At 63.4% G+C, this 461373-nt stretch carries 423 protein-coding genes, 3 tRNA genes and 3 pseudogenes (2 of these 429 cut by a window edge); 210 read left to right on the top strand and 219 right to left on the bottom strand.

Annotation, left to right across the window (positions count from 1 at the left end):
- The 8 genes from ehuB to doeB form a co-directional block, all read left to right on the top strand.
- A protein-coding gene (gene ehuB / locus NLY43_RS09590) for an ectoine/hydroxyectoine ABC transporter substrate-binding protein EhuB (protein WP_023686968.1) crosses the window boundary here: on the top strand, positions 1-410 show its final stretch. Its footprint begins 442 nt before the window's first position; only the last 410 of its 852 coding nucleotides appear in the window; its start codon lies off the left edge, out of view; the stop codon is at positions 408-410.
- Positions 411-616: 206 nt separating this feature from the next.
- On the top strand, positions 617-1276 hold the full coding sequence (gene ehuC, locus NLY43_RS09585) for an ectoine/hydroxyectoine ABC transporter permease subunit EhuC (protein WP_023667875.1): 660 nt from the start codon (positions 617-619) through the stop codon (positions 1274-1276).
- A gap of 34 nt (positions 1277-1310) precedes the next feature.
- Entirely contained in the window at positions 1311-1970 is a 660-nt protein-coding gene (gene ehuD, locus NLY43_RS09580) for an ectoine/hydroxyectoine ABC transporter permease subunit EhuD (protein ID WP_023686970.1), read from the top strand.
- Between the two features lie 8 nt (positions 1971-1978).
- Complete coding sequence (gene eutA, locus NLY43_RS09575) at positions 1979-2758, top strand: ectoine utilization protein EutA (protein WP_023710008.1); 780 nt, start codon at positions 1979-1981, stop codon at positions 2756-2758.
- 5 nt (positions 2759-2763) lie between these two features.
- Positions 2764-3750 (top strand): hydroxyectoine utilization dehydratase EutB, encoded by a 987-nt coding sequence (gene eutB, locus NLY43_RS09570; protein ID WP_023710007.1) that lies wholly within the window; start codon positions 2764-2766, stop codon positions 3748-3750.
- A gap of 232 nt (positions 3751-3982) precedes the next feature.
- A complete protein-coding gene (locus tag NLY43_RS09565; RefSeq protein WP_023704765.1) occupies positions 3983-4975 on the top strand; it encodes a cyclodeaminase in 993 nt (330 codons plus the stop codon).
- A gap of 38 nt (positions 4976-5013) precedes the next feature.
- The gene (gene doeA / locus NLY43_RS09560; RefSeq protein ID WP_023704766.1) at positions 5014-6192 is read left to right on the top strand and encodes an ectoine hydrolase DoeA; all 1179 of its coding nucleotides are present in this window, start codon (positions 5014-5016) and stop codon (positions 6190-6192) included.
- A 5-nt stretch (positions 6193-6197) separates the two neighbouring features.
- Complete coding sequence (gene doeB, locus NLY43_RS09555) at positions 6198-7202, top strand: N(2)-acetyl-L-2,4-diaminobutanoate deacetylase DoeB (RefSeq protein ID WP_023710006.1); 1005 nt, start codon at positions 6198-6200, stop codon at positions 7200-7202.
- A gap of 25 nt (positions 7203-7227) precedes the next feature.
- On the opposite strand, the gene NLY43_RS09550 is transcribed toward doeB, so the two are convergent.
- Positions 7228-8724, bottom strand: a complete 1497-nt coding sequence (locus NLY43_RS09550) for an aldehyde dehydrogenase family protein (protein WP_023710005.1) — start codon at positions 8722-8724, stop codon at positions 7228-7230.
- A 534-nt stretch (positions 8725-9258) separates the two neighbouring features.
- Positions 9259-10776 (bottom strand): winged helix-turn-helix domain-containing tetratricopeptide repeat protein, encoded by a 1518-nt coding sequence (locus NLY43_RS09545; protein ID WP_031194617.1) that lies wholly within the window; start codon positions 10774-10776, stop codon positions 9259-9261.
- A 255-nt stretch (positions 10777-11031) separates the two neighbouring features.
- Here NLY43_RS09545 and NLY43_RS09540 point away from each other — a divergent pair, with 255 nt between their 5' ends.
- Positions 11032-11259: a DUF1127 domain-containing protein gene (locus NLY43_RS09540; RefSeq protein ID WP_023710003.1), complete on the top strand. Its 228-nt coding sequence runs from the start codon at positions 11032-11034 to the stop codon at positions 11257-11259.
- A 102-nt stretch (positions 11260-11361) separates the two neighbouring features.
- Positions 11362-12543 (top strand): MFS transporter, encoded by a 1182-nt coding sequence (locus tag NLY43_RS09535; RefSeq protein WP_023710002.1) that lies wholly within the window; start codon positions 11362-11364, stop codon positions 12541-12543.
- 340 nt (positions 12544-12883) lie between these two features.
- Here the strand turns inward: NLY43_RS09535 and NLY43_RS09530 are convergent, their stop codons facing one another.
- From NLY43_RS09530 to NLY43_RS09520, 3 genes are all read right to left on the bottom strand, one after another.
- The gene (locus tag NLY43_RS09530) at positions 12884-13048 is read right to left on the bottom strand and encodes a DUF3309 family protein (RefSeq protein WP_023667887.1); all 165 of its coding nucleotides are present in this window, start codon (positions 13046-13048) and stop codon (positions 12884-12886) included.
- Between the two features lie 363 nt (positions 13049-13411).
- Positions 13412-15298: an ABC transporter ATP-binding protein gene (locus NLY43_RS09525; RefSeq protein ID WP_023667888.1), complete on the bottom strand. Its 1887-nt coding sequence runs from the start codon at positions 15296-15298 to the stop codon at positions 13412-13414.
- Positions 15298-17130 (bottom strand): ABC transporter ATP-binding protein, encoded by a 1833-nt coding sequence (locus NLY43_RS09520; protein ID WP_245263939.1) that lies wholly within the window; start codon positions 17128-17130, stop codon positions 15298-15300. Before NLY43_RS09520 ends, NLY43_RS09525 begins: the two co-directional genes overlap by 1 nt.
- A gap of 381 nt (positions 17131-17511) precedes the next feature.
- On the opposite strand from NLY43_RS09520, the gene NLY43_RS09515 reads away from it, so the two are divergent.
- From NLY43_RS09515 to NLY43_RS09505, 3 genes are all read left to right on the top strand, one after another.
- Positions 17512-17748 (top strand): toll/interleukin-1 receptor domain-containing protein, encoded by a 237-nt coding sequence (locus NLY43_RS09515; RefSeq protein WP_023709998.1) that lies wholly within the window; start codon positions 17512-17514, stop codon positions 17746-17748.
- The gene (locus NLY43_RS09510) at positions 17748-18278 is read left to right on the top strand and encodes a S1 family serine peptidase (RefSeq protein ID WP_023709997.1); all 531 of its coding nucleotides are present in this window, start codon (positions 17748-17750) and stop codon (positions 18276-18278) included. Before NLY43_RS09515 ends, NLY43_RS09510 begins: the two co-directional genes overlap by 1 nt.
- A 398-nt stretch (positions 18279-18676) precedes the next feature.
- Positions 18677-20278: a S1 family peptidase gene (locus NLY43_RS09505; protein WP_023709996.1), complete on the top strand. Its 1602-nt coding sequence runs from the start codon at positions 18677-18679 to the stop codon at positions 20276-20278.
- Positions 20279-20446: 168 nt separating this feature from the next.
- Here the strand turns inward: NLY43_RS09505 and NLY43_RS09500 are convergent, their stop codons facing one another.
- A complete protein-coding gene (locus tag NLY43_RS09500; RefSeq protein ID WP_023709995.1) occupies positions 20447-21355 on the bottom strand; it encodes a dihydrodipicolinate synthase family protein in 909 nt (302 codons plus the stop codon).
- A gap of 281 nt (positions 21356-21636) precedes the next feature.
- Between NLY43_RS09500 and NLY43_RS09495 the strand changes: the two genes are divergently transcribed.
- Entirely contained in the window at positions 21637-22569 is a 933-nt protein-coding gene (locus tag NLY43_RS09495) for a LysR family transcriptional regulator (protein ID WP_023709994.1), read from the top strand.
- Here NLY43_RS09495 and NLY43_RS09490 read toward each other — a convergent pair.
- The 3 genes from NLY43_RS09490 to NLY43_RS09480 form a co-directional block, all read right to left on the bottom strand.
- A complete protein-coding gene (locus NLY43_RS09490; RefSeq protein ID WP_023709993.1) occupies positions 22520-23251 on the bottom strand; it encodes an SDR family oxidoreductase in 732 nt (243 codons plus the stop codon). The genes NLY43_RS09495 and NLY43_RS09490 overlap by 50 nt on opposite strands.
- 166 nt (positions 23252-23417) lie before the next feature.
- Positions 23418-24026, bottom strand: a complete 609-nt coding sequence (locus tag NLY43_RS09485) for an NAD(P)-dependent oxidoreductase (protein WP_023692222.1) — start codon at positions 24024-24026, stop codon at positions 23418-23420.
- A 52-nt stretch (positions 24027-24078) separates the two neighbouring features.
- Positions 24079-24717: a DsbA family protein gene (locus NLY43_RS09480; RefSeq protein WP_023686986.1), complete on the bottom strand. Its 639-nt coding sequence runs from the start codon at positions 24715-24717 to the stop codon at positions 24079-24081.
- A 102-nt stretch (positions 24718-24819) separates the two neighbouring features.
- Between NLY43_RS09480 and NLY43_RS09475 the strand changes: the two genes are divergently transcribed.
- The 3 genes from NLY43_RS09475 to frp all read left to right on the top strand — a co-directional run bounded on the left by NLY43_RS09475 (position 24820) and on the right by frp (position 26514).
- Positions 24820-25731, top strand: coding sequence for a LysR family transcriptional regulator (locus NLY43_RS09475; protein ID WP_023709992.1), 912 nt, complete (start codon positions 24820-24822; stop codon positions 25729-25731).
- Between the two features lie 96 nt (positions 25732-25827).
- Positions 25828-26103 (top strand): hypothetical protein, encoded by a 276-nt coding sequence (locus NLY43_RS09470; protein WP_023709991.1) that lies wholly within the window; start codon positions 25828-25830, stop codon positions 26101-26103.
- Between the two features lie 75 nt (positions 26104-26178).
- Positions 26179-26514, top strand: a complete 336-nt coding sequence (frp, locus tag NLY43_RS09465; protein WP_023709990.1) for a fluorescence recovery protein — start codon at positions 26179-26181, stop codon at positions 26512-26514.
- A gap of 77 nt (positions 26515-26591) precedes the next feature.
- Here frp and NLY43_RS09460 read toward each other — a convergent pair whose 3' ends face one another.
- The 9 genes from NLY43_RS09460 to NLY43_RS09420 form a co-directional block, all read right to left on the bottom strand.
- On the bottom strand, positions 26592-27620 hold the full coding sequence (locus NLY43_RS09460; RefSeq protein ID WP_023709989.1) for an ROK family protein: 1029 nt from the start codon (positions 27618-27620) through the stop codon (positions 26592-26594).
- A complete protein-coding gene (locus NLY43_RS09455; protein ID WP_023723313.1) occupies positions 27620-28345 on the bottom strand; it encodes a ribulose-phosphate 3-epimerase in 726 nt (241 codons plus the stop codon). The genes NLY43_RS09460 and NLY43_RS09455 overlap by 1 nt, the downstream gene beginning before the upstream one ends.
- 4 nt (positions 28346-28349) lie before the next feature.
- Positions 28350-29171 (bottom strand): sugar phosphate isomerase/epimerase family protein, encoded by an 822-nt coding sequence (locus NLY43_RS09450; RefSeq protein WP_023709987.1) that lies wholly within the window; start codon positions 29169-29171, stop codon positions 28350-28352.
- A 39-nt stretch (positions 29172-29210) separates the two neighbouring features.
- Positions 29211-30053, bottom strand: a complete 843-nt coding sequence (locus NLY43_RS09445) for a carbohydrate ABC transporter permease (protein WP_023686993.1) — start codon at positions 30051-30053, stop codon at positions 29211-29213.
- A gap of 4 nt (positions 30054-30057) precedes the next feature.
- The gene (locus NLY43_RS09440) at positions 30058-30954 is read right to left on the bottom strand and encodes a carbohydrate ABC transporter permease (protein WP_023682645.1); all 897 of its coding nucleotides are present in this window, start codon (positions 30952-30954) and stop codon (positions 30058-30060) included.
- 139 nt (positions 30955-31093) lie between these two features.
- Positions 31094-32341 carry an ABC transporter substrate-binding protein gene (locus NLY43_RS09435; RefSeq protein WP_023709986.1) on the bottom strand — a complete coding sequence of 416 codons (1248 nt, stop codon included), beginning with the start codon at positions 32339-32341 and terminating at the stop codon, positions 31094-31096.
- Between the two features lie 115 nt (positions 32342-32456).
- Positions 32457-33602 (bottom strand): ABC transporter ATP-binding protein, encoded by a 1146-nt coding sequence (locus tag NLY43_RS09430; RefSeq protein WP_023686996.1) that lies wholly within the window; start codon positions 33600-33602, stop codon positions 32457-32459.
- An 89-nt stretch (positions 33603-33691) separates the two neighbouring features.
- Positions 33692-34642 carry a PfkB family carbohydrate kinase gene (locus tag NLY43_RS09425; protein ID WP_023709985.1) on the bottom strand — a complete coding sequence of 317 codons (951 nt, stop codon included), beginning with the start codon at positions 34640-34642 and terminating at the stop codon, positions 33692-33694.
- A gap of 3 nt (positions 34643-34645) precedes the next feature.
- The gene (locus NLY43_RS09420; RefSeq protein WP_023709984.1) at positions 34646-35446 is read right to left on the bottom strand and encodes a beta/alpha barrel domain-containing protein; all 801 of its coding nucleotides are present in this window, start codon (positions 35444-35446) and stop codon (positions 34646-34648) included.
- A gap of 163 nt (positions 35447-35609) precedes the next feature.
- On the opposite strand from NLY43_RS09420, the gene NLY43_RS09415 reads away from it, so the two are divergent.
- The 3 genes from NLY43_RS09415 to NLY43_RS09405 all read left to right on the top strand — a co-directional run bounded on the left by NLY43_RS09415 (position 35610) and on the right by NLY43_RS09405 (position 38770).
- Positions 35610-36371, top strand: a complete 762-nt coding sequence (locus tag NLY43_RS09415) for a DeoR/GlpR family DNA-binding transcription regulator (protein WP_023709983.1) — start codon at positions 35610-35612, stop codon at positions 36369-36371.
- Between the two features lie 255 nt (positions 36372-36626).
- Positions 36627-37775, top strand: coding sequence for a Gfo/Idh/MocA family protein (locus NLY43_RS09410; protein ID WP_023709982.1), 1149 nt, complete (start codon positions 36627-36629; stop codon positions 37773-37775).
- 14 nt (positions 37776-37789) lie between these two features.
- The gene (locus NLY43_RS09405) at positions 37790-38770 is read left to right on the top strand and encodes an alpha/beta hydrolase (protein ID WP_023709981.1); all 981 of its coding nucleotides are present in this window, start codon (positions 37790-37792) and stop codon (positions 38768-38770) included.
- Here the strand turns inward: NLY43_RS09405 and NLY43_RS09400 are convergent.
- Positions 38758-39843, bottom strand: coding sequence for a LacI family DNA-binding transcriptional regulator (locus NLY43_RS09400; RefSeq protein ID WP_031198945.1), 1086 nt, complete (start codon positions 39841-39843; stop codon positions 38758-38760). The genes NLY43_RS09405 and NLY43_RS09400 overlap by 13 nt on opposite strands.
- Before the next feature lie 225 nt (positions 39844-40068).
- Here NLY43_RS09400 and NLY43_RS09395 point away from each other — a divergent pair, with 225 nt between their 5' ends.
- Entirely contained in the window at positions 40069-41454 is a 1386-nt protein-coding gene (locus tag NLY43_RS09395; protein WP_023709979.1) for an FAD-binding oxidoreductase, read from the top strand.
- A gap of 13 nt (positions 41455-41467) precedes the next feature.
- On the opposite strand, the gene NLY43_RS09390 is transcribed toward NLY43_RS09395, so the two are convergent.
- On the bottom strand, positions 41468-42112 hold the full coding sequence (locus NLY43_RS09390) for a YjbE family putative metal transport protein (RefSeq protein ID WP_023687004.1): 645 nt from the start codon (positions 42110-42112) through the stop codon (positions 41468-41470).
- 256 nt (positions 42113-42368) lie between these two features.
- On the opposite strand from NLY43_RS09390, the gene NLY43_RS09385 reads away from it, so the two are divergent.
- The 3 genes from NLY43_RS09385 to NLY43_RS09375 all read left to right on the top strand — a co-directional run bounded on the left by NLY43_RS09385 (position 42369) and on the right by NLY43_RS09375 (position 45557).
- On the top strand, positions 42369-43010 hold the full coding sequence (locus NLY43_RS09385; protein ID WP_023709978.1) for a ThuA domain-containing protein: 642 nt from the start codon (positions 42369-42371) through the stop codon (positions 43008-43010).
- Positions 43011-43149: 139 nt separating this feature from the next.
- Positions 43150-44256 carry an OmpA family protein gene (locus NLY43_RS09380; protein ID WP_023709977.1) on the top strand — a complete coding sequence of 369 codons (1107 nt, stop codon included), beginning with the start codon at positions 43150-43152 and terminating at the stop codon, positions 44254-44256.
- A gap of 56 nt (positions 44257-44312) precedes the next feature.
- Positions 44313-45557, top strand: a complete 1245-nt coding sequence (locus NLY43_RS09375; RefSeq protein WP_031198943.1) for a caspase family protein — start codon at positions 44313-44315, stop codon at positions 45555-45557.
- Between the two features lie 58 nt (positions 45558-45615).
- On the opposite strand, the gene NLY43_RS09370 is transcribed toward NLY43_RS09375, so the two are convergent.
- Entirely contained in the window at positions 45616-46179 is a 564-nt protein-coding gene (locus NLY43_RS09370; protein WP_023667916.1) for a DUF6931 family protein, read from the bottom strand.
- Positions 46180-46408: 229 nt separating this feature from the next.
- Between NLY43_RS09370 and NLY43_RS09365 the strand changes: the two genes are divergently transcribed.
- Positions 46409-46945 (top strand): OmpA family protein, encoded by a 537-nt coding sequence (locus NLY43_RS09365; protein WP_023709975.1) that lies wholly within the window; start codon positions 46409-46411, stop codon positions 46943-46945.
- Between the two features lie 88 nt (positions 46946-47033).
- On the opposite strand, the gene NLY43_RS09360 is transcribed toward NLY43_RS09365, so the two are convergent.
- The 8 genes from NLY43_RS09360 to tagH (NLY43_RS09325) all read right to left on the bottom strand — a co-directional run bounded on the left by NLY43_RS09360 (position 47034) and on the right by tagH (NLY43_RS09325) (position 61426).
- On the bottom strand, positions 47034-48647 hold the full coding sequence (locus tag NLY43_RS09360) for a caspase family protein (RefSeq protein ID WP_245263940.1): 1614 nt from the start codon (positions 48645-48647) through the stop codon (positions 47034-47036).
- Between the two features lie 265 nt (positions 48648-48912).
- Complete coding sequence (locus NLY43_RS09355; protein WP_023709973.1) at positions 48913-51309, bottom strand: M23 family metallopeptidase; 2397 nt, start codon at positions 51307-51309, stop codon at positions 48913-48915.
- Entirely contained in the window at positions 51306-51767 is a 462-nt protein-coding gene (locus NLY43_RS09350) for a DUF1036 domain-containing protein (protein WP_050589718.1), read from the bottom strand. Before NLY43_RS09350 ends, NLY43_RS09355 begins: the two co-directional genes overlap by 4 nt.
- Before the next feature lie 11 nt (positions 51768-51778).
- Entirely contained in the window at positions 51779-54196 is a 2418-nt protein-coding gene (locus NLY43_RS09345; protein ID WP_023709971.1) for a serine/threonine-protein kinase, read from the bottom strand.
- Complete coding sequence (locus tag NLY43_RS09340; RefSeq protein WP_023699767.1) at positions 54193-54951, bottom strand: PP2C family protein-serine/threonine phosphatase; 759 nt, start codon at positions 54949-54951, stop codon at positions 54193-54195. Before NLY43_RS09340 ends, NLY43_RS09345 begins: the two co-directional genes overlap by 4 nt.
- 157 nt (positions 54952-55108) lie before the next feature.
- Positions 55109-58630, bottom strand: a complete 3522-nt coding sequence (gene tssM, locus NLY43_RS09335; protein ID WP_023709970.1) for a type VI secretion system membrane subunit TssM — start codon at positions 58628-58630, stop codon at positions 55109-55111.
- Positions 58627-60153 carry a type VI secretion system protein TssL, long form gene (gene tssL / locus NLY43_RS09330; protein WP_023709969.1) on the bottom strand — a complete coding sequence of 509 codons (1527 nt, stop codon included), beginning with the start codon at positions 60151-60153 and terminating at the stop codon, positions 58627-58629. Before tssL ends, tssM (NLY43_RS09335) begins: the two co-directional genes overlap by 4 nt.
- A gap of 250 nt (positions 60154-60403) precedes the next feature.
- The gene (tagH, locus tag NLY43_RS09325) at positions 60404-61426 is read right to left on the bottom strand and encodes a type VI secretion system-associated FHA domain protein TagH (protein WP_023709968.1); all 1023 of its coding nucleotides are present in this window, start codon (positions 61424-61426) and stop codon (positions 60404-60406) included.
- Positions 61427-61697: 271 nt separating this feature from the next.
- Between tagH (NLY43_RS09325) and NLY43_RS09320 the strand changes: the two genes are divergently transcribed.
- From NLY43_RS09320 to NLY43_RS09310, 3 genes are read left to right on the top strand one after another with little or no spacing between them, the layout of a single operon-like run.
- A complete protein-coding gene (locus tag NLY43_RS09320; protein WP_023709967.1) occupies positions 61698-64031 on the top strand; it encodes a type VI secretion system Vgr family protein in 2334 nt (777 codons plus the stop codon).
- Between the two features lie 8 nt (positions 64032-64039).
- Complete coding sequence (locus NLY43_RS09315) at positions 64040-64465, top strand: DUF6484 domain-containing protein (protein WP_023695281.1); 426 nt, start codon at positions 64040-64042, stop codon at positions 64463-64465.
- Positions 64465-65532, top strand: a complete 1068-nt coding sequence (locus NLY43_RS09310) for a HEAT repeat domain-containing protein (protein WP_023695282.1) — start codon at positions 64465-64467, stop codon at positions 65530-65532. The genes NLY43_RS09315 and NLY43_RS09310 overlap by 1 nt, the downstream gene beginning before the upstream one ends.
- A 31-nt stretch (positions 65533-65563) precedes the next feature.
- Here the strand turns inward: NLY43_RS09310 and NLY43_RS09305 are convergent, their stop codons facing one another.
- The 17 genes from NLY43_RS09305 to tssA are packed head-to-tail and all read right to left on the bottom strand — an operon-like array spanning position 65564 to position 85714.
- Entirely contained in the window at positions 65564-66439 is an 876-nt protein-coding gene (locus NLY43_RS09305; protein WP_023709966.1) for a hypothetical protein, read from the bottom strand.
- A 9-nt stretch (positions 66440-66448) separates the two neighbouring features.
- Complete coding sequence (locus NLY43_RS09300) at positions 66449-67510, bottom strand: PAAR-like domain-containing protein (protein WP_023709965.1); 1062 nt, start codon at positions 67508-67510, stop codon at positions 66449-66451.
- 11 nt (positions 67511-67521) lie between these two features.
- Positions 67522-68529 carry a hypothetical protein gene (locus NLY43_RS09295; RefSeq protein WP_023709964.1) on the bottom strand — a complete coding sequence of 336 codons (1008 nt, stop codon included), beginning with the start codon at positions 68527-68529 and terminating at the stop codon, positions 67522-67524.
- The gene (locus NLY43_RS09290; protein ID WP_023695286.1) at positions 68526-69614 is read right to left on the bottom strand and encodes a DUF2169 family type VI secretion system accessory protein; all 1089 of its coding nucleotides are present in this window, start codon (positions 69612-69614) and stop codon (positions 68526-68528) included. The genes NLY43_RS09295 and NLY43_RS09290 overlap by 4 nt, the downstream gene beginning before the upstream one ends.
- 16 nt (positions 69615-69630) lie before the next feature.
- Positions 69631-70158, bottom strand: a complete 528-nt coding sequence (gene tagF, locus NLY43_RS09285; RefSeq protein ID WP_023695287.1) for a type VI secretion system-associated protein TagF — start codon at positions 70156-70158, stop codon at positions 69631-69633.
- Entirely contained in the window at positions 70155-73694 is a 3540-nt protein-coding gene (gene tssM, locus NLY43_RS09280) for a type VI secretion system membrane subunit TssM (RefSeq protein WP_023709961.1), read from the bottom strand. The genes tagF and tssM (NLY43_RS09280) overlap by 4 nt, the downstream gene beginning before the upstream one ends.
- Position 73695: 1 nt before the next feature.
- Positions 73696-75021 (bottom strand): type IVB secretion system protein IcmH/DotU, encoded by a 1326-nt coding sequence (gene icmH / locus NLY43_RS09275; protein ID WP_023709960.1) that lies wholly within the window; start codon positions 75019-75021, stop codon positions 73696-73698.
- Between the two features lie 4 nt (positions 75022-75025).
- Complete coding sequence (gene tssK, locus NLY43_RS09270) at positions 75026-76360, bottom strand: type VI secretion system baseplate subunit TssK (protein WP_023709959.1); 1335 nt, start codon at positions 76358-76360, stop codon at positions 75026-75028.
- 58 nt (positions 76361-76418) lie between these two features.
- Positions 76419-76871, bottom strand: coding sequence for a type VI secretion system lipoprotein TssJ (tssJ, locus tag NLY43_RS09265; protein WP_023709958.1), 453 nt, complete (start codon positions 76869-76871; stop codon positions 76419-76421).
- A 3-nt stretch (positions 76872-76874) separates the two neighbouring features.
- Positions 76875-78359, bottom strand: a complete 1485-nt coding sequence (tagH, locus tag NLY43_RS09260; RefSeq protein ID WP_023709957.1) for a type VI secretion system-associated FHA domain protein TagH — start codon at positions 78357-78359, stop codon at positions 76875-76877.
- On the bottom strand, positions 78356-79399 hold the full coding sequence (gene tssG / locus NLY43_RS09255; protein WP_023673712.1) for a type VI secretion system baseplate subunit TssG: 1044 nt from the start codon (positions 79397-79399) through the stop codon (positions 78356-78358). The genes tagH (NLY43_RS09260) and tssG overlap by 4 nt, the downstream gene beginning before the upstream one ends.
- Positions 79363-81237: a type VI secretion system baseplate subunit TssF gene (gene tssF / locus NLY43_RS09250; RefSeq protein ID WP_023682613.1), complete on the bottom strand. Its 1875-nt coding sequence runs from the start codon at positions 81235-81237 to the stop codon at positions 79363-79365. The genes tssG and tssF overlap by 37 nt, the downstream gene beginning before the upstream one ends.
- Before the next feature lie 3 nt (positions 81238-81240).
- A complete protein-coding gene (gene tssE / locus NLY43_RS09245) occupies positions 81241-81996 on the bottom strand; it encodes a type VI secretion system baseplate subunit TssE (protein WP_023673715.1) in 756 nt (251 codons plus the stop codon).
- The gene (locus NLY43_RS09240) at positions 81983-82432 is read right to left on the bottom strand and encodes an Hcp family type VI secretion system effector (RefSeq protein WP_023673716.1); all 450 of its coding nucleotides are present in this window, start codon (positions 82430-82432) and stop codon (positions 81983-81985) included. The genes tssE and NLY43_RS09240 overlap by 14 nt, the downstream gene beginning before the upstream one ends.
- A gap of 51 nt (positions 82433-82483) precedes the next feature.
- Entirely contained in the window at positions 82484-83989 is a 1506-nt protein-coding gene (gene tssC, locus NLY43_RS09235) for a type VI secretion system contractile sheath large subunit (RefSeq protein WP_023682611.1), read from the bottom strand.
- Between the two features lie 3 nt (positions 83990-83992).
- Positions 83993-84529, bottom strand: coding sequence for a type VI secretion system contractile sheath small subunit (gene tssB / locus NLY43_RS09230; RefSeq protein WP_023673718.1), 537 nt, complete (start codon positions 84527-84529; stop codon positions 83993-83995).
- Positions 84530-84535: 6 nt separating this feature from the next.
- Entirely contained in the window at positions 84536-85714 is a 1179-nt protein-coding gene (tssA, locus tag NLY43_RS09225) for a type VI secretion system protein TssA (protein WP_023687034.1), read from the bottom strand.
- 324 nt (positions 85715-86038) lie between these two features.
- Here tssA and tssH point away from each other — a divergent pair, with 324 nt between their 5' ends.
- Entirely contained in the window at positions 86039-88813 is a 2775-nt protein-coding gene (gene tssH, locus NLY43_RS09220; RefSeq protein WP_023709956.1) for a type VI secretion system ATPase TssH, read from the top strand.
- Here the strand turns inward: tssH and NLY43_RS09215 are convergent, their stop codons facing one another.
- The 6 genes from NLY43_RS09215 to NLY43_RS09190 form a co-directional block, all read right to left on the bottom strand.
- Complete coding sequence (locus NLY43_RS09215; protein WP_023709955.1) at positions 88814-90049, bottom strand: VWA domain-containing protein; 1236 nt, start codon at positions 90047-90049, stop codon at positions 88814-88816.
- Positions 90050-90051: 2 nt separating this feature from the next.
- The gene (locus NLY43_RS09210; protein WP_023709954.1) at positions 90052-92304 is read right to left on the bottom strand and encodes a DUF5682 family protein; all 2253 of its coding nucleotides are present in this window, start codon (positions 92302-92304) and stop codon (positions 90052-90054) included.
- 4 nt (positions 92305-92308) lie between these two features.
- Positions 92309-93388 carry an ATP-binding protein gene (locus NLY43_RS09205; RefSeq protein ID WP_023673899.1) on the bottom strand — a complete coding sequence of 360 codons (1080 nt, stop codon included), beginning with the start codon at positions 93386-93388 and terminating at the stop codon, positions 92309-92311.
- A 19-nt stretch (positions 93389-93407) separates the two neighbouring features.
- On the bottom strand, positions 93408-94841 hold the full coding sequence (locus tag NLY43_RS09200; protein WP_023713226.1) for a DUF5691 domain-containing protein: 1434 nt from the start codon (positions 94839-94841) through the stop codon (positions 93408-93410).
- Positions 94838-96241: an SWIM zinc finger family protein gene (locus tag NLY43_RS09195; protein WP_023709952.1), complete on the bottom strand. Its 1404-nt coding sequence runs from the start codon at positions 96239-96241 to the stop codon at positions 94838-94840. Before NLY43_RS09195 ends, NLY43_RS09200 begins: the two co-directional genes overlap by 4 nt.
- 98 nt (positions 96242-96339) lie before the next feature.
- Positions 96340-96879, bottom strand: coding sequence for an Lrp/AsnC family transcriptional regulator (locus NLY43_RS09190; RefSeq protein WP_023709951.1), 540 nt, complete (start codon positions 96877-96879; stop codon positions 96340-96342).
- 48 nt (positions 96880-96927) lie between these two features.
- Here NLY43_RS09190 and NLY43_RS09185 point away from each other — a divergent pair, with 48 nt between their 5' ends.
- Positions 96928-98106 carry an MFS transporter gene (locus NLY43_RS09185; protein WP_023709950.1) on the top strand — a complete coding sequence of 393 codons (1179 nt, stop codon included), beginning with the start codon at positions 96928-96930 and terminating at the stop codon, positions 98104-98106.
- 60 nt (positions 98107-98166) lie between these two features.
- Positions 98167-98586, top strand: coding sequence for a GNAT family N-acetyltransferase (locus NLY43_RS09180; protein WP_023684459.1), 420 nt, complete (start codon positions 98167-98169; stop codon positions 98584-98586).
- On the opposite strand, the gene NLY43_RS09175 is transcribed toward NLY43_RS09180, so the two are convergent.
- A complete protein-coding gene (locus NLY43_RS09175) occupies positions 98583-99698 on the bottom strand; it encodes an anhydro-N-acetylmuramic acid kinase (RefSeq protein WP_023709949.1) in 1116 nt (371 codons plus the stop codon). The two genes, NLY43_RS09180 and NLY43_RS09175, sit on opposite strands and share 4 nt — an antisense overlap.
- 213 nt (positions 99699-99911) lie before the next feature.
- On the opposite strand from NLY43_RS09175, the gene NLY43_RS09170 reads away from it, so the two are divergent.
- The 5 genes from NLY43_RS09170 (at position 99912) to NLY43_RS09150 (ending at position 104674) form a co-directional block, all read left to right on the top strand.
- Positions 99912-100595: an SDR family NAD(P)-dependent oxidoreductase gene (locus tag NLY43_RS09170; RefSeq protein WP_023668581.1), complete on the top strand. Its 684-nt coding sequence runs from the start codon at positions 99912-99914 to the stop codon at positions 100593-100595.
- Positions 100596-100767: 172 nt separating this feature from the next.
- Positions 100768-101622 (top strand): MetQ/NlpA family lipoprotein, encoded by an 855-nt coding sequence (locus NLY43_RS09165; protein ID WP_023668580.1) that lies wholly within the window; start codon positions 100768-100770, stop codon positions 101620-101622.
- An 83-nt stretch (positions 101623-101705) separates the two neighbouring features.
- Positions 101706-102794: a methionine ABC transporter ATP-binding protein gene (locus NLY43_RS09160; RefSeq protein WP_023709948.1), complete on the top strand. Its 1089-nt coding sequence runs from the start codon at positions 101706-101708 to the stop codon at positions 102792-102794.
- Positions 102775-103431, top strand: a complete 657-nt coding sequence (locus NLY43_RS09155; protein WP_023668578.1) for a methionine ABC transporter permease — start codon at positions 102775-102777, stop codon at positions 103429-103431. The genes NLY43_RS09160 and NLY43_RS09155 overlap by 20 nt, the downstream gene beginning before the upstream one ends.
- A 136-nt stretch (positions 103432-103567) precedes the next feature.
- Positions 103568-104674, top strand: coding sequence for an isopenicillin N synthase family dioxygenase (locus NLY43_RS09150; RefSeq protein ID WP_023709947.1), 1107 nt, complete (start codon positions 103568-103570; stop codon positions 104672-104674).
- A gap of 161 nt (positions 104675-104835) precedes the next feature.
- Here NLY43_RS09150 and fba read toward each other — a convergent pair whose 3' ends face one another.
- From fba to mtnK, 3 genes are all read right to left on the bottom strand, one after another.
- Positions 104836-105900 (bottom strand): class II fructose-bisphosphate aldolase, encoded by a 1065-nt coding sequence (gene fba, locus NLY43_RS09145; protein WP_023687044.1) that lies wholly within the window; start codon positions 105898-105900, stop codon positions 104836-104838.
- A 315-nt stretch (positions 105901-106215) separates the two neighbouring features.
- Positions 106216-107310, bottom strand: coding sequence for an S-methyl-5-thioribose-1-phosphate isomerase (mtnA, locus tag NLY43_RS09140; protein WP_023668575.1), 1095 nt, complete (start codon positions 107308-107310; stop codon positions 106216-106218).
- Positions 107307-108575, bottom strand: coding sequence for an S-methyl-5-thioribose kinase (mtnK, locus tag NLY43_RS09135; protein ID WP_023668574.1), 1269 nt, complete (start codon positions 108573-108575; stop codon positions 107307-107309). Before mtnK ends, mtnA begins: the two co-directional genes overlap by 4 nt.
- Before the next feature lie 137 nt (positions 108576-108712).
- Between mtnK and NLY43_RS09130 the strand changes: the two genes are divergently transcribed.
- From NLY43_RS09130 to NLY43_RS09120, 3 genes are all read left to right on the top strand, one after another.
- Entirely contained in the window at positions 108713-110224 is a 1512-nt protein-coding gene (locus NLY43_RS09130; RefSeq protein WP_023709946.1) for a sugar ABC transporter ATP-binding protein, read from the top strand.
- Between the two features lie 74 nt (positions 110225-110298).
- A complete protein-coding gene (locus NLY43_RS09125) occupies positions 110299-111294 on the top strand; it encodes an ABC transporter permease (protein ID WP_023668572.1) in 996 nt (331 codons plus the stop codon).
- Positions 111295-111340: 46 nt separating this feature from the next.
- A complete protein-coding gene (locus NLY43_RS09120; RefSeq protein ID WP_023692173.1) occupies positions 111341-112393 on the top strand; it encodes a substrate-binding domain-containing protein in 1053 nt (350 codons plus the stop codon).
- Positions 112394-112575: 182 nt separating this feature from the next.
- Here NLY43_RS09120 and NLY43_RS32455 read toward each other — a convergent pair.
- The 5 genes and pseudogenes from NLY43_RS32455 to NLY43_RS09095 form a co-directional block, all read right to left on the bottom strand.
- A pseudogene (locus NLY43_RS32455) lies at positions 112576-112746 on the bottom strand (type II toxin-antitoxin system RelE/ParE family toxin); the annotation flags it as partial.
- Positions 112739-112999 (bottom strand): ribbon-helix-helix domain-containing protein, encoded by a 261-nt coding sequence (locus tag NLY43_RS09110; protein ID WP_023692171.1) that lies wholly within the window; start codon positions 112997-112999, stop codon positions 112739-112741. The gene NLY43_RS09110 and the pseudogene NLY43_RS32455, both read right to left, overlap by 8 nt.
- An 88-nt stretch (positions 113000-113087) precedes the next feature.
- Positions 113088-113434, bottom strand: a pseudogene (locus NLY43_RS09105) (D-alanine--D-alanine ligase A); the annotation flags it as partial.
- A 214-nt stretch (positions 113435-113648) separates the two neighbouring features.
- Positions 113649-115703, bottom strand: a complete 2055-nt coding sequence (locus NLY43_RS09100; protein WP_023709944.1) for a bifunctional aldolase/short-chain dehydrogenase — start codon at positions 115701-115703, stop codon at positions 113649-113651.
- Positions 115704-115797: 94 nt separating this feature from the next.
- Positions 115798-116769, bottom strand: a complete 972-nt coding sequence (locus NLY43_RS09095; RefSeq protein WP_023709943.1) for a sugar-binding transcriptional regulator — start codon at positions 116767-116769, stop codon at positions 115798-115800.
- Between the two features lie 190 nt (positions 116770-116959).
- On the opposite strand from NLY43_RS09095, the gene NLY43_RS09090 reads away from it, so the two are divergent.
- From NLY43_RS09090 to NLY43_RS09070, 5 genes are all read left to right on the top strand, one after another.
- Positions 116960-118600 carry an acyl-CoA synthetase gene (locus NLY43_RS09090; RefSeq protein WP_023709942.1) on the top strand — a complete coding sequence of 547 codons (1641 nt, stop codon included), beginning with the start codon at positions 116960-116962 and terminating at the stop codon, positions 118598-118600.
- Positions 118601-118751: 151 nt separating this feature from the next.
- A complete protein-coding gene (locus tag NLY43_RS09085; RefSeq protein ID WP_023668564.1) occupies positions 118752-119357 on the top strand; it encodes a TetR/AcrR family transcriptional regulator in 606 nt (201 codons plus the stop codon).
- A 58-nt stretch (positions 119358-119415) separates the two neighbouring features.
- Positions 119416-120555, top strand: coding sequence for an efflux RND transporter periplasmic adaptor subunit (locus tag NLY43_RS09080; RefSeq protein WP_023692166.1), 1140 nt, complete (start codon positions 119416-119418; stop codon positions 120553-120555).
- 249 nt (positions 120556-120804) lie between these two features.
- Positions 120805-123942 carry an efflux RND transporter permease subunit gene (locus NLY43_RS09075; RefSeq protein WP_023709941.1) on the top strand — a complete coding sequence of 1046 codons (3138 nt, stop codon included), beginning with the start codon at positions 120805-120807 and terminating at the stop codon, positions 123940-123942.
- A gap of 275 nt (positions 123943-124217) precedes the next feature.
- Positions 124218-125573, top strand: a complete 1356-nt coding sequence (locus NLY43_RS09070) for an LLM class flavin-dependent oxidoreductase (protein WP_023709940.1) — start codon at positions 124218-124220, stop codon at positions 125571-125573.
- A 62-nt stretch (positions 125574-125635) separates the two neighbouring features.
- Here the strand turns inward: NLY43_RS09070 and NLY43_RS09065 are convergent, their stop codons facing one another.
- The 16 genes from NLY43_RS09065 to NLY43_RS08990 all read right to left on the bottom strand — a co-directional run bounded on the left by NLY43_RS09065 (position 125636) and on the right by NLY43_RS08990 (position 143472).
- Positions 125636-127345 (bottom strand): trimethylamine N-oxide permease, encoded by a 1710-nt coding sequence (locus tag NLY43_RS09065; protein ID WP_023684441.1) that lies wholly within the window; start codon positions 127343-127345, stop codon positions 125636-125638.
- Between the two features lie 306 nt (positions 127346-127651).
- On the bottom strand, positions 127652-130021 hold the full coding sequence (locus NLY43_RS09060) for a trimethylamine N-oxide demethylase (protein WP_023709939.1): 2370 nt from the start codon (positions 130019-130021) through the stop codon (positions 127652-127654).
- A gap of 354 nt (positions 130022-130375) precedes the next feature.
- The gene (locus tag NLY43_RS09055) at positions 130376-130993 is read right to left on the bottom strand and encodes a sarcosine oxidase subunit gamma (RefSeq protein ID WP_023709938.1); all 618 of its coding nucleotides are present in this window, start codon (positions 130991-130993) and stop codon (positions 130376-130378) included.
- Entirely contained in the window at positions 130986-133967 is a 2982-nt protein-coding gene (locus tag NLY43_RS09050) for a sarcosine oxidase subunit alpha (RefSeq protein ID WP_023709937.1), read from the bottom strand. Before NLY43_RS09050 ends, NLY43_RS09055 begins: the two co-directional genes overlap by 8 nt.
- Positions 133968-134166: 199 nt before the next feature.
- Positions 134167-134442, bottom strand: a complete 276-nt coding sequence (locus tag NLY43_RS09045; protein ID WP_023692160.1) for a sarcosine oxidase subunit delta — start codon at positions 134440-134442, stop codon at positions 134167-134169.
- Positions 134443-134452: 10 nt separating this feature from the next.
- Positions 134453-135706 carry a sarcosine oxidase subunit beta family protein gene (locus NLY43_RS09040; protein ID WP_023709936.1) on the bottom strand — a complete coding sequence of 418 codons (1254 nt, stop codon included), beginning with the start codon at positions 135704-135706 and terminating at the stop codon, positions 134453-134455.
- A gap of 36 nt (positions 135707-135742) precedes the next feature.
- Positions 135743-137050: a type III glutamate--ammonia ligase gene (gene glnT, locus NLY43_RS09035; protein ID WP_023709935.1), complete on the bottom strand. Its 1308-nt coding sequence runs from the start codon at positions 137048-137050 to the stop codon at positions 135743-135745.
- Positions 137051-137080: 30 nt separating this feature from the next.
- Positions 137081-138409 (bottom strand): FMN-binding glutamate synthase family protein, encoded by a 1329-nt coding sequence (locus tag NLY43_RS09030; protein WP_023709934.1) that lies wholly within the window; start codon positions 138407-138409, stop codon positions 137081-137083.
- Positions 138410-138415: 6 nt separating this feature from the next.
- A complete protein-coding gene (locus NLY43_RS09025) occupies positions 138416-139144 on the bottom strand; it encodes a GltB/FmdC/FwdC-like GXGXG domain-containing protein (RefSeq protein ID WP_023709933.1) in 729 nt (242 codons plus the stop codon).
- Positions 139145-139148: 4 nt separating this feature from the next.
- Complete coding sequence (locus tag NLY43_RS09020; RefSeq protein ID WP_023668550.1) at positions 139149-140045, bottom strand: class II glutamine amidotransferase; 897 nt, start codon at positions 140043-140045, stop codon at positions 139149-139151.
- Positions 140046-140129: 84 nt separating this feature from the next.
- Positions 140130-140453 (bottom strand): hypothetical protein, encoded by a 324-nt coding sequence (locus NLY43_RS09015; RefSeq protein ID WP_023709932.1) that lies wholly within the window; start codon positions 140451-140453, stop codon positions 140130-140132.
- Complete coding sequence (locus NLY43_RS09010; protein ID WP_023709931.1) at positions 140450-141139, bottom strand: hypothetical protein; 690 nt, start codon at positions 141137-141139, stop codon at positions 140450-140452. Before NLY43_RS09010 ends, NLY43_RS09015 begins: the two co-directional genes overlap by 4 nt.
- A gap of 42 nt (positions 141140-141181) precedes the next feature.
- A complete protein-coding gene (locus NLY43_RS09005) occupies positions 141182-142576 on the bottom strand; it encodes an APC family permease (RefSeq protein WP_023668547.1) in 1395 nt (464 codons plus the stop codon).
- Positions 142577-142590: 14 nt separating this feature from the next.
- A complete protein-coding gene (locus tag NLY43_RS09000) occupies positions 142591-142752 on the bottom strand; it encodes a hypothetical protein (RefSeq protein WP_023668546.1) in 162 nt (53 codons plus the stop codon).
- Between the two features lie 27 nt (positions 142753-142779).
- Positions 142780-143157 (bottom strand): hypothetical protein, encoded by a 378-nt coding sequence (locus NLY43_RS08995; RefSeq protein ID WP_023668545.1) that lies wholly within the window; start codon positions 143155-143157, stop codon positions 142780-142782.
- A 27-nt stretch (positions 143158-143184) separates the two neighbouring features.
- Positions 143185-143472, bottom strand: a complete 288-nt coding sequence (locus NLY43_RS08990; RefSeq protein ID WP_023668544.1) for a hypothetical protein — start codon at positions 143470-143472, stop codon at positions 143185-143187.
- A 283-nt stretch (positions 143473-143755) separates the two neighbouring features.
- On the opposite strand from NLY43_RS08990, the gene NLY43_RS08985 reads away from it, so the two are divergent.
- The 4 genes from NLY43_RS08985 to NLY43_RS08970 are packed head-to-tail and all read left to right on the top strand — an operon-like array spanning position 143756 to position 147540.
- Positions 143756-144889 (top strand): aminomethyl transferase family protein, encoded by a 1134-nt coding sequence (locus NLY43_RS08985; RefSeq protein ID WP_023668543.1) that lies wholly within the window; start codon positions 143756-143758, stop codon positions 144887-144889.
- 42 nt (positions 144890-144931) lie between these two features.
- The gene (locus NLY43_RS08980; protein ID WP_023668542.1) at positions 144932-145528 is read left to right on the top strand and encodes a dimethylamine monooxygenase subunit DmmA family protein; all 597 of its coding nucleotides are present in this window, start codon (positions 144932-144934) and stop codon (positions 145526-145528) included.
- On the top strand, positions 145525-146490 hold the full coding sequence (locus tag NLY43_RS08975) for a PDR/VanB family oxidoreductase (protein ID WP_023687064.1): 966 nt from the start codon (positions 145525-145527) through the stop codon (positions 146488-146490). The genes NLY43_RS08980 and NLY43_RS08975 overlap by 4 nt, the downstream gene beginning before the upstream one ends.
- A gap of 9 nt (positions 146491-146499) precedes the next feature.
- Complete coding sequence (locus NLY43_RS08970; protein ID WP_023709930.1) at positions 146500-147540, top strand: heme-dependent oxidative N-demethylase family protein; 1041 nt, start codon at positions 146500-146502, stop codon at positions 147538-147540.
- A 166-nt stretch (positions 147541-147706) separates the two neighbouring features.
- On the opposite strand, the gene NLY43_RS08965 is transcribed toward NLY43_RS08970, so the two are convergent.
- Positions 147707-148420 carry a helix-turn-helix domain-containing protein gene (locus NLY43_RS08965; protein ID WP_023692149.1) on the bottom strand — a complete coding sequence of 238 codons (714 nt, stop codon included), beginning with the start codon at positions 148418-148420 and terminating at the stop codon, positions 147707-147709.
- 267 nt (positions 148421-148687) lie between these two features.
- Between NLY43_RS08965 and NLY43_RS08960 the strand changes: the two genes are divergently transcribed.
- Positions 148688-150046, top strand: a complete 1359-nt coding sequence (locus NLY43_RS08960) for a trimethylamine monooxygenase (protein ID WP_023709929.1) — start codon at positions 148688-148690, stop codon at positions 150044-150046.
- 41 nt (positions 150047-150087) lie between these two features.
- Here the strand turns inward: NLY43_RS08960 and NLY43_RS08955 are convergent, their stop codons facing one another.
- From NLY43_RS08955 to NLY43_RS08910, 10 genes are all read right to left on the bottom strand, one after another.
- Entirely contained in the window at positions 150088-150882 is a 795-nt protein-coding gene (locus tag NLY43_RS08955; RefSeq protein WP_023709928.1) for a hypothetical protein, read from the bottom strand.
- Positions 150883-151178: 296 nt separating this feature from the next.
- Positions 151179-151979, bottom strand: coding sequence for a hypothetical protein (locus tag NLY43_RS08950; protein WP_023709927.1), 801 nt, complete (start codon positions 151977-151979; stop codon positions 151179-151181).
- Positions 151980-151986: 7 nt separating this feature from the next.
- Positions 151987-153966 carry an ABC transporter permease gene (locus NLY43_RS08945; RefSeq protein ID WP_023709926.1) on the bottom strand — a complete coding sequence of 660 codons (1980 nt, stop codon included), beginning with the start codon at positions 153964-153966 and terminating at the stop codon, positions 151987-151989.
- Positions 153963-155042, bottom strand: coding sequence for a quaternary amine ABC transporter ATP-binding protein (locus NLY43_RS08940; RefSeq protein WP_023709925.1), 1080 nt, complete (start codon positions 155040-155042; stop codon positions 153963-153965). Before NLY43_RS08940 ends, NLY43_RS08945 begins: the two co-directional genes overlap by 4 nt.
- A 70-nt stretch (positions 155043-155112) precedes the next feature.
- Positions 155113-156087, bottom strand: a complete 975-nt coding sequence (locus NLY43_RS08935; RefSeq protein ID WP_023709924.1) for an ABC transporter substrate-binding protein — start codon at positions 156085-156087, stop codon at positions 155113-155115.
- Between the two features lie 425 nt (positions 156088-156512).
- Complete coding sequence (locus NLY43_RS08930; protein WP_050589717.1) at positions 156513-157331, bottom strand: SDR family oxidoreductase; 819 nt, start codon at positions 157329-157331, stop codon at positions 156513-156515.
- Positions 157309-158073: an SDR family oxidoreductase gene (locus tag NLY43_RS08925; protein WP_023684416.1), complete on the bottom strand. Its 765-nt coding sequence runs from the start codon at positions 158071-158073 to the stop codon at positions 157309-157311. The genes NLY43_RS08930 and NLY43_RS08925 overlap by 23 nt, the downstream gene beginning before the upstream one ends.
- Positions 158074-158179: 106 nt before the next feature.
- Positions 158180-159688: a sugar ABC transporter ATP-binding protein gene (locus NLY43_RS08920; protein WP_023709922.1), complete on the bottom strand. Its 1509-nt coding sequence runs from the start codon at positions 159686-159688 to the stop codon at positions 158180-158182.
- A 29-nt stretch (positions 159689-159717) separates the two neighbouring features.
- Positions 159718-160656 (bottom strand): sugar ABC transporter substrate-binding protein, encoded by a 939-nt coding sequence (locus tag NLY43_RS08915; protein WP_023668529.1) that lies wholly within the window; start codon positions 160654-160656, stop codon positions 159718-159720.
- Positions 160657-160784: 128 nt separating this feature from the next.
- The gene (locus NLY43_RS08910) at positions 160785-161768 is read right to left on the bottom strand and encodes an ABC transporter permease (protein WP_050589236.1); all 984 of its coding nucleotides are present in this window, start codon (positions 161766-161768) and stop codon (positions 160785-160787) included.
- A 284-nt stretch (positions 161769-162052) separates the two neighbouring features.
- On the opposite strand from NLY43_RS08910, the gene NLY43_RS08905 reads away from it, so the two are divergent.
- Positions 162053-163015 carry a sugar-binding transcriptional regulator gene (locus tag NLY43_RS08905; protein WP_023668527.1) on the top strand — a complete coding sequence of 321 codons (963 nt, stop codon included), beginning with the start codon at positions 162053-162055 and terminating at the stop codon, positions 163013-163015.
- 17 nt (positions 163016-163032) lie between these two features.
- Here the strand turns inward: NLY43_RS08905 and NLY43_RS08900 are convergent, their stop codons facing one another.
- The 8 genes from NLY43_RS08900 to NLY43_RS08865 all read right to left on the bottom strand — a co-directional run bounded on the left by NLY43_RS08900 (position 163033) and on the right by NLY43_RS08865 (position 173336).
- Complete coding sequence (locus NLY43_RS08900; protein WP_023709920.1) at positions 163033-163566, bottom strand: hypothetical protein; 534 nt, start codon at positions 163564-163566, stop codon at positions 163033-163035.
- Positions 163567-163723: 157 nt separating this feature from the next.
- Positions 163724-165211 (bottom strand): xylulokinase, encoded by a 1488-nt coding sequence (locus NLY43_RS08895; RefSeq protein ID WP_023709919.1) that lies wholly within the window; start codon positions 165209-165211, stop codon positions 163724-163726.
- 20 nt (positions 165212-165231) lie between these two features.
- Positions 165232-166554: an NAD(P)H-dependent oxidoreductase gene (locus NLY43_RS08890; protein WP_023709918.1), complete on the bottom strand. Its 1323-nt coding sequence runs from the start codon at positions 166552-166554 to the stop codon at positions 165232-165234.
- A 161-nt stretch (positions 166555-166715) separates the two neighbouring features.
- Positions 166716-167819: a mandelate racemase/muconate lactonizing enzyme family protein gene (locus NLY43_RS08885; RefSeq protein ID WP_023709917.1), complete on the bottom strand. Its 1104-nt coding sequence runs from the start codon at positions 167817-167819 to the stop codon at positions 166716-166718.
- Between the two features lie 17 nt (positions 167820-167836).
- Positions 167837-168544: a GntR family transcriptional regulator gene (locus NLY43_RS08880; protein ID WP_023709916.1), complete on the bottom strand. Its 708-nt coding sequence runs from the start codon at positions 168542-168544 to the stop codon at positions 167837-167839.
- A gap of 180 nt (positions 168545-168724) precedes the next feature.
- Complete coding sequence (locus tag NLY43_RS08875) at positions 168725-169879, bottom strand: efflux RND transporter periplasmic adaptor subunit (RefSeq protein WP_023740662.1); 1155 nt, start codon at positions 169877-169879, stop codon at positions 168725-168727.
- Positions 169880-169893: 14 nt separating this feature from the next.
- Positions 169894-173082 carry an efflux RND transporter permease subunit gene (locus NLY43_RS08870; RefSeq protein WP_023709914.1) on the bottom strand — a complete coding sequence of 1063 codons (3189 nt, stop codon included), beginning with the start codon at positions 173080-173082 and terminating at the stop codon, positions 169894-169896.
- A complete protein-coding gene (locus tag NLY43_RS08865; RefSeq protein WP_023687081.1) occupies positions 173076-173336 on the bottom strand; it encodes a hypothetical protein in 261 nt (86 codons plus the stop codon). Before NLY43_RS08865 ends, NLY43_RS08870 begins: the two co-directional genes overlap by 7 nt.
- Before the next feature lie 242 nt (positions 173337-173578).
- Here NLY43_RS08865 and NLY43_RS08860 point away from each other — a divergent pair, with 242 nt between their 5' ends.
- The gene (locus tag NLY43_RS08860; RefSeq protein ID WP_023668517.1) at positions 173579-174160 is read left to right on the top strand and encodes a TetR/AcrR family transcriptional regulator; all 582 of its coding nucleotides are present in this window, start codon (positions 173579-173581) and stop codon (positions 174158-174160) included.
- Positions 174161-174496: 336 nt separating this feature from the next.
- On the opposite strand, the gene NLY43_RS08855 is transcribed toward NLY43_RS08860, so the two are convergent.
- From NLY43_RS08855 to NLY43_RS08825, 7 genes are all read right to left on the bottom strand, one after another.
- Positions 174497-175519: a LacI family DNA-binding transcriptional regulator gene (locus NLY43_RS08855; RefSeq protein WP_023709913.1), complete on the bottom strand. Its 1023-nt coding sequence runs from the start codon at positions 175517-175519 to the stop codon at positions 174497-174499.
- 136 nt (positions 175520-175655) lie between these two features.
- Positions 175656-176450 carry an ATP-binding cassette domain-containing protein gene (locus NLY43_RS08850; protein WP_023668515.1) on the bottom strand — a complete coding sequence of 265 codons (795 nt, stop codon included), beginning with the start codon at positions 176448-176450 and terminating at the stop codon, positions 175656-175658.
- Positions 176451-176454: 4 nt separating this feature from the next.
- A complete protein-coding gene (locus NLY43_RS08845) occupies positions 176455-177441 on the bottom strand; it encodes an ABC transporter permease (protein ID WP_023668514.1) in 987 nt (328 codons plus the stop codon).
- 117 nt (positions 177442-177558) lie between these two features.
- On the bottom strand, positions 177559-178491 hold the full coding sequence (locus NLY43_RS08840; protein WP_023687083.1) for a substrate-binding domain-containing protein: 933 nt from the start codon (positions 178489-178491) through the stop codon (positions 177559-177561).
- 297 nt (positions 178492-178788) lie between these two features.
- Positions 178789-179817 (bottom strand): ABC transporter permease, encoded by a 1029-nt coding sequence (locus tag NLY43_RS08835; RefSeq protein WP_198025435.1) that lies wholly within the window; start codon positions 179815-179817, stop codon positions 178789-178791.
- A complete protein-coding gene (locus NLY43_RS08830; RefSeq protein WP_023709911.1) occupies positions 179814-181358 on the bottom strand; it encodes a sugar ABC transporter ATP-binding protein in 1545 nt (514 codons plus the stop codon). Before NLY43_RS08830 ends, NLY43_RS08835 begins: the two co-directional genes overlap by 4 nt.
- Before the next feature lie 138 nt (positions 181359-181496).
- Positions 181497-182654, bottom strand: a complete 1158-nt coding sequence (locus NLY43_RS08825; RefSeq protein WP_023692130.1) for a fumarylacetoacetate hydrolase family protein — start codon at positions 182652-182654, stop codon at positions 181497-181499.
- Between the two features lie 176 nt (positions 182655-182830).
- Here NLY43_RS08825 and NLY43_RS08820 point away from each other — a divergent pair, with 176 nt between their 5' ends.
- The 6 genes from NLY43_RS08820 to NLY43_RS08795 all read left to right on the top strand — a co-directional run bounded on the left by NLY43_RS08820 (position 182831) and on the right by NLY43_RS08795 (position 188938).
- Positions 182831-184108, top strand: a complete 1278-nt coding sequence (locus tag NLY43_RS08820) for an NAD(P)/FAD-dependent oxidoreductase (RefSeq protein ID WP_023709910.1) — start codon at positions 182831-182833, stop codon at positions 184106-184108.
- 96 nt (positions 184109-184204) lie between these two features.
- Positions 184205-185086: an ABC transporter permease gene (locus NLY43_RS08815; protein ID WP_023709909.1), complete on the top strand. Its 882-nt coding sequence runs from the start codon at positions 184205-184207 to the stop codon at positions 185084-185086.
- On the top strand, positions 185083-185910 hold the full coding sequence (locus tag NLY43_RS08810) for an ABC transporter permease (RefSeq protein WP_023709184.1): 828 nt from the start codon (positions 185083-185085) through the stop codon (positions 185908-185910). The genes NLY43_RS08815 and NLY43_RS08810 overlap by 4 nt, the downstream gene beginning before the upstream one ends.
- 25 nt (positions 185911-185935) lie before the next feature.
- A complete protein-coding gene (locus NLY43_RS08805; protein ID WP_023668506.1) occupies positions 185936-187042 on the top strand; it encodes an ABC transporter substrate-binding protein in 1107 nt (368 codons plus the stop codon).
- Between the two features lie 212 nt (positions 187043-187254).
- Positions 187255-187863 (top strand): helix-turn-helix domain-containing protein, encoded by a 609-nt coding sequence (locus NLY43_RS08800; protein WP_023687089.1) that lies wholly within the window; start codon positions 187255-187257, stop codon positions 187861-187863.
- On the top strand, positions 187853-188938 hold the full coding sequence (locus NLY43_RS08795) for an ABC transporter ATP-binding protein (RefSeq protein WP_023709908.1): 1086 nt from the start codon (positions 187853-187855) through the stop codon (positions 188936-188938). Before NLY43_RS08800 ends, NLY43_RS08795 begins: the two co-directional genes overlap by 11 nt.
- 440 nt (positions 188939-189378) lie before the next feature.
- On the opposite strand, the gene NLY43_RS08790 is transcribed toward NLY43_RS08795, so the two are convergent.
- The gene (locus tag NLY43_RS08790) at positions 189379-190083 is read right to left on the bottom strand and encodes an SOS response-associated peptidase (RefSeq protein ID WP_023709907.1); all 705 of its coding nucleotides are present in this window, start codon (positions 190081-190083) and stop codon (positions 189379-189381) included.
- Between the two features lie 186 nt (positions 190084-190269).
- Between NLY43_RS08790 and NLY43_RS08785 the strand changes: the two genes are divergently transcribed.
- A complete protein-coding gene (locus NLY43_RS08785) occupies positions 190270-190623 on the top strand; it encodes a nuclear transport factor 2 family protein (RefSeq protein WP_023668502.1) in 354 nt (117 codons plus the stop codon).
- 89 nt (positions 190624-190712) lie between these two features.
- Here NLY43_RS08785 and NLY43_RS08780 read toward each other — a convergent pair whose 3' ends face one another.
- Complete coding sequence (locus NLY43_RS08780) at positions 190713-191192, bottom strand: SRPBCC family protein (protein WP_023668501.1); 480 nt, start codon at positions 191190-191192, stop codon at positions 190713-190715.
- The gene (locus tag NLY43_RS08775) at positions 191189-191545 is read right to left on the bottom strand and encodes an ArsR/SmtB family transcription factor (protein WP_023668500.1); all 357 of its coding nucleotides are present in this window, start codon (positions 191543-191545) and stop codon (positions 191189-191191) included. Before NLY43_RS08775 ends, NLY43_RS08780 begins: the two co-directional genes overlap by 4 nt.
- A gap of 165 nt (positions 191546-191710) precedes the next feature.
- Here NLY43_RS08775 and NLY43_RS08770 point away from each other — a divergent pair, with 165 nt between their 5' ends.
- Positions 191711-192058 (top strand): ArsC family reductase, encoded by a 348-nt coding sequence (locus NLY43_RS08770; RefSeq protein ID WP_023709906.1) that lies wholly within the window; start codon positions 191711-191713, stop codon positions 192056-192058.
- A gap of 138 nt (positions 192059-192196) precedes the next feature.
- On the opposite strand, the gene NLY43_RS08765 is transcribed toward NLY43_RS08770, so the two are convergent.
- The 3 genes from NLY43_RS08765 to NLY43_RS08755 all read right to left on the bottom strand — a co-directional run bounded on the left by NLY43_RS08765 (position 192197) and on the right by NLY43_RS08755 (position 194819).
- Entirely contained in the window at positions 192197-192553 is a 357-nt protein-coding gene (locus tag NLY43_RS08765) for a DUF488 domain-containing protein (protein WP_023668498.1), read from the bottom strand.
- 9 nt (positions 192554-192562) lie between these two features.
- A complete protein-coding gene (locus NLY43_RS08760) occupies positions 192563-193819 on the bottom strand; it encodes an aminopeptidase (RefSeq protein ID WP_023668497.1) in 1257 nt (418 codons plus the stop codon).
- 85 nt (positions 193820-193904) lie between these two features.
- Positions 193905-194819, bottom strand: a complete 915-nt coding sequence (locus NLY43_RS08755; protein ID WP_023687096.1) for a LysR substrate-binding domain-containing protein — start codon at positions 194817-194819, stop codon at positions 193905-193907.
- A gap of 94 nt (positions 194820-194913) precedes the next feature.
- Here NLY43_RS08755 and NLY43_RS08750 point away from each other — a divergent pair, with 94 nt between their 5' ends.
- The 3 genes from NLY43_RS08750 to sbmA all read left to right on the top strand — a co-directional run bounded on the left by NLY43_RS08750 (position 194914) and on the right by sbmA (position 197741).
- Complete coding sequence (locus NLY43_RS08750; protein WP_023692120.1) at positions 194914-195117, top strand: hypothetical protein; 204 nt, start codon at positions 194914-194916, stop codon at positions 195115-195117.
- A gap of 82 nt (positions 195118-195199) precedes the next feature.
- Positions 195200-196357: a YbfB/YjiJ family MFS transporter gene (locus tag NLY43_RS08745; protein ID WP_023709905.1), complete on the top strand. Its 1158-nt coding sequence runs from the start codon at positions 195200-195202 to the stop codon at positions 196355-196357.
- 115 nt (positions 196358-196472) lie between these two features.
- A complete protein-coding gene (gene sbmA / locus NLY43_RS08740; protein ID WP_023709904.1) occupies positions 196473-197741 on the top strand; it encodes a peptide antibiotic transporter SbmA in 1269 nt (422 codons plus the stop codon).
- Positions 197742-197767: 26 nt separating this feature from the next.
- On the opposite strand, the gene NLY43_RS08735 is transcribed toward sbmA, so the two are convergent.
- Positions 197768-198772, bottom strand: coding sequence for a polysaccharide deacetylase family protein (locus NLY43_RS08735; RefSeq protein WP_023709903.1), 1005 nt, complete (start codon positions 198770-198772; stop codon positions 197768-197770).
- Between the two features lie 193 nt (positions 198773-198965).
- On the opposite strand from NLY43_RS08735, the gene NLY43_RS08730 reads away from it, so the two are divergent.
- Positions 198966-199628 carry a tetratricopeptide repeat protein gene (locus NLY43_RS08730; RefSeq protein ID WP_023709902.1) on the top strand — a complete coding sequence of 221 codons (663 nt, stop codon included), beginning with the start codon at positions 198966-198968 and terminating at the stop codon, positions 199626-199628.
- 76 nt (positions 199629-199704) lie between these two features.
- The gene (gene der, locus NLY43_RS08725; protein ID WP_023668490.1) at positions 199705-201135 is read left to right on the top strand and encodes a ribosome biogenesis GTPase Der; all 1431 of its coding nucleotides are present in this window, start codon (positions 199705-199707) and stop codon (positions 201133-201135) included.
- Between the two features lie 233 nt (positions 201136-201368).
- On the opposite strand, the gene NLY43_RS08720 is transcribed toward der, so the two are convergent.
- A complete protein-coding gene (locus tag NLY43_RS08720; protein WP_023687102.1) occupies positions 201369-202277 on the bottom strand; it encodes a LysR substrate-binding domain-containing protein in 909 nt (302 codons plus the stop codon).
- Positions 202278-202394: 117 nt separating this feature from the next.
- Here NLY43_RS08720 and NLY43_RS08715 point away from each other — a divergent pair, with 117 nt between their 5' ends.
- The 7 genes from NLY43_RS08715 to NLY43_RS08685 all read left to right on the top strand — a co-directional run bounded on the left by NLY43_RS08715 (position 202395) and on the right by NLY43_RS08685 (position 207977).
- The gene (locus tag NLY43_RS08715; RefSeq protein WP_023709901.1) at positions 202395-203690 is read left to right on the top strand and encodes an MFS transporter; all 1296 of its coding nucleotides are present in this window, start codon (positions 202395-202397) and stop codon (positions 203688-203690) included.
- A 136-nt stretch (positions 203691-203826) separates the two neighbouring features.
- Positions 203827-205011 (top strand): cell wall hydrolase, encoded by a 1185-nt coding sequence (locus tag NLY43_RS08710; protein ID WP_023709900.1) that lies wholly within the window; start codon positions 203827-203829, stop codon positions 205009-205011.
- Positions 205012-205276: 265 nt separating this feature from the next.
- Complete coding sequence (locus NLY43_RS08705; protein WP_023668486.1) at positions 205277-205669, top strand: AtpZ/AtpI family protein; 393 nt, start codon at positions 205277-205279, stop codon at positions 205667-205669.
- 65 nt (positions 205670-205734) lie between these two features.
- Positions 205735-206493: a F0F1 ATP synthase subunit A gene (locus tag NLY43_RS08700; RefSeq protein ID WP_023668485.1), complete on the top strand. Its 759-nt coding sequence runs from the start codon at positions 205735-205737 to the stop codon at positions 206491-206493.
- Between the two features lie 66 nt (positions 206494-206559).
- Complete coding sequence (locus NLY43_RS08695) at positions 206560-206784, top strand: F0F1 ATP synthase subunit C (RefSeq protein ID WP_006206606.1); 225 nt, start codon at positions 206560-206562, stop codon at positions 206782-206784.
- A 91-nt stretch (positions 206785-206875) separates the two neighbouring features.
- A complete protein-coding gene (locus tag NLY43_RS08690) occupies positions 206876-207475 on the top strand; it encodes a F0F1 ATP synthase subunit B (RefSeq protein ID WP_023668484.1) in 600 nt (199 codons plus the stop codon).
- A gap of 10 nt (positions 207476-207485) precedes the next feature.
- Positions 207486-207977 (top strand): F0F1 ATP synthase subunit B, encoded by a 492-nt coding sequence (locus NLY43_RS08685; protein ID WP_023668483.1) that lies wholly within the window; start codon positions 207486-207488, stop codon positions 207975-207977.
- 216 nt (positions 207978-208193) lie between these two features.
- On the opposite strand, the gene rnhB is transcribed toward NLY43_RS08685, so the two are convergent.
- Both rnhB and NLY43_RS08675 read right to left on the bottom strand, forming a co-directional pair.
- Positions 208194-208892: a ribonuclease HII gene (gene rnhB, locus NLY43_RS08680; RefSeq protein WP_023687104.1), complete on the bottom strand. Its 699-nt coding sequence runs from the start codon at positions 208890-208892 to the stop codon at positions 208194-208196.
- Positions 208893-209046: 154 nt separating this feature from the next.
- Positions 209047-210201 (bottom strand): PA0069 family radical SAM protein, encoded by a 1155-nt coding sequence (locus NLY43_RS08675; protein ID WP_023684378.1) that lies wholly within the window; start codon positions 210199-210201, stop codon positions 209047-209049.
- Between the two features lie 150 nt (positions 210202-210351).
- On the opposite strand from NLY43_RS08675, the gene NLY43_RS08670 reads away from it, so the two are divergent.
- Both NLY43_RS08670 and NLY43_RS08665 read left to right on the top strand, forming a co-directional pair.
- The gene (locus NLY43_RS08670; protein ID WP_023687105.1) at positions 210352-210855 is read left to right on the top strand and encodes a glycosyltransferase; all 504 of its coding nucleotides are present in this window, start codon (positions 210352-210354) and stop codon (positions 210853-210855) included.
- Positions 210856-211107: 252 nt separating this feature from the next.
- Positions 211108-212082 carry a hypothetical protein gene (locus tag NLY43_RS08665; protein WP_023709899.1) on the top strand — a complete coding sequence of 325 codons (975 nt, stop codon included), beginning with the start codon at positions 211108-211110 and terminating at the stop codon, positions 212080-212082.
- Here NLY43_RS08665 and NLY43_RS08660 read toward each other — a convergent pair.
- The 7 genes from NLY43_RS08660 to NLY43_RS08630 all read right to left on the bottom strand — a co-directional run bounded on the left by NLY43_RS08660 (position 212072) and on the right by NLY43_RS08630 (position 216343).
- Positions 212072-212503: a GFA family protein gene (locus tag NLY43_RS08660; RefSeq protein ID WP_023709898.1), complete on the bottom strand. Its 432-nt coding sequence runs from the start codon at positions 212501-212503 to the stop codon at positions 212072-212074. The genes NLY43_RS08665 and NLY43_RS08660 overlap by 11 nt on opposite strands.
- A gap of 124 nt (positions 212504-212627) precedes the next feature.
- On the bottom strand, positions 212628-213182 hold the full coding sequence (gene moaB / locus NLY43_RS08655) for a molybdenum cofactor biosynthesis protein B (RefSeq protein ID WP_023709897.1): 555 nt from the start codon (positions 213180-213182) through the stop codon (positions 212628-212630).
- Positions 213169-214062, bottom strand: a complete 894-nt coding sequence (locus NLY43_RS08650) for a 4-(cytidine 5'-diphospho)-2-C-methyl-D-erythritol kinase (RefSeq protein WP_023709896.1) — start codon at positions 214060-214062, stop codon at positions 213169-213171. Before NLY43_RS08650 ends, moaB begins: the two co-directional genes overlap by 14 nt.
- 26 nt (positions 214063-214088) lie before the next feature.
- Complete coding sequence (locus NLY43_RS08645; RefSeq protein ID WP_023668475.1) at positions 214089-214274, bottom strand: membrane protein; 186 nt, start codon at positions 214272-214274, stop codon at positions 214089-214091.
- A 72-nt stretch (positions 214275-214346) separates the two neighbouring features.
- Positions 214347-215204, bottom strand: a complete 858-nt coding sequence (locus tag NLY43_RS08640; RefSeq protein ID WP_023668474.1) for a S49 family peptidase — start codon at positions 215202-215204, stop codon at positions 214347-214349.
- Positions 215205-215324: 120 nt separating this feature from the next.
- Positions 215325-216119: a tRNA1(Val) (adenine(37)-N6)-methyltransferase gene (locus NLY43_RS08635; protein ID WP_023668473.1), complete on the bottom strand. Its 795-nt coding sequence runs from the start codon at positions 216117-216119 to the stop codon at positions 215325-215327.
- On the bottom strand, positions 216119-216343 hold the full coding sequence (locus NLY43_RS08630; RefSeq protein WP_023668472.1) for a putative signal transducing protein: 225 nt from the start codon (positions 216341-216343) through the stop codon (positions 216119-216121). Before NLY43_RS08630 ends, NLY43_RS08635 begins: the two co-directional genes overlap by 1 nt.
- Positions 216344-216564: 221 nt before the next feature.
- Here NLY43_RS08630 and NLY43_RS08625 point away from each other — a divergent pair, with 221 nt between their 5' ends.
- The 5 genes from NLY43_RS08625 (at position 216565) to NLY43_RS08605 (ending at position 221744) form a co-directional block, all read left to right on the top strand.
- The gene (locus tag NLY43_RS08625) at positions 216565-217581 is read left to right on the top strand and encodes a polyprenyl synthetase family protein (RefSeq protein WP_023668471.1); all 1017 of its coding nucleotides are present in this window, start codon (positions 216565-216567) and stop codon (positions 217579-217581) included.
- Positions 217582-217668: 87 nt separating this feature from the next.
- The gene (locus NLY43_RS08620; RefSeq protein WP_023687112.1) at positions 217669-218337 is read left to right on the top strand and encodes a GntR family transcriptional regulator; all 669 of its coding nucleotides are present in this window, start codon (positions 217669-217671) and stop codon (positions 218335-218337) included.
- Positions 218338-218657: 320 nt separating this feature from the next.
- The gene (locus tag NLY43_RS08615) at positions 218658-219248 is read left to right on the top strand and encodes a biotin transporter BioY (protein WP_023709895.1); all 591 of its coding nucleotides are present in this window, start codon (positions 218658-218660) and stop codon (positions 219246-219248) included.
- Positions 219249-219360: 112 nt separating this feature from the next.
- A complete protein-coding gene (locus tag NLY43_RS08610; RefSeq protein ID WP_023709894.1) occupies positions 219361-219777 on the top strand; it encodes a DUF1284 domain-containing protein in 417 nt (138 codons plus the stop codon).
- A 191-nt stretch (positions 219778-219968) separates the two neighbouring features.
- Positions 219969-221744, top strand: a complete 1776-nt coding sequence (locus NLY43_RS08605) for a tetratricopeptide repeat protein (RefSeq protein ID WP_023709893.1) — start codon at positions 219969-219971, stop codon at positions 221742-221744.
- Positions 221745-222116: 372 nt separating this feature from the next.
- Here the strand turns inward: NLY43_RS08605 and NLY43_RS08600 are convergent, their stop codons facing one another.
- On the bottom strand, positions 222117-222578 hold the full coding sequence (locus tag NLY43_RS08600) for a GNAT family N-acetyltransferase (protein ID WP_023709891.1): 462 nt from the start codon (positions 222576-222578) through the stop codon (positions 222117-222119).
- Positions 222579-222754: 176 nt separating this feature from the next.
- Here NLY43_RS08600 and NLY43_RS08595 point away from each other — a divergent pair, with 176 nt between their 5' ends.
- A complete protein-coding gene (locus tag NLY43_RS08595) occupies positions 222755-223699 on the top strand; it encodes a glycine--tRNA ligase subunit alpha (RefSeq protein ID WP_023684365.1) in 945 nt (314 codons plus the stop codon).
- A 9-nt stretch (positions 223700-223708) separates the two neighbouring features.
- On the opposite strand, the gene NLY43_RS08590 is transcribed toward NLY43_RS08595, so the two are convergent.
- A complete protein-coding gene (locus NLY43_RS08590) occupies positions 223709-223879 on the bottom strand; it encodes a hypothetical protein (RefSeq protein ID WP_023702047.1) in 171 nt (56 codons plus the stop codon).
- 223 nt (positions 223880-224102) lie between these two features.
- Here NLY43_RS08590 and NLY43_RS08585 point away from each other — a divergent pair, with 223 nt between their 5' ends.
- Entirely contained in the window at positions 224103-224504 is a 402-nt protein-coding gene (locus NLY43_RS08585) for an endonuclease domain-containing protein (RefSeq protein ID WP_023692101.1), read from the top strand.
- A 306-nt stretch (positions 224505-224810) separates the two neighbouring features.
- Positions 224811-227279: a glycine--tRNA ligase subunit beta gene (gene glyS, locus NLY43_RS08580; RefSeq protein ID WP_023709890.1), complete on the top strand. Its 2469-nt coding sequence runs from the start codon at positions 224811-224813 to the stop codon at positions 227277-227279.
- 80 nt (positions 227280-227359) lie between these two features.
- On the opposite strand, the gene NLY43_RS08575 is transcribed toward glyS, so the two are convergent.
- Together NLY43_RS08575 and NLY43_RS08570 are read right to left on the bottom strand one after the other, a co-directional pair.
- A complete protein-coding gene (locus tag NLY43_RS08575) occupies positions 227360-227743 on the bottom strand; it encodes a hypothetical protein (RefSeq protein WP_245263941.1) in 384 nt (127 codons plus the stop codon).
- A gap of 165 nt (positions 227744-227908) precedes the next feature.
- Positions 227909-228361, bottom strand: a complete 453-nt coding sequence (locus NLY43_RS08570) for a hypothetical protein (RefSeq protein WP_023668460.1) — start codon at positions 228359-228361, stop codon at positions 227909-227911.
- A 372-nt stretch (positions 228362-228733) separates the two neighbouring features.
- Between NLY43_RS08570 and NLY43_RS08565 the strand changes: the two genes are divergently transcribed.
- From NLY43_RS08565 to NLY43_RS08555, 3 genes are all read left to right on the top strand, one after another.
- On the top strand, positions 228734-229699 hold the full coding sequence (locus tag NLY43_RS08565) for an L-threonylcarbamoyladenylate synthase (protein WP_023709889.1): 966 nt from the start codon (positions 228734-228736) through the stop codon (positions 229697-229699).
- Positions 229700-229717: 18 nt separating this feature from the next.
- Positions 229718-231148 carry an FAD-binding oxidoreductase gene (locus tag NLY43_RS08560; protein ID WP_023709888.1) on the top strand — a complete coding sequence of 477 codons (1431 nt, stop codon included), beginning with the start codon at positions 229718-229720 and terminating at the stop codon, positions 231146-231148.
- A 184-nt stretch (positions 231149-231332) separates the two neighbouring features.
- Entirely contained in the window at positions 231333-231899 is a 567-nt protein-coding gene (locus NLY43_RS08555) for a DUF6101 family protein (protein ID WP_023668457.1), read from the top strand.
- A 173-nt stretch (positions 231900-232072) separates the two neighbouring features.
- Here NLY43_RS08555 and ubiA read toward each other — a convergent pair whose 3' ends face one another.
- Both ubiA and NLY43_RS08545 read right to left on the bottom strand, forming a co-directional pair.
- The gene (gene ubiA / locus NLY43_RS08550; RefSeq protein WP_023709887.1) at positions 232073-233056 is read right to left on the bottom strand and encodes a 4-hydroxybenzoate octaprenyltransferase; all 984 of its coding nucleotides are present in this window, start codon (positions 233054-233056) and stop codon (positions 232073-232075) included.
- A 51-nt stretch (positions 233057-233107) separates the two neighbouring features.
- The gene (locus NLY43_RS08545; protein ID WP_023668455.1) at positions 233108-234019 is read right to left on the bottom strand and encodes a LysR family transcriptional regulator; all 912 of its coding nucleotides are present in this window, start codon (positions 234017-234019) and stop codon (positions 233108-233110) included.
- Between the two features lie 91 nt (positions 234020-234110).
- Between NLY43_RS08545 and NLY43_RS08540 the strand changes: the two genes are divergently transcribed.
- Both NLY43_RS08540 and purD read left to right on the top strand, forming a co-directional pair.
- Positions 234111-234905, top strand: coding sequence for a phytanoyl-CoA dioxygenase family protein (locus NLY43_RS08540; RefSeq protein WP_023709886.1), 795 nt, complete (start codon positions 234111-234113; stop codon positions 234903-234905).
- A 133-nt stretch (positions 234906-235038) separates the two neighbouring features.
- Entirely contained in the window at positions 235039-236325 is a 1287-nt protein-coding gene (purD, locus tag NLY43_RS08535) for a phosphoribosylamine--glycine ligase (protein WP_023709885.1), read from the top strand.
- A 3-nt stretch (positions 236326-236328) separates the two neighbouring features.
- On the opposite strand, the gene NLY43_RS08530 is transcribed toward purD, so the two are convergent.
- On the bottom strand, positions 236329-237441 hold the full coding sequence (locus tag NLY43_RS08530; protein WP_023723281.1) for a glycoside hydrolase family 25 protein: 1113 nt from the start codon (positions 237439-237441) through the stop codon (positions 236329-236331).
- Between the two features lie 447 nt (positions 237442-237888).
- Between NLY43_RS08530 and NLY43_RS08525 the strand changes: the two genes are divergently transcribed.
- Together NLY43_RS08525 and NLY43_RS08520 are read left to right on the top strand one after the other, a co-directional pair.
- Positions 237889-239658: an acyl-CoA dehydrogenase family protein gene (locus NLY43_RS08525; protein WP_023723280.1), complete on the top strand. Its 1770-nt coding sequence runs from the start codon at positions 237889-237891 to the stop codon at positions 239656-239658.
- Positions 239659-239689: 31 nt separating this feature from the next.
- Complete coding sequence (locus NLY43_RS08520) at positions 239690-240442, top strand: crotonase/enoyl-CoA hydratase family protein (protein WP_023709883.1); 753 nt, start codon at positions 239690-239692, stop codon at positions 240440-240442.
- Between the two features lie 8 nt (positions 240443-240450).
- Here NLY43_RS08520 and pdxH read toward each other — a convergent pair whose 3' ends face one another.
- Positions 240451-241080, bottom strand: coding sequence for a pyridoxamine 5'-phosphate oxidase (pdxH, locus tag NLY43_RS08515; protein ID WP_081725434.1), 630 nt, complete (start codon positions 241078-241080; stop codon positions 240451-240453).
- Between the two features lie 28 nt (positions 241081-241108).
- Between pdxH and NLY43_RS08510 the strand changes: the two genes are divergently transcribed.
- Together NLY43_RS08510 and NLY43_RS08505 are read left to right on the top strand one after the other, a co-directional pair.
- Positions 241109-241570, top strand: a complete 462-nt coding sequence (locus NLY43_RS08510) for an RT0821/Lpp0805 family surface protein (protein ID WP_023687129.1) — start codon at positions 241109-241111, stop codon at positions 241568-241570.
- Positions 241571-241695: 125 nt separating this feature from the next.
- A complete protein-coding gene (locus tag NLY43_RS08505; RefSeq protein ID WP_023692090.1) occupies positions 241696-242625 on the top strand; it encodes a DnaJ C-terminal domain-containing protein in 930 nt (309 codons plus the stop codon).
- A 19-nt stretch (positions 242626-242644) separates the two neighbouring features.
- Here NLY43_RS08505 and NLY43_RS08500 read toward each other — a convergent pair whose 3' ends face one another.
- Complete coding sequence (locus tag NLY43_RS08500) at positions 242645-243280, bottom strand: TetR/AcrR family transcriptional regulator (RefSeq protein ID WP_023692089.1); 636 nt, start codon at positions 243278-243280, stop codon at positions 242645-242647.
- A gap of 186 nt (positions 243281-243466) precedes the next feature.
- Between NLY43_RS08500 and mddA the strand changes: the two genes are divergently transcribed.
- The 3 genes from mddA to NLY43_RS08485 all read left to right on the top strand — a co-directional run bounded on the left by mddA (position 243467) and on the right by NLY43_RS08485 (position 245880).
- Positions 243467-244201, top strand: a complete 735-nt coding sequence (mddA, locus tag NLY43_RS08495; RefSeq protein WP_023723279.1) for a methanethiol S-methyltransferase — start codon at positions 243467-243469, stop codon at positions 244199-244201.
- Positions 244202-244424: 223 nt separating this feature from the next.
- Positions 244425-245246, top strand: coding sequence for an enoyl-ACP reductase FabI (fabI, locus tag NLY43_RS08490; RefSeq protein ID WP_023709881.1), 822 nt, complete (start codon positions 244425-244427; stop codon positions 245244-245246).
- 46 nt (positions 245247-245292) lie between these two features.
- A complete protein-coding gene (locus NLY43_RS08485) occupies positions 245293-245880 on the top strand; it encodes a histidine phosphatase family protein (RefSeq protein ID WP_023709880.1) in 588 nt (195 codons plus the stop codon).
- Between the two features lie 84 nt (positions 245881-245964).
- Here NLY43_RS08485 and NLY43_RS08480 read toward each other — a convergent pair whose 3' ends face one another.
- Positions 245965-246219: a DUF1344 domain-containing protein gene (locus tag NLY43_RS08480; protein ID WP_023685405.1), complete on the bottom strand. Its 255-nt coding sequence runs from the start codon at positions 246217-246219 to the stop codon at positions 245965-245967.
- A gap of 183 nt (positions 246220-246402) precedes the next feature.
- Here NLY43_RS08480 and aroC point away from each other — a divergent pair, with 183 nt between their 5' ends.
- The 3 genes from aroC to NLY43_RS08465 all read left to right on the top strand — a co-directional run bounded on the left by aroC (position 246403) and on the right by NLY43_RS08465 (position 249134).
- A complete protein-coding gene (aroC, locus tag NLY43_RS08475) occupies positions 246403-247518 on the top strand; it encodes a chorismate synthase (protein ID WP_023709879.1) in 1116 nt (371 codons plus the stop codon).
- 74 nt (positions 247519-247592) lie between these two features.
- Positions 247593-248693, top strand: a complete 1101-nt coding sequence (ribB, locus tag NLY43_RS08470; protein WP_023685407.1) for a 3,4-dihydroxy-2-butanone-4-phosphate synthase — start codon at positions 247593-247595, stop codon at positions 248691-248693.
- Between the two features lie 18 nt (positions 248694-248711).
- The gene (locus tag NLY43_RS08465) at positions 248712-249134 is read left to right on the top strand and encodes a hypothetical protein (RefSeq protein WP_023685408.1); all 423 of its coding nucleotides are present in this window, start codon (positions 248712-248714) and stop codon (positions 249132-249134) included.
- Between the two features lie 62 nt (positions 249135-249196).
- Here NLY43_RS08465 and NLY43_RS08460 read toward each other — a convergent pair whose 3' ends face one another.
- Positions 249197-250420, bottom strand: a complete 1224-nt coding sequence (locus tag NLY43_RS08460; RefSeq protein WP_023709878.1) for an MFS transporter — start codon at positions 250418-250420, stop codon at positions 249197-249199.
- A 118-nt stretch (positions 250421-250538) separates the two neighbouring features.
- Here NLY43_RS08460 and NLY43_RS08455 point away from each other — a divergent pair, with 118 nt between their 5' ends.
- From NLY43_RS08455 to NLY43_RS08420, 8 genes are all read left to right on the top strand, one after another.
- On the top strand, positions 250539-251147 hold the full coding sequence (locus tag NLY43_RS08455; protein WP_023668436.1) for a TetR/AcrR family transcriptional regulator: 609 nt from the start codon (positions 250539-250541) through the stop codon (positions 251145-251147).
- A 94-nt stretch (positions 251148-251241) separates the two neighbouring features.
- Entirely contained in the window at positions 251242-252219 is a 978-nt protein-coding gene (locus tag NLY43_RS08450) for a hypothetical protein (RefSeq protein ID WP_023709877.1), read from the top strand.
- Positions 252220-252290: 71 nt separating this feature from the next.
- A complete protein-coding gene (locus NLY43_RS08445) occupies positions 252291-253217 on the top strand; it encodes a histone deacetylase family protein (protein ID WP_023709876.1) in 927 nt (308 codons plus the stop codon).
- A 3-nt stretch (positions 253218-253220) separates the two neighbouring features.
- A complete protein-coding gene (locus NLY43_RS08440) occupies positions 253221-253472 on the top strand; it encodes an exodeoxyribonuclease VII small subunit (protein WP_023668433.1) in 252 nt (83 codons plus the stop codon).
- 38 nt (positions 253473-253510) lie between these two features.
- Positions 253511-253777, top strand: coding sequence for a DUF2277 domain-containing protein (locus tag NLY43_RS08435; protein ID WP_023709875.1), 267 nt, complete (start codon positions 253511-253513; stop codon positions 253775-253777).
- Between the two features lie 10 nt (positions 253778-253787).
- Positions 253788-254708, top strand: coding sequence for a pirin family protein (locus NLY43_RS08430; RefSeq protein ID WP_023685413.1), 921 nt, complete (start codon positions 253788-253790; stop codon positions 254706-254708).
- 101 nt (positions 254709-254809) lie between these two features.
- The gene (dxs, locus tag NLY43_RS08425) at positions 254810-256723 is read left to right on the top strand and encodes a 1-deoxy-D-xylulose-5-phosphate synthase (RefSeq protein ID WP_023685414.1); all 1914 of its coding nucleotides are present in this window, start codon (positions 254810-254812) and stop codon (positions 256721-256723) included.
- Between the two features lie 145 nt (positions 256724-256868).
- Entirely contained in the window at positions 256869-257153 is a 285-nt protein-coding gene (locus NLY43_RS08420; protein ID WP_023668429.1) for a hypothetical protein, read from the top strand.
- On the opposite strand, the gene NLY43_RS08415 is transcribed toward NLY43_RS08420, so the two are convergent.
- Positions 257150-257551 carry a GFA family protein gene (locus NLY43_RS08415; protein ID WP_023692079.1) on the bottom strand — a complete coding sequence of 134 codons (402 nt, stop codon included), beginning with the start codon at positions 257549-257551 and terminating at the stop codon, positions 257150-257152. The two genes, NLY43_RS08420 and NLY43_RS08415, sit on opposite strands and share 4 nt — an antisense overlap.
- Before the next feature lie 146 nt (positions 257552-257697).
- Here NLY43_RS08415 and NLY43_RS08410 point away from each other — a divergent pair, with 146 nt between their 5' ends.
- Together NLY43_RS08410 and NLY43_RS08405 are read left to right on the top strand one after the other, a co-directional pair.
- Positions 257698-258492: a TlyA family RNA methyltransferase gene (locus NLY43_RS08410; RefSeq protein ID WP_023702017.1), complete on the top strand. Its 795-nt coding sequence runs from the start codon at positions 257698-257700 to the stop codon at positions 258490-258492.
- Complete coding sequence (locus tag NLY43_RS08405; protein WP_023709874.1) at positions 258489-259724, top strand: class I SAM-dependent RNA methyltransferase; 1236 nt, start codon at positions 258489-258491, stop codon at positions 259722-259724. The genes NLY43_RS08410 and NLY43_RS08405 overlap by 4 nt, the downstream gene beginning before the upstream one ends.
- Before the next feature lie 64 nt (positions 259725-259788).
- Here the strand turns inward: NLY43_RS08405 and NLY43_RS08400 are convergent, their stop codons facing one another.
- From NLY43_RS08400 to NLY43_RS08380, 5 genes are all read right to left on the bottom strand, one after another.
- On the bottom strand, positions 259789-260178 hold the full coding sequence (locus tag NLY43_RS08400) for a type II toxin-antitoxin system VapC family toxin (RefSeq protein ID WP_023709873.1): 390 nt from the start codon (positions 260176-260178) through the stop codon (positions 259789-259791).
- A complete protein-coding gene (locus tag NLY43_RS08395) occupies positions 260165-260440 on the bottom strand; it encodes an AbrB/MazE/SpoVT family DNA-binding domain-containing protein (RefSeq protein ID WP_081725433.1) in 276 nt (91 codons plus the stop codon). Before NLY43_RS08395 ends, NLY43_RS08400 begins: the two co-directional genes overlap by 14 nt.
- Before the next feature lie 79 nt (positions 260441-260519).
- Positions 260520-262223 (bottom strand): metalloprotease TldD, encoded by a 1704-nt coding sequence (tldD, locus tag NLY43_RS08390; protein ID WP_023723275.1) that lies wholly within the window; start codon positions 262221-262223, stop codon positions 260520-260522.
- Complete coding sequence (locus NLY43_RS08385; protein WP_155923284.1) at positions 262220-262417, bottom strand: hypothetical protein; 198 nt, start codon at positions 262415-262417, stop codon at positions 262220-262222. Before NLY43_RS08385 ends, tldD begins: the two co-directional genes overlap by 4 nt.
- Before the next feature lie 69 nt (positions 262418-262486).
- Complete coding sequence (locus NLY43_RS08380) at positions 262487-263071, bottom strand: invasion associated locus B family protein (protein WP_023668422.1); 585 nt, start codon at positions 263069-263071, stop codon at positions 262487-262489.
- 363 nt (positions 263072-263434) lie between these two features.
- Between NLY43_RS08380 and coxB the strand changes: the two genes are divergently transcribed.
- The 13 genes from coxB to NLY43_RS08315 all read left to right on the top strand — a co-directional run bounded on the left by coxB (position 263435) and on the right by NLY43_RS08315 (position 273378).
- Complete coding sequence (coxB, locus tag NLY43_RS08375; RefSeq protein WP_050485823.1) at positions 263435-264331, top strand: cytochrome c oxidase subunit II; 897 nt, start codon at positions 263435-263437, stop codon at positions 264329-264331.
- Positions 264332-264369: 38 nt separating this feature from the next.
- Positions 264370-266022 carry a cytochrome c oxidase subunit I gene (ctaD, locus tag NLY43_RS08370; RefSeq protein WP_023709871.1) on the top strand — a complete coding sequence of 551 codons (1653 nt, stop codon included), beginning with the start codon at positions 264370-264372 and terminating at the stop codon, positions 266020-266022.
- A 72-nt stretch (positions 266023-266094) separates the two neighbouring features.
- Complete coding sequence (locus tag NLY43_RS08365; protein WP_023668419.1) at positions 266095-267039, top strand: heme o synthase; 945 nt, start codon at positions 266095-266097, stop codon at positions 267037-267039.
- Entirely contained in the window at positions 267036-267191 is a 156-nt protein-coding gene (locus NLY43_RS08360) for a cytochrome c oxidase system small membrane protein (RefSeq protein WP_023668418.1), read from the top strand. The genes NLY43_RS08365 and NLY43_RS08360 overlap by 4 nt, the downstream gene beginning before the upstream one ends.
- Before the next feature lie 8 nt (positions 267192-267199).
- Positions 267200-267826, top strand: coding sequence for a cytochrome c oxidase assembly protein (locus tag NLY43_RS08355; protein WP_023692073.1), 627 nt, complete (start codon positions 267200-267202; stop codon positions 267824-267826).
- A gap of 1 nt (position 267827) precedes the next feature.
- Complete coding sequence (locus tag NLY43_RS08350; protein ID WP_023668416.1) at positions 267828-268709, top strand: cytochrome c oxidase subunit 3; 882 nt, start codon at positions 267828-267830, stop codon at positions 268707-268709.
- A gap of 77 nt (positions 268710-268786) precedes the next feature.
- The gene (locus NLY43_RS08345; protein ID WP_023668415.1) at positions 268787-268927 is read left to right on the top strand and encodes a L,D-transpeptidase family protein; all 141 of its coding nucleotides are present in this window, start codon (positions 268787-268789) and stop codon (positions 268925-268927) included.
- Between the two features lie 13 nt (positions 268928-268940).
- Positions 268941-269327 (top strand): DUF983 domain-containing protein, encoded by a 387-nt coding sequence (locus NLY43_RS08340; protein WP_023709870.1) that lies wholly within the window; start codon positions 268941-268943, stop codon positions 269325-269327.
- Complete coding sequence (locus tag NLY43_RS08335) at positions 269324-270079, top strand: SURF1 family protein (RefSeq protein WP_023709869.1); 756 nt, start codon at positions 269324-269326, stop codon at positions 270077-270079. Before NLY43_RS08340 ends, NLY43_RS08335 begins: the two co-directional genes overlap by 4 nt.
- Before the next feature lie 162 nt (positions 270080-270241).
- On the top strand, positions 270242-271252 hold the full coding sequence (ispH, locus tag NLY43_RS08330) for a 4-hydroxy-3-methylbut-2-enyl diphosphate reductase (protein WP_023709868.1): 1011 nt from the start codon (positions 270242-270244) through the stop codon (positions 271250-271252).
- Between the two features lie 7 nt (positions 271253-271259).
- On the top strand, positions 271260-272222 hold the full coding sequence (locus NLY43_RS08325; RefSeq protein ID WP_023702010.1) for a homoserine kinase: 963 nt from the start codon (positions 271260-271262) through the stop codon (positions 272220-272222).
- Entirely contained in the window at positions 272219-272764 is a 546-nt protein-coding gene (rnhA, locus tag NLY43_RS08320) for a ribonuclease HI (RefSeq protein WP_023698520.1), read from the top strand. Before NLY43_RS08325 ends, rnhA begins: the two co-directional genes overlap by 4 nt.
- Positions 272765-272793: 29 nt before the next feature.
- Positions 272794-273378 (top strand): histidine phosphatase family protein, encoded by a 585-nt coding sequence (locus NLY43_RS08315; RefSeq protein WP_023709867.1) that lies wholly within the window; start codon positions 272794-272796, stop codon positions 273376-273378.
- A 72-nt stretch (positions 273379-273450) separates the two neighbouring features.
- Here NLY43_RS08315 and NLY43_RS08310 read toward each other — a convergent pair whose 3' ends face one another.
- From NLY43_RS08310 to NLY43_RS08300, 3 genes are all read right to left on the bottom strand, one after another.
- Positions 273451-273930, bottom strand: coding sequence for a DUF2938 domain-containing protein (locus NLY43_RS08310; RefSeq protein ID WP_023706669.1), 480 nt, complete (start codon positions 273928-273930; stop codon positions 273451-273453).
- An 86-nt stretch (positions 273931-274016) separates the two neighbouring features.
- A complete protein-coding gene (locus NLY43_RS08305) occupies positions 274017-274499 on the bottom strand; it encodes a peroxiredoxin (RefSeq protein WP_023698522.1) in 483 nt (160 codons plus the stop codon).
- A gap of 111 nt (positions 274500-274610) precedes the next feature.
- Entirely contained in the window at positions 274611-275417 is an 807-nt protein-coding gene (locus tag NLY43_RS08300; protein ID WP_023709866.1) for a protein-disulfide reductase DsbD domain-containing protein, read from the bottom strand.
- Positions 275418-275632: 215 nt separating this feature from the next.
- Here NLY43_RS08300 and NLY43_RS08295 point away from each other — a divergent pair, with 215 nt between their 5' ends.
- Positions 275633-276241, top strand: a complete 609-nt coding sequence (locus NLY43_RS08295) for a YqgE/AlgH family protein (RefSeq protein WP_023668405.1) — start codon at positions 275633-275635, stop codon at positions 276239-276241.
- A gap of 196 nt (positions 276242-276437) precedes the next feature.
- On the opposite strand, the gene NLY43_RS08290 is transcribed toward NLY43_RS08295, so the two are convergent.
- Genes NLY43_RS08290 through thrC form a run of 4 tightly spaced genes read right to left on the bottom strand, consistent with a single transcriptional unit; the run spans position 276438 to position 282645 of the window.
- Positions 276438-279326, bottom strand: a complete 2889-nt coding sequence (locus NLY43_RS08290) for an EAL domain-containing protein (RefSeq protein ID WP_023706671.1) — start codon at positions 279324-279326, stop codon at positions 276438-276440.
- Positions 279327-279329: 3 nt separating this feature from the next.
- Positions 279330-279926, bottom strand: a complete 597-nt coding sequence (locus NLY43_RS08285; protein WP_023668403.1) for a GNAT family N-acetyltransferase — start codon at positions 279924-279926, stop codon at positions 279330-279332.
- Between the two features lie 14 nt (positions 279927-279940).
- Entirely contained in the window at positions 279941-281233 is a 1293-nt protein-coding gene (locus NLY43_RS08280; protein ID WP_023668402.1) for a M16 family metallopeptidase, read from the bottom strand.
- A 14-nt stretch (positions 281234-281247) separates the two neighbouring features.
- Positions 281248-282645: a threonine synthase gene (gene thrC, locus NLY43_RS08275; RefSeq protein WP_023709864.1), complete on the bottom strand. Its 1398-nt coding sequence runs from the start codon at positions 282643-282645 to the stop codon at positions 281248-281250.
- 128 nt (positions 282646-282773) lie between these two features.
- Between thrC and NLY43_RS08270 the strand changes: the two genes are divergently transcribed.
- The 7 genes from NLY43_RS08270 (at position 282774) to NLY43_RS08240 (ending at position 286054) form a co-directional block, all read left to right on the top strand.
- Entirely contained in the window at positions 282774-283505 is a 732-nt protein-coding gene (locus tag NLY43_RS08270; protein ID WP_023687159.1) for a hypothetical protein, read from the top strand.
- A 199-nt stretch (positions 283506-283704) separates the two neighbouring features.
- Entirely contained in the window at positions 283705-284028 is a 324-nt protein-coding gene (locus tag NLY43_RS08265) for an ArsR/SmtB family transcription factor (protein WP_023687160.1), read from the top strand.
- Entirely contained in the window at positions 284025-284450 is a 426-nt protein-coding gene (locus tag NLY43_RS08260; RefSeq protein WP_023709863.1) for an SRPBCC family protein, read from the top strand. Before NLY43_RS08265 ends, NLY43_RS08260 begins: the two co-directional genes overlap by 4 nt.
- A gap of 57 nt (positions 284451-284507) precedes the next feature.
- On the top strand, positions 284508-284900 hold the full coding sequence (locus NLY43_RS08255) for a VOC family protein (protein ID WP_023668397.1): 393 nt from the start codon (positions 284508-284510) through the stop codon (positions 284898-284900).
- Positions 284901-284925: 25 nt separating this feature from the next.
- Complete coding sequence (locus NLY43_RS08250; RefSeq protein WP_023668396.1) at positions 284926-285147, top strand: hypothetical protein; 222 nt, start codon at positions 284926-284928, stop codon at positions 285145-285147.
- A gap of 3 nt (positions 285148-285150) precedes the next feature.
- Entirely contained in the window at positions 285151-285609 is a 459-nt protein-coding gene (locus tag NLY43_RS08245) for a DUF1801 domain-containing protein (RefSeq protein WP_023709862.1), read from the top strand.
- 13 nt (positions 285610-285622) lie between these two features.
- Entirely contained in the window at positions 285623-286054 is a 432-nt protein-coding gene (locus tag NLY43_RS08240) for a DUF1801 domain-containing protein (RefSeq protein ID WP_023709861.1), read from the top strand.
- Between the two features lie 6 nt (positions 286055-286060).
- On the opposite strand, the gene NLY43_RS08235 is transcribed toward NLY43_RS08240, so the two are convergent.
- Positions 286061-286747 (bottom strand): HAD family hydrolase, encoded by a 687-nt coding sequence (locus tag NLY43_RS08235; protein WP_023698533.1) that lies wholly within the window; start codon positions 286745-286747, stop codon positions 286061-286063.
- Positions 286748-286935: 188 nt separating this feature from the next.
- Here NLY43_RS08235 and NLY43_RS08230 point away from each other — a divergent pair, with 188 nt between their 5' ends.
- A complete protein-coding gene (locus NLY43_RS08230; RefSeq protein ID WP_023709860.1) occupies positions 286936-288069 on the top strand; it encodes a site-specific DNA-methyltransferase in 1134 nt (377 codons plus the stop codon).
- Positions 288070-288289: 220 nt separating this feature from the next.
- On the opposite strand, the gene NLY43_RS08225 is transcribed toward NLY43_RS08230, so the two are convergent.
- Together NLY43_RS08225 and mutY are read right to left on the bottom strand one after the other, a co-directional pair.
- Positions 288290-288901: an HAD family hydrolase gene (locus NLY43_RS08225; protein WP_023709859.1), complete on the bottom strand. Its 612-nt coding sequence runs from the start codon at positions 288899-288901 to the stop codon at positions 288290-288292.
- A gap of 22 nt (positions 288902-288923) precedes the next feature.
- The gene (gene mutY / locus NLY43_RS08220) at positions 288924-290045 is read right to left on the bottom strand and encodes an A/G-specific adenine glycosylase (protein WP_023709858.1); all 1122 of its coding nucleotides are present in this window, start codon (positions 290043-290045) and stop codon (positions 288924-288926) included.
- A 50-nt stretch (positions 290046-290095) separates the two neighbouring features.
- Between mutY and NLY43_RS08215 the strand changes: the two genes are divergently transcribed.
- The 4 genes from NLY43_RS08215 (at position 290096) to NLY43_RS08200 (ending at position 296566) form a co-directional block, all read left to right on the top strand.
- Entirely contained in the window at positions 290096-290602 is a 507-nt protein-coding gene (locus NLY43_RS08215) for a DUF721 domain-containing protein (RefSeq protein WP_023709857.1), read from the top strand.
- A gap of 167 nt (positions 290603-290769) precedes the next feature.
- Positions 290770-291498 (top strand): DsbA family protein, encoded by a 729-nt coding sequence (locus tag NLY43_RS08210; RefSeq protein ID WP_023692056.1) that lies wholly within the window; start codon positions 290770-290772, stop codon positions 291496-291498.
- A gap of 69 nt (positions 291499-291567) precedes the next feature.
- Positions 291568-295026, top strand: a complete 3459-nt coding sequence (gene smc, locus NLY43_RS08205; protein WP_286460781.1) for a chromosome segregation protein SMC — start codon at positions 291568-291570, stop codon at positions 295024-295026.
- Positions 295027-296257: 1231 nt separating this feature from the next.
- Positions 296258-296566: a hypothetical protein gene (locus NLY43_RS08200; RefSeq protein WP_023670691.1), complete on the top strand. Its 309-nt coding sequence runs from the start codon at positions 296258-296260 to the stop codon at positions 296564-296566.
- A gap of 117 nt (positions 296567-296683) precedes the next feature.
- Here the strand turns inward: NLY43_RS08200 and NLY43_RS08195 are convergent.
- Both NLY43_RS08195 and NLY43_RS08190 read right to left on the bottom strand, forming a co-directional pair.
- Positions 296684-296758: transfer RNA gene (locus NLY43_RS08195), tRNA-Gln, on the bottom strand.
- Between the two features lie 110 nt (positions 296759-296868).
- Positions 296869-297213 carry a VOC family protein gene (locus tag NLY43_RS08190; RefSeq protein WP_023670692.1) on the bottom strand — a complete coding sequence of 115 codons (345 nt, stop codon included), beginning with the start codon at positions 297211-297213 and terminating at the stop codon, positions 296869-296871.
- 215 nt (positions 297214-297428) lie between these two features.
- Between NLY43_RS08190 and ppdK the strand changes: the two genes are divergently transcribed.
- From ppdK to NLY43_RS08175, 3 genes are all read left to right on the top strand, one after another.
- Positions 297429-300134 carry a pyruvate, phosphate dikinase gene (ppdK, locus tag NLY43_RS08185; RefSeq protein WP_023670693.1) on the top strand — a complete coding sequence of 902 codons (2706 nt, stop codon included), beginning with the start codon at positions 297429-297431 and terminating at the stop codon, positions 300132-300134.
- 174 nt (positions 300135-300308) lie between these two features.
- Positions 300309-301409 carry a glycosyltransferase family 9 protein gene (locus NLY43_RS08180; protein WP_023670694.1) on the top strand — a complete coding sequence of 367 codons (1101 nt, stop codon included), beginning with the start codon at positions 300309-300311 and terminating at the stop codon, positions 301407-301409.
- An 89-nt stretch (positions 301410-301498) separates the two neighbouring features.
- A complete protein-coding gene (locus NLY43_RS08175; RefSeq protein WP_050589044.1) occupies positions 301499-302269 on the top strand; it encodes a polysaccharide deacetylase family protein in 771 nt (256 codons plus the stop codon).
- A 165-nt stretch (positions 302270-302434) separates the two neighbouring features.
- Here NLY43_RS08175 and NLY43_RS08170 read toward each other — a convergent pair whose 3' ends face one another.
- Together NLY43_RS08170 and NLY43_RS08165 are read right to left on the bottom strand one after the other, a co-directional pair.
- The gene (locus tag NLY43_RS08170; protein ID WP_023709856.1) at positions 302435-302824 is read right to left on the bottom strand and encodes a DUF427 domain-containing protein; all 390 of its coding nucleotides are present in this window, start codon (positions 302822-302824) and stop codon (positions 302435-302437) included.
- Positions 302825-302984: 160 nt separating this feature from the next.
- Positions 302985-303344 (bottom strand): hypothetical protein, encoded by a 360-nt coding sequence (locus NLY43_RS08165; protein WP_023709855.1) that lies wholly within the window; start codon positions 303342-303344, stop codon positions 302985-302987.
- A 326-nt stretch (positions 303345-303670) separates the two neighbouring features.
- Between NLY43_RS08165 and NLY43_RS08160 the strand changes: the two genes are divergently transcribed.
- Entirely contained in the window at positions 303671-305299 is a 1629-nt protein-coding gene (locus tag NLY43_RS08160; RefSeq protein ID WP_023698132.1) for a fatty-acid--CoA ligase, read from the top strand.
- A 122-nt stretch (positions 305300-305421) separates the two neighbouring features.
- Positions 305422-306204, top strand: coding sequence for a DUF1499 domain-containing protein (locus tag NLY43_RS08155; RefSeq protein WP_023684603.1), 783 nt, complete (start codon positions 305422-305424; stop codon positions 306202-306204).
- 2 nt (positions 306205-306206) lie between these two features.
- On the opposite strand, the gene NLY43_RS08150 is transcribed toward NLY43_RS08155, so the two are convergent.
- On the bottom strand, positions 306207-307115 hold the full coding sequence (locus NLY43_RS08150) for an MBL fold metallo-hydrolase (RefSeq protein WP_023698133.1): 909 nt from the start codon (positions 307113-307115) through the stop codon (positions 306207-306209).
- A gap of 117 nt (positions 307116-307232) precedes the next feature.
- Between NLY43_RS08150 and NLY43_RS08145 the strand changes: the two genes are divergently transcribed.
- The 14 genes from NLY43_RS08145 to NLY43_RS08080 all read left to right on the top strand — a co-directional run bounded on the left by NLY43_RS08145 (position 307233) and on the right by NLY43_RS08080 (position 321434).
- Entirely contained in the window at positions 307233-307826 is a 594-nt protein-coding gene (locus NLY43_RS08145) for a biotin transporter BioY (protein ID WP_023684601.1), read from the top strand.
- 272 nt (positions 307827-308098) lie between these two features.
- Positions 308099-308980 carry a glucose-1-phosphate thymidylyltransferase RfbA gene (rfbA, locus tag NLY43_RS08140; protein WP_023698135.1) on the top strand — a complete coding sequence of 294 codons (882 nt, stop codon included), beginning with the start codon at positions 308099-308101 and terminating at the stop codon, positions 308978-308980.
- A 1-nt stretch (position 308981) separates the two neighbouring features.
- The gene (rfbC, locus tag NLY43_RS08135) at positions 308982-309536 is read left to right on the top strand and encodes a dTDP-4-dehydrorhamnose 3,5-epimerase (protein ID WP_023698136.1); all 555 of its coding nucleotides are present in this window, start codon (positions 308982-308984) and stop codon (positions 309534-309536) included.
- A 25-nt stretch (positions 309537-309561) separates the two neighbouring features.
- Entirely contained in the window at positions 309562-310656 is a 1095-nt protein-coding gene (gene rfbB, locus NLY43_RS08130; RefSeq protein ID WP_023670704.1) for a dTDP-glucose 4,6-dehydratase, read from the top strand.
- Positions 310653-311582 (top strand): dTDP-4-dehydrorhamnose reductase, encoded by a 930-nt coding sequence (gene rfbD / locus NLY43_RS08125; RefSeq protein WP_023709854.1) that lies wholly within the window; start codon positions 310653-310655, stop codon positions 311580-311582. Before rfbB ends, rfbD begins: the two co-directional genes overlap by 4 nt.
- Before the next feature lie 109 nt (positions 311583-311691).
- The gene (locus NLY43_RS08120; RefSeq protein WP_023709852.1) at positions 311692-312441 is read left to right on the top strand and encodes an ABC transporter permease; all 750 of its coding nucleotides are present in this window, start codon (positions 311692-311694) and stop codon (positions 312439-312441) included.
- A gap of 36 nt (positions 312442-312477) precedes the next feature.
- Positions 312478-313203 carry an ABC transporter ATP-binding protein gene (locus NLY43_RS08115; RefSeq protein WP_023687183.1) on the top strand — a complete coding sequence of 242 codons (726 nt, stop codon included), beginning with the start codon at positions 312478-312480 and terminating at the stop codon, positions 313201-313203.
- The gene (locus tag NLY43_RS08110) at positions 313203-314672 is read left to right on the top strand and encodes a rhamnosyltransferase WsaF family glycosyltransferase (protein WP_023698140.1); all 1470 of its coding nucleotides are present in this window, start codon (positions 313203-313205) and stop codon (positions 314670-314672) included. The genes NLY43_RS08115 and NLY43_RS08110 overlap by 1 nt, the downstream gene beginning before the upstream one ends.
- Positions 314673-314803: 131 nt before the next feature.
- Entirely contained in the window at positions 314804-315409 is a 606-nt protein-coding gene (locus tag NLY43_RS08105; protein ID WP_023713233.1) for a sulfotransferase, read from the top strand.
- Positions 315410-315492: 83 nt separating this feature from the next.
- Positions 315493-316272 carry a sulfotransferase family protein gene (locus NLY43_RS08100; protein WP_198025517.1) on the top strand — a complete coding sequence of 260 codons (780 nt, stop codon included), beginning with the start codon at positions 315493-315495 and terminating at the stop codon, positions 316270-316272.
- Entirely contained in the window at positions 316272-317639 is a 1368-nt protein-coding gene (locus NLY43_RS08095) for a sulfatase (protein WP_023709849.1), read from the top strand. Before NLY43_RS08100 ends, NLY43_RS08095 begins: the two co-directional genes overlap by 1 nt.
- Positions 317640-317817: 178 nt before the next feature.
- Positions 317818-319806 carry a nucleoside-diphosphate sugar epimerase/dehydratase gene (locus NLY43_RS08090; RefSeq protein WP_031198929.1) on the top strand — a complete coding sequence of 663 codons (1989 nt, stop codon included), beginning with the start codon at positions 317818-317820 and terminating at the stop codon, positions 319804-319806.
- A gap of 138 nt (positions 319807-319944) precedes the next feature.
- Entirely contained in the window at positions 319945-320877 is a 933-nt protein-coding gene (locus NLY43_RS08085) for a glycosyltransferase family 2 protein (protein ID WP_023709847.1), read from the top strand.
- 17 nt (positions 320878-320894) lie between these two features.
- A complete protein-coding gene (locus NLY43_RS08080) occupies positions 320895-321434 on the top strand; it encodes a sugar transferase (protein WP_023670714.1) in 540 nt (179 codons plus the stop codon).
- Here NLY43_RS08080 and NLY43_RS08075 read toward each other — a convergent pair.
- Together NLY43_RS08075 and NLY43_RS08070 are read right to left on the bottom strand one after the other, a co-directional pair.
- Positions 321422-322357: an NAD-dependent epimerase/dehydratase family protein gene (locus NLY43_RS08075; protein WP_023709846.1), complete on the bottom strand. Its 936-nt coding sequence runs from the start codon at positions 322355-322357 to the stop codon at positions 321422-321424. The two genes, NLY43_RS08080 and NLY43_RS08075, sit on opposite strands and share 13 nt — an antisense overlap.
- Positions 322354-323640, bottom strand: a complete 1287-nt coding sequence (locus tag NLY43_RS08070) for an O-antigen ligase family protein (RefSeq protein ID WP_031198928.1) — start codon at positions 323638-323640, stop codon at positions 322354-322356. The genes NLY43_RS08075 and NLY43_RS08070 overlap by 4 nt, the downstream gene beginning before the upstream one ends.
- A 414-nt stretch (positions 323641-324054) precedes the next feature.
- Here NLY43_RS08070 and cysD point away from each other — a divergent pair, with 414 nt between their 5' ends.
- From cysD to cysQ, 3 genes are read left to right on the top strand one after another with little or no spacing between them, the layout of a single operon-like run.
- Positions 324055-324960: a sulfate adenylyltransferase subunit CysD gene (gene cysD, locus NLY43_RS08065; protein ID WP_023670717.1), complete on the top strand. Its 906-nt coding sequence runs from the start codon at positions 324055-324057 to the stop codon at positions 324958-324960.
- A gap of 2 nt (positions 324961-324962) precedes the next feature.
- The gene (gene cysN, locus NLY43_RS08060; RefSeq protein ID WP_023687192.1) at positions 324963-326900 is read left to right on the top strand and encodes a sulfate adenylyltransferase subunit CysN; all 1938 of its coding nucleotides are present in this window, start codon (positions 324963-324965) and stop codon (positions 326898-326900) included.
- Between the two features lie 10 nt (positions 326901-326910).
- Positions 326911-327699: a 3'(2'),5'-bisphosphate nucleotidase CysQ gene (cysQ, locus tag NLY43_RS08055; protein WP_031196090.1), complete on the top strand. Its 789-nt coding sequence runs from the start codon at positions 326911-326913 to the stop codon at positions 327697-327699.
- A gap of 1 nt (position 327700) precedes the next feature.
- Here cysQ and NLY43_RS08050 read toward each other — a convergent pair whose 3' ends face one another.
- The 4 genes from NLY43_RS08050 to NLY43_RS08035 form a co-directional block, all read right to left on the bottom strand.
- Positions 327701-328843: a DegT/DnrJ/EryC1/StrS family aminotransferase gene (locus NLY43_RS08050; protein ID WP_023692755.1), complete on the bottom strand. Its 1143-nt coding sequence runs from the start codon at positions 328841-328843 to the stop codon at positions 327701-327703.
- A gap of 297 nt (positions 328844-329140) precedes the next feature.
- The gene (locus NLY43_RS08045) at positions 329141-330064 is read right to left on the bottom strand and encodes a carbohydrate kinase family protein (RefSeq protein WP_023709844.1); all 924 of its coding nucleotides are present in this window, start codon (positions 330062-330064) and stop codon (positions 329141-329143) included.
- The gene (locus tag NLY43_RS08040; RefSeq protein ID WP_023709843.1) at positions 330061-330507 is read right to left on the bottom strand and encodes an RbsD/FucU family protein; all 447 of its coding nucleotides are present in this window, start codon (positions 330505-330507) and stop codon (positions 330061-330063) included. The genes NLY43_RS08045 and NLY43_RS08040 overlap by 4 nt, the downstream gene beginning before the upstream one ends.
- Positions 330508-331734 (bottom strand): ROK family transcriptional regulator, encoded by a 1227-nt coding sequence (locus NLY43_RS08035; RefSeq protein WP_023709842.1) that lies wholly within the window; start codon positions 331732-331734, stop codon positions 330508-330510.
- 264 nt (positions 331735-331998) lie between these two features.
- Between NLY43_RS08035 and NLY43_RS08030 the strand changes: the two genes are divergently transcribed.
- From NLY43_RS08030 to NLY43_RS07965, 14 genes are all read left to right on the top strand, one after another.
- Positions 331999-332976, top strand: coding sequence for a sugar ABC transporter substrate-binding protein (locus tag NLY43_RS08030; protein WP_081725578.1), 978 nt, complete (start codon positions 331999-332001; stop codon positions 332974-332976).
- Between the two features lie 150 nt (positions 332977-333126).
- Positions 333127-334188, top strand: coding sequence for an ABC transporter permease (locus NLY43_RS08025; protein WP_023670725.1), 1062 nt, complete (start codon positions 333127-333129; stop codon positions 334186-334188).
- Complete coding sequence (locus NLY43_RS08020) at positions 334185-334967, top strand: ATP-binding cassette domain-containing protein (protein ID WP_023670726.1); 783 nt, start codon at positions 334185-334187, stop codon at positions 334965-334967. The genes NLY43_RS08025 and NLY43_RS08020 overlap by 4 nt, the downstream gene beginning before the upstream one ends.
- Positions 334968-335107: 140 nt before the next feature.
- A complete protein-coding gene (locus tag NLY43_RS08015) occupies positions 335108-337570 on the top strand; it encodes a glycogen/starch/alpha-glucan phosphorylase (RefSeq protein WP_023709841.1) in 2463 nt (820 codons plus the stop codon).
- 70 nt (positions 337571-337640) lie between these two features.
- Positions 337641-339854, top strand: coding sequence for a 1,4-alpha-glucan branching protein GlgB (gene glgB / locus NLY43_RS08010; protein ID WP_023709840.1), 2214 nt, complete (start codon positions 337641-337643; stop codon positions 339852-339854).
- Positions 339855-339913: 59 nt separating this feature from the next.
- Positions 339914-341179 (top strand): glucose-1-phosphate adenylyltransferase, encoded by a 1266-nt coding sequence (gene glgC / locus NLY43_RS08005; RefSeq protein WP_023670729.1) that lies wholly within the window; start codon positions 339914-339916, stop codon positions 341177-341179.
- Positions 341180-341198: 19 nt separating this feature from the next.
- On the top strand, positions 341199-342644 hold the full coding sequence (gene glgA / locus NLY43_RS08000) for a glycogen synthase GlgA (RefSeq protein WP_023692759.1): 1446 nt from the start codon (positions 341199-341201) through the stop codon (positions 342642-342644).
- A gap of 3 nt (positions 342645-342647) precedes the next feature.
- The gene (locus NLY43_RS07995) at positions 342648-344276 is read left to right on the top strand and encodes an alpha-D-glucose phosphate-specific phosphoglucomutase (protein WP_023709839.1); all 1629 of its coding nucleotides are present in this window, start codon (positions 342648-342650) and stop codon (positions 344274-344276) included.
- A 157-nt stretch (positions 344277-344433) separates the two neighbouring features.
- Positions 344434-346434: a glycogen debranching protein GlgX gene (gene glgX, locus NLY43_RS07990; protein ID WP_023709838.1), complete on the top strand. Its 2001-nt coding sequence runs from the start codon at positions 344434-344436 to the stop codon at positions 346432-346434.
- Positions 346434-348083, top strand: coding sequence for a beta-galactosidase BglA (gene bglA, locus NLY43_RS07985; RefSeq protein ID WP_023709837.1), 1650 nt, complete (start codon positions 346434-346436; stop codon positions 348081-348083). Before glgX ends, bglA begins: the two co-directional genes overlap by 1 nt.
- Before the next feature lie 449 nt (positions 348084-348532).
- Positions 348533-350125 carry a peptide ABC transporter substrate-binding protein gene (locus tag NLY43_RS07980; protein WP_023709836.1) on the top strand — a complete coding sequence of 531 codons (1593 nt, stop codon included), beginning with the start codon at positions 348533-348535 and terminating at the stop codon, positions 350123-350125.
- Positions 350126-350299: 174 nt separating this feature from the next.
- On the top strand, positions 350300-351223 hold the full coding sequence (locus NLY43_RS07975; protein ID WP_023684574.1) for an ABC transporter permease subunit: 924 nt from the start codon (positions 350300-350302) through the stop codon (positions 351221-351223).
- A 9-nt stretch (positions 351224-351232) separates the two neighbouring features.
- A complete protein-coding gene (locus NLY43_RS07970) occupies positions 351233-352360 on the top strand; it encodes an ABC transporter permease (RefSeq protein ID WP_023709835.1) in 1128 nt (375 codons plus the stop codon).
- Between the two features lie 47 nt (positions 352361-352407).
- A complete protein-coding gene (locus NLY43_RS07965; protein WP_023709834.1) occupies positions 352408-354027 on the top strand; it encodes an ABC transporter ATP-binding protein in 1620 nt (539 codons plus the stop codon).
- A 42-nt stretch (positions 354028-354069) separates the two neighbouring features.
- Here NLY43_RS07965 and NLY43_RS07960 read toward each other — a convergent pair whose 3' ends face one another.
- Positions 354070-354375, bottom strand: coding sequence for a hypothetical protein (locus tag NLY43_RS07960; protein ID WP_245262528.1), 306 nt, complete (start codon positions 354373-354375; stop codon positions 354070-354072).
- Positions 354376-354583: 208 nt separating this feature from the next.
- Positions 354584-354660 (bottom strand) — tRNA-Pro (locus NLY43_RS07955).
- Positions 354661-354860: 200 nt separating this feature from the next.
- Between NLY43_RS07955 and NLY43_RS07950 the strand changes: the two genes are divergently transcribed.
- Positions 354861-356381 (top strand): phosphomannomutase/phosphoglucomutase, encoded by a 1521-nt coding sequence (locus tag NLY43_RS07950; RefSeq protein ID WP_023709832.1) that lies wholly within the window; start codon positions 354861-354863, stop codon positions 356379-356381.
- 11 nt (positions 356382-356392) lie between these two features.
- Positions 356393-358630 carry a mannose-1-phosphate guanylyltransferase/mannose-6-phosphate isomerase gene (locus NLY43_RS07945; protein WP_023723530.1) on the top strand — a complete coding sequence of 746 codons (2238 nt, stop codon included), beginning with the start codon at positions 356393-356395 and terminating at the stop codon, positions 358628-358630.
- A gap of 72 nt (positions 358631-358702) precedes the next feature.
- On the opposite strand, the gene betB is transcribed toward NLY43_RS07945, so the two are convergent.
- Genes betB through betI form a run of 5 tightly spaced genes read right to left on the bottom strand, consistent with a single transcriptional unit; the run spans position 358703 to position 365003 of the window.
- Positions 358703-360166, bottom strand: a complete 1464-nt coding sequence (betB, locus tag NLY43_RS07940; protein ID WP_023709830.1) for a betaine-aldehyde dehydrogenase — start codon at positions 360164-360166, stop codon at positions 358703-358705.
- Between the two features lie 51 nt (positions 360167-360217).
- Positions 360218-361870, bottom strand: coding sequence for a choline dehydrogenase (betA, locus tag NLY43_RS07935; protein WP_023709829.1), 1653 nt, complete (start codon positions 361868-361870; stop codon positions 360218-360220).
- A 3-nt stretch (positions 361871-361873) separates the two neighbouring features.
- A complete protein-coding gene (locus tag NLY43_RS07930; RefSeq protein ID WP_023709828.1) occupies positions 361874-362878 on the bottom strand; it encodes a threonine/serine dehydratase family protein in 1005 nt (334 codons plus the stop codon).
- The gene (gene betC / locus NLY43_RS07925) at positions 362875-364404 is read right to left on the bottom strand and encodes a choline-sulfatase (RefSeq protein ID WP_023709827.1); all 1530 of its coding nucleotides are present in this window, start codon (positions 364402-364404) and stop codon (positions 362875-362877) included. The genes NLY43_RS07930 and betC overlap by 4 nt, the downstream gene beginning before the upstream one ends.
- Before the next feature lie 8 nt (positions 364405-364412).
- The gene (betI, locus tag NLY43_RS07920; protein WP_023692769.1) at positions 364413-365003 is read right to left on the bottom strand and encodes a choline-binding transcriptional repressor BetI; all 591 of its coding nucleotides are present in this window, start codon (positions 365001-365003) and stop codon (positions 364413-364415) included.
- Positions 365004-365202: 199 nt separating this feature from the next.
- Here betI and NLY43_RS07915 point away from each other — a divergent pair, with 199 nt between their 5' ends.
- Both NLY43_RS07915 and NLY43_RS07910 read left to right on the top strand, forming a co-directional pair.
- A complete protein-coding gene (locus tag NLY43_RS07915) occupies positions 365203-366369 on the top strand; it encodes an acetyl-CoA acetyltransferase (RefSeq protein ID WP_023709826.1) in 1167 nt (388 codons plus the stop codon).
- Between the two features lie 27 nt (positions 366370-366396).
- Entirely contained in the window at positions 366397-367401 is a 1005-nt protein-coding gene (locus NLY43_RS07910; protein ID WP_023709825.1) for an asparaginase, read from the top strand.
- Here the strand turns inward: NLY43_RS07910 and NLY43_RS07905 are convergent.
- Positions 367394-368749 (bottom strand): TIGR03808 family TAT-translocated repetitive protein, encoded by a 1356-nt coding sequence (locus tag NLY43_RS07905; protein ID WP_023709824.1) that lies wholly within the window; start codon positions 368747-368749, stop codon positions 367394-367396. The genes NLY43_RS07910 and NLY43_RS07905 overlap by 8 nt on opposite strands.
- 138 nt (positions 368750-368887) lie before the next feature.
- Here NLY43_RS07905 and greA point away from each other — a divergent pair, with 138 nt between their 5' ends.
- The gene (greA, locus tag NLY43_RS07900) at positions 368888-369361 is read left to right on the top strand and encodes a transcription elongation factor GreA (RefSeq protein WP_023702220.1); all 474 of its coding nucleotides are present in this window, start codon (positions 368888-368890) and stop codon (positions 369359-369361) included.
- Between the two features lie 7 nt (positions 369362-369368).
- On the opposite strand, the gene NLY43_RS07895 is transcribed toward greA, so the two are convergent.
- From NLY43_RS07895 to NLY43_RS07885, 3 genes are all read right to left on the bottom strand, one after another.
- Entirely contained in the window at positions 369369-369605 is a 237-nt protein-coding gene (locus NLY43_RS07895; RefSeq protein ID WP_023702219.1) for an AbrB/MazE/SpoVT family DNA-binding domain-containing protein, read from the bottom strand.
- 64 nt (positions 369606-369669) lie between these two features.
- Complete coding sequence (gene scpA, locus NLY43_RS07890) at positions 369670-371790, bottom strand: methylmalonyl-CoA mutase (protein WP_023709823.1); 2121 nt, start codon at positions 371788-371790, stop codon at positions 369670-369672.
- Complete coding sequence (locus NLY43_RS07885; RefSeq protein WP_023709822.1) at positions 371787-373229, bottom strand: methylmalonyl-CoA mutase subunit beta; 1443 nt, start codon at positions 373227-373229, stop codon at positions 371787-371789. The genes scpA and NLY43_RS07885 overlap by 4 nt, the downstream gene beginning before the upstream one ends.
- Positions 373230-373578: 349 nt before the next feature.
- Between NLY43_RS07885 and NLY43_RS07880 the strand changes: the two genes are divergently transcribed.
- Together NLY43_RS07880 and NLY43_RS07875 are read left to right on the top strand one after the other, a co-directional pair.
- Positions 373579-375123, top strand: coding sequence for a helicase HerA-like C-terminal domain-containing protein (locus tag NLY43_RS07880; protein WP_023702217.1), 1545 nt, complete (start codon positions 373579-373581; stop codon positions 375121-375123).
- Between the two features lie 69 nt (positions 375124-375192).
- Positions 375193-376062 carry an aldose 1-epimerase gene (locus NLY43_RS07875; protein WP_023705454.1) on the top strand — a complete coding sequence of 290 codons (870 nt, stop codon included), beginning with the start codon at positions 375193-375195 and terminating at the stop codon, positions 376060-376062.
- Between the two features lie 4 nt (positions 376063-376066).
- Here NLY43_RS07875 and NLY43_RS07870 read toward each other — a convergent pair whose 3' ends face one another.
- The 9 genes from NLY43_RS07870 to NLY43_RS07830 form a co-directional block, all read right to left on the bottom strand.
- Positions 376067-376543 carry a DUF4189 domain-containing protein gene (locus NLY43_RS07870; RefSeq protein WP_023687219.1) on the bottom strand — a complete coding sequence of 159 codons (477 nt, stop codon included), beginning with the start codon at positions 376541-376543 and terminating at the stop codon, positions 376067-376069.
- Positions 376540-377235, bottom strand: coding sequence for a hypothetical protein (locus NLY43_RS07865; protein ID WP_023702210.1), 696 nt, complete (start codon positions 377233-377235; stop codon positions 376540-376542). Before NLY43_RS07865 ends, NLY43_RS07870 begins: the two co-directional genes overlap by 4 nt.
- 13 nt (positions 377236-377248) lie before the next feature.
- Positions 377249-377824 (bottom strand): invasion associated locus B family protein, encoded by a 576-nt coding sequence (locus tag NLY43_RS07860; RefSeq protein ID WP_023670757.1) that lies wholly within the window; start codon positions 377822-377824, stop codon positions 377249-377251.
- A 9-nt stretch (positions 377825-377833) separates the two neighbouring features.
- Positions 377834-382555, bottom strand: coding sequence for a YadA-like family protein (locus tag NLY43_RS07855; protein ID WP_023709821.1), 4722 nt, complete (start codon positions 382553-382555; stop codon positions 377834-377836).
- A gap of 1 nt (position 382556) precedes the next feature.
- The gene (locus NLY43_RS07850; RefSeq protein ID WP_023709820.1) at positions 382557-382976 is read right to left on the bottom strand and encodes a hypothetical protein; all 420 of its coding nucleotides are present in this window, start codon (positions 382974-382976) and stop codon (positions 382557-382559) included.
- A gap of 233 nt (positions 382977-383209) precedes the next feature.
- Positions 383210-384145 (bottom strand): helix-turn-helix domain-containing protein, encoded by a 936-nt coding sequence (locus tag NLY43_RS07845; RefSeq protein ID WP_023723531.1) that lies wholly within the window; start codon positions 384143-384145, stop codon positions 383210-383212.
- Positions 384146-384952: 807 nt separating this feature from the next.
- Positions 384953-385153 carry a hypothetical protein gene (locus NLY43_RS07840; protein WP_023684556.1) on the bottom strand — a complete coding sequence of 67 codons (201 nt, stop codon included), beginning with the start codon at positions 385151-385153 and terminating at the stop codon, positions 384953-384955.
- A 289-nt stretch (positions 385154-385442) separates the two neighbouring features.
- On the bottom strand, positions 385443-386252 hold the full coding sequence (locus tag NLY43_RS07835; RefSeq protein WP_023692792.1) for a L,D-transpeptidase: 810 nt from the start codon (positions 386250-386252) through the stop codon (positions 385443-385445).
- 174 nt (positions 386253-386426) lie between these two features.
- Positions 386427-387089, bottom strand: a complete 663-nt coding sequence (locus NLY43_RS07830) for a haloacid dehalogenase type II (protein ID WP_023702205.1) — start codon at positions 387087-387089, stop codon at positions 386427-386429.
- Positions 387090-387256: 167 nt separating this feature from the next.
- On the opposite strand from NLY43_RS07830, the gene NLY43_RS07825 reads away from it, so the two are divergent.
- The 4 genes from NLY43_RS07825 (at position 387257) to NLY43_RS07810 (ending at position 390400) form a co-directional block, all read left to right on the top strand.
- Complete coding sequence (locus NLY43_RS07825; protein ID WP_023709817.1) at positions 387257-388135, top strand: branched-chain amino acid aminotransferase; 879 nt, start codon at positions 387257-387259, stop codon at positions 388133-388135.
- A gap of 105 nt (positions 388136-388240) precedes the next feature.
- On the top strand, positions 388241-388843 hold the full coding sequence (locus NLY43_RS07820; protein ID WP_023673687.1) for a superoxide dismutase: 603 nt from the start codon (positions 388241-388243) through the stop codon (positions 388841-388843).
- A 159-nt stretch (positions 388844-389002) separates the two neighbouring features.
- The gene (locus NLY43_RS07815; RefSeq protein ID WP_023684552.1) at positions 389003-389440 is read left to right on the top strand and encodes a c-type cytochrome; all 438 of its coding nucleotides are present in this window, start codon (positions 389003-389005) and stop codon (positions 389438-389440) included.
- A 9-nt stretch (positions 389441-389449) separates the two neighbouring features.
- On the top strand, positions 389450-390400 hold the full coding sequence (locus NLY43_RS07810; RefSeq protein WP_023673685.1) for a cytochrome c: 951 nt from the start codon (positions 389450-389452) through the stop codon (positions 390398-390400).
- Positions 390401-390420: 20 nt separating this feature from the next.
- On the opposite strand, the gene NLY43_RS07805 is transcribed toward NLY43_RS07810, so the two are convergent.
- The 3 genes from NLY43_RS07805 to NLY43_RS07795 form a co-directional block, all read right to left on the bottom strand.
- Entirely contained in the window at positions 390421-390810 is a 390-nt protein-coding gene (locus NLY43_RS07805) for an SET domain-containing protein (RefSeq protein ID WP_023673684.1), read from the bottom strand.
- Between the two features lie 146 nt (positions 390811-390956).
- Positions 390957-391583 (bottom strand): LysE family translocator, encoded by a 627-nt coding sequence (locus NLY43_RS07800; RefSeq protein WP_023673683.1) that lies wholly within the window; start codon positions 391581-391583, stop codon positions 390957-390959.
- Complete coding sequence (locus tag NLY43_RS07795; protein ID WP_023673682.1) at positions 391580-393727, bottom strand: S9 family peptidase; 2148 nt, start codon at positions 393725-393727, stop codon at positions 391580-391582. Before NLY43_RS07795 ends, NLY43_RS07800 begins: the two co-directional genes overlap by 4 nt.
- Before the next feature lie 114 nt (positions 393728-393841).
- Here NLY43_RS07795 and NLY43_RS07790 point away from each other — a divergent pair, with 114 nt between their 5' ends.
- Both NLY43_RS07790 and NLY43_RS07785 read left to right on the top strand, forming a co-directional pair.
- Positions 393842-394216: an SH3 domain-containing protein gene (locus NLY43_RS07790; protein ID WP_023673681.1), complete on the top strand. Its 375-nt coding sequence runs from the start codon at positions 393842-393844 to the stop codon at positions 394214-394216.
- Between the two features lie 412 nt (positions 394217-394628).
- The gene (locus NLY43_RS07785; protein WP_023673680.1) at positions 394629-395054 is read left to right on the top strand and encodes a Ros/MucR family transcriptional regulator; all 426 of its coding nucleotides are present in this window, start codon (positions 394629-394631) and stop codon (positions 395052-395054) included.
- Positions 395055-395180: 126 nt separating this feature from the next.
- Here NLY43_RS07785 and NLY43_RS07780 read toward each other — a convergent pair whose 3' ends face one another.
- Both NLY43_RS07780 and NLY43_RS07775 read right to left on the bottom strand, forming a co-directional pair.
- The gene (locus NLY43_RS07780) at positions 395181-395609 is read right to left on the bottom strand and encodes a SufE family protein (protein ID WP_023673679.1); all 429 of its coding nucleotides are present in this window, start codon (positions 395607-395609) and stop codon (positions 395181-395183) included.
- Between the two features lie 116 nt (positions 395610-395725).
- Positions 395726-396094, bottom strand: coding sequence for a DUF5330 domain-containing protein (locus NLY43_RS07775; protein ID WP_023684546.1), 369 nt, complete (start codon positions 396092-396094; stop codon positions 395726-395728).
- A gap of 532 nt (positions 396095-396626) precedes the next feature.
- Between NLY43_RS07775 and NLY43_RS07770 the strand changes: the two genes are divergently transcribed.
- The 3 genes from NLY43_RS07770 (at position 396627) to NLY43_RS07760 (ending at position 399557) form a co-directional block, all read left to right on the top strand.
- Positions 396627-398372: a sensor histidine kinase gene (locus NLY43_RS07770; RefSeq protein WP_023709816.1), complete on the top strand. Its 1746-nt coding sequence runs from the start codon at positions 396627-396629 to the stop codon at positions 398370-398372.
- The gene (locus NLY43_RS07765; RefSeq protein ID WP_023709815.1) at positions 398347-399135 is read left to right on the top strand and encodes a peptidoglycan-binding domain-containing protein; all 789 of its coding nucleotides are present in this window, start codon (positions 398347-398349) and stop codon (positions 399133-399135) included. The genes NLY43_RS07770 and NLY43_RS07765 overlap by 26 nt, the downstream gene beginning before the upstream one ends.
- A gap of 74 nt (positions 399136-399209) precedes the next feature.
- Entirely contained in the window at positions 399210-399557 is a 348-nt protein-coding gene (locus tag NLY43_RS07760; RefSeq protein WP_023670160.1) for a DUF1491 family protein, read from the top strand.
- Here NLY43_RS07760 and NLY43_RS07755 read toward each other — a convergent pair.
- The 4 genes from NLY43_RS07755 to NLY43_RS07740 all read right to left on the bottom strand — a co-directional run bounded on the left by NLY43_RS07755 (position 399544) and on the right by NLY43_RS07740 (position 404306).
- Complete coding sequence (locus tag NLY43_RS07755) at positions 399544-400551, bottom strand: DUF2336 domain-containing protein (protein WP_023709814.1); 1008 nt, start codon at positions 400549-400551, stop codon at positions 399544-399546. The two genes, NLY43_RS07760 and NLY43_RS07755, sit on opposite strands and share 14 nt — an antisense overlap.
- 396 nt (positions 400552-400947) lie before the next feature.
- Complete coding sequence (locus tag NLY43_RS07750; RefSeq protein ID WP_023687234.1) at positions 400948-401496, bottom strand: DUF1254 domain-containing protein; 549 nt, start codon at positions 401494-401496, stop codon at positions 400948-400950.
- A complete protein-coding gene (locus tag NLY43_RS07745; protein ID WP_023670163.1) occupies positions 401489-402073 on the bottom strand; it encodes a DUF1214 domain-containing protein in 585 nt (194 codons plus the stop codon). The genes NLY43_RS07750 and NLY43_RS07745 overlap by 8 nt, the downstream gene beginning before the upstream one ends.
- 73 nt (positions 402074-402146) lie before the next feature.
- A complete protein-coding gene (locus NLY43_RS07740; RefSeq protein WP_023687235.1) occupies positions 402147-404306 on the bottom strand; it encodes a transglycosylase domain-containing protein in 2160 nt (719 codons plus the stop codon).
- Positions 404307-404433: 127 nt separating this feature from the next.
- Between NLY43_RS07740 and NLY43_RS07735 the strand changes: the two genes are divergently transcribed.
- Positions 404434-404739: a glycine cleavage T C-terminal barrel domain-containing protein gene (locus NLY43_RS07735; protein ID WP_023709813.1), complete on the top strand. Its 306-nt coding sequence runs from the start codon at positions 404434-404436 to the stop codon at positions 404737-404739.
- A pseudogene (locus NLY43_RS07730) lies at positions 404721-406274 on the top strand (trimethylamine methyltransferase family protein). Before NLY43_RS07735 ends, NLY43_RS07730 begins: the two are co-directional and overlap by 19 nt.
- 12 nt (positions 406275-406286) lie before the next feature.
- On the opposite strand, the gene NLY43_RS07725 reads toward NLY43_RS07730, so the two are convergent.
- From NLY43_RS07725 to NLY43_RS07715, 3 genes are all read right to left on the bottom strand, one after another.
- Positions 406287-406451, bottom strand: a complete 165-nt coding sequence (locus NLY43_RS07725; protein ID WP_023705441.1) for a hypothetical protein — start codon at positions 406449-406451, stop codon at positions 406287-406289.
- A gap of 136 nt (positions 406452-406587) precedes the next feature.
- A complete protein-coding gene (groL, locus tag NLY43_RS07720) occupies positions 406588-408216 on the bottom strand; it encodes a chaperonin GroEL (RefSeq protein WP_023684537.1) in 1629 nt (542 codons plus the stop codon).
- A gap of 64 nt (positions 408217-408280) precedes the next feature.
- Positions 408281-408643 (bottom strand): co-chaperone GroES, encoded by a 363-nt coding sequence (locus NLY43_RS07715; RefSeq protein WP_023709812.1) that lies wholly within the window; start codon positions 408641-408643, stop codon positions 408281-408283.
- A 247-nt stretch (positions 408644-408890) separates the two neighbouring features.
- Between NLY43_RS07715 and NLY43_RS07710 the strand changes: the two genes are divergently transcribed.
- On the top strand, positions 408891-409154 hold the full coding sequence (locus NLY43_RS07710) for a hypothetical protein (protein WP_023670169.1): 264 nt from the start codon (positions 408891-408893) through the stop codon (positions 409152-409154).
- Positions 409151-409417 carry a DUF1488 family protein gene (locus tag NLY43_RS07705; protein ID WP_023670170.1) on the top strand — a complete coding sequence of 89 codons (267 nt, stop codon included), beginning with the start codon at positions 409151-409153 and terminating at the stop codon, positions 409415-409417. The genes NLY43_RS07710 and NLY43_RS07705 overlap by 4 nt, the downstream gene beginning before the upstream one ends.
- 42 nt (positions 409418-409459) lie before the next feature.
- Here the strand turns inward: NLY43_RS07705 and NLY43_RS07700 are convergent, their stop codons facing one another.
- Positions 409460-409651, bottom strand: a complete 192-nt coding sequence (locus tag NLY43_RS07700) for a hypothetical protein (RefSeq protein WP_023670171.1) — start codon at positions 409649-409651, stop codon at positions 409460-409462.
- 7 nt (positions 409652-409658) lie between these two features.
- The gene (locus NLY43_RS07695; protein WP_023709811.1) at positions 409659-409868 is read right to left on the bottom strand and encodes a hypothetical protein; all 210 of its coding nucleotides are present in this window, start codon (positions 409866-409868) and stop codon (positions 409659-409661) included.
- Positions 409869-410084: 216 nt separating this feature from the next.
- Here NLY43_RS07695 and NLY43_RS07690 point away from each other — a divergent pair, with 216 nt between their 5' ends.
- Complete coding sequence (locus NLY43_RS07690; RefSeq protein ID WP_023670173.1) at positions 410085-410492, top strand: DUF3168 domain-containing protein; 408 nt, start codon at positions 410085-410087, stop codon at positions 410490-410492.
- Between the two features lie 6 nt (positions 410493-410498).
- On the opposite strand, the gene NLY43_RS07685 is transcribed toward NLY43_RS07690, so the two are convergent.
- Positions 410499-410885 (bottom strand): ester cyclase, encoded by a 387-nt coding sequence (locus tag NLY43_RS07685; RefSeq protein ID WP_023684533.1) that lies wholly within the window; start codon positions 410883-410885, stop codon positions 410499-410501.
- Positions 410886-411165: 280 nt separating this feature from the next.
- Between NLY43_RS07685 and NLY43_RS07680 the strand changes: the two genes are divergently transcribed.
- From NLY43_RS07680 to NLY43_RS07645, 8 genes are all read left to right on the top strand, one after another.
- Positions 411166-411426, top strand: a complete 261-nt coding sequence (locus NLY43_RS07680) for a hypothetical protein (protein ID WP_023670174.1) — start codon at positions 411166-411168, stop codon at positions 411424-411426.
- Positions 411427-411507: 81 nt separating this feature from the next.
- On the top strand, positions 411508-412173 hold the full coding sequence (locus NLY43_RS07675; RefSeq protein ID WP_023709810.1) for a response regulator transcription factor: 666 nt from the start codon (positions 411508-411510) through the stop codon (positions 412171-412173).
- Positions 412157-413575 carry an ATP-binding protein gene (locus tag NLY43_RS07670; RefSeq protein WP_023709809.1) on the top strand — a complete coding sequence of 473 codons (1419 nt, stop codon included), beginning with the start codon at positions 412157-412159 and terminating at the stop codon, positions 413573-413575. Before NLY43_RS07675 ends, NLY43_RS07670 begins: the two co-directional genes overlap by 17 nt.
- A 174-nt stretch (positions 413576-413749) precedes the next feature.
- Positions 413750-414193, top strand: a complete 444-nt coding sequence (locus NLY43_RS07665; protein ID WP_023670177.1) for an RT0821/Lpp0805 family surface protein — start codon at positions 413750-413752, stop codon at positions 414191-414193.
- A gap of 85 nt (positions 414194-414278) precedes the next feature.
- Entirely contained in the window at positions 414279-415418 is a 1140-nt protein-coding gene (ccmI, locus tag NLY43_RS07660; RefSeq protein WP_023698582.1) for a c-type cytochrome biogenesis protein CcmI, read from the top strand.
- Between the two features lie 3 nt (positions 415419-415421).
- The gene (ccmE, locus tag NLY43_RS07655) at positions 415422-415865 is read left to right on the top strand and encodes a cytochrome c maturation protein CcmE (protein ID WP_023670179.1); all 444 of its coding nucleotides are present in this window, start codon (positions 415422-415424) and stop codon (positions 415863-415865) included.
- Positions 415865-417856, top strand: coding sequence for a heme lyase CcmF/NrfE family subunit (locus NLY43_RS07650; protein WP_023684529.1), 1992 nt, complete (start codon positions 415865-415867; stop codon positions 417854-417856). The genes ccmE and NLY43_RS07650 overlap by 1 nt, the downstream gene beginning before the upstream one ends.
- The gene (locus NLY43_RS07645; protein ID WP_023670181.1) at positions 417853-418317 is read left to right on the top strand and encodes a cytochrome c-type biogenesis protein; all 465 of its coding nucleotides are present in this window, start codon (positions 417853-417855) and stop codon (positions 418315-418317) included. Before NLY43_RS07650 ends, NLY43_RS07645 begins: the two co-directional genes overlap by 4 nt.
- Here NLY43_RS07645 and NLY43_RS07640 read toward each other — a convergent pair.
- Both NLY43_RS07640 and NLY43_RS07635 read right to left on the bottom strand, forming a co-directional pair.
- Positions 418314-418622 (bottom strand): type II toxin-antitoxin system RelE/ParE family toxin, encoded by a 309-nt coding sequence (locus NLY43_RS07640; RefSeq protein ID WP_023709808.1) that lies wholly within the window; start codon positions 418620-418622, stop codon positions 418314-418316. The genes NLY43_RS07645 and NLY43_RS07640 overlap by 4 nt on opposite strands.
- A complete protein-coding gene (locus NLY43_RS07635) occupies positions 418619-418888 on the bottom strand; it encodes a CopG family ribbon-helix-helix protein (protein ID WP_023684527.1) in 270 nt (89 codons plus the stop codon). The genes NLY43_RS07640 and NLY43_RS07635 overlap by 4 nt, the downstream gene beginning before the upstream one ends.
- 191 nt (positions 418889-419079) lie before the next feature.
- Here NLY43_RS07635 and NLY43_RS07630 point away from each other — a divergent pair, with 191 nt between their 5' ends.
- From NLY43_RS07630 to NLY43_RS07610, 5 genes are all read left to right on the top strand, one after another.
- Entirely contained in the window at positions 419080-420633 is a 1554-nt protein-coding gene (locus NLY43_RS07630) for a Do family serine endopeptidase (RefSeq protein WP_023702184.1), read from the top strand.
- Between the two features lie 253 nt (positions 420634-420886).
- Positions 420887-421561 carry a response regulator transcription factor gene (locus NLY43_RS07625; protein ID WP_023670185.1) on the top strand — a complete coding sequence of 225 codons (675 nt, stop codon included), beginning with the start codon at positions 420887-420889 and terminating at the stop codon, positions 421559-421561.
- A gap of 107 nt (positions 421562-421668) precedes the next feature.
- Positions 421669-423144, top strand: a complete 1476-nt coding sequence (locus tag NLY43_RS07620; protein ID WP_023709807.1) for a sensor histidine kinase — start codon at positions 421669-421671, stop codon at positions 423142-423144.
- Positions 423144-426110 carry a bifunctional [glutamine synthetase] adenylyltransferase/[glutamine synthetase]-adenylyl-L-tyrosine phosphorylase gene (locus tag NLY43_RS07615; protein ID WP_031198925.1) on the top strand — a complete coding sequence of 989 codons (2967 nt, stop codon included), beginning with the start codon at positions 423144-423146 and terminating at the stop codon, positions 426108-426110. The genes NLY43_RS07620 and NLY43_RS07615 overlap by 1 nt, the downstream gene beginning before the upstream one ends.
- Before the next feature lie 64 nt (positions 426111-426174).
- Positions 426175-426648: an EF-hand domain-containing protein gene (locus tag NLY43_RS07610; protein WP_023702181.1), complete on the top strand. Its 474-nt coding sequence runs from the start codon at positions 426175-426177 to the stop codon at positions 426646-426648.
- Positions 426649-426752: 104 nt separating this feature from the next.
- Here the strand turns inward: NLY43_RS07610 and NLY43_RS07605 are convergent, their stop codons facing one another.
- Both NLY43_RS07605 and pepN read right to left on the bottom strand, forming a co-directional pair.
- The gene (locus NLY43_RS07605) at positions 426753-429074 is read right to left on the bottom strand and encodes a PAS domain-containing sensor histidine kinase (protein WP_023702180.1); all 2322 of its coding nucleotides are present in this window, start codon (positions 429072-429074) and stop codon (positions 426753-426755) included.
- A 310-nt stretch (positions 429075-429384) separates the two neighbouring features.
- A complete protein-coding gene (gene pepN / locus NLY43_RS07600) occupies positions 429385-432024 on the bottom strand; it encodes an aminopeptidase N (RefSeq protein ID WP_023709805.1) in 2640 nt (879 codons plus the stop codon).
- Between the two features lie 419 nt (positions 432025-432443).
- Here pepN and NLY43_RS07595 point away from each other — a divergent pair, with 419 nt between their 5' ends.
- A complete protein-coding gene (locus tag NLY43_RS07595; RefSeq protein WP_245263951.1) occupies positions 432444-433346 on the top strand; it encodes a DMT family transporter in 903 nt (300 codons plus the stop codon).
- 18 nt (positions 433347-433364) lie between these two features.
- Here NLY43_RS07595 and NLY43_RS07590 read toward each other — a convergent pair whose 3' ends face one another.
- From NLY43_RS07590 to NLY43_RS07580, 3 genes are all read right to left on the bottom strand, one after another.
- Entirely contained in the window at positions 433365-434177 is an 813-nt protein-coding gene (locus tag NLY43_RS07590) for a helix-turn-helix domain-containing protein (RefSeq protein WP_023702177.1), read from the bottom strand.
- A 198-nt stretch (positions 434178-434375) separates the two neighbouring features.
- Entirely contained in the window at positions 434376-435254 is an 879-nt protein-coding gene (locus NLY43_RS07585) for a uracil-DNA glycosylase (RefSeq protein WP_023709804.1), read from the bottom strand.
- 142 nt (positions 435255-435396) lie between these two features.
- Positions 435397-435951, bottom strand: a complete 555-nt coding sequence (locus tag NLY43_RS07580; protein WP_023698594.1) for a hypothetical protein — start codon at positions 435949-435951, stop codon at positions 435397-435399.
- 302 nt (positions 435952-436253) lie between these two features.
- On the opposite strand from NLY43_RS07580, the gene NLY43_RS07575 reads away from it, so the two are divergent.
- Together NLY43_RS07575 and NLY43_RS07570 are read left to right on the top strand one after the other, a co-directional pair.
- Positions 436254-437933, top strand: a complete 1680-nt coding sequence (locus NLY43_RS07575) for an electron transfer flavoprotein-ubiquinone oxidoreductase (RefSeq protein WP_023709803.1) — start codon at positions 436254-436256, stop codon at positions 437931-437933.
- Positions 437930-438676: a DUF922 domain-containing protein gene (locus tag NLY43_RS07570; protein ID WP_348529062.1), complete on the top strand. Its 747-nt coding sequence runs from the start codon at positions 437930-437932 to the stop codon at positions 438674-438676. The genes NLY43_RS07575 and NLY43_RS07570 overlap by 4 nt, the downstream gene beginning before the upstream one ends.
- Positions 438677-438701: 25 nt before the next feature.
- Here the strand turns inward: NLY43_RS07570 and NLY43_RS07565 are convergent, their stop codons facing one another.
- The 3 genes from NLY43_RS07565 to NLY43_RS07555 all read right to left on the bottom strand — a co-directional run bounded on the left by NLY43_RS07565 (position 438702) and on the right by NLY43_RS07555 (position 441784).
- Positions 438702-439715, bottom strand: a complete 1014-nt coding sequence (locus tag NLY43_RS07565; RefSeq protein ID WP_156933752.1) for an endonuclease/exonuclease/phosphatase family protein — start codon at positions 439713-439715, stop codon at positions 438702-438704.
- A gap of 140 nt (positions 439716-439855) precedes the next feature.
- Positions 439856-441316, bottom strand: coding sequence for an AMP nucleosidase (locus tag NLY43_RS07560; RefSeq protein ID WP_023731828.1), 1461 nt, complete (start codon positions 441314-441316; stop codon positions 439856-439858).
- Between the two features lie 273 nt (positions 441317-441589).
- Positions 441590-441784: a hypothetical protein gene (locus NLY43_RS07555; protein WP_023670200.1), complete on the bottom strand. Its 195-nt coding sequence runs from the start codon at positions 441782-441784 to the stop codon at positions 441590-441592.
- A gap of 51 nt (positions 441785-441835) precedes the next feature.
- On the opposite strand from NLY43_RS07555, the gene NLY43_RS07550 reads away from it, so the two are divergent.
- Entirely contained in the window at positions 441836-442066 is a 231-nt protein-coding gene (locus NLY43_RS07550; protein WP_156935551.1) for a hypothetical protein, read from the top strand.
- Positions 442067-442202: 136 nt separating this feature from the next.
- Here the strand turns inward: NLY43_RS07550 and NLY43_RS07545 are convergent, their stop codons facing one another.
- A complete protein-coding gene (locus tag NLY43_RS07545; protein WP_023687258.1) occupies positions 442203-442544 on the bottom strand; it encodes a DUF2147 domain-containing protein in 342 nt (113 codons plus the stop codon).
- A 437-nt stretch (positions 442545-442981) separates the two neighbouring features.
- Here NLY43_RS07545 and NLY43_RS07540 point away from each other — a divergent pair, with 437 nt between their 5' ends.
- Positions 442982-443248, top strand: a complete 267-nt coding sequence (locus NLY43_RS07540; RefSeq protein ID WP_006199745.1) for an SEL1-like repeat protein — start codon at positions 442982-442984, stop codon at positions 443246-443248.
- Between the two features lie 386 nt (positions 443249-443634).
- Complete coding sequence (locus NLY43_RS07535; RefSeq protein WP_023670204.1) at positions 443635-444756, top strand: ABC transporter substrate-binding protein; 1122 nt, start codon at positions 443635-443637, stop codon at positions 444754-444756.
- 61 nt (positions 444757-444817) lie between these two features.
- Here the strand turns inward: NLY43_RS07535 and NLY43_RS07530 are convergent, their stop codons facing one another.
- The 13 genes from NLY43_RS07530 to NLY43_RS07470 form a co-directional block, all read right to left on the bottom strand.
- Positions 444818-446779 (bottom strand): acetyl/propionyl/methylcrotonyl-CoA carboxylase subunit alpha, encoded by a 1962-nt coding sequence (locus tag NLY43_RS07530; protein WP_023709800.1) that lies wholly within the window; start codon positions 446777-446779, stop codon positions 444818-444820.
- 49 nt (positions 446780-446828) lie between these two features.
- The gene (locus tag NLY43_RS07525; RefSeq protein ID WP_023670206.1) at positions 446829-447206 is read right to left on the bottom strand and encodes a hypothetical protein; all 378 of its coding nucleotides are present in this window, start codon (positions 447204-447206) and stop codon (positions 446829-446831) included.
- A 45-nt stretch (positions 447207-447251) separates the two neighbouring features.
- Positions 447252-447626: a hypothetical protein gene (locus tag NLY43_RS07520; RefSeq protein WP_023670207.1), complete on the bottom strand. Its 375-nt coding sequence runs from the start codon at positions 447624-447626 to the stop codon at positions 447252-447254.
- Positions 447627-447746: 120 nt separating this feature from the next.
- Entirely contained in the window at positions 447747-448277 is a 531-nt protein-coding gene (locus NLY43_RS07515; protein ID WP_023670208.1) for an O-acetyl-ADP-ribose deacetylase, read from the bottom strand.
- Positions 448278-449885 carry a carboxyl transferase domain-containing protein gene (locus tag NLY43_RS07510; RefSeq protein ID WP_023670209.1) on the bottom strand — a complete coding sequence of 536 codons (1608 nt, stop codon included), beginning with the start codon at positions 449883-449885 and terminating at the stop codon, positions 448278-448280. It abuts the gene before it with no gap.
- An 8-nt stretch (positions 449886-449893) separates the two neighbouring features.
- Positions 449894-450799, bottom strand: a complete 906-nt coding sequence (locus NLY43_RS07505; RefSeq protein WP_155922473.1) for a hypothetical protein — start codon at positions 450797-450799, stop codon at positions 449894-449896.
- Positions 450800-450808: 9 nt separating this feature from the next.
- Positions 450809-451972: an isovaleryl-CoA dehydrogenase gene (locus NLY43_RS07500; RefSeq protein WP_023709798.1), complete on the bottom strand. Its 1164-nt coding sequence runs from the start codon at positions 451970-451972 to the stop codon at positions 450809-450811.
- Positions 451941-452585, bottom strand: coding sequence for a TetR/AcrR family transcriptional regulator (locus NLY43_RS07495; protein WP_023709797.1), 645 nt, complete (start codon positions 452583-452585; stop codon positions 451941-451943). Before NLY43_RS07495 ends, NLY43_RS07500 begins: the two co-directional genes overlap by 32 nt.
- Before the next feature lie 69 nt (positions 452586-452654).
- On the bottom strand, positions 452655-452945 hold the full coding sequence (locus tag NLY43_RS07490; RefSeq protein WP_023709796.1) for an acylphosphatase: 291 nt from the start codon (positions 452943-452945) through the stop codon (positions 452655-452657).
- Between the two features lie 146 nt (positions 452946-453091).
- Positions 453092-454204, bottom strand: a complete 1113-nt coding sequence (locus NLY43_RS07485) for a pyridoxal phosphate-dependent aminotransferase (protein WP_023709795.1) — start codon at positions 454202-454204, stop codon at positions 453092-453094.
- 249 nt (positions 454205-454453) lie between these two features.
- Positions 454454-455647: a porin gene (locus tag NLY43_RS07480; RefSeq protein ID WP_286460765.1), complete on the bottom strand. Its 1194-nt coding sequence runs from the start codon at positions 455645-455647 to the stop codon at positions 454454-454456.
- 123 nt (positions 455648-455770) lie between these two features.
- Positions 455771-456013, bottom strand: a complete 243-nt coding sequence (locus NLY43_RS07475) for a GIY-YIG nuclease family protein (protein ID WP_023709792.1) — start codon at positions 456011-456013, stop codon at positions 455771-455773.
- Positions 456014-456279: 266 nt separating this feature from the next.
- Positions 456280-456370: transfer RNA gene (locus NLY43_RS07470), tRNA-Ser, on the bottom strand.
- A gap of 464 nt (positions 456371-456834) precedes the next feature.
- Here NLY43_RS07470 and NLY43_RS07465 point away from each other — a divergent pair.
- The gene (locus tag NLY43_RS07465) at positions 456835-458007 is read left to right on the top strand and encodes a porin (protein ID WP_023709791.1); all 1173 of its coding nucleotides are present in this window, start codon (positions 456835-456837) and stop codon (positions 458005-458007) included.
- Positions 458008-458248: 241 nt separating this feature from the next.
- Positions 458249-459325: a tyrosine-type recombinase/integrase gene (locus tag NLY43_RS07460; RefSeq protein WP_023709790.1), complete on the top strand. Its 1077-nt coding sequence runs from the start codon at positions 458249-458251 to the stop codon at positions 459323-459325.
- 59 nt (positions 459326-459384) lie between these two features.
- Here the strand turns inward: NLY43_RS07460 and NLY43_RS07455 are convergent, their stop codons facing one another.
- Positions 459385-460287 carry an alpha/beta fold hydrolase gene (locus NLY43_RS07455; protein ID WP_023709789.1) on the bottom strand — a complete coding sequence of 301 codons (903 nt, stop codon included), beginning with the start codon at positions 460285-460287 and terminating at the stop codon, positions 459385-459387.
- Between the two features lie 311 nt (positions 460288-460598).
- Positions 460599-461373 carry the final stretch of a lytic transglycosylase domain-containing protein gene (locus NLY43_RS07450; RefSeq protein WP_023709788.1) on the bottom strand. 1259 nt of this gene lie beyond the right edge of the window, so 775 of the gene's 2034 nt are visible here — the last part of the coding sequence; the start codon falls outside the window, past its right edge; the stop codon is at positions 460599-460601.

Here is a 461373-nt window from a genome sequence, read left to right as displayed (position 1 = left end):
ACACGTCGGCCACCATCGGCGCGCCGGGCGGCGGCACCGAGGAGAAGCTGGCGCTCAACGCCGGCGTGCCGCGCGAGCGCGTCATCGTCGTGCCGGACGGCCAGAGCGGCCTGAAGATGCTGCAGGACGGTCGCATCGATGCCTATTCGCTTCCCGTCCTGTCGATCAACGACCTCGTCAAGAAAGCCAACGATCCGAACCTCGAAGTCATCGCCCCGGTGGTCGGCGCGCCGGTCTATTGCGACGGCGCCGCCTTCAAGAAAGGCGATGAGGCCCTGCGCGATGCCTTCGATGTCGAGCTCGCCAAGCTGAAGAAATCCGGCGAGTTCGCCAAGATCATCGAGCCCTACGGCTTCTCGGCCGCAGCCGCGATGTCGACCACGCGGGACAAGCTCTGCGCGGCGAAATAGCGCCGTTTTTGCCTTCTCCCTGTTCACGGGGAGGAGGTGGCCCGAAGGGCCGGATGAGGGGCGGCGCCAGGTTCTGAGAATTTAGCGCTGCCCCTCATCTGCCTGCCCGTCCTCCGCAGCAGCTGCGCTGCAGCTTCGGAGGGTGGACTGGCATCTTCTCTCCGTGAACGGGGAGAAGGAAGCTAACCGCCAACGTTGGAACCCGAATGACCCAGTGGTCCGGCTACCTCGGCCTGATATTGCAGGGAGCGCTTGTCACCATCGAGCTGACGCTGATGGGGTCGGTGCTCGCCCTGATCATGGCCTTCCTCGCCGGCATGGGCCGCGTGTCGCGCTTCTTTGCGCTGCGCTGGCTGGCCACCGCCTATATAGAATTCTTCCGCGGCACCTCGATCTTCGTGCAGCTGTTCTTTGCCTATTTCGTGTTGCCGTTGATCGGCCTCGAACTGACCCCGCTGCAGGCGGGTGTGCTGGCGCTGGGCCTCAATGTCGGCGCCTATGCGGCCGAGGTGGTACGCGGCGCCATCCAGTCGGTCGGCCGCGAACAATATGAAGCCTGCATCGCGCTCAACCTCGGCCGCTGGCAAGGTATGCGCCATGTCATCCTGCCGCAGGCGCTACTGGTCATGCTGCCGACCTTCGGCAACAATGCCATCGAACTGCTCAAGGCGACCTCCGTGGTGTCGCTGATCTCGCTCGCCGATCTCACCTTTCAGGCGCAGGTCGTGCGCTCGCAGACCGGCAACACGCTGGCGCCGTTCACCACCATCCTGATCATCTATTTCGCCCTGGCGCTGATCATCTCCTGGGGCGTGCGTTCTCTGGAACGCCGCATGGCGCGCGGCCTCGACGGGGTGCGCGTCTGATGGCCAATGCCCTTCTGATAAATTGGGCCTCCTGATGGATTGGGATTGGAACTTCGTCTGGGAGATCCTGCCGACGCTGATCCAGGGCGTGAAGATCACCATCCTGGCAACGCTGCTCGGCTCCGTGCTGGCCGCTATCGTGGGTCTGGGCATCGCGCTGGCGCGACGCTCGCCCAACAAGGTCCTGTCGCGCACCGTCGGCTGGGCGGCCGAATTCATCCGCGGCACGCCACTTCTGGTGCAACTTTATTTCATCTTCTATGTCCTGCCGGATTTCGGCATCCTGTTGCCGCCGCTGGTCGCCGGCGTCATCGGGCTCGGCCTGCACTACGGCACCTACACGGCGGAAGTCTATCGCGCCGGCATCGACAACGTGCCGCGCGGCCAGTGGGAGGCGGCCAAGGCCTGCAATCTGAGCGCCACGCAGACCTGGACCAACATCATCATTCCGCAAGCGATCCCACCGATGATCCCGGCTTTGGCCAATTATTTCATCGCCATGTTCAAGGAGACACCGCTGCTATCGGCAATCACCGTGCTGGAGCTGATGAACCAGGCAAAGAGCGTCGCCAACACCTACTATCGCTACATTGAGCCGATCACGCTGGTCGGCGCTTTCTTCCTCGTCATCAGCCTCTTCTCGGTCGTGCTGCTGCGCTGGCTGGAACATCGCTACGGCAAGATCGAAAGGTAATTCTCAAGATGAAACCGCTGCCCGAGATCAGGCTGATGCCGACAAGGCCGGCGCTCGACGCGCGTCCGCTGGAAAAGCGCGTCGGCCTGATCATCCTTGCCACCGACCACACCAGCGAGCCGGACTTTCGCCGCATGGTGGCGAGCGAGCGGGTCGGCGTCTATGTCGCGCGCATTCCCTACAAGAATCCAACCACGCCCGAGAATCTCCGCAAGATGCAGCCCGAGCTGGCGGCGGGTGCTGCCCTCATCCTGCCCGATGAGCCGCTCGACGCGATCTGCTACTCCTGCACCTCGGCCTCGGTGGTGATTGGCGACGCTGAAATCGAGGCCGCGATCCAGTCTGCCAAGCCGGGTGTTCCCGTCGTCACGCCGCCGATGGCCGGCGTGCGCGGGCTGCAGGCGCTGGGCGCGAAAAAGATCAGCATCCTCACCCCCTACACCGTCGAAACCTCCAGGCCGATGGCAGCTTACTTCGCCGAGCGCGGCTTCGAGATCGTCAGCTTCACCTGTCTCGGCTTCGAGGACGATCGCGAGATGGCGCGCATTGCGCCGGCAGCGATTGTCGATCTCGCACGAGAGGCGACACACGCTGAGGCCGATGCACTGTTCGTGTCCTGCACCGCATTGCGCGGAGCGCTCGCGGTTCCCGGCATGGAACAGGCGATCGACCGCCCGGTCGTCACCAGCAATCAGGCCAGCGCCTGGAATTGTTTGCGGTTGTGTGGCGACGGGACGTCGCATCCCGAATTTGGCCGTCTGATGACGCTGCCTTTGCCGCGCGATTGACGATCATGACGACAGTCACCCTTAACGATATTCGTGCCGCCCGGGAGCGAATTGCCGGCAAAATCGAACGCACGCCGACAGGGTTATCTCACAGCCTTTCCGAACGACTGGGCATCCCCGTCCACCTCAAGCTTGAACACCGCCAGACCACCGGCAGCTTCAAGCTGCGCGGCGCCTCGAATGCCGTTGCTTCGCTGAGCGCCGAGGAGAAGGCGCGCGGCGTGGTCGCGGCGTCGACCGGCAATCATGGCCGTGCGCTGGCCCATGCTGCGAAGCTCGAAGGCATGCGTGCGGTGATCTGCATGTCGCGACTGGTGCCGGGCAACAAGCTCGACGAAATCCGTCGGCTTGGCGCGGATGTCCGCATCATCGGCAACAGTCAGGACGAGGCGCAGCAGGAGGTCGAACGGCTGGTGGCGCAGGAGGGACTGGTGATGCTGCCGCCCTTCGACCACCCGGCCATCATCGCCGGGCAAGGCACGCTCGGACTGGAGATGATCGAGCAGGTCCCGGATGCCGCTCTCGTCCTGGTGCAACTCTCCGGTGGTGGACTCGCCTCGGGCATCGCCGCCGCCGTCAAGGGCGTCAGCCCCGGGACAAAAATCATCGGCGTTTCGATGGCGCGTGGTGCTGCGATGAAGGCGAGCCTGGATGCCGGTCGCCCGGTCGAGGTGGAAGAACTGCCGACGCTGGCGGATTCGCTCGGCGGCGGCATCGGTCTCGGCAACCGGCTGACCTTCGCCATGTGCCGCGATCTGCTCGACGACGTCATCCTGCTCAGCGAGGACGAGATCGCCGCCGGCATCCGCCATGCCTATGAACAGGAGCGCGAGATCGTCGAAGGCGCCGGAGCGGTCGGCATCGCTGCGCTACTCGCCGGCAAGGTCAGGGCGACCGGGCCGGTGGTCGTTCTTCTCTCGGGCCGCAATATCGACATGAACACGCATCGCAAGATCGTCTGCGGTGACGCAATCGCGGAGCGCGCGGCATGAAAACTCTCCCACGCCGAATTCCCGCCCACCCCCCTCTGTCCTGCCGGACATCTCCCCCGCAAGGGGGGAGATCGGCAGCTTCGATGCGGTCGCTATTCTTGCTGCGCTGGAGATTGGAGAAGGCAGGAGTGCAGTCCAATCTCCCCCCTTGCGGGGGAGATGGCCGGCAGGCCAGAGGGGGGTGTGACGGAACACTATCCTTCGTGGTGCGCGCTAGTACGGAGCGCGACACATGAGCCGGATGACGATCCTCACCGAGAAGGAACTGCGCACAATCGTGACGCTCGATCTCGACGCGGTCGCCTGCGTCGAAAACGCTTTCCGCGCGCTCGCCACATTGCCGGTGGCGATGCCGCCGATTCTGCGGTTGGACATTCACGAGCAGCGCGGCGAGGTGGATGTGAAGTCCGCCTATGTGCCTGGAATAGACGGTTTCGCCGTCAAGATAAGCTCCGGCTTCTTCGATAATCCGAAGCTCGGTCTGCCCAGCGGGGGCGGCATGATGGTGTTGCTCTCGGCAAGAACCGGTGTGGTCGAGGCGCTGCTGCTGGACAATGGCTATCTCACAGATGTCCGCACCGCTGCTGCCGGCGCCGTCGCGGCGAAGCATCTGTCGCGGCCGGATTCGTCCGTCGCCGCAATCTTCGGCGCCGGCGTGCAAGCCGGGCTGCAACTCGAAGCACTCATGTTGGTGCGGCCGATCGCCGAGGCACGTATCTGGGCGCGCGATGCGGTCAAGGCGCAGACGGCCGCAGGCGCGCTGCGCGAAAAGCTCGGCATTCTCGTGCGCGCCGAGCCGGATGCAGCCAAAGCAACCATCGGCGCCGACATCATCGTCACCACCACGCCGTCGACCGAGCCGCTGATCAAGGCCGGCTTTGTCGTTGCCGGGCAGCACATCACCGCCATGGGCTCGGATGCCGAACACAAGAACGAGATCGCGCCGGCGATCCTGCGCATGGCCGATCTCTATGTCGCCGACAGCGCCAAGCAGACACGGCGTCTGGGAGAACTGCATCACGCCATCGCATCGGGCGTGATGGGAGCCGATGCCGCGGTCACCGAACTCGGCCAGATCATCGCCGGCGAACGGCACGGAAGGCGCTCACCCAGCGATATCACCATTGCCGACCTCACCGGCACCGGCGTGCAGGATACGGCGATCGCCACGCTCGCTCGCGACCGGGCGCGGGCGGCCAATGCCGGAACCATTTTTGAAAGCTGATGCTGGCCGCAAGGCCCAACAAACGAGGACCAAGAACAATGCAACCGAACCTGAAATTCTCGCGCGCCGAATTTGCGGATCGCCTCGCCAAGACGCGGAAAGCCATGGAGGTGAAGGGCGTCGATCTCCTGGTTGTCAGCGACCCCTCCAACATGGCCTGGCTGACCGGCTACGATGGCTGGTCGTTCTATGTGCACCAAGCAGTGATTGTGCCCCCATCGGGCGAGCCGGTCTGGTACGGCCGCGGCCAGGATGCCAATGGCGCCAAGCGCACCGCCTATCTCGCGCATGACAACATCGTCGGCTATGCCGACCACTACGTGCAGTCGACCGAGCGCCACCCGATGGATTTTTTGGCCAGCGTGCTTAGTGATCGCGGCTGGGGCAAGCTGACCATCGGCGTCGAGATGGACAATTACTGGTTCTCGGCTGCCGCCTTCGCCGCGTTGCAGAAGCACCTGCCCAACGCCCGCTTCGTCGACGCGACAGCGCTGGTCAACTGGCAGCGCGCGGTGAAGAGCCCGACTGAAATCGACTATATGCGCAAGGCGGCCCGCATCGTCGAAGCCATGCACCAGCGCATCGTCGACAAGATCCAGGTCGGCATGCGCAAATGCGATCTGGTCGCCGAGATCTACGATGCCGGCACGCGCGGCGTCGACGGCATCGGCGGCGACTATCCGGCGATCGTGCCGCTGCTGCCGTCGGGCGCCGACGCCTCGGCGCCGCATCTCACCTGGGACGACCAGCCGATGAAGTCGGGCGAGGGCACCTTCTTCGAGATCGCCGGCTGCTACAGCCGCTACCATTGCCCGCTGTCGCGCACCGTCTTTCTCGGCAAGCCGACGCAGGAATTCCTAGATGCCGAGAAGGCGACGCTGGAAGGCATGGAGGCGGGGCTTGCGGCGGCAAAGCCCGGCAATGCCTGTGAGGACATCGCCAACGCCTTTTTCGCCGTGTTGAAGAAATACGGCATCGTCAAGGACAACCGCACAGGCTACTCGATCGGCCTGTCCTATCCGCCGGATTGGGGCGAGCGCACCATGAGCCTGCGCCCCGGCGACCGCACCGAACTCAAGCCCGGCATGACCTTCCATTTCATGACCGGCCTGTGGCTGGAGACGATGGGACTGGAAATCACCGAATCCATCCTGATCACCGAAACCGGTGTAGAGTGCCTCGCCAATGTACCGCGCAAACTGGTGGTGAAGAATTGAGCCCGATGCCTAGCCTCCGCCCATCTCCGATCGCGCCGACCGTCGATTTCGACAAGGACGGCGTGCAACATGGTTTCCTGCGCCTGCCCTACAGCCGCGACGACTCGGCCTGGGGTTCGGTGATGATCCCGATCTGCGTCATCCGCAACGGCAAGGGACAGGCCGCGCTGCTCACCGGCGGCAATCATGGCGACGAGTATGAGGGGCCGCTGGCGCTCTACGATCTCGCCCGCACGCTCGATCCCAAACAGGTCAGCGGCACGGTGATCATCGTGCCGGCGATGAACTATCCGGCCTTCCGCGCCGGCACGCGGACGTCGCCGATCGACAAGGGCAATATGAACCGCAGCTTTCCCGGCCGTCCCGACGGCACGGTGACCGAGAAGATCGCCGACTACTTTCAACGCGAACTGCTGCCGCGCGCCGACCTCGTCTTCGATTTCCACTCCGGCGGCAGGACGCTGGATTTCGTGCCCTTCTGTGCCGCGCACACGGTGCCCGACAAGGCACTGGAGCAGAAAGCCTTCGACGCGGTCGCCGCATTCGCGGCTCCGTTCTCGATGCGCATGATCGAGATCGACTCCGTCGGCATGTACGACACGGCGGCGGAGGAAATGGGCAAGGTCTTCGTCAGCACCGAGCTTGGCGGCGGCGGCACCTCGCGCGCACAGACCGTGCGGATCGCGCGGCGCGGCATCAGCAATGTGCTGCGCCATGCCGGCATTGTTGATGGTGCGGTCGAGAAGGGCAGAACTCAGTGGCTCGACATGCCGTCAGGCGATTGTTTCTCCTTCGCCGAGGAGGACGGCATGATCGAAACCATGGTCGATCTCGGCGAGCCTGTGAAAGAAGGCTCGGTGCTGGCGCGCATCCATTCCACCGGCCGCACCGGCATCGCTCCGCAGGAAATCCGGGCAAAAATGTCCGGCATTCTGGCGGCGCGGCATTTCCCCGGCCTGGTCAAAGCCGGTGACTGCGCCGCCGTCCTGGCCGTTGTGGTTTCATCGTGATTTCGCAGAGTACGCCGCGCGAATATCAGTCGGTCTGGATCCAGACCGACTTGGTCTCCAGATACTCGTGCAGATGCTCGATGCCGCCCTCGCGGCCATAACCCGACATCTTCATGCCGCCGAACGGCACCGCCGGATCGATGGCATGGTACATGTTGACCCAGACCGAGCCGGCCTTGACCCGGCGCGCAAGCTTGTGCGCGGTGCCCAGATGCGTGGTGAAGATGCCGGCGGCCAGGCCATAGGGCGTCGCATTGGCACGCGCCACCGCTTCGTCGAGCGTGTCGAAGGGCATCGCCGAAATGACCGGGCCGAAAATCTCCTCGCGCGCGATGGTCATCTGGTCCGACACGGCGCCGAAGACCGTCGGCGCAATGAAGTTGCCGCCATCGTAGAGCTCGCCGGTCAGCCGCGAGCCACCGGCGACCAGTTCGGCGCCTTCGTCGCTGCCGGCCCTGATATAGCCCTCCACCTTGCCTGCCTGCCTGGCATTGATGAGCGGTCCGATTTCCGTCTCTGCCTCGATGCCATGGCCGATCCGCAGTCTGCCCGCGAAATCGGCGAGCCGGCGGACGAACTCGTCATGGATTTCGCGCGCCACGAACAGCCGCGAGCCGGCAATGCAGATCTGGCCCGAATGCACGAACACCGCCATCGCCGCGATCGGAACAGCCTTGTCGATGTCGGCGTCGCGGCAGACGATTATCGGCGACTTGCCGCCGAGCTCCAGTGAAACGCGTTTGAGGTTGGCCACGGCTGCCCGCGCGATGGCCTGGCCGGTCAGCGTCGAACCGGTGAAAACGATCTTGTTGACGTCTGGATGTTCGGCGAGCCGCGCACCGGCTTCCGCCCCGGTGCCGGTGACGACGTTGACGACGCCGTCAGGCACGCCGGCTTCCTGCATCAGTTGCGCGATCAGCAGCGGCGTCAGCGACGCATCCTCGGACGGTTTCAGCACGATGGTGCAGCCTGTCGCCAGCGCCGGCGCGATCTTCCAGATCGAGGCGGCGGTCGGCGCGTTCCAGGGAATGATCGCACCAACGACGCCCACCGGCTCGCGCCGGGTGAAGGTGACGATCTCGCCGGGAATCGAATTGTCGATCGTCTCGCCGTGCAGCGCCGTCGCCATGCCGGCATAGAAGCGCAGCATGCCGATGACGCGGCGCCGGTTGGCGAGCGTGCGCGTGATCGGCAGTCCCATATCGAGCGTGTCGGAAACGCTGAGCTCTTCCCAATGCGTCTCGAACAGATCGGCGATCCTGAGCAGCACGCACTGCCGCTCGTAGGGTGAGAATTTGGACCATGGGCCTGCGAAGGCCGCGCGCGCGGCGGCCACCGCCACGTCGATATCGGCAGCCCCGCCCCGCGGCACTGTCGCGAGCACCTCGCCTGTTGCCGGATTGAGTGCCTGCATCTCCTGGCCGGACTGCGCCGCGACCCACTTGCCGCCAATGAACATCGGTCGGAATTCGCCATGGTACAACGCCGTGGCCTTCGCCTTCGGGTCGAAGTTCAGCGTCATCTTTTCCTCCTCGCAATTCCGTGGCGACTATTACTCCCGCCGCCGACCTCAAACAAGGAAAGCTACAGGGCCCTCAGATAACCAGGTTGTGCGGGTGACTTCCGATCGCGCCAGCAACAAGAAACAGACAGCCGCTAGAGCTTGATCCCGATAAGCGGGAACCGGTTTTCGGAAAAGATCATGCTTCGACAAACGGCATCTAGAAAAATCATCGCGAGGTCGGAGCGCGTCGCTGAAAGCTCAATGAGGCAAGCCGATGATTGCCCACGGCGGCCGCGATCCGGCATTGCAGACGAGAGCGCAACAGGCAGTCGCCAGTCGCCACCCAGCGCTCACCCGTGGCCGGATCGATCGTGGCCGTTCCAGCCGGCTTCACCTTGACAGAGGTTTCGCGCGCTGCTTTCGCTGCAATCACTGTTGGATGACTGCATGCGAAAGCAAGATCGGTCAGCGGCCTCGCGACTTGCAAACATTGGCAGATTGAGCCGCAACCGACGGTGCCCGGCATCGATCGAGCACGCCGGTCCCTCACTCTCACTCCGGAAGGCCCGCCTTTCGGAAGCCATCGACGAAATGGTCGAGCGTGGCAGTGTCGCGGAACGGTTCCGTCTCGACCCAGTGGCGGGTGGTGAAATGTGGGTTCGCGACAAGGAACAGGTCGACCTCGGCGCGCGCCTCGTCGATCCGGCCGAGTTGCGCAAGGCTTGCCGCAAGGAAACGGCGCGAGCTTGTCCGATACGTCTCGTCCCGGCGCGTCGTTTCGACGGCAGCTTCATAGTCGCGCGCCGCATATTGCGCCTGGCCGAGCGTCAGGTAGTACCAGCTTGCCGGAAACGGGTTCAGCCGGAACGCCTTGCTGATATAGTCGAGGCCGTCCTCGACGCGCCCGGCCAGGACCGCGATGTCGGACAATGTCGCCCAGGCATCGGCCTCGTTCGGGTCGAGTTCGAACGCCTTGGCAAATCCCACATCCGCCTCGTCGAATCTGCGCTCATAGGCAAGCAGGTTGGCAAGCACCCAGTGGCAGCCGGCATCGTTGGGATCGATCGCCACAGCCTTGCGCGCCAGTTCCAGGGCAAGGCCGCGGGCAGGCTCAATGGGCTCTCCCCAATGCACCCATCCCATCCAGTGGTTCATGGCAAGCCAGCGATAGGCTTCGGCATAGTCCGGATCGAGCGCAAGCGCGCGCGTCAGCAACAGATGCGCTTCGCGCGCCGTCTCCGGCGAGACGTCGATCAGGTTGCGGGCTCGCACGCACAGATCGTAGGCCTCGAGATTTCGGGGCCGGTTGCGCGGCAGCGGCGCGCGCAGCCGGCCAAGCAGCGCCTCGACGATCTTGGCCGTCACCTCGTCCTGAACGGCAAAGATATCTTCCAGGCCGCGATCGAAGCGGTCTGCCCACAAATGCTCGCCGCTCAGCGCGTCGACCAGCTGGGCGTTGATGCGCACGCGCCCGGCGGCGCGTCTGGCGCTGCCCTCCAAGAGATAGCGCACGCCAAGTTCTCTGGCGACCTCGCGCACATCCACCGCCTTGCCCTTGTAGGCAAAGGTCGAGTTGCGCGCGATGACGAACAGGCCGCCGATCCTCGACAGGTCGGTGATCAGGTCTTCGGTCAACCCGTCGGCGAAGGCTTCCTGCTCGGGGTCGTTGCTGAAATTGGCAAAGGGCAGCACGGCTATCGACGGTTTGGCGGGCAGCGGCAAAGCCTGTCGCTTCTCGTCGCCGAGTTGTTCGATGGCGCCGGCGAAGCGATAGCCGACGCGCGGAACGGTCGATATCCATTCTCCGCCGTTCGTGGCCGGACCCAGCAGCTTGCGCAATTGCGCAATCTGGACGGTGAGGTTGCCTTCCTCAACGGCGGTGCCTGGCCATGCCGCATCCATCAACTCGGCCTTGGCCACAATCTCGCCGGGCCGGGCGACGAGCGCCGCCAGCAGCTGCAGTCCGCGGTGGCCGGCGGCGACGGGAACTTGGTCCCGAAGGAGCGTTCCCGCACCCGGATCAAGCACGAACGGACCAAAGGCAAAGCGCGATCCCTGCATAACGCGCATCTATAGAGCAATTCCAGGGAAGGTGTGAAGGCGGTTTTCCCACGGGAAAGCGCGGCGGAGCGCTTCACGGACGTATGGCGTGAAAACAAAGAGTTGAGCACCTCGCCGTTTCCATGAAACGGCGAGGTGCTCTAGCCGGTTTGGAACTTTTGAGAACTATTTGGCCGGGCTTAATTACAGCGCCGTCCGCATGCGGCAGAGTTCAACCTCTTGCAAGCCGAGGGCTGTCGCTCCTCAAACCGAATGGAGGTTGCCATGAACGATACCCTTGCTTCTGCTCGTGCAGCCTTGCCGGAAAAGGCGGTGTCATCGGGCCGGCGTCCGACGGGCCCGCGGGTCATGATCGCGGCCTGGCGCGAGCGGATACGCTTTCGCTGGGACCTCAAGCAGATGGCGGAGGCCAATCCGCACCTGATCGACGATATCGGTCTGACCAGACGCCAGGTCGAGGCCGAAATCGTCAAACGCTTCTGGCAAGTGTGAGCTGATGTCGCGGATAAGACCCGCCCGCCTGTTTGGGCGTACCGCGGCGTTTTGCCGGCATTTGCACTTGCCGGAACGTGCCGATCCTGCTTCGAAGTCGGCATGAGCGCCGAAGACGCGACGTCACCCCCGGAGAACCACATCGCATGGGCCGCGATGGCCGGCATCATCGCGACAGTTACGGTGTTCGCCATAGCACAGGGGCTGACGTATCCGCTGCTCAGCTTCATCCTGGAACGGCAAGGGACGACACCGGGCCTTATCGGCCTCTCGGCCGCGATGACGCCTCTGGGTTTCATTATATCGTCGCTCTTCACGCCGGCGCTGGTCCGGCGGGTGGGCGCGGCCCGCTTTGCGGTTGTGTGTTCGATCCTGACAGCAACCGTCCTGATCGCGATTGCCTGGAAGCAGGATGTATGGGCCTGGATGCCGTTGCGCTTCCTGCTCGGCTTCTTTGCCAATCCGCTTTACGTGATCAGTGAAACCTGGCTGGTCTCGATCACGCCCGCGGCACGCCGAGGCCGCATCATGGGCCTATACTCCTCCATCGTTTCCGCCGGCTTTGGCCTCGGCCCGCTGTCGCTAGGCTTGGTCGGCACGCAAGGATGGCCACCCTTCATCATCGGCAGCGCGGCCTTCCTTGTCTGCGGCCTGATCGTGCTTGCCGTCGCGCCACGCCTGCCCGACATGCCGCGTGAGGGCGAAGCGGTGTCGGTCGGCGGCTTCTTCGCGCTGGCGCCGCTGCTCTTGTTCGCAGTCTTCACGGCTGCCGCCTTCGAGCAAGTCTTGCTTTCGCTGTTCGCGGTCTATGGTGCCGCGCTCGGCAGCACTGAGCAGCGCATCGCTTCGCTCATCACCTGTTTTATCGCCGGCAATGCCGTGCTGCAGGTCGTGCTTGGGCGCGCCGCCGAACGGTTTGGCTCGAAGCCGATGATGCTGTTCTGTGTCCTGGCTTGCCTGGCCGGTTGCCTGCTGTTGCCATTGCTCTTCGCTACATGGCTTATCTGGCCGCTCTTCTTCGTTTGGGGCGGTGTCTCGTTCGGGATCTACACGCTGTCACTGATCCAGCTCGGCGAGCGTTTCACCGGTCAAGCCTTGATCGCCGGCAATGCCGCCTTTGCGTTCGTATGGGGCGTAGGCGGCATCGTCGGCTCCCCGGTGGCCGGGCTGGCGATGCAACTGACCGGACATCAGGGACTGCCATCGTCGCTTGGCATTCTGTGCTGCGTGCTGGTGGTGTTTCTGCTGGCGGAACTACGGCGGGTTGACCGCGTTCAGGCGTAAGGCGTGCCTGCCATTGCGGCCTTCGGGCCGATGCTGCCCTTGTCGACAAGAGCGAGAAAGGCCGAACCCGCCTCGTCGCCGTCCTGGGTTCCTCGAAGCGTCCGATCCGCCTCGATGAACGCCACGGCCGCCAGGCGGGTGTCGGGGTCTGCAGCTTACGCCCGCCGCCTTCGGATAGTGCCACCATTAGGATATCCCAGCTCGTCGCGTTCGCTCTCGCTCGCGCCGACGCCGGCCCAGTGTTTCCGGACCAGCAATGTCTTCAGCTGCCATGTCTTCAAACCTCAATGTCAGGCGAAAACGCGGCCGCCGTAGAACTCGGCGGCCGCCAATGGCGACGCTATATTCGCCCGAGAACAACCAGAATGATCACGATGATCAGCACCAGCCCGAGGCCACCGCCGCCATAGTAACCAGTGCCGTAGAACGGGCCGCCGCCGAGGCCGCTGAAGCCGCCGAGCAACGCGATGATCAGGATGATAATAAGAATGGTACCCAGGCCCATATGCCGTCTCCTTCGCTGCCGCGCCGTTCACGGCGCGGCTCGAAGAACTAAACTCCCAGCAAGCCTTCCTGTTCCCCGGCGATTTTCATCCGACGGCTAAGGAACGAAAGCCATCATGACGGCGTTTGCTGAGGTTCAGGCGCAAGCTGCGCGTGCATCGCGCGCCAGGCGGCGCGTAGAATTCAGAATTTACGCGGGATTGCCCTTTAGGCGGCCGGCCGCTCCTCCACCTGAACGCGCGGCAGGCGTGACGCCGGGCTTACGCTGGAAGGCGGGCTGAAACGTGTCGTCATCTGAAGCCGAATTGGTCGACGACGAGTTTTGGCCCCGCACCATTCCCAGTCGAGCTGAACCGGCAGCAGCTCACGTCGCCTTGCCGGCCGGCGCGCCTATGTCTTCCTCGGCAATATCGTCGAACGATGCGTAGTTCATGTTGTAGAGCCTGGCATAGAGGCCCTTGGCCGCCATCAGCTGCTCGTGATTTCCGCTCTCGACGATCTCGCCGTTCTGTAAGACGATGATGCGGTCGGCGCCGCGTATGGTCGCCAGCCGGTGCGCGATGACCAGCCCGGTGCGGCCTTCCAGCAGCGTGACCAGTGCCTTCTGGATCAGCATCTCGGTGTAGGAATCGATGCTCGCCGTCGCCTCGTCCAGCACCAGGATTTTCGCATCCGCCACCAGTGCGCGTGCAAAGCTGATCAGCTGGCGCTGGCCGAGGGACAGATTGCCGCCGCGCTGTTCGAGCTCGGTGTCGTAGCCGTCAGGCAAATGCTCGATGAAGTCGTGCGCGCCAACGGCTTGCGCGGCGCGCACAACCTCTTCGCTGGTAGCCGATGTCTTGTGGTAGCGGATGTTCTCCAGCACCGTGCCGGAAAACAGGAACGGCTCCTGCAGCACCATCGCGACCTGGTCGCCGAGCGAATCCTGCGTCACGTCGCGCACATCGTGGCCGCCGACCCGCACCTCGCCCGACCAGACGTCGTAGAAGCGGTGCACCAGCGCCATGCAGCTCGACTTGCCCGAACCGGTGGGGCCGACAAGCGCAACCGTCTCGCCCGGATTGACGCGGAAGGAGATGTTTTTCAGCACCGGCTGGTTCTGCCGGTAGCCGAAGGTGACGTTCCTGAACTCGACCGAACCGTCCATGTCGCGCGTCAGCGTCACCGCGCCCTGTCTGTCGCTGACGTCGACCGGTACGTCGAGCACTTCGGAGATGCGTTGGCCCGACGCCATGGCGCGCTGCATGACCGAGTACTGCATGGTGAGCGAGCGGATCGGGTCGAAGAAGCGCTGGATATAGAACAGGAACGCCACCATGACGCCGATGTCGAGGCTGTGCGACAGCACCATCGAGCCGCCGACGACGATCACGGTTGCCATCGCAATGCCGGTCAGCGTGTCGACGATCGGCACCATCACCTGCGCATATTTGGCCGAGGTCAGGTGAGCCCTGAGATTGGCCAGCACCTTCTCGTCATAAAGGTCGAAATTGACGTGCTGGCGCTCCAGGCTCTGCACCGTGCGAACGCCATGGATGCCTTCGGCCAGCGCGCCATTGGCGATCGAGTTGGTCTCATGCGCGGCCATGAAGGCGATCTTGGCGCGCGGCAGCCAGAACAGGCGCACGATGAACAACGCCGGCATGGTCGACAGCGTCAGCAGACCGAGCCGGAAATCGAGCCACAACAGAACGCTGACGATGCCGAACAGCAGCACGATGTCGCCCACCGACATCACCGAGGTCTCGAGGAATTCCTGCATGGAATTGACGTCGCCCTGCAGGCGCGACATCAGCCGGCCCACCTCGGTCTTGTCCATGAAGCCCAGCGAGACGCGCTGCAGATGGCTGAACATGGCGCGGCGCAAATCCGACAGCACATTCTCGGCCACCTTGCCGACGACGCTTTCCTGGACATAGCTGGCGGCATAGTTGATCAGGATGATCAGGGCGAAGGCACCGATCGCCCAGTTCATGACGGAGCTGTCGGCCTTGCCCGCCGCCATGCCGTGGTCGATGGCGTAACGGATGACCAGCGGGATCGCCAATTGCGTCAGAGTGAACACCAAAACGGCGGCCACCGAGATGAAGATCCGGCCCTGATACGGTCTCACGAAGCTCCAGATGCGGCGCACGATGCGCGGATCGTAGACCTTGCCGAAGACCTCTTCCTCGTCGCGGTGCGAACCGACGACGGCCCTGGTGGGCCGCCGGCTGGTGTCTTCTTTTTCGTCGTGACCCGGTGTCGACATTATGCGGCTCCCACCGCCACCGGCAAATCGTCGTCCGGCCGCAGCTGCAGGTCGTAAAGCGCGCGGTAGCGTCCGCCGAGCGCCAGCAATTCCTGGTGCGTGCCGCGCTCGGCGATGCGGCCATTCTCGACGAACAGGATCTGGTCGGCATGCATCAGCGAGCTCAGCCGGTGCGAGATGATCAGCGTCACGCGGTCCTTGGCGAAACGCTTCATCGCGGTGCGGATTCGCTGCTCGGTGCCGGCGTCGACAGCCGCGGTGGAATCGTCGAAGACCAGAACCGAAGGCCGCAGCATCAGCGTGCGGGCGATGGTCAGGCGCTGCCGCTGGCCGCCGGAAAGCGATGAGCCGCGCTCGCCCACGACCGTGGTGTAGCCGGCCGGAAGCCCGATGATGTAATTGTGCAGCTGGGCGTATTCAGCCGCCTGCCCGATGCGGGTCTCGCGCGCCCAGGGATTTCCATAGGCGATGTTGTTTTCGATCGAGGTGGTGAACAGGAAGGCGTCCTGCTGCACGACGCCGACCGCCTTGCGCAGCGATTGCAGCGTCACCTCGCGGATATCCTGTCCGTCGATGGTGATCGCGCCCGACGTGACGTCGTAGAAGCGCGGGATCAGATGCGCGATGGTCGACTTGCCGCTGCCAGGCGGGCCGACAATGCCGACGGTCTCGCCGGACCGGGCCTCGAAGGAAATGCCCGACAGTGCCGGCCGGCCGCCGGCGCCCGCGTAGCGGAAGCCGACATTGTCGAAGCGCAGCACGCCTTCGGTGACCACGAGATCCTTGGCATCGGGCGCATCCTGAATGTCGAGTTCGGCGTCAAGCAGTTCGAACAGCCTTGTGCCGCAGGTCGAGGCGCGGGCAAAGGAATTGACCATCAGCCCGAGCTGGCGCACCGGCATTTGCAGGATGGTCATGAAGGTGAGGAACTGCGCCAGCGTGCCGACGCTGATCTGGCCTGCGATCACCTTCTGGCCACCGAACCACAGCACCAGGCCCATGGCCGCCAAGAAGGAAAAATTCATGGCGCTGGTGTTGGAGACGCGGATGTCGACGCGCTGGTCGGCAAGCTCCAGCGCCGACTTCTTGGCGCGGTCGAATTTTTCCAGCTCATGCCGCTGCGCCGCAAAGGCGCGCACGACGCGGATGCCGCCGAGGTTCTCGTCCATCACCCGGCTCAGCACCGACAGCCGCTCCTGCAGCGTCAGCCAGGTGCTGCGCAACCTGAGCTGCGTGACCGAGGAGCGCCAGGCGACGAACGGCACGAAACTCAGACTGAGCAGCCCGAGCTCGAGATCGGTGCTGATCAGGAGATAGGAGCCGACGCCGATCAGCACGCCGAGCAGCACCACGCGCAATATGCCGGTGGAAAAGAACATGCGCACGCCGTCGAGGTCGAGCAGGCCAAGCGTGATCAGGTCGCCGGTATGCACCCGGTCATGGAAGGAGAAGCTCAGCCGCTGGATCTTCTCGTAGAAGGCCAGGCGCAGCTCATAGCCGGTGCGGTGGCCAACGGCCTCGCCGTAATAATTCTGCGCCATCGTGAAGAGGCCGCGCAGGATGCTGACGACGAGCAAGGTGATCGCCGTCGTCCACAGCGCCTGCTCCGCCGCCGCGCCGCCACCGGCTTCCATCACCCCTTGCGCCTGGTCGATGGCGTGGCCCAGCAGGCGCGGGATGAACAGCTGCAGCGTCGCGGCGATGAAAGTCGAGGCGATGGTGATAGCAACTTGCCAAGGATGGCGCAGCGTCATGCGCACGATGCGCAGCAGCGTGCTGAGGCCCTTGCCCCAGGACGCCTCCGCCACATGGGCAAACGATTTGCCGCGCATCGCTGCGCCGCGGGTTGCATCCATTGCCAAGGAAAATACCCAATCCGATCCGGACATTAGCCCAGACGAATGAAAACAGACTCAGTTTCAGATACCGCGATGGTACGCCTCGATTTTGACCGTTCAAGGGCCAATGGCGGTATCGCACTGTGCCTGAAATGAAAGTGAATACTCGGCATCGGCCCAGCTGGATTTGCCTGTGGGGTAGTCATGCCTTCACCAGGCTGATCGCACGTTTGGCTGCTCCATGCTCTACTCGCGACTCTCAGGTGGTTGATAGCAGTCCTTCAATTTTCCCCGATCTCTTCGCTATTTCTTCTTCGTATACTTTCCCCGCATGACGATGTGTGTCAGTATTTATTGTCGCTGGGGGGCGATAACGTGTCACGCATTTTCATCAGCCATTCGAGCCGCAACAATGCCGAGGCGCGTGCCATACGCGACTGGCTGATTTCCAATGGCTGGGACGACTATTTCCTCGATCTGGACCCGGAGCGCGGCATTGTCGCCGGCCAGCTCTGGGAGCGCGCACTGCACGAGGCGGCCAATCGCTGCCAGGCGGTGCTGTTCCTGGTCAGCGCGGCATGGTTGGATCTGAATGGTGCGAGAAGGAGTTGATGCTCGCCCACAAGCTCGACAAGCCGATGTTCGGCGTCATTATCGATGACAAGGTGTCGATCGCCTCGCTGCCGCCCAAGCTGAAGGATTTTTGGCAGGCCAATGAGAATTGGTATAAAATTGCCTCCGACCGATCTCGGTCGGTAGTAATCCGGCGCGCCAACGGAGGTGTTCGGGAGGTTGGAACGGGTTTTATAATGAAAGGCTCCGATGTCATTGAGGGCTATGGTTCGGGGATTGTTATTGTAACGTGCGCTCACGTTGTTAAGGGGGTTGAATTAGTTGATGTATACTTTCCAAGCGTAGATGAAGGTAACGATGTAAAAATCGGAAGTATAGTTTTTCAGTCTCCGGCAAGTGATCTAGATATATCAATTTTACCTATAGAGCATGGCTTGCTGTTTGGAGCCGTAGCCATAGATGATGTAACGCCAGACAGAGAAGCTTCAGTTTCATTCGCGCCGGCAATGGACACTGATGGAAATTCGTCAAAAACGTCTCTGGCCATGGTCGGATATTGTGGGTGTTGAGCCTTCCATCGGATTCCAGCTTTCCATTATGCAGCCGCTTGAAAGTACTGCGATAGAAAGGAAATTGGAAGTCGACTTTCATCACTATAGGTAGCCGACTTTGGTACACCTATGCTTCGGGCCCTGGCGCAAGTGGATCTCCCGTATGTAGCGACTACCCACCAGAATGGAGGCAAGGATATGGTCCATGACATACCCCTCACTTAACCCGGGACGATTTCTCCGGAAGCCGTGTTGCCGCGAACCAGCTGCGAGCAAGCGCAGTGCCGGCAGGAGACGTACTGCGCTGCTTCAGATCGAGGGATATCTCGCAGCCCCTATGATTTCATTGCGGCTGACGGGCCGGCGGCGGACCGAATGACACAGGCAAGAGAGCCGTAGGGACGGGGAACAAGACAATGGACGACTACAAGGAACTCATCGAACAGGCAATTTCGGCCAATCGCAGGTATGATCTGAGGGAACTGCGAGAACTCTGCGAGCGGCTGGGGATGGCCCTGCCGGAGCCTTCGGACAGCGCGGGGGCGCTTGGCGCGGCGCTGATGAAAGAACTTCGGCGCAACCGCAGGTACGACCAGATACAGATGCTGGGTGAGACCTTCATCAAGGCCGGTTACTGCACGCCGCGTATCTGGACCATCTATGCGCAAGCCCTGGTCGACCGCGGCAATCAGGTGGCCGCAATCGGCATTCTGGGAAATCTTGCTTTGGAGGCCTCGGCCGAGGAGTTCGCCAAGGAAGCGTCGGAGATTCATGGCATACGCGGGAGGGCATGGAAGGACATTGCCTATGAGGCGATAGGACAAAAGCGCCTCGATGTAGCAAAGAGAGCATTAAAGAGCTCCTACGAGTGCTACTCGAAAGGATTGGAAACCAATCCCGACGATGTCGGAATGCTGGCATGGCACGGGACGCAGATCGTTGCCGTGGCACACCTCGCTGAAAGCCACGAGCTGCGCCATGATTTCGGCTCGAAGACCGAGCTTGCCAAAGATATTCTGAAACGCATGGCAGCTGACTATCGCGGCGACGGCAACGATGACCCGTGGATCCCCACAGCGGCAGGCGAGATGTGCGTAGCGCTTCAGGACTATGCAGGGGCGCGTGATTGGTATCAAAAGGCGATCGGGTCCGAGCGCACCGACAATTTTACCCTTGCCAGCGCGCATCGGCAGCTTTCGCAAATATGGCGCATTGGCGAGATCGAGGAAGGCGCCATAATCGGAGGCCTCGTTCTGGACGCTCTCGTGGAGATGGGGGGAGGCTTCCATTTGACGAAAGGCAATGCCGACCAGCTTCAGGCCCTGATCGGCACAACGCCCCCGGTCTCACTCGTGGCGCTACGATTTGCGATGAAGTCGGCTGAATCGATCGCGATGATTCGTTCCGGCTTTGCCCCCCTTGGCACGGGCTTCCTCGTCTCCGCGGCCGACATTGGGCTCGACCCCGCAATCGGGCAGGTCGTGATAACCAACGCTCACGTGGTCAGCGATCCATCGCAGAGCGGGGCCGCATTGCCGGGAGATGTTCAGGTCACGTTCCAGCTTCAGCCCGGCAACAAGGTTTACACGGTGGCGAAGATTGTGAAGTGTCTTTCCGTAGGAACTCACGATTGCAGCGTGTTGAAGCTCAACAAAGACGTATCCGACATCGATCCTTTGGAAGTGGTGGATTTGCCGTTGGTGATGCCGCCCGATCCAACCGCGGTCGTTATTGGACATCCGATGGGGCAGGAAATTTCTTTTTCGTTCCTCGACGGCCGGCTTGTGGCGTTCGAGCCTCTGGCGGAAGCAAAGCCGCAGCGCATGCACTATCGATCGCCGACCGACAATGGCAGCTCAGGCAGCCCGGTGTTCAATCGCAATTGGAAAGTCGTGGGCATCCATCACAAATATGTCGAGAACGCATCGCCGCTAGACGGCAAGGCGGGGGTTTATTCTGCCAATGAAGGCATCTCCATGGGATCGATCTGCCGGGCTTTCAAAGCTGGCCTGGGATAAGCGATCCGGTTGTCATGCCGTTGCGCGAATCCTGCCTCGGTTTGTGTAGAACAAAGCGGCTCCATTGTGAGGAGACAATCCGGGCTTCACTCGGCACGTTACTTCACGAAATCGGGACGGACGTTGGCTGTCGTGGCGCTCGGTGGCGGTTCGACGCTGTGCTGAGCCTCAGTTGCGGCCAATATTATCGGCTGCGGGACCGAGCGCCGTGAGCAGCGCCTTGCCGCTTTCCAGCGTTGCATTCTGGTGCGGGGCGCGCAGGTTCAGCCAGCGTTTGTCGCCGGAGCGCACCGCCAGCACGGCCTTCATTGCCGGGATCAGGCCTGCATCCTGGATCACCTTGCGGAACGCCCTGATCGCGGCGTCCGCTTCCGTGACGTCTTGGCCAGCGATCGTCGCGTCGTAGAGGTCGCGGATGGCCGCAGCGTTGAGATTGACGGTCGCGGAGATACAGCCCGCACCACCACTGGCGAGCCCCTTGGTCAGTTGCGCCTCCGAGCTGGGGAACACCGCGACGTCGGGTGCGGCGGCAATCACCGCCGCCGTGTTGTTCCAGTCGCCGGCGCTATCCTTGTAGGCGACGACCGTCTCTGGAAACGCCGCGCTCAACCGGGCGGTCAGGGCAGGGCTTACCGGCACGCCGGAGTTCTGCGGGATGTGGTAGAGGATCATCTTCAGCGCCGGGTTGGCCACCCTTTCGATCAGCTCGCTGTAGTAGCGCGCCTGGCCATCGTCCCCGGCGGCCGTGTAGAAGAACGATGGCAGCACCATCACGGCGGCGCAGCCGAGGCCGACCGCGTGCTTCGACAGTTCGACGGTTTCGGGGAGTGCGGTGACGCCGGTGCCGGGCATCATGCGCGCCGGCGAAATGCCGGCCTCGATCAGCCATTCCAGCGCCTGCATGCGCTCATTGAGCGAGAGCGACAGTGCCTCGCCCGTGGTGCCGAACGGCGACAGGAAATGCGCGCCCTGGCCCAGCGCCCATTTGGCGTGTGAGATCCAAAGGTCACGGGCAATGCGGCCATCGTTCTCGAACGGCGTCAGGATCGGGGCGATGGTTCCTTGCGGGCGGGGCATGTCGGTCCTTCCATCGGTGCTGGAAATCAGCTTGGCATAGAGCATACGTACGATGCGATCTGCCAGAGGCGATCTCTTGGGCCACCGCGCCGGCCGTGGGAAAACTTGCGGGTCATTGCCGCGAAATTCTGGCCCTTCGGTCTGCCGCAACCAGATGACGCCGGCGTCAATGGGTTGCAAATGGACCGGGGTTGCAAATGGACCGGGGTTGCAAATGGAACAGGGTTGCAAATGGACCAGCCAAGCCCGAAATGTCGAACAGAGACAGATCCGGAAACGGCATGCACCCACGATTGCTCAAGACCTTCCTCGCCGTGGCGCGGCACCGCAACATCACCCGCGCAGCGCGGGAGGTTCATCTGGCGCAGTCGAGCGTCAGCGACCAGATCCAGTCGCTGGAAAGCGAACTTGGTGTCGTCCTCTTCATCCGCTCGCGCCACGGCCTCGACCTGACAACGGCCGGCGACGCGCTGAAACCCTATGCGGAAGAGATTCTGCAACTGGCGGAGGAGGCGCGTATTGCCGTCGAGTCAACGACGGGAATGACCGCCGGAACGGTTACGGTCGGCGCGCTGGAGACGATTGCGACCGTCAGACTTCCGCAATGGCTGGCGGCCTTTCGAGGCGACCACCCGGAGATCGGTCTGCGGCTGAAAATCGCCGGCAGCGATGCCCTGCTGCGGCAGCTCGAAGAGAGCGAGGTCGACGTCGCCTTCTGTTTCGACAAGGGCGGTCTGGACGAACGTCTGGCCCGGCGCACGATATCGGCCGAGCCGCTGGTCCTTGTCGCATCAGCTGAGCATGCGGCCGCATCGCGACAGAACGACCTAACCGCGCTCGCCGCGATGAGTTTCGTGGTGACGGAAACCGGATGCGTCTACCGGCATCTGTTCGACACTGCCTTTGCCGAGATTGCAGCGCCAGAACTTGCCGCCGAAGTCGGCAGCATCGGCGCCATTGGGGGCCTGGTGGCGACTGGTGTCGGCGTGAGCCTGGTGCCGCGGCTGGCCGTTGCCGACGCGCTCGATCGCGGCGAGATCGTCGAATTGCCATGGCCGGGTCCGGCCCGCACGGCGTCGCTGGTCATGATCTGGCGCCGCCGGCGCGTCCAGCCGCCGGCGCTGAAACTGCTGCTGGCGGCCGCGGCCAGGAATTTCGCTGCGCTCAGATCAGCCGGTGACCGCCCTCGACATGCAGAACCGTCCCTGTCGTAAAACCGTTGCCCATCAGAAAGGCGATGGCATCGGCAATGTCGTCCGGCTGTCCGACGCGGCCGACCGGCAGGCGCCTGGCCATTGCATCGAGCGTCTCGTGCTTCTTGTCGCCGGCCACAAAACTCCAGATCGGCGTGTCGACCCAGCCCGGCGAGACGGCGTTGACACGGACCGGCGCCAGCTCGACCGCCAGCGCCCGCACCAACCCTTCCAGCGCAGCGTTGACGGCGGCAACGACCGAGCCGCGCGCCGCCGGCCGGTAGGCGGCAATGCCTGAGGTGAAGGTGATGGAGCCGTTGGCCGAAAGCTGCGGCGCGCCATGCTTGGCGAGCAGCAGCGGCCCGTAGAATTTGCTTTCGACGACCCGCTGCGCCGCCTTCAGGTCGACTGAAGGCAATAGCTCATAGGCGCCTTCGATGTCGGCGGCGGTGCTGACGATATGGTCGAGCCGGCCAATTCGCTTGAACAGGTCAGCGACCTGATCCTCCCTGGCGATATCGGCCGCGACGGCGCTCAAAGCGGAAGGGTTCTGCAGCGCCTCGCCGGCACGCTTGAGCCTGGCTTCACTGCGGCCGACGATGATGACTTCGGCGCCTGAGACCAGGCACCGCCTTGCCAACGCCAGCCCCATTCCGGAGCTGCCGCCAACGATAATGATTTTCGATTTTGCGATGTCTGCCATGTTTCCGTTCCTGTCCTGAACCGCTCCGGGCGAGAGTTCGCAGACCGGCGGCAGGAGTGGAAACGGAAGAAAGCGATAGTGCCATCGGAGGCTCCGATGGCACTATCGTCGATAGGAACCGGCGCCGGCCACTCCGTCGAGTGGCCCGCCTGTCAATGAAGTGCGCTCAGTAGCCGACGGTAAAGCGCTGCTTGATATGCGCCGGCTTTTCGATCTCGTCGGCCATGACGATGGCATAGTCCTCGAAGGAAATGCTGCTGCCTTTGTCTGACGTCAGCAGCGTGTCCTTGCCGATGCGGTATTTGCCGGTGCGCTCGCCGGCGACGAACAGCGCCGAAGGCGACAGCAAGGTCCAGTCGAGATCGTCGACCGTCCGCAGCGTGTCGAGGAAGTCGGCGCCCTTCTGCGCCTCGGCCTTGTAGATATCAGGGAAGGTCGGCGTGTCGACCAGGCGCTTGCCGGGCGCAACCTCAAGGCTGCCGGCGCCGCCGACGACGAGGTAGCGTTTGACGCCGGAAGCACGCACGGCTGCGATAAGCGTATCGGGATCGCTGTCGAGGAAATGAACCGAGGAGATCACCGCGTCATGCCCCTTGATCAGGGCGGCAAGGCCATCCTTGTCGAAGACGTCGCCCTTCTTGGCAGTCACGCCCGGAAGTGCCGCGATCTTGTCTGGATGCCGGGCAATGGCGGTGACGCTGTGACCGCGATCGGAGAGTTCCTTAAGCAGGCGCGAGCCGACCTGGCCGGACGCGCCGATAAGTGCGATTTTCATGGGGATTTTCCTTTCGTCTGGGGAGAATTTCGTCTGGGGAGAATTTCTGGGCCTACGCCGCCTCGATGTGAGCGACGAGATTGTCGTAGCTGCCGAACAGCGCGTTGGCGCCGATCAGGCGCGGCGCCGTTTGGCCGATCACCGCGAGCGCGGGAACGCCATTGACATGCAGCCGCTGGAACAACATCCGCCCGCGGCTGACCAGGTCGTCATGCTTCGCCAGAAACGGCTGCGTCGGCGCTTTCAAAAGCTTTGCCGCGTCGCTCATGCCGGCGTCGGTCAGTACCGCGGCGACGCCGTCAACCGTCACAATATCGCGGCCGTCGACATAGCGGGCATGCTGGATCGCCTTCAGTGCCGCAAGTTCCTGGCGCCAGTCGTCCAGCCCGGCGGCGTTGATGCCCATGGTGGCAGCGGAAGAATCGAGCAAGGTGCCGCTGACATTGAGCACATTGTCGAGATAGGCCTGGCTGAAGCGCTGTCCGCTCAGCCGCGCGATGCGCTGGTCATTGTCCCAGGCGTGGGCGGCAAAACCAGCATCCAGCGGCCGCGCGCCGGCACCGGAGAAAAGCCCCACCGGCAACAGTTGGAGCGCGGTCCCGCCGGCGGCCAGTCGATCCAGCATCGGCGTGGCGCCATAGCACCAACCGCAGAGCGGGTCGAAAAGATAGGTTAGGGTTGCATTGGTCATGGCGGCCTCATTCTGTTGCCCGATAGATGACAGCTGGACCGGTTGCGAAAAATAGCGATCAATCATACAATCTGTCTGATCAAATCATACAATGAGCTGCCTGTGACCGAACTCCTCAATCTCAACCGGCTCGTCTACTTCGCCACCGTGGTGGAGACCGGCTCGTTCACGGCCGCTGCCGAACGTCTCGATGTTGCCAAGGCTGTGGTCAGCCATCAGGTCGGCAAGCTCGAAGAAGAGCTCGGTGCAACGCTGCTGCGGCGCACGACGCGGCGCGTGACGGCGACCGAAGAGGGTCGTCTGTTCTATGACCGGACCGCGATCATCCTGCGCGAGGCGGAGGCAGCCTATGGCGACATTTCGCAGCGCGCGGCGCAACCGACGGGGACGCTGCGGCTGACGGCGCCGCTCGACTATGGCGAGAAGGTCGTGGCGCCGACCATCGCCGCCTATCTCAGAAAATACCCGAAAATGCGGGTCGAGACGATCTTCGACGATGCGGTCAGCAACCTGGTCGACGAGCAGATCGATCTTGGCATCCGCGTCGGCTGGCTTGCCGATTCCAGCAATCTGGCGCGGCGGCTGGGCAGCCTGCAGCAATTCGTCGTCGCCAGCCCGGAACTGGCCGCCAGGCTGCCTGGGGAAGCCAGCCCCAGGCGGGCGAAGTCGCTGCCCTGGGTCGGCAACGCCCAGTTGCGCGGGGTGGGCCAATGGCTGTTCTCGAGGGGCACGGAAACGGTGCTGGCCGAACTCAACCCTGTCGTCAGTTGCGACAAGACACCGGGCGTTCTGTCCTGCGTGCTGGCCGGCATCGGCCTCGGCATCTTTCCGGACTACAGTGTCGCCGACGACATTGCGCGGGGACGGCTGGTGCGGGTGTTCGCGGATTGGACCTTGCCGTCCGGGGGCATCCACGCCGTCTTCCCGCCGGCGCGCTTCAGGCCGGCCAAGGTGCGCGCCTTCGTCGACTTGCTGGTTGCGGCGGAAAGGCGGCGGGCGCGCAGTGCGGGCTGATTTCGGCACCGGCCGGCAATGCCGGCGAGGGAACCTTTGTTCGGCAGGCGCTTTTGGATATGCTGCGATTCCGAACCGTCAGAAGGGGTACTGCCGATGACCACCAAGATCTTTGCGACCTGCATGCTCGCTCTCGCTGTCGGCTGCAGCCTGTCCACAGTGGGTGTCGCCAAGGACAAGCATCGCCATCGTCAGCCAGAACCCGAACGCTACGTCCCCGCCCATCGCGACCTCATCTACGCCCTGTTCGGCGGCCCGCGCTACTATGACAAAATGCTGATCACCACGGCGGCCGGCCCGTGCTCTTACGACCGGGTCGGGCCGGACGCGAATGCGCTGAACAAGGTCAACGATCACCATTGCGGAAAGTAGATTGGTCCCAAAGGCGGGGTCCTGCGTCCCAGGGTTACCGGATGACGGCCGCCGCGAACACGATAGAGACAGTCGATGACCGCTGGTGAGAAATGGTCTCCGTCCGAAAAGAAAGTCGCCCGCACTGCCTATGACGCAGCGCTGAAGGTGGCGCTCGACAAGACGTTGGCTGAACTCAAGAGCAGGGCCCACGTTGCGGCAACGCCTTCCAAAATATGGGATGTCGAAGACTTTCTGCGGCAGCAGCGACGGAAGATCGACCAGATGTTCGACTATCGCTATTCACAGCTAATACAGGTCTTCGCCAATCTCATCCGGCAAGGCTATCTCGAGGAGAATCTCCTTGTTGGCTTGTCGGAAGACAAGCGGCAAACGATCCGAAAATACGCCAGCTGGAATCGCGAAGGGTAGGGGTCCTCTTCGGGGACCTTGGCGCTGCATTCAAACTGGACCATTCACCATCTTCGCGCGCGCCGCGCAGCTCGAGTTCAGCCATGGCGTGCCTCCGTGGCATCGGCGGTCGCGCCTCTGTCCTTGTCGTCCTGCGCCATCGCCAGCGGCGCACCCGGTTCGCCTTCCCAGAGGATCAGGCTGGCGGCGCCGATCAGCCCGGCGCGGTCGCCGAGTTCAGCCTGCACGATCGGCACGTCGCGATAGGCCGGCATCGCCCGCTGCTGGATGACCGCTCTGATCGACGGTGCCAGAAGGTCGAACCCGTTGGAAAGGCCGCCACCCATGACAATCAGATCGGGCGAATAGATATGCAAGAGATTGGTGAAGCCGATGCCCAGCCATTGTGCTTCCGCCTCGATCAGGTCGAGAGCGTTGGCGTCGCCGGCCTTGGCAGCCTCTACGACATGCCTGGCCGAGACGTCGCCGTCATTTGACAGCCGTCGTAAGAGCGAGCCGTCGCCGGGCGCGGTCAATCGCGTCGCGCGGCGGCCAAGCGCGGTTCCCGATGCGACAGCCTCGAAGCAGCCGATGGCGCCGCAGAAGCAGCGGTCGCCTTCGCCGGTGATGGTCATGTGGCCGATCTCAGCCGCCAGTCCGCGCCTGCCGTGATAGATGTGGCCATCGGCGACGACGCCGCCGCCAATGCCGGTCGATACGGTCACGAACACCAGCGATCCGCTGCCGCGTCCGGCGCCAAAACGCCATTCGCCGAGCGCCGCCGCATTGGCGTCGTTTTCCAGCCGCACCGGCAGCCCGAAATGCTGCCCCAGAATGTCGATCAGCGGCACGTCGTGCCAGCCGGCCAGCGTCGGCGGCGCGATCACGATCCCCGCCTTGGGGTCGAGCGGTCCCGGTGCTCCGACGCCGATGCCGGCGACCTTTGCCTGCGGGTGTTCCCCAAGCAGCGTGCCTGCCAGAGCGACGATCTGGCCGATCACCGCCTCCGATCCCGCACCGGCAAGCGTCGGCGCTGAAGCATGAGCGACGATGCGGCCATCGCTTTCGACCAGCGCACCGCGCAGCGCCGTGCCGCCGAGATCGAAGGCGAGCGCGATCTTGTTCATCAGGGGGCGACCTCCAGCCCGTGCAGCCAGGCCATGCGCCGGGCAAGGTCGGGATCGCCGAAGGCCAGCGAGCCCAGCACCACGGTCTCCGCACCTGCGGCGCGCAGTAAGGGCACGGTCTCGTGGCGGATGCCGCCATCGGCGGCGAGCACGATGTCGGCCTCGCGGCCGGCTTTGCGCATCAGCGCGCGCGCCTCGATCAGGCGCGGATACGCCTGCTCCGACAGGCTCTGGCCCTTGACGCCGATGGAAGTGCCGAGCAGCGTCACGAACGCCACCTCCGGCAGGAAGGGCGTGACGGCCGCGACCGGTGTTTCCAGCCGCAGCACCACGCCGGCCTCGGCCCCGAGTTCACGCGCCAGTTTCACGGCGCGCAGACCGGTCTCGCCGTTTTCGGCGTGCACGCTGATCAGGTCGGCGCCGGCCTCGATGAACTGGCGCGTCTGTTCCTCGACGATCTCGGCTTCGACCATCAAATGGACATGGATAGGCTTTGCGGTGAGCTTGGCGATGTGCGCCACCAGGTCCGGGAAGAACAGGAAGCCAGGGGTGAAGCGGGCATCGGCGACGTCGATATGATGGACATCGGCATGGGTCTCGATGCGCTTCAAATCGTGCTCCATATTGGCGAGGTCGGCCGACCACAGCGAAAACTCGCCGATAAGCCGGTTGCGCGGCAGAGCGGCAATTGCGGCGGGGCCGGACAGGGGCTTGTTCGTCGTCATCGTCTCAGGCTCCGTAGCCGCGCATTGTCTGGCGGTTGATTTTGACGGCGCCGGCAGGGTCGGCGGCGGCCGTTTCGGACTCTTCCTCCAGCACCAGCCAGCCGTTGAAATTGGGTGCAGCACCAGCGATCTCGATCACCTTCGCCGTGTCACAGACGCCCTTGCCGAGCATCGCCCAGGTTCCATTCGCGTCGACATCCTTCAGATGCACATAGCGGATGCGGTCGCGATAAGTGGTGAGCGTATCCGCCATGTCCTGGCCACCGCGCAAGATGTGGCCGGTGTCGGGCACCCAGCCCACCATCGAGGCGTCGAGCAGCCCGAAGATGCGGTCGTAGTCGGCGCGGTCGAACAGCAGCGTATTGTGATGCGAGCTTGGATGCACCGCGACCTGGACGCCGGCCTCGCGCCCGAGCTCGCCGGCTTTGTTGTAGACCTCGGCGGCGATGGCAAACTTGCCGTCGCGCGGCCCGTCGGAAACGATCGTGGCCGAGCCCATCGACACCAGCGCGCCGGGAAAGGCGGCGGCGAAGTCGATCCAGCGTTTGGCGGTCTCGAGGTCGGCGCCGATCTCATCCCTGAGCGTGAAACCGCTCTTCGAGCCGAAGGCGAAGGAGACGAGCGTCAGTCCGGATGATTTCAGCGCGGCCGCGAACTCCGCCGGCTTTTCGGCATAGCGGCCGATCATCGTGTCGGTGATCTCGATGCCGGCATAGCCGCCATCGGCGATCGCCTTGAGCAGATCGTCCGGGCCGCCGGCGAAGCGGTCCCCGAGCATTTCCCAGGTAAAGGTCTGGCAGCCGACTTTCAGGTCTTTCACGGTCATCCTTTCATTCCTTGATTCCACCTCCGTTCGAGGGATACCCTACTTGACCGAGCCCGCGGTCATGCCGGCGAGGAAGAACCTCTGGGCAACCAGGTAGATGACCAGCAGTGGCAGCGAGCCGAGCACGCTCATCGCCATCATCTGGTTCCATTCGAAGGCGTGTTGTCCCATCAACAGCTGGATGCCGATCGGGACGGTGCGCATGGACGTCGACTTCGTTAGCGTCAGCGCAAAGAGAAATTCGTTCCAGCACAACAGGAAGGTGTAGACCGACGTCGCCACGATACCAGGCAGTGAAATCGGGACGATCACCCGCCACAGTGCGGTCCAACTGGTGCCGCCGTCGACAGCCACCGCTTCATCGAGGTCGCGGGGCAAGGTGTTCAGATATCCCGTCATCAGCAGGATCGCATAGGGCAGCGTAAACACCAGATAGGTCAGGATCAGCGCGACATAGGTGTCGAAGATGCCATACGAGACGACAAGCCCGAAGAACGGGATCAAAAGCGTGATCGGCGGGATCGTCTGCGTGCTGATGATGAGCGTGTTGAGGCTGCCCTTGCCGCGAAAATTGAAACGGCTGAACCCATAGGCCGCCAGCAAGGCGATCAGCACCGTCAGCACGGTCACCGCTCCGGCCACGAAGTAGCTGTTGAAGAAGAAGCGCAGCTTTACCGGATCACCAAGGATGGCCGCATACGCTTCCAGCGTGAAGGCCTTCGGCAGGACGGTTGGTGGCAGGGCGAAGATTTCGGTATTCGACTTGAACGAGCTGCTCAGCATCCAGTAGATCGGGAAGGCCGCGAAAAAGAGCCCTGCGGCAAGCGCGACATGGAGCGCGGCGGTGATCAGCCTGTCTTTGGGCGTGTGCATTTTCCTCATGTGACTACCGAGCCTTTTGATAGCGGATGTAGAACAGCGTCAGGCCGAGAGAGATCAGCAGGATGACCACGGCGCTCGCCGAGGCCTGCGACAGGTTGTAGCTCGAAAACGCCAGCTTGTATGTGTAGGTGCTGAGGACCTCGGTCGAGTAGATCGGACCGCCACCCGTCGTTATCCAGATCAATGGAAAGACCTGCATGGTCCAGATGAAGTCGAGCAGCGAGATGCTGATGATGATCGGCATCAGCTGCGGAATGGTGATGAAGATCAACTTCTGGTAGGCCTTCGCGCCGTCGATATCGGCGGCCTCGTAGAAATCCTTGGGAATGCCCTGCAAGCCTGCGAGCAGGCTGACCATGAAAAGCGGGTAGCCCGCCCAGATATTGGCGAAGGTGACGGCGTGCAGCGCGGTCGCGGGCGAGGAAAACCACTCGACCTTGGAACCGATGATGCCCATCTGCATGAGAACACTGTTCACGACACCATTCGGCTCAAGCAGAAGGCGCCAGATCACCGCGATAATTACCGCGGTGAACAGCCAGGGCAGTATGTACAGCACGCGCAGAATGTTGCGCAGCGTCGGATTGATGCGGTCGCTGTTCAGCATGAGTGCGAAGAGCATGCCGATGGTCATATGGAAGACGACACTCATGCAGGTGAAGTAGAGCGTGTGCCACAGCGAGGCCCAGAACACCGGATCGGCAAAGATCGCCTGGTAGTGTTTCAGTCCGGCAAAGGACGGGTCGCGACGCAGCACCGCGCTGTTCTGGAACGAATAGCCAATCACCGTCACCATCGGCAGCAGCATCAGAAGGCCGATTATGAGGAGCGATGGTGACAGATAGAGATAGGGTGCGACCGCTCGTTTCAGTCGATGGTGGGAGCGCTTCTGCCCGGTCATGTGCGACCCCTGGGATGTGCCTTCAGGAGGAAGGTGCGCTTCAAAAACAGGTCCATCTCAAATTGCGATCCGTTGTTGACGGGTGGCCTGGCCGAGGCCGGGCCACCCGGTGGAAGATAGCAAACGGGCAATGGGCCGCTCAGAATTTCGCCATCCAGCCCTTTTGAGCGTTGGTAGCGGCTTGTTCCGGAGACTGCTCGCCGGCAAGCATCTTCTGAGCCTCCACGTCGAACTGGGTCATCAGGTCTTCAGCCACCGGCAGGCCCGTGAACTCGTTGGCGAGATAGCCGGTCTTGAAGATTTCGAAAGCCTTGGCGAAAGCCTTGTCCGAGGTCACGAAATCGGGCTTGGCGTTGACGTTCCCCGGGAAGGCGTTTGCAAGCGACACGAGCTTGGCATTCACCTTTTCACTCATCAGATATTGGACGAGCTTCCAGGCTTCATCCTGATGTTTCGAGGCGGCAGAGATGCCGATGCCCCAGGAGGCATAGGGAAGGCCGCGCTTGCCGTTGTAGTCCGCCACGACTGGGACCGGGATGAGGTCGAAGTTCAGCTTGGGATTGCGTTTGCGGATGAGATTCACATGCGCGAGCGAGTCGATCATCATTCCGACCCGATCGTTGACGAATTCCTCGACCTTTTCCTGCTCGGTCTTGGTGGCAATGCCGGGCGAGATGACGCCGGCGTCGTTCAGCGATTTGACGAAGGTGAGCATATCGACGACCGGCTTGCCCTCGAGAGCCGGCTTGCCTTCAACCATCATCGATTGACCCGAGGCCCAGACCCACGACATCAGGTCGTTCTGGACACCGGACGGCGTTTGCAGCGACAGCGGCAGCACCCAGCCATACTGGTTCTTGTCGGCATGGGTCATCTTCTTGGCGGCTTCGAGAAACTCCGCGCGGGTCGACGGCAGCTTGGTGACGCCTGCCTGGGCGGCGAGGTCCAGATTGACGAAGACCGGATAGACGAACGAAGCCACGGGAAACATCACCGCCTTGCCGTCCACCTTGATGATATCCGCGACCTGGGTCTTGTCGAACCCGCTCGCATCCATCATCGGGTTCATGTCGGCTAGCGCACCCTGCGCGTTCAGATTGTTCACCCAGGCGCCGTCGAGACCGACGACGTCGCTGAGCGTTCCGGTTGCGGCGCCGACCGAGATCTGGTCTCGCGTGGTCGCATAGGGACCGCTGACCAGCGTCACCTTGATGCCGGGGTTTGCAGCCTCGAAGTCGTTCATGATTGCCCTGAGCGATCCCGCCGGCAATTCGGGCTCCCACCATTGGGTGAATTCCAGCGTCGTGTCCGCCATGGCGCCGGTTGCACCAAGCAACCATGCGGCCGCGGCTATTTTCAGCATCTCGGGTCGTATCCGAAACATCATTTTCTCCTCCTTCTTCAAGATCGGCCGCACAATGCGGACGATCGTCTGTTCATTCAGAAGCCTTCTTGTATCTTCCGCAGGCACCTCGCTCCCGCCCGCGGTCTTCCGCAGATCTTCAGATCGCCAGATGCGTTTCGGGATCGAAGAAATGGAACTTGGCATCATCCACGGCCAACCGGATTTCCGAGCCGGAGCGGACGGCGCTGATCGGCTCGAACCTCGCCACCGCGTTCGACGCCAGGCCGAAATCATCCACCGCATCCGGATCGCCGGAGTCCACCCGGACCGCGTCGATGTTCATGTGGACGATCTGTTCGGAGCCGAGTTCCTCGATCGAGGTCACCCTGGCCGGTATCGTCTGATACTTGCGACCGGATTCAAGGCTGCTGTCATAAAGATCCTCCGGTCTGATCCCGAACACGACCTTGCGCCCCGCATACGACCTCAAGGCCGGCCTGCGCACGAAGGCTGCATCCTGCAGCCGGACGGCGAAGTCGCGAAAAGCGAGCTCGCCGCCCTTCAGGGTCGCCTCGAAAAGGTTCATCGAAGGAGAGCCGATGAAGCCGGCAACGAAGGCGTTAACCGGCGATTCATAGAGCCTCTTGGGTGTGTCGACCTGCTGCAGCACACCGCCTTTCAACACCGCGACTCTGTCGCCCATCGTCATCGCTTCGATCTGATCGTGGGTCACGTAAATGGTCGTGACGCCGAGCTGCTTTTGCAGGCTGGTGATTTCGGCGCGCATTTGCACACGCAGTTTCGCATCCAGATTGGAAAGCGGCTCGTCCATGAGAAAGGCGGCCGGCTCGCGCACCATGGCGCGGCCCATGGCAACCCGTTGACGCTGCCCGCCTGACAGGTTCGCGGGTTTGCTGTCCAGCAAAGACGTCAGCTGAAGAGTTTTGGCGATCTCGTCCACGCGCTTCTTGCGCTCGGCCTTCGGCTTGCCTGCCAGCCGCATCGAAAAGGCGATGTTTTCGGATACCGTCATATGCGGGTAGAGCGCGTAGCTCTGGAACACCATCGCGATGTCGCGGTCCTTGGGCGGCATGTCGACGACGTCGACCCCGCCGATCCGAAGGCTGCCGCTGGTGATGTCTTCCAACCCCGCGATCATTCGCAACGCCGTGGATTTGCCGCAGCCGGAAGGCCCGACGAGGATCAAGAACTCGCCGTCCTTGACCGACAGGTTCAACTGGTCGATTGCGCGAAAACTGTTCCCGTAGGTTTTGCAGATCTTCTCAAGAATGACTTCTGCCATATTCCTCCCTCCACAAGTATAAGCCCTGATTTTTATGATTCTCCTGGGCTTGTGTTCGCCTGCGAAATGTTTCGTCGGATAGTTTCAGGTCATGCTCCAGCATCCACATGCGCATTTTTCAGGTCGACTGCTGACGGCGCGTTCGCCGATGCCAGGAGTTGCGTGACCTGGTCCTCGGTCGGAAGCGCCTCGCGCCCGCCACGCCCCGTTATCGAAACGGCCGCCGCCGCGGCCGCGAATGCGATCCGGCCCGCGGTGTCGGCTCCGCGCGTCAACGCATGGGCATAGGCGCCATGAAAGCAGTCACCCGCGCCTGTGGAGTCGACGACCGCAACCCGGTGCGGGGGCAGGTGCCAGAGACCTGTCTCTTCACGGCCGCGATAGTACACACCCCTGCCTCCATCGGTCAGAACCACGGCGGATCGCGATGGCAACCACAAGGCATCGAGCATCTCGGCAGGCGATCGGCGCCCCGTGGCAGTCTGCGCAAAGCTAAGTGGAAGAATGAGATGGTCGCAGAGCGCGATCAGCCGCTCCGTGGCGGGGCCGCTGCTCCATTCGATATCGCCGAGGATCGCAAGGCCGAGATCGCGAGCCCGAGCCACGACATCCAGCGACCCGGTCGCATAGCTATCTACGATCAGGACGGTTGCGCGGCTGAGGATATCGTCCGGAAAGTCCGGAGCGGTGCCCAGCATCGCATCGTCGTCATACGCGATGAACCTTTCCCCGTCCGAGCCGACGGTGATCCGCGAGTGCACCGGGCGCGCGTCGGGATGGCGCGGCGCGAATGCGGTTTCAATACCGCTCGCCACGAGATCGAGCTGCACCGCGTTGTCCGAGGCACTGGCCAGCCATCCGACGAACCCGGCGGTTCCGCCGAGCCGCGCGACGGCGGCCAGCGCCGTCGCGACATTTCCCCCGAAGGCGCGGGTACTTTGCAGAACCTTACCCTTGCCCGCCGACAATGGCTGATCGACGTAGACGATGTCGTCGATCGCAATAGCGCCGAAGCCGAGGATCGAGGGGATGGTGGGCATCGTTCAGGCACCCGCCTTCGCCAGGGCGTCTTGCGCCGAAAGGCCGTCATGGATGACGCCGCGAAAGGCAAGCGCTGCCTTCTCCGGATCGCCGTGCCCCCAGAGATTGCGGCCGACCACGGCGCCGCGCGCGCCGGCACGGATGGCATCCGCCGTCTGCTGAAGCGCGCCGAGCAGCGTATCGGTCTTTGGACCGCCCGCGATGACAACCGGCACCGGGCAGGTCCGGACGGTCTCCCGGAACGACTCGAAATCGCCGGTGTAGCCGATTTTGATCACGTCGACGCCGGACTCGTAACCGATGCGAGCCGCATAGGCGATCTCGTCGGGGGTGAAGACGATCTTTGCTCCGTCGGTGAAATCGCGAGGGTAGATATGCGCCACCACAGGCATGCCGTAGCGGGCTGCTGCATTTACCGAATCGGTCAGCCAGCGTATGTATTTGCCCTCCGTCGCGCCGCGAACCGGAATGGCCACGGCCAACGCATCGGCCCCCGCGCGCACCGCGTCCTCGGGCGTTGCGATCAGCTCGCTAATGCGATCGTCCGCAGTGAAGCAGCCCGCCTGAATCACCAGGGAAGCTTTGCCCGCATATTGCGGCCACAGATGGCGCGCGCTGCCAGGCTGGATGCTGACGTAATCGGGTTTGCCCGCCATGACGCGTGCGAGCGCACCCGGCAGGTCGGCAAGGCCGCCTTTGCGCACGTCGCCATAGCCGACGAAGTGGTCGACCGCGCCGCCAAAAAGGTTCCCCGATGGATGCGAGAAGAGGCGCGCGAGGCGCACCTTGGTTCCTAGGCTCATGAGTCCAAAATTCCCTGATCGGTTGATTTAAAAAAGCTCGATCCAGTGTTTCCGAAATAAAAAGGAAAAACAATCTTTCGAAAGCTTTCGAATCTGCATATTTCTCGGTAAGGTGAGCCAAGGCCAGGGCGATTGCCTGGCGCGGGAAGGCAAGGGCAGGGCAATGTTGTCGGAGCAGAGACGCCAATCGATCCTGGGCGAGGTGCAACGCAGCGGACAGGTTCGCATCAAGGACCTGTCGGACGGGTTTGGCGTGTCGGAGGTCACGGTGCGCTCCGACCTCGAAATACTGGACCGCAAGGGACTGCTGACCAAGACCCGTGGAGGAGCGGTGACCCGGACCACCGATTCGACGACGGCCGCGTTCGCCCGCCGGATGCAAACGAACCTCGACGCAAAGAAGCGCATCGCCCGGGCGGCGCTCGACCTGTTCGAGGACAACCAGTCAGTCATCTTCGACGGCGGCTCGACCTTGATGCAGCTTGCCATGCAGTTACCGCCGCTCAGCAATGTCGTGGTCGCGGCCACGGCCATGAACATCGTGCAGCATCTTATGCATCGTCCCGGGCTCGACGTTCATATGATCGGCGGCCGGGTCTATCCCGACACGGTGAGCACGCTGATCACCGATGCCGATACGGCTCTCGGCGGCCTGGTAGCGCATCAGGTCTTTGTTGGGGCGCATGCGATAGACTCGTCACTGGATGTGGTCGACGTGAACGAAGACATGGCGCGAACGAAGCGAAACCTCGTTCGCATGGCCCGGCGCGTTGTCCTGCTCGCCGATTCGAGCAAATGGGGCGTCAGCGGGACGTCCAAGGCATTTTCGCTGTCGGCCGTCGACGTGGTGATCACCGACGATGGCCTTCCCGGTCCAATACGCAGCGATCTTGATAGGATCGGGGCCAAGGTGATCTATGCCTGAACCCATCCCGGTCTCTGATGCGCGACGGAAAGCGCGCATGACCCACAGGCTTCGCAGCGGCCGTCGGCCGTTTTTCATGCCGGTCATGTTCTCCTCCTCACGCTGGCGGCCTCCCAATGCGCGCCAGAATTCTCATAAGTTCTATAAAAATTTTACGCGCGTCAATATTCAAAATCCTGTATAGCGGATTGCGGGGGGTCGTGGGAACTGCAACGGTTCGCGCAGCATGCCCTTGGCTTCGGAGGAAAGCTGGAAATGCACGGAAAGTCAGAGACAAAGCTCGGCATCGGTGTCATCGGCTGCGGCAACATCTCGATGACCTATCTGCGCAATGCAGCGCTCTTCGGTGGTGTCGAGCTACGCGCCTGCGCCGACATTTCCGCTGACATGGCCGAACTGCGCGCCAGGGAATACGGCATCCGCGCCCTGGGCGTTGACGCGTTGCTGGCCGACCCCGATATCGACCTCGTGCTGAACCTGACAATCCCCGCGGCGCATTTCGATATTTCGTTGTCAGCGCTCTCGGCGGGCAAGCATGTCTTCACCGAAAAGCCGCTGGCAACCTCTGCCGCCGACGGCCGCCGCCTTGTCGCCGAGGCCGCGAAGCGCGGCCTGCTGATCGGCTCGGCGCCGGACACATTCCTGGGTGCAGCCGGCCGCCGCGCGCGCCGGCTGATGGATGACGGCGCGATCGGCAAGCCGGTGACCGGCACCGCTTTCATGATGGGACGGGGCATGGAGCACTGGCATCCCAATCCGCAATTCTATTATCAGCCCGGCGGCGGTCCGGTGTTCGACATGGGTCCCTACTACCTGACCGTGCTGGTCAATCTGCTCGGGCCGGTCGAGCGCGTCATGGCGATGGCGACGCGCGGCCAGGAGGAGAGGCTGATCACGGCCGACGGGCCGTTCAAGAACACGACATTCAAGGTCGGCACGCCGACCAACATAATATCGCTGCTCGAATTCCGCTCGGGCGCCACCGTCACCTTCGGCGCCTCATGGGATGTTTTCAAACACTCCAACCATCCCATTGAACTGCACGGCACCGAAGGCTCGCTCAGGCTGCCCGACCCCGACACGTTCGGCGGCACCGTTTCGCTGTCGGAGCGTGGCGCCGACTGGGTCGATTTCGCCAGCGACAGCGAACTCTACGGCGCCCGCAACTGGCCCTATTCCGCGCCCGACCGTGCCAATTACCGCATGCTCGGCGTCGCCGATCTGGCGGGCGCGCTGGCCACGGGCAGAAAGCCGCGCGCCTCCGGTGAGCTGGCGCTGCATGTGCTTGAGATCATGGAGGCGATCCTGGCTTCGGGCGAAAGCCGTGGCTCGGTTGCCGTCAGCGGCACGGTCGACCAGCCGCCGCTGCTTGGCGAAGAGGAAGCGGCAACCCTGCTTGCCTGACGGGAGGTTCGTCCGTGACATCGCCGCCGTCCCTGCCGACACTCGATCCGGAGGCCCGGCATGTGCTCGAGCTCGGCAGCCAGGCCGGCGCGCCGCCGTTCGAAACGGGAACGCCAGAACAGGCGCGCCTTGCCTACAATGAGGGCTTCCCAAACCTGCAAGGCGAGCGTGAGCCGGTCGCAGCACTCAGCGAGCGCATCGTCGCCGAACCCGGCGGACCACTTAGGCTCAGGATCTATCGCGGGCAGGGCGCGCCTTCGGCAGGCGCTCCGGCGCTGCTCTATCTCCATGGCGGCGGCTGGGTGATCGGCAATCTCGACTCGCATGACGAGATCTGCCGCTGGTTCGCCAACGAGGCAGGCGCTGTCGTCGTTTCCGTCGACTACCGGCTGGCGCCGGAACACAAATTCCCGGCGGCAATAGAGGATTGCCGAGCGGCACTTGCCTTCATGCAAAGCGCCGCGGACGAACTCGGCATCGACGCTGCCCGCATCGCGGTTGCCGGCGACAGCGCCGGCGGCAATCTCGCCACGGTGCTCGGCCTGCTCACGCGGGGGGACAAAAATCCGCCGGCAGCGCAGCTTCTGTTTTATCCCAACACCGATGCCGGGCAGACGGCCGACAGCTATCGCCGCTTCGCCGCAGGCTTTGGCCTGACCGCCTCGACCATGGCCTGGTTCCGCGACCATTATATCCGCAATGCCGCCGACATCGGCGACTGGCGTACCTCACCGCTGAAGGCGGAAAGCCTCGCCGGTGCGCCGCCCACCTTCATCGCCATCGCCGGTCACGACATCCTCGCCGACGAAGGCGAGGCCTATGCCAGGCGTCTGCAGCAGGCCGGCGTGCCGGTCGTGCCGGAACACTGGCCCGGTCAGATCCACGGCTTCGTCTCGATGGGCCGTCACGGCCCGGCAGCGAGACAGGCGGTTGCCGCCGCCATTGCCGCGTGGCGAAGCTTCGATCCTGCCTTTGGAAAGGCTCAAGCGGACTGACGCATCACCAGGGCGGCGTCGAGGCTGACCTTCGGCGCGACGTTTGCCGTATCCTCGTTGAGCAAAGCGAGCAGTGTCTCGACGCTGCGCCCCGCCATGGCGGCAAAATCCTGCGCGATGGTGGTCAGTGCGGGGCAGGTGTAGCGGCTCAGCGGATGGTCGTCATGGGCGGCGATACGCAGGTCGCAATCGGCCTTGCGGCCGATCTTCAGCCCTTTCGCGAAGGCTGCCGCCATCACGCCGAAAGCCAGGCGGTCATTCGCACACAGTATGGTCTTGCCGGGCAGACCTCCGGTCTTGCCGGGCAGACCCCCGGTCTTGCCGGGCAGACCCCCGGTCTTGCCCGGCAGGCCGCTGGCCCCGAGCATCTGTTCCATCTGCTCGTAGCCGATGCGCTCGAAATCCCATGTGTAGTCTCGGGTGTTGCCGATAACCACCGGCTCCTGGCCAAGCTGACGCATCGCGGCGACGTAACTGTTCAGGCGCTCCGGCGAATTGTGATTGACATGCGGGATGTCGAAATAGATCGGGGCGTCGCCGGAGCGGCAGAGATAGTCGACGATGGTCGAGACGCTCTGGGCATTGTTGTTGCCGACAAAGGGCGTGCCGCCTTCAAGATAGGTGTCGAAATAGACGACCGGCATTGTCTGGGTCAGCTTCTCCAGCGTGCGCCGGTCCGAACGCAAGCCGAGCGGCGCGATCAGCGCGCCCGAAACTTTCAGCGACAGGATGGTACGTGTCGCCTCCATTTCGAGCTCGGTTGAGCCATGCGAGGAGATGACGATCGGCCAGTAGCCCTCGTCGCGCAGCCTGAGCTCGATGCGGCTGACCATTTCGGAATAGAAGGGATCGGTGACCGTCGGTACGACAATGCCGATGGCGCGGGTGCGCTTGCGGTTGAGGTTGCGGGCAAACAGATTGGGCTGGTAGTCGGACGACCGCAACGCCTCTTCGATGCGCTTGCGCGTTGCCGGCTTGACGCTGGTCGGATCGTCGAAATATTTCGACAGCGTCGGCCTGGAGACGCCGCAGGAGCGGGCGAAATCCTCCATCGTCTTGTGCGTCATTGGCATTCAATCCTCGTCTGGCACGCGCCAGAACCTCGGTCATCCCTTGACGCTGCCCACGGTCCTGCAGCCGGCGCGTCCGCCACGCAACGGCAGACGAAATTTACAGGAAACGTCAGTGGGTTCAACGCGCAATGACAGATTATACCGTGCGTAAATTTGTTCAATTGACGCGAAAATTGTCGCGCATCAAAGTCTCGGTCACAAAGAGCGCTGAAAAGTCCAGGCACCATGACACAACAGATCGATCGGCTTCTTTCCCAGCTATATCGTCGGCTCGATGCCGCCGCGATTGTGATCGGCGATGCTATCGATCCGCGCTATGGCGACGACCTCTCCGGCAAGGGCGGCGGCCAGCCCGAACTGGTCTTGCGTCCGCGCAACGCCGCCGACGTCGCCGAAATCCTGCGCCTATGCAGTGGTATCGGCCAGAAGCTGGTCGTCCATGGCGGCCGCACCGGGCTGGCCGGCGGCGCGCGCGTGCAGCCGGGCGAAGCGGTGCTGTCGCTGGAGCGCATGACCGCGGTCGAAGCGCCCGACCGCGCCGCGGCAACCATCATCGCGGAAGCCGGCGCGCCGCTGCAAATGGTGCAGGAAGCGGCCGATGCGTCCGGCCTGATGTTCGGCGTCGATATCGGCGCGCGCGGCACGGCGACGGTCGGCGGCAACATCGCCACCAATGCTGGCGGCATTCGCGTGCTGCGCTACGGCATGTACCGCGCCCAGGTGCTGGGGCTGGAGGCCGTGCTTGCCGACGGCTCGATCCTGACTTCGTTGCGTGGCCTGGCCAAGGACAATTCGGGATACGATCTCAACCAGCTTTTCATTGGCAGCGAAGGCACGCTGGGCGTGGTTACTCGCGCCTGCCTGCGGCTGCATCCCAAGCCCGCCACCGAGGTTGCCGCCTTTTGCGCCCTTGGCTCGCTGGAGGCGGCGATTGCGTTGCTGGGGTTGCTCAAGCAGCGGCTCGGGCCCTTGCATTCGGCCTATGAGGTAAACTTCTCGCCGCTCTACGGCGCCATGATTGCCGGCATGGCGGCGCCGGCGCCGCTGCCTGCCGGCGCGCCGGTTTATGTTTTGGCCGAGATCCAGGGCAACCAGGCCGAGCTGGACGGCGAGCGTTTCGCTTCGGTGCTGATGCAGGCGGTCGAGGACGGCATCGTCGACGACGTGGTCGTCTCGCAGTCGCCGCGCGAATTCCGTGCGCTATGGGATGTGCGCGAAGAGGCCAACCGATTCCTGTTTGCGATCGAGGGCATGATCGGCGTCGACATCAGCATCCCGTTGGCGACCATGGCGGGTTTCCTGCGCAACGCCGAAGCCGCGATCCACGCCGTCGACAGCAGCGCCGAGATCTACGTCTTCGGCCATCTCGGCGACGGCAATCTGCACTATCAGGTCGACACCACGGAACCGGCGGCCGCCTATGAGATCATCTATCACGGGGTAGCGGCATGCGGTGGCGCCGTCTCGGCCGAGCACGGCATCGGCCTCGACAAGAAGAAATGGCTGAACCTCGTGCGCAGCGACGCCGAACTATCAGCCATGCGCCGGCTGAAGGTGGCGTTCGATCCGCACAACATTCTCAACCCAGGGCGGATTTTCGATATCATTTGATCGCCAGGAGGATCTAGCTTGCAACTGGCGAGAGCAGCGCGTGGAAGCCGACCGTTCTCATCTGCTCGACGCCGTCCAGAGTCATATTTCCCGCGACATAGACGATGATTGCCAGACCGAGCCAGCCGATCCAGCGATACCTGGCAAGCAGCGCCGCCACCAGCGTCGAGGCGACCGCCATCAGAACCACCGACAGGATGAGACCGAACACCAGCGCATTCATGTCGTGGGCGGCGGCGCCCGCCACGGCCAGCACATTGTCCAGCGACATCGAGACATCGGCGACGACGATCTGCAGGATCGCGGTGCGCAGCGCCTTGGCCGGCCGCGCCGTCGCAAGTGCTGCGGCTTCATTGTCGACGTCCTCGCCGTCGCCGGCCGAGCGCAACTCCTGGAACATGTTCCAGCACACCCAGAACAAAAGCATGCCGCCGACCAGCATGATCCCAGGAATTTCCAGCAGCTGCACCGCGATCACGGCAAAGACGATGCGGATCACCGCCGCCGCGGCAATGCCGGCGATGATCGCCTTCTGCCGCAACGCCTTGGCGAGGCCTGCGGCCGCCATGCCGATCACCACGACATTGTCGCCAGACAGCACAAGGTTGATGGTGATGACTTCCAGATAGGCGGCGACAGTCGTCTGGTCGAAACTCATAAAGCGGTCTCCCCGGAAGGCTCCGGCTGGTTGCGGGCGCATCGGACCGATGTCTGCGCAACGCGAAGACAGCTGATTTGAGTGCAGCCCGGTATTGAAACAAGACGCCAGCGCGGCCAATCGGTCCTCATCCACGGAATTCATCGCCGGTTCGTGATTTCCGACCAGAAATGCCCGTCCCAGAATGCCCATCATGGAAGGAAGACAAAAGCGTTCCGCTTGCCTATCAATATTGCCGACCAAAGGAGAGACGAGCATGAGCAAGACGGCACTGATTTTCTGGGGCGGATGGGAAGGCCACACGCCGGCTCGCAGCGCCGCTGTCGTCAGCGAGATATTGACGGGGCATGGCTTCGAAGTGCGGATAGAAGAGGGCACATCGGCGCTCGCCGATCCGCAGCTCCCGGCCATCGATCTGATCGTGCCGGTGATCACCATGTCGACGATCGATAAACCGGAGCTGCAAAACCTCACCGCCGCCGTCAGCGGCGGGACCGGCCTTGCCGGCTTCCATGGCACCATGGGCGACAGTTTTCGCAACGAACCGGCCTATCAGTTCATGACCGGCGGCCAATGGGTCGCGCACCCCGGCGACATCATCGACTACCGTGTCGACATCATCAGCGACGATCCGATCGTCAGGGGTATCGAGGGTTTCGCCTACCATTCCGAGCAGTATTACATGCATGTCGACCCGAGCAACGAGGTGCTGGCGACGACGACGTTCAGCGGTGAGCATCTCGACTTCATCGACGGCGTCGTCATGCCCGTGGTCTGGAAGCGCCGCTATGGCAAGGGCCGCGTCTTCTTCAGCGCGCTCGGCCACACCGCGGATGAGTTTTCCGTGCCGCAAATGCGCACCATTCTCGAGCGTGGGGTGCTGTGGGCCAGCCGGTAACCGGGGCCTGTCCAAGTAAGCAACGGCGATATCACGCCTCCGCTACTCGCTAAGCCGCGGCTAACGGACTATGGTGGCTGAGGTGACGACGTTCGACCGCCGTCATCGCAACTGAAATGTGTTGTCACGGGGGGCATGCATGTTCGGGGTCGTCGGATTAGTAAGGCATGGAAAGCCGTCGCAGCGCTGGCGTCCGCCGGCTCTGGTGGTCGTGGTGTTCGGGCTGTTGCTGCTCGCACCGGAAGTGGCGAATGCGAAGCCGAACTGGACGCTCGATCCGGCGAATTCGACGCTCACCTATCAATCGGTGAAGAAGAACACCATTGTCGAAACCAACAAGATCAGGAACCTCTCGGGCACGCTGACATCGGATGGCGCCGCCAAGGTCACGTTCGACCTCAACTCGGTCGACACCGGTATCGACCTTCGCAATGTCCGCATGCGCTTCCTGTTCTTCGAAACCTTCAAATTCCCGACGGCGGAAGTGACGGCGAAAGTCGATCCCGCCGCTTTTGCCGATCTCGCCACCAAACGGCGCATGAGCGCGCATATCCCGTTTCGCCTGAGCCTGCACGGCGTCGACAAGGACCTTGAGGCCAATGTCGTGGTCACCATGATCACCGACAGCATGGTGTCGATCGCCTCGGAGGCGCCGGTCGCCGTGCATGTCGAGGATTTCGGCCTGTTGCCCAACATCGAAAAACTCCAGCAGGCGGCCAATGTCAGCAGCATCGTCCCGACGGCTTCGGTGTCGTTCGACTTCGTCTTCACCGCTGATGGCGCCAAGCCTGCGGCCACGCCTGCCGTCGCGGCCGCAGCCCCAGCCGATGCCGGGCCGGTCGCCACAGATGCAGGCAAGACGTCCTTCAGCGACGATGAATGCCTGAACAGGTTCGAGGTGCTGTCGCGCACCGGCGCCGTCTATTTTCGCCCAGCCAGCGCTCGGCTCGATGAAAAGAGCCGCCCACTGCTGGCCGAGGTGGTCGGCGTCGTCGGCAAATGTCCGAAACTGAAGGTCGAGGTTTCGGGCCATACCGATTCCGACGGCTCGCCGACGGCCAACAAGAACCTGTCGGAACGGCGCGCCAAGGCGGTCGCCGACGCGATCATCGCTGCGGGCATTCCATCGGCGCAGATCACGGCTTCCGGCTATGGCGAGGAAAAGCCGGTGGCGCCGAACGATACGCCGAAGAACAAGGCGCTGAACCGGCGGATCGAGTTCTCCGCCACGCCGCTCTCCAACTGAGCCGGTCCTTAACTGAGAAGGCCCGTCAACCGAAAAGGAACCCGGTGCGTTTGGACATGATTGCAAGTTGCGGCAACTTCATGCGCGGCATCGGCCTCGCCGTGCTGGCGCTTGCGTTGACCATGACCATTACCATGACCGCGGCCAGTGCCGAACGCCGCATCGCCCTGGTGCTCGGCAATTCCCACTACCGGAACGCGCCCGTGCTGCCCAATCCGGTGAACGATGCGCAGGCAATGTCCGATCGCCTGAAGGGCCTGGGCTTCGAAATCGTCTCCGGCCTCGATCTCACCAAGGCGCAGACGCAGGAAAAGATCGCGCATTTCGCGCGGCAGGTGCGTGGCGCCGATGTCGCGCTGTTCTTCTATGCCGGTCATGGCCTGCAGGTCTCGGGCAGGAATTACCTGCTGCCTGTCGATGCGGCGCTGGAGGACGAGACCTCGCTCGACTTCGAAGCCGTGCAGGTGGATTTCATCCTGCGGCAGATGGCGCGCGAGACCAGCATCAGGCTGGTGTTCCTCGACGCCTGCCGCGACAACCCGCTCGCCGATGTGCTTGCCAAGGAGACCGGCGGCGACAGCACGGCAAGCAGCGGCCTTGCCGAAATACCGATCGAGAATGGCGGCGCCGGCACGCTGGTCGCCTTCGCTGCCAGTCCCAACCAGCTCGCCTATGACGGACCGGGCGAGCACTCGCCATTTTCGGCGGCGCTGCTTGCCCATATCGGCGAGGTCAACGTCTCGATCACCGAAGCGATGAACCGGGTTACGTCGGATGTGTTCAAGGCCACAGCGGGACGCCAGCGGCCCTGGATCAACGTTTCGCTGACCACCGATGTCGTGCTTCACAAGGTCGATCTCAAGGCGCCGCTGATCGTCGGCGATTCCGGCGCGGCTGCGCCCGAAGGCGATACGCAGGCGCGCACCGGTGCCGCCGCCAATCCGCCGGGCTCGGACGCCGGCGAGCAGGCGCTGGAACAGCTGCGTGAGGAAATTCCGAAGCTGGGCTCGGACGCGCCAGTCCTTTTCGACGTTCCGGTCAATTTCGGCGACCCGGCGATCGACGGCAAGAGCATCGCCCAACTCATCCAGGGCAAGCCGCACTTCAGTCCGGTCGAGGGCCTGGAAAAGTCCGTCTGGGACAACCAGTGCAGCAACTGTCATCAATGGACCGAGGAGCGGCTGTGCGACCAGGCCAAGACCTACGTCACCAATGATGTCTCGGTGTTGCGCCTGCAACACCCGCTGGGCACGCGCTTCAAGGTGGCACTCGGCAAATGGGCGCAAAACGGCTGCAAATGAGACCGCCAACAATGGGTTGGATCAGATTTCAATGAAATCTCATCACGATCCAGAGCAATCAGGCTCGGCGCAGCGCCTCGGTTTCGGCCAGATGGATGCCCATCTCGACAAAGGCGGTGAGCACGGAGAAACGGTCCGCCACCGCAACCCGCGCCAGTCCGGCCAGTATGCCGGCATTGACGGCATGCGCAGCCGGCAGCGGCCGCAGCCTCGACCCGTTGGTCTGCGGCGTCAGGCCATTGATGTGCCGTTGCGCCGCTAGCGCGATCCAGCCGGCAGGCGTGTGCTGCTGCGTCATCGCCGCCCCGGCGACAGCCTCCCGGCGGCTCGCATTGTTGGGGTCGCCGACCCAGTCCTGGATCAGGGCCAGCGTTGCGAGATCCTGCTCTTCGAGCAGCTCGGTCAGATGCCCAAGGCACTCATGGCCCCACCAGATTGCGGCCCGGTCAGGCAGGAGATAGGCGCAAAAGGTAATCGCTTCCTCGGGGATGCGCCCGGCCATCAGCCGGCGGCAGAACTCGAGCGAGGGCTGGTCGGTCGGAACGGCCGTCATGTCCCGGGCGACAGCCGTGTTCGCGGCGAAGAGATCGCGTGCGGTCTGGAATCGAAGCCCGTTGACCATCGCTGCTGTTATCCTCCCCCAGCCCTCACTCAACCCGCCTGCGAGGCGCGGGTCAAGTCTGTCGACCACCACATGTCCATGACGTTGTTCACAGACAAACGCCTCACGGTTTGGTATATTCCACAGCCGACCGTGATCTCGACAGATCACTGTCGAACAGGAAGAGTTGGCCCGGATCCATGGATCGGGCCTGAGTGAAAATCGGATGCTCGAAACGGGAGTAACCGTTATGCAGCGGCACATTTCAGTCTTGGCATTGGCGACCGTGCTTTTCTCGACTCACGTCTATGCCGACCCACTTCAGAGATCGGAAGACATTGTGAAGTTCTTTGCCGGCGCGATCGATCACGGCGCGGCACGCGGGATTTGTGTCGGCACCGAGGACGAGTGCAAGAGCAAGACCAGCCAGAAAGAAAAGCCCCCGGAGAAGACCGGCCTCGATATGCTGATCAATTTCAGCCTGGATTCGTCCGAGCTCGACGCCAAGGCGCGCAGCGAACTCGACGAATTCGCCAAGGCGCTGAAGGACGATCGGCTGAGCAAGCTGTCCTTCGTCGTCGAAGGCTATACCGACGCATCCGGCTCGGCGACCTACAATGAAGGCCTGTCGCAGCGCAGGGCGCAATCGGTCACCGCCTTCCTCGAATCCAACGGCATCGAATCCACCCGCATCAAGGCGGTCGGTCTCGGCGAGGCCAATCCACGCAATCCCGATCCCTACGATCCCGTCAACCGGCGGGTCGAGATGCGGATCAAGGCGCAGTAGCTTCGCCGGCTGCGTCTTCCGGCCGTCGTCAAACACAACGCCGCGCGTCCAACGGACACGCGGCGTTTTTATTGTTTGACATGATCGATCAGTTCTTGAGCACGCCGCCGACCGCTACGCCGGTGCCGAAGATCAGCGCCTTGGTCAGGAAATCATTATTGTCCCGCGGCGGCGGCTCATCCTCGCGCACGACCTCGCGGTTGCGCCTTTTCTGCACGAACTGCTGTTGCCGGCGCGGCTTCTGGGCGTACTGCTTCTTGCGTGGCTTTTCCACCGCGGGCTTCAGCGTGCGGGCCTTCTGCACCACCTGTTTTCTCGGCTTGTCCACGCCGGCCTGGTCGGCCTCATGCTTGGCACGCACGGCCTCCATCATCGGATCCGTCTGGATGATCAGAAACGCCAGCTGCTCGCGCGTCAGGAAGGTGGTCGGAGGCAGCCCGTTCCCCTCTTGCCAGTCGCCGATCGCTTGCCGGGTCTTGGCGCCGATATTGCCGTCAACGCGGCCAAGCTCGTTGCCCAGCGCCTCGACGCGCAATTGCAGGTCGATGCGGCCCTGGCGATCGAGACCGATCGCGTTCTCCGTCGCCTCGGTGCCCAGCACCTTCTTCATGTCGTCCGAAATGCCTACCGAGGTGCGCACGGCAGAACCCGAGTTCGCTTCTTCGGCAGCAAGCGCGGCGACGTCCCGTTCCTGGGCTTTCGGATCGTTCAGCGCATCGATGTTGAGCCGCGCCACCGTGGCGAAGCGGCCATTCGGGAACTGTTCGAGATAGGCTTCGTAGAATGGCGCGGTGTTGCGCTTCGAGGCCTCGTCCCAAAGCCGCTGCTCGACTTCCCACGAAGGCGGTTCGCTGGTGACGAGAGTGGGGGCGGGCGCTGTCGCGGCGTTCGCGTCGTCGGCGGCCGGTTTTGCCACCGGCACGGCTTCGGCGGCCGGTTTGCCAAGGAAAACCTCGCGGCCCAGCGATGCGTTGTGCCATGGCCGCTGGCGGCCTTGCGTGGTCTCGGCCACTTCGCCGCGCACCCGCGTCAGCGCACTCTGGATCTCGACGCCGGGTTCGGTCAGGTGCCGGGCGAGCGCGGTCGAGTAGGGGCTGTCGACGCCGTTGCCGTCAAAGGCGATGGCGCCCGGGTCGGTGGCATAGGCAATCAGGATGCCGCCGGTGCCGACGCCCTCTGATTTAGGGTCGATCGGCGCCAGGCCGGTGCCCAGTGCGGTGGAGCGGGTCTTCGGCATCGCGGCCGCCAGTGTGCGTGCCAGCGGATTGTCGCGGCAGGCATCGAGGATGATGACGCCGACCGCCGGGTCGGGTGGCAATGCGGCCATGAAGTCGTCGATCTGGACGGTGCGGGTCTTGAGATAGGCAGGTGACGTCAGTTCGGCGTCGACCGGGATCAAAAAGTTCTTGCCGTCGACCTGCATGCCGTGGCCGGCATAGAAAATGACGGCGAGGTCGGCATCGTAGGACTGCTCGGTGAATTTGCTGATCAGGCTGTGCATGCCGGCATTGTCCTGGTCGACGCCCTCGATCACCTCGAAGCCGGCATTGCGCAGCGTCGATGCGATGAGATGCGCGTCATTGGCCGGATTGGGCAATTCGACGGCATGGACGTATTTGCTGTTGCCGATGACCAGCGCGACGCGTTTGACGCCCCCGGCATCCGGCGCCGCCGCCTGGACGGTGCCAAGCGCGGTCAGCATTAACAGAAAAAATCCGCTCAAAAGGACGGCAAACGCTTTCATGGGATCGGCCCTCCGCCCCAATGGGGCGCGTTATTGATGGCTGCGCATGCTAAATTTCACCAGCGACTGTATCGCTTCTGCCAAAATGGCTGTTGGGCGTATGTGATCCCAGCCACAGTTTTGGTTCACAAGGACCCAAAAACCTTCCCAAATATCCGCAAACATACCATTCGCCGGCCTCAGAACAAATCGGCTTGGCGAAAGCCGGGGCGAACTGCCAGCTCTAGCCCGGCTCAAGAGTATTTTGGATCGAGCCGACCAGTGCCGTTATCGCCTGCTTGTATTTTTCGAACTCCGGCGATGTCTGGCGGACTTCCGTCGTCGTCTGCTGGCCCGCATCGGTGGTGGCGGGCGTCGGCAATTTGCGGCCCATCTTCCGTTCCGCCCAGTCGACGACGTAGCTGGCGGTCTTGCCGGCAAGAAACGGGTTGGCCTGGATAACGGACGAGCCGAGCACGGCGCTCAACTGCGCCGATCCCGGCGACGCCAGCACCTGATGTGCGCCTTCCATGCCGAGGAAATGGCAGAGATAGAGCCGGCCGGCGGTAATCTGATGGCCGCGCGCCTTGAGATAGGCTTCGCCCTCGCGCGCCAGATTGCGCACCATCTCACGCGAGATGGTGGCGTCGTAGCGCAAAGCGAGCAGGTCTGCGGTCGACAGCGAGCGCGCCAGTTCGGGACGATAGGTGTTCATCATCCGGATCCAGGTCTTGGATATGAACTGGCCGGCGCCTGTTGCCGAAGACAGCGGGTTCTTGGCCCGCGCGCTACCGCCCGATTCGACGTGGACGATACGGTCGGTCAGCGTTTCGACGGCGGGATCGCTGGAAGTGACGGCGATTGCAGCGGTCACTGTTCCGAGCGGATCGATCGCCTGACCGCTCTGATAGAGTTCGAAATGCAAATGTGGCCCGGTCGACAGGCCGGTGGTGCCGATATAGCCGATGATGTCGCCGGCCTTCACCTTGGTGCCGACACCGCTGGCAATGGCGAATTTCGACATATGCGCGTAGCGCGTCTCGCGGCCGCCGCCATGGGCGATTTTGACCACATTGCCGTAGCCGCCGCCGTCGCCCTGGAAGATGATCTCGCCGTCGAAGGCTGCGGCGATCGGCGTCCCCACGGGTGCTGCCCAGTCGACGCCCTTGTGGATGCGAACAACGCCCAGGATCGGATGCTTGCGCGGCCCGAAGGTCGACGTCATGACACCGTTGACCGGCGTCACCATGCCGTTGGCCACCGTCAGCGAGCGCACCTGGTCATCGCCCGAGACGCAGGAAAACTGGCCGTCGCTCTGCTGGAAAACGAAACAATCCAAGCTCTTTTGCGTGCCTTGGATACCGACATAGAGCACCCGTCCGTCGGTCTCGTTCTTGCCGCGCGGCGTCTGCGAATAGATCAGCACAAGACGCTGGTCCTCGCTGGCGAAAGCATCCAGATCCTGTCCCCGCGACAGATACATGATGGCTTCGCCAATGATGCCGCTCGGCACATTGTTGCGGGCCGCCGTCGAATAGATCGCGTCGAGCAGGCGGTATTGCCGTTTCTGCGTGCCTTCGGTCTCGGCGCCCGAATAATTGAACAGGTCCTCGCGCACCCACGGGTCGACGCCCGACACGAAGGCACCGGCCGCGTTGCGTGTCAGCGTGCCGACAAAGACGTTCCTGGCGTAGATCGAGACCTGCATCAGCGACATCGTCGTGGTCTCGCGCGTCGGCCTAAAGCCGCGCATCGCCACGACATAACCAGGCTGCAGGCCGTCCTTGTCGAACAGCGCCTTCAGCGCCTCGCCGGCAAGCTTTGCGTCGTCGGCGGAAAAATGCGCATCGAGCGCCACGCTGTCCAGGCTGCGGTCGTTGAGGATTTTCACGAAAATGTCCTCGGTCGCCTCGAAGCGCTGATATTCCGAGCTGACGTTGGCAACGCTGGTGTTGTTTTCGACCGCTGTCTTCTGAAAGGCGGGGAGTGCTGCTTCGCCCTCATCGATGGTCTCGCCCCAGCCGGCCTCGGGGTCATCGGCCGCCGCCGATGCACCCGGAGCAGCCTGCGGGTCAGGAGCTGGGCCGGAGGCCGCCGGAGCCCCGTCCGCGCCGGGCGATGGTTGAAGATCGTTCTGCAGGTCATTCTGCGGATCGTTGGGTTCGGCGGGTGGCGCGACCGCGGTCTTCCGCTGCGCCTGGAAGAAGGCGAAATCCTCTTGCGTCGAGGGGATCGTCGTCATGAATTTTTCGCTGGCGCTCAGCATCACGTCGGAGAGAACCATGATCTGAGGGGAGATGCCGGCCTGGTCGAGCTCCGCCGGGCGCGGCATCCCGCGGCTCTTGGCAGCGCCCGCCTCCGGCGCCAGTGTGATCCACATCGGGTCGCCGGCAAGGTCGATGATGGCCGGCACGTAGACCGATGCGTCGGCCGGCACGTCGTCCGAGCCTTCGACGGCGTGCAGTTCCTCGTCTTCGTCGCCGAACGACCAGTAGTCGGCGGTAAGATAAAAGCCGGTGGCAATCGCGGCGAGGACGATTGTCGCCAGGCCAGCCGCCAGCCCGAGCCAGATCCTGCGCCTGCGCAGCGCGGCGCGCGCCTGCTTCTTTGCCTTGAAGCTGGTGTCGATGCTGTGCGTCACGGCGCGCTTCCGGTCAGGAAGAAGGTCCAGCGCACCTGTTCCTGGGTGTCGACTTCGAGAAACTTCGCCGCGATATGGCCGCGCTGCCAGCATTCATCGATGCCGCGGATCGAGAACCGCCGCCGCTCGATGCACATGTCGGTGGAGCCTGCCAGGATGGCGTGGCCGAAGACATCCGTCGCGTAGATGTAGATGTAGCGGTTGGTCAGCTCCTCGCGAATGACGTTGACGCATTGATTGGCGCCGATGGTCCACCAGCCATCGGTCCGGTCGGCATCGTCGACCTTCTGACCGACGGCAAGATTGACGACGTCGAGCGTCTGGTTGCAGACGGTGAATTCGGCGCGCGCATGCCCGGTGGAAAGAAGCGCCAGCAACAGCGTCGCGACCGCGCTCGCGGCGAGCTTCACGCGCACGTTCCGGGCAAGCAGGACGGGATCTCGGCGACGGCGTTGCATCGGCGTCGGTGCTAGCCGCCGAGGCGGAAGTATTTGGCGGTCGCCGAAAATGCCGAACTCCTGGCGCCGATCTCGTCGAGGATCCTGGGCAACAGCACCGAGGCCGGCGTCGGCGTTGTGAAGTCCGCCGCCTTTATGTCCTGCGGCCCGGTGATCACCATGATGATCTGCGGCAACGCCTTGCCTGCCGCCTTGTCGGCGGCGCCGAGCCCGATCGGGATCGAGAAGGTCGCCTTGTCGGCTTGTACGACAACATGATCGTCGAGGTTGAACGCGATGCCCCTGTGGTCGATCAGGAACACGCTCGACACCAGCCCGCCATGCGTCATCAGCGTGCCGTCGATCGGCGAGCCGTCCGGCACCGATGTCTGGTCGAGGACAAGCTGCGGCCTGTCGGCCGTGCTCGCGCCCATGAAACGCAGGAAGCCGGTGATCCCGCATTGCGGGGGCTGGATAAGGCGGACGCTGATATCCGGCTCGACATGGAACTTCGCCTGGAATTCCCCAAGCAACTGTTCGAAGGGTGGCACCGACGTGCCGAAGCCCTCGATCGCGACACCCTTGTCGGCGACCGACGTCACCGTCGCAAAAAAACAATCACCACCATTGAAGGCGCGTACCCAGGTGACCCGCTCCGCGGCCGCATCGGCCGGTGGCGGCACCTCCGGCTTGGGCACGTTCATGGCAATGTCGGGCTCTGCCGGCTTGTCGGCCTGCTCACCGCTGGCAATATCGGGCTGGCTCGGCTTAGGCTCCGCGGTCGGTTCAGGCGCCTGCATGTCCGGCTTGGGCTCCTGCGCGGTCGGTTCAGGCGCCTGCGCCTTGGGCTCGGGCGCTTGAGCGGTGGGTTGCGGCGTCGGTGCTGTGGGTTTGGGGGCCTCGGCCGTCGGTTCAGGTGTTTGCGTGGCTGGCTCTGGGGCTGTCGCCTTGGGCTCTACCGGCGTGCTGACAGGCTCCGGGTTCTTCGCGGCATCGGGCTTCGACGGGCCGGATGGCGGTTGCAGCGCGACGGTCTTGTCGGTCGGTTCGGCCGGCTGCGGGGCCGTAGCGCTCGACGCGACTGGTGGCGTCGGCTGCGGCTCGACCGGCGCTTTGGCCTGATCTTCAGCCGCAGTCTCCGCTGGTTGCGTCTTTGGCACCGTCTTCTCGACCGGCGCAGTGTCCGGAACGGGCTTGTCAGCGACGATCGGCTTTGTCAGTTCGGGTTGGAGCGGCTTGCCGGTGTCGGTGACGCGAGGCCGGTCTCCGAATCCCACGATACCCGATGCATAGAGCCCTCCAAGCGATACCACGGCCACCGCCGACAGCACCGCGATCGTCAGATTTCTGCCTGTAGTAGCACGCTTCGGCGGTGTGCTTGCTCGTCTGGGAGTTTCAGCAGCCGGTTTCGGCTGCGACAGGTGCGCTGGGCGCACGTGCGGCACGAAAGACGGCTCCGCCGTGCCGCTTGGCGGGGCCGAACCGAAGCCTTGGGCCGGCGAGTCCCCGATCTTCGAAACAGGCCCGGCGGTTTGCCCGGTTCGCGGCAGGCCGGGCCGGGGCGCAAGCGAGGCCGGCGGCAAGGTCGCGTCGCTGTCGTCGCGCGTCAACCGGGCGATTTCGGCCATGCTGGCCGGTCGATCATCCGGGTCAGGCTGCAGCATCGCTTCGACAATGTCCCTGAAATCGGCATCGATGCCGGAGAGATCAGGCACGGTCCGCCGTTTTTCGACGATCTCGTATTGCGAGCCGCCCATGTCGATCGGCTTGCCGCGCAGCGCCGCCGCCAGCACCAGCCCCAGGCTGTAGATGTCGGACTGTTCGCTGACCTCGCCGCCATAGAGCCCGAGCTGCTCGGGAGAAACATAGTTGTATTTTCCGGCGAACTTGCCGCCGATCAGCGTCTCGCCACCGACCGCGGCCGATCGCGCAATGCCGAAATCGATGATTTTTGCCCGCTCGACCCGGCCTCCCGGCAGGATGATGTTGTCGGGCGAAAGATCGCGGTGGATGGCGCCGGCCTGGTGCACGGCGCTCAGGCCCGAGGCCAGCCGGTGGCACAGTTTGCGCACATCCGGAGTCGCCATCGCCCCGCCGCGCATGATGTCGTAGAGCGACTGGCCGTCGACGAATTCCATCGCCAGATAGGGCCGCCCGATGCCGGGATCTATGGTGAAGACGTGGTAGCGCACGACCGCGTCATGCGACAGATGGTTGAGGATCGAGGCTTCCTTGCGAAACAGCGACAGGATCGTCTGATCGCGGGCGAATTCCGGCAGCACGATCTTGATCGCGACATGATCGCCGGTCTGGATGTTGTGGCCGCGATAGACTTCGCCCATGCCGCCCGACGCGATGCGTTCGTCGAGCTCGTAGATGCCGCTGAGCTGCGTGCCGACGCTGGTATCCGCCATGTTGGGCAATAGCCGGGTCTTGTCGTCGGAGCTCATCGGTCGTGGCCTCCTGCTCGGGACAGGCCATTGCCTTTGTCTCTGATCTTGACCAGAACGATGGTGACGTTGTCGGTGCCGCCGCGCTCAAGCACCATGGAAAGCAGCTTTTCGCAGGCAGCCTGCGGCGCTGCCGAGAGCACTGCTGCCGCAATTTCCGCGTCGCTGACATGCGCCGTCAGCCCGTCCGTGCTGAGGATGAAGATGTCGCCGGCAAGGGTCTCTCCCTGCTGGAAGTCGATGGCGATTTCGTCGTTGACGCCGATGGCGCGGGTGATGACGTTGCGGCGCGGCCAGTTCTCCGCTTCGGCTGCGCTGATCGCGCCGCTGTCGAGCAGTTCCTGCACCTCGGTGTGGTCGCGCGAAATCTGCGAGATCGCGGCGTTGCGCACGAGATAGACGCGGCTGTCGCCCGACCACAGGCAGGCGAACCTGCCGTCCATGGCCAGCAGTGCGGCAACGGTGGAGCCGATGGTCACGCCGCGTGAGCGCGAAATCCGGCGAATCTCGGCATGCGCCCGGTTCAGCCGATCCTCAAAGCGGGCGCGCAGATCCGGCGCCGAACTGGCGATGCCGATCGTCGCCAGATGCTCGACAATGCTTGCCGAAGCGACTTCTCCGGCCTCGTGCCCGCCCATGCCGTCGGCCACCACCCAGAGGCCGATCCGCGGCTCGACCAGGAAGCTGTCCTCATTGTGGTCGCGCACGCAGCCCTTGTGGCTCACGCCGTAGCTCTCAAAGGCGGCATCGTTCACTTGCCTACGCTCCGCAACGCCTTGGCCGACGTGCCTGGCCAGTCTGCCACAGCCCCATTCATTAGAGTATCGAAATCTAAGCCGCTGATGACGGACCGTGTGGTGCCGCCGCTGTCTCTGCGTCCTGCAATCGCTGGTCCTGCCATGCAATTCCCCATCAGAAAGCCTTCGGACAGCTGAACGCGGAAAGCGCCGGCAGCGTGAATGGGTTGCCGTCCTCCCCGGTCTTGATCGTGTAGGCGACATCCCGTCCGCCGATGACGAAATGCGCTTCGAGACTATCGCCATTGGCGGTGACCTGCCCCTTGTCCAGCAATCGTTTCAAAGCCCAGGGACCGTCGAACTTGATTGCGGACTCGCGGCCGGGCAGCTCCGGCGTCAGGCTGAGACTGGCCGAACCGGTCTTGCCCGGCCACGGAATCAGTCCCGGCGTGTTGCCGGCCTGGGTGGCCTGCAGCACCTGGCCGTCGATATTGAGCAGCGCCATGTCGGCATCGCCATGCAGCGACAGCGGCGTGAAGGTGATGTTGATCGACGGCACCGGCCCGCCGAGCGGAAAGAAAGCCGCGCGGATTTGTGCCGCGAGCTGAAAGTTCTTCAGCGTCGATTTCGCCAGATTGCGGCCGAACCTGGTGTCCTGCTTCCAGTCCCAGTCCTGGCCGCTCATGTCGACCAGCGACGCCAGGTTCTGCGCGAAGAACCGGTCGAGAACCCCGCCTGGAGAAAACAATCTGGCAAAATCCGCCATGGCGACATCGTCGGTACCGGCGGGGGCGAATGGAAAGCGCCCGGCAATCATCTCTTCGCACGGACGGCCGACGGTCTCCTCCAGCATCTCGTTGAGATGCGTGGTCGATGTTTCGGCGACGGTGCCCTCGAAATCGTCCGCCGCCGCGCTCACCATCCTGGCCAGCGCCTTCGGCAGCCGCGAGGCGTTGGCGCGTAGAGTCGATATCTGCAGCTGCAGATTGGCGTTGGCCTGGTCCGTCTGGGCGGGGACATCGGCGGCCAGCCGCACGCTCTGATAGATTTCGCGGAAATTCTGGGTCAGGGCGTCGAGCGGCCGCTGCCCCGGCGCCCCGGCCACCAAAGCCTGGAAAGACCGGAACTGGGCTTCGATGTTGGCGCCGGGATCCTGGTTCTGGGTGCTGACAAAGGCGGTCCCGGCCCTGCTCTGCGATTTGCGCGCCGCAATCTCGATGCCGATGCGGGCGAGGCCCTTGGCGCGCGCGGCGGTTTCCTGGTCGCTGTCTTGAGACGGCGCAGCCGGATTGCGCTCTTGCGTCAAAGCTGTTTCGCGCGCGATCGCCTCGAACAGCTGCATCAGCGGCGAACTCGGTGATCCCGCTGCGGACAGCGCCAGATATTGCGGTTTGTCGGCGGCCATTGCCTTGAACTTCAACCTGTCGAGCACCTCGTTCCACGCCGCCGCAAAGCCCTTGCCATAGCGATCGAGCAGCTCCGGGCCGAGCTTGAGCAATTCCTGGTCGAAACCGCCTTGCTCGCCGCTCGAGCCGATCACCCATTGATCGTCGACCAGCGCCTGCGCGCTCCTGGCAAGTTGCGCCAGATAGAAGTCGAAGCCGGCATGGGTGTAGAGACCGGGGACGCGAAGGCCGGCGAGATCGTTTCCGTCATTGCGCTCGAACAGCATCGGCGCCTCCGCGCCGGCTTGCGATGACACCGAAAAATCGTCCAGCGCCGCCGCATAGGTGGCCGACTGGATGAGCGCGGTGGCGCGATCGGCAAGGCTCATGCGGCCGAGCGAGCGCTGGGCGGATTCGACCAGCGCGCGGTTGAGTTCGAACGAGGGATCCTGGTCATCGTCGAGCGCCAGCATGGCGCGCAAATGCTTCTCCAGTTGCGCCCGGCCGTCGCGATTGTGGGCGCCGGGATAGCGGTTCTGTTCCCAGTCCCGCTTCAGCCAGGTGACGACCAGCTCGTCATCCACTTTCGGCGCCTTGCCGCCCAGCATCAGGTAAATCTTCAACGGCTCGTACAGCGCCATCGGATCGGCCATCCTGGCCTCGATCGTGCGTTCGAGCTGGAACAGCAGGCGCGAGCGGAACATGCGCTCCAACCCTTGCCGGTAGGCAGTCTCGGAAGCCGAAAGGATACGCTCACGCTGGCTGAGGCCGAACGTCGCCGTGGCCGGCGTCGGCTGATCCTTGGTGTCATAGCCGGCTGGTAGGCCGCGCAGCGCATCTAGCGCACCGATGACGGTTTCGAGGTCGGCATCCGACACCGTCGTGCTGGCCAGCAGCGGCGCGGCTGTCGCGCGGTATTGGCCTGCCGCCTGGCCGGTCGCGGCGACCAGCGATTTGTTGGTCGTAAAGCTCAGGCCGAGAACGCCAAGCGCGGCGATCGCTATCGCCGCGATCGCTGTCAGGCCGGCGTAGCGGGCGATTGCAACGCGCCTGTCGGCCGCCCTGTCATAGGACACCCAGCCGGACTCGGCGAAAATGACGCGGCTCAACAGATCGTGCAGGAAGAAGCTTTTGCCGGTGCCGGAAAGATGCGCCTGGGCATTCCTGCCGAAACTGCGGCCTATGCTGCCCAGCAACTGGTCGATCGGCGTGCCTTCCTGCGTGCCGGAAGAAAAATACAGGCCGCGCAGGGGGGCGTTCAGCTGCTTGCGCGTCGGCTCGAAAACGCCCTCGAGGAAATGCACGATCCGGCCTTTCAGCGCGCCGAGCTGCGCGGCGAAGCCGAAAATGGCGATGCGCGCGACCGGATCGGTCTCCGCCTGCAGCCGCTCGCTCATCTCTTCGGTCAGGCGCTTCACCAGCGCGTCGAATTCGGCTGGCGCTTCCGCGACCATGTTCAGGCCGCGCTCGGCGGTCTGGAAGGTCGCGCCCCACACCTTGCGCCGGCGTGCTTCGTCGAAACCGCCGAAATATTCCATGAATCCGGAGACCAGGTCGGCCTTGGTGAACAGCACATAGACGGGAAAGCGGACCTTCAGGACCTCGTGGATTTCCTGCAGGCGGCTGCGGATCTCGGCGACGCGGGCCGCCTGCTCGCTGTCCGCCATCAGATCGGAAAGGCTGATCGCCAGGATGACGCCATTGATCGGCTGGCGCGTCCGGTGCCGCTTGAGCAGCGACAGGAACGCCAGCCAGCTTTTGCTGTCGGTCCGTGCATGGGAATCCTGCGTCGTGTAGCGCCCGGCCGTGTCGATCAGCACCGCCTCGTCGGTGAACCACCAGTCGCAATTGCGCGTGCCGCCGACGCCTGCCACCGGCTGCGCCTGGCCCGACCCGGCAAGCGGAAAGTTCAGGCCGGAATTGACCAGCGCGGTGGTCTTGCCGGCGCCCGGCGGGCCGATGACGATGTACCAGGGGACGTCGTAGAGGAAGTTGCGCTTGCCGCTCGACTGCCTGAGCGTCGCGACTGCTTCGTTCATGCGAGCTTCCAGCACCTTTGCATCGCTGCCGTCATCCTCGGCGCTGGCCATGGCGGCCTCCAGCGCCTTCTGCGCCTTGCGCCTGCGCCAGAACCGGATTGCATAGATGATCGCCACCGTTCCGACGACGATGCCGATGATCGCTGCCCGCAGCCAGATGGGATCCAACGGCCGGGCGCCGGCAAAGCGGATTAACGGGCCGGCGTACCAGACCGCGGCGGCAATGCCGGCGAGCGCGAGCGCGCTGAAGATGCGCAGCAGCCAGCCGGTCACAGCATCTCCTCCCGCGGGATCATTACATCGACACGGCGGTTTTTGGCGCGGCCGTCCGGCGTTGCATTGTCGGCGATGGGCTCGTCCTCGCCCTTGCCCTCGACCTTTGTCCGCGACGGATCGCTGAAATGCGCTGCGATCATCTTTTCCACTGACTGGGCACGTGCGACGGAGAGGTCGAAATTCGATTTGAAGGCGCTGGTCTTCTTCGGTTTGACGTTGTCGGTGTGGCCGACGATCCGGATCGGCCCGCGCTCCGCGTCGAGAGCCGCCGCGATGCTGGCGGCCACCGGCTCGAACTCCGGCTTGACCTCGGCTCGTCCCGACTGGAACAGCAGGGCGTTGCTGATTTCCACGATGATGAAATCACCCTTGGTGCCGACGCTGACGCCGCCGCCTTCGATCTCCTTGGCCAAGGCAGTGCGGATGCGATCGACCTGCGCAATCGTCGTTGGCGGTGCGACGACTTTCACCTCCTCGGTCAGCGGCACGAAACCGGTGCGCTCGATGGTGACCGGCGTCGCCGGATTGATCGCCAGCAACTCGCCGGCAACAGCCTCGCCATCATTGGTGATGAGCACGCGCAGCGTGAAAAAGGCTGCGGTCAAAACTGCCGCGGTTGCAGCGGCTATGGCCCAGAGCGGAACCCGCCTGGAGCCTTGCGCCGATGTGACCGACAAGCCTTGCCAGCGCGGCGAGATGTCGTCGTCACCGAGGACGCGGAAATAGGCTGATGTCTCGTAGACGTCGCGGCGGACCCGTTCGAGGCTCTCGCGCGGCTGGCCGCGATACTGGCCTTCGAAGCCAAGCGACAGGCAGACATGCATCAACTCGATGAGATTGCGATGAGGTTCCGGCGTCGCCAGCACCGTGTTCAGCGCCTGGAAAAAACCGGCGCCGGTGGGTTTGACCTGGAAGAAGCGCTGCAGCATGGCGTGCTGCGCCCACGCATCCCGGCTGGAACCGGGCAGATTGGCGACTATATCGTCGGCGGTTTCGCAAAGCACATAGCTGGCGATGCGCGCATCCTCTTCCGAGGTATCGGTCCTGGCGATCTTGCGGTCGAAATCCTCGATCAGGCCGGCGACATGCTGCGCCAGCGGCTCGGCCGGTCTTTCGACAGCCATCAGCCGCAGATGCCCAAGCAGTATCAGCAAGGGCGCCGCGGCAGCGACGATCGGGTTGGCCGCGCCATAATCGACGGCATCGCTGGCGCCGAGCAGCGCATCCCATGGCGTTTTCCCCGCCGTCCCGGCTGAGCCGTGAACGGGCGGATCGGCCGGCGCGTTGGCGAAGGGCGTTCCCTGATAGATCACCGTCCCCGTGACGTCGGACGGCGGCTGGCGGCCGGCGTTGGGATCGAAAACCGTGGGTTCCGGGACGCTGGCAGGGGCGATCACCGTACTGCCGGGGGCCGGCGCATCGCGGGCGAGAACCGTCTTTTGCTTGCGGCCGGGATTGGGGCGGCTGGGGCGGATGACGGTTTTGCCGGTCGGATCGAAAGGATCATCCTTCGAGCTCATCGCCGATCTCTGCCTCTACGCCCGCGCGCCGCGACGCACAGCGCCATGTCCGCGCAAACGCGGACCGCAGGACGCTATCTCGCCGTGACATGACATGTGCCGCAGACCCCCGAGGTCGACCAACCGTACCCGCGTGCTCAATCGTCGTATGTGATCGTAGTCTCAGAAGGTTGCGATGGAAACCCGGCGCAATTTTGGTGGCCGGCCCGTGCTCGGGTCGCCTTCACGGTGTCTTCAGCGGTGCGCGGGCTTAGCCCTTGCCGGTCTTCTGTTTGGCGGCCTTGGCATAGGCTTCACTGAAATAGGTGAGGAATATGTCCAGCATGCCATTCTCGTGCGCTTCCTCCTTGGCCCGCCAGGTCGCGACCAGCGCGTCCCAGGCGCGCGTTTTCTTCGAGGCAAAGGAGGATGGCGGCAGTTTTTTCGCAATCGCCTCGGGCGACAGATCGTCAAGCAACCGCGACAGCGCTGCCTGCATGGCGGCGAAGGTGGCGAATTCATGCGTCTTGAGGTCGTGGAAAGCGTCTTCGATACTGTGCCTGGCATCAAGATAGCCGGCTCTGCGCCGCGCGAACATGATGTCGAGGATTTCGTCGGTCCCGGGCACGAACTTCAGCGGATTGTTGTCGGCGGAATTGATCATGGTCCGGTCGCTGGTCTTGGCCAGGACTTTCGCGGCGGCGCGCGCCTTCAACAGCAGCACGAGTTCGTCGACGACGATGCGCAGCACCGCGCCGATCTCGCCGGCCACCTCCTGCGGCTGGCGCAGCAAAAGCACCTCTGGCGGAATGCCGGCGCCGGCGGCAATCGCGCGCAGGATCTCGTCGGCTTGCTGTGGCCGGCTGGAGACCGAAGCGGGCGGCGCGGTCAGTGGCCGTGGCGAAGCGGCATGGTCTGGAAAGGATCCGGCAACGGGCATCTGCCGTTGCGTCGAGCCATGGCCACCGAAGGCTGGGTTCCCGTCATCGATCGATACCGAGACGATATAGCGGCCGATCCGGAGCCGGTCCCCTTGCGCCAACCGATGCGGGCCGGTCAGGCGCTGGCTCGACCCGTTGACGAATGTGCCGTTGCGCGAGACGTCGTGGAGAAAAAAGGCGCCGCCTTCGTAGCGGATTTCGCAATGTCGGCCGGAGATGAACTTGTCCGGATCGGGCAAGGTCCAGGCGCAGTTCTCCCGCCCGATCTCGAAGCCGCGGTCGCGCGATGCGTAGCCGGGCGGCAGCCCGGCAGGCAGGACATCGACATTGCTGATCTGCAGACTGACGAACATGCGCTATGGACCGTCGACCGCTGCCGTTTCCATTGATCCGATGTGCCACAGTCTAGCAGCTTGCGGGCACAGCGGGAGAGCGGCGTTTCACACTGGCGAAAGCGGCGCAAACAGCAACGGCCTGCCGCTTGTCCTCTTTGGTCTGCCATAGAACATGTGGTAGGCTCAACATGGCTTGGGTGGCAAGTTGCGAAATATCCCTGAACGTGAGGTCGTTAACACAAGAAGGGCTTCGAACCTGCCACACTAGCGCTCAGGAGGGGCACGACCCATGCCGAGTGAACAACGCGCCGCGCTTGTGCAGACGCCGGTCGGCGCCGAGCTGTTGACCTTTACGCATCTCGTCGGCCGCGACGAGATCAGCCGCTGCCTTGCCTACACCGTTGGATTTGTTTCGACCAATGCCGATATCGACCCGCTGAAGATGCTGGGCGGCGCCGTTTCGATCGAAGGCGAGGCCGACCCCAAGCGCTGGTTCAGCGGCCTCATCGCCGAGTTTCGCCTTACCCGCATCGAAGATCGGCTGGCTCACTACGAGGCGGTCGTCAGGCCGTGGCTGTGGTTCCTCGGCAATACCACCGACTGCCGCATTTTCCAGGACAAGACTGCCGTCGAGATCGTGGAGGAGATCTTCTCCAAATATGGCGGCATCGCCAAGTTCGAGAAGCGCTTGCAAGGCTCCTATCCGCCGCGCGAATATTGCGTGCAATATGACGAGAGCGACCTCGATTTCGTGCAGCGGCTGCTCGAGCACGAAGGCATAATGTACTTCTTCGAGCATGCCGAGGGCGAGCACACGCTGATCCTGGCCGACGCCACGAGCAAGCTGAAGCCAGCGCCGGGCTATGAGACGGTGCTCTATCAGTTCGAAGGGCAGGGCTCGCGCCGCGACGTCGAGTACATCACCGACTGGATTCCAGGCAGCGCGGTGCGCCCCGGCGCCTATGCCCACACCGATTATGACTTCGAAAAACCCGCCGCCGATTTGATGGCGAAGTCGGCGCAGGCCTTCGGCCACAAGCAGGCCGCGGGCGAGAACTATCGCCACCCCGGCGCGCATCTGGAAGTCGGGCGCGGCGACAGCCTGGCGGCGATCAGGCGCGAAGAAATCCAGGCGCCGCATATGCGCATTGCCGCTGTCGGCACCGTGCGCGGCCTGTTCTCCGGCTGCACCTTCAAGCTCGACGGCTTTCCGCGCGACGACCAGAACAAGGAGTATCTGGTGATCAGCGCCGAGTACCGGCTGTTCGATCCGGGCTATCGCGCCGGCGTCGACACCGATGGCGAGAATTTCAAGGTGGTGCTCGGTGTGGCGCCGACCTCAGTTGCTTATCGGCCGCCGCGCATCACGCCAAGGCCGATCATGCGCGGGCCGCAGACGGCGACCGTGGTCGGTCCGTCCGGCGAGGAGATCTTCACCGACAAATATGCCAGGGTGAAGGTGCAGTTCCACTGGGACCGCCTCGGCAAGAAGGACCAGAAGAGCTCCTGCTTCGTGCGGGTGTCGCAGACCTGGGCCGGCAGCGGCTGGGGCTTCATCCAGATCCCGCGCATCGGCCAGGAAGTGATCGTCGATTTCATCGAAGGCAATCCGGACCTGCCGATCATCACCGGCCGCGTCTACAACGCCTCGCAGATGCCGCCCTACGGACTGCCCGGCAACGCCACGCAGTCGGGCTGGAAGTCGAACTCGTCCAAGGGCGGTGGCGGCTACAACGAGCTGATGTTCGAGGACAAGGCCGGCTCCGAACTGGTCAACTTCCAGGCGCAGAAGGACCACCACCTTCTGATCAAGAATGATCGCCAGAAGCTGGTCCAGCACGACCAGTCCGACCGCATCGACCACGACGCCAAGCACTCCGTCGGCCACAACCTCGACGAGGACGTCGGCAACAACAAGACGGTCAAGGTCGGTGTCGACCAGACCACCAATATCGGGTCGAACGACACCGAGACGGTGGGGGTCAACCGCGCGCTGACGGTGGGGGCGAATGAGACGATTCACGTCATGTCGAATTCGACGGAGAACATCGACGCCAACCATTCGCAGACCGTCGGAATTGTGCAGACGGTCACGGTCGGGGCGGCGCGCGTCGATACTGTCGGAGCAGCGGAACAGCGCACCGTCGGCGGACTCCAGAGCAACACGATCGGCGCGACGAGGTCTGTCAGCGTGGGCATCAGCCAGACGCACAGCATAGGCACCAGTGATACATGGACCATAGGCGCGGGACAGAACATCAGTATCGGTGCCGGACAGTCGGTTGCGATCGCCGCATCCCAGACGACGGACGTAGGCGCCTCCCGCGCTGCCAACATCAAGTCGAACGACAGCACCGACGTTGGCGGCGGTTACATCCTGAAGGTAGCGAAGGGCAGCCTTACCGACGTAAAGGAGAATACCGGCATCAAGGTCGGTAAGAGCCTGTCAGTGGAAGCAGCCGACGACATTACCCTCAAGTGCGGCAGCTCCAAGATCGTGATGAAGAAGGACGGTACCATCATCATCGACGGCAAGGACATCACGGTGACGGGTTCAGGGAAAATTAACGTCAAGGCGTCGAGCGATGTCATTATCAAAGGCTCGAAGATCAACGAGAATTGAGGGACGCGATGGCCAGAGTCAAGAGTGCAATCGATGGCGTTGTGATCGGAGTTTTCATGGGGTTCGGCGAAGAAGGCGTGCCCCTCGTGGTCTTTGCCGGCAATCCCGAGGAAACGGCGCAGCCTGCGCGCAGCCTCAGCGAATTGTCTTCCGATATGGTCGGCAAGGAAGTGGCGTTGCTTTTCCAGGAGGGCGATCCGCGCAAGCCGCTGATCGTCGGTCGCATCGTCGAGCCGGCGCGCAGGCCCGGCGTAGAGGTTATCCGCGACGGCAAGCGTGTACGCATCCGCGCCAATGACCGGCTCGAACTGCGTTGCGGCAAGGCATCCATCGTGATGGATAGTGATGGGCAGATCGTCATCCGCGGTACATACTTGGTCAGCCACTCCAGCGGGCCGAATTATATCCGTGGCGGCTCGATCAATCTGAACTGATGTCGCCCGTCGAAAGCTTCCATCGCCCGCGCATCGCCAGCCTTGTGGTCAGGCAGCACGCGGAACTGGTTGCCTTTCTTTGGGTGCAGCGCGAGAGCCTTCTTGCGCAAGAGCCGCCCGCGTTGGTGGCGGCTAAGGATATCGACGACCGTATCGAAGCCAACATGGACGGACTGCGCATCGCGGACCAGGCCGCGTGGCCGAGCCTGCTTCAGCAACTGCAAGACTATCCTGACAGTGGGGAACTGTTTGCCTTTGCCTGGACCGCGATCGAGTTCAACGATCCAGTCAGGCTTTCAGAAGCGGTGGGGCATGCCCGCGAACTGACACCGAGCCCGGACGGGTTCATCGGCGCGCTGCGGTGGCATGCGGCCGACCGAATCGGACCGCATGTGAGGGACTGGATCACCGATGCCGACGCCTTCAAACGCTTTCTCGGCGTTTCGGCATGTCTGGTGCATTCGGTCGATCCAAAGAACCTGCTGCCGCGGCTAGCTCGCGATCCCGATCCCCGCGTTCGTGTGGCGGGCTTACGGCTGGTGGGCGTTCTCAAACGAACCGATCTTGCCGGCGAGGCGAACGCTGCGCTCAACGATTCCGACGAAGATGCGCGATTCTGGTCGGCTTGGTCGCTGGTTGAACTGGGTCATGCCGGGTTGGCGCAAAACGCATTGAGAGCAGCGGTTGAAACGCCGGGGAAGGACAGGCTGATAGCGCTCCGCGCCGCGATCAAGGGCGGGCCTGAAACGGAAGTTCGGGCATGGCTCGGCGGATTAATGCAGTCGCCCCAGACCGCCTCAATCGCGGTTCGCAGCATCGGCATGTTGGGCGATCGCGGCCGGCTTGCCTGGCTTGTTGAGAGGATGCGCGAGCCGCCGGTATCGATCGCAGCGGGCGCGTCATTTGTGGAATTGTTCCCAGAAGCTCCTTGGGGTGAGCTGTCTTCCGCCGACATGGGAGAGGTTGGCCCGGACTTCATCGACTACTTCAGCGACAGCATCGTACGCGTGCCGCTCGCCGATAAGGTAGCTGAATGGGGCAAAGCGGCCGGCGTCCTACGCGACTGAAGCGACGTTACAGCTGTCATCTCCAGTCGGATCAGGCGCCAATGGGATGGCCGAAGAAATACCTCTGCCCCGGGACAAATCTTCTGACGTCGTCGCTATCGAGGAATGCCTCCAGAATTGCCGTCGCCTGAAGCGAATTGAGTTTGACCGGGTCGTCAAAGAAGGCGGCACAATTCACGCCGGTGGCGGCCTCGAAGATGAGACGGTGACGGTAGATGCGGCCTATCTCCGGTGCTGCGCTGCCCACCCGTTCAAGCAGCCGCCTTGCGAACTTGACCACGTCGAAAACCTTGCCGCCGAGGATGGGGGTATTGGGGACCGGGAGTTGCTCTCGCACCAGCGACAACGCCGCCGTCACCTTGGGAAAGTAGTCCTGCCGATTGATGATGTGAACAGTATCTTCATCCTCGGATTCGATGGACTCGTCGGCACCGCTGATTATCGGTCCGTTGGTGTCCTCGAGCAGATACGACAACTCCCTTTCGATCTGATAGCGGGTCTCTTCGTCCGATGCATCATTGTGTAACGTCAGCAACATCTCGATCGCGTCAGGGTTCAGCGTCTGGCCCAACGCAATTGTCATGAAATATTCCGCGCCAGAGCCGTCTTTTTCGAACGGCTTGAAGACGTCCTTCACAACACCGAGGTTGCCAGCCAGGCCAGCCAGATTGGTACCCGCCTGCCAGACGAGATAGGCATCGCTGTCCTTCATGATTGAGGGAATGTGGTGCAGCGCGGAAAAGTTGCCCAATTCGCAGGCCAAAAAAAGGCCAGCGATCTGTTCCCATACCTCGTCGCTTTGAAGAAGACGCGTCGGATCATAAGAGGCCAAGTCTACACCAGGAACAAAGAATCCCAGTGAGAGCTGTTTGAGTTTCGTATCGGGAATCGATGTGTACTTTGCCATAGCAGGACCTTACGGGATTGAGTCATTGACCTTCTCGAGGTCGCTTTGCAAATCTTCGATCTCCTGGCAATCGCCCGAATCCATAATGTCTTGGGGGACTACATTTGACGGGTTATTGCACCCACCGGCCATGTGAGGCGTTGTGTGGTTCAAGGAATGGTAGGGCTTCTTGGCGGGGTCAGCGTTTGTCCCTCTTCTGATGGGTGAACCCTTTGCAGTTTCCCAGGCCAGAATACAGCCGGCCTTCACTCCAGAGTCGAAGGCCATCTTGGCTTCCTGCGCCGGTGTATTGACACCCCCAGAGGTTCTCGCGCCCTTCGGAATGTCGAAATACATGGCGCAGCCCTGATTGTCATTGTTGTGGACGTTTGGGCACGCCGGCTTGCCAGCCTTTCGCAAGCGCCGATGCTTCGCCTTCAGCTTGAGCATCTTTTTTAGCTTGACCTCGAAATCAGCCTTTTTGGCAATCTGCGCGGCGTCCCCAGTCCTCATTTTCTTGATCTTGTTCGTCCAGAACGTCTTTTCCTTAACCACGGGATATGGCTTGCCGGAAGCATCCTTCTGCCATTCGTGCAGCGGGCCACCGCAGCACGGGCAGTTCCCGGCCTTCACGGCCGCCTTGGCAGCCTTTGCATTCAGCGACTCGAGCGCCGGCGCCGGCGGCGTCGCGCCAACGTAGGACGTATGGTTGCTTGTCGTGATGTCAAAATGCCGGCAGACGTTCTTGCCTTCGAACTTCACCGACATGCACCAGGCCTGAAAGTAGGTTTTGCCGGTGATCTGGTGGGTCACGACCGAAGATCCGAACGTGCGGGTTGCGGCCTCGTTTCCGAGCATCGGCTCCTTGTAGTAGGATTTCTGCGCCAGCGCGGCGGGCTTGCCGCCGATCAGCACGGTCTCGGAGCCTTCCTTCAGATTGTTGGAGAACGACGTGTCCGGGTAGGGAATTGGGATAGGCCCGGCCGGTGGGGATGGCGGCGACAGGCAGACATCCGGAAACCGCGCGATCGACTTGTTCATGCCGTTATTTCCGGCAATCTCCCATTTTTCCGCGAAGACGTTCTTGGTCATCTCTCTCGACCCTATGCTGTAACGATCGCCGCTGCGCGGTTACCAAACGTCGAACTGCCGTAGAGCACCGCGGAAGGCCCCGGTGCATAGCCGCGCCGGAAGGCTTGCTCGGCCCATGCGAACTGGATGGAACCGGCAGCCGCTCCGCAGTCGCCGATGCAGCCCGCCGCCAGCCAGACCAGTTGTTGCGGCCTGACTGTGCGCATCACCCGCATTTGCGCCACCACCAACTCCTCGAAAGCATAGGATTCGCCGGCGACGTCGGACAGGCGGAAGGCAACATCGTGAATCTCCACCCTGGCTTCCGCCAGGGCCGTCCGCAGCGCAGAGGCCAGGCCATCTGCGCGAAACGGCTCCTCGTTGAGCACTGTCGCGGTCTCGCGCGCCAAGCCGAGGCCATGCACCGTCACATGTGATTCGAGCAGCGGACGAGCGCTGACGACGGAGATGCTCGCCGCCTCGCCAGGAATGAGGCCATCCGTGACGATGCTCGTTTTTAGACGGCCCGCCTTGTCGAGCCAGCCGAGGGTGCGCGAATCGATGAGCGTATCCACGGCCACGATGATACAGGCGGGAACTTTGCGTTCGGCGAGCAGTTTGCGCGCGTGCCAGATGCCGACGAAGGTGGACACTGCCCCTTCCGTCACATGCACGGAATGCGGTCCGACAAGAGATGCCCCATTGGGCAGCGCCAGCCCGCCCACAATGCCGTTGAGGCGCGCGCCCGGAAACTGCGGTTCACGCGTACACAAGATGATCGGCATCTCGCCCCAGGGCAGCCGGTCCGCCTGTTTTGGGTCCACCTGATCGGCGGCCAGACGCGTCAGGGCGGCAACGCGATCGCGGCCGCGCATCGTCGCCGGCAGGGCATCCACTGACGCGCCACGTATTGGCTCGCCGTCGGCGTCGCGATAGGAGAGTTCGGCGAACGCCGCTATATTTGCCCGCATCGCGGCCGCCGTACTCCCCGCCGAATAGCCGACCGGCGACACGAGGCTGAGGCAGGAAATGACCGTCATTTTAGCCGCCTTATTTCCTTCAGGGCGGCAACTGCGACTTTCAGCCCCGCATAGTGCGGCTTCTCGCCGTCGCGGGGGATGAGGTCGTTGCCGACTTGAACCTCCTCAAGTCTCACGAACTTGCGCGGCAGCTTCGTGCTTACCCGGCCCACCAGCACGATTCTGCTCTCGTGCGGAACGATGATGAGCGTATCAGGCACCATCGTTTTTCGTTCCAAATGGTCGTCGAACACGAAGCGCACCGGCACGGACAGTCTCGGCAGTTTTACCCCGAACCGACCTCTTTCGTTCATGCCGATGCAGCCGAAGACCATGCCCTCGTCCAATCTGTCGAGCCATTGGTCCTGGGGCGCCGCCTGGAAGTAGCGGTCGTCGAAATCCTGCGGCAGGAAGGGCAGCACGTTGTCCATCCAATGCTTGTCATAGGTGCCGGCATATCTCGCCCGCTCCTTGGCGAAGCGTGGTACAGGACCAAAGCCGATCGGCCTGGGCCTGTCGTTCCAGATCGCCATGCGCGATTGCGGGTGCTCGACACAAGGCAGCGGCGTGCCGTCAATATTACCCTGGCCGACAAGGTAGCCGCTGCCGATCGGGTTGACGGCGTCGCCACGATGCTTAGCAGGATCAGGATCGGATCGGTCAGTGCCGCCAAATGCGAGATGCCACGCCAACGGCATTGAAACAAAGGGGGTCGGGCGCGAGGGCTGGATACCTAAGCCACCTCTGAACCAGCGCCTTTGGCCAGTGACCACCGCGCGCTTGTCCAGTCCCGGCCCAACCAGGCGCACTTCGATCGCTTCCACCTGCCGCCCCTTCGGCGCGACCGCCATGGCATCGAGCAGAACCTCGCATTTCGGTTTGACAGGGGCAAAGTCGGTCTCGACGCGGATGGAGGTGACTTCCGGATCGCCGTAGTGGGTATCGGCGTAGACGAAAGGTGACTGTTCCTTGCTGGGAGTGCAGTTGCCTTGTTCATCGACGTCGTACGTCGCCCTGATCACGGCCACGCAATGCTTCACGCAATGCTTGTCCTGATATGGAAAAGTCTCGGCGAGAAACGGAGTGGTGTTCTGGCTGACGAACATCAGAGTTGCTCCCCCATCAGCTGGTCTCCCAACTGGCGGCGAGCATCTGCTCCAGCGTCGCTTGCGGTGACTGCGGATCGATGTCGAAAATGTCGGAGTGCTTGGTCCACATCACCATGTCGGCGATCAGCTCTTCGCCCGGCTCGATCGGCGGCATTGGCAGGGCCGCCAGTGCAATATCCAGTTCATCGGGCGTCAGCGCGCCCTGCTGGGCGCTGATCGCCGCTTCTTCGATTCCCGCAAACCAGGCTTCGGCATGGGTCAGCATGGCAGATGCTTCAGGCAGCTGCGCAACGACGCTCAGCGGGAACTGCCGGCCGACCTTGTCGGCGCTCTGCAGGATGATGCCGGCCGACGCGCCGAAGGCATTCGGGCCTGCCACAAACCGCAGCGCCATGGCGGGCGGCCAGATATCCTGGCCAAACAGCGGCACCAGATGCTGCGCCAGCCAGCGGTCCCACACGCGCACGAAGTCGCCCGTCAGCCGACGTGTCACGAAATCGCCGGTGGCGGGCATTTTGCCGTAGTAGCCGGGCAGGGTCATATCTGCGGCGGACATGAGAATTTCTTGAACATCTGGAGGTTGTAGGGGTTCTCGACACTGGCCGCCTTCAGCTTGAAGTCGGCGTACATGCCTTTCGTCCCCAGCCGCAGGCTGTAGACGTCGGACAGCGAGGTGCCGGTAAAGCGGCCGCCGCGCAGCATCCTCAGCCATGCCCAGCTGCCGGTCTCGTTGAGCATGATTTCGGGCGAGCCGTCGATCGGCTGGAAGGCGAGCGAGATGACGCCGGTGCCGTCCTTGCCGGGCCAGGTCATCGGTTGCGGTCGCGTCGCATTGTTGAAATAGACCAGGTTCTGGCCGTCGAGGTTGAGCGTGACGCGGGTCACGTTGGGCGACAGGTCGGTCGGCTCGAGCGTGAAGGCCATCACCGGGCCCTGACCGCCGGGAAAGAGATCGTCGCGGATGCGCCGCGCCTGCTCGAAGGCGGCAAGTGCGGATGGGTCGAGGCCGAAATCGGCACGCCATTTCCAAGGCTGCGCCGAGGTGTCGACATAGCCGATCAGATGGTCGTTGATGAAGCCGTCGATCATCCCTGCCGGTCCGAACAGGCGGGCGAAGTCGCGCACGTTGACGTCGACGGCACTGTCGGGGCTGAACGGATAGCGGTCGTTGAGTGCGGCCTGGCAGAAGGGCAGGATGTCGGCGCGCCAGATGGCGTTGAGCTCGGAAGCGACGGCCTTCTGCGTCAACCCGCTGGTGTCGCCGGCAATGCCGCTCAGCCAGGTGTTCACGGGGTCGGGCAGGATCTGTGCCTGGCGGGCGACGGCGCCGGTCAGTTCGGCAAGCCCGCCCTGTTTCTTGATCGCGTCCTGCGGGTCGGGATTGGCGGTCACCGTCTGCAGCACGTTGGACAGCGCCGTCAGCGCGACGACCGCGGCATCGAGCGCCGGCGGCTGGCCGTCGACCTCGGCAATCGTGCTCTTGAGCGGCTTGAAGTGTTCGGCCACCAGCGTGCCGGTCAGGTCGACTTCGCTCGCCGATCCTGCGCGCGGCAACAGCTTGGCGCCGGTCTTGACGATCTTGCCCAGCTTGCCGAGTTTGCCCAGCAGTTTCGAGCCGCCCTTCGCCGCCGCCTTGTCGTCAGTCGCCGGCGCGTCGTCCGAGCGGGTGAGGTCGACCTCCTGGACCACCGCCGTCAACAGCCGCTTCAGCGCGGAATCGGCGCTGGAAAGGTCCTTCAGATTCTCGCTGGCAATGTTGAGGTCGCTCAGCGGCGCCAGCCGCATGTCGCGCAGGAAACTATCCCACTGCGCGATGTAATCGTCATAGTAGAGCTTCAGGATATCTTCCGACAGCGCCGACACCGAGGTCTCGGAATTTTCCGAGCAGCCGCCGGCAAACACGGCGCGGTCGAGTGCCGCCTGGGCGGCGACATCCTCGACCCGGTCGAGGATCGCGTCGTGGAAACCGTCATAGGTGAAGGCGCCTGATATGCCGACACGCAGGGTCTTGTCGGAGCGTCGCGAAAACACCTTGGCGCCGTTCGGCCCGGCGAAATTGGCGGGGATCCATTCCTTCAATCCGGCCACCGCCGGATCGGCCAGCAATTGCTTGTAGGCCCGCGCCGGCAGCGAGATCGTGCAGACCGTTTTCAGCGCTTCGGCGACCAGCGCCTGGTCGGGCGCGATGTAGCTGTCGTCGACCGCCATGCGCCGGATCGCGGCCAACTGGTGTTCTTCCGCATCGGCGGTCGGGAAGAGCGCGGCCGGCGCGAATTCGGGCAGGTCGTTCACCCACCAATTCTCGACGAAGTCGGAGTCCATCTGAGACAGGCCGGTCATCATGCGGTAGGTCTTGAGTGCGCCCAGCATGAAGTCCGGATCGCGGATCTGCCGCCACATGGTCGCTTCGAGCAGCGCCACCATCCGCGGCTCCAGCACGTTGCGCAGAGCGTGGTCATAGGTGTCGGTCTGCGCCCGCATCATCTCGGCCGAAGCCGATGGTCCGAGCAGGTCCTGTGCCTTGGCGGGCGGCGCCGTCCTGGCATTGGCGACCTCGTCCATGGCGTTGAGGGCAACGTCCATCGCCGGCTGCAGCACCGAGGCGGGCGTCGCGGCGGTCGACGTCAGCGGCGCCTGCAGCGCTTCGAACTGGCCGGCTTGCGCGGCGATGGCGTTGCGGTTGTCGTAGTAGGACCAGGTGAACAGGCCGCCGGCGAGTATGGCCGCAGCCGCGCAGGCAGCGGCGGCACCGCGCCAGATCCAGCTGCGGCGGCGCTGCGCCAGCGGATCAAAGGTGCCAAGCCCGGCCTCCTTGAAGATCACCTCGGTCAAAAGGTTTTTGAGGAAGAAGCTGCGCTTCTCGAAGCGCTGCGCCGGCATCGTGCGTCGTGCCGGCAGGCCGAAGGAGGAGGCCAGCGCTGCGGCCAGCCGGTCGATCGGCGCGCCTTCCTGGGTCGCCGAGGTCAGATAGAGGCCGCGCAGCCAGGCTGCCTCCTCGTAGCGGCTCTCGCCGAACATCGCCTCGACCAGCACCTGGATCGGCTCGGACAGGCTTTGCAGTTGTGCCGGGAAGCGGAAGATCTCGGCTCGTTCGGCCAGCTTGTCCTCATCCTCCAGCCGCGGCACCAGCCGCTTTTCCAGCTCCCTCGACAGCGTCGTGATTTCACCCGCGATCGCCTTGGCATCGACGCGCGCATCGAGCGGGAAGGTCGTCCCCCATACCTGTTCCCGCGCCGCCGTCGACAGGCCGCCGAAGAAAGCCTCGAAGCCTCTGATCAGATCGGCCTTGGTCAGCATGAGATAGACCGGCAAGCGGATTTCCAGCCGCTCTTCGAGCTCGGCCAGGCGCCTGCGGATCTTGCGGCCATGCGCCTTGACGGCTTCGTCGCCCTCGGACAGCGCGTCGATCCCAAGCGCAACGATGACGCCGTTGAGCGCACGACGGCCACGATGCTTCTTCAACAGATCGAGGAAGCCCAGCCATTCCACGGCGTCGACATCGGGCTGGCTTTCCTGCTGGACATAGCGGCCAGCGGTGTCGATCATCACTGCGTTTTCGGAGAAGAACCAGTCGCAGTTACGGGTACCGCCGATGCCCTGCAGATCGTCGGTCAGGTCGATCGGAAAGTTGAGGCCGGATTGGCGCAAGGCCGTCGTCTTGCCGGTCGCCGGGGGGCCGACGATCACATACCACGGCATCTCGCGCAGGAACTTGCGGCCGCCGAGCTTGCGGCGCTTCAACTCGACCATGACGTCCTGGAACTTGGCGCCGACCGCGGCGACGTTTTCCTCGCCCGGGCTGAGCCGCTTTTCCTCGACCGGGGCGGAAATCTCGGCGACGAACATGCGGTTGGCGCGGATCGCGCGGCGCTGCGCGACAATCAGCCAGATCAGCCAGAAGATCACCAGAAGAGCGATGATGACGATGCGCACCGTCTCCGACGCCATCGGCACATAGTCGCCGACCCGTACGATCGGGCCGAATACCCAGATGATCAGCGACAGCAGCGCCAGGCCGATCAGCGTCCACAGGAAGCGCGAAGTCAGGACCGCCCAGAGGAAGCGCAGGATGAACATGTCACAGCCTCTTTTCGACCAGCACTTCGACGCGGCGGTTCAAGGCCCGCCCTTCGCGTGTGCCGTCGTCGGCCACCGGATCGGTGGCGGCCCGGCCTTCGGAGCGCACGCGCTCCTTCGGCACGCCGTTCTGAATCAGGATATCGGCAATTTCCGCGGCGCGGGCTTCCGACAGCCGCTGGTTGGTGGACAGTGGGTTGGTCTTTTGCAAGGGAACGCCGTCGGTGTGGCCGACCACGGTGATATCGCCGATCAGCTCCTGGTTCTCGAGGATCACCCTGGCGACCGAGGCGATGAGCGGATCGAAGCCGTCTGTCAGCTGCGCGCGCGACGACTGGAAGAGTTCGGGATTGGAGGCCTGGATGACCAGCCGCGCCAGCGACACGCTCTCCGTGCCGCTCAGCGCTCTCTTGAGCTCGTCCGGCGCCGCCGCCTGGAATTCCGGCAGCAGCGCGAAATCCACGGCCACCGGCGGCGGCGCGTCGACCTTCGGCGAAGCGCGGGTGACATCCGTACGCGTCGGCGGCGGCAGTGCGCGCACCAGCGCCGAAAGCTCGACCGCCTGGCTGCTCAGGCTCATCGACAGGCCGATATGGATGGCTGTCGCGATCACCGCCGCTGCCGCAACCATCACCCAGATCGGCACGATGAAGCGCTGCGGTTCGTCGGAGGCGATCACGCCTTTCCAGTTGGGCGACAGCGGTGCGCCTTCGCCGTCGCTGTCGCGCAGGAAACGCGCGGCCGCCACACGCACGGCATTGAGCGAACGGTCGCCCGAGCGGCCCGGCACGCGATATTTGCCGCGGAAGCCGAGCGCCATGCAGTGATATTGCAGCTCCAGCATTTCGCGGTCGCGGTTGGGGTGGCGCTCCAGCTCTTCAAGACGGGCGAAGAATTGCGCGCCGGCGTCGACGTCGCCGCGCAGCATCACCACCAGCGGCTGGCGCGGCCAGGCGCTGGCCCCGCCCCACGGCGTATTCAGCGCCAGATCATCGAGTAACGCAGCCACCAGCCACGCGGCCTGGTCGGCGCGCTCGAGCGAGGAGCCCTGCGCCATGGTGGTGTCGCGGCAGCGCACAAGTTCGTCGAGCAGCCTGGTGCGCAGGGCTTCCGGGTTCTCCGGCGGCTGCGCGTTTTCGAGTTCGGGTGCAAATTCCAGCAGCGGCGAGAACGCGTTGACGAGCACGTTCGGATGCGCGCGCGCGGAGCGTTTCGCAGTCACCCCTGACGCCGGCAGCGGCATGGCGCGCGGCGTTGGCGCTCCGCTCAGCCGAATGCGCGTCCGCTCCCGATCCTCGGACAGTCCGAATGGATCGTCCCTGCTCATCATCTCACCTGTTGACCGAGTAGCAGTCGACCTGCGGTTCGCTGGGCAGCACGCCCGAAACGCCGATCACGAAACCGGGCGCTTCGAGCAGCGAGGCCCAGTGCTCGCTTTTCTGGTCCAGTTCGAGGCACAGCCGGTCGCCGTCATAGGGAATTTCGCGCGGTTGCGAATGCAGAGGCTTCAGCGGAATGCCGGGCAGGCGTGATTTCCACAGCCCTTCGAATTCGCTGGCCGAGCCGACGGTCGCCTGGTTGACGAAAATCTTGCGCAAGGCATCCTCCGACAGTTCGGAGCCGATCCGCACCACGATGCGGCTCGCCACCAGAAGTTTCGGGTTGTCGATGCGGATCTTCCACACATTGGTGGCATGGCGCATGACCGGCAGGGCGCGCGATTTCGGCTCGATGTAGCGCAGGCTGAGGATCAGCGAACGCAGCGCATCGGCCAGCGCCGAATAGGCGGGTCCGGGCGCCATGTGGTCGTAGACAGGCAGTTCGCCGAGCCGCCTTGCGCTCGAACCGTAGGTCGCCATCGAGCCGGCAAGGCCGGCAAGTTCCATGTAGACCTCAGCCGGATGGAAAACGTCCTGCGCCAGCATGTGCGCCAGCCGCGGCCGCGCGGCGTTGACCAGGTTCAGGATCAGAAGGTCTTCGACGCTGCGCCCGGGGCCGCCCAGCACCATCTTGCCATGCGCCTCGGCGATCTGGTCGAGGCCGGTGACCACTTCCTGCAGCAGGCGGCTGTACCAGGAGGCCGCGCCGATGACCAAGGTCGGCGGCAGGAAGGTGTCGTCGAGCGCCACGCCGCCATCGGCGCGCACGCCCTTGAGCTCGGCCACCGGCAGCGCGGTGTAACCGCCGACGGCCGTGCCCGGCGCCAGCAACAGCGCCTGCGGCCGCGCAATCTCGATTTCCTCGGGGTCGGAGCCGCCATGCACGGCGTCGCGCACCGAGACGATCCGGCCGCGATAGCGTGCGCCTGACGGCTCGGCGTGAGCCGGGTCGAAGCCGACGCCGCCGGGCGGTTCGAGCGGCAGTGCGATCAGCACTGGCCCCGCGCCCATCTCCGGCGTCACCGCCAGCGGCCGCGGCGCATCCATCGTCTCAGGGATCGCGAACGGCGTCCCGTCGGGAAAGATGCCGCGCGCCGAAAGCACCGAGATCTGGCCGGCATCGAGCTGTGCCTGATCGAGCGTCAACGTTCGAAAGCCGAACGTATGCAGATGCCCGGCCTGCAAGGCGCCGCGCACCGTCGCTTCGAAGAAGCGGTCCTGTTGCTGGAAATGCTGGGTGCGAAGGAAAAGCCCCTCCGACCACAGCACCCTGTTTGCATCGCTCATGCCGGCACTCTCTGCTTCCTGCTCATCACCTTGGCGCGGCTTTGCGGACCCGCCGCCGCTAGGCGGAAATGCCGCCGCTGCCGAGCTTCACATTGACGGTGAACTTCGATCCCGGCGACACCGACTTGGTCGTGCGCCAGTTGCGTCCGGTGGGTTCCCTGATCAGCGCGACGAAGCCGAGTGCGGCCACTTCCGGTTCGACCGTGATGGTCTTCGATGCGGTCTTGCCGGGTCCGACGGAAATCGTGTCGGAGCCGATGAGATCGCCGCCAAGTGCCGCGCCGGCACCGCCCTGCAGGGCAAAATAATCGGCCGAATTGAAGGCGCCGGTGCTCTTCAGCCGTAAGACCATTACCGTTACCGGCCTGTCGCCGCCGCCCGGTCCCGGGTTCATGCCGGCCCCACCGGCCAAATTGACCGTTATGACGGACGGTTTAGGCGGGCCGCTCTGGCAAGCCGTCAGCAGTCCCGTAGCCCCGATGGCCAGAATGAATTCGCGTCTTTCGATCATGTCTCAGTCCTCCTCATATGCGTCACGAAAATCAGCGCCGATCTCGCCCAGAAAACGCGTCTCGGCGCTGTGAGCGATTTCACGGTGGCGTTTCTGGTACAATTCCCAGAGCTTGGCGCCGCGCCCGCCGGTCAGCAGATTGCCGATCGCCGAGCCCGACTTCAGTTCCTGCTCGATCGCCGCCGGATCGAAGCGGTCGATCATGCGCTTGAGCGCGCCTTGCACGCCGCGCCAGGCACGAACGTGGTGCTGCGCCAGATCGCGCACCGCGTCCTTGATCGCCGCCTCGGCGCCGAGGAAACCGGGGCTGCGCTCGGCCAGGATGGTTACCAGCGCATCGTCGACCGAGGGCAGGAATTTGAGCGGGTTGACTTCGGATGCGCCAACCACCGTTTGAGCGACGCGAGCGTTGCCCTTCTCTTCGGCGCGCTTGCGCAAAAGCTGCATCAGCCCTTCCATCATCAGCCGGTACTCGCGGCCGAATTTTTCCATGTCGGCCACCGGATCGCCGCCGGGAAAATCGGCCTCGTCCATGCCCATGCCGCGCAGGAAAGCGGCGCGCAATTCCGCGTCCGACGGTCCGGCTGACGGCCGCGCCGCGGATTGGCGGACAGGAGCGCGTGGTGGCGGTGGAGACGGGGGAGGCGGTGGCTGCGGTGGCGATGGCTCGACCGCGCGGACTGGCAGATCCCAGGGCGCTGCAGAGGGGGCAGGCGAGGGCGCATCGGTTGCACCGCCATCCGTCACGCCGGCGTCGAGGCTGGTGGACCCGGCAGGGCCGAAACCAAACCCGTCATCGTAGGCCGGCAGCTTCTCAGGATTGGATCTGCTCGGCTCTCTCGACCGCGGCGCGGAGTCGAGGCCGAAGGGATCGTCGAACGATGGCTTGGCGCCGTTTCTGTCAGTGGGCTCGGCCACCGGCGTTGCCACAGGGTCGAGGCTGAACGGATCGTCGAACGCCTGCGAGCTGCGTTCATCGGACCGCGCACGCGCGAATGCGCCGGGCACCGGCTTTTCGAATGGATCGGGCAGGTTGGCAGGGCGTGGCCGTCCCGGCTCTTCTTCCGTGGTGGACGAAAAGAAATCGTCGCCGCCGAGGCTGACCGGCGCCCGCGACGCCGCCGGCTTACTGGCAGGCGCTGAAGGCCTGGAGGCCGGCGCCTCGGTCTTCGCCGTCTGCAAATCGACCCACACCACATAGTCGCCCAGTCGCAGTCGCATGCCGCTTTGCAGGCGCGCGGTATTTCCCGCGCCGAGCGGGCTGGCGGCATCGTCGATGAACAACCCGCTGCTGGAGGTATCGGTGACGAAATAGCCGCCCTGCTTGCTGGTGATCTTGCAGTGGGCGCGCGAGACGAACATGTCGGGATCGTTGATCTGCCAGTCGGCGTCGGCGCTGCGGCCGATTACCAGCTCGCCCTCGTCCAGCCGCGCCTGCCGCGTGACTTGCGCGCGTGGTCCCTGTTCGAGAATCAGAAGCAGGCTCATGCCGCCACCTCTTCCCGCCAGCCGACGATGGTCCGCAACCGCATGTCGTCGGCGTCCCCCTTTTCGACCGGTCGCGCCAGCCAGGTGGTGCGGGCAAGCTGGACGGTGCCGAGCTTCGCCGGCGGCACTGCCTTTGCCGCAAGCACGATCCTGAGATCGACATCGATGGTCTCGCCGATCAGGTCGCGCACCGCCTGCTTCAACAGCTTCAGCCGCTCACCGCCCGGCAGGAAGGCCTTGTAATCGATATAGCTGAGCGCGCCGATGCGCAGCTCGATGCGGCTCTGCCGGCTGAAGCTGCGCGGGCCGATGGTGGCGCTGCGGCCGAGCGTGGCATAGCTGCCGGCAAGCCGCGTCTGCAGCGCCTTGGGGATGGTCATCCAGGCCGCGACGAACTCCTTCAGCACCACCGGCACTTTGAAGGCTTCGGCCAGGAACAGCGTCAGTCGCTCGGGGCCGTCGACTTGGGCAGCGAGCGAGGCGGCCTGGCGAAGTTTTACTGTATCGAGTTCGGCATCCTGCGTGCCCGGCAGCCCGATGCCGGCCATCGCTTCCAGCATGGAACGGACGCGGCCGCCGACACCGCGTTCGACCTGCACAGCCGGATGCGCATCCGCCCAGGCCCGATAGTAGAGCGCGATCATCCTGTGCTGCAGGATATTGACAAAATCGACGAAGGTCGTGTCGCTCGTCTGCCGCGCCTCGGCGCCGGCATACCAGCGTTGCGACAGGCGATCGAGCACCCAGCGCGTCAGATGCAGTGGCATCGGCCCTTCGGGTCCGAGCAGGCCGAGATTGTTGACCGTGACGCGTGCCGGCGACTTGTCCGTCGGCTCGCGGAAATCCACCACGTCCTGCACTGCGAAGGACAGCCGCACATTCTGGCCGAGCCTTGCCGGCTCGCGGTCCGGCCGGCCGGAATGGCCGAACAGGCCGCCTTGCCGTTCGAGCCGGCGCAGCAGTTCGAAAAAGTCGAAACTCTCGGACAGGGTTGCGGCTCGCTCTAGATCAGGTAGCGATTGCCGGGCGTCATCGGCCATGGCACATCCTCCTGTTTCTGGAGCAACCGCGTGCGCGTGCGCACGAACCCGTTAATGCCGGCATGGCGGGCAAACAGCCGCGACAGCAGGCCCGACAGCAGCAGAGTGCTCTGTCCCGCCAGCACCGACTGGTCGACATGCAGCGTCACTTCCGTGCCGCGGCCGAAGCACATCGGCCCTTCGATCGCCAGCCTTTCGATCACCGCGCGCGAGTCGATGCGCACGATCGAGCGCACATTGCGGGCGAGCCCGGGGTCGCCGCGCTCGGCATAGAGATCGAGCAGCGCGTGCAGCGGATCGACGCCGCGGCCTTCCTTGGCCAGGCTGAGGAAGTTGAGCGCCAGCTGTGACACCAGCCGCCAGGCCAGGTCGTCGGCGCGCGACTCGCCGTCGGCGCCGGTCGGCAGCGCTGCCGGGATCGCCGGCTGCGGCGAACGCAATGCGCCGAGCAGCCGGACCGTCTCCACAGGGTCGCCGGCTTCCAGCGTCAGGGTCGGCGTGTCGTCGAGGATGGCCAGGTCGCGATTGGTGCAAAGCGCCATGATATCGACGCGCTTGAGCGGCCGGTTGGCCTGACTGTTGACTGGGCGCGACACCGCCAGGAAGACGTCGTCGCCGGCATAGGAGGTCCGCGTCACGCCCTGGCGCCGCTCGTCCTCGGTCGGCCGGCGCGGCCGCCGCTCCGTCGAATAGACCCAGCCGCTGCCGCGATTTTGCCCAAGGCTGAAGAGTTCCGGTATCTCCGCGTCGGGTCCCTCGGCATCGGCGTCTTCGACGCGGATGACGCGGTAGATTTCAAAGTCGCGCGCCCGCGTGCGGTCGGCATGCAGCACCTGGCGTGTCTTGCGCTGGTCGAGCTCGACGATGTTGCACTCGCGCTCGAAGAGATTGATGATCGGGGTGGCGAAGAGATCGAAATCCGCCGGCGTCAGATCGGCGAGTTCGGGCACCGGACGCCGGAACAGGAAGATGATTTCGAGCCCGGCCTGGCATTTGCGCACGACCGGCAGCAAGCCGGTGACGCGCCCATAATGGAAGCGCTCGGGCATCATGAAATATTCGCGCAGCAGGCGGTAGCCTTCGAAGGTCGGCCGCGTGCGCGGCATCAGCGCCTCGGCATCGGCAATGCCGACCATCTCCGGCGGCGGTAGCGGCGACAATGGATTGGTCTTGCCTTCCGGTCGAGCGCCGACACCAGAGCAGACTCCGAAGATGGCGTCGAAGATTAGCGGCGCCTTGGTGCGGTTGGCGAAATAGAAGTCGAGCCGGTCGAGCGCCAGTTCGTCGAGCTTGCCTTTGCCGGTCCGCGCCAGCGTGATGCGAAGTGCCGCTTCGCCGGCCTTGCCGGCGATCGGGCCGATGCCGGCGGCGGCAAGCGCGCTGCGGTCCTGGAAATAGCCGACCGAACTGATCGCGATCGGAAACAGCGTCATGTCCTGCGCGGTGGTGAAGGTGCAGCGTGTCGACAGGCCGGCCTGCAGGCTGGAGACCAGCCGCGTGCCGCGCTTGACGACGTGGCCGGCAAGCATTGTCTGCACCTGCTGGCCGGGCTTCAGCACCACCATGGCGGTTGCCGGCACCGGCGTGACGAGATCGGGATAAAGCACGTCGAGGATGCTGCGCGAAAACCGCGAGCGCTCGGCATCCACCTTCAGGCGCGTGCGCGCGGCGAGGAAGGCGACGCCGTCGAGCAGCCGCTCGACATAGGGGTCGGGACACGGCACCGTATCCAGCGACAAATTGCGGGCAACCGCCGGATGCATGTCGGCGAACTCCGCCGCCAGCCCGCGTATGTGGGACAGTTCCTCCTCGTAATATTCTACGAAGACCCGGTCCATCTCTCAGGCTTCCCTGAACTCGGTGCGCGCCAGTCCGTTGTCGAGATTGATCGTCGTGCGCAGGCGCATGCGCTCGGGCGTCGGCGTCATGATCAGCACGGCGTCGATCTCGATCTTCAGGCCGGTCTTGTCGCCGAGGTTGACCGTGACTTTCGTCGCGCTCTCCTTCAGCCGCGGCTCGAATGCGGCGAGCACGGCGCGGATCTCGCGTGCCAGAACATCGCGATCGAAGTCGCGCGACGACCGGCCGGAGAAGGACGGCACGCCATAATTGACAACGCTGCGGCGCACCTCCGGAAAGTCGGCCAGCGATGTCGGACTGTCGGTCATCTGCTCGGCCTCGAGATCGGATAGCAGCGGCGCGGATTCGAAACGCTCGGTGTTGAACAGCGCCTCGATGTCGCGCCGCACGGCCTCGCGCAGCACATCGGGCGACACCACGATGCCTCGGCTTTCAAGCTCGCCACGGTGCCGGTTCTGAAACGCCAGCCGGTGCAGCCGGCGCTTCTGATCGGGGTTCAATGCGTCATCGGCGTCGATGCGCCTCGGTCCGTCTGCCAGCAGCTCGTCCAGGCGCTCTGCGCCAAGCTCCTCCTGCAGAGCCTGCCTGAGCCCGTCTATCTCCGAGCTCAGGCCCGGCAGGTCGTTGACGAGGCGGTCCCACAGCGAAGGCTGTACCGCCTCGCGCTTGGCCCGTGAACCGCCCGCCTGTACCTTGTCGGCGGCAGGGCGCTTTGCTCGCCCCTCACTTGCCGACATAGACATCCATTTCGGCTTCGTCATTGTCGTCATAGACGAACTTGATCTTCTTGTAGGCGAAGGAGACTTCCTCCTGGATCAGGTCGGCTTCATCATCGGCCTGCGACATGTCGTATTCCATGATCGAGGCGTCGGTCAGGGTAACGACCAGATAGTCCTTGCTCTCGCCGTCGATGGTCCGCCGAGCGGAGAATTTGACCTCGTCCAGCGCCTTGTTTTCGAACAGGGCCTTGGCCAGATAGGGTGAGGCCTTGTCGTAGTGCTTGGTGAACTTGATCATGCCCATCGACACGCGGCCTCGGCGCGAGAGGGAATTGGGGTCGTAGGGCGCAACCATCTTGTAATCGACGCCATGGATTTCGATCTCGTCGTCATGGCCGTCGCGCGTGCTGGGCCCCTTGATATCCGGAACTTTCAGAAAACCGTCGATCTTCATTGTGGGCATTTTCGTTCTCCACGCTTTCAAACAAAGGTTTGGTTGCTGCAATCAGGTCTTCACGGACGGCAATTCCGACACCAGCCTGAGCGAGGCATTGATGCCCTCCAGCTGGTAGTGCGGGCGCAGATAGAAGCGGGCGTTGTAGTAGCCCGGCCGGCCCTCCACGCTGTCGACCTGCACCTCGGCGGCGGCAAGCGGACGCTTGGCGCGCGCCTTGTCGTCGGCGAAGGCCGGGTTGGCCAGCACGTACCGGTTGATCCATTCGGTCAACCAGATCTGCATGTCGGTGCGTTCCTTGAACGATCCGACCTTGTCGCGCGCAATCGCCTTGAGGTAGTGCGCAAAGCGCGAGACCGGGAACAGATAGGGCAGGTTGGCGGAGAGCCGCTCGTTGGACTGGGCGTCGGGGTCGACCAGGCGGCCCGCCCGCGTCTCATCGTCCTGCAGCGAATGGGCGCCGATGAAGGCCGCGAGATCGGTGTTCTTGCGGTGCAGGATCGGCATCAGCCCGAGCTTGGCCAGTTCCGCCTCGCGCCGGTCGTCGATGGCGACTTCCGTCGGGCATTTCATCGCGATCGAGCCGTCATCGGTCGGGAAGGAGTGCACCGGCAGGTTAAGCACAGTGCCGCCATTTTCGACGCCGCGGATCTGGGTGCCCCAGCCATAGAGCTTGTGGCTGCGGTTGATGTTGACGCCCATCGGGAAGGCAGCGTTCATCCAGACATATTTGTTGTGATCGCCCTGCACTTCCTCCTCGAAGGAGAAGCCCTTGACCGGGACTGTCTCCGAGCCGTAGGGCAGCCGCGCCAGCACGCGCGGCATGGTCAGCCCGATATAGCGCGCATCCTCGCTCTCGCGCAGCGATTGCCACGAGGCGTAGGCCGGGTTGGAGACGATCTGCTGCAGGTCCTGCGGGTTGGGCAGTTCCTGCCAGCTGTCCATGCGGAACAGCCGTGGCGAGGCGGCGGCGATGAATGGCGTGTGCGCCGAGGCGCAGATGCCGGAGATGTTGCGCAACAGGCCGACGTCGCGCGGGTGGTTGGAGAACTCGTAGGCGCCGATGACGCAGCCGATCGGTTCGCCGCCGAGCATCGAATACTCGTCGGTGTAGACCTTCTTGAAGATCGGGCTCTGGTCCCACATCTGGCCTTCATAGTCTTCGAGCGTATCGGCCAGCTGCTCCTTGGAAATGTTCATCACCCGGATCTTCAGCTTCTGATCCGTCTCGGTGTTGTTGATGAGGTACCAGAGGCCGCGCCAGGTGCCTTCCATCTGCCGCACTTCCGGCGCGTGCAGGATTTCGTTGACCTGGGTCGTCAGCATCTTGTCGATGCCGGCGATCAACGACTTGATCGACTTGATCGAGTTGGACGAAATCGTCGTCGTCTCGGAGCGCGACTGCGCCGCCAGAGCCAGGTTGCGAACCAGCTGCTGCAGCTTCTCGCTGTCGTCCTTCTTGACCTTGAAGTCCTTCTCCAAGAGCTGGCTGAATTCGCCGAGATCGACGGCCTCGGCCTCGGCGACGGATGCTGCGGTCTTTTGCTGTTCGGCCATGATCTATTCCTCACCCTTGTCGTCGGACAGCGCCTGGGCGGCGATCTGGCCAAGCAGCGGCTGATTGTTCAGCAATTGGGCGATGCGCTTTTCGGCATCGACGCGGCCGTCCATGAAGCCGAGCAGCTCCTCGAGCTGGCGCCGCATCTTGAGGATTTCGGCCAGTTGCGGGACCTGTTCGGCGATCTTGTCGGGGGCGAAATCGCCCATCTTGGTGAAGGTCAGGTCGAGCGCCAGTTCTTCGTCGCGCTCCTGTCCCTCGGCCTGCGGCAGCGTGTTCTTCACCCGCGCCTTGACCCTGGGTCCCAGCGCTTCCATGAATTTGGGGAAGCGGTTGGCATCGGTCTCGACAAAGGAACGGTCGAGCACCGTCTTGGACGCTTCCCTGGTCTGCGATGCGCCCGACAGGTCGGCCATCACGCCCATGACGAACGGCAGTTCGATCGTCGTCGGGCTGCCGTAGGTTTCGACATCGTAGGCGATCTGCACGCGCGGGGCGCGATTTCGCTCGATGACCTTCGCTTTGCTTTCGGCTGGCATGTGTTGCTACCTTTCATCCTTCTGGGCAGTCTTCTTGGCGTCGGGAACGCCGGCGAGCAGCCGGAATTCCTTGAGCCCCGACGGGGCGAGGTCTTCCATCAGTTCAACGAAATCCATGTGCACCATCCTGCGCACCCGGCGGGCGAGATGCGGGATCGGACTCGACGGCTCGGTGCGGTCGTAGAACGCGACCACAAGGTCGAGGCACTTCACCACATCGTCGCGCGAGGAAATCCTGTCCGGGAGCCCCGCACCGGTCTCCGCGTAGCTTGCCATCGTCTCGGCTCCATGACCGTTTCTGACCGGCGCGGCCGGGCTTGCCGGGGGAGCAGCCGGGCTGGCAGCCCCCTTCGTCGCTGCCTCTTCCGTGGTCTCGACCGCCGTATTGCGTTCCAGCGTCGTCAGCACGCGCTGCAAAAATCGTTTCAGGTCCGGGACGGCGGCCCCGTTGCTGTCAAGGCGGGCATTCAGCGCCGCATCGACCGCGTCGAGCGCCTCGATCGCTGCGTGCGCCCCGGCGATGAGCGCCGTCATCTGTTCACCGGCCTGGTCCTGATGGGCGGCACAACCGCTGCCCACCCGGTTCAGGAGCTGTCCGTGCGCGCTGACCAGTGCTGCCTTCTCCGTGGCATTCAATCCCGACGCCGCTTCCTGAAGCATGACGCGATCGTCGAGCGCACCCTGTTCGAGATCGCGTCCGCTGATCGGCCCGATGGGACGCGGCGCGAAGAAGACCATCTGCCTGAGGTTCGCCAGCAGGCCTTCCTGGCCGTTCTGCAGGTCGGCCAGCGCGTTGAGGCGGCGCAAGGCGGCCTCGCGTGGTTGGGGGCTGGCCCGCAGCGCCGGGTGCATCGTCTCCCAATGCGTCTCGAAGGTCCTTGCAATCAGGGTCAGGCCCTGTGCCAGTCCGGCCAATCCCTCTTCATTGGCCAGCGCCCGGGCGACAATGACGAGCAGGCGCAGGTCGCGGCCATGCGAACGCAACTCCTCGGCCTTGCCGAGCACGGCAGGCCAGTCGACCGGAATGGTCGATTGCGCGGCTGGCTTGTTGCGCCCGTCATGGACGACCTTGACCTGCGGCTCCGTGAGCCGCTCCAGCTCATGAAAAGCCGGATCGTTGCGCAAGTCTTCGCCTGACGGATTTTCACCGTCCAGCGGAGCAAGCCAGAGTGCGAGATCGATCACAGATACCCCCGGCGACCGGCTCTAAAACCGTACGTGACCCAACGTTAGCACACGGTTGCATATTCCCACAATTCGCCATCCGCTCAAAAGTTAACGAGCGCTAATGAATGTCGGTGCAACTGCGTCTCGGATGGCGCAATTCATGGCGTGCTTGGCTAACCTCGTATGTGAAGCGCATCGCATAGGATTAGAAAAAATCGTGGTTGTCTGCATTTGGCGGCGCGGGACTCTCCACAAAGGGAAAAGGCCGGCTGCATCAAGCGCTTTGTCAAGCGGCTGCTTATGTGGCAGGCTGTCGACGGGCAGATTGCAGGAGCACGTTCGATGGAACAGCGCCGGTCGTCGCAGGGGTTCAAACGCAAGGAACTGGTTGGCAAGCTCAATCCGGTCTGCCTGCGCGCCTTCAAGGCCGCCGCCGACAGCGCCAAGCTGCGCGGCAATCCTTACGTCGAACTCGTCCATTTCATAGAACAACTGGTGCTGTCCGAGCGTTCGGATGTGCAGATGATCATTGCCGATGCCGGCGTCGATGCCAGCCGGCTTACCAGCGAAATGACCCGCGCCGTCGACAAGCTGCCCTACGGCGCCACCTCGATCGAGGAATTTTCCGACCACATCTTTCACGCCATCCAGGAGGCCTGGAACCTGGCGACGCTGGAATTCGGCATGGAGGAGGTCCGCAGCGCCCATGTCGTGCTCGCCTGCCTGAAGACGCCGGTGCTGGAAGGCCTGGTGGCGAAGATCAGCGGCGAATTCGACAAGATCGACGCCGACGGGGTCATCGCCCGCTTTGCCGAGGTGGTGGACGGTTCGCTCGAAGCCGGCGCCACGGCAGCAGTGGCTCCCACCGCGGAGGCGCCGCGGCGAGCTCCGGGCGGGGACTCCGCGCTGGCCAAATACGCCACAGACCTCACCCAGCGCGCCCATGACGGCAAGATCGACCCGGTCGTCGGCCGAGACCCGGAGATCCGGCAGATCATCGATATCCTGATGCGGCGCCGGCAGAACAACCCGATCCTGACCGGCGAGGCCGGTGTCGGCAAGACCGCGGTGGTCGAGGGGTTTGCCCTGCGCATCGCCCAGGGCGACGTGCCGCCGCCCCTGCAGGGCATCAGCGTGCGTATGCTCGACGTTGGCCTGATGCAGGCCGGCGCCAGCGTCAAGGGCGAGTTCGAGAAGCGCCTGAAGGCGGTGATCGACGAAGTTCAGTCATCCGAGACGCCGGTCATCCTGTTCATCGACGAGGCGCACACGCTGATCGGCGCCGGTGGTGCCGCCGGAACCGGCGATGCCGCCAATCTCTTGAAGCCGGCGCTGGCGCGCGGCGAATTGCGCACCATCGCCGCAACCACCTGGGCCGAGTACAAGCAGCACATCGAAAAGGACCCGGCGCTGACCCGCCGTTTCCAGGTGGTCAAGATCGATGAGCCGTCGGAAGCGGTCGCTGTGCTCATGCTGCGCGGTGTAGCCGGCGTGCTCGAACAGCATCACGAAGTGCAGATCCTGGACGAGGCGATCGAGGCGGCGGTCGGCCTGTCGCATCGTTACATCCCGGCGCGGCAATTGCCCGACAAGGCGGTCAGCCTGCTCGACACCGCTTGCGCCAGGGTGGCGATCTCGCAGCATGCGACGCCGGCCGAGGTCGAGGACATTTTGCGGCGCCGCCAGGCGCTCGAGGTCGAAAGCGGCATCATCGGCCGCGAGGCAGCGATCGGCATCGAAGTAACTGACCGGCAGGCGCGGGTCGAGGCCGGGCTCACTGAGACGGGGACCATGCTCGCCGCCGCCGAGGAGCGCTGGGAGCGCGAAAAGGCGCTGGTTGCCGAGATCCTCGAACTGCGCGCGCGGCTGCGCGGCGACGGCGTCCCGCTCGATGCGGTGGCGACAGCTGAGGCCGATGCCGAACCGGCAGCGCCGGACGAAGAAAAGACCAAGGTGCCCAAGGCCGAGACGCCCAAGGCCGAAGCGTCCGAGACCGAAGCGCCGGCTGCCGAGGCTGCGCCGTCAGATCCTGTCGCCGATCTGGCGCGGCTGCGTGAACTCATGGCCGAGCTTGCCACCGCGCAAGGCGAGACGCCGCTGATCCTGCCATCGGTCGACCGCAATGCGGTCGCTGCCGTGGTCCAGGACTGGACCGGCATCCCGACGGGACGGATGCTGTCCAGCCAGACCGAAAAGGCGCTCAAGCTCGCCGACACTTTGTCCGAACGAGTCGTCGGCCAGGATCACGCCATGGAGATGATCGCCAAGCGCGTGCAGACCAGCCGCGCCGGGCTCGGAGCGCCGGAAAAGCCGGTCGGCGTGTTCCTGCTCTGCGGCCCCTCCGGTGTGGGCAAGACCGAGACGGCCCTGGCGCTGGCCGAGACGCTCTATGGCGGCGAGCAGAACCTGATCTCGATCAACATGTCCGAATTCCAGGAGGCGCACACCGTCTCGACGCTCAAGGGCGCACCGCCCGGCTATGTCGGCTACGGCAAGGGTGGCATTCTCACCGAGGCCGTGCGCCGAAAACCCTATTCGGTGATCCTGCTCGACGAGGTCGAGAAGGCGCATCCCGACGTCCACGAGATCTTTTTCCAGGTCTTCGACAAGGGCATGATGGATGACAGCGAGGGAAGGCGCATCGACTTCAAGAACACGCTGATCCTGCTGACGTCCAATGTCGGGTCCGAAGTCATCATGGAGCGGACCGGCAACGGCACGGTGAGGGCAGGGCTCGACGGCCTCGATGCTGCCCTGCGCGCTCCACTGCTGAAGGTGTTTCCAGCGGCCTTCCTCGGCCGCGTCGTGACCATCCCTTACTATCCGCTTTCGGATTCGATGATCGAGGCCATCACCCGCCATCAGTTCGGCAAGATCGCGCGGCGGCTGCGCGCCAGCCACGACGCCGAACTGGTGATCGGCGACGGCGTCATGGCGCTGGTCAAGGCGCGCTGCACCGAAATCGAGTCCGGTGGCCGCATGATCGACGCCATCCTCACCAACACGCTGTTGCCGGAACTCAGCCGCGGCGTGCTGAACCGGTCGCTCGACGGCGAGAAGATGACCAAGGTGACCGTCAGCGCTTCCACTGACGGGTTTGCCTATTCGTTCGAATAGTCAGGCCTGACTGCTCGGCTCCGTCTCGGCGCGGATCAGCTTGATGTCGGCGCCGGCTGCCCAGGCGCCGATATCCTCGCGCCGCAACGCCGCCGCCATCATGTCGGGAAACAGGTCCGGCGTGCAGGCGAAGACCGGTATGCCAAGTGCCGCGACCGAAGCCGACATCGCCGGATCATAGCCCGGCCGGCCCTGATCGGTCAGCGCCAGCAGCACGATGACATTGACGCCGGACCGGACCAGCGCCGCAAGCCGCCGCAGCAAGTCCTGGCCGTTGCCGCCCTCATAGAGGTCGGTGATCAGCACGAAGTGGGATTTGGTCGGCCGCTCGATGCGGTCGGCGCAATAGGCGACCGCCTGGTTGATGTCGGTGCCGCCGCCGAGCTGCACGCCAAACAGCACCTCGACCGGGTCGCTGAGCTCTTCGGTCAGGTCGACGATGGCCGTGTCGAAACAGACCAGCTTGGTGCGCACGACCGGCAGCGACGCCATCACCGCGGCGAAAATCGAGGCGTAGATCACCGAGCTCGCCATCGAGCCGGACTGGTCGACGCACAGCACCACTTCGTCGAGATCGACCAGCCGGCGTTGCTTGCGCATGAAGCCGACCAGTTTTTCCGGCACGACGGTTTTGTGCTCAGGCTGGTAGTGGCGAAGATTGGCCGAGATGGTGCGCGGCCAGTCGATGTCGCGTTGGCGCGGCCGGTTGGTGCGTCGCGACTTGTCGAGCGCGCCACGGATCGCCTCGGCGGTCTTCTGCTCCAGCCGCTGCATCAGCTTGGCAACGATGTCGGCGATGATGGTGCGGGCGATGTCCTTGGTCTTGGCCGGCATCACCGAACGCAGCGAGATCAGGTCGGCGACGAGGTTGACGTCGGCCTCGATCGCCTTGAGGAATTCCGGCTCCATCAGCATCTGCTTCAGGTTCAGCCGCTCAAAGGCATCCTTCTGGACGATCTGGACCACCTGGGCGGGAAAGAAGGAGCGGATATCGCCCATCCATTGCGCCACGCGTGGCGCCGAGCGGCCGAGCCCGCCGCGCCGCTTGCGCGGGTCGGCATCCGCATTGGCGCCGTCGCCGTAAAGCGCATCGAGCGCCGAAGACAGTTTTTTGTCATCACTGGAAAGGGCGGAGGAAGCCTCGTCATCGGCGCCGATCGCCAGCCGCCAGCGGCGCTCGCGCCCGCTATCGGATGATGCTGGGCCGGGTTCGGGCACTTCGGCTTCGGCATCCATTGTCACACTCCGCCCGCCAGCAATGGCCCAAGCCGCTCCAGGTGACGGCGCCAGCCCTCGCCGCCATCCGGCGCCGGCGTCAGGCCGGCCGGCAACCTTGCGGTGCGGCCGAGCACGGCCTCGATCAACCGCTGCCGCTCCATCGAGTCCAGATTGGAGAAGACGCGGCGCAGCAATGGCAGATGCGCGATGAAAGCGTCCTCGTCGAGCGATTTCAGCCACCCATCGACGGCGCCGCGCAGGCCCTCGTCATAGATCAGCCGCTGGCCGGCAGTGCTGAAGAAACCTTCGAAGAACCCCGCTGCCTGGGCGACCGGCGTCCCCGGCGACAGCCTGCGTCCGAGCAGCCCGGCGGCGTCCTCTGCCGACAGTTGGCCGGCTTCATAGAGCAGATGCGCGGCGCAGCCGGCGAGCAGCGCCGTCGAGCGCGGACCTTCCAGCACGCCGGTCAGGCCGTTGCGCCATGCATCGAGCACGTCTTCGCCGGGCTCGACCAGCCGGATCGCCGTGTCGGCCTTGCGCACAGCACCGACCAGCGTGGTGGCGGCCTGCTCGTCCAGGTCGCGCACCGCATAGGGCAGCGCGATCGCGCCCTCGACGATCAACCGTTCCAACAAACCGGACAGCCGGTTGGTTTCGGTCTTGCGCGCCTCGCCGTAACGGATGATGTCGGCAAGCGGCGGCACCGAGGCCAGCATCTCCAGGCATTCGCTGCTGTGCGCTGCGCGCGCCTCCAACGCTACAAGGCCGGCGCTCGCGGCCTCCGACAGATCCGCCGTAATGGCGCTCTGGACAAGGGCGGCAAGCGTGTCGAGGCTCGCGGCCGCACCGAGCATCTGGATCAGGCGGCCATTGGCGGCCTTTTCGATAGTCGGGCCGTAGATCAGGTTCTCGACCAGGCGCACGGCATATTCCGGCTCCCAGGCCAGGGTCCATTTTTCGCGAAAGGTGCCGCGGCTGCGGCCGGCGTCGGCCAGCCTGCCCCATTGCACGCCAAGCACGTCCAGCCGGTGCAGCAATATCGAACGAAACAGTCCGCTTTCGCTGCGCAGATCGACCGACAGCTCGCGTTCCAGCGCCTCCGGCTTCAGCCGCGCCGCCTTCTGGTTGCGCTGCAGGTCCTCGATCAGCGGCGCCAGCGGCGTGTCGGGCGGAATCTCGCCGACATCCGCGCCCAAAAGCAACTCGGCCTCGACCAGCGCCCACAGCACCGCTTCGCCGTTGAACAGCGCCGCGATCGCGGCATCGCGCAATTCCTCGAAGCCGGGCTTCGGCCGCTCGCGAATGGCAGCCAGTGTGCGCGCAAGCCGCTCGGCCTCGATCAGCGACGCGGTCGACACCAGATGGCCCTTCGCCCGCAGCACCGCCGCGATCGTCGCCAGCCACAGCGTCGCGGCGTCGCGCCGCCCTCGTGTGCGCCACAGATGCTTGCACCAGCCGGGCGCGACGACGCCAGCGCCATAACCATAGCCCAGCGCAAGACGCGGCCCGGTCCATGGCGCCCATGTCATGATGCTTTTGCGCCGGGCAATTCCCTTGATCAGCGCCTGGTCGTTCTTCTGCGTGTGCGCGGCCTGCAGGGCCGGCACATGCCATGCGCCGCAGACGACGGCGATCGGTCCGGCGAATTCCTTGCGCGCGGCGGCGATTTCCAATCGCATATGCGCTTCACGCTTGGCCTCGAACGGCGCGATCGCACCTTCGCCGTCGCGCAGCGTCGTCATCGCATCGGTGATGGCAGCGAAGATTGGACCCGGCTGCGGATTCTGCTCGATAATGTCGGCCCACCAGCTTTCGCCATCTTCATAGCCGGCGGCCGCAGCCAGCGTGCCGATCGGGTCGCGATGCGATGCGGGCTCGCCATCCTCACCGGTTTCGTCCTTGGGTTCGGGCTTGTCGGCGTCAGCCGTTTTGTCGGGGTCGTCGGTTGCCGGTGCCGCGAACCGTGCCGATGACGGCAGGTCGATGAACCGCAATGCCGCCTTGTTCGCCACCGCCCACACCGCCGCCTGGTATTCCGGCGAGAACTCGGCGAACGGCCAGAAACTTGTCGCGGCCGGATCGTCCTCGGGGTAGCAGAGCAGCGCCACCGGCGGCTGCATCTGCGGGCGCGCCAGCAATGGCAGCAGGGCGGACGCGTCGCTCGGCCCTTCGATCAGCACCGCGACCGGCTGCAAGTCCCGCAGCGCCTGCACCAGGCTGTCGGCGGAGCCCGGCCCGTGATGGCGGATGCCGAAATAGGCGACGTCGCTCATGACCTCAGATCGCTGCGTTCAGCGCCGCGTAATAGCCGGCATAGTCCGGCCGCTTCTTGAGCACCGTTTCGAGATATTCCTCCAGCACCACCTTGTCCTGCACCGGGTCCTTGACGATGGCGCCGACAAGGCTGGCGGCGAGGCCTTCGGCGCCGAGCTTGCCGCTGTCGAACCACGCCGCCTGGCTGAGGCCGCCGACCATGGTGGCGATCGCCTCGGCGGTCGAGAGCGAACCCGAAGGCGTCTTCAGCGTCACCTTGCCGTCGGCGGTTGCGCCCGAGCGCAGCTCGCGGAAAATGGTCAACACGCGAGCGATCTCCTCGCCGACATTTTTCGGCACCGGCAGGTCGAGCCCGCCGGCCATCTCGTCGACCCGCTTGGAGACGATCGCCACCTCTTCCGCCATGTCCTCGGGCAGCGGCAGCACCACCACATTGAAGCGGCGTTTCAGCGCCGAGGACAGCTCGTTGACGCCCTTGTCGCGGTTGTTTGCGGTGGCGATGATGTTGAAGCCGCGCTGGGCATAGAGCGACGTGTTGAGTTCCGGGATCGGCATCATCTTTTCCGACAGCACGGTGATCAGCGTATCCTGTACATCGGAGCCCATGCGCGTCAACTCTTCCAGGCGGCATAGCTTGCCGCTCTCCATGGCGCGGTAGAGCGGCGTCGGCACCAGCGCCTCCTGGCTCGGCCCTTTGGCCAAAAGCTGCGCATAGTTCCAGCCGTAGCGGACCTGGTTCTCGTCGGTACCGGCCGTGCACTGCACGATCAGCGTGGAATTGCCCATGATGGCGGCGGCGAGATGTTCCGACACCCAGGATTTTGCGGTGCCGGGAACGCCGAGCAGCAGCAGCGCGCGGTCCGTGGCGAGTGTCGCCACCGCCGTTTCCATCAGCCGGCGGCGGCCGACATATTTTGGCGATATCACGGTGCCGTCGCTTGCCTTGCCGCCGAGCAGGTAGGTCAGAACGGCCTTTGGCGACAGGCTCCATCCCGCAGGTTTTTGCTTGTCGTCATTGCGCGCCAGCGCCTGCAGTTCAGCGGCATAGGCCTGCTCGACGGGGAGGCGGATGGCTGCGTTCATGGTGCTGTTCTCCGGATTGTCATGTTTTGGTTCCCGTCATTGCCGCGTTGAGGCGCAGGAAAACGAGCGAGGCTGCCGCCGGCAGCATGCCGGCCGCAACAATGTCGCCGATCAACCGTTCAGCGGTCTCCGCTGTGGCAAGAAAGCCTATCGTTTCCAGGGCGTGGTCCGCGCTTCGCTTCGCGGGCTCGTCGTTTCCCGCAACCATGGTGCGCAGTGCCGACAGCGCCTTGCCATTTGTCAAATCGTCCCATTCAAGCCAACTCGCTTCGGCGCCTTCGACCAAGTTGAGCGCTTCAAGATTTTGAGCGTCCTTCAGGATCCGCCTGATCAGGTTCCGCTTCCTGCCGCTGTCCAAACGCAACATGAGGTGGAAGACAAACAATGCCGACTTGCCACCTTCGGCGACAAGCGTATCCGCCAACAGCGCCACCGTGGCATCGCTGCCGGACACGGCGACCATCCGAACGAGAGACAGATCCGCTCTGTCATCGGCACCGAATTGCCATGCCCCGATGAAATCGGACTCTGTTTTGCCGAAATGCGCCGCAAGATCGACCAGGTAACAGCTTGCGAACAGGTCGACGCGACGACTTTCTTGCGCAGCCGATTTGAGTTTTGCCGGCGTGTATGTGGTGCGGCGGCGGATGAAGCCGGATTTGCCTTCTGTGATGAAGGCGGCGAGTTCGGCAACGGGGTCGTCGGCTTCGTCGTTGCCCGGCCGGCCATGCTCGCCCAACCTTGCCAGCAGCCGGCCCGCCAGCTCCTGCACCTTGCCGGAGCGGTCGGTTGCCAGGCTTTTCAGGAATGGCGCGTCCGTGGGCGTCAGGTTGAAATGCATGAGTTCGATGAGCGCCAGCCGGACTTCAGCCGGCTCGCCCGTCGCCTTGGCTTCCATCAGGCTGCGGGCCGTGGCCGGATCGCGACGGCGCATCTCGGCCAACGCGATACGGCGCGCGGCGGGGTAAAAGTCATCCCAGTTCTGCGCCGTCAGCTGCTCCTGCGGGGCAATCTTCAGCCCCTCGACGCTGGCCTGCCAGTCGATCCACGGCGCATAGATGTCAGGGCTGTTCTGGTCTGATGCCGACGGCATCCAGTCCATCGGATGCAGCACGTAGCCGCGGCTGGCGACGAGCGTCGCGACACGCGACTTGCGCTGCGCATCGGCGGCGTTCTTCAGGGCCGCCCGCAACAGCGGCCGCAACCGCTCCGGCAGCAGCGGCAGGCCAAGCCTCGGCAGCGGCGGGCGCCGCTTCAGCGTCTTCGGCGCCGACGGCCGCAGGCCGACATCGAGCGCCTGCGCCGCGATCGCCAGCAGACGTCGCTCCCGTTCGTCTGGGCTTGCGCCACCCGCGATCTCCTTCCATGCGGTTGGCGCCAGATCGAACGCGGTTCCGCCGGTGATCCAGCAGTCGCGCATCGTCGCCAGGCCGGTTAGTTCGAGCTCGTTCATGACAGATCGAGCCTCCCGAAGCCGCTTTGCGCGGCCAGCAGATCGAGCCGCGCGCCGTTCCAAAGCGCTGCCGTGGCCGCGAGGTCGAGGCCAAGCACGGTCTGATCGACGGTCCCGCTAACAGGCAGGGCGATCCCTTGCGGGTCGTGCGCCGCTTGCCACCAGGCGGTGCCGCGCTCATCGAGCAGGATAGCGCCGGCAGGCAGCATCAGCGGGCTATCGGTCGACCAGGGCGCTGCGTCCTGGTGCGCCGCATGCGCCGCGAGCGGGTCCTTGACAGCGTCGAGGCCGAAATCCGGCCAGGCGCCCGACACGACGTCGCCCTTGCGCTCCGCCACCAAGGCCCGCAGTGGCTGGCGCGACGGGTAGAATACCAGGCGGGCGTGGAACCGGTCACCGGGCGTGAACGCCGCCGAGCGGCGGCCGGCCGAAGCCGGAAAGAAATCGAGCAGCAGCCCAAACTGCGGCGTCGGGCTTTTCAGATCGAGCAGCCAGGTCGAATGGCTGACGAGACCGTCGCGGCGGGTCTCGATCTTCTCGCCGACGACCTCCCAATGGCTGTCGACCTGCTTCGCGTCGGGACTGGACAGAACCTGGTCGCGGGTTTCGGACGCCGACACCAGTCGCTTCAGCTCGGGATCGTCGGGCGCCGAGCGCCAGGCTTTGGCCAGCAGCACCAGCTTGCCGAGTTCGCGGATCGCCGCGTCCGGCCGTTCCTCGCTGCGCAGCGCCATTAGCCGGGCCGGGATTTCGTCGATGCGTCCGGCAAGCGCCGTCGCCTTCATGTCGACGAGCCGCGCCGCAATGCGGCGGCAGCGCTCGCTGCTGGCGTCGGCAAAGGCGGAAAGGCCGAGCCGCAGCTGGTCGGCAATCCACTGGTCGAGTTCGTCCAGCGCGCCTGCCACCGCGGTGCGCGTATCTTCCGCCCGCTTGCGCTGCGCCGTCTCGCGGCGCTCCGTCGCGGCGGCGTCATCGACGGTGCTTTCCTCCGCCTGCGAGGCCTCGCCAATGCTCTTGCCAGACGCGCCCCTGCCAGGCTTTGCGTCGACCGGCGGGGGCGCAGTCTTCCTGCGCCGGCCAAGCCAGTCATTGACCCATTCCGGCGTTGTTTCGGCTGATGTGAAGCTGGCCGGCGCCGTGGCGGCGATCCACATCAGCGCCAGCGTGTGCTTGCAGGGAAATTTTCGCGACGGGCAGGTGCATTTGTAGCCGTGGTCGCCGGTGTCGACGACGGTGCGATAGGGGTTGGATCCCGAGCCCTGGCATTCGCCCCAGATCAGCGCCTGCTGCTCGTTCTTCTCCAGCCGCGGCCAGTTCGAGCGCTTGGTGAGCTTCGAGGCGGCGCTTAGCGACGCCTGATCGGGGGCCAGCGCCTCGATGGTTTTCAGTTCGAATTCCAAGCCGCGCCTCTCGTCACCCCAAATCAATGCCTGGCATCAATATAGGGTGCCGTTTGTGAAGGATTGTTGTGGCCCCGGCAAGACGAAGATAGCGCAGATCAGTACAGCGGCGTGGCCATATGCCGGGGCGTCGGCCATTGCGCCGTGATCTCGGGCTGCACAGGGCGCTCGAGATAGGTCGACAGCACGACATAGCTTCGCGTCGAGGTGACGCCGGGCGTTTCGTAGAGACGCGCCAGCAGGCCTTCGAGCGCCCTGGTGTCCTCGGTGCGGACCTTGAGAAGCATGCAGGTGTCGCCGGCCACCGAATGGATTTCCTCGACCTCAGGATATTGGGAGACGGCCATCAGCTCCGGTGTCTTGCCCCAGCCCTTGGTATCGATATGCACGAAGGTGAGCAGCGGCTTCTTCACCGCCTTCGGGTCGATGATCACAGCGGTGCCGCGGATGGCGCCGCTGCGCCGCAGGCGCTTGACCCGCTCATGCGCCGCAGGCGGCGAAAGGCAGACGCGTTCGCCAAGTTCGGCGTAGCTGATCGTCGCATCCTCGACCAGCACGCCTAATATTTTTCGGTCGATTGCGTCGAGCTCTCGGGCAGCTACCTTGTTCTGCAGAACCCCATCTGTTTCTTCGTCCATATCGAAATTCCTTGTTGTCGCGGAATTCAGTTCGGCCATTATGACCCGATGACGAACGCGCATCAAGCTGCAACGCTCCATCAGCCGATCCCGGCGCTGGCCTATCTCCTGACCGGCTGCATCGCCGTCATCGGCTCGAACTCGCTGGTCCTGGGTCCAATTGCTCCGGCAGTCGCCGCATCCTTCGGCACCAGCGTGCCGGCGGTGATGGCCGCGTCGGCCGCCTTCGGCCTCGGCACTTCGGCCAGCGCGTTGTTCCTCGCCCGCTATATCGACGGCGTCGGCGCCCGCCGCATGCTGCAGGGCGCGCTGCTTCTTCTGGCCGTCGGGCTTCTCGCCAGCGCGCTGGCGCCGACGGTGATCATGCTGGTCGCGGCCCAGGCCGTCGCCGGCATCGCCGCCGGCGTCGCCATGCCGGCCATCTATGCCAGTGCAGCGGCAATTGCGCCGCCCGGCCGCGAAAGCGGCACGATCGGCGTCGTGCTGACCGGCTGGACGGTCTCCATGGTGGCCGGCGTGTCGCTGTCGGCCGTGCTTGCCGATCTCGTGCACTGGCGCGCCGTCTTCGCCGCCGTCGCGGTGCTTTCCGCCATTGCGCTTGCTGCCTTGTCGATGACCTCGCTCAGCGACGTCAGGAAGAGCGGCCCGGCACCGTCGCCGTTCGTTGCGCTGGCCATTCCGGGGATCGTGCCGCTGCTCATCGCCTGCACCGCCTTCATGACCGCTTTTTACGGCGTCTACGGCTATCTCGGCGATCATCTGCACCAGGATCTGGGCGAGCCCGTCAGCGCCAATGCGCTGGCCGCGCTCGCCTATGGCGCCGGCTTCGGCGCCGCGGCCTTCCTCGACGGCGTCATCGACCGCATCGGCGCGCGGCGCGTCATGCCTTTCGCCTATCTGCTGGTCGCCGTCGTCTATGTCGCGATCGCGCTCGCAAGCAGCAATTTCGTGCTGATCCTGGCTATGATCGCCATCTGGGGCCTTGCCAATCATTTCGGCCTGAACGTGCTGGTGATGCGCCTTACCGCGCTCGATCCGTCGCGCCGTGGCACCATCATGGGCCTGAACAGCTCGGTCACCTACCTCGCCGTCTTCATCGGCACCACCAGCTTCGGGCCGCTTTATTCATCGTTCGGCTTTGCCATCTGCGCCATCGTCGCCGCCGTGCTGATGCTGGTTGCGGCAGCAGCGGGGTCATGGCGATCGCCGCTGCCCATCAAGCCGTAAAGCTTGCGTTCTCATCCCGTCCTTCGCTAGAGCTTGGCTTGCCATGCGAGCCCCGCCCGGATGAAGACGACGCTTGAAACCACTGCCGACCCCTCGTCAGACGACCTCGCCTTCCTGGCCGAGCGGCTGACGGCGTTCAATGACGGCGATGTCGGCCCCTCCGGCCGCAAGCCGATCGCCGTCTTCGTTCGTGATGAGCACGGCGCTGTCGTCGCCGGCATTTCGGGATACACCGCCTGGGGCTGGCTCTATGTGCAGTGGCTGTGGGTCGACGAACGCCTGCGCGGCCGGCATATGGCCGGCGACATGCTGGGCGCTGCCGAGGAGGAAGCGGTCAAGCGCGGCTGCCAAAACGCCTGGATTGATACGTTCAATCCGACAGCGGCCAAAGTCTATGAGCGGCAAGGCTACCGGCGCTTCGGCGAACTGCCTGACTTTCCCGTCGGCCGCAGCCGCATCTTCCTGCAGAAGAAGCTCTAACCTGCCAGCCGCCCGCCTTGCATCGGCCGCGGCACGCCGGTGGTGCTGGGAAAGCTGATCGGCAGGCCGCGCAGCACGCGCACGGCAAGGAAGGCAAAGCATTCGGCCTCCACCGCATCGCCTTTCCAGCCCAGTGTCTCGGCCTGCACAACCTCGACGTTGGCGCGCCTCGCCAGCATCGCCATCATCGTCGGGTTGCGGCGGCCGCCGCCACTGACCGCCAGCCGCTTCGGCCGGCGCGGCAACAAATCGAGCGCCTTGCCGACGGCCGAGACGGTGAAGGCCGTCAGCGTCGCCGCCCCATCCTCTGCGCCGAGGCCGTCGGCCATGGCGGCGCCGAAGTCGAAACGGTCGAGCGATTTCGGATAGGGCTTGGTCAGATACGGATGCTGGAGCAATTTGGCCAGCCGCACTTCATCGACGGTGCCGGCCGCGCCCAGTGCGCCGTCGCGGTCCATCTCGCCGAGGCCGTTTGCCTTGATGAAATCGTTGAGCGGCGCGTTGGCCGGGCCAGTGTCGAAGGCGACGATGTTGTCCTTGCCGTCCCACCAAGTGACGTTGCCGACACCGCCGAGATTGAGCACAGCGGTGTCCCCGCTGGCGTCGGCTTCCCTCAAAAGCGCCGCGTGGTAGGCAGCCGCCAGTGGTGCGCCCTGGCCGCCAGCGCGCACATCGTCCGAGCGGAAATCATAGGCGACCTTGGCGCCCAAAATGGAATGCATCAGCGCGCCATCGCCCAACTGGCGCGTATCGCCGCGCCGCCCGGGTTGCGGGGCACGATGCAGCACGGTTTGGCCGTGAAAACCGACCACGCCGATATCGCCCATGGTCAGGCCGTAGCTTTCGACAAGGTCCTTCACCGCCGCCGACTGCGCCCGCGTCAGCGCCTCCTCGGCTTCGGCAAAGATCGCCGGCTCCGGCCCGTCGAAATTCCACACCCGGGCCTGACGCAGCGTCTCCTCCAGCAAGGCACGGATCGCTGCGGGGTAGGGGGCCAGCGTATAGGTGCCGAAATCGGCGATCCGCTCGCCATCGGTCTTGATCAGCGCTACGTCGATATTGCCGTCAAGCACGGTGCCGGTCATCAGGCCGACGGCCCAGATTGGTTCCACGGTCGACTCCCTTGCGACACCGTTTGCGATTCCAACGCAATCACCTGTCGGACGGATTGTCTCGCCAGGCAAGACCCTGGCCGCGGTCGATTGCTCCGAACCTGCCGGCAGGGTTTTTCACCGAACAGCGAAAATCGAGCAACGCCGTTCTTGCGTCTCGCCGCTCAAGACGCCAGCTATGAGACGAACACGTCATCGCCAAGGAGAAACGACATGGCATCCGAAGTCGCAGTGATCGCCGGCGCGGGTGCGGGCCTGAGCGCCTCTTTGGCGCGCCTTCTCACCACGGAAGGCTATCGTGTGGTGCTGGCCGCCCGCAACACGGCCAAACTCGCGGCGCTGGTCGGGGAAACCGGCGCGCTGGCCGTCGAAACCGACGTCGCCGATCCGGCCTCCGTCGCCGGCCTGTTTGACGCCGCCGACAAGCAAGGCCCGCTGGCCCTTGCCGTCTTCAATGCCAGCGGCCGCACGCGCGGCCCGATCGCCGAGGTCGATCCCGATGCGGTCAAACAAGCCTTGCTTGTCGGCGCCTATGGCGGCTTCCTGGTCGGCCAGCAAGCGGCGCGGCGGCTGCTTGCGCGCGGCTCCGGTTCGATTCTTTTCACCGGCGCCTCCGCCAGCATCAAGGGCTTTCCCAACTCCGCCGGCTTTGCCATGCCGAAATTCGGCCTGCGCGGTCTGGCTCAGTCGATGGCGCGCGAACTCTTCCCGAAGAACATCCATGTCGCCCATTTCATTATCGACGGCCAGATCGAGCCGGTCGGGACGAAGCCCGAGCGACCGGACAGCCAGCTGTCGCCCGATGCGATCGCGCAGACCTATCTCGCGACCCATCGCCAGCATCGCAGCGCCTGGAGCTTCGAGGTCGAGCTGCGGCCCTTTGTCGAGACATTCTGACCGGTCCGGCGTGACCGTTCTCGCAATTGCGAAATCTTTGAGAGAATATTCCCGGCTTCGTGTTTGAGAAGAAATGCGGTTCTTTGATCCGGCAAGCAGCATTGCCGATGATGTCGTCAAGGCTTGGTATTCCACCTCGCCGCAATGACTTCAGGATTACGAGGGATCGACAATGTCCGAACGCGGAAACGCTTCCAGCTCTCTTCTTTTTTCAGCCATCAGCCGGCGAGCTGCCCTTGCGGCACTTTTTGCCTCGGCCGTCACGCTTGCCGGTCTGGCTCAGCCGACGCCGTCCTTCGCCGAGGACAAGAAGTCTATCAAGGTCGGCATCATCAGCGGCGAGGATGAGGATGTCTGGCGCGTCGTCGTCGCCCAGGCCGCCGAAAAAGGCCTGACCGTCGAGACCGTGGTGTTCAACGACTACACCCAGCCCAACGAGGCGCTCGAGCGCGGCGAGATCGACGCCAACGCCTTCCAGCACCAGCCCTATCTCGACAACCAGATCAAGACCCAAGGGTACCACATCGTGCGCGTCGGCTACACCGGCGTCTGGCCGATCGGCCTCTACTCCAAGAAATACACCAAGGTTGCCGACCTGCCCGAAGGCGCCGTCATCGGCTTGCCCAACGACCCCTCGAATGAGGGCCGCGCGTTGCGCGTTCTGCAGAACGAAGGCGTGATCAAGCTGAAGGACGGCACCGGCATCCTGGCGACCACCGCCGACATTGCCGAGAACCCGAAGAAGGTCGTCATCAAGGAACTGGATGCCGGCATTGTCGGGCGCTCGGTCGAGGATCTCGACGCGGCTGTCGTCAACACCGACTGGGCGCTGAAGAGCGGTCTCGGCCCGGACAACCGCATCGCCCAGGAGCCAGTGGCCGACAACCCCTACCGCAACTTCATCGCCGTGAAATCCGGCAACGAGAACGAGGCGTGGGTGAAGACGCTGGTCGCGTCCTACCAGAACGAGGCGGTCAAGGCCGAGTTCGACAAGGTCTACAAGGGCACCGGGATCAGCGCCTATTGATTGGCGCCTGGTTGTCAGGAGCAGGCGGCCCGCTGTTGAGCGGGCCGCTGTCGCATTTGTCGAGCGTTGAAACGGACAGTGAGATGAACCAGCACGTCACGGCCGAGGCATCCGGTCCGGTCAATATATCGGCCGGGCAAGAAGATGTCGTACGCCTGGTCGACCTCAAGCGCCGCTTTGGCGCGACGCCTGCGCTCGACGGCGTCTCGCTGACGGTGAAGAAGGGCGAGATCCTCGGCATCATCGGCCGCAGCGGCGCCGGCAAGTCGACGCTGATCCGCTGCCTCAACGGGCTGGAGCGGCCGGACTCCGGCGACGTCTTCATCGAGGGCCGCGAGATCGGCCGGCTCGGCGAGCGTGAATTGCAGCCGCTGCGGCGTCGCATCGGCATGATCTTTCAGCACTTCAATCTGCTGTCGGCCAAGACCGTGGAGGACAATGTCGCGCTGCCGCTGAAGATCGAGGGCCGCCCAAAGGCCGAACGGCTGGCGCGCGCCGCCGAATTGCTCGACCTCGTCGGCCTGTCGGAGAAGGCGAAGGCCTATCCGTCCTCGCTGTCGGGCGGCCAGAAGCAGCGCGTCGGCATCGCCAGGGCGCTGGCCGCGCGGCCGGCGCTGCTGCTGTCCGACGAGGCGACCTCAGCGCTCGATCCGGAGACGACGCGCTCCATCCTGGCCTTGCTGAAAGACATCAACCGGCAGCTCGGCCTCACCATCCTGCTTATCACCCACGAGATGGAGGTGATCCGCTCGATCGCCGACCGCGTCGCGGTGATCGATGCCGGGCGCATCGTCGAACAAGGCCCGGTGTGGTCGGTCTTTGCCGAGCCGCGTTCCGAAATCACCAGGAGCCTGCTCGGCGGCATCCGCCCGCAACTGCCGGCCGAGATTGCCGGCCGGCTTGCTTCCGGAGGCGGCGCCGAGCTCATCCTCAGGGTCGACGTCGCAGGTGAGGCCGCGCGCGGTCCGCTGCTGTCCGATCTTGCGGTGGCCGTGCCGGGGCCTTTCCGCCTCGTCCATGGTGGCATCGACCATGTCCAGCAGCAGCCGGTCGGCACGCTGTTCCTTGCGGTCGCGGGCAACGATCCGAAACATCTGTCCAAAGTAATCGCATTCCTGAAGGCCCGCGACGCACGGGTGGAGGTGCTTGGCCATGTCGCCGGTTCTGTTTGAACTTCTGCTGCGCTCGATCTGGGAGACGGTCCTGATGACGGCGGCATCGGGCCTCATCTCGCTCGTCTTCGGGCTGCCGCTCGGCCTGGCATTGATTGCCACCGAGCGCGGCGGCATTGCCGAAAGCCTGTGGGTGAACCGCGCGCTCGGCGCCGTCATCAACGGCTTCCGCTCGGTGCCTTTCATCATCCTTCTGGTGGCGCTGATCCCGGTGACGCGGCTGATCGTCGGCACCTCGATCGGCACCTGGGCGGCGATCGTGCCGTTGTCGATTGCGGCGACGCCCTACTATGCCCGCATCGCCGAAGTGTCGCTGCGCGAGGTCGATCGCGGCCTGATCGAGGCGGCACGCGCCATGGGCGGCAATCGCTGGACGATCATCCGCGAGGTGCTGGTGCCCGAAGCTTTGCCCGGCATCGTTGCTGGTTTCACGGTGACGCTGGTAACGCTGATCGGCGCTTCGGCCATGGCCGGCGCCATCGGTGCCGGCGGGCTCGGCGATCTCGCCATCCGCTATGGCTACCAGCGTTTTGAGACCAGCGTCATGGTCGCCGTGGTCATTGTGCTGATCATTCTCGTTTGCGGCATCCAGTGGGTCGGCGACCGGCTGGTCGCCAGGCTGGACCGGCGCGGATGAGCGGCCACGAACGTTATTTGCCGGCAGGCTGCCAAACGCAGCGCCGGCTTTCTCTATCGGCGCCGAGATTGGGTTGCGCGTTGCTTTGATCGGACCGGCCTGCGTGCCACCGTGACAGCGAAACAAGGAGCTTGACATGCCCAGGATCGTACCCGTGCTTGATCTCGGCCGCCTCGAGCAGGGCGCTTCGGAACGGCGAACGTTTCTCTTCGACCTGCGCACGGCCGCGCGCGATGTCGGCTTCTTCTATTTGACCGGCCACGGCATATCGGCTGCGGATACCGCAGAAGTGCTCGACGCGTCGCGCCGCTTCTTTGCCCTGCCGGAAGCCGACAAACTGGCAATTGAAATGGTCAAGTCCTCGCAGTTCCGCGGCTACACGCGCGCCGGCGGCGAGCTGACCAAAGGCAAGGCCGACTGGCGCGAACAGCTCGACATCGGCGTCGAACGCCCGGCCATCGAACAAGGCCCCGGCGTGCCCGCCTGGACGCGGCTGCAAGGGCCCAACCAGTGGCCGGCCACGCTGCCCGAGCTGAAGCCGGCGCTACTCGCATGGCAGGCCAAGGCGACGGCGGTGGCGATCCGGCTGCTCCGGGCCTTCGCTTTGTCGCTCGATCAGGCCGAGGACGCCTTCGATCCCGTCTACCGGGCCGAGCCCAACCATCGCATGAAGATCGTGCGCTACCCCGGCCGCGACGCCACCGGCGACAACCAGGGCGTCGGCGCGCACAAGGATGGCGGTTTCCTGACGCTTCTGTTGCAGGACGAGAGCAAGGGGCTGCAGGTCGAATATGACGGTGCCTGGGTCGACGTCGATCCGCTGCCCGACACGCTGGTGGTCAACATCGGCGAACTGCTCGAGCTGGCCTCCAACGGGTATCTGAGAGCAACGGTCCACCGCGTGGTAACGCCACCGGCCGGTGTCGAGCGGATTTCGGTGCCCTTCTTCTTCAGCGCCCGGCTCGACGCCACGATCCCGCTGCTCAACCTGCCCGAGGAACTGGCGGCCGAGGCGCGGGGTCCGGCCAGCGATCCCGACAATCCGCTGTTTCGCAATGTCGGTACCAATGTGCTGAAGAGCCGCCTGCGCTCGCATCCCGACGTGGCGCGCCGGCACTACGCCGATCTCCTGGAAACCGGCGCTCAGCCGGCTGAAATCTTGGAAGACAAGAACGAAATTTCCGCATCCCGCATTGTTTTAGAAAGCCGTTCGTCGCCAACCGCAGCGAATGCGCGCATATAGGAATTATCGTTCGGCGGTTTCCTCCCATTCCACCGAACGGTGTTCCCCTCTGAAGGTTCTTGACCTTCTTTTGGCCGGGCTGCTTTCGCGCCCGGCCTTTTTTATGTCAATAGCTCTTCTTTCTTCCCCACAAGGGGAGAAGGAAGAGGCGCCAGGGGACTTCACCCAAACTTCGGATCAAGGCTGCCCGACTTGTAGCGCTTGGCCATCTCAGCTACCGGCAGCGGCTTGATCTTCTGGGCATTGCCGGCGGTGCCGAACTGCTCGAAGCGCTCCTTGCACAGTTTGCGCATCGCGGCCATGGCCGGCGTCAGGTATTTGCGCGGATCGAACTCGCTCGGGTTTTCGGTCAGCACCTTGCGGATGGCGCCGGTCAGCGCCATGCGGTTGTCGGTGTCGATGTTGATCTTGCGCACGCCGTGCTTGATGCCGCGCTGGATCTCTTCCACCGGCACGCCCCAGGTCGGCTTCATCTGGCCGCCATATCTATTGATGATTTCCTGCAGGTCCTCGGGCACCGAGGACGAGCCGTGCATCACCAGATGCATGTTGGGCAGGCGGCGGTGGATTTCCTCGATGACGTTCATCGCCAGCACCGCGCCGTCCGGCTTGCGTGAGAATTTGTAGGCGCCGTGGCTGGTGCCCATGGCGACAGCCAGCGCATCGACATGGGTGTCCTTGACGAACTCGACCGCCTGTTCCGGATCGGTCAAGAGCTGGTCGTGGCTGATGGCGCCTTCGACGCCGTGGCCGTCTTCCTGCTCGCCGCCGCCGCTCTCAAGCGAACCGAGCACACCGATCTCGCCTTCCACCGACACGCCGCCCCAATGCGCCATGTCGACGACGCGCCGGGTGATGCCGGAATTGTAGGCATAGTCGGCCGGCGTCTTGCCGTCCTCTTTCAGCGAGCCGTCCATCATCACCGAGGTGAAGCCGTACTGGATGGCGGTGACGCAGGTGGCTTCGTTGTTGCCATGGTCGAGATGCATGCAGACCGGGATGTCGGGGTGGATTTCGACCAGCGCGTCGATCAGCTTGGCCAGCACCACATCATTGGCGTAGGCGCGGGCGCCGCGGCTGGCCTGCAGGATGACCGGCGACTTGGTCTCCTCGGCCGCCTCCATGATGGCGAGGCCCTGTTCCATATTGTTCATGTTGAAAGCGGGTACGCCGTAGCCGTACTCGGCGGCGTGATCGAGCAATTGTCTCAGTGTTATGCGAGCCACCCAATAGTCTCCCGTATCTGGTTTCAAGCGCAACGTCGCGGGCCGGCCGATTGCCGGCCTAGATGCTTCTGGCCGGATTTCGCCAGAACCGCAACCGTCAGCGGCCATCGAGGCCGCAATTCTTGTTGCAGGGCTGAAATCCGGTAGCCAGCCGGTGAGGCGCTAATCTCCCCCATTGAGGGGGAGATGGCCGGCAGGCCAGAGGGGGTCGGTTCGACTGGAGCGCTAGCATCATCTGTCGGTGCTGGGAGGTCGCGTCAGGACGCGCCGACCCCTCTGTCGCCTTTGGCGACATCTCCCCCTCAAGGGGGGAGATTATCCGCGTTCGGGGAACATCGCCTTCAACCCTTCGCGCGAAGCCTTGGCCACACCGCGCTCGGTGATCAGCCCCGTCACCAGCCGTGCCGGCGTCACATCGAACGCCGGATTGGCCGCCGGCGTCGCTTCGGGCGAAACCCGAACCTGCGCGATCTTGCCGTCCGCCGTCTTGCCCCAGACCAGCGACACCTCGTCACCGGAGCGTTCCTCGATCGGGATTTCGGTGAGGCCATCACCCACTGTCCAGTCGATGGTCGGCGAGGGCAGAGCGACGTAGAAGGGCACCTCATTATCGGAGGCGGCGAGCGCCTTGAGATAGGTGCCGATCTTGTTGCAGACGTCGCCATTGGCCGTGGTGCGGTCGGTGCCCACGATCACCATGTCGACCGCGCCACGCTGCATCAGATGGCCGCCGGCATTGTCGACGATCAGCGTGTGCGGCACGCCGTGGCCGGCCATCTCCCAGGCGGTCAGCTGGGCGCCCTGGTTGCGCGGGCGCGTCTCGTCGACATAGACATGGACCGGAATGCCGGCCTCGACGGCGAGATAGATCGGCGACGTGGCGGTGCCGTAATCGACCGTCGCTAGCCAACCGGCGTTGCAATGGGTGAGGATGTTGACCGGCTCGCCCGGCTTCTTGCGTGCCGCGATCTCCTTGATGATGGCAAGCCCGTTCTCGCCGATGGCGCGATTGAGATCGACATCCTCGTCGGCGATTTCCGCGGCGCGCTTATAGGCCGCCTCCGCGCGCTGTCCCAATACGATCGGCCTGAGGAACCGCCGCATCTCGTCCAGTGCCCAGCGTAGATTGATCGCAGTCGGCCGCGTCTTGTGCAGCGTCTCCCAGACCGCGTCGAGCGCTTCGTCAGACGGATCGTCCGCCATCTGGATGGCGACGCCGTAGGCCGCGGTGACGCCGATCAGCGGCGCGCCACGAACCCACATGTCACGGATCGCGGTGGCGATGCCGGCAACGCTCCCGATCGTCTCGACCCGGAACTCGTGCGGCAGCCAGCGCTGGTCGATGATCTCGACCGAACGCTGGTCGTCGCTCAGCCAGATGGTGCGGTAGTGGCGCTCGCCGACGTTCAAATCCTGCTCTCCCGTTCGATCAAAGCGGCCAGATTATTGACCTCGTCCATGCCGTGAATCTGGCGCCGGTTGACGGCGATGTGACGGCCGAATTTCAGCGCCTTGGCCTCGCAGGAGGCTCGCAGATCCTCGTCCTCGATGGTCTCGAAATCGGCATTGTGGGCGAGGCCGAGGATGCGCCGGTGCACCTCGATGCCGGCAAAGCCCAAGAGGTCGGTCCAGATCTGGTGCAGCACATGGTCGAGCGCCTGCTCCGAGGCGAGAATGTCGCCCTGATCCTCGAACAGGCTCTTCTGGTAAAGCATGCCGGTGCGCTCGGTGCGCCATAGATGCGAGAACTCGGCGCGGAACACCGTCCAGGTGTCGTTGGTCACCCCGAGCAGATAGGCACGCATGGCGTCACGCTTGCCCTTCTGTTCATGGCCGCGCTGCGAGAAGTAGGACATCCAGAAATTGGCGAGCAGCATGCCTACATCGAAGGCCATCGGACCGTAGAAGGCGAACTCCGGATCGATCATCCGCGTCTCGGTGTCGGTGACCATGATCGAGCCCGAATGCAGGTCGCCATGCAGCAGCGTCTCGGCGTTGGCGGCGAAGATATGCTTCAGCCGCTGCGCTTCGACCTTGAGGTCGCGGTCGGCGCGCAGTTCGGCAACCAGGCCGTCGAGCTGCGGCGAGGTGTGCCGGTTCAGCTTGGCATCGAAATATGGGTCGGAAAACACCAGGTCTTCGGTGATGCCGCAGAGCTCGACATTGTCGGCAAACAGCGCCAGGTCGGCCTTGCGGTCCTTGGTGGGCATGGAGAGATCAGAGCCGCGGAACAAAGTGCGGGCCATGAACAGGCCGATGTCGCGGGCGATATTTGGCAACTCGCGGCCGTCGATCAGGGCACGGCGCAGGATGATGTGCGGCGGCGCCAGATATTCCATGATGATCAGCGCCTGGGCTTCGTCAAAATGGAGGATCGCCGGCACCGAGCCCGGCGCGCGCGCCTCTTGCCGCGTCAGCGCGTGATACTCGAAGAAGGAGCGTTTGAGCGGCAACGGCCAGCTGTCGCCGACGAGGCGAACATAGGGCAGGGCCTGCTTGACCACGGCCGCACCCGAGCCGCCTTCGACAATGAAGACGAGGTTCAGATTGCCGTCGCCGACCTCGCGCACCTTCCAAGGGCCCTTGCCGATTTTGGCGCACAGCGCTTCGTTCGTACCGAGGCGCGTTGCAAGCGTCTCCACCGACAGTGCTTCAAACGGCAATTTCGCAGTCATTCCTCACCCTCCCGCTTGCTCGCTCCAATCATAGTGGAGCGATGGCGGTGAGGCCAAGCTAGGAAGCTGACTGGCAATTGTCAATCGAGTTGACAATTGATGACGTAGCCCATAGCGTCATCTTCAGGGAGGAACGAATGGGCAATGATGCCGTGTTCCGCGTGGACGGGCTGAGGAAATCCTTCGGCCATATCGAGGTGCTTGGCGGCGTCTCGCTCGAACTGCATGCCGGTGAGATCACCGTGCTGATGGGCGCCAACGGCGCCGGCAAGTCCACCCTCGTCAAGATCATCAGCGGCGTCTACGACCATGAAGGCGGCATCATGCACCTCGCTGGCGGCAACTTTGCGCCGAACACGCCGGCAGAGGCGATCCGCGCCGGTGTCGTTACCGTGCACCAAAACATCAATGACGGCGTCGTCGCCGATCTCGATGTCGCCACCAATCTGACGCTCGACCGGTTGACCGGCAAGGGCGCGCCGCTGCTGTTCAACCCCGGCCGGGTGCGCCGCGAAGCCAAAGCGGTGGCCGACCGCATGGGGCTCGCCATCGACCTCAAGGCCCGCATCAGCGACCTGTCGCTGGCCGATCGCCAGATGGTGGCCATCGCGCGCGCCATGGCGCACCAGCCGAAAGTGCTGATCCTCGACGAGCCGACCTCGTCGCTGTCCAGCGCCGAGGCCGACCGGTTGTTTGCGCTGCTCGACCGCTTGCGCGAGCAGGGCGTCGCCATCCTCTACATCTCGCATCGCATGTCGGATATCAGGCGGCTGGCCGACCGCATCGTCTCGATGCGCGATGGCGTCATCTCAGGCGTCTTCGATAGCAAGCCTCTCGACTATGAGGGCGCCGTTAACGCCATGCTCGGCCGCAAGATCCATCTTGACCGCATCGAAGCCAGGAGTTCTGCCGAGCCGATCCTGACCGTCGATGCCTTCCGCATCGCCCCTGGTGCCCGGCCATTCTCGCTGACTCTCGGCGACGGCGAGGTCGTTGCCATTACCGGCCTCGTCGGCGTCGGCAAGACAGCGCTCGCCGAGACGCTGTTCGGCCTGCGCAAGCCGCTGTCCGGTACGATGACTTTATATGGCAAGCCCTATGCGCCTGGGTCGACGGGCGAAGCCATCGCCGCCGGCGTGTTTCTGGTCGCCAAGGACCGTGGCGAAAACGGCATCGTCGGCGGCTTCAACATCCAGGAAAACATCAGCCTGCCCTTCCACAAGCGCATGTCGCGCTTTTCAGTTCTCAAACGCGGCCTTGAACGCACTATTGCCCGCCGGCAGATCGAGGATCTCGGCATCGTCTGCCGCTCGGAGAAGGACGACATGACCACTCTGTCGGGCGGCAACCAGCAGAAGGTGATGGTGGCCCGCTGGATGGCGCAGGACGCCCGATTGTTCATTCTCGACGAACCGTTCCAGGGCGTCGATATCTCCGCCAGGCGCGACATCGCCGCCAAGCTGAGGGCCAGCGCCAATGGCCGCGCCACGCTGCTGTTCGTCACCGAACTCGACGAGGCACTGGAGACGGCCGATCGCATATTGGTGATGTCCGAGCAGACCATCGTCGGCGAACACCGCAACGCCGATGTCGATCTCGACCGTCTGCTGGCCGAAGTCGCGGGCGGGCCGTTGCACAGTGCGGCCTGAGCCACGATGATTGAAGAACTGAGGGTTGGAATGGAGTGCACGGGTTTGAGTTGGGTATTGACGGCGGGCGCTGAATGACGCTGCGCGATTACGCTATCCGCTACGGGTTCATCGTGCTTCTGTTCGGGCTGATCGCGTATTTCGCCATCGCCGCCGACGGGTTCGTCTCGCCGCAAAGTGCCGTCTTCATTTTCCAGTCGGTCGCCATCACCGGCGTGCTGGCGCTGGGCGTCACCGCCACACTGGTTGTCGGCGGCTTCGATCTCTCGATCGGCTCGGTTGCCACATCGGCCATGATGGCGGCTGCCTATGTCATGGTGGTGCTGGAGCAGAACGTTGTCGTCGCTGTCCTCATCTGCCTGCTCATCGGCGCCCTTGTCGGCCTCATCAATGGCTGGCTGATCGTCTATATGCGCGTGCCCGATCTGCTGGCGACGCTCGGCATGATGTTCCTGCTCGTCGGCCTCCAGCGCATCCCGACTGAAGGACGCTCCATCGCCACCGGTATGACAATGCCGGACGGCTCGGTCGCCAACGGCAAATTCTCCGACGCCTTCCTGGCGCTCGGCCGCCACCGCTTCGACTTCTTCATCCCGAACCTCATTCCGGTCTCCGTGGTCGTGCTGATCGTGCTCGCCGTGCTGATCTGGTTCTTCCTCGAATACACACGCTTCGGCCGCATGATGTATGCGGTGGGCAGCAATGAACGGGCCGCCGAACTCGCCGGCGCGCCTGTCAAGGCATACAAAATCTGGGCCTACGTCATTTCAGGAGTTTTTGCCTCGATCGGCGGGATTTTGCTGGCCGCACGGCTTGGACGCGGTGACATCGCGTCGGGTAATAATCTGCTGCTCGATGCGGTTGCCGCGGCGCTGATCGGCTACGCGGTGCTCGGCGCCGCCAAGCCGAACGCCTTCGGCACCGCCATCGGCGCGCTGTTCGTCGGCATCCTGCTGCAAGGCCTGACGATGATGAACGCGCCTTACTACACGCAGGATTTCGTCAAGGGCGTGGTTCTCGTCGTCGCCCTTGTCTTTACCTTCGCCCTTTCCGGCCGGGGCAGGAGATAGAATGGCTGCCGGGACAGTTTTGGGTTCAACAAACGGAGGAAAGAACGTGAACATCACAAGACGACTTTTGGGGAAGGTCGCGCTCGGATTGGCCGGCGCAACAATGCTGATGCAGGTCCCGGCCTTTGCCGCCGACAAGCCGGCGCCGTTCGACAAGCCCGGCGTCAAGATCGCGCTGGTGCGCTATCTCTCGACCGGCGATTTCTTCCAGGCCTATCTCTCGGGCGTCGAGTCCCAGTCCAAGGCGCTCGGCATCGATCTGCGCGTGCTCGACAGCCGCCAGGACGCCGCCCTTCAATCCGACATGGTCGACCAGGCCATCGCACTCGGCGTGCAGGGCATCATCATCCAGCACGGGCTGACGGAATCGATGAAGGACGCCGCCCAGCGCGCGGTCGATGCCGGCATCAAGGTCGTCGCCTTCGACGTCAATGTCGAAAACCCCAAGATCCCGCAGATCGAACAGTCCGACAAGGACCTTGCGCGCCTGGCGCTCGAGCAGGCGGTCAAGGACAATGGCGAGAGCTGGAACGCCGGCTATGTCTATGTCGCTGGCATCGCGCCGCTCGACCGCCGCAACGAGACCTGGGTCGACGTGAAGAAGAAACATGCCGGCATCAAGGAAGTCGCGATGTTCGGCACGCTCGACAACCCGATCGCCAACTCGGTCGCCAACCAGGCGCGCTCGGTGCTGCAGGCGCATCCCGACATCAATGTGATGTTCGCGCCCTATGACGAGTTCGCCAAGGGTGTGAAGATCGCCGTCGACGAGGCGGGGCTGAACAAGAAGATCAAGATCTACTCCGCCGACATCTCTACCTCGGACATCGCGGCCATGCGCGAGACCGACAGCGCCTGGGCCGCCACCGCCGCCACCAACCCTGCCGTCGTCGGCCAGGTCTCGGTGCGCGCGCTGGCGCAGCTGCTCGCCGGTGAAGATCCCGGCCACAACGTCATCGTGCCGCCGACGCTGATCACCCAGAAGGACCTGATCGACAAGGACATCAAGAACATGGAGGACCTGTCGGCCAAGCTGCCGCAATTCGCCCATGCCGATGTCGCCATGCCGGCCTGGATGCCGAACCCGAACGCGAAGTAGGATCGGTCGTCTGATAGATGCGAAGGGCGGCATGGGCCGCTCTTTTCATATTGATCGTAAGCCTGCCGGCCTACAACCAATGGTCTGGATCGCGCATCCCGTGGACAATCGCCACAGACACCATCGGGCTGCGGCTCGTAGATGATGATATAACGGCCTTCGACGAGCACGCGGGCCGTTGCGCTTAACTCGGGCCGTGCGCTGCCCATCTTGGGGTGCTGCGCCGCCAGCTCCAGTCTTTCGAAAATGCGCATCAACAGTCTGTCTGCTGCCTTTTCATTGTCGGCGGCGATGGTGTGCCAGATGTCTCGCAAATCCTGCGAAGCGCGCGGTGTGAGCCTATAGCTAGCCACGGGCGCGGCGTTCTGCCTTCAGGCTGCCGATGAACTCGGTGGGGTCGACAGCCACTGGCTTGCCGCTGCCCATCCCGTCGGCATAGGCCCGCTTCAAGTGCTGGAGTTCGAGCGTGCGCAATTCCTCGCGCTGCTCCCATAAGCGCAGGGCGTCGCGGACAATCTCGCTGTTGGAAGCATAACCGCCACCTTCGATAGCGCTTTGCAGGCGAGCTATCTGCTGCGCGGTGAGGGATATGGTGAGGGTGCGCATAGGTTCGTTTTTCATACCCACATTATAATGCATCCAACAAGGTCTAACAATATCTGTTAGGAATCTGCCCCTGCATCATGACCGCCCGACTCGCACCAGCCACCGCGCCGTCCTCGCCATGCAGGCGTGCAGTACCGGAACACCATATTCGATGGCAGGCAGGTCGTGCGGCGCACCCTTGGCGGGGATCGCCAGCATCCGCCCATGCCCGCCCGGCGCCAGGCAAAGCTGCGTCCCATCAGACGGTGTCGCCAGCGCGCCGTCCTTGAAATTGCTCAGCAGCCATTGGCCTTCGCGGGTGACGAAGATGGGAACGGCGTCGTATTTCGCCGGGTCCAGCGCGGCTATGACATTGGTTGCCGAAAGCAGCGACACCTCATGCTCGGCGGAGCGCCCGCCGAACAGCAAGCCGACACGAAGTCTCTTCGCAGCCATCGACAACTCCACCAAGGATCAGGGTCGGAGCTCGCATGCGAAACACAAGGCGCGCCCTAAAGTGGTCGAGCAATAGGCCAAGGATTGGAGTGGATTTTGACCAGTTCGAGCAGTTTTTCAGCACGACCTGCAAAAGCAGTTCTCCGCCTGGAGTCCTTCAGGTGGGAGAGCGGTTCGTCGTTTTGGTGAACGATGAACCGCTCCAGGTCTATGTCTAGCGCAGCGCTGCGGCGATGTTGCCACCGTCGACCGTCGTCACATCGGCGGTGGTGCGTTCGGCCAATGCTTGGTGCAGGAAGGCCTGCGCCACGTCTTCTGCCGTCACCTCCTGTCCGAGCAGATTGCCCGACATGTATTCCTTCTCCGACACGCCGCGCGCGCCGGAACGGCTGGCGATCATGGCGTCGGTCAACAGGCCGGAGCGGATGCGGTCGGCGTTGACCGCATTGGAGCGGATGCCGTGCGCGCCGTAGTCGAGCGCATATTGCCGGGACAGGAATAGCGTCGCCGCCTTCGGCACACCATAGGCGCCGAATTTCGGACCCGGGTTGACCGCCTGCTTGGAGGTGTTGAACAACAACACACCGCCGGTGCCCTGTTCCAGCATGATGCGCACCGCGTTCTGCGCCGCCGACTGGTGGGCGAAGAAGTTGAGCTCGAAACTCTTGCGCAGCAGGGCATCGTCGAGCTCGCCGATGCGGCCTTCCCAGGCGGCACCGGCGTTGGAGACCAGAATGTCGACGCCGCCATAGACAGCGACAGCTTTGTCGAAGGCGGCGCGCAGCTCGGCCGGGTTGGTGATGTCGGCGCCGACGCCGATCGAATTGTTGCCGGCTGCCTTTGCCGCCTCGGCCGCCCTGGCCGCATCGAGATCGACGACGACGGCATGCGCGCCATTGGCGGCGAACAGTTTTGCCGTCGCAGCACCGATCGCGCCGGCGCCGCCAGTGATCAGCACCACCTGGCCGGTCAGCGGCTTCGGCTTGTTGGAGGCGAGCTTGGCCTGCTCAAGCGACCAGTACTCCAGCGGGAAGAGGTCGGCCTTCGATAGAGGATGGAAGCTGCCGACGGCCTCGGCGCCGCGCACCGCCTCGATCCACATCTCGCCGACATCAGATGCGATCTTCGCATCCTTCAGCGTGCGGCCATGGCCGAACATGCCGAGGCCCGGCACCAGCGTCAGCCGCGGCATCGGGTCGAGCATGGTGCGCTGGACGTCGTCCAGCGCGTCATTGGTTTCGAAATAGGCGCGGTAGTCGTTGGCGAAGGCGTCGACATGGCTCTTGATGACGGCCTTGTAGTCGCCGGCCTTGTCGGCGTCTGGCGCCGGAACCGCCATCGGTCCGGTCTTGATGCGGATCGACAGATCGGGCGTCGACACGCCGCGTCCGGCATAGTCTGCAATGCCGGCCGAGTTGATGAAATCGACGATGGCGTCCGAAGTGCGGAAATCGCTGATCATGCGGTCGAAGCGGCCTTCGCCACGCGCCACCGCGACCGCGCCACGCAGCATCGGCGCGATCGCTGCCGGCGTTGCGAGCTTGGCCGGCAGTGCGGCTTTCGCTGTCTTCGGCTTGCCGTTCTTCGCCACATAGTCTTCGGCCACGTTCACATAATGGATCATGCGGTCATAGGCCTGCTTCGCATCGTCGCCGAAGGTGAAGATGCCATGCTTGTCGAGGATCAGGCCTTCGACGCTGGGGTCGGCGTCGTAGACATCGGCGGCCACCTTGGCGAGGTCGAAGCCCGGCTTGATGTAGGGCACGTACCCCATCTTGTCGCCGAACACGGTCTTGATCAGCGGCTTGCTGTCCGGCTGGTCGACGATGGCGAGGATCGCGGTCGAATGCGTGTGGTCGACGAATTTATGCGGCAGGAAGGCGTGCAGCAGCGTCTCGACCGATGGATTGGGGGAGGCGGGGTCGATGAGGTTCGCCCGCTGCAGCGCCACCATGTCCTCGTCGGCGAGGCTGGCCAGCGCACGCGCCTTCAGCAGCGCGCCGAGCTTGACCGCCGGCAGGCCTTGCGGCTCGATCACACCCATGTCCCAGCCGCTGCCCTTGACGCACAGCACGTCCCATTCGTCGCCGACGAGGTCTATGGCCTTGGTCTTGCAGGAAGTGTTGCCGCCGCCATGCAGCACCAGCCGCGGCTCGCCGCCGAGCAGCCGGGTGGTGTAGACGCGCAACGCGAGGTCGCGGGCCACGCCCTTTTTCGCATAATCGCCCACCAGTCTTTCCGCGTCGTCGTCATTCCAAAGGTTCTTCATGTCGCTATGTCCGCTTTGCTGTCTTTGATGTTGCTGTGAACAGGAGTGCCGCGACGCCTTGATGACAATGCGCCGGCTGCTGGGATTTCGTTTGTCAGGAAGCCTTTTTTGCCCCCGCGCTGGCTCCGGCATATTCGAGCAGCCGCCGCGCCATGCCGGCGCCGACGACCAGATGCGTGCAGAGTCCGCCGGCGAGTGCTGCGAGCAGCGGTTCGAACTTGCTGTCTTCCTGGACCACCATCAGCCGCTTTTCGATCTGGCGCAGTGACGACAGCGAGGCCGAGATGACGCGGCGGTTGTAGCTGCAGTCGAGCGCCTTGCCGGTGGCATCGATGATCTGGCCGGCAACGACTCCGGCGGCGCCCGCTTCGCGCAACAGCCCCATCTCGCCGGGGCTGAGCGCGCCGCATTTGACGACATGGCTGTCGCCATCGACGGTGCCGACCGAATAGAGCGCCAGATCGCAGTTGGCAATATCGGCCAGTTGTTCGCGGATCACCGGTTCGGCGCGCAGCCCATGCGCCAGCAATTCCGTCGTCAGCACCAGCGGCGCGTAGAAATTGAGGCCCTTGGCGTTGAGCCGCCGGGCGATCTCCATCGTGCACTGGTCGGGACGGTAGGAGTAGGGCGCGCCGAGATTGCCGCAGAGCTGCACAACGGTGACGTCCTGCAGGTCGGCATAGGACATGACGTCGGCGATGGTGTAGACGGTGCGGCCCCAGGCGACGCCGATCCGGTCGCCCTTCTTGACCAGTTCGAGAAAGACGCCCGCCGCCAGCACCGCAACGTCCGTCGAAGGGTCGACGACATAGGCATTCTCCGGCGCGATCCACACCGCATCAAGCTTGAGCGCGTCCTCGAGCTGGCGCGCAAGCACGTCGTCGGTGAACAGCTGCGTCGAGGTCGAGATGTTGACGATGCCGGTCTCGCGCGCCTTGCGCAAATACATGGCGACCGAGGCGCGGGAAATGTTAAGCTGGCTGGCGACCTGGTCCTGGCGCAGACCATGGGCATAATAGAGCCATGCGGCCTTGTGGATAAGCTGTTCTGCCGGTCGGATCGCCATGCCGTCTCCTCGGCTGACATTATTCACGGCTCTCGACAAAAGTCAAACTGGCGTGGGTACACGATACCTCTTTGCCCATCGAATCTGGACGATCATTGCGCCAAATGTGCCCGGTCGGGAATCGCCGATGGTGACGTGGCGGGAACCTGTGGTTAGAAGTTCTCAACAATGAAAATTCGGGGAGCACGGGATGGGCAGTCCCTACGAGCAGGATCTCGGCAAGAACGCCGCCAACCATCAGCCGCTGACGCCGCTCACTTATCTGGAGCGGGCGGCAAGCACCTATCCCGATCATGTCGCCATCATCCATGGCAGCCAGCGCATCACCTATCGCACCTTCTGGCGGCGCTCGCTGAAGCTGGCCTCGGCGCTGTCGAAGCGCGGCATCGGCAAGGGTGATACGGTGACCGTCATGCTGTCCAACACGCCCCCCATGCTGGAGGCGCATTTCGGCGTGCCGATGGCCAAAGCGGTGCTGCATTCGCTCAACACAAGGCTCGATGCCGCCGTCATCGCGTTCCAGCTCGACCATGCCGAGACCAAGGTGCTCATCGTCGACCGCGAATTTTCCGCTGTCGTCAAACAGGCACTGGCACTGGCCAAGGTGAAGCCGCTGGTCATCGACTATGACGATCCCGACTATGCCGCCGATGCACCCTATCCCAAGGGCGAGCGCATCGGCGCGATCGACTATGAGGCGTTCGTCGCCGGCGGTGACCAGGGCTACGCCTGGTCGATGCCCGACGACGAATGGGACGCCATCTCGCTCAACTACACCTCCGGCACGACAGGCAATCCGAAGGGCGTCGTCTACCACCATCGCGGCGCTGCCCTGATGGCTTACACCAACACCATCCATGCCGGCATGGCCAAGCACGCCGTCTATCTGTGGACGCTGCCGATGTTCCACTGCAATGGTTGGTGCTTCCCATGGACGATGGCCGTCCAGGCCGGCACCCATGTCTGCCTGCGCTGGGTGCGGCCGAAGCCGATCTATGATGCCATCGCCGACCACGGCGTGACGCATCTGTGCGGTGCGCCGGTCGTCATGTCGGTGCTGATCAACGCCAGGGACGAGGACAAGCGGACGTTCCCCCAGACGGTGACCTTCAATACGGCGGCAGCACCTCCGCCGGAAGCGGTGCTGTCGGGCATGGCCGATGCCGGCTTTGCCGTCACCCATCTCTACGGGCTGACCGAGACCTATGGCCCGGCGGTCGTCAACGAATGGCACGGCGCCTGGGACGATCTAGACAAGGGATCGAAGGCGCAGAAGAAGGCAAGGCAGGGCGTGCGCTATGCCGCACTCGAAGGCCTGACCGTGATGGACCCGGAGACGATGCAGAAGACGCCGGCCGACGGCGAGACGATCGGTGAGGTCATGTTTCGCGGCAACATCGTCATGAAGGGCTATCTGAAGAACAGGAAGGCGACCGAAGAGGCCTTTGCCGGCGGCTGGTTCCACTCCGGCGACCTCGGCGTCATGCATCCCGACGGCTACATCCAGCTCAAGGACCGCTCCAAGGACATCATCATCTCCGGCGGCGAGAACATTTCATCGATCGAGGTCGAGGAGGCCCTCTACAAACACCCGTCCGTGGCGTCCTGCGGCGTCGTCGCCAAGGCAGACGACAAATGGGGCGAGGTGCCGGTCGCCTATGTCGAGCTGAAGCCCGGCAAGGTGGCAAGCGAGGCCGAGATCATCGAACACTGCCGCGCGCTGCTCGCCCGCTTCAAGGTGCCGAAGGCGGTGATTTTTGCCGAGATCCCGAAGACATCGACGGGGAAGATCCAGAAGTTTCAGCTGCGGGAAATGGCGAAGGGATCTTAGTTCCAGAGCGCAACGGCACGCAAGGTCGAGTTCGCGCACACCCTCTGTCACCAAATTATACGCGTACGTCGAATTCGCATTGACACTTCCCTCTTTTCGATTTACGACTGACGAAAGTTTAAATTCGTCACTCATAAATCGACAGAGAGCCATGTCCGAAGCCGCCAGCATAATGGCCGACTCCACCCGCCAGGAGAATGTCACCCGCATTCTCGACTGTGCCGAACGCCTGTTCCGGCACTATGGTTACGGCAAGACCAATGTCGCCGACATCGCCCGCGAACTCGGCATGTCGCCGGCCAACATCTACCGTTTCTTCGCCTCCAAGGTCGAAATCCACCAGGCCGTCTGCGGCCGCATGCTCCTCGCCAGCTACAACATGGCCTACGAGATTTCCCGGTTGCCGATCAGCGCCGAGGAGCGGCTGCGCCGCTACGTGCATGCGCAGTACAAGATGACGCTGGAAGTCATGCTCGACGACCAGAAGGTCCACGAAATGGTCATCGTCGCGCTCGAGCGCGACTGGGGCGTCATCGACAAGCATATCGACAGCATTCACGACCTGTTTGCCGAGGTCATCCGCGAAGGCATCGAGGCCGGCGAGTTTGCCGACCAGGATCCGGTCATCGCATCGCGCTGCTTCGGCGCCGCCACCGTCATTCTGTGCCACCCGCAAATGGTGGCGCAGTGCCTTGCCAAGACCAATCGGGCGATGCCCGACGATCTCATCGATTACGCGATCAAGGCTCTGAAGTAATAGCCGCCGCCCGCCGGGCGCCGGCGTCGACCGTTCATCTCCAGTCGGGAGTACGAAAGTGTCTTTGTCCAGTTCCATCATCCGCAAGCTGCCGGTCGCCGGCCTGATCGTCGCCACGCTCGGGCTCGCCGCCTGCAGCCAGGAGAAGACCGAGGTCCAGGACATCATCCGTCCGGTCAAGGTGGTCGAGATCGGCCAGGCCGAAAAGAGTCGCGAACTCACCTATTCCGGCTCGGTGCGAGCCCGTACCGAAATGAACCTCGGCTTTCGCATCTCGGGCAAGGTCACTGAGCGTCTGGTCGACATCGGCCAGCATGTGACGACAGGCGATGTGCTAGCCCGTATCGATCCCACGGACTATGAGCTGTCGGTCAAGAGCGCCAAGGCCAGCCTCGACGCCGCCGAGCGGCAGGTCGAGACGGTCGATCTGTCCCGCAAGCGCGCCGAACAGCTTTTTGCCAAGAACTTCACCTCCAAGTCGCAGCTCGAACAGGCGACGCTGAGCTACAACCAGGCGGTAGCGACGCGCGATGCCGCCCGCTCTACCCTTGCCCAGGCGCAGAACCAGGTCGTCTACACCGATCTCAAGGCGAGCGAGAACGGCATCGTCACGGCGGTCTCGGCCGATGTCGGCCAGGTGGTCGGCGCCGGAACGCCTGTGATGACCGTTGCCGTCGACGGCGAAAAGGAAGTGCTGATCGCGGTTCCCGAAATGGACATCGCCGCCTTCAAGCCGGGAAAGGACGTCAAGGCCAGCTTCTGGTCCGATGACGCGCTGGCGCTCTCCGGCAAAGTGCGTGAAGTCGCCGGCAGCGCCGACCAGCAGTCGCGCACCTTTGCCGTCCGCGTCTCGCTGCCCGACGACCCGCGCGTGCTGCTCGGCATGACCGCCAACATCGAGGCCTCGGTGGCCAAGAAGCAGGAGATGGTGTCGATCCCGCTCAGCGCGCTTGCGGAAAAGGATGGTCGCAAGATTGTCTGGACCGTCGACCGCGCCGGCGAGACGGTGCACGAGCGCCTGGTCAAGGTTGCGGAGTTCACCGCCGACGGCGTCAGCGTCGCCGACGGGCTCAAGCCGGGGGATGTCGTCGTTGCCGCCGGCACCCAGTTCATGACCGAGAATCTCAAGGTCAAGCTGACCGGCGATGCGGTCCAGGCCGCCTCTGCGGAAGGCGATGCCGCAAAGGCCCTGCGCTGACCGCAGGCATGAAGCCGGCTTGATCGTCGCTCCGGCGAAAGGGCTGGGCAAGCGAATTCAGGGTTTCCGGGCGGCGAGCGCCCGATGGTCGAGACGCCAAGATCGAGTTCCCCCGCATCGATCCGCGCGTCCCACCGCGATGAGTGTCTCTCCGCTCGGAAAGCCTCGCCGCCCGGAAGCCAGCATCGGAATACCTGAAGCCGCATGCCGAGGGTGTGCGCTCACGATCAACGAATTGGACTGACGCCGATGACCACCACCGACAGCAATGAAAAGCAGCCTTTCAATCTTTCGCGCTGGGCCATCGGCCATCCCTCGATCGCGCGCTTCCTGTTCGGTCTGATCATCATTGCCGGCGCGCTCGGCCTGATGCGCATGGGCCAGAAGGAAGACCCCGATTTCACCTTCCGCGTCATGGTCGTCCAGGCGATCTGGCCGGGCTCCTCGATCCAGGAGATGGAAGACCAGGTCGTCAACAAGATCGAGCGCAAGCTGCAGGAAACGCCGCACCTCGACTTCGTCCGTTCCTACACCCGCGCCGGCAGCGCCATCATCACCGTCCAGATCAAGGGCGACACCAATGCAGAGGAGGTGAAGGACGCCTTCTACCAGGTGCGCAAGAAGGTCGGCGACATCTCCGGCGACCTGCCGCAAGGCCTGCTCGGGCCCTATTTCAACGATGAGTTCGGCGACACCTTCATCACCCTGCACTCGATCGGCGGCGACGGCTACAGCTATCCGGAGCTGAAGAAATTCGCCACCCAGGCTCGCGACATGCTGCTGACGACGCCGGGCGTCGAGAAGGCCGTCATCATCGGCGACCAGCCGGAGAAGCTTTATATCGACGTCTCGTCCAAGGCCCTGGCCGAACGCGGCCTGACGCTGACCGACCTGCAGAACGCCATCAAGGGCCAGAACAATGTCGATCCGGCGGGCTCCGTCGACACCGGCCTGCGCTCGGTGCGCATCTCGGTCGAGGGCGATGTCACCAGGGCTGCCGACATCAGGGAATTGCGCCTGCGCGCCGGTGGTCAGGTGACACGTCTTGGCGATATTGCCACCGTGAGTTCCGGTCTCGAAGATCCCTATCAGCGCAAGTACCGCTTCAACGGCCACGAAAGCGTCCAGGTCGGCGTCGTCATGGCCAAGGGTTTCAACGTCAGGGACGTCGGCACGGATGTCGAGGCGACCTACAAGCGCTTCGAGGAAGCGCTGCCCTACGGCGTTGCGGTTGACCAGATCTCCAACCAGCCCGAGGTTGTCAAGGACGCCGTCAACGAGTTCATGGAGGCGCTCGGTGAGGCGCTGCTGATCGTGCTTGCTGTCTCGCTGCTGTCGATCGGCTGGCGTTCCGGCCTGGTCATCGCCATTGCCATTCCGCTGGTGCTGGCCGCCACCTTCGCCATCATGTACGAGCTCGGTATCGATCTGCAGCGCATTTCGCTCGGCGCCCTGATCATCGCGCTCGGGCTGTTGGTCGACGACGCCATGATCGTCGTCGAGATGATGGAGCGCAAGCTGGAGGAGGGGCTGGTCAAGATCGAGGCGGCGAGCTTCGCCTATTCCTCGACCGCCTTCCCGATGCTGAGCGGCACGCTGATCACCATCGCCGGGTTCATCCCGGTCGGCTTCGCCGCCTCGACCGCAGGCGAATATGTGCGCACGCTGTTCTATGTCGTCGGCATCGCGCTCGTCGTGTCGTGGTTCGTCGCCGTCTATTTCACGCCGTGGCTGGGCTACATGATCCTCAAGCAGCGCAAGCATGCCGGCAACCATCATGACGCCTTCGACACCGGCTTCTACCGGCGGCTGCGCGCCACGGTCGGCTGGGCGGTGCGCCACCGCATCATCGTTCTGGTGATGACGCTGGTCACCTTCGCCACCAGCCTGTGGGCGTTCCAGTTCATCCCACAAAACTTCTTCCCGCAATCCTCGCGGCCGGAAATCCTCGTCGATCTCTGGTTGCCTGAGGGAACCTCGATCAAGGAAGTCGAGACGCAGGCCAAGGCGCTGGAAGCCCGGATGATGGACGACAAGGACAAGCGCTTCATCGCCACCTATATCGGCGAAGGCGCGCCGCGCTTCTTCCTGCCGCTCGACCAGCAATTGCGCAATCCGAACTATGCGCAGCTTCTGGTGATGGCCAATGACGAGCCGGCACGCGAGCGGCTGATCCTCAAGCTGCGCTCAATCCTGGCGCAGGATTTCCCCTCGATCCGTTCCAAGGTCGACCGTCTGTTCCTCGGCCCGCCGACCGGCTGGCCGGTGCAGATGCGCATCATGGGTCCGGACCGCCAGGAGGTGCGCCGCATCGCCGACCAGGTGAAGGCGAAATTCGCCGAAAATCCGCTGCTCGGCGCCGTCCATGACGACTGGCTGGAGCCGGTACCGGCGATGAAGCTGGTCATCGACCAGGACCGCGCCCGTGCGCTTGGCGTCACCTCGCAGCGCATCCGCCAGATGCTGCAGGCAGCGATGTCCGGCGCGCCGCTCGATGACTTCCGTGATGGCGAGGAGACGGTTTCCATCGTCGCCCGCGAACCGGACGCCAGCCGCAGCCTGCTGTCCTCGGTCGACTCGATCTATATCCCGACCGATTTCGGCGGCTTCGTGCCGCTGTCGCAGGTGGCCAAGGTGGTGCCGGTGCTCGAGCAGGGCGTCGAATGGCGGCGCGACCGCCTGCCGACCATCTCGGTGCGCGCCACGCTGCCGGATGGCGTGCAGTCGAACGACGTCGTCACCAAGCTCTACAATGACATGCAGGGCATGCGCGCCGGCCTGGCGCCCGGCTACAAGATCGAGATCCAGGGCGGTGCGGAAGATTCCGCCGAAAGCCAGGCCTCGATTGCCGCCAAGGCGCCGATCATGCTGGCCGTCATCGTCGTGCTCCTGATGATCCAGCTGCAGCATTTCGGCAAGGCGATGCTCGTGCTGGCCACCGGTCCGCTCGGCATCATCGGTGCGGCGGCGGCTCTGTTGATCAGCGGCGCGCCGTTCGGCTTCGTCGCCATCCTCGGTGTCATCGCGCTGCTCGGAATCATCATGCGCAACTCGATCATCCTGGTCGACCAGATCGATCAGGACATCGCCAGGGGGATGGACCGATCGGAGGCCATCATCGGCTCGGCCGTGCGCCGTTTCCGGCCGATCGTGCTGACGGCGATGACGGCGGTGCTGGCGCTGATCCCGATCTCGCGTGCGGTGTTCTGGGGACCGCTCGCCTACGCCATGATGGGCGGCATCCTCGTCGCCACCGTACTCACCATCCTGGTGCTGCCGGCAGGCTACGCGCTGTTCTTCGGCCGCGAGCCGAAGAAAGGCAGGAAGCCGGCTGATGAGGCCGTGCAGGACAATGACAGGCCGCCACTGGCGCTGGCCGCCGAGTAGGCGCTGCTGGGGCACAGGATCTTCCTTGGAAAATGCTGGAACGCCGTACGCTTGACGTGCGGCGTTCTGGCTTTCTCCTTGCCGGTGGCACCGAGCACCCAGGCAAGTATCTCAACACCAGGCGGGTTCATCAAAATAGGTTGAACGGCCACCTGTATGAAAATGCTTCGCGGCGCCGGTTTTGCAAAACAGAATTCCTTCCCAGGACGGCAAAGCCGTCCGATCCTGCTTACATATCGGAGCGGCAACCCTCGTTCGCATCAGGTGATCATCCCATGGTAGACAATAAGCAATTGCGGCTCGGCGCCTTCATGCGTCCGGTCAGTCTTCACACCGGGGCCTGGCGCTATCCCGGCTCATATCCCGATGCCAACTTCAACTTCGCCCATCTGAAGCGCTTTGCGCAGACGCTTGAGGCGGCGAAGTTCGACGCCTTCTTCATGGCCGACCATCTGGCCGTTCTCAACATGCCGATCGAGGCGCTACGGCGCAGCCACACGGTGACCTCGTTCGAGCCGTTCACGCTGCTGTCGGCGCTCGCCGCCGTCACTGATCATATCGGCCTTGTCGCCACCGCATCGACGACCTTCGACGCGCCCTATCACATTGCCCGTCGCTTCGCCTCGCTCGACCATATCAGCGGCGGCCGCGCCGGCTGGAACATCGTCACCACATCCAATCCCGACGCCGCGCTGAACTTCGGCCTCGACGAGCATGTCGAGCACGACGAGCGCTATCACAATGCGCGGGAATTCTACGATGTGGTGACCGGCCTCTGGGACAGCTTTGCCGACGACGCCTTCATCCGCGACGCCGAGAGCGGGCTCTATTTCGATCCCGCGAAGCTGCATGTGCTCGACCATAAGGGCGAGCATCTCTCGGTGCGCGGCCCGCTCAACATTGCGCGGCCGGTGCAGGGCTGGCCGGTCATCGTCCAGGCCGGCGCATCTGAGGCCGGGCGGCAGCTGGCAGCCGAAACGGCGGAGGTGATCTTCGCCGCCCATTCCGATCTGGCGTCCGGGCAGCGCTTCTTTGCCGATGTCAAAAGCCGGGCCGAGAAGCTCGGCCGTTCGCGCGACGACATCAAGATCCTGCCCGGCGCCTTCGTCATCGTCGGCGACAGCGTCGAGGAAGCACAGGCCAAACGCGCCAAGCTCGACAGCCTGGTCTATTACGAGAGCGGCATTGCCTCGCTGTCGATCGCGCTGGGGCACGACGCATCCGGCTTCGATCCCGACGCGCCCTTGCCCGAAATCCCCGAGACCAATGCCTCCAAGAGCGGCCGTGAGCGCGTCATCGAGCTGGCGCGCCGGGAGAATTTGACCGTCCGCCAGCTGGCGCAGCGGCTCGGCGGCTATTCCGGCCTTGCTTTCGTCGGCACGCCGAAAACCATCGCCGATTCGATGGAGGAATGGCTGTTTGCCGAAGGGTCAGACGGCTTCAACGTCATGTTCCCCTATCTGCCAGCCGGGCTCGACGACTTCGCCGAGAAGGTGGTGCCCGAGCTGCAGCGGCGAAAGCTCTTCCGGCGCGAGTATGAGGGCACCACCTTGCGCGAGAATCTCGGCCTGAAGCGGCCGCCGAACCGGTTCTTCGAAGGCTCCGAAGGGGCCATTCGCAAGGCCGGCTGACGTCCTGCCATAAAAAGAAACAGGCGCGCCGAAGCGCGCCCATTCTTTTCAAGCCATCACTTTCAGATGACGAAGTACCAGTTGGCGAGCAGCATCACCACCACGCCGGCGACCAGCGTCAGGTAGGGCAGCATGCCTGCCTTTTTGACCGAGAGGTCTGCGCCCGCCATGCCGAGGTCGGCCAGCATGTGGTCGGGGAACTTGCCCTTGTCTTGGACGTAGTGCCGGTAGCAGAACACCGGGATGATCAAGGCGGCTGTGATCAGGCCGGCCCAGAGCGCCATCGGGTTCCACACCTTGGCGCCGGCGCCCATGAAGATGGCGTTTACATAGGCGAAGATGGCGCCGAGGCCGAGCAGCCAGCTCGGCGCCTTCCAAGGCCGGTTGATGTGGCCGTTGTCGATGCGGTGGATCCAGCCGGCATTGAGGTTGAGGAAGTTGAAGATGATGTAGCCGCAGTTCGACACGGCGAGGATGAAGAAGAAGCTCGTCGCGTCGGCCGAGGCGATGGCCAGCACGATCAGGTTGAAGACGAGATCGGTCCACATGGCGCGCGTCGGCGCGCCATGCTCGTTGACGTGGCTGAGATAGCGCGGCAGCCAGCCATCGACCGAGCCCTGGTAGAGCGTGCGCGACGAGCCGGCCATTGCCGTCATGATGCACAGCACCAGCGCCAGGATCATCAGCATCACCAAGAGGCTGTGGATCAATGCGCCACCCCCGACCATGCCGGCCAGTGCATCGGCGACACCCGAGCCGTCGACGATCGGCGTCGCCAGCATGCCGTTGAGGCCCAGCACGCCCTGGAAGGTGAAGGGCACCAGGATGAACAGAAGCATGCAGAGCAGGCCGGAATAGAAAATCGCCTTGAACGTGTCGGTGCCCGGGTTCTTGAACTCCGATGTGTAGCAGACGGCGGTCTCAAAACCATAGGTCGACCATGCGGCGATGAACATGCCGCCCAGCACCAGCGTCCAGCCGGCAATGTTCCACGAGCCGGGCTCCGGCGCGTAAGCCGCCGCCAGCGGCACCAGCGGCGAAAAGTTCGCCCAGTTGATCTGGCCGGTGACGATCGGCACGACACCGACGATCAGCATCGGGATGATGACCAGGAGGCCGATATACTTCTGCACATTGGCGGTGCCGAGAATGCCGCGATGCTGGATCGAGAAGATGATCAGCATCAGCACCGCGCCGATGAAGAAAGTGGCATTGAGGGTGAAGGAGACAGGACCTAGCGTGTGGCTGAACAGCGTCCAGTTGCGGATCGCCGGCGTGGCCGCCGCGGTCACCGCGGCGATGGCGTCGGCAGGCACCGTTCCGGCATGCGCCGCGATATAGGCGACGACGTCCGGCGACGCCTCGGTGAACAGCGGCACCGGCGCCAGCGCGTTGAGAATATAGGCGGCGGCGATCGAGCAGCCCAGCGACAGCACCGGCGACCAGGCGAACCAGTTGCACCACACCGACAGCGGCGCGATGAACTTGGAATAACGCAGCCAGGCGGTGGCGCCGTAGATCGAGGCGCCGCCCGACTTGTTCGGGAACAGGCCGGCGATCTCGGCATAGGTGAAGGATTGCAGGAAGCCCATGATCATGGAAGCGATCCAGATCCCGAAGGCCAGCGTTCCCGTCGTTCCGGCAATGCCGCCGATCGAAAACAGGACAAGGGCAGGAACGCCGCTCGCCACCCAGAAGGCGCCGCGCCAGTCGATGTTGCGGAGCAGCTTGCCTTCAGCGGGCTGCTCCAGGGCAGTGGTAATCGTGCTCATCTGTCTGAATTCCCCATTTTGTGTTCCCGGCCGGTGATGCCTCGGCTTCGCGAAGCTTGTTCCCCGGTACATGACCGCACGACTCCAGTGTTTCCACTCAGTCGTATTTTTTTCTTAACAGTGAAGATTGATCCGGCGCGCTTTCACGTCAAGTGATTTGTGGCGTCGTGCACATCACGGTTGCGAAACGCTCGCTTTGTCCTTCTCCCCTTGTGGGGTGAGAAGCGGTCCGCGGTAGCGGACGGAAAGCCAATTGCTTTCGAGCTTCGAACGCCCTGAGCCTGCGAAGGGCCGGGGGTGCAACCCTCAGGATCGCGGCCTGGTCTTTTGCGGATCGTAGTGGGCGAAGGCCACGACGCGCGCCGGCAGCCGCTTGGCATGACCGTCGAGCTTGCCGATCTCCACCTCTGTGCCGATTGCCGCGTGGGTGACGTCAAGCCTCGCCAGAGCGATGTTTTTGTTCAGCACCGGCGAGCGCATGCCCGAGGTGACGACACCGATCTGGGCGCGGCCGATATGGACGCAATCACCATGGCCGACGGCGACATTGCTGTCGATGTCGAGGCCAACGAGCTTGTGCTGCGGATGTTCCTTGCGCCTTATCAGCGCCTCGCGGCCGATGAAATCGTCGGTCTTGGCCTTCAACGGTACGGTGAAGCCAATGCCCGCCTCGAACGGGTCGGTCTGGTCGGAGAATTCGTAACCGGCGAAGATCAGCCCGGCTTCGATGCGCACCATGTCGAGTGCCTGCAGGCCCATCGGCTTCAGCCCGTGCAGCTGGCCGGCCTCCCAGATGGCATCGAACACTTTTTCGGCGTCGCGTGGGTGGCACCAGAATTCGTAGCCGAGCTCGCCGGTATAACCGGTGCGCGACACCACGACCGGAATGCCATTGCCGCCGCCGATGCGCGCGACAGCGAAGCGGAACCATTCGAGTTCGTCGATCGACGGTTGCAGCGGCGAGGTCCAGACCACCTCTCGCAAAATGTCACGGCTCTTCGGCCCTTGGACAGCGACATTGTGCATCTGATCGGTGGAGGAACGCACCAGCACGTTGAGGCCAAGCTTTTTCGCGGTGTCGCGCAGCCATTCGCCGGACAGGTCGTCGCCGCCGACCCAACGGAAATTGTCCTTGCCGAGCCGCAGCAGCGTGCCGTCGTCGATCATGCCGCCATGCTCGTAGCACATGGCGGAATAGACGACCTGGCCGACGCCGAGCTTCTTGACGTCGCGGGTCAGCGTGTATTGCAGCAGCGCCTCGGAATCCGGGCCGGTGACCTCGAACTTGCGCAGCGGCGACAGGTCCATGATCACGGCATCCTGCCGGCAGGCCCAGTATTCGGCGATGGCGCCTTCCTTGGCGAAGGAATTGGCCAGCCAATAGCCCCGGTACTCCACGAAGTTGCGGGTGTGCTTGGCGAAGGATGAATGAAAGGCTGTCTCGCGGGTCATTTTCGGTTCCGAATCGGGCGTCATGCGTCTGGCGATCGCTCGCGAGAATTTGTGCTGGCCGGAATAGGTCCGCACATGGATATCGGTCAGGTCCCAGCCATTGGCCGGCGTCGTATCGTCAGGGCAGGCGGAGGACACACAGACGATGTCGGTCAGGGCCCGCAGCAGCACATAGTCGCCGGCACGCGACCACGGCTCGTCGGACACCATGATGCCATGCGCGTCGATCGCCGTGTTGAAGAAGAAGTTGATCGCCATCCAGCCGGCGCGGGGCGTCACACCCTTGTCGGTCAGCGCGCGATTAAAGTTTTCCGAGCAGTTGGTGTGGCCGGGATAGCCGATGTCGTCATAATATTTGGCAGCGCACGCCAACGCGAAGGCGTCGTGCCGGCCGCATGTGTCCTGCGCCACCTCAACCAGCGGCTCCATGTCCTGGTCGTAATATTTCGAATGCAGGCCGGGCATCGGATAGCTCGATCCCATCAGAGTGCGCGTCGTCGTTACGTCGAGCGGATGGTCCAGCCCCTTGTCCAGCTTGCGCGCCGAGAAGCACTGGAAATCGGTGCACTGGCGGCCGTCGACATCGATGATCTGCAGGTAGTCGCCGGCCTTGACGAAATAGGATTCGGCTGTCGCCGAATGGACGCGCAGATCGAGCACCAGATCGGCAAGCGGATCGGCCAGCTGCGACTTTGTCTTCAGGCGCACGGTGGCGCGGCGCACCATGACGGTGAGCGGCGTTGCCGTATCATGGCCGTCGACGAGCATCGGCCCGCCGGGTGCGGCAATCAGCATCGCGCCGTCGCGCGTGACCGTGAATGCCTGCTCGGTGCCGGCAGGCGTTGCGCCACCGAACACACGCACCGCCTTGGGCTCGTCGAGCTGCACCTGGCGGCGCTCAAGGCCACGACGGACGGAAGCCAGGCTGTCATCGCCCTCGGCCAGAAGCGCCTTGATCCCGGCGGCATTGCTGTTGGACTTTTCGCCGAGGATGGAAGGATCGGTGGCGCCGGTCCTGTCCCAGGCCAGCAACTCGCAAGCCTGCCCGCCCTCGACATTGCGCACGGTGAACGTATCGCCGGCCTCGACCTCGATCAGCACCGCGCCATTCCCCAGGATAGTATGGCGCTCCATGCCCGGCGGCAGCGCGATCTGGCCGGGCCTCAGGATGAGGCTCGGCCGCGGCGGCCCAGCTGTCACTGAAGGATAGGGCGACTGGCTCATCTCAGCCTTGCGGTTAGAGAAACATGTTTGCCTGTGTGTAAAATTATTTTAGCAGCAAGAATAGCAGCGCGGTTGGGTTTGGCAAGGTGGAGGTGGCGTTCTCGACGCGGTCGCTGCAGGTTAGACCCTTCCAATCAAACCCATCTTCCGAACGCCAGCGCCGCCCCTCATCTGGCTGCCGCCATCTTCTCCTCGTAAACGGGGCGAAGGATGCTGTCGTCGCCGGTTTCGCCAATCGCCAGCGTTGCAGGACGAGCGCCGAGGCTGCGACCAGCTTCTTTCTCCACGTCACTATACGGGGAGAAATGCCCGGCAGGGCAATGAGGGGCGGCGCCAACATCTGAAACTATCGAGCTAAAGCTCCTCGGAATGCCCGATAGCCACACCATACTCCGCAGCCGAATCCAACATCGTGTGCCACAGACTTTCGGCAAACGTCGCAAACACCAGGAGGTTGAACACCGCCTGCCCATCCGCCTTGTCACCACCACGCCAGAGCGTGACGCTGGTGTGATCCATCGAGGTCGCGGCAGCAGCGCCAACCGGAAACGCATCGGGATGCAAATCAATCGACGACAGTTTCGCCAGTATGGCGCGCGCCTTGAGGCCGCAGATGCTGATCAGCACGCGTGCATGCGATTGGTCGGATAGCGAAGCGGAAGATGCAAAGGTCTGAGCGAGCACCTCAGTCCTGCCACCCTTCGACAGGACAAAAAACTGATCCGGTCCCGACCAGATCAGCGTCGCATCCGCGGTGCCAACCGCCTTCGGCGTTTCCGGAGCCGCGACGCCGAAACGAGCGTTCGCGGCCTTGGCCAAATCACCCGCCTTGCCGCGCCGTGCCATCACCTGGACGAGGTCGAAATTGCGGATCTCGGTCAGCGACACACCGGCATCGCCTTGCGGGCCGTAAGCGCCAGGAGCGAGCGCGCGCTCGAGCGGGCTACGAACATCCCAGGAAAAATCAGCCACGCTGGCGCCCTCCATCGAGATCGTAGAAGACGGGATTGCAGAGTTCGACATCATAGTCTTCACCGCGCAGCGGATCATGCGCGTGGACGATCTCGCCGATGCGTTCGCGGCCGCGCTCGACAAGGCCGAGACCGATCCACTGGTCGAGCGTCGGCGAGAAGCAGACCGAGGTAACGTAGCCCTGGTCGTTATCAGGCCCGGGCGTCTGGCCCTTCGGGATGATGTGCGCGCCGGAGCGCAGGCGGCGCGCCTTGTCGACCGGCTTGATGCCGACCACGACCTGCCGGTCCGGCGCCACCAGCGCCTCGCGGCCGGCCATGACGCGACCGATGAAATCCTTCTTGGTCGACATCATCTTGCCGAGGCCGAGATCGGCGGCGGTCGTCGTGCCGCTCAGTTCCGGTCCGGCGACATGGCCCTTTTCAACGCGCATGACGCCGAGGGCTTCTGTGCCATACGGCGTCACGCCGAACGGTTTTCCCGCCAGCATCAAATTGCGTGCCATCGCTTCACCGTAACGCGCCGGCACCGAAATCTCGAACGCCATCTCGCCGGAGAAGGAGATGCGGAACAGCCGCGCCTTGATGCCGCCGCGCAAAGCGACTTCGCGCACGCCCATGAAGGGAAAACCTTCGTTCGAAAGGTCCTCGGCAGGGGCGACGATTTCCTTCAACAGGTCTCGCGTCCTTGGCCCGGCAATCGAGAACTGCGCCCACTGGTCGGAGACCGAGGTCAGTTGCACGTCGAGTTCGGGGAATAGCACCTGCCGGCAGAATTCGAGATGCTGCATCACCAGCCCGGCCTTCGCCGTGGTCGTGGTGAGGAAATAATGGTCCTCGGCCAGCCGCGACGTGGTTCCGTCATCGTAGACCAGGCCATCCTCGCGCAGCATAAGCCCGTAGCGCGCCTTGCCGACGGCGAGGCTGGAGAACGTGTTGATGTAGACGCGGTCGAGGAAGGCGCCGGCATCCGGGCCATGCACGTCGATCTTGCCCAGCGTCGAGACATCGCAGAAGCCGACGCCCGAGCGCACCGCCTTGACCTCGCGGGTGACCGATTCCAGCCAGTCCTTCTCGCCCGCGCGCGGATACCATTGCGCGCGCTTCCACAGGCCGGTGTCGACAAAGATCGCGCCTTGTTCGGCCGCCCAGTGATGCGACGGCGTCAGCCGCGTCGCATGGAAATTTTCGTCGCGATGGTGGCCGGCAAAAGCGCCGATGGCGACCGGCACGTAGGGCGGGCGATAGATGGTCGTGCCGGTCTCGGGAATGGATTTGCCCGACACCGCCGCCATGATGGCGAGGCCGGCGACATTGGACGTCTTGCCCTGGTCGGTCGCCATGCCGAGCGTGGTGTAGCGCTTCAGATGCTCGACCGATTCAAAACCCTCGCGCTGCGCCAGCTCGATGTCGGACGCGGTGACGTCATGCTGCTGGTCTACAAAGGCCTTGCCTTTGCCAGCGACGTGCCAGAGCGGGGTCAGTGAGAAGGACTCGTCGCCGGCAACAGCTGCAGAGCCCGGATTGCCATTGCGTCCCGCGTCCCGCGCCGCTGCGGCGCCGGCCTCGAAACCTGCGCGCAGGCAGGCGCCTAGCCCGAAGTCGCCGTTAGCCGCACCTGCGGCGACCATACCGGGCGGCGCGCCGTCCGGCACGAAGGCGGCGATGTCGTCTCGCCATTTCGGCCGGCCGCGATGGTAAGAGGTGAGCCCGACCGCCGGATTCCAGCCGCCGGAAACGGCAAGCCCGTCGGCCTCGACCTCGGCGCGCGCGCCGCCGGTCAGCGACACCGCTATTTTTCTTACGCCGTCCTTGCCGCCGTCGACGCCGCTGACCGAACCATGCAGCACGGTGAAGCCGTTCCTGGAAGCGAGAGAACGATGGGCAGGCGAGACGTCAGGCCGCGCGTCGATCACCGCCGCGATCTGCAGCCCGGCGCCGAGTGCCGTCTCGACCGTGCGCCAGCCATCCTCATTGTTGGTGAACAGCGCGATCCGCTTTGCCGGCGTCGCCGCATAACGTGTGACGTAGGTGCGGATGGCGGACGCCATCATCACGCCGGGCGTGTCATTGCCGGCAAAGACGATGGGACGCTCAATCGCGCCGGCGGCGACGACGCAGCGCTTGGCCACGATGCGCCACAGGCGCTGGCGCACCTGATGCTCGGGCGGCACCGGCAGATGATCGTTGACCCGCTCGATCGCGCCATAGGTACCGCCGTCATAGACGCCGAACAGGGTCGTGCGGGTCATGATGCGGACATCCGGCATCGAGCTGAGCTCGGCCAGTGTGCGCGACAGCCACTCCGCGGCCGGCAGACCGTCGATCGTGCCGCCATCCGACAACAGACGGCCGCCGGGCGCAAAATCTTCTTCGCACAGGATGACGCGCGCACCGCTGCGGCCTGCAGCGAGTGCGGCGGCGAGACCGGCCGGACCGGAGCCGGCGATCACCACATCGCAATGCGCCCAGGCCTTGTCGTAGTGATCCGGATCGGGGGTGACCGCCGCGCGACCCAGACCCGCGGCGCGTCGGATCGCCGGCTCGTAGACCATTTCCCAGAATTTTGCCGGCCACATGAAGGTCTTGTAGTAGAAGCCGGCGACGAAGATCGGTGCGAACAGCTGGTTCACCGACATCACATCGTGGCGCAGCGAGGGCCAGCGGTTCTGGCTTGCCGCTTCGAGGCCTTCATACAGTTCGGCCGTCGTGGCCTTGGTGTTGGCCTCGCGCCGTGCGCCGGTGCGCAGTTCGACCAGCGCGTTGGGTTCTTCCGAGCCCGCAGTCAGAATGCCGCGCGGACGATGGTATTTGAACGAGCGGCCGACCAGCTTGACGCCATTGGCGACCAGCGCCGACGCCAGCGTGTCGCCCTGGAAGCCGGAGAGGCTCTTGCCATCGAAGCGGAAGTTGAGCGGCGCCGAGCGGTCGATGAGACCGCCGGATGTGAGACGATGGGATTGGCTGGAACTCACGATGGCCGGCCTCTCATCGATCCAATGCCAGGCGGGACCGTCGCGCTCTTCACCCTCCCCCTTGTGGGGAGGGTCGCTGCGCAGCAGCGGGGTGGGGGTGCGGCACCGACCCCCACCCGGACCTGCGGTCCGACCTCCCCACAAGGGGGAGGTAGGGGGCTGGCGCTTTTCGCGACGGCTACGATTTCGACAGGATAGCTCATTTCGCCACCTGCCTCGCCCCGGCGCCCGCCGCCGGCTCCACCGCCGAGATCTCGTGCGTCAGCGTGTTGCGGGTGACCTTCAGCCAGGCCCGGCAGCCACCGCCGTGATACCAGTTCTCAGCCATCACGCCGGCGACATTGTCGCGCAGATAGACGTAGTCGTAGACAGCATCCTCGCCGGCACCCGCCGCCGGCCGCGCCGGCTTGGCGTCGCCGAGATAGCTGAACTCGCCGAGTTCGCGTTCGCCGCAGAAGGGACAGACAATACGCATCTCGCCAGCCTCAGTGCAGGTTCGGTTGGGCGCCCTGGCCCTTTTCGTCGATCATGGCGCCAGTCCGGAAGCGGTCGAGGCGGAAACGAGCCGCCTCCTTGTGCGTTTCGTCACGCGCCAGCAGATGGGCAAAGACCAAGCCCGACCCCGGCGTCGCCTTGAAGCCGCCATAGCACCAGCCGGCATTGAGATAGAGTCCGTCGATCGGCGTCTTGTCGATGATCGGCGAGCCGTCCATCGACATGTCCATGATGCCGCCCCATTGGCGCAACAGCCGCACGCGACCGATCATCGGGATCAGCGCCATGCCGCCCTCGCAGACATCCTCCATGACAGGCAGATTGCCGCGCTGGGCATAGGAATTGTAGCCGTCGATGTCGCCGCCGAAGACCAGCCCGCCCTTGTCCGACTGGCTGACATAGAAATGGCCGGCGCCGAAGGTCATGACGCCGGGAATGAGCGGCTTGATCGCCTCCGAGACGAAGGCTTGCAGCACATGGCTTTCGATCGGGAGGCGCAGGCCAGCCATTGCGGCGACGCGCGAGGAGGAACCCGCAACCGCCATGCCGACCTTGCCGGCGCCAATCTTGCCGCGCGAGGTCTCGACACCGGCCACCTTGCCGTTGCCATCCCGGACAAAGCCGGTGACCTCGCAGTTCTGGATGATGTCGACGCCGAGTTCGCTCGCCGCATGGGCATAGCCCCAGACCACCGCGTCGTGGCGCGCCGTACCGCCGCGGCGCTGCAGGAGGCCGCCCTGCACGGGAAAGCGCGCATGGTCGAAATTCAGGAACGGCAGCATCTTCTTCAGCGCCGCCTGGTCGAGCAGTTCGGCATCTATGCCATTGATGCGCATGGTGTTGCCGCGCCGCGCATAAGCGTCGCGCTGCGCATCGGAATGATAGAGGTTGAGGACGCCGCGCTGGCTGACCATGGCGTTATAGTTGAGGTCCTGCTCCATCCGCTCCCAAAGCTTCATCGAAAGCTCGTAGAAGCCGGTATTGCCGGGCAGGCCGTAATTGGAACGGATGATGGTGGTGTTGCGGCCGGCATTGCCGGAGCCGATCCAGCCCTTTTCCAGCACGGCGACGTTTCTGATGCCGAACTCGCTGGCGAGGAACCAGGCGGTGGCGAGCCCATGGCCGCCGCCGCCGATGATCACCACATCGTAGTGGTCCTTGGGCGCCGCATCGCGCCAGGTGCGCTGCCAGTTCTTGTGGCCGGAAAGGGCAGCACGGGCGAGCGAGAAGATCGAATATTTCATCAGGTCATTCCGAGGTCGCTCGCACCGCTAGGACGATTATATGTCCAGCGTGTGGTCGCGCTCCCATTGCGTGAAGTGCGAAGCATAGGAATTCCATTCCTGGTGCTTCAGCTTTAGGTAAGCCGACGAGAATTCCTCACCCAGCGCCGCCTTGAGCGATTTGTCCTTGTCGTATTCGCGAAGCGCGTCGAGCAGATTGAGCGGCAGCTTCGGCGCGCCTTTCACCGTGTGGCCGTTCTGGTACATGTCGATGTCGTAGCGCTTGCCGGGATCGGCCTTGGAGCGGATGCCGTCGAGACCGGCGGCAATGATGACGGCCTGCAGCAGATAAGGGTTTGCGGCGCCGTCCGGCAACCGCAGCTCGAAGCGGCCGGGGCCGGGCACGCGCACCATGTGGGTGCGGTTGTTTCCGGTCCAGGTCACCGTGTTCGGCGCCCAGGTGGCGCCCGAAATGGTGCGCGGCGCGTTGATGCGTTTGTAGGAGTTCACCGTCGGGTTGGTGATGGCGGCCAGCGCCGAGGCATGTTTCATGATGCCGCCGAGGAAATTCTTGCCCTTGGCCGACAGGCCGAGTTCCATCGCGTTATCGGCAAAGACGTTGACCTTGCCGGCCTTGTCCCAGACCGAAATATGGGCGTGGCAGCCATTGCCGGTCAGGCCCTGGAAAGGCTTTGGCATGAAGGTCGCGCGCAGGCCGTTTTTCTCGGCCACCGACTTGACCATGAACTTGAAGAAGGAGTGCTTGTCGGCGGTGGCGAGCACATCGTCGAAGGCCCAGTTCATCTCGAACTGGCCGTTGGCGTCCTCATGGTCGTTCTGGTAGGGGCTCCAGCCCAGCGCCAACATGTGGTCGCAAATCTCGGCGATGACATCGTAGCGGCGCATCACCGCTTGCTGGTCGTAGCAGGGTTTTGAAGCCGTGTCGTATTTGTCGGAGATGACGCTGCCGTCCGGCGAGATCAGGAAGAACTCTGCCTCGACGCCAGTCTTGACATGCATGCCGTCAGTGGCGGCTTCCGCGATCAGCCGGCGCAGCGTGTTGCGCGGCGCCTGCTCGACTTCCTTGTCGTCCATGATGCAGTTGGCGGCGACCCAGGCGACATCGGGCTTCCACGGCAGCTGGATCACCGAATCCGGATCCGGCACCGCCAGCATATCAGGATGCGCCGGCGTCAGGTCGAGCCAAGTGGCGAAACCGGCGAAGCCGGCGCCGTCCTTCTGCATGTCGGCGATCGCCTGCGCCGGCACCAGCTTGGCGCGCTGGCCGCCGAACAGGTCGGTGTAGGAAATCATGAAATATTTGACGCCGTTCTCTTTGGCGAATGCGGCGAGATCGTTCCCCATTATAGTTCCTCGCTTATTTTGATGTGTTTTTTAGAAGCCGTTTTTCCCCGGTATCCAGTTGGTGCCGGCCAGCGGCACGCCGGCCATGGCGGCGGCTTCGATGGTGAGGGCTACGAGATCCTCGGGCTCGAGATTGTGCAGGCTGTTCTTGCCGCAGGCACGCGCAATGGTCTGCGCCTCCAGCGTCATCACCTTGAGGTAGTTCGCGAGACGCCGTCCCGCGGCGACCGGATCAACCCGCTTCATCAGTTCGGGGTCCTGCGTGGTGATGCCCGCGGGGTCGCGGCCCTCGTGCCAGTCGTCATAGGCCCCGGCGGTGGTGCCGAGCGCATTGTACTCCGCTTCCAAGCGCGGATCATTGTCGCCGAGTGCGACCAGCGCTGCCGTGCCGATCGACACCGCGTCCACGCCGAGCGCCAGCGCCTTGGCGACGTCGGCGCCATTGCGGATGCCGCCGGACACGATCAGCTGCACCTTGCGGTGCATGCCGAGATCCTGCAGCGCCTGCACCGCCGGCCTGATACAGGCAAGCGTCGGCTGGCCGACATTTTCGATGAACACTTCCTGCGTCGCCGCCGTGCCGCCCTGCATGCCGTCGACGACGACGACATCGGCGCCGGCCTTCACCGCAAGTGCAGTGTCATAATAGGGGCGGGCGCCACCGACCTTGACGTAGATCGGCTTTTCCCAGTCGGTGATCTCGCGTAGTTCGAGGATCTTGATCTCGAGATCGTCCGGCCCGGTCCAGTCGGGATGGCGCGAGGCCGAACGCTGGTCGATGCCTTTCGGCAGCGTGCGCATTTCGGCAACGCGGTCGGAGATTTTCTGGCCAAGCAGCATGCCGCCACCGCCCGGCTTGGCGCCCTGGCCAACGACCACTTCGATGGCGTCGGCGCGGCGCAAATCCCTGGGGTTCATGCCGTAGCGCGACGGCAGGTACTGGTAGACCAGTTGCTTGGAATGGCCGCGCTCTTCCTCGGTCATGCCGCCGTCGCCGGTGGTGGTCGACGTGCCTGAGAGTGTGGCGCCACGGCCGAGCGCTTCCTTGGCCGGGCCGGACAGCGACCCGAAGCTCATGCCGGCAACGGTGATCGGGATTTTCAGCTCGATCGGCTTCTTGGCATAGCGCGAGCCCAGCACCACCGACGTGTCGCACCGCTCGCGATAGCCTTCCAGCGGATAGCGCGAGATCGAGGCGCCGAGGAACAGCAGATCGTCGAAATGCGGCAGCTTGCGCTTGGCCCCGGCGCCCCTGATGTCATAGATGCCGGTCGCCGCGGCGCGGCGGATTTCGGAAAGCGTGTAGTCGTCGAAGGTCGCGGATTTGCGCGGCGTCGTCGGCGGGTTCTTGTAGGTCATGCTGCCTCAATACGCGTCGGCGTTGTCGATATTGAAATTGTAGAGCGTGCGCGCCGAGCCGTAGCGCTTGAATTCCGACGGTTTGACGCCGGTGACGCCGGCGCGGTCGAGCAGGCCCTGCAGCAGTGCGATATGCTCGGGCCGCAACTCCTTGGCGATACAGTCGGCACCCAGGCTCTCGACCTTGCCGCGCACGAACAGCCGCGCCTCATAGATGGAATCGCCAAGTGCGTCGCCGGCATCGCCCAGCACCACCAGATTGCCGGACTGTGCCATGAAGGCCGACATGTGGCCGATATTGCCGTGCACGACGATGTCGATGCCTTTCATCGAGATTCCGCAGCGCGACGAGGCATTGCCTTCGATGACGAGCAGCCCGCCCTTGCCGGTGGCGCCGGCATACTGGCTGGCGTCGCCCTTGATGAGGATCGAACCCGACATCATGTTTTCGCCGACACCGGGGCCGGCCGAGCCGTGCACGGTAATCGCAGCGCCGTCATTCATCCCGGCGCAGTAGTAGCCGACGCTGCCGCGCACATCGATGCTGACAGGCTGGTCGACGCCGACGGCAACCGAATGGCTGCCCTTCGGGTGCAGCACCTCCCACGCCGTTTCGTTGGAGCCGGGCGTCAGATTGTGAAGCGCGTGGTTGAGCTCGCGCAGCGACGACACGTCGAGATCGAAGACCCGGGACGCCTGGTCTTGCGCCGCCTTTGAAAGTTTGGTTGCCGGCATAGGCTCAATGCTCCCAGAAATAGACGGTTGCGGGTTCCGGTTCCCAGACCCTCGCATTGTCTATGCCGGGCAGTTTGGTCAGCGCGCGATATTCCGAGCCGAAGGCGACATACTGATCGGTCTCGGCCATGACGGCGGGCTTGCAGGCGATCGGATCGCGCACCACGCCGAAACCGTTCTTGGTGCCGACGACGAAGGTGAAGAAGCCGTCGAGGTCGGACAGCGTGCCTTCCAGCGCCTCGCCGAGGTTCTTGCCATGCGCCATCTGCGACGAGAGATAGGCGGCGGCGACCTCGGTGTCGTTCTCGGTCTCGAATTTCATGCCCTCCCGCACCAGCTCACGCCGCACATTGTTGTGATTGGACAGTGAGCCATTGTGCACCAGGCACTGGTCGGCGCCGGTCGAGAACGGATGCGCGCCCATAGTGGTGACGGCCGATTCCGTCGCCATGCGGGTATGGCCGATGCCATGCGTGCCGGTCATCGAGCGGACGTCGAAACGGTCGACGACCGCTTCCGGCAGACCGACTTCCTTGTAGATTTCCACCGCTTCGCCGGCGCCCATGATGCGCACGTCGGGGCGGATTGACTGCAGCGCTTCGCGCGCGGCATCGACCTTGTCGGGCGCGGTCCGGAGCACCGCATGCGTCGACTTCACCGCTATGCTCACCGGCGCGCCGATGGCCTTCGCGAGTTCGGCGTCGAGGCCGCGGAAATCGCGCTCGGGCTTCGCGGACTGGATGGTGATCTTGGCTTCATTCCTGGAAGGCGCGCCATAGATGGCAATGCCGGCGCTGTCGGGGCCGCGATCGCTGAGCGATATCAGCATCTGCGACAGCATCGAGCCGAGCTGCGGCTCAAGCGACTTGTCTTTCAGAAAAAGTCCGACGATTCCACACATGTCAGCCTCCCGGCGTTACCACTAGACGATGATGTATCGAATGCGTCGTGCGAATTCAATCATATGAAAAAAATATTCCTGTAGTTACGTATGCGGTTCGATGCCGCTTGGTGCCCTATCGCTGCCGTCGCGGGCGCTGTGAACCCATGTAGCGGTGCGGATGCGGGCGATTTTGTAGGCGTCGAGGATCGACAGCGCATAGATCAGGAAGCCGCCGGCGTGGCGGCCAACGAAGCTGGCGTCGGCCGGCGCGATCTTGGCTGTCACCCAGGCGAGGATCACCATGAAGAACAAGAATTGCAGGCCGCGCACAGGCACGCCCAGAATGACGTGGCCGCTGGCCGGCAAGACGATTGCGGCGCCGAGCACGAGATAGGGGTTTGCCGGTGGGGGTAGGGGGGCGTTCATGCCACCTGCCTTTCCTGTCTGTTGATGGCGTCGCGCAGCCCCGAGGCTGAGGTGAGCAACCTCTCGACCAGCGCCGGATCCAGCCTTGTGCCGCCGAATGCAGCCTGCCGGAACACGCCGTAGCGCGCCCGTTCGGCCTCGGCCAGCAGCCAGACGATGCGCACGCCGTTCGGGGTGATCAAGAGTTCCTTGGCGCGGCCTTCGGCAAAGATGTCGAGATGGCTGGCGATCAGGTTCTGCGGAAAGCGCGCCGCCCTGAGGTCGGTTCGCAGCACGGCTTCAGCCGGAAATCCCGGAGCCTTCGGCAGCGTATGCTGAAGATGATCGAAATTGGAGAAGGTCGTCGGCGAGCCCGGCCGCATCATCATGTCGAAGGTCGCCGGCACCGCAACCGGCTCTGTGATCGTGACACTCAACCATCGCGCCGGCAGCTTTCGCGTCGCCAGCGTGTCGACGATGGTGCGCAGCTGCACGCGCTGTCCGTTCCACGAACCCGCCCAGGTGACAACGCCGGCTGTGCCATCGGAGACATCAACGGCATGTGTGATGACGGTCCGGATACTGGCTGCCTCGGCTGCAAGATCAGCCTTGGCCTTTTTGCGGCTGGCGCGCGCATGCCAGGCGAGGTGCAGGACGAGAGCCACGGCGACCGCCCCGGCCAGCAATGCTGTCGTCACGTCAGACACCTCGTCACGCCATGCCCGCCCAAACCGGCAGGCCCTCTCCTGTCAATAGCCCTGCGGCTTCGGCCACGGCATGGTGAACTGGTCGCCGCGACGCACATAGCGGTAACGGTAGAAGTGGAACCACAGCGAGATCAGGAAGTAGAAGGCGACCATGGCGATCAGCTGCGTGCCGTAGCCGAGGAAGATCGCAAAGAAGGTCACCACGCAGAGGCAAAACAACACGATGGCCGGGATCGGGTGGAACGGGTGCGTATAGCCGCGGCGGATCGTGCCCAGCGGCCACTTTTTGCGGAACATCATGATGTTGATGCTCATGAAGGTGTATTGCAGCACGCCCGACAGGATCGAGAAGGTGATCGCCTGGTTGAGGTCGGCAATGAAGGCGAAGGCGAGCGCGATCGGCAGCAGGAACAGGATCGAGCGATAGGGCGTGCGGTATTTCGGGTGCACGGCCGAGAACCATGTCGGCAGATAGCGGTCGCGTCCAAGCGAGAACCACGCGCGGGCCGCATCGTTGATACAGCCATTGGCCGACGCCAGTGCCGCGAGCAGCGTGGCGACGAACAACAGGTTTTCCAGCAGCGGGCTGCCGGTCAGCTTGCCGGCGTCCCACAAGGGATAATAGGTGATACCGAGGTACTCCCAGGGCATCAGCGAGGCGCAGACATACCAGGTCATGGCGGCGGCGATCAAAAGCGTGATCATGCCGGCCATGGTGCCGTAAGGCAGCGAACGCGCCGGCGAGCGCACTTCCTCGGCGGCCTGCGTGGTGCCTTCGATGCCGAGATAGTACCAGATGCCGAACTGGAAGGCCGCGATGACGCCGATCCAGCCATAGGGCAGCGCATTGCCGGGGGTGACCAGCTCGTTGAGCTTCAGCACAGCACCCTGCGTCCAGGGGCTGACCGAGAAGAACAGGATAACGATCGAGACATAGGCTATCGCCGTGATGACGAAGTTGACGTTGAGCGTCATCAGCACGCCGCGATAGTTCAGCCATGCCAGCACGACGATGGTGGCGGCAATGAAGGAGTTGTGGGTGAGCCCTTCGACGCCGGCCTTGGCGACGATGGTGTCGCCGAGCAGGATGGCGTCCGAAACCTCCAGCATGGTGTAGGCAAAGACCAGGAACAGCGCGACGTTGAAGGCCATCAGGGGCCCGACAATGTGCTTAGCCTGCGCGTATTGGCCGCCGGCGGCGGCAACCGTCGATGTCACCTCGGAGTCGATCATGGCGACCGAAGTGTACAAGAGCCCGACCACCCAGCAGACGATCAGCGCCGCCAGTGCGCCGCCCTTGTCCGCCGAGAAATTCCAGCCGGTGAATTCGCCGACCAGCACGATGCCGACGCCAAGCGCCCAGACATGGGCCGGGCCGAGCACGCGTAGCAGTGAAACCCTGTCGCCGTGTATTGCCGGTTCAAGCGTGATCGTCATTGTTCAATCCCCACTCAGATCCGGTGTTTTTCGGAAGCGGCTTCAAGCTCGCCTTCGCGCGAGGAAGTCAGCACCTCCTCGGAATAGGTCGTGTCGATCTTGAACCAGTCGTAGAGCATCCACAGCGCAAGCACGACCGAGATGCCCCACGATGCGTAAGAGAGTGCGACCCACATGAGCGTGCTTCCCCAAAATCTCTGGCGTTACTTGTCGTCGAACTTTTCGTTGATGACGTCGCGATATTCGCGGTCGGAGGCGCGGAACAGGAAGACGAAATAGCCGATCAGCACCGCCGCCATGATGATCAGCGTCGGCCAGTCGATGATGTAGTGGAAGCGGTTCTGGATGATGTCGTGCGCGGTCTCCGGCGTATAGCCGAGCTTTTCCCAGATCGAGGCCATGGTCGGGTTCTGTCCCAACGCTTCCCAGGTTTTGGCATCGAGCGCGTCGATGGATTTCGCCGCACCCGCCAGGCCGAGTTTCAATGGCAGCCACAGCGCCACGAAAATGGCGACCACGACGACCACGATATCGAAAATCTGCCCGGCCTTGCCTTGTTCCGGCGGCGTGTAGCGCGACATGACTTCTACCCTCAGGACGTTCTGTTTTCAGGACTTGCGGTTGCGGGCCGCGTCGGCGTTCTTGATGTCGAGACCGTAGATGAAGTCCTTGTCTTCCTTGTAGTGATTGACCATCGCCAGGATGGCGGCCGTATTGAAGATCAGCACGGCGGCGGCAGCGATAGCGACGACGATCTTGATCCCGGTGTCCGGGATGTAGGGCCATGTCATGACAAGCACGAAGAGGATCGTCGCCCAAAGGCAGATGATCAGGAGCGCGGATCCGCGCAGGTCGGAACGGTACAGCGCTTCGATGCGCTGCTGCAGGTCTGACATCGGTTTCCCCTTTTCCAGCGCCCGACCCCGAATTGGCCGCCCGCTGCCCTCTTTCAACAGAGTGAAATTTTTTTCATAAATTCGGGCCGAATCCAGCAATTGTCAAGCCGATTTTACGTTGGGTTAACCGTTTGTCCCCAGCCGCGAATTTTGCCTGACAATGAAATTATTTGCTTCCGGGTATTGCGGCATCAGGACGTTTGCGATCAATATTCGACCAAATGCTCCCGCCTCGCGCAGGGAGCCGGGAACACAATAGAATTTTCGAACGGAGGATTTGCGGATGACGGCATCCTGGAGATTTTCGACCCTGGCGGATCGCCATCGCGCGTTAGGCTCGAAGCTCGAAGACTGGAGCGGCATGGGCACCGCCTGGACCTACGACAAGGACGCCGACGAGGAATACACCGCCATCCGCACCAGGGCCGGGCTGATGGATGTGTCGGGCCTGAAGAAGGTTCACATCACCGGGCCGCACGCCTCACACCTCATCGACCTGGCAACGACGCGCGACGTGGAGAAGATCTATCCCGGCAAGTCGGCCTATGCCTGCATGCTGAACGAGGCCGGAAAATTCACCGACGACTGCATCCTCTACCGCACCGGGCCGAACGCCTGGATGGTGGTGCACGGCTCCGGCACCGGCCATGAGGAATTGCAGCGCGCTTCCGTCGGCCGCGACGTATCGCTGCGCTTCGACGACAATCTGCACGACCTGTCGCTGCAGGGACCGACCGCGGTCGACTATCTCTCAAAGCATGTGCCGGGCATTCGCGACCTCAACTATTTCCATCATATGCAGACGCAGCTGTTCGGCTTTCCCGTCATGATCTCGCGCACCGGCTATACCGGCGAGCGCGGCTACGAGATATTCTGCCGCGGCCAGGACGCCGGCACGATCTGGGACAGGATCCTCGACGAGGGCAAGAGCGCCGGCATCATTCCGTGCCGCTTCACCACGCTCGATATGCTGCGCGTCGAAAGTTATTTGCTGTTTTATCCCTATGACAACTCGCAGAAATATCCGTTCGAGAACGAAGGCCCCGGCGACACGCTGTGGGAGCTCGGCCTCGACTTCACCGTCAGCCCCGGCAAGACCGGCTTTCGCGGCGCCGAAGAGCATTACCGCCTCAAGGGCAAGGAGCGCTTCAAGATCTACGGCGTGCTGCTCGACGGCAAGCAACCCGCGGATGAGGGCGCGCCGGTCTATCGCGACGGCAAAAAGGTGGGCGTGGTCACCTGCGCCATGTATTCGCCGCTGGTCGAGAAATCGATGGGCATCGCCCGCCTCGACGTCGACTGCGCGGTCAAGGACACCAAGCTCGAGATCCGCAACAAGAGCGGTTCGATCAGGGCGACGGCGCAGCCTCTGCCCTTCGACGATCCCAAAAAGACCAAGCGCACGGCGAAAGGCTGAGGCACAATCGACAGCGAGGGGTTTCGAGGTACGAAGTAGAGAATGGCAGCCAAAACGATCATCAGCCGGCCCATTTACGGAACCCTGTCCCCGCAGCCCGGCAAGCATCATCTTTTCGTGGCGGATGCGGAAGGCGCGCTGGCGATCGTCGATATGGCAAGGACGGCGCCCCCCGGCTTCTTCGACGGCGCCGAAATCGTCTTCATTCCCGGGGCCGACGGCAAGCACGTTGCCGCTCTTGAGGCACTGAAGTCCGCGCAATTTCATGTCGCGCCAACCTTCGCCAGCCTGCTGCCCCGGCTGAAGCAGACGCTTGCCAACGCGCATATGGGCCTGCGCCTCTATCTCGCCGGCACCGAAGGGCTGATCGGCCAGGCCATGCAGGTGGCGCTCGAAGCCGGCATCGATCATACCTCCATGCAGACCGAGCATCGCGGCTCATTGGCGCGGCGCATGCAGTGCGTGCATTGCAAAGGCATCACCGAAAATGTGACGACGCAGCCGGCCACCTGCGCGCATTGCGGCCTGCTGCTTCTGGTGCGCGATCATTATTCGCGACGGCTGGCAGCATTCCAGGGCGTCTGCATAAATGCCGAGGATCGCTCGGAGATCCCTCCCATAGAGGAGGTCTTCCCATGAGCACCGGCACCACCAAGCTCGATGTCGTCGTCAGCGACGTCGTCCCGGTCAACGAACTGGTGACGCGCTTCCATTTCCGCCGCCGTGACGGTGAGCTTTTGCCGACCTTTTCCGGCGGCGCCCATGTCGTGGTCGAGATGCGCGATGGCGACCGCACAAGGCTCAATCCCTATTCGCTGATGGGATCGCCGCTCGACACCCGCGAATACACCATCTCGGTGCGCCGCGACGATGTCGGCCGCGGCGGCTCGTTGTTCATGCACCGGAGCGTCAAGCCTGGCCTGGAGATGGTCGTCAGCTACCCCGTCAATCTGTTCTCGCTCGACCTCAGGGCAAAGAAGCATCTGATGCTTGCCGGCGGCATCGGGATCACGCCGTTCATGGCGCAGACCGCGCAGCTCGCCGGGTCCGGCGGCAATTTCGAGCTGCACTACACCTGCCGCACCGCCTCGCTCGGCACCTATGCCGATGTGCTGCAGGAGCGCTATGGCCGTCGCGTCCGGCTCTATCACGACGACCGCGACGAGCGCATCGAACTCGACCGTCTCTTGTCCTCGCAGCCGCTCGGCACCCATCTCTATGTCTGCGGCCCGGCCGGCATGATCAACTGGGTGCGCGAGCGCGCTGCGGCTCTCGGCTGGCCGGCGGAGACCGTGCACTACGAGCATTTCGCGGCACCCCAGCCCGGCCTGCCGTTCGACGTCACACTTGCCGTTAGCGGCAAGACCATCCGCGTCGGCGAGCAGCAGAGTCTGCTCGAAGCGATCGAGGCCGCCGGCGTCGATCCGCCCTATCTCTGCCGCGGCGGTGTCTGCGGCCAGTGCGAGACCAACGTCGTCTCGTATGACGGCAAGTTCATCCACAACGACCACTGGCTCAGCGAGGAAGACCATCGTTCCGGCTGCAAGATCATGCCGTGCGTGTCGCGCTTCGAAGGCAAGTCGCTGGTCCTGGAAAGATAGGAGGCCAGCTTGGGCATCACCTTTCGCAAGGAAACGTTTCGCGACGATTTCACCTTCAGGAACACCCCGGAACACATCAGGCGGTTTCCGTTCCCGTTCCACGAAGACGCCTACATGTATGCGGTCAACATCGAGCCGCATGTGGTTGGCCCCAAGGGCAGCGTTCTGGAAAACCTGATCGACGTCGACGAGCACTATGTCGCCGAGATGCAGGACCGTGCACTGGTGCTGGCCGACGATCCGCTGCGCTGCCAGTCGCTGCCGCATATGACGCTGGCCGGCTGGGACCTGCTCGAACTTTTGATGGAGCAACAGGCACTTGGCTATCCCGAGCATTTCACCCTGACCCGCGACGGCGACCGCTGGCGCTGGATCAACCGGCCGCTCGGCATCGACGACACCTTCACCTTCGGCGACACCTCGACACTGCCTTACGGGCCGATGGAGTACATCACCCGCCAGAGCCAGGGTGATTTCTGCATTCTCGATCAGCGCGACGGCAATCTTTGGATGGACGCCGGCATGGTCACCACTCAGGCCGACTGGTCGCTCGATTTCGACATCGGCATGAATTTCTTCGAATGGCACGCGCCGGTGCCGCTGGCGCATGAGAAGGGGATTTTCGTCAGGGCGCTGAAGTTCCTCACCAACATCCAGCAGGGCAAGCCGGCGCGGCGTCTCAACTGGACGATGACCATCAACCCGCGCCTCGACACCAGTCCGGAGAATTACCACAAATGGGGCCCGGACCGCGCGACGGTGACGCCCGAAAATGTCGGCGACAAGGTGCATCTGCGCGTCGAACTGCAAAGCTTCTGGCGCCTGCCGCGCTCGAACGGCATCGTCTTCCCGATCCGCTGCTATCTGATCAAGATGGACGAACTGGTGACACAGCCGAAATGGGCAAGGCGACTGCACCGGGTGATCCGGGATTTGCCGGAAGAGCTGGCCACCTACAAGGGCCTGACGCGGTATCGGCCGACATTGGTGGAATGGCTGTCGAAGCTGGACGATGGGAGTGCGACCAGCCTGGGGTTTGGGCCGGACTAAGAGACCCCCTCATCCGGCCGCTACGCGGCCACCTTCTCCCCGAGGGGAGAAGAGATCGCCAACGCTGGTGCCCGCCTCCTCTCCCCTCGGGGAGAGGTCGGATTGCCCCGAATTGCTATTGCAATTCGGCCTTGGCAATCCGGGTGAGGGGGCTGCGGCGGTCCGATTACCCAGCGCTATTCTGCGGATAGCAAATAATCGACAGATACCGCATCGGAAGTTTCGTCAGTTGCTCCGGCCCGTGCGGCGCGTCGGCGTCGAAGAACAGGCTGTCGCCCGGCTTCATCGGATAGAGGTTGCTGCCGTGCCGGTACACCACCTCGCCCTCCAGCATATAGAGGAATTCCATGCCCTCATGCTGGAAGGTCGGGAACACATCCGAATCCTCGGTCAGCGTAATCAGATAGGGCTCGACGACGACGCCGCTGGTGTTGGAGCCGATATGGCCGAGCAGATTGTATTGATGGCCGGCGCGGGTGCCGCGGCGTTCGACATCTAGCCCTTCGCCGGCCTTGACGAAGACGGCGCTGCGCTCTTCCTCGAATCGGCGGAAGAAGGCGGTGACGGGAACGCCGAGCGCCCTCGACAGCGCCTGCAGTGTGGTCAGCGACGGCGAGGTGATGCCGTTCTCGATCTTCGACAGCATGCCCAGCGAAATATCGGTGGCGACGGCGAGATCGGCGACGGTGATGCCGAGCTTCTTGCGGAAGGCGCGCACCTCGCGCCCGATCGCCACCTCCAGCACTTTTTCGCGCGTGTCGCGAATGGCGTGCGGATTCTGCGTCAGCGGCGCGCGGATGGTTTTTCCGTCCACGGAGGCCTTTGCCGGTGGCTTTGCCCTTGTCGAAGCAGTCTTGGAATCGGAACTTGTCTTCGCCATCTCGCCTCCGAATCCCCATGATTATTTCACTCCAGGTGAACATATTCGGTGCCGATACAGAAACGCAACCGCGCAGCAAGCCCCTTAAGTCGAATGGTGTCCGAACAGGATTTACGCCGTCATCCGTTTTTCCGGAAATCCGCTGGGGCGAAACGCGGTTTCTCCACAAGGCCTGTTGACAGCATCCAAGAGGCAATTACTGTCCTGTGAGTGAAATTTGTTTCGTAAGAGCAATTCCAAAAATCGAATGACACCGGGAGGCCTGCCATGAAAACGCGCGTTGCCGTCATTGGAGCGGGGCCATCCGGTCTGGCCCAGCTCAGGGCCTTCAAGTCGGCTGCCGACAAGGGCGCCGAGATCCCCGAAATCGTCTGCTTCGAAAAGCAGTCGGACTGGGGCGGCCTGTGGAACTACACCTGGCGCACCGGCCTCGACGAGCATGGCGACCCCGTCCACGGCTCGATGTACCGCTACCTCTGGTCGAACGGACCGAAGGAATGCCTGGAATTCGCCGACTATACGTTCGAGGAGCATTTCGGCCGCCCGATCGGATCCTACCCGCCGCGCGCCGTTTTGTGGGATTACATCAAGGGTCGCGTCGAGAAATCAGGCCTGCGCAAATGGGTGCGCTTCAACAGCCCGGTGCGCATGGTCACCTTCTCGGACGAGAGCAGGAAATTCACTGTCACCGCGCATGACCGCACCAACGACGTCACCTACTCCGAAGAGTTCGACAATGTCGTCGTCGCTTCCGGGCATTTCTCGGTTCCCAACGTTCCCTATTTCGAAGGCTTTTCGACCTTCAACGGCCGTATCCTGCACAGCCATGATTTTCGCGACGCCATGGAGTTCAAGGGCAAGGACATACTGATCATCGGCCGCTCCTATTCTGCCGAGGACATCGGCTCGCAATGCTACAAATACGGCGCCAGATCGATCACCTCCAGCTACCGCTCCAAGCCGATGGGGTTCAAATGGCCGGAGAACTGGAAGGAAGTGCCGCTGCTGCAGAAGGTCGTCGGCAAGACGGCGCACTTCAAGGACGGCACCACAAAAGATGTCGACGCCATCATCCTGTGCACCGGCTATCTGCATTCCTTCCCGTTCCTCACGGAAGAGCTGAAGCTGAAGACCGCCAACCGCATGTGGCCGGACGGGCTCTATGAGGGCGTCGTGTGGGAGAAGAACCCGAAACTGTCCTATATCGGCATGCAGGACCAGTTCTACACTTTCAACATGTTCGACGCCCAGGCCTGGTTCGCCCGTGACGTCATCATGGGCCGCATCAAGCTGCCGTCGGGACAGGCGATGGCCGAGCACGGCGCCAAGTGGCGGGCACGCGAAGAGACGCTGGAAGACGCCGAGCAGATGATCTGGTTCCAGGGCGACTACACCAAGGAACTGATGGACCAGACCGACTATCCCGGCTTCGACGTCGAGGCGGTCAACCAGACCTTCATGGAGTGGGAGCACCACAAGGCGGAAGACATTATGAGCTTTCGCGACCACGCCTACCGCTCGCTGATGACCGGCACCATGGCGCCATTGCACCATACGCCCTGGCTGCAGGCGCTGGACGACTCGATGGAAAGCTATCTCCAGGTGAAGGGCGTGGCGGCGGAATAGGTCGGCGTGATGCAAAACAATGCGCCGGCACCGGCCCAGTTTCAATTCAGAGGGTAGTCGGGAGCCGCATCGGTCTCCGTCACCTTGACCCACACCAATTCGCTATAATAGGCACCCTCCGGGCCGGTGCCGTACATGGACAGTCTGTCAGCCATCAGCAGATGTGTCATGTCGTTGAGTGCCCGGCCGGTCGGCTCCTCGGGCCAGGCGAAGACGCCGTCGGTTTTGGCGCCGAACCTCACATCGGTGCAGCCGAAATCGATCTCGACCTTCCAGGATAGCAACGGCCTGATATCGCTGGGCGGCGGGCGCGGCGGATCGGGCTGCTCGAAGTGATGGTCGACCGAGACTCTCGTCGGCACTGCCGGCGTGATGCCTTTGGCTTTGAAGGAGGCGATGGCGTCGTCGCCAAATCTTGCGAGCAGGCCAGCGTGCCATAACCGGTAGGTCGCGCGGAAAAAGCCGCTGACCCGGATAGATTTGCCGTCGTTGTTGAAGACGTTCACAGCGGCGTAGAAACGGCGCAGTCGTGGCGCCAGCGCCGGCCAGTCGCATTCGGCCGGTGTCCCCGGCGTCGAGATGAAATCGTCAAGCAGATCGCTGCCGCGCACATTGGCGTTCAGCACCGTGCAATCCTCACCATGGATATGCCAGTGCCGCCGGAGCTCGGCTGCTGCGATGCCAGGCTTGCGCAGCTCTTCCACCGAGGCGCGAACCCGAGCAATCGCGTAGGACGTAGCCGCATCCAACGTCTCAAACCCCGAAACCACATGCTCGCCGGTCTTGGCCATGTCGAAGACGACGACAGTAAAAGGCGGTTCGCGCTGATCGGACATTCGGCAGCAAGCTCAGGCTGGTCGAGGATGAAGCAGCTTTCCGCGCGAAAATGCGCCAAAGTCAAGAGCTGGAGCGCGGCCTGCCATTTCCAGAAGAGGCGAACTCCAGAAGAGGCGAAACCGTCTATCCGAGCCGTGCTTGAGCTTTCGCGGCTCAGGGGTCGGAGACCGACCGCGATGATGTCGATGGCAGGTTGTTGCCAGCCCGCGACAATGCCGCGACCCTGGACCGTGCGATGAACACTTCCTGGCCGAGATCGCGTGTGCCGGCCACGGGGCAGGTGATGATAATCACTTCAATCCAGCGGATAGTCGGGAGGCGCCTCCGTCTCGGTCACTTTGGCGGTTAGTATCTCGCAGTCGTTGGCCCAGTCGGGGCCATCGCCGCGCATGGCCATCATGTCGGCCATCAGCAGGAGCTGCATGGTTCTGAGCGCCCAGTCGGTGGGCTCTTGCGGCCAGGCGAAGATTCCGGCGGCGTCGCCGCCGAACTTCACGTCATGGCAGACGAAACCGACCTCGACCTTCCAGGATCGCAGCGTCACGCCTGGCGGCGGGTAGGGCGGGTCGGGCAGCTCGAAGTAATTGGCGACCATGAGCTTCGTCGGCTCCGCCGGCTCGATCCCCTTGGCCTTGAAGGCGGCAATGGCGTCGTCGCCAAAGCGCTCGAGGAGGCCGTCTCGCGTCAGCCTGTAGGTCGAGCGAAAGAAGCCGCCCGCCCAGACGGATTCGTTGTTGCCGTTGGAGATCAGCAGCGAGGCGCGGAAGCGGCGCAGCCTTGGCGCGAGAACTTGCCAGTTGCATTCGGCCGGCATCGACGGCGTCGCAATGAAATCGTCGAGTAGATCGCTGCCGCGCACTCCGGCGTTCAGCACCGAACAGTCTTCGCCATAGAGGTGCCAGAGCTGGCGAAGCTCAGCAGTGGCGATGCCGGGCTTGCGCAAGTCCTCCACCGAGGCGCGAACCCGCGCAATGGCGTAGGACGTCGCCGCCTCCAGCGTCTCAAACCCCGAAACTACGTGCTCCCCGTCCGGCTCGCCGGTCTTGGCCATGTCGAAGACGAGTACGGCAAAAGGCGGTTCGCCGGGATTGGACATTCAACAATTATCCTAGTCTTGCCCGCGCCTTCGCCGTCCAGGCATTGAACAGCCGGTCTGCGACGATGCCGATGAAAGCGATGGCGAGACCCGCGACAATGCCGCGTCCGGAATCGGCCTTGGACAGCGCGATGAAGACTTCCTGGCCGAGGTCGCGTGTGCCGACCATGGCGCAGATTATGATCATCGCCAGCGCCATCAGGATCGTCTGGTTGACGCCCAGCATGATTTCGGGAAGCGCCAGTGGCAATTGTACCCGAAAGAAGGTCTGGCGCGGCGTGCAGCCGGAAACCTTCGCCGCCTCGATCAATGCCGGCGGCACTTGCCGGATGCCGTGATTGGTGTAGCGGATCGCCGGCACCACGGCGAAGGCGACCGTGGCGATCATGGCGGTGACGTCGCCGACCCGGAACAGCATCACCACGGGAATGATGAAGCAGAAGGACGGCAGCACCTGCAGCGTGTCGATGATGGGCGTGACGATCTTTTCGAAGCGGTCGCTGCGCGCGGCCATCAGGCCAATCGGGATGCCGATCAGGCAAGCGATGAAGGCCGAGATGCCGCAGAGATAAACCGTCGCCATGGTCTTTTCCCACAGGCCGGTGACGGCGCAGAAGGCGGTCAGCGCGGCGACGAGGGCGGCGAGACGCAGGCCACCGAACTGGTAGCCGGCGAGGCCGAGCAGGGCCACCGCGCCGAGCCACGGAAAGCCTTCGCAGAAGGCGCGCAGCGGGTTCAGTACATTGAGGATGAGCGCCACGCGAAACGCTTCGATCACGTCGAAGAAGTTGATCGTCACCCAGCTCACCGCCGCCTTCCACAGTGGCGCGGTGGTGAAGGTGATCTCCTTGGGCACCGCTGCGAACGCCGGTACGAACGGGCCGAGCAGCGTCGTCACGACCAGGATGGCGATGGCCAGCGACAGATTGGGATAGCGCCGCCAAAAGCTCTGGTTCGCCTGCTGTTGAACATGGCCCTTCGCCTGTTTGTGGGCGATGGCTTGGCTCAACCGGTCGAGCCCGATTGCGAGTGCCACAATGGCGAGCCCGGCTTCCATCGCTTCGCCGACCTTCAGCGCACGCAACGCCAGCAGCACATCATAGCCGAGGCCGCCGGCGCCGATCATCGAGGCGATGATCACCATGTTCAGCGCCAGCATGATCACCTGGTTGACGCCGATCATCAGTGTCGGCCGCGCCGACGGCAGCAGCACGCGCCACAATTTCTGCCGCGCCGTGCAGCCGGCCATCTCTGAGAAATCGTCGATCTCTGACGGCACCCGCGACAGGCCGAGCATCGTCGCCCGCACCATCGGCGGCGTGGCGAAGATGGCGGTGGCGATCATCGCCGAGACCGGGCTGTTGCCGAACAGGAGCAGCATCGGGATGAGATAGGCGAAGGTCGGGATGGTCTGCATCAAATCGAGGGCAGGTGAGATGATCAGCCGCTCGGCCCATGGCTTGCGCCACGCCCAGATGCCGGCGAACAGGCCGGTGACGATGCAGAACGGCACCGCGATGGAAATCAGTGCCAGTGTCAGCATGGCGCTGGTCCATTGGCCGAACAGCGCGGTGTAGAGGAAGCAGCCGCCGACGAGCATGCCGAGTTTTCTACCGCCCACGGCATGCCCGGCGATGAAGGCGGCGGCGCAGACGCCGATCCAGGACAGGCGCGGCAGGACATAGGCATCGGCACCATGACCAATCTTGAAATTCTTGGCCAGCAGGTCGAGCGCGAAATCGAGGGGAACGCCGAGCACCGCGGTGATCGAGCGGGTCAGCCAGGACAAGTTCGACTTGATCCAGCGCATCAGCGCACTGACCCAGTCGGCGACCGGGATAACCGCCTCGGCCGGATAGTTGACGGCCCAGGGCAGTCTGTCCTGCAGCAGAAACACCACCAGCACGGCGGCCAGCGCCAGCGCCCAGATCAGCAGCCAGCGCTGAACCGGTGGCCTCGTTTGGCTGGCGCTTGCAGTCACCGTCATGCGCCGGCTCTTTGCTTGTCGATGCCGGCCAGCAGTCCGATCACGGCTTGCGGCGTCACCTCGCCGATCGACTTGCCGCTGCCGTTGACCACCGCGAACGGTTTTCCCGAAGCGACGATGCTGGCCGAGAAGCTGGCGATCCTGGCGTCGGGCGAAACCGTGCCGCCATGCTCGGAGCCATCCAGGGCACGCATCAGGCTGCGCGCCGAAATCACCTTGGCGCGGTCGACATCCCGGGTGAATTCGGCGACATAGTCGGTCGCCGGATTGACCACCAGTTGCTCCGGTGTGCCGATCTGGATGACCTCGCCGTCCTTCATGATGGCGATGCGGTCGGCCAGCCTGATCGCCTCGTCGAAATCATGGGTGATGAAAACGATGGTCTTGTGCAGCATGGTCTGCAGCCGCATCAGCTCGTCCTGCATCTCGCGGCGGATCAATGGGTCAAGCGCCGAGAACGGCTCGTCGAGGAACCAGATCTCCGGCTTGGTCGCGAGGCTGCGGGCGATGCCGACGCGCTGCTGCTGGCCGCCGGAGAGTTCGCGCGGATAGAAATGCTCGCGGCCGCGTAAGCCCACGAGATCGATCACCTCCCGCGCTCTCGCTTCGCGCGTCGGCCGGTCCTGGCCCTGGATACTCAGCGGGAAGGCAATGTTCTCCAGCACGTTCAGATGCGGCAGCAGCGCGAAATTCTGGAACACCATGCCCATGCGATGGCGCCGCAGTTCGATCAGCGCCGAATCGGAAATCTTGAGCAGATCGTTGCCTTCGAATTCGACCTTGCCGTGGGTCGGCTCGACCAGCCGCGACATGCAGCGCACCAGCGTCGACTTGCCGGAGCCGGACAGCCCCATAATGATGAAAATCTCGCCCTGGCGGATTTCGAGATCGACGGCGCGCACCGCGCCGACCAGTCCGGCCGCGGCGATGTCGGCCATGCTGGCCTTGCCGTCACGCTCGCGGATGAAGCTGGCCGCGTTCGACCCGAACAATTTCCAGACATTGCGGCAGGCAAGCTTTATCGGCCGCACATCCTTGGGCGTGCCAGTTGCCTGCGGTTCAGTCGCTTCCGTCATCCAATGGTCCTTCTGGAAAATGGAGATAAGACCCGGCCGCTAGGGCCGGGTCTGGCTTCCAGTCAGGCGATCACTGCGCCCAGGCTTTCCAGTCGGCTTCGTGGGCGGCGATCCAGGCGGCGGCGACATCTTCGGGCGTCTTGCCGCCGAGGTCGATCTCGCCGCTCATCTTGTTGAGCTCATCGGTATCGATCGTGTACGCCTTGGCCACCTTGTAGGCGACCGGCCATTTGTCCTTCATGCCGGACCAGGAGTATTTCCAGATTTCGCCATGCGGTTTGCCGCAATCATATTTGGCATCCGGGTTGGTGCCCCATTTCGGGTCGGTGTAGCACTCGGGCGTATACTCCGGGAATTCGACCCACTCGCCCTTGTACTTGGCCGGCGCCCAATGCGGCGAATAGATCCACAGCATGATCGGCGCCTTGCGCTGATAGGCCGAGTCCAACTCGGCGAACATCGCCGCGTCGGTGCCGGCATGGATGACGGTGAAGGGCAGCTTCAGCGCCTCGACGCGCTCGTCGTCAAAGCCTTCCCAGGTTACCGGGCCGCCGAGATAGCGGCCCTTCGGCGCCGTCTCCGCCGTCGAGAACGCCTCGGCGCATTTCGGGTCCTTCAGCGCCTCCCAATTGGGCAGGCCCGGGCATTTCTCCTTCATATATTCGGGAAACCACCACTCTTCCTTGGCCTTCGGCCCGAGCTTGCCCAGCCGCTCGGTCTGGCCGGTGGCGTCGGAGGCCTTCATCGCCTCGCCGGCCGTCGTGTCCCAGAACTCCAGGCCGACATCGAGGTCGCCATTGGTGAGACCGGTGGTCAGGCTGGAGAGGTAGTCGGCTGTCGGATATTCGACGGTATAGCCGAGCTTTTCGAGGATACCGCCAAGGATCTTGGCGTTGAGATTGACGCTGGTCCAGTCGAACAGCGCGATCTTGATCGGGTCGTTGGATTCGGGTGCTGCTGCCTGGACCGGCGATGTAAGCGAACTTGCGGTGGCAAGCGCAAAGGCTCCCATTGATAGGTTCGAAATCACACTGCGAAATGACATGCTTGTTCTCCTGTCAAACCATGTGGAAATTTCTTGATCGTTCCCTTCTTGCGTCTTTTCTTGATTGTGTTGGAAAGGCGGGTCGTTACGCAAGCTCGTTCGCACCAAGCCAGTGCCGCAGCCGCAACTTGCGCAGGCGAAATGGTTGCTCGACTTGGCGTTTATGTGATGCCGGGCGGGCCCGCGTCATGGCATCGGATGGATTGCTGCGTGAGCAATCGTCAACAGATCGATCGCCGCTCCAGCGGCGCTCTCAGACGTGCGAGCCATCAAGGTCCCATGGTCTCGGCCGGCGAGCCCCATCCCCGCCAAGGCCGTTTCATGAGATGAAATTATATATACCAACGTTCATGCGGCGCAACGGCTGATGCCCTGTGCACTGCGGAATTTCAGACTGGTCGATTGCCAACCGCCAGAGCTAACGTTCACGACATGATCAGGCCGCCATCGACATTGATGGTTTGGCCGGTGATGTAGGTGGCGTCGTCGCTGGCGAGAAAGCTGACCAGGCCGGACACGTCCTCGCCGCTGCCGGCGCGTCCCATCGGGATGTTCTTCACCCATTCGGCCATCAGCTCGCCGGGCTTGTAGTCACCCATCAGCTTGCCCCAGGCGGCGTCGTTGTAAGCCCACATGTCAGTGTCGATAATGCCGGGGCAAATCGCGTTGACGGTGATCTTTTCCTTGGCTACTTCCTTGGCCAGGCTCTGGGTGATGCCGACGACGCCGAACTTCGACGCCGCATAGTGCGGCGTGTAGATGAAACCCTGCCGCGCCTGGCCCGATGCCGTGTTGATCAGCCGGCCGCCGTCGCCATGCTTGCGGATGCGCGCGATCGCTTCCTGGCAGCACAGGAAGACGCCCTTGGTGTTCACTGCCAACACCTTGTCCCACTCGGCTTCGGTCATTGCCTCGATCCGGGCGATGGTGATGACGCCGGCATTCTGCACCGAAATGTCGACGCGGCCGAATTCCTTCTCGGCGAGGTCGTACAGCGCGGTGACCTCGTCCTTGTTGGTCACGTCCATGCGCATCGACGCGACCTGGGCGCCAGCCGCTTTGAGGCCGGCGGCGACCTCTTCGACGCGGGCATCGATCGCGCTGACCACGACCGCCGCACCTTCTTCGGCAAAGCGCTTCGCCATCGCCGCGCCGATGCCGCCGCTGGCTCCGGTGATCACAGCAGTCTTGCCTTCAAAACGCTTCTGCACTTTTCTTCTCCTACCAGCAGACAAAGCCGCCATCGACGATCAGGTCGATGCCGGTGACGTAACTCGCGGCGCGGCTGGCCAGGAACACGGTCGGGCCGACCATCTCTTCCGGCGTCGCCATGCGCCCCATGGGCGTGTCGCGTTCGAAGATCTTGATCTGTTCGGCGACCTCCGGCCGCTTGTTCATCGGCGTCAGCGTGTAGCCTGGGCTCACCACATTGACGCGCAGGCCGCGATCGGCCCATTCCATGGCGAGGCTTTTCGACATGTGGATGACCGCCGCCTTCGACGAATTGTAATGCGCCTGGGTCAGGCCGCGATTGACGATCGAACCCGACATGGAGGCGATGTTGATGATCGAGCCCTTGCGCCGCGTCAGCATGGCGCGCGCTTCGGCCTGGCAGGACAGGAACACGCCGCTGACATTGACGTCGTAGATTTTCTGCCACTTCTCCAGCGACAGCGTCTCGGCGGCCTCGGCTCCTGCAATGCCGGCATTGTTGACGGCGATGGTCAGCGCGCCGAGCTCCTTTTCCGTGCGCTCGACTGCGGTCGCCAGGTCGGCCTCCGACGTCACCGTCCCGGTCAGCACCACCGCCTTGCGGCCAAGCGCGGCGATCCTGTGCGCGGTCTCATCCAGCCCGCCTTTCGAGGCATGGCCGAAACAGGCTATGTCGGCGCCGGCTTCGGCGAGCCCGATGGCAATGGCCTGGCCAATGCCGCTGCCGGCGCCTGTTACCAGCGCTACGTCGCCGCTGAGATCGAATAGTTTCATGTTGTTCCCCCTCCTGAAATGAAGGGGCGCCAGTCTTTGCTGGCGCCCCGCGCGGTCCGGTCCTTGGGAGGATACCACCTGCTGCGCTTTGTTCCGACTCCTGTCCTCAGCTCGTGGCGAGTTCCATCACCGCGACATTGCTCGCCTCGCTGCGGTCGAGAATGCCGCGCTGGCGGCCGCGGCTCAGCACCAGCACCCGGTGCGACAGACCCAGCACCTCCTCGAGGTCGGAGCTCACCACCACCACCGCCATGCCGGAACGGGCGAGGTCGGCGATGACGTCGTAGATCGCTGCGCGCGCACCGACATCGATACCGCGCGTCGGCTCATCGAGGATGAACACCTTCGGCGGGCGTGACACCCATTTGGCGATGATCACCTTCTGCTGGTTGCCGCCGGAAAGCTTGCTGACCGCCTGGCCAGGTTTGCCCTTGACCCCGAGCCTTGCGATGCCGGCTTCGGCGAATTTCTGCACCGCTTTCGGAAACACCCAGCCCTTCGGCGCGACATGGTCGAAATTGCCGAACGCCAAATTCTCGCCGATGGTCTGGTCGAGCACGACGCCTTGCGCCTTGCGGTCTTCCGGCACCAGCACGACGCCGGCCTTGATGGCTGCCGCCGGCCCGCTGAGATGCACCGGTTTGCCGGCAACGCGCACCGAGCCCGACGAGATCGGATCGGCGCCGGCGATCGCCCGCACCAGTTCGGTGCGGCCGGCGCCGATCAACCCGGCAATGCCGAGGATCTCGCCTGCTTTGACCGAGAAGGAAACGTTGTTGAAGCTCTTCTCCGGCGAGGACAGGTTGTCGACCTCGAGCAGCGTCTCCTCGCGCGGCGGCGACAGATGCGGGAACATCCGTTCGACCGAGCGGCCGACCATCTGCTCCACCACTGTGCGCACGGGAATATCGGCGCGCTCGTGGCGGGCGACGATGCGTCCGTCGCGCATCACAACCACGCGGTCGGCAATCTGCGCGATCTCGTCGAGACGATGGCTGATGTAGATGAAGGACATGCCCTCCGCCTTGAGCTTGCGGATCTGCTGGAACAAAAGCTCCGTTTCCTCGCCGCCGAGCGCTGCGGTGGGTTCGTCGAAGATCAGCAATTCGGCATTGAGCGTCAACGCCTTGGCGATCTCGACCTGTTGCTGGGCGGCGATGCGCAGCGTGCCCACCTTGCGCTCGGGCGAGACGTCGAGGCCAAGCCGCTTCAACTGCGCCGAGGCCTTGGCGTTCATCTCGGCGCGGTCGATGCGGCCGCCGCGCATCGGCAGGCGCCCGACATAGACGTTTTCCGCCACCGACAGATCCGGCAGCAGCTTCAGTTCCTGATGGATCATGCCCACACCGGCATCGATGGCGGCGGCGGGCGAGGCGGGGGAATAGGGCTTCCCCCGCCAGATGATGGTGCCCGCGTCGGGCCGGGTCGAGCCGGCGATGATATTGGACACCGTCGACTTGCCGGCGCCGTTTTCGCCGAGCAGCGCCACAACCTCGCCCGGCCGCACCTCAAAGCTTGCATCGGCCAGGACCTGGACCGGTCCGTAGCTCTTGCAAAGGCCGTTGACGAAGAGCCCGTTGTGCGGGCTTTCGCTGTGGCGAGGATCAGGAGACATCGTGGTGCTCTCTTAAGCGGTGCCGGTCGTTACGGATGCTTGGCGATGAACTGCTCGACATTGTCCTTGGTGGTCAGCGTCGCATCCTGCAGCTGCTCGGCCGGAACGCTTTCGCCGGCCACCAGCTTGATCGCCGCATCGACGGCGAGACGGCCCATGCCTTGCGTCTGCTGCGTCGCGGTGACGTCGAACACGCCGTCCTTCAGCGCCTTGAGCGCGGCCACGTCGCCATCGAAGCCGGCGACCCAGACCTTGTGGCCGGGATTGGCGACCTTGACCGCCTGTGCCGCGCCCAGCGCCAGCGCATCGGCCTGGCCGATGACGATGGAGACATCGGGATGCGACTGCAGCAGGTCCTGCGTCAGCTTGAAGCCTTCGTCCTGGTGCCAGCCTTCGCTCCACAATTCGCCGACCACCTTGATATCGGGATAGGCCTTGAGCGCTTCGCCGCAGCCCTTCGAGCGATCCACTTCCGGCGTGGTGCCCTTCTGGCCGTGGATGATGATCAGTTCGCCTTTGCCGCCGGCCTGCTTGGCGATGTAGTCGCACACCGCCTGCGCCGAGGCGACACTGTTGGTGGCGATGAAGGTGTCGCCGGGCGCGCCGTCGGCGTTGCGGTCGACATTGACGACCGGGATGCCGGCAGCCTTGGCGGTCTTGGTCGGCACGGTGGCGGCTGTGGCGCCGGCCGGAATGTAGATCAGCGCGTCGATGTTCTGCGTGATCAGATCCTGCACCTGGCTGACCTGGGTCGCTGAATCGCCCTTGGCGTCGACGGTGACGATCTCGATGCCCTTCTCCTTGCCGTAGGCTTCGACCGACTGCTTGATCTGGTTGAAGAAGTCGGCCTGCAAATTGGCCACGGCGAGGCCGAGTTTCTTGGCCTCCTTGGCCGAGGCCATGTCGGTCAGCCCGAGCATAGGAATGATTGCGGCAGCGGCGAGCAGCAGTGAACGTTTGGTGAGCATGTGTTTCCTCCGTTGATAGTCAAACTGTCCCGCCAGCGCATCGCGCCCCTTGGAACATCCCAGTTTCGGATCGACCGATCCGTCTATCGCCCGGACGTTCCGGGCGAATTCTCAATTGTGCCCGTTCTCTATCGCGCCCTGCGCCGCCAGGTATCGCTGGCGACCGCCAGCGCGATCACCACGCCGATCACCACCTGCTGGATGAAGGGCGAGACGCCGAGCAGATTGAGCCCGTTGCGCAGCACGCCGATGATGAGTACGCCGACCGCGGTGCCGCCGATCGAGCCGATGCCGCCCGACAGGCTGGCGCCGCCGATCACCACCGCCGCGATGGTGTCGAGCTCATAGCCGAGGCCGGAACTCGGCTGCACCGAATCCAGCCGCGCGGCGAGCACGATGCCGGCAAGACCCGCAAGTACGCCGCAGATGGCGTAGACCCAGTTGGTCAGTGACTTCACCGGAATGCCGGAGAGCCGCGCCACCTCGGCGCTGCCGCCGATGGCGTAAAGGCTGCGGCCGGTGGCGCGGTAGTTGAGGAAGATGGCGAAGACGATCGCCAGCACCATCATCACCCCGACTGTGACCGACAGGAAGCCGAAATGGCGGATGATCGACAGGCTGGTGAACCAGTCGGGAAAGCCGACGATCTGCGAACCGTCTGTGATCATATTGGCAAGACCGCGCGCCACCGACATCATCGCCAGCGTCGCGATGAACGGCGGCAGCCGGGTGACGGTCACCAGCAGGCCGGACACCAGTCCGCAAAGGCCGGCGACGACCAGTGCTGCAACGACGCCGGCCGCAAGGCCGAGATTGAGATAGTCGGGGTGGGAGACAAAGCCCATCACCATGGCGGCCAGCGCCAGCACCGAGCCGACCGAGAGATCGATGCCGCCGATCAGGATCACCAGCGTCATGCCGATTGCCATGATGCCGAGCACGGTGATCTGGTCGAGTACGTTGAGGATGTTGCGCACGGTGAGGAACGTGTCGGTGGTCAACGTCAGCGCCAGGCAAAGCAGCAGCAGCCCGATCAGCGGCCCCATGGTTCCGGCAAACAGCGCCGAAAGCTTCGCGGCCGTCGCACCTTGAGTGCCGGGCGCGGCTTTCAACTCGCCAGCCTTCGACTCGCTTGCATCATTGCTCACGGCCACTTCGTCTCCTCCGTCAGCGAAACGGCGATGGCCTGCCGTCCGCTCTTGTTCACCAGGCACCTCCCTGTGAACAATTTATCTTTGATATGCAATTTTGTTCAGCTAAACTGTTCATTAGAAAATTGTCAAGAGCCGTTGCGCCATTCGGCGGTGGTTTGCGCCACCGGGCGGTTTGTCCTAGGGAAGGCCAGGGGGCGGCGCTTGCGGAAAGATTTCCGAAATTTGCCGCGGGAGGGCAAAGGATGGCGACCGTCGAAAACGAGAAGGCCTCGCGCTTCCCCGATGCCGAGCTCAAGGCCCGGGCCGCCTGGCATTACTATGTCGAAGGTCTGACGCAAGAGCGCATTTCCGAGATCCTCGGCGTCGGCCGCATCAAGGTGCACCGCATTCTCTCCGCTGCGCGAGAGGAGGGCATCGTGCAGTTCCGCATTCGCGACAGTGTCGTCGAATGCGTGCAGCTCGAGGAGAGCCTGAAGCAGCGTTTCGGGCTCAGCCAGGCGGTCGTGGTGCCATCAGCCGCTGATCGCAGCAACGCGCCGCTGATGATCGGCCACGCGGCTGCCGCCTATCTCGCCGACAATGTGAATGCCGGCGACGTCATTGCGCTGGGCTGGGGCCGCACGCTGAAATTCGCCATCAACGAATTGCCGAGGCGGCCGATCGCCAGGACGACGGTCGTCTCGATGCTCGGCGGCCTCACCCATGCGCAGCCGCTCAACCCGACCGAAAGCGCCTGGGAGTTCGCCGAAAAGATCGGCGCTGAATGTTTCCTGCTGCCGGTGCCGGTCTATGCCGACAAGCCGGAACAGCGCGATGCCTTCATGAGCCAGCGCAGCGTCCAGGATGTCGTCTTCCGCGCGCGCCGCGCCAACATCGCCGTGCTCAGCGTCGGCTCGTTTTCCAAGGACAGCCCGATCGCCAATTACGGCTTCATCAAGCCGAGCGAACTTGAGGAACTGCAGGCCGCCGGCGCGGTCGGAGACCTCTTGTGCCATTTCATCGACGCCGAGGGCCACCCGGTCGACCATGAGGTCAACCGCCGCGTCTGCGCCTATCCGCTGCAGGATTTGTCCGATATTCCGAGCATCATACTGGTTTCAGGTGGTCAGGAGAAGGTCGCTGTGATGCGCGCGGCGCTGGCCAACACCAGGATTTCGGTGCTGATCACCGATGAGGATGCGGCCAAAGGCCTGCTCAATCGTTGAGCGCTGTCCGGCGTCGGTCAGAATTCGCAGGGCTCCGGACGACTGTCGTCCGACCAGTCGGCCAGTGCGATCGGCACGAATTTTCCCGCGACCGGTTTGCCGTCGTCCAGGTCCTTTGAGGCAACGCCTCTGCCGGTGAGAAAATTGATGTCGCAGCCGCCCAGCGTCGTCTCGACCGAGCCGTCGGCTTTCTGCACATTCCAGTCCCAGTCGCGACTGTAGCCGGCGACAAGGAATTTACCGCCGCGCCAGACGATGGTCAGCGTTGTATCCCATGATTTGTTGGCGCCGCAGCCGAAGCACGAGGTGACGACAAGCGATCCCTTGCCCTTGCTTTCGAGCCCGAGAATACGGTCCTGCGTCAGCGCCTTCTTGACGAAGTCAGGCTTGCGCGAAGGATCGAGCTTTCCTTCGCCGGCAGCCAGATAGATCGAGAGATCCGCCAGCCCGCTGTCGGAATCCGCCGCGATCGCGGCCCGATCCATCCTGCCGTCATTGTCCATGTCGAGCGTGACCTCGAAGGGCGGCTCGTCCTGCGCACGCGCCGTCATTGGAGCTGCCGCAAGCGCGACAATCCAGGGCAGGGCGGCAAGGTGAAATACTGCTTTCATTAGCCCGATGAGTCTAGCATTGGCCGGGCAGGACGCAAAATCGGCAAGCTGGGCAGGTTGGGCATGGGAGCCTCACGCAGGCAAGCTGCGCTTGAACTCAGATCGCACCGAGCCGCGCGTGGATGTCGCGTGTCGCGTGATAGAGGTCGCGGTAGATCGCCTTGCGCGCCCGATAAGCCGGCACCAGCGTCATGTCAGGATCGACACGCCTGGCCGGCGCCGCCGCCATTGCCTTGGCGGCGTCTTCCGCCGAGGCGAACCAGCCGATCGCCGAAGCCGCCAGCATCGCCGCGCCAAGGGCCGCCGCCTCGTTGACCGGCGACACGAACAGCGGCCGCTCCAGCACGCTGGCCATGATCTTCATCAGCAGCGCCGAATTGGTGCCGCCGCCGGCGGCAATCATCTCTCCCGGCTTGCCGCCGCTTTCGGCCTCCATCGCCTCGCTGGCGATGGCCTGCTCCAAAGCGATGCCTTCCAGCGTGGCGCGGAAGAGATGCCTGGGCTCATGGTCGAGCGACAGGCCAACAACGGCGCCGCGCGCCGCGCCATCCCAATAGGGGCTCATGACGCCGGCCCAATAGGGCATGACCAAAAGACCGTCGCTGCCGGCCGCAACATCGACCGCACCCTTCTCCAGTTCTGCCGCGGAAGACGCGCCGGTGGTGCGCACGATCCAGTCGACCAGTTGCATGCCCGAGCGCAGCACGGTTTCCAGCATGAAGCCCGAACCGGTGGGCGAGACCAGCGTGCGAAACGCGTCCGATGTGGTGACCGTGCCGGAATAGCAGCCGCTGACGACGCCGGAGCCGAGCGAGAGATAGCTCTTGCGGGCACCATAGACGCCCATGCCGAGACCCATGGCCTGGCCATCGCCGGCGCCGGCGACAATTGGCGTGCCCGCTTTGAGGCCAGTCAGCTGGGCAATGCTTTCGGCAAGGCCGCCGCAGATTTCGCCTGGGCCGATCAGCGCCGGCAACTGCCGTGGCTGCAGCCCTGCAGCCGCCACAAGCTCAGCGTGCCATTCGCCTGTCGCGACATCGAGCAAGCCGAGCGGGTCGGCACTTGCCGTGCTGGTTACCAGCCGTGCGGTCAGCCGGTGAACGAAGAAGCCATGAACATCGACCAGGGCGGCGGCGTTGGCCAGCACCTGCGGCTGGTGTTCCGCCAGCCAGGCGATGGCATAGAGCGCCGGCGTCGGATCCGGCGGCTTGCCGCTCCAGTCGCGGATCGTCTCGCGGCCAAGCTCGGCCGACAGCTTGGCGACTTGAGGCCGGGCGCGCTCGTCAAGCCACAGGATCGCCGGGATGAGCGGCGTGCCGGCCTGATCGATCAGGGTGAAGGTCTCGCGCTGATGGGCTATGGCAATTGCCGCCACGCGCGCGGCGCCGACCTTGTCGGCGACCTGCTTCAGCGCACTGATGAGGGCTGCCCACCAATGTTCGGCATCCTGCTCGAAATGGCCGGGCTTCGGATTGGCCAGCGGATAGGCCTCGCGCGCCTGGAACAGCTCCGCGCCGTCGCGGGTGAAGGCGATTGCCTTCACCGCCGTCGTCGAGGCATCGATCCCGATAACGACATCGTCCATCACAGGGAGATCCCGAAGGTTCAGGCGGCGTTGGTCACAAACTGTCCGTCCGACTGGTCGAGACGGCGGCGGATCTGCGTTATCACCATCGAATCGTCGGGTACACAATTTTCATAGGTGAGGAAGTCGCCGGTCTTGACCGGCTTGACCACCTTGGCGCGTTCGGCAATCCCGAGCGGCAGCGCGCCCTTGGCGCGGGCGTCCTCCCAGGTCATGGCGAAGCCGCGATAGTCGTTCTCGCCGATCATGCCGAGCGATTGGCCCGCGCCGAGATCGCTCTTGGCCACCGCCACCGCTTCGGCCACCGGGTGGTCGAGCGGCTCCATGTCGGCGCGTTTGTAGACCACGGCGCGCGCCGCCGACAGTGGCACTTCAAGGCTTGTCAGGTGATAGGGACGGTAGATCGTGAAATAGGGGCCCTTGCCGACCTTGAGGTCGACCATGCGCTCCAGCACGCGCGGATGCCTCGTTTCGATGATGCAGAACACGCCGGGCGCCACGCCCTTGCCGATGGAATAGTCGACCACGCCCTTGCGATGCAGCACGCCGCCATCCTCGCGCGGGCAAAGCACGCTGGCCAGTTCCTCCAGCGTCGCCGTCGGGCCGTGCATGCCCGGCACGTCGGGCACCAGCCCGGTGGCGTTGGCGATAGCCACCATCTCGATCGCCGTCTTGGAACCGTCGACGAACTCGACCAGCATGCGCGCATTCATGTTGCGCTCGGCCGCTTCCTTCTCGTAGTCGGCGGGCATGGCGTCGATCTTGAGCGGGTTGTTTTTGCCCTTGCCGGCGGCGATGATGTTGAAGCCGAGGCTCTTGGCGAAGCCGATGATCTCCAGCGTGCAGGCGGGTTCGTCGCCGGCCGCACCGGTGTAGACCACGCCGGCCTTGCGCGCTTCCTCCTTGAGGAAGCGGCCGATCGTAATGTCCGCCTCGACATTGAGCATAACGATGTGCTTGCCGTTCTTCATCACTTCGAGCGCAAACAGCGTGCCGATGTTGGGATTGCCTGTCGCGTCGATGATGACATCAATGCGGCCGGCCGCGGCCAGCGCATGCAGATCTTCGGTGACAGCGATCTTGCCGGCCTCGATGGCGCGGTCGATGGCAGAGGCGTTCGCAGCCTGGACGATGCCGGAGCGGTCATGGCCGGCGAGCAGTGCGGCATCGATCGCCGCTTGCGGCCGCACCTCGGAAATGGCACCGATCCGCATGCCCGGCATCAGCGCCACCTGGACGACGATGTCGGTGCCCATCTGCCCGGCGCCGGCGAGTCCGATGGTGATAGGCCCTTGGGCTTCAGCGCGCTGCAGAAGTTCCGCTGCAAATTGCGGATGGGCCATATCGCTTCCTCCAGTCATGACGCGCCGCAGCGTCAAATCATCATTTTGAACATTCCTATTTCCATTTGAAAAATATTTCAACCCGCAAATCGGAGAATGGCTGCAGGGCCAAACCTCCCACGGAGGATTCGTCGGGTGACAGCTTCATGCTGGGCTTGATCTCAGCCGATCTCTAGGAAAGGCTTGCCGAGCAGGTCGGGCACGACATCGACGCCGAGGCCGGGCCCGTCGGGAATGCCCATGTGGCTGCCGGTGACCGGTGGCGCGTTGGAGGCCGTGCGCACCGTCACCCACTCATGGAAGGCGATGGCGTGCAGCCGGCGTTCTTCCGGCGTCGACAGCGACAGATGTGCCATCGCCGCCGTGTCGATCTCGGCGCCGCCCGTATCCTCGACGGTGATCATGAAACCGAGATCGACGGCGACGTCGCGGATTTGCCTTGTCCTGGTTACGCCGCCAAGCCGCGAGATCTTCAGCGTCAGCCCGTCGGCGGCGCCCAGGCGGTGGATTTCCAGCATCGCCTCGAGCGAGATGACGCTCTCGTCCAGCACCATCGGCTTGTCGAGCATGCGGCGCACCGACATGTTCTCCTCAATCGACGTGCAGGGCTGCTCGAACGTGTAGTCGATGCCGCGCGTGGCGTCGGCGAACTGCCGCGCCTGGTAGGGTGTCCAGCCGGCATTGGCGTCGCAGAAAATCACCGTGCGTTTCGGCACGGCCGAAGCGACTGCGCTCACCCGCTCGATGTCTTCATGCACATTGCCGCCGACCTTGACCTGCAGCCGGCGGCAGCCTTCCGCGATGATCCTTTTGGCCAGTGCCGCCATCTGGTCGAGCGTGCCGTGGGTGACGACGCGGTAGGTCTCCGCCATGTCGCTCTCGCGGCCGCCAAGCATGGTCACAAGCGGCACGTCGGCGGCGCGGGCGGCCAGATCCCAGCAGGCCATGTCGAGCGCCGACTTGATGTAGGGATGGCCCTTGAACACCGTATCCATCAGCCGGCCGATGCCGGCGAGAGCACGCGGGTCCTGGCCGATCAGGTGCGGCGCGATCTCGACCACGCCCGCGCGCGTTCCCGCCGGAAACGCGGCCGAATAGAAATTGCCGAGCGGCGCCATCTCGCCCCAGCCGGTCACGCCGCTGTCGGAGGTGATGGCGACGATCACCGCGTCGAAACAGTCGGCCACACGCCCCTTGGACATGCGGTAAGGCCCGTCCACGAAGGGCTGCACGACGCGATAGGCCTTGATGGATTTGATCTGCACTTGTCTGTCCGTTGTCTCTAGGTGTTGAGGAGGGTCAGCCCTTCGATGTTCCGCTGCTCGAGGCCACGCGCATAGGCAAGCAGCTCTTCGAAATCGAGGTCGATATGCTCGCGCGCATGGCGCTGGGCAGCGCGCATGTCGGCGCCCTTCAAGAACCGCACATAGGTCTCGTGGAGATCTTCGGCCGGCACCGGCTCGTTGCGGGCCCGCTGGTGCAGGGCAAAATACATCTGCAGCCGGCTGGTCAGCCGCTGCCAGGTTTCCAGCAGCACCGAATTGTCGGCCCATTCATAGATCAGCCCGTGCAATTGCAGCGCGGCTTCGATCTGGCGGGTGGTGTCGCGCGCGCGCGTTGCCTGCTTCACCGCTTCGTGGCGGCGGTCGAGTTCATCGAAGAAGCGCTGGTCGCGCAGCTTCCATGTCCGCTCCATGGCGAATTCATCGAGCACCTTGTTCAGCGAGTAGGCGTCGTCAATGTCCTTGGCGGTGACATCGATGACGAAGGTGCCGGCATAGGGAATGCTGGTCAGGATGCCTTCCTGCACCAGCTCGCGCATAGCTTCGCGCAAAGGCGCGCGGCTGACCCGCATCTGCTCAGCGATCCTCAGCTCGCTCAGCTTTTGGCCGGGTTCCAGCTGGCCGATCAGGATCGCCCGCCGCAACAGCGCAACGATCTCGGCTCGGCGTGTCGTATCCGCGATCGGATTGAAGTCCAGCTTGGCCATTCCGTCACTCCAGTGAGAGCCGGAAACAGACAAGCAGATTGTCGACAATCCTACAATATGTCTATTCCGGATTCTTGTGCCTTGCGGTTACTCCAAAAACGGCGTGCGGCGCTCCATAAAAAAACGGCGCCCTCGGCGTGGAAGCCGAAGGCGCCGCAGGACCGGGGCTGATGGGGGTTATCAGCTGGCCGGTTTCTCCTGGGGCAACGGCGAGATCGGCATTCCTGGTCCGATCTTCTGCAGATTGCCCGTTATCACCTGGTCGCCTTCGGCAACGCCGCTGAGGACCGCCACAAGGTCGCCGCTGGTCGCGCCAAGCGAGACGATGCGCTGGTCGACCGTGTTGCCCTTGCCGACGACATAGACATATTTGCCGAGCTGGCTCGAACCCAGCGCCACCTGCGGCACCATCAGCGCGTCGGGCAGCTGCTTGATGTGCAGCCGCACGCGGACATACTGGCCCGGCAGCAGCGAGAACTTCGCATTGCCGATGGTGGCGCGCGCCGTAATCGTGCCGGTCGAGTGGTCGACCGTGTTGTCGATGAAGGTGAGTTCGCCCTTCTGGCTGGCTTCGGTCTCGCCGGGCAGCAGCACCTCGACCTCGATCGGGCCGGCGGCGCGGGCCTGTTCGATTTCGGCCAGGTCCGTCTCGCTCGGATTGAAGGTGACGTAGATCGGGTCGAGCTGCACCAGCGTGTTCAGCACCGTGCCGGCGACGCTGACCAGCGTGCCGACCGAAGCCTGGTTGCGGCCGACGCGGCCGGCAAACGGAGCGTGGATTTCGGCGTAGCTCAAATTGAGCTCGGCCGTGCGCACCGCCGCCTGGTTGACGGCAAGCGACGCTTCGGCCTGGCGCAAGGTGCTCGTACGCTGGTCGAACCCATCCTTGGCCAGATAGCCGCTCTTGGCGAGTTCGGAGCCGCGGCCGAGATTGGAGCGCGCATAGTCGAGGCTCGCCTGGTCGCGCTGCACTTCGGCCTTGGCCTGGTCGAGAGCCGCCTTGAAGTCGTCAGGCGAGATCTTGTAGAGCAGATCACCCTGGCGCACATCCGCGCCGTCCTTAGCCGTCTGCTCCTGCAGATAGCCGGGCACGCGGGCCTGCAAGGTGACGCTGCGGATCGCCTCGATGCGGGCGGCGTAGTCAAGGTAGATCGGGATCGTCTTCTTGACCACGCTCGTCACCGGCACCGGCATGACGAATGCCGCAGGTGCTGCCGTCGCTGCCGCCGTGCCGGCATTGAGGCTGAGATTGCCCATGTCGAGGAAGTGGACGCTTGCCACCGAGATCGCTCCCAGGGCGACGGCCGTTCCCAAAGCTATTTTCCATTTACGCATTTTGGTCTCCAATTCTATTCGGCTGCTTCGGCCAGGCGCATCGGCGCTGGTTCGGCAGTCGGTTCATTATTGTCCTGGTCATGAGCAGCGTTCGGTTCGCTGCGCACGCGGCCTTCGCGCAGCTGTTCGATGACCGCGTAGAAGACTGGCACGAACACCAGCGACAGGATGGTCGCCGCGACCATGCCGCCAAACACGGTGGTGCCGATCGACTGCCGGCTTGCCGCACCCGCACCCGTCGCAAACATCAGCGGCAGCACGCCGAGGATGAAGGCGAAGGCCGTCATCAGGATCGGCCGCAGCCTCAGCCGCGCGGCTTCCATTGCCGCGTCGACAATGCTCAGTCCCTCCTCGCGCCGCCGCCTTGCAAACTCGACGATCAGGATCGCGTTCTTGGCGGCGAGGCCGATCAGCATGACGAAGCCGATCTGCGAGTAGACGTCGATCTGCATGCCGCGCAGGAACAGGGCTGCGAAGGCGCCGAACAGGGCCAGTGGCACCGCCAGCAGCACCATGAACGGCATCGCCCAGCTCTCATACTGCATCGCCAGGATCAGGAAGACGAAGACGATGGCGAGGCCGAAGACGACCGACGCTATCGATCCTGCCTTGAGCTCCTGGAAGGTGATGCCGGTCCATTCGAAACCGAAATCCCTGGGCAAAGCGGTGGCGGCGGCCCGTTCCATCGCGGCAACCGCCTGGCCCGACGAGAAGCCGGGGGCTGCGCCGCCATTGATCGTGGCCGAGGCGTTGTTGTTGTAGTGCGGCACGGTTTCCGGGCCGACGAACGGCACCAGTTTGCCCAGTGTGCTCAGCGGCACCATGCCGCCGGAGGCGTTGCGCACATAGAGCCGCGAAAGGTCGCCTGCGTCGGCACGTGCATCCTTGTCGGCCTGGATGGTCACCCGGAAGGTGCGGCCGAACAGGTTGAAGTCGTTGACGTAGAGCGAGCCGAGATAGATCTGCAGCGTGTTGAAGACGTCGGGCAGGTTGAGGCCGAGCAGTTTGGCCTTGCTGCGGTCGAGGTCGTAGTTGAACTGCGGCGTCGAGGTCGAGAACGGCGAGAACAGCTGCTGCGGATTGATTTCCGGCTGCTTGCGCGCCTCGGCGATCACGGCTTGCGTCGCGTCGTTGAGGGCTGAACTGCCGCGCCCGGTGAGATCCTCGACGACGAATTCGAAGCCGCCCGTGGTGCCGATACCCGGGATCGAAGGCGGATCGAAGGACAGCGCGAAGGCTTCCGGAATCTGCATCAGCTTGCCGCGCACGTCGGCGACGAGCTTCGACGCGCTCTGGTCGGGGCCGCGCTCTTCCCACGGCTTCAGGATGGCGAACTCGACAGCCGAGTTCGACTGCGCGGCACTGGTCAGGAAGTTCAGGCCGCTGATCGAGCCGACAATCTCGACGCCGGGCGTAGCTTGGAGGATGTCGCGCGCCTTCTGGGCCACCGCGTCGGTGCGTTCCAGCGAGGCGCCGTCAGGCAGCTGGATGACGACGAAGAAGTAACCCTGGTCCTCGACCGGAAGGAAGGTCGAGGGCAGCTTCTGCCAGACGAAGTAGGTGGCGACCAGGCCGGCCGCGAACAGACCGAGCATGATCCAGCGCAGCCGGATGAGGATGCGTACGCCATGGGCATAGGCATGCGACAGTCTCTCGAAACCCGTGTTGAACCAGCGGAACGGGGCGAACTGCGTCTCCCCGCGATGGCGCAGGAAGGCGGCACTCAGCGCCGGGCTGAGCGTCAGCGAGTTGAAGGCGGATATGCCGACCGAAATCGCCACCGTCAGCGCGAACTGATTGTAGAGCTTGCCGGAGACGCCAGGAATGAAGGCGACGGGCACGAAGACGGCCATCAGCACCGCGGTGGTGGCGATGATCGGTCCGGTGACCTCGGCCATCGCGGCCTTGGTCGCCGCCAGCGGTTTGAGGCCCGCCTCCAATTGTCGCTCGACATTTTCGACCACCACGATGGCGTCGTCGACGACGAGGCCGATGGCCAGCACCATGCCGAGCAGGGAGAGCATGTTGAGCGAGAAGCCCATCATTTCCATGACGACCATCGTCGCCACCAGCGACACCGGAATGGCGATGGTCGGGATGATCGTCGTGCGCCAACTCTGCAGGAAGATGAACACCACGGCCACGACCAGCACCAGCGCTTCGCCGAGCGTGATCAGCACGTCATGCATCGATGCCGACACGAAGCGCGTGGTGTCGTAGTGCATGGCGTAGGAGACGCCCTTGGGGAACCGTGCCGACAGTTCCTGCATCTTGTCCTTGACGTGCTGCTGCAGATCGAGGGCGTTGGAACCCGGCATCTGGTAGACGGCCAGCACCACCGTCGGGTCCTTGCCAAAGAAGGCCGACGACGAATATTGCAGCGCGCCGAGCTCGATGCGGGCGACGTCGCGCAGCCGCACCAGCGAGCCGGTGCCGGTGTTGGCGCGCACGACGATGTCGCCGAACTCCTTGGGGTCGCTCAGGCGGCCGACGGCGTTGACCTGCATCTCGAAGGCGGTGCCGGCGGGCGCCGGCGACTGGCCGATCTTGCCGGCCGCCACCTGGACGTTCTGTTCCGAGATGGCGTTCTGGACGTCGACAGCGGTGATGCCGAGATTGGCGAGCTTGTCCGGATCGAGCCAGACGCGCATCGAATAGCGGCGTTCGCCGAAGATCTGCACGTCGCCGACGCCGGGCAGCCGCTTCAGCGGATCGACGACCTGCAGATAGGCGAGGTTGCTCAGCGCCACCGGATCGACCGAACTGTCGGGCGAGGTCAGATTGACGATGAGGACGAAATTCGGGTTCTGCTTCTTGATCGTCACGCCACCCTGGTTGACGATCGCCGGCAGCGACGAGGCGGCTTGCGAGACGCGGTTCTGGACGTCGACGGCCGCGGTGCTCAGGGAATAGCCGACATCGAAGGTGATGGTGATGGTCGAGGAGCCGTCATTGGAGCTCGACGACGACATGTAGGTCATGCCTTCGACGCCGTTGATCTGCTGCTCCAGCGGCGTCGTCACCGTATCGGCGACCACTTGCGCGCTGGCGCCCGGATAATGGGCGCTGACCACGACCTGCGGCGGCGTGATGTCGGGAAACTGCGAAACCGGCAAAAGGAAATAACAAATCGTCCCGGCGAGCACCATGATGATGGCGATGGCCGAGGCGAAGATCGGACGATGGATGAAAAAGTTTACCACGACACGCAAACCTCTTTAGAAGAACCGGCCTCTTTAAAAGAACGGACAGACCGGGACAGCCGCCGGCCGCGCACCGAACCCGGGTCTTGCAAAAAATACGAAGACGGCGCCGCACCGCTGAGGCCCTGCTCATCGGCAACGGTCCTCAGCATCGCTTCGAAGGCGCGCGGATTGACACGGTCCGCTTTCATCACCAGCCGGATCATCGGATCCCGGATGGCTTCATCGATGGTCAAATCCTTGCGCTGCGACATTGGAGCGTCTCCATTCCAGCGATTCGCATCGGACGATCGCGAACCGGTTTTCATCTCTTCACCGGCCGGAGCCGCATGACCTGCAATTTTCACCCTTTGTGATCTGGCAGGACCAGTTCACGGCCTTGTTATTGACGGAAGGCCACATAGGTGTTACCAGTAAGTAACATTCGGATAGTTACAGACCGGTAACACCCTAGTCAAGAGGTGAACCGAATTTTTAGGGAGACAAGGAGACTGCGATGGCAGACGGCATTACCGATCGCGTGCGCCCCCGGGACCGAATCCTGGAGACGGCGCAGGACATGTTTCACAAGCATGGCATCAAGGGCGTCGGTGTCGACGCCATCACGGAAGCCGCCGGCACCAACAAGATGACGCTCTACCGTCATTTTGAGTCGAAGGACGAACTGATCGTCCAATGCCTGCGCGCGTCGGCGGCTAAAGGCGCCGCGATGTGGGACCAATTCGAGGCTGAGCATCCCGGCGACAAGCTCGCCCAGTTGCATGCCTGGATTCGCATGGCCGCTGCTTGCCTGGCGGCTGACGGTCGCGGCTGCGACATGGCCAATGCCGCCGCCGAATTGACCGAGCCGGACCATCCCGCCAGGAGCGTGATCAAGGAGCTCAAGAGCGCTCAGCGCGATCGCCTCGTTGCGCTGTGCCGGGATGCGGGCATCGGTCAGGCCGAGCTTCTGGCCGATACGCTGTCGCTGCTGTTCGAAGGGGCGCGCGTCAGCGTGCAGACCATGGGCTGCCAGGGCCCCAGCACGCAGTTCGTGCGCATGGCTGAAGGCCTGATCAGCTCTTTCAGGGCGCGCTGAATTTCAGCTTTCGGAGTTGAGGAGTCCCCATCATCCGGCGGGCTTTTGGCTATTCTCCGAACTTGCACGTCAACTCTAATTTAGATTCATTTGAGAATGAAAAAAGCCCGCTGCCGGGAGGAGGTGGCAGCGGGCTCGATTTCGAACGAGATGCGGGAGGAGGTGCACCGCGCTCAGCGTCGGCATCGCATCTGGGAGGAGTAGATGGCCGACACCCAGATGAGTAAGGGTTGCCCAATGATTCGGCAACAATGAAAGTTGCATGGCTGCTGTGCAGATTTGCGGCATCTACCCCGACTTGTCGTACAAATCGCGAGAAACCGCCACGGCGCGACTTCACTGCACCGGCACGTTTTCCTTGAAGATCAGCCGTGGCTCGATGAACTTCTTCGTCAGGTATGGCGCGGCGGATGCGATCGAGCCAAGCAGGCGGATCACAGATTGCTCGGCGATCAGCCGCGCATTCTGGTCGATGACGACATCGGCGAGGTCGTCGACGAGATAGCCGCGCGTTTCCTTGGTCAGGTCGTGGCAGATGAAGACCGGCTTCTTCTTTGGCTTGGCCTCGAGCAGCGCTCTCGCCACACCTGAGCGCCCGGCGCCGACGCAATAGATGCCGAGCAGTTCCGGCTCGTTGTGCAGCGCCTGCATCGTTGCGGTGTAGCTGCCCTCCGGTTCGTCATTGATCTCGACCGCACTCGAGACCGTGAGATTGGGGAATTCCTCTGTCAGCACCGACCGAAAGCCCATCTCGCGCTCCTCGTGCCCGCGATAGGAACGCGAGCCGACGACCATCGCCAGATGACCCTGGCGGCCATTGAGGAAGCGCCCCATCAACAGCGCCGCCGTGCGTCCGGCAACCCGGTTGTCGATGCCGACATAGGCCGAACGGGGAGCGGCTGGAACGTCGGAGACCAGCGTGACAAGGCGGATGCCTGCCTCGACCACATCGTGCAATATGTTGCGCGTTCGCGGATGATCGACGGCAATGACGCCGACGCCATTGGCCTTCAGCGACAGATTTTCAACCGCCGCCTGCAGCGCTGCCGGCGAGATGCCGCCGAGATTGTGGATCCGGCACGAGGCGACCAGCGGCAGGCGCCCCGCATAGTCCTCGATGTGCCCGGCGAGGTCGATCATGAAACCGTTGGCGCCGATCGGCAGGAAGAATTCAAGATGCGCCGGCCGCGACGGCAGCGTCACCTGATCGACCACCGGCAAATAGCCGAGCTGCTTGGCCGCCTCCATCACCCGTTGGCGGTTGGCGGCGCTCGCGCCGGCCCGGTTGTTCAGAACCCGGTCGACGGTCGCGGTCGACAGGCCGCAGCTCCTGGCTATGTCGGCAACGGTGGCTTTCATGGCTGTAGTCATAGAGCATGATCCCGAAAAGTGGGAACCGGTTTTCTCGGACAAACGGGAACCGTTTTGTCAAAAGGTCATGCTCTACAACGAGTTAGAGCGGATGCGTTTCCGTGCCAGACGGCGCGAAGACGGTTCAGCCGTGCGATGGCCCGCCTTCGATGATGGCGTCGCGGATCTCCTTGTCCGACATCCCGGTGATGATGCGTTCGACCTCGGCCACGCTGGTCTTCTTCGGGTCGATGTCGTCGGCCACCACCTTGCCCCGGCGCATGACGACGATGCGGTCAACCACCTGGAAGACATGGTGGATGTTGTGGGCGATGAAGATGCAGGAATGCCCGGAATCGCGCGCGTTGCGCACGAAGCTCAGCACGCCTTGCGTCTCGGCGACGCCGAGATTGTTGGTCGGCTCGTCGAGGATGATCAGGTCGCTGTCGAAGTGCATGGCGCGCGCGATGGCGACGGCCTGCCGCTCGCCGCCGGACAGGGAGCCGATCGGCGTCGTCGGCGGGATGTTCTTGGAGATGCCGACCTGTTTCAGCAGGTCGCGCGCGACATTGTTCATCGCCTCCTGGTCCATGCGGTTCAAAAAGCGCGGCGGTTTGATCGGCTCGCGGCCGAGGAACAGGTTGCGCGCGATCGACAGCTGAGTCACCAGTGCCGAATCCTGGTAGATCGTCTCGATGCCGTGCGCGATGGCGTCGCTGGTGCTGCGCAGATTGACCTTCTTGCCGCGGATGAAAATGTCGCCGCTGGTCAGCGGCACCGCCCCCGACAACACCTTGATCAGCGTCGATTTGCCGGCGCCATTGTCGCCGAGCAGGCCGACGATCTCCCTTTCGTTGACATGAAAATTGGCGTCTTCGAGCGCCTGCACGCGCCCGTAGGACTTTTTGATGTTGGACATGCGGATGAGCGGTTCAGCCATGGTTCTAGGTCCCTGCCTGATGCCGGCGTTCCAGCCATGAGTGCAGCGCCATCATGCCGAGGATGATGGCGCCGATGAAGATGTTGTAGGCCAGCCCGGGCACGCCGATCAGCACGATGCCGTTGCGCATGACGCGCAGGATGAGGATGCCGAGCACGGTGCCGATGATGGTGCCGCGCCCACCGGTCAGCGCCGTGCCGCCGATCACCACCATGGCGATGACTTCGAGCTCGTAGCCGGTGCCGCTGTTGGGGTTGGCGGCCGACGTGCGCAGCGACGAGATGACGCCGGCAAGCGAAGCCATCACCGACGACAGCACGAACAGGCCGATCTTGACGCCGCTGACGTTGACGCCGCGCGCCCTTGCGGCGCCTGGATTGCCGCCGGCTGCCTGGATCCAGTTGCCGGTCCGGCTTTGCGTCAGCACGTAGCCCAGCGCGATGGCCGCCGCGATGAACCAGAAGAGCGACATGTAGATGCGGAACGGGCCGATGAAGAAATCACCGACCAGCGCTTCGGCCAGCCAGCTGCCCTCGGCGCTCCACGTCCGCTGCGGAAAGCCGTCAGTGACGAACAGCGCGGTGCCGCGCACCACCAGCAGCATGCCGAGCGTCACCAGGAAGGATGGGATTTTCAGCTGCGTGACGAACCAGCCATTGACCAGGCCGATGAAGGCCGCGATCAGCAGCGCGGCGAGGAAGCCGACCTCCAGCGAGGTCAGGCCGCTGTTGAACAGCGTCCACATCAGCACCGGCGAAAAGCCGAACAGCGAGCCGACCGACAGATCGAATTCACCCGACGTCATCAACAGCGTCATCGCCAGCGCGATCAGCCCGAGTTCGACGGTGAAGGCCAGCGTGTTGGAGATGTTCTGCGGCGACAGGAAATCGTGGTTGATGCTCCAGAACACCGCGATTTCGACGATGAGCAGAACGAAGGGCCCGAATTCCGGCCTCGCGATCAGGCGTTGGATGAGCGAACGGTTTTCCACTGATAACCTGCGACAGGAAGGGGAAGGCTGAACCTCGCACGTCGTGCGAAGGGTTCGGCGAAAAAGGAAAAAGACAGTCGCGACCGCGGCTGCGGCCGCGACTGGTGAAGGTCTGGGTTATTTACCGGACAGGATGTCGTCATAGACCTGCGCGGTGTCCTTTTCATAGAGCGCGCCGGTGATGACGTTGAAGCCCGGGGGAATGCCTGACGCCGCCATGTTGGCCAGCGACAGAGCGACATAGCTGGTCGCCTGCGGGTCCTGCCACTGGCCGGCATTGACGTAGCCGGTCAGCACTTCCTGGGTGGTGTCGAGCGAGTTGCCCCAGCCGACGACCGGGATTTCGCCCGGCTTGATGCCGGCCTGGTCGAACACCCGCTTGATCGAGCCGGTGACCAGATCGCCGAGGCCGATGATTGCCTTGACCTTGGCCTTGTTGGCGGTGAGATAGTCGACCATGCGGTTGATGGCTTCGGCCTGGTCGAGGGTCGCTTCGGTGATCTCATAGGTGATCCCCAGCGGTTCGAAGACGCTCTTGATGCCTTCCTCTTCCTGGACGCCGTAGGTGGCGCCGGGGATTTCGACCGGCATCCAGACGAAGTCGCCCTTCTTCACCAGGCCCTTGTCGACCAGATATTGCGCCCAGTGCTTGCCGAAGGTGACGTTGTCGCCGCCGACATAGGCGTCGAAGCTTGCCTTGGGATCGGGCGTGTTGAAGTTGATGATCGGGATCTTGGCCGTGTTGGCTTCCTTGGCGATTTCGATCAGGCTGCCCGGATCGGGGCTGGTGGTGACGATGCCGTCGGCCTTTGCCGAGATCGCGGCGCGCACGGCCTCCTGCTGCGAGGCAACGTCGCCATTGTGGAACGAGGTGTTGACGGTGTTGCCGGTGTCCTTCGCCCATTGCTTGGCGCCGGCCAGGAAGTAGGTCCAGACCGGGTCGGCCGGGCCGCCATGCGAAATCCAGTAGAACGTCTTGGCCTGTGCCGCCGCCGGAACGGCCAGCGCCACAATCAAGCCAAGCACGAGTAATCGTAGCCTCGTCAGCATTTGCTTTCCTCCCATGTTGAAAAACGACCTCCACGTCCGGCGATGATCCGGGCCATGCCCTTGATCCTCTCCTCCTGCCAGCGCCGACCCGGATGCGCAGAGCATCTTCTTTTGCGGCCGATGGCAAGCCTCCATCCGCTCAATGGATGGTGGCGCGATGCAACGCGCCATCAGCGATCCCATCAGATCGCATCAGTTAGAGAGCAATTCCAGGAAAAGTGTGAAACGGTTTTCCGCCCGGAATTGCGTCAAACCAAGAGATAGAGATATTCCCCGGCAAGCAGGCGGGGCTTAAACTCAGGCGCGCGGATTTTCCTGAAAGCGCTCGGCCTGGCGGTTGCGCAGCACCTTGGCCAGCCGGTCGAGCGCGAGCGCCAGCACCATCACCGCGCCGATTACGAAGGGGCTCCATGCGGCGTCGATGCCGAACAGGGTCACGCCGCTCAAGATGACCTGGACGATCAGCATGCCGATCACCGCACCGAAGACGGTGCCGCGCCCGCCGGAAAGCGAGGTGCCGCCGATGATCGCCGCGGCAATCGCCATCAGCACGAAACCGCCGCCTTGGTCGACGTCGGTAACGGGAGAGCCAAGCCACAGCGCGCCCGCCAGTCCCGAGACGATGCCCATCAGCACCAGCGTCTGCAGCCGCACAGCACCTGTCGGGATGCCGGCATAGAGCGCCGCCTGCGGATTGCTGCCGACGGCCTGGATCCGGTAGCCGAAGCGGCTGCGGTGAAGCACGAGGTGCATCACCACCGCCATTGCAACGAAGACAAAGACAGCCGTCGGCACAAGGCCGAACAGCTTGCCGTGAACGATCTCAAAGAAGTCGCCGCCTGGGCTGGCCGGAGCTGTCGCTTGCATCTTGACGGCCACCGCCGCCACGCCCCGGAACATTGCAAAGGTGCCCAGCGTAACGACGATGGCCGGCAGTCGCAGCGCCACCACCAGCAGGCCGTTGACGAGGCCGAGCCCGGCGCCGAGCAGCACGCCGGCAAGGGCGGCAAGCCACGGGTCGATGCCGGCGGCCAGAAGGAATGCGGTGAGAAGGGCCGCGAGATGGAATATCCAGCCGACGGAAAGGTCGATCTCGCGGAGTGCGAGCACGAACACCATGCCGATCGCCAGCATGCCGGGATACGCAGCGGTTTCCAGCAACGACAGCACATTGGCCTCATCGAGGAAATCCGGCCGGGCAAAGCCTGTAATCGCCACCAGGACAACGAGCCCGATGAGCGGCCTGAGTTCGACGGCCAGGCGAAGGCTGCGCTTCGGGTGGGCAGCCGAACCGGCAAGCTGTAGCGTGGGATCCAATCGTGTCATGCCATGGCTCCCACGAGTTTCTTTTTCGGCCGCTCCGCCTCCGGCATCTCGCCGGTGGTGGTCAGTTGCAGCACTGTCCTTCGCTTCATCTCGGCGCCGGACAGCTCGCCGGCGACCCGGCCGCGGTGGAAGACAAGGACGCGGTTGCTGAGGTTGGTCAGTTCGGACGGCTCGACCGAACGCAGCAAAACGATACAGCCATTGGCCGCCATCTGCCGGATCAGCGCATAGATCTTGCGCTTGGCAGCCGCCTCGATACCGCCAGCCGGATTGTCTAGGAGCAGCACTTGCGGCGCCGTCTCCAGCCATTTGGCGATTACGATCTTCTGCTGATCGCCGGCCAGCAGCGAATTCACCGGCGCGTCCGGCTGGCCCTTGATGCGCAGCGCATCGATCTGCCTTGCGGCGGCGGCGATCGCGGCCTTGGGCGAGTAGCGGCGCGACCCCCAGTTGCAGGCGCCGGTAGCGATGTTGCCTATGTTGAAGGCCAGCGACCGGTCGGGCATCAGGCCGTTGCACAGGCGGTTGGCCGGCACCAGGCCGATGCCGCGCCGCGCCGCTTCGGTCGGATTTCCAGGCAAGCCGTAGCCGTCGGGGAGCCGCACCCTGCCGCTTTGCGCCTTGCGCAGGCCAAACAGCATCTCGAACAGGTGTTCAACGCCTGACCCCTCAAGCCCGGCCAAGCCGAGGATCTCGCCGGAGCGGGCGGTGAAGCTGACGCCGGAAATCCGGCCGCCGCTCAGACCCTCCACCGTGATCCGCGGCCTTATCGTGCTGGCATTGGCCGGCAGTGCAGGCGGGAACAGGCTGCCGCGCTGCTGGCCGATCATGGCGTCGATCACATCGGCTTCGCTCAACGCCGAGCGCTCACTTGTCAGCACGTCACGGCCGTTGCGCATCACGGTGACCTGGTCTGCGATCGCAAACACATCCTCCAGCCGATGCGAGACATAGAGCACGCTCGTGCCCTTGGCCTTGAGGTCTCTTAGTACGGTGAACAGGTGCTCGGTCTGGCGCCGGTCGAGCGCAGAATTCGGTTCATCGAGGATCAGCAGCCTCGGGCCTTCCAGAATTGCGCGGCCGAGTTCGACATATTGCCGTTCGCCCATGCCGAGTTGTCCCACAGGAGCGTGGACATCGACGTCGAGCTTGAGTTGCCGAAGCACGGTGCGGCTGCGTGCCTCCATCTCGCGCCTGGAGACGAAGCCATTGCGCAACGGCTCGCGATTGACGAACAGATTGGCCAGCACCGAGCGGTCGGCAAACAGGCTGAGCCCCTGGTGGACGACGCCGAAGCTGTGCTTGCGTGCAGCGATCGGGCTGTCGACGGTGACCATCTGGTCGCCGACGCGGATGGTGCCGCTGTTGGGCCGGAGCACGCCGGCAAGCAGCTTCACCAGCGTCGACTTGCCGGCGCCGCTTTCACCGACGACAGCATGGATCGTCCCCTGTCCGACAGACAGGTTCATATCCCTGAGCGCGACAACGCCGCCATAACGCATGGCGAGATTGCGCACCGATATCATCGGCAAACCGAGCATGCGATTCGGCCCCCACAGACCGCGCCCCGATCCTGGAGCGAATTTCCGATACAGTCACCCGGATTCCGCTAACAAACGGCTTACAGGGACCGGATAGGAACTTTTATCGGCTATCCGTTCGTCCTGGCTGCTCCGAAATCAGATCAGGTCGGCCTTGGCGAGGTCCCGCATGAGATGGCTGGCGCCGTAGGTCCAGTGCGGGCAATCGGGCGACAGAAGCACGCGGTTCACCAGCGCGCCGAATTTCTCCGACGAGATGGTGACGATGTCGCCGATCTTGTGGGTGAATCCCTTGCCCTTCTCGCCGCGATCCTTCGACGGCACGAACATGGTGCCGAGATAAAGCGCCAAGCCGTCGGGATACTGGTGGTGCGGCCCCATGGCGGCCGCGACCAGCTCTTCGGGCGAACGGCTGATCTCGGCCATCGAGCTCGCGCCCTCCAGCGAAAACCCGTCCTCGCCCTCGACCTGCAGCCGCACCGTGGCGCGCTTCACGTCGTCGATCGAAAATGTTGCGTCGAACAACCGGATGAAGGGCCCAAGCGAGGCCGAGGCATTGTTGTCCTTGGCCTTGCCGAGCAGCAGCGCCGAGCGTCCCTCGACGTCGCGCAGATTGACGTCGTTGCCGATGGTGGCGCCGACGATCCTGCCGGTGCTGGCGGCGATCATGGCGATCTCCGGCTCGGGGTTGTTCCAGGTCGACACCGGATGCAGCCCGACATCGGCGCCGAAGCCGACGGACGCCATCGGCTGGCATTTGGTAAAGATCTCGGCGTCGGGGCCGATGCCGACTTCCAGATATTGCGACCAGGCGCCGCGCTGGATGAGCTTGGCCTTGATCTCCATCGCTTCGGGTGAGCCGGGCTTCAGCTTCGACAGATCGTGGCCGATCAGCCCGGCAATGTCGGCGCGGATGGCGTCGGCCTTTTCCGCCGAGCCGCGCGCCTGCTCCTCGATGACGCGTTCGAGCAGGCTGACCACGAAGGTCACGCCCGACGCCTTCACCGCCTGCAGGTCGACAGGCGAGAGCAGATAGGGTTTTGCCGGATCGCGGGTGGCCTGAAAGCTGTTGGCGGCGATCGCGTCGAGCGAGCCGATCGGTTCGCCCTTGGCAGAGCGCACGTGTCCGGCCGGATCGGCCATCTCGCAGATGTCGCGTACTGTGGGTGCGGTGGTCGAGGTGACGTCGAAAACGATCCCGTCGCGCACGGTGACCACCAGAGGATGCGAGGCATCGCTTGCCCTGGCTCGGCCGATGAAGAGCCCGTCGGCGGGAAGCTGCGTTGGGTTCGTCATGGCTTACGGTCCTTTGATGATCGAGATGGCAGCTGGGCCGCGGCACTTTCACCGGATTCACGCCAAAGGTCTATCCCGTGGCGCAGGCAATTGTCGGTTCTGACATGAGGCCCGCTCTTTCAAAAAAATGAAACTAGCACTAGAATTTTCATTTTCCGCATACTCCAGGTGAAGCCTTGCCCACACCGTTTTCCGTTCCGATCTGGCAGAAGCCGCAGACCGCATCCGCCTTCCAGTTGCTCGTCACTGCGCCGGTCGACGTTGTCATCGTCGGCGGCGGCTTCATGGGCCTGTCGACCGCCTTGCACGCGGTCCGGCTCGGTCTCGGTGTACAGGTGCTGGAGGCTGGCGAGATCGGCCAGGGCGCCTCGGGCCTCAATGGCGGCCAGGTCATTCCCGGCCTGAAATATGATCCCGAATGGCTGCTCGAGCATTTCGGTCCCGAGCGCGGCCAGGCATTGGTCGATTTCGCCGCCTCCACGGCGGACGCGGTGTTCGACCTGATTCGCGGTGAAAAACTGGCGGTGCCGTTCACACGCAATGGCTGGATCCAGGCCGCGCATACCGAAACCGCATTGAAAGCGGCGGCGAACAGGGATCGTCAATGGCGGGCGCGTGGCGCCGATGTCCGGCTTCTGAATGAAAGCGAGATCGCCGCTATGACCGGCGCGCAAGGCTATCTCGGCGGCTGGCTCGACCGCCGCGCCGGCATCATCGATCCGCTCGCCTATACAGTGGAACTGGCGCGCATCGCCGCCGCCGCCGGCGCCAGCATTGCCGAGCGGCAGAAGGTGGTGAAACTCCGCAAGGAGGCCGGCCTTTGGCGTGTCTCAACCGAAAGCGGCGCCGAGGTGCGGGCGAAAGCGGTTGTCCTGGCGACGAACGCCTATACCGATGGACTGCTTCCGGGCCTCGCCGAAACGATCGTGCCGCTGCATTCCTTCCAGGTCGCGACCGCGCCGCTGTCATCCAACCTTGCGGCGACGATCCTGCCGGAAGGGCAGGCGGTGTCCGACTCCAGGCGCATTCTCGTCTACTACCGCAAAACAGCCGACGGCCATCTGGTGCTTGGCGGCCGCGGCCGCATGGCGCGGCCGAGGAGTGAGGCCGACTGGGCGCATCTGCAGCGCGCGCTGGTCCGGCTCTATCCGGCGCTCTCCGATGTTCCGATCGAGAAGCGCTGGTTCGGACGCGTGGCGATGACGCCGGATCACCTGCCGCACATTCACGAGCCCGAGAAGGGCTTGCTCGCCGTGGTCGGCTGCCAGGGCAGGGGCGTCGGCCTGATGAGCGCGCTGGGAAAGCGCATGGCGGGCTACCTGGCAAACGGCGACGCAACGCAATTGCCGTTCCCGCTGTCGCCGATCCGGCCGATTCCGTTCCACGCCTTCCGCCAGGTCGGCGTCGCCGCGACCATCGCCTGGTACCGGATGCTCGACGCCTTCGAGCGCTGATTGGGCGCCGGTCGCCTAGGCCTCGTGGATTCAGCTTGACAGTTTCACAATTATGAAAAAAGCTAAGCCGATTTCATATTTCCGTTGAGCAGTCCGATGTCGAGCATCGTTGCAACAGAAGCGCCGGCAGGGTCGTCCCGAGGCTTCCGCTTCGCCATGTTGCTGCCGGGCGGGCTGGTCACCTTGTTCCTGATCCTGTTTGCCCTTGGCCTTGTGCTCTTCCTCTCACTTCGCGGCAATGACGGTTCGCTGCTCGGCGCCGGCTTCACGGCAGGCAACTTCATCACCGTGGTCTCCGATCCGCTCTACTGGACGGTGACGCTGCGCTCGCTGGTGATCGCCGGCCTGGTGACGCTGGCGACCGTCGTCACCGCCTATCCCGTCGCCTACTATCTCGCCTTCTATGCCGGCCGCCGCCGCAGCCTGCTTTTGTTTCTGGTGACCCTGCCGTTCTGGACCAGCTATCTCCTGCGCGTCTTCGCCTGGAAGATCGTGCTCGCCTACAACGGCGTCTTGAACTCGGCGCTGATCGACAGCGGCATCTGGTCGGAGCCGACGCTGGCCTTCCTCAACACGCCGGCGGCGGTGGTCGTCACGCTGGCGCATGCCTATGCGCCCTTCGCCATCCTGCCGATCTATGTGGCGCTGGACACCATCCCGAAATCACTGCTCCAAGCCGCCTCCGATCTCGGCGCCAGACCGTTCACGGCGTTTCGCCGCGTCGTCTTGCCCAATTCGATGCCGGGCGTTCTGGCGGCCGCCCTCGTCGTCTTTGTGCCGACCGTCGGCGACTATGTCACCCCGGCCATGGTCGGCGGTCCCGCCAGCACCATGATCGGCACATTGATCCAGTCGCAGTTCGGCAAGGCCAATGACTGGCCGTTCGGGGCGGCACTTTCAGTCTGCGTGATGCTGGTCATCCTCTGCGTGGTGCTGGTCGCACGCGGCGCCGACCGCAAATTCGGCAGCCGCACATGAGCGCGGCGCGGAGAGATGATGGCCGCGGCTGGCTCGGCGTCTATGTGCTTGCCTATCTCGTCTTCCTCTATCTGCCGGTGCTGTTGATCCCGCTGTTTTCCTTCAACAACTCCATCCAGGCCGCGTTTCCGCTGCAGGGCTTCACGCTCGAATGGTATGCGACGCTCTATGGCAATCCGGCGCTGTCCGGCGCGCTTTTGAACAGTCTCGTCATTGGCGTCGTGGCCGCCGCCGGCGCCACGCTCTGCGGCATCACGGTGTCCTACATGGATCTCTATGGCCGCTCGCCGCTCGCCGCCACCATCAGCGCCATCTCCAGGCTGCCGATCCTGATCCCCGGCGTCATCGTCGGCATATCGTTGCTGATCCTCGTCAATCTCATCGGCCTCGGCCCGTCGCGCATCGCCATCGTTCTCGGCCACATACTGGTGGCGCTGCCGACCACCGTGGTGATCATGCGCAGCCGGTTTGCCGCAATTCCGAAAACCATTCGCGAGGCCGCACTCGATCTCGGCGCTTCCGACTGGACGACCTTCCGGCGGGTGATGTTGCCGCTCTCGCTGCCGGCCATCGTCTCGGCCTTCATGCTGGCCTTTCTGATTTCCTTCGACGAGTTCATCGTCGTCTTCTTCCTCGCCGGCACCGAGCCGACGCTGCCGCTCTACATCTGGAGCCAACTGCGTTTTCCTCGCTCGCTGCCGACCGTGATGGCGCTGGGGACAGCTATCCTTGCTGTGTCCGTCATCATCGCCGGCATCGCCGAAATCCTGCGCCATCGCGGGCTGAGCACAGCCCGTCGGACGGCGCCCACCAGTCCAGCCTGAACCATAACAAAAGAGGAGAACCGAAATGGCATTCGACCCGAAATCAATTACTGGGCTGAAATCGATCACTGGCCCGAAATCGATCACTGCAAAGACAGCCCGCACCGGGCTTGCCGCGCTTGCAATCGTCCTGTCGTCGACTGTCGCCTTCGCCGCCGACAAGCTGCAATATTTCACCTGGTCCGGCTATGAACTGCCAGACTTCAACAAGAGCTTCCTGACGGCCCACCCCGATGGCGTCGAGGCCTCGATCTTCGGCGACGACGACGATGCCTTCACCAAGGTCAAGGCCGGCTTCCGCCCCGATATCGCCCATCCCTGCTACGACAAGGTGGCGCGCTGGAACAAGGAAGGCCTGCTGCAGCCGATCGATACCAAGCGCATCAAGAACTGGGATTCGATCTTCCCGGTGTTCAAGAACCTGCCCGACATCCAGGCCGGCGACGGCAAGGTCTGGATGGTGCCGTGGGATTGGGGCAACACCTCGATCCTCTACCGCACCGATCTGGTGAAGAACCCGGAAGCGAGCTGGAACCTTCTGTGGGACAAGCAATATGCCGGCCGCATGGCGACCATCGATGCCGTGCATGACACCCCGATCGTTGCAGCACTTCTGGCCGGCGTAAACCCCTTCGATATGACGCCGGAGCAGATGGACAAGGTGGCGGAAAAATTGCGCGAGCAGCGTCCGCTGCTCTCCAACTACACCACCGACATGACCTCGGTCGAACAGGCGCTGGCCAGCGGCCAGCTGGTCGCCGCCATGACCTGGAACGCGTCGGCAACCTCGCTGAAGAAGCAGGGCGTGCCGGTCGAGTTCATGAAGCCGAAGGAGGGCATGCTGACCTGGGCCTGCGGCTTCGTCATGCTCAAGGACGCCAAAAACGTCGACCTCGCCTATGACTTCATCAACAGCCGGCTCGACGCCGACTCGGGTAAGTACCTGATCCAGGCCTACGGCTATGGCAGCTCGCTGAGCACCGCCTTCGCCGGCGTGGCGAAGGACGAACTGGACAAGCTGCAATTGCCGGCGGACCCGGAGGTGATGCTGAAGACCACCATCTTCACCGGACCGATGAAGCAGAATGACGATGTGGCGAAGATGTTCGAGAAGGTGAAGGCTGGGGGGTGAGCTGAGGCTGGGGTGTCCCCTTCTCCCCTTGTGGGAGAAGGTGGATCGGCGCACAGCGCCGAGACGGATGAGGGGTGTTCCAAGGAACGCCAACGTCTCACTCCGCTGGAACACCCCTCATCCGTCGCCTTCGGCGACACCTTCTCCCACAAGGGGACAAGGGGGAGCCTATCAACCCCGCGCCGCGCCAATAAAGAGACGAGGACCCACGCATGGACATGCTTGACGACGCAACCGAGAAGCCCAAGGCCGACGCCGACATCCGCGTCGGCCGGCGCGTGCGGGCGCTGCGGCTGGAGCGCAATTTGTCGTTGGCCGAGCTTGCGGCAAAAGCCGGCGTGTCGATTGGGGCGCTGAGCCAGATCGAGCGCGGCCTGTCTTCGCTGCGCGTCAAGGTGATCTGGCCGCTGGCCGCCGCTCTCGACATCGAGCCTTCGGCGCTGATCACCGACGGCAACGAAGCCGCCAACGATCTCTATTGCGTGCGCGCCGACAAAAGGCGGCAGCTCCCGGTCAAGTCGGAAGGCATCGCCAAGGCGCTGCTGTCACCGCCGGGCGCGGCGCTGACCGGCCTCTTGGTGACGGTGGAAGCCGATGGCGGCACGGCGGAAGCCTATGCGCATATCGGCCACGAATTCGGCTATGTCCTCTCGGGCGAGGTCGAACTGGTGGTGGACTCGACAAAATACGTGCTGAAGAGCGGCGACTCCTTTGCCTTCAAGAGCACGCTCCTTCATGCCTTCCGCAATCCCGGCACCGAACCTTGCCAGATCCTCTGGGTCAACACCACCAAACCCTCGGAGGTGCGCGATGGCGCCTGACGCACTGGTGCGGCTGGACAAGGTCTCGAAGGTTTTCCCCGGCGGCATTGTTGGGCTCGACGCAGTCGACCTCGATATTATCAGCGGTGAGTTCATCACCCTGCTCGGGCCCTCCGGCTGCGGCAAGACCACCAGCCTGCGCGTCATTGCCGGTTTCGAGAGCCCGTCGAGCGGCAAGGTGCTGCTCGATGGTCGCGACATCACCGCGCTCAGGCCGTTCGACCGTCCCGTCAACACCGTGTTCCAGGATTATGCGCTGTTCCCGCATATGAACGTCGCCGAGAATGTCGGCTTCGGCCTGTCGCTGCGCAAACTGTCCGGCGCCGAGCAGGGAAAGCGCGTCCGCGAAGCCCTCGACATGGTCGGCCTCGCCGACAAGCTCGGCGCCCGCGTTTCCGAACTGTCGGGTGGCCAGCGCCAGCGCGTCGCGCTCGCCCGAGCCATAGTCTGCGAGCCGCGCGTTCTGTTGCTCGATGAACCGCTGTCGGCGCTCGATGCGCATCTGCGCGAACAGATGCAGGTCGAACTGAAGCGGCTGCAGTCGCGGCTCGGCACCACCTTCGTCATGGTCACCCACGACCAGACCGAAGCGCTGTCGATCTCCGACCGCATCGTCGTCATGAACAAGGGCCGCATCGAGCAGATCGCGCCGCCGGCTACGCTTTACGACCGGCCGGCGACGAAATTCGTCGCAAGCTTTATCGGCACCATGAACCTCTTGCAATCGCGCTTCATCGGCCGCGACGGCGACCGCCTGCGCTTCGCCGCTGGCGGGCTTTCGCTGGAAGCAACATCTGAAACCGGCGACACACCCGGCGAAGGCACTGAGCGCACCATCGGCGTTCGCCCCGAGGACTTGCTGGCCACCACCGATGCCGCCGCCGGCACCGCGCCGGCGCGCGTCAACTCCATCGTCTTCCACGGCCGCACGCTGCGGCTGCATGCTGAGCTGGGGCAGGGATTGCCGGTGGTGATCGATGCGCCGCGCCAGGCCGAGGGCTTTCAATTCAGCGTCGGCGACGTGGCGCATATCAGCCTGCGCCGTGGTGCCAACTGCCCTATGCTGCCAAGCTGATCCAACCCAATCCCTTCATCGACGGTTGGATTTAACCTGCTGTGAAGATCGCCAAGGTGGAATTAAGTGTGAATTGACTCGCAAAGGAACATATTCCTACTTTGCGGGATGCCCGAACTAAGCACCCGACCGCGCCGAAATGTGCAAACCCTCTGCTTGGCGCATGAAGTCGGGCAGCTAATTCGTGTTCGATGTCGGAACTGCAACATCACTCGACACTATCTGCCTGGCGATCTCGCAAAGCTGGTTGGTGATATCCCCTTTTGGGATGTGGAGCGGCACATGCGGTGCGAGCGCTGCAAAGGTCGTGAGCTCGATGCAGGCATCATTCTGCCAAGCGCTGCTGAACGCCTTAAAATTTGCGTCAGACGTCTTGTCGAAATCCGCATGGTTCGCCGGGTAATCTGGCGAGACGACAATTGAGGAGAGCCGATTTCGGGCTAAAACAGAGACCCTTGGGCCGGGGCCTGTGGTGGGAACTTGATCTGTGTGGCTGGCTTCTCAACGATCACCAACGCGTCGTTGGGCGCCGTCCGCTGCAAACGCCGTGCTTCCGACCATGGCGCCGTCAGCCAAGCCTCGGTTTCCTCCGGCGTGGTGAGGATCACGGGCATAGCCTTCTCATGTATCGGCGCAATGAGAGCATTAGGCTTGGTGGTCATGAAGGCGTATAGCTCGAAATCGCCGGGGCCATCTTTGACCTTTCGCACGCCCCGCCAAGGCGTCCAGAAACCAGCGAAGAAGAACAGCGGCCGGCTCTCGTCTCGGGCAAACCAGTAATTTCGCTGGATTCCTGTTTCCGGGTCTTTATCGTTCGCGGCAGGGCTGGGCTCGGCAAAGCTGGTCACCGGCACGACACATCTGTGCTCGACCCCGACATACTGCTGCCAGTGCGAATATTGCGGATTGCGGACGTTGGTGGTGCCGTAGTCGGCCTTGCCTTTCATGCGCTCAGGTGGCGTTGGCAAACCCCAAAGCAGTTTCGCCAGCTCACGCTCCCCGTCCGCCGTGTTGCGAACGACCAGGCCAGGTTGATTGGGATAGACATCAAGCGAAGGCTCGAGGTTGCCGCTGATATCGCGCAGTGTGCGGGTCCATTGGCGGACCGCCTCTTGCGTCGTCGTGATGTTGTAGAGGTTGCACATGCACCCAGCATTGCGGAATTGGCTTTTGTCTGCAACCGAAGTCGCTGTCCGACGCCGCCGCAATCGTCGTCACACAGCCGCGCTATATCATCGTCCTGACACACCTTGTCAGCTGTCGTGCGGGTAAAGGTGGCGGGCCGGCAAGCGCTTCCCTACTTCAAACCAGTCTGAACAGGAGGAACACACATGACCATCGCGGATGTTGCCAAGGATTTCACTGAAATGCTCCAGCAGGGGGATCACCTGGGTGCTGGTGAAAAGTACAATGCCGATGATATCGTCAGCCTCGAAGCCATGGAGGGGCCGATGGCCATTGCCCGTGGCAAGGAAGCTCTCAGGCAAAAGGGCGAATGGTGGCAAGCGAACCACGAAGTCCATGGCGGCTCTGTCGAAGGCCCCTATGTCAACGGCGACCAGTTCGCGGTGCGCTTCAAGTTCGACATAACGCCCAAGGCCACCGGCGAACGGGTCACCATGGACGAGGTTGGCCTGTACACGGTCAAGAACGGCAAGATCACAGAAGAGCGCTTCTACTACTGAGCCTGGGTGCCGTCGGGTTCCGGCGCGCTTCGCTGCACGACCCAAAAACTAGGCGGCCGGGACAAAGTCCTGGCCGCAGTGGGAAAAGCTCAAATGGTCTTCACATACTGCGCCAACTGATCGGCCACCGTGCCCCAGCCGTCGAAGAACCCCATCTCTTCATGATTGTTGCGGGTAGCCTCGTCGCGATGGATGGCCGTTGCCGTGTAGCGCGTGCCCTTGTCATCCGACTGAAGCGAAATGACTGCGGTGATGAAGGGCTCGCCGGAGGGCCGATAGCCCGGCAGCAGCGCATCGGTCCACACCAGCCGCTCGTTCGGCACGATCTCGAGATAGCAGCAATGGCGGTCGTTGACCTCCTTGCCGTCGGGCGATTGCATGCGCGTCCGGAACAGTCCGCCCGGACGAAGGTCGATCTCGCAATCGGTGATCAGCCAGGGCTTGGGCGTGAACCATTGCTTGACATGCTCCGGCACCGTCATCGCGCTCCACAAGAGTTCGCGCGGCGCGTCGAGCTTGCGCTCCAGCACAAGGTCCAGTCTGGGGTCGGGCTTGAAGGGATAGCTCACTTTTCTTGCTCCTTGAGGCTCATCACATAGGCGTCGAATTGATCGAGTCGGCGCTCCCACAGCGTGCGCTGTTCGGCCAGCCAGTTTTCGGCGAGCTGCAGCGGTTCGGGCGCCAGCTGATAGGTCCTGGTGCGGCCGATTTTTTCCGATCGCACCAGACCGCAGCCTTCCAGCACTTTCAGATGCTCGATGAAGGAAGGCAGCGCCATCTCGAAAGGCTGCGCCAACTCGCTGACCGAGGCCGGACTGCGGTTCAACCGCTCGACCACGCGCCGCCGCGTCGGGTCAGCCAGCGCGCGGAAGATGCCGTCGATCGGCGGGAGACTTGTAGTTGGGGCGAGGAGGCTTGGCATGGGCGATCCTGAGGTCTGTCGACGCGGTGCAGGCAGATACTTAGGAAATTTCCTTAGTATTGGCAACCTCTAAAAAAGCGCCGCTAGCGATTGGGAAGCTGGCAAAGCGGGGAGGGCGGTTTTAGGCTGTCTGAGGATTCGACTGTCAGTCAAGGGAAGCGCGTTTTGACGATCACCATGTACGGCATCACCACCTGCGACACGATCCGCAAGGCGCGCACCTGGCTGGAGGGCCATGCTGTGCCCTACCGCTTTCACGACTACCGGGCCGAGGGGATAGAGGCGGGCAGACTGGACGGGTGGGTCGGCAAGGTTGGCTGGGAAAAGCTGCTCAACAAGGGCAGCACCACATTTCGCGAACTGCCGGACAAGGACAAGCAAGGGCTCGACGAGAAGAAGGCCAGGAAGCTGATGCTGGCCAACCCGACGATGATCAAGCGCCCGGTGCTCGAGGTCGGGGATGAGATTTTGGTGGGGTTCAAGCCGGAGGCTTATGAAGGGGTGGTGAAGTAGCGTAGCCTTGCCTCGTCAGCCTATGGCGTAGCAAGGAGCGAAGCGACGCAGCGCAGACCCGAGGATGACGAACGCGTGGAGGGCGATCGCTAATTGTGAAGGCTTTCGCTTGCGGCGTATGCAGCGGTTCGCTGTCTCTCAACCCGTCCCGCGCAAATATCCCGCCAACGCCACCGCATTGTTATGCGCCTCGTCATGCGCGCCATAAAGCAGCGTCACCTTGGCCTTGCCGAGCAAGCCACGCAGTTTCGCCACCGCTTCTCTATTCCCATCCAGTTCGACCGAATACCGCACCTGAAACTCCGCCCATCGCGCCGGCTCATGTCCGAACCACCTCCGCAATTCATCGCTCGGCGCGATCTCCTTCAGCCACAGCGTCAGCGCGGCATCCTCCTTGCTGACGCCGCGCGGCCAGATGCGATCGACCAGCACCCGCTGCCCGTCATCGGGCGCGGGTGCTTCGTAAATTCGCTTGACCGTCAGGTCGAAGGCCATCCGCCCCCTTTACGCCCACTCGCCCTTGCGCATCACCGGCACGCGGCGGCCATCCTTATGCACGCCGTCTATGTCGATCTTGTCCGAGCCGATCATCCAGTCGATGTGGATAAAACTCTTGTTGCCGCCGCGCTGGGCGATTTCGTCCTGGCTGAGCGAGGCGCCGTCGACGAAGCATTTTGAATAGCACTGCCCGAGCGCGATGTGGCAGGCGGCGTTCTCGTCGAACAGCGTGTTGAAGAACAGCAGGCCGCTGGCCGAGATCGGCGAGGAATGCGGCACCAGCGCCACCTCGCCGAGCCGGCGCGAACCCTCGTCGGTGTCGAGCACTCTCTTCAGCACGTCCTCGCCCTTCGAAGCCTTGGCTTCGACGATCCTGCCCTCTTCGAAACGCACCGAGATATCGTCGATCAGCGTGCCTTGGTAGGACAGCGGCTTGGTCGAGGATACATGGCCGGAGACGCGCCGTGCATGCGGCGTGGTGAAGACCTCCTCGGTCGGGATGTTCGGATTGCAGGTGACGCCGTTCTTGGCAGTCGAGGCGCCGCCCATCCATTCATGGCCATCGGCCAGCCCGACGGTCAGGTCGGTGCCCGGGCCGCTGAAATGCAGATCATGGAAATTGTGCTCGTTCAGCCACTTTGTGCGGCCGCGCAGCGCTGCATTGTGCGCCGTCCAGTTTGCGATCGGGTCTTCCACATCGACCCGTGATGCCGAAAAGATCGCATCGGCGAGCTTCACCACCGCGACATCGTCGGCATCGCCGGGGAAGACCTGTTTTGCCCAGGCGAGATCCGGGTAGGCGACGATGTTCCAGTTGATGTCGAAGCCGGTGATCTTTTCCAGCGCCGGCTGGTAGGCCATCGAGTTCGCCTTGTTGGCGCGCGCCACTTTCGCCGGGTCCTGCGCCGACAACAGCGACGGGTCCTCGCCGCGCACGGCAAGCCGCGCCGCATTGTTGGAAAAGGCCTTCGCCATGCCTTCATACATCCAGCCGGCGGCGCGGTCGAAGCCGGCATCCGCGCCGTAGCGGAAGCGCGCCAGCATGATCTCGTCATCGTTGAAGATCGGCGTCACCAGGCCGGCGCCCGCTTTATAAGCGTGCTCAACGATGCGCCTGGTCAGCGGCAGTGCGGCGATCGACGAGGTCAGCACCAGATCCTGCCCCGGCTGCAATTGCAGCCCGACCTTGATGGCGACTTCCGCCAGCCTGTCGAGCTTCACCGGGTCGATCGTTGCGGAAACGCCGCGCGAATGTGTGGTCATGATCCTGCCTGCCTTGGTCCGGGAGTGAGAGTTCCAACATAGGCCGGCGCGGCTGTCCTTTCCAGCACCGTCGCGACGGACAGCCCTAGGCAGCGCTTTCCAGCGCGCTAAACTGCGCCACGGTCGCCGCGATTTCCTCGCGGATCCAGATCTTGAAATCGCGCACCTTGCGGCTTTCGGTCTTGGTCGCCGAGGTCACCAGCCAGTAGCCGAGGCCGCTCTGCGCCCGCACGCCGAAAGGCGCGACGAGGCGGCCGTCGGCCAGCGCATCGGCGGCCAGCAATTGCCAGCCGAGCATGACGCCATGGCCGGCGATCGCCGATTCCAGGCACAGCATCGGGTCGGTGAAGCGCGCGCCCTTGCGGAAGCTGACCGGCTCGGCCCCGGCAGCCTTGAACCAGCTCTCCCAGTTGATCATCGCCCGTTCGTCGGTGATGGCGCAGGTCTGCGCCAGGTCTTCGATCGACTTCAGTTTCTTGGCGATCACCGGCGCGCAGACCGGAAAGACTTCCTGCGCCAACAAAAGTTCCGCCCGGCCGCCCGGCCATTTGCCGTCGCCAAGCCGGATGGCTATGTCGATGTCGGAGCGCTCGAGATCGGCCAGCCGCACCGAGGCGTCGATGCGCAGCAGCACGTTGGGATGGCGGTCGAAATGCCGCGACAATCGCGGCAGCAGCCATTTCGAAGCGAAGGCCGGCGCCACCGAAACCACCAGCGTGCACTGGCTTGCCTCGTCCGCCAGCGCCACCGCTTGCGCCAGCTCGCGAAAACCGGCGCCAAGCCGGGCGGAAAAAACCGTGCCGAACTCGGTCAGCACCAGCCCGCTCGCCGTTCGTTCGAACAGCGCCTGTCCAAGCTGCTTTTCGGTGCGGTTGATCTGCTGGCTGACGGCGCTGACGGAGACGTTGAGCTCGCCGGCAGCGGCCGCCAGCGAGCCGAGGCGGGCGACGGTTTCGACGGCGCGCAGGCCGTTGAGATGGACGCGGTTCAGCATAGCCATTCCAGTTTTTCTAAACCGGCGCGGCCGAAATCTCAATTGAAAGACGGCGAGACAGGGCAGATTCTAGCGGGACAGTCAGACCGAGGAGGCGAGGATGGTGACGATCGTATCATTGCTCAAAGTCTTTGCCGCCGGCTACACGCGGCGGCGCCATGACGGGGATGTCCTCAATTGGGTGACCGATCCGCTGTCGCATCCCGTGCTCGACACCATGTCGGAGCGCGAACTCGGCGACATGCCGTTTCGCCTGACGGCGCGCCGCACCGCCTACGAGACCGGCGCAATCGGCTGTGGTTGAGATTCTTAGACATTAGTCGCGAGCCACTGGCCCAACACAAAGCGGATTGTTTCGGCGGCCGCCAAATCTATTGTGCGCTGCGATGAACGCTGCGCCATCACCCTTGCGTCTAGCCGTAGCCGGCATGATCGCCATGGCCGTTGCCATGGGCATTGGCCGCTTCGTCTACACCCCGATCCTGCCCGGCATGATGGAGGAACTGCATCTGTCGCCGGCCGATGCCGGCTGGATCGCTTCGGCCAACTATCTCGGCTACCTCGCCGGCGCGCTTGCGGCGGCCGGCGGCTGGGCGCATGGGCGCGAGCGGCTGCTGATGTTTGGCGGCCTTGCCGCAAGTGCTGCGCTCGCCGGCCTGATGGGGCTGAGCGAGACGATGACCGCCTTTGTCGTCATCCGCTTCCTTGCCGGCCTGGCCAGTGCCTTCGTCATGGTGTTCATGGCCTCGATCGTCTTTGGTCATTTGGCAGCCGCCAACAGAAGCGACCTGCAGGCGCTGCATTTCGGCGGCGTCGGTCTCGGCATCGCGGCATCCTCGGCGCTGATGGCGGTTCTGGTCACCGAACATGCCGGCTGGGCGTCGGGCTGGCTGTGGTCGGCGGCGATTTCCGCCGGCGGCCTTGCGCTTGTCGCCTGGCTTGCCGGCGGCACCGCGCCCGCTACCGGCCTGGCCGGGCGCGAACCGGCGCTGCCCAAGGACCGGTCGCTGATAAAAGTTATCGTTGCCTACGGCCTGTTCGGCTTCGGCTACGTGGTGACGGCGACGTTCCTCGTTGCCATCGTGCGCCAGGGCGGCGACGGCCGCGTCTTCGAGGCGACCGTCTGGATGGTCACCGGCCTTGCCGGCTTCCCCTCGGTGTGGCTGTGGCAGAAGGTAGCGGCACGGATCGGGCTTTATGCCGCCTATGCCTTGGGCTGCCTGGTCGAATTGGTCGGCGTCACCGCCAGCGTCGCCATGGGCGGCGCCGCCGGCCCGTTGCTCGCGGGCGTCCTGCTCGGCGGCACCTTCATCGCCGTTACAGCACTCGGCCTGCAGACCGCCAGGCAGCTCGTGCCGCAGGCGCCGCGCCGGATCTTCGCCATGATGACCGCCGCCTTCGGCATCGGCCAGATCGTCGGCCCTGTCGTCGCCGGCCTGCTGGCGCAAGCCTCGGGCAACTTCTTCCTCGCCTCGATCGTCGCTGCTGGCGTATTGGTGGTATCTGCTGGGATCACCTGGTCGGCCGCGCCAAAATCGCCATGATTGTGGTCTTGCTCGATGCCGGGCATCGGGTACGGGCATTTGCTTTCCACCTAATGTGTGACTTTATGCCCGCCGAACCCCGCTGATTTGCGCACCGACCGAGGATTTCACCACAGTGTTCGTATCCTTCTTCCCGCAGCCGAAGCTGTTTTTCATCTCGGCCGTCGTCTGGACTGCGGTTCTCGTGGCAGCCTGGTTCCTCGGTGCTGACCAGCTTGGCGCGTTTCTCGGCTTGCCTCCGGCTCTTGCCGACGCGCCGCCCATCATAGGCGTCTCGGTGTTCTGGTCGCCTCCGTTCCTCTGGTTCTACATCTACTATGCGCTTGGCGTTTTGATATTCTATGGCTTCTGGCACTGGTATTCTCCGCACCCGTGGGACCAATGGTCTATCCTCGGCAGTTCGCTGCTCCTGTTCACGACCTACTTTCAGGTGCAGGTAAGCGTGGCGATCAACGCATGGTATGGACCATTCTGGGACCTCATTCAGGGCATCGTTAGCAAAACGGTCAAGGCAACCGAGGCTGATCTTTACGCTCAAATAATCACTTTCCTCGGTATCGCTCTTGTCGCGGTTACCGTGTTCGTTTTGACAAACTTCTTCGTCAGCCACTGGGTGTTTCGCTGGCGCACTGCGATGAACAATTACTACATGTCCTATTGGCCGAAGCTGCGCCATATTGAGGGCGCTGCACAGCGTGTGCAGGAAGACACGATGCGGTTTTCCAAGATAATGGAAGACCTTGGCACTAGCTTCGTCGATTCCATCATGACGCTTATCGCTTTCATGCCGATCCTGCTCAGTTATTCTAAGCATGTCACAGAGTTGCCATTGATCGGTCATGTTCCTCAGCCGCTGGTTTTGGCTGCGATCTTCTGGGCAGTCTTCGGTACAGTCATCATTGCGACCGCAGGCATCAAGCTTCCTGGCTTGCAGTTTCGTAACCAGCGCGTCGAGGCAGCATATCGCAAGGAACTCGTCTACGGTGAGGACGATCCGGCCCGGGCGCAGCCGCGGACCGTCGCGGAGCTGTTTGCGAGTGTGCGGCAAAACTACTTTCGCCTGTATTTCCACTATGTGTATTTCAACGTGGTCCGCTATCTTTATCTTCAGACCAACAACGTCTTCTCCTACTTCCTGATGGTGCCTTCCATGATCGCTGGAACGCTGACGCTGGGTCTCATCAACCAGGTCAGTTCAGCCTTCAGTCAGGTAACCAACTCATTCCAGTATCTCGTCAATTCTTGGTCGACGATTGTCGAGCTTCTGTCAGTTCACAAGCGCCTTCGCGCCTTCGAGGCGACGATTCGCGGCGAGCCGCTGCCCGACATTGACCGCCACTTCATGGAGCGTCAGGAACAGGCAAAGGAACCCGACCCGGCTTGATCCTATTTGCACAGACGGTTGGCGGCTCAGCCGCCCACCGCCGCCTGCCTCTCGCTACCACGTTGCCGCTGCACAAAATCGCGAAAACTGATGCATTCGACGTCGGCTTTCACGCACGTCTCGTCGGCAAAGCGCTCCAGCGCGTTCCAGTAGGCGCCGTTGTTCATCAAGGTGAAGTGGAAGCTCAACACCAGCGGGATGCGCTTGCCCTGATATTGCTTGTCGAAGGCGGCACGGAAGGCCTGGTAGGTCCGATCGCTGAACTCGGCTGCCTGGCTCGGCCGCTCGAAACCGCCGGAATGCCGGACATAAAGATTGTAGTCCATGGCGATCACCGGCCTTGAGTTCGGGCCTTCCGGGATCTGCGGCAGCGAAAAGCGGGTCAGGCCGCCGCCGGTCGGCGGCTCGACCGGGCCATTCGAAACGCCGCTGGCGTCATAGTGGTAGCCGGCTTCATCCAGGGCCTCGTAGAGCCCTTTGCCGGTCGAGAGGTAGGGTGCGCGAAAGCCGACAACGGCATGGGCGATAGCGCGCCAGCCTGCCGGCTCGGGCGCAATGCCGTTGATTGCATAGGCGTTCTCCAGAATGCGCTCGAACGAGGCGAATTCCTTCAGCCAGTCGGCCTTGCTCCAGTCCTTGCCGTCGAAATGGCCGCAGCCATGGCTGGCGATGTCATGGCCTTCCGAAGCGGCGAGCCCGATCTGATCGAGCCGATCGGCGACGTCCTGCTTCGAAGCGGCAAAGCCGATGTTGGATTTGCCCGCAGACTTGGCCGGAGCTGTGTAGTCGGCCCGCGTCTGCGGCGACAGCAGGAAGACGCAGGACAAAAAGTAGGTGAAATGCGCGCCGGTGCGCTTGGCCAGCGCCCGGCTGCGCTGCCATTGCGAGATCTCCCGGGCGCTATCGAACGAGATGATGACGATTTGCTTCGGCTTTGCCGGGGCAGGCGGCGCCGGCGGGTCGGCGAAAGCCGCACCAGCCATGGCAAGCACGGCTGAGGAAAACGCAACAACGCGGGACAAACGTGGCATCGGCAATCTGGGCTTGATCTGGAGGCAGTCCAAGCCGGCTATCGGCAAAATGTGGCGTGGGTGCGATCAACGTCGGCAGCTATGCGCCCGGCGATTAGCCGATTTTCCTGCCGAGCCCCTTCCATGCCCGCGAAATTTCGCTAAAACGCGGGCTCAAGAAGCGCCCCTGTTAGGGCAGCAATGGTTTTGATTGATGTCCGACGACAGTTTTATCCGCGAAGTCAACGACGAGATCCGTCGCGAGCAGGCGCAGGCGCTATGGGACCGCTTTGGTCCGGCGATCCTTGTCCTCGCCATCCTGGTGGTGCTTGGCACCGCTGCCTTCGTCGGCTACCGCTATTGGGACGAGACCCGCGCCAATCGCTCCGGCGATGCGTTCTCGCAGGCGCTGAAGCTTGCCAATGACGGCAAGAGCGACGAAGCGCTGACCGCGCTCGAACAGCTGGAAAAGGACGGCTACGGCGCCTATCCGCTGCTCGCCCGCATGCGCGCGGCAACCGTAAAGGCCGACAAGGGCGACTTTACCGCCGCCGTCGCGGATTTCGATGGCGTCGCCGCCGACACCGCCATTCCCCAGGGCATTCGCGACATGGCGCGCCTGCGGGCAGCTCTGCTGCTCGTCGACCACGGCTCCTTCGCCGACGTCTCCAGCCGCGTCGAGGCGCTGACCGCCGACAACAACACGCTGCGCCACACAGCGCGCGAAGCGCTCGGCCTTGCCGCCTGGAAAGACGGCAAGACCCAGGACGCGCTGAAACTGTTCGACCAGATCGCCGCCGATGACGGCGCCCCGCGCAATGCGCGCCAGCGGGCGACGCTGATGTCGGAATTGATCCGCGGCTCGGACGCGTCATGATACGCATCGCCCAAAGCCTGCCCTCGGGCCTGACCCAAGGGTGCGCTGCGGTTCGGGCGATGATATGGGTGGCCGGATGAGCTTCAAAGTCGCCATTATCGGCCGTCCCAACGTCGGCAAATCGACGCTTTTCAACCGGCTGGTGGGACGGAAGCTGGCGCTTGTCGACGACACGCCGGGCGTCACCCGCGACCGTCGCGTCCACGCGGCCAAACTCTACGATCTGCATTTCGACGTCATCGACACCGCCGGCTTCGAGGACGCGGCCGCCTCGACGCTGCCCGGCCGCATGCGCGCGCAGACCGAGATCGCGATCCGCGAAGCCGACCTGATCTTCTTCACCATCGACGCCAAGTCCGGGCTTTTGCCCGACGACCGCACCTTTGCCGAGATCGTGCGCAAGTCCGGCAAGCCGGTCGTGCTGGTCGCCAACAAGGCCGAGGCCAAGGGCGCCCAGGGCGGCATGCTGGAAGCCTGGGAACTGGGCTTGGGCGAGCCGATCCCGGTCTCGGCCGAGCACGGCCAGGGCATGCCCGATCTGCGCGACGCGGTGATCGAGGCGCTGGGCAAAGACCGCGCCTTCGGCGAGGAAGAAGACGAGGCCGAGGACGTCGCCGCCAGCGAGGTGCTGATCGGCGAGGACATCACCGATCCCGACGCCGAACCCGCCTATGACGACACCAAGCCGATGCGCATCGCCGTCGTCGGCCGGCCCAATGCCGGCAAGTCGACGCTGATCAACGCGTTGATCGGCGAGGAGCGGCTGCTGACCGGCCCGGAAGCCGGCATCACCCGCGATTCCATCTCCGTCGACTGGGACTGGCATGGCCGCCGGCTAAAACTGTTCGACACTGCCGGCATGCGCCGCAAGGCCAGGATCCACGAGAAGCTGGAAGTGATGTCGGTGCAGGACGGCTTGCGCGCCATCCGCTTTGCCGAGATCGTCATCATCGTGCTCGACGCCACCATCCCGTTCGAGAAGCAGGATCTGCAGATCGCCGACCTGATCATCCGCGAAGGCAGGGCGCCGGTCATCGCCTTCAACAAATGGGACCTGATCGACAATCCGCAGGAACTGCTGACGGAACTGCGCGAAAAGACCACACGGCTTTTGCCGCAGGTGCGCGGCATCCAGGCGGTGACGGTTTCGGCCGAGACCGGCCGCAGCCTCGACAAGCTGATGGATGCCGTCATCAAGACGCACAAGGTGTGGAACAGCCGCGTTTCCACCGGCAAGCTCAACCGTTGGCTGGAAAGCATTCTGGCGCATCACCCGCCACCCGCCGTCGCCGGCCGCCGGCTCAAGGTCAAATATGTCACCCAGGCCAAGACCCGGCCGCCGGGTTTCGTCGTCCAGTGCTCGCGGCCCGACGCGATGCCGCAATCCTACGTGCGCTACCTCTCCAACAGCCTGCGCGAAGCCTTCGACATGCCCGGCGTGCCGATCCGGATAGCGCTGCGGACTTCGGACAACCCGTTCGCGGGGAGAGCGAACAAGCGCAAGTGAGCGATGACGGTTGCGGAATTCTCCGCAAGATTGGCGGGACAGCACCCCCCTCTGCCCTGCCGGGCATCTCCCCCGCAAGGGGGGAGATCAGTCGTTTCGTCTTTGGAGCCTCTCTTGCAACGTTGAAAATTGGCGAAAGCATTCGCGAGATCCAATCTCCCCCCTTGCGGGGGAGATGTCCGGCAGGACAGAGGGGGGTGTGACGGAACGCTACGCTGGACAGCCGCTTCCGTCTAAGCGACCTCTCTCAACCGCTCGTCCTGCGGCAGCGCCGCCACCGCCGCCTGCCACAATATATCCGCCAGCCGCGCCGCCACCGGGTCCAGTTCGGCGTCTTTCTGGTGCAGCACCAGCGCCATGGTCGGCAGCGCGGGTAAGCCCAGCGTTTGCGGCGCCATCGCCCTGACATTGGCCGGCAGGCCGATATCCGTGCGGATGGTCAGGCCGAGGCCGGCGGCGACCGCCGCCCAGATGCCGCCAAGGCTGGGGCTGGAGAAGGCCATCCGCCATGGCAGGCCGGCGCGGTCGAGCGTTTCCGTCGTCACCGTGCGCAGCAGGCATGGCGCTTCCAGTGCCACCAGCGGCAGTGCCTCGCCCTCGCGCAGCCTGGTCTCGATCAGCTTTGCCGGCCCGATCCAGCGCAATTGCGCGTCGCCGACATGCCGGCTGTAAGGCAGCGCCTGGCCGCTGTCCCAGGCCAGCGCAATGTCGAGATTGCCTGATGTGATCCGCTCGGCGAGTTCATAGCTGCGCCCGATCCGCGCCTCGATCTTGACCTTGGGGTGCGCGCGGGCGAAGCGTCCGAGCACCTCCGGCAGCACCGCCTCGCCGAAATCCTCCTGCAGGCCGAGCCTGACCCAGCCTTCCAGTTCCACGTCGTGGATGGCCGAGGCCGCCTCGTCGTTCAACTCGAGCAGCCGCCTGGCATAGCCGAGCATGGTTTCGCCGGCTTCGGTCAACGCCAGTCCGCGGCCCGACTTGCGGAAGATCGGCGTCGCCGCCTGGTCCTCCAGCTTCTTCAGTTGCGCGCTCACCGCCGAGGTCGAGCGTCCAAGCCGGTCGGCGGCTTTGGCGAAGCTGCCGAGTTCCATGCCGGTGACGAAGCTTCGGAGGACATCGAGGTCGAAGGTTACGCGGCGCATCACAACGATCCTGTTTTTCGGGAACAATTGTCAAAAACTTCCCGATATTCGGGATGAAGTTATGGCGGTAAAGACGAGGCGTCAAGGTCCCGAAAGGGCATCAACAGGAGTCCCGCCATGTCGATTGCCGACGCAAATTGTGAGCCAGGCCGGGTTGGCCGAGCCGCCGCCGTCACGTCGAAGGCTGAACGATTTCGCGCCAATCATCGCTGGAAGGTGCTTGGCATCGGCGTTGCCGCCAATGCCAGTTTCTCCGCCACCTTCGCCGGCATACCGGCGGCGGCGGTGTTTCTGCGGTCGGGCTATCACTTGAGCAATGGCAATCTCGGCCTGGTCCTCGGTCTTCTCGGACTGGGCGTTGCCTTGAGCGAACTGCCCTGGGGTCTGCTCACCGACCGCTGGGGCGATCGCGGCGTGCTATTGACCGGCCTTGGTGCGACAGCGGCGTGGCTCGCCCTGATGGCGTTGTTCATCGTGCCCTCAGTGACCTATGTGCCTGGCGTCGCAATGCTGGCCGCATGCCTTCTGGTCACCGGCCTGCTCGGCGGCAGCGTCAACGGTTCCAGCGGCCGCGCCATCATGGCCTGGTTCCACGAAGGCGAACGTGGCTTTGCCATGAGCATCAGGCAGACCGCGGTGCCGCTCGGCGGCGGGCTCGGCGCGCTGGTCCTGCCGTCGCTGGCATCGGTGCACGGTTTCGCGGCGGTCTTCGGGCTGCTGGCCGCCATGAACGCCGTCTCTGCGCTGTTTGCCTGGCGATGGCTGCACCAGCCGCCGGAACTGGACAATGCCGGCAGCATGGCCATGGCAAAGTCGGGCGGTCCGGCGCCGCTGCGCAATGTCGAGGTCTGGCGCATCGCCACCGCCATCGGCCTGCTCTGCTTTCCGCAAGTGGCGGTGCTCACCTTCGCCTCCGTCTTCCTGCACGATTTCGCCGGCATGGCCACGCTCACGATCAGCGCCAGCCTTGCCGCGGTGCAGACCGGCGCGATGGTGATGCGCGTCTGGAGCGGCCGCTTCACCGACCGCCATGGCAACCGCCGCTGGTTCCTGCGCCTCTGCAGCATGACGAGCGCGCTTGGCTTCGCGGCCGTCGGCCTGCTGGTCCTGGCGGCAGGAGCCACGCCAGACGCCCATGCCGCGTTGATCCCGGCGATCGACGTGCTGCTGGTCGTTGCCGGCATTTCGGTCTCCGCCTGGCATGGCGTCGCCTACACCGAACTCGCCACGCTTGCCGGCGCCAGCCGCGCCGGAACCGCGCTCGGTCTTGCCAACAGCTTCGTCTTCATCGCCTTCTTCGTGGTGCCGACCGCCATTCCGGCATTGCTGCTCATCTGGTCGTGGCCTGGCGTCTGGCTGGTGGGCGCGCTCTGCGCCTTGATTGCATGGCCAATTTTCCTGCGGCCGAACTGACGGGTTGCCGGTCGGCAAACGGCGTCCCATTTCGGGCCGCTTCGGAAAAACACGATCAACCGCGTTAACCCCGCATCAAGGTTAATGCTTCACTTTGGCTCTCCAGTGGCTCAGTGGCGTTTCTGGAGAGTTCCCCGTGCATCGACGTGTCCTGAAGCGGCTGGCCGCCGCCGCCGGTGAGAAAAAACGTTCCTTCGTATCGCCATTGGTCATCGGGCTCGGCATCTGGATCGGCTTTCCGACCGTCGTCGCCTACCAGGACATGGGCAGCTTGATTTCCGGCCTCGAAGCTTCGGGCACCCGCTGGAACTCTTATGTCGAGCGCTCCGTCGCCGGCTCGGTTCATGCCGCCGAAATGCCTTTCATCGATTCCGTCACCACCGGTTCGCTCTCGGGCTCGGGCGTGCGCCTGCCCGGCGTCGGCAAGGTCTCGTTTCGCGGCAAGGGCAATGTCGCCGGCATCACGCCCGACGAGGACCGCATCATGCGCGCCGACAAGAAGGGCCGCATCATCCAGGTCTCGCCGGTGGCGCCGCCGAAGAACTTCAATGCCGGCTCGATCTTTCAGCGCACGTCCTCGCTGCTGCGGCCGAGCATGGACAGCGGCCTGAAGCTCGCCTTCGCCAAGCCCGGCATCAAGGGCAAGGAAATCCAGATCGCCCAGGCCTTCCACACCAATGTGGACAAGAAGCCCGATCCCGGCGTGCCGGCCATGCTTGCCGCCCTCGTCAACAATGACAGACCGGACGTGCTGGCCACCGCCTATGCCCAGGCCGAACCAGATTACGCCAAGGCCTCGCCCTTCGAAGCGCTGCTGCAGGACGAGGAGCCGAGCAGCGGGCGCTTCATTCCGCCGATGGCCAAGGGCGATCATTCGTGGATCCAGAACCCGCTGCCGGCCAGCGTCTTCTCCACGAAGGAGCAGGCCTGCCTTGCCAACAGCATCTATTTCGAGGCGCGCGGCGAATCCGTGCGCGGCCAGGCCGCCGTCGCGCAGGTCATTCTGAACCGAGTCCGCAATCCGGCCTATCCGAACTCGATTTGCGGCGTCGTCTACCAGAACGACAACTGGCTGAACCGCTGCCAGTTCTCCTTCGCCTGCGACGGCCGCAAGAAGCGCATCGAGAGCCCCGCCCACTACAAGACCGCGCAGGACGTCGCGATGGCGGTCACCGCCGGCAAGATCTTCATTCCCGAAGTCGGCTCATCGACCCATTACTACGCCAACTATGTCCATCCGGGCTGGGCGCGCACGATGCAGAAGATGACCAAGATCGGCCTGCATATCTTCTACCGCACGTATGGCGGCGGCTGGAGCTGAGCCCTTCGGCTTGCCTGTCGCAAACGAACCGCAAAGGCCCTGGAAGCCGAAATCGGACAGCGGTCGCCGGACGGATTCGGGGCATGTGCCGACCCGATAGTGCCGGGCACGATGTCGCACCTCGCCAAGTGGTTGATTCCAATAGAAAAAATACATGGCTTTGAAGTCCCGCCCGTGGCTTGACGGGCGCAAACCCTCTAACTATGTTGCCGGCGACTTTAGAAGCGGACGGACGGTGACGGTCTGACCGGGCAGGGGGGTTACGATGGCCGACAAGAACGGGCCAGACGGAACCGGAGAAACCGGCCGCGGCAGCAAGCACGAGGCCGACATCCGCGACGAAGATCTCGAACGCCGCCGGCGTGAGCTTGGAGCATCGCTTGCGACAAGACGGCCGGATCAGCTCGAGGGGAATGACGGCGCGAAAGCGACGGCCGGATATGGCCAGGCGCTCAAGCTGTCCAGCGAGTTCATCGCCGGGATAGTGGTGGGTGTGGGCCTTGGCTGGTTTCTGGATCGCGTGGCGGGAACCTCGCCATGGGGTCTGGTCGTCGGCTTGTTGCTGGGCTTTGGCGCCGGCGTGCTCAATGTCCTGCGTTCGTCAGGTGTTGTGGCGGAATTCGGAAAAAGCGAGAAGTCGCACGATCCGAAAGAATGAAATGGCGCGCCGCCAATGGCGCACAAGGACACTTAAGGCCGCTCGCGGTTTTGACGGGGATGTAAATGGCTGCTGACAAGGTCGATCCGATCCACCAGTTCCATATCGTCAAGCTGATTCCGATCAATATCGGAGGCTATGACCTGTCCTTCACCAATTCGTCCCTGTTCATGGTCGCGACCGTGCTCGTCGCATCGGCGTTTCTGTACCTCTCGACCTCCAGCCGCAGCCTTGTTCCCGGGCGCCTGCAGTCGGTTTCGGAAATGGGCTACGAGTTCGTCTCCAACATGCTGCGCGACGCCGCCGGAACGCAGGGCATGAAGTTCTTCCCCTTCGTGTTCTCGTTGTTCATGTTCGTACTGGTCGCCAACCTGCTTGGCCTTTTCCCGTACTTCTTCACCGTCACCAGCCACATCATCGTCACCTTCGGCCTCGCAGCCCTGGTGATCGGAACCGTCGTTGTCTACGGCTTCACGAAGCACGGTCTGGGTTTCCTCAAGCTCTTCGTGCCGCATGGCGTTCCGGTGTTCCTGCTGCCACTGGTGGTGCTGATCGAAGTGATCTCCTTCGTGTCGCGCCCGGTCAGCCTCTCGGTTCGTCTGTTCGCCAACATGCTGGCCGGCCACATCACACTGAAGGTGTTTTCGGGCTTCGTCGTCAGCCTGAGCGCGCTCGGCGCCGTCGGCGTTGCCGGTTCGGTGTTGCCGCTGGCCATGGCAGTCGCGCTGACCGCGCTGGAATTGCTGGTCGCTTTCCTGCAGGCCTACGTCTTTGCGGTGCTGACCTGCATGTATCTGAACGACGCCCTGCATCCCGGGCACTGACCTAGAATTTCCGGCATCTTTCGCCGGATGGAATTGCAACGAATTACAGATCCAAAGGAGTTTAAAATGGACGCAGAAGCAGCAAAGTACATCGGCGCCGGTATCGCTTGCCTGGGCATGGGCGGCGCGGGCATTGGCCTCGGCAACATCTTCGGCAGCTACCTGGCGGGCGCCCTGCGCAATCCGTCGGCCGCCGATGGCCAGTTCGGCCGCCTGATTTTCGGCTTCGCCGTGACCGAAGCTCTGGGCATTTTCTCGCTTCTCATCGCGCTTCTCGCCCTGTTCGGCTGAGCCCCTGTTCGGCCAATATCGGTCGGACGAGCATTGGGAAGAATTGGCTGGCCGCATTCCTGCGGCCATGCCTGATATCAGGGGATAGTCCATGTTCGTGACATCTGCGTTTGCGCAAGAGTCCGCACCCGCCGCTGAAGGCGCCCATACCGGTACGGAAGGCGGCACGCATTCCGGCGCCGGCGTGCCTGCCGAGGCGCACGGCACGTTCCCGCCATTCGATCCGGCGACGTTTCCGTCCCAGCTTCTGTGGCTGGCGATCACGTTCGGGCTGTTCTATCTGTTCCTGAAGAAGGTGGTGATGCCGCGCCTTGGCGGCATCATCGACGTCCGCAGCGATCGCATCACGCAGGACCTCGACCAGGCCGCCAGGCTGAAGGGCGAGGCCGACGCCGCCGTTGCCGCTTACGAGCAGGAACTTGCGGAAGCCAAGGCCAAGGCCAACGCGATAGGCCAGCAGGCCAACGACGCTGCCAAGGCTGAAGCCGAGGCTGCCCGCAAGAAGGTCGAGGCCGCCCTCGACAAGAAGCTCGGCGAGGCCGAGGCCAGCATTGCTTCCATCAAGGCCAACGCCATGAAGGAAGTCGGCACGATTGCCGAGGACACCGCTTCAGCCATCGTCGATGCGCTTGTCGGCGGCAAGACGAGCAAGGCCGAGATCTCGGCTGCGGTCAAATCCGTGGCCCGGTGAGGAGCACATCATGGACGCCACATCTCTCGCAACGCTCTGGGCAACAGTTGCCCTCGTCATTTTCCTCGGCGTTGCCGTTTACATCAAGGTGCCAGGCCTGATCGCCAAGTCGCTCGACGCCCGTGCGACCAAGATCAGCGACGAGCTTGCGGAAGCCCGCCGGTTGCGCGAAGAGGCCCAGCAACTGCTCGGCCAATACCAGAAGAAGCGCAAGGAAGCAGAGCAGGAGGCCGCAGCCATCGTCGCTGCCGCCAAGCGCGAGGCCGACATGCTTGCCGCCGAGGCGCACAAGAAGACCGAAGACTATGTCACCCGCCGCACCGCGCTTGCCGAGCAGAAGATCGGCCAGGCCGAGCGCGAAGCCGTCGCCGAAGTGCGCGCCAGCGCCGTCGACATCGCCGTCGAGGCGGCCCGCACGCTGCTTGCCGGCAAGATCGACGCCAAGGCCGGCGCCGACCTGTTCAAGTCCGCGCTGCAGGACGTGAAGGCCAGGCTGAACTGAGCGGGGTAACTCGCTGACATCAAGCCGCCCGGGCAACCTGGCGGCTTTTTTGTTGAGCGCGGACAATCTCCCCCCTTGAGGGGGAGATGTCGCCAAAGGCGACAGAGGGGGTCGGTGCGACCGGGCGCGACGCATTCTGCTGCGAAGAAGGGCTGGCGCTTCACGCGCGGCGACCCCCCTCTGGCCTGCCGGCCATCTCCCCCTCAAGGGGGGAGATTAGCTGTCCAACCCGACAAACCCTTCTTCCTCAACCACCTCAACTCCACCCAGCCTGAACGGCGCGAATGACGCCCGGTGCAGCCTTGCCACCGGACCATGCGCTTCGATCGCGGTGCGGTGCCGCACGGTGGCGTAGCCCATGTGGACTTCGAACCCGTAGCGTTCGTGGTGGCTGCCGCAGCCGCACATCATGCGGTCGCGCATCACCTTGGCGACGATCGAGGCGGCGGCGATCGATTGCGAGCGCTGGTCGCCCTTGATCAGCGCGCGGCCTTCGCAGAGGAGGCCCGGCGGCACATCGCGGCCATCGGCCAGCGCCAGCTTCGCCTGGATCGGCAGGCCGGCAAGGGCGCGGCGCATGGCTTCCAGGCTGGCCTTGAGGATATTGCTGCCGTCAATGCCTTCGGCGCTGACCGAGGCCATCGACACGCCGAGCGCTGACCCCAGGATTTTCAGGAACAGCGCCTCGCGCTGCAAATGGTTGAGCCGTTTGGAATCGTCTAGCCCGTCGGGAATGTTGGCGGGATCGAGGATCACCGCCGCCGCCACCACCGGCCCGGCCAGCGGACCGCGGCCGGCCTCGTCCATGCCTGCCACCGGCCACAGGCCTTCAGCCATCGCCTTCGTCTCGAAGGAGAAGTCGGGCTTTTCGACGATTTCTAAAAGAAGCGGAGAATCGGAACGCGCGCGAGCCATGTTGCGGCGAGGTTCGCATCGGCTCCGATTCTCCGCAAGTCCCTCCAGGGTCGAGTGGGGCAAGACCGGGAGGGCACCGTCTGCAGGCCGGGGGACAGGCCGGACGGGATTCTTGGGTCGCCTGCCAACCACGAGGGCAGGGCAGGCGCTACTCTCAGAGCAGCATCAGCTGCTCGGTCGCCTTGGCGGCGGCGACAAACTGGTCGGTTCGGAGCGTGCGCCGCTCGGCGTTGAGGCCGAGCCGCTTGGCCGTGATCTCGAAGCGCCGGCCGATCTGCCAGGCATAGGGGCCGGCGCCTTTCATCCGCTTGCCCCATTCCGAATCATAGTCCTTGCCGTCGCGCATCGAACGGATCAGCGACATCACGTGCCGGTAGCGGTCGGGATAATGGCGCAGCAGCCAGTCCTTGAAGATCGGCGCCACCTCGAGCGGCAGGCGCAGGATGACATAGCCGGCCTCGCGGGCGCCTGCGGCGCGTGCCGAATCGAGGATGCGCTCCATCTCCTGGTCGGTCAGGCCGGGAATGATCGGCGCCACCATGACAGAGGCCGGGATGCCGGCATCGGAAAGCTGCCGGATTGCCTCAAGCCGCTTGGTCGGCGTCGACGCGCGTGGCTCCATGGTGCGCGCCAGCATGCGGTCCATCGTCGTCACCGACAGCGCCACCTTGGCCAAGCCCCGTTCGGCCATGCGCGACAAGATGTCGATGTCGCGCGTCACCAGATGGGATTTGGTGACGATGCCGACCGGATGGCCGCGCGCCTCCAGCACTTCGAGGATCTCGCGCATGATCCGGTATTGTTTCTCGATCGGCTGGTAGGGATCGGTGTTGGTGCCGATCGCGATGGTGCGCGGCTGATAGCCATCCTTCGACAGTTCCTTGTCGAGCAGCCGCGCCGCATCCGGCTTGGCAAACAGCTTCGCTTCGAAATCCAGCCCCGGCGACAGGCCCATGAAGGAATGCGTCGGCCGGGCGAAACAATAGACGCAGCCATGCTCGCAGCCGCGATAGGGGTTGATCGAGCGGTCGAAGGAAATGTCGGGCGATTCGTTGCGGGTGATGATGGTGCGCGGCTTCTCGACCTGCACTTCGGTCTTGAACGGCGGCAATTCCTCCAGCGAATTCCAGCCGTCGTCGAACACATGCCGGCTGACCGGCTCGAACCGGCCGGACGGGTTGATGCCCGCGGAACGGCCGCGGTTGCGATCCGGACGGACGCGCATGCCGCTCTGTTCGATCATCGCATTGGCCATCTCGGCTCGCCCTGCTCCGAAAGCAGCAATGTCCGCACGCACGATATGTTCCATTTTGGCCCTTTCCCAAGGACTGTCGGCTGGCTGTCGAATCGCTCTGTTCATGAAAATAATCCTATTTCGCTGATGAGAACAAAGCAAGAACTTTTTCGTTGGGCCATGCAAAACTGGCGCTGCGCCGGGCTTTCCGCTATTCGGCTAAAAATGCTCAGCGTTCTCATCGAAACCCGGGATGACGAAGAAGGCCTTGCCCGCACGCTCGCCTCGTTGATCGGCGGCGCGGTCGAGGGCGTGGTGCGCGATGTCATCGTCTGCGACACCGGCTCGACCGACCAGACGCATCGGGTTGCCGATCATGCCGGCTGCCACTTCGTGGCCGGCGGCATTGCCGCGGGAATCAGGCAGGCGAAGGGTGACTGGCTGCTGTTTCTGGAACCCGGCGCAAGGCTGGCGGAGGGCTGGATCGACGACGTTGTCGCTCACACGGCGCGGCAAACCATGCCGGCGCGCTTTTGCCGTGCGCGCGGCAGCCGCACGCCGTTCCTGTCACGGGTGTTTTCGGGCAACCGGGCGCTGGCCGAAGGGCTGGTCATCAGCAAGCGCCAGGCCGCTGCCCTGTCGAAGAACGCGCACAGCGCCGAAGCCCTTGCGCGCGGTCTCGCCACCAGGCGGCTCGACGCCGAAATCTGGCTGGCGCCGAAGAAGTGATGTTTCTTCCTTTTCCCAGTTCACGGGGAGAAGGTGCCCGAAGGGCGGATGAGGGGCAGCGTCGGCGTCTCATCCGCATTGGCACGGTCGCAGCACCATCCCTCTTTTTCGCCGCAAAAAGCTATTGTGCATTGCACAAAAGCTGACGCGGGATTAGCATTCCGTTGATGCGGGATATCGGGGTTTGGGTAGTGCCGGAGCGGTAAGCAAGCGCCGCGTCGTCGTTGCTGCCGTTCATATCTGAGGACCCCGATGAACCTTTCGTCCCCTGACAAATCCGGCGCCCCCAGTCTGGAAGCCATTGCCCGCAACGGCAGCCTGCTCCGCCGCATTGCGGTGCGTATCCCGACCTATCTGTCCGACCTGCGCGAAAATCCCGCATGGCTGCCGATGTTCGTGCTTGCCCGCACCATGCCGGCGCGCAAACTGCACTGGCTTGGCGCCAAAGCCGCGCGCCCCGCGCAGAGTGCCGGAGCGACGATGTTCAGGGGCGTCGACCTCAAGTCGATCGTCGCGGCGCTGCGCGCCGATGGCCTGTTCTCCGGACTGGTCCTTCCGCAGGCAATCCACGAAGAGATCGCCAGCTTTGCTCAGAGCACGCCGTGCTTCGGCAATTTCGACCGCCGGCTCGAATTCATGCCCGGAGAACACGCAGAAGCCGAGAAGCGGTTCGGCCGCTCTTTGCTCAGCGGACACTATTTCGAGCGCATCCTCGGCTGCAAGGCGGCACTCGCCATCCAGAACGACCCGCTGCTGCTCGACATCGCCCAGCACTATCTGGGCGGGCAGGCAAAGCTGATCACCACGCGTGTCTGGTGGAGCTTTCCGACCGGCGAGGCTTCCGACGCCGACAAGAACCTTGCCTCGCTCGGCAAATATCATTTCGATCTCGACGACTGGCGGATGCTGAAATTCTTCTTCTATCTCAAGCCCTGCGATGCCGGCACCGGCCCGCATGTCTATGTCAAAGCCAGCCACAACAGGCGCAGCCTCAAGCACCAGCTGACGCTGCTGGTCGGCCATCCGGCGCAAGACGTGCTCAAGGTCTATGGCGACGACAGCCCGGTCACGCTGACCGGCGAGGCCGGCCTCGGCTTCGTCGAGGACCCGTTCGGCTTCCACATGGGCACCGTGCCGTCCACCACGCCACGGCTGATGATGGAGGTCGGCTTCGGCGTCTCGCCGCCCTCGCGCCGCCGCTTCCACGGCGAGCCGGTCATCCGCTGACGCCGGAGCGGATCTCGACCGGCATCCAGCGCGCTTGCCGCCGGGCAATGCGACCCTCTTTGTTCTCGGCATCATAGTCCATTGGGACCGGCTCGCGGTTGAACCGCGGCCGGTCATCCAGCGCATTGACGATGACGATCGCTCTCGGTTCGCCGTCGGTGGTCACAGCAGCGACATAGACGCCGCAGTCCCGGCAGATGAGATAATCGGCGGTGCGCAATCCGAACCGGTATCGGTGCAGCCGCGCCTCGTCCTCGACCGAGACGATCAATCGGCCCTGCGGATCGGCAGCGGCGCGCGAACCATGCCGGACACAGAACGCGCACTGGCAGGCGCGGATCTCCACCTCGGCCGGCTCGATTCCCGTTTCGAACGTCAGGTGGATGTTGCCGCAATGGCAGCCGCCGCGGTGCGCGCTCATTGGATCTCTTCCGTCTTGACTTGGCGACAGACTATCCGCCCGACGACCCGGAGGAAATGACCTCTCGAAGGCGCAGCCGCCATTCTGCCTGACAAAGGCAGCACTTGGCCGGCTTTGCCTTGGTTTACGAGGCGGCCTTGCCGCGCCGCAAATGCTCGTCCAGGCGCGGCATGATCTCGACGAAGTTGCAGGGCATGTGGCGGTAGTCGAGCTGCGGTTTCAGGATGCCGTCCCAGGCGTCCCTGCAGGCGCCGGGCGAGCCCGGCAGCACGAAGACGAAGGTGGCGTTGACGACGCCGCCCGTCGCCCGACTCTGCACTGTCGAGGTGCCGATCTTGTCGTAGGAAATGCGGTGGAACACTTCGGAAAAGCCATCCATGCGCTTCTCGAAGATCGGCTCCAACGCCTCCGGCGTCACGTCGCGGCCGGTAAAACCGGTGCCGCCGGTGGTGATGACGACATCGATGTCTTCGTCGCGCGACCAGCCCAGCACCTTGTCGCGGATTTTCTCCCGGTCGTCGGTGACGATGTCGCGCGCGGCCAGGACATGGCCGGCCTCGACGATGCGATCGGCCAGCGTCCGCCCTGATTTGTCGTCGGCAAGGCTGCGCGTATCGGACACCGTCAGCACCGCGATGCGCACCGGGATGAACAGGCGGCTTTCGTCAATTTTGGTCATCGGCCCCCTCTGAAGCGATGCTTCGTGTCGCGGCGACAAACCACTCCGGTTCGCGGCTGCGGATCTCGGCGGCGGCGCGCTTGGCGACATTGCCGGTCTCGAACAGCCCGAAGCATGTCGCGCCGGAGCCCGACATGCGCGAGAATCCAGATCCGGCCCTGTTCAGCAGGGAAAGCGCTCTGCCGATGGGCGGCTGTATTGCTTGCGCCGGTTCCTCAAGATCGTTGCGGGTGATCTCCAGCCAATTGCGGACGCCGTGGAAATCGAAACCGCGCGGCAGCGGCGGCAGTCCTTCATTGTCGCGTTTTTCAAGTGCATTGAACACATCGGGCGTCGAGACGGCGACGCCGGGATTGACCAGCACCAAAGCGAGCGCCGGAAAATCCGGCACCAGCGACAGCTCGTCGCCGACGCCACGCGCAACCAGCGGTTTTGCCGCAAGACACATCGGCACGTCGGCGCCGAGCGTGAGACCGATCCGGCTCAGTTCGGCCTCGCCGATGTCGAGCCCCCAGGTCCGGACAAGACCCTGCAATACCGCCGCCGCGTCGCTCGAGCCGCCGCCGACCCCGGATGCGACCGGCAGGTTCTTTTCCAGCCGGATGGCAACCGGCGGCGTGCTCTGCTGGCCGGCCTGCCTGCGCAGCGCCTCGCGCGCCTTCACCACCAGATTGCTGTCGTCGATCGGCACGGAAGTCGCGTAACGGCCCGATACGGAGAACCGGTCGGCGTCGGCAGGCTCGATCTCGACCCTGTCGCCGAAGCGGGTGAAAACGACCAGGCTCTCGAGCAGATGATACCCGTCGGCGCGCCTGCCGCTGACGTGCAGCGCCAGATTTATCTTGGCGGGCGCAAGCCACGTCCGGGCTGCGGCATCCAAACTGTCGGCTGCTGACGGGATGATGCTCAGTCCTTGGCCAGGCGGTATTCGCCGGTCTTGGGATCCTGGACCAGCGTGCCGTTGGTGCCGTTGGCTGCCTGCTTTTCGGTGCGCCGCACCTTGGCGGTCACACGTTCGGCCTCGCGGACGAAGGTGCGGTAGCCGAAATAAGCGGCTGCGCCGACAACTGCGAAGAAAATGATCTGTGGCATTTCAAAGCTCCTCCCTCGCAAGGCGGCAAGGCAGACTGTCAAGCCCTCATGCTAGACGCTTTCCCTGCTTTTTCAAAGCCCGAAGCGAGCCCACAATGCGCGCTCTTCCGCCGCATCGATCACGCCGCTTGCGGCGGCGGCGGCAATATCGGGCGCTGAAAAGTTCGAGCCGAACAGGCCGATGCGGCCAAACAGGCCACGCGGCGCGGTGACCAGCCTGAGCTGGGTTTTCGCGCCGAAGCGGGTTTTCAGTACCGTGCGCATGTCGCTCAACGCATCGACGAGGCCAAGCTCCAGCCCTTTCTTGCCGGTCCAGAACAGGCCGGTGAACAGGTCCGGATCGTCCTTCAGCTTGGTGCCACGGCGTTCCCTGACCAGGTCGATGAAGGTCTCGTGCACTTCCAGCTGCAGCGCCTTCAGGCGCTCGACGTCTTCCCTCTTCTCCGGCTTGAACGGGTCGAGCACCGCCTTGTTCTGGCCGGCGGTGTGGACACGGCGCTCGACACCGATCTTCTTCATCAACTCGGGAAAGCCGAACGAGGCCGAGACGACACCAATCGAACCGACGATGGAGGACGGATCGGCAAAGATCTCGTCGCCGGCGACCGCGATCATGTAGCCGCCCGAGGCCGCCACATCCTCGACGAAGACCAGCACCTTCTTGTTCTTCTCGACCGCGAGGTCACGGATGCGCTTGAAGATCAGCCGCGACTGCACCGGCGAGCCGCCAGGCGAATTGATCGAAATGGCGACGGCGGGCGCATCGAACAGGAACGCCTTTTCGATGAGGGCGGCGGTGGACGCCAAGGACAGGCTCGGCCGGAACGGGCCGCCGCCGGCCATGATGGTGCCATGCAGCCTGATGACGGGAATGGTGACGACGCTGGATCGCCAGGATTTCGGCAGCAGGCGGTTGAAAAGGCGTTTCACGAGGTGGCTGTCTCCAAATGGCTTCAACGCATGTAGGGATTTGCCGGTCAACGGCAATGCTGCAATCCATCTCAGCCAACTGTGTGCCGGTTTTGCGGCAACGACACTGACGGGCCTAAATCAATCGCCAAACAGCGACGCCAGTCCGTTGTTGATCATCTCGGTTCGTTCCGACGGGCCGTCGCCCGTTTGCCCATGCAGCATCAAAGGCTGGCGGATCGACAGCTTGCCGCGCGCGCCGAGCGCTGCCCTGACGACAATGCGGATTGCGGCTGCTTCCGGGCGCGGATGCACGGCCAGCATCTCGGCGTCGCCGAAGCGGCCCGACAGCGCATGGAGGAGGTCGCCAAGCTGTTCCGGCCGCGCAATGACGGCCAGGCCCCCGCGCGGCTTGGCGACGGCAGCCGCACTCCGGATCCAGCTTTCGAACAGCCCGTCGTCCATGACATGCGCCTGCCGCCGCAGCGGATCGGGCGTGGCGCGGTCTTGCGCCGCGTTGAAGGGCGGGTTCATGATGACGAAATCGAAGGAATTGTCGGCAAGGCCGGCTTGCGTCCGCGCCCGGCCCGACAGCGTGACGTCGGCGGTCAGCACCGAGGCGCGATTGCCGAGATGCGCATTGCCGGGATGGGCGAGCGTGGTTGTGGCGAAGCCTGCCATCTCGGTCGACCGTTCGACGAGCACGACCTGCGCCTCTGGGCAGCGCGACAGCACGGCAAGACCCGCCGCACCGGCGCCGGCGCCGAAATCGGCGAGGCGTCCAGCAAAGCCGGATGGAACTGCTGCCGCCAGCATCATGGCATCCATCCCGGCGCGATGCCCTGTCCTGGGCTGGACCAGCCAGAAGCGGCCGCGATGGAAGGCATCGACCGTATGGGCCGGCGTATCGCTGGTAAGCGCGCTCGCTTCAGCCATTATGTCTGGCGGATTTCGTTCTCGATGCCGGCGTCTTTCAAGATGCGCCGCGCCTGATCGGCCTGGACGGCATCGACCATCACGCGCTTCTGCAAAAGACCGATCGACCCTTCGAGAATGCTCATGTTCTGGTCGGCGACGAAGCAGGCGATCCCGGCATCGCGCATCAGCGATTCGACGAAGGAGATGATCACGGCATCGTTGGTGCGCACGAGTTCTATCATCGGACGAAGTTCGCAGGTTGCAGCGTTGATGTAAACGCCGGAGCATGGCGCCGAAAAGTGTGGAGCGGTTTCCGGGCAACGGCATGCGGTCGCTAAGGTTGACACGCCGTCACCGCAGCCGCGCCAATTCGCCTCTTGCCGTGCCCGTATGTGCCGCCCTAGAGTCCCAGGTGGGACCAGGGTGCCGTCGCACGCGTGATCAAAGACGGGAGTGTTTGTTGGTGGGTGTCGTTCTCAACATCGAAAACGGGAAGCGGGAACCCGCGTCCATCAAGGATCTCATCGACCTGACAGCAGCCGATATGGGGCGCGTCAACAAACTGATCCTGTCCAAGGCCGGCTCCGACGTCGAGATGATCCCGGAGGTCGCCAATCATCTGATCTCGTCGGGCGGCAAAAGGCTGCGTCCCATGCTGACGCTCGCGGCGGCCCAGATGTTCGGCTATTCTGGCGAGGGCCACGTCAAGCTCGCCACCGCGGTCGAGTTCATGCACACCGCCACGCTGCTCCATGACGACGTCGTCGACGAGAGCGGCATGCGGCGCGGCAAAAAGACTGCCCGCATGATCTGGGGCAACCAGGCGAGCGTGCTGGTCGGCGATTTCCTGCTCGGCCAGGCTTTTCGCATGATGGTCGATGTCGGTTCGCTGGAAGCGCTCGACATCCTGTCCAGCGCCGCCTCGATCATCGCCGAGGGCGAGGTGATGCAGCTGGCGGCAGCCAAGAACCTGGATACCACCGAGGACGAGCATTTCGCCGTCATCAAGGCCAAGACCGCGGCGCTGTTCTCGGCTGCCGCCGAGGTCGGCCCGGTCATCGCATCGGCGACGCGCAACGATCGCGCCGCCTTGCGCTCCTACGGCATGAATCTCGGCCTTGCCTTCCAGCTCATCGACGATGCGCTGGATTATGGCGGCTCCAGCCAGGAGCTGGGCAAGAATGTCGGCGACGATTTCCGCGAAGGCAAGGTTACACTGCCGGTCATCCTCGCCTACCGGCGCGGCACCAAGGCCGAGCGCACCTTCTGGAAGCGCGCCATCGAGGACAATGTCACCGACGATGCCGGCCTGGAAAAGGCGATCGGCCTGATGACCCGCCATGGCGCCATTGCCGACACCATCGGACGGGCCCGCCATTTCGGCGAGATCGCCCGCGATGCGCTGGCACCGCTGGAGGCGACGCCGCAGAAATCGGCGCTCATCGACGTCATCGACTTCTGCATCAGCCGGGTGAACTGACCCGCGCCTGGCGCCAAAGCAAGTTTGCACGCAAAATCGGGCAATCACCGCTCGACAATCGGCAGCAGTGCAAATTATCTATAAAACATGGCAAAGACCGCAGACGACACCATCGCCGTGCGCATCAGCAAGGTGCTGGCGGATCGCATCATATCGGGCGCGATCGAACCCGGCGCCCGGCTGCGGCAGGATCACATCGCCGAGGAATTCCAGACCAGCCATGTCCCGGTGCGCGAAGCCTTCCGGCGCCTGGAGGCGCAAGGGCTGGCGGTCAGTGAGCCCAGGCGGGGCGTGCGCGTCGCCGCTTTCGATCTCGGCGAGGTAAGGGAAGTCGCCGAAATGCGGGCAGCCCTCGAAGTGCTGGCGCTGCGCCATGCCGCGCCGCATCTGACGGCTTCCATTCTCAACCTTGCCGAAGAAGCCACAAAGGCCGGCGACAAATCCCGCGATGTCCGCTCTTGGGAGGAGGCCAACCGCACCTTCCACCGGCTGATCCTGGCGCCCTGCGGCATGCCGCGGCTCATCGCCACCATCGACGATTTGCACGCCGCAAGCGCCCGCTTCCTGTTCGCCGCCTGGCGCTCGGAATGGGAAATCCGCACCGACCAGGATCATCGCGCGATCCTGAGCGCGCTGCGGCAAGGCAACACCGAATCGGCCGCGGCCACGCTTGGCCGGCACGTTCAGTGGATCGGGCAGAAACCGGTCAAGACCGCGTCAGGCAAGATGCGCGAAGCGTTTGCCATTGTTGGGTAGCGATCCTTCACACCCCCCTCTGTCCTGCCGGACATCTCCCCCGCAAGGGGGGAGATCAGCAGCTTTGCCGGCTGCGTTAGTCCTGCAACGTCGGCGATTTGCGAAAGCATAGGCGACATCCGATCTCCCTCCTTGCGGGGGAGATGGCCGGCAGGCCAGAGGGGGGTGCTGTCCCGCCGGCCCTTTCCAATTCCGTTCATCTAGGCACTCAAGATCCATCCTTTTTCACCCGAGGGGTTGCCATCTCCTCGCAAGTATGGATTCGATAATAGATCGAACAACAAAATTATCTATAATTACAAACCAACAGGGAAGCCGCCATGACCGACATCGCCTTTTCGCCGTCCAAGCCGTCCTTCAGCCCGTTGCGCCTGCAAACCCGCTCGCATAGCTGGCAGGCCGCGGCCGTCGCCCTCGGTACGCTGTTTCTGGCGCTGTTGTCCCAGATCGAGGTGCCGATGGTGCCGGTGCCGGTCACCATGCAGACCTTCGCCGTGACGCTGGTCGGCGCACTTTATGGCTGGCGGCTTGGCGCCATGACCATCATCGCCTGGCTCGCCGAGGGCGCCGTGGGCTTTCCTGTCCTGTCCGGAGGGGCAGCGGGCGCGTCGTATTTCGTCGGGGCAACGGGCGGTTATCTCTTCGCCTTCCCGGTCGTCGGCGCGCTGGTCGGCTGGCTGGCCGAACGCGGCTGGAACGGCAACCGCGTGCTGCTCGCCTTCGCCGGCATGGTCCTCGGCAACCTCGCCTGCCTGGTTCTCGGCACGGCCTGGCTCGCCGTCATGATCGGCCTCGAACAGGCCATCACCTTCGGCTTCTTGCCCTTCCTCGTCGGCGGCCTGCTGAAATCGGCGCTCGGCGCCGCGACGCTCAAGCTGTTTTCCGGTAAGGCGGACCCGGCAGGAGCATGATCCCGAAAAGTGGAGTCCGGCTTTCGGAAGAGATCATGCTCAAACAAAAAGATGGAGCCCCATCCCGATATCTTCGGGATGGAACAGGCTCCGCAACCGCGTCCTAAGACCGATGACCGTCAGGCTGCGCTCCCACCATCTGCTTTGCCTGCTGACCTATGTCGGCAAGGGCTACAGCGCAGCCTTCGTCGCCCACTATGACGTGATCGCGAAACGTCTGGGCCGGGGCGAGGATATTCTGATCGTCTCCGGCCCCGACGACATCTGTCGGCCGCTGCTCGGCGAGGCCGAGCCCCACTGCTTGCGCGAAAGCGCCGCAGGCCGGGACGAGCTGGCAGCACGCGATGTCGGCAAGCTGCTGGCCCGGCCCATCGAGGCGGGCGTCCGTCTCAGCCTCGACGCGGCAACGCTTGCCGCCTTGCGCGCGGCCTTTTCAGCCGGCGTGACGCGTGAGGCCTGCCAGGGTTGCGAGTGGGCCGGCCTGTGCAGCACGATAGCGGCAGGCGGATATCGCGATGTCAGGCTGTAGCTCCCAACCCCGATCTGCTATTGTCGGAACCGACAGTGTCTGCGTCGCCATGGTTTGTTAATCGGGTGACCCGATTGTGAATTCGGCCCGGATTGAAGCCTGACCCCAAAAAGGCCATGCTTTGTCAGGAAACATCGAGTCTATGGCTTCTCCGCGCCGACGCGGGATGGCGCTTGGCTGAAAGGGATACGATGCGGCAAGGACGTGCGCGCTGGCTCGCGGGGCTGGCAATTGTGGCAGGAATGGCGATTTCTCCGCTGCCTGCCTACGCCAAGGAATCGACCGGCCCGGTCAAGATCACCTCCTTCTCGGGCGCCTATCTCGCCGCCCGCATCGCCGAAGGCGACAACGACCTCGACAATGCCATCGCTTATTACAAGCAGGCGCTCGCCTTCAATCCCGGCGACACCTCGCTGCAGCAAAGCCTGATGCTGTCGCTGATCGCGCAAGGCCGCTTCGAGGAATCGCTGGTCTATGCCGACAAGCTCAAGGCAGTTCCCGACGTCGAGCGCTTCTCGCGTCTGGCTCTGGCGGTCGATTCCTTCCACAAGAAGGATTTCACCAAGGCGCAGTACTGGCTCAAGCTGTCGCTCGAATCCGATCTCGACCGGCTGATTTCCGGCGTCATGTCCGGCTGGGCACAAGAGGGCGCCGGCGACCCCACCGGGGCGATGGCCTCGATCGACAAACTGCAGGGGCCTGACTGGTTCGGCCTGTTCAAGTCCTTCCACCGCGCGCTGATCGCCGATGCCGCAGGCCTGTCGGACAAGGCCGACGCGCTTTATGACGCGACCCTGACCGACGTCACGGCCGGCGGTGCCGCGCCCGAGACATGGATGCGCAACGCCCAGGCCTACGCGTCTTTCCTGGCGCGCAAGGGAAACAAGAACAAGGCGCTCTACGTGCTCGACAAGGCCGAGGCGTTCGCGCCCGGCAAGCTCGACATCCAGGCGCTTCGCGACAGGATCAGCAAGGGCGACAAGATCGAGCCCTTCGTCGCCAGTCCCTCCGAAGGCGCCGCTGAAATCCTGCTCGACCTCGCCATCGCGCTCAATCGCGGCGGCGGCGAGCCGTTCGTGCGCCTCTATCTGCAATATGCGCTCGCGCTCAAGCCCGACAGCGACGCCGCTTTGGTGCAGCTTGCCGCCGTTGCGGAGCAGCTGAAGGACGGCGAAGGCGCCATTGCGCTCTATAGCCGCATTCCAGCCTCCTCGCCGCTGAAGGAGCTTTCCGACCTGCAGCTCGGCCTCAACCTTGCCGATCTCAACCGTCACGACGAGGCTATCGCCCACCTCAAAGCATTCGTCGAAGCTCACCCCGATGACATGCGCGCCTATCTGGCGCTGGGCGGGGTCTATGCCTCGAAGGAGGATTTCCGCTCCGCCGCCACTCTCTACGACAAGGCGGTCGCGGTGCTGAAGACGCCGACCAATGCCAACTGGAACATCTACTATCAGCGCGGCATCGCCTATGAGCGGCTGAAGGAATGGCCCAAGGCCGAACCGAACTTCCTCAAGGCGCTGGAACTGTTCCCCGACCAGCCGCAGGTGCTGAACTATCTCGGCTATTCCTGGGTCGACATGAACATGAACCTCAAGGAAGGCCTGGCGATGATCCAGAAGGCCGTCGACCTCAGGCCGAGCGACGGCTACATCGTCGATTCGCTGGGCTGGGCCTATTTCCGCATGGGCCGGTTCGACGACGCCGTGCGCGAAATGGAGCGCGCCGTGTCGCTCAAGCCGGAAGATCCGGTGCTCAACGACCATCTCGGCGATGCCTATTGGCGCGTCGGCCGCAAGCTCGAAGCCACTTTCCAGTGGAACCAGGCGCGCGACCTGAAGCCGGATCCCGATGTGCTTGCCATTTTGCAGCAGAAGCTGATGAAGGGCCTGCCGCCGATCGAATCCAACACGGCGCAGGAAACCCCGAAAGTCAAGCCGGCCACCCCGCCAGCGCCGAAAGGGTGATCGGGCCATACTTCTGATGAAACGGGGCTCGCTGAGCCCCGTTTTTGTTTCGGCTTGGCGTCTTAGAGCAATTCCAGGAAAAGTGTGCGCGGTTTTCCGTTCGGAATTGCGACAGAACAAAGAGATAGAGACGCGCCCTATCGCGATCATCATTCTGTGGCGGAGCAAGGAGCGAAGCGACGCGGCGCAGACCATAGAATCCATGCCGTGACCTTAAGGGGTTGCGAGGGTGCAGAATTCTGCTCCGCTGCGTTCTTCGATCAAGGTCACGGAATGGATGCCAGGGTCTGCGCGACGCCGCTTCGCGGCTGCTTCGCCTGGAATGACGAAGTCGGGAAGGCTTTCAGCCAATCTCCAGCGTTGGCGCTCATTCTAGAACAGCTTTCGGTAGACGACGAACCCCGAGAGATCGCCGATCTTGTCGTAGAGCTTCATCGCCGTGTGGTTGGTTTCGTGTGTCAGCCAGTAGACGCGGCCGGAGCCTGCGGCTTGCGCCCTGGTATAGACGCCTTCGATCAGTGCCCGGCCGACGCCTTTGCCGCGCGACGCCTCATTGGTGAAGAGGTCCTGCAGATAGCAGTTCGGTGAAATCGCCGTGGTGGTGCGGTGGTAGAGATAGTGGACAAGGCCGAGAAGCTTGCCTTCGCTCTCGGCGACCAGCGCATGCATCGGCTCATAGGCATCGAAGAAGCGCGACCATGTCATTGCAGTGATGTCACCGGGCAGGGCGGTCTCGCCCGAGCGGCCGTAAAACGCATTGTAGCCGTCCCACAGCGGCAGCCATTGCTCGTAATCCTCTCGGGTGACGGGGCGTACGGTGAGCTGGCCTTGCATGGCTGAACCTCTGTCGTTGAAGCTGGGCGAGCAAACGGCCACCGGCACCGTCCGGCAATGGGCCAGTCCGAAGCAAAGCGTTCAACCTCTCATCAAGGCGGCGATAGGCGCTGCCTTGACGCTAGCCGGCCCGGCAACTAGGGAATGGCATCATTTCAGCGCTTTCCGAGGCCGCCGTGACGTCAGACAGTCCAGCCCATATACATCCCAGCCGCTCGTTCCAGGGGCTGATCCTGACCCTGCACAATTACTGGGCCGCCTATGGCTGCGTCATCCTGCAGCCTTACGACATGGAAGTCGGCGCCGGCACCTTCCATCCGGCCACCACGCTGCGCGCGCTCGGGCCCAAGGGCTGGAACGCTGCCTATGTCCAGCCCTCGCGCCGGCCCAAGGACGGCCGCTACGGCGAAAACCCCAACCGGCTGCAGCATTATTACCAGTACCAGGTGATCCTGAAGCCCAACCCGCCGAACCTGCAGGAGCTCTATCTCGGCTCGCTCAAGGCGATCGGCGTCGATCCGTTGCTGCACGACATTCGCTTCGTCGAGGACGACTGGGCAAGCCCGACGCTTGGCGCCTGGGGGCTCGGCTGGGAGTGCTGGTGCGACGGCATGGAAGTGTCGCAGTTCACCTATTTCCAGCAGGTCTGCGGCATCGAATGCGCGCCGGTGGCGGGAGAACTGACCTACGGCCTGGAGCGGCTGGCCATGTATGTGCAGGGCGTCGACAATGTCTACGACCTCAACTTCAATGGCCGAGAAGGCGCCGAAAAAGTCACCTATGGCGATGTCTTCCTGCAGGCCGAGCAGGAATATTCCAGGCACAATTTCGAATATGCCAACACCGCCATGCTGCTCAGGCATTTCGAGGACGCCGAAGCCGAATGCAAGGCGCTGCTCGCGGCCGGCGCCCCGGCTTCGAACGACAATCTGCCGATGCACCGCATGGTCTTCCCGGCCTATGACCAGTGCATCAAGGCCAGCCACGTCTTCAACCTGCTCGACGCGCGCGGCGTGATTTCGGTGACCGAGCGGCAGAGCTACATCCTGCGGGTGCGCAATCTGGCGAAAGCCTGCGGCGAGGCATTTTTGCAGACCCAGGCCGGCGGGCTCGCCGCCTGAGGTTCAGGCTCACTTCATCATTTCGGGGGAAATGTTGATTGGCGCCGAGAACTGGCCAGACGATCCCGCCATGGTCCGCATAGCCTGCCGCACACCCGGCATCGAGAAGGCGCCATGCACCTGCGCGGCGAAACAGGCGCTGAGCGCGATGATCTGGAGAAGTCTCGATGCCGTTTTCATGGTCGTTCAGCCAATAGGTCCCTGCCTGAGCGTTGGTCGCTTCAGCGCTGCGTTTGGTTCATGGAAATCTTTGATCCAAGGACGGGCGGGCTGGTTGCGGCCCGACAGGGGCGGTCAAAATTCCTGGAAACAGCGGTCAGCCGAGTTGCTATGCCCTCTTACCTCCCCCTAGATGGGGGAGGTCGCCGCGAAGCGGCGGGTGGGGGTGACAGCGCGACGTTCCATGCCAAAACTCGATCGATTCAAGCTGCAGTCTGCGCAAAGGCTTCGCGCGGCGATGACCGACGAGGAACGCATCCTGTGGCGGCATCTGTGGCGCATTCCAGTAGAAGGCACTCATTTTCGCAGGCAGGCGTCGGTAGGCGTTTACTTCCCTGATTTCATCTCCCACCGGCTGAAGCTGATCATTGAGGTGGACGGTGCCCATCACAGCTTCGATGACCAGCTGCGCCATGACGAGCGTCGAACGAAATGGTTCGAGAGCCAAGGCTACCGCGTCATTCGCTTCTGGAACCATGAAATCAAAAACGAACTGGATTCCGTGCTCGATACGATCTATGCGGCGGTGGAAGAACGAAAATCACACCTGCGTTTGCGCGATGGTGCCGAAGGTATCGGCGGCTGAGAGGTCGCCACCCCACCCCGGCGCTGCGCGCCGACCCTCCCCATCGAGGGGAGGGTGGGAGCCTAACTATGCCTGATCTGCTTCTAGAACTCCGCTCGGAAGAGATTCCCGCCCAGCCGCGCAACCGCAGCGCCGGAGGCGCGAGGACCCGCAATCAGGAAGAAGGCATGCGGGTGGAGAAACTCTGATGCCTGATCTTTTGCTAGGACTTCGCTCCGAGGAAATCCCCGCCCGGCCGCGCAACCGCAGCGCCGGAGGCGCGAGGACGCGCAATCAGGGAGAAGGCATGCGGGTGGAGAAACTCTGATGCCGGATTTGTTGCTGGAACTCCGCTCCGAGGAAATCCCCGCCCGCATGCAGCGCAAGGCGGCGGGCGATCTCAGGAAGATGCTGACCGACGGTCTGGTCGAGGCGGGTCTGACCTATGACGCCGCGCGCGAATACTGGACGCCGCGGCGCCTGGCGCTCGATGTCAGGGGCCTGACCGCGCGCTCGAAGGATATCCACGAGGAGATCAAGGGACCGTCGACGACGGCGCCGGAACAGGCGGTGCAGGGCTTTCTGCGCAAGGCAGGTCTTGCCTCGGCTGCCGAGGCGCATGTCCATTCCGATCCGAAGAAGGGCGATTTCTACGTCGCCCATATTTCGAAGCCGGGCAGGGCGGCGGAAGAAATCATCGCCGAGCTGGTGCCGGCCATCATTCGCAGCTTCCCGTGGCCGACATCGATGCGCTGGGGGCCGGCTTCGGCCAAGCCCGGTTCGCTGCGCTGGGTGCGGCCGCTGCAGACGATCCTGTGCACCTTCGGCCCGGAGACCGAGGAGCCGGTGGTGGTCGATTTCGAGATCGATGGCATCCGCTCGGGCAATATCACCTACGGCCATCGTTTCATGGCGCCGGGTGAAATCACCGTGCGTCGCTTCGACGATTACGTGACCAAGCTCGAAGCAGCGAAGGTCGTGCTCGATGGCGACCGGCGCAAGGAGATCATCCTTGCCGACGCCCGCAACCTCGCCTTCGCCAACGGGCTCGATCTGGTCGAGGACGAAGGGTTGTTGGAAGAAGTGTCGGGCCTGGTCGAATGGCCGGTGGTGCTGATGGGCGAATTCGAGCAGGCCTTTCTTGCCATACCGCCAGAAGTGGTCCGGCTGACCATCCGCGCCAATCAGAAATGCTTTGTCACCCGGCCGCAGGGCGACGGCGAAAACCTCTCCAACCGCTTCATCCTCACCGCCAACATCGAGGCCAAGGACGGCGGCAAGGAGGTCGCGCACGGCAACGGCAAGGTGGTGCGTGCCCGCCTGTCGGACGCGCTGTATTTCTGGAAGACCGACCAGGGCGATCTGCCGGATCTGGAGCAGCTCGAGGCGTCGGCGAAGAAATTCGGGCTCGATCTGAAAAAGCCGCTCGACCAGCGCATGGCCCGCCTCGACCATCTCAATGTCACCTTTCACGCCAAGCTCGGTACGCAAGGCGATCGGGTGGAGCGGATCAAGCGGCTGGCGCAGGAGCTGGCGCCAACAGTGGCGCAGTCGATCTCCCCCCTTGAGGGGGAGATGGCCGGCAGGCCAGAGGGGGTCGCTTCGGCTGCCGCGACGCCGTCCGGTCTCTCGAAGAAAGAGGGAGTTGGCACTCCACGCGAGACGACCCCCTCTGTCGCCTTCGGCGACATCTCCCCCTCAAGGGGGGAGATTACCGCGCTCGCCGCTCGCGCCGCCGTGCTGGCCAAGGCTGATCTCACGACAGAAGCAGTGGGCGAGTTTCCGGAACTGCAAGGCGCAATGGGCCGCAAATACGCGCTGCTGCAGGGTGAGCATCCGTCCGTGGCTGCGGCGATCGAGGAGCACTACAAACCGCAAGGTCCGTCGGATAGCGTGCCGACCAATCCGGTGTCGATTGCCGTCGCGCTGGCCGACAAAATCGATACGCTGGTCGGCTTCTGGGTCATTGATGAAAAGCCGACGGGGTCGAAGGACCCTTACGCGCTGAGAAGGGCCGCACTGGGCGTGGTGAGAATCCTGATCGAGAATGGGATCTCACGGCCGCTGACATCGCTCTTCGATAGTGCCTATCAAACGGCGAGTTATCTCGCGTCTAAGGCTGGACGGGCATTTGGGCCCGACCTCCTCGCCTTCTTCCACGACCGCCTGAAAGTCTATCTCCGCGACCAGGGCGCTCGGCATGATCTCATTGACGCCGTGCTGGCAGGTGGTGGAAGCGCGCCAATCTCCCCCCTTTTGGGGGCGGCGAAGCCGACAAAGGGGGGCGCTGTCCCGCCGACCTCTCATTCTGGCGCGCCCCCCTCTGCCCTGCCGGGCATCTCCCCCACAAGGGGGGAGATCGGCCAATCGCACTCGGACGACCTCCTGCAGATCGTGCGTCGCGTCGAAGCTCTGGGGTCCTTCCTCGACACCGAGGACGGCAAGAACCTGCTCGCCGGCGCCAAGCGGGCGGCCAACATTCTGGCTGCCGAGGAGAAGAAGAAAACGCTCGTCGCCGAGACTGTTGAGCCGGCGCTGTTTCGCGAGGAGGCCGAGAAATCGCTGTTTGCAGCGGTGAATCAGGCGGAGAGAGAAGCCGGCGAAGCGATTCAAAACGAAGACTTTTCCGCCGCCATGCTGGCGCTTAGCGTGCTGCGCGAACCGGTTGATTCATTCTTTGAACGTGTTCTCGTGAATGATGAGGACCAGGCCGTGCGCGCCAACCGTCTGGCATTGCTCGCCCGCATCCGCACGGCCACCGACCAGGTGGCTGATTTCTCCAGAATAGCTGGCTAGCTAAGGGACGGACAAGCCCGAACACGGGCGGCGTTCACACGCCGCCCGTCTTGTTTTCAGTCCTCCCGAGGCTGACTCCGTCAGTCCTCCAAAATGCTGACACGCACGCTGTCTGAATAGACGTCGACCTGGATCAGCGGCTCGCCATTGACGATGGCGTTCCGTGTCGAGGAGCTCATCGCGCCACCGCGCTTCAGCATGCGTTCCAGATACGCGCGATCATCGTTGCTGCGGAACCAGTCATCGCCCTGGTCGTCGGCATCGCGCCGGTGGAACTTGTGCCAGTTGGCGCGGTCCTGCCGCACCATCTGTGCTGCGCTGCTCAGCTCATAGCCGTCGCTGGCATGGTGGTCGCGATCGGAAATGCGCGCGACGTAGGACCCTAGCTCGTCACCGGCCTGCGCGCCGCCGACACCTATAGGTGACGCCAGCAACAGGCCGGCAATAGTCAAAGATTTCGTCATGTTCATGATAACCCCTCGCTCTTCTAGAACCCGGCGCGCTCATGCCAAACCCGATTGGCGAAATTGGGGCCGCCGCCGCCAAGCCGATCGTGCGCCGGGCTGTCGATTGGCGTCAAGCGGCATGGATCGGCCGACTGTCTTGGCCGACTGTTTTGGCTGAATGGCCTACTCGGCTTTGCCGACGCCCTCGATCGGCTGCTGCGGTGTTGCTGCCGGCTGCGGCGCTGCCGGTTGCGACTCGGGCTTGCCGTTCGATGCCGTTGCAGTTCCGGCTGGTGCGGTCTCTGCCGTCGGCTCAGTCGCCGGCGCCGCGGCGCTCGCCCTGGCCGGAGCCGGCGCGGCGAAGGCGCCGCCGACGATGCCGCCGCGAATGATCATCGGATCCTGCCTAGGCTTTTCGGGGATCGCCGCGACCTTTTCATAAGTCACATCGGGCTGGGCATCGCCGAGTGCGACGATCGATGGCGACGAGGCGATCCTGACCGGTTCGGATCCGCCAACCTTGATGACCGATGGCGTCGAGGTCGAGACGCCGAGAAAGACGATCGACGAGGCGTGCGCCCCACCGGTCATCGCCGCCAGGGTGAAACCAAGCGCTCCAAGCACACGCATCGACATCGAAACCGTCCCCTTGCCCGACAAGCCGCCAGCCCTAACCGCAAATAGCCTTAACCCCAGTGGATTGATGCCGGCTTGCAGGGAAACGTAGCATTTTAGGCATTGATAATTCGCCAACGCCGGCTTGCCCGAAAACCACTGCCGTATTAGAGCAATTCCAGGAAAAGTGAGTAGCGGTTTTCCGTCCGGAATTGCGCAAAAACAAATACTTAGAGCGTTTCAGCGAACCGCTGAACCGCTCTAATGCATGTCGCTCAAAAGTGGCCCCGGTTTTGAGAGAACGACATGCATCAAAACAAAGACCTAAAGCGCGTCGCATGAATCCGGTTCAGCGCGACGCGCTTTAGGTCCGGTGCCTGTGAGGTGAAGCGAGTGGCTGAGATACTATCCGTCGGCGAAGCGATGGAGCAGGCGTTGGCGCTGCTTGAGGGCGGCGACGTCGTCGCCATCCCGACGGAGACCGTCTATGGACTGGCCAGCGACGCGACCAATGGCGTCGGCGTCGCCCGCATTTTCGAAGCCAAGGGCCGGCCGCGCTTCAACCCGCTGATCGCCCATGTCGCCGATCTGGCGATGGCCGAGCGCATTGCGATCTTCGACCCGCTTTCGAAGCGGCTGGCCGAGGCGTTCTGGCCGGGGCCGCTGACGCTGGTGCTGCCGCTCCGACCCGGCAACGGCATCCATCCGCTGGTCACCGCCGGGCTCGATACGATCGCGCTGCGCATGCCGAGGGGGTTCGGCGGCGAGCTGATCGCCAGACTCGGCCGGCCGTTGGCCGCGCCCAGCGCGAACTCTTCGGGCAAGATCAGCGCCACGACGGCGCAAGCCGTCGCGGCCGATCTCGGCGCCAAAATCCAGCTGGTGGTCGATGGCGGCGCCACCCCGGTCGGGCTGGAATCGACCATCGTCAAGGTCGAAGGCAACAGCGTGCGGCTGCTGAGGCCAGGCGGCATCGCTGCCGCCGATATCGAGGCCGTCACCGGCATTAAGCTGCAGCGCGGCGCGACAGCCGGCATCGAGGCGCCCGGCATGCTGGCGTCGCATTATGCGCCGCGCGCATCGGTGCGGCTCGATGCACAGAGTGTGGCTGAAGGCGAGGCCTTGCTGGCCTTTGGTGGCGACCGCGCCGAAGGCTGGCAAGCGGCGGCCGCCTTGCGCAACCTGTCCGCGTCAGGCGATTTGCGCGAAGCCGCAAGCAATCTGTTCGCGTATTTGCAGGAACTCGACCGCAGCGGTGCGGCGACGATCGCCGTCGAGCCGATCCCGTTCGATGGGCTCGGCGAGGCGATCAACGATCGGCTGTTTCGTGCCGCTGCCCCCCGTGACAAGCTCGATTGAGCGCCATAGTTTGCGCCCATGAACGACGCACCCTTCGACCTCGATCCCGCTCTCATCGCCCGCTTCGCGGCAATCGTCGGCGACAAATATGCGCTGCGCGACCAGGCCGATATTGCGCCGTATCTGACCGAGCGGCGCGGCCTATGGCACGGCAGGACCGCCTTGGTGCTGCGCCCCGGCACCGTCGACGAGATCAGCCGGATCATGCGCCTGGCGAGCGAGACGGGAACGCCGGTCGTGCCGCAAAGCGGCAACACCGGGCTGGTCGGCGCCCAGGTGCCTGACGCATCCGGCCGCGAGATCGTGCTTTCTTTGTCGCGGCTGAACCGCATTCGCGAGATCGACGTCTTCTCCAACACGGTAACAGTCGAGGCCGGCGTTATCCTGCAGACGCTGCAGGAAGCGGCCGATGCCGCCGACCGGCTGTTTCCGCTGTCGCTCGCCGCGCAAGGGTCCTGCCAGATCGGCGGCAATCTCTCGTCCAATGCCGGCGGCACCGGCGTGCTTGCCTATGGCAATGCGCGCGAACTCTGCCTCGGCGTCGAAGTGGTGCTGCCGACCGGCGAGGTCTTCGACGATCTGCGCAAATTGAAGAAGGACAACACCGGCTACGATCTGAAGAACCTGTTCGTCGGCGCCGAAGGCACGCTCGGCATCATCACCGCAGCGGTGCTGAAACTGTTTCCCAAGCCCAAGGGGCGCGAAGTGGCCTTTGCCGGCCTGTCGTCGCCGGAAGCAGCGCTTTCGCTGTTCAGCCTGGCGATGGACCGGGCAGGGGCGGCACTCACCGCCTTCGAGCTGATCGGCCGGCGTCCGTATGATTTCACGCTGCGCCATGCGCAGGGCGTCACGCGGCCGCTGGCGCAGGATTGGCCATGGTATGTGTTGATGCAGGTGTCGTCGGGCCGTTCAGCCGAGGACGCCAGGGGGCTGATCGAAGAAGTGCTGTCGGCAGGCCTCCAGCAAGGCATCGTCGGCGACGCGGTGATCGCGGCCAGCCTGGCGCAGGGCGACGCGTTCTGGAACTTCCGCGAGGTGCTGCCGGATTCGCAAAAGCCCGAAGGTGCTTCGATCAAGCATGATATTTCGGTGCCGGTGGCATCCATCCCGGCGTTTATCGAAAAGGCGGCCGGTGCAGTGGCTTCGGTCAGTCCGCAGGCGCGCGTGGTCTGCTTCGGTCATATGGGCGACGGCAATCTGCACTACAACATCTCCCGGCCGGAGGGCGGTGACGACGAAGCGTTTCTCGGCCTCTACCACGCCATGAACCATGCCGTGCACGATGTCGTGCGCTCCTTCCACGGTTCGATCTCGGCCGAGCATGGCATCGGCCAGTTGAAGCGCGACGAACTGATCGCCACCGCGCCGCCAATGGCGATCGAACTGATGCGCCGGGTGAAGGCCGTCTTCGATCCGGCCGGCATCATGAATCCCGGTAAGGTTATCTGATCCTTTCAACATTTTGTGGCTGGTTTCATTCCGATAACCATCGCCTGAGATCAGCAAAATTTAACTGACTTTCTTAAGCCGCGCGGCAGAAGCTCGCGCTAATGTTTCACACAACGAGGCCGGGAAAACTGGCCCGGTGGGATCCGTGAAAGCGGCTCTCAGGAGAAACACAGGAAGGCAGCAGATGAACAGTGTATTGAAGCCCGTCTGGGCCGGGCGCAACATGCGCCTCGACCCATTCCGCCTGCCGCAAGTGGTGAGCTATGCCACGCGCGACGACTATGGCGACGTTACCTTCACCATCGACCAGCGCGGCGCCGTCATCCGCCGCACGCTCGAGATGAGCGGCGTGCCGGCGATCATCGCGCTGCCCGCCAACGCGTTTCGCGGCGTCGCCGCCCGCGCGATGGAGGATGCGCAAGGCAATGTCACGGTAACCCTCGAACTCCTGCACAACGACCCGATGCTGTCGGTGCCGCTGCTGGTGGCCGACGATCTCGACGACGTCGCCGCCGACTGGCGCGCCTGGGCCGACGCCTACCGGCTGCAGATGCTGCTGATCGAATCCGACGGCATTGCCCGCACGCTTGAGGAATCGCTCGGCGCCGCCATCAAGGCGCTGCCGGCCAAGGATCGCCGCAAGGGCCGGGTCTCGACCACGCGCCGCCCGCGCTTCCTCGCCCGCCGCAGGGCCGGCAATCTCGGGCTGAGGCTGGTGATCGACGGCCAGGAGATTATTTCGAGAGAATAGAGCGCTCTTCTCCTTCCCCCCTTGTGGGGGAAGGTGGATTGCCGCGAAGCGGCAAGACGGATGAGGGGTGTTCCAGGGAACGCCAACGCCTCACTCCGCTGGAGCACCCCTCATCCGTCTCGGCGCTGCGCGTCGATCCACCTTCTCCCACAAGGGGAGAAGGAAGAGGGAGCCTACACCAGCGGCTTCAGCGCCACCCACAGCGCACCGCCGATCAGGCCGAGGAAGATCAGCCAGCCGACCTGGTTGTTCGATTTGAACAGCCGCAGGCATTGATCGGGATCGTCGATATCCAGAACCGCTATCTGCCGCGCCATATGGGCGCCGGCGGCGATCAGCCCGGCCAGCGCCACCACCGGCGCCTGCGCCGAGGCGAAGGCGATGGCGAAGCAGACCAGCGTGCCGCCATAAAGCCCGACCAGCCAGGTCTTGGTGTTGTCGCCGAACAGCCGCGCCGTCGAGCGCACGCCGACGATTGCGTCGTCTTCCTTGTCCTGATGCGCGTAGATGGTGTCGTAGCCGATCACCCACAGGATCGAGCCGATATAGAGCATGATGGCCGGGCCATCGAGATCGCCGAACTCGACCGCCCAGCCCATCAGTGCACCCCAGGAGAAGGCGAGCCCGAGCACCAATTGCGGCCAGTTGGTGAAGCGCTTCATGAAGGGATAGACGGCCACGATCACCAGCGAGGCGATGCCGAGCGGAATGGCGAAGTCGTTGAACTGCAACAGCACGACGAGGCCCAGCAAGGCCTGGATGACCAGGAATATCCAGGCCTGGCGGCGCGTCACCTTGCCGGCCGGCAGCGGCCGCGAACGGGTGCGCTCGACCTTGTTGTCGATGTCCTGGTCGACAATGTCGTTATAGGTGCAGCCGGCGCCGCGCATGGCGACGGCGCCGACAAAGAACAGGAACAGGAACCACGGCGACGGCAGCAATGTCAGCAACGGATCGGTGGGGCGGGGATAGGCGCTGGCCGCTAGCGCTGCCGACCACCAGCAGGGCCACAGCAGCAATTGCCAGCCGATCGGCCGGTCCCAGCGGGCAAGCTGCGCATAAGGCCACAGCCAGCGCGGCAATATCTTGTAGACCCAATGGCCGCTCGGCGCATCGGCGACGCGGCCCTGGGCGGCTTTCGACTGGATGGTTTCCATCGTGCTGGAGTGGCAGCAGCAGCAGGCGCCGTCAAGCGGCCGCATTGTCGCTCAGGCGGTGAAAATATCGTGGCTGGCAAACCATTCCTTCGCCACCTCCGTGAAGGCCAGCGCCGCCTTCGACAGCCTTTGCCTTGTGTCATGGGTGAGGATGATGCGCTGCATCGGCAGCGGATCGGACAGCGGCTTGCAGACCAGCGGCAGCCCGTCATAACTCCTGTCGCCATAAGGCCTGGTGTAGCTCACCGCGACGCCGAAGCCGTTGGCGACCATGCTGCGCTGCAGTTCGAACGAACTCGCCGTCGATTGCGAGACCGGCGACAGGCCGCGGCTGAGGAACAGGTCCAGCATATGCTGCCAGCTATGCGGCTGGTCGGTGGTGATCAAGGGATGGGTCGCCAGCTCCGCCAGGCTGACGCTGGCCTGGCTGGCCAGCGCGTGGCCTTGCGGCAGAAGCGCGTGTGGCCGCAGCTCATGCAGCAGGATGCGGGCGAAGTGCGAGGGCAGGCCGAGATCGTAGGTCAGGCCGAGATCGATTGCCGCATCGCCGAGCCGCCGGCCCAGCGTCTCGAAGGTCTCGTCGCGGACCACCACGGTGACCGCCGGGCAGCGTTGCGAAAAAGCGCGGATCAGCGCCGGCGCGAAATAAGGCGCCAGATCCTCGAAACAGCCGAGCACAAGTTCGCCCCCGACATCGGCGTCGCGCGTCCCGAGCCCAACCAGTTCGTCCGCTTCGGCCAGCACCTGCTTTGCCTTCGCCACCGCGCTGCGGCCGAACGAGGTCAGCGCGATGCCGCTGCCGCGCTGGCGCACGAACAGTTTCTGGCCGAGCGTCGCTTCGACATTGTCGATCGCCACCGAGATCGAGGGCTGCGAGACGTTCAGCATCCGCGCGGCCGCGGTGACGCTGCCATGCCGTGCGACGGCGACGAGGTAACGCAGCTGGGTGAGGGTCAGATTCATAGTCTAAAACTATAAGAGAGATGAGAAGTTATTATTTTACGCGATGTGCGGCGGCTGCGATAGTCGGTCATCGAAACAGGGAAGACATGAGATGGCCGCCAGACATATCGATGCCGCAGCGATTGCCGACTACCAGCGCGACGGCGCGGTCTGCATACGCGGCGCTTTCAAGGACTGGGTCGGCACCATCGGCGCCGGCATCGAGCGCAACATGCAAAACCGCAGCGCCACGGCGTCGGACATCGCCAACGGCAAGGGCAGCTTCTTCGACGATTACTGCAATTGGGAGCGCATTCCCGAATTCGTCGACGTGGTGCGCAATTCCCCGGCCGCGGAACTCGCGGCAGCGGCGATGCAGTCGCGCAGCGCCCAGTTCTTCCACGACCATGTGCTGGTCAAGGAACCGGGCACGCAAAAGCCGACGCCTTGGCACCAGGACATCCCGTATTACTTCGTCGATGGCACCCAGACCGTCAGCTTCTGGATTCCGATCGATCCGGTCAAGGAAGCGACGCTGCGGCTGATCGCCGGCTCGCACAAATGGGACAAGATGATCCTGCCGGTGCGCTGGCTAGATGACAGCAATTTCTATGCCGGCGAGGGCGACTACCTCCCCGTGCCGGATCCAGACAAGGACCCGTCGCTGAAGGTGCTCGAATGGGAGATGGAACCGGGGGACGCCATCCTGTTCGACTTCCGCACCGCGCATGGTGCGCGCGGCAATCCGACCGCGGCGCGGCGCCGGGCGCTGTCGCTGCGCTGGGTCGGCGACGATGCGCGCTATGTCGAGCGCCCCGGCCGTACCTCGCCGCCCTATGCCGGCCATGACATGAAGCCCGGCCAGAAACTGCGCGAGGACTGGTTTCCAGTGGTCTTCCAGAGCTGATACCGGCCGGGGACGCCGTGCTCTCGGCGCGACGTTCCCGTGCGCAACCGGTATGGCGCAAGGTAAAACTCTTGACCCGCGCCGCCCGGGGCAATAGCGCAGTCCCTGTCGTGAAATGACAAGGGACATCGGCATGCGCGTTTTGTTGATCGGCTCCGGCGGCCGCGAACATGCCCTGGCCTGGAAGATCGCGGCCTCGCCGCTTTTGACCAGGCTCTATGCCGCGCCCGGCAATCCGGGCATCGCCCACGAGGCCGAACTGGTCAAGCTCGACATCGCCGACCATGCCGCTGTTGCCAGCTTCTGCCAGGACAACGCGATCGATCTCGTCGTCGTCGGGCCGGAAGGGCCGCTGGTCGCCGGCATTGCCGACGATCTGCGTGAGCAGGGCATCCGCGTCTTCGGCCCGTCGAAGCGGGCAGCGCGGCTCGAAGGCTCGAAAGGTTTTACCAAGGACCTTTGCGCCAAATACGGCATCCCGACCGCCGCCTATGGCCGCTTCACCGATCTTGCCTCGGCGAAAGCCTATGTCGAAAAGGTCGGCGCGCCGATCGTCATCAAGGCCGACGGGCTTGCCGCCGGCAAGGGCGTCACCATCGCCATGACGCTGGACGAGGCGCGCGCCGCCCTCGATGCTTGTTTCGACGGCGCATTCGGTGACGCCGGCGCTGAGGTAGTAGTCGAGGAATTCATGACCGGCGAGGAGGCGAGTTTCTTCTGCCTGTGCGACGGCACGACCGCACTTCCCTTTGGCACCGCGCAGGACCACAAGCGCGTCGGCGATGGCGATACCGGCCCCAACACCGGCGGCATGGGCGCCTATTCGCCGGCGCCGGTGATGAGCCCCGAAATGGTCGAGCGCACCATGCGCGAGATCGTCGAGCCGACCATGCGCGGCATGGCCGAGCTTGGCGCGCCGTTCGCCGGCATTCTGTTTGCCGGGCTGATGATCACCGACAAGGGGCCGAAGCTGATCGAATACAACACCCGCTTCGGCGATCCCGAGTGTCAGGTGCTGATGATGCGGCTGAAGGACGATCTGCTGGTGCTGCTCAACGCCGCCGTCGACGGCCAGTTGGCGCACAGTTCGATCCGCTGGCGCGACGATGCCGCGCTGACCGTGGTGATGGCGGCACAGGGCTATCCCGGGACGCCGGAAAAAGGCTCGGTCATTCGGGCTCTCGACGAAGCCGCTGGCGAAGGCGTTGAGATTTTCCATGCCGGCACTGCCATCAATGGCGGCGCGCTGGTCGCCAATGGCGGCCGCGTGCTCAACGTCACGGCATCAGGCAAGACGGTGGGCGAAGCGCAAAGCCGCGCTTACGCCGCGCTCGACCGTATCGACTGGCCGCAAGGCTTCTGCCGCCGCGACATAGGCTGGCAGGCGGTGGCGCGGGAAAAGGCCAGCGCCGCCACATAAGCCTCAGCGCTCGCGAACCAGTTCCGTCGAAGCGGTGCTGACCGGGTCGGCGGCCTGCGAGAAGGCGGCCTCGAGCAGAGCCTCCGAACGATACGTGGTCCGCTTCCAGGCGACATACTCGGCAATACCGAAGCGCGCGCGGCGCGGCACCGTCTTGACCACCGGCATGCGGAAGGCGGCGCGGAATGTCTGCCAGCGCGCGCCGAGCACCGCCACCATTTCCTCGACCGTCGGTGGCGTCGCCACATCGGCGTATGTGATGGTGACTTTGCCGGCGAGCCCGGCCGCGCGCGACACCGGCACCGGTATCGAGGCGAGGTAGTCGGGCGGCACGTCGATCAGGCCGCCGAAGGGCCATTGCTGGCGCAGTGCCGCCGCGTCCATCGGCGCGACGTTGACGTCGATGTCGTTGGGCGTGCCGGCGACGCGGTAGGGGCAGCGCAGGCGCCCGCAATTGGCCTGCGCCGAGAACTGCCACAGCGCATAGCCCTGCCAGTTGCCCATCGGAAAATGCACGTCGATGTCGGGCTTGTAGCGCGCATACCAGAGCGGCAGCCGCGACAGCAGACGGTATTGGTAGCGGTTGTCGGCGATGTACTGGGCGGTCTTGCCGTTGGTGTAGAGGATCGGGAAACGGCCGAGCCGCCGGTGCACCTGGCGCACGAATTCCTCGGCATCCTCGAGCGACATCCATTGCGAGGGGTCGTTGCCTTCGAGATCGAGGGCGAGCAGATCGTCAGGGGCTGGCTCGGCGAAATCGATGAAACTGTTGGCCTGCTCGAGCGGATTGCCGGGGCGGGCAAGATGATAGGCGCCCCATTTCAGGCCGAGCGCCTTGGCCACCACCTTGCGCGTCTGAAACAGCTCGCGCGTCACCGCAAAGCGTTTCCACAATGTCTTGCAGAGTTTGACCGTAGGCTCGTCGCCGTAGCAGAAATAGGGCGGCGGCAGCCCGTCGGAGGCCTTGTTGATGAAGCCGACAATGCGCTTGTCGGTGGCAAGCTGCGCCCAGTCGATGGAATTGTATTCATAGGCGTCGACCACCAGCGCGCGGTCGCCATCCCGCCAAGGCTCGGAAAAGTCCGAGGCTGTAGCCGCTGACGTCAGCGCCATCATCGCCGCGAGAGCGATCGCTGAGCGGCGAAGAAGATGCGCCGGCGTTTTCAAACAGGGGATCCCCGCTGACCAAACACCGATGGTGGACCGGTATGGTTAAGGAAGTGCTTTCGGGCAGGAGTCCTGTCGCTCTCGCGATTTCGTCATTCTATGGCGAAGCAAGGAGCGAAGCGACGCGGCGCGGACCATAGTATGCATTCCGCGACTTCGAAGCGTTGCCACGGCGCGGAATTCTGCACCGTTGCGCCCCTGGCGCGAGGTCGCGACATGGTACTCGGCATCCGCTACGCTCCCGCTCCACCTGTGGACGACGAAGTTCGATGAAAATCCGCGTGACAAAGTTTGACGTTTACGTAAAAAGAAGGTCGGAGGCCGCCCAGAGGCGGATGGTTTTGCATCGGCCCGGGTCCTAGGATCGAGCAGTCGGAGCAGCGGAGGAGAAGCGGCATGTACAAGGCCCCGGTCGACGACATTTCGTTCACGCTCAAGCATGTCGCCGGGCTCAAACCGGCGCTCGACAGCGGCGCGTTCGGCGACCTCGGCGAAGACCTTGTCGACGCCATCCTGGCCGAGGCCGGCCGCTTCGCCAGCGAGGAAGTGGCGCCGCTCTACAAGATCGGCGACGAGCACGGCGCGGTGCTGAAGGATGCAGCCGTGACCATGCCGCCCGGCTGGAGGGCGCTTTACCGCAGCTGGATCGGCGGTGGCTGGAACGCGCTGTCCGGACCGGAAGAATTCGGTGGCCAGGGCCTGCCGACCATGCTCGGCGTTGCCGCGCTCGAAATGTGGAACTCCGCCGCCATGGCCTTCGGCATCGGCCCGACGCTGACCATGGGCGCCGTCGAGGCGCTGGACAAGCATGCCTCCGAAGCGCTGAAGGCAAAGTATCTGGCAAAGCTCGTCTCCGGCGAGTGGATGGGGACGATGAACCTGACCGAGTCGCAGGCCGGTTCCGATCTCGCCGCCTTGCGCAGTCGCGCCGAGCCTGCCGGCGACGGCACCTACCGCATCTTCGGCCAGAAAATCTTCATCACCTATGGCGAGCATGATTTCACCGACAACATCATCCATCTGGTGCTGGCGCGGCTGCCCGACGCACCGGCCGGCACGCGCGGCATCTCGCTGTTTTTGGTGCCGAAATTCCTGGTCAATGATGACGGCTCGCTCGGCGCCCGCAACGACGTCTTCTGTTCCGGCCTCGAGCACAAGCTCGGCATCCATGCCTCGCCGACTTGCACCATGATCTATGGCGACGGGTTCCAGGGTGCTGCGCCCGGCGCCATCGGTTGGCTGATAGGCGAGGAGAACAAGGGGCTCGCCTGCATGTTCACCATGATGAACAACGCGAGGCTTTGCGTCGGCATGCAGGGCGTGGCAGTGGCCGAAGCCGCGACGCAGAAGGCGATCGCCTATGCCAATGAGCGCCGCCAGGGCAAGGCATCGGACTTTTCAGGCGCCGGGATGGCGCCGATCGTCCATCACCCCGACGTGCAGCGCAATCTCTTGACCATGAAGGCTTTGACCCAGATCGCCCGCGCCATCTCGTATTCCTGCGCCTATGCCATCGACTTCGCGCGTGTGTCGACAGGCGAGGAGGCCGCGCATTGGCGCGATCGCGCCAATCTGCTGACGCCGCTGGCCAAGGCCTTTTCCACCGATATCGGCGTCGATGTCGCATCGCTCGGCGTCCAGGTCCACGGCGGCATGGGCTTCATCGAGGAGACGGGCGCGGCCGCGCTCTATCGCGACGCCCGCATTGCGCCGATCTATGAAGGCACCAACGGCATCCAGGCGATCGACCTTGTAGCCCGCAAATTGCCGCTTGGCGGCGGCGAGCATGTGCATGGCTATATCGCCGAACTGAAGGCCATCGCCGACGAGGTGCGGACCTCGAACCTGCAGGGCTTCGGCCGCACCGCCGAAGCGCTTGACCAGGCGTTCGACGATCTCACCGAGGCGACGCGCTTCCTGCAGAAGCTGCTGGCCGACGGCCGTCTGGACGAAGCGCAAGCCGGTGCAACCCCCTATCTCAGGCTGATCTCGCTTGCTGCCGGCGGCGCTTATCTGGCGCGTGGCGGACTTGCCCAGCAGAGCCGCATCGCCCTTTGCCGCTTTTTCGCCGAAAACCTGCTCGGCGAAGTCAGCGCCTTGAAGGAACGCGTCATCGATGGCGCCGAGAGCCTCGCTACCGCCGGCAAGGCGCTGATAACGGCCTGAATACCAGAGCGCTCACCAGGGAAGAATGACCGTGACAGACCATATTCTCGTCGAGCGCCAGGGCGCCATCCAGATCATCCGCATGAACCGTCCCGACAAGAAGAACGCACTGACGCGCGCCATGTACGCGACAATGTCCAAGGCGCTGGCCGATGGCGATGCCGATCCGGCGGTCCGCGTCCATGTCTTCCTCGGTGTTTCAGGCGCCTTCTCTTCCGGCAACGATCTCGCCGATTTCCTGGTCATCGCCACCGGCGGTGAAGGCGGCAACGAGGTCTGGGACTTCCTGATGGCGCTGGCCAAAACGGAGAAGCCGATGGTCTCCGGCGTCGACGGCATTGCCGTCGGCATCGGCACCACGCTCAATTTGCATTGCGACCTGACTTTCGCCACGCCGCGCACGGTGTTCCGCACACCATTCGTCGACCTCGGCCTGGTGCCGGAGGCGGGCTCCAGCCTGCTGGCGCCGCTCATCCTCGGCAGGCAGGGCGCCTTCGCGCTGCTTGGGCTCGGCGAAGGTTTTTCCGCCGAACGCGCCAAGGCCGCCGGCCTGATCTATGAGGTGGTCGAGGAGGGCGGGCTAGAAGCCGCGGTACTCGCCGCGGCCGGCGCGATCGCCGCCAAGCCGCCGCAGGCGCTGAAGATTGCGCGTGACCTGATGCGCGCCCCGCGCGACGAGCTTGTCGCCCGCATCAAGGTGGAGAGCGAGCATTTCTCCGAGCGGCTGAAGTCCGACGAAGCGCGCGCCGCGTTGACGGCCTTCATGACGCGCAAGAAGGCCTGAACTTATCCTCAGGGATAAAGCCGTGTCTTGTCCCAGCCGCCTTCGGCGTTGCGCGAAAAGACCAGCCGATCGTGCAGCCGGAATGGCCGGTCGTGCCAGAACTCGATCGCCTGCGGCACGATGCGGAAGCCCGACCAGTGCTTTGGCCGCGGGATTTCGCCGATAGGGTAGCGCGCCGTGTATTCGGCCACCGCCTTCTCCAGGGCAAAGCGGCTTTCCAGCGGCCGCGACTGTTTCGAAGCCCATGCGCCGATCCGGCTGCCGCGCGGCCGCGTCGCGTAATAGGCGTCGGCTTCAGCGTCGCTGACGATCTCCACCGGACCGCGTATGCGCACCTGGCGGCGCAGCGATTTCCAGTGGAAGCACATCGCCGCCTTCATGCTGCCAAGAATCTCGCGGCCCTTGGCGCTCTCGAAATTCGTGTAGAAGACAAAGCCGCTTTCATCGAAACCCTTGAGCAGCACCATCCGCACATCCGGCATGCCGTCGGCATCGACGGTTGCAAGTGCTACGCCGTTGGCGTCGTTGATTTCGCTTTTCTTGGCGTCCTCCAGCCACTCAGCAAAGAGCCGGAACGGCTCGGCGGCTTCGGTAAAGTCACTACTTGTTAACTCAGTGTCACTCATAGTTTTTCTCAAATTGTCTCGAGCTTCAGGAGGTTGCCGATTGTCGCGTATCGCGCAAGCTTTTGACAGCGGGCAATGGAGCGTTATCGCTTCGGCCAGTTCGAAAGCCGTGATCGTGATTATCGCACTGCCGCTTGCCGCCTGCGGCGCCGGCGGCTTCAGCCTGGAAAAGGCCGAGGTCGATCGTTCCATCGTCACCTCAAGCGCGCCGGCGAGGGTGACATCGACGGACGCCGACAGCGCTTCCGACCAGACCACGATCGGCAATGCGGTGTCTTCGGCCGACATCGAGGAGCTTCGCGGCCAGGCCGTGCCGTGGGCGAATGCCGACACCGGCTCGCGGGGCTCCATCACCGAACTCGCCGAAGTGCAGGACAACGGCCAGGCCTGCCGCAGCTTTACCGCCTCGCGCGAAAGCTTCGACGGCGTCGCTTTGTTCAAGGGGCAATTGTGCATCGCCGCGGCCGGCGGCTGGCACATGCAGGACTTCAAACCGCTCTGATTTTTCGAGGTTTGCGGGCGCTGCAATTTCAACCCTCGATAAGCCTGTGCGCCACTGGAATTTCTTCCTATGGGAGCGCATATAAAGGCCAACGTGGATTTAACTCATTTTCCAGGGCAGGACGCATGCGCGACCCCTATGAGGTGCTGGGCGTTGCCAAGAACGCATCGGCCAAGGACATAAAATCGGCCTACCGCAAGCTCGCCAAGAAGTATCATCCGGACCAGAATCCGAATGATCCCAAGGCCAAGGACCGTTTTGCCGCCGCCAATCAGGCCTATGAGGTCGTCGGCGACGAGAAGAACCGTGCGGCCTTCGACCGCGGCGAGATCGACGCCGACGGCAAGCCGAAATTCCAGGGCTTCGAGGGTGCAGCCGGCGGCGGCGATCCGTTCGGTGGCTTCCGCCGCCAGCAGGGCGCCGGCGGCTCGCGCTTCGAATTCCGATCGGGGCGTCCGGGCGGCGATCCGTTCGACGGCAACAGCGACATTTTCAGCCAGATCTTCGGCGACGCCTTTTCCGGCGCGCGTGGCGCCGGAACAGGCGACCGCCGCCAGCAGGCGACCGCCGCCGATCTCAACGTGACGCTCGACGTCACCATCGAGGAGATAGCGACCGCCGAAAAGGTGACGGCGATGTTCCCCGACGGCCGCAAGATTGCGGTCAAGCTGCCGGTCTATGTCGAGGACGGACAGACCATCCGGCTGAAGGGCCAGGGCGAGCAGGGGCCGGGACAGCCGGGCGATGCGCTGGTCAAGATCCGTATCCGCAGGCACCCGCGCTACCGCATCGAGGGCCGTGACCTGCATGCCGATCTGGAGGTAGCGCTTGCCGATGCGGTGCTGGGCGCCAAGGTGCCGGTCGACACGCCGACCGGCAGGCTGGCGGTCAACATTCCGGCCTGGTCGAGCTCCGATAAGGTGCTGCGCCTGAAGGGCAGGGGCTTGCCGGAAAAGGCGGGTGGCCATGGCGATCTCTACGCCCATGTCCGCATCATGCTGCCGGAAGGCGGCGACAGCGAACTCGAAGCGCTGATGCGCAGCCGCAAAGGCTGACGCGGCTGGACTTGTCTGGCTAGCTGCCGGGCGCTGCTTCCTCCATCCGCCGGATGGTTTCGCCGAAGCGGCGCAACGCCTGCCGCACCGGGACATGCGGGCTCTCGATCTCAAGCAGGATCATCGTCTCGCTGCCGAGGAATGCGGCGCTGACCAGGCTGGTTACTTCGGCGGCGGAGAATGGCCCGAGGCCGCCGAACCGCCGCTCCGCCTCTTGCGCCAGTCCGTCCAGCAGTTCGAACCAGCCGCGCAGGTCGCGGCGCACCGCCTTGGCGATCTCGGGGCTCGACAGGCTTGCCGCGATCATCTCGTGCAGGATCCGGACATAGCCGGACGCCAGATCATCGTCGAGGAAATCGCAAGCGCGCTCCCAGCGTTGCCACAGCGGCATAGGTGCCGCAAAAGTCTCCGCCTGGCGCTTCAGCAGGCCCTCGTTCAGATGGTCGAGCAGGGCCAGGAACAGCCGTTCCTTGGAGCCGAAATGGTAATGGATCTGGCTGAGCGGAACGCCGGCGATCTCGGCAACGCGGCGCGTCGACAGATCGGCATAACCGCCTCGATGGAGGCATAACTCGGCGGCCGAAATCAGTTCGGCGCGCGTGTCGCGCTTTTGCTTGTTCTGCGGCGGGGTAACGGCTTCGGCAGCGTCCGTCATGCGGCGTGGCTGCCGCTGTTAGCGGTGCAATCTGGGCGGATCATAGCTTCTCCTGTCCGGGGCTGGACGTCCCTCCACTCTATCTCGGTCGAGCGACCGATCAAGTTGACTCGCTAGAAAATTTATGGTTTTTGACGCTGAATTCGGTCGACCGACCGAATCCTGATGCTTGCATGGAGGGCACTCATGGCGGGCGTAATCACCCTTATCTACGGCGTTGCCGCATACCTGATTTTTCTCGGTTCGTTTCTCTATGCGGTCGGTTTCGTCGGCAACATGGTTGTGCCGAAATCGATCGATTCCGGAGTCGCTGGAAGTCCGGTCGAAGCCGTCATCGGCAATGCACTGCTGCTCGGCCTTTTCGCCGCCCAGCACAGCATCATGGCGCGGCCGGTTTTCAAGCGCTGGTGGACACGGATTGTCCCGCACGCGGCCGAACGCAGCACCTATGTGCTTTTGGCCAGCCTCATCCTGCTGCTGCTCTACTGGCAATGGCGGCCGATTCCCGGTCTCGTCTGGACGGTCGAGAACCCGGTCTGGGTCGCCGTCATCCATGGCGTGTTCTGGCTTGGCTGGGCGGTATTGTTGACCAGCACCTTTCTGATCAACCATTTCGAACTGTTCGGCCTGCGCCAGGTTCTCGCCGCTTTGCGCAAGAGCGAACCGGCGCCGCCCGTGTTCAGGACGCCGCTGTTCTACAAATGGGTCCGGCACCCGCTCTATGTCGGCTTTCTCCTCGCCTTCTGGGCGACGCCGTCGATGACATGGGGCCATCTTCTGTTCGCGGCGGGCAGCACCGGCTACATCCTGCTCGGCATCTTCCTCGAGGAACGCGATCTCGTCGCGATGTTTGGCGATCAGTACCGCCTCTACCGCAAGCAGGTGGGAATGCTCATTCCCTGGCGCAAAATGGCGGGATAGGGCCGATGCGGTGCCGGCCAGCCGATTCGGCTGGTCGGCCGGCCCGGGCCGTCAAGGCGCGCTGGCCGCAGTGAGGCGTTCAAATCTCACAACAACGTTATTATCCCCCATTCGTTGTCACGCCGAGTGTCTGAATTGAACGCGCGCCCCGTCTGTGCTTGATGCGCCTTTCTGCCTGTGCGATAGGCACTCCAAAGCAGAAAACCTTTCGGAGAGCGCTGACATGGCGGGTGGACAGGGCCTTATGGCCGGCAAGCGCGGCCTTATACTGGGCGTCGCCAACAACAGATCGATTGCCTACGGCATCGCCAAGGCCTGCGTCGACCATGGCGCCGAGATCGCGCTGACCTATCAGGGCGAGGCGTTCAAGAAGCGCGTCGAGCCGCTGGCTGCGGAACTGGGCGCCTTTGTCGCCGGCCACTGCGATGTCACTGATCCGGCGAGCCTCGACGAGGTGTTTCTCAATGTCGCCAGGCATTGGGACGGCAAGCTCGACTTCCTCGTCCATGCCATCGCCTTTTCCGACAAGGACGAGTTGACCGGACGCTATGTCGAGACGACGCGCGACAATTTCCTGCGCACCATGGACATTTCGGTCTATTCCTTCACCACCATCGCCAAGCGCGCCGAAGCGCTGATGACCGATGGCGGCTCGCTGCTGACGCTGACCTATTATGGCGCTGAAAAGGTCATGCCGCATTACAACGTCATGGGTGTCGCCAAGGCCGCGCTGGAAGCCAGCGTGCGCTATCTCGCCGTCGACCTCGGCGGCAAGAAGATCCGCGTCAACGCCATCTCGGCCGGGCCGATCAAGACCTTGGCTGCTTCGGGCATCGGCGACTTCCGCTACATCCTCAAGTGGAACGAATACAATTCGCCGCTGAAGCAGACCGTCACCCAGGAAGAAGTCGGCGATTCCGCCGTGTATTTCCTGTCGGACCTGTCGCGTGGCGTCACCGGCGAGGTGCACCATGTCGATTCCGGCTATCACGTCGTCGGCATGAAGGCGGTCGACGCGCCGGATATTTCGACCGTCAAGGAATAGTTCTGCCGCGGTTTCCGCCTGCCTGTCCTGATTTCCGGAAGACCCGATGGTTCCGCTCGTCTACATCGTGCGCCATGGCCAGACGCAGTGGAATGCCGAGTCGCGGCTGCAGGGCCAGGCCGACACCGATCTCAACGCGCTCGGCCGCGAGCAGGCGACCCGCAATGGACGGCGGCTGGCCGAACTGATCCAGAACCCTGAGGATTTCGACTTTGTCGCCAGCCCGATGAAGCGGACGCGCGAGACGATGCAGCGGCTACGCTTGGCGATGCAACTCGATCCCGATGCCTACCGCACCGACCCGCGTCTGGTCGAGGTGCACTTTGGCGACTGGCAGGGCTTTACCTATGCCGAACTCGATACGCGAATGCCGGGCTCGGCGAAGGCGCGACGGCGCAACAAATGGAATTTCCAGCCGCCGGGCGAGGGCGCCGAAAGCTACCAGATGCTGCTCGAACGGGTGAAGCCGTGGTTCGACGCGCTCGACCGCCAGACGGTCTGCGTCACGCATGGTGGCGTCGTGCGGACCCTGTTTCGGATGGTCAAGGGTGTTTCCGAACACGAAGCGGCAAACCTGGAAGTGCGGCAGGACCGGGTGCTCAGGCTGCAGGACGGGCGTCTGGATTGGCTTTAGGTTCGAGCAGATAAAAACAGGACGACCGTCCTGTTTATCCGGGCAGGGCTCCGCCGAGCGGCAAGGGCCTGTGCGATGTCGGTGTTACTCGGTGTCGGGCAGTTCCATGTCGGTGACGACGTTCTCGCCATTCGTCACGTCATAGGCAATGACGATATCCATGCCCGGTTTCAGCGAATCGAGATCGGTCTCGGCGTTGAGCTTGAAGGACTTACCGTCCTCCAGCGTCAGCGTCAGCGCGTCCTTGTCGACCTTCTTGATCAGGCCTTCGGTCTGGCCGGCATAGGCGGCGGTGGAAATCAGCAACATGGCGGCAGCAGCGCCAATCAGGGTACGCATCGTCGTCCTCTTTGTCATTGCGCCTGCACGGATGGCGGCGAGCTTTCAACGGGCGGATGGAAGAGAGCAGAAACCAACCGAATGTGTCAAAACTAAAACCGCCGGATCACAGTTTGACCGCTGTGGAAAACGCCAATAGAACGCACCTTTGATCCGGTCCGCTGCCGGGCAGGGCTAAAATTCATGTCTCACAACACGTTCGGCCATCTCTTCCGCGTCACCACCTGGGGCGAAAGCCATGGCCCGTCGCTCGGCTGCGTGGTCGATGGCTGCCCGCCCGGCATCCGCTTCACACGGCAAGAGATACAGGCCGAACTCGACAAGCGCCGTCCCGGCCAGTCGCGTTTTGTGACCCAGCGCCGCGAGCCGGACGAGTTGAACGTGCTATCCGGCTTCATCCTCGACGAGGACGGCGAGACGATGATCACCACCGGCACGCCCGTCTCGATGCTGATCGAGAATGTCGACCAGCGCTCCAAGGACTATGGCGAGATCGCTCGCCAGTACCGGCCCGGCCACGCCGACTACACCTATGACGTCAAATACGGCCTGCGCGACCATCGCGGCGGCGGCCGCTCCTCGGCCCGCGAGACGGCCGCGCGCGTGGCCGCCGGCGCGCTCGCCCGTAAGGTGGTGCCCGGCATGGTGGTGCGCGGCGCGCTGGTGTCTATGGGCGAGAAATCGATCGACCGCGCCAACTGGAACTGGAATTTCATCGGTGACGCCGAAAACCCGTTCTTCACCCCCGATCCGGCCTCCGTTCCGGTCTTCACCAGCTATCTCGACGGCATCCGCAAATCCGGCTCCTCCGTGGGCGCGGTTATTGAAATCATCGCCGACGGCGTGCCAGCCGGCCTTGGCGCGCCGATCTATGCCAAGCTCGACCAGGACATCGCGTCCGGCCTGATGTCGATCAACGCCGTCAAGGGCGTCGAGATCGGCAACGGTTTTGAAGCCGCCCGCATTACCGGCGAACAGAATGCCGACGAGATGCGCATCGGCAATGACGGCAAGCCGGTCTTCCTGTCCAACAATGCCGGCGGCATTCTGGGCGGCATCTCGACCGGCCAGGCGATCGTCGCCCGGTTCGCCGTCAAGCCGACCTCGTCGATCCTGACGCCGCGCAAATCCATCGACAAGGACGGCAACGACGTCAACGTCATGACCAAGGGCCGCCACGATCCCTGCGTCGGCATCCGTGCCGTGCCGATCGGCGAAGCCATGGTTGCCTGCGCCATCGCCGACCATTATCTGCGGCACCGGGGACAGACAGGCCGGGGATTAGGCAGTAGGGATTAGGCAGTAGGCCAGCCCGTCCTTCCTTCCCTAACTCCTACTGCCCAACCCCTATTCCCTGCGAGCGAAGCGAGCCAATGCCATACGATCAGAAGAAAATCGTCGAAGCCATCCGCGCCTTCGAGCGCGGCGAGATCGTCGTCGTCATGGACGATGACGGGCGTGAGAACGAGGGCGACCTGATCGTTGCCGCCGTGCATTGCAGCCCGGAGAAAATGGCCTTCATCATCCGTCACACCTCCGGCATCGTTTGCACGCCGATGCCGCGCGAGGAGGCCAAGCGGCTCAATCTGCAGCCGATGGTCGCCGACAATGATTCCGCCCACACCACGGCCTTTACCGTCAGCGTCGATTTCAAGCATGGCACCACCACCGGCATTTCGGCCGAGGACCGCACGCTGACCGTGCGCAACCTGGCCAACGGCAATGTCGGCGGTTCGGATTTCGTTCGCCCCGGCCACATCTTCCCGCTGATCGCTAGGGAAGGCGGCGTGCTGATGCGTTCGGGCCATACCGAAGCCGCGGTCGATCTCTGCAAGCTTGCCGGCCTGCCGCCGGTTGGCGTGATCTCGGAGTTGGTCAATGACGACGGCACCGTCAAGCGCGGCCCGCAGGTGGCGAGCTTTGCCGAGGAACATGGCCTCAAGCAGGTTTCGGTCGCCGACCTCATCGCCTACCGGCAGCGCAAGGAAACGCTGGTCGAACGCGTCGCCTGCTCCGAAATCGACACACTCGGCGGCAAGGCACAGGTCTTCACCTACACGCTGCCCTGGGATTCCATGCACCATGTCGCGGTCGTTTTCGGCGACATCCGTGACGGCGAGGACGTGCCGGTGCGGCTGCATTCGGAGGATGTGGTGACCGACGTGTTCGGCACCAGCCACCGGCTCGACGCCATTATGAAGGCGATGGGCGAACGCAAGCGCGGCGTCATCGTTTACCTCCGAGAGGGTTCGGTCGGCGTCGCCCATCAGGAGCGCAACCGGCCGATGAGTGCCGACCGTGAGGACCACGAAGAGGCCCGCCGCCGTGAGAACGAGTGGCGAGAAATCGGCCTCGGCGCGCAGATTCTCAAGGATCTCGGCATCTCCTCGATCAATTTGATCGCCTCGCGCGAACGCCACTATGTCGGGCTTGAGGGCTTTGGCATTCATATCGCCAAGACCGAGATTTTCTAGGGGACAGGGGGCGGTCGGATGAGCTTCGAGGCCTATCTCAATTGCTTTGAAGATGGCGAAGAGAGCTACTTCCCCACATCGATCGTCGAGGATGCCTTCGCGCCGTTCGTCACCAGGCGTGAACCTGAATTCACCTGCTGGGTCGTCGCCTATGACGATGCGTCGTCGGCCGACCTCTATCTCAATTTCGACCCCGGCGATGCCTCGCGATGTTCAGGCTTCACCGTCGCGCGGCCGCCCGACGATCCGCGCCTCTACGAAGCGCTGTGGAAAATCCTGCGTGTCACCAGCTCGGTCGTGTATTGCGCCGGAGAATGTCCGCCGATGGTCGGGCGCGCTGAAACCATACCCCATCTGAACCCGGATATGGTTGAGACACTGGGAAGTCCTGTTGTCGTTCTCGATGGAAACGAGATCCGCAAGAGGCTTGAACAGTCGTAGGGAGCCGCGCTCCTTTGGAGAAGCTGCGTCCGATCCGCGTTCCCGACCGGACGCTTGTGCGTTTATTCCGCGGGAACGGCGGCCGCGTCGCATCCGTCCAGCTCGCATGTGTGGGTGGCCAGGCTGCGCTGGCCCAGCAACACCGTGACCAATGCGATGACGCCGGCCGCCACCGAGACCCAGAACCCGTTGCGGGCGCCGAATTCATCCACCACCGCACCGGCGGCAAACGAACCGAGCGCCATGCCGATGCCGATGCCTGTCATCACCCAGGTGATGCCTTCGGTCAGCATCGCTTCCGGCACGTGGCGTTCGATCAGGCCGAAGGCGGTGATGAAGGTTGGCGAGATCGCCACGCCGCTGATGAAAACGGTCAGCGCCAGCAGCGGCACCGTGTCGGCGGTGAGCGGCAGCAATGTGCCGAGCGCAACGAGGGCGACCGCGAGGGCCAACTGGCGCTGCAGCGGCGCTTTCAGGTTGAGCGCACCGACGACGAGGCCGAGCACGAACGATCCCAGCGCATAGACGCCGATGACGAGGCTGGCGGCGCCCGGCTGGCCGAGTTCCTTGGTGATCGCCACCGTGCTCACTTCCGTCGTCGCGAAGGTGGCGCCGACGAAGATCAGGGCGAAGGTGATGATCTGCACCGGCCTGAGCCGGATTGCCGAGCCGCTCGAGACATGATTCACCGGCCGCACTTGTGGTTCGGTCGAACGCTGCAGGATGAAGGCTGCCGAGCCAAGGGCGAGGAATAGCGTGCTGACCAGGACACCGGCTTCCGGGAACAGAGCGGCACTCAAGCCCACCGACAGCGATGCGCCTGCAATGTAGACGAGTTCGTCCGCCGCCGATTCGAAGGCGAATGCGGTGTTCATCTGCGGCCGGCCGCGAAAAATCTCGGTCCAGCGCGCGCGCACCATCGCCGGCATGCTGGGCATGGCGGCGGCCGCCAGTGCCGACACAAACAGCGTCCACACCGGCCAGTCCTGATTGGCTGCGGCAATCAGCACCGCGAAGGCGAGCACGGTGAGGATGGTGGTCGGAATCACGATCCGCGTCTGGCCGAGGCGATCGACCAGCCGTGATATCTGCGGCGCCACGAAAGCGTTGCTCAGCGCGAACGTCGCCGAGACAGCTCCCGCCAGCCAGTATTCGCCACGCGTCTGCGAGAGCATGGCCACGATGCCGATCGGCGCCATGGCGATCGGCAGCCGCGCGAGGAAGCCCGCGGCGGCAAACCCCTTGGCTCCAGGGGCACGAAAGATTTCCGAGTATGGGTTTTGCATGGCTGGTTCCTCGACAAAGGCCAATTCGACAATTACATACGATGCGTATGAATATAGGTAGTCCATACGCCGCGTATGTCAATTGGCATACGTAGCGTATGTGAATAAGGCCAGAACCATGCACAGACCCCGCAAGGAGATGATTGCCGAAACGCGCGCCAAGCTGATCACGGCGGCCCGCAGTGCCTTCGGGACGATCGGCTATGCCGAGGCGTCCATGGATGATTTCACCGCATCAGCCGGGCTGACGCGCGGAGCGCTTTACCATCATTTCGGTGACAAGAAGGGCCTGCTGCAGGCCGTCATCGCCGAAATCGACGGCGAGATGGCGGTTCGCATCAATGAGATCGCGTCGAAAGCGCCGAACCGTTGGCAGCGTTTCGTCGACGAATGCACGGCCTATATCAAGATGGCGCTCGAGCCGGAAATCCAGCGCATCATGTTTCGCGACGGTCCGGCTGTGCTCGGCGATCCGGCGCAATGGCCGAACGCCAATGCCTGCGTCGGCTCGATGACTGATCATCTGACCGCTTTGCAACAGGAGGGGGTGGTCGTCCCCGGCGTCGACCCCGAAACCGCCGCACGGCTGATCAACGGCGCCAGCAGCCAGGCGGCGCAGCGCATCGCCAATTCGAACGATCCCGAAGCCACGTCGAAGACCGTGGTGGCGGCCTTCCAGCAACTGCTCGAAGGCTTGCTCAAAAAGCAGGGTTCGCATCCGGCCTGAAATCTCACGAGCCGATCCCCGGCGTTTGCCGAGATTGACAATTTTCGGCCCAGGTTCATCCTCGCCGTCCATCTCTGAGGGGAGATTCGGGCGCATGTGGGATTTCGAAATCGGCAGGTCGGTGTCCATCATGATCAGGACATGGCCATTCATCGTCTTTCGCATGATCGTCTATTTCGGCATCACGCTCGCCTATATCGTGGCGACCGGCAGCGGCGCCTCCGTCGGCTATGGCGTCGGCCACATCTCCACCGATCCCGACGGGCCGCTGTCCTTTGCGCTCTGGGGCGGCATCGTCGGCATCGGCGTCGTTTCGATCGCGCTGTACTGGATCCGCGAATACATCCTCTATGTCGTCAAGGCCGGCCATATCGCCGTCATGGTCCATCTGATCGATGGCCGCGAGATTCCCAATGGCCAGGACCAGATCGCCTACGCCAAGGGTGTGGTGAAGGAACGTTTCGCCGAGGCCAACATCCTTTTCGTGGTCGACCAGCTGGTCAAGGGCGCCATCCGCGCCATCACCGGCCTGATCGGCGGCATCGCCGCCTTCCTGCCCATTCCGGGCCTCGGCGGCCTGGTCGCTTTCATCAATACGGTCATCCGCCTGTCGCTGACCTATGTTGACGAGATCATCCTCGGCTACAACATCCGTATCAACTCGTCGTCGCCCTTCGAAACCGCCCGGCAAGGCGTCGTGCTCTATGCCCAGAACGGCAAGACCATGGTCAAGAACGCCGTCTGGCTGGCGGTGATCATGTGGGGCGTGTCCTTCGTCATCTTCCTGCTGATGCTGGCGCCGGCCGCCGCCATCATGTGGTTCATCCCGGGGCAGCTCGGCGGCTGGGCCTTCGTGCTGGCGATCCTGCTGGCCTGGGCCTTCAAGGCGGCATTCATCGAACCCTTCGCCATCGCCTGCCTGATGCAGGTCTATTTTAGGACGATTGAAGGCCAGGTGCCGAACGCCGAATGGGACCAGCGGCTGGCCGAGGCGTCGTCCAAGTTCCGGGAGCTCAGGGACAAGGCGCTGGCCTCATTCGGCGGCTCGCGCTGGACGCAGCCGAGCACCTAAACCCTGTTGAACGTCGGGGCGGCGCGGCGTCAAACCATGGTCAAAGCGGCCGGGCGCGCCTATATCGGGTCATGGTCACAAGGCTCTACACCCATCCGATCTTCCTCGAACATCTGACGCCGCCCGGTCATCCGGAGCGACCCGACCGCTTGCGCGCCATCGAGCGCGTGCTCGATGACGAGGCCTTTGCGGCGCTCGATCGGGTAACGGCGCCGCAAGGCGACGAGGCCACAATCCTCTACGCCCACCCCGAGGATTTCGTCGCCCGCGTCCGCGCCGCGATCCCTGAAAGCGGCATTGCCTCGATCGACGCCGACACCAGCGCCAGCCCGAAAAGCTGGCAGGCGGTGGTCACTGCCATCGGTGCGGCCAACGCTGCCGTCGACGATGTTTTCGAGGGCAGCGTTGCCAATGCCTTCGTCGCCTCACGTCCGCCAGGCCATCATGCCGAAAAGACCACGGCGATGGGCTTTTGCCTGTTCAACACCGCCGCAATCGCGGCCCGCTATGCGCAGAAGAAACACGGCGCCGAGCGTGTCGCCATCGTCGACTGGGACGTGCATCACGGCAACGGCACGCAGGACATTTTCTGGGATGATCCGTCGGTGCTCTATTGTTCGACGCACCAGATGCCGCTCTATCCCGGCACTGGCGCCAAGACCGAAACCGGCGCCGGCAACATCGTCAACGCCCCTCTGGCGCCGCAGACCGGCTCGGACATGTTTCGCGATGCCTTGCTGTCGCGCGTCCTGCCGGCGCTCGACAATTTCGCGCCCGATCTGATCATAATTTCCGCAGGCTTCGACGCTCACCATCGCGACCCGCTGGCCGAGATCAACCTCAGCGAGGACGATTTCGACTGGGCGACAGGCCAGTTGCTGGAACGCGCCGGGCGCCACAGCGGCAACCGGCTCGTCAGCCTGCTCGAGGGCGGCTACGATCTGCAGGGACTGGCATTTTCGGTGGCCGCCCATGTCGGGCGGCTGATGAAGGGGTAAAGTATGGCTGGCGAAGCAAATGAAGACGTCAAGGCGATGAGCTTCGAGCAGGCACTCGACGCGCTGGAGAAGATCGTCGATGATCTCGAACGCGGCGACGTGCCGCTCGACCAGTCGATCAAGATCTATGAGCGCGGCGAGGCGCTGAAGGCCCATTGCGACCGGCTGCTGAAGGCGGCCGAAGACAAGGTCGAGAAGATCAGGCTGTCGCGTGATGGCAAACCGGTGGGAACGGAGCCGCTCGACGCGGAGTAGTGGAATGGGGCGGGCATAAAGCAGATAGGAGTTCAAGCATGTGCAGAAACATCAAGACCCTGTTCAATTTCGAGCCGCCGGCGACCCATGACGAGATCCGCGACGCCGCCCTTCAATTCGTGCGCAAACTGAGCGGAACGACGCGGCCCTCGCAGCGCAACCAGGCGGCCTTCGACCGTGCCGTCGAGGCGATCGCCGAATCGGCGCATAAATTGCTGCATTCGCTGGAAACCACGCATCATCCGCGCAATCGCGAAGAGGTGGCGGCCAAGGCAAAAGCCAAATCGGCGCTCCGCTTCGCCTGAGGACATCCAGATGAGTTTCTTCCCCGGCAAGGACCCTGAGCCTGGCGATGCCTTCGCCAGCGACCAGATCGAGCTCATGGTCATTCCAAACGCCAAGGACATTGGCGGCTTCCAGGTTCGTCGCGCTCTGCCGACGGCAAAGCGGCGGCTGGTCGGTCCCTTCATCTTCTTCGACCGCATGGGGCCGGCGATCTTGCGCGCCGGCCAGGCGATGGATGTGCGCCCGCACCCGCATATCGGGCTTTCCACCGTCACCTATCTGTTCGACGGCAATATCAGGCACCGCGATTCGCTCGGCACCGAGATGGTCATCCAGCCCGGCGACGTGAATTTGATGACCGCCGGCCGCGGCATTGTCCATTCCGAGCGCACGCCCGAAGAACTGCGCGGCGCGCCGATGTCGGTCTCCGGCCTGCAGACATGGCTGGCTTTGCCCGACGGCAAGGAGGAAGTGGCGCCGGTGTTCGAGAACACGGCCGCGCTCCTTCTGCCCGAGATCGACGCCGAAGGTGTTTCCGGCCGCGTGGTGATCGGCGATTTCCAGGGACTGCGCTCGCCGGTAAGAGCCGACACCGAGACGCTCTACGCCGATCTGAGGCTGGCGCCCGGCGCCAGCGTCAAAATTCCCGCCGACGCCGAGGAACGCGCCATCTACACGCTGGACGGCGATGTCTCAATCTCGGGCGACCGTTTTCCGGCCGAACGGCTGCTGGTGTTCCGGCCTGGCGACGAGATCGTCGTGTCGTCCGAGCGCGGCGCCCATTTCATGCTCTTCGGCGGCGCTTCGCTCGGCTCCCCGCGCCACATCTGGTGGAACTTCGTCTCGTCGTCGAAGGAACGCATCGAACAGGCCAAGCAGGAATGGAAGACGGGCCGCTTCGATATCGTTCCCGGAGACGAGGAAGAGTTCATTCCGTTACCGGACAATTAACGTCAGCATCACCCGCGTCACTGACACGCATTTACATTCCGGCGACGCAGGCATATTTCGCCATGATCGACGCGCATCATAGCTGAGCAGGCCCTTTAACAGTGAACGCAACGCTGCATACGCCGCTTCTCGACAAGGTCCGCATTCCAGCCGACCTGAAGAAGCTTGACGAAAGCGAGCTGCCGCAGCTGGCCTCGGAGCTGCGCGCCGAGCTGATCGATGCCGTCTCGCATACGGGCGGGCATCTCGGCGCCGGCCTCGGTGTCGTCGAACTGACGGTGGCGCTGCACTATGTCTTCAACACGCCGGAAGACCGCGTGATCTGGGATGTCGGCCACCAGGCCTATCCGCACAAGATCCTGACCGGCCGCCGCGACCGCATCCGCACGCTGCGCCAGGAGGGCGGCCTGTCCGGCTTCACCCGTCGCGCCGAGAGCGAATACGACCCGTTCGGCGCCGCGCACTCCTCGACCTCCATTTCCGCTGGCCTCGGCATGGCCATGGCGCGCGACCTCTCCGGCGGCCACAACAATGTCATTGCCGTCATTGGCGACGGCGCCATGTCTGCCGGCATGGCCTATGAAGCCATGAACAATGCCGGCGCGCTCGATGCTCGCCTGATCGTCATTCTCAACGACAACGACATGTCGATCGCGCCGCCGACCGGCGCCATGAGCGCCTATCTGGCGCGGCTTGCCTCTGGCAAGACCTATCTTGGCCTGCGCGACTTCGGCAAGAAACTGACCTCCTATCTCGGCAAGCGTGCCGATCGCGCCATCAAGCGGGCGGTCGAGCATGCGCGCGGCTACGTCACCGGCGGCACGCTGTTCGAGGAGCTTGGCTTCTACCATATCGGCCCGATCGACGGCCACAATCTCGAGCATCTGATCCCGGTGCTGAAGAACGTCCGCGACCATGCCGACGGTCCGGTGCTGATCCATGTCGTGACCCAGAAGGGCAAGGGCTACGCGCCGGCCGAGGCTGCGGCCGACAAATATCATGGCGTGAACAAGTTCGACGTCATCACCGGCGCGCAGACCAAGGCCCCGGCCAATGCGCCGGCCTACACCAAGGTGTTTGCCGAAAGCCTGGTCCAGGAAGCCCGCCTGGACGAACGTATCGTCGCCGTCACCGCCGCCATGCCGAACGGCACCGGCCTCGATTTGTTCGGCGAAGCGTTTCCGACCCGGACCTTCGATGTCGGCATTGCCGAGCAACATGCCGTGACCTTCGCCGCCGGCCTCGCCAGCGAGGGCTACAAGCCCTTCGCCGCCATCTATTCGACCTTCCTGCAGCGCGCCTACGATCAGGTCGTCCATGATGTGGCGATCCAGAAACTGCCGGTGCGTTTCCCGATCGACCGCGCCGGTTTCGTCGGCGCCGACGGCGCCACTCATTGCGGCGCCTTCGACACCACCTTCCTGGCGACGCTGCCGGGCTTCGTGGTGATGGCGGCCGCCGACGAGGCGGAGCTTCGCCACATGGTGCGCACCGCCGCCTATTATGACGAAGGCCCGATCGCCTTCCGCTATCCGCGCGGCAATGGCGTCGGCGTCGACATGCCGGAGCGCGGCTCGGTGCTCGAAATTGGCAAGGGCCGCATCGTCAGGGAAGGCACCAAGGTGGCGCTTCTGTCCTTTGGCACAAGACTGCAGGACTGTCTGCTGGCGGCCGAGGAACTCGGCGCGGCAGGGCTTTCGACGACGGTTGCGGACGCCCGTTTCGCCAAGCCGCTGGACGAGGATTTGATCCGCCGTCTCGCCCGCTCGCACGAAGTGCTGGTGACGGTGGAAGAGGGGGCTGTCGGCGGTTTCGCCAGCCACGTGCTGCAGTTCCTCGCCCATGAAGGCTTGCTGGAAAGCGGTCTGAAAGTTCGGCCGCTGGTGCTGCCGGACGAGTTCACCGACCACGCCAAGCCGGAAAAAATGTATGCCGATGCCGGGCTCGACGCGGCCGGCATCGTGCGCACCGTGTTCGTCGCGCTCGGCCATTCCGCGCGCGCGCAGCGCGCCTGAATCAAACCTCACGCAGCTGAAGCAGTTGCCTGTGCAAGCCTGACACTTTGTTAACGCTTCTCTTTGGCGTTTCGCTTACCGTCTCTTTTGGCCGTTTTTCAACGCCGCCCTGCTAGAACTGCCTCCAGGCAGGGAGTTAAAAACAATGCGAACGCTTCTGTGCGGCGCGGCCCTTTTGGCCGTCATCGCCGCGCCGGCCATGGCCGAGACGCGCTATGACCGCAAGCTCGAACAGGCGGTGGCAGGCATCGTCGCCCGCAAGATGGGCGATATCAGGGGCGCTTTTTCCTACAAGCAGGTGCCGCAGCTTGTCGTCGTGCCGGACGCACCAGTCGTTGCTGTCGAGCGCCCGCGCAAGCAGGCTTCAGATGACGGAAGCGACGGCCTGATGCCGGCCGTTGAACGGCAGGTCTCACGGACGATCTTCTAAAACCACATATCGCGCACGCAGCGCCCATCGCGCGGCAGGTCGTCATAAGTGTCCAGCCCGTCGAAATGGTCGATCGGCAGGTCGGCGACCGCCTCCGGCGGTGCCAGCCTGACATTGACGGCGATCCGCGTGCGGCCGCTGTCGCTGCGGCGCAAACCGCGCCAGGCAAGCACACAGGCACATGTCGGGCAAAACAGTATTTCCAGCGACGGCGTCTCCTTGCCAGCGCGGGTGTAGGACTGCACAGGCCCCACAAGCCGGATACGCTCGTCGACAAAGTCATAGGCCCAGAGTGTGCCATAGCGGCGGCAAAGCGTGCAATTGCAGGCCGTGATCGGGCCGGGATCGCCTTCCAGGGTCCAGTGGGCGGCGCCGCAATGGCAGGTTCCCGTCAGCATTCGTCTTCCTCCGCATTGCCTGAGCCTCTACATCTTGCCGGACTGGCTGCGCTATTCAACCGGGCGGACTGGCTTGCGGCCCGGGTCTCGACGTCCTCCTATGCCAATGTCCTTGCCTTCGCGGCCGGCTTTCGCCATGAAGGCCGATGAACTCCCCTCTGCCAGCCAGCACACGCCAGCGGCTCGACGAATTGCTCGTCCAGCGCGGCCTGTTTGCGAGCCGCTCGCGCGCCCGCGACGCGGTCGAGCGCGGCACCGTGACGGTCGACGGCGTGGTCGCCCGCAAGCCCGGCCAGACGGTTCTGCCGCACTGTCTCATCGTCATCGACGACCCGGCGCAGGGTTATGTCTCACGCGCGGCGCTGAAGCTGATCGCCGGGCTCGACCATTTCAGTCTCGATCCCGCGGGCAGTGAAGCCCTCGATATCGGCGCCTCGACAGGCGGCTTCACCCAGGTGCTGCTCGAACGCGGCGCGGCCCATGTCACTGCCATCGATGTCGGCCACGGCCAGATGCATCCCGGTGTCTCGTCCGACCCGCGCGTCACCGTGATCGAGGGCCTCAACGCTCGCGAGCTCGCGGCTGCCGATCTCGGCGGCCGTATCCCCGATTTCATCGTCTCCGATGTAAGCTTCATCTCGTTGAAACTGGCGATGCCACCGGCGTTGGCATTGGCACGGGACGGCGCTCGTGCGGTGTTTCTGGTCAAGCCGCAATTCGAGGCCGGCCGCGAGGCGATCGGCAAGGGCGGTCTTTTGAAAGACCCTTATGACGCCGCCCGTGTGGCCGGCTTGCTGCAGGAATGGCTCGAAGGCGTCCCTGGCTGGCGTACATTGGGCTTGCACATGTCGCCGATCGAAGGCGGGGACGGCAACCGCGAATTCCTGCTTGCCGGGATCAAGGATGCCGGGACCAAGGATGCCGGGACCAAGGACCGATGAGCACGGGCTTCACCATCAAGAGACTGGGTTCGCAGGGCGACGGCGTCGCCGAGACGGAAACCGGCGAGCTGTTCATTCCCTTCACCCTGCCCGGCGAGACCGTCACCGCCGCGCGCGAGAGGGATCGCGCCATGCTGATGGCGGTATTGGAGACGTCGCCGCTGCGTATCGATCCGGCCTGCCGGCATTTCACCGAATGTGGCGGCTGCGCCGTCCAGCATCTGCAAGCCGACGCTTACCAGCAATGGAAACGCGACAAGGTCGTGCATGCCTTGAAAGGCATTGCCGGCGACATCGGCGCCCTGGTGCCGTGTGCGCCACACACACGCCGCCGCGTCGTGCTTGCCGCCAGGCGCGCCGACACAGGCATGCTGCTTGGCTTCCATCGCCATCTGTCGCCGGAAATCATCCCCATCGAGGAATGTCCGATCTCGCTGCCGGAGATCGTTGCCGCGCTCGATCGCTTGAGGTCGGTCGCCGACCTGGTTTGCGCCACCACCAAATCGTTCCGGATGGCGGTCACTGTGACGGGCTCGGGGCTCGACGTCGCTGTCTATGAGTCGGGCAAGCTGGGCGAGAACCAGCGCCGGGTCGCCTCCAACTTCATCATGGCCAATGGCTTTGCCCGGCTTTCGATCGACGACGAGATCGTCATCGAGCCGAAAAAGCCGGTGGTCATGTTCGGCACCGTCGCTGTCGCCATACCGCCTGGCGCCTTCCTGCAGGCAACGCAAGCCGCCGAACAGACGATGGCCGATCTCGTTGGCGGACATCTGAAGCGGGCCAGGAAAGTCGCGGATCTTTTCGCCGGCTGCGGCAGCTTTGCGCTTCGGCTGGCGGCCAAATTCGAAGTCCACGCGGTCGAAGGCGACGCGGCAGCCCTTTCGGCGCTCGACCGCGGATCGCGCTTCGCCACCGGCCTGAAGCGGGTAACCGGCGAACGCCGCGACCTGTTCCGGCGGCCGCTGACGTTCAAGGAGCTGAATGCTTTCGATGGCGTCGTCTTCGACCCGCCGCGCGCCGGCGCCGAGGACCAGTCGAAGCAGATCGCCCGCTCGGATGTGCCGTTCGTCGCCGCCGTCTCCTGCAATCCGGTGACGCTGGCACGCGACCTGCGCATCCTGATTGACGGCGGCTACATCTTGAAGAGCGTCACGCCCATCGACCAGTTCCTGTGGTCGCCGCATGTCGAGGCCGTGGCGCTGCTGGAGAAGCCGAAACGGCGACGTTAATCCGCCGATTTTCACAAGGCCGTGCTTGAGTTTGCCGCCCCGCAAGACGTAGCCGGCTGGCAAACTAGCCTTCGCGAACGCTTTCGTACCCGGCCGCTTGTGCGGCCTTGATGAACTTACGGTCGAAGGAAACAAATGCTGAGCAGTGCGAGGACTTGCCCAGATGGAGCGCATCGGCGAAATCCATTCCCGTCTCGGCTAGATCGACCGCGGAAGAGACCATCGCAGCATCCTCTATCTCGATAGTGGGAAGCCCGCCGAACACCCGCAGTGCATTGACGATCGAGGCCTGATCATAACCATAGCCGCTGCGCAGCACCCACTCAGCCTCCAGGATCACCGTGACGGCGACGAAAACGGGCTGACCGTCGATCAGCCGCCGGGCTCGCGGGGACTGCTCGGGATCGTCGTTCGTCAGATACCTGACGACAACGTTGGTATCAATCGCGAGCATGGCGCCGCCGTGCTTCAGCAAGGACGGCTGCGTCCATCTCCTCCAAGGTCTTCGGTCTGCCACTGTGCGGCAGGACACCAAAGACATCTTCTGGTCGTGTCGGGGCAAAGGCAGGCGCCGGTCTCAAAAGTACACCGTCCGGTGTGTCTTCGACCTGCAGGCGCGTGCCCGCGCCCCAGTCCCTCCGTTTGCGGATAGCGCTGGGCAGGATGACTTGTCCCTTGGTCGAGACGGTCGTTATAAGCTTTTCTATTGCACCCATTGCGGTATTACCCTTGTGTAAGACAAAGGTAAGATATCCCTGTGAGGGGAACTATTCAAGCCCGCCGACGTCTCCTCGCTCAAACCCTGGTGCCGCCGACGGTCATCTGGTTCATCCTGAGATGCGGCTGGCCGACGCCGACCGGCACGCCTTGTCCGGCCTTGCCGCACATGCCGATGCCGGTGTCGAGTTTCATGTCGTTGCCGATCATCGAAACGCGGTGCATGGCGTCCGGTCCGTTGCCGATCAGCATGGCGCCCTTGATCGGCTGCGTCACCTTGCCATTTTCGATCATGTAGGCCTCGGTGCAGCCGAACACGAACTTGCCCGAGGTGATGTCGACCTGGCCGCCGCCGAAGGATACGGCATAGATGCCGTTCTTGACCGAGGCGATGATCTCGTCCGGCTCCATGTCGCCTGCGGTCATATAAGTGTTGGTCATGCGCGGCATCGGCTGGTGCGCATAGCCTTCGCGCCGGCCGTTTCCGGTGGCTTTCATGCCCATCAGCCGGGCGTTCTGGCGGTCCTGCATGTAGCCGACAAGCTTGCCGTCCTCGATCAGCACATTGCGGGCCGAAGGCGTGCCTTCATCGTCGACGGTCAGCGAACCCCGCCGCTCGGGCATGGTGCCGTCATCGACCACGGTAACGCCCTTGGCGGCGACCTGCTGGCCGAGCAGGCCGGCAAAGGCGGAGGTCTTCTTGCGGTTGAAGTCGCCCTCCAGCCCGTGGCCGACGGCTTCGTGCAGCATCACGCCCGGCCAGCCGCTGGACAAAACGATGTCGAACGTTCCGGCCGGCGCGGGAATGGCTTCGAGATTGACCAGCGCCTGCCTGAGGGCCTCCCTGGCAGCATGCTTCCAGGCGTCCTCGACCAGGAACTCGCCGAACGCCTTGCGCCCGCCCATGCCATAGGAGCCGCTTTCCTGGCGGTCGCCGTCGCCGACGACGACGGAAACGTTGATGCGGACCAGCGGGCGGATGTCGCGCACGATCTGGCCGTCGGCGCGCACGATCTCGACATGCTGCCAGGACGCCGCGAGCGAGGCCGTCACCTGGCGCACGCGCGGGTCCTCGGCGCGCAGCCATGCGTCGATTTCCTGCAACAGCTTGGCCTTGACCTCGAAGGAAGGCGAGGGGATCGGGTTCTCCTCGCCATAGAGATGGCGGTTGGTGCGCGCGGGAGCCGCGGCAAGCGTGCCGGAATAGCCGCCCTTGACGGTCGAGACCGCGTCGGCGGCGCGCAGCAGCGACGCCTCCGAAAGATCGCTGGAATGGGCGTAGCCGCTGGCCTCGCCGGCCACGGCGCGCAGGCCAAAACCCTGGTCGGCGTTGAAATTGGCGGTCTTCAGCCTGCCATTGTCGAACATCAGCGCTTCGCTCTCGCTGTATTCGAGGAAGAGTTCGCCGTCATCGGCGCCGTTCAGTGTGTCGGCGACGATCCGCTTGATGCGATCATCTGAAATGTCGAATTGGCCGGTCAGGCTGTTCATGGCAGGTCCGCTCACAGGAGGAATGGTGTTGCCACGATGTAGGCGCGAAGACGCGCCTGCACAATCCGCAATGACGATCCGCAGCAGGTAGGAGCGGGTAGCCCCGCCCCTGAACATGACATCCATCTTGAAGTTCGACCCGTCACCCGAAAAGGCCTTCACCCAGCGATATTTCTTGTTCCATTCATTGGCCTGGTCGGCCGTGAAGGGGTCGGTATAGCCCGAGGAGAACTGGATCGACTTGCACTTCTCATGGTTTTCGCAGCCATAGAAGTAGATGACATATTTCATGCCCTGAAGCCGGCCCGAGACCATCGGATCGCCCCGTCGTCCTTGTCCATCTTGGCCGAGCCATAGCCTTTCGCAAGCTCGAAAATGACGGCCGGATCGGGCGCCGTGATGATTTCGGAATCCTCGGCAAAGGCGACGGAAACGGCGCCGGTCAGGATTAGACCGGTCGACAAAAGCAAAGAACAAGCACGCATGATGACCCCCACAGCCAAAGATCAAACCCGTGGGAATTGTGAGGAAAGACGGTTTCGCAAGCATCAAGCTCAGGGCAGGGCGGCAAAACCGTCGGCGAAGCCCTTGAGGTCGACGGGGATGCCGATGCCTTCTTCCGGCGTCTGGAAGACGATGAAGGTGGCCGACGTCCCGGTCTTCAGCGTATCGAGCAGCGGCTTTTCGAGAATGACCTCGGCATAGCAGCCGTCTTGGAAGCAGCGCACGAAATAGGCGCGGCCAATATCCTTGCCGTCGACATTGAGGCCCAGGCCATTGGGCAGCAGAACGCCGAGCGGGGCCAGCACGCGCAGGATCTCGGCCTTGTTGTCGGCGGTGCGCAGGACGACGACGGACAGTCCCATTTCCGGGCGATCCTCGGCAACGACGTTCTGCATCATCACACATTGTTCCGAGGTGGCGCCGGCCGGCGTGTCGCAGATGATCGACCACGCGCCATGCGTTGACTTGACCGTGCCGCTGGGCTGCGCTGCATTGGCGACGCCGGTTGCGGACGAGCCGATACCGATCAGGGCGGCGAGAAAAACGACCTTCGCCCCGCTTCTCGAAAGCCAAGCGCTTTTCGAATGCCAGGCGCTCTTCGAATGCCAGGCGTTTCTCGAAAGCCAAGAGGTCATGACGGCTCCATTGCGAATCACGGCACTTTAAGCCGCGCCAAGGCCAAGTAAAGGATAGGGCGACCGCCGGTCAGCCCCGGCAGGCGCAATAATGCGCTTTTCCCTAGCAAATTCGCCCGAATTGCGACCGTCGGGCGCATTCCGGACACAAGCCCGCATAGCCTGTCTGTCGACGACCCGCGCGGGCCACGAGGCCGTCGAAACAGCGCGGCAGCACTTGCGCGCAAAAATGCCGCACGGTTTCGCCCGCTCCTTTCTTGCGGAGGGAAATAGAGTATGGTTTGAACCACCCTTGGGACTGTCCGGGATTCCCATCCCGGCATTGTTCGATATTCTTGCGTCGCGATCGCGAGGAACCGGGAGATGAAGAGGGCGATGAGAAAATTCCCAGCAAGCGCCAAATTGATGGCAACGGCAGGCGCCGCCGCCGCATTTTTCGCCGGTGCCTCCGCCCATGCGGCCCAGCCGCAGCCGTGGGAGATGACTTTTCAGCCGCCGGCGACAGACATGATGCGGCAGATCGAGTGGTTCGGGAACTACACGATGTGGTTCGTCGTCCCGATCACTGCTTTGGTTCTGGCGCTTCTCGCCTGGTGCATCTTCAGGTTCCGCGCCAGCAAAAACCCGGTCCCGTCCAAGACCAGCCACAACACGCTGATCGAGATCATCTGGACAGTCGGGCCGGTCGTCGTCCTGCTGTTCATCGCCATTCCCTCGTTCCAGTTGCTGACGGCGCAGTACACGCCGCCGGAAGAGGCCAAGCTGACCGTCAAGGTAACGGGCAATCAGTGGAACTGGGACTATGAGTACCAGACCGAGAACACGCTCTCCTTCAACTCGGCCATCCTGCAGGACGCCGACCGAGCCGCGATCGGCAAGGAAGACCGCAAGGTCTATCCGCGCCTGCTGGCGGTCGACAACGAGCTGGTCGTGCCGGTCAACACCATGACGCGCGTCCTGGTTACCGCAGCCGACGTGATCCATTCTTTTGCCGTTCCGGCCTTCGGCATCAAGATGGACGCGGTTCCCGGCCGCACCAACGAGACGTGGTTCAAGGCGGAAAAGGAAGGCATCTATTACGGCCAGTGCTCGCAGCTCTGCGGCAAGGACCATGCCTTCATGCCGATCGCCGTCCGCGTCGTATCCGATGCGCAGTACAAGACCTGGCTGGCAGCAGCCAAGACCGACCTCCCCGGCGCCAACAAGGCGCTGATGGCCGAGGTCGACGGTACCAACAAGGTAGCGGCCGCCGGCAATTGATGCCGCGGGTTAGCAAGAATTAGGGAACGGAGCCGACCATGTCAGAAGCTGCAGCTCACGACGACCACGACCACAAGCCCTATCACGGCTGGGTCCGGTGGGTGTACTCCACCAACCACAAGGACATCGGCACGCTCTACCTGATCTTTGCGATCTTCGCGGGCATCGTCGGCGGCGCGCTTTCGGTCGTCATCCGCATGGAGCTGCAGGAGCCGGGCATCCAGATCTTCACCGGTCTGGCGCAGATGGTCTACGGCATGAACGGCGATGCCGCCATCGACGGCGGCAAGAGCATGTACAACGCCTTTGGCACCGCGCACGCGCTGATCATGATCTTCTTCATGGTCATGCCGGCGCTGATCGGCGGCTTCGCCAACTGGATGGTGCCGATCATGATCGGCGCCCCCGACATGGCCTTCCCGCGCATGAACAACATTTCGTTCTGGCTGCTGCCGCCGGCCTTCCTGCTGCTCATCGCTTCGGCTTTCATGCCGAGCGCGCCCGGCGCCTATGGCGTTGGCGGCGGCTGGACGCTCTATCCGCCGCTGTCGACCTCCGGCCAGCCCGGGCCGGCCATGGATCTGGCGATCCTGTCGATCCACATTGCCGGCGCGTCCTCGATCCTCGGCGCCATCAACTTCATCACCACCATTTTCAACATGCGCGCGCCGGGCATGACGCTGCACAAGATGCCGCTATTTGCCTGGTCGGTTCTGATCACCGCCTTCCTGCTGCTATTGTCGCTTCCGGTTCTGGCCGGTGGCATCACCATGCTGCTTACCGACCGCAATTTCGGCACCACCTTCTTCGCCCCGGACGGCGGCGGCGATCCGATCCTGTTCCAGCATCTGTTCTGGTTCTTTGGTCACCCCGAAGTGTACATCCTGATCCTGCCGGGCTTCGGCATCATCAGCCACATCGTCTCGACCTTCTCGAAGAAGCCGGTGTTCGGCTATCTCGGCATGGCCTACGCCATGGTCGCGATCGGCGCCGTCGGCTTCATCGTCTGGGCGCACCACATGTACACGACCGGCCTGTCGCTCGACACGCAGCGCTACTTCGTCTTTGCCACCATGGTCATCGCCGTGCCGACAGGCGTGAAGATCTTCTCCTGGATCGCGACGATGTGGGGCGGCTCGATCTCGTTCAAGACGCCGATGCTGTGGGCGCTGGGCTTCATCTTCCTGTTCACGGTCGGCGGTGTCACCGGCGTCCAGCTCGCCAATGCCGGCCTCGACCGCTCGCTGCATGACACCTATTTCGTCATTGCCCACTTCCACTATGTGCTGTCGCTGGGTGCGGTCTTCGCCATCTTCGCCGGCTGGTACTACTGGTTCCCCAAGATGACCGGCTACATGTACTCGCCGGTGATCGCCAACACCCACTTCTGGGTCACCTTCGTCGGCGTCAATTTGATCTTCTTCCCGCAGCATTTCCTCGGCCTCGCCGGCATGCCGCGCCGCACCATCGATTATCCCGACGCGTTCGCCGGCTGGAACATGGTGTCGTCCTACGGCTCCTATATATCGGCCGTCGGCGTGGTGATCTTCCTCTATGGCGTGTTCGAGGCCTTCCAGAAGAAGCGCGTCGCCGGCGCCAATCCGTGGGGCGAGGGTGCAACGACGCTCGAATGGCAGCTGCCTTCGCCGCCGCCTTTCCACCAGTGGGAACAGCTGCCCAAGATCAGGTGAAGGCAGCCCGAATACGAAACCGCCGGCCCGCCGGCGGTTTTCGGCCAACGGAATGATTGGACTTATGTACGCATGGCCCTTGTCGACGACCCAATGATTGACGAAGCGGGCTTTCGCATGTCGGAAGCCACGTCGGGCGATTTCTTCGCCCTGCTGAAGCCGCGCGTCATGTCGCTGGTGGTGTTCACGGCCTTTGTCGGCATGGTCGCTGCACCCGTGACCATCAACCCGCTGCTGGCGGTGATCGCCATCCTGGCCATTGCCATCGGCGCCGGCGCCTCTGGTGCGCTCAACATGTGGTACGACGCCGACATCGACGCAGTAATGAGCCGGACCGCCGGCCGCCCGGTACCCTCCGGCCGCATCCTGCCCGGCGAAGCCCTGAGCTTCGGCCTTGTGCTTTCGGTGCTATCGGTGATGACGCTGGGCGTACTGGTCAACTGGCTGTCGGCGGCGCTGCTTGCCTTCACCATCTTCTTCTACGCCGTCGTCTACACGATGTGGCTGAAGCGCTCGACGCCGCAGAACATCGTCATCGGCGGTGCCGCCGGCGCCATCCCGCCGGTCATCGGCTGGGCCGCGGTGACCGGAACGGTGAGCCTGGAAAGCCTCGTCCTGTTCCTGATCATCTTCCTGTGGACGCCGCCGCACTTCTGGGCGCTGGCACTGTTCAAGTCCGACGACTACGCCAAGGCCGGCATCCCGATGATGCCGAACGTTGCCGGCCAGGCCTCGACCCGCCGCCAGATCTTTGCCTACGCCCTGATCCTGGCGCCGATCGGTGTGCTGCCCTGGGTGCTCGGTTTCACCACCGCCTTCTATGGCGTCGCATCAGTGGCTCTCGGCGCCGGCTTCGTCTGGTATGCCTGGAAAGTGCTGTGCATGACCGATAGCGACCGCGTCATGAAGCCGGCCAAGGCTCTGTTCGCCTATTCGCTGCTCTACCTCTTCGCCATCTTCGCCATCTATCTTGCCGACTGTGTCGTCGGTCGCGCTTTGGCCATCGGTGGAGCATGACCATGATCGACAAGAAGCTTGAACTGGTCACGCTGACCGAAAGCCAGAAGAAGGCGCGGCGCAACCGTTCGGCGGCGATCGGCGTCGCGCTGGCGATTCTGGTCGTCATCTTCTACGTCGCGACCATCGTGAAATTCGGCCATACCGGATGAGGCCGATGATGACCCGCCAGACCGTGACCGATCCCAGGAAGAAGAACACCAACCGCGTCGTCGCCGCCGTCTGCGTCGCCTTCTTCGGCGGCATGATCGGCATGGCCTACGCCGCGGTGCCGCTCTACAAGATGTTCTGCCAGGCCACCGGCTATGGCGGCACGACGCAGCGCGCCGAAAAGCAATATGCCGGCCGCATCCTCGACCGCGACATCACCGTGCGCTTCGACGCCAACACCAACGGCATTCCCTGGCAGTTCCAGCCGGTCGCCCGCTCGGTCACCATCAAGATCGGCGAGACCACGCAGGCGCATTACAGCGCCACCAACAAGTTCGACCGCGCCGTTACCGGCCGCGCCACCTTCAACGTGCAGCCGGAACTGGCGGGCCCCTACTTCAACAAGGTCGAGTGTTTCTGCTTCACCGACACGACGCTGAAGCCCGGCGAGACGCTGGACATGCCGGTCGTGTTCTATGTGGATCCCGATATCGTCAACGTGCCGGAACTGAAGGACTTGAAGACGATCACCCTGTCCTACACCATGTTCCCGGTCCAAAAGAACAAGCCGGTGGCGTCATCGACGCCGGACAGCAGCAGCAAAGTTTCAGATACCGAAGCAAATCTCGGGGGTTGATATGGCAGACGCGCACGCAAAACCACAACACGACTACCATCTCGTCAACCCGAGCCCGTGGCCCTTCCTGGGGTCGATCGGCGCGCTGGTGACTGCAGTCGGCGGCGTCGCCCTGATGCAGTATCTCAAGAACGGCGATTTCCCGATTTTCGGCCACAACATCGCCAATCCATGGCTGTTCTTCATCGGCCTCGTCATCGTCCTCTACACGATGTTTGCCTGGTGGTCGGACACCATCAAGGAAGCGCATGAGGGCCACCACACGCGCGTCGTGTCGCTGCATCTGCGCTACGGCATGATCATGTTCATCGCTTCGGAAGTGATGTTCTTCGTTGCCTGGTTCTGGGCCTATTTCGATGCCAGCCTGTTTCCGAGCGAAGTGCAGAATTACGCCCGCACCGCTTTCACTGGCGGCGTCTGGCCGCCGAAGGGTCTCGAAGTCCTCGATCCCTTCCATCTGCCGCTCTACAACACCATCATCCTGCTTCTGTCGGGCACCACGGTGACATGGGCGCACCATTCGCTCATCCATGGCGACCGCAAGGGCCTGATCAACGGCCTGGTGCTGACCGTCGGCCTCGGCATGCTGTTCACCATGGTGCAGGCCTACGAGTACATGCACGCTCCGTTCGGCTTCAAGGATTCCATCTACGGCGCCACCTTCTTCATGGCGACCGGCTTCCATGGCTTCCACGTCATCATCGGCACCATCTTCCTGCTGGTCTGCCTGATCCGCGCCTGGAAAGGCGACTTCACGCCCAAGCAGCATTTCGGCTTCGAGGCGGCTGCCTGGTACTGGCACTTCGTCGACGTGGTCTGGCTGTTCCTGTTCGCATCGATCTACGTCTGGGGATCGGTCGGCGCGGTGATCGAAGGCCACTGACGGCTTTCACCGAACCGACAAATCAGAAGGGCGGTCGCGGCAACGCGGTCGCCTTTCTTCTTTTCGGCGCCCCATCAATGGCCAACGGATTCGGCTGGTCGGGCTGGCTGCTTCAATTGGTCGACTGGACCGATGGCTGCATTGGGGTTACCGACTGCGACATGGACGAAATCTGGACTATGGTGCCGGATGGAACGCTGATCGAAATCGAGCCGTAAAGCATGACTATCCATGAGTGAAGATAGGGCGATCTGGCCACCCATTGAGCCGATCTCGGCCGGCCTGCACGGATGCTGCCCGCGCTGCGGCGAAGGACGGCTGTTTTCCGGCTTCCTCACCGTCGGCAAGCGCTGCAACAATTGCGGCCTCGACTATTCCTACGCCGATGCCGGCGACGGCCCGGCGGTGTTCGTCATCCTGATCATCGGCTTCATCGTCGTGGGGCTGGCGCTGTGGGTGGAGGTGACGCTGAGCCCGCCGCTCTGGCTGCATTTCATCATCTGGATACCGCTGGCCGTGGGACTGTGCCTGACGGCGCTGAGGTTGATCAAGGGGGTGCTGCTGACGCTTCAATACGCCAACAAGGCGGCCGAAGGCCGCCTGGACCAGGGGCAATGAGCGAGGCGCTGACCAAGCCCGCCGGCCGCTCGCGGCCGAAGACGGCATTGCTGCTCGGCCTCGGCCTGGTGGTGTTCGTCATCCTGCTCGGGCTTGGCACATGGCAGGTGCAGCGCCTGTACTGGAAGGAAGCCCTTCTGCAGACCATCGACCAGCGCACCCATTCAGCGCCGCAGCCGCTGGCAGACGTCGAGAAGGAATTCGCCGCAACCGGTGATGTCGACTACACGCCGGTCACCGTCAGCGGGACGTTCCTGCACTCCGGCGAGCGGCATTTCTACGCCACCTGGGACGGCGACGCCGGCTTCAACGTCTACACCCCGCTGGCCCTCGACGATGGCCGCTATATCCTGATCAACCGCGGCTTCGTTCCCTATGATCTCAAGGATGCCGCCAAGCGGCCGCAAGGGCAGGTGACCGGCAAGGTCACGGTCACCGGCCTGGCGCGCAACCCGCTGCCGGGCAAGCCGTCGATGATGCTGCCCGACAATGACGTGGCCAAGAACATCTTCTACTGGAAGGATCGTGATGTCATGGCGGCGAGTGCCGGCCTGCCGGCCGGCGCCGTGCTGGTGCCGATCTTCATCGACGCCGACAAGACGCCGAACCCGGGCGGGCTGCCGGTCGGCGGCGTCACCATCATCGACCTGCCGAACTCTCATCTGCAATATGCCTTCACCTGGTATGGCCTGGCGGCGGCTCTTGCCGCGGTTCTGATCATCAGGCTGCGCCGCCCGGCAAAGACTGAATGATCCAGAGCATCATCCCGAAAAGTGGGAACCGGTTTCGGACAAGATCATGCTCCAACAAAGAGTTAGATCAGGTTGACCATTCAACCTGATCTCAACTGCCCTTGACAGGGCAGGGGTGCACACCTCATTTCGCGTCACGATACGATCAACCGATCTGGAATCATGCTGCAGACCGCCACAAAACCACCGCTGACGATCCGGCTCTGCCAGCCGCGCGGCTTTTGCGCCGGTGTCGACCGCGCGATCCAGATCGTCGTGCTGGCGTTGAAGAAATACGGCGCGCCGGTCTATGTCCGCCACGAGATCGTGCACAACCGCTATGTCGTCGAGGGCCTGCAAAGCCTTGGCGCGGTTTTCATCGAGGAACTCTCGGAAATCCCGGCCGAGCACCGCAAGTCGCCGGTTGTCTTCTCGGCCCACGGCGTGCCGAAATCGGTGCCGGCCGACGCCAAGGCACGCGAGCTCTTCTATCTTGACGCCACCTGCCCGCTGGTGTCCAAGGTGCACAAGCAGGCGATGCGCCATCAGCGGCTCGGCCGCCATGTGCTTCTGATCGGCCATGCCAGCCATCCCGAAGTGATCGGCACCATGGGCCAACTGGCTGAAGGCGCCGTCACGCTGATCGAGACCGAAGCCGACGCTGGGACCTTTGCCCCCGCCGACCCGGAAGCGCTCGGCTTCGTAAGCCAGACAACGTTGTCGGTCGAAGACACTGCCGGCATATTGCGGGTGCTGCAGGAGCGCTTCCCGCAACTGCATGCACCGGCCGCCGAATCGATCTGCTACGCCACCACCAACCGCCAGGAAGCGGTCAAGGAAACCGCCGCCGGCGCCGATCTCTATCTGATCGTCGGTGCGCCCAATTCCTCCAATTCGCGCCGTCTTGTCGAAGTGGCGGAGCGCGCCGGCGCCACCATGTCGCTTCTCGTACAGCGCGCCGCCGAAATTCCGTGGAATGACATCACAAATATATCGACGCTCGGCCTGTCTGCCGGCGCGTCGGCGCCGGAGATCATCGTCGACGAGATCATCGACGCCTTCCGCCAGCGCTTCGAGGTGAACATCGACCTGGCGATCACGGCCACCGAAACGGAGGATTTTCCAGTCATGCGGGTTCTGCGCGATGTCGAACTGACGCGGGCCGACATGGCCTTCGTCAACGGAGCCGCGTGAACAGCCCATGGCGGTCTACACCGACGTCAATGAGGGCGAACTCGGCGCGTTCCTGAGGGCATATCCAGTCGGCGAACTCTTGTCCTACAAGGGTATCGCCGAAGGCACGGAGAATTCGAATTTCCTGCTGCACACCTCAAGCGGCTCTTACATACTGACGCTCTACGAGAAGCGCGTCGACAAGGCCGACCTGCCGTTCTTCCTTGGCCTGATGGGCCATCTCGCCCGCAAAGGCATTTCCTGTCCGCTGCCGGTGACCGCGCATGACGGCACCGTCATCGGCACGCTGGCCGGCCGTCCCGCGGTCATCATCACCTTCCTCGAAGGCCTGTCGCTGCGGCGGCCGACAGCGGCGCATTGCGCGGAGGTCGGCAAGGCGCTCGCCGCCCTGCATCTCGCCGGCCAGGATTTTGCGATGACGCGTGACAACGCGCTCGCCATCGAGGGCTGGCGCAAACTCTGGAATGCCTCGCGCGACCGAGCCGACGAGGTCGAGCCGGGACTGGCGGCCGAGGTCGACGCGGATTTCGCGGATTTCGAACGCCATTGGCCGCAGGGCCTGCCGGCAGGCATCATCCATGCCGATCTGTTTCCCGACAATGTCTTCTTCCTCGGCGAGAAACTGTCCGGCCTCATCGACTTCTATTTCGCCTGCCACGACCTCTACGCCTATGACGTCGCCACCTGTCTCAACGCCTGGTGTTTCGAGAAGGATTTCTCCTTCAACCTGACCAAAGGCACGGCGCTGCTGGCCGGCTATCAGAGCGTGCGACCTTTGAGCGAGGGCGAGAAAGCAGCGCTGCCGATGCTTTCGCGCGGCTCGGCGCTGCGCTTCATGCTGACCCGGCTCTATGACTGGCTGACCGTTCCCGACGGCGGGCTGGTCATGAAGCGCGATCCGACCGAATATATCCGCCGCATGCGCTTCCACCGCGCGATCAAGTCGCCTTCGGAATACGGACTGACATGACCAAGCAGGTCGAAATCTTCACCGACGGTGCCTGCTCGGGCAATCCCGGTCCCGGCGGCTGGGGCGCCATCCTGCGCTTCAACGGCAAGACCAGGGAATTGTCGGGCGGCGAGGCCGAGACGACCAATAACCGTATGGAGCTGCTGGCCGCCATCTCGGCGCTGAATGCGCTGAAGGAGCCGTGCTCCGTCGAGCTTCACACCGACAGCAAATATGTCATGGACGGTATCTCCAAATGGATCCACGGCTGGAAGAAAAACGGCTGGAAGACCGCCGACAAGAAGCCGGTCAAGAACGGTGAACTGTGGCAGGCGCTGGATGAGGCCAATCGGCGCCACAAGGTGACCTGGAACTGGGTCAAGGGCCATGCCGGCCATACCGAGAACGAACGCGCCGACGAACTCGCAAGGGAAGGCATGGCGCCGTTCAAGAAGAGTCCGTTAAAACCTGTGGCGCCGAAGCCTGCGGCGGCGCTGAAGCCGGCGGCATCCGAGAAGCAGCCTGCGGCGCCACGGGCACGGCGCTCGACCCAAAGCTATTGAGCTCAAGCTATCGGCAGGAGATCTCACTCATGCCGATCGTATACTACATCACCCATCCCCAGGTTCAGATCGATCCCAACGTTCCCGTGCCGCACTGGGGGCTGTCCGAGATCGGACGAGCGCGAGCATCAGCCATGCTCGATCAGCCATGGGTCGGATCGATCCGCCGTGTCGTCTCGTCGGCCGAGCGCAAGGCGATCGAAACCGCCGAGATTCTTGGCAAACACCTCGGCCTCGCGGTCGAGGTGAGGGAGCGCATGCATGAGAACGATCGGTCGGCAACCGGCTTCCTGCCGCCGCCCGAGTTCGAGGCGGTCGCCGACCAGTTCTTCGCCAATCCGCACAAAAGCATTCGCGGCTGGGAACGGGCCATCGACGCCCAGCAACGCATTGTCAGCGAGGTCGAAACGGTGCTGGGTGCTGCCGACGGCGGCGACATTGCCTTCGTCGGCCATGGCGGCGTCGGAACATTGCTGCTGCTCTCGCTCAGCGGCCGCGCAATCAGCCGCGCGGCGGACCAGCCGGCCGGCGGTGGTAATTACTTCGCCTATGATGTCGGCACGCGCCGCGTCGTCCACGGATGGCGGCCGATAGACAGTCTGGCGCCGCGCTAAAGCGGATGTCAGGAGATCATCGATACCGTAGCCGCGATGAAGCCGCGCGCGACCAACAGATAGAACCCGTCCTCAGCGGATCAGCAGGGCCGTGCCGTAGAGGCCGAGCGCGAACACCGTGTGCGAGATCACGTTGAAGGCGCGGATCTGCATCGCGTTGGGGCGCTTTGAGGCAGCCCAGCCGCCGCCCATGCCGGGCGCCAGCAGGAACCAGCCGGCGCCGATGGTGACCATGCCGAGGATGAAGGCCGGCAGGAAGGTCGGCGCGTCCAACCATGCCGTGCCCACCAGCGCCACCAGGATGAAGCCGTAGACGATGCCGGTGACATAGTGGAAAGCCCAGCCCAGCGCCTGCTCATGCGCATAGGGTGCGGCTTGGGCGATATCGTCGTGGAAAACCTTGCCTTCCCTAAGGTGCCAGACCCAGCGGCCGGGCGGCCCCCAGTTCGGCCGCGGCTGACTGAGCGCCAGATGCAGGAACAGCGCCCAAAGATCCATCAGCACCGTGGCGCCGATGCCAATCGCAATGCTGCGCCAGATGATGTCAAACATCGTCGATGTCCCCCAAAGCAGGCAATCCGGCTGGAAGCGCGTGGTCGTCAGGCCATGGCGTTCATGAGCCGAGGCGGCCGCACGGTTTAGAGCTGGCTCAGAATGTGAGCGGCACCCGACGTGTCGACTCCTGGCTTGGTCTCGACGTTGAGCGCGGTGACCTTGCCGTTGTCGACGATCATCGAGAAGCGCTTCGAGCGCAATCCCATGCCGCCGCTGGAATAGTCGGAGTCGAGGCCGATCGACCTGGCGAAGTCGCCATTGCCGTCGGCGAGATAGAGGATCTTGCCTTGACCGCCGGTGAAATTGGCCCAGGCGCCCATGACATGGACATCGTTGACGGACACGACGGCGATGGTGTCGACGCCGCGGGCCAGGATGGCATCGTGGTTCTCGAGATAGCCCGGCAGATGATTGTTGCTGCAGGTCGGCGTGAAGGCGCCTGGAACGCCGAACAGCACGACCTTCTTGCCCGCGAAAATCTCGGCCGAGGTGATCACCTTGGCGCCGTCGGCGGTCATTTCCTTGAAGGTCGCATCGGGCAGTTTGTCGCCAACGGCAATCGTCATGATGGTCCTCGTGTGAAAAGCAGGGAAGGTTTCTTGCGATAGCGAAATCGGGCATCTCCCGCAACCGCCGACAAGGCCTGGATCAAGGGAAAGCCCGGATCGGGTTCGGTATCAGGGGAACGGCAGAACGCCCTCGACCGCGCCTTCGGCACTTGTCAGGGTGTAATACAACCCGCCATCGGTCGGTGTCGTCGACGGCCGGTCGAGGATCGGAATGGTAAATACCAGCCGGCCGTCCTTTTCGCTGCGTGCAGGCGCCCCGAACATATAATCGCGTCCCCCGGCGACGAATAAATCCGCCGCCTCCGGATCTCCGGGAAAAGTCGCCTCGACCATCAGCGTCTCATGGTCGCCCGGCAGCACCTTGATCCCGAAATCGGGCTTGGCAGGCGCGGGCAAGGTGGCGAGTGCAGCCTTCACCAGCGCCGCATCCTCGGCATTGTCGGGATCGGCGGCGGGATAGACGCTCAGCCGCGTCTGCACCGGAATACAGATCGTCTCGCAGATGCCAAGAAAGATGTCGGCATCGATGACGGCCGCATCCCCAGGCGACGACAAAGTGAATGTCACCGGCAGCGAGACCGGATGGTTGTAGCCGGCCCATTTGCCGTAGCCGTCGTCATGGCGCTGCGGCGGCGGGAAGGAAAACGCCGCATCGGTGATGTTGGTGCTGGCCGAAACGTCGATCTGCGGCGGCACGCCGGCGTCGCCCGGATCGCGCCAATAAGTTTTCCAGCCGGGCTTGAGCGCGATGTCGAGCACGCCCTGTATGCGACCGGCCTCGTCGGCCTTGCCTGTTGTCACCAGCCGCACCTTGCCGCCTTCGCTGTTGTACCATTCCGACGAGGAGGCGGCGGCGGGCAGGACTGCTCCGCATCCGATAGCAATACCGAGCAGCAGGATTTTCAAGCTTTGCATGGCGTTGATTTGATCGTCAGTTCATGGCCGCGCAATGTTTTCATGGCGCTCTGCGTATCATATTTGCGTGACCTTCGGGCAAGGAACAGTTGGCTTCAAGCAATCGGCCGAGTGAAGTTCGCAGTCAAGATTCCGTTGTTCCAACCGTTGGGCTTTGGCCGAATCGCACGCGGCGCATCTTTTCGGCGTCCCGGAAACGCGTTACGCTCCAGTCCATGGACTTGTTGCGCCACAAAAAGACAGCCGGTGGACGCGGCTTTCTTGACGACCAGTTCCTGATTGCCATGCCCGGCATGAAGGACGATCGCTTCACGCGCTCGGTCATCTACATCTGCGCGCACAGCGATGAAGGCGCCATGGGCCTGATCATCAACCAGACGCAACAGATGCTGTTTCCCGATCTTCTGGTGCAGCTCGGCATCATGAACGAGCAGGAGGCGATCAGGCTGCCGGCGCAGGCTCGCGACTTCGTCGTGCGCAATGGCGGCCCCGTCGACCGTAGCCGCGGCTTCGTCCTGCACTCGGGCGACTACCGGGTGGAATCCTCGCTCACCGTCTCCGACGATATCTGCCTGACCGCGACGGTCGACATATTGCGCGCCATCTCGTCCGGCCGCGGCCCGCGGCGCGCATTGATGGCGCTCGGCTATTCCGGCTGGGGCGCCGGCCAGCTGGAAACCGAGATCGCCGAGAATGGCTGGCTGACCTGTCCGGCCACGCCGGAGCTGCTGTTCGACGCCGACATCGAGCGGAAGTACGACCGCATCCTGGCATCGATCGGGATTGATCTGGCGCATCTGAGCCTGGCCGCGGGGCACGCCTGAGGCCTCGCATTCGCCGACGTTCCGCCGAACCTTCGCGACTAGCCGAAGCCGCCCGCCACTTTCGTCATCCTAGGGTCTGCGCCGCGTCGCTGCGCTCCTTGCTTCGCCCTAGGATGACGAAGGCGCGGTCGCTTCAGCTAATTTTCGGGGTTCATTCCAATGTAACCACGCGCCTGCACGACGCATGCCTCACCCATCACGCCTGCGTCATCGGGTACTGCTCTTTCAACGCCTTCAGCACCTGGTCGCCTGGCATCGGCGCGCCGAACATGAAGCTTTGCACATACTCGCAGCCCATCTGGCGCAGTTCCAGCGCATCGCTTTCGTCGGAGATGCCCTCGGCCACCACCGACAGGCCGAGTTCATGCGCCATGTTGACCATGGATTTGAGCAGCACCGCCCGCTTCGGCGTCGCGTCGTCGACGAAGCTCTTGTCGATCTTGATGGTGTCGAAGGGGAAGCGGGTCAGATAGGCGAGCGAGGAATAGCCGGTGCCGAAATCGTCCAGCGACAGGCCGATGCCGAGCTGCTTGAGCTTGGTCAGCACATGCGAGGTCTGCTCTGGATTGTCCATGACCAGCGATTCGGTAAGTTCGAGCCGGAAGCAGCGCGGCTTCAGATTGGCGCGGGCGATGACCGAGCGGACATCGCTGACCAGGTCGCGGCGGATCAGCTGGCGACTGGACAGATTGACCGACACCGACAGCGGCGTGTCGCCGATCTGCTTTTGCCAACCGGCGAGGTCTTCGGCCGCCTGCTGCATGGCAAACAGCCCAAGCTGCACGATCAGGCCACAGCTTTCGGCGACCGGGATGAAATCGCCCGGCGGGATCATGCCGCGGCGCGGATGGTCCCAACGCAGCAGCGCCTCGAAGCCGGCAATGCTGCCGTCCTCCAGCCGTACGATCGGCTGGTAGGCAAGGGTGAACTCACGCCGCTCGATGGCGCGGCGCAGATCGGATTCGAATTGCAGCCGGTCGGTGCCGACGGTGCGGAAGGCCGGCCGGAACGGCTCGATCCTGTCGCCGCCGAAGCGCTTGGCCTGGTGCATGGCAAGCTCGGCGTCCTTGACCATGTCTTCTGCCGAAGTCTGCGCCGAGGTCCAGGTGATCAGGCCGATCGAGGCAGTCAGCACGATCTCGCGCTTGGCGAAGGTGATCGGGTTGTTGATGGCGTGCTTGATGGCGTCTGCCACCGCCGCGATGCGGGAGGGTTCCTGTTCGGAGAGCAGCATCAGGGCGAACTGGTCACCGGCAAAGCGCGACAGCGAATCCTTAGGTTTCAACAGCCGGTGCAAGCGGCGCGCAATGGTGAGCAGGATGGTGTCGCCGGCCGAGATGCCAAGCCCGTCATTGACCTGCTTGAAACGGTCGATGTCGATGACGAAGACGGTGGGGCGCACCTTCTCTTCGGTGCGCGCGATCGAGATGATGGCTTCCAGCCGGTTCATCAGAAGTTCGCGGTTGGGCAGGCCGGTCAGATTGTCGTGAACGGCATCGTGCAGCAGCCTTTCCTCGGACTTTTTCTGCTCGGTAACGTCGACCATGGTGCCGACGCAGCGAATCACTTCGCCATCCGAGCCGATCACCGGCCGCGCCCGAAGCAAGAACCAGTGGTAGTGCCCGTCGGCGCCGCGCAGGCGGAAATTCTGCGAGACCCGGCCGCGCCGATGTTCGAGCACCACGTCGAGCGTGGTGCGGAACGTGTCGCGGTCGTCGGCATGCAGCACCGGCAGCCAGTTGCGGGCCGCACCCCCCAGGCTGTTGGGAGCGAGGCCAAGCTGGATGCTGACGTCGGGCTTGGTGACGACGCGGTCGCGCAGCACGTCCCAGTCCCACACCGTGTCGCCGGAGCCGGCTACGGCCAGCGCCTGCCGTTCGAGGTCGGAGAACAGGCCCTGATGCAGCGCGCCGCCGGCAAAGGCATGCTGCATGACGGTGAAGCCGATCAAAAGGATGATCAGGATCAGCCCGCCGCCCAATGCCGGCTGGGCGATGTCGTTGTCGAGCATGCCGGTGATCGCCATCCACGACCCGCACAGCCATAGCAGCACCATCACCCAACTGGGCACCAGCATGATCGCACGGTCATAACCACGAAGACCGAGCAGGATGATGAGGCCAAGCCCGGTCAGCGCGGTGGCGGCGAAGGACAGCCGGGCAATACCGGCGGCGACGGCCGGATCGATGATGGCCACACCCGCAATCAGCACCAGGCCGAGGATCCAGACCAGCGCGCCATAGCTGAAATGGCCGTGCCACCGGTTGAGGTTGAGATAGGCGAACAGGAACACCACGAAGGTCGCCGCAAGCGCCACCTCCGTTCCCGCCCGCCACATCTGCTCGTTCCCGGGCGATATCTCTATGATCTTGTTTAGAAAGCCGAAATCGACGCAGATATAGGCAAGTACCGCCCACGCAAGTGCGGCTGTCGCCGGAAACATCGAGGTTCCCTTGACGACGAAAAGGATGGTCAGGAAGAGCGCCAGCAGCCCGGCGATGCCGATGACGATGCCGCGGAACAGCGTATAGGAATTGACCGAGTCCTTGTAGGCTTCCGGCTCCCATAGATAGACCTGCGGCAGCTTCGGCGAGGCGAGTTCGGCGATGAAGGTGATCACCGTTCCCGGGTTCAGCGTCACCCGGAACACGTCGGCGTCGGAGCTTGACTGGCGGTCGAGCGCGAATCCCTCGCTGGGGGTGATAGCGGCGATGCGGGTGGCGCCGAGATCGGGCCAGAAGATGCCGGAATTCACCAGCCGGAAATGCGGCGCCACGATCAGCCGGTCGAGCTGCTGGTCGGTGGTGTTGGCGAGCGCAAACACCGCCCAGTCACCGCTCGAGCGCGCGTCATTGGCCTCGACCTCGATGCGCCGGACGATGCCGTCGGGACCGGGCGCGGTCGACACCTGGAAGTTTTCGCCCTGATTGACGTAGATCTGGACGGCGCGCGACAGGTCGAGCGCGACATCGTCGCGGGCAATCTTGATCGGTTCGACGGCGAAGGCCGGGAGCGCCGCGCAAAGCGTGACGACAACCGCCAGAACAAAGGCCAACAGCGACCCGTTTCGCAGGAAATTCGTCAAAAATCAGTCCTTCGTTCCAGCGCCCGGCGGATCGTCCGCGATCCGGGCGTAGAGGTAGTGGTCCTGCCAGATGCCGTTGATCCTGAGGTAGGATCGCAGAAGTCCTTCGCGCCGGAATCCGGCTTTTTCAAGCACGCGGATCGACCGGACATTGTCGGGAATACAGGCAGCTTCGATCCGGTGCAACCTCAGCGTATCGAAGGCGAAGCGGCAGACCACCTTGACCGCGTCGGTCATCAGGCCGCGGCCGCCGAACCGCTCCCCGATCCAGTAGCCGACATGGCCGCTTTGCGAGACGCCGTGGCGGATATTGCCGAGCGTAATGCCGCCTGCAAGCTTGCCGCTCGCCTTCTCGAAGATGAAGAAGGCGATGGCGGTTCCCTGCGCATAGTCTTCGCGGTAGCGGCCGATGCGCAGCCGCCAGGCGGTGCGGTCGAGTTCATCGGGCGTCCAGCGCGGCTCCCACGGTTCGAGGAAGGCACGGCTTTCGCCGCGCACCGCCGACCATTCGCGATAGTCGTTGGTGTAGGGCACGCGCAGCATGACCCGGTCGCCTTTCAGTGCCGGCAGGTCACGGCGAAAGAAAGGGAGCGCGAACACCGGCGCTTGAAGGCTTAGACGGCGAGCTTGCGGGCCGTGGTGTGCGTGCCCGCAAGCGAATCGAGAATCGCCTCATAGGGCGCGAGCGTACCCACCGGTCCAACCGCGGTCAGCGTCGGCTTGGTCGAAAACAGCCGGGACGAAAGGTCGGTCAGCCGCTCGACGGTCAGCGCCGACAGCCGTTCCATCAATTCCTCCTTGGCGATCGGCCGACCGAACAGAAGCAGCTGCCTGGCGATCTGCGAGGCGCGGCTGGCCGGGCTTTCAGCCGACATGATCAGGCCGGCGCGATATTGCGCGCGGGCGCGGTCGAGCTCTTCCTGAAGGATATTCTCGCCGGCCTTCTGCAGCTCGTCGATAATGACCGGCACCAGTTCGGCAATGTCGCTCTGCCCGGTCGCGGCATGAACGCCGAAGATGCCGGTATCGGAAAAACCCCAGTGGAAGGCATAGACCGAATAGCACAGGCCACGCTTTTCGCGGACCTCCTGGAACAGCCGGGACGACATGCCGCCGCCGAGGATCATCGACAGCACCTGCGAAGCGTAGAAATCGCGCACATGATAGGCTCGGCCTTCGAAGCCGAGCACGATCTGCGCGTCCATCAGGTCGCGATCCTCGCGGAAATCGCCGCCGACATACTGCGCATATTGCGGCATCGTGCTGTCGGACTTGCTGCGGAAACCGCCGAGCTGCTTTTCGACCTCGCGCACGAAATTGTCATGCTTGATGTCGCCGGCCGCGACGATCACCATCTTCTCGGCGCCATATTGGCGCTCGATGAAATCATGCAGCTGTTTGGAGGTGAAGGATTTGACGGTTTCCGGCGTGCCGAGGATCGAGCGGCCGATCGTCTGGTGGCGGAAGGCGGTCTCGGTGAAACGGTCGAAGACGATGTCGTCGGGTGTGTCGTGCGCGGCGCCGATCTCCTGCAGGATCACATGCTGCTCGCGCTCCAGTTCCTCTGGGTCGAATTCGGACTCCTGCAGGATATCGGCAAGGATATCCACCGCCAGCGGCACATCGTCGGACAGCACCCTGGCGTAATAGGACGTCGTCTCGACTGATGTGGCGGCATTGATCTCGCCGCCGACATCCTCGATTTCCGAGGCGATCTCGAAGGCCGTCCGCCTTTTCGTACCCTTGAAGGCCATATGCTCGAGCAGATGGGCCATTCCGTGCTCGTCGTCACGCTCATTGCGGGCGCCGGACTTGACCCAGGCGCCAAGGGCAACGGATTCGAGGCTTGGAAGGGTTTCGGTGGCGACTGTCAGGCCGTTCGACAGACGGCTTACCTCAACACCCATATGGCAAGTACTCCCTAACGCGCTGCCCTTGAGTGGCGGCTCACGTAATCTTCCACCATTTTCAGGTCGGATGGAAGTACCGTGTACTTTTCGTCGGCTGACATCAAGGACCCCAGCCATGCGGGCAGGGCCGGCGACACGCCGCAGGCGGCTTCGACCGCGGCCGGGAACTTGGCCGGGTGCGCCGTGCCCAGCACCACCATCGGCACTGCACCGTCAGCCTTGCCGGCGGCGACATGCACGGCCGCGGCCGTGTGCGGATCGAGCAGATAATTGCTGGATTCGAGCGTTGAACGGATGGTGGCGGCAACCTCGTCCATATCAGCGCGTCCGGCGTCGAATTCGGACCGCATCCGGTCGATTTCTGCGGTTTCGATGGTGAAGGCGCCGGATTGCTTGAGGCCGGCCATGTAACGCCGCACCGTCTCCGCGTTACGGTCGCAGGCCTCGAACAGCAGTCGCTCGAAGTTCGACGATACCTGGATGTCCATCGATGGCGACGTCGTCGCAAACACACCCTTGGTGCGGTATTCACCGGTCGCGAAAGTGCGCGCCAATATGTCGTTGTTGTTGGTGGCGACGATCAGCCGCTCGATCGGCAGGCCCATCTTCTTGGCGGCGTAACCGGCGAAAATATCGCCGAAATTGCCGGTCGGCACGGTAAAGGAGACCGGCCTGTCCGGCGCGCCGAGCGAAAGCGCCGAGGAAAAATAATAGACGATCTGGGCCATGATGCGGGCCCAGTTGATCGAATTGACGCCCGACAGCGACACGCGATCACGAAAACGATGATCGTTGAACATATCCTTCAGCAGGCCCTGGCAATCGTCGAAATTGCCTTCGATCGCCAGCGCCTGGACGTTGGCGGCAGTCGATGTCGTCATCTGCCGCTGCTGCACCGGCGAGACGCGGCCATGCGGGAACATCACGAAAATGTCAGTCCGGTCGCGGCCGGCGAAGGCATCGATGGCGGCGCCGCCAGTGTCACCCGAGGTCGCGCCGACGATGGTGGCGCGCTGGCCACGCTCAGTCAGTACATGGTCCATCAGCCGGGCAAGCAGCTGCATGGCAACGTCCTTGAAGGCCAGCGTCGGACCGTGGAAGAGCTCGAGGATGAACGTGTTGGCGCCGGTCTGCACCAGCGGGCAGACGGCCCGGTGGCGGAAGGTGGCATAGGCTTCTCGCACCAGGCGCTCGAAGACGGGTGCGGCGATCTCGCCGCCGAGGAAGGGCGTCAGCACGCGGATGGCGAGGTCCGCATAGGGCAGGCCGCGCATGGCGCGGATCTCGGCTGCCGAAAACTGCGGCCATGTCTGCGGCACATAAAGCCCGCCGTCGCGGGCCAGCCCCGCCAGCACCGCATCGGCAAATCCAAGCACGGGCGCATCCCCGCGGGTACTCACATAGCGCATCGTCAAAGGTCCATTGCTGCCGCCGGTTTCATCCACGGCAATTGGTTAATTTTCCGAGCCGCCTCAGTCGCATTTTTGCCGTGGCGTTGCTATACGTCACCAACTTTGCGAGAGGGAAGTGCAGTTTCATGGCGTTTCATAAGTTCAACCGTCGCTTTGTCGCGGGTCTGGCGCTAACCGGCTTTATGCTTGCCGCCGCCGGTTGCCAATCGAGCGACAATGGCATCCTCAATCTCGGTTTCGGCAAGAAGACCGACCCGAATGCGCCAATACCGCCTCAGGATCCGAAGGTTCTCGCCAGCCAGTTGCAGGCCTACTGCCCGAAAGTGACGGTGCGTGACGGCACCGCATACTTCAATACCTACGCCAAGGGCGCGCCGCAGCCGAAAAAGAAAAAGGCTGATGCAACACAGGATGCCGAGGCCGCTGCCGCCGCGCAGACGGCGCCTGACGGCTCCATCGTCGACCCGAACAAGGATCCGGCCAAGATCATCTACCAGGCCTCGATCAGCGATGTGAGCCGCGATTGCAGCCGTGCCAACGGCCAGTTGACGATGAAGGTTGGGGTTGCCGGCAAGATCGTGCCGGGACCGCTGTTCGCCCCCGGCACCATCACCATGCCGATCCGCATTGCCGTCATGCACGGCCCCGACGTACTTTATTCGCAGATCCACCCCTATCAGATCCAGGTCAGCGATCCCTCGACCGCCACCCAGTTCGTGTTCACCGATCCCAACGTCGTCGTGCCCGAACCCTCCGCCCGGGATTACACTGTCTATGCCGGCTATGACGACACCGCGCCGGCGGCGGTGGACAAGAAGTCCGGCAAGAAAAAGAAGCGCGCTCCGGCGACGAACTAAGCGCCTGGGCGCCGTCGCTGCTGCGACGGTGCCGGTCAACTCTTTGAAAGATCCAAACGATCCGATCGTAATCCTGCAGGCGTGCGCCTGCGGCAGGTCGCGTCTGCGCTTTAATCTCGATCCATTCCGCCAGCGCACTTGACTCATCCATATCCCGGCGGTTATACGTCAATCAATAGCTCGCAGGTTATTGATCCCGATGCCGGACGCCCACGATACTTTGTTCAGAACGCTTGCCGACCCGACCCGGCGGGCCATCTTCGAGCGCTTGTGCCGCCAAGGTGAGCAGACCGTGGGGGCGCTGACGGCGCAGTCCGGGGTCTCGCAACCGGCGGTGTCGAAGCATCTCGGCGTCCTGAAGCTGGCCGGCCTGGTGCGTGACCGCCACGCCGGACGCCAGACCCACTACAGCGCGCAGCCCGAGGCACTTGGTCCGCTGACCGACTGGACAGTTCAAATGACAGGATTCTGGGAGAGCCGCTTCGATGATCTCGAGAACCTGCTGAAAAGGATGGACCAGTGAGCAATCCCGAGCTGCGCACCGTCGTCGTCGAACGTGAAATATCCTGGCCGGCGGAGAAGATCTGGCGCGCGTTGACGCAGCCGCATCTGATGGAGGATTGGCTCATGAAGAACGATTTCAAGCCTGTCGTCGGCCACAGCTTCAATCTTCGCGGCGACTGGGGCGGCGTGCTCGACTGCGAGGTGCTGGCCATCGAGCAAAACAGGACGCTGTCCTACAGCTGGGATTTTGCGCATGAGGATGCCGCCTACAATCTGAAGAGCGTGGTGACGTTCACGCTCACACCCACGAGCTCGGGAACCCATCTGCGCGTCGAGCAGTCGGGCTTCCATCCGAGCCAGAAGCAGGCCTATGGCGGAGCCATGGCCGGGTGGCAGCAATTCCTCACCAAGCTGGAGCAGCTTCTGGCGAAGCCGGATTGAAGCCTGTCGGTACCATGCCCTGATCGCGGGGCACCGAATGCAAAAAGGAGGAAATCGATGAAGATCAAGCTGACCAGCGTCTATGTGGACAACCAGGATAACGCACTGCGCTTCTACACCGACGTGCTGGGCTTTGCTGTGAAGGCCGACTTCAGCAATGGGCCTTTTCGTTGGCTGACCGTCATCTCACCCGATGAGCCCGAGGGAGCCGAGCTACAGCTGGCGCTCAACGACAACCCGGCCGCCAAGGCCTACCAGCAGGCCATCTTCAAGCAGGGGCAGCCCGCGCTCATGCTGTTCACCGACGACGTCAAGGGTGATTACGAGCGCATCAAGGGACGCGGCGGTGCGTTCGCCATGGCGCCGACAGAAGTGACCGGCTCGACCATCGCCCAGCTCAACGACAGCTGCGGCAATCTCATCCAGATCACCCAACTGGCGCGTTGGTAGGCGCTGGTTTCAAGAGGAAGTTGCAATGAACTTGAGCAAATGGATACGTCAAACCCATCGTTGGCTGTCGATCATCTTCACGCTGACCGTGGCAGCCAATTTCATCACCATGGCGTTCGGGCAACCTCCGGCCTGGGTGGTCTATTCGCCGCTGCTGCCGCTATTCCTGCTGCTGTTCAGCGGCCTCTATATGTTCGTGCTGCCTTACGTCGCGAGATCGCGTGGCGAGCAGGGCGCGCAAGGGTAGGACATGGCCAAGGCGCCGGGAAAATCGAAGGTCGCAAAACCGGCCCCAGACAAGCCGGAAAAGCCGGTCCTGCTTTCGGGCGGCAACCCGCAGATCCCGAAGGCCTATGGGGACGCTCCGGTGCAGGCGTATATTGCTGCCATGCCGGGCTGGAAAAGCGATGTCGGGCGCCGGATCGACGCACTTATCGTCAGCGCCGTCCCCGGCGTCTGCAAGGCGGTGAAGTGGAACTCACCGTTCTATGGCATCGAGGGCGACGGTTGGTTCCTCAGCCTGCATTGCTTCACCAGATACGTCAAAGTCGCCTTCTTTCGCGGCACGTCGCTCGATCCTGTGCCTCCCGGCGGTTCCAGGCAAAAGGAAGTGCGCTATCTCGACATCCATGAAGGCGAAGAGATCGACGAAGCCCGCTTCGCCTCCTGGGTGAAGCAGGCCAGCCGATTGCCCGGCGAGAAGATGTGAACGGAGGCAGACCATGAAGATCAGCATGTCGAGCAAGGACGAGGGAGGCGCCTCTGCCTCCGAGCGGATAGATGCCCAAATCCGGGAGCTGGACGATTGGCGGGGCAAGACGTTGGCCAGCCTGCGCAAGACCATCCTCGACGCCGACCCGGAAATCATCGAGGAGTGGAAGTGGATGGGCAGCCCGGTATGGTCACGCGACGGCATGATCGCCGTCGGCAACGCTCACAAGGACAAGGTGAAGCTGACCTTTTCTCACGGCGCCAGCCTGCCGGATCCCGACAGGCTGTTCAACAACGGGCTCAACGGCAAGGTGTGGCGCGCCATCGATGTGTCGGAGGGCGACGAGATCGATGCGGATGCGCTGAAAGCGCTCGTCCGCGCCGCGATTGCCTACAACAGGGCGAAGAAGAAACCGGCCAGGTCGGCCAAAGCCAAGGACTGATCCGGTTCAGGCGTCCGACCACTCCGACAGAGCGGCAATCACACTTTTCAGTTCGGCCCAGCGGCGGATGACGGTTTCGGCGCCGGCTTCGGTCAGCACATCGGCATGGCCGGGATAGCTGTGCGCGGCGCCGGTGAAGCCGATCACGCGCATGCCAGCGGCCCTGGCGCCGGTGACGCCGTGCACCGAATCCTCGATGACGAAGGTGTTTGCCGGATTGGCGTTGAGTTGCTGCGCCGCGATCAGGAACACATCCGGCGCGGGCTTGGTTTTCTTGCTTGGTATTTCCAGCGCTGAAAAAATCCGGCCGGCGAAGAACGGCAGCAGGCCCACTTTCTCGAGCATGAACTCGATCCGCTCCAAGCGTGAGTTCGAGCAGACGCAGCGCGGCGCGGTGACCGCGGCGACCGCCTCGCGCACGCCGTCGATGGCGCGCACGTCGCTGCGCAGTTTGCGGTCGACCAGCTCTTCGGCCCGGTCGATCATCGAGGCCTGGAACGGGATGGCGGATTTTTGCTCGACCCGCATCATGATGTCCTTGAAGGTCAGTCCGGCATAGGTTTCGGCGTATTCCTCGGCCGAGATTTCATATCCGGCCAAGGTCAGCAATTCGGCCTCGACGCGGGCTGCGATGATTTCGGAATCGACGAGCACGCCGTCGCAATCGAAGATGACAAGATCTGGCTGGGGCATGGCAATCCGAACGAGGGAGGGTGATGGAGGCCCGGCAAGGCTCAAGCGGCGCGACATACACCAACGGGCCGGGCTGCGCAAATTGACGACGTCAGGGCTGCCTGGCCTGTTGCGTCCTTCACCGAATATTTACGCTGATCGGTAACCATAACGGGGAGTAAACAGTAACGCGTGCCTTGGGTGTAAAAATGTCTGCCGTGCGTCTTCTCGCCGACCTCTCCCACGCCCCCCAGCAATCCGAGTGGCTGGACACGATCCTCAAGGGCGATTGTGTCGCCGCGCTCGACCGGCTGCCGGAAAAATCCATCGACGTCATCTTCGCCGATCCGCCTTACAATCTGCAGCTCGACGGCGATTTGCACCGGCCCGACCAGTCCAAGGTTGACGCCGTCGACGATGACTGGGACCAGTTCGAGAGTTTCGAGGCCTATGACGCCTTCACCCGCGCCTGGCTCCTGGCGGCACGCCGCGTGCTGAAGCCGAATGGCACCATCTGGGTCATCGGCTCCTACCACAACATCTTCCGCGTCGGCGCCAAGATGCAGGATCTCGGCTTCTGGATTCTCAACGATGTCGTCTGGCGCAAGACCAACCCAATGCCTAATTTCCGCGGTCGCCGCTTCCAGAACGCGCATGAGACCATGATCTGGGCCTCGCGCGACCAGAAGGGCAAGGCCTATACCTTCAACTACGAAGCCATGAAGGCATCGAACGACGACATCCAGATGCGCTCCGACTGGCTGTTCCCGATCTGCACTGGCGGCGAGCGGCTGAAGAACGACAATGGCGACAAGCTGCATCCGACGCAGAAGCCGGAAGCGCTGCTCGCCCGCATCATGATGGCCTCGACCAAGCCGGGCGACATCGTGCTCGACCCGTTCTTCGGCTCCGGCACCACCGGCGCCGTGGCCAAGCGGCTTGGCCGCCATTTCGTCGGCATCGAGCGCGAGCAGGCCTATATCGACGCCGCCAATGAGCGCATCGACGCCGTGCGGCCGCTGGAAAGCGCCGATCTCACCGTGCTCACCGGCAAGCGCGCCGAGCCGCGCGTCGCCTTTGTCAGCCTCATCGATACCGGGCTTATGCAGCCCGGCGCCACGCTTTACGATGCCAAGAAGCGCTGGTCGGCCAAGGTACGCGCCGACGGCACGGTGGCCATCGGTGACAGCGCCGGCTCGATCCACAAGATCGGGGCCGAAGTGCAGGGCCTGGACGCCTGCAATGGCTGGACCTTCTGGCACTATGAGCGCTCGGGCGGCCTGACCCCGATCGACGAACTGCGCCGCATCGCCAGGCTCGGTATGGAGCGCGCAGGGGCCTGAGATTCAAGGTTTAAATTCGGCGCTCTATGACGGCCCCCCTCTGCCCTGCCGGGCATCTCCCCCTCAAGGGGGGAGATTGCTGTCATCAACGCTTTCGCCAATTTTTGATCTTGCAAGGTGAGAACGGCCGCAGCGGCTGCTGATCTCCCCCTTGGGGGGAGATGCCCGGCAGGGCAGAGGGGGGCGCCATAAAGCGCTACCTTCGACCCCTCTGCGTAGCTCAGGTCGCGATGCCATACCGCTCAAGGTCCGCCTTGAGCGTTTTTGCATCTGTGAACAGCACAGCATTCCAGCCAGCCGCCCTGGCTCCATCGACATTCCTGGGGCTGTCGTCGATGAACAGCGTGGCTGACGGTTCGAGACCGAACGCGGCGACGTGATGGTCGTAGATGGCGCGGTCGGGCTTGATCTCACGGATATCGGCCGACACGGTCACGCCGCGCGAGCGGCTGAGGAAATCGAAGCGCAGCCTCGCCTCGGCAAGCGTGTCGGCGGCGAAATTCGTCAGCATGGTCACGTCGCGGCCGCTCTCGATCAGACCGAGCATGATGGCGACGCTGTCGTCATAGGCATGCGGCACCATGTCATTCCAATAGCGACGGAAATTGCGAATATTTTCAGCATGATCCGGGTAATCCGCGATCAGCAGCGCTTCCGCCTCTTCCCACGTCCGGCCACGGTCCTGCTCGATGTTCCAGTCATGCGTGCAGACATTGTCGAAGAACCACTTGCGCTCTTCGGCATCGGGAATGAGGCGGCTGAACGGAATGTTTGGATCGTAGTGGAGCAAGACGCGGCCGATGTCGAACACGATATGGCGGATTTCAGTCATTTCGGGCCTTTCAAAGCGAATGCTAGTCAATGGGGCGGTGCTTTTTGGTTGCGCCCGGTATCGCTGCTTCGATGACCTTTTTCATGACCGTCGGCAGCGCTTCTCCGGAAATGTCATGGGCCAGCGACCAGAAATGCCCTTCCGGCGCATCACTTTTCACTTGAGCGTGAAAAACTTCGAGCTCGAGCGCGAAATGGGTGAAGACATGCGCGATCTCTCCAGCGCGCCGCCAGTCGGCAGGGAAGGGCGCTGCCTCCGAAGTGGTTGCACCGTCGATCCGTGCTGTCCAACCTGTGGTCGGCACCTCGGTCATGCCGCCGAGCAGGCCCTTGCCAGGCCGCTTGCGCAACAGGATGGCGCCGTCGCCGCGCTCGGCGACGAAGGCGGCACCCCGCCTGAGTGGTTTGTCGACCTTGGGCAGGCGGACCGGAAAGCGCTCGGGGTCGCCGGACAGGATGGCGCTGCAATCCTCGCGCACCGGGCACAGCATGCAGCGCGGCCGTCTTGGCGTGCAGATCGTGGCGCCGAGGTCCATCATTGCCTGGGCGAAGTCGCCCGGCCTTGTCTGCGGAACCAGTCTTTCGACGAGCGCGCGGATTTCAGGCTTTGCCTCGCTGAGCGGCGTTGCGATCGAATAGAGCCGCGAGATGACACGTTCGACATTGCCGTCGACGACCGCCGCCGGACGGTTGAAGGCGATCGCCGCGATCGCCGCCGCCGTATAGGCGCCGATCCCCGGCAATTCCCTCAATCCCGTTTCCTTGTCGGGAAAACGGCCGCCCTGGCTCGCAACCAGATCGGCGCAGGCCTTGAGGTTGCGCGCCCGTGAATAATAGCCGAGCCCGGCCCAGGCCTTCATCACATCCTCGGCCGGCGCAGCCGCCAGCGCCTTCACATCAGGCCATTTCTCGACAAAGGCGCGAAAATAGGATTTTACCGCTTCGACCGTGGTCTGCTGCAGCATCACTTCCGACAGCCAGATGCGATAGGGGTCCGGCCGTGCACCGCCGGCCGCCGCGCGCGGCGTGATCCGCCACGGCAGTTCGCGATGGTGCGCGTCGTACCAGGCAAGCAGACGCGCGGCGATCTCTCCTGATAGAGTTGGTCCGGATGCGGCCTTGCGGGTCTGTTCGTGCAGTGCCATTGATCGCGGGCTGGCTCTAGGCTGGTGAGGAGCGTGGCTGGAGAACGTACATGGCAGGGAGAACGCCTTACGGCAATCCCGTTCCGGTGAGCGATCTCGCGACCGCGATCCTCGACCCCGTGCTGCGCAAGCGGGCCGGCATTTCGATCGGGCTGGTGCAGTCATGGGAAGAGATCGCCGGCCCCAGGCTCGCCGGCCATTCGCGCCCCGAAAAAATCCAGTGGCCGCGCCGCATGCATGAGGACGATCCGTTCGAGCCGGCGGTGCTGGTCATCGCCTGCGAGGGCATGGCCGCGCTGCACCTACAGCACGAGACCGGCGAGATCATCAACCGCGTCAATGCCTTTCTCGGCTTCAACGCGATCGGCAGGATCCGGATCGTGCAAAAGCCGGTGCTGAGGGACAAAGCCCGGCCGAAACCGACGCCGAGAGCACTGACTTCTGTCGAAAAGGCCAAATTGTCGGATACCGTCGGCAAGATCGAGGATGAAGGCTTGCGCGCCTCGCTGGAGCGTCTTGGCGCCACAATTCTTGCCCAAAGGAAGCGGCCAAGGTAATCAACCGGTAATCAGTCGGTCATGAACGCGTCATCTATCTCGCGCATTCGTGATCCTGCATGTAGAGTTTGGCGATTGGAATGGGGACGGCGATGCCTTAATTCCCGCCAACTCTCGCCTTTTCTAGCCTTTGCGTTGCAAAATCAAACCACAGTCAGGTGATTCGCATGAACCGTAGCTTGTCCCGCAGAAACCTCCTGTCTTCGCTGGCCGTCATTCCGGCAGTGGCTATGCTCGCCGCATGCAGCGATTCAGGCGAGGATGCCAAAGCAGCGGATGTGAAGCCTGCGGCTCCCGCGCCTGCTTCGACGCCTGCCACTCCGGCCGCCGTCAAGGTCCCGGAGTCTTCCGGCAATGTCGATATGGCCGAGCTGCTGAAGCCCGGCGCTTTGCCCGACAAGCAGCTCGGCAAGGATGACGCCAAGGTCACCATCGTCGAATATGCCTCGATGACCTGCCCGCATTGTGCGCATTTCGCCGCGACCACCTTCCCTGAGTTGAAGACCAAGTACATCGACACCGGCAAGGCGCGTTACATCCTGCGCGAATTCCCGTTCGATCCGAGCGCCGAGGCCGGTTTCATGCTGGCGCGGTGTTCGAAGGACAATTATTTCCCGATGGTCGACGTGCTGTTCAAGCAGCAGGCCAACTGGGTCGGCGTCAACAATACCAAGGATGCGCTGCTGCAGATCTCCAAGCTCGCCGGTTTTACACAGGAGTCCTTCGAGGCCTGCTTGACGGACCAGAAACTTCTGGACGATGTGAGATCGGTCCAGAAGCGCGGCGCCGATGAATTCAAGGTCGACTCGACGCCGACCTTCTTCATCAACGGGAAAACCTACAAAGGTGCGATGTCGATTGAGGAAATATCGGCCATCATCGACCCTCTGCTCTGACGTCCAGGCGGCGCCGGAGCGACTGCGCTTCGGCGTCAGCGCACCTTTGTGCCTTCCAGGCAGGCGCGAATGAAGTTTTCGCGCCTTCGCCTCCTCGGCTTCAAGTCCTTCGTCGAACCCGGCGAGTTCGTCATCGAACGCGGCCTGACCGGCATTGTCGGGCCGAATGGCTGCGGCAAGTCGAACCTTGTCGAGGCGATGCGCTGGGTGATGGGCGAAAGCTCATACAAGAACATGCGCGCGTCCGGCATGGACGACGTGATCTTTTCCGGCTCGGGAACGCGCCCGGCCCGCAACACCGCCGAAGTCACGCTGTTCCTCGACAATAGCGACCGGACCGCGCCCGCCGCCTTCAACGACGCCGATGAATTGCAAGTGTCGCGCCGAATCGAGCGCGAAGCCGGCTCGCTCTACCGCATCAACGGCAAGGAAGCCCGCGCCAAGGACGTGCAGCTTCTGTTCGCCGACCAGTCGACCGGCGCGCGCTCGCCATCCATGGTCGGACAGGGCCGCATCGGCGAACTGATCCAGGCCAAGCCGCAGGCGCGCCGCGCGCTGCTCGAAGAAGCCGCCGGCATTTCCGGCCTGCACACGCGCCGTCACGAGGCCGAGCTTCGGCTGAAGGCGGCCGAACAGAATCTGGAACGGCTGGACGATGTCGTCGGCGAACTGGAGAGCCAGATCGAAAGCCTTAAGCGCCAGGCGCGCCAGGCATCGCGCTTCAAGAACCTGTCGGCCGATATCCGCAAGGCGGAAGCCACGCTCTTGCATCTGCGCTGGACGCTGGCCAAGACCCAGGAGGGCGATGCGCGGTCGGCGCTGGCGGTTGCCACAGCTCTGGTCGGCGACCGCGCCGCCGCCCAGATGGCTGCCGCCCGGGAGCAAGGCATCGGCGCCCACCGGCTGCCGGACCTGCGTGACGCCGAGGCCGCGGCTGCCGCCGCCTTCCAGCGCCTGTCGATCGCCAAGGCGCAGATCGAGGAGGAGGCAGGCCGCATCCGCGCCCGCCAGGCCGAACTCGAGCGCCGGCTGCAGCAGCTCGACGGCGACATCGCGCGCGAAGAGCGCATGGTGCGCGACAATGCGGATATTCTTGAGCGCCTGCGCGAGGAAGAAGCCACGCTCAATTCCGAAAATGCCGGCGCCGCCGAACGCGAGGCCACGACGCGGGCCGCTTTCGAGCAGGCCGGCGCAACGCTGTCGCAGAGCGAAGCCAAGCTCGCTGCGCTAACCGCCGAACGCGCCGAGGCCGCCGCCGCGCGCAATCAGATCGAACGCACGCTGCGCGAAAACGCCGAACGCCGCGATCGCTTTGCCCGCCATCTGGCCGATGTCGACCGCGAATTGTCCGAGATTATGTCGAAGGTTGCGGGCTTGCCCGATCCCGCCGAGAAGCGCGCTCTGGTCGAGGACGCGCTCGCCCGGTTGGAGGAGGCCGAGGCCGGCGCCATTGCTGCCGAACAGGCGGTCGCCGAGGCGCGCGCCACCGAGAGTGCCGCCCGTCCGCCGCTGCAGGATGCCAGGGCCGAACTCGCCGGCATCGAGACCGAAGCCCGCACGCTGGCCAAGATCCTCAATGCCGCCAGCGGCGATCTTTTCCCGTCGGTGCTGGAGCAACTCAGCGTCGAACGCGGCTATGAGACGGCCCTTGGTGCTGCGCTTGGCGAGGATCTCGACGTGCCGCTCGACCGCAGCGCGCCGGTGCACTGGGGCGAAAGCCAGGTTCAACCAGGCGATGCGGCCTTGCCGGAAGGCCTCAAGAGCCTCGCCAGCGTGGTGCGCGCGCCTTCGCAGCTTGCCCGCCGGTTGGCGCAGATCGGCATCGTCGATGCCGCCGACGGCAAACGCCTGCAGACGCTGCTTGCCCCCGGCCAGCGGCTGGTCAGCCGTGACGGCGCGCTGTGGCGCTGGGACGGGCTGACCGCCAGCGCCGATGCACCGACCGCGGCCGCGCAAAGGCTGGCGCAGAAGAACCGGCTGGCCGAGCTCGATGCCGAGGCGGTGCAGGCGACGCAGATCATGCGCGAGGCAGAGGCTGCCCTTGCCCAGGCCGAACATGCACTCCGCCAGGCGAGTGAGGCCGAACGCAATGCCCGCCAGGCCGGGCGCGATGCCCAGCACGGCCTGGACGCCGCCCGCAGCGCGCTGGCCGAGGCCGAAAAGGCCGGTGGCGAGCTGGCAAGCCGCCGCGCCGCCCTGGACGAGGCGCGCGCACGAATCGTCGACAGCCATGAAGAAACGGCCGCCGCCTTCGCCGAGGCCGAAATGCTGCTGCAGGACGCCCCCGATCTCGGCGACCTGCAATTGCAGCTTGAACAATCCGCCGCCAATGTCGGCAGGGACCGCGCAACCTTGGCCGACGCGCGCGCCGTCCATGAAGGCCTGCGCCGCGAAGCCGAGGCGCGCACGCGCCGGCTCGACGCCATCGGCGCCGAGCGCAGCAACTGGTTGCAGCGGGCCGAAAACGCCTCGACGCAGATTGCCTCGCTGGGCGAGCGCAGGGCCGAGGCCGAGGCCGAGCGCGAAACGCTGGCCGACGCCCCCGACGAGATCGACGCCAGGCGGCGCGCGCTGCTGTCGCAGCTGACCGAGGCCGAGACCTTGCGCAAGGCGGCCGCCGACCGTTTGCAGGAGGCCGAGAACAAGCAGGCCGAGCTGGACAAGGCCGCCACCGCGGCCATCCAGTCGCTGGCCGATTCCCGCGAAACCCGCGTCCGCGCCGAAGAGCGATTGACCGCCGCCGATGAGCGCCGGCTCGAGGTCGAGGCGCGCATCCAGGAAACGCTGAACACGCCGCCGCATCTGGTCATTCGCCATACTGGCCTGGAAGCCGACAGCCCGATGCCGGAAATGGCCGAGATCGAGCGCCAGCTCGACCGGCTGAAGGTTGAGCGCGAGCGGCTCGGCGCCGTCAATCTGCGCGCCGAGGAAGAGCAGAAGGAATTGTCGGACCGGCTGGAGACCATCGTCTCCGAGCGCGAGGACATCATCGAGGCGATCCGCAAGCTCAGGCAAGCGATCCAGAGCCTGAACCGCGAAGGCCGCGAACGGCTGCTTGCCGCTTTCGAGGTGGTCAACGGCCATTTCCAGCGGCTGTTCTCGCATCTGTTCGGTGGCGGCACGGCCGAACTGCAGCTGATCGAATCCGACGACCCGCTCGAAGCCGGGCTCGAAATCCTGGCACGTCCGCCCGGCAAGAAGCCGCAGACCATGACGCTGCTGTCGGGCGGCGAGCAGGCACTGACGGCGATGTCGCTGATCTTTGCCGTGTTCCTGACCAATCCGGCGCCGATCTGCGTGCTCGACGAAGTCGACGCGCCGCTCGACGATCACAATGTCGAGCGCTTCTGCAATTTGATGGACGAAATGGCCGCGACCACCGAGACGCGCTTCGTCATCATCACCCACAACCCGATCACGATGGCGCGCATGAACCGCCTGTTCGGCGTGACCATGGCCGAGCAGGGCGTCAGCCAACTGGTCTCGGTCGATCTGCAGGCCGCCGAGGCGATGCGCGAGGCGAGCTGACGCAGCATGCTTTGTTGATTTCGTCGGCGATGGCGTCGATCCGACTGTTGCAACAGGACCGTCGCCCTTGCGACCTGCTTGCGACGCGCATTCTGTAAGGTTCGAAGAGAAGGAATTTAAGCGCCACCTGAGAGCGAACGCCAAAGCCCACATGCAAAGCGCCCGGCCAACGCGAAAGCGATGCCTACAAGGCGCAGATGGCAATAGGCTCCGACCGCAATTCAGCTGCCACGTTTATCGGAAGCCCAGGAAGCTCAGTATCGCAATCACGATAACGACTGCTCCGATGAGCCAGATTATGTTGTTCACCGTATCTCTCCCGAACTAGTTGCTGGGAGTGAACTCGTAAGAGCCTATTAATGTTCCCGCATTTTCTGCGTCGAAACAAAATGGCGGCCATCGCTTCGTCGATTGCCAGACCAAGGTCCGAACAGGGTATGACTTAAGTCCTGACGTCGGAGCCATAGGCCTGAAGGCGGGCAACCTATGCCCTCCCGATGCATTGGAACCGGGCTGCCGAGCATGAGTCCCTTCATCGGTGGTCAATCGGGTGCCCGCCATTCCTGAGAGGTTAGCGGGCACCCGATCGTCGTGACACAGCCAAGCGGTGTTCGTTCAATAGAGAGGCTGACAGTGACCTTTGTCCAGAGATCAGTGCGTGACGGCGCAACCCGACCCGCAAACGACAACGACAGTCCTGCGGAAGTTTCTTCCGTTCTTGACCTCATACCATCGGCTGACGACGACAAGGTCGCTGAGCTTGTCAGGCGAACAGAGCGCTTGGCAATCGCAGTGGTTATCGGAATCGCGGTTCTGCTGATCTTGGCGCCGGTGGTTTACCTTGCACTTTCTTACGGGATCTGAGACGGCCCGACCTATGGGATCTGAAATGGCCTGATTGGTCTCGTAAATCTCACAAACTGTGCCGACGGTCTTCCTCGCAAGACGGGTGTTTCCCGTCACAGATCAGGAGATCGAACGCGACGACATGGAAGGGTCCTGTGCAGCGCTCCTTTGTCGAGTGGCGTAACCCTGGTGGTCGGCTTGAAAGAGCGCCTTTACCAGAAGTTGCCAACAGGAGCTGCTGTCGCAACTTCTTCTTTCGATACGCCGTGTTGCACGGGAGCAGCCGTCACTGATCGCGCCCGTGGACCGACGACGCTACTCGGAACCAAAGGGATGGGACGCGGTTATCCCCGCGAAGGGATAATTAGCAGGTGGAGATATTACAATGAAAACAATGATCGTGAGCGCCTTGGCGCTGTTCATTGCCATGCCGACGATAGCTCCGGCAGCCGAAGCTGACGTGGTCATCACGACCCACCATCGACATCATCACAGGAGCGTAAAGGTCATCAATGACCAGGGTCAACGCCTTCATCACCGCAGACACGGCACGGTTGCCTTCTACGACCACGGCCGCAGACATCATCGCCGGGATACGGTCATCGTGACCGGCTCGATCGAGCGCAGCCATCATCGCTATTATCGACATCATCGGCATCATCCCGTCGTCATCCAGGACGACAACGATTACTGATCCTCTCCGCACGGCCCCGGCTCTGTCAACGGAGTCGGGGTCGCGTGGGAGTCAGATAGCTCCTGACGGCAGCCATCGATAAGGTCGGTAAATCATTGATTCCAAAGGCATGTGATTTGGCTGGGGCGCCAGGATTCGAACCTGGGAATGTCGGTACCAAAAACCGATGCCTTACCACTTGGCGACGCCCCAGCAAGCGAGCTTTGCCCGTTGCGCGCGGCCTTATAGGACGAGCGGCACGAAAGCTCAATGCCGAGTTGGCCACTGTGCAAAACTGATCCACCGCTTGGCGCGGGGACGCGCTATTCGCCCCAGACCGCCAACTCGTTGCCGGCGGGATCGGTGAAATGGAACCGCCTGCCGCCCGGGAACGAGAATATCGGCTTGACGATCGTGCCGCCGGCGCTTTCGACAACGTCGAGCGTTGCTTCCAGATCCTGCGAATAGAGCACCGGCAATGGTTTCGCCGGCGCCTCCGCTGCATCGGCCTGGAAGCCGCCATCGAGCCCTTCGCCGAAGGCCGAATAGGTCGGCCCGTAATCGGTGAACGACCACGAGAAGGCGGCGCTGTAGAAAGCCTTGACGCTGTCCAGCGTCGCGCCGGTCGCGGGCAGTTCGAGATAGTCGAGTTTTCCGTTGAGTTTCATCACGCTGCTCCCAACTTGTTCCCTATATGTTCTATATCCTGGGCAGCGATCCGGCAAGTCTTTTCGACGCAGCTTTTGCTTAATCGATTGTAGTCGCCGGGCTTCGCTGCCACACCTTGCCTTTCGCACTGCAGCATAATAACGCTCGGGTCGGAACGCGGGGGAACCGGGTCTTGGCCCCGGTGTTCTATCTTCCGAGGACTTGGAGGGCGAGCATGACCAAATGGGTCTACACCTTCGGCGATGGCGCCGCGGAGGGACGTGCGGGCGACCGCAACCTTCTCGGCGGCAAAGGCGCCAATCTGGCCGAGATGTGCAGTCTTGGCCTGCCCGTGCCGCCGGGCTTCACCCTCACCACCGAAGTCTGCAACGCCTATTACGCCAACGGCAACAGCTATCCGGCCGCGTTGCAGGCCGATGTCGTCAAGGCGCTGGACCATATCGGGCAGCTGACGGGGCGCCGTTTCGGCGATCCGTCGAAGCTGCTTCTGGTCTCGGTCCGCTCCGGGGCCAGGGCCTCGATGCCGGGCATGATGGACACCGTGCTCAATCTCGGCCTCAATGACGAGACGGTCGAGGCGTTGGCAGCCGATTCCGGCGATGCCCGCTTTGCCTATGACAGCTACCGCCGCTTCATTCAGATGTATTCCGATGTCGTCATGGGTCTCGACCACGAAGTGTTCGAGGAAATCCTGGAGGACCAGAAGGCGAGCCTCGGCCACGAGCTCGACACCGAACTGACAGCGCAGGAATGGCAGAGCGTCATCGCCCTTTACAAGGCCAAGGTCGAGGAGGAACTCGACAAGCCGTTTCCGCAGGACCCGCACGAGCAGCTGTGGGGGGCGATCGGCGCGGTATTTTCCAGCTGGATGAACAACCGCGCCATCACCTACCGGCGCCTGCACGACATCCCGGAAAGCTGGGGCACGGCGGTCAATGTCCAGGCCATGGTATTCGGCAACATGGGCGAGACGTCGGCCACCGGCGTCGCCTTCACGCGCAACCCCTCGACCGGCGAAAAGATGCTCTATGGCGAATTCCTGGTGAACGCGCAGGGCGAGGATGTCGTAGCCGGCATCCGCACGCCGCAAAACATCACCGAGGCGGCGCGCATCGCCGCCGGCTCCGACAAGCCGTCGCTGCAGAAACTGATGCCGGACGCGTTCCGGTCCTTCGTCGACATCTCCGACCGCTTGGAACAGCACTACCGCGACATGCAGGATCTCGAATTCACCATCGAGCGCGGCAAATTGTGGATGCTGCAGACGCGTTCCGGCAAGCGCACCGCCAAGGCGGCGCTGAAGATTGCCGTCGAAATGGCGCGCGACAAGCTGATCACGACGGAGGAGGCGGTCGCCCGCATCGATCCCGCCTCGCTCGATCAGCTGTTGCATCCTACCATCGACCCCAAGGCCGCGCGCGATGTCATCGGCGTCGGCCTGCCGGCTTCTCCGGGCGCCGCGACCGGCGAGATCGTCTTCTCGTCCGCCGATGCCGAGGATCTGAAGACGCAAGGTCGCAAGGCAATCCTGGTGCGCATCGAAACCAGCCCCGAAGACATTCACGGCATGCATGCTTCAGAAGGCATCCTGACCACGCGCGGCGGCATGACCAGCCACGCCGCCGTGGTCGCGCGCGGCATGGGCAAGCCTTGCGTTTCGGGCGCCGGCTCGCTGCGTGTCGACTACAAGGCCGGCACGCTGATGTCGATGGGCCAGACCTTCCGCAAGGGCGACATCATCACCATCGATGGTAGCAACGGCCAGGTGCTGAAGGGCGCCGTGTCGATGCTGCAGCCGGAACTGTCGGGCGATTTCGCCGCCATCATGGAATGGGCCGATGCGGTGCGCCGCATGAAGGTGCGCACCAATGCCGAGACGCCGCTCGATGCGCGCATGGCGCGCTCCTTCGGCGCCGAAGGCATCGGCCTCTGCCGCACCGAGCACATGTTCTTCGACGGCGAGCGTATCGTCGCCATGCGCGAGATGATCCTGGCCGATACCGAGAAGGACCGCCGCACCGCGCTTGCCAAGCTGTTGCCGATGCAGCGCTCGGATTTCCTCGAACTGTTCGAGATCATGGCCGGCCTGCCGGTGACGATCCGGCTGCTCGATCCGCCGCTGCACGAATTCCTGCCCAAGACGGAAGCGGAGGTGGCGGAGGTCGCCGCCGCCATGAACGTCTCGCTCGACAAGCTCAGGCAGCGCACCGAAGCCCTGCACGAGTTCAACCCGATGCTCGGCCATCGCGGCTGCCGCCTCGCCGTCTCCTATCCCGAGATTGCCGAGATGCAGGCGCGCGCCATTTTCGAGGCAGCCGTCGAGGCCGGCAAGAAAGCCGGCGCGCTGGTCGTTCCCGAGATCATGGTGCCGCTGGTCGGCCTGGTGAAGGAGCTCGACTACGTCAAGGCGCGCATCGATGCGGTCGCCAAGGCTGTCATGGACGAGACCGGCGTCAAGATCGACTATCTCACCGGCACGATGATCGAGCTTCCGCGCGCGGCGATCCGCGCCCACGTCATCGCTGCTACGGCCGAGTTCTTCTCCTTCGGCACCAACGACCTCACCCAGACCACTTTCGGCATCTCGCGCGACGATGCGGCCTCCTTCCTCGAGACCTATCGGCAGAAAGGCATCATCGAGCAGGACCCGTTCGTCTCGCTCGACATCGAGGGCGTCGGCGAACTGGTGCGCATGGCTGCGCAAAAGGGCAGGGCGACACGGCCCGACATCAAGCTCGGCATATGCGGTGAACATGGCGGCGATCCGGCCTCGATCCGCTTCTGCGAAGAGGTCGGCCTCGACTATGTCTCGTGCTCTCCCTACCGCGTGCCGATCGCAAGATTGGCCGCAGCCCAAGCCGCGGTGCAGATTGCCAAAACAGCAGTGCCGCGCCCCAAAAAGAGCGCCGCGGCATCCTGATTTCGACACAGTCCTTTCGGTATCGATGAAACGGCCACCCGTGGGTGGCCGTTTGGCGCTAAGCTTACGATTTTGTAAGCAAATTCACGCTGATGTGCGCGCCCCAACACGCAATCCAGACATCGTTTCTTCCCAATTTCACGGCCCCCCAACCCGCCCGGTGCCGAGAAAAAGATGTTACAGATTTCGCCCAGACCCTTCCGCTCGATCCTGATTATCCAGACCAAGTTCATCGGCGATATTGTTCTGTCCTCCACGCTCGCCAAGAACCTGCAGCTCGAATATCCCGGTGTCAGGATCGTCTTTCTCTGCGAGGCGCGCCTCGCCAGTTTCGTCACCGCGCACGGCATCGCCGCCGAGGTCGTCAGCTTCCGCCGCGCCGCCATGCGCGGCACCCCGCTGGAGCGTGGGCGCGAGCTCTATTCTATGATCAGCAAGCTGCGCCAATTCCGTTTCGACCTGACCATCGACCTCACCGATTCAAAGACATCGCGGCTCATCGTCAGGTTCCTCAACGCCAGCACCCGCATCGGCTACAATCCTCCGGAAAGGCCGCTGCGCTGGCATGAGCGCCAGCCCGCCAATGTCTTTGCCGAGCCGTTCGGTTTTGGCGAACGTCACTATCTCTACCGCTACCTTTCGCCGCTCGAGCCGCTCGGCGTCGGCCTGCGCGTGCGGGTGCCGTCGATTCGGCCATTGCCGATGGAGACGGCGAGGGCCCAGGCATTGCTGGACAAACACCATTTGCGGCCAAACGGCTTTATCGCGGTGCATGCCGGCGCAAGTTTTCACGGCCGGCGCTGGCAGCATGAACGCTTTGCCGCCGTGATCGACACGATTTCGCGCGAAACCGGACTGGATTTCGTACTCGTCGGCGGCCCTGACGAGCGCAAGCCGGCCGAGCAGATCCTCGCCAGTGCCGCGTCGATCGTCAACCTCGTCGGCGCGCTGTCGCTGGAAACGCTGCTGGCGGTGTTGCAGCAGGCGCGGCTGTTTGTCGGCAATGAGAGCGGCCCCATGCACATGGCAGCAGCGGCCGGAACGCCGGTTGTCGGCCTTTTCGGCCTGACCAGCCCGGCCGTCTGGGGACCGGTCGGCGTGCCCAGCCTCGCCTTGCAGCCATCCATGCCGTGCAATTGCGTGGCGGGCAGCCTGTGCAATCCGCTCGATCCCAGCAAGGCCTGCTGCGTCTGGCGCCTCGAGGTCGAACCGGTCGTCGCGGCCGTGCGCGAAGTCCTGTCACGCACGCATGTGGAACTGGAACACGCCGTCTGACGGTGCGCGGCGGTCACATTGTCGGGATATCAGCTTTCTCACGGCCACTATCCCGATTTCCGCCTTGTTGCGAGTCCTGGGATGCGGCTATGACAGCGCCGATTCTCAGACAAGACAGGCATCCCTTGCAAAAGCTGTTTTGCGCCTTGGCGCTATCTATCGTGGCCGTGTCCTCGGCCCAGGCCGCGCCGCTTGTCGAGCCGGCGCTGCATCTGAAGGCTGAGGACGGTAGCAGTGTCGGCCGCGTCGCGCTTACGCTCGACGCCTGCGGCGGCCAGACCGATACGAGGATCCTGTCGGCGCTGGTGGAGAACCGGATTCCGGCGACGATCTTCGTCACCGGTATCTGGCTGAAGCGCAACGCCGCCGCCGTCGAGATCATGCGCGCGCATCCGGACCTGTTCGAACTGGAAAACCATGGCGGCCATCACATCCCGGCCGTCGACACGCCGCGCAAGATCTATGGCATCCGCAGCGCCGGCAGCCCGGAAGCGGTGCAGGCCGAAGTCGAATCGGGCGCTGCCGCTCTCGCTGGCACCGGCGAGCCGGCGCCGAAATGGTTTCGCGGCGCGACCGCCGAATACAGCCCGTCGGCTATCGCCATGATCCGCAAGCTTGGCTTCAAGGTCGCCGGCTTTTCGATCAACGGCGATGGCGGCTCGTTGCTCGGCGCAAAGGAAACCGCCCGGCGCATCGCCGCCGCCAAGGATGGCGATGTCATCATCGCCCACATCAACCAGCCGACCCACGCCGCCGGCGAGGGCGTCGTGCAAGGTCTGCTCGCGCTGAAGGCCAAGGGGCTGACGTTCGTGCGGCTGGATGACGCCGACGGCGTCGGCAACGACGGGACGACTGATTAGGCTTAGGCGGCGGCAGGCAGTTTCATCGCCTTTGGACTAACGTCGCCGACGTTTGAGATTAGCCGAGGCCTCTAAACTTCTTCATCCCAGGATGAAACAGGAGCGAAGCTCCGTCGCGAAGACCCTGGGATGACGAAGCGAGCAACGGCGGCTTGAGTCGCTTGCTCAGGCCGGTGCTGCTTCGATACTGACCCTGTTGGGATAAAACGCGCCGTGGTCGCGAATCTCAGCCATTTCGTCGAAGGGCTGCTCATAGCCCCACATCGCGTCCTTGCCGGTCTCACCGGCCGGCAGCACGCTCCAGTAGCTGGCGTCGCCCTTGTAGGGGCAGTGGGTCGACAGGGTGGTTTTGCCGAGCTGGGTGAAGTCGATGTCTTCGAAGGGGATGTAGAATGCCTGGGGGTAGGGCGGTTCGGACAGAAGCTTCGCCCGCGTCGATGAGGCGATCACCGTATCGCCGGCACGCACGACCACGGTACCGCGATAGGGTTCGACGGTGATGACCTTGCCGGGATTGCTCTGAAAGCCGGGGGCGGGGTTGGCGATCTGGTCCATGCGGGGTTCTCCTTCTTCGATTGGGAGCACAGTCCGATTGAGAGCGTGCGGGATTGCTTCCCATGTCTCTAAAATGTGTCTGGAGAACCCGTTGCGCAAGCCTTTGCCAGTAGGCCAGAGCTGGCCTTCCGATCACTAAAAACGATCCCGCGTGGAATGCTCAGGCTGCGGTCCTGAACACGTCCATGAGGCCGGCATAGGCCGCGGCAATACCGGCTACCGGGTTGGTGCTTCTTGACGTCGTCTCGACCTTCAGTGGGCCGCCGCCGGTCGGCAAGGTGAGCAGCAGGAACTGGCGATTGCCGCCGTCGCCGATCGATGCGGCGGCGACATGCTGGCCTTCGCCTTCGTTCTGGACGCACATTTTGAACAGCAGCGTGCCGCCGACCGCCTCCAGGGCGCCGCCGACCACCTCGACAAATTCGTCTTCGGAGACCTTTTTGGCCTCCGGCACGAGATCGGCCAGACTTGCGGCAAGCGTGTCTTCAAGCTCTTTGTCGTCGAGTTGAATATCGTCCAACTGCACGTCTTGGGCCCCGCTGTCATCCAGCTGCCTGCCGTCGATCTGCCTGTCGTCGATCTGCCTGTCATCGATCTGCCTGCCGTCGATCTGCTTGTCCTCGAGCTGCGTGTCCATGCGAACCTCTTTCAGTCGCCAATCCGCACCCCTACCCCGTTAGCGAACCTTAACGTCGACGATGGCCGGATTGTGGCGGTTTTCTCCGCCTTTCCATCACTGCTTGCTTCAGCCGTTAACGGTTTGAGACGTGACGACTGGACAATCCTTCCGTTCGTCCCACAATGGAACAAAAGACGGGAAAACGAGGGACCAATGGGAGGAACCAGATGCTCGGACTGATGCAGGAATGGCCGCTGCTCTGCCACAAGCTGATCGACAATGCCGAGCGGCAGCACGGGACGCGCGAGATCGTCTCGCGCTCGATCGAAGGTCCTGTCGTTCGCACCACCTATGCTGAAATTCATCGCCGCGCCCTCAGGGTCGCTCAACGGTTGGAGCGCGATGGCTTTGTGCTCGGCGACCGCATCGCGACCCTGGCCTGGAACACGGCGCGCCACATAGAGGCCTGGTACGGCATAATGGGCATCGGCGCCATCTACCATACGCTTAACCCGCGTTTGTTTCCCGAGCAGATCGTCTGGATCATGAACAATGCGCAGGATAGAGGGATCTTCGTCGACCTGACCTTCATGCCGCTGCTGGAAAAGATCGCCGGCGCGGTCAAATCGCTGAAAAAGGTGATCGTCCTGACCGACAAGGCGCATCTGCCTGAAACGACGCTGCCGAATGTGGTTGCCTATGAGGACTGGCTGAACGAGGCCGATGGCGACTTCGCCTGGAAGGTTTTCGGCGAAAACACCGCAGCCGGCATGTGCTACACCTCCGGCACGACGGGCGATCCCAAAGGCGTGCTCTACAGCCACCGCTCGAATGTGCTGCATGCCATGATCGCCGCCATGCCCGACGCCATGGGCCTCTCCGCGCGGGACACGATCCTCCCCGTCGTGCCAATGTTTCATGCCAATGCCTGGGGCCTTGGCCAGAGCGCGCCGATGATCGGCGCCAAGCTGGTCATGCCCGGTTGCAAGATGGACGGCGCCTCGATCTACGAACTGCTCGACACCGAGAAGGTGACCTTCAGCGCCGCCGTGCCGACCGTCTGGATGATGCTGCTGCAGCATCTGGAAGAGACCGGCAAGAAGCTTCCCTATCTCAGCAAAGTCGTCATCGGCGGCTCGTCCTGTCCGCGCGCCATCACCAGGAAATTCCAGGACAATTACGGTGTCGAAGTCATCCATGCCTGGGGCATGACCGAAATGTCGCCGCTCGGCACGCTGTGCACCATGAAGCCGCAATATCAAGCGCTCGAGGGCGAGGCCCGGCTCGATATCCAGGGCAAGCAGGGCTACCCGCCCTTCGGCGTCGAGATGAAGGTGACGGATGACGACGACAAGGAACTGCCCTGGGACGGCAAGACCTTCGGCCGGCTGAAGGTGCGCGGTCCAGCCGTCGCCAGCGCCTATTATGGCGGCGTCGGAGCCGAGCAGTTCGACAAGGACGGCTGGTTCGACACTGGCGATGTCGCCCATATCGATTCCGGCGGCTACATGCAGATCACCGATCGCGCCAAGGACGTCATCAAGTCGGGCGGCGAGTGGATATCGACCATCGACCTGGAGAACCTCGCCGTCGGCCATCCCGATGTCGCCGAGGCCGCGGCGATCGGCGTCCATCATTCGAAATGGGGCGAGCGGCCCTTGCTGGTCGTGGTCGCCAAGCCCGGCAAGGAGCCGAGCAAGGCCGATATACTGGCGTTCATGGACGGCAAGGTGACGAAATGGTGGATGCCCGACGACGTCGCTTTCGTCAGTGAAATCCCGCACACCGCCACCGGCAAGATCCAGAAGATCACCTTGCGCAAGCAGTTCAGCGACTACCGCCTGCCGACGGATTGACCGGGACCGTGCGTTTCCTTGACCTTCAAGCTACCGGCGGCAAAAACGTTAGGGCAGGGGATGTTCAATTTGAGCATCCTTTGCTCTAAGCGTCTGTGCGGGTTGGGGCGGTGCTGAAGACAATGGAAATTGACGAGCGGCAGACATCGAAGGCGGCCGGCTGGTCGCGGCGCACGGGCGCTTTTGCCCTGGTCCTGCTGCTGACCGTGCTGGCCGGCCATCATTTCGAACTGGTCGAAACGCCGGCCTTCCTGTGGGTGCTGGCGATCGTCGCCTTGCTTGCCGCGTTCGCTTTGCTGTTTGCCGGCCTCGCTTTGTCCCGGCTGTGGCATTTCGGTGACCGTGGCGGCCGCGACCTCTCGGTCGGCGCCCTGCTGGCGCTGCTGGTGCTGACGCCCTACGGCTTTGCCACCTATTTGGCGGCGACCACGCCGCCCCTGAGGGACATCACGACGGACCTCGACAATCCGCCAGTGCTCGACACCAGCGACCGCACCAAGGACATGAACGTGCTCGCGCTGCCAACGCCGGGCGAAGCGCGCCTGCAGGCCGACGCCTATCCGCTGGTCACCGGGCATAGCTACAATCTGCCTTTCGAAACCGTCGTCGACGCCGTTGAAACCGTGCTCGACCGCCGCGATTGGCAACTTACTGCGCCATATCCGGTGACGGACGGTCAGGACGAGGTGACGATATCAGCCGTTGCCCGGAGCTTCGTGGTCGGCCTGCCCGCCGACGTCGCCATCCGGGTCAGCAATGACGGCGACACGATCGTCGTCGACATGCGCTCGGCCTCCCGCTACGGCCGCTACGACCTCGGCGACAATGCGGCGCGCATCGTCGGGTTCCTCGCCGAACTCGACCAGGAGGTTGCAGGGCAGGTGGGTGCCGCGCCGGCTGAGTAGTTCTACCCCACCGGCACAAAAACGCCGTCGATGGCCGGGTCACCCTGGGTAGCAACCAGGCCGCGCGCCACCAGGTCCTCGAGATGGGCAAGCACCGACAGGCCGGCGGCGCCATGCAGGCGCGGGTCGGTGTCCCTGTAGATCGCCTTGACCATGTCCGGGATTGTCCGGTCGCCGCCCCGGATCCGTTCGAGGATCGCCCGTTCGCGCATCTTGCGGTGAGTCTTCAGCCCGCGCATGAAGCTGCGCGGCGCATTCACCGGGCCGCCATGGCCGGGCAGCAGCAGGCGGTCGCCGCGCGCGACCAATTTATCCAGCGAGGCCATGTAGTCGGCCATCGCGCCGTCTGGCGGCGCCACGATCGACGTCGCCCACGCCATCACATGGTCGGCCGAAAACAGGATGCCGGTGCCTTCGAGCGCAAATGCCGCGTGATTGGCGGTGTGGCCCGGCGTCAGCACCGTCCGGATCGTCCAGTCATCGCCCTCGACCAGCGCATTGTCGGGCAACGCGATCTCCGGGACGAAAACCGTGTCGGCGCTGGCGTCGAGCGGGTTGATCTCGCCGATCCGCAGCGGCCTTGCCGGGCGGTGCGGGCCTTCGGCCAGTACAATAGCGCCGGTGTGCGCTTTCAGCCGGGCGGCCAGCGGAGAATGGTCGCGATGCGTGTGGCTGACGAAGATATGGCTGACCGGCCGGTTTGCGATCACCTTGAGCAGCGTCTGGAAATGCACCTCGTCATCGGGGCCGGGATCGATCACCGCCAGCGTATCGCGCCCGACGATGTAGCTGTTGGTGCCGTGAAAGGTGAACGGGCTGGGGTTTTTGGCGGTGACGCGCAAGACGTCCGGCGCAACGGTGACGCCCTCGCCATAGGCCGGATCGAAGCTGGTGTCGAATTTGAGCGCCATGGCGGTGTCGTTGAATCTCTGTTCAGGAAGACGGCAAAACTGATTGCCGCATAACACGGAAGCCAATATAGAAAAACGCAAGGCCGCGATCTGCGGCAATCCGGATTGGGGAAGACCATGGCACTTGCAACGACGATGCGCCCGCTTGTTTCTCTCGCTTTGCCCCAGGAGGGCGCGCAGCGCCTGGCAACCCAGCTTTTGCTGGCGATCGCCGGAACGCTGCTTTTGACCCTGTCGGCCAAGACGAAAGTCGTGCTCGGGCCGGTCGACATCTCGATGCAGACGCTGGCCGTCCTGCTGATCGCCACCGCATTTGGCCTGCGGCTTGGCGTCGCTACCCTGCTTCTCTACATGGCCGAAGGCGCCATGGGCTTCCCGGTCTTCCAGAGCACGCCTGAAAAGGGCATCGGCATCGCCTACATGATCGGCGGCACCGGCGGTTATCTCGCCGGCTTCGTCGTCATGGCGGCCATTGTCGGCTGGGCCGCCGACCGCGGCTGGGACCGCCACCCGATCAAGTTGTTCAACGCCATGCTGGTCGCCGAAATCGTCATGATGGCCATGGGCTTTGCCTGGCTGGCCACCCTCATCGGCGCGGAAAAGGCGTGGCAGTTCGGCGTTTTGCCGTTCGTCCTCGGCGACCTGATCAAGGTTGCGCTCGCCGCCAGCCTGGTGCCGGCGGTATGGTCGCTGCTGCCCAAGCAGCCCTGAAACCGGACAAATGAATGAGCCGGCGGGTCCAAGGCCCGCCGGCTTTTTGTTGTCACGCGTCCGCCAGCCGATGGTGCAAGCCGGTTGCCAAATCGCCACGCCCATTTGCATCGTCAGCTTGTGCCTGGTCGGTCAAATTGCCGCGAGGCGGCAGATGCAGAGCAATTCTGGCGCCGATCCACGGCCGAGATTGAATTGACAAGCCATTGCGCGAAACCTAAGCACGGGCAACTTGATTTCGAGGCGGGGGCCGGTAATTCAAGGAGAGCTTGTTGAAGGGAATAATCCTTGCAGGAGGCAGCGGGACGCGTCTGTATCCCCTTACATTAGCGATCTCTAAGCAGATTCTGCCGATATACGACAAGCCGATGATTTTTTATCCGCTGAGCGTCTTGATGCTCGCCGGTATCCGCCAGATTTTGATCATTTCGACACCTCGCGACTTGCCGGTGTTTCGGGAGTTGCTGGGCGACGGTTCGGAATTCGGGGTCGAATTCTCCTATGCCGAGCAGGCGCAGCCCAACGGGCTTGCCGAGGCCTTCATCATCGGCCGCGACTTCATCGGCAAGGATAATGTGTCGATGATTCTCGGCGACAACATCTATTTCGGCGAGGGCCTGTCGCAGCTCTGCCGCACTGCTGCGCAGCGCCAAAGCGGCGCGTCGGTGTTCGCCTACCATGTCGAGGACCCGCAGCGCTACGGCGTGGTGTCGTTCGACAAGCTCAGCGGCACGGCTTTGACGATCGAGGAGAAGCCGCGGGAGCCGAAGTCCAACTGGGCGGTCACCGGCCTCTATTTCTACGACAATGAGGTCGTCGACATCGCGTCGACGATCAAGCCCTCGGCGCGCGGCGAACTCGAGATCACGGCGGTCAACAACGTCTATCTCGAGCGCGGGAAATTGCATGTGCATCAGCTCGGCCGCGGCTATGCCTGGCTCGACACCGGCACGCATGACAGCCTGCATGAAGCCTCTTCCTTCGTGCGCACGATCGAGCACCGCCAGGGGATCAAGGTCGCCTGTCCTGAAGAAATCGCTTTCGAGCAGGGCTGGCTGACCGCCGACAAGGTGCTTGAGCGCGCCACGCGCCTGGGCAAGAACGAATACGCCGCCTATCTGCGCCGGCGTGTCACCGAGCTGACGGAGACATAGGGTGCTGGAAGTCAGGCAGCTCGGTTTGGACGGCGTGCTGGAAATCGTGCCGAAGCGGCACGGCGATGCGCGCGGTTATTTCATCGAAACCTGGAATGCCGAGGCCTTTGCCGAGGCCGGCATCGATCTGCGTTTCGTCCAGGACAATCATTCCTATTCGGCTGCCGCAGGTGTCGTGCGGGGGCTTCACTATCAACTGCCTCCACGCGCGCAGGACAAGCTGCTGCGTGTAATCAGAGGCCGCATTCTCGACGTGGCGGTCGACATCCGCCGCAGCTCGAAAACCTTCGGAAAATGGGTCGCGCTCGAGATATCGGCCGAGAAAGGCAACCAGATCCTCGTGCCGAAGGGGTTCGCGCACGGTTTCGTCACGCTCGTGCCGGACACCGAGGTTCTGTATAAGGTCACCGACACCTATTCGCCGGCGCATGATCGATCGATCCGTTTCGACGATCCTGATATCGGCATCGATTGGCCGTCGCCGGCCGGCGCCTTCGAGCTCTCGGCCAAGGACCTCAAGGCGTCGGCGCTTGCTGAGGCCGAGGTGTTCGCATGACGCGCGACGATGTGAGGAGAGCGCCATGAATTTTCTGGTGACAGGCGGTGCCGGCTTCATCGGCTCGGCCGTGTGCCGGCATTTGTGCGCCAATCCGGCCTACCATGTGACCAATCTCGACAAGCTCACCTATGCCGGCAATCTGGCCTCGCTGCGCACCATCGAGAATGCACACAACTACAAATTTGCGCAGGCCGACATCTGTGACGAGCGGGCGGTTCTCGACATCCTCCACCGCGACGAGATCGACGTCGTCATGAACCTCGCCGCCGAAAGCCATGTCGACCGCTCGATCGACGGACCCGGCGCCTTCATCGAGACCAACATCGTCGGCACCTACCGGGTGCTGAATTCGGCGCTCGAATATTGGCGCGGCCTTGACGAGGACAGGAAGGCGCGCTTCCGCTTCCACCATGTCTCGACCGACGAGGTGTTCGGCGATCTGCCCTTCGATGGCGGCATGTTCGTGGAGGAGACGCCTTACGCGCCATCCTCGCCCTATTCCGCCTCCAAGGCCGCATCCGACCATCTGGTGCGGGCCTGGCACGAGACGTACGGCCTGCCGGTCGTGCTCTCCAACTGTTCGAACAATTACGGGCCTTATCACTTCCCCGAAAAGCTGATCCCGCTGGTCATCCTCAACGCGCTCGACGAAAAGCCGCTGCCGGTCTACGGCGCTGGCGCCAATGTGCGCGACTGGCTGTTCGTAGAGGATCACGCCCGTGCTCTGGAACTGGTCGCCACAAAGGGCCAGCCCGGCGAAAGTTACAATGTCGGCGGCAATTCCGAGCGTACCAACCTTGGCGTCGTCGAGACGATCTGCGGCCTGCTCGACATCAGGCGTCCGCGCAGCGGCGGCAGGAGCTACCGCGATTTGATCAGCTTCGTCACCGATCGGCCCGGCCACGACCGCCGCTATGCAATCGATGCCTCCAAGATCGGCCGGGATCTCGGTTGGGCGCCGGCGGAGAGTTTCGACAGCGGCCTTGCAAGGACCGTCGACTGGTTCCTCGACAACAAATGGTGGTGGGGACCGATCCGCGAGCAGCGCTACGCCGGCGAGCGGCTGGGGCAAGTCCGGTCGCGCGGCCAGGTTGAAGGCAGGAAGGGCGCGGCGTGAGGCTGGTTGTCACCGGACGCGACGGTCAGGTCGCTGCCAGCCTGCTGGAGGCCGGGCAGAGGCGCGATGGCATCGAGGTCGTCACCCTCGGCCGCCCAGTGCTCGATCTGGCGCGGCCCGATACGGTGTTCGACGCACTCGCGGCAGCGCGGCCGGATATCGTGGTGTCGGCTGCCGCCTACACCGCCGTCGACCAGGCCGAGGACGAGCCCGATCTTGCCTTCGCTGTGAACGCCGTCGGCGCCGGCAAGGTCGCCGAGGCGGCCGCGAAGCTCGGCGTGCCCGTAATCCATCTGTCGACCGACTACGTCTTCGATGGCACCAAGGACGGCGCCTATGTCGAGACCGACGCCACCGCACCGCTCGGCGTCTACGGCGCCTCCAAGCTTGCCGGCGAGCTGGCCGTGGCCGCCGTCAATCCGCGCCATCTGATCCTGCGCACCGCCTGGGTCTACAGCCCGTTCGGCAAGAATTTCGTGAAAACCATGCTGCGGCTGGCCGGCGACCGCGACGAGATCGCCGTGGTCGCCGACCAATGGGGAAATCCGACATCCGCACTTGATATTGCCGACGCGATCCTGCATGCGGCGGCGGTGTTGCGCGGCGACGACAGCTTCGACGGCTATGGGATCTACCATCTCGCCGGAGCCGGAGACGTCAACTGGAGCGGCTTTGCACGCCACATTCTGGAGGCAAGCCTGTCACATGGCGGGCCGTATGCTGCGGTACGGGATATTACGGCGCGCGACTACCCGACCAAAGCGCGTCGCCCGGCTAATTCGCGTCTTTCGACGCAAAAATTCACAGCCGCATTCGGATCGGAGGCACAGGGGTGGCAGCAATCGACAGGGCTTGTGGTGCGCCGCATCTTGCAAGCCCAGCCGGCAGCATGGAAAGACGTAGCGATTGTGTCTGTTAAGCGATGAAACAGCTTGTCGCTATCTTTATGTCGGCCGAGTCGCCATATCGTGGCGCCTTCATGCCTGTCGCGGAAATTACCAAGCCTGAGCAAGTTACACTGAAGGAAGTATCATAATGTCGGGTGTATCAATGGTTTGGCTTCGGCTCGCGCAGTTTGACATACGGCTTCGTTACCGGAATTCGACTTTCGGGCCTTTCTGGATTACGCTGAACACGGCAATATTTGCCCTTTCAGTTGGGATTCTATATGCTGTCTTGTTTAAGCAGCCTATCAGGGAGTTCATACATCACTTGGCTACGAGTGTAGTCTTGTGGCAATTTCTATCTGGAGCAATAATTGAAGGTTCGGAAACTTTAATTGGATCTCACGATCTTCTTCTAAATACGAAGATCTCGCCGGCCTCATGCATATTTCGTTGTGTCTCTAAGAACATAATAATATTGATGCACAATGTGCTAATTATATTCATAACTCTAATTATTGCCTATCCGAACTCCGGCTTGAACATACCAATGTTCATCGTCGGAACCGCGCTGTTGGCTGCCCATGCCGCCTGGATATCGACCATCGTAGCGATTGTTTCTGTGCGATACAGAGACGTTCCGCTGATCACCGCTGCCGTTATGCAGCTTCTGTTCATGCTTTCACCGATTATCTGGACGGCAAAGGTTCTCCCTACCAGCTCTCCGTTCCTGGTCTACAATCCTGTCGCCTACATCATCGATGCAGCGCGAACTCCACTGATGAGCGACGGCACCGACTACATGAGCGTGCTCGTGTCCGCCATTATTGCCGGCGTGGGGAGCATCGCCGCCTATCTTCTCTATCGAAGGACGGAGCACCGAATTCCGTACTGGCTTTGAATTCTGACGCCGTCACACAATTGTATTGGAAGCCCCATGTCACCGCCATCCATTCATCTGAGCGACGTCACCGTCCGAATTCCGGTCTGGTCCGCTCCGGCAAATCGTTCTCTCAAGCAAGCCGCGCTCCGTTTCACCACGGGCGGGCGTTTGCTGGCCGGTGACTCCGGCCGTTTCGAAGTCGCGGCTCTCGATGGCGTGTCGCTTGATCTTAAACCCGGCACCCGGCTGGGGCTGAGCGGGCACAACGGTGCTGGCAAGACGACACTGTTGCGTGTCTTGGCAGGCATTCTCAAACCCACCAGCGGGACAGCTGTGATCAACGGGGACTCGGCCGTCCTGATAACGCCCTCCATGGGTTTATCTCCCGAACTCACGGGCCGAGAGTTCATCCGGCTCCAGAGCCTCATGACCGGTATCGCCCCCCGTGAAATCGAGCGCCAGACCGAATCGATTATCGAGTTCTCGGAACTGGGCGATTTCATAAATTTGCCGGTACGCACCTACTCGTCCGGCATGCAGACACGGCTGTCGTTTTCGGTTGTCACCGCATATCCGACCGATATCGTGCTTCTTGACGAAGGGCTGGGCACGGGCGACGCGTCATTTCAAAAGAAGGCCAGAGAGAGAATGGAGCATTGGCTCAACAATGCCGCCATCGTCGTGCTGGCATCGCATTCCGATGCCCTGATCCGGTCGATGTGCAGTTCCGCGGTGTTTCTCGAGAAAGGTCGCGTCGTGAGAGAGGAGACCTTTGGCTAATGCGTCGTCAGCTGACTGCAACGCTCGCCGGCGCCGGCGCCCGAATCTTCGGGCACCAGGATTTGAAACAATCCTACCATAAGGTCTTCGACCCCGACGTTCCCCTGCAAAGCTATAGGGGCAGGCTTGCCTATTGGTGCATGTCGGCGGCGCACCGCCTTGGCTTCCTCTCCGACCTGCAACTGTCCTACCTGTCGCAGCTGCCGCTCGTCCCGGCGGTCGCTCCGCCAAACCATGTCTATGATCACGAGTTCTTGAACCTGCGGCTGAATCGAATCTACGACATGCCGGACGTCGAGATAGATGAGCGCCGGCCGCAGACGATCAATGTCCTGGTTCCTGCTTTCGACTTCAAATCGATCTCGGCCGGGTTCTTCGGCGTCTTCCAGATGGCGCTGTTCTTGCGCAAGACGGGTATCAATGTTCGCCTCGTCCTATTTGATAATTTCTATTTCAATATCGCCGACTTCAGAGAAAAGGTTTTGAAATACCCCGGTATGGAGGGTGTCTTCGACGAACTCGAAGTCGAGTATATCGGCGAGAGGCGGAAACCGCTTGCTATATCGCGCTTCGACTATGCTGTGGCGACCGTTTGGTATTCAGCCTATTTTGCAGAGAAGATTACAGCGCGCACAGAGAGCAAGAAGTTTATATACCTGATACAGGACTATGAGGCTGTATTTTATCCGGCAAATAGTCTATATGCCGTTGCAGATCGTACATACGCGATGGACTACGACGCGATATTTTCAAGCGAAAGCCTTATGCAGTTCTTCATTTCGAATGATGTCGGCGGCATAAGGTCTCGCGGCATGTCGCATACGTTTTTCAACAACGCCTGCTCGTCCAATCTACTGCCCAAGGACATGTTCATCCAACGCAATCTTGCAAAGAAAAAGAAGACGATCGTCTTCTATTCTCGGCCGGTGGTGGATCGGAATATGTTCGAACTTACAGCGTTAGCTCTTACGACGGCCTTCAGGCGGGGCATTTTCGACCCCGAGGAATGGGATTGCGTGGGCATGGGCTTGGGAGAAGGTGTTGTCGAGTTGCAGCCCGGGGTTCGATCGGTTTCGTTGCCAAGGATGGACCTCAGCAAATACATCGAGGAGGTCTCGGGTTTTGATATCTGTCTCACGCTGATGGCTTCTCCGCATCCGAGCATGATCCCGATGGATCTGGCCGGATCCGGCTGTGTCGTTGTGACAAATACCTTCAAGACAAAAACTGATGATTATTTGAAGGGCCTCAGCGGAAATATCATCCCGGCTGCTTCGGAATTGAATGAAATCGTTTCAGCTTTGGAGCTGGCAAAGTCGAGGAGCGGGGACCTGGAGCAGAGGTACAGATTTGCCAAGGCAATGAAGTATCCGCGGGATTGGGACCAGTCGCTCACTGCCAAACATCTGAATTTCTTCAAGCGTCGCCTGCAGGTTCGCGCGGAAAAAGCAGCAACCGGCAAACAATAACCGTCGTGAATTTTTTCGATTGCCGGCGCCGCGGTCGGGGCGACTGCAACAAGGAGCGTAAGACGGTGGCGATGGCTACATCACACAAGGCGGTCAGACTCGCTTTGCCGCGGGGGCCACGAACCCTGATAGTGGTCGGATGTGGCCGGGGCGGCACAAGCCTCGTCGCCGGTGCGGCCATAATCCTGGGCGTGCCCATGGGATCGTCACCCGATTCCATCATCCATGAGGATATGGAGCTCGTTTATGCGGCCCAGGGTCGGGACATCGATGGCCGCCTGATCGATGGTTCGGCAGATAATGGCTTGAAGAAGCTGGAAGAGATCATCGAGGCGAGAAATGATGCCAATGATCTATGGGGTTGGAAAGATCCGTCTGCCGATCTTTACCTCGGGGCGATAGCGGAGGTCGTGAGGAACCCGTTCATCGTGTTCGTCAACCGCGACATGGCTGCGGTCGCCCAGTCCGAAGTCAAGCAGATGCAGTCCTCGATCGAGCAAGCCTATGACCTGGCGCTGATCAGGTACAGCAGATATTGGGAATTGCTGCAGCGATTGCAGTGGCCGACGCTCCTTGTCAGCTATGAGCGTTCGCTGTTGAACCCGGAGTCACTGTTGTGCGAGATCGCAGATTTTATTGGACTTGAGCCCCCCAGCGAAAGACAGCGCGGTTTCATCAAGCAGTTCGCTTCCGGGCGGGATTATCAGCAACTGGACTTGGCAAACGCCGCTGTCTAGGCTTGATGGCTTGCCGGGCACTTTCGTCGGGGGGCGAGAGACAGTGGTGACAAGGACGTAACCTTGGCATGGGGACGCATGCATTGGACCAGCCTGTGTTGGGTTTCATCGTTGGTGGGGTGCAGAAGTCCGGCACGACCAGCCTGTTCGGCTATCTCAGGCAACACCCACAGCTGGCGACGCCGTCCGTCAAGGAGATGCATTTCTTTGACGACGAGACGCAGAACTGGACGGAGCCGGACTATCGCAAGTTGGGAAGCTTTTTTTCCGACGATGCTGGGAGAGGCATCGGATTTGACGTGACCCCGATCTATCTCTTCTGGCCGCCATCGCTGGAACGTATAAAGCGATACAATCCCGCAATGAAGCTTGTCTTCATCTTTCGCGATCCGATCGAGCGAGCGTGGTCGCAATGGCGTATGGAGACCGGTAACCGGTCGGAGTATCTGCCTTTTCACCTGGCGATCCGGCAAGGCCGCTGGCGACTAAAGGGGTTGGATCAGACCGATCCGGCATGGCGTGTGTATAGCTATGTCGAACGGGGCTTTTACGCACGCCAACTACGCCGGCTATTTGCCTTGTTCCCAAGGGAGAACGTTCTGCTCCTGCGTTCACTGGATTTGTTGAGGGATCACCAACCTACGCTGGATGCCGTTGCCGGGTTCCTTTCCATCCAACCGTTTCTCCCCCTTGCTCCGCGAACAGATCAGCTTGGGAGACGATGTGAGAACGAGCTTCGACCTGAGGACGTAACCTATTTGCGCGAGATTTTTTACGATGACACCGTCGAATTCTCCCGACTTTCGGGGCTGTCGGTTTCCGACTGGCCGACTATTGATTCGGGCTTGGCGGTAGAAGGCTGATGGAGCGACCCAACATCCTCTTCATCGTGGCTGACGACCTCAATTCCTGGATTGCGCCGTTGGGCCGCCATCCGGACGTCAAGACGCCTGCAATCGACCGACTCGCATCGCGTGGAACGACGTTTCTGCGCGCCTACTGCACGGCGCCCTATTGCAATGCCAGCCGGATGTCCGTGTTTACCGGATGCCTGCCGACGACAACGGGTGTCTATCAGAACGAGCCATTCTGGGAGGCGCCGCTGCGCAGGGTCACACTGCTCGAGCGCCTGCGCGAGGCCGGGTATTTCTGCATGGGTGCGGGGAAAGTGTTCCATGGCAGTTTCGACTACGCCGATGCAGGGCGCAACAGGACGCCGTCGGCAAGATGGAGCGACATCGAGAACCGCCCAGCCTTGTGGGACGAATTCCATACGACCGCCGCCGAGCCGATGCCGTTGCATCGGCCGCTCAACCGCATGTTTGATTTTGATGATTTCCCGAACGTAGCGTCGATGAATCATCACTTCGATTGGGGCGCCATCGAATCCGCTCGCGAGCCGGAGATGCCCGATTTCAAGACCGCGGACGCGGTTTGCGCCTTCCTGCAAAAACCGCACGAGCAGCCGTTCTTTTGCGCGACGGGTTTCTACAAGCCGCATTTGCCCTGGTACGTACCGCAACGATTCCTTGATCTTTATCCTCTCGACAAGGTCAGCCTGCCCTTTGTCAAGAATGACGACCTTGACGACGTTCCCGCCATCGCAAAGGCTTGGGCTCTGTCGCCGCCTGACCACGAAACCGTCCTGAAACACGGGCAATGGCGCAACGCCGTCCAAGGCTATCTCGGGGCCATTTCCTACTGCGACAGTCAGATTGGACGTGTGCTTGACGCCCTGGATGCTTCGCCCGCCGCCGACAATACGATCGTGGTCCTTTGGGGAGACAACGGGTTCCACCTGGGCGAAAAGCTGCACTGGCGGAAATTCGTGCTGTGGGAGGAAGCAACGCGAGTGCCCTTCATTCTGGTGCCGCCACGAGGTATGGCGACATCGGCTCGCGTCGACCAGCCGGTCAGTCTGGTCGACTTGTTTCCTACGCTTCTTGATCTTTGCGGGTTCGAGCCACCAGCGGACATAGACGGCCGTTCACTCATGCCTTTGGCGCGGGGCGGCAAAATGGAAGACCATTGTGCGATCATGACATGGTTGCGCGGCAATCATTCTGTGCGGTCAAGCCGCTGGCGCTACACGCGCTACTCCGACTTGTCGGAAGAACTCTATGATTTGAGCGCCGACCCTTACGAGTGGAACAATCTGGCCGGCGACGCCCGCTTTGAGCAAATGTGCATGGATCTCAGTGCGCGCCTCCCGCCCGATCGCCTGGATTGAAGGCCAGCCAAGGGAATTTCCAAAAAAATATCTGGCGATCACTACAACTCCACGCTATGCGATACAAAGCGGCGGGGCTGGGGATTGGCACTCTAAACAGGTGATCGGTGACGGGTTTCCGTCGCTCTTGCACCACGTTAGTGTCCATGTCTTTGCGCCTGGAGTTCAGTACTACCCAATGACATCCTATGTAGAGGTCGTGTCCGGACTTCGGCCGAAGATGCGGCGCGCCATTATAATGATCCAGGACCTGGTCATGGTCCTGGTCGCGGTGGCGCTGAGTCTCGGGCTTTCGCAGTCGAGACTTTCATTCGATGCGCTCTCCTGGCCGGGCCTGGCGTGCTGGGTGAGCATTGTTCTTCTCAGCCATCTCTTGTTTCGCTATTGCGGCCTCTACAACACCGTGTGGCGTTTCGCCTCCACGCCGGACTTCTTCAACATCCTGAAGAGCTGCGCCATCCTGACCGTCACGCTCTATGTCGTCTCGCTGGCGGTTCGATCGTTTCAGCCGGTGACCGGCCTCAACGAGCGCCAGTTCATCGTCTTTTTCCTCGTCTCCTTCACCATCATATCGGCGCCTCGGCTCTATTACCGGTTCCTGCGCGACGGGGCGAGCTGGCGAATCCTGAGCCGCAACGCAAACAATGCGGCGATCAAACAAGCGCTGTTCGTCGGCAGGCTTGGCGAAGCAGACGTCATCATCCGCTTCACACGCACGGCCGAGCCGGCCGAATATTCCATCGCCGGCATCATGGCCATCGAGAACGGCGCGCCGTTGGGCACGCAGATACAGGGCGTTCCGGTGGTGGCCGTGCGGCCCCGCCTGGTCGAGGTCCTCGAAGAATATGCAAGAGGCACCAAAAGCCTCGACATGCTGATTTTCGGCAATGGCACCGAACGCGAGATCGAGGAATATTCGGAACTGGTCCGTGTCGCCCGTCACAGCGGTATCGCCGTCGTCCAGTTCTCCGGCGTTTCGGAGCTCGGCCAAGGCGGAAAGCTGGTACTCGACGCTGTCGAGATGGAAACCATCCTGCGCCGCTCCACAGTTGCTTCCGATATGGAGCGGATCGGCGGCTTTATCGGTGGCAAGCGCGTCCTGGTCACCGGCGGCGCCGGCTCAATCGGTCGCATCCTGGTCAAGCGGTCGCTGGAACTTGGCGCCGAGGCGGTTCTGGTCGCCGATATCTCGGAGTTCGGTATTTTCCAGCTCGACCAGCAGGTTGACGAAAAGGACCATGTCCGGCTCAAGAGCCGCATCGTCGATGTCACAGACCGGCGCCAGATCACCCGCGTCGTCAGCGATTTCAAGCCCGACATCATCTTCCATGCCGCCGCGCTCAAACATGTGCCGCTGCTCGAGGAAAATTGGGAATCGGCGATCCAGACCAACATTTTAGGCACCCTCGTCTGCGCCGAGGTTGCCGCCAAATGCGGGGTGCCGCAGTTCCTGCTGATTTCCAGCGACAAGGCGGTCGATCCGACCTCGGTGCTCGGCATGACGAAACGCGCCGCCGAGCAGATCGTCTCTTCGCTGCACGAAACGCATGCCACCGGGCCTAGCGGCCGTCGCTCCGGCACCAAGTTCATCGCCGTGCGGTTCGGCAATGTCTTCGGCTCCAATGGCTCGGTCGCCACCATCTTCCAGGCGCAGATCGAGGCCGGCGGTCCGGTCACCATCACCGATCGTCGCATGACCCGCTACTTCATGACGGTGGCCGAAGCCGTCGACCTCGTCATCATGTCGGCGGCCGACGCCGAGCGGCGCCAGGGCAAGGACGACTACGCCATCTACATGCTCGACATGGGCAAGCCGGTGCCGATCCTCGAAGTCGCTGAAACCATGATCCGCATGGCCGGCAAAAGCCCCTACACCGACATTCCGATCCGTTTCACCGGGATCAGGCCGGGCGAGAAGCTTCACGAGGTGCTGCATGGCGGCAATGAGGAGATCGTCGCGCTGGATATCCCCAAGATCTTCGGCCTCAGGACCGATGTCGTGGGATGGCCCAAGGTCCAGGCGGCGCTGACATTGCTGCAGGCGGCCATGCGCGATCAGGACAAGGCCTCGGCGCTCGCCGTCATGGCCGGCCTCTATCAGGCGGAAGAGCCTCCAAGTGACGCACGCCGGGAAACCGTTGCGAAAACAGTCGGGCAAGCTGGTTAGAGCAATTCCAGGAAAAGTGTGGAGCGGTTTTCCGTCCGGGATTGCGTCAAAACAAAGAGCCTGTCCTGATCGACCGGGATTGGCTATTGAAACCGATCCGATGGCCGTTCCCAGGCGTTTGCAGATGATTTTGAACCAGTGAGCAGACAAGATCAGCGCGTGGCCGTGCTGCTGGGCACGAAAGATGGCGCGGCTTTCCTTGACGAGCAGCTCGCGTCGCTGGCTGCGCAATCGCATCCTGTTGTCGACCTCTGGGTTTCCGACGACGGTTCGACAGACGGCACTTCGGCCATTATCGGCGCCTGGCAGAGCCGCTGGTCCAAGGGCCGGTTGACCCTGTCGAATGGTCCTCGCCAAGGCTTTGCCGCCAATTTCCGCGCGATGATCATCGATCCGCGCATCGAGGCCGACTACTACGCCTTCTGCGACCAGGACGACATCTGGGAGCCGGACAGGCTGGAGAGCGCCATTGCCTGGATGCAAGAGCATGATGCCGGAACGCCGCTGCTGTTTTGCTCCAGGACCGCGACCATGTCCGAAACCGGAGCAGCGCAAGGGTATTCGCCGCTGTTCCAGCATCCACCCGCATTTCGCAATGCGCTTGTGCAAAGCATTGCCGGCGGCAACACGATGATGATCAACCGCGCCGCGCGAAAGTTGCTGGCAAAGGCATCGGCAAGGACCGAGTTCGTCAGCCATGACTGGTGGACCTATCTGATCGTCACGGCTGCCGGCGGCATTGTCCGCTATGACCCGCGACCGCTGGTGCGCTACCGCCAGCATGAGGCAAACCTGGTCGGCGCCAACGTGTCGTGGAAGGCGAGGCTGTCGCGGCTGGGGCGCCTGTTCAGGGGCGAGTTCGCCGTCTGGACCGATCACAATCTGAGCGGCCTGGCGGTCAATCGCGACATCCTCTCGAGGGATGCCGCCGCCTGTCTCGGCCTGTTCATCAGGGCACGAAAGGGCGGTATCCTGCGACGCCTGCGCCTTCTCAGGAAAAGCGGCGTCTACCGGCAGACGCTGGCTGGGACGCTTGGGCTCTATCTGGCCTTCATCTGGCGGCGGATCTAGAGCATGCAGACACGGCCATGAGGGAACCCAAGCGAGCTTTCGACCTGGCGGTGGCGGCGCTGCTGCTGCCACTGGCCTCGCCTTTCGTCCTGCTTGCCATGCTGGCAATCAGGACGACGTCGCCTGGACCGGCACTCTTCTCTCAAACCCGTGTCGGCCAGCACGGGGTGCCGTTTGCCTGCCACAAGCTGCGCACGATGGTTGTGGGAACGCCGTCTCTGCCCTCGCATCAGGCGCCGGCAATTTCCGTCACTGCCGTCGGCAAGGTGCTGCGGAAATTCAAGATCGACGAGCTGCCGCAGCTCTGGAACGTGCTCAAGGGCGAGATGAGCCTGGTTGGGCCGCGTCCATGCCTGCCCACGCAAACCGAATTGATCGAACGCCGCAGGCAATTGGGTGTGCTTGCCGCACTTCCGGGCATCACCGGGCTGGCACAGATGAAAGGCATCGACATGTCGGATCCGAAACTCTGCGCCGAAACGGATGCCGAATATCTCAGGGGGGCCTCGATCGGACTCGACGTCAAAATCCTGCTTGGCACAATCTACCGGACCTGACGGGCCTGTCGTGCAAGTTCCTCAATCCGGCCGAGCGTGTCGGTTTCCGGCATCCAGCCTTCCGAGATCAGCAGTGACGGGTCGCAAATCTGTGTCGCCATGGAAGCGTCGTACGCTGCTTTTCTGCCAAGCAGTGTGGCGAACAGCCTGAATGGCCAGGCCGGCACAGGAACGAGCCGGGTCGGAACGTCGTATCCGTGCCTGAATGCAGTCAAGATTGCGAACATCGCAACGGGGGAAGCATCGCCCAGGACATAGGTCGGGCGCGGTGGCGTGGGACGAGTCAAAAGATGCGCCACGGCGCCAGCCACCGCGTCGCGCGATATCAGCGAACGAACTGCGGTGAAAGCGCCTAAGGGCAATGGTAAGGCAATGGCGGCAGCCCGCATCATTCCACGCAGGTTTCCCTTCATGCCTTCGCCATAGACCGGCGGCAGGCGCAGCGCCGTGGCATCGGAGGGCCTGGACGCATAGGCTTCCAGTGTCTTGATCTCGCCTTCGCGTTTCGAGCGCCCGTAGGCGCATTGCGGGGCAGGGAGCGTCGCCTCGCTGATCGTTCCGCTGAAACCGGGACCGGCTACTGCCCGGATCGACGACAGATAGATGAAGCGCCCGCTTGTCCGCCAGGCGGCCGCGCGCGCCAGCTGGGCGGTCAGTGTCGCGTTGGCGGCCATGAAGTCGGCTTCGCTCGCCTTGCGGTCATTGTTGAGCGCCGCACAGTGGACGACATGGGTGACATCTCGCATCAGCGCCTGGAATGCCTGGGCCGGCGCGTCGAAGTCCGGCAACAAAACCGCATCGCTCACGGGATCGAGCCGTTCCGGGTGGCGCGATGCCATGCGCACCCCGAACCCGGCTTCGCGCAGCTGGTTGACCACCTGCCTGCCGATGAAACCTGTCGCGCCTGTGACCAGCACTTTCACGGCCGGCTTGCCTGGGGCGCCGGGGCCGGTTGTTCCGGCAGCATTTGTTGCCGGCCCGATGCAAGATAGGTCCCGGACACCAGGAACACCATCAGTGTGGCATCGAGGATGTCGTGGCCGACCAGGATGCCGGTCAGGCCGCCGATGAGATAGGTGATCGCAGTGACGACAATCATCGTGGCGCCGAACCGCTCGATCGCGTCCGTGCTGGTGCGCAGCACGATGGCCGCGTTTCTCGCGGCAACGAAGAACACAGCCGCGAGCGTTATGGCTCCAAGCAGCCCGGCCTCCACCAATGCGGTCAGGAAGCCATTGTGAAAATGGCTGAAGCCCGTGGACGGCATGTGGAACTGATTGTGGAATCCATCCTTTATCAGCTCACGGCTTGCAGCAATGCCGTGACCGAAAATCGGCATGTCGTGGAAGGCGCTCAGCCCAATCTGCCAAAGTGCTGCGCGCAAGCCGAGCGCGGTCGTGTGGTCGCCCTTCGTGGCGAGCGCATCCCAGTCGCTGAACAGAAAGGCCGCGCGCTCGGAAATAATGGGGAGACCAATGACCGCGATGACGATGCCGATCGCGCCCGCAATCAGCAAAAGCCGAATGGCGTTTCTGTTGTTGAGCTTGCGACGGTTGATCAGCAGGACCGCGATGCCGGCCACCAGCATCGCCAGCCAGATGATCCGCGACCCCGAATAGACAATGGCGACCGCGCCGGCCAGTGTCGCGCAGGCCAGCAACGCCCTGTTCTTTTCGACACCCGATAAGGCGCCTGCCAGGCACATCATCATGCTGAGGCAGGCGACGGTCGCGAACACGATCGGATTGCCGGCGCCGCCTTCGGCCCGTATGCCCAGCCCGTGATATTGCACGACCGCCAGCAGCAGGGCGCCAAAACAGGCGGCGGCGCTCGCCAGCACGACGATGCGCGTCAGCGTGGCTTTCTCGGTAATGCTCCAGGTCGCGTATGAGACAGGGAAAAACAGGAAGGTGATCAGCCCTGCCAGATGCGGCGCATCCCTGGCGATTGAATTGTTGACGATGGAGGCGAGCACGCTGGCTGCGCAATAGGCATAGATGGCCACCGTCATCGCGGTCATCGGCCGGTCGATGTTGAAACGCCGTCTTTTCAGCGCAAGCAGAAGCACCGACCACAGGCCGCCGCCATTGAACAAAAAGCTGACCGCCGATCCCAGTACCGGCGGGAAAAAGAAGCACAAAATGGAGAAGGTGACGTTGATCCGTGACGGCGAAACGTGCTGCTTGATGGCGGAGATCGGGGTCAATGCTCTGGTTCACAATGCGCTGGGTCGCGTGGCGACGGACAATGTTTGGCGGCGGCATTTGCGGCATGCCGCCCGGCGCAGGTTCAGGAGCCGGTATAGCGGCTGGGTGCGGTTTTCGAAAGAGCGACGAGGTCGGGCCGGCGTTTCTTTCGGTCCAGGCAAGATTTTTCCCGGCCTTTGAATGCTTTCGCTCCGTCGGGCAGGAATTTTCGGATTCTAGGCTTTTCATGGAAAATTCGTTGCCGATCGGTGTGGCCGCCGGCCTTTCCAGCGTTGTTATATCAGGTGGCGATCTGCTAGAACGCCGGCACGAACCGATAGTGTCCAGCAGTGAAGCTTGAACCGGGCGGCTGAAAAGGACGCCCGATCCATCTGATGCAAGGTCTGGATTGCACGAGAGAACGCTCACAGTCCATGAACATCGCGCTTACGCACCTGCAGCGGCTCGAGGCCGAGTCCATCCACATCTTCCGTGAGGTTGCCGCCTCCTTCTCCAAGCCGGTGATGCTCTATTCCGTCGGCAAGGATTCCTCCGTGCTGATGCATCTGGCGATGAAGGCCTTCTATCCGGCCAAGCCGCCTTTCCCCTTCCTGCATGTCGACACCACCTGGAAGTTCCGCGAGATGATCGCCTTTCGCGACCAGATGGCGCAGAAGCTCGGCTTCGACCTGCTGGTCCACGTCAATGAAGACGGCGTGCGCGACGGTATCAACCCCTTTGACCATGGCTCGAACACCCACACCCATGTCATGAAGACGGTGGCGTTGCGCCAGGCGCTCGACAAATACGGCTTTGACGCTGCCTTCGGCGGGGCTCGGCGCGACGAGGAGAAGTCGCGCGCCAAGGAGCGCATCTTTTCCTTCCGCAACGCCCAGCATGTCTGGGACCCGAAGAACCAGCGGCCGGAGATGTGGAAGATCTTCAACACCCGCATCGCGCCGGGCGAATCGATCCGCGTGTTTCCGCTGTCGAACTGGACCGAGCTCGATATCTGGCAGTACATTCTGCAGGAAAACATCCCGATCGTGCCGCTCTATTTCGCCAAGGAGCGGCCGGTGGTCGAACGCGACGGCATGCTGATCATGAAGGATGACGATCGCATGCAATTGCGCCCCGGTGAGACGATGGAGAACCGTCTGGTGCGTTTCCGCACGCTCGGCTGTTATCCGCTGACCGGCGCCATCGAATCCGACGCCGACACGCTCGAAGCCATCGTCGGCGAGATGCTGACGGCGCGCACCTCCGAGCGCCAGGGCCGCCTCATCGACCGCGATGAAGCCGGCTCGATGGAAAAGAAGAAGCGCGAGGGATATTTCTGAGCATGCGCCATATCCTGGCCAAGAGCCTCGCTCCCACCGACGGCGTGCGCGAATACATGGCGGCGCAGGAGAAGAAGTCGCTGCTGCGCTTCCTCACCTGCGGCTCGGTCGACGACGGCAAGTCGACGCTGATCGGCCGTCTTCTGTCCGACACAAAGCAGATCTTCGAGGACCAGCTCGCCGCACTCGAGCGCGATTCCCGCAAGCACGGCACCACTGGCGACGACATCGACTTCGCGCTTCTGGTCGACGGCCTCGAGGCCGAGCGCGAGCAAGGCATCACCATCGACGTCGCCTACCGCTTCTTCGCCACGCCCAAGCGCAAGTTCATCGTCGCCGACACCCCCGGCCATGAACAGTACACCCGCAACATGGCGACCGGCGCATCGACTGCCGATCTCGCCATCGTGCTGATCGATGCGCGCCAGGGTGTGCTGCGCCAGACCCGGCGCCACTCGATCATCGCTTCGCTGCTCGGCATCCGCCATATCGTGCTTGCCGTCAACAAGATCGACCTCGTCGATTTCGACCAGGCGGTGTTCGACCGTATCGTCGAGGATTACCGGCAGTTCTCGCACGAGCTCGGCTTCCTGACGATCGTGCCGATCCCGATGTCGGCCCGCTATGGCGACAATGTCACCAGCCGCTCCGGCAAGACGGCGTGGTATTCCGGCCCGTCGCTGATCGAGCATCTCGAAACCATATCGGTCGACGAGGCCGCGGTCGAACTGCCGTTCCGGTTTCCGGTGCAGTATGTCAACCGGCCCAATCTCGACTTCCGCGGCTTTGCCGGCACCATCGCGTCCGGCTCCGTCGCGCAGGGCGACGAGGTGGTGGTCGCCAAATCCGGCAAGGCCTCGCGGGTCAAGCGCATCGTCGCGCAAGGCGGCGATCTTGCCCAGGCGGTGGCCGGCCAGGCCATCACCCTTGTGCTCGATGACGAGGTCGAGGTCTCCAGAGGCAACATGCTGGTGTCGCCGGCGGCACGGCCGCAGGTCGCCGACCAGTTCGCCGCCAACATCGTCTGGTTCGACGAGGCAGCGCTGCTGCCGGGACGCTCCTATATACTGCGCACCGAGACCGACCAGACCAGCGCCACCGTCACCGACCTGAAATACCGCGTCAACGTCAACGACTTCGCTCGCGAGGCGGCGAAGTCGCTCGAGATGAACGAAGTCGGCATCTGCAATATCTCGACCCGGGCGCCGATCGCCTTCGATACCTTCGCCGACAACCGCGATACCGGCGCCTTCATCCTGATCGACCGCATCACCAATGCCACGGTCGGCGCCGGCATGATCCTGCATTCCTTGCGCCGCGCCGAAAACATCCATTGGCAGTCGCTCGATGTCGGCAAGCGCGGCCGCTCCGACCTCAAGAGCCAGCGCCCCGCCGTATTCTGGTTCACCGGTCTTTCCGGCTCGGGCAAGTCGACCATCGCCAATCTGCTTGAGAAGAAGCTGTTCGCTTCGGGGCGTCACACCTACATTCTCGACGGCGACAATGTCCGCCACGGCCTCAACCGCGATCTCGGCTTCACCGACGCCGATCGGGTCGAAAACATCCGCCGTGTCGCCGAAGTGGCAAAGCTGATGGCCGATGCCGGGCTGATCGTCATCGTCTCCTTCATTTCCCCCTTCAGCGCCGAGCGGCGCATGGCCAGGGAGTTGATGGCCGACGGCGAGTTCGTTGAAGTGTTCGTCGATACGCCGTTCGAGGAATGCGCCCGACGCGACCCGAAAGGCCTTTACGCACGGGCGCTGAATGGCGAGATCAAGAACTTCACCGGCGTCGATTCCCCGTATGAAGCTCCCGAAAATCCCGAAATCCATCTCAAGACACTCGGCAAGACGGCCGAGGAGATGGTAGAGGCTCTGGAACACTGGCTGAATGAGCGCGACATTGCCGAAGACCAATATGACAGCGGCGGCGGCATCTGACGACGAAGTGATGCTCGACGTGTTCGAGCGCCTGGCGCTCGAAGCCGGACGCGAGGTGATGCGGGTCTTCAAGGCCGGCTGCGCGGTCGACAGCAAGTCGGACTCCTCGCCGGTCACGGAAGCCGACCGCGAGAGCGAGACGATCATCCTCGCCGGCCTGCGTGCGGCCTATCCCGATATTCCCTGCGTGGCCGAGGAAGAGGTCGCCGAAGGCATTGTGCCGCCCGATCTGGATGGCGCCTTCTTCCTGATCGATCCGCTCGATGGAACGAAGGAATTCGTCAACCGCCGGACCGATTTCACCGTCAACATCGCGCTTGTCCGGCACGGCGTGCCGGAGATCGGCGTCGTCTTCGCACCGTGCAGCGGGCGGTTCTTCTCTGGACGGCCGGGCTGGGCCGAAGCAATCGAGGTCGATGGCGACTTCCGTATCGTCGGCCGCCGGCGGATTTCGGTTAGGAGGGCGGTCACGCCGCTGGCGGTCGTTGCCAGCCGCTCGCACAACACCCCGGAGACCGAAGCCTTCATCAAGGATCTCGGCGCCGCCGAGATCGTCTCGGTCGGCTCATCGCTGAAATTCTGCCTGCTCGCCGCAGCCGAAGCCGACATCTATCCGCGCTTCGGCCGCACCATGGAATGGGACACGGCGGCCGGCGACGCCGTACTGCGCGCCGCCGGCGGCATGACGCGCACGCTGGACGGCGAGCCGCTCACCTATGGCAAGCGCAAACAGAGCGACGACGAGGATTTCGCCAACCCGCATTTTATTGCGAGCGGGAAGGCGGCGGACGCGGCGTAACTTACGCCGCCGCTACATGCGCCGAGTTCGAGCCAATGTAGTTGCGGATCGTCTCGATGATGCGGTCCTGGTCGGCTTCGCTGAGATAGGGATGCATCGGCAGGCACAGGATGCGCTTCGGCAGTTCCTCCGAAACCGCAAGCCCGGTCGGCGTGCGCGGATAGTCGCGATAGGCGACCTGCTCGTGCAGCGGCTTCACATAATAGATCACCGAAGGGATGCCCTTTTCGCCGAGATGCGCCCTCAACCCGTCGCGCTTCGGCGTCTCGACGGCGTATTGCGCCCAGGCCGAGCGGCCACCGCCCAGATTGCGTGACGTCTTGACGATGTCGCCGAGACCTTCGGCGTAGCGCTTGGCCACCACCTGGCGGGCGACCATCTCGTCTTCGAGGATGGCGAGTTTCTCGATCAGGATCGCCGCCTGGATCGTGTCGAGGCGTGAATTGATGCCGACGCGGACATTGTCATACTGCGTCTCGCCCTTACCGTGGAACGCAAACGAGCGCAGCTGGTCGGCCAGCGCGTCGTCATTGGTGAACATCGCGCCGCCATCGCCGTAGCAGCCCAGCGGCTTGGCCGGATAGAAGCTGGTCGAGCCGACATGGCCGAAGGCGCCGCACATTGTGCCGTCGGCCGAACCGCCGATCGACTGCGCCGCATCCTCGATCACCAGCAGCCCTTCGCGCTTGGCAATCGCCATGATCGCCTCGTAGTCGGCGGCAAGCCCGAACAGGTCGACGGGAACAATCGCCTTCGGCTTCAGCCGGCCTTCCTTCTTGATCATGGCGATCGCCGCCTCGAGGCTGGCGATGTCGATGTTGTAGGTCTCGGCGTCGACATCGACGAAAACCGGTTCGGCCTTGGCAAGCGCCACCACTTCCGCCGTCGCGGCAAAGGTGAAGCTCGGCACGAACACCGCGTCGCCGGGGCCGATACCGGCGGCAAACAGCGGCAACAGCAGCGCGTCGGTGCCGTTGGCGCAGGCCACGACATGCTTGGTGCCGATATAGGCTGCGAGCTTGTTTTCGAATTCGGTGACTTGCGGTCCGAGGATATAGCGGCCTTCCTCGACGACATTGTCGATCGCGGCCTTCAGCCGGTCGCGGATACGTTCGCGCTGCGCGCCAAGATCGATGAACTGCATGTCGGCCTCAAAAACGGTGTGGTGCGGGCTGCCCCGGGGACAATGACACGCACAGAAACAACAACTTAACCGGGCCGCTGGTACCAGAGTTGGGCCGGTCTAGAAAGCCGGACCGGCCGCGGGACGGGTTGTCTAGGTGTCGCAGCCTGTTACTTCAGGCTTTCCCTGCATTGCCGCAAGATGCCGGAAATCCGGGCTTCGCCGCCTATTAATCCGGCTAATTCAGTGCGTCTTTCCGGCTCGCGGAAACATAAAGTGATCGGCTGCTTGCAGCGGCTGGCGGCGGACTAAGCGTGATCAGGCGATTTCGTGCCGCCAGGGCGGGTTGGCGCCGGCCCGCGACACGGTCACCGCCGCCGCTTTGGCGCCGAGGGCCAGCGCCTGACGGATGGCGTCCTCCGAAAGGCCGCCGATCCCGGCCTTGGTGAGCAGGCCTTGCTCGTGCAGCGAGGCCAGAATGCCGGCATTGAAAGTGTCGCCGGCGCCGACCGTGTCGACCACCTCCACCTTATGCGGCATCACCGTGACCTTGTGATCCCTGCTGTAGCCGACTGCGCCTTCGCTGCCATGGGTGACGACGATCAGCTTGGGGCCCCGATCGAGCCAATTGCGGATGACGTCCTCATGCGAGCCGGCCTCGCCGAACCAGTGCAGATCCTCATCCGATAGCTTCACGATGTCGGCCATCGCCATCATCGAGCGGATGCGCCGGAGGTGCTTGGCTTTGTCGGGGATGAAGTTCGGCCGGATGTTGGGGTCGAGCATCATGACGCGGCGTTGGTGCTCGCGTTTCATGAATTCTTCGTAGGCAGCACCCGCCGGATCCGAAATCAGGCTGATGGCGCCAAACAGCATGGCTTCGATCTCGGCGCCCAGTTTCGGCAGATCCTCTGTCGTCAGCATGCGCCCGGCGGTGTTTTCGTCGTAGAAAGTGTAGGTCGCCTGGCCGTTGGTGAGCCGCACGAAGGCGAGCGTGCTCGGGCGAGGGGAGGTGTGCGCATAGGTGGAGCTGACCTTGCTTGCGCCGAGCGCCTCGCGGAACTGGCCGCCGAACAGATCCGACGACAGGCCGGAAAAGAAGCCGGCGGGCGCGCCGAGGCGGCCAAGCGCGATCGCCGTGTTGAACACCGCGCCGCCGACATAGGGCGCAAAGGCCGGCTCGCCTTGTGTCGTGGTGCGCGGCAGCATGTCGATCAGGGCTTCGCCGCAGCAGAGGATCATGATTTCTTGTTCTCCGGCGGATAGATCACGCCCTTGCGGATGATGATGTTGGCATAGAGCCGGGGTTCGCTGGTGGCGACGATCGCATATGCCGACCGGACGCGTGCATAGAAGTCGGCGCCCGCCAGCGCAACCACCTTGCGGCCCGGCGCGCGCCTGGTGCAGATCGTTTCGATTTCATGGTGGACCGGATCGGCGACCGAGGGATCGCCTTTTACCGAGGCACGAAACAGCGCTTCCGGCACGAAGTCGTCCACCGGCAGAACGCTCAAAATGGCTTCAAGCACCGGTATGAGGTGAAGACCGTCGGCGCGGATCAGCCGGTTTGCCTGTTCTTCCGCCGGATAGTTGCCGTCGACAAGCGCGATCTCGTCGCCATGGCCCATGGCGCGCAATGTCGCCAGAAGCTCCGGACCGAGCAGCGACGGAATACCGATCAGCATTCAGGTGCTCCGGGAAATGGTGGTCGAACCGATGAGGAAGCGTTCGGACAGCGGCAGGCTGGCGCCGCCCAGCGCGCGGGCATGGATGCCGACGGTGCCTTCGCGCACCACCGGAAGCTTCAGCCCTTCGCCATCGATCGTACCGATCGCCTGCCTGATCGCATCGACGAGCCGGCGCCGGACAGCCAGCGGCATCCAGCCGTCGATCACCGCGGCCTCGAAATCGATCACCGAGGACGCCGATACGATGGCATAGGCCAGCGCCTGAGCGGCATTGGCGATCCAGTCGTCGAGCTCGTGACCGATCTCGCCCCAATCCTCAGGCGACGTCCACAGATGCGAAGCCTCGACGCCGCGTGCGTTAAGCGCCTTTTCCAGCATGGCGATCGAGGCGACGTCGATGAGCTGCGTCGGCTTGCCGTCCGGCCCCGGCACCGGCATCGAACCCAGCGCCCCGGCATTTCCGGTTGGCCCGCCGAACAGCCGGCCGTTGAGCACGATGCCGCCGCCGGCAAAGGCGCCGATATAGAAATAGACGAAGTCGCGCGCCCCGCCGGTCTGGCCGAACACCAGTTCGGCGCCGCAGGCGGAGGTGGCGTCATTCTGCAGATAGACCGGGAATTCGCACTGCGCCTGGATGTCGGCACGGATGTCGCGATGGCGCCATTCGTCCATGATGTCGCGCGGCGCGCCGGCGGTGTCGGCCCAGTTCCACAGTTCGAACGGCATGGCGATGCCGAGCCCGGCAATGCGCTTGTCCTGCGCCGGTGTCAGTTCGGCGCGCATCGTCTTCATGCCTTCGGTGACGAACTCAACCGTCTCGCGCGGCGCCGGATAGCGGTAGGAGTGCTGCAGCATGGAACGCACAGTTCCGAGGAAATCGATCAGCACCAGTTCGGCGCTGCGGCGGCCGATCTTGAGGCCGATGAAGAAGGCGCCTTCGGGGTTCAGCGCCATCGGGATGGAGGGCTGGCCGATCTTGCCGCGCAACGGCGCCTGGCGCAGCAGCAGGCTGTCTTCCTCCAGTTCGCGCATGATGACCGAGACGGTCTGCGCTGAAAGCCCGGTCATGCGCGCAATGTCTGATTTGGCCAGGCTGCCATGCTGGCGAACCAGCGACAGCACCAGCCGCTCATTGTGGTCGCGCATGCCGCTCTGGTTGGTGCCACGGTGGAGACGGCTGGCGGCCGCCTCGGGCGAACCGTGCCTCGCAATGCCGGTCTCCACCCTTGTTCCTTCCCTTGGTTTATTCTTACTGCTTTTGCGGCAGAATGAGTGAACCGCGCAAAGCTGTCAATAATAAATAAGAGTGATTTAATTATTGACAGGCGGCTCCCGCTGGTGTCATTTGAGGGCGCGTCCACACTGGGAGAACTTCAGTGGATGCGCTCGAGATGCCGGTTGGCGGCATCCGCATGGTTCCATGGGAGGAAGATCGTGACCAAAGCTTTATTGAAGTCCACCGTGTTCGCCGCGGCGGGCCTCGGCCTGATGGCGTTTGCTTCGACAGCATCGGCCGCCGGCGTCGGCGCCTGCCTGATCACCAAGACCGACACCAACCCCTTCTTCGTCAAGATGAAGGAGGGCGCGACCGCCAAGGCCAAGGAACTTGGCGTCGACCTCAAGACCTATGCCGGCAAGATCGACGGCGATAGCGAGAGCCAGGTGGCGGCGATCGAAAGCTGCATCGCCGACGGCGCCAAGGGCATCCTGATCACCGCGTCCGACACCAAGGGCATTGTGCCGACGGTGAAGAAGGCGCGTGACGCCGGCCTGCTGGTGATCGCGCTCGATACCCCGCTGGACCCGATCGATGCCGCCGACGCGACCTTCGCGACGGACAATCTGGAAGCCGGCAAGCTGATCGGCGCCTGGGCAGCCGCGACCCTCGGCGACAAGGCCAAGGACGCCAAGATCGGCTTCCTCGACCTGACCCCCTCACAGCCGACCGTGGATGTGCTGCGCGACCAGGGCTTCATGATGGGCTTCGGCATCGACGTGAAGGATCCCAACAAGATCGGCGATGAGGACGATGCCCGCATCGTCGGCCACGACGTCACCAACGGCAATGAAGAAGGCGGCCGCAAGGCGATGGAAAACCTTCTGCAGAAGGACAACTCCATCACCGTCATCCACACCATCAACGAGCCCGCCGCTGTCGGCGCCTACCAGGCGCTCAAGGCGGTCGGGCTCGAAAGCCAGGTGCTGATCGTCTCGGTCGATGGCGGCTGCCCCGGTGTGAAGTCGGTGACCGAAGGCGTCATTGGCGCCACCTCGCAGCAATACCCGCTGCAGATGGCGGCACTCGGCATCGAGGCGATCGCCGCCTTCGCCAAGGACGGCGCCAAGCCTAAGCCGACCGAAGGCAAGAACTTCTTCGACACCGGCGTCAACCTCGTCACCGACAAGCCGGCCAATGGCGTGAAGTCGATCGACACCAAGGAAGGCCTCGCCAAGTGCTGGGGCTGATGGCTGTCTGACAGCCAGCGACAAGCTGACGGCCGGGGGCTTGATCCCCGGCCGCTTCGGGTGGACGATGCGTCACGCGAATAATCCCGGCAGCAGACCGGACAGGCGCGAGCGGGTATCGGCATGGAGCTGAAGCCCAGGGGAGGAAACATGGCTCAAGCACAGGAATTCGAGAAGGTTCTCTCGAGCAGCGACACAAGCGTTGCCGCCTTTGACGAGCACAAATCGGCGGTCAAGCGGATCCAGCATTTCCTGCACTCCACGCCGGCGGCGGTGCCGCTGATTGTGCTGGTCCTGTCGATCGTAATTTTCGGCATCGCCATTGGCGGGCGTTTCTTCTCATCCTATACGCTGACGCTGATCCTGCAGCAGATCGCCATCGTCGGCATCCTCGGTGCCGCGCAGACACTGGTCATCCTGACCGCCGGCATCGACCTGTCGATCGGCGTGATCATGGTGATTTCGGCCGTGATCATGGGCAATTGCGCGGTCAGCTACGGCATGCCGGCCGTGCTCGCAGTGCCCATCGGGCTTGCCGCCGGCGCAGCCTGCGGCCTGCTTAACGGTTTGCTGGTCGCCTACATGAAGCTGCCGCCGTTCATCGTCACGCTCGGCACCTGGAACATCGTCATGGCGACCAACTTCATATATTCGGCCAACGAGACGATCCGCGATACCGACGTCGACGCCCAGGCGCCGCTGCTGCATCTCTTTGCCCTGAGTTTCAAGATCGGCACGGCGGTGCTGACACTGGGCGTCATCGCCACGGTCGTGCTCGTTTTGATCCTCTGGTACGTGCTCAATCACACCGCCTGGGGCCGCCACGTCTACGCCGTTGGTGATGATCAGGAGGCGGCGAAGCTGTCTGGCATCCAGACCAAGAAGGTGTTGATGACGGTCTACACCCTTGCCGGGTTGATCGCAGCTTTCGCTGCCTGGGTTTCCATCGGCCGCAACGGCTCGATCTCACCGTCAGCCGCCGTCACCGACTACAACCTGCAGGCGATAACTGCGACGGTGATCGGCGGCATTTCACTGTTCGGCGGGCGCGGCTCAATTCTGGGCACGCTTTTCGGCGCGATGATCGTCGGTGTCGTCTCGATGGGCCTCAACATGCTGGGCGCCGATCCACAATGGAAGGTGCTGCTCACCGGTGTGCTGATCATCGGCGCCGTGGCGATCGACCAATGGATCAGAAAGGTTTCGGCATGACCGTGGAACCCATCCTCACCGCGCGCGGCCTGATCAAGCGCTATGGCCGCGTCACCGCCCTCGATAATGCCGACTTCGACCTCTACCCAGGCGAAATCCTGGCCGTCATCGGAGACAATGGCGCCGGCAAATCATCGCTGATCAAGGCGATTTCCGGCGCCGCCGTGCCCGACGAAGGCGAGATCCGTCTTGAAGGCAAAGCTGTCGCTTTCAAATCGCCCATGGAGGCGCGCGAGGCGGGCATCGAGACGGTCTACCAAAACCTGGCTTTGTCGCCGGCTCTGTCGATCGCCGACAACATGTTCCTCGGCCGCGAGATCCGCAAACCCGGCTTCCTCGGCGACTGGCTTCGTATGCTCGACCGGCCCGCAATGGAAAAGCGCGCCCGCGACAAGCTGACCGAGCTTGGGCTGATGACCATCCAGAACATCAGCCAGGCGGTGGAAACGCTGTCGGGTGGCCAGCGTCAGGGCGTGGCGGTGGCGCGCGCCGCCGCTTTCGGCAGCCGTGTGGTGATCATGGATGAGCCGACCGCGGCACTCGGCGTCAAGGAGAGCCGCCGCGTGCTGGAACTGATCCTCGACGTCAAGAAGCGAGGCCTGCCGATCGTGCTGATCTCGCACAACATGCCGCATGTCTTCGAGGTTGCCGACCGCATCCATATCCATCGGCTGGGTCGCCGCCTCTGCGTCATCGATCCCAAGCAATATACCATGTCCGACGCCGTCGCCTTCATGACGGGAGCGAAGGTTCCGCCGGAGGCTGCACTCGCTGCCTGATCCGCTCGACGGATAAATTGCCGCAGGGGAACTGGCGGCATGCTGGTCTAAATCGATTGAACGTATGTTGCGATGCACTAGGATAGGCTGGGACTGAGAGCGAAAGCCGGTATGATCGCAGCACGATCACGAGAGGCAGTATGACGCGAACAATGACAGCCAAAGCCCCCGATCTCGAAATACCCGATCCCAAGACGCTGGCCGACGAAGTCTTGCTGGCTCTCAAATACCGGGTCGGCAAAGGCACCTCCGTTGCCACGCAATATGATTGGCTGACAGCCTCGATCAAGGTCGTGCGCGACCGCATCGTCGATCACTGGATGCAGGCGACGCAGGAGGCCTACGCCCAGCAGGAAAAGCGCGTCTATTACCTGTCGCTCGAATTCCTCATCGGCCGGCTGATGCGCGATGCCTTCTCCAATCTCGGCCTGATGGACAATATGCGAGAAGCGCTCAAGTCGCTGGGCGTCGACCTCGACCTCATCGCCGGGCTCGAACCGGATGCAGCGCTCGGCAATGGCGGTCTTGGCCGGCTCGCCGCCTGCTTCATGGAAAGCATGGCGACCGTCGACATTCCCGCGCATGGCTACGGCATTCGCTACGCCAACGGCATGTTCCGCCAGGAGATCCATGATGGCTGGCAGGTCGAACTGCCCGAAACCTGGCTCGACCACGGCAACCCATGGGAGTTCGAGCGCCGCGAACGCGCCTTCGAGGTCGGCTTCGGCGGCTCGGTGGAATCGATCACCTCCAAGGTTGGCCGGCTCGAACGTCACGTCTGGAAGCCGACCGAGCATGTCCAGGCCGTCGCCTACGACACCCCGGTGGTCGGCTGGCGCGCCAACCGCGTCAACACGCTGCGGCTTTGGTCCGGCATGCCGATCGATCCGATCCTGCTCGACAAGTTTAACGCCGGCGACCACATCGGCGCGCTGGCCGAAAGCAACAAGGCCGATGCCTTGTCGCGTGTGCTTTACCCCGCAGATTCCCACAAGGCCGGCCAGGAACTGCGGCTGCGGCAGGAATATTTCTTCTCCACCGCGTCGCTGCAGGACATCGTCCAGCGCCATCTCAGCCAGTATGGCGATCTCGCCTCGCTGCCCGACAAGGCGGCGATCCATCTCAACGACACCCATCCGGCGATCGCCGTGCCGGAGCTGATGCGCCTGCTGATGGACGTCCATGGCATGGATTTCGACCAGGCCTGGGATATTACCAAGCGCACCTTCGGCTACACCAACCACACGCTGCTACCGGAGGCGCTGGAAAGCTGGCCGGTGCCGCTGTTCGAACGGCTTTTGCCGCGCCATATGCAGATCGTCTACGCCATCAATGCGCAGGTTTTGCTTGAGGCCCGCGCCACCAACCAGTTTTCCAATGAGCAGATCAGCCGCATCTCGCTGATCCAGGAAAATGGCGACCGCCGCGTGCGCATGGGTAACCTGGCCTTTGTCGGCTCGCACTCGATCAATGGCGTGTCGGCGTTGCACACCGAGCTGATGAAGGAGACGGTGTTTGCCGATCTCCACAAGCTCTATCCCGATCGCATCAACAACAAGACCAACGGAATCACGCCACGCCGCTGGCTGATCCAGTGCAATCCAGGCCTCACCGCGCTCGCCCGCGCGGCGATCGGGGACCGTTTCCTCGACGACATCGACGCCATCAAGGGGCTCGAAGCCTTTGCCGGTGACGCCGCCTTCCGCGACAAGTTCGCCGCCGTCAAGCGCTCCAACAAGATCAAGCTCGCCAATCTGGTCGCCGACCGGCTCGGCATCAAGCTCGACCCGTCGGCGCTGTTCGACATCCAGGTCAAGCGCATCCACGAATACAAGCGCCAGCTGCTCAACATCCTGGAAGCGATCGCGCTCTACGACCAGATCCGCTCGCATCCCGAACAGGACTGGATGCCGCGCGTCAAATTCTTCGGCGGCAAAGCGGCGCCCAGCTACCACAATGCCAAGCTGATCATCAAACTGGCCAACGACGTTGCCAAGGTCATCAACAGCGACCCGTCGGTGCGCGGCCTGCTGAAAGTGGTGTTCGTGCCGAACTACAATGTCAGCCTGGCCGAGGTGATGATGCCGGCCGCCGACCTGTCCGAGCAGATTTCGACTGCCGGCATGGAGGCGTCGGGCACCGGCAACATGAAGTTCGCGCTGAACGGCGCCTTAACCATAGGCACGCTCGACGGCGCCAATGTCGAGATCAAGGAATGCGTCGGCGACGACAACATCTTCATCTTCGGCCTGAGCACGGCGGAAGTCGCCGAGCGGCGCAGCAATGGCTACAACCCGCGCGCCGTGATCGAGGGCTCCCCTGAATTGGCGCAGGCTGTTGCCGCAGTATCGTCGGGCGTGTTCTCGCCCGACCAGCCGGATCGCTACCGCGAACTGGTCGACGGTCTCTACAACAGCGATTGGTTCATGGTGGCGGCGGATTTCGACGCCTATGCCGCCGCCCAGCGCGATGTCGACGCCGTCTGGCGCAACAGCCCCGATTGGTACGCGCGCGCTATCCGCAACGTTGCCCGCGTCGGCTGGTTCTCTTCCGATCGCACGATCCGCCAATATGCGAAAGAAATCTGGAACGTGCCCGCCTGATATGATTGCATGAGGCCACGACAATGGGTCTTGTGCACAAGAACTGGTTCCCAGGGAGGGACACCGCCTGATGAAGAAACCGCGCGCGACCGCGACGACGAGCGGGTCGGACGGGCTGGCGTCAGCCGGCGATGTCGCCGCAATTGTTGCAGGCACGCATGGCGATCCTTTTGCAATCCTGGGCGTGCATGATGCCGGCAAGAGCCTGGTTGCCCGCTGCTTCGTCCCCAATGCCGAGTTCGTCACCGCATACACGCTGGCCGGCAAGAACGCCGGCGAACTCACGCGGCGCGACGACGCCGGTTTCTTCGAAGGCAGACTGTCGATCAAGAAGCGCCAGCCGCTGCGGTATCACGCCAAAAATGCCGGCGGCGACTGGTGGCTGACCGATCCCTATTCCTTCGGCCCGGTGCTCGGCCCGATGGACGACTACTATATCGCGCAAGGGTCGCACCTCAGGCTGTTCGACAAGCTCGGCGCCCATCTCCTCGACCATGAAGGCGCGTCGGGCGTCCATTTCGCGGTCTGGGCGCCCAATGCAAGGCGCGTCTCCGTGGTCGGCGACTTCAACGAATGGGACGGCCGCCGCCATACGATGCGGGACCGCCGCGACACCGGCATCTGGGAACTGTTCATTCCCGATATCGGCGCCGGCCACCCCTATAAATACGAGATCATTGCCCCGGACGGCGTGCGCCTGCCGCTCAAGGCCGATCCGTTCGCCTTCAAGTCGGAATTGCGCCCGGCCACAGCCTCAGTGACGGCGGTGCCGCCGGCGGATGAATGGGGCGACGAGGCGCATCGCAATTACTGGCGAAAGGCCGATCCCCGGCGCGAAGCCATATCGATCTACGAGGTCCATGCCGGTTCGTGGCAGCAGCACGATGATGGCAGCTTCCTGTCATGGGACGAACTCGCCAACCAGCTGATCCCCTATGCTGTCGAGACCGGCTTCACCCACATCGAGTTCCTGCCGATCTCCGAACATCCCTATGACCCGTCATGGGGTTATCAGACAACCGGACTTTATGCCCCCTCGGCGCGCTTCGGCGACCCCGACGGCTTCGCCCGTTTCGTCGACGGTGCGCACCGCGCCGGCGTCGGCGTCATCCTCGACTGGGTGCCGGCGCATTTCCCGGTCGACGCGCATGGCCTGGCCAATTTCGACGGCACAGCGCTCTATGAGCATGCCGATCCGCGCAAGGGTTTTCATCCCGACTGGAACACCGCGATCTACAATTTCGGCCGCCGCGAGGTGGTGTCGTTCCTGGTCAACAATGCGCTGTTCTGGGCCGAGAAATACCATGTCGACGGTTTGCGCGTCGACGCGGTGGCCTCGATGCTCTACCTCGATTATTCGCGCAAGGCCGGCGAATGGATCCCCAACGAGAAGGGCGGCCGCGAAAACCTCGAAGCGGTGTCCTTCCTGCAGAAGATGAACAGGGAGGTCTACGGCCACCATCCCGGCGTGATGACCATCGCCGAGGAATCGACCTCATGGCCGAAGGTCTCGGCCCCGGTGCATGAAGGCGGGCTGGGCTTCGGCTTCAAATGGAACATGGGCTTCATGCACGACACGCTGGAGTATTTCGCCAAGGAGCCGATCTTCCGCAAACATCACCACAACGACCTGACCTTCGGCCTGACCTACGCCTTCTCCGAGAATTTCGTGCTGCCGCTGTCCCATGACGAGGTCGTGCACGGCAAGGGCACGCTGCTCGGCAAGATGGCCGGCGACGACTGGCAGAAGTTCGCGACATTGCGCGCCTTTTACGCCTTCATGTGGGGGTATCCCGGCAAGAAACTGTTGTTCATGGGCCAGGAATTCGCCCAGCGCCGCGAGTGGAGCGAGGCGCGCGCGCTCGACTGGAACCTGCTCGACTTCCACCCGCATCGCGGCGTCTGGCAGACGGTGCGCGACCTCAACTATCTCTATCGCTCGCGCCCGGCGCTGCATGCACGCGACTGCGAGCCGGACGGCTTCTCCTGGCTGATCGTCGACGACAAGGAAAACTCGGTCTTCGCCTGGCTGCGCAGCGCGCCCGGCGGCAACCCGATCGCCGTCATTTCCAACTTCACGCCAGTGCCGCGCGACAATTATCGCGTGCCATTGCCCAAGGTCGGCAAATGGCGCGAAATCATCAACACCGACGCTTCGGACTACGGTGGTTCGGGCAAGGGCAATGGCGGTGTGGTCGAAGCCAGGGCGGAAGGAGGAGGCATTTCGGCAACGATGCTTTTGCCGCCGCTGTCGACGATCATGCTTGAACTCGTTGCGGACTAGGTCCGTCGACTCGTTGCGGACCGGGCGATGCTCCAGACTGGTAATTTGGGAGGGTAAAGATGGCAGACTTGAAGAGAACCCAGCCGCTGGCGCGCGATGCCATGGCCTATGTGCTGGCCGGCGGCCGCGGCAGCCGGCTCAAGGAATTGACCGACCGCAGGGCCAAGCCGGCTGTCTATTTCGGCGGCAAGACGCGCATCATCGATTTCGCGCTGTCCAATGCGCTGAATTCCGGCATCCGCCGCCTCGGTGTCGCCACCCAGTACAAGGCGCATTCGCTGATCCGCCACCTGCAGCGCGGCTGGAACTTCCTGCGGCCGGAGCGAAACGAAAGCTTCGACATCCTGCCGGCCAGCCAGCGTGTCTCGGAAACGCAGTGGTATGAAGGCACCGCCGACGCCGTCTACCAGAACATCGACATCATCGAGGCCTATGGGCCCGAATACATGGTCATCCTGGCCGGCGACCATATCTACAAGATGGACTACGAGTTGATGCTGCGCCAGCACGTCGATGCCAATGCCGACGTCACCGTCGGTTGCCTCGAAGTGCCGCGCATGGAAGCGACCGGCTTCGGTGTCATGCATGTCGACGGCAAGGACAACATCATCGCCTTCGTCGAAAAGCCCGCCGACCCGCCCGGCATTCCCGACAAGCCGGAATTCGCGCTGGCCTCCATGGGCATCTATGTCTTCAAGACCAAGTTCCTGATGGAACAGCTGCGCCGCGATGCGGCCGAGCCAGGCTCCAGCCGCGACTTCGGCAAGGACATCATCCCCTACATCGTCCAGCACGGTAAGGCGATCGCGCATCGCTTCGCCAAATCCTGCGTGCGCTCGACGGCCGAGAACGAGGCCTATTGGCGCGATGTCGGCACGGTCGACGCCTACTGGGAAGCCAATATCGACCTGACCGACATCACTCCCGAACTCGACCTCTACGACCGTGACTGGCCGATCTGGACCTATGCCGAATTGAAGCCGCCGGCAAAGTTCGTGCATGACGAGGATGGCCGGCGCGGTTCGGCCGTCTCCTCGCTGGTCTCAGGCGATTGCATCGTCTCGGGTGCTTCGCTGAAGCGCAGCCTGATCTTCACCGGCGCGCGCATCAACTCCTATTCGACGCTGGAAGAGGTCGTCATGCTGCCCGACGTTCATGTCGGCCGGAACGCAAAGTTGAAGCGCGTCGTCATCGACCACGGTGTAAGGATACCGGAAGGGCTGGTGGTTGGCGAAGACCCTGTTCTCGACGCCAAGCGTTTCCGGGTTTCGGAAAAGGGCATCTGCCTGGTCACGCAGGACATGATCGACAAGCTGAAGCTGTAAGACGGGGTACCATAAACGCATGCAGGTTCTTTCGGTCACGCCCGAGATATTCCCGCTGATCAAGACCGGCGGACTTGCCGACGTGACCGGCGCATTGCCGATCGCGCTGGCCGCCAAGGGCGTGACCATGCGCACGCTCATCCCCGGCTTTCCCCAGGTGATGGACGCCTTCAAGAAAAAGAAGGCTGTCTACCAATACCCGCTGCTGCAGGGCGGCAAGGCTTCGGTCCATGCCGTCAAGATCGCCGGGCTTGACCTGTTCGTGCTCGACGCGCCGCATCTCTACGACCGTCCCGGCGGCCCTTACGGCAATGCGGCCGGCGCCGATTGGCCCGACAATTGGCGGCGTTTTGCCGCGCTGAGCCAGGTCGGTGGCGATATCGCCGGCGGCGCCATTTCCGGCTACCAGCCGGATCTCGTCCACGCCCATGACTGGCAGTCGGCGATGACGCTGGCCTATATGCGCTACGGCAAGGCGGTCGGCGTGCCGTCGCTGATCACGGTTCACAACCTTGCCTTCCAGGGTCAGTTCGGCGCCGGCATTTTTGGCGAGCTCGGCTTGCCGGCCGCGGCGATGGCGCTCGACGGCGTCGAATACTATGGCGGCGTCGGCTTCCTCAAGGCCGGCCTGCAGGCGGCCTGGGCGATCACCACGGTGAGCCCCACCTATGCCCAGGAAATCCGCTCGCCGGAATTCGGCATGGGCCTCGACGGCCTGATCAACATGCGCTCTTCCGACCTCTACGGCATCGTCAACGGCATCGACACCGACATCTGGAACCCGGAGACCGACAAGCATCTGGTGTCGGCCTACTCCGCCGCGACGCTTAAGGCTCGGCTTCCCAACCGGGCGGTTGTCGAGGACCGCTTCAGCCTCGAGCGCGACGACAGTCCGATCGTCTGCGTCGTCAGCCGGCTGACCTGGCAGAAGGGCATGGACATACTGGCGGCTGTGGTCGACGGCGTCGTCGCCACCGGCGCGCGGCTGGCGATCCTCGGCTCAGGCGACGCCGGCCTGGAAGGCGCGCTGCTGGCTGCCACCGCCCGCCATCGCGGCCGTGTCGGCGTCGTCGTCGGCTATGACGAGGGGCTTTCCCACACCATGCAGGGCGGCTGCGACGCCATCGTCATCCCGTCGCGCTTCGAGCCTTGCGGGCTGACCCAGCTTTACGGCCTACGCTATGGCTGCGTGCCGGTCGTCGCCCGCACCGGCGGCCTTGCCGACACCATCATCGACGCCAATGAAGCAGCGATCTCGGCCGGTGTCGCCACCGGCTTCCAGTTCGCGCCCAATAGTGGCGGCGCCATGCTGCACGCCATCCGCCGGCTGGTCGATGCGCATTCGAGCCCGGCCGTCTGGGAACAGATCCAGCGCCAGGGCATGAAGGCCGATGTCTCCTGGGACAAGAGCGCCGACAAATACGTTGAACTCTACCGCCTGCTGCTTTCGAAAAGGGTTGCCTGAAGCATGATCCGGACCGTCGCCACCAAACCCTATCTCGACCAGAAACCCGGCACGTCCGGCCTGCGCAAGAAGGTGCCTGTCTTTCAGCAGGAGCACTATGCCGAGAACTTCATCCAGTCGATCTTCGACGCGCTGGAGGGCTTTGAGGGCAAGACGCTGGTGATCGGCGGCGACGGCCGCTTCTACAACCGCGAGGTCATCCAGAAGGCCATCGCCATGGCGGCGGCCAACGGCTTCGGCAAGGTGATGGTCGGGCAGGGCGGCATATTGTCGACGCCGGCGGCGTCGCATGTCATCCGCAAATACAAGACCTTCGGCGGCATCATCCTGTCGGCCAGTCACAATCCGGGCGGCCCGCACGAGGATTTCGGCATCAAGTACAATGCCGGCAATGGCGGCCCGGCGCCGGAAAAGCTGACCGACGCGATCTTCGAAAAGACCAAGACGATTTCGAGCTTCAAGACCGCCGACATCGACCAGATCGACATCGACAAGATCGGCACGGTGACCGCCGGCGGCATGGCGGTCGAGATTATCGACCCGGTCACCGACTATGCCGAATTGATGGAGAGCCTGTTCGACTTCGACGCCATCCGCGCCAATTTCAAATACGGCTTCCGCATGCGCTTCGACGCCATGCATGCGGTCACCGGCCCGTATGCCAAGGAAATTCTCGAGCGCCGGCTCGGCGCGGAGAATGGCACCTGCCGCAACTACAAGCCGCTGCCGGATTTTGGCGGCCATCACCCGGATCCGAACCTGGTCCACGCCAAGCATCTCTATGACGAGATGATGGGACCGGATGCGCCCGATTTCGGGGCGGCTTCCGACGGCGACGGTGACCGCAATCTCATCATCGGCAAGGGCATTTTCGTCACCCCGTCGGATTCGGTGGCCATGCTTGCCGCCAATGCGCAGTTGGCGCCCGGCTACAAGGACGGCCTCAAAGGCATCGCCCGCTCGATGCCGACCAGCGGCGCGGCCGACCGCGTCGCCGAAAAGCTCGGCATCGGCATCTACGAAACGCCGACCGGTTGGAAGTTCTTCGGCAATCTGCTCGATGCCGGCATGGCAACGATCTGCGGCGAGGAAAGCGCCGGCACGGGCTCGAACCATGTCCGTGAAAAGGACGGGCTGTGGGCGGTGCTGTTGTGGCTGAACATCCTGGCCGTGCGCGGCGAAAGCTGCAAGGACGTCGTCACCGAACATTGGGCGACCTACGGCCGCAATTACTATTCACGTCATGACTATGAGGAGGTCGAAACCGAGCGCGCCAACGCCTTGGTCGACGAGTTGCGCGCCAAGCTCGCTTCGCTGCCCGGCACCAGCGTGCGCGGACTGAAGATCGCCAATGCTGACGACTTCGCCTATCACGATCCCGTCGACGGTTCGGTGAGCAAGAACCAGGGCATCCGCATCCTGTTCGAAGGCGGCTCGCGTGTCGTGTTTCGTTTGTCCGGCACCGGCACGTCGGGTGCTACGCTGCGCGTCTACATCGAGCGCTACGAGCCGGACAGAGCGCGGCATGATCTCGACACGCAAAAGGCGCTCGCTGACCTGATCGCGGCTGCCGATGATATCGCCGGGATCAAGAGCCACACCGGGCGCAACAAGCCGAGCGTGATTACTTGAGGGTGGTTACGTCTTTACCCTCCCCCTTGTGGGGAGGGTCGATCCGCGCAGCGGATCGGGTTGGGGGTGCTCGTAAAGCGCTTTCCCCGCGCCGACCCCCACCCCGCTCACTTGGTTCGCGACCCTCCCCACAAGGGGGAGGGTGGAGGATGCGCCGATGACCCAACTCGGCGCAAAGGTCACTCCCGAAGGCATCCGTTTTGCCGCCTGGTCGTCCTCGGCGCGGCGGCTCTGGGTGTCGATCTTCGACGACACCGGCGCCCGCGAAATCGACCGGCTCGAACTCCAGCCGGAAAGCGAAGGCGTCCATGCGCTGTTCGTCGCCGGCCTTGCCGCGGGTACGCGCTACGGCTTTCGCGCCGACGGCGAATATGCGCCGGAGCGCGGGCTGTGGTTCGATCCCGACAAGCTGCTCACCGATCCCTACGCCGTCGAGATCGACCGGCCCTACCAGCATCATTGGCGGCTTGCCGCCCGGCGCAACGAAGGCGCCGACACCGCGCCACTGATGCCGAAGACCATCGCGCGGGCTCAACCGAAGCCGCTGCCGGCCAAGCCGCCTTTGTTCCAGCCAGGCGGCCTGATCTACGAACTCAACGTCCGCTCCTTCACCAGGCTGCATCCGGACGTACCGGAAGCGCAGCGCGGCACCATTGCAGCCCTTGCCCATCCGGCTATCGTCGAACATCTCAAGAAGATCGGCGTCTCCGCCGTTGAGCTAATGCCCGTGACGGCATGGGTCGATGAGCGCCATTTGCCGCCGCTGGGCCTCAGCAATGCCTGGGGCTACAACCCAGTCACCTTCATGGCGCTCGACCCGCGCCTGGCGCCCGGCGGCATCGCCGAGTTGCGCGATACTGTGGGGGTGCTGCGCAGGGCTGGCATTGGCACCATCCTCGATCTCGTCTTCAATCATACCGGCGAAAGTGACCGGCTCGGGCCGACGCTGTCGCTGCGCGGCCTCGACAATCAAGCCTACTACCGCAGCGAGCCGGACGGCAGGTTGGCCAACGACACCGGCACCGGCAACACGGTCGCCTGCGACCATCCGGTCGTTCGCGGCATGGTGCTCGACACGCTGCGCCATTTCGTCCGCCATGCCGGCGTCGACGGTTTCCGCTTCGACCTGGCGCCGGTCCTCGGTCGCGTCGATGGCGCATTCGATCCGGCAGCCCCGTTGCTCGAAACCATCGCAACCGATCCCATCCTTGCCGACAGGGTGCTGATCGCCGAGCCCTGGGACATCGGCCCGAATGGCTATCAGCTCGGCAATTTCCGGCCGCCTTACCTCGAATGGAACGACCGCTACCGCGACGACGTCAGGCGCTTCTGGCGCGGCGATGCCGGCACGGTCGGTGCGCTGGCGACAAGGCTCGCCGGCTCCTCCGATGTGTTCGGCAGGGAGGGCCAATCCGCCAGCCGCACGGTCAACTTCATCGCCGCGCACGATGGCATGACGCTGGCCGATATCGTCGCTTATGAAGCCAAGCACAACCAAGCCAATGGCGAGAAGAACCGCGACGGCCACAATGAGAACCTGTCCTGGAACAACGGCGTCGAGGGCGAAACCTCGGACAAGGCGATTGCCGAGGCCCGTTCCCATGATCGCTTCGCGCTGCTCGCCACTCTGTTTGCCTCGCGCGGCACCATCATGCTGACGGCGGGCGATGAATTCGGCCGCACGCAAGGGGGCAACAACAACGCCTATGCGCAGGACAACGCCATCACCTGGCTCGACTGGGCCGGGCGCGACGTCGGGCTGGAAGCCCATGTGTCCGCGCTCGCAGCTCTGCGCGGCGCGGTGCCGGCGCTTTCCGATACGCGCTTCCTGACCGGAGAGCCGCCGGCCGGTTCTGAAACGCCCGACGTCGCCTGGCTGACCGAGACCGGCGCGCCGCTCAGCGAAGCCGACTGGAACGATGGCTCCCGCCATCGCCTCGTCATGCTGCTCGGCGATGGCGGGGAAGGCCGCCTGGCTGTGATCGTCAATGGCGATCGCCGTCAATGCGTCTTCACGCTGCCCGCGCGGCAAGGGTTTGAATGGCAGCCGGCTGTTGAAGCGCAAGCGGTCGACCTCGCGTGGCCGCTGCCCGGCCGCAGTGTCAGTTTCATGATCGAGCGCCGGACCGCAAAGGCCCGCGCCAGGAAGGGTCCGTGATGGCCGACGACAATGCCCAGCCGGGACCCGAACAGAGCGCCGACTGGTGGCGCGGCTGCGTCATCTACCAGATCTATCCTCGCTCCTTCCAGGACACCACCGGCGACGGCAGCGGCGACCTCTCAGGCATCACCTCACGGCTGGCGCACGTCGCCTCGCTCGGCGTCGACGCCGTCTGGCTGTCGCCCTTCTTCCAATCGCCAATGGCCGATATGGGCTACGACGTCTCCGACTATCAGGCGGTCGATCCGATGTTCGGCACGCTCGACGACTTTGACGCGCTGGTTGCCGAGGCGCACAGGCTCGGCCTGAAGGTGATCATCGATCAGGTGTTGTCGCATTCCTCCGACAAGCACGAATGGTTTGTAGAGAGCCGTGCCAGCAAGGATAATCCCAAGGCTGACTGGTATGTCTGGGCCGACACCAGGCCGGACGGCAGCGCGCCCAACAACTGGCTGTCGGTCTTCGGCGGCCCGGCCTGGGAGTGGGACGCGACCCGCCGGCAATACTACATGCACAATTTCCTCGCCTCGCAGCCGGACCTCAACTTCCACAATCCTGAGGTTCAAGACGCGTTGTTGCAGACGGTGCGGTTCTGGCTCGAGCGCGGCGTCGACGGCTTCCGCCTGGATACGGTCAACTACTATGTCCACGACCGCTGGCTGCGCAGCAATCCGCCGCTGGCGTCGAGCGTCGCCGGCACCAATGGCGAAACCAACACCTATCTCTTCCAGGAGCATCTGTTCGACAAGACGCAACCGGAAAACCTCGGTTTCCTCAGGCGCTTCCGCGCTTTACTCGACGAATATGACGGCCGCGCCAGTGTCGGCGAGGTCGGCGACGAAGGCCGTTCGCTGCAGACGCTGGCCGCCTACACATCCGGCGGCGACAAGCTCAACATGTGCTACACCTTCGACCTGCTCGGTCAGCAATTCTCAGCCGCCCATGTGCGCGGCTGCGTCGAGGCCTTCGAGGCAGCTGTCGCCGACGGCTGGGTCTGCTGGGCGTTCTCCAACCACGATGTCGTGCGCCATGTCAGCCGCTGGACGCGGCCGGGCGGCGATCCAGATGCGGTGGCGACATTCGCTATCGCTTTGCTCTCCTGCCTGCGGGGCTCGATCTGTCTCTACCAAGGCGAAGAGCTTGGGCTGGAGGAGGCGGAACTGACCTTCGAGGATCTGCGCGATCCCGTCGGCATCCGTTTCTGGCCGGGGGTCAAGGGCAGGGACGGCTGCCGCACACCGATGGTGTGGGAGGCGGGCGCCGACAATGCCGGTTTTTCTTCGGGAAAACCCTGGCTGCCGGTGCCGGAAAGCCACCGCGCTCGGGCGGTCGATATCCAGAACGCCGACGACAAGTCCGTGCTCGCCGGCTACCGGACGATGCTCGCCTTGCGCAAGGCGCATCTGGCGCTGGTCAAGGGCCCGATCCGCTTTCTCGATACCGACGGCGATGTCCTTGCCTTCATCCGGCAGGGCGAGGACGAGATATTGCTCTGCGTCTTCAATTTCGCCGACAAGCCGGCCGACTGGCGGCTGCCGCCGGATCTCCAGCTTGTCGAGGCGATCGCTCTGGGTGGCGGTGCCGTCCTGCAGGAGGAGGGGCTGTTGCTGCCGGCCCTGGGCTGGTTTGTCGGCAAGGTAGGCTGATCTTTCAGGGACGCCGTCCGGCTTCAAAAAAGATCGTGTCCGCATGCAACCGTGCCGAGTGATCCGCGCAACGTCACCGGCGCCACATTTTTCATTTTCGGGCTTCTTCGGTACTTTCGTCGAGCTTGGCCACGAACGGCATTCCTGGAATTTTTCCAGATGGTTGCGCTAATGACAACTGCTGAGGGCAAAACCCAAAATTACAGGACAACCACAAGCTGCACCCAATTGGATCTTGTAATATAGATTAGCTATGGCTGGTTTAAGGTGAGGATGCTCACTTAGCGTCAAGCAAGACTCGGTTGAAATAATATTTCCGTCTGTCTAGTCTCCTGCCACCAGCTGCCGGAACGGGAACCGGCGGCGCGCTCGAAGGGGCCAGAAATCGGTTCCGGGGCGTCAACACTCGTAAGGCGCAGCCGATGGGCAGCGCCACAGGGAGAGACTTCATGCTGAAAAATATGCTGAAGGCGACGCTTGTCGCCGCGACCATGACCTTTGCCGCAGGCACGTTCCTGACGCCGGCCCTTGCCGAGACCGTCTATAACAGAGGCAGCGCCGCCGAAGCGGAGACGGTCGATCCGCACAAGACCTCGACCGTCTACGAAGCCGATATCATACGCGACCTGTTCCAGGGACTGGTCATGCACGATCAGAAGACGAACCTCATCCCGGGCGCCGCCGAAAGCTGGACGGTATCTGATGACGGCACCGTCTACACCTTCAAGCTGCGCAACGACGGCTTGTGGTCGGATGGCAGCCCGGTGACGGCGGACGACTTCGTCTATTCCTTCCGTAGGCTGGAGGATCCGGCGACCGCCGCCGAATACGCTTCCATGCTCTATCCCGTGAAGAACGCCGAGGAAGTCAACACCAAGAAAGGCAAGCCCGAGGACATGGGCGTCAAGGCGATCGACGCCAACACCCTGGAAGTGACGCTGAAGGCGCCGACGCCATACTTCCTCGAGATGCTGACCCACCAGGCTACCTATCCGGTCAACAAGGCCTCGATCGACAAGCTCGGCGCCGACTGGATCAAGGCGGGCAATCTCGTTTCGAACGGCGCCTATACGCTGGCCGAGTGGATTCCCAACGACCACATGAAGCTGGTCAAGAACCCGAAATTCTGGGATGCCGCGACCGTCAAGATGGACGTCGTCAACTACATCCCGACCGAAGACCGCTCATCGGCGATGAAGCGCTTCGAGGCCGGCGAACTCGACAGCTACGGCGACTTGCCGACCGAACAGCTCGCTGACCTCAAGACCAAGTTCGGCGATCAGGTCCGTGTCGGACCGTATCTCGGCACCTACTATTACGCGATCAAGACCGACAAGGCACCGTGGGACAATGTCGAGCTGCGCAACGCCATCTCGATGGCGATCGACCGCGACTTCCTGGCCGAAAAGGTCTGGCAGAATTCCATGCTGCCTGGCTATTCGATGGTGCCTCCGGGCATCGCCGGCTACACGCCGGCAATGGCCAAATACGCCGACATGCCGCAGATCGACCGCGAGGACGCCGCCAAGAAGATCCTTGAGAAACTCGGCTATACGCCCGAGCATCCGCTGAAGATGGAGATCCGCTACAACACCTCGGAAAACCACAAGAACACCGCGGTTGCCATCCAGGAACAGTTGAAGCCGCTTGGCGTCGAGATCACGCTGCTCAACACCGATACCAAGACCCACTATTCCTTCCTCGAGCAGAAGGGCAACTACGACGTGGCGCGTGCCGCCTGGATCGCCGACTACAAGGATCCCGAGACCTTCCTCGGCATCACCCGCAAGGCCAGCGGCAACAACTATTCGAACTACGTCAGCCCGGCATATGAGGCGGCCATGGACAAGGCCGCGGCTGCCGGCGGCAAGCCGGAAGAGCGCATGAAGGACCTCACTGAGGCCGAGCGCATCCTTGTCGATGACGTCGGCAACATTCCGCTTCTCTACTACAGCTTCCACGATATCGTTTCCTCGAAGCTGCATGGCTTCGATGACAATGTGATGGACATCCATCCGTCCCGCTTCGTCTCCAAGGACTGATAATCATCCTTGACTGGACCGCCGCGCCCCATTTGGGCGCGGCGGACTGGTCGGTCATCGCACCGGTCCGAAAGTCGTGGTCGATTTTCGGCAAGCCCGGTGCGAAGATTTGGCGCCGGAGCGTGGCAATGCGTCCGCATGGACGTATGTCGCTCTGGCCGAAGCGGGGCGCCGATGCTGCGATACATCTTACGGCGGCTTCTGACCGCCATTCCGACGCTGTTCGTCATCGTGACCATGGCGTTCTTCCTGATACGCGTCGCACCGGGCGGCCCCTTCAATCAGGAGCGGGGCCTCAGTCCCGAGATCAGGGCCAATCTGGAAGCACAGTTCGGCCTCGACGATCCGCTCTGGCTGCAATATGCCCACTATCTCGGCAATCTTCTGCGCGGCAATTTCGGGCCGAGCTACAATTTGCCTGACTTCACCGTCACCGAACTGTTTGCCAAGGGGCTGCCGATATCGGTCCAGCTCGGCACCTCGGCGCTGATCCTGGCGCTGCTGCTTGGTTCGGTGCTCGGCACCATCGCCGCGCTCAACCAGAACAAGCTTGGCGACTATACGGTGATTGCGCTGGCGACCGCCGGCAGCACTATCCCCACCTTCGTCATCGCTCCTGTGATTCAGCTGGTGTTCGGATTGACCTGGAAGCTGTTGCCGATCGGCGGCTGGGGTGATGGCGCATTGATCAACAAGATCGGCCCGGTGCTGACGCTGGCCTTGCCGCAGATCGCCATCGTTGCCCGCCTGATGCGCGGGTCGATGATCGAGAGCTTGCGTTCGCATCATATCCGAACGGCGCGTGCGCTCGGCCTCTCCGACTGGTCGGTGGTGGTCAAGCACGCGCTGCGCGGCGCCATCCTGCCGATCGTTTCCTTCACCGGCCCGGCAGCCGCAGCGCTGCTCACCGGTTCGGTCATCGTCGAGACCATCTTCTCCATTCCCGGTGTCGGCCGCTATTTCGTCGATGCCGCGCTCAACCGCGACTACACGCTGGTGATGGGGACCGTGGTGGTGATCGCGCTCTTCACCATCGTCTTCAACCTGATCGTCGACGTCATGTACGCGGTCGTCGACCCGAGGGTACGCTATGACTGAGGGTGCGCTATGACCGACATCACAGCCGCCGCCGCTCCGCCGGCCGTCGTCGGCCGCTCGCTCTGGGGCGACGCATGGGCGCGCCTCAAAGCCAACCGCGCCGCCATGTTCAGCCTCTATTACCTGGCCTTCATTGGCGTCATCAGCATCTTCGGCCCCTGGTTCGTGCCGCATCAGTACACCACCATCTATGCCGACTATGTGCGCACGCCACCAAGCTTTTCAGCCTATCCGAAGCCGGACATGATCGAGACGGCGCTCAAGGATGCCATCAAGCGCATGCGCGTCGACATCAAGGAGTGGAAACTGGAGGGCAGTCGCGTCACCGTCACCGTCACCTCGACCAAACCGATCGACGACCGCAACATCCGCTATCTCGACCGCTCCGATGCCTTCGACGATACCAAGATAGAGAGCAAATCGGCCGACGGGCTCGAATTGACTATGACTGCGTCGGTCAAACAGCAGTACTTCCTGTTCGGCACCGACAACACCGGTCGCGATCTTCTCTCGCGAACGCTGATGGCAGGGCGCATCTCGCTGGCCATCGGCCTGCTTGCCGGCATTGTCGCGGTGGTCATCGGCGTCCTCTACGGGGCGGCGGCCGGCTTTTCCGGCGGCAAGATCGACGAGGTGATGATGCGCATCGTCGACGTGCTCTATTCCTTGCCCTTCATTTTCTTTGTCATCATGCTGGTGGTGTTCTTCGGCCGCAATTTCGTGCTGATGTTCCTGGCGGTGGGGGCGGTGCTGTGGCTCGACATGGCGCGCATCGTGCGCGGCCAGGCGCTGTCGATCCGGCGGCAGGAGTATGTCCAGGCGGCCGAAGCCATGGGCGTCGGCCAGCGCGGCATCCTGCTGCGCCACGTCATCCCCAATCTGCTCGGACCAGTGGTGATCTACATGACACTGCTGGTGCCGCAGGTCATCATCCTGGAAAGTTTCCTGTCCTTCCTTGGCCTTGGCGTGCAGGAACCGATGACCAGCTGGGGCGTGCTCATCTCGGTCGGCGCCAAGAACATCGGCACCGCCAACTGGCTGCTTTTGTTCCCCGCCTTCTTCCTCGTGTCGACGCTGTTTGCACTGAACTTCGTCGGCGACGGCCTGCGCGACGCGCTCGATCCGAGAGACCGATGAAGATGGGACCGATAAAGATGGGGACCGATAAGATGGGGACCGTTGCGATGGAAACGCCCGAAACGATCCTCAGCGTCAAGGACCTTCGCGTCCGCTTCCGCACGCTCGACGGCGCGGTCGAAGCGGTCAAGGGCATCAACATCCACGTCAAGGCAGGTGAAACCGTTGCCGTGGTCGGCGAATCCGGATCCGGCAAGAGCCAGACCATGATGGCGGCGATGAGCCTGCTGGCGTCCAACGGCGAGGCGACGGGTCACGTCGATTATCGCGGCCGCAACCTTTTGACCATGAGCAAGCCCGACCTCAACAAGGTGCGCGGCGCCAAGATCAGCATGATCTTCCAGGAGCCGATGACCTCGCTCGATCCGCTCTATTCGATCGGCAACCAGCTTATCGAACCGATCCGCAAGCACCGCGGGCTGAACGCAGCCGAGGCACGGAACGAGGCGCTCAAGTTGCTCAGGCTGGTGCATATCCCCGATCCCGAGCGGCGGATGAAATCCTATCCGCACGAAATGTCGGGTGGCCAGCGCCAGCGCGTCATGATCGCCATGGCATTGGCCAACGACCCCGACATCCTGATCGCCGACGAGCCGACGACGGCGCTCGACGTCACCATCCAGGCGCAGATCCTGGTGCTGCTCGCCGAATTGCAGCGCAAGCTCGGCATGGCCATCGTCTTCATCACCCACGATCTCGGCATCGTCCGGCGCTTTGCCGACCGCGTCTATGTCATGCGCTATGGCGAGGTGGTCGAGGAAGGCGAGGCGGAAGCACTTTTCGCCAACCCGCAGCATGCCTATACCAAAATGCTGCTGGCGGCCGAACCGACCGGCACCAAGGCGGCGCCGCCGCCCAGCGCTCCGGTGCTGCTGGAGGGCCGCAATGTCGAAGTGACCTTCAAGATCGGCGGCGGCTTCCTTGCCGGCGAACCGCTGCTGCTACGCGCCGTCGATCACATTTCGATCCGGCTGAAGCGCAACCAGACCATCGGTATCGTCGGCGAGTCCGGTTCGGGAAAATCGACGCTCGGCCGCGCACTTCTGCGCCTGTTGCCCAGCGACGGTGTCATCCGCTTCGGCGACCGCGACATCTCCACCGCCGACCGCCAGGCGATGCGGCCGCTGCGACGTGAGATGCAACTCGTCTTCCAGGATCCGTTCGGCTCGCTGTCGCCGCGCATGACCGTCGGCCAGATCATCACCGAAGGGCTTCTGGTGCATGAGCCGAACCTGTCAGGCAAGCAACGCGATCAGCGCGCCGTCGAGGCCTTGCTCGAGGTCGGACTCGATCCCAACGCACGCAACCGCTACCCGCACGAATTCTCCGGCGGCCAGCGCCAGCGCATCGCCATCGCGCGTGCCGTGATCCTGAAGCCCAAACTGGTGGTGCTGGACGAGCCGACTTCGGCGCTCGACCGCTCGGTGCAGAGGCAGATCGTCGAATTGCTGCGCAAGCTGCAGGCCGACCACGAACTGTCCTACCTCTTCATCAGCCACGATCTCTCCGTGGTGCGCGCCATGGCCGACTACATCATCGTCATGAGGCAGGGCAAGATCGTCGAGGAAGGGCCGACGGAAGAGATCTTCAGCAACCCGAAGGCGGCCTACACGCAGACGCTGATGGCTGCGGCGATCGATGTGACCCGGTTCCGGTTGAGTGCTTGAGATAGTAGCGTGAGGTTAATCAACAGGGCAGGGCCGAATCGCTCAGCCCGCTGACCTGGGGCATCGGCTGGTCCTCGTGGCGACAATGGCTGCCTCGCGCTCTTTCAGCCGTTCGATCCTGGCCGTCTCGCGGTTGGCGACGGCGCTCTTGACGCGTGCCCCGCCGAGCAGCCAGTTCGGCACGCTGGTGTTGGTGACCTTGCCGCGGGTGATGGCGGTCTGCGAGATTTCGCGCGCGGTATCGCCCACCGCATTATTGAGCTCGGCGCATGTCATGCGGTCGTATTTCGCCGGGTTGACCGCGCTGCCCAGCGATGAGCAGCCTGCCATCAGGAAAAGAACAAGCATCGCTGACAGCCGGCCTGCGCTTGAAATCAACAAATTCATCTTCCGCAAACCTCGTTCCGGCCGCTGTCTCGGCGGCATTCCTATTATCGAGGTAGCGCGGAAGGTTGTCGCGTCAAAACACCATGCTGACAGCGACGCCGACGCGGCCGGTTTGCATCAAGCTATCTTGTGGGTCGGGAGAAACAAATACCTAAGTATCTGTTTTTTCTGGTCGGAGTGGCAGGATTTGAACCTGCGACCCCCTCGTCCCGAACGAGGTGCGCTACCAGGCTGCGCTACACTCCGTGACCAGACCGCGGGCTTATAGCCGCCGCATACCGTTCCTGCAAGCGGCAATGGCAGCGCTTCTGTCGCATTTCGTTGGCTTTCGTTGGGCATTGCCGCAAAGCTTGGCTTTCCCTCCCGGGATAAACCCGGCTTAAAGCCTTGTGTGCTAAGTCGCAGCCTCGATAGATCGTGTTTTCGCCATCTGGAGCTTTGCTGCCTTGCCCCTGAAAATCGTAGGCGACGCCCGGCCCAACAGCTTCGAACTCGAAACCGAAGCGCTGATCAAGGCGTCCGGCTTTCGCGAATACGACGCGCGCTGGTGGTTCGGCCACGCCGGCTCCGCGCAGCCGCCGGAGCTGAACCTGATCGGCGTGCAGGCGCTCGGCATGGGGCTTGGCACCTTGATTCGCCGCCTTGGCGCTGGGCCCGACATCGTCACCGGCCATGATTTCCGTTCCTATTCGCTTGGCATCAAGCTGGCGCTGGTGTCCGGCCTGATGGCCGCCGGCGCCAGGGTTAGGGATATCGGCCTGGCGCTCTCGCCAATGGCCTATTTCGCCCAGTTCGCACTCGACGCGGCGTCCGTCGCCATGGTCACGGCGTCACACAACGAGAATGGCTGGACCGGGGTCAAGATGGGCGCGGCGCGGCCGCTGACCTTCGGGCCGGAGGAAATGAGCGCGCTGAAACGGATCGTGCTTTCAGGCGATTTCGACCTTGCCGGCGGCGGCTCCTACGATTTCGTCTCCGGGTTCCGCGAGACCTATCTCGACGACCTGACCAGGGACAAGCGCATCGCGCGCAAGTTGAGGGTTGTGGCCGCCTGCGGCAACGGCACCGCCGGCGCCTTTGCGCCGCAGGCGCTGGAGCGCATCGGCTGCGAGGTGATCCCCCTCGATGTCGAGCTCGACCACACTTTTCCGCGCTATAACCCCAACCCTGAGGACATGCAGATGCTGCATGCCATCAGGGACAAGGTGCTGGAAACCGGCGCCGATGTCGGGCTGGGCTTCGACGGCGACGGCGACCGTTGCGGCGTGGTCGACAATGAGGGCAACGAGATCTTCGCCGACAAGGTCGGCGTCATGCTCGCGCGGGACATATCAACCCAATATCCCGGCTCGACCTTCGTCGTCGACGTCAAGTCGACCGGCCTGTTCAACACCGACAGAGTCCTGCGCGCCAATGGCGCGGTCACCGATTACTGGAAGACCGGCCATTCCTACATCAAGCGCCGCGTCGCCGAGCTTGGCGCCGTCGCCGGCTTCGAGAAGTCGGGCCATTTCTTCTTCAATCCGCCGATCGGCCGCGGCTATGATGACGGTCTCATCACGGCAATAGCCATTTGTGAGATGCTCGTCCGCAACCCCACAAGTTCGATGGCCGATCTCTATCGCGCGCTGCCGCTGACCTTCGGCACGCCGACCATGTCGCCGCATTGCGCCGATGACGTGAAATACGGCGTGGTCGATCGGGTGGTGGCGGACTTCCAGGCGATGCAGCGCGCCGGCAAGGCTTTTGCCGGCCAGAAGATCGCCGAGCTGATCACCGTCAACGGCGTGCGCATCGTGGCCGAAGATGGCACCTGGGGCCTGGTACGGGCGTCGTCGAACAAGCCGGAGCTTGTCGTGGTTGTCGAAAGCCCGGTATCGTCCGACCGCCGCCGGCAGATGTTCGAGGCGGTCGACGCCGTGCTGCGCCGCAGCCCCGAAGTCGGCGCTTACAACCAGACGTTCTGATTGGACCTTTCATGACCGAGCGCATCGTCAGTTTTGTCATGAGCGGCGGTGTCGGTTCGCGGCTGTGGCCGCTGTCGCGCGAGGACAACCCGAAACAGTTCCACGATCTTTCCGGCGACGGCTCGATGCTGGCCAAGACACTGCGCCGGCTGACGGCGCGGCCGGAGGGCGAAACGCCGATCTTCCTGATCGCCGCCGAGCGCCATGCCGAGCGCGTGCATGCCGACCTTGCCGGCCTCGACCTCGCCGGCGGTGGCCCGCTGTTCGAGCCGACCGGGCGCAACACGGCTGCCGCCGTGGCGCTGGCCGCGTTGCGCACATTGTCGGAGTTCGGCGACAGCCTGGTTCTGGTGGTTCCGTCCGACCACGAAATCGCCACCCCCAGGCAGTTCTGGCAGAGCGTCCAGGCTGGCAGCCAGGCAGCCCTTTCCGGCCGTCTGGTGGTGTTCGGCATCAAGCCGACGCAGCCCGAGACCGGCTATGGGTATATCGAAGTCGCAGCCGAAAGCGGCGGCGTCTTCGACGTGTCGCGCTTCGTCGAAAAGCCCGACCTCGCTACTGCGCAGAGCTATCTCAGTGCGGGCACCTTCTACTGGAACACCGGCATTTTCCTGTTTCGCGCCGGCGCCATGCGCGACGCATTTGCGGCCTTCCAGCCCGACATCTGGCAGGCCACCGAAGCGGCCTACAAGGCAGCGACTTCGGATCTGTCCGGCCTCTATATGCCGCTCGACCTCTACGCCGCCATCCCTTCGAACTCGATCGACTACGCGATCATGGAACGGGCCAAGGACATCGCCATGGTGCCGGCCGGCTTCCGCTGGAACGACCTCGGCTCCTGGCAGTCGCTGCTCGATGTCGGCCCTGCTGATGCCAATGGCAATGTCGTCGTCGGCGATGTCGTCGCCATCGATTGCGAGAACTCCTACATCAGAAGCGACGGCCGGCTTTTGTCGGCGATCGGCATGAAGGACGTCGCGATCGTCTCGACGGCGGATGCCACCTTCGTCGCGCCGGTCAGCCACAGCCACCACGTCAAGAAGATCGTCGAGCAGCTGGAGAAATCGGGACGGCTGGAAACCAGGTTTACGCCGGCACACGACCGCGTCATCGAGAGCGGCGCCTGGCGTCGGCGCGTGCATCACTGGCTGTTCGAGGAGACCTTGCCGCTGTGGTCGACTTCAGGCGTCGATGAGCGTCATGGCGGCTTCCACGAGGCGCTCGGCTTCGACGGCGAGGCGCTGCTGAAGCCCAAGCGCATGCGCACGACGGCGAGGCAAGTCTACGCCTTCGCCGTTGCCAAGGCCCGCGGCTGGGACGGTCCAGCCGATCGCCTGATCTCCCATGGCATCGCCTTCATGGCCGGGAAGGGCCGCACGGACCGGGGCGGCTGGGTGCGCACGCTCAATGTCGACGGCTCCGTCGCCGACCCAACCGAGGATGCCTACGACCATTCCTGCGTGCTGCTGGCGCTGGCGCATGCGCATATGTGCGGCGATCCGGATGCGCTGCGGCTGGGCCAGGAGACCTTCGTGTTCCTCGACGCGCATCTCGAGGACAGCCGCATGACCGGCTTTCTCGAGACATCCGATGGCGAGGGCGAGCGGCGCTCCAACCCGCATATGCATCTGCTCGAGGCCTTCCTCGCCTGGTATGAGGCGACCGGCGACCGCACCTATCTGCGCCGCGCCGCGCGCATCATCGACCTTTTCCGCAGTCATTTCTTCGATGCCGAGAGCTGGACGCTGGGCGAATATTTCGACGCCGGGTGGAAGCCGGCCGCCGGCGAGAAGGGCACATGGACCGAGCCCGGCCATCATTTCGAATGGGCCTCGCTGCTCACCGATTTTGTCGCCCGCAGCGGCCAGGGCGAGTTGAGCAATTTTGCCCGCAAGCTCTACGCCTCGGCCATCGCCAACGGCCTCAACCGCGCCACCGGCCTTGCCTACGGCGCGGTCTCCAGACAGGGCCTGCCGCTCGACCTTGTGTCGCGGAGCTGGCCACAGGCCGAAGCGATCAAGGCGGCGATTGCGCTGGATGGCTCGGGTGGTCCCGACCTCAAGCCGGAAATCGAGGCGCGCGTCGGCCGCCTGTTCCGCTGGCACATCGATCCGGCCCCGCTCGGCCTGTGGATTGACCGCATCGACGAACGCGGCCGCTCCTTGGCATCGGACGTGCCGGCCAGCATCTTCTATCATCTGGTCTGCGCGCTGACGCAGTATCTGGACGGCACGGCGCAGAAGGGGTGAGGTTGTTGAGAGGCCGGTGCGAGGCACCCCCCTCTGCCCTACCGGGCCAGGGGGGTGCCTCGCGCCAACCCCTCAATACGGGCTCGCTACATCCCCGGTCTCGACATACACCGCCTTCAGCTGCGAATAGAGCGCTAAAGCCGCCAGCGAGTTCTCGCGCCCGATGCCGGATTGCTTCACCCCGCCAAACGGAATTTCCACCGGCGTCAGATTGTAGGCGTTTATCCAGCAGGTGCCGGCCTGCAGTTCGGCGATCACCCTATGAGCGCGCTGCAGGTCGCGGGTGAAGACGCCGGCGGCGAGGCCGAATTCGGTGTCGTTGGCGCGGTCGATCACCTCGTCCTCGCCGTCGAACTTCAGCACGCTCATCACCGGCCCGAAAATCTCCTCGCGCGCAATGCGCATCTTATCGGTGACACCGGTGAACACGGTTGGTTCTACAAAGAAGCCGCCATCGAACCCTTGCAGCGACGGCACGTTGCCACCGCAGGCGAGCGTTGCTCCATCCTGCCTGCCGGCCGCGATGTAGGAAACGACCTTCTCCTGCTGCGCCTTGTTGACCAGCGGCCCCATCTGCGTCTCAGGATCGAGCGGATCGCCGATGCGGATCTTTTTCGTCCGCTCGACCAGCCGGTCGACGAAGCGGTCATGGATGCCGCTTTGTACGAAAACACGCGTGCCGTTGGAGCAGATCTGCCCGCTCGAATAGAAATTGCCGAGCATGGCGCCGCCGATGGCGTTTTCGAGATCGGCATCGTCGAACACGATCAGCGGCGACTTGCCGCCGAGTTCCATCGTCGCATGCTTCATCTTCGAACCGGCGAGCGACAGCACCTTGCGGCCGGTCGGCACCGAGCCGGTCACCGAAACCTTGGCAACGACATCATGGCCGACGAGGCCGGCGCCGACTTCGCCATAGCCTTGCACGACGTTGAACAGCCCGTCGGGCAGGCCCGCCTCTGAGTAGATCTCGGCCAGCGCCAGCGCCGACAGCGGCGTGTTCTCCGAAGGCTTGAATACCATGGCGTTGCCCATGGCGAGCGCCGGGGCGGATTTCCAGCCGGCGATCTGGATCGGATAGTTCCAGGCGCCGATGCCGACGCACACACCGAGCGCCTCGCGGCGCGTATAGGCAAAAGGTCCACCAAGATCGATCGCCTCGCCGTTGAAGGCGGCAACCGCGCCGCCGAAATATTCGAGGCAGTCGGCGGCCGATAGTGCATCCGCCACCAGCGTCTCCTGGATCGCTTTGCCCGTGTCGAGCGTCTCGATCCGCGCCAGATCGGCGTTGCGCGCGCGCAAAATGTCGGCGGCGCGGCGCAGGATGCGGCCACGCTCGACCGGCTTCATCCGCGCCCAGGCCGGTTGTGCGGCCCGCGCGGCTTCGATGGCGAGCTCCAGCACGTTCGGAGTCGCCGAATGCAAAGTGGCGATGACCTCACCGGTCGCCGGATAGATCACCGGCAGCGGCGCGCCGCCTTCGTCCTCGATGTAGCGGCCGTTGACATAGTGCGATGCCGTTGGCTGGGCGCGCATGCTGTTCTCCAGATGTATTCGCTATTGCGGAGCAGTCCGCCGGACAATGCCCTATCGATCCGCCACCTGCCAGCGCGGATTGATCCAGGGTTCCTGGTTGGATGGCGCCAGCGGCGTGCGGCCGAGAATGTGGTCGGAGGCCTTTTCGCCGGTCATGATCGAGGGCGCGTTGAGATTGCCATTGGTGACGCGCGGAAAGATCGAGGAGTCGGCGACCCGCAACCCGTCGATGCCGATGACGCGGCACTCCGGATCGACGACGCTCGTGATGTCATCGGCCCGACCCATCTTGCAGGTGCCGCACGGGTGATAGGCGCTCTCGGCATGATCCCGGATGAAGGCGTCGAGATCCTCGTCCGACTGGACATGCGAACCCGGCGAGATTTCCTTGCCGCGGAAGCCGTCAAAAGCCTTCTGGCCGAAGATCTCGCGGGTCAGCCGGATGCAGTGGCGGAACTCGGTCCAGTCGTCTGGATGCGACATGTAGTTGAAGCGGATGACCGGCGTCGCTTTCGGGTCGGGCGAGCGCAGCGTCACCGAACCGCGCGACTTCGACCGCATCGGCCCGACATGCGCCTGGAAGCCATGCGCCTTCGCCGCCGCCTTGCCGTCATAGCGCACCGCCGCCGGGATGAAGTGGTACTGGATATCGGGGTAGTCGACACCGGCCTGCGAGCGCACGAAGGCCGCGGCCTCGAAATGGTTGGTGGCGCCGAGGCCGGTCTTGAAGAACAGCCACTGCGCCCCGATCAGCGTCTTGGAGAATGGGTTGAGAACCGAATTCAGCGTGATCGGCTGGGTCGATTCCTGCTGGATGTAGAGCTCCATATGATCCTGCAGATTGCGGCCGACACCGGGCCGGTCGGCCACGACCTGGATGCCGTTCCCCGTGAGATGCGCGGCCGGGCCGATACCGGATAGCATCAGGATCTTGGGCGAATTGATCGACGATGCGGCGACGATCACCTCACGTCGTGCCTTAACGACCTGAATCTGTTTGTGAGCTTCGATCTCGACTCCGACGGCACGCTGATTCTCGATGATCACCCGGCGGGCGAAGCCTCTGATCACGCTGACATTTTGCCGCTTGAGCGCCGGCTTCAGATAGGCCGACGCAGCCGACCAGCGGCGGCCGCCGCGAATGGTTTGCTCCATCGGTCCGAAGCCTTCCTGCTTCCAGCCATTGTAGTCGTCGGTCAGTTCGAACCCGGCTTGGCGGCCGGCCTCGACAAAGGCGCCGTAGAGCGGATTCTTGCGCGGGCCACGCTGGACGTGCAGCGGGCCGCCGTGGCCGCGCCAGCCGTCCTCGCCGCCGTCACTGTCCTCCATGCGCTTGAAATAGGGCAGCACGTCGGCGAAGCCCCAGCCGGCCGCCCCCTGTTCGGCCCAGTGGTCGAAGTCGCGTGCGTGGCCCCTGACATAGACCATGCCGTTGATCGAGGACGAGCCGCCGATCACCTTGCCGCGTGGCGTCGCCAGCACGCGGCCGCCGAGATGCGGCTCCGGTTCGCTGGCAAAGCCCCAGTCGTAAAGGCTCATGTTGAGCGGGATCGACAGCGCCGACGGCATCTGGATCAGCGGCCCGATATCGGTACCGCCGAACTCGATGACGATCACCGAATGCTTGCCGTCTTCCGACAGTCGGTAGGCCATGGCCGAGCCGGCCGAGCCGGAGCCGATGATGACGAAGTCTGCTTCAAGCATGGTTCACATGCGCCCATCGTTCATATGCGAAATAAAATCGGCGAGCGAGACATTGCCGCCGGTAGCCATGACCAGGACCGTTTTACCCGTCACATCCACCTTGCCGCCGAGAAGCGCCGCCAGAGAGGCGGCGCCCGATGGCTCGAGCACCAGCTTCATCCGTTCGAAGGCGATCTTCATTGCCCGCCGCACGGAGCCATCATCGACGGTGATGCCGCGCACGCCGGCGGTCTTGACCGCCGCAAACGGCGCGTCGCCCGGCCGCCGCGACATCAGCCCGTCGCAGATCGACTTCGGCGCGATCGGCATGGTCTCGATGGCGCCATGCGCTAGCGATGCACCCATGCCGTTGAAGCCTTCCGGCTCGACGCCAATGATCTCGGTTGCCGGCGACAGATAGTGGAAGGCGAGCGACATGCCGCCGATCAGTCCGCCGCCGCCGACCGAGCAGAACAGAAGGTCGGCACTGGCGTCCTTTGCCTCGAGTTGTTCGAGCGCTTCGAGCCCGGCGCCGGCCTGGCCGGCAACGATCTCCGGATCGTCGAATGGATGCAGCAACGCCAGCCCTTCGGTCTCGGCAATCTCGCGGGCCTTGGCGGCTGCGACCTCTTCACGGGCGCGCTCGCCATGATCGGTCAGCACGACGCGCGCGCCATAGCCTGCGGTCGCATCGCGCTTGGCGGCCGGCGCGTCGATCGGCATGACGATGGTGACGGGAATGCCGAGCGCCTGGCCGGCAGCCGCCAACCCTTGCGCGAAATTGCCGGAGGAGTAGGCGACGACGCCTTTTCTGGCCTCATCCGGCGACAGCCGCTTCAACCGCCAATAGGCCCCGCGCACCTTGAACGATCCCGCCCATTGCAGCGATTCCGGCTTGATAAAGACGCGGGCCGCACCCGTCTCGTTGGCCAAGGCTGTCGATTCCAGCAAAGGCGTGATCTGCGTCGCCTTCGACGTCACGGCATAGGCCTGTCTGAGGTGCTCGAGGGAGGGGACAATTGTCATCATTCGCCTCGCGGAAAGCGTTTCTGTTCCTCGAGATTGTCGAGGTTCATGTGGTTGCGCATGTAGCGTTCCGACGCCTTCTGCAGTGGCTGGAATTCCCAGGGGTAATGCGTGCCGTTGCGCAGCGCGGGATAAACCACCCAGCGCCGCGCCTGGCTGACGCGCACCGCGGCATCGAATGCCGTCATGTCCCAGCGCGCTCGCACGGCTCCCGTGAAGGCCGCCACCAGATCGGCATGCGCCGGATCGGTGGCAAGATTGGTGCGTTCTTGCGGATCGGCTTCGAGATCGAACAGAAGCGGCGGGTCGATCTCGCAATGGATGAATTTGTAGCGGCCGTCGCGGATCGCCACCAACGGCGCGTTGGAGCCCTCGGCGGCATATTCCATCAGCACCGGCGCGGTGCGCTGTCCGCCATCAAGCAACGGCAGCAGCGACTGGCCATCGGTCCACGGCGCGATGGCAGAGATGTCGATGCCGGCGAGATCGCACAGTGTCGGCGTCACGTCGAGGTTGGAGACCGGCGCCTCGACCAGCCCGGCAGGAATACCCTTGCCGGCGATCATCAGCGGCACCCGCGCCGAACCTTCGAAGAAGTTCATTTTGAACCACAGGCCGCGCTCGCCAAGCATGTCGCCATGGTCGGAGCAGAACAGGACGACCGTGTCGTCCAGCATGCGCGTGCGTTCCAGCACCGACACCATCTCGCCGACCTTGTCGTCGAGATAGGAGATGTTGGCGTAGTAGCCGCGCCGCGAGCGGCGGATCTGCTCGGGTGTGATGTTGAAACTGTCGTAGTCGCTGGCCCGGTAGAGCCGCTGCGAATGCGGGTCCTGATTGGCATAGGGGATGAATCCCACCTCCGGCTCAAGCGCCGGACAGTCTTCATAGAGATCCCAATATTGCCGCCGTGCGACATAGGGGTCGTGCGGGTGGGTGAAGGAAACCGTCAGGCACCAGGGCCGGCTGGCCTCGTCCTCGGAGGTGCGGGCAAGATCGTAGAGTTTTTGCACCGCGTGGAAGGCGACCTCGTCGTCATACTCCATCTGGTTGGTGATCTCGGCGACGCCGGCGCCTGTCACCGAACCCAGATTGTGATACCACCAGTCGATGCGCTCGCCGGGCTTGCGGTAATCCGGCGTCCAGCCGAAATCGGCGGGATAGATATCGGTGGTCAACCGCTCTTCGAAACCATGCAACTGGTCGGGGCCGACGAAATGCATCTTGCCCGACAGGCAGGTGTAATAGCCGGCGGCGCGCAGATGGTGAGCATAGGTCGGAATTGAGGAGGCGAACTCAGCGGCGTTGTCGTAGACTTGGGTGCGCGACGGCAATTGGCCGCTCATGAAGGCGGCGCGCCCCGGCGCGCAAAGCGGCGAGGGCGTATAATTGTTCCGGAAACGTGCCGCGCGCGCGGCCAGCTCCTTGAGATGCGGCGCGTGCAGGAAGTCCGCCGGTCCGTTCGGAAACAGCGTGCCGTTGAGCTGATCGACCATGACGATCAGGATGTTGGGTCGCCTTTGTGTCACTGAGGCTGTCACTGTGTCTGTCGCCCGCCGAGTTTGGTTTCCAGATAGTCCTCGACCAGCGCAATCGCGGTCGCCGCGTCCGGCACGCCGTCCTTCAGCGCCCGCCTGATGTAGAGCCCGTCGATCATCGCCGCGGTCGCTTCCGCCGCGCGGTCGGCTTCGTGCCTGGCCAAGATGCCGGTCAGCCCGCTCATTAGGTTGGAATGCAGCCGCCGCGCATAGACCCTGAGCAGCCGGCGCAAGGCCGATGATTTCTGCGCCTCGACATAGAAGGCGAGCCAGGCCGCGATGGTTTCCGGCTGGAACTGGATGTCGGAGAAGTTGACGGCCACCACGGCCGAAACACGTTCGCGCGGCGAGCCGGCGGATTGCAGCGCGCGCCGCATGTCGATCGTCAGCTCGGCCAGAATATGCCTCATCGTCGCCAGCAGCAGCTCATCCTTGGCGCCGAAATAGTGGTGAGCCAATGCTGACGACACACCGGCGCGCCCCGCTATCTCCGACATGGTCACGTCAAGCGAGCCGCGCTCGCCGATCGCCGAGATCGTCGCGTCGATGAGCGCCTTGCGGCGCAACGGTTCCATTCCGACTTTAGGCATGATGTTCCCGGCTTTTGCGGCGGAGATTATTTTTTATTGACGCGTCAATCAACAAAAAACGATCCGATTGGAACCTGCACCAAGCGATTGTCGGCTTGCGGCCCTTTTCGATGCGGGCGGGATTGTTTATATTTGAACAATAAAGGCGAAGTGCGCCATTTGCCCACATGTTAGGCTGGCGCCAAGGATGGAGACCGCCATGACCGCAAGCATCGTTGGCTGGGCGCATTCGCGCTTCGGCAAGCTGGAAGGCGAGACGCTGGAAGGCCTGATCACCAAGGTCGCGGTCGACGCGCTCGACCATGCCGGCATCGGCCCGGATGAGGTCGACGAGATCGTGCTCGGCCACTTCAATGCCGGCTTTTCCCCACAGGATTTTACCGCCAGCCTCGTGTTGCAGGCCGACGACCGACTGCGCTTCAAGCCGGCGACGCGGGTCGAGAATGCTTGCGCCACCGGTTCGGCCGCGGTCCGGCAAGGCATCCGCGCCATCGACGCAAACGCTGCCCGCATCGTGCTGGTGGTCGGCGCCGAGCAGATGACGACGACGCCCGGGCCTGGGATCGGGAAGAACCTGCTGAAAGCTTCCTATCTGCCGGAGGAGGGCGACACGCCGGCCGGCTTTGCCGGCGTCTTCGGCAAGATCGCGCAGGCCTATTTCCAGCGTTATGGCGACCAGTCGGACGCGCTGGCGATGATTGCCGCCAAGAACCACAAGAACGGCGTCGACAATCCGTACGCGCAGATGCGCAAGGATTTCGGCTACGAATTCTGCCGCCAGGAAAGCGAGAAGAACCCCTTCGTCGCCGGTCCGCTGAAGCGCACCGACTGCTCGCTGGTCTCCGATGGTGCAGCCGCCCTTGTGCTGACCGACACCTCGACGGCGCTGAAGATGCGCCGCGCCGTCGCCTTCCGCGCCAACGAGCATGTCCAGGATTTCCTGCCGATGTCGAAGCGCGACATCCTGTCCTTCGAAGGCTGCGAACAGGCCTGGAACCAGGCGCTGAAAAAGGCCGGCGTGACGCTCGACGATCTCTCCTTCGTCGAAACACATGACTGCTTCACCATCGCCGAATTGATCGAATATGAGGCGATGGGCCTGGCCAAGCCCGGCGAAGGCGCCAGGCTGGCGCTGGACGGCACGACGGCCAAGGACGGCAGGCTGCCGGTCAATCCTTCGGGCGGCCTGAAGGCCAAGGGCCATCCGATCGGCGCCACCGGCGTGTCGATGCACGTCTTATCTGCCATGCAGTTGACGGGCGAGGCCGGCGGCATCCAGGTGCCGGGCGCAAAGCTCGGCGGCATCTTCAACATGGGTGGCGCTGCCGTCGCCAACTACGTTTCCATCCTCGACCGGATCAGGTAGAAGCGGCCCATATTTTTCGGGGTGGTGATGACAAATCCGGTTCTGGTCGAAGTCTTGCGCGGCGCGATCGTCGAGAGCGCCCATCGCGGCGCTGTCGCAATCTTTGACGGTGACGGCAAGCCTGTCCTGGAGATCGGCGATACGGCGCGGCCGGTGTTTCCGCGCTCGGCGGTCAAGGCGATCCAGGCGCTGCCGCTGGTCGAAACGGGTGCCGCCGATGCCTATGGCTTCGGCGACCGCGAACTGGCGCTGGCCTGCGCTTCACATTCAGGCGAACCCGCGCATGTCGAACTGGCGCAGGCGATGCTGGCCAAGGCCGACCTCGACAAGTCGGCGCTGGAATGCGGCGCGCATTGGCCGTCGAGCCACGACGCGACGATCGCACTGGCCCGCACAGGCGTCTCGCCGAACGCACTGCACAACAATTGCTCGGGCAAGCATTCCGGATTTCTCTGCACCTGCGTGCACTCAGGGATTGCCCACCAAGGCTACGTCAAGGCAGGCCATGGTTTGCAGGAGATGGTGCGCGACGCCATGCAGGCGGTGACCGGCGCTGCCCACGATGCGGATCACCGGGCAACCGATGGCTGCTCGATCCCCACCTATGCCGTGCCGCTGAAAAGTTTTGCCCTTGGCTTTGCCCGCATGGCTACGGGCAGGAGCTTTGGCCCTGAGCGTGCCAAGGCGGCCAAACGCCTGCTGTCTGCCTGCATGGCCGAGCCTTTCCTGGTCGCCGGCACCGGCAAGGCCGATGTGGCGCTGATGCAGGCCGCGCCCGGCCGCATCTTCGTCAAGACGGGCGCCGAGGGCGTCTATTGCGCTGCCGTTCCGGAGCTTGGCCTCGGCATCGCGCTGAAATGTGATGACGGCGCCGGCCGCGCCGCCGAGGTGATGATTGCTGCTGTGCTGGCAAAACTTCTCAGCGCCGACGGCGCACTGGCGGCGAACCTTCTGGAGCGGGCCAATCCGCCGATCGAAAGCCGCATCGGCGCCAAGGTCGGCTCGCTGCGGCCGACGACGGCGCTCAGCTGACCCTGTTTCGCTCGACCGTCAGATGCGCATAGCCGCTTACGCTTGACCGCGCGAGGTCGCCGGTCGCCGGTTCGGCCCAGCGCTGGCCGATGATGGCGCCGTTCTTGGCGCCGTCGATGACGTTGTCGGAAATGATGGCGTTTCCAGCGCCTTCTACCACAGTGACGGCGATGCCGGTTCCGGCCTGACGGATGATGTTTCCCGTAGCCACAACATTGCGCATATAAGCGCCCCAGCCGATCTGCATGCCGTAGAGCGGCGCGTTCTCGATGACATTGCCCGAGACGGTGGTGTCGGCCTCGACGCTGATACCGACGCCGAAGCCCGGCGCGTCGGCGGGGTAGGGGCCGGTGGTCGAGAGGTTACGCACGATGTTGTTTGTGCAGACACCCATACGGCCGCCCTCGTCGAAATTGACGATCGAGATGCCGTTAGCGGCACCATCGACGATGTTGTTGCCGATGATGGCGCCTTCGAAGGAGAATTCGGAATAGAGCGCCGTTTCGCCCGACCGCGAGCAGGTGTTGCCGGTCATCTGCAGATTGCTGGAACTGTTGGCGCGGATCGCCGAGAAGGCGCAGTCCGAGACGATGTTGCCGGTGACCGAGACATTGCCGGCACGGAATGCGTTGATGCCATTGCCGTTCTGCCCGGTGCCGCCGTTGCGCGCGCCGATCCGCTGCACGCGGTTGCCGCTGACGATCGTGCCGTCCTCGGCCTGCTGCCAGCGATGGACAAGAATGCCGCCATTGCCACAGTCGGATACGGCATTATCGGATATCGCCAGGCCAGCGGCCTCGACGGAGTAGATGCCGGCGTCCGCAGCCCCCGAAATCTCGGAGCGCTCGACGCGGCCCGACGCATGCTCCAGCGCCAGCCCATGCTTGCAGCTGCCGGTGATCGTGCAATTGTCGATGACGAGATGGGCGACGCGGCGCAGGTCGAGCAGGCCTTGCGCATCGTCGGCCAGCCCGCCGTTGGCGCCGTCGAAGACCAATGCGGTGAACTCTATATGCTCGGCCTGTTCGGCCGTCAGCAAATGGCCATTGCCGCCATAGAGGATGCGCGAGGCGCCCGGCACGCCCGAAAGCCTGACGCGGGCGGGCAGGGTCAGGTTGGACACGACATAGGTGCCCGGCGGCAGGAACACCGGCGCGTTGCGGTCGCTGGCCTCGGCTAGCATCCTGGCGAAGGCCTTGCTCTGGTCGTCCGGTGCGTCCGGCTCCACGCCAAGCTCGGCGGCGTTGATCGAGCCGCGCACCGCCGTTTTCGCCAAGGCGTTGCCCACCGAAAGGCCGAGCACGGCAAAGCCGGCCGTCCCCTTCAGAAGCGTTCGTCTGTTCAACATCGGCACATCCCTTGCGATCATCCGGCTGATCGCAGGAATTGGGCCAGCCGCATCGGTCTCCGCTCGGCCATAGTCCGGCCAATGACCGGGTCCGGCAAGTGGCTTGTGCAGTCACGGAAGCGGGCCTAAGTTTATCCGATGAGCAGAGCTTTTACCCGCGAGGAAGACAGCGAAAACGCCATTGCCGGCATCGGCGAGCGGCCGATCAGCCAACACCGCAATCTGGTGACGGAGCGCGGCCTGGCGATGATCGAGGACAATCTGGCCGATCTGCGCGACATTTTGGCGAAAGCCGAGCGAAAAGCCGATCGCGAGCGCATTGCCGTTGTCTCGCGCGACCTGCGCTACTGGACAGCGCGCCGCGAAAGCGCCGAGCTTTCCGTGCCGGAACCGGGCAGCGACCAGGTGCGCTTCGGCATGGGTGTCACGCTGGAAGGCGATGACGGCAAGAGAGTGCACTGGAAGATAGTCGGCGAGGACGAGGCCGACCCCTCAAAGGGCAGCATCTCACACGTCTCGCCAATGGCCGTGGCGCTGTTCGGCAAGAAGGTCGGCGACGTCGCAAGCGTCAACGGCAAAGAATGGGAAATCCTCAAGCTGTCGGACGCCTGACGCCAGCTCACCCTATTTGCACAGCCAGCTTTCGCAACGCGGGCTCATACTTGGCCATGACATCGCGAGCAGCACGTATTTGCCGTTCGACGTCGTCACACGGCACCGGCCTTAGGATGATGCCGTCGTCGGTTTCGATGATCTGGAGTTCATCGCCCACTTGCAGGCTCAAGCTGTCGAGCGTTTCCCGCGGCAGGATTACAACGCCCGATCCGTCCTCAAGTCCGTGAATGATGGTGTTCATAGCTATACCATAGGTTGCGCCCGATATTGCAACGCAACTTTGATAAGCAGTGCAACTGTTTCAATCAGCTCGCCAGCAGCCGGTCCAGCAACCGATCCGCAGCCTCCGGAATAACCGTGCCTGGCGGGAAGATCTCCGCGGCGCCAGCTTCCAGCACCGCGTCATAGTCCTGCGGCGGGATGACGCCGCCGGCGACGATCAGCATGTCGCTGCGGCCGAGCTTCTTCAGCGCGTCGCGTAGTTCGGGGATCAGCGTCAGGTGCCCCGCCGCCAGCGATGAGGCGCCGATGACATGGACGTCCTGCGCCACCGCCAGCCTGGCGATCTCGTCGGGTGTCTGGAACATCGCGCCGACCGTCACGTCGAAGCCGAGATCGGCGAAGGCCGTGGCGATCACCTTCTGGCCACGGTCGTGGCCGTCCTGTCCCATCTTTGCGACCAGGATGCGCGGCTTGCCGCCGGACTTCTTCTCGAAAGCTTCGAGCTTCTCCAGCAATCGGTCGACCGTCAGATTGTCGCCAAGCGCATTGCGATAAACGCCGGAGATCGTTTGCACCGAGGCGACGTGACGGCCAAAGACCTTTTCGAGCGCCAGCGAGATCTCGCCGACCGTGGCATTGGCGCGCGCGGCGCGGATGGCAAATTCCAGCAGGTTTTCGTTACCCTGCGCAGCGCGGGTCAGCGCATCGAGCGCGCTCTCGACCGCGCCGACATTGCGCGTGCCTTTCAGGTTCTGCAGCTTCGACAATTGCCGGGCCTTGACCTCGGCATTGTCGATCTTCAGCACGTCGACGTCGATTTCGTTCTCGGGGCGATGCGCGTTTACGCCAACCAGTATCTGCTCGCCGGAATCGATACGCGCCTGCGTGCGCGCCGCCGCTTCCTCGATGCGAAGTTTTGGAATGCCCTGTTCGGTTGCTGCCGCCATGCCGCCAAGCGCCTCGACCTCTTCGATATGGGCGAGCGCACGCGCCGCCAGATCGTGCGTCAGCCGTTCGGTATAGGCCGAGCCGCCCCACGGATCGATGATGCAGGTGGTGCCGGATTCCTTCTGCAGGATCAACTGCGTGTTGCGGGCGATGCGCGCCGAGTGGTCGGTCGGCAGCGCCATCGCCTCGTCGAAGGAGTTGGTGTGCAGCGACTGGGTATGTCCCTGCGTCGCCGCCATCGCCTCGATCATGGTGCGGGTGATGTTGTTGTAGGGGTCCTGCGCCGTCAGCGACCAGCCGGAGGTCTGGCAATGGGTGCGCAGCGACAGCGAGCGTTCGTCGTTCGGTGCAAAATTCTTCTGCATCAGGGTCGCCCACAACAGGCGCGCCGCGCGGAGCTTGGCGATCTCCATGAAGAAGTTCATGCCGATCGCCCAGAAGAAGGAAAGCCGCGGGGCGAAACGGTCGATGTCGAGCCCGGCGGCGACGCCGGCGCGGGCATATTCGATGCCGTCGGCGATGGTGTAGGCGAGCTCCAGGTCCGCGGTCGCGCCGGCCTCCTGCATGTGATAGCCGGAGATCGAGATCGAATTGAACTTCGGCATGTGCTGGGAGGTATAGGAGAAGATGTCAGACACGATCCGCATCGAGGGCTTCGGCGGATAGATGTAGGTGTTGCGGACCATGAACTCCTTCAGAATGTCGTTCTGAATGGTGCCGGCGAGATCCTTCTGAGCAACGCCCTGTTCTTCGGCCGCGACGATATAGAGCGCCATGATCGGCAGCACCGCGCCGTTCATGGTCATCGACACCGTCATCTCGCCCAGCGGAATGCCGTCGAACAATTGCCGCATGTCGAGGATGGAATCGATGGCCACGCCCGCCATGCCGACATCGCCGGCAACGCGCGGATGGTCGCTGTCATAGCCGCGATGGGTGGGCAGATCGAAAGCGACCGAAAGGCCCTTTTGGCCGGCGGCGAGATTGCGCCGGTAGAAGGCGTTGGATTCCTCGGCCGTCGAGAAGCCGGCATATTGCCGGATCGTCCACGGCTGCTGGACATACATGGTCGGGTAGGGACCGCGCACGAAGGGCGGCATTCCCGGATAGGTGTCGAGATGCGGCAGCCCCTTGAGATCGCCCTGGCTGTAGAGATGCTTGACGGCAATACCTTCCGGCGTCAGCCGCTGGCCCTTGACCTCGACCGGCGCGCGCCGTGGCGCCGACCAGCCAATGTGGCTGAAATCCGGGATCACTGTGCGGCTCCGATTGCCTGGTCGATGCGGACCGGAAACAGCGCCTCGCACACCGCCACGCCCTCTGTGAAAGGCGGCCGCCGCTCAGCCGCCAGCGTCTCGACCGGGGCATCGTTTTTCAGCGGGTAAAGCGTGGTGCCGATGATTGCCCGTTCACCCGACCGGTAGGCCTCGGCGCGGCGCTCGGATGCTGCCTTGACGCGCTTCTGGATATGCCCTTGCTGCAGGCTTGCCAGAACGCCGCCTTCCGCTTCGATCCGCTGGAACTCTTCCCACGCCGCTTCGCACAGGCCCAGGGTCAGCGCCTCGACTGCGCCCGACCCAAATGCTGGGTCGGCGACATGGTCGATATGGCTTTCATTGGCCATGATCAACTGCGCATTGCGGGCGATGCGGCGGGCAAAGCCGGCCGGCAGCCCGAGGGCGACGGTGTGTGGCAGGATGGAGATCGAGTCCGCGCCGCCTGCTGCCGCTGCAAAGCTGGCGATGGTGGTGCGCAGGATGTTGGTTTCGGGATCCGCCGCCGTCATCATGCGGAACGACGTCTCGGCATGGATGTTGGCTGTCGATGCCGGGATGGAACAGGTTTCCTGGATGCGCGCCCACAGCCTGCGCAAGGCCCGGACCTTGGCCATCGACAGGAACTGGTCCTGGTCGACGCTCAGCGCAAAGCCGATATGGGGAGCGGCATAGACAAGCGGCTGGCGCGCATCCTCGAACATCCTGAGGTATGACACGGCGGAAGCGAGCATGGTGCCGAGTTCCTGCGCTTCCGTGGCGCCGGCATTGTGGAACACCCGCCCGTCGGCCTCCAGCAGCACACCCGGCACGCCCAGCGAGAAGAAATGCGCCAGCGATTGCGGCATCGATGCCTGCAACGCCTCGATCGACATGCGCAGCCGGCCGGTTCCGGCAAAGATTGCCGCCGGGTCGATGCCGAAGGAGAGGTTCAGCTTTGCCGGGTCGGAGCGGCGCTTGCTCAGGAACGCCACCAGCCAGTCGGCGACGGCACGGCTCCAGGGATGGGCGTCGATGCGGATCTGCGTGCGGTTGAGCGGTACGCCATCCAGCACCGTTTCCAGCGCCTGCGCCGTCCTTGGCAGGCCATAGCCGAACGCATTCGGAGCACCCTCGAAGACAAGCGACAATCCCGTCGCGCCTTGTGCCACATCGTCCAGGGCCTGCGCCTTGGCGCGGCCGATATCGGGATCGTCAATGCGCTGGCTGACGATCCAGGGCAATTTGGGGTTGGCGCGCACAAGCGGCTCGGCGCCGGCGGCGCGATCGTAGAGCGGTTCGATGCGAATCTGATCGTCGGTATGCGAGACCAGTTTTTCCTCGAAGGAGGCGCCGGCGAGCGCCTTTTCGGCCAAGGCCAGCCAACGCTGGCGCTCGACGTCAGCGGGTTCGATGCTCCTGGTCAAGGCTCCGGCGCCCATCCATGTTCCTCGTTTTTATGCGGCCGCACCAGCGTCAGCCGTCCAGTCTACGGTTCCCTGCCAGATATCGCAATGCAATGCGCTTGCGCGGTTGGGATTCGCTTCCCTGACATAGGGCAGCCTGCGTGGACGAACCATGGAACGATTGCCAAACAGCGGCAAAATCCGCAAGTTCCAAAAACCGATTTGGAGGATTGGTTCAATTTAGACGATTGGCCCAATCTGGATGAATAGCCAACTGGATGGATAGCCCAATTGGAGAATAGCATTGTCGCTGCGCAATGGCCTGACTATACCCTGCGGCACGGCCACAGGCTTTTAACACATCAGTTTGCGGAGACATGGTCATATGGCTGACGACACCAGCATTTTCCTCGGCGCCAGCCGCAAGCCCGACGACAGCTATCAGCGCGCCGAACAGCTCTTGCTGCAATATGGGAACCGCCATGGCCTGATCACCGGCGCCACCGGCACCGGCAAGACAGTCAGCCTGCAGATCCTGGCCGAGGGGTTTTCCAATGCCGGCGTGCCTGTGTTCTGCGCCGATATCAAGGGCGACCTGTCCGGCATTGCCATGATGGGCAAGGCGCAGGATTTCCTGGTCAAGCGGGCCGAGCAGGTCAAGCTCGACCCTTACGACTTCCAGGAATTCCCGGTCATCTTCTGGGACCTGTTCGGCGAGCAGGGCCATCCGATCCGCGCCACCGTCTCGGAAATGGGGCCGCTGCTTCTGTCGCGGCTGATGAACCTCTCCGAAGCGCAGGAAGGCATCATGAACATCGCCTTCCGCATCGCCGATGAGGATGGCCTGCTGCTGCTCGACATGAAGGATCTGCAAGCACTGCTGGCCAACATCGCAGCGCGCGCCGACGAGATCAGCTCGCGCTACGGCAATGTCACCAAGCCGTCGGTCGGCGCAATCCAGCGCACGCTTCTGGTGCTGGAACAGCAGGGCGCGGCGCATTTCTTCGGCGAACCGGCTTTGCGCATCGCCGACATCATGCGCACCACCCGCGACGGCCGCGGCGCCATCAGCGTGCTCGCTGCCGACAGATTGATGATGAACCCCAGGCTCTACGCCACCTTCCTGCTCTGGCTGATGTCGGAGCTGTTCGAGGAATTGCCCGAGGTCGGCGATCCCGAAAGGCCGAAGCTGGTGTTCTTCTTCGACGAGGCGCATCTGCTTTTCGACGATGCGCCGAAGGTGCTGATCGACCGCGTCGAGCAGGTGGTTCGCTTGATCCGTTCGAAAGGCGTCGGTGTCTATTTCGTCACGCAGAACCCTTTGGACATCCCTGAAAAGGTTCTCGCCCAGCTCGGCAACCGTGTGCAGCACGCGCTGCGCGCCTATACGCCGCGTGAGCAGCAGGCGGTCAAGACCGCCGCCGACACCTTCCGGCCCAATCCCGATTTCGACTGCGCCACCGCCATCACCCAGCTCGGCACCGGCGAGGCGCTGGTCTCGACGCTGGAGGTCAAGGGCGTGCCGTCCATGGTGCAGCGGACATTGATCCGGCCGCCATCGTCTAGGCTTGGCCCGATCACAGCGGACGAGCGCCGCAAGCTGATCGACCAGAGCCCGGTCGCCGGCCAGTACGACCAGACCATCGACCGCGAATCGGCCTTCGAGATGCTGCAGAAGAAAGCCAGGGATGCGCAGGACGAGCAGGCGCAGCAGGCCGACAGCGGGCGCTCGCGCTGGACCATTCCGGGCTTCGGCAATGACGATCCGCCGCCGCAGCAATCAGGCGGTCGCCGCGCCCCTGCACCACGGCCGTCCAACCGCCAGACGGTGGCCGAAGCCGCGATCAAAGCGGTGGTGCGCTCGGTCGGCTCGTCGGTCGGCCGCGCGATCGTGCGCGGGATTCTGGGCAGCCTGTCCAGGGGGCGGTAAAAGTGTCGGCCAGCCCACCTCGGACATGATCAGCGGCCAGAACATCGCTATTGACGGCGGTTGGTAGGGATGGCCGGCCTCCTGGAACTGCGCGACGACCGCGCCCGTCTGGTCCTGGCGCCGCAAAAGGGCGCAGCGATCGCCCGCTTCGACGCACTGGTCTGCGGCGCAACGGTGCCGCTGCTCCGCCCCGACGATGGCACCGGCGCCTCCGGCTGCCAGCTTCTGGTTCCCTGGTCGAACCGCATCTCAGGCGGCGGTTTCGCCTTCGACGGCCGCTTCCATGCGATCGAGCCGAACGTGCCGGGGGAGGCCTTTCCAATCCATGGCGACGGCTTCCAGAGGGAGTGGCGGATTGCCAGCCACAGCGCCACCGAGGCAGAACTGGTCCTCGACGCCGGTGAAATCGGCCCCTACCGATATACGGCGCGGGTCGCCTATGCGCTGCATGACGGGGCCTTGGATGCCACGCTCACGGTGGAGAATCGCACCGGCATTCGCCTGCCTTACGGGCTCGGCTTTCATCCGTGGTTCCCGCGCAGCGCCGGAACGACGCTCGAGGCGAAGGCGGCGCGGGTCTGGCTGGAGGACAAGCATCATCTGCCGGTCGGCGTGGCGCCGGTGGCCGATTACCCCGCGTGGAATTTCTCGAACGCCTCCCTGTTGCCGCGAAGCTGGGTCAACAACGCCTTCGACGGCTGGGACCGCCGCGCCAGGATCACCCGGCCCGAGGACAGGATCGCCATCTCGCTCACCGCCTCGCCATTGCTCGACGTCTTCATCCTCTATTCGCCGTCGCAGGATGCCGATTTCTTCTGCTTCGAGCCGGTGTCGCATACCGTCGATGCGCATCACGGCAAAGGGCTGACCCCGCTTGAGCACGGCGCTACACTGAGTGCAAACATGCGCCTCGATTGGCGTTCCGCTGCTTCGCTCTGATGCGTCATGTGCACACCCACTCGCGGATCTTGCATTTTTGTCCGTTCCGCTCGCACGCCTGCAGTGTCAGGTCTTCGGCATCCCGGCGTGTTTGCGCCGTCTCGGCGCCCCAACTGGTCAGCCGCCCTTCCGGCTTCTCGCCTACGGCGAGGGCGCCGCAATGCTTGTAGGGAAAGCCGGTATTGTCGTCGTCATCCCAATGGCGATGATTGCGGAATACGCTGACCACGGCGCAGCTGCCGCCGCCGGCGTTCTGGCAATGCTTCAGCGCGATGTCCATCGCCTCCTGCCGCTTGTCGGCGCCCCAAAAGAAGCCGTGCTTCTCGTCGGGGCTCGAATAGGCGATCGCAGCCCAGATGCCTCTCTCCTCCTGGGCCGGCGGCTCGGGCACGTCCGCCGCCGGGGCTAGGTCCGCCGCGCCCAGCCGCCCGGCGCAAAGCAACAGCATGCCGATCGCCGCAATAGCGGAATTAACCCTCATTGTACGCCTCCTTGTTTTCCTGCTGCCGAGGCCACGGAAATGACGACGCAGCTGTTGCCGGTTGGCAGCAGCATCGCGTTGCCCCCTCCATTGGCCAGTTCATAGACGCTGATTTGTCCAAGATTGTTGGCGAGCTTGCTGTCTTTCGGAAGCAGGGCCGGAACATCGGCGCAATTGGCCGCGAATGGCGCCACCCTGACCATCGTACCTTCGCAAACGGATGCGGTGGGTGCCGCGAACACCAGGCCTGCCGCCGGGCCGCTGTAGCCCTGTGTGGCGTAGTTCATGCCGACCAGGGCTTCCACGAGGTGTTTGTCGGGGGCCTCGTTGTTCCAGATCGACTGGACGCTGTACGTCGTGCCGGTTGTCAGCATCTGCCCAAGGGCTGGGAAAATGTTGGAACAAGACTGCAAGCCTGCCTCTTTGGCGTGTTGCAGAAATGGTGTCTCGGCCAGGGCCGGATTGGGCTGGTTGGTCTCCGCGACCGCCGGCTGCGGCAATAAATTGTGGAGCAGGTCGTAGCGCATGGCCGCGAAGCCGGACGTGGCGACGACGGCAATGGCGAGCAACGAGAAGACAGCGGTCCTCGCGCGGTTTCGTTGCGGTCTGCTCCGGTCTTCGATGCCGACCCGGACAGCATCCTTTCCCTGGTTGCGGGACATTATCCGGTCATGGATCGATTGCTGGTTCATCGCGATTGCCTCGTCAATTGATCGCCGCAACGGCCGCGGCCAAGCCCTTGAGGGTCGCGGTTACGTTGATCGTCCTGCCATCCGTGGTCGGGAAGGAGATGACGGATGCCGCGGCCTTCGAAATCTGTTCGCGCATGATCGGACCAACCGGCAGCATGCCGACGCAGACGGCCTGATTGCATCCGTCGAGTTGAATTTTTATCGGCTCCTTGCGCCCCTCGAACGTCAGCGAGACAGGAGCGTCGCTCTTGGCGATCGGCGGGGCGCGCAAGATCATGTAGGGGTTGCCTTCCTTGGTGGCGGCAAGCGACCAGCTGAACGCAACCTGTCCTGCCTGGTCCTCGATGATCTGGGTGACATTGCAGACCTTTTGGCGCGCCTTCAGGTTCTCGTCGCAGATCAGCGTCCAGTTCTCGAACGGACGGGTGGTCCGTTGATATTCGCCAAGCTTCGCATCCGCAGGGATCGCTACGTCGGAAGGTTTTACCCTGTAGCCGGAAGGGATTGCTTCCTGCCCGGCCGCTAACGGGCCGGACAGGAGCATTGACGTCATGGATATCGCGACAGCAAGGACTGCCTGCCTGATCATGGCCGGGCTCTAGTTCAGCGTAAGGCTGACGCCCGCGCCGACACCCCAGTGTCCGCCTGCCGTCGTACCGGACAGGTTCGCTCGAACACGTCCTTCCTCGCTGGTGTAGCCGGCGCCGAAGGCCAGGGCGCCTTCACCGCGCCAATAGCCTCCGCCGGCGGCCACGCTCAGCTTGCCGGGACGATCGTCGTAGCGCAGCGAGCCGGCCGCCAAGCCGATTGCCGCAGCCTGGCGCGCCTCGCCCCTGACCTCTCCCATGTCCATGTTGAGCTGGCTGAGTTTGGAGTCCGCATACGCATTGGCTTGCTGCAGCGTGGTGGCCGCCACCTGGTTGGTGTAGTTCTTCGAATTGTCCAGGTTGAGTGCTAACCCGCTGTTGAACTGCTGAACATTGACCGCATCGGTGTTGGCAACGCCCGGCCCGACATTGTGGATGACCACCGGCGTGTTCGGGTCGCCGCCGGCAAGGGTAATCGAGTTGGACTTGTTGCCGTTCCCATCCTTGTCGTACTGGACGGCGAACTGATTCAGGTCGCCGACGCTACCCTGCATGGCTTCGACCGCCTGGTTGGTGGCGAAGAGCTGGCTGCCGTTGATGGCGTCGGTGGAGGTGCCGCTGATCCGGCCCGCCGCGACATTGGTGACGGTGCGCTCGTTGCCGACGGTGCCGACGCTGACCGTGCTCGTCGGAGCTGTTCCGGCGAAGGTATAGGCAACGCCGTTGATCGTTGTGCCGGTGGTGGCGACCGCCGCCGCCGTCGTCGAGCCCGCGCCGAGCGCGACGCTGCCCGGCTCGTTGGCCTTTGCGCCGGCGCCGAGCGCCACCGCCTGCGCTCCGTTGGTGGTCGCGTTGGTGCCGAGGGCGATGCTGTCGGCCTGGTTGACGGTCGAGTTCTGGCCGATCGCAATGCCTCCCGGCGCCGTCTGCTGCACGATGGCGCCGTTGCCGATGCCGATGCCATTGTCGCCGTTGACGGTGGTGCGCGGACCGACCGCAACCGAATCGACGCCGACCGCGAGCGAATCCGCTGCCGTCGAATTGGCGTGGAAGTACAGGCTCCCCGTCACCGCGAACGAGCTCAGCGCGCCCTTCAACTGGCGAAGCGTGACCGCGTCCTGGTCCTGCGTGCCGTCGGCCACGTTGATGATCTGGCGGTAGGAGGTGGAGGTGCCGACCGAGACGGCGCCGAGCAGGCTCATGTCCGCGGTGTTGTAGGGAATGAGGCCGGTGCCGGAGAGGATCGATCCCGATACGGGTGCGACCGCCCGATCCGAAACCGAGCCGGCGCCGAGCGCCACGCCGCCGATGACGCTGGCCTGGGTGTCGCGGCCGAGCGCCAGCGTATTGTCGGCGCTCGCGGTCGCCTGGTAGCCCAGGGCGGAAGAGCCGATCCCTTGCGCGAAGGAGTCCGCGACGGCAAGCGTCCTGTCGTTGGTGCGCACATAGCGTATGCCGTCGCCATTGGCGTCGGTGTAGGCCAGCGAGGTGTCGCCGGTAATATTGCTGATCGAATTGCCGAGATTGGTGATGTCAGCAGTATTGGCAGCGATATCGGTGGTGTTCTGCGTCACCTGCTGGTTGGTCGCAAACAGCTGCGAGCCGTTGACCGCATCGGTCGAGGAGTTGCTCAACTGCCCGGCCGCGACGTTCTGGATCTGGCGTTCGGCGCCCACCGAGCCGACCGAGAATGCACCCGCGGGCGTCGCGCCGGCGAAGGTGTAGGCAACGCCGCCGATCGTGGTGCCGCCGACCGCCGTGGTCACGGTCGACACCGCATTCGCGCCGATCGCAACGTCGCCGGCATTGTTGGCCACGGCATTCGGGCCGACCGCAACGGAATCCGTCCCCAGGGCCTGGGAATCCGCCAGCGTCGAATTGGCATGGAAATACTTGATGCCGCCGCCGGTGCTGATGCTGTTGATTGTGTTGCCGAGATTGGTGATGTCGGCGGTGTTGGCGGCGATGTCGGTCGTATTCTGCGTCACCTGCTGGTTGGTGGCGAAGAGCTGCGAGCCGTTGATCGCGTCGGTCGACGAATTGCTGAGCCGGCCCGCCGCGACATTGGTGATGGTGCGTTCCGCGCCGACCGCGCCGACGCTGACGGTGCTTGCCGGCGTCGTGCCGGCGAAGTTGTAGGCGACGCCGCCGATCGTCGTGCCGGCGGTGCCGACCGCCGCGGCGGTTACCGAGCCCGAGCCGAGCGCCACGTCGCCGGCGTTGCTGGCGTTGGCGAGGGCGCCCAGCGCGATTGCATTCTGGGCGCCGGCATTCGCTCCTACGCCGAGAGCGGTCGCTTGAAAGGCGGTTGCAAACGCGTTCTGGCCGATCGCGGTGCTGGACGTGGCTGTGGCATTGGCGTTGGCACCGACGGCGGTGCTGTATTGGCCCGAGGCCTTGGAGATGTATCCCATCGCCGTTGCGTCAAGCGCCGATGCGACGGCGCCGCTGCCGAAGGCCGAGGCGTTGGCGTCGGAGGCGCTCGAATTGGTGCCGGCCGCGATGGCGTTTGTCCCCGTCGCGGTCGCGACTGGTCCGATAGCAACGGAGTCCGTGCCCGTTGCGGACGAGTCCGCCGCCGTCGAATTGGCGTGGAAATACTTGATGCCGCCACCGGTGCTGATGCTGTTGATCGTGTTGCCGAGATTGGTGATGTCGGCGGTGTTGGCAGCGATGGCCGTCGTGTTCTGCGTCACCTGCTGGTTGGTGGCGAAGAGCTGCGAGCCATTGATGGCGTCGGTCGACGAATTGCTGAGCCGGCCCGCCGCGACATTGGTGATGGTCCGCTCCGCGCCGAGCGCGCCGACGCTGACAGTGCTCGTCGGCGTCGTGCCGGCGAAGCTGTAGGCCGTGCCGCCGATCGTCGCGCCGCTGGTGCCGACCGCCGTCGCGGTCACCGAGCCCGAACCGAGCGCTACGTCGCCGGAGCTTGCCGTCGCCGTCGCGCCGTTGCCCAGCGCGACATTGCCGGCAAGGCCGGCTGCACCCGCCGTCGAGCCATTGCCCAGCGCCACGGAGCCTTGCCCGACGGCCTTGTTGTTGTTGCCGATGGCAACCGCGCCTGCGGCCTGGTTTGCGGCTGTGGCGGTTGCCGTGCCGTCGCTGTTGGCGATGTTGTTGGCGCCGCCGGTGAAGGCGCCGGTGCCGCTTGCATAGCTCGGATCGCCGATGGAGACCGCGCCGTTGCCGTAAGCCGTGTTGCCCGAACCGATGGAGACGGCCTTGCCGCCGGTTGCCACCGCATTGGTGCCCAAGGCGACCGCTTCGGCCGAATCCGCCTTGGCGTTGTTGCCCACGGCGATGGCGCTCGTGGCGCTGGCGGTGGAGAGGGCGCCCAGCGCAACCGCATTCTGGGCGCCGGCATTCGCTCCTACGCCGAAAGCGGATGCTTGAACGCCGGTTGCAAACGCGTTCTGGCCGATCGCCGTGCTGGACGTGGCGGTGGCGTTTGCGTTGGCGCCGACGGCGGTGCTGTATTGGCCCGAGGCCTTGGATATGTACCCCATCGCCGTTGCGTCAAGCGCCGACGCGATGGCCTCACGTCCTACGGCAGCGGAATCGGCGCCGCTGGCGACAGTTCCCCAGCCTACGGCGGTCGCATAGTTGTTGCTGGCCGTGGAACTGGTGCCTAGAGCAGTGGCATTCCCTCCCGAAGCGACGGACAACGTGCCCAAGGCGTTGGAGCCGGCTCCAGTGGCATTAGCCTGAACGCCGAGTGCAACGGAATTGACACCGCTCGAGATCGTGCCTTGGCCCAACGCCATCGCGCCACCCGCTCCTGTAGCCTTCGCATTCAGGCCAATGGCAACCGCGTATTGCGCCGACGAAACGGACGAACGTCCCATCGCAATGGCATCGACCTGGGATGCTGTCACATCTGTGCCTATGCCGACCGCGCCTTGGGCCAGCGCTCCCGTTCCGGCCGCGGTACGTGAGCCGAGATAGACGGAGTTTATCGCCGTAGCAGTCGACTGGAATCCGATGGCGACGGCATTCTGGTTGCTTGCTACGGCGCTGTTACCTTGGGCAATCGAATCCACGCCGGATGCCGTTGCCCCGAACCCGAGCGCGGTGGCGCGCAATCCGGTCGCCCGGGTAACAGGGCCGATCGCGGTCGAGTTGACTCCGTCGGCACGCGCATTATTGCCAAAAGCGGCCGCGCTTGTGGTTGCAACCGAATTGACGCCAATAGCGCTTGCTGCGTCCCCGTTGGCCTTGGCGTTCCCGCCCACGGCGAGGGCATTGACGCCGGTTGCGCCTGCGAAGACACCTATGCCTATGGAATTGAGGCCATTGACACCCATCGCATAGCCGATGGCGATCGTGCCGTCGCCCGTTGCACTGTTGGAACTGCCCAACGCCACGCTGTTATTGCCATTCGTCGCGGCGCCGTTACCGATAGCGACGGCGTTGCCGCCGGTCGCCGAACCGCCGCCAGCCTGATATTGTGCCTGGGCCGGTGTGGCGAGGCCGAGCGCGGCGATCGCGGCCAGGCCGCCGAGCATGCTGGCCGGGCTCACGCCACAGGCCAGAGCCGAACGCACGCTGGTGCCGCTTCCCAATGTTCCCAGACCCATATTCTTGCGACCGAATCCAAGAACCCGGTGAGCCATGCGCAGCACCGCCATCAGGCGGCGCCGCACCGAGCGGCTGTCGGCCGCGCCCGCGATCCAGTTTCCGACAAAGCTTGAAGAAAGTTCGATCCTTCTCCGCCCCTCGACGCATTTGGTCATGCTAGTTTTTCCTCGCAATTGCCGAGGCGCTCTGATGTGCCGCACCATTCGCCTCGGTGGCCAAAAAATCTTCGAAATTGCGCGTCTTCTCCCGCAACGAGAGACCGACCTTCGCGCCTTGTTTTTCAATCAGCTGATAGGCGCTCGCGACCCATGGCTGCGTCGGTTCTGGAACCGTATGCAGTGCAGCCTCCGTCCGTTCCGGCGGCAGGTTTACCGCCACCAGCGCGCGGCAGAGATCGAAATGAAATCCCGGATCGCCTTCACCACAAGCCGGAGAGGTCAGTCCAAGCACGAAACAGGCCAGGAGATGGTCGAGTTCCGCAGCGCTGATCCGGCTGGCGTATTGGCGTTGCAGTGCAGCCCAGGCCGCTTCGGCCTTAGGCGCGAAGACCTCGATTTCCGCGAATTGAATGTCCATGGGACAATCCGACATGCTGTATCATCTGGTTGCTCCCCCGCCCCAAATGACTTCAATCGCGACCATGAGCACATTCGCGGTGCAGGTATTTTGGAATAATCCGGAATCTTTGTAGGAAAATCCGGTATTTGGTCCCTGCGCGACAACTGTGACTGCTCTGCCACACAACCTTCGACTATACTGAAGATCAATCGAGGTATCGCCGCGGACAATCATGCGCGCCGCAACAGTCGTTAACGTTGCAGCTTCACCTGCCTGGGGGTTCTGTTCCGGTATCTGGACATGGTGACCGTCAGGTGGCTCTGGTCCGAGAATCCACTGAGATGAGCGACTTCCGCAATGGACAGGTCGCTCTCGATGAGAAGTTTTTCGGCGAAATCGAGACGCAGCCGCAGCAGGTATTTGTGCGGCGGCTCGCCAAAGGTCTTGGTGAATGCCAGGATGAAATGGCTCGGCGAAAGGCCACAGAGTGCGGCCAGCTCGGCCACCGCGATTTTGCTGGAAAAATTTACCTCCAGGAATTCGCGCACCCGCCGGGCGCTGCGGTTCGACAGACCGCCCTTTGGGGCTTGTGGCAACTTTCGCGCTCCTGCGTAGTTCCGAAGCAAATGGACGCCGAACATGGTGACCAACGAATCGATATAGAACTCGTTTGGAGTTTCCCGATCCGTCAGTTCCGCCTTCAGCAACTGCGCGAGTTGCAGCGCTTGGAAGTCGACGGTCCCGTACGGCGGCGGCTGAAGCTCGGCATGGCCGGTGTCGAATTCACGCGTTGCCAGCTCGAAGAGACTCTCGGGGGTGAGCGCCACGATTACGCTTTCCGTGGTGGATGACCGGGTCACCTTGCCGCCGAGGTCGGCTGGGACGATCATGATCATGCCGACGTCGCCGTCGTATTCGTGGACTTTGTCGCTGCCCAGCGATGCCGCAATCCCTGGTGAGGGTGTAAGCAGAACCGAAGCGAAATGTTCCGCCGCTTTGAATGTGTGTGATCCCGGCCCATGAACGACATGAGCCGCGCCGCCTCGAAACGTGACCAGGTAGCGCCCCGCGCTTTCCGGTATTCCGTCCAAGATGCGACGATCCGCGCGCCGCCGCTCTGTCCCGGCGCTTTCCTGGACGTTGCCTCTATGTTGCATCTTCGTCTCTGCCACTGCTGCGCCGATCAATCCAATCCTGTGCTGTATCGAGGCGCCCAGAATTCACGTTTGCTCCTGGGCGTTCCTTCGAATCCTACAGATGCTGCTATATATTGCAAAGAAGAATTTGAGCTCATATGAAAATTTTACCAGGATTTTGACTATAAATTTACAGGTTTGAATTTTAGCCAAGGCTACCTGACTATTTTCCGACCTTATCTTACCATTTTTGCCTAGTTATTGTGCATAGTGTGCCGTCACAATCCAGAGTTGTATTCCGAATATAGATCGCGCGGCCATTGACAGAGCTGGTCGACTATCTGTCATTGCCACGGACGATCCAGCAGCAGTTATCGCCCGAATCATGGCTTCTTTCCCTTGTGCTTCTTCATGGCGGTGGCCAAATGGCCTTGATCCGAAAATCCCGCGAGGTAAGCGACTTCGGCGATGGCGACCCTCCGGGAGCGATCCAGGGCTGCGGACAGAGCATATCCCGCTCCCCCGCATGGTTGCTCTTCTGGGATTGGCATTTTCGGGGATTGTGCCGAGGGCGTGCCGATCGACCCGATCGGCGCCTGCGCTGCGTTCCTGAACCTCGCCCGCATTTTTCATTCAGCCTTGCCTCAGCCGCTTTGCCAGCCCATCGAAATTCCGTGCCGTGCAAACAGCCAACCCGGAAATCCGGACGGTAATTTGTATCCCCCATAGTCCTGCCCAAAGGCAGCGTAGCGCATCCCGCGGATAGAAAAACATTGTAAGTGAAGAAAAAAGTTCGCGCGAGAAAAACATGGCCTGGCTTGGCCGGCGCTACCGAATTATCCAGCTCACGCAGGCCTGCTAAAGATCGCCTCGGCGTTTCTCGTACAGATCCCAGGACAGCTCGACCATGGCCAGAAGAACGTCTTCCTGGCTCCACCCGGCGGCAACCGCCGCCTCGACAATTCCGCGGACGAGCGGCAGCAATTGGCGCTCGCATTCGGCCGACAGGTTGGCCTCGGCGCCGTCGGCAGGCGGACTATCGAAATCAAATCCCACCATCGGCGTTCCCCCGCCATCAATGATCTAATGAAATGTATGTCTCTGCAATCATACTCCCGTCTAATATACATCAATCGGTAACGAAACACAGCAGCGTCGAGATTGACAGGGCATGGCCGCCCCGATTGCAGCGGCTCCGTGGTTTGTCTGGACGTCTTTTTTGGCCTCCTGTTGCCGGCATTGCATATCTTGGATGCGAACCCCAGGCATTCGCGTGAAGCTATCGGGATCCTGACGAGCTTTGCCGCATGGAGCGGAACCTGCCGCTTCATGGCATAGATGAAGTCGATCAGGTCACCGGGCCGAGCAGGACCGAGCCATCCGGCACCCCGCCATCGATCGGGATGGCTCTGCGGTTTGCGCTCGCCGCCATCGGCTGGCCGATGTCGGACGTCACGATGACCGGGCTCTTCGACGGCACGCGGTCGTAGAGGTCGATGATGTCCTGATTTATCAGGCGCACGCAGCCTGACGAGACGGATTTGCCGATCGAGTTCCATTCCGGCGAGCCATGCAGGCGGTAGAGCGTGTCGACGTTGTCGTGGAACAGGTAGAGCGCGCGGGCGCCGAGCGGGTTCTTGAGGCCGCCGGGCATGCCGCCGTTCTTGGCGCTGTATTCTTCCAGTTCAGGCTGGCGGGCGACCATCTCATCGGGCGGCGTCCATTTCGGCCATTTCTGCTTCCACTGGACGACGGCGTCTCCCGACCATTCGAAGCCGGCGCGACCGAGGCCGACGCCGTAACGGATCGCTTGGCCGCCTTCGCGCACCAGATAGAGGAAATGGTTGGTCGTATCGACGATGATGGTGCCTGGCCGCTGGCCGGTCGGATCGGGAACAATCTGGCGTAGGAACTGCGGGTCCATCTTCTTGATCGGGATCGCTGGGAGCTCGAACCCGCTGTCGGAAATCGGGCCGTACATCGTCGCATAGTCGCCGAGCGGCGGCTCGTCATAGGTCGGCGGTGGCGGTTCGACCGGCGCCGGTGCCGGTCCGGTGGTGGTGCAGGCGGAGACCGCAATCGAGGCGGCACCAAGGGCTGCGGCATTCAGAAAGCCGCGACGGCTCAGGCGATAGGGGTCGATTTCGGTCTTCAACATGGTTGCCTTTTTTAAGTCTCGAATCGCAAGAAAGCGTGAATGCCTTCAAGCGCGCAGTGGTCGGCCTCTCCCAATGCCTGACGCGATAGGCGGTTCCGATTCTGGCCTGAGGGTGGACAAACAAAGGCGAAGCTGTGACCGCTCTGCCACTGTTGCTCGAAGGCAACAGAGTGATCAGCCGCCGGTCAGCAGGCCGTCAAGCGACGGCAGGATCAGCGCCGGCGGGAAATCCCGGTATTCCTCGGGCTGGTTGGCGCGGTTGATCCACACGGTGCGAAAGCCGAATTTGGTGGCGCCGGCGATGTCCCAGCGGTTGGACGACTGGAACGAGACGGCGCCCGGATAGAGCCGCCAGCCCGTCGCCACCATGTCGTAGGTCGACGGGTCGGTCTTGAAGCGCCTGACGGCGTCGACCGAAAAGATATCGTCCAGCACCTGGTCGAGGGCGGCCGACTTGACCGCCGCTTCCAGCATCTCGGGCGAGCCGTTGGACAGGATTGCGAGCTTGGCGCCGGATGCTTTCAGCGCCTTGAGCACGGCCGGCACTTCCGGATAGCAGTCGAGCCGCCAATAGGCTTCGAGCAGCTTGGCCTTCAGTCCCTTGTCGGCGGAGGGAACCTTGAGCAGGGCGAAATCGAGCGCCTGTTCGGTGAGCTGCCAGAAATCGGCATAGCCGCCCATCAGCGTGCGCACCCAGGAATATTCCAGCTGCTTGGCGCGCCAGATTTCCGAAAGCAGCGGGCCGTCGGGGCCGATCTCGCCGTCATGACGGCGCACGGCTGCGTGCACGTCGAACAACGTGCCATAGGCGTCGAAAACGTAAGCCGCGTAATGCATGGCGACAGTTTTGAGGGCAGGCGGCGCAAGGTGCAAGCATCGATTGTAGTCTTGATCGCTTTGTTGGGCGCTCTGGCCTCAACAAAAACCGCTCCATGCCGGTTGACGGCGCCGGTCAAAGCATCTTCCAATGCTTGGCACAGGCAGCTTTGAAGCGGAACCGAACAATGACACTGGCGACTGCGGCGCTATCGGCGACATGGACCTTCGTCGACGGCGACTGGTACGAAGGCAACGTCGCCATTCTGGGTCCGCGCAGCCACGCCATGTGGCTCGGCACCAGCGTCTTCGACGGCGCCCGCTGGTTCGAAGGCGTCGCCCCCGATCTCGAACTGCATGCCGCCAGAGTGAACGCCTCGGCGATCGCGCTCGGCCTCGCGCCATCGATGAACGTCGACCAGATCGTCGGCCTGACCTGGGACGGGCTGAAGAAGTTCGAGGGCAAGACAGCGGTCTACATCAGGCCGATGTACTGGGCCGAGCATGGCGGCTATATGGGCGTGCCGGCCGATCCGGCCTCGACCCGTTTCTGCCTCTGCCTTTACGAATCGCCGATGATCTCGCCGACCGGCTTTTCGATCACCGTGTCGCCGTTCCGGCGGCCGACCATCGAGACCATGCCGACCAATGCCAAGGCCGGCTGCCTCTATCCCAACAATGGCCGCGCCATTCTCGAAGCCAAGGGACGCGGCTTCGACAATGCGCTGGTGCTGGACATGCTGGGCAATGTCGCCGAGACCGGAACCTCGAACATCTTCCTGGTCAAGGACAGCCACGTGTTGACGCCGGCGCCCAACGGCACCTTCCTGTCCGGCATCACCCGCTCGCGCACCATGACGCTGCTTGGCGATTACGGCTTCAACACCACGGAGAAGATGCTGTCGGTGCGCGACTTTCTTGAAGCCGACGAGATATTTTCGACCGGAAATCATTCCAAGGTCGTGCCGATCACCCGCATCGAGGACCGCGATCTGCAGCCCGGGCCGGTGGCCAAGAAAGCGCGCGACCTTTATTGGGAATGGGCGCATTCGACTTCCGCCGGTTGAGCCGCTAAAAGGCAATTGGCGCTTCATTCCGGAGTTGTTCCAGATCAATGCAGCCCTATCTTAATCCGGTATCCGCACCGGATTTTTCCATGAGGAGTATGACCGATGGCTTTTGAATTGCCCGCCTTGCCCTACGACTACGAGGCCTTGCAGCCTTACATGTCGAAGGAGACGCTGGAGTATCACCACGACAAGCACCACAAGGCTTATGTCGACAACGGCAACAAGCTGGCCGCCGAAGCGGGCCTTGGCGATCTGTCGGTCGAAGAGGTGGTCAAACAGTCGTTCGGCAAGAATGCCGGCCTCTTCAACAACGCAGCCCAGCACTACAACCACATCCATTTCTGGAAGTGGATGAAGAAGGGCGGCGGCGGCAACAAGCTTCCGGGCGCCCTGCAGAAGGCTTTCGACGCCGACCTCGGCGGCTACGACAAGTTCAAGGCCGACTTCATCGCCGCCGGCACCACGCAGTTCGGTTCGGGCTGGGCCTGGGTCTCGGTCAAGGACGGCAAGCTGGCGATCTCCAAGACGCCGAACGGCGAGAACCCGCTCGTCCATGGCGCATCGCCGATCCTCGGCGTCGATGTCTGGGAACATTCCTATTACATCGACTACCGCAACGCGCGGCCGAAATATCTCGAGGCCTTCGTCGACAGCCTCATCAACTGGGACCATGTCCTTGAAATGTACGAAGAGGCGAAAGCCTGATCGACCCAGAGAAGCCCCGGTACTCCGGGGCTTTTCTTTCTCAGCTGAAGCAGCAGGCACACAAAATTCGGCAGAATCTGGCCGGCGGACAGGGAATAATCCCGGCCCGCCCTCCGTTAACGTTAGGTCGCGACCCCTCATCATCCTGGAGCCAATTGAATGAGAAAGCTTGTTATCGCCATCTCTATGCTCAGCCTCGCCGCCTCGGCGGCTTTTGCCGACCCGATCCTCGACCGACAGGGACTGATGAAGGAACGAGGCAAGATCGTCGGCGGCCTGTCAAAAATCGCCAAGGGCGAGGCAGACTTCGATGCCGCCGCCGTGCTGACGGCGCTGCAGGCGCTGCAAGTCAATGCCGAGAAGTTCGATGTCGACACGCTGTTCCCGGCCGGCAGCGACAGCGGTGATACCACCGCCTCGCCCAAAATCTGGAAAGACATGGCGGGCTTCAAATCGACCGAAGACAAGTACCTCGCCGACGTCAAGGCCGCAGTCGCCGCCGCACCCGCCGATGTCGATGCGCTGAAGGCGCAGATCGATACGCTCGGCAGTGATTGCGGCACCTGCCACAAGACCTATCGGGTGAAGAAGAGCTGATCCCGGGCAATGCCCTTGTGGAAAAAATTTGTCGGCGCCGCCCTTGTCCTGGGCGTCGTCGGTGCCGGCGCCGGCTGGCTGTTGTCGGCGTCGGTCAAGCTCGACACTGACACCCTGGCGCAGCTCGGCCCCGGCGACGCCGCCAGGGGCAAGCGCATTTTCAATGCCGGCGGCTGCACCTCCTGTCACGCCAAGCCAGGCTCGCAGGGTGACGCCCGTTTGCAACTGGTCGGCGGCCTCGAGCTCAAGACGCCGTTCGGCACCTTTGTGCCGCCCAACATCTCGCAGGATCCCAAGGACGGCATCGGCGCCTGGACGGTCGAGGACCTTGCCAACGCCATGCTGAAGGGCGTGTCGCCGTCGGGCGAGCATTTCTATCCGGCCTTCCCCTACACATCCTACGCCCGCATGAAGCCGGCTGATATTGCCGATCTCTATGCGTTCCTGAAGACGCTGCCGGCGGTCGCCGGCAAGGCGCCGGACAATTCCCTGAGTTTCCCCTTCAACATCCGCCGCGGCCTCGGCCTGTGGAAGCGGCTCTATCTCAGCAAAGAGCCGGTGATTGCCTTTGCCGATGGCACGCCTGATCCGGTACTCGCCGGCCGCTATCTGGTCGAGGGGCCTGGCCATTGCGGCGAATGCCACACGCCGCGCGACATCACCGGCGGCACCAGGAAGAGCCAGTGGCTGGCTGGCGCGGCGGCCGCCGAAGGCAGCGGCATCGTGCCGAACATCACATCGGGCGAAGGCGGGCTCGGTGACTGGTCGGAAGCCGACATCGCCAACTATCTGGAAACCGGTTTTACCCCTGATTTCGATTCGGTCGGCGGCGCCATGGTCGACGTGCAGCACAACATGGCCGAACTGCCGCCGGAAGATCGCGCGGCAATAGCCGCCTATCTCAAGGCGGTGCCGCCGCATCCCAACGGCTACCCGGTGCGCAGCAAGCCGGCCAAGTGATCCCGGCTACAGGTGGCGATCTACAGGTGGCGATCACCGAGGAAGTCGAAGCCCGTCTCGAAGAAATGACTGTAATTGCAGGTCAGTTCCTCGCCGGGTGCGATGTCGCGCAAGGCATAGGTTTCCTCGGGCGAGGAGACATCGCAATTCGGTTCGTCGTCATGGTTCATGTAGCGTGCGTCGTCGGCTTCGAAGACGATGTAGTTCGGATCCCGGCGGTCTGGATAGGAATAACGGTCGAGATAGTTCTTCACCGGGCCGCTCTCGCCTTCATAGGTCTCGACGTCGATGATCCGGTCGAATCTGGGGTCGAGCTTCCAGACCAGCGTGCCCTTGGCAATGTGGTTCCTGGCGAAAACCCCGATGCCCTGGATCGGTGATTTCTCGAGATAGGTGTCGACGAGCAACATAGTGGCCCCTTTGCGTATGTCATGGTCTGGAAGGTGGCGCGCATTGGGTAGCGCGCAGCCATTGCAAATGCGAGTGAAAATGAGCAGCCTGGAATTCAAAAAGTGACGACCGGCGCGCCTCGACGGGCGCGCCTTTCGCATCGACATCAGCGCTGCTGCAAGGCCAGACGGACGCCTAACGCGCAGTAGATGCCGCCAACCACCTTGCCTTGCAATTTCACCACCGACGGATTGCGGCGCAGGAACGTGCCGAGCCGGCCCGCACTCACGGCAAAGACGACTGTGCTGAAAAGGCCGAGCAGAACAAAGATTATGCCCAGCGTCATCAGCTGGAGCATCACCGATCCGTTTTCAGGCCGCACGAACTGGGGCAGGAAGGCAAGGAAGAAAAGCGCCGTCTTTGGATTAAGCACTTCGGTCAGGACAGCTTGACGAAACGCCTTGCTGGCGGAGATCGCGAGTGCACCGGCAGTAGGATCGGCCGGTATTTTCTCGATGATTGCGCGAATGCCGAGGTAAACGAGATACGCCGCGCCGATGTATTTTACGACGCTGAACAGCGTTGCCGAAGTGGCGATGATCGCCGAAATGCCGACCATCGCCATGATGGTATGGAACACATCGCCAGCCGCGACGCCCGCGCCCGTCGCGACGCCAACCCTGGTTCCGGAACTCGTCGCTCGCGCGACCGTCAAAAGCGTGGCTGGGCCTGGAATAAACACAAAGCCAAGCACAACCGCTATGTAAGCCGTCAAGGTGGATAGATCGATCATTGCGACGCCTCCGTTGCATTCTCAGCCTTGCCCGTAACCTCGGGTTCGGGCTTGGCCGTAACCTTGAGCGCGAAGGAGTAGGTATAGGCGATCTCCTCCAGCCTTGAAAAGCGGCCGGAGGCGCCGGCATGGCCGGAATCCATGTTGATCTTGAACAGCACCGGATTGTCGCCGCTCTTGCGCTCGCGCAGCCGCGCCACCCATTTGGCCGGCTCCCAATAGGTGACGCGCGGATCGGTGAGGCCGGCCAGCGCCAGGATCGGCGGATAGTCGTGATCGGCGACATTGTCATAGGGTGAGTAGGCGGCGATCGTTTGGTAATCTTCCGCCGACGCGATCGGGTTGCCCCATTCCGGCCACTCCGGCGGCGTCAGCGGCAAACTTGCGTCGAGCATGGTGGTCAGCACGTCGACGAAGGGAACCTCGGCAACGATGGCGCCGAAATTTTGCGGCGCCATGTTGGCGATCGCACCCATCAACATGCCGCCGGCCGAGCCGCCTTGCGCGACGATGCGGTCGTGTTGGGTGTAACGCTCGGCGACGAGATGCTGCGCGACGGCGATGAAATCGGTGAACGTGTTCATCTTGTGCGCCCGCTTGCCGTCGTCATACCAGCCATAGCCCTTGTCCTTGCCGCCGCGGACATGGGCGATGGCAAAGACAAAGCCACGGTCGACCAGCGAGAACCAGTTGGTGTTGAACGCCGCCGGAATGGCAATGCCGTAAGAGCCGTAGCCGTAAAGCAGGCACGGTGCGGAGCCATCGAGCGGCGTGTCGCGGTGGTGCAGCAGCGAGACCGGCACCAGTTCGCCATCGGCGGCCGGCGCCATCAGCCGGCGCGTGACATAATGATCCGGATTGTGACCGGACGGCACTTCCTGGGTCTTCAGCAGCACACGCTCGCGGCTGCGCATATTGTAGTCGAAGACCTGCGCCGGGGTCGTCATCGACGAATAGGTGAAGCGCATGATCTCGGTGTCGTATTCATAGGACCCCGACAGGCCGAGCGAGAACGCCTCTTCGTCGAACGAGATCAGATGCTCCTCGCCGCTGCGGCGATCGCGAACGACGATGCGCGGCAGCCCTTCCTTGCGCTCGAGCCTGACCATATGATCCCTGAAGCCGACCACCGACAGGATCAGCCGGCCTGGCTCGTGCGCCACCAGCTCTTCCCAATTGGCGCGAACCGGGTCATTAGCCGGCGCCGTCATGATCTTGAAGTCCTTGGCGCCGTCGGCATTGGTGAGGATAAAGAAGATGTCGCCGCCTTCTTCCAGATCATATTGCAGGCCAGTCTCGCGCTTTGCCACCAGCTTTGGCTCGGCGAAAGGCTCATCGGCGCGCATCAGGTGATATTCCGAGGTTTCGTGATCGTTGATCCCGATCATGATCCATTCGTTGGAGCGCGTGCCGCCGACATCCATGAAGAAGCCGGGATCGGTTTCCTCATAAATCAGCCGGTCATTAAGGGGGCTGCCGCCGAGCGCGTGGAACAGCACCTTGGACGGGCGATGATTGTCGTCGAGCCTTGTGTAGAAGAAGCCGTCATCGGCGGCATTCCAGACGCCGCCACCACTGGTGGCCTCGATCTGGTCGCTCAGTTCCTTGCCGCTGGTGAGATCGCGCACGCGAAGTGTGAAGAATTCAGAGCCCTTGTCGTCGAACGCCCACAACAGCTTGCGGTGATCGGCCGAATGGTCGACGCCGCCGAGGCGGAAATAGGGCTTGCCCTCGGCTTCCGCGTCGCCATCGAGCAGGATCTGCTCATCGCCGCCATCGCGCGGCATGCGGAAATAGCGGGGCTGTTCGCCGCCAAGCTTGAAGGATGAGCCGTAAGCATAGGGGCCATCCTTCATCGGCACCGTCGAATCATCTTCCTTGATGCGCCCCTTCATCTCGCCGAACAGCTGCTTCCGAAGCTCTAGCGTATCGGCCATAAGCACTGCTTGATAGGCGTTTTCGGCTTCGAGATGGGCGCGGATGCGGCCCTCAAGCAGGGAAGGGTCCCTGAACATCGCCTGCCAGTTCTCGGCCCTCAGCCAGGCATAGTCATCTGTGCGGGTAATGCCGTGATGCGTGTCGAAGACGGGGTGTTTCTCGGGGCTCGGCGGGCTGGCGGTCGGAAAAGCTGAGGTCTTGGTCATTGCGTCTCACTGAAGAAATTACTTGAATGGCAAATGAACACGCCGATCAGCGCGGGTTCAAGGGCCGGGATGTATTGGTTGCGGCGGGCTCGGGAGATGAGCCAAAAGGAGAGGATGATGAATTTCCATATCAACACCGCTGCGGCTCTCGCCGTCGTCGCTTCGACCGTTCTGGCTTTCACCGGCCAGTCTCATGCAACCGCGTTCGCCGCTTGGCAAGTGGCTGGCGTGCCGTTCGGCGACACGCTCAACGTTCGCAAATATCCGTCCGGCACCTCGCGGAAGCAGGCCGCCTATCCTAACGGGACGATCCTGCAGATGACCGGCAAGTGCACCGGCGGCTTGAATCTTCTGGAGATCGCCGGCCAGCCGCACTGGAAACAGAAACAGGCAATTCGCTATCAATGGTGTCAAGTTTGGCACGACCCGGCGCAAAATGGTGGTTTTGTTAGTGGCTGGGTCTATGGAAAATACCTCACGCCGTATTGAATCCGGTCAGACCGAAGATCTTCTTCGGCGTGTTTCGCCAACGCTTTGCAACTTGCGGTTTGGTACGAATCCGACAATCAGCTGCCCAAACCTTGAAGCATAGATCAAGCATCGCTGCCCACTTTATGAGTCCCTGCTGATTTAGCGATGGCGTGACCTTACGTCATGCTAGTCCTGGTCCGACCAGAAAATATCGCGAAGCTACAGAGTGCACGAAAGATTGAAGCTGAAGAGCGACTATTCGATGAATATCGTTGAATATAGCGCAAGATGCGAATTGACTTACTTTGTCTGTGGGCTCATTAAGATGCCCGGACGCGAATCCATGAAGCTCTTCCCGCGTGAAATTCGCGCCATGCCCGATCTTCCAAAAAGGGCGCAAACAGAAACATCCTTCGTTGGGGCCTAAACCATGGATATCGTCGAAACACCTTCCAGAAATAGCGATGCGCTGATCGAGCTGACCGCCGATGTGGTGGCAGCCTATGTCAGCAACAATCCCGTGCCGGTCGGCGAATTGCCGAACCTTATCGCTGATGTCCATGCCGCTCTCGGGCGCGTGGGCGGAGCAAGCGAACAGCCTCCGGCCGACAAGCAGAAGCCTGCGGTAAACCCGAAGCGCTCTGTTCATGACGATTACATCGTCTGCCTTGAAGATGGCAAGAAGTTCAAGTCGCTGAAGCGCCACCTGATGACCCATTACGGTCTGACGCCCGATGAATACCGCGAGAAGTGGAATCTCGACGCCAGCTATCCGATGGTTGCCCCTAACTATGCCGCTGCCCGTTCGCAGCTGGCCAAGAAGATGGGCCTCGGCCGCAAGCGCAAGGGGCGGTAACACCGGCTCCAATGGACAAGATCAACGGCGCCCCTTACGGCGCCGTTTTTGTTTCTAGAACAATTCCAGGAAAACTGCCGAGCGCTTTCCCTTGGAATTGCGTCGAAAGAAGAGAAGATAGAGCAATCAAGCAGTCTGCTTGAGAGCCATCTCGGCGTCCCGCTTGACGCGCTTGACCATCGAGCGCAGGCCATTGGCCCGCTGCGGCGACAGATGTTCGTCGAGGCCAAGCGACCTCAGCGTCGCCTCTGCGTCCGTTTCAAGGATCTGGCTGGCAGTCCGTCCCGAAAACAGCGCCAGCATGATGGCGACCAGACCGCGCACGATATGAGCGTCTGAATCGCCTGTGAAGGTGATGACCGGATCGGCGCCCGGCGCTCGGCTCGTGGTCAGCCAGACCTGGCTGACGCAGCCCGGCACCTTGTTGGCGGCGTTGCGTTCGGCGTCGGGAAATGGCGGCAGCGCTTCGCCGAGCTCGATCACATAGCGATAGCGGTCTTCCCACTCGTCGAGCAGGGAGAAGTCGTCGCGGATCGTCTGGATCGTCGTGGCCATTGCTCGCGATATAGTCATCCGCGGCTGCGGCGTCACGGAAAAAGAAGAAAAGCACCGCAGGCATCGAGAGGTCCGACCGGCCTGCGGTGTCGCTGTAGATACAGCTGAAACGGTGTTTAGTTCTTCGCCACCAGCTTGGCAGGTATGTTGACTGTCGCCGGCAGCACGATGTCCTTGGCGACGCTGCCGGTGGCCAGCGATGTATCGGGCGAGGTCTCGGCGCTCTTGTCGTCCAGCATGGCGGCGGCGATCTTGGCGGTTTCCTTGGCCCGGGCGCTGATCGTATGCATCGCCGACTTGCCGGTTTCGCAGACGTCCGGCTTGCGCTCGCAAATGCCCGCGATGTCGCCGACCGCTTCGCGCGCCGCAAAAAGCGCCTGGAACGGCCCGACGCTCTCGCGGCCATCCTCGTCGGGGCCGACGGTCAGCGGCAGCGCCAGCAACACCAGCGAAAACCAGAACGCCATTCTTATCAAAAAGCCCATCGATCTGCCCTCTCGTCCAATGACCGGATCATGCGTCCATGCGCAATGACCTCTTTATATCAGCGACAATGGCACATGAGGCGCAAAGGACGGCTTTCCTGCTCAGCGAAAATTTTCCTCAAATTTTAGGCAAATTCGAAGCGAGGCGTTTTGCAGTGCATTAGCCTCAAATGCCGGCAATTTTCTTAACCTTGCAGTAACCATCTAAGCGATTGTTGCGCATGGATATCTTCAGAAGAGCAGGCATGCCGGCTCAGGGTTTCGCAGCCACGGGCACGCCCTTTGCACATAACGCTCCGTTTACTATGGCCACAAATGGCGGTGCATTCCGGTGCCGGCGCTCCAATTTTTGCCGCAGCGCGCTCGTTGTTCCGGTCAGCCTTATTCATTCCTTAAACGCTGGATGCGAGTTTCAAACAAGCAAAAGCGACCTGCAAAGCAGGGGCAGTCACGACCGGGTGCGAGTGCGTTGAGTTTGACAACTGCCAGATATATTGAACTGCCTGGCGCGCTGGCGGCCGGTTGCGAACGCATGGTCCATCCGGCCATCATCGGCCAGGGCGATCGCCTGCGCCAGCGCCGGTTCATCGGCATCATGCTTGCCGCTCCGTTCTTCGCCGCCGGTGCGGCGGTGACACTGGTCACCTCGGGCATGGGCGCCGCCGTCACCGTCGCAGCCATTTTCGCCGCCTTCGGTCTTTGCTGGTTCGCCGCCTTGCTGGTGGCGGCGTCAGGCAAGATGGCGCTGGCAGCCCAGGTTGCCCTTGCCGCCGGCGGTCTTGCGCTTGCCGGCGCCGTCGCGGCAGCAGGCGGCCTGGCGTCGCCGGTTGCGCTGCTGGCCCTGGCACTGCCATTCGAGGCCTGGTGGATCGGCGGTTCAAAGCGCGCGGCACTTTGGGGCGGCCTCTCGGCCTTGGCCGCAATGCTGCTGCAGCCCTTTGTCGCCTCTGTCGTCCCGCTCGGCGGGGCGCAAGTCGCGGCGTGGCACTGGCTGCTGCCGCTCGCCTGGGGCCTGACGCTGGTTCCCCGGCTCGCAGCCCTAGGCGATGCCGCACGCGCGCAGCCCGCGCTGCTTCCAAACGACCGCCTTGAAGACATGATCGACGCCGTTGTCCTGCATGTCGCCCGGCATGGCGAGGTCCTGGATGCCTCGGCCAAGGCGCGCACCATCCTGAAGCTGCCGCCGGAACTGCTTTTCGGCGCCGGGCTGTTCGACCGCATCCACCTGTCCGATCGCGTCGCTTATCTCAGCGCGCTTGCCGACATGCGCGATGGCGCCCTGGCGCGCCGGCTCGATCTTCGGGTAAGGCTGCCGCAGGACGGCAGCGCCTCGACGGCCGACAATTACCGGCCATTTCAGCTCGAACTGATGCGCGCCGAAGAGCAGCAGGAGACCTTCACTCTGCTGCTGCGCGAGAACGACGAGACTGCCGAATTGCGCGACGAGCTTGCTGCCGCCAATGAGGCCGCAGCGTCGGCCGAGGTGGCAAAGGGCCGCTTCCTGGCGGTCGTCAGCCATGAGCTTCGGACGCCGCTCAACGCCATCATCGGTTTTTCCGACATGCTGCTGCATGAGATGTTCGGCGGCTTCAAGGACCCGCGCCAGAAGGAGTATGTCAGCCTGGTGAAGGAGTCGGGCCAGCATCTGCTTGCCGTCGTCACCTCCATCCTTGATGTCTCGAGGATCGAGGCCGGCGCCTACGCGACCGAGCCCGAACCGTTCCGATTCATCGAAGCGGTCGAGATGTGCCAGTCGATGATGCAGCTGCAGGCGAATGCCAAGAACATCGATCTCCAGGCGCAGATTGCGCCGGACGCCGGGGAGATCAATGCCGACCGTCGTGCCGTGCAGCAGATCCTGATCAACCTCGTCTCCAATGCGGTCAAGTTCACGCCCGATGGCGGCAATGTCGTCGTCGGCGCCAAGCGGATCGGCTCGCGGCTGCATTTCTGGGTCAGGGACACCGGCATCGGCATCGCCGAGGAAGATTTTGTCAATCTCGGCAAGCCGTTCATGCAGATCCAGAACGACTATACGCGCCGCTTCGAGGGCACCGGGCTCGGCCTGTCGCTGGTCAAGGGCCTGGTGGCGCTGCACGACGGCACGATGTCGATCGAAAGCATGCCGGGCGAGGGGACGACGGTCACGATCAGCCTGCCGGTGAACGGGCCGAAGAGGAGCGCGACCGACAGGAACGGGGTGCTGCCGATGCCCGCGACCAGGACGAAAGGCGACGCGAAAGGGGACAGGAATGGCTCGCTCCGCAAAACAGCCTAAGGCGGTCAAGCGCCGCAGCGGCGCGTTCGAGGCCGGCGCGATTGCGCTGGGCGGCGCGATCTCGCGCAATCCGGTCCTGGTCGGCGGCTCGACCGCCTTCCTGGTGACGCTGTTCTACGTTTCCGCCAACGCGCTGTGGTACCAGCCGTTTCCGCATGCCGGCGCCTTCTTCGCCACCCGCAGCATCGAGGGTTTTCCGCACCCCGGCGCGGACGAACCCGAAACCACCATCAACATCCTGCGGCCCGGCCCGGCTCCGGTCAAAAGCGATCCGACCGTCGAGCAGGTCCAGGGCATCCTGAAGGATCTCGATTTCTACACGGGAACGGTCGACGGCATTTCCGGGCCGAATACCCAAAAGGCGATCCAGGCATACCAGCAGAAAGTTGGCCTGCCGGCCTCCGGTGAGATCGATGCTGTGCTGCTCGACCAGCTCGGCGCCAAGCAGACCACGGCTGGCATCCCGCATCCTGTGCCGAGGCCCGTGGATATGGCCGCTGCTCCCGTCGCCGCGCCCGATGCCGCGCCTGCGCCCATCCCGGTTTCCGCGCCGGTATCCGCCCAGGCGCCCGATGCCCGCATCGTCAAGATCCAGGCCGGCCTGAAGGCATTCGGCAATGACGACATGCAGCTCGACGGCGTCGTCGGCGCCCGCACCAAGGCGGCGATCAAGGAATTCCAGTCGCTATTCGGCCTGCCGGAAACGGGCGAGCCCGACGAGGTCGTCTACGTCAAGATGCGCGAGATCGGCCTGACCAATTGAGTGGTCAAGACGACCGCTCGCGGATAAGACGAAAATCCGGCTAAGACGCCGCGCATGTCCTCCGGAGCCTCGTCATGCGCGTAACCACCGAGTTTTGGGTGTCGGCCCTGCTGCGCCGTGTTTTCGGCGCCGGCGGCTTTGCGGCCGTCGTCAAGCGCGGCGCAACCGAGGCCGGCGCTGTCTTCGTGCTCTCCCGCGGCAGGCTGGGCGACGTCTCCCTGTTCGGCCCGGCGCCGCAGACGAGCTACGATTCGGACAAACCGGATGATCGCTTTTTCACGCTGCTCGGCGCCGGCGACGATGCCGCCGCGCTTGACGCCAGGCTTGAGCGGGAGAAAAAATTCGATCCCGACATCTGGGTGGTCGAGATCGAGGCCGCAACGGTTTCCGTCGAGGAGCTTCTCTCCGTCAAGACGCCTTGAGGCTGGCCCCTAAGCTGGCTTTGTCGTCCGGCGCTTGGTCGCCATTCGCGGCGACAGGGGTGTTGCCGCGCACCGCTAGCGACAATGTTTCGGCCTTCCAGCCGCGCACCTTGTCGAGCGCCGCCTCGTGGTGCAGCAGCCGGTAGCGGTCGAGGAAGATGCGGATCGCCTGCGGGTGCGGAAACTCCCGGGGGTAAACCGCGACCACGATCAGGAATGCCCTGTCCTCGCTGAGGTCGAGCGCCCGCAGCGCGGCGAGCAACGAGACATAGCTCGAATGCTCGGTCAGCGACCGCGCCGTGGAGAAGTCGATGTCGAGCGCGTCGGCAAGCGCGGTCTGAAAGAAGGCGGCGTTGCCGGTCAGCGCCGTCTCGCGCAGCTTGCTGTAAGTTGCTGAGCCGACGAAGGGATTGACCGATGTCGCCTCGCCCTCGGCGAGCATCATCGAGCGCAGGCGGCGCCTGGCGGTTTCGGCGGCGCTGCCGGGCAGTTTTGGTGCGCTGGGAGCGGCGGCAGTGGCTTCGGCACCGTTGCCCGCCACGTCGGCGATCGGCTCGGGCTGCCGCACGCGCACCAAGGTCGGCTTTTCCAGCGCCTTGATCAACTGCGCGATGGTCGGGTTCAAATCCTTGCGGCGGGCAATGGCGCGCGCATGCGGCAGGCCGTGGCGGCCGATCAACGCGATCAGGTCGATGTCGCCCAGCGCCCGCGAACGGACCAGCAAGGGGGCGCAGACATCGACCGGCTCCTCGCAAAGCCGCCGCACCAGGGCGGCCGGCGCATATTCGCATTCGGACAGGGCGGCGGCGACATAGCGGCGCGATTCGACCGGCACGCTGTCGAACAGCGGCAGCGTCAGATCCTCGAGCTGGGCGATCTCGCGGCGCGACGGGCGGGTCAGCGAGCAGAACGCCGACACGGCGGCGCGAAACAGCCTTTCGGCTTTTCCCGATTCCGTCCGTATGGCGATTTGCCTGAAATCCGAAGCTGACACGGAAGATACGCCCGACACTCGACACAACCCGGACCATGCTCAACCGCAACTGTGTCGGTTTCGCGCAAGGCCTGGAACAAACATCAAATTAGCCGCGATCCGTTAGCGCTCCGTTAACCCTCTGCCGGCCTTAATCACATTTGGAGGCGTTGCGTTGTGCTCCGGGGCAACCGAGAGGAATACGCGAACCATGGGCATGGTACTGTCTTTCGTGCCGCGATCGGCACCAGTCAATCGAGCAGTTCAGGACACCGGTACGCCGGCGGCGGTGATCATTTTTCCCGGCGTCCGCTACGAGCATCCGCCATTGGCGGGCCAGGCGCGACCGGCGGACCAGCCGGGCACACCACGGACGCCTGTTCCGCACCACTGAATTTGCTGGTCGTCGGGGTGAGGTCAGTAGTCCTGCAGTTCGCAGGAGCTCTGGTCCAGGAACTGCGACACAACCGGCTTCCAGCTGTCGTCAGGCACGAAGGCGCGGATGACGAAGATGCCTTCCTCGATCGGCGCCTCGACGAAGATCGCCCCTTGCAGGTCTTCGGGAAGCTCCCTGCGCACGTCGATCATCTGTGCCGGCGTCAGCACCACGGTGTCCAGCTTGCTGCCGGTCGCCGTGCGGTCGTTGAATGAATAGAAATTGTGGCCGTTGCGGTCATAGACCGACACCGACCAGAACGGCACGCTGCCCGGCGCCTTGATCCGCACCACGCCTTCGGCAAGGTCGAAGCGGCAGGCGGCGGCGTAAAACAGCGGATCCACCGACTTCACCACCGGCGCGCCGCCCGCCTCGGCATCCAGCCTGGTCATCTTGTAGAGGTCGGACGCCATCGCCAGCCGTGACCAGGCATCGCGCTCGGTAAATTCCGGCACCAGCAAAAGCACCACGATGTGGACGATGCCGGCGCCGAGCAGGCCGAGCAGGATGGCGTGCAGCAACCTACGCATTGCAGCCAGCCTTGACGATCCGGGGCAGCGACACGTCGGAAAGGCCGGTGCTTGAGGCAATCGGCGTGTCGTAGAAGGTGAGCACGAAATACATCCGGCCAAAACCTTCGGTCAGAAGCCAGTTGCCGGGGGCCGGACGGTTGCCGACGGCGATGATCACCGAATTGTCGGGCTGACGCAGCACCTGGTAGGATTGCAGCGCCGCCAGCCTCGGCTTGCCGGTGTCGACCACGCCGAGCGATTGATCCGCGGCATAGAGCGTCCAGAACCGGGCGGTCGGGAAACTGCCTTCGATCCTGTAGTCGCATTGCCGCTGAAGCTCATCGCCGGCCGCATCGCGTTCGGCGATGAAGGACAAGCCTTCCGCCTTGCCGAGCGCCAGCACGCCCTCGCGCGCCACGCGCGCCTTCGAATAGGGGTCGGCATCTTGCGTGCCGATCTCGGGGAAGGCGGTCCATTGGCCGATGCTGATCGCGCCGACGCCGCTCTGCGCCTGCAGCGCATACCAGACGCTGCCGCCGCCGAGGCCGATGGCTATGGCAAGCGAAAGCAGCGTGAAAAAGGCGGTCTTGAGCATGAAGAACCGGGACGAGAGAATTATCGTTCGGGGATATAGCGGGGCAGGCCACAGAGCAAGCAGCGCTGTGGAATCAAAGCGCCGACAGGGTCTCCGGTGTCTGCGGCGAGCCGAGCACGGGCGCTGTCTGGAACACCTTGGTCATCTCGCGCAGCGTCTGTGTCGTGCGGCTGGACAACACCGCCGGGCGCTCGGCCGCGGCATCGGCGGCTGCCTGATCGGCGTTTTTCTTCTCCGCTTCCTCGGCTTTGGCCGCGATCTCTTCGTCGACGAAGGGCTTGTCTAGGCCGGGGATCGGCTTCAGGTCGATATTCTGGTGCGCGTAGACCATCAGCCGCTGCCACACCATCGCCGGCAGCGTGCCGCCGGTCATGTTGCGGGTCGGGGTGAAGTCGTCATTGCCGAGCCAGACGGCAGCCGTGTAATTGCCGGTGAAGCCGACGAACCAGGCGTCGCGGTAGGATTGCGTCGTCCCCGTCTTGCCAGCGACGACGATGTTGGGCAGCTGCGCGCGCCGCGCGGTGCCGATCGCCGGCACCGCAGCCAGCATGGTGTTCATGTATTTTAAAGCCTGTTCCGACAGAACCCGATGCGGCGCCGGCGCATCCTTGGCAAAGTCGTAGACGACATCGCCGGTGCGGGTGACGAGCTGGGTGATGCCGTGCCGCGAGCCGGCGAAGCCGTTCTGCGCGAACACGCTGTAGCCCGTCGCCTGGTCCATGACCGTCATGCCCGATGTGCCGAGCACCATGGTCTTGTGCGACTCCAGCGGCGATTCCACGCCGAATGATTCGGCCATCGCCTTGATCGGGCCGATGCCGAGATAGTCCTTGGCCAGCCGTACCGGCACGGTGTTGATCGATTTGGCGATCGCCGTGATCAGCGTCACATTGCCGGCCGAGCCGCCATTGTAATTGTGCGGTGACCAGCCGCCCCAGCTGATCGGCCCGCCTGAGACGACGGAGTCCGGGGTGAACCCGTGCTCCATGGCGGTGGCGTAGACGTAAGGTTTGAACGAGGAGCCGGTCTGGCGCAGCGCCTTGGTGGCGCGGTTGAACTGGCTTGCGCCATAGTCGCGGCCGCCGACAATGGCGCGCACCGCGCCATTGGTCTCGATCACCACAACGGCGCCCTCGGTGACGTTGTACTCCTTGCCGAACTGGCGGAGATGGAATTCGACGGATTCTTCCGCCGCTTTCTGGATGTTGGCGTCGAAAGTGGTGTGGGCGACCAGCGAATGCTGGCCGGGCTTGGCGATTTTCTTGACCTCATCGAAGGCCCAGTCGAGGTAATAGTCCGGGCTCTTCTGCTCGCCGCGGTCGACGATCTCGGCCGGATGCAGCCTTGCCTGCAGCACCTGGCCTTCGGTCATGAAACCGGAATCGACGAGGTTCGACAGCACCACATTGGCGCGAGCGCGGGCAGCGGGCAGGTTGATGTGCGGGGCGTATTTGGTCGGCGCCTTGAACAGGCCGGCCAGCATCGCCGCCTCGGCGAGGTTCAGATCCTTGACGCTCTTGCCGAAATAGAAATCCGCCGCCGCCTCGATGCCGAACGTGCCGCCGCCCATATAGGCGCGGTCGAGATAAAGCTGCAGGATCTCCTTCTTCGACAGATTGGCCTCCAGCCACAGCGACAGGAAGGCTTCCTTGATCTTGCGTTGGAAGGTCCGCTCATTCGACAGGAACAGGTTCTTGGCCAGCTGCTGGGTGATGCTGGAGCCGCCCTGGACGACGGAATTGGCCCGCACATTCTCGAAGATGGCGCGCGACAGGCCGAGCACGTCGATGCCGTAGTGCTCGAAGAAGCGCCGGTCCTCGGTCGCCAGCACCGCTTTGATGACATGGTCCGGCATCTCGTCGACAGGCACGGAATCGCGCTGGATGATGCCGCGCTGGCCAATCTCGTTGCCGTAGCGGTCGAGGAAGGTGACGGCGAAATCGCCCTGACTGCGCCAGTCGCCGGTGGTGATCTGGAAGGCCGGCATCGCGAGTGCGAGCAGCACGACGACGCCGCCGGCGCCCATCGTAAAACCTTCGCTCAGCACCTCGATGATGCCGCGTCGCCAGCCGGTGACTCGGAAGCGCCGCGAAAAAATGGTTGCCGATTCCCAGAACTGGCCGGCCTTGAAGCCGATTTCGTAGAGCGAGGAATCGATCCACGCGTCCACCGCCAGCAGTGCGGCGGCGATCGGACCTCTTCGTCTTGGACGTCGTTCTAAAGGACTGGCCATTCCCGAAACTCACCCAACCCACCTGAGAACCGCAAGCGGGCAATTTCAGGGCGGGCATACCCGGCGAAGACTATTCTTCCATTTCAGCCCGGCTCACAAGGGCAGCCAGGCCACACCGCACGGTTTGTTGAGCGCCGCCCGGATCGTGACGCTGGAGGTCGACGCCGTCGATGCCGACGCCAGTGGCTTCGAGCCAGTCTGGCACAAGGGCCGGCGCGTCGGCTTCGTCGCCCCAGCCGGCTATGGCTACACAATAGGCAAAAGCGTCGCGCTGACGTTGCTGGGCGACGAATTCGCCGGGGAGGGGACCGCGCTTTGGGTGCACATTGTCGGCGTCGAGCGGCCGGCGCGAATTATTCCGGCCTCGCCATACGACCCCCAGGGCAGGCGATGCGGCAATGAGGAGTTTTGGCCATGGTCGATGACATTATAAGGGAGACCAGGCGCGAGCGCCGGCGCGGGCACACCGGTGAGGCCGGCAGCGGGTCAAGCCGCCACCCGAACTATCGCTCGCTCAAGAACCCGTTCCTGCCGCAGCCGGTGTTTTCGGACGACCGGGTCGCGGCCATCCACGACACGGCGTTGCGCGTGCTGGAAGAGCTCGGCATCAAGGTGCTGCTGCCGGAGGCGCGCACCATCTTCGCCCGCTCCGGCGCGATGGTCGACGAGGACAGCCAGATGGTGCGCATCGGCCGCGATATCGTCACCGCCGCACTGGCCTCGGCGCCAAAATCCATCCGGGCGCTGGCCGGCAATCGCAGCCGCGACCTCACGCTCGAACTCGGCTCGATGACGTTCCTCGCCGGGGCCGGGGCGCCCAACGTCACCGATCTCGAACGCGGACGGCGTCCGGGCACGCTCGCCGCTTTCGAAGAACTGACCAAGCTTGTTCAGAATTTCGACGTGCTGCATATGCTCGGCCCCTGGATCGAGGCGCAGGATGTCGACAACCATTTGCGCCACTATGCCGTCAACCGTGCGCAACTGACCCTGTCGGACAAGTTCCCCTTCGTCTTCGCGCGCGGCATGCCGCAGGTCGAGGATGGGTTCGAGATGATCAGGCTGGCGCGCGGGCTCTCGCAGGACGAGTTCCTGGCCGGCGTCCATTGCTACACCGTGATCAACACCAATTCGCCGCGCCAGCTCGATATCCCGATGGCGCAAGGCATCATCGACTTCGCCAAGGCCAGCCAGGTCTCTGTCATCACGCCCTTCTGACTGGCCGGCGCCATGGCGCCGATCACCGTCGCCGGCGCATTGACGCTGCAGCATGCCGAGGCGCTGGCTGGTCTCGCGCTGGCGCAGATGGTGCGGCCGGGCGCACCGGTGGTTTACGGATCCTTCTCCTCCAATGTGGACATGAAGTCCGGCGCACCGGCCTTCGGCACGCCCGAGCACGTCAAGGCGACGCTGGGCGCCGGCCAGCTGGCGCGCTTCACCGGCCTGCCTTGGCGGTCCGGCGGCGGCAGTGCGGCCAACATTTCCGATGTGCAGGCGGCGCACGAGACGCAGTTCGCGCTGTGGGGCTCGGTGCTTGCCGGTGCCACCGTCTGCATCCATGCCGCCGGCTGGCTGGAGGGTGGCCTCAGCGTCTCCTACGAGAAGCTGATCACCGATATCGAGGTATTGCAGACGGTTGCCGAACTCTGCGCTACGACCCCCGGCGACGAGGATTCGATCGGCTTCGAGGCGATCGCTGAAGTCCAGCCGGGCGGGCATTTCTTCTCCGCCGGCCACACCATGACGCGCTACCGCACCGCCTTCTACGAGCCGCTGGTCGCCGACTGGTCGAATTTTGGCATCTGGACGCAGTCCGGTTCGAAGTCGGCCACCGAGCGCGCCACCGGCATCTGGAAGCGGACGCTGGCCGACTTCCAGCCGCCGGCGTCGGCCGTTGCCACATCCGATGTGCTCGACGAGTTCATTGCCCGCCGCACCGAAGAGGGCGGAGCGTTGCCGGTGTCGTGAGGTTGGCAGCCGTCACATCGGCCGCTTGTCGCCGGTCTTCGACGGCTCGCGGCGAATCGGCCCGGCATCGGCCTGCCTGTGCTTGTCGGCGGCAATCCGGCGGATGCGATCGAAGCGGCTCTCCTCCGCCGGCTTGGTCGCGGATACAGCGTTTGGCTTCGGGGCAAATGTGATCATCTGTCGATCTCCCTGTCGTTGCTGACTGGTCTTGACTGACTGACGGAAATTCCTGGCTCGCCGGGGAAATGTCCCCGGCAGCCTGTTCTGATTTATGCCCGCCCAGATTCCCAGGCGGGCAATTTTCGGGCGATGGTCAGTAGCCGCCCATGCCGCCACCGCCGCCCGCAGGCGCCGCATCCTTGGCCGGAACGTCGGTGATCATCGCTTCGGCGGTGATCAGAAGCGCTGCAATCGAGCCGGCATCCTGCAGTGCGGTGCGCACCACTTTCGCCGGATCGACGATGCCCGCCTTGATCATGTCGACATAGACCTCGTTCTGGGCATCAAAGCCCTGATTGTGGTCCTTGCTGTCGGACAGCCTGCCGACGACGATCGAGCCTTCGACACCGGAATTCTCGGCGATCTGGCGGATCGGCGCTTCGAGTGCCCTGAGCACGATCGAAATGCCTGCCGTCACATCGTCATTGGCGCCAGTCAGCCCGGCCAGCGCCGATCTGGCGCGCAGAAGCGCCACGCCACCACCGGGCACGATGCCTTCTTCCACCGCCGCGCGCGTCGCATTCAGCGCGTCGTCGATGCGGTCCTTCTTTTCCTTCACTTCAGACTCGGTGACGCCGCCGACGCGGATCACGGCGACGCCGCCGGCGAGCTTGGCCAGCCGCTCCTGCAGCTTCTCCTTATCGTAGTCGGACGTGGTCTCCTCGATCTGGCCCTTGATCTGCGCGATGCGCGCCTGGATGGTCGCCTTGGTGCCGGCGCCGTCGATGATCGTGGTGGTGTCCTTCTCGATCAGTACGCGCTTGGCGCGGCCAAGCATCTCGATGGTGACGTTTTCGAGCTTGATGCCGAGATCCTCGGAAATCATCTGGCCCGATGTCAGCACGGCGATGTCTTCCAGCATCGCCTTGCGGCGATCGCCGAAGCCCGGCGCCTTGACGGCCGCGACCTTGAGGCCGCCGCGCAGCTTGTTGACGACCAGCGTCGCCAGTGCTTCGCCTTCGACGTCTTCCGAGATGATCAGCAACGGCCTGCCGCTCTGCACCACTGCTTCGAGGATCGGCAGCATCGCCTGTAGATTGCCGAGCTTCTTCTCGTGGATGAGCACGTAAGGCTCTTCCAGTTCGACGCGCATCTTGTCGGCATTGGTGACGAAATAGGGTGAGAGATAGCCGCGGTCGAACTGCATGCCTTCGACGACGTCGAGTTCGGTGTCGGCGGTCTTGGCCTCCTCGACGGTGATGACGCCGTCATTGCCGACCTTGTCCATCGCCTTGGCGATCATGGCGCCGACGCTGGCATCGCCATTGGCGGCGATGGTGCCGACCTGCGCGATCTCGGCCGACGACTTGACCTTCTTGGCCTTCGCCTTGATGTCCTTGACCACGGCGGCGACAGCCTGGTCGATGCCACGCTTGAGGTCCATGGGGTTCATGCCCGCGGCAACCAGCTTGGCGCCTTCGCGCAGGATCGATGCGGCCAGCACCGTGGCGGTGGTGGTGCCGTCACCGGCGAGGTCGTTGGTCTTCGAAGCCACTTCGCGCACCATCTGCGCGCCCATGTTCTCGAACTTGTCGGCAAGCTCGATTTCCTTGGCCACCGTCACACCGTCCTTGGTGATGCGCGGCGCGCCATAGGCCTTGTCGATGATGACGTTGCGACCCTTAGGGCCGAGCGTGACCTTCACCGCATTGGTGAGGATCTCGACGCCGCGCAACATGCGGTCGCGCGCGTCAGTGGCGAATTTGATTTCCTTGGCAGACATTTTTTTCAATCCCGTTGGTGTGGTGAAGCAAGCGGCTCGCCGGAGCCTGGCAAAGCCAGACCGGTCAAGCGGCCTTCTTGGCTTTGACGCTCTTCTCGGTGACGACCGTCCCGCTCTTTCCGATATTGGCCGTCTCGCTCTTGTCGATCACGCCCATAATGTCGGCTTCCTTCATGATCAGCAGGTCCTCGCCGTCGATCTTGACCTCGGTGCCCGACCATTTGCCGAACAGGATGAAGTCGCCGGCCTTGACGTCGAGCGGAACAAGCGTGCCGTTTTCGTCGCGTGCGCCCGGCCCAACGGCGATGACTTCGCCTTCCTGCGGCTTTTCCTTGGCATTGTCGGGAATGATGATGCCGCCCTTGGATTTGACATCGCCTTCGGCGCGCCGGATGACGACGCGGTCGTGGAGTGGCCGAAACTTCATGAGAACTTCTTTCTGGGGCCGGCATAGGCGACCGCGCCGTTCTTATAGGCGCGTTGGCACTCGATAGATAGGAGTGCCAAAAATTATTCGTGGCCAAAATTAAATATTAAAAAGTATTATGATGTCTGCCGGGTTCGAACCGTCGCGAGGCGCCTAGATATTTTCGAAAAATTGAATTTCGAGGCCAAAGCGACTATTTATATCGTAAGTTCGATTTCACCATTTCAGGCACGAGGAGATTTAGGCGATGGCCGAAGGCAATCAGAGCATCATGGAAAAAGCTGAAGCCCGCTTCATGGACAAGCAGAAGAAGACGGCCGAGCGCAACAAGGCAACCTCCGACTACATGTCCGAAGCGAGGGCCAGGGAGATCAAGACGGCAAGGCTCAGGGAATTGCGCCTGGCCAAGGAAGAGGCCGACCGCGTCGCGGAAGCCTTGAACCCGACACCGAAGAAGAAGCGGGCTACCGTCAAGAAAGCCGCCGCCGCGCCGAAGGGGGGCACGTCATGAGCCTGACATTCCCCAATCCAAGCCGCTTCTATGACGAGGCCGGCAAGCGCATCCGCTTTGTCGGCCATGACGGCATGTTCCAGATTTCCTTCTCTGTCGCCGCCGATGCCCTCTCGAAGGCGCCATCAGGGACGGCGACCGCGGAAGCCACCTATCTGGCGGCCTTCGATACCGCGTCCAGCTCCATCCATGACATTGCCAGCAAGGCCTACGCCCGCACCCGCAAGAGCATTTATGTGCTCACAGCCGCAGATTTCGGCTAGCGCGCGTTCGTCTTGCATCAGAGCGGCTGAGATCAGCGTGCGTCAGGACTTGCGGTCGGCTTTTGCCCGCCGCTTGACGTCCCGGCTGTTCAGGCGGTCGGCCATCGCTTCCGCATCGCGCAAATTCATGGCCACCATTACCTGTTGCTTAAGCTCGACAGGCTGGCCGGTGAAGATGTCGAAGATAGTCCAGCTCTCGGGCTCGTCCATGCGCAACGCGTAGCGGTTTGCCATATCGGCATCAGGCCCTTGACATGAAAAATGCCGCCGCCAGGATCAGGATTGTCCAGGCCACCACCGACAGCTTCAAGGCCAGGCCGCCATGCATTGAAAGTATCTCGCGCATGCGCAGGGCCACGGTCCTCTTCGACAGGGCGGGTGCTGCCGCAATCGCGACCGGGGGCTTGACGCAGAGCTTTCCAAAAGCCGGCAGCAGCGGTGGCGTTCGCATGAAATGACCTCGAATTGCCGGAGAAAACAGGGCTCCTCATAACACCCTTCTTGAAACTCCCCGCATGCCAAATAGAACCCGGTCCGTGAAAGGGCCATGCCGCCCGATTCGCCGCCTTCATCAGGCGGATCGTCATCTGGCGAAATCCGTGCAACGCGGTTAGGTTGCGCGCGAAACTGAGGTTGTTCAAAGCGTGACAGGCGAACGGAGACGACGATGACGGCGCCCGGCGATTTGCTGCAAGCCTTGTTCATGAGATTGAAGAGCGATGCCTCGCTGACGGCGCTGCTCGGCGGCGCCGGGTTGCGCGAGCAGGCGGCCGATAGTGCCGCCTTCCCTTATGTGACCTATGGCAGGACCAGCGCATTCGATCTGGACACCGGCGCCGACAATGATGACGACCAGCTCATCACGCTGCATGTCTGGTCGAAGGCGCAAGGCGAGGCCGAGACGCGTCTGATCATGGACAGCATCCGGGCGCGCCTTGACGGCGCCGCTTTCGCCACCGGCTCGCGCGACCAGACCCGCCTGTCCTTGGAGTTCGCCGAGGCCCGCTACGACGAGGACCTGGCGCTCTACCACGGGGTGCTGCGGATACGCGCCCTCACCGAGCAAAGTGATTGAAGCAACCTAGATTTGCGCCTGGATCTCGGCCTTGTCGATGACTGACCACACCTCGCGGATGCGACCCTCTCCGAATTCGTAGAAAACATTCTCAGCGAACGACACGCGCTTGCCGTTCACCGGCAGGCCGAACAGCACGCCCTTGGGATGACAGTCGAAATGCAGGCGCGCCGCCACGCGCGGCGGCTGGCAGACCAGCAGTTCGATGTTGAAGCGGAGGTCGGGAATCGCCTCGAAATCGCCTTCGAGCATACGGCGATAACCCGACAGGCCGAGCATTTCGCCATTGTGCTGCACCTCGTCGCCGACAAAGTCTCCAAGTTTCGCCCAGTCCTGGGCATTCAGGCAAGCGATATAGCCCCGGTAAAGGTCGGCAAGGTCTTTATCCGTCATGGCGCACTCCGATGATTTGGCGTTTCCCGCGCTATTTAGGGCGGCCCTTCAGAATGGTCTCGCCTTGACCTGTTCCCAATCTGGCTGCGAATTGAGAACCTGCGCGCAAACACCATAGCCGCGCAGCCGGTTTTCCGGCTATGAATCCATTGCCCGGTCTGAGGGACTGGGCGGTAGGATCGCATTCATTCGTTGCGCGCGCAGGGGGTATTGCGGGGATGGATTTTCACCCGTTTACCGTTCATTTCACGTTCAGCACAGTTGCGTTACAACGCCGACCATGAAAACGCTTCGCTCTCATGTCAGAACCGCGATACTGGCGCTCACAGCGGCCGGCCTGTTGGCGTCGCAAGCGACGCCGGCAGCCGCGGCGGATTGCTACGCGATCGGCCAGCAGGTTGCCGAGCAGAATGGCGGCACGCTGGCCAAGGCTTCGCAGACGACGCGTGGCGGCCAGGAGGTCTGCGTCATCGTCGTGCTTGTGCCGGGCAAGGACGGCCAGCGTCCGCGCCGCTCCGAGATCGTCGTCCCGGCGAACTGATCCAATCTTCCCCCTTGCAGGGTCGTTTCCCAGACCACCGGAATCGGCCTATAGCTGACCCATCAACAGGCCTGACCGATCATGCGCGTACTCGTCGTCGAAGATGACAAGGATCTCAACCGGCAACTGGCCGACGCGCTGGTCGATGCCGGCTATGTCGTCGACCGCTCCTATGACGGCGAGGAGGGGCATTTCCTCGGCGACACCGAGCCCTACGATGCCGTCGTGCTCGACATAGGCCTGCCGCAGATGGACGGCATCAGCGTCGTCGAGCGCTGGCGCCGCAACGGCCGCAAGATGCCGGTGCTGATCCTGACAGCGCGCGACCGCTGGAGCGACAAGGTGTCGGGCATCGATGCCGGCGCCGACGACTATGTCACCAAGCCGTTCCACATCGAGGAGGTACTGGCCAGGGTGAGGGCGCTGATCCGCCGCGCCGCCGGCCATGCCTCGTCCGAGCTCACTTGCGGGCCGCTGCGCCTCGACACCAAGGCCTCCAAGGCCGATGTCAACGGCGTGCCGCTGAAGCTGACCTCGCATGAGTTCCGCCTGCTGGCGTATCTGATGCACCATATGGGCGAGGTGGTGTCGCGCACCGAGCTGGTCGAGCATCTCTACGACCAGGATTTCGACCGCGATTCCAACACCATCGAGGTCTTTGTCGGCCGGCTGCGCAAGAAGATGGGCATCGCCATGATCGAAACCGTGCGCGGCATGGGCTATCGCATGCGTGAGCCGGAGGCGTAAGGCGGAACCGCTCCCCATACCAGCAAGGAAGCCTTTTTCGGCGCGGCTCTGGCCTCGCTCGCTGGCCTTCCGCGTCATCGGCTTTTCCACGATCTGGGCGATCCTCACCCTGATCGTCATCTTCACTCTGATCACCACGCTCTACCGCCAGGCCAGCGAGCGCGGCTTCGACAGCCTGCTGTCGGCGCATCTGTTCAATTTGATCGGCTCCGTCGGCGTTTCCGAAACCGGCCAGCTCACCGGCGCTCCCGACCTTGGCGACCTGCGCTTCTCGGAGCCGAATTCGGGCTGGTACTGGTCGGTGGAGCCGGCTTCCGAAGGCGTGCACGGCAACCTTCATTCGTCCTCGATGACCACGACGATCCCGTCGCCGACCGTTGCCGAGGTGCCTTTCAATTCCAGTTTCCAGCGCAGCTATTCCACCGACGGCATCGGTGACGAGGAACTGCAAGTGTTCGAAAGCGAATTCGTCCTCGATGCCAAGAACCGCGCCGCGCGCTTCCGCGTGATGGGCAACAAGACCGAGCTCGAGCACGAGATCGCCACCTTCCAGGGCCGCCTGTTGACCTATCTCAGCCTGTTCGGCGTCGGCATGATCGCCATCAATGCGATCGCTATCCTGCTCGGCCTCCAGCCCTTGCGCCGGGTTCGCAACGCGCTTGCCCAGGTGCGCGAAGGCACGGCGCAGCGGCTCGATGGCCGGTTTCCCGCCGAGATCGAGCCGCTCGCCAACGAAACCAATGCGCTGATCGAAAACAACAAGCGCATCGTCGAGCGCTCGCGTACGCAGGTCGGCAACCTTGCCCATTCGCTGAAGACGCCGCTCGCCGTGCTGATCAATGAGGGCCGGGCTCTAGGCGGCGGCAAGGGCCAGCTCATCGCCGACCAGGCGGCGTCGATGCAGAAACAGGTCGACCACTACCTGCAGCGGGCACGGGTCGCGGCGCAGCGCGACAGCGTCGTCTACCGCACGCCGGTGACGCCGCTGGTGCAGCGCATGGTGCGCGTGCTGCAAAAACTCAAGCCTGATGTCAGCCTGTCGCTTACGCTGCTGGCGGCCGACATCGTCTTTGCTGGCGAGCGCGAGGATTTGGAGGAACTGCTCGGCAACCTTCTCGACAATGCGATGAAATGGGCGAAGAGCACTGTTGCCGTATCCGTCACGCCGGCCGCAGCCGGCCTGTTCGAGCTATCGATCGAGGATGACGGTCCCGGCATCCCCGAGGACAAGGCCCGCGATGTCTTGAAACGCGGCCGGCGCCTCGACGAGACAAAGCCGGGAACCGGGCTCGGACTTGCCATCGTTGCCGACCTCGTCAACGAGTATGGCGGGGCGCTGGCGCTGGAACGCTCCACGATGGGCGGGCTGAAGGCGGTTGTGCGCTTGCGGAGCTTGCAATGATGTACTGCCCAGGGCCAATCGACACGGCCGAATGCCTGTGTTATGGCGGCCCCTCGATTGCACAAAAGCCGTTAAAAACGGCCAAATTTCCGACAAATGTCAATAGTATGACGTCCTGACGCCCCCGATGACGCGGCCCCCAGCGCATCCCGTTCAAGAAAACCGGTTGTTGGCATGAAGATTCGCGTTGCGCTCGTTTCCGCACTGCTCGCTCTTTCCGGCTGCGGAACGCTGGGCAAGGGCAGTGGCCCGGATATCTCCATCACCAATCCGCCCGCGTCACCTCCCTCGGGTGCCAAGGTCGCGACGACGATCATCTCGGCCATGGCTGGCGGGCTCGTCGGCGGGTCGATCGGCAGCGGCCTGACCAGCACCGAGAAGCGCAAGGCGCTCGAGGCGGAGTACAAGGCGCTCGAATATACCGCGAGCGGCCAGAAGGTGACCTGGAAGGGCGACAGTTCGGCCCATTCCGGCGAAGTCGTCGCGGCCCAGCCCTACCGCGTCGGCTCGCAGGATTGCCGCCAGTACACCCATACAGTGTTTACCGGCACGGGCGGCCAGACCGCGCGGGGCACCGCATGCCGCAACGCCGACGGCAGCTGGACGCCGCTGACCTGAACATTGGGCCGGGGTCGGAATCCCGTCAAAGCGTCGCAGCGACCTCATGTTGTGAGAGCAGGGCTCTCGCTCTATTGGAAGAACCATGCTGTTCTGGGTCATAGCCGCACTCCTCACGCTGGGCGCAAGCCTGGCGGTGCTGCTGCCGCTGACCGGCGGCGGCACGGACGCTCCGACCAGCAGCGACCATGACCTCGAAGTCTATCGCGATCAATTGGCCGAGCTCGAGCGTGACGCCGCGCGCGGCCTGATCCAGCCGGCGGAAGCCGAGGAGGCGCGCGCCGAAATCGCCCGCCGCATCCTTCGGCTGGGAAATGCCGGCCAGGCCGATGCCGCGACGCTTCAGCAGCCGTCAAAGGCGGCCAGGCTGGTGGCGACATCAGCGGTGCTGATGGTCCCGCTGCTCAGCTGGGGCATGTACAGCCAGCTCGGCTCGCCCGATCTGCCGTCGCAGCCGCTTGCCGAACGGCTGGCCAAGAATCCGGCCGATAGTTCGGTCGATGAGTTGGTGGCGCGCGCCGAGGCCCATCTTGCCGCCAACCCTGGCGATGGACGCGGCTGGGACGTGCTCGCCCCGATCTATCTGCGCCTGCAGCGCTTTCCCGATGCCGTGACCGCCTATCGCAATGCCATCCGCCTCGATGGCGACACGGCTGCCCGCGAGGCCGGTCTCGGCGAAGCGATTGCCAATGCGGCCGGCGGCATCGTTTCGGCCGATGCGCAATCCGCTTTCGAACAGGCGCTAAAACTCGACCCGGCAAACGCGAAAGCCTCGTTCTATTTGGCGATGGCGCTGGCCCAGGAAGGCCGCATACCCGAGGCAACCACGGCTTGGCAGAAAATGCTCGATTCCCTGCCGCAGGATTCGCCATGGCGCGGAGCTGTCCAACAGGCACTGGCCGAGGCCGCCAACCGCAGCGTCGCGTCAGGAGAGCCCGCCAAAGGCCCCGACGCCGCAGCCGTCGATGCCGCCTCGTCGATGGCGCCGCGGGACAGGCAGGCCATGATCGAAACCATGGTCGCCGGCCTCGACGAAAAATTGCGGCAAAATCCGCGCGACACGGAAGGATGGATGCGGCTCATTCGTTCCTATGTTGTGCTGGGCAAGGCCGACCAGGCGCGGGACGCGCTGCATCGCGGTATTGCCGTGTTTGGCGCCGACAGTGAGGAAGCGAAGAAATTCACCGCCTTTGCCGCCTCGCTCGGCCTGACGGCGACGGAGTAGGACATGACGCGCAAGCAGAAGCGATTGTCGGTGATTGTCGGAGGTCTTGCCTTCCTCGGCGCCGCCACCGGGCTGACCTTCTATGCGTTGGGCCAGAAGGCCTCCTATTTCTATATGCCCGCCGATCTGACCACCGCCAGCTTGCAGCCGGGACAGCGCATCAGGCTCGGCGGCCTCGTCGAAAAGGGCACGGTCGTGCGCGGGCAGGGCGCGACGGTTGCGTTCTCGGTCACCGACACGCACAAATCGGTCAAGGTCAGCTATACCGGCATCCTGCCCGATCTGTTCCGCGAGGAGCAGGGCGTCATCACCGAAGGCAGCTTTGGCGCCGACGGCGTTTTCGTCGCCGACAGCGTGCTGGCCAAGCATGACGAGCGCTACATGCCCAAGGAAGTCGCTGACGGGCTGAAGGCCAAGGGCGTGTGGCAAGAGAGCAAGAGCCAGTAATGGTTGAGACCGGACACTTCGCGCTCGTCCTCGCCTTTGTGCTGTCGCTGGTGCAGACGCTGGTGCCGCTGATCGGCGCCCGTACCGGCAACCAGAGGCTGATGGCTGTCGGCGGTCCCGTCACGGTCACAGGCTTCGCGCTCACGGCGCTATCGTTCGCAGCACTCGCCGGCGCCTATGCAAGTTCCGATTTCTCGGTGGCGAGCGTGTGGGAAAACTCGCATTCGCTGCAGCCGCTGATCTACAAGATCACCGGAACCTGGGGCAATCACGAAGGCTCGATGCTGCTCTGGGTGCTGATCCTGACCTTCTTCGGTGCGCTGGTCGCTGTCTTCGGCTCCAACCTTCCGGCGACGCTGCGCGCCAATGTGCTGGCCGTGCAGGGGGCGATCGGCGCCACCTTCTTCCTGTTCATCCTGGCGACATCCAATCCGTTCACCCGGCTCAATCCGGCGCCGATCGAGGGCCGCGATCTCAACCCGGTCCTGCAGGATCTTGGCCTCGCCATCCATCCGCCGCTGCTCTATCTCGGCTATGTCGGGTTCTCTATCTGCTTTTCCTTCTCGGTCGCCGCCCTCATCGAAGGCCGCATCGATGCCTCCTGGGCGCGCTGGGTGCGGCCGTGGACGCTGGTCGCCTGGATGTTCCTCACCGGCGGCATCGCGATGGGCTCCTACTGGGCCTACTACGAGCTCGGCTGGGGCGGCTTCTGGTTCTGGGATCCGGTCGAAAACGCCTCCTTTATGCCGTGGCTGGCCGGCACGGCTCTTCTGCATTCGGCGATCGTCATGGAGAAGCGTTCGGCGCTCAAGATCTGGACGCTGCTGCTTGCCATCCTCACCTTCTCGCTGTCGCTGCTCGGCACCTTCCTGGTGCGCTCCGGCGTGCTGACCTCGGTGCATGCTTTCGCCACCGATCCGACCCGCGGCATCTTCATCCTGTGCATTTTGACGCTGTTCATCGGCGGCTCGCTGGCCCTGTTTGCGCTGCGCGCCTCGCGGCTGACGGCCGGCGGCCTATTCCACCCGATCTCGCGCGAAGGCGCACTCGTCCTCAACAATCTGTTCCTGACCACGGCCACGGCCACCGTGCTGGTCGGCACGCTCTATCCGCTGGCGGTCGAAGCGCTTTCGGCCGGCAAGATCTCAGTCGGCGCCCCCTTCTTCAACCTGACATTCGGCCCGCTGATGGTGCCGCTGCTGGTCGTGGTTCCTTTCGGACCATTGCTCGCCTGGAAGCGCGGTGACCTCTATGCCGTCGCCCAGCGCTTGATGGCGGCTTTCGGCGCCGCTCTCCTGGCGATGCTGGTCACCGGGCTGTTCATCGACGGCGCGTCGGTGTTCGCCGCCCTTGGTGTCGGCCTCGCCTGCTGGCTGGTCTGCGGCGCGCTCACCGACCTCGCCGTCAAGTCCGGCTTTGGCAATGTGTCGCACGCCATCATGCTGCGCCGTTTCGCCGGCCTGCCGCGTTCGGTGTTCGGCACTGCACTTGCCCATCTCGGCCTCGGGCTGACGACGCTCGGCATTGTCGGCACGCTGTGCTTCGGCACCGAAAGGATACTGTCGATGCATGCCGGCGAGAGCGTCGAACTCTCCGGCCACACGCTGCGTTTCGACGGCCTCTTCCCGGCGCAGGGTCCGAACTACAGCGAGCAGCGCGGCCGCTTTTCCCTGATCGGCGCCGATGGCGGCGTTTCAGCCGAGATCACCTCGGCCAAGCGCTTCTTTCCGGTGCGGCAGACGACGACGACCGAATCCGGCATCGAGACGATCGGCTTCAACCAGCTCTATTTGTCGCTGGGCGATGAAGGCACCGATGGATCCGTCGTGGTGCGCCTGTGGTGGAAGCCGCTGGTGACGCTGATCTGGGGCGGAGCTCTGGTGATGATGGCGGGAGCCGCAATGTCGCTGCTCGACCGTCGCCTGCGGGTTGGCGCACCCTCGCGCCGCCGCAAGCAGGCAGCCTCCATGCCGTCGGCAGGCGCGCCGTGAGCACCAGGTTCTCGTTGGCCTCGCTCACCCTGCTTCTGGCGCTGCTGTTTGCCGGCGCCGCGCAAGCGGTGAAACCGGACGAGGTTCTCACCGATCCGGCGCTCGAGGCGAGGGCGCGGCTCCTGTCGGAAGGCCTGCGCTGCATGGTCTGCCAGAACCAGTCCATCGACGAATCCGATGCAGACCTCGCCCGCGACCTGCGCATCCTGGTGCGCCAGCGCCTGGTTGCCGGCGATACCGACCAGCAGGTGATGGACTATATCGTGTCGCGCTACGGCGAGTTCGTGCTGTTGAAGCCGCGCTTCAGCCCGCGCAACGCCTTGCTTTGGGGCACGCCGGTGCTTCTGCTTCTAGTCGGCGGCATTTTCATTGTGCTGACCACACGCTCCCGCCGCTCGTTGGCAACCAAGGCGCTGAGCGCCGAGGAACAGGCGGCGCTGGACAAGATGCTGAGCGACTAGCTCGGCCATTCCTCCAAAGGCCAGTCCCCCGACGTGTGGATGGCGCGCAGGATAACAATGCTCTGACGGCCGGCGATCAGGCGCAATTCATAGGCAATGATGTAGGGCAGGCGGCCGATGGGCTTCTCATAAGTGCCTGTTACCCGGCCAGGTCGGCCCGTCGCCATATCACCAAGGCCCCGGCCCATTTCACGGATACGGTCCGCGAGGCGTCGGGCGGCGGCAGGGTTGTCCTGAGCGATAAAGGCAACTTGCTGCGTGAGATCGTCCAGCGCTTCTCGCGACCAGGTGACGAACCGCTTCACGCCTTGCCTGCGCGCCTGGCTTTCGCTGCTTCGATCACCGCGTCGAGCTCCGCCATGGCGTCGTCGTGGGGCACGACACGGCCAGCCTCTGCGTCGGCCATGCCACGTTTTATGCCTTCGATGATATCCAGCTCGCGATCGACATAGGCTGAGACCGCCTCGGCGGCGAGGAACGATTTACTACGCCTGGTATCGGTAGCGATCTGCTCCAGCTTCAGCTTGGTCTCGGACGAGACTCGAATGGTCATGGTGGTGCTTGCTGTCATTGTGAAAGCCTTGTGCTGAGTTGTGTACACCATAGGGCAGCAGGCGAGCGCAACCAAGCGATTTGTGCGACCGCCCAACATTACAAAACTTTCATGCACCGGAAATGGCGCCGTAATGTGCGCCTCTCTATTTCTCTTGTCCGAGGATGCTCTGCCTGAGCCGCATCCAGTGAAAAGAGGATACGAGACCCATGACTATCGCCCCCAACCCATATTCCCGCACCCGCAAACGCCTGTTGGCCGCCGCCGCTTCGCTGGCCATTGCCGGCGGCATCGGTTTCGGCGCCGTTGCCACTGGTACAGCTCCCGTTCTGGCCGACGCCGTGCGGGTCGAAGCGCCCCAGGTGCCGGGCTTTGCCGATGTCGTCGAGCGCGTTTCGCCGGCCGTGGTCAGCGTCAAGGTCAAGGCCAAGATCGAGCCTGCCGCCGATGACGGCTCCGACCAGTCCGACGATCCGGACGGCATGAACAACCTGCCCGACAATCCGCAGCTGCGCCAGTTCTTCAAGCAATTCCGCGGCTTTGGTGATCAGAACGGCCATGACGGCGGCAATCGTCGCTTCAGCCACCGCGACCATAACAACGACCAGCCGCGTCCGGTGGCGCAGGGTTCTGGCTTCTTCATCTCCGATGACGGCTATCTCGTCACCAACAACCATGTCGTCGAGGAAGGCTCCGCCTTCACAGTGGTGATGAATGACGGCAAGGAGCTTGACGCCAAGCTGATCGGCACCGATCCGCGCACCGATCTGGCGGTGCTCAAGGTCGATGGCGTCGGCAAGTTCACCTATGTCGATTTCGCCGACGATTCCAAGGTTCGCGTCGGCGACTGGGTGGTGGCCGTCGGCAATCCGTTCGGCCTCGGCGGCACCGTCACCGCCGGCATCGTCTCGGCCCGTGGCCGTGATATCGGCGCCGGTCCCTATGATGACTTCATCCAGATAGACGCTTCGGTCAACCGCGGCAATTCGGGCGGCCCGACCTTCAACCTTAACGGCCAGGTCGTCGGCATCAACACCGCGATCTTCTCGCCGTCGGGCGGAAGCGTCGGCATCGCCTTCGACATTCCGGCCTCGACCGCCAAGCAGGTGGTGCAGGATCTGATGAAGAGCGGCTCGGTGCAGCGTGGCTGGCTCGGCGTCGAAATCCAGCCGGTTACATCGGACATCGCCGAATCGCTGGGCCTGAAGTCGCAGAACGGGGCTCTGGTTTCGGGCGCCCAGGACGGTGGCCCCGGCAAGAAGGCCGGCATCACCGCCGGTGACGTGATCACCCAGGTCGAAGGCAAGGACGTCGCATCGCCGAAGGAACTGGCTCGTCTGATCGGCGCCTACCCACCCGGCAAGTCGGTCGACGTCACGGTGTGGCGCGACGGCAAGAGCCAGACCATCAAGGTCGATCTCGGCACGTTGCCATCCACTGACAAGCAGGCCTCGGCCGACCCGCAGCAGCCCGCGGCACCGGCAAAGCCCGCCGCGCTGGCCGATCTCGGCCTCACCGTCACCAAGTCGGAAAACGGCAAGGGCCTGGTGGTGACCGATGTCGATCCCGACAGCGATGCCGCCGACCGCGGCATCCAGCCCGGCGATGTCATCACCTCGGTCAACTCGACGGAGGTGAACGGCACCGACGACGTCGCCAAGGCGATGGCCGATGCGGTCAAGTCCGGCCGCAAGGCGGTGCTGATGCAGATCACCCGCGACGATTCAAACCGCTTCGTCGCGCTGCCAGTCGCCAAAGGCTGACATCACACAGTTTCCAGTGCGGCGGTTTCAACACCCCCGAGCCGCCGCACGGGAAGCAAGGGGCCGAACGCGTTAGTCAGTCATCGTGTTCTGCTCCCGGCGGCAGCGGGCCCCCATCGCCCGCTGCCGCTCTAACAGCGAAGCATGTCGCCCAAAAGTGCACTGCGGTTTGGCAAAACGACATGCTTGAACGAAAGCTTTTGCGCTCATGGCGGCCCCTCAATCTTCCGGCGAAATCGCGTATAACGGCTCTATGAAGATTCTCGTCATAGAAGACGATCGCGAGGCGGCCGACTATATGCAGAAGGCCTTTGCCGAGGCTGGGCACACCGCCCATGTCGCCGGCGACGGCGAAACCGGCTTTGCGCTGGCCGATGCCGGCGACTATGACGTGATGGTCGTCGACCGCATGATGCCACGCCGCGACGGGCTCTCCGTCATTGCCGGCCTGCGCTCGCGCGGCAACACCACGCCGGTGCTGATCCTGTCGGCGCTGGGCGAAGTCGATGACCGCGTCACCGGTCTGCGCGCCGGCGGGGACGACTATCTGACCAAGCCCTATGCCTTTTCCGAATTGCTCGCCCGCGTCGAGGTGCTGAACCGCCGCGCCAGCGCCAGGGAGGCCGAAACCGTCTACCGGGTCGGCGATCTCGAGCTTGACCGGCTGTCCCATTCGGTCAAGCGCGCGGCGCGCGAGATCACGCTGCAGCCGCGCGAATTCCGCCTGCTCGAATATCTGATGCGCCATGCCGGCCAGGTGGTGACGCGCACCATGCTGCTCGAAAATGTCTGGGACTATCATTTCGATCCGCAGACCAACGTCATCGACGTTCACGTCTCGCGCCTGCGTGGCAAGATCGAGAAGGGTTTCGACAAGCCGATCCTGCATACGGTTCGCGGCGCCGGCTATATGCTGAAGAGCGGCTAGAGCATGATCCCAAAAAGTAGGTACCGGTTTTTGGAGAAGATCATGCTCCAACAAAGGGGTAGGTCATGATGAGATTTCAGCCAAATCTCATCATGAGCTAGAACTCGATGGCCCTTTCCCTGCCGGCCATCATGAGGACGACGGCGGCGCGGCTTTCAGCGCTTTATTTCCTGCTTTTCGCGCTATGTGCCGTGTTGCTGGTCTTCTACATGACGTCGTTGTCGGCCCGCATGCTGACCGGCCAGACCCAGCAGACCATCAATGACGAGGTGCTCGGCCTCGCCCGTGCCTATCAGAGCGGCGGCCTGCCGCGGCTGGTGCGCGTCGTCGAGCAGCGCTCGCGCCAGCCCGGCGCCAACCTCTATCTCATTGCCGACGTCAACGGCCAGATCCTCACCGGAAACGTGCAGAGCCTGGCGCCGGGGGTGCTCGAGACCGATGGCTGGACGACCGAACCCTTCTCCTATCGCCGTTTCGGCGAAGGTGAGCTCGAACGGCAGCGCAACCAGGCTTCTGACCCGAACGGCGCGCAGCCCGGCGAGACCGAAATTCAGTCCGAGGGCGAGAAGGGCCACAACGCCATCGCGCTGGTGCTGCGGCTGCCCAACCAGATGATCATGCTGGTCGGCCGCGATCTCGGCGAGCCCGAGCGCTTCCGCGCCGTCGTCCGCCGCGCCCTGATGCTGGCGCTGGGCATGATGGGCCTGGGCGGGCTGCTGATCTGGTTCCTTGTCGGCCGCGCCGCGCTGAAGCGCATCGACAGCGTCTCGGAGGCAAGCCGCCGCATCATGGGCGGCGATCTCACGGGACGGCTGCCGGTGACCGGCGCTGGCGATGAGTTCGACCGCCTGTCGGAAAACCTCAACACCATGCTGGCCAGGATAGCGACGCTCAACGAAGGGCTGAAGCAGGTCTCCGACAACATCGCCCATGATTTGAAGACGCCGCTGACCAGACTGCGCAACCGCGCTGAGGCGACACTTTCGGGCAAGCACAAGACCACCGACTACCGGCAGGCGCTGGAAGGCACCATGGCCGAATCCGACCAGCTGATAAAAACCTTCAACGCCATCCTGATGATCTCCAGGCTGGAGGCCGGCTATTCCTCGGAGAGCACCAGCAAGGTCGATCTCGCCGCCGCGGTGCATGACGTTGTCGAGCTTTATGAGCCGGTGGCGGAGGAGGCTGGCGTGGTGCTCGAAACTGCCGCGGACGGGAATTTTTCCGTCAATGGCAACCGCGAGCTGATCGGCCAGGCGCTGTCGAACATCGTCGACAACGCCATCAAATACTCGACCGATGCGACGGAAAAGCCTGCTGTGCGCGTAGCCCTGCAGCGCGTCGGTCACGAAATCCGCCTTTCTGTTGCCGACAACGGCCATGGCATCCCTGATGACGCCGACCGCGCCAGGGCGACCGAGCGCTTCGTGCGGCTGGAAAAGAGCCGCTCGCAGCCGGGATCCGGTCTTGGCCTCAGCCTCGCCAAGGCGATCATGACTTTTCACAATGGCCGGCTTGAACTTCTGCCTGCCAATCCCGGATTGTCCGTTATCATGAGCTTCCCGGCGCGGGAGGACCATTGATGGCGGTGAGGATGGCTGCGAAACGGATCGAGACCGAATGGCGCCTGCAACTGGCGGCGCAGCTCGCGCCGCTGGATGAGACCCGCGCCCGGCGTGAACTGTCGGAGATCGCTGGCGATGCCAAGGACGAGAACCTGCCGCGGCTGGCGAAATTCCTAGGGGGCAAGGGCGCGGCCCAGGAGTTTCTCGCTGCCGTCTTCGATCTCTCGCCTTTCCTCCGCGATGTCGCGCGCCGCCGGCCGCAAATCCTCGACGCGCTGTTCGATGGCAGTGTCGAGGCTCGGCTGCTCACCATCGCCGAAGCGATCGGCAAGGCCGCCTTTTCCGAGACCGTTTCCGAATCCAGCCTGATGATGGAACTCAGGCAGTGGAAGGGTGAAGCTCACTTTCTGATCGCACTTGCAGACCTCTCCGGCGAGGCCGATGCCGCGCTGACGGTAAGGCGCCTCAGCAATCTCGCCGATGCCTGCACCTGTGCGGCGGTCGACTTCCTGCTGCGCGAGGCGCACAGCCAAGGCAAGCTCAAATTGCCCGATCCCGAAAATCCGTCACGGCAATCCGGCTGGATCGTGCTCGGCATGGGCAAGCTTGGCGCGCATGAACTGAATTTCTCCTCCGACATCGACCTCGTCGTCTTCTTCGATCCGGATGCGCCGGCAATCGTCGATCCGCTCGACGCCACAGAGCTGTTTGCGCGCCTGACCCGCAGGCTGGTCCGCATCCTGCAGGACCGCACCGGGCACGGCTATGTCTTCCGCACCGATTTGAGGCTTCGTCCCGATCCAGGCTCGACGCCGCTGGCGATCCCGGTCGAGGCAGCACTTCGCTACTATGAGGCGCGCGGCCAGAACTGGGAGCGCGCCGCCATGATCAAGGCGCGTCCCGTGGCCGGCGATCTCGATGCCGGGGATGCGTTCCTGCGGGAATTGCAGCCCTATGTCTGGCGCAAATACATGGACTATGCGGCGATCGCCGACGTTCATTCGATCAAGCGCCAGATCCATGCCCACAAGGGTCATGGCGAGATCGCGGTCAAAGGACACAACGTCAAGCTCGGCCGCGGCGGCATTCGCGAAATCGAGTTCTTCGTCCAGACCCAGCAACTGATCGCCGGCGGCCGTTTTCCGGAGCTGCGCGGCCGCGAGACGGTGCCGATGCTGGGTGCGCTGGCGGCGCGCAACTGGATCACCGCCGATGCACGCGACGCGCTCACGCAGCAATATTGGTTTCTGCGCGGCGTGGAACACGCCATCCAGATGGTCGCCGACGAGCAGACGCATATTCTGCCCGACGATGATGAAGGGCTGGAACGCATCGCCCATATGCTGGGCTTTGCCGATGCCGCCAGATTTGCCGAAACCTTTCGCGCGGCTTTGCATGAGGTCGAGCGCCATTACGCCGCGCTGTTCGAGACTGCGCCTGAATTGTCGGCCGGCGTCGGCAATCTGGTCTTCACCGGCGATGTCGACGATCCCGACACGCTGCAGACCTTGCATGGCCTTGGCTTCCAGCGGCCAAGCGACATCTGCCGCGTCATTCGGGGCTGGCATTTCGGCCGCTATCGCGCCACCCAGTCGGCGGAAGCGCGCGAGCGGCTGACCGAACTGACGCCGGCGCTGCTCAAAGCCTTCGGCCAGACGCGCCGGGCCGACGAGGCGCTGGTTCGCTTCGATGAACTCCTCGCCGGCCTGCCCGCCGGCATCCAGCTGTTTTCGCTGCTGCAGTCGAATCCCGCTCTGCTGAAGCTTATGGCGACGATCATGGGCGCCGCGCCTCGGCTGGCGGCAATCATCACAAGGCGCCCGCATGTCTTCGACGGTCTGCTCGACCCGGCGCTGCTCACCGAACTGCCCAACCGCGCCTATCTCTCAGCGCGGTTGGCCGCTTTCATCGATGGCGACAGGCCCTACGAGGATGTGCTTGACCGGCTGCGCATCTTTGCCTCCGAGCAGAAATTCCTGATCGGTGTCAGGCTGCTCGCCGGCTCGATCGACCCGGCGCGCGCCGGCCGCGCCTTTTCCGATCTCGCCGACCTCACCATCGACGCCGCATTGCAGGCGGTGACCACCGAATTCGCGCTGCGCCACGGCGGTATCGCCGGCGGCACGGTTTCGCTGCTCGGCATGGGTAAGCTCGGCAGCCGCGAATTGACGGCGGGTTCGGACGTCGACCTTATCCTGCTTTACGATCACGACCCGGATGCCGACGAGTCCGACGGCGACAAGCCGCTCGCACCGTCGCACTACTACACCAGGATGACGCAGCGGCTGATCGCGGCTGTCTCGGCGCCGACCGCCGAGGGCGTTCTCTACGAACTCGACCTGCGCTTGCGGCCATCCGGCAACAAGGGGCCGGTGGCGACCCATATCGACGCCTTCAAGAAATACCAGCGCCAGGAGGCCTGGACCTGGGAGCACATGGCTTTGGCAAGGGCTCGCGCCATCGGCGGTGACGCTGCCCTTTGCGCCGAGGTCGAGGCCGAGGTGGCGGCACTTCTGGCCTTGCCGCGCGACGCCGCCAAGGTGAGGGCGGAGGCATCCGAGATGCGCGCGCTGATCGAGAAGGAAAAATCGCCGCGCGATCTCTGGGACATCAAGCTCATCTCCGGCGGCCTCATCGACCTCGAATTCATCGCGCAGGTGGCGGTTATAACCGGGCAGGTCGAAGCCGGCCGCAGGGTGACCGCGACCGGCGAAATCCTGGCGCATCTGTCGCCGGATTTCGCCGAGGCTGACGTCAGGCAGCAGCTTTGCGAAGCCTACCAACTCTATCTGGCGCTGACCCAGATGACGCGGCTTTGCCTCACCGGTGCATTCGAACGCGATGACCTTCCGCCGGGATTGTCGGATCTGCTTCTGGCGGTGACTGACCTGCCGGATTTCGGTGTGCTGGAAGCACATCTCAAGGAAACGTCGCAAAAGGTCAGAAAGGATTTCAACCTTTTGCTTCGTACGAAACGGTCGTGAGGGCGTGAAGCGTTGGCGGCTGTTTCGGATCGCATCGGGGGTGACGATGCAACAGGAGATACCCATGAGAAAGACAACCGGACTTGCCCTTGCCTTTGTCGCGCTTGCCGGCGCCGTTGGCACCACCGCCTATGCCGAGAACAATGCCAGCGCCAGAATGCGCGAGGGCGCGATGATGCGCCTCGACAAGGCGATGAAGGATTCCAACGGCACCATCAGCTTCGACCAGTTTTCCGACGCCATGAACGCGCGGCTGAAGAAGCTGGTCGCCGATAATGGCGGCAAGCTGACAGTCGCCCAGCTCGCTGACGCGCTGGAGAAGGCGCGGTTCGAGGAAATGGCCAAGCGCATAGTTGCCCGCTACGACAGCAAGGGCGACGGCACGCTGACCACGGACGACATCACCGGGCGCGAGAAGAAGGTGTTCGCCATGCTCGACCGCAACAATGACGGCAAGATCGAGCGCAACGAACTGCCAAAGAAAGGCCGCATGGGCCGCCACCACCAATGGGACGGCGGCGACGACAGCATGGAGTGAAATGGCGATATGTCTCCGGCGGCGAAAGCCGCCGGAGCCCTTACATGACCGGGGCTACTCAGTCCTTGAACGCGGCGGAGAGCACCGCTCGCATTGGCGGGCCGTCAGGCCGCCGCCTTCACCGCCAGCGCCGGCTTCTTCACCGGAATGCGCACCGACACGATCGTGCCGACGCCTTCGGTCGAGCGGATTTTCAGCGCGCCGCCCTGCAGCTCGGCCAGCGAGCGCGAGATGGCAAGGCCGAGGCCGGAGCCGGCGTGGTTCTTCGAAAACTGGTTCTGCACCTGTTCGAAGGGGCGGCCAAGCTTGCTCAGTGCCTCCTTCGGAATGCCGCAGCCATTGTCCTCGATGGTCAGCACCAGCGCGCCTGACGTGTTGCGGGCGCGCACCGAGATATGGCCGCCCTGACCGGTGAACTTCACCGCATTCGACAGCAGATTGATGGCGATCTGCTTGATCGCCCGGCGGTCGGCGAACAGCGTCATCGTATCGGCGATGCGGGTTTCGACCGTGATCGATTTCTCCGCCGCCTGCAGCGAGATCACCCGCACCGTCTCGCGGATCAGCGGGCAGAGATCGATTTCCTCGCGGTCCACCGAGAATTGGCCGGCTTCGATCTTCGACATATCGAGTATGTCGTTGATGACGCCGAGCAGATATTTGCCGCTGCCGTTGATGTCGTTGGCATATTCCTCGTAGCGCGGCGAACCGAGCGGCCCGAACAGGCCTTGTTCCATCAGTTCGGAGAACCCGATGATGGCGTTGAGCGGCGTGCGCAGCTCGTGCGACATGTTGGCTAGGAATTCGGATTTGGCCCGATTGGCGGCCTCGGCGCGCTCGGTTTCCTTCATATATTCGCGGTTGAGCTCGACCAGTTCCTTGGCGCGCTCTTCCTCGGCCCGGCGGGCGAGGCTGAGGTCGTGGATGGTCGCCATCAGCCGGCGCTCGCTGTCGACCAGCTTTTCCTGGTGCAGCTTGATCTGGGTGATGTCGGAGCCGACGGAGACCGTGCCGCCGTCCCGGGTCCTCAGTTCGTTGACCTGCAGCCAGCGGCCGTCGGAGAGCTGCCGCTCGAAGGTTGCGCCCCCTTGCGGCCCGTTGGTGTTGGCCAGCCGCCGTTCAGAGGCGAAGGCCAGCATGCGCTCTTCAAGCACGGCGCGCGCAGCGCCCGGCATGACGTCGCGGTCCGACAGGCCGTTGTCCTTCTGGTATTTGGAATTGCACATGATCAGGCGCTGGGCGGCATCCCACAGCACGAAGGATTCGTTGATGTTTTCGATCGCGGTCCGCAGGCGCAGGTCGGCCGCCTCCGAGCGCAGCGCCAGATGCCGCTGCTCGGTGACGTCGACGGCAATGCCGATCAGCTGGATCTCAGGCGCTTCCGGGTCGATCACCTGGGCCCTGGCGCGCATCCACACCCACTGGCCGTCGGCGTGACGCATCCGGAACACCTGGTCGATATGGTCGATCTCGCGCTCGACGATTTTGTTGGCCAGCTCGAACAGGTCGCCGTCCTCGGGGTGGATGATGTCGTCGACCTCGCCGAACGACAGCATCGAGTTGCAGGGCTCGTAGCCCAGCATGTCGTACATCGAGCGCGACCAGTACATCTTGCCGCGCACCATGTCCCAGTCCCACAGGCCGCAGCGACCGCGAACCAGCGCCATGTCGATGCGCTGATGGGCTTCGAGATAGATGCGGTCGGCTGTCTGGGCGCGCGATGCCTGGCCGAAATAGGCGTAGAGGATGATGATCAGCACGCCGGCTGTCAGCACAAACAGCGTGACGTTGAGCGAGACGGTCTTGCGCCAGTTGTCGAACGCCGCTTCCTGCGGCACCAGCACGGCGGCGGCGTACTTGCGGTCCCGGGTCAGGCTCACCGCCGCGTACCAGTCCTGGCCGCCGATGCTGACATCCATGACCCCGGCGCGGTCGCCGAACATGAACAGCGGCTGGCCGTCCAGCACCAGGCTGTCCAGCGATCGCCCTTGCCAGCCGGTCGACAGCGGCGACACGGCAATGATCTTGAAGGCGCTGTCGGTGATCACAAGCACATGGCTTCTGCCCATGGCGCCCTGGCGGCTCGTGCTTTCCAGAAGATCAATTGCACCGCTGGATGCCGCGGTCGGGTCGGCCGAGATTGCGTTCGCCATCTGGCCGGCGGCGAGACCTAGCACCGCCTTGCCGTCGCGCTCGGCCTCGTCGCGCTCGTTCATCAGCGACAGCACGCGCAGTGCGGCGATGACGATCAGGAAGATGATGATGAGAGCCGGTATCGAACGGCGCAGAAGGGGTTCGGCAGCCAGGAGCCGCCGGTAGGCTGGTTCAGCGATGAGCCGCGTATTGCCGGCGAGGCCGTCGCCTCGCGCCTTGCGCCGCTCAAAAGCCGTCCCTTCGGGCGCGCCCCACGCGTCCGCCTTGGCCATAAATGGCACTCCCCGAATTTCCGTACGCTTGACGATTCGGCAACACCGCACATCCGAATCGTCTGTAAAGAATCAAAGGTGATTCGCCTTGTCCAGAGGCGCGGCCGAAAAACATTAAAAATTGATTGAAATAACGCTGAAATCCCTCCCCTTGAGGGGAGGGTGGCCCGAAGGGCCGGGTGGGGTCCTCGGCGAAGCGCTCGACTCTCTCAATCACGGTCGAAGTTGGTCGAGGTCGCGCACTGCCGCAACGACCCCACCCGTCCATCCGCCTTCGGCGGCTGTCCACCGTCCCCTCAAGGGGGAGGGATCAGGCCAGCGTTCGCTCCACAATGTCCCGCAAATCCGCCGACAGGTTCTCGGCACCGGCGATGGCCAGCAGCGCTTCCCTGGCCTTGGCTTGCCTGCCCGGCTCCAGCGAGCGCCACGAGCGCAGCGCTGTCGCCAGCCTGGCCGCCACTTGCGGATTGCGTTTTTCAACCTCGAGTACGGTCTGGGTAAAAAACCGGTAGCCTTCGCCATCGGCGCGGTGGAAGCCGGTCTGGTTGGCGCTGGCGAATGTGCCGACCAGCGAGCGCACCCGGTTCGGATTGGCCATCGAGAAAGCTGCGTGACCAGTCAGCTCGCGTACCGTGTCGACTGTCCGGGGTCCCGGCACGCTGGCCTGGATCTGGAACCATTTGTCCATGACCAGCGGATCGGCGCCATAACGGGCCTCGAAATCGGCCAGCGCCTTGATCGCCTCCGGCGAACCGTCATGGCGGTGCGCAAGGACGGTCAGCGCTGCGGCGCGGTCGGTCATGTTCGTCGCGACCTCGAAATGCCGGGCGGCGAGCGCAGCCCCTTTCGGCAGCAGCGAGAGGTAGTCGAGCAGGATGTTGCGCAGCGCGCGGCGTCCCGCACTTGCCGCGTCGGGGCTGAACGGCCCGTCGTCGGCGAGGCGGCCGTATAGGTCGGTGAACGTTTGCTGATTGGCGCGCGCGATTGCCAGCGCCAGCGCCTCGCGGGCGGCGAAGATGGCGTCGGGGTCGATATTCCTGCCGATGTCGCGAGCAATGTCGGCCTCGCCCGGAAGCGAAAGCGCCAGTGCCCGGTAAGCGGGTTCCAGCGTCTCGTCGCCGGCGATCTTGCCGGCAAGTCCGGTCAGCCTGGCGGTGAAGGCCGGCTTTGCGCCGCCGAGGATCTGGCGGAAGGCCGCTATCAGCGCATCGGTCAAAAGCGTGTTGAACGCCTGCCAGCGCGCAAAGGCATCGCTGTCATGGCCGGCGAGGAAGAACTGGTCGTCGGCCTTCTGCTCGACCGAAAGCGTGATCGGCGCCGAAAAGCCGCGATTGAGCGACACCGCCGGCCGCTCGGCAACGCCTGAGAAGCGCACCATGTGACGGCGCTTGCGAATATGGATGACACCGTCCTCGACGGCGGCGCCCTCGACGCCGCCATAGGCAACCGGTTCGCCGCCGGCGCCGACCAGCCCGAAGGCGAGCGGGATGTGCATCAGCCGCTTGCGGCTTTCCGACGGCGTCGGCGGCACCGACTGCTCGATCTCGAGCGTGAACTCGCGCGTGGCCGGATTGTGCGTCGAACTGACGGTCAGGTTCGGCGTGCCCGCCTGGTGGTACCAGAGCGCGAATTGCGACAGATCGCGCCCGGAGGCGTCCTCGAACACTTTGAGGAAATCCTCGATCGTCGCTGCTTCGCCGTCATGGCGCTCGAAATAGAGATCCATTCCGGCGCGGAACGTGTCAGGTCCGAGAATGGTGCGGATCATGCGCACGACTTCCGAGCCTTTTTCGTAGACGGTCGCCGTGTAGAAATTGTTGATCTCGCGGTAGCGGCGCGGCCGCACCGGATGCGCCAGCGGTCCCTGGTCCTCGGGGAACTGGTGTGCCCTGAGCGTGCGCACTTCGGCGATGCGCTTGACCGCGCGCGAGCGCTGGTCGGCGGAGAATTCGTGGTCGCGAAAAACCGTCAGCCCTTCTTTCAGGCAGAGCTGGAACCAATCGCGGCAGGTGATCCTGTTGCCGGTCCAGTTGTGGAAATACTCATGCGCGATGATCGCCTCGATATTGGCGAAATCGGCATCGGTGGCGGTTTCCCGGTCGGCCAGCACATATTTGTCGTTGAAGATATTGAGGCCCTTGTTCTCCATGGCCCCCATGTTGAAGTCGGAAACGGCGACGATGTTGAAGACGTCGAGGTCGTATTCGCGGCCGAAGGCCTGCTCGTCCCATTGCATCGAGCGCTTCAGCGCATCCATGGCGTAGCCGGCAAGCCCCTCCTTGCCTGGCTCGACATAGATGCCGAGTTCGACCTCGCGCCCGGACATGGTGACGAAACTGTCCGCAACCTTGCCGAGATTGCCGGCCACGAGCGCAAACAGATAGGACGGCTTGGGGAAGGGGTCGTCCCAGACTGCAAAGTGCCAGCCGTCGGCAAGCGCGCCGCTTTCGACCGGATTGCCGTTGGAAAGCAACAGCGGCGCTTCGTCCAGCCTCGCCTCGATACGCACGGTATAGACCGACAGGATGTCGGGGCGGTCGAGGAAATAGCTGATGCGGCGAAAGCCCTCGGCCTCGCATTGCGTGCAATAGACATTGCTGGAGCGGTAGAGGCCCATCAGCGCCTCATTGCTGGCCGGCGCGATCTCGGTCTCGAGCAGCAGCTGGAAACGGGGCGGCGGCCTCAAAATGGTCAGCTGGTCCGGCGTGGCGAGATACTCGGCCGGGGCAAGCTCGCGACCGTCGATGGCAATGCGCTTGAGCACCAGGCCGTCGCCGTCCAGCACCAGCGACGTCCAGGCGGCGGCGCCATCGCGGCGTTCGATCGTCAGCACTGCGGTGACACGCGTTGCGTCTGGCGAAAGGCGGAAGGTGAGGCCGGTTTGCGGGATGGAAAAGTCGTTGGGGCGGTAGTCTTCGAGCTTGAAGACCTGGCCGGTATCGGTTCGCATTCCCTTGGGTTTCCCTGTCGCTATCGGAGCCGCTGACGTGTCATGGCCCATTAAATCTAAAGTTGCGCGCTCTTTACACGAAACGGTCACTCGACAAAACTGCGCCAATGCCTATTCGGGGCGTTCCCCTTCCGCCATTATCGTGAGGCCTTGATGACCGTCGTCACATCGAAGTTCGGAATGGGCGCCTGTGTACCGCGTCGTTCGACGCGCATCTCAGCGGAGATCCGGGAAGCAACAAAACAGTGAAAGCCGGGCCTGGAGACGAAGCGGGCGGGAAACTGTCCGATCATCCCGGCGCGCATCGGCCCAATAATCGATGTCGATTTTTGGAAAGCACGATGCGCAGATTTAAAGTGTCAGAGCGTCCTTTGCGCGTCGAAGACGACGCGCGGCGCTCTAATGTTCTCACCGGGATCATGCTCAAGGTCATGTCGGTGGCGGTCTTTGTCGGCATGCAAACCTGCATCAAGGCCGCCGGCACTTTGCCGGCCGGCCAGATCGTCTTCTTCCGCTCCTTCTTCGCCATCTTCCCGATCATCGCCTTCCTGGCCTTCAAGAGAAAACTCGGTACGGCGTTCGCCACCAAACGCCCGCTGAACCACATTGCGCGCGGTGTCGTCGGCGTTTGCGCCATGGGGCTCGGCTTCTTTGCGCTGACCCGGCTGCCGCTGCCTGAGGCGATCACGCTGAACTATGCCCAGCCTTTGCTGGTGGTGGTGTTCTCCTCGCTATTCCTCGGCGAAGCCATTCGCGTCTATCGCTGGAGCGCGGTTGCGGTCGGTCTGGTCGGCGTGCTGATCATCTCCTGGCCGGAGCTGACGCTGCTCACGTCGGGCGTCGCGCTCGGCGACCAGGAGGTGCTGGGCGTCATCGCTGCTCTTGTTTCTGCAGCAATCTCCGCCAATGCCATCCTGCTCGTGCGCAATCTTGTCCAGACTGAACGAACAGCGACCATCGTGTTGTGGTTCTCGGCGACGGCGAGTGTCATGGCGCTGCTTACGCTGCCCTTCGGCTGGCAGGCGCTGACGCCGCTGCAGGCCGGTCTGCTGGTCGCAGCAGGGTTCTGTGGCGGGCTGGCGCAGATTTTGATGACGGCGGCGTACCGCCATGCCGAAGCTTCGGTGGTGGCGCCGTTCGAATACACCTCGATGATCCTCGGCGTCGTCGTCGGCTATTTCGCCTTTGGCGATATTGCCACCATCAACACGCTCGTCGGCGGTGTGATCGTCGTTGCCGCCGGCATCTTCATCATCTGGCGCGAGCGCCAACTCGGCCTGGAACGCACCCGAACGCGCAAGGCAGCGCCACCACAGGGGTGAGGAGGTCCGCGGGGTTGCTCAGCTAGCTTCCGCACGTTCCTTCGCCAGCCGCACCAGCACCGCTCGCGTCTGCTCGTCGGCCGGGAAGAAAGACTCGATCGCCAGTTCCGACAGCGTCACGTCAAGCGGCGTGCCGAAGACGGTGATGGTGCTGATGAAGGACAGCACCTGGTCGCCATGCGCCAGCCGCAGCGGATGGACGATGCCGTTGGGCTCGACCGGCACCGGCCGCGCACCCTTGAGCCCGGACGGATAGGTTCGCAATTCGCGCTCCAGCTCGACCAGGACGGGATCGCCGGCGGCATCGTTCTGGTGTTTCAGCCGCTCCAGCAGATGCGCCCGCCATTCCGCGAGATTGACGATGCGCGGTGCGATGCCGTTCGGGTGCAGGCTGAGGCGCAGCACATTGACCGGCGGCTGGAGCAGCGACGGCTCGGCAACATCGGCCAGAAACGGGCCGATGGCGGCATTGGCGGATATCAGGTTCCAGTGCCGGTCGACGGCGAGGGCGGGGAACGGCTCATGCCCTTTGAGCACGCTCTCGACCGCGGCAAGCGCCGGCGCCAGAGTCGTATCTGTGAGTGGCCGCTCGCTGAAGCTCGGGGCAAAGCCGGCAGCCAGCAACAGCTGATTACGCTGCCGCAGCGGAATCTCAAGCTGCTCGGCCAGATGCAGCACCATCTCGCGCGAGGGCGCGGCGCGGCCGCTTTCGACGAAGGAGAGATGACGCTGGGAAATCTCAGCCTCCATTGCGAGATCAAGCTGGCTCATGCGCCGGCGCGTGCGCCATTCGCGGATCAGGCTGCCGGCGGAGGTTTGGGCTGTTGTCATCGGGCGGGATTAAGGCGGCGGGAGAGGGATTTCAATTACGTCGGAGGTTATAGCGGAGGCCGAGGCGAAATCTTCTCCCCCTCTGAGGGGGAGATGGCCGGCAGGCCAGAAGGGGTTCGACGGGATGCGACCTTCTTACGGAAGTCGCCTTCGGCGACATCTCCCCCTCCAAGGGCCCTCAAGGGGGAGATCAGCTAGCTAGCCCACCTCTCGCAACTTCGCTTTCACCTCGAGAAAATCTCGCCACGCCAGTTTCTTGTGCGCAGGGGTTCGCAAGAGATAGGCCGGGTGCAGCGTCGGCATGGCCGGAATGGCAATGCCGGAAGCCGTGGTGTGGACGCGCCAGTTGCCGCGCAGGCGCAAGATGCCTTCGCTCGTGTTGAGCAAGGTCTTGGCCGAAGGGCCACCGAGATTGACCAGCACCTTGGGATTGACCAGCTCTATGTGCCGCTCGATGAAGGGACGGCAGATTTCGGTCTCGTGCGGCGTCGGCGTGCGGTTGCCGGGTGGCCGCCAGGGAATGACGTTGGCGATATAGACCGAAGTCCGGTCAAGCCCGATCGCCGCCAGCATGCGGTCGAGCAGCCGGCCCGAGCGGCCGACGAAGGGCAGGCCCTCAATATCCTCGTCGCGGCCGGGCGCCTCGCCGACCAACATCACCGAACCTTCCGGATTGCCGTCGGCAAAGACCAGGTTCTTGGCGGTGAATTTGAGGTTGCAGCCATCGAACGACGCCATGTGCTGGCGCAGTTCGTCGAGCGTCGAGGCACTTGCCGCCATTTGCCGGGCCAGGGCCGCCTGTGCCTCGTCGGGCACCGTCGCCATGGCCGGAACGGAACGCGCCGGCGCGTCCGGCACCCGGCTTGCGTCCAGCCCGGGGCTGGCGGCGGCTTGTTCCGGAAACTTGTTTTCGCGAGGCGGCGCGGCAGGCGCCGTTGTGCGCTCGGGGCGCTTCGGTGCTGCCCCGGCAAACCGGTTCACCGGCGCGTCCTCCAACGCTTCGTCGACGCCGGCAGAGGCGTAGAAGGCGAGCAACTCGGCCAGGTCGGATCGGTTGTTGGGGGAGGCGGCAGTCATGCCGGGCACATTCGTCCGCCGAGAGACGATTTGCAAGGTTGGGCGGTTAGTAATCTCCCCCCTCGAGGAGGGACATTACGCGCTCGTCGGCTTTCGCCAATCACGAAGGGCATTTCGTGGCGATTTTCACGGCGTCTGCCGCTTACCCCGTCGGTATCCGCGGATCCTGCACCAGATAGAACGTCCAGCGCGGCGTGTAGTCGGTGATCAGAAACTCGAAGCGTCCCCTCTTCAGCGGGTCGATCTGTCCACTCTTGAACAAGAGCCGGTCATAGGGTTCGAAATCGCGGTCGAAATCGGCGTACGCGCTCGACAGGATGTTGTCGGGCGTCTTGTTGCGCTGGTCGAAGGACAGGCCGTCGCCGAACACGCTCGGCTGGTTGAGTATCTCCTGCAGCTCGAACTGGAATTCGACCCAGGCCTGGCCGCTGTTGTTGAGAACCTCGATACGCATGTACAGGATGCCGTTGGCGAATTCGCCGTTGGTGCTGAACGGCTGGATCGGTTTGGTGGTGCGGATGGTGAGCGTCACCGGCGTTGACGAATTCAGCTCCTCGGAGATGACCAACGGATCTTCCTTGGTGCCGGTGCCCGAGGCGCCGGTGATGTGGAAACCGCCAAGCTCGTCGGAAAAGGAATAGGCGCCGGTCGCCCACACCTTCACCGGCTCGGCCTGAGCGCGAACCGGCGTAAGCATTGAAAGGGCGAGAAGGATCGCTCGGCAGGTCCGGCCGGGCGGAAGGGGGAAGCGCGTCAATGAATAGCCGGACGGCGTGCGCATGGAAATAAGTATGGCCGATAAGAGAGCCGTCGAACAATTAAAATATGGGACGCTGAGCGCGGCCGCGCGCAAAACGCTTGCGGCAGAGTTGTCATCCGCGACTTTTTGTCGAAATCGGCATTGTCACGTCAGCGCCGGTTTCCTGTCGCGGATTGATGCGCTATGCAGCGCAGGAGCCAGCAAAATGCCGGAAACGGTTGGCCAGAGCGGAGGGGTTGATGAGCGAGATCGAACGCGAGAGCATGGAATTCGACGTGGTCATCGTCGGGGCCGGCCCGGCGGGCCTTGCCGCAGCGATCCGTCTCAAGCAGGTCAATCCCGAGCTTTCCGTCGTGGTGTTGGAAAAGGGCGGCGAGGTTGGTGCCCACATTCTGTCAGGCGCCGTCGTCGATCCCATAGGCGTCGACCGCCTGTTGCCGGGCTGGCGCGAGGAAGATGGCCACCCCTTCAAGACGCCGGTTACGGCCGACGATTTCCTGGTGCTCGGCCCCGCCGGCTCGTTCCGTCTGCCCAATATCCTGATGCCGCCGCTGATGAGCAATCACGGCAACTACATCGTCTCGCTCGGCAATGTCTGCCGCTGGCTGGCAACCAAGGCTGAAGCGCTAGGCGTCGAAATCTATCCGGGCTTTGCTGCCGTCAGCCTCGTCTACAACGATGCCGGCGCCGTCACGGGCGTCATCACCGGCGACATGGGCGTCGAAAAAGACGGCACACATGGCCCGGGCTTTGCGCCGGGCATGGCGCTGATGGGCAAATACGTGCTGATCGGCGAGGGCGCGCGCGGTTCGCTGTCCAAGCAGCTGATCGCAAAATACAAACTGTCCGACGGCCGTGAGCCCGGCAAATACGGCATCGGCCTCAAGGAGCTGTGGCAGGTCAAGCCCGAGAACCACCGGCCGGGCCTGGTGCAGCACTCCTTCGGCTGGCCGCTCGACCTGAAGACAGGCGGCGGCTCCTTCCTCTACCACCTCGAGGATAACCAGGTCGCGGTCGGCTTCGTCCTGCATCTCAACTACAAGAACCCCTGGCTGTCGCCCTTCGAGGAATTCCAACGCTTCAAGACGCATCCGGCGATATCGCGCACCTTCGAGGGCGCCAAGCGCATCGGCTACGGCGCGCGCGCCATTACCGAAGGCGGCTGGCAGTCGGTGCCGAAACTCTCCTTCCCCGGCGGCGTGCTGATGGGGTGTGCGGCGGGCTTCGTCAACGTGCCGCGCATCAAGGGTTCGCACAATGCGGTGCTGTCCGGCATGCTGGCGGCCGAGCATGTCGCGCAAGCGATCGGCTCCGGCCGCGCCAATGACGAACTGTCGTCTTATGAGGACGCCTGGCGCGCGACCGATATCGGCAAGGATTTGAAGAAGGTCCGCAACGTCAAGCCGCTCTGGTCGCGCTTCGGCACCATTATCGGCGTCGGCCTCGGTGGTCTCGACATGTGGCTGAACACGCTGTTCGGCTTCTCGCCCTTCGGCACGCTGAAACATGGCAAGGCCGATTATGCCACGCTTGAGCCCGCGGCCAAGCACAAGAAGATCGCCTATCCCAAAGCGGACGGCGTGCTGACCTTCGACCGCCTGTCCTCGGTGTTCCTGTCCAACACCAATCACGAGGAAAACGAGCCGGTGCATCTCATCGTCGGCGACATGGAGTTGCAGAAGCGTTCCGAGCATGATGTCTTTGCCGGGCCTTCGACCCGCTATTGCCCGGCCGGTGTTTACGAATGGGTCGACAAGGACGGCAACGCCGCCGCCGATCCGTCTGACAAGGATGTGCGTTTCGTCATCAACGCGCAGAACTGCGTGCACTGCAAGACCTGCGACATCAAGGATCCCAACCAGAACATCAACTGGGTGCCGCCACAAGGCGGCGAAGGCCCGGTCTATCAGGGCATGTGAGCCTCACCGACCGGGGCCGTCTCAACCAGCAAAAATGGCGGCGATGGCCGGGTTTACCAAGGCATGTAAGGCGCTCGGCGCCAAAGATTGTTGAAACCGTCGTCTGCTTGTGGTCTCATTGCCGCGTCCATGGGGAAAATGGCATGCGCGTGGTGGTCTTGTTTTGCGTCGCCGTCGTAAGCGCGGCCTGCGGCGTCGTCGGGATGGCGTCGGCGGGGGTGAAAACCGTCGTCAAGACGCGAACCTATGACATCACCGGCACGACAGGTGCCGGTCTGGTTATCGCCATGAACCGCAGGGGCCCCAAGCACGGTTTCATGACCCACGCCATCGCGCAGACAAGCTACACCGCCGACTGGAGCCTGGACGTGGGTCAGGTCAACGGCGTCTGCCGCCTGCGCCAGGCCAATGGAACGCTCAACATCGCCTACACCTACCCGCGCGTCGCCTCGGCCGTCACGCCGGCGCTGCGCAAACGCTGGAACCGGTTTTTCACAGGCGTTCTCGCTCATGAAGGAACCCATGGCCGTATCGCCGGGCAGATGATGCAGGCTGCCGAGCGGTCGGTTCGCGGCCTGAAATTTGCCAACGATCCGCAATGCAACAAAACGCGCGTCGAAGCCACGCGGCGCTTGCAAGCCACTTCCAAGCTCTATGAGGCAAAACAGATCGCGTTCGACGCGCGCGAGCACAGTGAAGGCGGCCATGTCGAGCGCATCATCGAGGCCTTGGTAGGCTTGTGAAACCGTAAGCCCCGTGGCGTACGATCTAGCCGCCCATGCTGGGCTGGATCAGCGACACAGTCGCGGTAGAATCCTCGTCGACCGGCTTGGTCTCGTCGCGCATCAATGAAAATTCCACCATCACCGGCAGATGGTCGGAGCCGGTCTCTTCCATCTGCGTCGACGACAGGATGGTCACCCCGCCCTTCGAAAACACCTGGTCGATCGGCAGGCCCACATAGCGCCGCAGGAAATCGGGCAGGGTCCGGTGGATCCAGGTCGGTCCGGCCGACGGCATCACGGTCAGTCCGCCGAGCGAGGCAACGCGCCGTACCGCGGCGCTCCACGGCACGGCATTGCAGTCGCCGGCCATGATCGCCGTCTCGCCGAGCGAGGTGAGCGTCTCGGTCAACTCGCCGATCTGCCAGTATTGTTCCTTCGGCCACGGCCAGCTCAAATGGATCGCCGCGACATCGACCGGAGTGCCGCCGAAATCGACGGTGGCGGCCGCCATCGCGCCGCGCGGTTCGCAATGCGGCTCGGTGCCGGCCGCAAAGGGTCGCCGGGACAAAAGCGCCACGCCCCACACGCCGTCGGGATGGGCGCACAGGATGCGATAGGGATAGGCGTTCTCGATATAGCCGAGTTCGGTCGCCCACATGGCCGATACTTCGTCGAGCGTGATCACGTCCGGGTTGGTCCTGGCGATCAGCGAAAGAACCTTCTTGGGTGTCGGATTGTTGAAACGCAGGTTCATCTGCAGCAGCCGGTAGACCGGTTCGTTGCCGGGCGCGGCGTCATTGGCGGCCTGCACCGGCCACAGGCGCGGCAAGGTGCTCAACGTGCTGGCGAAGGCGGCCACGGCCAGCAGCAGGCCCACGCCCGCCTGCAGGCGAAACGAGGTGGCGAGCAGCGGCAGCGCAATCAGCCCCATCAGCACGGCAAAATGGATGCGGAAATGGGCGAAGGAATCGAAGGCCGGATGCAGTGCGCCAAAGAACCCGGCTACAAGCGCGGCCGAGAGGCCGAGCATTGCCAGGAACGCCATTGAAGCCATCATCTTTCGCACGCGTGCCATCAGACCGGGTTTTGCCCATAGACCGGGTAATACATTGCCGAGGTATCAGGCCTTTATCGGCTGAAATGCGGCCCAATCAAGATGACGAAACGCCTCGCGGCAAACATTTACGGCAAGCCGGTCTACTGAAAGGCCGTCTCCGAAAAGCTTCTCAGCTTGCGCGAATGCAACCGTTCCATCGGCATTTCCGCCAGCTTCTCCATCGCCTTGATGCCGATGGTCAGATGCTGCGCCACTTGCCGCTTGTAGAATTCGGTCGCCATGCCGGGCAGCTTCAACTCGCCATGCAGCGGCTTGTCGGAGACGCAAAGCAGCGTGCCGTAGGGCACGCGGAAGCGGAAGCCATTGGCGGCGATCGTGGCCGATTCCATATCGAGCGCGATGGCGCGCGACTGCGACAGCCGCTGCACCGGTCCGCGCTGGTCGCGCAGTTCCCAGTTGCGGTTGTCGATGGTGGCGACGGTGCCGGTGCGCATGATGCGCTTGAGATCGTAGCCGGAAAGTCCGGTGACTTCGGCGACCGCCTCCTGCAGCGCCACCTGGATCTCGGCCAGCGGCGGTATCGGCACCCACACCGGCAGGTCATCGTCCAGCACATGGTCTTCCCGGACATAGGCATGCGCCAGCACATAGTCGCCCAGCGCCTGAGTGTTGCGCAGGCCGGCGCAATGGCCGAGCATCAGCCATGCATGTGGCCGCAGCACCGCGACATGGTCGGTGATCGTCTTGGCGTTGGACGGGCCGACGCCGATGTTGACCATGGTGATGCCGCCATGGTTCGGCTTCTTCAGATGATAGGCTGGCATCTGAGGCAGGCGCGGCGCCGCCACGCCTTCGCTGGGTGCGTTTTGCCCTGCCTTGGTGATGACATTGCCCGGTTCGACGAATTCGGTATAGCCGTGGCCGCCTTCAGCCATCTGGGCCCGCGCGCGGGCGACGAACTCGTCGATGTAGAACTGGTAGTTGGTGAACAGCACGAAGTTCTGGAAATGCTGCGGGCTGGTCGCCGTGTAGTGCGTCATGCGGTGCAGCGAATAGTCGATGCGCTGCGCCGTGAACGGCGCCAGCGGCCTTGGTTCGCCGAACGCGACCTCGAAGGTGCCGTTGGCGATCTGGTCGTCGGTGCCGTCAAGATCCGGCACGTCGAACAGGTCGCGGATCGGCCGTTTGATGCGGTCGGCGGCGGCGCCATCGACATGGGTTCCTTCAAGGAACGCGAAATGCAGCGGGATCGGCGTGGTCGATTCCGAAACCGTTACCGGCACGCCGTGATTGCGCATGATCAGGCGAAGCTGCTCTACGAGATAGCGTTCGAACAGCACCGGCTGGGTGATGGTGGTCGAGAAATGCCCGGGGGTCGGCATGTGGCCGTAGGCCTGGCGCGAGTCGATCTGGGTGAACGAATTGGTGGTGACGCCGATCTCCGGGTAGAAGGCGCGGTAGCGCTTGCTTTCGTCGCCGCCGGCGGCAAGCGTGGCAAAGGAGTCGCGCAGAAACTTGGTGTTGCGGTCGTAGAGCACCTGCAAGGCGGCCACGGCCTTTTTGGCGTCGTCAAAGCTCTGCTTGCCGAAAGGCTCCGGCATGACGACCGATTCGATAGCTTGTGGGTAGATTCGCTTTTCCATGGCTCAATATAGAGACTTGAGGCCGCACTTGGGAGGGGAGGGTGGCCGCCAAGTGGTCGATTTATTCGTCCACGCCCAAGGTGTGCTGAGATTCAGGTAAGGCTGAGCCGGAGTCGAGGACGGGCGCGAAGCGACCAAACTGGTTGGCTTCGAGAACCGGAGCGGAGCGTACTCGAAGCATGTGAGCACCAAGGCCGCCACTTGCAGGCCGGCACCACCTTAATACCGGCACTAGCCGCGCTGCAGACTGACCAGCAAGACAAAGCCGACGCCATGCTTCTTCGTCGCCGGCGCGTCGATCGTCGTGTCGGCATTGGCCCGCATCATCGGCATGGCCAGGACCGGCGCCGACAGCACGACCAGAACGAGCGCCGCCCGCGGCAGGAGCCGAAGGGTCTGGAGGGCGTTGATGGCGATGCGGTTCATGGCTTTTGCTTTTCTGTTTGGATCTATGTCTTTGTCGTCTCAGGGGCGAAAATGGTTCATGCAATCGAATTGGCAGGAACTGGCTGCATCCCAGGAACGGGCAGAGCGGCCGGATTCGGCCACGAGGATGGCGAAGAGCATCCCGAACAGGCTCATCAACAGGCAGACGATGGTGAAGCGGCGAGCGAGCATTTGCGTAGTGTCTCCTTGAACACGCCATCAAAATGCCCTGATGCGACTGAACCGGCGCTGATGCCGACGTTCATCTGCGGTTCAAAGTGATTGACGAGGTCTTAGAGAGAGCGTCGGTTCGGGTTTGCGCCGCCGCAAACGGCACGGTCGTCGCTATGGCGCGGACCGTCCTGCAAAAGAAAACGGGGTCTGTGAAGGCCCCGTTGGTCAACTCAAAGCAGCAAGATCAGAGCTTGTGCCAGGTCTGGCTCTTGCAGATCAGCCCGCCGAGCACGCAGCCGCTCATTTTGAGCGAGGTGCCCGACAGTGTTGCCTTGCCCGAATAGGTCTTGTCGTTTGCCGGATCGGTGATGTTGCCGGCATATTTGTTGGCCCCGGCCGCCTTGAGCGAACCGATGGTCTTCCCGGCATATTTGCCGGTCTTCAGGGTGATGGAGAATGAACCGCTGCCGCCGATAACTGCTGTGTCGCCGGCTTGTGTCTTCCAATTGCCTTCGATCGGATCGGCCCAAGCCGCACCAGCCATCATCACGGCGGCCGCCAGGGCCAAGCTCACTTTGCGAAACATATCTGTCCTCCCTGGTTTAGATGGGGCAGCCGCCTCTCTGCCCCTTACGCAAACGTAAGCTAATCCAGCTCCCGGCAAAACAAAAGCGTGCCGCGACGGAAGGTTTCGCAATTTTCATGCGGGGTCGGGAGAGTGCAGCCCGTGGAAATGAAACGATCGAGGCGTTGGCTTTGGTTCGCGTGGTTAGCAGAGTGTTGATCGGCGCCTTGCAAATTTTCGTCAAATCGGTCGAGAAACGGCGGGATTGCTGACTTTGTATCCTTAACGAATTTCCGCGTTTACCTCTTGTTTTAGCTTTGTTTTCTCCAAATTAAGCACGCCATTTAACGACGGATTCAAGGCTCGGCCTCATTCTCGGAAACATCGAAAGAGCGGCTCCCCAGGGAACACCGGGGGACAGAAGAGGCCCGCTCTCGGGAGCCAGACAGGGGAATAAAATGGCACGTTTTGAAATGCTTGAAGCCGGCTTCGGCGCCATGGGGGCAACTGCCCAGGCCGACATTCTTTTCGAACTGGGCATGATGTATGCGACCGGCCGCGATTGCGAGACCGATGTCGTTGCCGCCCACAAATGGTTCAACATCGCCGCCATCAAGGGCTCGGTCCGCGCCGCGGAACTGCGCTCGGAACTGTCGGCCGCAATGTCCAAGGTCGAGATCGCCAAGGCGCTGCGCGAAGCCCGCGAATGGATGACGATGCACTGAGATCGCGAGCAGATTATCGCAGGCAGATTATCGAAAACAGGGAAGCCCCGGGATCAAGACCGCAAAGACGGTCGGAACCGGTGAAACGACAAGGCCGCGACAAGACGGCCGACCATGAAAGAACAAGAACGCGGCAGGCCGGCACGGTCCAGTCGTGCACAATGGGGACGGCGGGCAGGTTTTCGTGGCGCGGGGGCGCATGGGGACTGCTACGAGCAAAAAGCCACGACCGGCCGGAACAGGCTGGCGTGGCTTTTTGCGTTGATGAGGCCCAATCGAGCGGCGCCGATGCGCCTAGACAGGCCCAATGAAGGATGAAATTGTCCCGCCTTCGGAAAGAAGCGCGGCCAGAGCGGCTGCGCGAGTGTGGGAGGAGTTCTATCACCATGAAAAAAATGGGTATTTTGAGCGCGGCCGTATTTGGCCTGATGATGAGCGCGCCGGTTGCCTTTGCCGATGACATCACCATTTCGGTGGTCGGCCCGATGACCGGACAGCTCGCCACGATCGGCGACCAGTTCAAGCAGGGCGCAACGGCAGCCGCCGACGCGATCAACGCCGCCGGCGGTGTCAACGGCTCGATGATCAAGCTCGACATCGAGGACGACCAGTGCGATCCCAAGCAGGCGGTTTCGGTGGCCAACCGGATCGTTGCCAACAGCGTCAAGTTTATTGACGGCCATGCCTGTTCAGGTTCGAGCATCCCGGCTTCCGCCGTCTACGCCGAGGCCGGCGCGCTGATGATGAGCCCGGCCTCTTCAAATCCCGAGCTGACCGATGCCGCCGCCAAGGCCGGCTGGCCGACGATCATGCGTCTCTATACGCGTGACGACGCGCAGGGCGCCTTCATTGGCCCGTGGATCGCCAAGAAATATGCCGGCAAGAATGTCGTTATCCTGCATGACAAGAGCGCCTACGGTCAGGGCGTTGCCGATGCCGTGAAGGCGACGATGAATGCCGGTGGCCTCAAGGAGATCGACTATGAAGGCATCAATGCCGGCGAGAAGGATTATTCGGCTCTCGTCACCAAGCTGAAGGACCTCAAGGCCGACGTTGTCTATTTCGGCGGCTATCACCCGGAAGCCGGGCTTATCCTGCGTCAGTCGGCCGAGCAGAGCGTCAAGTTCCAGCTGATCATGCCGGACTCGATCGCCTCGCCGGAATTCTGGCAGGTCGCCGGCCCCGCCGGTGAAGGCACCCTGTTCGTCTTCCCGTCGGACCCGCAGGCCAAGCCGGAAGCCAAGGAGGCCATCGCCAAGATCAAGGCGGGCGGCTTCGTGCCGGAAGGCTTTACGCTGTTCTCCTACGCCGTCGTTCAGGCGTTTGCAGAGGGCGTCAAGCGCGCCGGAACGGACGATCCGGTCAAGGTAGCCGAAGCGCTGAAGAACGGCACGCCTTTCAGCACCGTGGTCGGCGACGTGACCTTTGATGAGAAGGGCGATCTGAAGAACGCCAGCTACGACATCAACCAGTGGCATGACGGCAAATACGCGCCAATCGCGCAGTAATCGTCCGCGTACTCATGGCAATGGCCGGGCTTGTCCCGGCCATTTTTCGTTCAAGCCTCGGCTATGCAGCCTCGTCAACGAAGCGCACCAGCACCGTTCCGTCGGTGACCTGCGCGCCCTCGGTGGCGATTTCCGCGATCACGCCGTCATGGCTGGCCGCGATCGTGTGCTCCATCTTCATCGCTTCCAGGATCAACAGCGGCTGGCCCTTGATCACCCTTTCGCCCTTTGCCGCGCGCACCAGCTTGACCACGCCTGGCATCGGCGCGCGCAGGCTGCCGGAAGCGGCGGCCGCCTCGTCGGTGCGCGCCAGCGGATCCGGGACGAGGAAACTGTAGCCGACCGCGCCTTCGAACACGGTGACGTGGCCTGGCCAGCGGGCAAGGCGAGGGGCGGCGCGAAGATCATGCGAATGGACGCTGTCATAGGGCGCGTCCAGCGCCACCTCGAAGCGCCCGTCCGGCCGCACTGAAACACGCGCCAGTATATCGTCCTCGCCATGGCGCAGGCGCGTGCGGCGCGCAACGCTGTGGAAATGCGCATAGCCGGCAAGCGACGACCACGGATCGTTCGACGGCGGCAAGGCACTGGCGCCCGCCGCGGCAAGGGCCGCCGCGGCAACGATCCCGCAGCTCGGCGGGGCGACCGCGGTCAGCGCTTCCTGATGCCTGCCGATCAGGCCGGTATCGACATCACCGGCCGAAAAATCGGCGTCCGCGGCAAGTGCCGCGAGAAACGCGGTGTTGACGGTCGAGCCGGCAATCTCGGTCTGCGACAACGCAGTCCCGAGCGCATCGAGTGCCGCCTGCCTGTCCTTGGCGTGGACGACCAGCTTGGCGATCATCGGATCGTAGAAGGGCGAGATCGCATCGCCGGCCCGCACGCCGGTTTCAATGCGCATCGTGGCGCCTTCGGGAGCTTTGTCGGGAAATCTCAGGTGGTGCAGTGTGCCGGTCGCCGGCAGAAACCCTTTCGCCGCGTCCTCGGCATAGATGCGCGCCTCGAAGGCGTGGCCGGAAAGCGTGATTTCGCTCTGCGTCTTCGGCAGCTTTTCGCCGGCGGCTACGCGCAACTGCCATTCGACGAGGTCGGTGCCGGTGACCATTTCGGTGACGGGATGCTCGACCTGCAGGCGGGTGTTCATTTCCATGAACCAGAAACGGTCGGCCTTCAGCCCTTGCGAGGCATCCACGATGAATTCGATGGTGCCGGCGCCCGAATAGCTGATCGCCTTGGCGGCCTTGACCGCCGCTTCCGTCATCGCCTTGCGCAGCGCCGGCGTCATGCCGGGCGCCGGCGCTTCCTCGATCACCTTCTGGTGGCGGCGCTGCGCCGAGCAGTCGCGCTCATAGAGATGCACGGCATTGCCAAAATTGTCGCCGAACACCTGGACCTCGATGTGGCGCGGCTTGTCGACATATTTTTCGACCAGCACGCGGTCGTCGCCGAACGCGGCCTTGGCCTCGCGCCGTGCGCCTGACAGCGCTTCCGAAAAATCTTCGGGATGTTCGACGCGGCGCATGCCCTTGCCGCCGCCGCCTGCGCGCGCCTTGATCAGCACGGGATAGCCGATCTCACGCGCCTTGGACGCCAGCAGCACGATCTCCTGCGCCTCGCCATGATAGCCCGGCACCACCGGCACGCCGGCCTTTTCCATCAGCCGCTTGGCCGCATCCTTCAGCCCCATGGCGCGGATCGAGGCGGCCGACGGGCCGATGAATGTGAGCCCCGCCGCCACCATCTGGTCGACGAAATCGGGGTTTTCCGAGAGGAAGCCGTAGCCGGGGTGGATTGCTTCGGCGCCGGTCGCCAGCGCCGCCGCAACAATCCTGTCGCCGCGCAGATAGCTTTCGCCGACCGGCGAGGAACCGATATGCACTGCCTCGTCGGCCATTTCGACATGCAGGGCCTTGGCATCGGCGTCGGAATAGACGGCGACGGTGCGCACACCGAGCCTGCGTGCGGTGCGGATCACACGGCAGGCGATCTCGCCGCGATTGGCGATCAGGATCTTGGCGAACATGGAGCCTCCCGGGTTTGTCTCGGGCGGCGCCGGTCTGGCAGGAATGAGCCTATTTCGAAGCCGCGATTTTGCAGCCGCCGCTCGCGATCTGAACCTTCCACTTTTTCAGGCCAACCTGACAGCTTCGCAACGCCAACTCTTCCGCGGCCTTCTGAGATGGCGCGTTCAGCCGCGCACCGCAGATGATGTAAAGATCGTCGACGCGCGAGTAGAATGTGGTCGCGTAGGCCGAGTGGCCACTCGCCGCGACATAGGCGTTGTACGACTTCGTGCAGGGCTCCTTTGGATTCAGTGACAACGGAGGCCAGAATCGGGTGTCTCCCTTGCTGCCCGCCAGCGATCCAGCCGCCCCGATACCGGGTGCCGTAAATACGAGCAGGCCGGCAAGCATCGATACAGTAATTCGTTTGATGCGTGTCGATTTCATCTTGCGCCGCCCATTTGAAAAATGCCCAAGCCGATGCTTGTCGGCCTACTTCGATGCCGCAACTTCGCAGCCCGCCCCTGTAATGACCTTGTAATGGCTGCGGGCGGACTCGCAGGATTTCATCGCCCGTTCTTCGGCAGCCTTCTGTGACGGTGCATTCAAGCCCGAGCCGCAGATGATGTACAACGAACGGATCCGGGCATAGGGCGTGGTCGCATAGGCCGAATGGCCGCCGGCGGCCACATAGGCGTTGTAAGCCATGGTGCACTGGTCTTTCGGGCTTTTCGGCAAATACGGATAGAAATGGATGTCGCCTTTGCTTCCCGCCAGCGATGCCGCGGCGCCAACGCCGGGTACCGCAAATATAAGCAAGACTGCAAGTACCGACGCAGTCGTTTTTCCCGAATATTTCGGCCTCATCTTTACCCCATCCCCGTTGCCCAATGCGGGATGAACAATAGCGTCTATTCTCCAGTGCCGCCAGCCTGCTCACCGAAAATTTCTTTTGCGTAGGTGGATGAACCATCTTATCCATGCAGACTAGCATCCTTCAATGGCAGCAACGGCTTGTCGGTATAGTTGAGCTGTTGGCTCGTCGAAGCAGCAGAAAATAACTGTTTCGGGCGTTGAGTTCTGTCCGACGAAGGTACCTGCGATGCCAACGGCAATCTGCGTCGCCTCATTTTTCGGATAACGGTAGATGCCGGTGGAGATCGCCGGAAATGCCACGGTCCGGCAATCCCTGGCGGCGGCGATTTCGAGCGACCTGATATAGCAGGAGGCGAGCAGCCCGGCTTCGCCTTTTCCGCCGCCTTGCCAGACAGGTCCGACCGTGTGGATGATGTAACGTGCCGGCAGGTGATAGCCCTTGGTAAGCTTTGCTTCGCCGACCTTGCAGCCGTTCAGCATCCGGCATTCGAATTCGAGCTCCGGGCCTGCGGCGCGGTGAATGGCGCCGTCGACGCCGCCGCCGCCCAGCAACGAGGAATTGGCGGCGTTGACGATGGCATCGACCGCAAGCCTGGTGATGTCGCCGGTGTGGACATGTATCCGTTCGCCGAACTTGCTCATCTACATCCTGAACACGCCGAACTTCGTTTCTTCGATGTCGGCGTTGAGCGCGGCCGAAAGGCTGAGCGCGAGCACTTCGCGCGTTTTCCCCGGATCGATGATGCCGTCGTCCCACAGCCGCGCCGAGGAGTAGAGCGGGTGGCCCTCATGCTCGTATTTCATCAGGATCGGCTTCTTGAATTTCGCTTCCTCGTCCGCGCTCCACTCACCGCCCTTGCGCTCGATGCCCTCGCGCTTGACCACCGCCAGCACGGTCGCCGCCTGTTCGCCGCCCATCACCGAAATGCGCGCGTTCGGCCACATCCACAGGAAGCGCGGCGAGTAGGCGCGGCCGCACATGCCGTAATTGCCGGCGCCGAACGACCCGCCGATGATCATCGTCACCTTCGGCACCTTGGCGGTGGCAACCGCCATCACCAGCTTGGCGCCGTCCTTGGCGATGCCGCCGGCCTCGTACTTTCGCCCGACCATGAAGCCGGTGATGTTCTGCAGGAAGATCAGCGGGATCTTGCGCTGGCAGCACAGTTCGATGAAATGCGCGCCCTTCACAGCACTTTCGGAAAACAGCACGCCATTGTTGGCGATGATGCCGACCGGCATGCCCTGAAGATGGGCAAAGCCGGTGACCAGCGTGGTGCCGTAATTCTGCTTGAACTCGTCGAACTCGGAGCCGTCGACGACGCGCGCGATCACCTCGCGCACATCATAGGGCTGGCGCAGATCCGTCGGCACGATGCCGTAGAGTTCCTGCGCGTCATGAAGCGGCGGCATGGGTTTCTGTAAGGTCAAGCTTACAGTCTTGCGCCGGTTGAGGTTTTTGACGATGCGCCGGCAGATGGCCAGCGCATGTTCGTCGTCCAGCGCATAGTGGTCGGCGACACCGGACAGCCTGGTGTGCACGTCGGCGCCGCCAAGCTCCTCGGCGCTGACATCTTCGCCCGTAGCCGCCTTCACCAGCGGCGGGCCGCCGAGAAAAATGGTCGCCTGGTTGCGCACCATGATCGTCTCGTCCGACATTGCCGGCACATAGGCGCCGCCCGCAGTACATGAGCCCATGACGCAGGCGATCTGCGGAATGCCGGCCGCCGACATGTTGGCCTGGTTGTAGAAGATGCGGCCGAAATGCTCGCGGTCGGGAAACACCTCGTCCTGGTTGGGCAGGTTGGCGCCGCCGCTGTCGACCAGATAGACGCAAGGCAGATTGTTTTGCAGCGCGATCTCCTGCGCCCGCAAATGCTTCTTCACCGTCAGCGGATAATAGGTGCCGCCCTTCACCGTGGCGTCGTTGACCACGACCATCACCTCGGTGCCTTCGACACGGCCGACGCCGGCGATGAGGCCGGCCGAGGAAATCTCCTCGCCATACATGGACCATGCCGCGAACTGGCCGATCTCGAGGAAAGGCGAGCCGGTGTCGAGCAACTGCGCCAGCCGCTCGCGCGGCAACAGCTTGCCGCGCGAAACATGACGCTCGCGCGCCTCCTCCGAGCCACCGCGCTCGACGCTTGCCGCCTTGTCCGCAATGTCGGCAACCAGCGCCCGCATGCGCTCGGCATTGGCGAGGTAGGTTTCGGAGGAGGGCGAGATCTGGGTTTGGAGTACGGCCACATCGGTTCCTATTGCTCTGCCACGACTTGCAGCTTGCCGTCACGGCGCTCGAAAATGTACTCGGAGAGAAGATCAGGTTCGGTCTTGAAAACCTTGTCGATAAATGAGCGAGCAAACTGAACCGCATTGGGAAGCCGCTTGTCTACAACGACGATGGCATCGCGTTTTGGAATGGCTATGAAAACGCCGTTGGGGAATTGCGGTCCAAGCGTGGCCCAGAATTTTTCGGTCAGGAGGAGAGCGGGTGAGATGGCCTCATCCCCTTCGACGGTGAAGATCGATATCCCGTCGAGGATACGCTCCTGCTTGACCTTCGTAATCTGCTTGTTGATGTTTTCCAGAGCAAGCTGGCGAAGCTGTGCGAGTGAGCGGTCTCCAACATCGTCAAGCCGGACGCTGGCGAGCGAGTCCTCATTGTCGATCTGGTAAAGGATCACGACGTCACCCGCCAAGGTTTCAAACGCCGGTCCTTTGTCGGGCTCTGTGCCATCGCCTTTGAAAGCGTCGAGATGTTCGCGCGGTCGAATGTTGGCAATCAGTAGATCGGCCTGGAAGCCGCTTTCGCTATCGCTGAGCACGAGCGTGGTTAGAAAACGTTCGATTTCGGTTTCCGCCTCTCCCGCCGGCAGGTCGCGAATGCGGCCTAGCAGGTTCGTAACGTCCACCTGAAGATGAATATCCTTGCCGGTAGAACCGACCCTGGTTACGTCAAGACGCGCCGGATCGGCGGGGTTGGGAATTGCTTGCTTGACTCGGCTGTCAGCCTTCAGGCGGGAAATGACTTCAACCCGCAGTGCTGCAACGTCTCGAAATTGCGGCATATCTGAAGAGGCGGCATTCGCAAATCCCGACAATGGGATCAATGCGACGATAGTCCGTGCTAATACTCCAAGGTATTTTGGCAAACCAGGCATTGAAATCGCTCACACCCCTTCCGCCATGATCTCGCGCCCGATCAGCCAGCGTCGAATCTCGCTGGTGCCGGCGCCGATTTCGTAGAGCTTGGCGTCGCGCAACAGCCGGCCGGTCGGATACTCGTTGGTATAGCCGTTGCCGCCAAGCAGCTGGATGGCGTCGAGCGCCATCAGCGTCGCCTTCTCGGCGGCAAACAGCACGCAGCCGGCGGCATCCTTGCGTGTCGTCTGGCCGCGATCGCAGGCAGCAGCGACGGCATAAACGTAAGCGCGCGCGGCATTCATCGTCGAATACATGTCGGCGAGCTTGCCCTGCACGAGCTGGAACTCGCCGATCGGCTGGCCGAACTGCTTGCGCTCATGCACATAGGGGATCGCCACGTCGAGACAGGCCGCCATGAGCCCGAGCGGGCCGCCGGCGAGCACGGTGCGCTCGTAGTCGAGGCCCGACATCAGGACCTCGACGCCGCGGCCCTCCTCATGCAGCACATTGTCATAGGGCACCTCGACATTGTCGAACACCAGTTCGCCGGTGTTGGAGCCGCGCATGCCGAGCTTGTCGAGCTTTGGCGATGCCGAGAAGCCGGCCATGGTCTTTTCGACGATGAAGGCGGTGATGCCGTGCGATTTCCGCTCCGGATCGGTCTTGGCGTAGACCACCAGCGTTTCAGCGTCGGGGCCGTTGGTGATCCACATTTTCGAGCCGTTGAGCACATAGCGGTCGTTGCGCTTTTCGGCGCGCAGCTTGAGCGAGACGACGTCGGAGCCGGCGCCCGATTCCGACATGGCCAGCGCACCTGCCCTTTCGCCCGAGCACAATGCCGGCAGGAATTTCTCCTTCTGCGCAGGTGTCGCCCAGCGGTTGATCTGGTTGACGCAGAGGTTCGAATGGGCGCCGTAGGAAAGGCCGACCGAGCCCGAGGCGCGCGAAATCTCTTCCACCGCAATGACATGGGCGAGGTAGCCCATGCCGCTACCGCCGAAATCGGGATCGGCGGTGATTCCAAGCAGGCCGAGCGCGCCGAGTTCTTTCCACAGATGCGCGGGGAACTGGTTGCTGCGGTCGATCTCGGCGGCGATCGGCGCTATTTTCTCCTGGGCAAAGCGGCGCACCAGATCGCGCAGCGCCTCGATGTCCTCGTCATGCCCGAAGCTGAGTGTGTTCGTGTACATGCCGTTCCTCCCCGATTTCGATCTTCGCGCCAACCAGGCGCATTGTCATTGAAAGATATGTCGCCGTGACTTCAGCCATCGACAGCCGCTCGCCCGGCCGGAACCAGACGATGACGCCGGTCATCATCTGGATCAGGGCCATGGCAGTGAGCCCGGTGTCATCGACACTGAAGGCGCCGGCCTCCGCGCCGTCGCGCAGGATGGCGCGCAACTCCTTCTCATAGGCGGTGCGCATGCGAAGGATCTGCGTCAGCCGGTCATGTGACAGGCTGCGCAATTCCATGTTCGAGACATGGGTGGAGTGGCGGCGCTCGATGTGGAAAGCGATGTGGTTTTCGACATAGGCGGCAAGCCGCGTTGCCGGATCGGCAGCGTCGGGGCGTGCGGCGTCCCACGCTTCGATCAGCCCTTCCATATGTTCGCGCATCAGCGTGAACAGCAGGTCTTCCTTGGTCGGAAAATAGCGGTAGAGCGCGGCCGCCTGGACGCCGACCTCGGCGGCAAGCTGCCGCATCGACGTCGCCTCATAGCCGAAGCGGGCGATCAGGCTGACCGCTGCCTCGCGGACGGCCGCTTCAGTTTTTTCGCCGTCGGATCCCGTTGTGCGTGCCATGATCGTCTCCCGGTATTTAGTAATAAAACGAACGTTCAATTAATTCAAGCGGCAATAAAGTGGTTCCGTCTAGACAATGATCCGAAAGTCGATGGGCGCGTCGAGGAGTTCGAATTCTTCGATCTCGACCTTCGAAACCGAAGCACCCCGTGGCCCTTGCCGGAGCCGTTCGATCATTGTGGAAACCGCAGCATCGGCACCGGCAATCGAGGCCGTCACCGTGCCGTCTCGTTCATTGCGTACCCAACCTACGAGGCCAAGCCCTATCGCTTCGCGTCGCGCCCACATCCGATAGCCGACGCCTTGCACCTTACCATGCACGCGCGCCTGCACCGCCTTTTGCCGGTCGTTATCTCCCATGCTCAAGAACTGGCGCGGGATCGGACGAAAGCAACAGCCTTGAACGGTTGGATTGTTGTTGGATCGACGGAAGCCGGGGACCCGGCTGATTCTGTCTTGGCCTTTGGCGGCATTGGCAGGCCGTGTCGCGACGGCAATCGGCCGGGCTAATTTCCCCGCGCAGCGGCGAGCGCGCCGGGCAGTTCCTCGGCAAAGATGTCGAGCTCATGATCGAGGCCGAGGCTGACCCTTATGCAACGGTCGAGCCCTGGCGCCATCGGTTTGCGAATGAACACGTCGCGCGACAAAAGATTTTGCAGCACTTTCAGCGCGAAGGCGCCGTCCTTGCCGCAATCGATGGTGACGAAATTGGTCGCCGATGGCAGCGGCTTCAGCCCGTTCGTCTCGGCAATCCCGGCTATACGTGCGCGTCCGGCAGCGACTCGCGCCACCAGGCTGTGCAGCCAGTCCTGGTCGGCCAGCGCCTCGACGCCGGCGATCTGCGCCATGCGGCTGACGCCGTAATGGTTGCGGATTTTCTCGAAATCGCGGATCACCTCAGCCTCGGCCACCGCATAGCCGCAGCGAATGCCGGCCAGCCCGTATGCCTTGGAGAAGGTGCGCATGCGGATGACGTTGGGCCGCGCGACATCGATCGGCGGCAGCGCGGAGGCCGGCCCCAATTCGCCATAGGCCTCGTCGAGCACCAGCATGGTGGTTTCCGGCAACGCTTCGACGAAGCGGGTGATATCTCCTGCTTCCCACCAGCTGCCCATCGGATTGTCCGGATTGGAGAGATAGACCAGCGGCGCCTTCTCCTTGATAATTGCCTTGAGCAGTCCATCCAGACTTTCCTTGTCGTTCTCGTAAGGCACCGTGACCAGCCGGCCGCCGACGCCGGCAATGTGGAAATTGAACGTCGGATAGGCGCCGAGCGAGGTGACCACCGCGTCGCCAGGCGCGACATACATGCGCGCCACCAGGCTAAGCAGCCCGTCTATGCCTTCGCCGACCACGACGTTTTCGGCGCCGACGCCGAGATGGCGGGCCGCAGCCTGCTTCAGATCGTAATTGTCGGGATCGCAATACATCCACTGGTCACGCGCGACGCGCTCCATACGGGCGATAACGCGCGGCGAAGGCCCGAAACTGCTCTCATTGGCGCCGATGCGGGCGCGAAAAGCACGTCCGCGCTCGCGCTCCTGCGCTTCCGGTCCGACAAACGGCACCGTGGAGGGAAGCGCGCCGACAAGCGGCGTGAGGGCAGGGCGCTGGCGCATGGCAAAAGCTCACGAGAAGATGAGCCTTCTTGCTAGCGTGCCCGATAGGACGGCGCAAGTTCTGGCGCGGCTGGAAATAGTGGCCATGACGCCCGGGATGAAATCGGCGCGGGTGGCCACGCTCTACGACCTGACTGCCGGTAGGCGGCAGCCTTTTGAAGGCCACTGCAGCCAATGACATGGCGACGGATGCTTCAAAAAAACCCGGCGGTTGCCCGCCGGGTTTGCTTTTCAGCCAGGCTGAGCGTCTTAGAACGAGCGCTGGAAGCGGAGGAGACCGCCGATGCTGCTCTTCTTGTCGGCATCGGTAAAGTTGGAGAAGTTGGCGTCGTCGAACTTGCCTGCGTTGAGGTAGTCGACTTCGGCCGTGACCGTGAAGCCGGGAACAACGTCGTAGGCGATGTTCGCGGCGACGCCGAGGTTCTTCCACTCGTCATACGAGACCTGGGCATTAAACGAGGTCTTCTCGTTTATGGTGTAGGTGCCGCCACCCCAGAATGCCCAGTTGCCGCCCCACTGCTTGTAGAAACCGCGGCCACCGGCGTTGATCGCGTTGCCGTTGTGAATCAAGGTCGTGTCGTCATTCAGGTTGTCGTCGGTGCCGTAGCCGCCCATGATGAACAGCGATAGGTTCTGCATCGGGGTGATGTCCAAACGCACCTTGCCGGCGACTTCTTCATAGTTGCTGTCGTACGCGACGACGCCGGTGATGGCGCCCCAGCCCTGCGTATACTTCAGACCGCCGACGACATGCGGAACGTAGCTGTCGATGGTGCCAACGGTGCCGGAGCCTTCTTCGAGAGAGACGACGGCCGAGAAGCCATTGCCCGCATCGAAGTAGTACTGGACGACGTTGGTATCGAAATCGCCGTAGGGAACGAGCGTATCCTGGAGGACGTTGCCGGCGTAGCCGATGAACGTGTCGAAGGCCGATTCGTCCTTACCGACGCGCAGGCCACCGAGCTGGATCCAGGCGAAGTTCAGCGAAACGTTCTTGTTGCCGGCAGGGTTGGAGTTGAACTCGTCTGCTTCGGTAGTCGGATCGTCTGCCGAGGGGTAGCCGTTGCGGTTGCCGAAGTTGAAGCGGGTCTCGGTGTAGGTCTTCAAGGTGCCGAGTTCGGTTTCCTGGCCGGTCCAGGTCTTCAGCGTGAAACGGGCATTCTTGTAGAAGGTGTCCTGCTCGTCGCCATCCTTATGGTCGAAGGACCTCGCACCGTCGAACGAGCCGACGTCGCCGGCACCGATGTCGTAACGGACATAGCCGCCGATGCGCAGGCAGGTTTCGGTGCCGGGAATGTAGAAGTAGCCCGAGCCGTAAACGTCGCAAATCTTGACGTATTCAGCCGGTTCCGGCTCGGCGACGACGACGGCGTCGGCGGCGCGCGCACCGGAAACTGCGATCAAGGCCGCAGCGGAGCCGAGGAGAAGGCTCTTAATGTTCATTTTCTGACCTCCAGTCAGAATCGAACAAGACAGTGAAGCCGGCGACAAGCGTTTTCGCTGTAATCAGTTGTTATTGTTGAAGTTTATTGAAAAAATGGACCTTTGCGGCAGGTGATGCGGCCATCACCACAGGCGCTTGTTGGCGAAAGCATGCCCTGAACCGGATTTGAGATAGCGCTCGAATGAAGCTGCCTTGGCCTGGTTCGAAAAGGCCATATAGGTGACGATCCGCCACGGCAGAAACTTGGATGTATGGCTGGATTTCCCCGCATTGTGCTCGACAAGCCGTCGTTTCAGGTCCGTCGTTATGCCGATATAGCGTTCGCCTTCCGCAGCCGTACTCTCCAGAAGATACACATACAACATGAACTGCTCTCCTTTGCCGGGGCTTCGGAGGGCATCCTCTCCGCCATCCTGCTTCGCGCTGAGGTGCGCTTGTCCTGCGAAGCTCGAAGAGCGAAGCAGGACCAATCGAATTTTGCAAGGGATTCTCTGGGCTTACGCTGTGCGGCACGTAGCACACCACACGGTCCGGCCCTCCTACGCCAAGGCTTCGGAGGGCATCCTCTCCGCCATCCTGCTTCGCGCTGAGGGTTGGGCTTGTCCTGCGAAGCTCGAAGAGCGAAGCAGGATGGCGGAGAGGATGGGATTCGAACCCACGAGAAGCTTTTGACCTCTACTCCCTTAGCAGGGGAGCGCCTTCGACCACTCGGCCACCTCTCCGTTGCGCCGCTGGATAGAGAAAAGCGCCGGCACAATCAACAAGCCGGCGCGATAATCGTTGAAAAATCCGCATTCGGCCGCAGCGCCGCCTTTTGCATGCGGCGATTCTACGGCAGTTCCCTGGCTGGCGACTCGGCGACATGGCCGCAATCTCGGCCGTTCATCGCCGGATTCGGCCGCATTCCGGCGCTGCAGCAAAGGCTTCCGGGCCCTTCGATAGTTAATGAGAGCTTTCTGACTGAGGCCAAATCGTGTCATTTGTGCAACAACGCCGGGGGATAGCACCCGCACAGCCCTTTTGCCGGTACGATCGTGGTTGAACGCCGCCGCCTCATGGGTAATGTCGATTTCGAAGGAGCGGCGCGGTGCGCATCTTTTTCGGTAGTGGGGATGGGGCAGGGAACGCTGTCCTTCAGCAAAGAATACCCAGACCCGTTTTTTAACTTTTGACTGGAGGTCAGAAAATGAACATTAAGAGCCTTCTTCTCGGCTCCGCTGCGGCCCTGATCGCAGTTTCCGGTGCGCGCGCCGCCGACGCCGTCGTCGTCGCCGAGCCGGAACCGGCTGAATACGTCAAGATTTGCGACGTTTACGGCTCGGGCTACTTCTACATCCCCGGCACCGAAACCTGCCTGCGCATCGGCGGCTATGTCCGCTACGACATCGGCGTGGGCGACGTCGGTTCGTTCGACGGTGCGACAAGCGCCGATCACCAGGACGGCGACAGCAACGACACCTACTACAAGAAGGCCCGCCTCTCGCTGAGGACCTGGACCGGCCAGGAAACCGAGCTCGGCACCTTGAAGACCTACACCGAGACCCGCTTCAACTTCCAGAACAACAACCGCGATGCGGGCCATGATCCGGATGGTGTCGGCCCACTCCATGGCGACCTCAATCCTGCCGACAACACCGGTGCTTCGCTGAACTTCGCCTGGATCCAGCTCGGTGGTCTCCGCGTCGGTAAGGACGAATCGGCCTACAATACGTTCATCGGCTACGCCGGCAACGTCATCCAGGATACGCTGGTTCCCTACGGCGGTTTCGATACCAACGTGATCCAGTACTACTTCGACGCAGGCAACGGCTTCTCCGCCGTGATCTCGCTTGAAGAAGGCTCGGGTTTCGACACGATCGACAGCTACATTCCGCATGTCGTCGGCGGCGTGAAGTACACGCAGGGCTGGGGCGCCATCACCGGCGTCATCTCCTATGACAGCAACTACGAAGAAGTCGCCGGCAAGGTTCGTTTGGACATCACCCCGATGCAGAACCTCTCGCTCTTCATCATGGGCGGCTACGGCACTGACGACAACCTGACGGACGATGCTGGCAACGTGTTCGACGCCGGCGGCCGGGGCTTCTACAAGCCGTGGTCGGGCAACTGGGCAGTCTGGGGCGGTGGTACATACACCATCAACGAGAAGACCTCGTTCAACCTCCAGGCTTCGTATGACGAAGGCAAGAACATCGGCATCGCTGCGAATATTGCTTACGACGTCGTCCCCGGCCTGACGATCACGGCCGAAGTCGACTACGCGCACCTCGGCGACGACTCGGTGTCCAACTGGACCGGTATTACTGATGGCGACGACAACGCCATCGGCGGCATGCTCCGCTTCCAGCGCTCGTTCTAAGGGCTGGCTTTATATAAGTGAATACCAGCCCGGGCGCTTCAACGCCCGGGCTGTTTTGTTTTCGTGACTGGGTCAAGACAAGCAGAAGGAACAGGGGGAATCGGCAGCTGAACAGTCCGTAGGGTGAGTTCGTGGGATCCGCTGATGGGCGGATGAATTCACAACTGCGTGATTAAATCTCTTGAAAGGACGCTTCCAAGCGGGTAGGTCTGACTCTATCCACTCGGGGGTGTGGCAATTTATGACCATCGACGCGATACAAGAGGGTGACCCCTCCGAACATTTCTCAATGTTCTCTTCTCAAAATGCGAAGATAAAATACAGCTACAACAAGATCAGAGAAGTAAAGTCGCACCGGGTCGGAGAGCTTTTTTCAGCATACCGAGACATACTCTGGGATGATGGGCGGCATAAGTACAATGTCAGCTCCTTCATCGGCGAAATAGACGAGATTCTCCTCGGAGAACGGTTCAGCGCCTTCGACCAGAGCACCCTTGACAACCTTATCGGCACCTTGCGCCAGCGCGGCAACAGCAACGCAACCATCAATCGAAAGATGGCTGCCCTCAGCAAACTGCTGCGCAAGGCTTACAAGATGGGGGATATCCACAGCCTGCCCGAGTTCCGCCGCCAGAAGGAGCGGGCGGGTCGGATTCGTTTCCTCGAAAGGGACGAAGAAGCAAGGCTGTTTGCCGCCATCAGGACCCGCAGCGAAGATGCCTACCGTCTCTCGGTCTTTCTTGTCGACAGCGGCTGCCGCCTCGGCGAGGCGCTCGGACTGATCTGGAACGACATCCAGGAACATCGCGTCTCGTTCTGGATCACCAAATCCGGCCGCAGCCGCACCATCCCGATGACCGAGCGGGTCAAAGAGGTGATCAAGCTGCCGCCGTCAGAGGGCCGCCGGCCCAAGGGTCCGTTCACCAAACTCAGCCAGGCGCAGTTTCGCGCCATCTGGAACGATGCCAAGGCCGAGGTCGGCCTCGGCGCCGATGACCAGGTGGTTCCGCATATCTTGCGTCACACCTGTGCCTCACGTCTGGTCCAGGGCGGCATCGACATCCGGCGCGTTCAGATGTGGCTCGGTCATCAGACACTTTCGATGACCATGCGCTATGCGCATCTGGCCACCAACGATCTCGACGGCTGCGTTGTCGTGCTGGAAACGCCCCGCGGCGAAGGGCTGTCCGGCGATGGAAAAAACTCCGCCTTCGCGTCGCCGCTGACCACGGCCTCAGTGCCAGCGCCTGCCCAAAAGGGCAAAGCGGCAGCGGCGAAGGCACCCAAGACGCCCCGGAAAAGCTCGAAAGCCAAATAGTTAACCAAGGCTTTCATATACTGGCGCGGCAACCCCAGGATCATATTTGATCTTGGGGTTTACTTTTTCTGGGCAGAATTTGGTACTCCATCCAGGAAAGCCGCGATAGCGCCCGGCAGATTGCCTGTCTCCAGGAAGGGCGCATGGCCCTGGCCCTCGACGGTGATCGCTTCCATGCCGGAATGACGCTTTTGCATCTCGTCGAGTGTGTCGGCCGAAAGGAGTTTCGAGTTGGCGCCGCGAATGGCAAGCAAAGGTATGGCCGCCAGCGCCTCGAACTGTGGCCACAGATCCGGCAACGGCTTGCTGAGGTCGAGGCCCGCCACCGTCTGGACCAGCCGCGGGTCGAAATCCGGCAGCAGGAGACCTTCGCCCGTCTCCCGGTAAAGGGCCGACACCATCCGCTCCCAATCCGCTGCCGTCAGCGCGGGAAAATCCGCGCCGTGCGCGACGCGTTGCGCATCGATCGCCTCAGCGCGGCTCTTCGGTTTCGGTGCCGGGTCGAGATAGGTTTGGATATGGGCGAGCCCCGCGGCCTCGATCACCGGTCCGATGTCGTTCAGCACAACGGCTTTCAGCGCGGCTGGCCGCAGCGCGCCGAGCACGTGGATGATCAGCCCGCCGCGCGAGGTGCCGACGAAGGCCGCTTCCTCGACGTTCAGAGCGGCCAGTCCGGCGAGGACATCGCCGGCCTCGATGCCGATAGTGTAGTGGCCGATATCAGGGTCGTAAGCGGACTGGCCGCGGCCGCGATAGTCGAAGGCGATGACCTTGCGCGGATTGTCGGTCCGCTGCGACAGATAAAGCGCCAGCTCATGGAAATCGCGCGCGTTGCGGGTCAGGCCGGCCAGGCAAACGACCTGCCAGTCTGCCGAATTGGTCTCGCCATAGACGCGGGCGTGAAGCTTGAGCCCGTCCGGCGCGGTGTAGAAAAAGTCGGAGAAGCCGTCGGTGCTCGACATATTAAAAGGACTCCCTTGCCGGATTGTCTCCGTCTGCTACAGGCGAGGGTGGGAGCGGTCAAATCGGGGGTTGTCGGCAAGCTGACACTCTTGGAAATGTCGGAGGGACAGCGCCCCCCTCTGTCCTGCCGGACATCTCCCCCACGAGGGGGGAGATTGGCGGTTCAGGTGCTACGCCCTTCCTTCGACGTTGGAGATTGGCGAAATCGGCAATGACAGCTGATCTCCCCCCTCGTGGGGGAGATGGCCGGCAGGCCAGAGGGGGGCGCCAAGGATCGCCAACGTCTGCCCGTGGCGACAGCTCTGCGGCCTCAGCCTCTTCCGTTCACCAAATCCCCAACGATATCGTACTTCCCCGAAATGCGCATCTTGTAGACCTCGTAATTCTCCATCACGCGCTGCACGTAACTTCTTGTTTCGGTGTAGGGAATTCGCTCGATCCAGTCGACGACGGCGTCGATGCCCTTGCCGCGCGGGTCGCCGTACTTGGCTACCCATTGGCTGGCGCGGTTAGGGCCGGCATTGTAGCCGGCGAAGGTCAGCACATAGGAGCCGCCGAAGCGGTCGAGCTGCTCGCCAAGGAAGGCAGCCCCCAGCGTCGCATTGTAACCGGCATCGCTGGTCAGCCGATCCTGGGAAAAGCTCAGTCCTGCCTTCTTCGCCAATTGCTTGGCGGTGCCCGGCATCAGCTGCAGCAGGCCGCGCGCGCCGGCGCTGGAGACGGCGCCGACATTGAATTCGCTTTCCTGGCGGGCGATCGCATAGGCCAGCGCCTTGCCCGAGCCGGATATGTCGGCGGTGTCGGGAATGACGCCCAGCGGATGCGACAGCGCGCCGACATCGATGCCGCGCGCGCCGGCGATCTTGCCGATCTTCAGCGCCATGAAATGATTGCCCTGCTTTTCCGCCAGCACCGCAAGCAGCGCCAGCTCGCCGGGGCTGGTCAACTGCCCGGCGAGGTCGCGGTAAAGCGTCTCGGCATAGCGGTCGTAGCCCGCCTCCTGCAGCCGCTTGATGGCGCTGACGGCTTCGCGGCCGTCAAAGCTTTGGCGGTCGGCAGTGCTTGGCTCGGGATAGACGATGTTC

It is taken from the genome of Mesorhizobium sp. C416B, from assembly GCF_030323165.1.
Lineage (GTDB): Bacteria > Pseudomonadota > Alphaproteobacteria > Rhizobiales > Rhizobiaceae > Mesorhizobium.
This window is presented reverse-complemented; position numbering and strand designations above follow the sequence as displayed.

Coding starts and splice junctions, on each gene's coding strand:
- NLY43_RS08460 (WP_023709878.1), bottom strand. CDS start 250,420: ATGCAAAACCCATACTCGGAAATCTTTCGTGCCCCTGGAGCCAAGGGG.
- NLY43_RS08040 (WP_023709843.1), bottom strand. CDS start 330,507: ATGCTGATCGGTATTCCGTCGCTGCTCGGTCCGGAGCTTCTGGCGACA.
- NLY43_RS09445 (WP_023686993.1), bottom strand. CDS start 30,053: ATGAGGAAAATGCACACGCCCAAAGACAGGCTGATCACCGCCGCGCTC.
- NLY43_RS09005 (WP_023668547.1), bottom strand. CDS start 142,576: ATGACGATCACGCTTGAACCGGCAATACACGGCGACAGGGTTTCACTG.
- NLY43_RS09435 (WP_023709986.1), bottom strand. CDS start 32,341: ATGATGTTTCGGATACGACCCGAGATGCTGAAAATAGCCGCGGCCGCA.
- NLY43_RS07715 (WP_023709812.1), bottom strand. CDS start 408,643: ATGAAGTTTCGGCCACTCCACGACCGCGTCGTCATCCGGCGCGCCGAA.
- NLY43_RS07590 (WP_023702177.1), bottom strand. CDS start 434,177: ATGACAACAGCCCAAACCTCCGCCGGCAGCCTGATCCGCGAATGGCGC.
- NLY43_RS08265 (WP_023687160.1), top strand. CDS start 283,705: ATGCCGGACGCCCACGATACTTTGTTCAGAACGCTTGCCGACCCGACC.
- purD (WP_023709885.1), top strand. CDS start 235,039: ATGCGCGTTTTGTTGATCGGCTCCGGCGGCCGCGAACATGCCCTGGCC.
- NLY43_RS08880 (WP_023709916.1), bottom strand. CDS start 168,544: ATGGCCAAGCTGGACTTCAATCCGATCGCGGATACGACACGCCGAGCC.
- NLY43_RS07565 (WP_156933752.1), bottom strand. CDS start 439,715: ATGATGGCTTCAATGGCGTTCCTGGCAATGCTCGGCCTCTCGGCCGCG.
- rnhA (WP_023698520.1), top strand. CDS start 272,219: ATGACCAAGCAGGTCGAAATCTTCACCGACGGTGCCTGCTCGGGCAAT.
- NLY43_RS08500 (WP_023692089.1), bottom strand. CDS start 243,280: ATGACGGACGCTGCCGAAGCCGTTACCCCGCCGCAGAACAAGCAAAAG.
- NLY43_RS07835 (WP_023692792.1), bottom strand. CDS start 386,252: ATGTTGAAGACCGAAATCGACCCCTATCGCCTGAGCCGTCGCGGCTTT.
- NLY43_RS09550 (WP_023710005.1), bottom strand. CDS start 8,724: ATGACGCTGAACTTCGACCCGAAGGCGAAGGCCACGGCGTTGTACCAT.
- NLY43_RS09505 (WP_023709996.1), top strand. CDS start 18,677: ATGGACGACTACAAGGAACTCATCGAACAGGCAATTTCGGCCAATCGC.
- NLY43_RS08080 (WP_023670714.1), top strand. CDS start 320,895: ATGAGGGAACCCAAGCGAGCTTTCGACCTGGCGGTGGCGGCGCTGCTG.
- tssE (WP_023673715.1), bottom strand. CDS start 81,996: ATGTCGGCAAGTGAGGGGCGAGCAAAGCGCCCTGCCGCCGACAAGGTA.
- tssF (WP_023682613.1), bottom strand. CDS start 81,237: ATGGACCGGGTCTTCGTAGAATATTACGAGGAGGAACTGTCCCACATA.
- NLY43_RS09500 (WP_023709995.1), bottom strand. CDS start 21,355: ATGCCCCGCCCGCAAGGAACCATCGCCCCGATCCTGACGCCGTTCGAG.
- NLY43_RS08335 (WP_023709869.1), top strand. CDS start 269,324: ATGAGCGAGGCGCTGACCAAGCCCGCCGGCCGCTCGCGGCCGAAGACG.
- NLY43_RS08215 (WP_023709857.1), top strand. CDS start 290,096: ATGGCAGGGAGAACGCCTTACGGCAATCCCGTTCCGGTGAGCGATCTC.
- NLY43_RS09480 (WP_023686986.1), bottom strand. CDS start 24,717: ATGACCAATGCAACCCTAACCTATCTTTTCGACCCGCTCTGCGGTTGG.
- eutA (WP_023710008.1), top strand. CDS start 1,979: ATGAAACCGCTGCCCGAGATCAGGCTGATGCCGACAAGGCCGGCGCTC.
- NLY43_RS08635 (WP_023668473.1), bottom strand. CDS start 216,119: ATGGCTGAAGCGAGCGCGCTTACCAGCGATACGCCGGCCCATACGGTC.
- NLY43_RS08435 (WP_023709875.1), top strand. CDS start 253,511: ATGTGCAGAAACATCAAGACCCTGTTCAATTTCGAGCCGCCGGCGACC.
- NLY43_RS08095 (WP_023709849.1), top strand. CDS start 316,272: ATGGAGCGACCCAACATCCTCTTCATCGTGGCTGACGACCTCAATTCC.
- rfbB (WP_023670704.1), top strand. CDS start 309,562: ATGAATTTTCTGGTGACAGGCGGTGCCGGCTTCATCGGCTCGGCCGTG.
- NLY43_RS07780 (WP_023673679.1), bottom strand. CDS start 395,609: ATGGCCACGACGATCCAGACGATCCGCGACGACTTCTCCCTGCTCGAC.
- NLY43_RS08750 (WP_023692120.1), top strand. CDS start 194,914: ATGGTGACGATCGTATCATTGCTCAAAGTCTTTGCCGCCGGCTACACG.
- NLY43_RS09345 (WP_023709971.1), bottom strand. CDS start 54,196: ATGAGCTCCGACGACAAGACCCGGCTATTGCCCAACATGGCGGATACC.
- fabI (WP_023709881.1), top strand. CDS start 244,425: ATGGCGGGTGGACAGGGCCTTATGGCCGGCAAGCGCGGCCTTATACTG.
- NLY43_RS07485 (WP_023709795.1), bottom strand. CDS start 454,204: ATGCGCCAGCGCCCTGCCCTCACGCCGCTTGTCGGCGCGCTTCCCTCC.
- NLY43_RS08705 (WP_023668486.1), top strand. CDS start 205,277: ATGGCCGACAAGAACGGGCCAGACGGAACCGGAGAAACCGGCCGCGGC.
- NLY43_RS09045 (WP_023692160.1), bottom strand. CDS start 134,442: ATGCGTATTGTCTGTCCCTTCTGCGGCGAACGCGAACTCGGCGAGTTC.
- NLY43_RS08210 (WP_023692056.1), top strand. CDS start 290,770: ATGAACCGTAGCTTGTCCCGCAGAAACCTCCTGTCTTCGCTGGCCGTC.
- NLY43_RS07905 (WP_023709824.1), bottom strand. CDS start 368,749: ATGTTGAACAGACGAACGCTTCTGAAGGGGACGGCCGGCTTTGCCGTG.
- NLY43_RS09495 (WP_023709994.1), top strand. CDS start 21,637: ATGCACCCACGATTGCTCAAGACCTTCCTCGCCGTGGCGCGGCACCGC.
- NLY43_RS08685 (WP_023668483.1), top strand. CDS start 207,486: ATGGACGCCACATCTCTCGCAACGCTCTGGGCAACAGTTGCCCTCGTC.
- NLY43_RS08730 (WP_023709902.1), top strand. CDS start 198,966: ATGTCCGACGACAGTTTTATCCGCGAAGTCAACGACGAGATCCGTCGC.
- NLY43_RS08190 (WP_023670692.1), bottom strand. CDS start 297,213: ATGAAACTCAACGGAAAACTCGACTATCTCGAACTGCCCGCGACCGGC.
- NLY43_RS08555 (WP_023668457.1), top strand. CDS start 231,333: ATGAACAGTGTATTGAAGCCCGTCTGGGCCGGGCGCAACATGCGCCTC.
- NLY43_RS07700 (WP_023670171.1), bottom strand. CDS start 409,651: ATGGCAAACCGCTACGCGTTGCGCATGGACGAGCCCGAGAGCTGGACT.
- NLY43_RS08865 (WP_023687081.1), bottom strand. CDS start 173,336: ATGTCGCAGCGCAAGGATTTGACCATCGATGAAGCCATCCGGGATCCG.
- pepN (WP_023709805.1), bottom strand. CDS start 432,024: ATGCGAACCGATACCGGCCAGGTCTTCAAGCTCGAAGACTACCGCCCC.
- glyS (WP_023709890.1), top strand. CDS start 224,811: ATGCCGGATTTGTTGCTGGAACTCCGCTCCGAGGAAATCCCCGCCCGC.
- NLY43_RS07515 (WP_023670208.1), bottom strand. CDS start 448,277: ATGAGCAAGTTCGGCGAACGGATACATGTCCACACCGGCGACATCACC.
- NLY43_RS07585 (WP_023709804.1), bottom strand. CDS start 435,254: ATGACTGCCGCCTCCCCCAACAACCGATCCGACCTGGCCGAGTTGCTC.
- NLY43_RS08735 (WP_023709903.1), bottom strand. CDS start 198,772: ATGCCACGTTTGTCCCGCGTTGTTGCGTTTTCCTCAGCCGTGCTTGCC.
- NLY43_RS08440 (WP_023668433.1), top strand. CDS start 253,221: ATGGCTGGCGAAGCAAATGAAGACGTCAAGGCGATGAGCTTCGAGCAG.
- NLY43_RS08280 (WP_023668402.1), bottom strand. CDS start 281,233: ATGGGTGTTGAGGTAAGCCGTCTGTCGAACGGCCTGACAGTCGCCACC.
- NLY43_RS08340 (WP_023709870.1), top strand. CDS start 268,941: ATGAGTGAAGATAGGGCGATCTGGCCACCCATTGAGCCGATCTCGGCC.
- NLY43_RS08785 (WP_023668502.1), top strand. CDS start 190,270: ATGACCATCGCGGATGTTGCCAAGGATTTCACTGAAATGCTCCAGCAG.
- NLY43_RS09540 (WP_023710003.1), top strand. CDS start 11,032: ATGAACGATACCCTTGCTTCTGCTCGTGCAGCCTTGCCGGAAAAGGCG.
- NLY43_RS09565 (WP_023704765.1), top strand. CDS start 3,983: ATGAGCCGGATGACGATCCTCACCGAGAAGGAACTGCGCACAATCGTG.
- moaB (WP_023709897.1), bottom strand. CDS start 213,182: ATGACCAAAATTGACGAAAGCCGCCTGTTCATCCCGGTGCGCATCGCG.
- thrC (WP_023709864.1), bottom strand. CDS start 282,645: ATGCGCTATGTGAGTACCCGCGGGGATGCGCCCGTGCTTGGATTTGCC.
- NLY43_RS08465 (WP_023685408.1), top strand. CDS start 248,712: ATGAGCTTCGAGGCCTATCTCAATTGCTTTGAAGATGGCGAAGAGAGC.
- NLY43_RS08415 (WP_023692079.1), bottom strand. CDS start 257,551: ATGCTGACGGGAACCTGCCATTGCGGCGCCGCCCACTGGACCCTGGAA.
- NLY43_RS07555 (WP_023670200.1), bottom strand. CDS start 441,784: ATGAACCGCATCGCCATCAACGCCCTCCAGACCCTTCGGCTCCTGCCG.
- NLY43_RS08720 (WP_023687102.1), bottom strand. CDS start 202,277: ATGCGCCGCGTAACCTTCGACCTCGATGTCCTCCGAAGCTTCGTCACC.
- groL (WP_023684537.1), bottom strand. CDS start 408,216: ATGTCTGCCAAGGAAATCAAATTCGCCACTGACGCGCGCGACCGCATG.
- NLY43_RS08995 (WP_023668545.1), bottom strand. CDS start 143,157: ATGTCGCGCTACACGCCGCCGGAACAAGGCAAGGCCGGGCAGATTTTC.
- NLY43_RS07680 (WP_023670174.1), top strand. CDS start 411,166: ATGAAAACGCTTCGCTCTCATGTCAGAACCGCGATACTGGCGCTCACA.
- NLY43_RS07630 (WP_023702184.1), top strand. CDS start 419,080: ATGACTATCGCCCCCAACCCATATTCCCGCACCCGCAAACGCCTGTTG.
- NLY43_RS07820 (WP_023673687.1), top strand. CDS start 388,241: ATGGCTTTTGAATTGCCCGCCTTGCCCTACGACTACGAGGCCTTGCAG.
- betB (WP_023709830.1), bottom strand. CDS start 360,166: ATGCGCGCCCAGCCAACGGCATCGCACTATGTCAACGGCCGCTACATC.
- NLY43_RS09130 (WP_023709946.1), top strand. CDS start 108,713: ATGGGCAATGATGCCGTGTTCCGCGTGGACGGGCTGAGGAAATCCTTC.
- tssB (WP_023673718.1), bottom strand. CDS start 84,529: ATGCCAGCCGAAAGCAAAGCGAAGGTCATCGAGCGAAATCGCGCCCCG.
- NLY43_RS07790 (WP_023673681.1), top strand. CDS start 393,842: ATGATGAATTTCCATATCAACACCGCTGCGGCTCTCGCCGTCGTCGCT.
- NLY43_RS09215 (WP_023709955.1), bottom strand. CDS start 90,049: ATGGATGCCGAAGCCGAAGTGCCCGAACCCGGCCCAGCATCATCCGAT.
- NLY43_RS09030 (WP_023709934.1), bottom strand. CDS start 138,409: ATGACCTACAAGAACCCGCCGACGACGCCGCGCAAATCCGCGACCTTC.
- NLY43_RS08410 (WP_023702017.1), top strand. CDS start 257,698: ATGAACTCCCCTCTGCCAGCCAGCACACGCCAGCGGCTCGACGAATTG.
- NLY43_RS08925 (WP_023684416.1), bottom strand. CDS start 158,073: ATGAAACTATTCGATCTCAGCGGCGACGTAGCGCTGGTAACAGGCGCC.
- NLY43_RS08230 (WP_023709860.1), top strand. CDS start 286,936: ATGTCTGCCGTGCGTCTTCTCGCCGACCTCTCCCACGCCCCCCAGCAA.
- NLY43_RS07910 (WP_023709825.1), top strand. CDS start 366,397: ATGACAAATCCGGTTCTGGTCGAAGTCTTGCGCGGCGCGATCGTCGAG.
- NLY43_RS08240 (WP_023709861.1), top strand. CDS start 285,623: ATGAAGATCAGCATGTCGAGCAAGGACGAGGGAGGCGCCTCTGCCTCC.
- NLY43_RS08225 (WP_023709859.1), bottom strand. CDS start 288,901: ATGACTGAAATCCGCCATATCGTGTTCGACATCGGCCGCGTCTTGCTC.
- NLY43_RS08015 (WP_023709841.1), top strand. CDS start 335,108: ATGACGCGAACAATGACAGCCAAAGCCCCCGATCTCGAAATACCCGAT.
- NLY43_RS09200 (WP_023713226.1), bottom strand. CDS start 94,841: ATGAACGAGCTCGAACTAACCGGCCTGGCGACGATGCGCGACTGCTGG.
- NLY43_RS08775 (WP_023668500.1), bottom strand. CDS start 191,545: ATGCCAAGCCTCCTCGCCCCAACTACAAGTCTCCCGCCGATCGACGGC.
- NLY43_RS08895 (WP_023709919.1), bottom strand. CDS start 165,211: ATGGACGATGTCGTTATCGGGATCGATGCCTCGACGACGGCGGTGAAG.
- NLY43_RS07760 (WP_023670160.1), top strand. CDS start 399,210: ATGCGCGTAACCACCGAGTTTTGGGTGTCGGCCCTGCTGCGCCGTGTT.
- NLY43_RS09490 (WP_023709993.1), bottom strand. CDS start 23,251: ATGGCAGACATCGCAAAATCGAAAATCATTATCGTTGGCGGCAGCTCC.
- NLY43_RS08690 (WP_023668484.1), top strand. CDS start 206,876: ATGTTCGTGACATCTGCGTTTGCGCAAGAGTCCGCACCCGCCGCTGAA.
- NLY43_RS08950 (WP_023709927.1), bottom strand. CDS start 151,979: ATGTCCAATCCCGGCGAACCGCCTTTTGCCGTACTCGTCTTCGACATG.
- NLY43_RS07840 (WP_023684556.1), bottom strand. CDS start 385,153: ATGGTGGGATTTGATTTCGATAGTCCGCCTGCCGACGGCGCCGAGGCC.
- NLY43_RS08575 (WP_245263941.1), bottom strand. CDS start 227,743: ATGACGAAATCTTTGACTATTGCCGGCCTGTTGCTGGCGTCACCTATA.
- NLY43_RS09315 (WP_023695281.1), top strand. CDS start 64,040: ATGGCCAGAGTCAAGAGTGCAATCGATGGCGTTGTGATCGGAGTTTTC.
- NLY43_RS08975 (WP_023687064.1), top strand. CDS start 145,525: ATGAGCACCGGCACCACCAAGCTCGATGTCGTCGTCAGCGACGTCGTC.
- cysQ (WP_031196090.1), top strand. CDS start 326,911: ATGCTCGACGTGTTCGAGCGCCTGGCGCTCGAAGCCGGACGCGAGGTG.
- NLY43_RS08525 (WP_023723280.1), top strand. CDS start 237,889: ATGTACAAGGCCCCGGTCGACGACATTTCGTTCACGCTCAAGCATGTC.
- bglA (WP_023709837.1), top strand. CDS start 346,434: ATGGCCGACGACAATGCCCAGCCGGGACCCGAACAGAGCGCCGACTGG.
- NLY43_RS08670 (WP_023687105.1), top strand. CDS start 210,352: ATGCTCAGCGTTCTCATCGAAACCCGGGATGACGAAGAAGGCCTTGCC.
- NLY43_RS07580 (WP_023698594.1), bottom strand. CDS start 435,951: ATGCTTACGCCGGTTCGCGCTCAGGCCGAGCCGGTGAAGGTGTGGGCG.
- NLY43_RS09365 (WP_023709975.1), top strand. CDS start 46,409: ATGCAGCGGCACATTTCAGTCTTGGCATTGGCGACCGTGCTTTTCTCG.
- NLY43_RS08695 (WP_006206606.1), top strand. CDS start 206,560: ATGGACGCAGAAGCAGCAAAGTACATCGGCGCCGGTATCGCTTGCCTG.
- NLY43_RS07775 (WP_023684546.1), bottom strand. CDS start 396,094: ATGGGCTTTTTGATAAGAATGGCGTTCTGGTTTTCGCTGGTGTTGCTG.
- NLY43_RS07480 (WP_286460765.1), bottom strand. CDS start 455,647: ATGAACATTAAGAGCCTTCTCCTCGGCTCCGCTGCGGCCTTGATCGCA.
- NLY43_RS08400 (WP_023709873.1), bottom strand. CDS start 260,178: ATGCTCGCGATTGATACCAACGTTGTCGTCAGGTATCTGACGAACGAC.
- NLY43_RS09420 (WP_023709984.1), bottom strand. CDS start 35,446: ATGAGCCTAGGAACCAAGGTGCGCCTCGCGCGCCTCTTCTCGCATCCA.
- NLY43_RS07550 (WP_156935551.1), top strand. CDS start 441,836: ATGGTTCATGCAATCGAATTGGCAGGAACTGGCTGCATCCCAGGAACG.
- NLY43_RS08815 (WP_023709909.1), top strand. CDS start 184,205: ATGTCGAGCATCGTTGCAACAGAAGCGCCGGCAGGGTCGTCCCGAGGC.
- NLY43_RS09065 (WP_023684441.1), bottom strand. CDS start 127,345: ATGAGCACGATTACCACTGCCCTGGAGCAGCCCGCTGAAGGCAAGCTG.
- tagF (WP_023695287.1), bottom strand. CDS start 70,158: ATGACCCTGCCCGGCTACTACGGCAAAATGCCCGCCACCGGCGATTTC.
- NLY43_RS09305 (WP_023709966.1), bottom strand. CDS start 66,439: ATGGCAAAGTACACATCGATTCCCGATACGAAACTCAAACAGCTCTCA.
- tssJ (WP_023709958.1), bottom strand. CDS start 76,871: ATGATCGAAAGACGCGAATTCATTCTGGCCATCGGGGCTACGGGACTG.
- glnT (WP_023709935.1), bottom strand. CDS start 137,050: ATGGGGAACGATCTCGCCGCATTCGCCAAAGAGAACGGCGTCAAATAT.
- NLY43_RS07785 (WP_023673680.1), top strand. CDS start 394,629: ATGGATATCGTCGAAACACCTTCCAGAAATAGCGATGCGCTGATCGAG.
- NLY43_RS09430 (WP_023686996.1), bottom strand. CDS start 33,602: ATGGCAGAAGTCATTCTTGAGAAGATCTGCAAAACCTACGGGAACAGT.
- NLY43_RS08295 (WP_023668405.1), top strand. CDS start 275,633: ATGGACTTGTTGCGCCACAAAAAGACAGCCGGTGGACGCGGCTTTCTT.
- NLY43_RS08810 (WP_023709184.1), top strand. CDS start 185,083: ATGAGCGCGGCGCGGAGAGATGATGGCCGCGGCTGGCTCGGCGTCTAT.
- NLY43_RS07685 (WP_023684533.1), bottom strand. CDS start 410,885: ATGACGGATAAAGACCTTGCCGACCTTTACCGGGGCTATATCGCTTGC.
- ctaD (WP_023709871.1), top strand. CDS start 264,370: ATGTCAGAAGCTGCAGCTCACGACGACCACGACCACAAGCCCTATCAC.
- NLY43_RS09400 (WP_031198945.1), bottom strand. CDS start 39,843: ATGCCAATGACGCACAAGACGATGGAGGATTTCGCCCGCTCCTGCGGC.
- tssK (WP_023709959.1), bottom strand. CDS start 76,360: ATGAGCGATGCAAACAGGGTGCTGTGGTCGGAGGGGCTTTTCCTTCGC.
- NLY43_RS09425 (WP_023709985.1), bottom strand. CDS start 34,642: ATGCCCACCATCCCCTCGATCCTCGGCTTCGGCGCTATTGCGATCGAC.
- NLY43_RS08665 (WP_023709899.1), top strand. CDS start 211,108: ATGAACCTTTCGTCCCCTGACAAATCCGGCGCCCCCAGTCTGGAAGCC.
- NLY43_RS07610 (WP_023702181.1), top strand. CDS start 426,175: ATGAGAAAGACAACCGGACTTGCCCTTGCCTTTGTCGCGCTTGCCGGC.
- betA (WP_023709829.1), bottom strand. CDS start 361,870: ATGCTTGAAGCAGACTTCGTCATCATCGGCTCCGGCTCGGCCGGCTCG.
- NLY43_RS09185 (WP_023709950.1), top strand. CDS start 96,928: ATGACGAACGCGCATCAAGCTGCAACGCTCCATCAGCCGATCCCGGCG.
- NLY43_RS08570 (WP_023668460.1), bottom strand. CDS start 228,361: ATGTCGATGCGTGTGCTTGGAGCGCTTGGTTTCACCCTGGCGGCGATG.
- NLY43_RS09385 (WP_023709978.1), top strand. CDS start 42,369: ATGAGCAAGACGGCACTGATTTTCTGGGGCGGATGGGAAGGCCACACG.
- NLY43_RS08160 (WP_023698132.1), top strand. CDS start 303,671: ATGCTCGGACTGATGCAGGAATGGCCGCTGCTCTGCCACAAGCTGATC.
- NLY43_RS08485 (WP_023709880.1), top strand. CDS start 245,293: ATGGTTCCGCTCGTCTACATCGTGCGCCATGGCCAGACGCAGTGGAAT.
- NLY43_RS07795 (WP_023673682.1), bottom strand. CDS start 393,727: ATGACCAAGACCTCAGCTTTTCCGACCGCCAGCCCGCCGAGCCCCGAG.
- NLY43_RS07530 (WP_023709800.1), bottom strand. CDS start 446,779: ATGTTCGCCAAGATCCTGATCGCCAATCGCGGCGAGATCGCCTGCCGT.
- NLY43_RS08765 (WP_023668498.1), bottom strand. CDS start 192,553: ATGGCCTTCGACCTGACGGTCAAGCGAATTTACGAAGCACCCGCGCCC.
- NLY43_RS08630 (WP_023668472.1), bottom strand. CDS start 216,343: ATGATAGAACTCGTGCGCACCAACGATGCCGTGATCATCTCCTTCGTC.
- NLY43_RS07805 (WP_023673684.1), bottom strand. CDS start 390,810: ATGTTGCTCGTCGACACCTATCTCGAGAAATCACCGATCCAGGGCATC.
- NLY43_RS09040 (WP_023709936.1), bottom strand. CDS start 135,706: ATGAAATATTCGATCTTCTCGCTCGCCCGTGCTGCCCTTTCCGGCCAC.
- NLY43_RS08930 (WP_050589717.1), bottom strand. CDS start 157,331: ATGGCGGCTTTGTCTGCTGGTAGGAGAAGAAAAGTGCAGAAGCGTTTT.
- NLY43_RS09125 (WP_023668572.1), top strand. CDS start 110,299: ATGACGCTGCGCGATTACGCTATCCGCTACGGGTTCATCGTGCTTCTG.
- NLY43_RS08900 (WP_023709920.1), bottom strand. CDS start 163,566: ATGACGGCGCGTGCGCAGGACGAGCCGCCCTTCGAGGTCACGCTCGAC.
- NLY43_RS07455 (WP_023709789.1), bottom strand. CDS start 460,287: ATGTCGAGCACCGACGGCTTCTCCGACTTTTTCTACACCGCGCCGGAC.
- tagH (WP_023709968.1), bottom strand. CDS start 61,426: ATGTTCGTCAGTCTGCAGATCAGCAATGTCGATGTCCTGCCTGCCGGG.
- NLY43_RS08380 (WP_023668422.1), bottom strand. CDS start 263,071: ATGACCTCTTGGCTTTCGAGAAACGCCTGGCATTCGAAGAGCGCCTGG.
- tssM (WP_023709961.1), bottom strand. CDS start 73,694: ATGTTCATCCTGCGCTTCCTCTGGGCGGTCCTGACTTCGCGCTTCCTG.
- NLY43_RS08050 (WP_023692755.1), bottom strand. CDS start 328,843: ATGCAGTTCATCGATCTTGGCGCGCAGCGCGAACGTATCCGCGACCGG.
- NLY43_RS07505 (WP_155922473.1), bottom strand. CDS start 450,799: ATGCCTGGTTTGCCAAAATACCTTGGAGTATTAGCACGGACTATCGTC.
- NLY43_RS09165 (WP_023668580.1), top strand. CDS start 100,768: ATGTCCGAACGCGGAAACGCTTCCAGCTCTCTTCTTTTTTCAGCCATC.
- NLY43_RS09470 (WP_023709991.1), top strand. CDS start 25,828: ATGACCACCAAGATCTTTGCGACCTGCATGCTCGCTCTCGCTGTCGGC.
- NLY43_RS09545 (WP_031194617.1), bottom strand. CDS start 10,776: ATGCGCGTTATGCAGGGATCGCGCTTTGCCTTTGGTCCGTTCGTGCTT.
- NLY43_RS07705 (WP_023670170.1), top strand. CDS start 409,151: ATGAGCCTGACATTCCCCAATCCAAGCCGCTTCTATGACGAGGCCGGC.
- NLY43_RS09205 (WP_023673899.1), bottom strand. CDS start 93,388: ATGAACGCAGCCATCCGCCTCCCCGTCGAGCAGGCCTATGCCGCTGAA.
- NLY43_RS08850 (WP_023668515.1), bottom strand. CDS start 176,450: ATGGCTGAACCGCTCATCCGCATGTCCAACATCAAAAAGTCCTACGGG.
- NLY43_RS07520 (WP_023670207.1), bottom strand. CDS start 447,626: ATGAGGCCGAAATATTCGGGAAAAACGACTGCGTCGGTACTTGCAGTC.
- NLY43_RS08830 (WP_023709911.1), bottom strand. CDS start 181,358: ATGCTCGGTTTGCCGATGATATCGGTGCGCAATCTCGCCATGCGTTAT.
- NLY43_RS08350 (WP_023668416.1), top strand. CDS start 267,828: ATGGCAGACGCGCACGCAAAACCACAACACGACTACCATCTCGTCAAC.
- NLY43_RS07750 (WP_023687234.1), bottom strand. CDS start 401,496: ATGCGTAGGTTGCTGCACGCCATCCTGCTCGGCCTGCTCGGCGCCGGC.
- NLY43_RS08115 (WP_023687183.1), top strand. CDS start 312,478: ATGTCACCGCCATCCATTCATCTGAGCGACGTCACCGTCCGAATTCCG.
- NLY43_RS08955 (WP_023709928.1), bottom strand. CDS start 150,882: ATGTCCGATCAGCGCGAACCGCCTTTTACTGTCGTCGTCTTCGACATG.
- NLY43_RS08600 (WP_023709891.1), bottom strand. CDS start 222,578: ATGCAAGGCCAGCTCACCGTACGCCCCGTCACCCGAGAGGATTACGAG.
- NLY43_RS07560 (WP_023731828.1), bottom strand. CDS start 441,316: ATGCCGGAGCCTTTCGGCAAGCAGAGCTTTGACGACGCCAAAAAGGCC.
- NLY43_RS07895 (WP_023702219.1), bottom strand. CDS start 369,605: ATGAACACCATCATTCACGGACTTGAGGACGGATCGGGCGTTGTAATC.
- NLY43_RS08120 (WP_023709852.1), top strand. CDS start 311,692: ATGTCGGGTGTATCAATGGTTTGGCTTCGGCTCGCGCAGTTTGACATA.
- NLY43_RS07880 (WP_023702217.1), top strand. CDS start 373,579: ATGGCTGACGACACCAGCATTTTCCTCGGCGCCAGCCGCAAGCCCGAC.
- NLY43_RS09395 (WP_023709979.1), top strand. CDS start 40,069: ATGACACAACAGATCGATCGGCTTCTTTCCCAGCTATATCGTCGGCTC.
- NLY43_RS08980 (WP_023668542.1), top strand. CDS start 144,932: ATGGCAGCCAAAACGATCATCAGCCGGCCCATTTACGGAACCCTGTCC.
- NLY43_RS09060 (WP_023709939.1), bottom strand. CDS start 130,021: ATGAGCCAGTCGCCCTATCCTTCAGTGACAGCTGGGCCGCCGCGGCCG.
- NLY43_RS09015 (WP_023709932.1), bottom strand. CDS start 140,453: ATGAACGCCCCCCTACCCCCACCGGCAAACCCCTATCTCGTGCTCGGC.
- NLY43_RS07970 (WP_023709835.1), top strand. CDS start 351,233: ATGACCGACATCACAGCCGCCGCCGCTCCGCCGGCCGTCGTCGGCCGC.
- NLY43_RS08610 (WP_023709894.1), top strand. CDS start 219,361: ATGACCGTCAGGCTGCGCTCCCACCATCTGCTTTGCCTGCTGACCTAT.
- NLY43_RS08805 (WP_023668506.1), top strand. CDS start 185,936: ATGGCATTCGACCCGAAATCAATTACTGGGCTGAAATCGATCACTGGC.
- NLY43_RS07675 (WP_023709810.1), top strand. CDS start 411,508: ATGCGCGTACTCGTCGTCGAAGATGACAAGGATCTCAACCGGCAACTG.
- ehuC (WP_023667875.1), top strand. CDS start 617: ATGACCCAGTGGTCCGGCTACCTCGGCCTGATATTGCAGGGAGCGCTT.
- NLY43_RS07725 (WP_023705441.1), bottom strand. CDS start 406,451: ATGATCACATTTGCCCCGAAGCCAAACGCTGTATCCGCGACCAAGCCG.
- NLY43_RS08840 (WP_023687083.1), bottom strand. CDS start 178,491: ATGCTGACGAGGCTACGATTACTCGTGCTTGGCTTGATTGTGGCGCTG.
- NLY43_RS07770 (WP_023709816.1), top strand. CDS start 396,627: ATGGTCCATCCGGCCATCATCGGCCAGGGCGATCGCCTGCGCCAGCGC.
- NLY43_RS09460 (WP_023709989.1), bottom strand. CDS start 27,620: ATGAACAAGATCGCGCTCGCCTTCGATCTCGGCGGCACGGCGCTGCGC.
- NLY43_RS08180 (WP_023670694.1), top strand. CDS start 300,309: ATGTTACAGATTTCGCCCAGACCCTTCCGCTCGATCCTGATTATCCAG.
- NLY43_RS08325 (WP_023702010.1), top strand. CDS start 271,260: ATGGCGGTCTACACCGACGTCAATGAGGGCGAACTCGGCGCGTTCCTG.
- cysN (WP_023687192.1), top strand. CDS start 324,963: ATGCGCCATATCCTGGCCAAGAGCCTCGCTCCCACCGACGGCGTGCGC.
- NLY43_RS08920 (WP_023709922.1), bottom strand. CDS start 159,688: ATGTCTCCTGATCCTCGCCACAGCGAAAGCCCGCACAACGGGCTCTTC.
- NLY43_RS08985 (WP_023668543.1), top strand. CDS start 143,756: ATGACGGCATCCTGGAGATTTTCGACCCTGGCGGATCGCCATCGCGCG.
- NLY43_RS08395 (WP_081725433.1), bottom strand. CDS start 260,440: ATGGGTGCAATAGAAAAGCTTATAACGACCGTCTCGACCAAGGGACAA.
- NLY43_RS09190 (WP_023709951.1), bottom strand. CDS start 96,879: ATGGACGAAGAAACAGATGGGGTTCTGCAGAACAAGGTAGCTGCCCGA.
- NLY43_RS08170 (WP_023709856.1), bottom strand. CDS start 302,824: ATGGACCAGATCGCCAACCCCGCCCCCGGCTTTCAGAGCAATCCCGGC.
- NLY43_RS07855 (WP_023709821.1), bottom strand. CDS start 382,555: ATGACCAAATGCGTCGAGGGGCGGAGAAGGATCGAACTTTCTTCAAGC.
- NLY43_RS07800 (WP_023673683.1), bottom strand. CDS start 391,583: ATGATCGATCTATCCACCTTGACGGCTTACATAGCGGTTGTGCTTGGC.
- NLY43_RS08620 (WP_023687112.1), top strand. CDS start 217,669: ATGGCAAAGACCGCAGACGACACCATCGCCGTGCGCATCAGCAAGGTG.
- NLY43_RS07665 (WP_023670177.1), top strand. CDS start 413,750: ATGAAGATTCGCGTTGCGCTCGTTTCCGCACTGCTCGCTCTTTCCGGC.
- NLY43_RS09210 (WP_023709954.1), bottom strand. CDS start 92,304: ATGAGCGACGTCGCCTATTTCGGCATCCGCCATCACGGGCCGGGCTCC.
- NLY43_RS09160 (WP_023709948.1), top strand. CDS start 101,706: ATGAACCAGCACGTCACGGCCGAGGCATCCGGTCCGGTCAATATATCG.
- NLY43_RS07830 (WP_023702205.1), bottom strand. CDS start 387,089: ATGCATTACGCGGCTTACGTTTTCGACGCCTATGGCACGTTGTTCGAC.
- NLY43_RS08305 (WP_023698522.1), bottom strand. CDS start 274,499: ATGACGATTGCCGTTGGCGACAAACTGCCCGATGCGACCTTCAAGGAA.
- NLY43_RS08615 (WP_023709895.1), top strand. CDS start 218,658: ATGACCGACATCGCCTTTTCGCCGTCCAAGCCGTCCTTCAGCCCGTTG.
- NLY43_RS09375 (WP_031198943.1), top strand. CDS start 44,313: ATGATTGCAAGTTGCGGCAACTTCATGCGCGGCATCGGCCTCGCCGTG.
- der (WP_023668490.1), top strand. CDS start 199,705: ATGAGCTTCAAAGTCGCCATTATCGGCCGTCCCAACGTCGGCAAATCG.
- NLY43_RS07465 (WP_023709791.1), top strand. CDS start 456,835: ATGAACATTAAGAGCCTTCTTCTCGGCTCCGCTGCGGCCCTGATCGCA.
- NLY43_RS07575 (WP_023709803.1), top strand. CDS start 436,254: ATGAGCGAGATCGAACGCGAGAGCATGGAATTCGACGTGGTCATCGTC.
- NLY43_RS07980 (WP_023709836.1), top strand. CDS start 348,533: ATGCTGAAAAATATGCTGAAGGCGACGCTTGTCGCCGCGACCATGACC.
- NLY43_RS09100 (WP_023709944.1), bottom strand. CDS start 115,703: ATGAAGAACCTTTGGAATGACGACGACGCGGAAAGACTGGTGGGCGAT.
- NLY43_RS08790 (WP_023709907.1), bottom strand. CDS start 190,083: ATGTGCAACCTCTACAACATCACGACGACGCAAGAGGCGGTCCGCCAA.
- NLY43_RS07615 (WP_031198925.1), top strand. CDS start 423,144: ATGGCGGTGAGGATGGCTGCGAAACGGATCGAGACCGAATGGCGCCTG.
- NLY43_RS08450 (WP_023709877.1), top strand. CDS start 251,242: ATGTGGGATTTCGAAATCGGCAGGTCGGTGTCCATCATGATCAGGACA.
- NLY43_RS07945 (WP_023723530.1), top strand. CDS start 356,393: ATGACCGAGCGCATCGTCAGTTTTGTCATGAGCGGCGGTGTCGGTTCG.
- NLY43_RS07960 (WP_245262528.1), bottom strand. CDS start 354,375: ATGCTTGTTCTTTTCCTGATGGCAGGCTGCTCATCGCTGGGCAGCGCG.
- NLY43_RS08860 (WP_023668517.1), top strand. CDS start 173,579: ATGGCAGACGGCATTACCGATCGCGTGCGCCCCCGGGACCGAATCCTG.
- ccmE (WP_023670179.1), top strand. CDS start 415,422: ATGACGCGCAAGCAGAAGCGATTGTCGGTGATTGTCGGAGGTCTTGCC.
- NLY43_RS07595 (WP_245263951.1), top strand. CDS start 432,444: ATGCTCAAGGTCATGTCGGTGGCGGTCTTTGTCGGCATGCAAACCTGC.
- NLY43_RS08990 (WP_023668544.1), bottom strand. CDS start 143,472: ATGTCAGACCTGCAGCAGCGCATCGAAGCGCTGTACCGTTCCGACCTG.
- glgB (WP_023709840.1), top strand. CDS start 337,641: ATGAAGAAACCGCGCGCGACCGCGACGACGAGCGGGTCGGACGGGCTG.
- NLY43_RS08745 (WP_023709905.1), top strand. CDS start 195,200: ATGAACGCTGCGCCATCACCCTTGCGTCTAGCCGTAGCCGGCATGATC.
- NLY43_RS08150 (WP_023698133.1), bottom strand. CDS start 307,115: ATGGCGCTCAAATTCGACACCAGCTTCGATCCGGCCTATGGCGAGGGC.
- NLY43_RS07825 (WP_023709817.1), top strand. CDS start 387,257: ATGACACTGGCGACTGCGGCGCTATCGGCGACATGGACCTTCGTCGAC.
- NLY43_RS08835 (WP_198025435.1), bottom strand. CDS start 179,817: ATGACACGATTGGATCCCACGCTACAGCTTGCCGGTTCGGCTGCCCAC.
- NLY43_RS07540 (WP_006199745.1), top strand. CDS start 442,982: ATGGCACGTTTTGAAATGCTTGAAGCCGGCTTCGGCGCCATGGGGGCA.
- NLY43_RS07605 (WP_023702180.1), bottom strand. CDS start 429,074: ATGGCCAAGGCGGACGCGTGGGGCGCGCCCGAAGGGACGGCTTTTGAG.
- NLY43_RS08965 (WP_023692149.1), bottom strand. CDS start 148,420: ATGGCGAAGACAAGTTCCGATTCCAAGACTGCTTCGACAAGGGCAAAG.
- NLY43_RS08405 (WP_023709874.1), top strand. CDS start 258,489: ATGAGCACGGGCTTCACCATCAAGAGACTGGGTTCGCAGGGCGACGGC.
- NLY43_RS07975 (WP_023684574.1), top strand. CDS start 350,300: ATGCTGCGATACATCTTACGGCGGCTTCTGACCGCCATTCCGACGCTG.
- NLY43_RS08365 (WP_023668419.1), top strand. CDS start 266,095: ATGGCCCTTGTCGACGACCCAATGATTGACGAAGCGGGCTTTCGCATG.
- NLY43_RS07915 (WP_023709826.1), top strand. CDS start 365,203: ATGACCGCAAGCATCGTTGGCTGGGCGCATTCGCGCTTCGGCAAGCTG.
- glgA (WP_023692759.1), top strand. CDS start 341,199: ATGCAGGTTCTTTCGGTCACGCCCGAGATATTCCCGCTGATCAAGACC.
- NLY43_RS09455 (WP_023723313.1), bottom strand. CDS start 28,345: ATGACGACGAACAAGCCCCTGTCCGGCCCCGCCGCAATTGCCGCTCTG.
- NLY43_RS07740 (WP_023687235.1), bottom strand. CDS start 404,306: ATGGCCAGTCCTTTAGAACGACGTCCAAGACGAAGAGGTCCGATCGCC.
- NLY43_RS09380 (WP_023709977.1), top strand. CDS start 43,150: ATGTTCGGGGTCGTCGGATTAGTAAGGCATGGAAAGCCGTCGCAGCGC.
- NLY43_RS08915 (WP_023668529.1), bottom strand. CDS start 160,656: ATGCTCACCAAACGTTCACTGCTGCTCGCCGCTGCCGCAATCATTCCT.
- NLY43_RS07995 (WP_023709839.1), top strand. CDS start 342,648: ATGATCCGGACCGTCGCCACCAAACCCTATCTCGACCAGAAACCCGGC.
- NLY43_RS07625 (WP_023670185.1), top strand. CDS start 420,887: ATGAAGATTCTCGTCATAGAAGACGATCGCGAGGCGGCCGACTATATG.
- frp (WP_023709990.1), top strand. CDS start 26,179: ATGACCGCTGGTGAGAAATGGTCTCCGTCCGAAAAGAAAGTCGCCCGC.
- NLY43_RS08025 (WP_023670725.1), top strand. CDS start 333,127: ATGGCTCAAGCACAGGAATTCGAGAAGGTTCTCTCGAGCAGCGACACA.
- NLY43_RS08585 (WP_023692101.1), top strand. CDS start 224,103: ATGCCAAAACTCGATCGATTCAAGCTGCAGTCTGCGCAAAGGCTTCGC.
- NLY43_RS08445 (WP_023709876.1), top strand. CDS start 252,291: ATGGTCACAAGGCTCTACACCCATCCGATCTTCCTCGAACATCTGACG.
- NLY43_RS07710 (WP_023670169.1), top strand. CDS start 408,891: ATGGCCGAAGGCAATCAGAGCATCATGGAAAAAGCTGAAGCCCGCTTC.
- NLY43_RS08935 (WP_023709924.1), bottom strand. CDS start 156,087: ATGTCATTTCGCAGTGTGATTTCGAACCTATCAATGGGAGCCTTTGCG.
- NLY43_RS08560 (WP_023709888.1), top strand. CDS start 229,718: ATGAACGACGCACCCTTCGACCTCGATCCCGCTCTCATCGCCCGCTTC.
- NLY43_RS08270 (WP_023687159.1), top strand. CDS start 282,774: ATGGCGTTTCATAAGTTCAACCGTCGCTTTGTCGCGGGTCTGGCGCTA.
- aroC (WP_023709879.1), top strand. CDS start 246,403: ATGTCTCACAACACGTTCGGCCATCTCTTCCGCGTCACCACCTGGGGC.
- betI (WP_023692769.1), bottom strand. CDS start 365,003: ATGCCTAAAGTCGGAATGGAACCGTTGCGCCGCAAGGCGCTCATCGAC.
- NLY43_RS08875 (WP_023740662.1), bottom strand. CDS start 169,879: ATGCGTAAATGGAAAATAGCTTTGGGAACGGCCGTCGCCCTGGGAGCG.
- ribB (WP_023685407.1), top strand. CDS start 247,593: ATGCCATACGATCAGAAGAAAATCGTCGAAGCCATCCGCGCCTTCGAG.
- NLY43_RS09440 (WP_023682645.1), bottom strand. CDS start 30,954: ATGACCGGGCAGAAGCGCTCCCACCATCGACTGAAACGAGCGGTCGCA.
- NLY43_RS08660 (WP_023709898.1), bottom strand. CDS start 212,503: ATGAGCGCGCACCGCGGCGGCTGCCATTGCGGCAACATCCACCTGACG.
- NLY43_RS07850 (WP_023709820.1), bottom strand. CDS start 382,976: ATGGACATTCAATTCGCGGAAATCGAGGTCTTCGCGCCTAAGGCCGAA.
- tssH (WP_023709956.1), top strand. CDS start 86,039: ATGGAACAGCGCCGGTCGTCGCAGGGGTTCAAACGCAAGGAACTGGTT.
- NLY43_RS08675 (WP_023684378.1), bottom strand. CDS start 210,201: ATGGAACATATCGTGCGTGCGGACATTGCTGCTTTCGGAGCAGGGCGA.
- NLY43_RS08315 (WP_023709867.1), top strand. CDS start 272,794: ATGCCGATCGTATACTACATCACCCATCCCCAGGTTCAGATCGATCCC.
- NLY43_RS07475 (WP_023709792.1), bottom strand. CDS start 456,013: ATGTTGTATGTGTATCTTCTGGAGAGTACGGCTGCGGAAGGCGAACGC.
- NLY43_RS07815 (WP_023684552.1), top strand. CDS start 389,003: ATGAGAAAGCTTGTTATCGCCATCTCTATGCTCAGCCTCGCCGCCTCG.
- NLY43_RS07490 (WP_023709796.1), bottom strand. CDS start 452,945: ATGGGAGATAACGACCGGCAAAAGGCGGTGCAGGCGCGCGTGCATGGT.
- NLY43_RS08110 (WP_023698140.1), top strand. CDS start 313,203: ATGCGTCGTCAGCTGACTGCAACGCTCGCCGGCGCCGGCGCCCGAATC.
- NLY43_RS08235 (WP_023698533.1), bottom strand. CDS start 286,747: ATGCCCCAGCCAGATCTTGTCATCTTCGATTGCGACGGCGTGCTCGTC.
- NLY43_RS08480 (WP_023685405.1), bottom strand. CDS start 246,219: ATGCGTACCCTGATTGGCGCTGCTGCCGCCATGTTGCTGATTTCCACC.
- NLY43_RS09535 (WP_023710002.1), top strand. CDS start 11,362: ATGAGCGCCGAAGACGCGACGTCACCCCCGGAGAACCACATCGCATGG.
- NLY43_RS08960 (WP_023709929.1), top strand. CDS start 148,688: ATGAAAACGCGCGTTGCCGTCATTGGAGCGGGGCCATCCGGTCTGGCC.
- NLY43_RS07870 (WP_023687219.1), bottom strand. CDS start 376,543: ATGAGGGTTAATTCCGCTATTGCGGCGATCGGCATGCTGTTGCTTTGC.
- NLY43_RS08420 (WP_023668429.1), top strand. CDS start 256,869: ATGCGAACGCTTCTGTGCGGCGCGGCCCTTTTGGCCGTCATCGCCGCG.
- NLY43_RS08255 (WP_023668397.1), top strand. CDS start 284,508: ATGAAGATCAAGCTGACCAGCGTCTATGTGGACAACCAGGATAACGCA.
- NLY43_RS09110 (WP_023692171.1), bottom strand. CDS start 112,999: ATGCGCACCCTCACCATATCCCTCACCGCGCAGCAGATAGCTCGCCTG.
- NLY43_RS09295 (WP_023709964.1), bottom strand. CDS start 68,529: ATGACGGTCATTTCCTGCCTCAGCCTCGTGTCGCCGGTCGGCTATTCG.
- NLY43_RS08545 (WP_023668455.1), bottom strand. CDS start 234,019: ATGAATCTGACCCTCACCCAGCTGCGTTACCTCGTCGCCGTCGCACGG.
- NLY43_RS07765 (WP_023709815.1), top strand. CDS start 398,347: ATGGCTCGCTCCGCAAAACAGCCTAAGGCGGTCAAGCGCCGCAGCGGC.
- doeB (WP_023710006.1), top strand. CDS start 6,198: ATGCCTAGCCTCCGCCCATCTCCGATCGCGCCGACCGTCGATTTCGAC.
- NLY43_RS09000 (WP_023668546.1), bottom strand. CDS start 142,752: ATGTGGGTCGCACTCTCTTACGCATCGTGGGGCATCTCGGTCGTGCTT.
- NLY43_RS09075 (WP_023709941.1), top strand. CDS start 120,805: ATGACCACCACCGACAGCAATGAAAAGCAGCCTTTCAATCTTTCGCGC.
- NLY43_RS08760 (WP_023668497.1), bottom strand. CDS start 193,819: ATGACCACACATTCGCGCGGCGTTTCCGCAACGATCGACCCGGTGAAG.
- NLY43_RS09085 (WP_023668564.1), top strand. CDS start 118,752: ATGTCCGAAGCCGCCAGCATAATGGCCGACTCCACCCGCCAGGAGAAT.
- NLY43_RS07525 (WP_023670206.1), bottom strand. CDS start 447,206: ATGAAATCGACACGCATCAAACGAATTACTGTATCGATGCTTGCCGGC.
- NLY43_RS09150 (WP_023709947.1), top strand. CDS start 103,568: ATGCCCAGGATCGTACCCGTGCTTGATCTCGGCCGCCTCGAGCAGGGC.
- NLY43_RS08360 (WP_023668418.1), top strand. CDS start 267,036: ATGACCATGATCGACAAGAAGCTTGAACTGGTCACGCTGACCGAAAGC.
- NLY43_RS09170 (WP_023668581.1), top strand. CDS start 99,912: ATGGCATCCGAAGTCGCAGTGATCGCCGGCGCGGGTGCGGGCCTGAGC.
- NLY43_RS09350 (WP_050589718.1), bottom strand. CDS start 51,767: ATGCAACGCCGTCGCCGAGATCCCGTCCTGCTTGCCCGGAACGTGCGC.
- NLY43_RS09310 (WP_023695282.1), top strand. CDS start 64,465: ATGTCGCCCGTCGAAAGCTTCCATCGCCCGCGCATCGCCAGCCTTGTG.
- NLY43_RS08310 (WP_023706669.1), bottom strand. CDS start 273,930: ATGTTTGACATCATCTGGCGCAGCATTGCGATTGGCATCGGCGCCACG.
- tldD (WP_023723275.1), bottom strand. CDS start 262,223: ATGAAATATGTCATCTACTTCTATGGCTGCGAAAACCATGAGAAGTGC.
- NLY43_RS09290 (WP_023695286.1), bottom strand. CDS start 69,614: ATGTTCGTCAGCCAGAACACCACTCCGTTTCTCGCCGAGACTTTTCCA.
- NLY43_RS09155 (WP_023668578.1), top strand. CDS start 102,775: ATGTCGCCGGTTCTGTTTGAACTTCTGCTGCGCTCGATCTGGGAGACG.
- NLY43_RS08645 (WP_023668475.1), bottom strand. CDS start 214,274: ATGCCACAGATCATTTTCTTCGCAGTTGTCGGCGCAGCCGCTTATTTC.
- NLY43_RS09510 (WP_023709997.1), top strand. CDS start 17,748: ATGCTCGCCCACAAGCTCGACAAGCCGATGTTCGGCGTCATTATCGAT.
- tssC (WP_023682611.1), bottom strand. CDS start 83,989: ATGGCCGAACAGCAAAAGACCGCAGCATCCGTCGCCGAGGCCGAGGCC.
- glgC (WP_023670729.1), top strand. CDS start 339,914: ATGGCAGACTTGAAGAGAACCCAGCCGCTGGCGCGCGATGCCATGGCC.
- NLY43_RS09020 (WP_023668550.1), bottom strand. CDS start 140,045: ATGTGTGGAATCGTCGGACTTTTTCTGAAAGACAAGTCGCTTGAGCCG.
- NLY43_RS08530 (WP_023723281.1), bottom strand. CDS start 237,441: ATGATGGCGCTGACGTCAGCGGCTACAGCCTCGGACTTTTCCGAGCCT.
- NLY43_RS08455 (WP_023668436.1), top strand. CDS start 250,539: ATGCACAGACCCCGCAAGGAGATGATTGCCGAAACGCGCGCCAAGCTG.
- NLY43_RS08605 (WP_023709893.1), top strand. CDS start 219,969: ATGCGGCAAGGACGTGCGCGCTGGCTCGCGGGGCTGGCAATTGTGGCA.
- ccmI (WP_023698582.1), top strand. CDS start 414,279: ATGCTGTTCTGGGTCATAGCCGCACTCCTCACGCTGGGCGCAAGCCTG.
- NLY43_RS08200 (WP_023670691.1), top strand. CDS start 296,258: ATGAAAACAATGATCGTGAGCGCCTTGGCGCTGTTCATTGCCATGCCG.
- cysD (WP_023670717.1), top strand. CDS start 324,055: ATGAACATCGCGCTTACGCACCTGCAGCGGCTCGAGGCCGAGTCCATC.
- NLY43_RS08905 (WP_023668527.1), top strand. CDS start 162,053: ATGGCGACCGTCGAAAACGAGAAGGCCTCGCGCTTCCCCGATGCCGAG.
- NLY43_RS09525 (WP_023667888.1), bottom strand. CDS start 15,298: ATGTCGACACCGGGTCACGACGAAAAAGAAGACACCAGCCGGCGGCCC.
- NLY43_RS08020 (WP_023670726.1), top strand. CDS start 334,185: ATGACCGTGGAACCCATCCTCACCGCGCGCGGCCTGATCAAGCGCTAT.
- rnhB (WP_023687104.1), bottom strand. CDS start 208,892: ATGGCTCGCGCGCGTTCCGATTCTCCGCTTCTTTTAGAAATCGTCGAA.
- NLY43_RS08155 (WP_023684603.1), top strand. CDS start 305,422: ATGGAAATTGACGAGCGGCAGACATCGAAGGCGGCCGGCTGGTCGCGG.
- smc (WP_286460781.1), top strand. CDS start 291,568: ATGAAGTTTTCGCGCCTTCGCCTCCTCGGCTTCAAGTCCTTCGTCGAA.
- tssL (WP_023709969.1), bottom strand. CDS start 60,153: ATGAGCTCGAAGGATGATCCTTTCGATCCGACCGGCAAAACCGTCATC.
- NLY43_RS08800 (WP_023687089.1), top strand. CDS start 187,255: ATGGACATGCTTGACGACGCAACCGAGAAGCCCAAGGCCGACGCCGAC.
- NLY43_RS09485 (WP_023692222.1), bottom strand. CDS start 24,026: ATGAAAATCGCACTTATCGGCGCGTCCGGCCAGGTCGGCTCGCGCCTG.
- NLY43_RS07650 (WP_023684529.1), top strand. CDS start 415,865: ATGGTTGAGACCGGACACTTCGCGCTCGTCCTCGCCTTTGTGCTGTCG.
- NLY43_RS08175 (WP_050589044.1), top strand. CDS start 301,499: ATGACAGCGCCGATTCTCAGACAAGACAGGCATCCCTTGCAAAAGCTG.
- NLY43_RS07495 (WP_023709797.1), bottom strand. CDS start 452,585: ATGGCACGCACAACGGGATCCGACGGCGAAAAAACTGAAGCGGCCGTC.
- NLY43_RS07875 (WP_023705454.1), top strand. CDS start 375,193: ATGGCCGGCCTCCTGGAACTGCGCGACGACCGCGCCCGTCTGGTCCTG.
- NLY43_RS07810 (WP_023673685.1), top strand. CDS start 389,450: ATGCCCTTGTGGAAAAAATTTGTCGGCGCCGCCCTTGTCCTGGGCGTC.
- NLY43_RS07885 (WP_023709822.1), bottom strand. CDS start 373,229: ATGGGCGCCGGAGCCTTGACCAGGAGCATCGAACCCGCTGACGTCGAG.
- eutB (WP_023710007.1), top strand. CDS start 2,764: ATGACGACAGTCACCCTTAACGATATTCGTGCCGCCCGGGAGCGAATT.
- NLY43_RS08430 (WP_023685413.1), top strand. CDS start 253,788: ATGAGTTTCTTCCCCGGCAAGGACCCTGAGCCTGGCGATGCCTTCGCC.
- NLY43_RS09180 (WP_023684459.1), top strand. CDS start 98,167: ATGAAGACGACGCTTGAAACCACTGCCGACCCCTCGTCAGACGACCTC.
- mtnK (WP_023668574.1), bottom strand. CDS start 108,575: ATGACTGCGAAATTGCCGTTTGAAGCACTGTCGGTGGAGACGCTTGCA.
- tssG (WP_023673712.1), bottom strand. CDS start 79,399: ATGGCCGATGACGCCCGGCAATCGCTACCTGATCTAGAGCGAGCCGCA.
- NLY43_RS08245 (WP_023709862.1), top strand. CDS start 285,151: ATGGCCAAGGCGCCGGGAAAATCGAAGGTCGCAAAACCGGCCCCAGAC.
- NLY43_RS08505 (WP_023692090.1), top strand. CDS start 241,696: ATGCGCGACCCCTATGAGGTGCTGGGCGTTGCCAAGAACGCATCGGCC.
- NLY43_RS09095 (WP_023709943.1), bottom strand. CDS start 116,769: ATGGCGATCCGACCGGCAGAACAGCTTATCCACAAGGCCGCATGGCTC.
- NLY43_RS07460 (WP_023709790.1), top strand. CDS start 458,249: ATGACCATCGACGCGATACAAGAGGGTGACCCCTCCGAACATTTCTCA.
- NLY43_RS09410 (WP_023709982.1), top strand. CDS start 36,627: ATGCACGGAAAGTCAGAGACAAAGCTCGGCATCGGTGTCATCGGCTGC.
- NLY43_RS08940 (WP_023709925.1), bottom strand. CDS start 155,042: ATGACGGAAGCGACTGAACCGCAGGCAACTGGCACGCCCAAGGATGTG.
- NLY43_RS09090 (WP_023709942.1), top strand. CDS start 116,960: ATGGGCAGTCCCTACGAGCAGGATCTCGGCAAGAACGCCGCCAACCAT.
- NLY43_RS07745 (WP_023670163.1), bottom strand. CDS start 402,073: ATGCTCAAGACCGCCTTTTTCACGCTGCTTTCGCTTGCCATAGCCATC.
- NLY43_RS08590 (WP_023702047.1), bottom strand. CDS start 223,879: ATGAAAACGGCATCGAGACTTCTCCAGATCATCGCGCTCAGCGCCTGT.
- NLY43_RS08825 (WP_023692130.1), bottom strand. CDS start 182,654: ATGACGAACCCAACGCAGCTTCCCGCCGACGGGCTCTTCATCGGCCGA.
- ppdK (WP_023670693.1), top strand. CDS start 297,429: ATGACCAAATGGGTCTACACCTTCGGCGATGGCGCCGCGGAGGGACGT.
- NLY43_RS08355 (WP_023692073.1), top strand. CDS start 267,200: ATGACCCGCCAGACCGTGACCGATCCCAGGAAGAAGAACACCAACCGC.
- NLY43_RS07545 (WP_023687258.1), bottom strand. CDS start 442,544: ATGTTTCGCAAAGTGAGCTTGGCCCTGGCGGCCGCCGTGATGATGGCT.
- NLY43_RS07500 (WP_023709798.1), bottom strand. CDS start 451,972: ATGTACACGAACACACTCAGCTTCGGGCATGACGAGGACATCGAGGCG.
- icmH (WP_023709960.1), bottom strand. CDS start 75,021: ATGAGCAGGGACGATCCATTCGGACTGTCCGAGGATCGGGAGCGGACG.
- NLY43_RS08345 (WP_023668415.1), top strand. CDS start 268,787: ATGGCCAACGGATTCGGCTGGTCGGGCTGGCTGCTTCAATTGGTCGAC.
- NLY43_RS09070 (WP_023709940.1), top strand. CDS start 124,218: ATGGTAGACAATAAGCAATTGCGGCTCGGCGCCTTCATGCGTCCGGTC.
- mddA (WP_023723279.1), top strand. CDS start 243,467: ATGGCGGGCGTAATCACCCTTATCTACGGCGTTGCCGCATACCTGATT.
- NLY43_RS08945 (WP_023709926.1), bottom strand. CDS start 153,966: ATGACGGTGACTGCAAGCGCCAGCCAAACGAGGCCACCGGTTCAGCGC.
- NLY43_RS08755 (WP_023687096.1), bottom strand. CDS start 194,819: ATGGCTATGCTGAACCGCGTCCATCTCAACGGCCTGCGCGCCGTCGAA.
- NLY43_RS09415 (WP_023709983.1), top strand. CDS start 35,610: ATGTTGTCGGAGCAGAGACGCCAATCGATCCTGGGCGAGGTGCAACGC.
- NLY43_RS08250 (WP_023668396.1), top strand. CDS start 284,926: ATGAACTTGAGCAAATGGATACGTCAAACCCATCGTTGGCTGTCGATC.
- NLY43_RS09520 (WP_245263939.1), bottom strand. CDS start 17,130: ATGCGCGGCAAATCGTTTGCCCATGTGGCGGAGGCGTCCTGGGGCAAG.
- NLY43_RS07930 (WP_023709828.1), bottom strand. CDS start 362,878: ATGATGACAATTGTCCCCTCCCTCGAGCACCTCAGACAGGCCTATGCC.
- NLY43_RS08795 (WP_023709908.1), top strand. CDS start 187,853: ATGGCGCCTGACGCACTGGTGCGGCTGGACAAGGTCTCGAAGGTTTTC.
- NLY43_RS08540 (WP_023709886.1), top strand. CDS start 234,111: ATGGCCGCCAGACATATCGATGCCGCAGCGATTGCCGACTACCAGCGC.
- NLY43_RS08145 (WP_023684601.1), top strand. CDS start 307,233: ATGGCACTTGCAACGACGATGCGCCCGCTTGTTTCTCTCGCTTTGCCC.
- NLY43_RS08890 (WP_023709918.1), bottom strand. CDS start 166,554: ATGGCCCATCCGCAATTTGCAGCGGAACTTCTGCAGCGCGCTGAAGCC.
- coxB (WP_050485823.1), top strand. CDS start 263,435: ATGAAGAGGGCGATGAGAAAATTCCCAGCAAGCGCCAAATTGATGGCA.
- NLY43_RS07535 (WP_023670204.1), top strand. CDS start 443,635: ATGAAAAAAATGGGTATTTTGAGCGCGGCCGTATTTGGCCTGATGATG.
- NLY43_RS07865 (WP_023702210.1), bottom strand. CDS start 377,235: ATGAACCAGCAATCGATCCATGACCGGATAATGTCCCGCAACCAGGGA.
- ubiA (WP_023709887.1), bottom strand. CDS start 233,056: ATGGAAACCATCCAGTCGAAAGCCGCCCAGGGCCGCGTCGCCGATGCG.
- NLY43_RS09360 (WP_245263940.1), bottom strand. CDS start 48,647: ATGCTGACCGCGCTTGGCACCGTCCAGGCGGCGGCGCCGGATGCCGGG.
- NLY43_RS08045 (WP_023709844.1), bottom strand. CDS start 330,064: ATGATCCTCTGCTGCGGCGAAGCCCTGATCGACATGCTGCCGCGCACC.
- doeA (WP_023704766.1), top strand. CDS start 5,014: ATGCAACCGAACCTGAAATTCTCGCGCGCCGAATTTGCGGATCGCCTC.
- NLY43_RS08715 (WP_023709901.1), top strand. CDS start 202,395: ATGTCGATTGCCGACGCAAATTGTGAGCCAGGCCGGGTTGGCCGAGCC.
- greA (WP_023702220.1), top strand. CDS start 368,888: ATGAGCAGAGCTTTTACCCGCGAGGAAGACAGCGAAAACGCCATTGCC.
- NLY43_RS09390 (WP_023687004.1), bottom strand. CDS start 42,112: ATGAGTTTCGACCAGACGACTGTCGCCGCCTATCTGGAAGTCATCACC.
- NLY43_RS08090 (WP_031198929.1), top strand. CDS start 317,818: ATGACATCCTATGTAGAGGTCGTGTCCGGACTTCGGCCGAAGATGCGG.
- NLY43_RS07620 (WP_023709807.1), top strand. CDS start 421,669: ATGGCCCTTTCCCTGCCGGCCATCATGAGGACGACGGCGGCGCGGCTT.
- NLY43_RS09240 (WP_023673716.1), bottom strand. CDS start 82,432: ATGAAGATCGACGGTTTTCTGAAAGTTCCGGATATCAAGGGGCCCAGC.
- NLY43_RS08855 (WP_023709913.1), bottom strand. CDS start 175,519: ATGAAAGCCACCGTTGCCGACATAGCCAGGAGCTGCGGCCTGTCGACC.
- NLY43_RS07635 (WP_023684527.1), bottom strand. CDS start 418,888: ATGACAGCAAGCACCACCATGACCATTCGAGTCTCGTCCGAGACCAAG.
- NLY43_RS09530 (WP_023667887.1), bottom strand. CDS start 13,048: ATGGGCCTGGGTACCATTCTTATTATCATCCTGATCATCGCGTTGCTC.
- ispH (WP_023709868.1), top strand. CDS start 270,242: ATGCTGCAGACCGCCACAAAACCACCGCTGACGATCCGGCTCTGCCAG.
- NLY43_RS07860 (WP_023670757.1), bottom strand. CDS start 377,824: ATGATCAGGCAGGCAGTCCTTGCTGTCGCGATATCCATGACGTCAATG.
- NLY43_RS09300 (WP_023709965.1), bottom strand. CDS start 67,510: ATGACCAAGAACGTCTTCGCGGAAAAATGGGAGATTGCCGGAAATAAC.
- NLY43_RS07965 (WP_023709834.1), top strand. CDS start 352,408: ATGGAAACGCCCGAAACGATCCTCAGCGTCAAGGACCTTCGCGTCCGC.
- tagH (WP_023709957.1), bottom strand. CDS start 78,359: ATGAGCCTGCTTCTGATTCTCGAACAGGGACCACGCGCGCAAGTCACG.
- ehuD (WP_023686970.1), top strand. CDS start 1,311: ATGGATTGGGATTGGAACTTCGTCTGGGAGATCCTGCCGACGCTGATC.
- NLY43_RS09320 (WP_023709967.1), top strand. CDS start 61,698: ATGCCGAGTGAACAACGCGCCGCGCTTGTGCAGACGCCGGTCGGCGCC.
- glgX (WP_023709838.1), top strand. CDS start 344,434: ATGACCCAACTCGGCGCAAAGGTCACTCCCGAAGGCATCCGTTTTGCC.
- NLY43_RS09025 (WP_023709933.1), bottom strand. CDS start 139,144: ATGCCGGCAACCAAACTTTCAAAGGCGGCGCAAGACCAGGCGTCCCGG.
- NLY43_RS09370 (WP_023667916.1), bottom strand. CDS start 46,179: ATGGTCAACGGGCTTCGATTCCAGACCGCACGCGATCTCTTCGCCGCG.
- NLY43_RS08300 (WP_023709866.1), bottom strand. CDS start 275,417: ATGCAAAGCTTGAAAATCCTGCTGCTCGGTATTGCTATCGGATGCGGA.
- NLY43_RS08030 (WP_081725578.1), top strand. CDS start 331,999: ATGGCGTTTGCTTCGACAGCATCGGCCGCCGGCGTCGGCGCCTGCCTG.
- NLY43_RS09450 (WP_023709987.1), bottom strand. CDS start 29,171: ATGACCGTGAAAGACCTGAAAGTCGGCTGCCAGACCTTTACCTGGGAA.
- mutY (WP_023709858.1), bottom strand. CDS start 290,045: ATGGCACTGCACGAACAGACCCGCAAGGCCGCATCCGGACCAACTCTA.
- NLY43_RS08700 (WP_023668485.1), top strand. CDS start 205,735: ATGGCTGCTGACAAGGTCGATCCGATCCACCAGTTCCATATCGTCAAG.
- NLY43_RS08385 (WP_155923284.1), bottom strand. CDS start 262,417: ATGCGTGCTTGTTCTTTGCTTTTGTCGACCGGTCTAATCCTGACCGGC.
- NLY43_RS07695 (WP_023709811.1), bottom strand. CDS start 409,868: ATGCGAACGCCACCGCTGCTGCCGGCTTTTGGAAAGCTCTGCGTCAAG.
- NLY43_RS07690 (WP_023670173.1), top strand. CDS start 410,085: ATGACGGCGCCCGGCGATTTGCTGCAAGCCTTGTTCATGAGATTGAAG.